The organism is Pseudoalteromonas sp. 0303, assembly GCF_013349995.1.
Lineage (GTDB): Bacteria > Pseudomonadota > Gammaproteobacteria > Enterobacterales > Alteromonadaceae > Pseudoalteromonas.
In genome coordinates, this window is record NZ_JABVXF010000001.1 from 1 (window position 1) to 461,373 (window position 461,373).

The 461,373-nt window shown below is 40.6% G+C and carries 406 protein-coding genes, 9 tRNA genes and 8 pseudogenes (1 of these 423 only partly in view); 242 read left to right on the forward strand and 181 right to left on the reverse strand.

The window, feature by feature from the left end; translation table 11 throughout:
- The 3 genes from HUS62_RS00005 to HUS62_RS00015 all read left to right on the forward strand — a co-directional run.
- Nucleotides 1–699: hypothetical protein (locus tag HUS62_RS00005; RefSeq protein ID WP_220094935.1), on the forward strand; the 699-nt coding region annotated here is incomplete at its 5' end.
- Between the two features lie 256 nt (nt 700–955).
- On the forward strand, nt 956–1,510 hold the full coding sequence (locus HUS62_RS00010; RefSeq protein ID WP_054552924.1) for a cytochrome b: 555 nt from the start codon (nt 956–958) through the stop codon (nt 1,508–1,510).
- A gap of 1 nt (nt 1,511) precedes the next feature.
- Nucleotides 1,512–2,090, forward strand: a complete 579-nt coding sequence (locus HUS62_RS00015; protein ID WP_054561236.1) for a YceI family protein — start codon at nt 1,512–1,514, stop codon at nt 2,088–2,090.
- A 62-nt stretch (nt 2,091–2,152) separates the two neighbouring features.
- On the opposite strand, the gene HUS62_RS00020 is transcribed toward HUS62_RS00015, so the two are convergent.
- Both HUS62_RS00020 and HUS62_RS00025 read right to left on the reverse strand, forming a co-directional pair.
- Complete coding sequence (locus tag HUS62_RS00020) at nt 2,153–3,013, reverse strand: transporter substrate-binding domain-containing protein (RefSeq protein ID WP_175078135.1); 861 nt, start codon at nt 3,011–3,013, stop codon at nt 2,153–2,155.
- 113 nt (nt 3,014–3,126) lie between these two features.
- A complete protein-coding gene (locus tag HUS62_RS00025; RefSeq protein WP_165381452.1) occupies nt 3,127–3,294 on the reverse strand; it encodes a hypothetical protein in 168 nt (55 codons plus the stop codon).
- Between the two features lie 362 nt (nt 3,295–3,656).
- Here HUS62_RS00025 and HUS62_RS00030 point away from each other — a divergent pair, with 362 nt between their 5' ends.
- The 6 genes from HUS62_RS00030 (at nt 3,657) to icd (ending at nt 12,944) form a co-directional block, all read left to right on the forward strand.
- Nucleotides 3,657–4,232 carry a hypothetical protein gene (locus HUS62_RS00030; RefSeq protein WP_063704584.1) on the forward strand — a complete coding sequence of 192 codons (576 nt, stop codon included), beginning with the start codon at nt 3,657–3,659 and terminating at the stop codon, nt 4,230–4,232.
- Nucleotides 4,233–4,277: 45 nt separating this feature from the next.
- Nucleotides 4,278–4,583: a hypothetical protein gene (locus HUS62_RS00035; protein ID WP_175078136.1), complete on the forward strand. Its 306-nt coding sequence runs from the start codon at nt 4,278–4,280 to the stop codon at nt 4,581–4,583.
- Nucleotides 4,496–6,451 carry a hypothetical protein gene (locus tag HUS62_RS00040; RefSeq protein ID WP_175078137.1) on the forward strand — a complete coding sequence of 652 codons (1,956 nt, stop codon included), beginning with the start codon at nt 4,496–4,498 and terminating at the stop codon, nt 6,449–6,451. Before HUS62_RS00035 ends, HUS62_RS00040 begins: the two co-directional genes overlap by 88 nt.
- 142 nt (nt 6,452–6,593) lie before the next feature.
- Nucleotides 6,594–8,858, forward strand: a complete 2,265-nt coding sequence (locus HUS62_RS00045) for a TonB-dependent receptor (protein ID WP_258536696.1) — start codon at nt 6,594–6,596, stop codon at nt 8,856–8,858.
- Between the two features lie 37 nt (nt 8,859–8,895).
- Nucleotides 8,896–11,577, forward strand: a complete 2,682-nt coding sequence (locus HUS62_RS00050) for a 7TM diverse intracellular signaling domain-containing protein (protein WP_175078138.1) — start codon at nt 8,896–8,898, stop codon at nt 11,575–11,577.
- 92 nt (nt 11,578–11,669) lie between these two features.
- A complete protein-coding gene (gene icd / locus HUS62_RS00055; protein ID WP_175078395.1) occupies nt 11,670–12,944 on the forward strand; it encodes an NADP-dependent isocitrate dehydrogenase in 1,275 nt (424 codons plus the stop codon).
- Here icd and HUS62_RS00060 read toward each other — a convergent pair.
- Both HUS62_RS00060 and HUS62_RS00065 read right to left on the reverse strand, forming a co-directional pair.
- The gene (locus HUS62_RS00060; RefSeq protein ID WP_175078139.1) at nt 12,941–13,384 is read right to left on the reverse strand and encodes a hypothetical protein; all 444 of its coding nucleotides are present in this window, start codon (nt 13,382–13,384) and stop codon (nt 12,941–12,943) included. The genes icd and HUS62_RS00060 overlap by 4 nt on opposite strands.
- 111 nt (nt 13,385–13,495) lie before the next feature.
- Nucleotides 13,496–14,443 carry a LysR family transcriptional regulator gene (locus tag HUS62_RS00065; protein ID WP_054561245.1) on the reverse strand — a complete coding sequence of 316 codons (948 nt, stop codon included), beginning with the start codon at nt 14,441–14,443 and terminating at the stop codon, nt 13,496–13,498.
- A gap of 105 nt (nt 14,444–14,548) precedes the next feature.
- On the opposite strand from HUS62_RS00065, the gene aceK (HUS62_RS00070) reads away from it, so the two are divergent.
- From aceK (HUS62_RS00070) to HUS62_RS00085, 4 genes are read left to right on the forward strand one after another with little or no spacing between them, the layout of a single operon-like run.
- Entirely contained in the window at nt 14,549–16,378 is a 1,830-nt protein-coding gene (gene aceK / locus HUS62_RS00070) for a bifunctional isocitrate dehydrogenase kinase/phosphatase (RefSeq protein WP_175078140.1), read from the forward strand.
- A 51-nt stretch (nt 16,379–16,429) separates the two neighbouring features.
- The gene (locus tag HUS62_RS00075; RefSeq protein ID WP_058584827.1) at nt 16,430–16,822 is read left to right on the forward strand and encodes a hypothetical protein; all 393 of its coding nucleotides are present in this window, start codon (nt 16,430–16,432) and stop codon (nt 16,820–16,822) included.
- An 8-nt stretch (nt 16,823–16,830) separates the two neighbouring features.
- Nucleotides 16,831–17,793, forward strand: coding sequence for a zinc-binding dehydrogenase (locus HUS62_RS00080; protein ID WP_175078141.1), 963 nt, complete (start codon nt 16,831–16,833; stop codon nt 17,791–17,793).
- 53 nt (nt 17,794–17,846) lie between these two features.
- Nucleotides 17,847–18,107, forward strand: a complete 261-nt coding sequence (locus HUS62_RS00085) for a DUF2999 family protein (RefSeq protein ID WP_054561248.1) — start codon at nt 17,847–17,849, stop codon at nt 18,105–18,107.
- A gap of 56 nt (nt 18,108–18,163) precedes the next feature.
- Here HUS62_RS00085 and HUS62_RS00090 read toward each other — a convergent pair whose 3' ends face one another.
- Both HUS62_RS00090 and HUS62_RS00095 read right to left on the reverse strand, forming a co-directional pair.
- A complete protein-coding gene (locus tag HUS62_RS00090; RefSeq protein WP_054552938.1) occupies nt 18,164–18,370 on the reverse strand; it encodes a helix-turn-helix transcriptional regulator in 207 nt (68 codons plus the stop codon).
- On the reverse strand, nt 18,371–18,829 hold the full coding sequence (locus HUS62_RS00095) for a hypothetical protein (protein WP_175078142.1): 459 nt from the start codon (nt 18,827–18,829) through the stop codon (nt 18,371–18,373).
- Nucleotides 18,830–19,015: 186 nt separating this feature from the next.
- Here HUS62_RS00095 and lepB point away from each other — a divergent pair, with 186 nt between their 5' ends.
- A complete protein-coding gene (gene lepB, locus HUS62_RS00100) occupies nt 19,016–19,675 on the forward strand; it encodes a signal peptidase I (protein WP_175078143.1) in 660 nt (219 codons plus the stop codon).
- 83 nt (nt 19,676–19,758) lie between these two features.
- On the forward strand, nt 19,759–20,574 hold the full coding sequence (locus tag HUS62_RS00105) for a hypothetical protein (RefSeq protein ID WP_175078144.1): 816 nt from the start codon (nt 19,759–19,761) through the stop codon (nt 20,572–20,574).
- Between the two features lie 92 nt (nt 20,575–20,666).
- Here the strand turns inward: HUS62_RS00105 and metG are convergent, their stop codons facing one another.
- Nucleotides 20,667–22,691: a methionine--tRNA ligase gene (metG, locus tag HUS62_RS00110; RefSeq protein WP_175078145.1), complete on the reverse strand. Its 2,025-nt coding sequence runs from the start codon at nt 22,689–22,691 to the stop codon at nt 20,667–20,669.
- A gap of 178 nt (nt 22,692–22,869) precedes the next feature.
- On the opposite strand from metG, the gene apbC reads away from it, so the two are divergent.
- The 3 genes from apbC (at nt 22,870) to HUS62_RS00125 (ending at nt 29,948) form a co-directional block, all read left to right on the forward strand.
- Complete coding sequence (apbC, locus tag HUS62_RS00115; protein ID WP_175078146.1) at nt 22,870–23,949, forward strand: iron-sulfur cluster carrier protein ApbC; 1,080 nt, start codon at nt 22,870–22,872, stop codon at nt 23,947–23,949.
- 317 nt (nt 23,950–24,266) lie between these two features.
- Complete coding sequence (locus HUS62_RS00120) at nt 24,267–26,918, forward strand: glycoside hydrolase family 16 protein (RefSeq protein WP_175078147.1); 2,652 nt, start codon at nt 24,267–24,269, stop codon at nt 26,916–26,918.
- A 78-nt stretch (nt 26,919–26,996) separates the two neighbouring features.
- A complete protein-coding gene (locus HUS62_RS00125; RefSeq protein ID WP_175078148.1) occupies nt 26,997–29,948 on the forward strand; it encodes a TonB-dependent receptor in 2,952 nt (983 codons plus the stop codon).
- 94 nt (nt 29,949–30,042) lie between these two features.
- Here the strand turns inward: HUS62_RS00125 and HUS62_RS00130 are convergent, their stop codons facing one another.
- On the reverse strand, nt 30,043–30,369 hold the full coding sequence (locus tag HUS62_RS00130) for a hypothetical protein (protein WP_175078149.1): 327 nt from the start codon (nt 30,367–30,369) through the stop codon (nt 30,043–30,045).
- A 281-nt stretch (nt 30,370–30,650) separates the two neighbouring features.
- Here HUS62_RS00130 and dcd point away from each other — a divergent pair, with 281 nt between their 5' ends.
- Complete coding sequence (dcd, locus tag HUS62_RS00135; protein ID WP_055021131.1) at nt 30,651–31,238, forward strand: dCTP deaminase; 588 nt, start codon at nt 30,651–30,653, stop codon at nt 31,236–31,238.
- A gap of 133 nt (nt 31,239–31,371) precedes the next feature.
- Nucleotides 31,372–33,867, forward strand: a complete 2,496-nt coding sequence (locus HUS62_RS00140) for an EAL domain-containing protein (RefSeq protein WP_175078150.1) — start codon at nt 31,372–31,374, stop codon at nt 33,865–33,867.
- Here HUS62_RS00140 and HUS62_RS00145 read toward each other — a convergent pair.
- Nucleotides 33,833–34,609, reverse strand: a complete 777-nt coding sequence (locus tag HUS62_RS00145) for a CLCA_X family protein (protein ID WP_175078151.1) — start codon at nt 34,607–34,609, stop codon at nt 33,833–33,835. The two genes, HUS62_RS00140 and HUS62_RS00145, sit on opposite strands and share 35 nt — an antisense overlap.
- On the reverse strand, nt 34,609–35,208 hold the full coding sequence (locus tag HUS62_RS00150; protein ID WP_175078152.1) for a tRNA-uridine aminocarboxypropyltransferase: 600 nt from the start codon (nt 35,206–35,208) through the stop codon (nt 34,609–34,611). Before HUS62_RS00150 ends, HUS62_RS00145 begins: the two co-directional genes overlap by 1 nt.
- Before the next feature lie 129 nt (nt 35,209–35,337).
- On the opposite strand from HUS62_RS00150, the gene HUS62_RS00155 reads away from it, so the two are divergent.
- Both HUS62_RS00155 and HUS62_RS00160 read left to right on the forward strand, forming a co-directional pair.
- The gene (locus HUS62_RS00155; RefSeq protein WP_175078153.1) at nt 35,338–35,682 is read left to right on the forward strand and encodes an Hpt domain-containing protein; all 345 of its coding nucleotides are present in this window, start codon (nt 35,338–35,340) and stop codon (nt 35,680–35,682) included.
- 93 nt (nt 35,683–35,775) lie between these two features.
- Nucleotides 35,776–36,993: a pyridoxal phosphate-dependent aminotransferase gene (locus tag HUS62_RS00160; RefSeq protein ID WP_175078154.1), complete on the forward strand. Its 1,218-nt coding sequence runs from the start codon at nt 35,776–35,778 to the stop codon at nt 36,991–36,993.
- A gap of 25 nt (nt 36,994–37,018) precedes the next feature.
- On the opposite strand, the gene HUS62_RS00165 is transcribed toward HUS62_RS00160, so the two are convergent.
- Genes HUS62_RS00165 through HUS62_RS00180 form a run of 4 tightly spaced genes read right to left on the reverse strand, consistent with a single transcriptional unit; the run spans nt 37,019 to nt 39,919 of the window.
- On the reverse strand, nt 37,019–37,486 hold the full coding sequence (locus tag HUS62_RS00165; protein WP_055021127.1) for a glycine zipper 2TM domain-containing protein: 468 nt from the start codon (nt 37,484–37,486) through the stop codon (nt 37,019–37,021).
- A 12-nt stretch (nt 37,487–37,498) separates the two neighbouring features.
- Nucleotides 37,499–38,110, reverse strand: coding sequence for a penicillin-binding protein activator LpoB (lpoB, locus tag HUS62_RS00170; RefSeq protein WP_054561262.1), 612 nt, complete (start codon nt 38,108–38,110; stop codon nt 37,499–37,501).
- 10 nt (nt 38,111–38,120) lie between these two features.
- Nucleotides 38,121–38,546: a YcfL family protein gene (locus tag HUS62_RS00175; RefSeq protein WP_054552954.1), complete on the reverse strand. Its 426-nt coding sequence runs from the start codon at nt 38,544–38,546 to the stop codon at nt 38,121–38,123.
- Nucleotides 38,547–38,554: 8 nt separating this feature from the next.
- Entirely contained in the window at nt 38,555–39,919 is a 1,365-nt protein-coding gene (locus HUS62_RS00180) for a COG3014 family protein (RefSeq protein WP_175078155.1), read from the reverse strand.
- Nucleotides 39,920–40,056: 137 nt separating this feature from the next.
- On the opposite strand from HUS62_RS00180, the gene HUS62_RS00185 reads away from it, so the two are divergent.
- Nucleotides 40,057–40,926: a DMT family transporter gene (locus HUS62_RS00185; protein WP_175078156.1), complete on the forward strand. Its 870-nt coding sequence runs from the start codon at nt 40,057–40,059 to the stop codon at nt 40,924–40,926.
- On the opposite strand, the gene HUS62_RS00190 is transcribed toward HUS62_RS00185, so the two are convergent.
- The 7 genes from HUS62_RS00190 to HUS62_RS00220 all read right to left on the reverse strand — a co-directional run bounded on the left by HUS62_RS00190 (nt 40,913) and on the right by HUS62_RS00220 (nt 47,548).
- A complete protein-coding gene (locus HUS62_RS00190; protein ID WP_175078157.1) occupies nt 40,913–41,593 on the reverse strand; it encodes a M15 family metallopeptidase in 681 nt (226 codons plus the stop codon). The genes HUS62_RS00185 and HUS62_RS00190 overlap by 14 nt on opposite strands.
- Nucleotides 41,590–42,720, reverse strand: a complete 1,131-nt coding sequence (gene dapE, locus HUS62_RS00195) for a succinyl-diaminopimelate desuccinylase (RefSeq protein WP_138600092.1) — start codon at nt 42,718–42,720, stop codon at nt 41,590–41,592. The genes HUS62_RS00190 and dapE overlap by 4 nt, the downstream gene beginning before the upstream one ends.
- Complete coding sequence (locus tag HUS62_RS00200) at nt 42,720–43,064, reverse strand: ArsC family reductase (protein WP_175078158.1); 345 nt, start codon at nt 43,062–43,064, stop codon at nt 42,720–42,722. Before HUS62_RS00200 ends, dapE begins: the two co-directional genes overlap by 1 nt.
- A 5-nt stretch (nt 43,065–43,069) precedes the next feature.
- Nucleotides 43,070–43,567 carry a PTS glucose transporter subunit IIA gene (locus tag HUS62_RS00205; protein ID WP_054561267.1) on the reverse strand — a complete coding sequence of 166 codons (498 nt, stop codon included), beginning with the start codon at nt 43,565–43,567 and terminating at the stop codon, nt 43,070–43,072.
- Between the two features lie 3 nt (nt 43,568–43,570).
- The gene (locus HUS62_RS00210; RefSeq protein WP_175078159.1) at nt 43,571–43,963 is read right to left on the reverse strand and encodes an ACT domain-containing protein; all 393 of its coding nucleotides are present in this window, start codon (nt 43,961–43,963) and stop codon (nt 43,571–43,573) included.
- A 209-nt stretch (nt 43,964–44,172) separates the two neighbouring features.
- On the reverse strand, nt 44,173–46,329 hold the full coding sequence (pta, locus tag HUS62_RS00215) for a phosphate acetyltransferase (protein WP_130166282.1): 2,157 nt from the start codon (nt 46,327–46,329) through the stop codon (nt 44,173–44,175).
- Nucleotides 46,330–46,333: 4 nt separating this feature from the next.
- Nucleotides 46,334–47,548 carry an acetate kinase gene (locus HUS62_RS00220; RefSeq protein WP_175078160.1) on the reverse strand — a complete coding sequence of 405 codons (1,215 nt, stop codon included), beginning with the start codon at nt 47,546–47,548 and terminating at the stop codon, nt 46,334–46,336.
- 290 nt (nt 47,549–47,838) lie between these two features.
- On the opposite strand from HUS62_RS00220, the gene yfbV reads away from it, so the two are divergent.
- Entirely contained in the window at nt 47,839–48,285 is a 447-nt protein-coding gene (gene yfbV, locus HUS62_RS00225) for a terminus macrodomain insulation protein YfbV (RefSeq protein WP_054552963.1), read from the forward strand.
- On the opposite strand, the gene HUS62_RS00230 is transcribed toward yfbV, so the two are convergent.
- Genes HUS62_RS00230 through xthA form a run of 3 tightly spaced genes read right to left on the reverse strand, consistent with a single transcriptional unit; the run spans nt 48,282 to nt 50,532 of the window.
- A complete protein-coding gene (locus tag HUS62_RS00230) occupies nt 48,282–49,079 on the reverse strand; it encodes a putative RNA methyltransferase (protein ID WP_175078161.1) in 798 nt (265 codons plus the stop codon). The two genes, yfbV and HUS62_RS00230, sit on opposite strands and share 4 nt — an antisense overlap.
- Nucleotides 49,076–49,726, reverse strand: coding sequence for an energy-coupling factor ABC transporter permease (locus HUS62_RS00235; protein ID WP_175078162.1), 651 nt, complete (start codon nt 49,724–49,726; stop codon nt 49,076–49,078). The genes HUS62_RS00230 and HUS62_RS00235 overlap by 4 nt, the downstream gene beginning before the upstream one ends.
- Complete coding sequence (xthA, locus tag HUS62_RS00240; protein WP_175078163.1) at nt 49,723–50,532, reverse strand: exodeoxyribonuclease III; 810 nt, start codon at nt 50,530–50,532, stop codon at nt 49,723–49,725. The genes HUS62_RS00235 and xthA overlap by 4 nt, the downstream gene beginning before the upstream one ends.
- Nucleotides 50,533–50,775: 243 nt before the next feature.
- Between xthA and HUS62_RS00245 the strand changes: the two genes are divergently transcribed.
- The 4 genes from HUS62_RS00245 to rluB all read left to right on the forward strand — a co-directional run bounded on the left by HUS62_RS00245 (nt 50,776) and on the right by rluB (nt 53,525).
- A complete protein-coding gene (locus HUS62_RS00245) occupies nt 50,776–51,207 on the forward strand; it encodes a hypothetical protein (RefSeq protein ID WP_054561271.1) in 432 nt (143 codons plus the stop codon).
- Nucleotides 51,208–51,413: 206 nt separating this feature from the next.
- Nucleotides 51,414–51,935 (forward strand): EF-hand domain-containing protein, encoded by a 522-nt coding sequence (locus tag HUS62_RS00250; protein ID WP_054561272.1) that lies wholly within the window; start codon nt 51,414–51,416, stop codon nt 51,933–51,935.
- A gap of 130 nt (nt 51,936–52,065) precedes the next feature.
- Complete coding sequence (scpB, locus tag HUS62_RS00255; RefSeq protein ID WP_175078164.1) at nt 52,066–52,656, forward strand: SMC-Scp complex subunit ScpB; 591 nt, start codon at nt 52,066–52,068, stop codon at nt 52,654–52,656.
- Nucleotides 52,653–53,525 carry a 23S rRNA pseudouridine(2605) synthase RluB gene (gene rluB, locus HUS62_RS00260; RefSeq protein ID WP_055198703.1) on the forward strand — a complete coding sequence of 291 codons (873 nt, stop codon included), beginning with the start codon at nt 52,653–52,655 and terminating at the stop codon, nt 53,523–53,525. The genes scpB and rluB overlap by 4 nt, the downstream gene beginning before the upstream one ends.
- Nucleotides 53,526–53,620: 95 nt before the next feature.
- On the opposite strand, the gene ald is transcribed toward rluB, so the two are convergent.
- Nucleotides 53,621–54,742 (reverse strand): alanine dehydrogenase, encoded by a 1,122-nt coding sequence (ald, locus tag HUS62_RS00265; protein WP_054561274.1) that lies wholly within the window; start codon nt 54,740–54,742, stop codon nt 53,621–53,623.
- A 142-nt stretch (nt 54,743–54,884) separates the two neighbouring features.
- On the opposite strand from ald, the gene lrp reads away from it, so the two are divergent.
- The 7 genes from lrp to HUS62_RS00300 all read left to right on the forward strand — a co-directional run bounded on the left by lrp (nt 54,885) and on the right by HUS62_RS00300 (nt 63,123).
- Nucleotides 54,885–55,364: a leucine-responsive transcriptional regulator Lrp gene (gene lrp, locus HUS62_RS00270; protein ID WP_175078165.1), complete on the forward strand. Its 480-nt coding sequence runs from the start codon at nt 54,885–54,887 to the stop codon at nt 55,362–55,364.
- A 141-nt stretch (nt 55,365–55,505) separates the two neighbouring features.
- Nucleotides 55,506–57,998, forward strand: coding sequence for a DNA translocase FtsK (locus HUS62_RS00275; RefSeq protein ID WP_175078166.1), 2,493 nt, complete (start codon nt 55,506–55,508; stop codon nt 57,996–57,998).
- A complete protein-coding gene (gene lolA, locus HUS62_RS00280; RefSeq protein ID WP_175078167.1) occupies nt 57,998–58,624 on the forward strand; it encodes an outer membrane lipoprotein chaperone LolA in 627 nt (208 codons plus the stop codon). The genes HUS62_RS00275 and lolA overlap by 1 nt, the downstream gene beginning before the upstream one ends.
- Nucleotides 58,625–58,627: 3 nt before the next feature.
- A complete protein-coding gene (locus HUS62_RS00285) occupies nt 58,628–59,965 on the forward strand; it encodes a replication-associated recombination protein A (RefSeq protein WP_175078168.1) in 1,338 nt (445 codons plus the stop codon).
- The gene (gene crcB, locus HUS62_RS00290) at nt 59,958–60,344 is read left to right on the forward strand and encodes a fluoride efflux transporter CrcB (RefSeq protein WP_175078169.1); all 387 of its coding nucleotides are present in this window, start codon (nt 59,958–59,960) and stop codon (nt 60,342–60,344) included. Before HUS62_RS00285 ends, crcB begins: the two co-directional genes overlap by 8 nt.
- Nucleotides 60,345–60,353: 9 nt before the next feature.
- Entirely contained in the window at nt 60,354–61,658 is a 1,305-nt protein-coding gene (gene serS / locus HUS62_RS00295; RefSeq protein WP_054561278.1) for a serine--tRNA ligase, read from the forward strand.
- A 139-nt stretch (nt 61,659–61,797) separates the two neighbouring features.
- Nucleotides 61,798–63,123, forward strand: coding sequence for an AarF/ABC1/UbiB kinase family protein (locus HUS62_RS00300; RefSeq protein WP_175078170.1), 1,326 nt, complete (start codon nt 61,798–61,800; stop codon nt 63,121–63,123).
- A 25-nt stretch (nt 63,124–63,148) separates the two neighbouring features.
- Here HUS62_RS00300 and HUS62_RS00305 read toward each other — a convergent pair.
- Nucleotides 63,149–63,225 (reverse strand) — tRNA-Pro (locus HUS62_RS00305).
- A gap of 105 nt (nt 63,226–63,330) precedes the next feature.
- A complete protein-coding gene (locus tag HUS62_RS00310) occupies nt 63,331–63,948 on the reverse strand; it encodes an arylesterase (RefSeq protein WP_062565175.1) in 618 nt (205 codons plus the stop codon).
- Between HUS62_RS00310 and HUS62_RS00315 the strand changes: the two genes are divergently transcribed.
- The 19 genes from HUS62_RS00315 to HUS62_RS00405 all read left to right on the forward strand — a co-directional run bounded on the left by HUS62_RS00315 (nt 63,949) and on the right by HUS62_RS00405 (nt 79,851).
- Nucleotides 63,949–64,668 (forward strand): ABC transporter ATP-binding protein, encoded by a 720-nt coding sequence (locus tag HUS62_RS00315; protein WP_054561283.1) that lies wholly within the window; start codon nt 63,949–63,951, stop codon nt 64,666–64,668. It abuts the gene before it with no gap.
- Nucleotides 64,658–67,159 (forward strand): ABC transporter permease, encoded by a 2,502-nt coding sequence (locus tag HUS62_RS00320; RefSeq protein WP_175078171.1) that lies wholly within the window; start codon nt 64,658–64,660, stop codon nt 67,157–67,159. Before HUS62_RS00315 ends, HUS62_RS00320 begins: the two co-directional genes overlap by 11 nt.
- Nucleotides 67,160–67,297: 138 nt before the next feature.
- Complete coding sequence (gene ruvC, locus HUS62_RS00325) at nt 67,298–67,822, forward strand: crossover junction endodeoxyribonuclease RuvC (protein ID WP_054561285.1); 525 nt, start codon at nt 67,298–67,300, stop codon at nt 67,820–67,822.
- 1 nt (nt 67,823) lies between these two features.
- The gene (gene ruvA, locus HUS62_RS00330) at nt 67,824–68,444 is read left to right on the forward strand and encodes a Holliday junction branch migration protein RuvA (RefSeq protein ID WP_175078172.1); all 621 of its coding nucleotides are present in this window, start codon (nt 67,824–67,826) and stop codon (nt 68,442–68,444) included.
- Nucleotides 68,445–68,451: 7 nt separating this feature from the next.
- Nucleotides 68,452–69,456: a Holliday junction branch migration DNA helicase RuvB gene (ruvB, locus tag HUS62_RS00335; protein ID WP_175078173.1), complete on the forward strand. Its 1,005-nt coding sequence runs from the start codon at nt 68,452–68,454 to the stop codon at nt 69,454–69,456.
- Nucleotides 69,457–70,423: 967 nt separating this feature from the next.
- Nucleotides 70,424–71,128 (forward strand): protein TolQ, encoded by a 705-nt coding sequence (tolQ, locus tag HUS62_RS00340; protein ID WP_175078174.1) that lies wholly within the window; start codon nt 70,424–70,426, stop codon nt 71,126–71,128.
- Nucleotides 71,115–71,540, forward strand: a complete 426-nt coding sequence (tolR, locus tag HUS62_RS00345) for a protein TolR (RefSeq protein ID WP_175078175.1) — start codon at nt 71,115–71,117, stop codon at nt 71,538–71,540. Before tolQ ends, tolR begins: the two co-directional genes overlap by 14 nt.
- A gap of 1 nt (nt 71,541) precedes the next feature.
- Complete coding sequence (gene tolA, locus HUS62_RS00350; RefSeq protein ID WP_175078176.1) at nt 71,542–72,480, forward strand: cell envelope integrity protein TolA; 939 nt, start codon at nt 71,542–71,544, stop codon at nt 72,478–72,480.
- Nucleotides 72,481–72,489: 9 nt separating this feature from the next.
- The gene (gene tolB, locus HUS62_RS00355; RefSeq protein WP_175078177.1) at nt 72,490–73,848 is read left to right on the forward strand and encodes a Tol-Pal system beta propeller repeat protein TolB; all 1,359 of its coding nucleotides are present in this window, start codon (nt 72,490–72,492) and stop codon (nt 73,846–73,848) included.
- Between the two features lie 35 nt (nt 73,849–73,883).
- The gene (gene pal, locus HUS62_RS00360; RefSeq protein ID WP_130051703.1) at nt 73,884–74,423 is read left to right on the forward strand and encodes a peptidoglycan-associated lipoprotein Pal; all 540 of its coding nucleotides are present in this window, start codon (nt 73,884–73,886) and stop codon (nt 74,421–74,423) included.
- Nucleotides 74,424–74,435: 12 nt separating this feature from the next.
- Nucleotides 74,436–75,197: a tol-pal system protein YbgF gene (ybgF, locus tag HUS62_RS00365; RefSeq protein WP_054561292.1), complete on the forward strand. Its 762-nt coding sequence runs from the start codon at nt 74,436–74,438 to the stop codon at nt 75,195–75,197.
- A 168-nt stretch (nt 75,198–75,365) separates the two neighbouring features.
- Nucleotides 75,366–75,441 (forward strand) — tRNA-Lys (locus HUS62_RS00370).
- A 57-nt stretch (nt 75,442–75,498) separates the two neighbouring features.
- Nucleotides 75,499–75,574 (forward strand) — tRNA-Lys (locus HUS62_RS00375).
- Nucleotides 75,575–75,626: 52 nt separating this feature from the next.
- Nucleotides 75,627–75,702, forward strand: a tRNA-Lys gene (locus tag HUS62_RS00380).
- A 51-nt stretch (nt 75,703–75,753) separates the two neighbouring features.
- A tRNA-Lys gene (locus HUS62_RS00385) sits at nt 75,754–75,829 on the forward strand.
- A 129-nt stretch (nt 75,830–75,958) separates the two neighbouring features.
- A complete protein-coding gene (nadA, locus tag HUS62_RS00390; RefSeq protein WP_054561293.1) occupies nt 75,959–76,999 on the forward strand; it encodes a quinolinate synthase NadA in 1,041 nt (346 codons plus the stop codon).
- Between the two features lie 148 nt (nt 77,000–77,147).
- Nucleotides 77,148–77,235: transfer RNA gene (locus HUS62_RS00395), tRNA-Ser, on the forward strand.
- A 184-nt stretch (nt 77,236–77,419) separates the two neighbouring features.
- Nucleotides 77,420–78,661 (forward strand): integrase domain-containing protein, encoded by a 1,242-nt coding sequence (locus tag HUS62_RS00400; protein ID WP_175078178.1) that lies wholly within the window; start codon nt 77,420–77,422, stop codon nt 78,659–78,661.
- A gap of 68 nt (nt 78,662–78,729) precedes the next feature.
- On the forward strand, nt 78,730–79,851 hold the full coding sequence (locus HUS62_RS00405) for a cysteine desulfurase family protein (RefSeq protein WP_175078179.1): 1,122 nt from the start codon (nt 78,730–78,732) through the stop codon (nt 79,849–79,851).
- A gap of 11 nt (nt 79,852–79,862) precedes the next feature.
- On the opposite strand, the gene HUS62_RS00410 is transcribed toward HUS62_RS00405, so the two are convergent.
- Genes HUS62_RS00410 through HUS62_RS00420 form a run of 3 tightly spaced genes read right to left on the reverse strand, consistent with a single transcriptional unit; the run spans nt 79,863 to nt 85,069 of the window.
- Nucleotides 79,863–80,759, reverse strand: a complete 897-nt coding sequence (locus HUS62_RS00410; protein WP_175078180.1) for a phosphoadenosine phosphosulfate reductase family protein — start codon at nt 80,757–80,759, stop codon at nt 79,863–79,865.
- The gene (locus HUS62_RS00415; RefSeq protein WP_175078181.1) at nt 80,752–84,141 is read right to left on the reverse strand and encodes an AAA family ATPase; all 3,390 of its coding nucleotides are present in this window, start codon (nt 84,139–84,141) and stop codon (nt 80,752–80,754) included. Before HUS62_RS00415 ends, HUS62_RS00410 begins: the two co-directional genes overlap by 8 nt.
- Entirely contained in the window at nt 84,134–85,069 is a 936-nt protein-coding gene (locus tag HUS62_RS00420) for a DUF4007 family protein (protein ID WP_175078182.1), read from the reverse strand. Before HUS62_RS00420 ends, HUS62_RS00415 begins: the two co-directional genes overlap by 8 nt.
- Before the next feature lie 486 nt (nt 85,070–85,555).
- Between HUS62_RS00420 and HUS62_RS00425 the strand changes: the two genes are divergently transcribed.
- From HUS62_RS00425 to HUS62_RS00445, 5 genes are read left to right on the forward strand one after another with little or no spacing between them, the layout of a single operon-like run.
- The gene (locus HUS62_RS00425) at nt 85,556–87,736 is read left to right on the forward strand and encodes a helicase-related protein (RefSeq protein WP_175078183.1); all 2,181 of its coding nucleotides are present in this window, start codon (nt 85,556–85,558) and stop codon (nt 87,734–87,736) included.
- Nucleotides 87,726–87,926 carry a hypothetical protein gene (locus HUS62_RS00430; RefSeq protein ID WP_175078184.1) on the forward strand — a complete coding sequence of 67 codons (201 nt, stop codon included), beginning with the start codon at nt 87,726–87,728 and terminating at the stop codon, nt 87,924–87,926. The genes HUS62_RS00425 and HUS62_RS00430 overlap by 11 nt, the downstream gene beginning before the upstream one ends.
- Nucleotides 87,920–89,953, forward strand: a complete 2,034-nt coding sequence (locus HUS62_RS00435) for an AAA family ATPase (protein WP_175078185.1) — start codon at nt 87,920–87,922, stop codon at nt 89,951–89,953. The genes HUS62_RS00430 and HUS62_RS00435 overlap by 7 nt, the downstream gene beginning before the upstream one ends.
- Entirely contained in the window at nt 89,946–90,431 is a 486-nt protein-coding gene (locus tag HUS62_RS00440) for a hypothetical protein (protein ID WP_175078186.1), read from the forward strand. Before HUS62_RS00435 ends, HUS62_RS00440 begins: the two co-directional genes overlap by 8 nt.
- A gap of 1 nt (nt 90,432) precedes the next feature.
- The gene (locus HUS62_RS00445; protein WP_175078187.1) at nt 90,433–90,645 is read left to right on the forward strand and encodes an EF-hand domain-containing protein; all 213 of its coding nucleotides are present in this window, start codon (nt 90,433–90,435) and stop codon (nt 90,643–90,645) included.
- A 10-nt stretch (nt 90,646–90,655) separates the two neighbouring features.
- Here HUS62_RS00445 and HUS62_RS00450 read toward each other — a convergent pair whose 3' ends face one another.
- From HUS62_RS00450 to HUS62_RS00465, 5 genes are all read right to left on the reverse strand, one after another.
- Nucleotides 90,656–92,656: a DNA phosphorothioation-associated putative methyltransferase gene (locus HUS62_RS00450; RefSeq protein ID WP_175078188.1), complete on the reverse strand. Its 2,001-nt coding sequence runs from the start codon at nt 92,654–92,656 to the stop codon at nt 90,656–90,658.
- 3 nt (nt 92,657–92,659) lie between these two features.
- Nucleotides 92,660–93,469, reverse strand: a complete 810-nt coding sequence (locus tag HUS62_RS00455) for a DUF6997 domain-containing protein (RefSeq protein ID WP_220094936.1) — start codon at nt 93,467–93,469, stop codon at nt 92,660–92,662.
- A 215-nt stretch (nt 93,470–93,684) separates the two neighbouring features.
- The gene (locus tag HUS62_RS22850; protein WP_220094937.1) at nt 93,685–94,029 is read right to left on the reverse strand and encodes a hypothetical protein; all 345 of its coding nucleotides are present in this window, start codon (nt 94,027–94,029) and stop codon (nt 93,685–93,687) included.
- 77 nt (nt 94,030–94,106) lie between these two features.
- Nucleotides 94,107–94,334, reverse strand: coding sequence for a hypothetical protein (locus HUS62_RS22855; RefSeq protein ID WP_220094938.1), 228 nt, complete (start codon nt 94,332–94,334; stop codon nt 94,107–94,109).
- 70 nt (nt 94,335–94,404) lie between these two features.
- Nucleotides 94,405–94,593 (reverse strand): AlpA family transcriptional regulator, encoded by a 189-nt coding sequence (locus tag HUS62_RS00465; protein ID WP_175078190.1) that lies wholly within the window; start codon nt 94,591–94,593, stop codon nt 94,405–94,407.
- A 123-nt stretch (nt 94,594–94,716) separates the two neighbouring features.
- Here HUS62_RS00465 and radC point away from each other — a divergent pair, with 123 nt between their 5' ends.
- Genes radC through HUS62_RS00485 form a run of 4 tightly spaced genes read left to right on the forward strand, consistent with a single transcriptional unit; the run spans nt 94,717 to nt 96,478 of the window.
- Nucleotides 94,717–95,190 carry a DNA repair protein RadC gene (radC, locus tag HUS62_RS00470; RefSeq protein ID WP_175078191.1) on the forward strand — a complete coding sequence of 158 codons (474 nt, stop codon included), beginning with the start codon at nt 94,717–94,719 and terminating at the stop codon, nt 95,188–95,190.
- A 14-nt stretch (nt 95,191–95,204) separates the two neighbouring features.
- Nucleotides 95,205–95,624, forward strand: a complete 420-nt coding sequence (locus HUS62_RS00475; protein WP_175078192.1) for a DUF2787 domain-containing protein — start codon at nt 95,205–95,207, stop codon at nt 95,622–95,624.
- A gap of 8 nt (nt 95,625–95,632) precedes the next feature.
- Nucleotides 95,633–96,193, forward strand: a complete 561-nt coding sequence (locus HUS62_RS00480) for a tyrosine-type recombinase/integrase (protein ID WP_062565198.1) — start codon at nt 95,633–95,635, stop codon at nt 96,191–96,193.
- A gap of 45 nt (nt 96,194–96,238) precedes the next feature.
- A complete protein-coding gene (locus HUS62_RS00485; protein WP_062565199.1) occupies nt 96,239–96,478 on the forward strand; it encodes a hypothetical protein in 240 nt (79 codons plus the stop codon).
- A gap of 190 nt (nt 96,479–96,668) precedes the next feature.
- On the opposite strand, the gene HUS62_RS00490 is transcribed toward HUS62_RS00485, so the two are convergent.
- Complete coding sequence (locus tag HUS62_RS00490; RefSeq protein WP_175078193.1) at nt 96,669–97,334, reverse strand: inovirus Gp2 family protein; 666 nt, start codon at nt 97,332–97,334, stop codon at nt 96,669–96,671.
- Between the two features lie 353 nt (nt 97,335–97,687).
- Here HUS62_RS00490 and HUS62_RS00495 point away from each other — a divergent pair.
- A pseudogene (locus HUS62_RS00495) lies at nt 97,688–98,632 on the forward strand (IS30 family transposase).
- Between the two features lie 39 nt (nt 98,633–98,671).
- Here HUS62_RS00495 and HUS62_RS00500 read toward each other — a convergent pair.
- Entirely contained in the window at nt 98,672–99,859 is a 1,188-nt protein-coding gene (locus HUS62_RS00500) for a hypothetical protein (RefSeq protein ID WP_175078194.1), read from the reverse strand.
- 399 nt (nt 99,860–100,258) lie between these two features.
- Between HUS62_RS00500 and HUS62_RS00505 the strand changes: the two genes are divergently transcribed.
- From HUS62_RS00505 to HUS62_RS00520, 4 genes are all read left to right on the forward strand, one after another.
- The gene (locus tag HUS62_RS00505) at nt 100,259–100,789 is read left to right on the forward strand and encodes a hypothetical protein (protein ID WP_175078195.1); all 531 of its coding nucleotides are present in this window, start codon (nt 100,259–100,261) and stop codon (nt 100,787–100,789) included.
- Nucleotides 100,790–101,248: 459 nt separating this feature from the next.
- Entirely contained in the window at nt 101,249–101,914 is a 666-nt protein-coding gene (locus HUS62_RS00510) for a DUF6998 domain-containing protein (RefSeq protein ID WP_175078196.1), read from the forward strand.
- 97 nt (nt 101,915–102,011) lie between these two features.
- On the forward strand, nt 102,012–102,809 hold the full coding sequence (locus HUS62_RS00515) for a hypothetical protein (RefSeq protein ID WP_175078197.1): 798 nt from the start codon (nt 102,012–102,014) through the stop codon (nt 102,807–102,809).
- A complete protein-coding gene (locus tag HUS62_RS00520; RefSeq protein WP_175078198.1) occupies nt 102,810–103,451 on the forward strand; it encodes a hypothetical protein in 642 nt (213 codons plus the stop codon).
- Nucleotides 103,452–103,593: 142 nt separating this feature from the next.
- Here HUS62_RS00520 and HUS62_RS00525 read toward each other — a convergent pair whose 3' ends face one another.
- Nucleotides 103,594–104,118 carry a carboxymuconolactone decarboxylase family protein gene (locus HUS62_RS00525; RefSeq protein WP_175078199.1) on the reverse strand — a complete coding sequence of 175 codons (525 nt, stop codon included), beginning with the start codon at nt 104,116–104,118 and terminating at the stop codon, nt 103,594–103,596.
- Between the two features lie 310 nt (nt 104,119–104,428).
- Between HUS62_RS00525 and HUS62_RS22990 the strand changes: the two are divergent.
- Nucleotides 104,429–104,851 (forward strand): annotated as a pseudogene (locus tag HUS62_RS22990) (AraC family transcriptional regulator); the annotation flags it as partial.
- Nucleotides 104,852–104,884: 33 nt separating this feature from the next.
- Entirely contained in the window at nt 104,885–105,232 is a 348-nt protein-coding gene (locus HUS62_RS22865) for a helix-turn-helix domain-containing protein (RefSeq protein WP_258536699.1), read from the forward strand.
- Nucleotides 105,233–105,259: 27 nt separating this feature from the next.
- Here HUS62_RS22865 and HUS62_RS00535 read toward each other — a convergent pair whose 3' ends face one another.
- The gene (locus HUS62_RS00535; RefSeq protein WP_054561299.1) at nt 105,260–105,658 is read right to left on the reverse strand and encodes a DUF2750 domain-containing protein; all 399 of its coding nucleotides are present in this window, start codon (nt 105,656–105,658) and stop codon (nt 105,260–105,262) included.
- 85 nt (nt 105,659–105,743) lie between these two features.
- Nucleotides 105,744–106,325: a TetR/AcrR family transcriptional regulator gene (locus tag HUS62_RS00540; RefSeq protein WP_175078200.1), complete on the reverse strand. Its 582-nt coding sequence runs from the start codon at nt 106,323–106,325 to the stop codon at nt 105,744–105,746.
- Between the two features lie 121 nt (nt 106,326–106,446).
- On the opposite strand from HUS62_RS00540, the gene HUS62_RS00545 reads away from it, so the two are divergent.
- From HUS62_RS00545 to HUS62_RS00570, 6 genes and pseudogenes are all read left to right on the forward strand, one after another.
- Nucleotides 106,447–107,490 (forward strand): alkene reductase, encoded by a 1,044-nt coding sequence (locus HUS62_RS00545; RefSeq protein WP_175078201.1) that lies wholly within the window; start codon nt 106,447–106,449, stop codon nt 107,488–107,490.
- Nucleotides 107,491–107,928: 438 nt separating this feature from the next.
- Nucleotides 107,929–108,141: pseudogene (locus HUS62_RS00550) on the forward strand (alkaline phosphatase family protein); the annotation flags it as partial.
- 153 nt (nt 108,142–108,294) lie between these two features.
- A complete protein-coding gene (gene recC / locus HUS62_RS00555; RefSeq protein ID WP_175078202.1) occupies nt 108,295–111,639 on the forward strand; it encodes an exodeoxyribonuclease V subunit gamma in 3,345 nt (1,114 codons plus the stop codon).
- Entirely contained in the window at nt 111,626–115,201 is a 3,576-nt protein-coding gene (gene recB / locus HUS62_RS00560) for an exodeoxyribonuclease V subunit beta (RefSeq protein WP_175078203.1), read from the forward strand. Before recC ends, recB begins: the two co-directional genes overlap by 14 nt.
- A 5-nt stretch (nt 115,202–115,206) precedes the next feature.
- On the forward strand, nt 115,207–117,282 hold the full coding sequence (gene recD / locus HUS62_RS00565) for an exodeoxyribonuclease V subunit alpha (RefSeq protein WP_175078396.1): 2,076 nt from the start codon (nt 115,207–115,209) through the stop codon (nt 117,280–117,282).
- Nucleotides 117,269–117,724: an N-acetyltransferase gene (locus tag HUS62_RS00570; protein ID WP_175078204.1), complete on the forward strand. Its 456-nt coding sequence runs from the start codon at nt 117,269–117,271 to the stop codon at nt 117,722–117,724. The genes recD and HUS62_RS00570 overlap by 14 nt, the downstream gene beginning before the upstream one ends.
- Here the strand turns inward: HUS62_RS00570 and HUS62_RS00575 are convergent.
- Both HUS62_RS00575 and HUS62_RS00580 read right to left on the reverse strand, forming a co-directional pair.
- On the reverse strand, nt 117,721–118,350 hold the full coding sequence (locus tag HUS62_RS00575; RefSeq protein WP_062565213.1) for a trimeric intracellular cation channel family protein: 630 nt from the start codon (nt 118,348–118,350) through the stop codon (nt 117,721–117,723). The two genes, HUS62_RS00570 and HUS62_RS00575, sit on opposite strands and share 4 nt — an antisense overlap.
- 129 nt (nt 118,351–118,479) lie before the next feature.
- Nucleotides 118,480–119,769 (reverse strand): amidohydrolase, encoded by a 1,290-nt coding sequence (locus HUS62_RS00580; protein WP_175078205.1) that lies wholly within the window; start codon nt 119,767–119,769, stop codon nt 118,480–118,482.
- A 54-nt stretch (nt 119,770–119,823) separates the two neighbouring features.
- Here HUS62_RS00580 and HUS62_RS00585 point away from each other — a divergent pair, with 54 nt between their 5' ends.
- The 5 genes and pseudogenes from HUS62_RS00585 to HUS62_RS00605 all read left to right on the forward strand — a co-directional run bounded on the left by HUS62_RS00585 (nt 119,824) and on the right by HUS62_RS00605 (nt 125,383).
- Nucleotides 119,824–120,486: a Crp/Fnr family transcriptional regulator gene (locus tag HUS62_RS00585; RefSeq protein WP_175078206.1), complete on the forward strand. Its 663-nt coding sequence runs from the start codon at nt 119,824–119,826 to the stop codon at nt 120,484–120,486.
- Between the two features lie 88 nt (nt 120,487–120,574).
- A complete protein-coding gene (locus tag HUS62_RS00590; protein ID WP_175078207.1) occupies nt 120,575–121,078 on the forward strand; it encodes a DUF962 domain-containing protein in 504 nt (167 codons plus the stop codon).
- Between the two features lie 21 nt (nt 121,079–121,099).
- Entirely contained in the window at nt 121,100–121,888 is a 789-nt protein-coding gene (locus tag HUS62_RS00595; protein ID WP_054561314.1) for an SDR family oxidoreductase, read from the forward strand.
- Between the two features lie 178 nt (nt 121,889–122,066).
- Nucleotides 122,067–123,068: pseudogene (locus HUS62_RS00600) on the forward strand (branched-chain amino acid aminotransferase); the annotation flags it as partial.
- A gap of 161 nt (nt 123,069–123,229) precedes the next feature.
- Nucleotides 123,230–125,383 carry a prolyl oligopeptidase family protein gene (locus HUS62_RS00605; protein ID WP_175078208.1) on the forward strand — a complete coding sequence of 718 codons (2,154 nt, stop codon included), beginning with the start codon at nt 123,230–123,232 and terminating at the stop codon, nt 125,381–125,383.
- 68 nt (nt 125,384–125,451) lie between these two features.
- Here HUS62_RS00605 and HUS62_RS00610 read toward each other — a convergent pair whose 3' ends face one another.
- Both HUS62_RS00610 and HUS62_RS00615 read right to left on the reverse strand, forming a co-directional pair.
- Nucleotides 125,452–126,543 (reverse strand): DUF481 domain-containing protein, encoded by a 1,092-nt coding sequence (locus HUS62_RS00610; RefSeq protein WP_175078209.1) that lies wholly within the window; start codon nt 126,541–126,543, stop codon nt 125,452–125,454.
- 101 nt (nt 126,544–126,644) lie between these two features.
- Entirely contained in the window at nt 126,645–127,940 is a 1,296-nt protein-coding gene (locus tag HUS62_RS00615; protein ID WP_055021046.1) for an anti-phage deoxyguanosine triphosphatase, read from the reverse strand.
- 214 nt (nt 127,941–128,154) lie between these two features.
- Here HUS62_RS00615 and HUS62_RS00620 point away from each other — a divergent pair, with 214 nt between their 5' ends.
- The 6 genes from HUS62_RS00620 (at nt 128,155) to ttcA (ending at nt 133,008) form a co-directional block, all read left to right on the forward strand.
- Nucleotides 128,155–128,973 (forward strand): glucosaminidase domain-containing protein, encoded by an 819-nt coding sequence (locus HUS62_RS00620; RefSeq protein ID WP_175078210.1) that lies wholly within the window; start codon nt 128,155–128,157, stop codon nt 128,971–128,973.
- The gene (locus tag HUS62_RS00625; protein WP_054561320.1) at nt 128,966–129,634 is read left to right on the forward strand and encodes a DUF2987 domain-containing protein; all 669 of its coding nucleotides are present in this window, start codon (nt 128,966–128,968) and stop codon (nt 129,632–129,634) included. The genes HUS62_RS00620 and HUS62_RS00625 overlap by 8 nt, the downstream gene beginning before the upstream one ends.
- Nucleotides 129,635–130,130: 496 nt before the next feature.
- Entirely contained in the window at nt 130,131–131,024 is an 894-nt protein-coding gene (gene ppk2, locus HUS62_RS00630; protein ID WP_082665603.1) for a polyphosphate kinase 2, read from the forward strand.
- Between the two features lie 11 nt (nt 131,025–131,035).
- Nucleotides 131,036–131,350: a hypothetical protein gene (locus HUS62_RS00635; protein ID WP_175078211.1), complete on the forward strand. Its 315-nt coding sequence runs from the start codon at nt 131,036–131,038 to the stop codon at nt 131,348–131,350.
- Nucleotides 131,351–131,468: 118 nt separating this feature from the next.
- Complete coding sequence (locus tag HUS62_RS00640; protein ID WP_055021044.1) at nt 131,469–131,888, forward strand: hypothetical protein; 420 nt, start codon at nt 131,469–131,471, stop codon at nt 131,886–131,888.
- Nucleotides 131,889–132,114: 226 nt separating this feature from the next.
- Nucleotides 132,115–133,008 (forward strand): tRNA 2-thiocytidine(32) synthetase TtcA, encoded by an 894-nt coding sequence (gene ttcA / locus HUS62_RS00645; RefSeq protein ID WP_054561325.1) that lies wholly within the window; start codon nt 132,115–132,117, stop codon nt 133,006–133,008.
- A 48-nt stretch (nt 133,009–133,056) separates the two neighbouring features.
- Here the strand turns inward: ttcA and uspE are convergent, their stop codons facing one another.
- From uspE to ccoN, 10 genes are all read right to left on the reverse strand, one after another.
- Nucleotides 133,057–133,980 carry a universal stress protein UspE gene (uspE, locus tag HUS62_RS00650; protein WP_058584855.1) on the reverse strand — a complete coding sequence of 308 codons (924 nt, stop codon included), beginning with the start codon at nt 133,978–133,980 and terminating at the stop codon, nt 133,057–133,059.
- Nucleotides 133,981–134,082: 102 nt separating this feature from the next.
- Nucleotides 134,083–134,817 carry an FNR family transcription factor gene (locus HUS62_RS00655; RefSeq protein ID WP_054553050.1) on the reverse strand — a complete coding sequence of 245 codons (735 nt, stop codon included), beginning with the start codon at nt 134,815–134,817 and terminating at the stop codon, nt 134,083–134,085.
- A 38-nt stretch (nt 134,818–134,855) separates the two neighbouring features.
- Nucleotides 134,856–135,527 carry a sulfite exporter TauE/SafE family protein gene (locus HUS62_RS00660; RefSeq protein ID WP_054561327.1) on the reverse strand — a complete coding sequence of 224 codons (672 nt, stop codon included), beginning with the start codon at nt 135,525–135,527 and terminating at the stop codon, nt 134,856–134,858.
- Nucleotides 135,520–135,687, reverse strand: coding sequence for a cbb3-type cytochrome oxidase assembly protein CcoS (gene ccoS / locus HUS62_RS00665; protein WP_054553052.1), 168 nt, complete (start codon nt 135,685–135,687; stop codon nt 135,520–135,522). The genes HUS62_RS00660 and ccoS overlap by 8 nt, the downstream gene beginning before the upstream one ends.
- On the reverse strand, nt 135,684–138,059 hold the full coding sequence (locus HUS62_RS00670) for a heavy metal translocating P-type ATPase (protein WP_175078212.1): 2,376 nt from the start codon (nt 138,057–138,059) through the stop codon (nt 135,684–135,686). The genes ccoS and HUS62_RS00670 overlap by 4 nt, the downstream gene beginning before the upstream one ends.
- Nucleotides 138,060–138,068: 9 nt before the next feature.
- A complete protein-coding gene (locus HUS62_RS00675) occupies nt 138,069–138,560 on the reverse strand; it encodes a FixH family protein (protein ID WP_054561329.1) in 492 nt (163 codons plus the stop codon).
- 149 nt (nt 138,561–138,709) lie between these two features.
- Nucleotides 138,710–139,675, reverse strand: coding sequence for a cytochrome-c oxidase, cbb3-type subunit III (gene ccoP, locus HUS62_RS00680; RefSeq protein ID WP_054561330.1), 966 nt, complete (start codon nt 139,673–139,675; stop codon nt 138,710–138,712).
- On the reverse strand, nt 139,672–139,857 hold the full coding sequence (locus HUS62_RS00685; RefSeq protein WP_054561331.1) for a cbb3-type cytochrome c oxidase subunit 3: 186 nt from the start codon (nt 139,855–139,857) through the stop codon (nt 139,672–139,674). Before HUS62_RS00685 ends, ccoP begins: the two co-directional genes overlap by 4 nt.
- Before the next feature lie 5 nt (nt 139,858–139,862).
- Nucleotides 139,863–140,537, reverse strand: coding sequence for a cytochrome-c oxidase, cbb3-type subunit II (gene ccoO, locus HUS62_RS00690; protein ID WP_054561332.1), 675 nt, complete (start codon nt 140,535–140,537; stop codon nt 139,863–139,865).
- 12 nt (nt 140,538–140,549) lie between these two features.
- Nucleotides 140,550–141,983: a cytochrome-c oxidase, cbb3-type subunit I gene (ccoN, locus tag HUS62_RS00695; RefSeq protein WP_036967883.1), complete on the reverse strand. Its 1,434-nt coding sequence runs from the start codon at nt 141,981–141,983 to the stop codon at nt 140,550–140,552.
- Between the two features lie 346 nt (nt 141,984–142,329).
- Between ccoN and HUS62_RS00700 the strand changes: the two genes are divergently transcribed.
- The 3 genes from HUS62_RS00700 to HUS62_RS00710 all read left to right on the forward strand — a co-directional run bounded on the left by HUS62_RS00700 (nt 142,330) and on the right by HUS62_RS00710 (nt 147,416).
- Entirely contained in the window at nt 142,330–142,749 is a 420-nt protein-coding gene (locus HUS62_RS00700) for a hypothetical protein (RefSeq protein WP_175078213.1), read from the forward strand.
- Nucleotides 142,750–143,339: 590 nt separating this feature from the next.
- The gene (locus HUS62_RS00705; protein ID WP_175078214.1) at nt 143,340–145,931 is read left to right on the forward strand and encodes a TonB-dependent siderophore receptor; all 2,592 of its coding nucleotides are present in this window, start codon (nt 143,340–143,342) and stop codon (nt 145,929–145,931) included.
- A 108-nt stretch (nt 145,932–146,039) separates the two neighbouring features.
- Nucleotides 146,040–147,416, forward strand: a complete 1,377-nt coding sequence (locus tag HUS62_RS00710; protein ID WP_175078215.1) for a hypothetical protein — start codon at nt 146,040–146,042, stop codon at nt 147,414–147,416.
- 28 nt (nt 147,417–147,444) lie between these two features.
- Here the strand turns inward: HUS62_RS00710 and HUS62_RS00715 are convergent, their stop codons facing one another.
- The 8 genes from HUS62_RS00715 to HUS62_RS00750 all read right to left on the reverse strand — a co-directional run bounded on the left by HUS62_RS00715 (nt 147,445) and on the right by HUS62_RS00750 (nt 159,174).
- Complete coding sequence (locus tag HUS62_RS00715) at nt 147,445–147,708, reverse strand: hypothetical protein (protein WP_062565372.1); 264 nt, start codon at nt 147,706–147,708, stop codon at nt 147,445–147,447.
- Between the two features lie 11 nt (nt 147,709–147,719).
- Nucleotides 147,720–148,550, reverse strand: coding sequence for a peptidoglycan binding protein CsiV (locus HUS62_RS00720; protein ID WP_175078216.1), 831 nt, complete (start codon nt 148,548–148,550; stop codon nt 147,720–147,722).
- The gene (gene mfd / locus HUS62_RS00725) at nt 148,550–152,023 is read right to left on the reverse strand and encodes a transcription-repair coupling factor (protein WP_175078217.1); all 3,474 of its coding nucleotides are present in this window, start codon (nt 152,021–152,023) and stop codon (nt 148,550–148,552) included. Before mfd ends, HUS62_RS00720 begins: the two co-directional genes overlap by 1 nt.
- Nucleotides 152,024–152,052: 29 nt before the next feature.
- Nucleotides 152,053–152,946, reverse strand: a complete 894-nt coding sequence (locus HUS62_RS00730) for a carbon-nitrogen hydrolase (RefSeq protein WP_175078218.1) — start codon at nt 152,944–152,946, stop codon at nt 152,053–152,055.
- Entirely contained in the window at nt 152,939–153,997 is a 1,059-nt protein-coding gene (locus HUS62_RS00735) for an agmatine/peptidylarginine deiminase (RefSeq protein WP_175078219.1), read from the reverse strand. The genes HUS62_RS00730 and HUS62_RS00735 overlap by 8 nt, the downstream gene beginning before the upstream one ends.
- An 84-nt stretch (nt 153,998–154,081) precedes the next feature.
- Nucleotides 154,082–154,675 carry a PilZ domain-containing protein gene (locus HUS62_RS00740; protein WP_058584935.1) on the reverse strand — a complete coding sequence of 198 codons (594 nt, stop codon included), beginning with the start codon at nt 154,673–154,675 and terminating at the stop codon, nt 154,082–154,084.
- A gap of 105 nt (nt 154,676–154,780) precedes the next feature.
- A complete protein-coding gene (locus tag HUS62_RS00745) occupies nt 154,781–157,954 on the reverse strand; it encodes an efflux RND transporter permease subunit (protein WP_175078220.1) in 3,174 nt (1,057 codons plus the stop codon).
- Between the two features lie 14 nt (nt 157,955–157,968).
- The gene (locus HUS62_RS00750; protein WP_054561341.1) at nt 157,969–159,174 is read right to left on the reverse strand and encodes an efflux RND transporter periplasmic adaptor subunit; all 1,206 of its coding nucleotides are present in this window, start codon (nt 159,172–159,174) and stop codon (nt 157,969–157,971) included.
- Nucleotides 159,175–159,349: 175 nt separating this feature from the next.
- Here HUS62_RS00750 and HUS62_RS00755 point away from each other — a divergent pair.
- From HUS62_RS00755 to HUS62_RS00775, 5 genes and pseudogenes are all read left to right on the forward strand, one after another.
- Nucleotides 159,350–159,733 (forward strand): annotated as a pseudogene (locus HUS62_RS00755) (LysR substrate-binding domain-containing protein); the annotation flags it as partial.
- An 85-nt stretch (nt 159,734–159,818) separates the two neighbouring features.
- Nucleotides 159,819–160,379, forward strand: a complete 561-nt coding sequence (locus HUS62_RS00760; protein ID WP_175078222.1) for an RNA polymerase sigma factor — start codon at nt 159,819–159,821, stop codon at nt 160,377–160,379.
- Nucleotides 160,376–161,446 carry a FecR family protein gene (locus HUS62_RS00765; protein WP_175078223.1) on the forward strand — a complete coding sequence of 357 codons (1,071 nt, stop codon included), beginning with the start codon at nt 160,376–160,378 and terminating at the stop codon, nt 161,444–161,446. The genes HUS62_RS00760 and HUS62_RS00765 overlap by 4 nt, the downstream gene beginning before the upstream one ends.
- A 125-nt stretch (nt 161,447–161,571) precedes the next feature.
- The gene (locus tag HUS62_RS00770; RefSeq protein ID WP_371319654.1) at nt 161,572–164,478 is read left to right on the forward strand and encodes a TonB-dependent receptor plug domain-containing protein; all 2,907 of its coding nucleotides are present in this window, start codon (nt 161,572–161,574) and stop codon (nt 164,476–164,478) included.
- A 371-nt stretch (nt 164,479–164,849) separates the two neighbouring features.
- Nucleotides 164,850–165,827 (forward strand): catalase family peroxidase, encoded by a 978-nt coding sequence (locus HUS62_RS00775; protein ID WP_175078225.1) that lies wholly within the window; start codon nt 164,850–164,852, stop codon nt 165,825–165,827.
- Nucleotides 165,828–166,077: 250 nt separating this feature from the next.
- Here the strand turns inward: HUS62_RS00775 and HUS62_RS00780 are convergent, their stop codons facing one another.
- The gene (locus HUS62_RS00780; RefSeq protein ID WP_175078226.1) at nt 166,078–167,136 is read right to left on the reverse strand and encodes a nucleotidyl transferase AbiEii/AbiGii toxin family protein; all 1,059 of its coding nucleotides are present in this window, start codon (nt 167,134–167,136) and stop codon (nt 166,078–166,080) included.
- A gap of 12 nt (nt 167,137–167,148) precedes the next feature.
- The gene (locus HUS62_RS00785; RefSeq protein ID WP_175078227.1) at nt 167,149–167,751 is read right to left on the reverse strand and encodes a DUF6088 family protein; all 603 of its coding nucleotides are present in this window, start codon (nt 167,749–167,751) and stop codon (nt 167,149–167,151) included.
- 638 nt (nt 167,752–168,389) lie between these two features.
- On the opposite strand from HUS62_RS00785, the gene HUS62_RS00790 reads away from it, so the two are divergent.
- Nucleotides 168,390–168,938: a hypothetical protein gene (locus HUS62_RS00790; protein ID WP_175078228.1), complete on the forward strand. Its 549-nt coding sequence runs from the start codon at nt 168,390–168,392 to the stop codon at nt 168,936–168,938.
- 277 nt (nt 168,939–169,215) lie between these two features.
- Here HUS62_RS00790 and HUS62_RS00795 read toward each other — a convergent pair whose 3' ends face one another.
- From HUS62_RS00795 to HUS62_RS00820, 6 genes are all read right to left on the reverse strand, one after another.
- A complete protein-coding gene (locus HUS62_RS00795; protein ID WP_058584881.1) occupies nt 169,216–169,659 on the reverse strand; it encodes a PA2169 family four-helix-bundle protein in 444 nt (147 codons plus the stop codon).
- 186 nt (nt 169,660–169,845) lie between these two features.
- Nucleotides 169,846–170,784, reverse strand: a complete 939-nt coding sequence (locus HUS62_RS00800) for a LysR family transcriptional regulator (protein ID WP_054554698.1) — start codon at nt 170,782–170,784, stop codon at nt 169,846–169,848.
- A gap of 16 nt (nt 170,785–170,800) precedes the next feature.
- The gene (gene aceK, locus HUS62_RS00805; protein WP_054554699.1) at nt 170,801–172,525 is read right to left on the reverse strand and encodes a bifunctional isocitrate dehydrogenase kinase/phosphatase; all 1,725 of its coding nucleotides are present in this window, start codon (nt 172,523–172,525) and stop codon (nt 170,801–170,803) included.
- A 91-nt stretch (nt 172,526–172,616) separates the two neighbouring features.
- Nucleotides 172,617–173,096, reverse strand: coding sequence for a DUF4124 domain-containing protein (locus tag HUS62_RS00810; RefSeq protein WP_175078229.1), 480 nt, complete (start codon nt 173,094–173,096; stop codon nt 172,617–172,619).
- 75 nt (nt 173,097–173,171) lie between these two features.
- Nucleotides 173,172–174,665 (reverse strand): DUF3413 domain-containing protein, encoded by a 1,494-nt coding sequence (locus HUS62_RS00815; RefSeq protein WP_175078230.1) that lies wholly within the window; start codon nt 174,663–174,665, stop codon nt 173,172–173,174.
- A gap of 5 nt (nt 174,666–174,670) precedes the next feature.
- Nucleotides 174,671–174,883, reverse strand: coding sequence for a DUF1414 domain-containing protein (locus HUS62_RS00820; RefSeq protein ID WP_036967930.1), 213 nt, complete (start codon nt 174,881–174,883; stop codon nt 174,671–174,673).
- A gap of 63 nt (nt 174,884–174,946) precedes the next feature.
- Here HUS62_RS00820 and yejK point away from each other — a divergent pair, with 63 nt between their 5' ends.
- The 5 genes from yejK to HUS62_RS00845 all read left to right on the forward strand — a co-directional run bounded on the left by yejK (nt 174,947) and on the right by HUS62_RS00845 (nt 178,748).
- Nucleotides 174,947–175,963, forward strand: a complete 1,017-nt coding sequence (gene yejK, locus HUS62_RS00825; RefSeq protein ID WP_054554703.1) for a nucleoid-associated protein YejK — start codon at nt 174,947–174,949, stop codon at nt 175,961–175,963.
- Nucleotides 175,964–176,358: 395 nt separating this feature from the next.
- Nucleotides 176,359–176,847, forward strand: a complete 489-nt coding sequence (locus HUS62_RS00830; protein ID WP_175078231.1) for a hypothetical protein — start codon at nt 176,359–176,361, stop codon at nt 176,845–176,847.
- 75 nt (nt 176,848–176,922) lie between these two features.
- Nucleotides 176,923–177,372: a DUF3291 domain-containing protein gene (locus tag HUS62_RS00835; RefSeq protein ID WP_175078232.1), complete on the forward strand. Its 450-nt coding sequence runs from the start codon at nt 176,923–176,925 to the stop codon at nt 177,370–177,372.
- On the forward strand, nt 177,373–177,882 hold the full coding sequence (locus tag HUS62_RS00840) for a GNAT family N-acetyltransferase (protein ID WP_175078233.1): 510 nt from the start codon (nt 177,373–177,375) through the stop codon (nt 177,880–177,882).
- Nucleotides 177,882–178,748: a PhzF family phenazine biosynthesis protein gene (locus HUS62_RS00845; RefSeq protein ID WP_175078234.1), complete on the forward strand. Its 867-nt coding sequence runs from the start codon at nt 177,882–177,884 to the stop codon at nt 178,746–178,748. The genes HUS62_RS00840 and HUS62_RS00845 overlap by 1 nt, the downstream gene beginning before the upstream one ends.
- 58 nt (nt 178,749–178,806) lie before the next feature.
- On the opposite strand, the gene rne is transcribed toward HUS62_RS00845, so the two are convergent.
- Nucleotides 178,807–182,028 (reverse strand): ribonuclease E, encoded by a 3,222-nt coding sequence (rne, locus tag HUS62_RS00850; RefSeq protein WP_175078235.1) that lies wholly within the window; start codon nt 182,026–182,028, stop codon nt 178,807–178,809.
- Between the two features lie 619 nt (nt 182,029–182,647).
- On the opposite strand from rne, the gene rluC reads away from it, so the two are divergent.
- Nucleotides 182,648–183,616: a 23S rRNA pseudouridine(955/2504/2580) synthase RluC gene (gene rluC, locus HUS62_RS00855; protein ID WP_175078236.1), complete on the forward strand. Its 969-nt coding sequence runs from the start codon at nt 182,648–182,650 to the stop codon at nt 183,614–183,616.
- Nucleotides 183,603–184,295 (forward strand): HAD family hydrolase, encoded by a 693-nt coding sequence (locus tag HUS62_RS00860; RefSeq protein ID WP_175078237.1) that lies wholly within the window; start codon nt 183,603–183,605, stop codon nt 184,293–184,295. Before rluC ends, HUS62_RS00860 begins: the two co-directional genes overlap by 14 nt.
- On the opposite strand, the gene HUS62_RS00865 is transcribed toward HUS62_RS00860, so the two are convergent.
- Entirely contained in the window at nt 184,243–184,839 is a 597-nt protein-coding gene (locus HUS62_RS00865; protein ID WP_175078238.1) for a nucleoside triphosphate pyrophosphatase, read from the reverse strand. The two genes, HUS62_RS00860 and HUS62_RS00865, sit on opposite strands and share 53 nt — an antisense overlap.
- A gap of 141 nt (nt 184,840–184,980) precedes the next feature.
- Here HUS62_RS00865 and yceD point away from each other — a divergent pair, with 141 nt between their 5' ends.
- The 14 genes from yceD (at nt 184,981) to HUS62_RS00935 (ending at nt 196,680) form a co-directional block, all read left to right on the forward strand.
- A complete protein-coding gene (yceD, locus tag HUS62_RS00870; RefSeq protein WP_175078239.1) occupies nt 184,981–185,505 on the forward strand; it encodes a 23S rRNA accumulation protein YceD in 525 nt (174 codons plus the stop codon).
- Nucleotides 185,506–185,515: 10 nt separating this feature from the next.
- Nucleotides 185,516–185,686 (forward strand): 50S ribosomal protein L32, encoded by a 171-nt coding sequence (gene rpmF / locus HUS62_RS00875; RefSeq protein ID WP_036967969.1) that lies wholly within the window; start codon nt 185,516–185,518, stop codon nt 185,684–185,686.
- An 11-nt stretch (nt 185,687–185,697) separates the two neighbouring features.
- The gene (gene plsX / locus HUS62_RS00880) at nt 185,698–186,726 is read left to right on the forward strand and encodes a phosphate acyltransferase PlsX (RefSeq protein WP_054554712.1); all 1,029 of its coding nucleotides are present in this window, start codon (nt 185,698–185,700) and stop codon (nt 186,724–186,726) included.
- A 70-nt stretch (nt 186,727–186,796) separates the two neighbouring features.
- The gene (gene fabD / locus HUS62_RS00885) at nt 186,797–187,723 is read left to right on the forward strand and encodes an ACP S-malonyltransferase (protein ID WP_167657743.1); all 927 of its coding nucleotides are present in this window, start codon (nt 186,797–186,799) and stop codon (nt 187,721–187,723) included.
- Between the two features lie 11 nt (nt 187,724–187,734).
- Complete coding sequence (fabG, locus tag HUS62_RS00890; protein ID WP_054554714.1) at nt 187,735–188,481, forward strand: 3-oxoacyl-ACP reductase FabG; 747 nt, start codon at nt 187,735–187,737, stop codon at nt 188,479–188,481.
- Between the two features lie 238 nt (nt 188,482–188,719).
- Nucleotides 188,720–188,956 carry an acyl carrier protein gene (acpP, locus tag HUS62_RS00895; RefSeq protein WP_016707440.1) on the forward strand — a complete coding sequence of 79 codons (237 nt, stop codon included), beginning with the start codon at nt 188,720–188,722 and terminating at the stop codon, nt 188,954–188,956.
- A gap of 117 nt (nt 188,957–189,073) precedes the next feature.
- Nucleotides 189,074–190,312, forward strand: a complete 1,239-nt coding sequence (gene fabF, locus HUS62_RS00900; protein ID WP_054554715.1) for a beta-ketoacyl-ACP synthase II — start codon at nt 189,074–189,076, stop codon at nt 190,310–190,312.
- 57 nt (nt 190,313–190,369) lie between these two features.
- Nucleotides 190,370–191,182, forward strand: coding sequence for an aminodeoxychorismate lyase (gene pabC / locus HUS62_RS00905; protein WP_175078240.1), 813 nt, complete (start codon nt 190,370–190,372; stop codon nt 191,180–191,182).
- A complete protein-coding gene (gene mltG, locus HUS62_RS00910) occupies nt 191,179–192,156 on the forward strand; it encodes an endolytic transglycosylase MltG (protein WP_175078241.1) in 978 nt (325 codons plus the stop codon). Before pabC ends, mltG begins: the two co-directional genes overlap by 4 nt.
- Before the next feature lie 18 nt (nt 192,157–192,174).
- Nucleotides 192,175–192,801, forward strand: coding sequence for a dTMP kinase (gene tmk / locus HUS62_RS00915; protein WP_054561369.1), 627 nt, complete (start codon nt 192,175–192,177; stop codon nt 192,799–192,801).
- A 1-nt stretch (nt 192,802) separates the two neighbouring features.
- Nucleotides 192,803–193,696 (forward strand): DNA polymerase III subunit, encoded by an 894-nt coding sequence (locus HUS62_RS00920; protein ID WP_175078242.1) that lies wholly within the window; start codon nt 192,803–192,805, stop codon nt 193,694–193,696.
- An 8-nt stretch (nt 193,697–193,704) separates the two neighbouring features.
- Nucleotides 193,705–194,031 carry a PilZ domain-containing protein gene (locus HUS62_RS00925; protein ID WP_054554720.1) on the forward strand — a complete coding sequence of 109 codons (327 nt, stop codon included), beginning with the start codon at nt 193,705–193,707 and terminating at the stop codon, nt 194,029–194,031.
- 13 nt (nt 194,032–194,044) lie between these two features.
- On the forward strand, nt 194,045–194,824 hold the full coding sequence (locus tag HUS62_RS00930) for a TatD family hydrolase (RefSeq protein WP_175078243.1): 780 nt from the start codon (nt 194,045–194,047) through the stop codon (nt 194,822–194,824).
- A 35-nt stretch (nt 194,825–194,859) separates the two neighbouring features.
- Nucleotides 194,860–196,680 (forward strand): alkaline phosphatase D family protein, encoded by a 1,821-nt coding sequence (locus tag HUS62_RS00935; protein WP_175078397.1) that lies wholly within the window; start codon nt 194,860–194,862, stop codon nt 196,678–196,680.
- Nucleotides 196,681–196,934: 254 nt separating this feature from the next.
- On the opposite strand, the gene rsmF is transcribed toward HUS62_RS00935, so the two are convergent.
- The gene (rsmF, locus tag HUS62_RS00940) at nt 196,935–198,374 is read right to left on the reverse strand and encodes a 16S rRNA (cytosine(1407)-C(5))-methyltransferase RsmF (RefSeq protein WP_175078244.1); all 1,440 of its coding nucleotides are present in this window, start codon (nt 198,372–198,374) and stop codon (nt 196,935–196,937) included.
- 281 nt (nt 198,375–198,655) lie between these two features.
- On the opposite strand from rsmF, the gene HUS62_RS00945 reads away from it, so the two are divergent.
- The 5 genes from HUS62_RS00945 to prpF all read left to right on the forward strand — a co-directional run bounded on the left by HUS62_RS00945 (nt 198,656) and on the right by prpF (nt 205,350).
- Nucleotides 198,656–199,360: a GntR family transcriptional regulator gene (locus HUS62_RS00945; protein ID WP_054554723.1), complete on the forward strand. Its 705-nt coding sequence runs from the start codon at nt 198,656–198,658 to the stop codon at nt 199,358–199,360.
- A gap of 84 nt (nt 199,361–199,444) precedes the next feature.
- Nucleotides 199,445–200,320 carry a methylisocitrate lyase gene (prpB, locus tag HUS62_RS00950; protein WP_054561375.1) on the forward strand — a complete coding sequence of 292 codons (876 nt, stop codon included), beginning with the start codon at nt 199,445–199,447 and terminating at the stop codon, nt 200,318–200,320.
- A 24-nt stretch (nt 200,321–200,344) separates the two neighbouring features.
- Nucleotides 200,345–201,469, forward strand: coding sequence for a 2-methylcitrate synthase (gene prpC / locus HUS62_RS00955; RefSeq protein ID WP_175078245.1), 1,125 nt, complete (start codon nt 200,345–200,347; stop codon nt 201,467–201,469).
- Between the two features lie 116 nt (nt 201,470–201,585).
- A complete protein-coding gene (acnD, locus tag HUS62_RS00960; RefSeq protein WP_175078246.1) occupies nt 201,586–204,177 on the forward strand; it encodes a Fe/S-dependent 2-methylisocitrate dehydratase AcnD in 2,592 nt (863 codons plus the stop codon).
- Nucleotides 204,178–204,180: 3 nt separating this feature from the next.
- A complete protein-coding gene (prpF, locus tag HUS62_RS00965) occupies nt 204,181–205,350 on the forward strand; it encodes a 2-methylaconitate cis-trans isomerase PrpF (protein ID WP_175078247.1) in 1,170 nt (389 codons plus the stop codon).
- A 29-nt stretch (nt 205,351–205,379) separates the two neighbouring features.
- On the opposite strand, the gene HUS62_RS00970 is transcribed toward prpF, so the two are convergent.
- A complete protein-coding gene (locus HUS62_RS00970) occupies nt 205,380–206,288 on the reverse strand; it encodes an ABC transporter substrate-binding protein (RefSeq protein WP_175078248.1) in 909 nt (302 codons plus the stop codon).
- 194 nt (nt 206,289–206,482) lie between these two features.
- Here HUS62_RS00970 and HUS62_RS00975 point away from each other — a divergent pair, with 194 nt between their 5' ends.
- Nucleotides 206,483–208,429, forward strand: coding sequence for a glycoside hydrolase family 97 protein (locus HUS62_RS00975; protein WP_175078249.1), 1,947 nt, complete (start codon nt 206,483–206,485; stop codon nt 208,427–208,429).
- Between the two features lie 192 nt (nt 208,430–208,621).
- Nucleotides 208,622–208,936, forward strand: a complete 315-nt coding sequence (locus HUS62_RS00980) for a multidrug efflux SMR transporter (protein WP_058584908.1) — start codon at nt 208,622–208,624, stop codon at nt 208,934–208,936.
- Nucleotides 208,937–209,195: 259 nt separating this feature from the next.
- On the opposite strand, the gene HUS62_RS00985 is transcribed toward HUS62_RS00980, so the two are convergent.
- From HUS62_RS00985 to HUS62_RS01000, 4 genes are all read right to left on the reverse strand, one after another.
- Nucleotides 209,196–209,272, reverse strand: a tRNA-Val gene (locus HUS62_RS00985).
- A gap of 22 nt (nt 209,273–209,294) precedes the next feature.
- Nucleotides 209,295–209,371: transfer RNA gene (locus HUS62_RS00990), tRNA-Val, on the reverse strand.
- Nucleotides 209,372–209,485: 114 nt separating this feature from the next.
- Nucleotides 209,486–210,505, reverse strand: a complete 1,020-nt coding sequence (locus HUS62_RS00995; protein ID WP_175078250.1) for a DUF3080 family protein — start codon at nt 210,503–210,505, stop codon at nt 209,486–209,488.
- Entirely contained in the window at nt 210,480–211,838 is a 1,359-nt protein-coding gene (locus HUS62_RS01000) for an MATE family efflux transporter (protein ID WP_175078251.1), read from the reverse strand. Before HUS62_RS01000 ends, HUS62_RS00995 begins: the two co-directional genes overlap by 26 nt.
- Nucleotides 211,839–211,932: 94 nt before the next feature.
- On the opposite strand from HUS62_RS01000, the gene HUS62_RS01005 reads away from it, so the two are divergent.
- Nucleotides 211,933–212,559, forward strand: a complete 627-nt coding sequence (locus tag HUS62_RS01005) for a riboflavin synthase subunit alpha (protein WP_175078252.1) — start codon at nt 211,933–211,935, stop codon at nt 212,557–212,559.
- Nucleotides 212,560–212,598: 39 nt separating this feature from the next.
- Here HUS62_RS01005 and HUS62_RS01010 read toward each other — a convergent pair whose 3' ends face one another.
- Together HUS62_RS01010 and HUS62_RS01015 are read right to left on the reverse strand one after the other, a co-directional pair.
- The gene (locus tag HUS62_RS01010) at nt 212,599–212,802 is read right to left on the reverse strand and encodes a CPXCG motif-containing cysteine-rich protein (protein WP_054561385.1); all 204 of its coding nucleotides are present in this window, start codon (nt 212,800–212,802) and stop codon (nt 212,599–212,601) included.
- Between the two features lie 228 nt (nt 212,803–213,030).
- Nucleotides 213,031–213,891: a fructosamine kinase family protein gene (locus tag HUS62_RS01015; RefSeq protein ID WP_175078253.1), complete on the reverse strand. Its 861-nt coding sequence runs from the start codon at nt 213,889–213,891 to the stop codon at nt 213,031–213,033.
- 112 nt (nt 213,892–214,003) lie between these two features.
- Between HUS62_RS01015 and HUS62_RS01020 the strand changes: the two genes are divergently transcribed.
- The gene (locus tag HUS62_RS01020) at nt 214,004–214,699 is read left to right on the forward strand and encodes a hypothetical protein (protein ID WP_054561387.1); all 696 of its coding nucleotides are present in this window, start codon (nt 214,004–214,006) and stop codon (nt 214,697–214,699) included.
- 53 nt (nt 214,700–214,752) lie between these two features.
- Here HUS62_RS01020 and HUS62_RS01025 read toward each other — a convergent pair whose 3' ends face one another.
- A complete protein-coding gene (locus tag HUS62_RS01025; protein ID WP_063704979.1) occupies nt 214,753–215,115 on the reverse strand; it encodes a DUF3718 domain-containing protein in 363 nt (120 codons plus the stop codon).
- A 357-nt stretch (nt 215,116–215,472) separates the two neighbouring features.
- Here HUS62_RS01025 and HUS62_RS01030 point away from each other — a divergent pair, with 357 nt between their 5' ends.
- From HUS62_RS01030 to HUS62_RS01040, 3 genes are all read left to right on the forward strand, one after another.
- Nucleotides 215,473–216,258 carry a hypothetical protein gene (locus HUS62_RS01030; protein WP_054561389.1) on the forward strand — a complete coding sequence of 262 codons (786 nt, stop codon included), beginning with the start codon at nt 215,473–215,475 and terminating at the stop codon, nt 216,256–216,258.
- Between the two features lie 112 nt (nt 216,259–216,370).
- A complete protein-coding gene (locus tag HUS62_RS01035) occupies nt 216,371–217,753 on the forward strand; it encodes an amidohydrolase (protein WP_062565285.1) in 1,383 nt (460 codons plus the stop codon).
- Nucleotides 217,754–217,764: 11 nt separating this feature from the next.
- Nucleotides 217,765–218,991 carry an amidohydrolase family protein gene (locus HUS62_RS01040; RefSeq protein ID WP_058584924.1) on the forward strand — a complete coding sequence of 409 codons (1,227 nt, stop codon included), beginning with the start codon at nt 217,765–217,767 and terminating at the stop codon, nt 218,989–218,991.
- A gap of 64 nt (nt 218,992–219,055) precedes the next feature.
- Here the strand turns inward: HUS62_RS01040 and HUS62_RS01045 are convergent, their stop codons facing one another.
- On the reverse strand, nt 219,056–220,255 hold the full coding sequence (locus HUS62_RS01045) for an Nramp family divalent metal transporter (protein WP_175078254.1): 1,200 nt from the start codon (nt 220,253–220,255) through the stop codon (nt 219,056–219,058).
- A gap of 223 nt (nt 220,256–220,478) precedes the next feature.
- Between HUS62_RS01045 and HUS62_RS01050 the strand changes: the two genes are divergently transcribed.
- The 3 genes from HUS62_RS01050 to HUS62_RS01060 all read left to right on the forward strand — a co-directional run bounded on the left by HUS62_RS01050 (nt 220,479) and on the right by HUS62_RS01060 (nt 222,413).
- Entirely contained in the window at nt 220,479–220,946 is a 468-nt protein-coding gene (locus HUS62_RS01050) for a MarR family winged helix-turn-helix transcriptional regulator (protein ID WP_220094649.1), read from the forward strand.
- A 29-nt stretch (nt 220,947–220,975) separates the two neighbouring features.
- Nucleotides 220,976–221,716 carry an SDR family oxidoreductase gene (locus HUS62_RS01055; protein WP_175078255.1) on the forward strand — a complete coding sequence of 247 codons (741 nt, stop codon included), beginning with the start codon at nt 220,976–220,978 and terminating at the stop codon, nt 221,714–221,716.
- A 280-nt stretch (nt 221,717–221,996) separates the two neighbouring features.
- The gene (locus HUS62_RS01060; RefSeq protein WP_175078256.1) at nt 221,997–222,413 is read left to right on the forward strand and encodes an MAPEG family protein; all 417 of its coding nucleotides are present in this window, start codon (nt 221,997–221,999) and stop codon (nt 222,411–222,413) included.
- Nucleotides 222,414–222,487: 74 nt separating this feature from the next.
- On the opposite strand, the gene HUS62_RS01065 is transcribed toward HUS62_RS01060, so the two are convergent.
- The gene (locus HUS62_RS01065; protein ID WP_175078257.1) at nt 222,488–224,335 is read right to left on the reverse strand and encodes an ABC transporter ATP-binding protein; all 1,848 of its coding nucleotides are present in this window, start codon (nt 224,333–224,335) and stop codon (nt 222,488–222,490) included.
- Between the two features lie 160 nt (nt 224,336–224,495).
- Between HUS62_RS01065 and HUS62_RS01070 the strand changes: the two genes are divergently transcribed.
- The 3 genes from HUS62_RS01070 (at nt 224,496) to HUS62_RS01080 (ending at nt 226,695) form a co-directional block, all read left to right on the forward strand.
- Complete coding sequence (locus HUS62_RS01070) at nt 224,496–225,326, forward strand: alpha/beta hydrolase family protein (RefSeq protein WP_175078258.1); 831 nt, start codon at nt 224,496–224,498, stop codon at nt 225,324–225,326.
- A gap of 3 nt (nt 225,327–225,329) precedes the next feature.
- Entirely contained in the window at nt 225,330–225,725 is a 396-nt protein-coding gene (locus tag HUS62_RS01075; RefSeq protein WP_175078259.1) for a VanZ family protein, read from the forward strand.
- A gap of 61 nt (nt 225,726–225,786) precedes the next feature.
- Nucleotides 225,787–226,695: a GGDEF domain-containing protein gene (locus tag HUS62_RS01080; RefSeq protein ID WP_175078260.1), complete on the forward strand. Its 909-nt coding sequence runs from the start codon at nt 225,787–225,789 to the stop codon at nt 226,693–226,695.
- Nucleotides 226,696–226,718: 23 nt separating this feature from the next.
- Here HUS62_RS01080 and HUS62_RS01085 read toward each other — a convergent pair whose 3' ends face one another.
- Complete coding sequence (locus HUS62_RS01085; RefSeq protein ID WP_175078261.1) at nt 226,719–227,819, reverse strand: tyrosine-protein phosphatase; 1,101 nt, start codon at nt 227,817–227,819, stop codon at nt 226,719–226,721.
- A 65-nt stretch (nt 227,820–227,884) separates the two neighbouring features.
- Complete coding sequence (locus tag HUS62_RS01090; RefSeq protein WP_175078262.1) at nt 227,885–230,374, reverse strand: TonB-dependent receptor; 2,490 nt, start codon at nt 230,372–230,374, stop codon at nt 227,885–227,887.
- 308 nt (nt 230,375–230,682) lie between these two features.
- On the opposite strand from HUS62_RS01090, the gene HUS62_RS01095 reads away from it, so the two are divergent.
- The 5 genes from HUS62_RS01095 (at nt 230,683) to gdhA (ending at nt 235,821) form a co-directional block, all read left to right on the forward strand.
- On the forward strand, nt 230,683–231,522 hold the full coding sequence (locus tag HUS62_RS01095; RefSeq protein WP_175078263.1) for a hypothetical protein: 840 nt from the start codon (nt 230,683–230,685) through the stop codon (nt 231,520–231,522).
- Nucleotides 231,519–232,616 carry a hypothetical protein gene (locus HUS62_RS01100; RefSeq protein WP_175078264.1) on the forward strand — a complete coding sequence of 366 codons (1,098 nt, stop codon included), beginning with the start codon at nt 231,519–231,521 and terminating at the stop codon, nt 232,614–232,616. The genes HUS62_RS01095 and HUS62_RS01100 overlap by 4 nt, the downstream gene beginning before the upstream one ends.
- A gap of 91 nt (nt 232,617–232,707) precedes the next feature.
- Nucleotides 232,708–234,105, forward strand: a complete 1,398-nt coding sequence (locus HUS62_RS01105) for a M28 family peptidase (RefSeq protein WP_175078265.1) — start codon at nt 232,708–232,710, stop codon at nt 234,103–234,105.
- A gap of 158 nt (nt 234,106–234,263) precedes the next feature.
- A complete protein-coding gene (locus HUS62_RS22995) occupies nt 234,264–234,386 on the forward strand; it encodes a hypothetical protein (protein WP_258536698.1) in 123 nt (40 codons plus the stop codon).
- A gap of 82 nt (nt 234,387–234,468) precedes the next feature.
- Nucleotides 234,469–235,821, forward strand: coding sequence for an NADP-specific glutamate dehydrogenase (gene gdhA, locus HUS62_RS01110; protein WP_175078266.1), 1,353 nt, complete (start codon nt 234,469–234,471; stop codon nt 235,819–235,821).
- 262 nt (nt 235,822–236,083) lie between these two features.
- On the opposite strand, the gene HUS62_RS01115 is transcribed toward gdhA, so the two are convergent.
- The 4 genes from HUS62_RS01115 to HUS62_RS01130 form a co-directional block, all read right to left on the reverse strand.
- Nucleotides 236,084–237,058, reverse strand: coding sequence for a transposase (locus HUS62_RS01115; RefSeq protein ID WP_175078267.1), 975 nt, complete (start codon nt 237,056–237,058; stop codon nt 236,084–236,086).
- Between the two features lie 223 nt (nt 237,059–237,281).
- Nucleotides 237,282–238,997 carry an AMP-binding protein gene (locus HUS62_RS01120; protein ID WP_175078268.1) on the reverse strand — a complete coding sequence of 572 codons (1,716 nt, stop codon included), beginning with the start codon at nt 238,995–238,997 and terminating at the stop codon, nt 237,282–237,284.
- A 235-nt stretch (nt 238,998–239,232) separates the two neighbouring features.
- Nucleotides 239,233–239,685 carry a DUF3010 family protein gene (locus HUS62_RS01125; RefSeq protein ID WP_175078269.1) on the reverse strand — a complete coding sequence of 151 codons (453 nt, stop codon included), beginning with the start codon at nt 239,683–239,685 and terminating at the stop codon, nt 239,233–239,235.
- A gap of 64 nt (nt 239,686–239,749) precedes the next feature.
- On the reverse strand, nt 239,750–240,763 hold the full coding sequence (locus HUS62_RS01130) for an endonuclease/exonuclease/phosphatase family protein (RefSeq protein ID WP_175078270.1): 1,014 nt from the start codon (nt 240,761–240,763) through the stop codon (nt 239,750–239,752).
- Between the two features lie 250 nt (nt 240,764–241,013).
- On the opposite strand from HUS62_RS01130, the gene thrS reads away from it, so the two are divergent.
- From thrS to HUS62_RS01180, 10 genes are all read left to right on the forward strand, one after another.
- Nucleotides 241,014–242,924: a threonine--tRNA ligase gene (gene thrS / locus HUS62_RS01135; protein ID WP_054561407.1), complete on the forward strand. Its 1,911-nt coding sequence runs from the start codon at nt 241,014–241,016 to the stop codon at nt 242,922–242,924.
- Between the two features lie 57 nt (nt 242,925–242,981).
- Complete coding sequence (gene infC, locus HUS62_RS01140) at nt 242,982–243,545, forward strand: translation initiation factor IF-3 (protein ID WP_082389338.1); 564 nt, start codon at nt 242,982–242,984, stop codon at nt 243,543–243,545.
- Between the two features lie 209 nt (nt 243,546–243,754).
- A complete protein-coding gene (rpmI, locus tag HUS62_RS01145; RefSeq protein WP_054554888.1) occupies nt 243,755–243,955 on the forward strand; it encodes a 50S ribosomal protein L35 in 201 nt (66 codons plus the stop codon).
- Nucleotides 243,956–243,970: 15 nt separating this feature from the next.
- The gene (gene rplT, locus HUS62_RS01150) at nt 243,971–244,330 is read left to right on the forward strand and encodes a 50S ribosomal protein L20 (protein ID WP_036968189.1); all 360 of its coding nucleotides are present in this window, start codon (nt 243,971–243,973) and stop codon (nt 244,328–244,330) included.
- 199 nt (nt 244,331–244,529) lie between these two features.
- Nucleotides 244,530–246,326: a M14 family metallopeptidase gene (locus tag HUS62_RS01155; RefSeq protein WP_175078271.1), complete on the forward strand. Its 1,797-nt coding sequence runs from the start codon at nt 244,530–244,532 to the stop codon at nt 246,324–246,326.
- A gap of 1 nt (nt 246,327) precedes the next feature.
- Nucleotides 246,328–246,969: an MBL fold metallo-hydrolase gene (locus HUS62_RS01160; RefSeq protein WP_175078272.1), complete on the forward strand. Its 642-nt coding sequence runs from the start codon at nt 246,328–246,330 to the stop codon at nt 246,967–246,969.
- A gap of 145 nt (nt 246,970–247,114) precedes the next feature.
- The gene (locus HUS62_RS01165; RefSeq protein ID WP_036968198.1) at nt 247,115–247,573 is read left to right on the forward strand and encodes an Lrp/AsnC family transcriptional regulator; all 459 of its coding nucleotides are present in this window, start codon (nt 247,115–247,117) and stop codon (nt 247,571–247,573) included.
- A 144-nt stretch (nt 247,574–247,717) separates the two neighbouring features.
- Nucleotides 247,718–249,274: a SulP family inorganic anion transporter gene (locus HUS62_RS01170; RefSeq protein WP_175078273.1), complete on the forward strand. Its 1,557-nt coding sequence runs from the start codon at nt 247,718–247,720 to the stop codon at nt 249,272–249,274.
- 155 nt (nt 249,275–249,429) lie between these two features.
- Entirely contained in the window at nt 249,430–250,503 is a 1,074-nt protein-coding gene (locus HUS62_RS01175) for a sensor histidine kinase (RefSeq protein ID WP_054554884.1), read from the forward strand.
- On the forward strand, nt 250,500–251,324 hold the full coding sequence (locus HUS62_RS01180) for a LytTR family DNA-binding domain-containing protein (RefSeq protein ID WP_054554883.1): 825 nt from the start codon (nt 250,500–250,502) through the stop codon (nt 251,322–251,324). The genes HUS62_RS01175 and HUS62_RS01180 overlap by 4 nt, the downstream gene beginning before the upstream one ends.
- 82 nt (nt 251,325–251,406) lie before the next feature.
- Here HUS62_RS01180 and pyk read toward each other — a convergent pair whose 3' ends face one another.
- On the reverse strand, nt 251,407–252,840 hold the full coding sequence (pyk, locus tag HUS62_RS01185; protein WP_054561412.1) for a pyruvate kinase: 1,434 nt from the start codon (nt 252,838–252,840) through the stop codon (nt 251,407–251,409).
- 423 nt (nt 252,841–253,263) lie between these two features.
- Here pyk and gndA point away from each other — a divergent pair, with 423 nt between their 5' ends.
- Nucleotides 253,264–254,637 (forward strand): NADP-dependent phosphogluconate dehydrogenase, encoded by a 1,374-nt coding sequence (gene gndA, locus HUS62_RS01190; protein ID WP_054553937.1) that lies wholly within the window; start codon nt 253,264–253,266, stop codon nt 254,635–254,637.
- Between the two features lie 54 nt (nt 254,638–254,691).
- Here gndA and ansA read toward each other — a convergent pair whose 3' ends face one another.
- Both ansA and sppA read right to left on the reverse strand, forming a co-directional pair.
- A complete protein-coding gene (gene ansA / locus HUS62_RS01195; protein ID WP_054561413.1) occupies nt 254,692–255,702 on the reverse strand; it encodes an asparaginase in 1,011 nt (336 codons plus the stop codon).
- A gap of 59 nt (nt 255,703–255,761) precedes the next feature.
- On the reverse strand, nt 255,762–257,627 hold the full coding sequence (gene sppA, locus HUS62_RS01200) for a signal peptide peptidase SppA (RefSeq protein ID WP_175078274.1): 1,866 nt from the start codon (nt 257,625–257,627) through the stop codon (nt 255,762–255,764).
- A gap of 199 nt (nt 257,628–257,826) precedes the next feature.
- On the opposite strand from sppA, the gene HUS62_RS01205 reads away from it, so the two are divergent.
- The 7 genes from HUS62_RS01205 (at nt 257,827) to HUS62_RS01235 (ending at nt 263,058) form a co-directional block, all read left to right on the forward strand.
- On the forward strand, nt 257,827–259,788 hold the full coding sequence (locus HUS62_RS01205) for an FAD-dependent oxidoreductase (RefSeq protein ID WP_175078275.1): 1,962 nt from the start codon (nt 257,827–257,829) through the stop codon (nt 259,786–259,788).
- A gap of 61 nt (nt 259,789–259,849) precedes the next feature.
- Complete coding sequence (locus HUS62_RS01210) at nt 259,850–260,560, forward strand: DoxX family protein (RefSeq protein WP_175078276.1); 711 nt, start codon at nt 259,850–259,852, stop codon at nt 260,558–260,560.
- Nucleotides 260,561–260,623: 63 nt separating this feature from the next.
- Nucleotides 260,624–261,172, forward strand: a complete 549-nt coding sequence (locus HUS62_RS01215; RefSeq protein ID WP_175078277.1) for an NAD(P)H nitroreductase — start codon at nt 260,624–260,626, stop codon at nt 261,170–261,172.
- A gap of 199 nt (nt 261,173–261,371) precedes the next feature.
- A complete protein-coding gene (locus HUS62_RS01220) occupies nt 261,372–261,749 on the forward strand; it encodes a hypothetical protein (protein WP_054561417.1) in 378 nt (125 codons plus the stop codon).
- Nucleotides 261,750–261,822: 73 nt separating this feature from the next.
- Nucleotides 261,823–261,913 (forward strand) — tRNA-Ser (locus HUS62_RS01225).
- A gap of 52 nt (nt 261,914–261,965) precedes the next feature.
- A complete protein-coding gene (locus HUS62_RS01230; RefSeq protein ID WP_130166376.1) occupies nt 261,966–262,367 on the forward strand; it encodes a hypothetical protein in 402 nt (133 codons plus the stop codon).
- A 73-nt stretch (nt 262,368–262,440) separates the two neighbouring features.
- On the forward strand, nt 262,441–263,058 hold the full coding sequence (locus HUS62_RS01235; protein WP_054553930.1) for an FKBP-type peptidyl-prolyl cis-trans isomerase: 618 nt from the start codon (nt 262,441–262,443) through the stop codon (nt 263,056–263,058).
- A gap of 67 nt (nt 263,059–263,125) precedes the next feature.
- Here HUS62_RS01235 and fur read toward each other — a convergent pair whose 3' ends face one another.
- The 5 genes from fur to HUS62_RS01260 form a co-directional block, all read right to left on the reverse strand.
- On the reverse strand, nt 263,126–263,569 hold the full coding sequence (gene fur / locus HUS62_RS01240; RefSeq protein ID WP_063529330.1) for a ferric iron uptake transcriptional regulator: 444 nt from the start codon (nt 263,567–263,569) through the stop codon (nt 263,126–263,128).
- A gap of 190 nt (nt 263,570–263,759) precedes the next feature.
- A complete protein-coding gene (gene fldA, locus HUS62_RS01245; RefSeq protein ID WP_054553928.1) occupies nt 263,760–264,287 on the reverse strand; it encodes a flavodoxin FldA in 528 nt (175 codons plus the stop codon).
- A gap of 14 nt (nt 264,288–264,301) precedes the next feature.
- Entirely contained in the window at nt 264,302–264,580 is a 279-nt protein-coding gene (ybfE, locus tag HUS62_RS01250; RefSeq protein WP_004586673.1) for a LexA regulated protein, read from the reverse strand.
- A gap of 2 nt (nt 264,581–264,582) precedes the next feature.
- A complete protein-coding gene (locus HUS62_RS01255; protein ID WP_036968243.1) occupies nt 264,583–264,804 on the reverse strand; it encodes a DUF2788 domain-containing protein in 222 nt (73 codons plus the stop codon).
- A gap of 99 nt (nt 264,805–264,903) precedes the next feature.
- Nucleotides 264,904–265,668, reverse strand: coding sequence for an alpha/beta fold hydrolase (locus HUS62_RS01260; RefSeq protein WP_175078278.1), 765 nt, complete (start codon nt 265,666–265,668; stop codon nt 264,904–264,906).
- Between the two features lie 131 nt (nt 265,669–265,799).
- Between HUS62_RS01260 and seqA the strand changes: the two genes are divergently transcribed.
- From seqA to HUS62_RS01290, 6 genes are all read left to right on the forward strand, one after another.
- Nucleotides 265,800–266,402, forward strand: a complete 603-nt coding sequence (gene seqA / locus HUS62_RS01265) for a replication initiation negative regulator SeqA (protein WP_062565316.1) — start codon at nt 265,800–265,802, stop codon at nt 266,400–266,402.
- A gap of 16 nt (nt 266,403–266,418) precedes the next feature.
- Nucleotides 266,419–268,056 (forward strand): phosphoglucomutase (alpha-D-glucose-1,6-bisphosphate-dependent), encoded by a 1,638-nt coding sequence (pgm, locus tag HUS62_RS01270; RefSeq protein WP_175078279.1) that lies wholly within the window; start codon nt 266,419–266,421, stop codon nt 268,054–268,056.
- Nucleotides 268,057–268,135: 79 nt separating this feature from the next.
- A complete protein-coding gene (astE, locus tag HUS62_RS01275) occupies nt 268,136–269,191 on the forward strand; it encodes a succinylglutamate desuccinylase (RefSeq protein ID WP_175078280.1) in 1,056 nt (351 codons plus the stop codon).
- Between the two features lie 269 nt (nt 269,192–269,460).
- Nucleotides 269,461–270,675 (forward strand): thiamine pyrophosphate-dependent dehydrogenase E1 component subunit alpha, encoded by a 1,215-nt coding sequence (locus tag HUS62_RS01280; RefSeq protein WP_058584963.1) that lies wholly within the window; start codon nt 269,461–269,463, stop codon nt 270,673–270,675.
- Nucleotides 270,675–271,652, forward strand: a complete 978-nt coding sequence (locus HUS62_RS01285; RefSeq protein WP_175078281.1) for an alpha-ketoacid dehydrogenase subunit beta — start codon at nt 270,675–270,677, stop codon at nt 271,650–271,652. Before HUS62_RS01280 ends, HUS62_RS01285 begins: the two co-directional genes overlap by 1 nt.
- Before the next feature lie 8 nt (nt 271,653–271,660).
- Nucleotides 271,661–273,232 carry a dihydrolipoyllysine-residue acetyltransferase gene (locus HUS62_RS01290; protein ID WP_175078282.1) on the forward strand — a complete coding sequence of 524 codons (1,572 nt, stop codon included), beginning with the start codon at nt 271,661–271,663 and terminating at the stop codon, nt 273,230–273,232.
- Between the two features lie 51 nt (nt 273,233–273,283).
- Here the strand turns inward: HUS62_RS01290 and HUS62_RS01295 are convergent, their stop codons facing one another.
- Nucleotides 273,284–274,456: a putative manganese transporter gene (locus HUS62_RS01295; RefSeq protein ID WP_175078283.1), complete on the reverse strand. Its 1,173-nt coding sequence runs from the start codon at nt 274,454–274,456 to the stop codon at nt 273,284–273,286.
- Between the two features lie 71 nt (nt 274,457–274,527).
- Nucleotides 274,528–276,153, reverse strand: coding sequence for a M28 family metallopeptidase (locus HUS62_RS01300; protein ID WP_054553919.1), 1,626 nt, complete (start codon nt 276,151–276,153; stop codon nt 274,528–274,530).
- A 110-nt stretch (nt 276,154–276,263) separates the two neighbouring features.
- On the opposite strand from HUS62_RS01300, the gene HUS62_RS01305 reads away from it, so the two are divergent.
- From HUS62_RS01305 to HUS62_RS01320, 4 genes are all read left to right on the forward strand, one after another.
- Nucleotides 276,264–277,076 carry a DUF3025 domain-containing protein gene (locus HUS62_RS01305; RefSeq protein ID WP_175078284.1) on the forward strand — a complete coding sequence of 271 codons (813 nt, stop codon included), beginning with the start codon at nt 276,264–276,266 and terminating at the stop codon, nt 277,074–277,076.
- Complete coding sequence (locus tag HUS62_RS01310) at nt 277,073–277,861, forward strand: ABC transporter ATP-binding protein (protein WP_054561430.1); 789 nt, start codon at nt 277,073–277,075, stop codon at nt 277,859–277,861. Before HUS62_RS01305 ends, HUS62_RS01310 begins: the two co-directional genes overlap by 4 nt.
- Nucleotides 277,854–279,062 carry an ABC transporter permease subunit gene (locus tag HUS62_RS01315; RefSeq protein WP_175078285.1) on the forward strand — a complete coding sequence of 403 codons (1,209 nt, stop codon included), beginning with the start codon at nt 277,854–277,856 and terminating at the stop codon, nt 279,060–279,062. Before HUS62_RS01310 ends, HUS62_RS01315 begins: the two co-directional genes overlap by 8 nt.
- Nucleotides 279,063–279,254: 192 nt before the next feature.
- Nucleotides 279,255–282,293, forward strand: coding sequence for an ATP-binding protein (locus HUS62_RS01320; RefSeq protein ID WP_175078286.1), 3,039 nt, complete (start codon nt 279,255–279,257; stop codon nt 282,291–282,293).
- Here HUS62_RS01320 and HUS62_RS01325 read toward each other — a convergent pair.
- From HUS62_RS01325 to HUS62_RS01350, 6 genes are all read right to left on the reverse strand, one after another.
- The gene (locus HUS62_RS01325) at nt 282,290–283,123 is read right to left on the reverse strand and encodes a UDP-2,3-diacylglucosamine diphosphatase (RefSeq protein WP_175078287.1); all 834 of its coding nucleotides are present in this window, start codon (nt 283,121–283,123) and stop codon (nt 282,290–282,292) included. The genes HUS62_RS01320 and HUS62_RS01325 overlap by 4 nt on opposite strands.
- Before the next feature lie 141 nt (nt 283,124–283,264).
- On the reverse strand, nt 283,265–284,989 hold the full coding sequence (locus HUS62_RS01330; RefSeq protein ID WP_175078288.1) for a proline--tRNA ligase: 1,725 nt from the start codon (nt 284,987–284,989) through the stop codon (nt 283,265–283,267).
- Between the two features lie 113 nt (nt 284,990–285,102).
- The gene (tsaA, locus tag HUS62_RS01335; protein ID WP_054553913.1) at nt 285,103–285,807 is read right to left on the reverse strand and encodes a tRNA (N6-threonylcarbamoyladenosine(37)-N6)-methyltransferase TrmO; all 705 of its coding nucleotides are present in this window, start codon (nt 285,805–285,807) and stop codon (nt 285,103–285,105) included.
- Between the two features lie 99 nt (nt 285,808–285,906).
- Entirely contained in the window at nt 285,907–286,479 is a 573-nt protein-coding gene (locus HUS62_RS01340; RefSeq protein ID WP_175078289.1) for an outer membrane beta-barrel protein, read from the reverse strand.
- A 231-nt stretch (nt 286,480–286,710) separates the two neighbouring features.
- Nucleotides 286,711–287,175, reverse strand: coding sequence for an acyl-CoA thioesterase (locus tag HUS62_RS01345; RefSeq protein ID WP_054561436.1), 465 nt, complete (start codon nt 287,173–287,175; stop codon nt 286,711–286,713).
- Between the two features lie 103 nt (nt 287,176–287,278).
- A complete protein-coding gene (locus HUS62_RS01350; RefSeq protein WP_175078290.1) occupies nt 287,279–288,925 on the reverse strand; it encodes an electron transfer flavoprotein-ubiquinone oxidoreductase in 1,647 nt (548 codons plus the stop codon).
- 193 nt (nt 288,926–289,118) lie between these two features.
- Between HUS62_RS01350 and HUS62_RS01355 the strand changes: the two genes are divergently transcribed.
- The gene (locus HUS62_RS01355; protein ID WP_054561438.1) at nt 289,119–289,868 is read left to right on the forward strand and encodes an electron transfer flavoprotein subunit beta/FixA family protein; all 750 of its coding nucleotides are present in this window, start codon (nt 289,119–289,121) and stop codon (nt 289,866–289,868) included.
- Nucleotides 289,869–290,795, forward strand: a complete 927-nt coding sequence (locus HUS62_RS01360; RefSeq protein WP_175078291.1) for an FAD-binding protein — start codon at nt 289,869–289,871, stop codon at nt 290,793–290,795.
- Between the two features lie 64 nt (nt 290,796–290,859).
- On the opposite strand, the gene HUS62_RS01365 is transcribed toward HUS62_RS01360, so the two are convergent.
- Together HUS62_RS01365 and asnS are read right to left on the reverse strand one after the other, a co-directional pair.
- Nucleotides 290,860–291,285 carry a hypothetical protein gene (locus tag HUS62_RS01365; protein ID WP_175078292.1) on the reverse strand — a complete coding sequence of 142 codons (426 nt, stop codon included), beginning with the start codon at nt 291,283–291,285 and terminating at the stop codon, nt 290,860–290,862.
- A gap of 99 nt (nt 291,286–291,384) precedes the next feature.
- Nucleotides 291,385–292,782, reverse strand: a complete 1,398-nt coding sequence (gene asnS, locus HUS62_RS01370) for an asparagine--tRNA ligase (protein ID WP_054553906.1) — start codon at nt 292,780–292,782, stop codon at nt 291,385–291,387.
- 271 nt (nt 292,783–293,053) lie between these two features.
- Here asnS and HUS62_RS01375 point away from each other — a divergent pair, with 271 nt between their 5' ends.
- Nucleotides 293,054–293,488 (forward strand): ATP-binding protein, encoded by a 435-nt coding sequence (locus HUS62_RS01375; RefSeq protein ID WP_054561441.1) that lies wholly within the window; start codon nt 293,054–293,056, stop codon nt 293,486–293,488.
- Nucleotides 293,489–293,531: 43 nt separating this feature from the next.
- Here the strand turns inward: HUS62_RS01375 and bioA are convergent, their stop codons facing one another.
- Nucleotides 293,532–294,824, reverse strand: coding sequence for an adenosylmethionine--8-amino-7-oxononanoate transaminase (gene bioA, locus HUS62_RS01380; RefSeq protein WP_175078293.1), 1,293 nt, complete (start codon nt 294,822–294,824; stop codon nt 293,532–293,534).
- 98 nt (nt 294,825–294,922) lie between these two features.
- Between bioA and bioB the strand changes: the two genes are divergently transcribed.
- The 5 genes from bioB to htpX all read left to right on the forward strand — a co-directional run bounded on the left by bioB (nt 294,923) and on the right by htpX (nt 299,624).
- Nucleotides 294,923–295,963, forward strand: a complete 1,041-nt coding sequence (bioB, locus tag HUS62_RS01385) for a biotin synthase BioB (RefSeq protein ID WP_054553903.1) — start codon at nt 294,923–294,925, stop codon at nt 295,961–295,963.
- A 7-nt stretch (nt 295,964–295,970) separates the two neighbouring features.
- Nucleotides 295,971–297,104 carry an 8-amino-7-oxononanoate synthase gene (locus HUS62_RS01390; protein WP_175078294.1) on the forward strand — a complete coding sequence of 378 codons (1,134 nt, stop codon included), beginning with the start codon at nt 295,971–295,973 and terminating at the stop codon, nt 297,102–297,104.
- Nucleotides 297,101–297,898: a methyltransferase domain-containing protein gene (locus HUS62_RS01395; protein ID WP_175078295.1), complete on the forward strand. Its 798-nt coding sequence runs from the start codon at nt 297,101–297,103 to the stop codon at nt 297,896–297,898. The genes HUS62_RS01390 and HUS62_RS01395 overlap by 4 nt, the downstream gene beginning before the upstream one ends.
- A gap of 7 nt (nt 297,899–297,905) precedes the next feature.
- Nucleotides 297,906–298,589 carry a dethiobiotin synthase gene (bioD, locus tag HUS62_RS01400; RefSeq protein ID WP_130166356.1) on the forward strand — a complete coding sequence of 228 codons (684 nt, stop codon included), beginning with the start codon at nt 297,906–297,908 and terminating at the stop codon, nt 298,587–298,589.
- A 174-nt stretch (nt 298,590–298,763) separates the two neighbouring features.
- A complete protein-coding gene (gene htpX, locus HUS62_RS01405) occupies nt 298,764–299,624 on the forward strand; it encodes a protease HtpX (RefSeq protein ID WP_054561446.1) in 861 nt (286 codons plus the stop codon).
- A gap of 38 nt (nt 299,625–299,662) precedes the next feature.
- Here the strand turns inward: htpX and HUS62_RS01410 are convergent, their stop codons facing one another.
- A complete protein-coding gene (locus HUS62_RS01410; protein ID WP_054561447.1) occupies nt 299,663–299,866 on the reverse strand; it encodes a hypothetical protein in 204 nt (67 codons plus the stop codon).
- Between the two features lie 80 nt (nt 299,867–299,946).
- On the opposite strand from HUS62_RS01410, the gene HUS62_RS01415 reads away from it, so the two are divergent.
- From HUS62_RS01415 to HUS62_RS01425, 3 genes are all read left to right on the forward strand, one after another.
- Nucleotides 299,947–300,426 carry a GNAT family N-acetyltransferase gene (locus HUS62_RS01415; protein WP_175078296.1) on the forward strand — a complete coding sequence of 160 codons (480 nt, stop codon included), beginning with the start codon at nt 299,947–299,949 and terminating at the stop codon, nt 300,424–300,426.
- 82 nt (nt 300,427–300,508) lie between these two features.
- A complete protein-coding gene (locus HUS62_RS01420) occupies nt 300,509–300,940 on the forward strand; it encodes a DUF3859 domain-containing protein (RefSeq protein WP_054553896.1) in 432 nt (143 codons plus the stop codon).
- A 21-nt stretch (nt 300,941–300,961) separates the two neighbouring features.
- Nucleotides 300,962–301,261: a GFA family protein gene (locus tag HUS62_RS01425; protein ID WP_175078297.1), complete on the forward strand. Its 300-nt coding sequence runs from the start codon at nt 300,962–300,964 to the stop codon at nt 301,259–301,261.
- A gap of 535 nt (nt 301,262–301,796) precedes the next feature.
- On the opposite strand, the gene HUS62_RS01430 is transcribed toward HUS62_RS01425, so the two are convergent.
- From HUS62_RS01430 to HUS62_RS01440, 3 genes are all read right to left on the reverse strand, one after another.
- The gene (locus HUS62_RS01430) at nt 301,797–303,005 is read right to left on the reverse strand and encodes a porin (RefSeq protein ID WP_175078298.1); all 1,209 of its coding nucleotides are present in this window, start codon (nt 303,003–303,005) and stop codon (nt 301,797–301,799) included.
- Nucleotides 303,006–303,176: 171 nt separating this feature from the next.
- Entirely contained in the window at nt 303,177–303,347 is a 171-nt protein-coding gene (locus tag HUS62_RS01435) for a hypothetical protein (protein ID WP_175078299.1), read from the reverse strand.
- 37 nt (nt 303,348–303,384) lie between these two features.
- A complete protein-coding gene (locus HUS62_RS01440; RefSeq protein WP_175078300.1) occupies nt 303,385–303,693 on the reverse strand; it encodes a TetR/AcrR family transcriptional regulator in 309 nt (102 codons plus the stop codon).
- 206 nt (nt 303,694–303,899) lie between these two features.
- Between HUS62_RS01440 and HUS62_RS01445 the strand changes: the two genes are divergently transcribed.
- The 10 genes and pseudogenes from HUS62_RS01445 to HUS62_RS23465 form a co-directional block, all read left to right on the forward strand.
- Nucleotides 303,900–305,486 carry an ABC-F family ATPase gene (locus HUS62_RS01445; protein WP_082401562.1) on the forward strand — a complete coding sequence of 529 codons (1,587 nt, stop codon included), beginning with the start codon at nt 303,900–303,902 and terminating at the stop codon, nt 305,484–305,486.
- A gap of 148 nt (nt 305,487–305,634) precedes the next feature.
- Nucleotides 305,635–306,117: a 5-(carboxyamino)imidazole ribonucleotide mutase gene (gene purE / locus HUS62_RS01450; RefSeq protein WP_054553887.1), complete on the forward strand. Its 483-nt coding sequence runs from the start codon at nt 305,635–305,637 to the stop codon at nt 306,115–306,117.
- Nucleotide 306,118: 1 nt separating this feature from the next.
- The gene (locus HUS62_RS01455) at nt 306,119–307,267 is read left to right on the forward strand and encodes a 5-(carboxyamino)imidazole ribonucleotide synthase (protein WP_175078301.1); all 1,149 of its coding nucleotides are present in this window, start codon (nt 306,119–306,121) and stop codon (nt 307,265–307,267) included.
- A gap of 196 nt (nt 307,268–307,463) precedes the next feature.
- Nucleotides 307,464–307,652, forward strand: a complete 189-nt coding sequence (locus HUS62_RS01460; RefSeq protein ID WP_258536701.1) for a DUF2798 domain-containing protein — start codon at nt 307,464–307,466, stop codon at nt 307,650–307,652.
- On the forward strand, nt 307,649–308,581 hold the full coding sequence (locus tag HUS62_RS01465; RefSeq protein ID WP_054561457.1) for a YeiH family protein: 933 nt from the start codon (nt 307,649–307,651) through the stop codon (nt 308,579–308,581). Before HUS62_RS01460 ends, HUS62_RS01465 begins: the two co-directional genes overlap by 4 nt.
- Nucleotides 308,578–309,741, forward strand: coding sequence for an endonuclease/exonuclease/phosphatase family protein (locus HUS62_RS01470; RefSeq protein WP_175078303.1), 1,164 nt, complete (start codon nt 308,578–308,580; stop codon nt 309,739–309,741). Before HUS62_RS01465 ends, HUS62_RS01470 begins: the two co-directional genes overlap by 4 nt.
- A 105-nt stretch (nt 309,742–309,846) precedes the next feature.
- On the forward strand, nt 309,847–312,339 hold the full coding sequence (locus HUS62_RS01475) for a prolyl oligopeptidase family serine peptidase (RefSeq protein ID WP_175078304.1): 2,493 nt from the start codon (nt 309,847–309,849) through the stop codon (nt 312,337–312,339).
- A 773-nt stretch (nt 312,340–313,112) separates the two neighbouring features.
- Nucleotides 313,113–313,427 carry a hypothetical protein gene (locus tag HUS62_RS01480; protein WP_175078305.1) on the forward strand — a complete coding sequence of 105 codons (315 nt, stop codon included), beginning with the start codon at nt 313,113–313,115 and terminating at the stop codon, nt 313,425–313,427.
- A 115-nt stretch (nt 313,428–313,542) separates the two neighbouring features.
- Nucleotides 313,543–313,680, forward strand: coding sequence for a hypothetical protein (locus tag HUS62_RS23460; RefSeq protein WP_404936062.1), 138 nt, complete (start codon nt 313,543–313,545; stop codon nt 313,678–313,680).
- A gap of 189 nt (nt 313,681–313,869) precedes the next feature.
- A pseudogene (locus HUS62_RS23465) lies at nt 313,870–314,100 on the forward strand (hypothetical protein); the annotation flags it as partial.
- 120 nt (nt 314,101–314,220) lie between these two features.
- Here HUS62_RS23465 and HUS62_RS01495 read toward each other — a convergent pair.
- A pseudogene (locus tag HUS62_RS01495) lies at nt 314,221–314,842 on the reverse strand (hypothetical protein); the annotation flags it as partial.
- 293 nt (nt 314,843–315,135) lie between these two features.
- Here HUS62_RS01495 and HUS62_RS01500 point away from each other — a divergent pair.
- Both HUS62_RS01500 and HUS62_RS01505 read left to right on the forward strand, forming a co-directional pair.
- The gene (locus HUS62_RS01500; RefSeq protein WP_175078307.1) at nt 315,136–320,526 is read left to right on the forward strand and encodes an RHS repeat-associated core domain-containing protein; all 5,391 of its coding nucleotides are present in this window, start codon (nt 315,136–315,138) and stop codon (nt 320,524–320,526) included.
- A complete protein-coding gene (locus HUS62_RS01505; protein ID WP_175078308.1) occupies nt 320,523–321,017 on the forward strand; it encodes a hypothetical protein in 495 nt (164 codons plus the stop codon). The genes HUS62_RS01500 and HUS62_RS01505 overlap by 4 nt, the downstream gene beginning before the upstream one ends.
- A gap of 141 nt (nt 321,018–321,158) precedes the next feature.
- Here HUS62_RS01505 and rrtA read toward each other — a convergent pair whose 3' ends face one another.
- Nucleotides 321,159–321,743: a rhombosortase gene (gene rrtA, locus HUS62_RS01510; RefSeq protein WP_175078309.1), complete on the reverse strand. Its 585-nt coding sequence runs from the start codon at nt 321,741–321,743 to the stop codon at nt 321,159–321,161.
- Between the two features lie 85 nt (nt 321,744–321,828).
- Here rrtA and ggt point away from each other — a divergent pair, with 85 nt between their 5' ends.
- The 3 genes from ggt to HUS62_RS01525 all read left to right on the forward strand — a co-directional run bounded on the left by ggt (nt 321,829) and on the right by HUS62_RS01525 (nt 326,307).
- Nucleotides 321,829–323,586 (forward strand): gamma-glutamyltransferase, encoded by a 1,758-nt coding sequence (ggt, locus tag HUS62_RS01515; RefSeq protein WP_175078310.1) that lies wholly within the window; start codon nt 321,829–321,831, stop codon nt 323,584–323,586.
- 174 nt (nt 323,587–323,760) lie between these two features.
- A complete protein-coding gene (locus tag HUS62_RS01520) occupies nt 323,761–325,455 on the forward strand; it encodes an NAD-dependent malic enzyme (protein WP_175078400.1) in 1,695 nt (564 codons plus the stop codon).
- 135 nt (nt 325,456–325,590) lie between these two features.
- Nucleotides 325,591–326,307, forward strand: coding sequence for an SIMPL domain-containing protein (locus HUS62_RS01525; RefSeq protein ID WP_175078311.1), 717 nt, complete (start codon nt 325,591–325,593; stop codon nt 326,305–326,307).
- 6 nt (nt 326,308–326,313) lie between these two features.
- Here HUS62_RS01525 and HUS62_RS01530 read toward each other — a convergent pair whose 3' ends face one another.
- Nucleotides 326,314–327,666, reverse strand: coding sequence for a DUF2254 domain-containing protein (locus HUS62_RS01530; RefSeq protein WP_175078312.1), 1,353 nt, complete (start codon nt 327,664–327,666; stop codon nt 326,314–326,316).
- A 119-nt stretch (nt 327,667–327,785) separates the two neighbouring features.
- Here HUS62_RS01530 and HUS62_RS01535 point away from each other — a divergent pair, with 119 nt between their 5' ends.
- The 5 genes from HUS62_RS01535 to HUS62_RS01555 all read left to right on the forward strand — a co-directional run bounded on the left by HUS62_RS01535 (nt 327,786) and on the right by HUS62_RS01555 (nt 330,878).
- Nucleotides 327,786–328,160, forward strand: a complete 375-nt coding sequence (locus HUS62_RS01535) for an MAPEG family protein (protein WP_175078313.1) — start codon at nt 327,786–327,788, stop codon at nt 328,158–328,160.
- Nucleotide 328,161: 1 nt separating this feature from the next.
- The gene (locus HUS62_RS01540) at nt 328,162–329,064 is read left to right on the forward strand and encodes an ABC transporter substrate-binding protein (RefSeq protein ID WP_175078314.1); all 903 of its coding nucleotides are present in this window, start codon (nt 328,162–328,164) and stop codon (nt 329,062–329,064) included.
- Nucleotides 329,061–329,693, forward strand: a complete 633-nt coding sequence (locus HUS62_RS01545; protein ID WP_175078315.1) for a sulfotransferase — start codon at nt 329,061–329,063, stop codon at nt 329,691–329,693. The genes HUS62_RS01540 and HUS62_RS01545 overlap by 4 nt, the downstream gene beginning before the upstream one ends.
- A gap of 45 nt (nt 329,694–329,738) precedes the next feature.
- Nucleotides 329,739–330,311 carry a tRNA-(ms[2]io[6]A)-hydroxylase gene (locus tag HUS62_RS01550; RefSeq protein ID WP_175078316.1) on the forward strand — a complete coding sequence of 191 codons (573 nt, stop codon included), beginning with the start codon at nt 329,739–329,741 and terminating at the stop codon, nt 330,309–330,311.
- Between the two features lie 195 nt (nt 330,312–330,506).
- On the forward strand, nt 330,507–330,878 hold the full coding sequence (locus HUS62_RS01555; RefSeq protein ID WP_055197077.1) for a hypothetical protein: 372 nt from the start codon (nt 330,507–330,509) through the stop codon (nt 330,876–330,878).
- Here the strand turns inward: HUS62_RS01555 and HUS62_RS01560 are convergent.
- Nucleotides 330,870–331,577, reverse strand: a complete 708-nt coding sequence (locus HUS62_RS01560) for a metallophosphoesterase (protein ID WP_175078317.1) — start codon at nt 331,575–331,577, stop codon at nt 330,870–330,872. The genes HUS62_RS01555 and HUS62_RS01560 overlap by 9 nt on opposite strands.
- Nucleotides 331,578–331,822: 245 nt before the next feature.
- Here HUS62_RS01560 and HUS62_RS01565 point away from each other — a divergent pair, with 245 nt between their 5' ends.
- Nucleotides 331,823–333,400: an ATP-binding cassette domain-containing protein gene (locus tag HUS62_RS01565; protein WP_175078318.1), complete on the forward strand. Its 1,578-nt coding sequence runs from the start codon at nt 331,823–331,825 to the stop codon at nt 333,398–333,400.
- A 59-nt stretch (nt 333,401–333,459) separates the two neighbouring features.
- A complete protein-coding gene (locus tag HUS62_RS01570) occupies nt 333,460–333,840 on the forward strand; it encodes a hypothetical protein (protein ID WP_175078319.1) in 381 nt (126 codons plus the stop codon).
- A 191-nt stretch (nt 333,841–334,031) separates the two neighbouring features.
- Here the strand turns inward: HUS62_RS01570 and HUS62_RS01575 are convergent, their stop codons facing one another.
- The 3 genes from HUS62_RS01575 to HUS62_RS01585 all read right to left on the reverse strand — a co-directional run bounded on the left by HUS62_RS01575 (nt 334,032) and on the right by HUS62_RS01585 (nt 337,085).
- Nucleotides 334,032–336,404 (reverse strand): TOTE conflict system archaeo-eukaryotic primase domain-containing protein, encoded by a 2,373-nt coding sequence (locus HUS62_RS01575; protein WP_175078320.1) that lies wholly within the window; start codon nt 336,402–336,404, stop codon nt 334,032–334,034.
- A gap of 73 nt (nt 336,405–336,477) precedes the next feature.
- Nucleotides 336,478–336,831, reverse strand: a complete 354-nt coding sequence (locus tag HUS62_RS01580) for a type II toxin-antitoxin system PemK/MazF family toxin (RefSeq protein WP_175078321.1) — start codon at nt 336,829–336,831, stop codon at nt 336,478–336,480.
- The gene (locus HUS62_RS01585; protein ID WP_175078322.1) at nt 336,831–337,085 is read right to left on the reverse strand and encodes an AbrB/MazE/SpoVT family DNA-binding domain-containing protein; all 255 of its coding nucleotides are present in this window, start codon (nt 337,083–337,085) and stop codon (nt 336,831–336,833) included. The genes HUS62_RS01580 and HUS62_RS01585 overlap by 1 nt, the downstream gene beginning before the upstream one ends.
- Before the next feature lie 1,377 nt (nt 337,086–338,462).
- On the opposite strand from HUS62_RS01585, the gene HUS62_RS01590 reads away from it, so the two are divergent.
- The 5 genes from HUS62_RS01590 to HUS62_RS01610 are packed head-to-tail and all read left to right on the forward strand — an operon-like array spanning nt 338,463 to nt 343,996.
- Nucleotides 338,463–338,858, forward strand: a complete 396-nt coding sequence (locus HUS62_RS01590; RefSeq protein ID WP_054553848.1) for a response regulator — start codon at nt 338,463–338,465, stop codon at nt 338,856–338,858.
- Between the two features lie 7 nt (nt 338,859–338,865).
- Nucleotides 338,866–339,759: a MoxR family ATPase gene (locus HUS62_RS01595; RefSeq protein WP_175078323.1), complete on the forward strand. Its 894-nt coding sequence runs from the start codon at nt 338,866–338,868 to the stop codon at nt 339,757–339,759.
- A 3-nt stretch (nt 339,760–339,762) separates the two neighbouring features.
- Nucleotides 339,763–340,722: a DUF58 domain-containing protein gene (locus HUS62_RS01600; RefSeq protein WP_175078324.1), complete on the forward strand. Its 960-nt coding sequence runs from the start codon at nt 339,763–339,765 to the stop codon at nt 340,720–340,722.
- Between the two features lie 2 nt (nt 340,723–340,724).
- The gene (locus tag HUS62_RS01605; protein ID WP_175078325.1) at nt 340,725–342,665 is read left to right on the forward strand and encodes a DUF3488 and transglutaminase-like domain-containing protein; all 1,941 of its coding nucleotides are present in this window, start codon (nt 340,725–340,727) and stop codon (nt 342,663–342,665) included.
- 8 nt (nt 342,666–342,673) lie between these two features.
- Entirely contained in the window at nt 342,674–343,996 is a 1,323-nt protein-coding gene (locus tag HUS62_RS01610) for a Na+/H+ antiporter family protein (protein ID WP_175078326.1), read from the forward strand.
- A 222-nt stretch (nt 343,997–344,218) separates the two neighbouring features.
- Here the strand turns inward: HUS62_RS01610 and HUS62_RS01615 are convergent, their stop codons facing one another.
- The 3 genes from HUS62_RS01615 to HUS62_RS01625 are packed head-to-tail and all read right to left on the reverse strand — an operon-like array spanning nt 344,219 to nt 346,327.
- Nucleotides 344,219–344,653 (reverse strand): acyl-CoA thioesterase, encoded by a 435-nt coding sequence (locus HUS62_RS01615; protein ID WP_054561502.1) that lies wholly within the window; start codon nt 344,651–344,653, stop codon nt 344,219–344,221.
- Nucleotides 344,654–344,658: 5 nt separating this feature from the next.
- Complete coding sequence (locus HUS62_RS01620) at nt 344,659–345,477, reverse strand: M23 family metallopeptidase (RefSeq protein ID WP_175078327.1); 819 nt, start codon at nt 345,475–345,477, stop codon at nt 344,659–344,661.
- On the reverse strand, nt 345,470–346,327 hold the full coding sequence (locus HUS62_RS01625) for a 6-carboxytetrahydropterin synthase (protein WP_175078328.1): 858 nt from the start codon (nt 346,325–346,327) through the stop codon (nt 345,470–345,472). Before HUS62_RS01625 ends, HUS62_RS01620 begins: the two co-directional genes overlap by 8 nt.
- 207 nt (nt 346,328–346,534) lie before the next feature.
- On the opposite strand from HUS62_RS01625, the gene fabA reads away from it, so the two are divergent.
- Nucleotides 346,535–347,050 (forward strand): bifunctional 3-hydroxydecanoyl-ACP dehydratase/trans-2-decenoyl-ACP isomerase, encoded by a 516-nt coding sequence (gene fabA, locus HUS62_RS01630; protein WP_054553819.1) that lies wholly within the window; start codon nt 346,535–346,537, stop codon nt 347,048–347,050.
- A 78-nt stretch (nt 347,051–347,128) separates the two neighbouring features.
- On the opposite strand, the gene rmf is transcribed toward fabA, so the two are convergent.
- Nucleotides 347,129–347,299: a ribosome modulation factor gene (gene rmf, locus HUS62_RS01635; protein WP_036968408.1), complete on the reverse strand. Its 171-nt coding sequence runs from the start codon at nt 347,297–347,299 to the stop codon at nt 347,129–347,131.
- A gap of 373 nt (nt 347,300–347,672) precedes the next feature.
- Between rmf and HUS62_RS01640 the strand changes: the two genes are divergently transcribed.
- The 4 genes from HUS62_RS01640 (at nt 347,673) to gloA (ending at nt 350,572) form a co-directional block, all read left to right on the forward strand.
- Nucleotides 347,673–348,305: a TetR/AcrR family transcriptional regulator gene (locus HUS62_RS01640; protein WP_175078329.1), complete on the forward strand. Its 633-nt coding sequence runs from the start codon at nt 347,673–347,675 to the stop codon at nt 348,303–348,305.
- Nucleotides 348,306–348,366: 61 nt separating this feature from the next.
- The gene (locus HUS62_RS01645) at nt 348,367–349,359 is read left to right on the forward strand and encodes an MDR family oxidoreductase (protein ID WP_175078330.1); all 993 of its coding nucleotides are present in this window, start codon (nt 348,367–348,369) and stop codon (nt 349,357–349,359) included.
- Nucleotides 349,360–349,449: 90 nt separating this feature from the next.
- Nucleotides 349,450–349,866 (forward strand): VF530 family DNA-binding protein, encoded by a 417-nt coding sequence (locus HUS62_RS01650; RefSeq protein ID WP_055021352.1) that lies wholly within the window; start codon nt 349,450–349,452, stop codon nt 349,864–349,866.
- 175 nt (nt 349,867–350,041) lie between these two features.
- Entirely contained in the window at nt 350,042–350,572 is a 531-nt protein-coding gene (gene gloA, locus HUS62_RS01655) for a lactoylglutathione lyase (protein WP_175078331.1), read from the forward strand.
- Nucleotides 350,573–350,645: 73 nt separating this feature from the next.
- On the opposite strand, the gene HUS62_RS01660 is transcribed toward gloA, so the two are convergent.
- From HUS62_RS01660 to HUS62_RS01705, 10 genes are all read right to left on the reverse strand, one after another.
- Entirely contained in the window at nt 350,646–350,858 is a 213-nt protein-coding gene (locus HUS62_RS01660; RefSeq protein WP_138557515.1) for a CPXCG motif-containing cysteine-rich protein, read from the reverse strand.
- A gap of 197 nt (nt 350,859–351,055) precedes the next feature.
- Complete coding sequence (locus HUS62_RS01665) at nt 351,056–352,879, reverse strand: protein kinase domain-containing protein (RefSeq protein WP_175078332.1); 1,824 nt, start codon at nt 352,877–352,879, stop codon at nt 351,056–351,058.
- Nucleotides 352,880–352,934: 55 nt separating this feature from the next.
- A complete protein-coding gene (locus HUS62_RS01670) occupies nt 352,935–353,423 on the reverse strand; it encodes a hypothetical protein (RefSeq protein WP_175078333.1) in 489 nt (162 codons plus the stop codon).
- A gap of 108 nt (nt 353,424–353,531) precedes the next feature.
- Entirely contained in the window at nt 353,532–354,293 is a 762-nt protein-coding gene (locus HUS62_RS01675) for an SDR family oxidoreductase (protein WP_175078334.1), read from the reverse strand.
- 9 nt (nt 354,294–354,302) lie between these two features.
- On the reverse strand, nt 354,303–355,193 hold the full coding sequence (gene mmsB / locus HUS62_RS01680; RefSeq protein WP_175078335.1) for a 3-hydroxyisobutyrate dehydrogenase: 891 nt from the start codon (nt 355,191–355,193) through the stop codon (nt 354,303–354,305).
- A gap of 17 nt (nt 355,194–355,210) precedes the next feature.
- Nucleotides 355,211–356,353, reverse strand: a complete 1,143-nt coding sequence (locus HUS62_RS01685) for an enoyl-CoA hydratase/isomerase family protein (RefSeq protein WP_175078336.1) — start codon at nt 356,351–356,353, stop codon at nt 355,211–355,213.
- A complete protein-coding gene (locus HUS62_RS01690; RefSeq protein WP_175078337.1) occupies nt 356,353–357,132 on the reverse strand; it encodes an enoyl-CoA hydratase in 780 nt (259 codons plus the stop codon). The genes HUS62_RS01685 and HUS62_RS01690 overlap by 1 nt, the downstream gene beginning before the upstream one ends.
- 10 nt (nt 357,133–357,142) lie before the next feature.
- A complete protein-coding gene (locus HUS62_RS01695; protein WP_175078338.1) occupies nt 357,143–358,300 on the reverse strand; it encodes an acyl-CoA dehydrogenase family protein in 1,158 nt (385 codons plus the stop codon).
- 106 nt (nt 358,301–358,406) lie between these two features.
- Nucleotides 358,407–359,897 (reverse strand): CoA-acylating methylmalonate-semialdehyde dehydrogenase, encoded by a 1,491-nt coding sequence (locus tag HUS62_RS01700; RefSeq protein ID WP_175078339.1) that lies wholly within the window; start codon nt 359,895–359,897, stop codon nt 358,407–358,409.
- A 91-nt stretch (nt 359,898–359,988) separates the two neighbouring features.
- A complete protein-coding gene (locus HUS62_RS01705; protein WP_175078340.1) occupies nt 359,989–361,170 on the reverse strand; it encodes an acetyl-CoA C-acyltransferase in 1,182 nt (393 codons plus the stop codon).
- Between the two features lie 341 nt (nt 361,171–361,511).
- Here HUS62_RS01705 and HUS62_RS01710 point away from each other — a divergent pair, with 341 nt between their 5' ends.
- From HUS62_RS01710 to HUS62_RS01750, 9 genes are all read left to right on the forward strand, one after another.
- Nucleotides 361,512–361,946, forward strand: a complete 435-nt coding sequence (locus tag HUS62_RS01710; RefSeq protein ID WP_054553803.1) for a MerR family DNA-binding transcriptional regulator — start codon at nt 361,512–361,514, stop codon at nt 361,944–361,946.
- A 44-nt stretch (nt 361,947–361,990) separates the two neighbouring features.
- On the forward strand, nt 361,991–363,166 hold the full coding sequence (locus HUS62_RS01715; protein ID WP_175078341.1) for an isovaleryl-CoA dehydrogenase: 1,176 nt from the start codon (nt 361,991–361,993) through the stop codon (nt 363,164–363,166).
- 9 nt (nt 363,167–363,175) lie between these two features.
- A complete protein-coding gene (locus tag HUS62_RS01720) occupies nt 363,176–364,783 on the forward strand; it encodes a carboxyl transferase domain-containing protein (protein ID WP_175078342.1) in 1,608 nt (535 codons plus the stop codon).
- Between the two features lie 10 nt (nt 364,784–364,793).
- Nucleotides 364,794–365,564, forward strand: coding sequence for an enoyl-CoA hydratase/isomerase family protein (locus HUS62_RS01725; RefSeq protein WP_175078343.1), 771 nt, complete (start codon nt 364,794–364,796; stop codon nt 365,562–365,564).
- A gap of 8 nt (nt 365,565–365,572) precedes the next feature.
- Nucleotides 365,573–367,537 carry an acetyl/propionyl/methylcrotonyl-CoA carboxylase subunit alpha gene (locus HUS62_RS01730; protein ID WP_175078344.1) on the forward strand — a complete coding sequence of 655 codons (1,965 nt, stop codon included), beginning with the start codon at nt 365,573–365,575 and terminating at the stop codon, nt 367,535–367,537.
- Entirely contained in the window at nt 367,537–368,442 is a 906-nt protein-coding gene (locus HUS62_RS01735) for a hydroxymethylglutaryl-CoA lyase (RefSeq protein ID WP_175078345.1), read from the forward strand. Before HUS62_RS01730 ends, HUS62_RS01735 begins: the two co-directional genes overlap by 1 nt.
- Before the next feature lie 11 nt (nt 368,443–368,453).
- A complete protein-coding gene (locus tag HUS62_RS01740; protein ID WP_138557504.1) occupies nt 368,454–369,152 on the forward strand; it encodes a CoA transferase subunit A in 699 nt (232 codons plus the stop codon).
- A gap of 11 nt (nt 369,153–369,163) precedes the next feature.
- A complete protein-coding gene (locus HUS62_RS01745) occupies nt 369,164–369,820 on the forward strand; it encodes a 3-oxoacid CoA-transferase subunit B (protein ID WP_054553796.1) in 657 nt (218 codons plus the stop codon).
- Nucleotides 369,821–370,207: 387 nt separating this feature from the next.
- Nucleotides 370,208–371,086: a LysR family transcriptional regulator gene (locus tag HUS62_RS01750; protein ID WP_175078346.1), complete on the forward strand. Its 879-nt coding sequence runs from the start codon at nt 370,208–370,210 to the stop codon at nt 371,084–371,086.
- Between the two features lie 145 nt (nt 371,087–371,231).
- Here the strand turns inward: HUS62_RS01750 and HUS62_RS01755 are convergent, their stop codons facing one another.
- Nucleotides 371,232–372,761, reverse strand: coding sequence for an EAL domain-containing protein (locus HUS62_RS01755; protein WP_175078347.1), 1,530 nt, complete (start codon nt 372,759–372,761; stop codon nt 371,232–371,234).
- Between the two features lie 646 nt (nt 372,762–373,407).
- On the opposite strand from HUS62_RS01755, the gene HUS62_RS01760 reads away from it, so the two are divergent.
- Complete coding sequence (locus HUS62_RS01760) at nt 373,408–373,830, forward strand: hypothetical protein (RefSeq protein ID WP_175078348.1); 423 nt, start codon at nt 373,408–373,410, stop codon at nt 373,828–373,830.
- A gap of 69 nt (nt 373,831–373,899) precedes the next feature.
- Here the strand turns inward: HUS62_RS01760 and HUS62_RS01765 are convergent, their stop codons facing one another.
- The gene (locus HUS62_RS01765; protein WP_175078349.1) at nt 373,900–374,796 is read right to left on the reverse strand and encodes a hypothetical protein; all 897 of its coding nucleotides are present in this window, start codon (nt 374,794–374,796) and stop codon (nt 373,900–373,902) included.
- Nucleotides 374,797–375,133: 337 nt separating this feature from the next.
- Between HUS62_RS01765 and HUS62_RS01770 the strand changes: the two genes are divergently transcribed.
- Both HUS62_RS01770 and HUS62_RS01775 read left to right on the forward strand, forming a co-directional pair.
- Nucleotides 375,134–375,553: a hypothetical protein gene (locus tag HUS62_RS01770; RefSeq protein WP_055197213.1), complete on the forward strand. Its 420-nt coding sequence runs from the start codon at nt 375,134–375,136 to the stop codon at nt 375,551–375,553.
- 195 nt (nt 375,554–375,748) lie between these two features.
- Nucleotides 375,749–376,207, forward strand: a complete 459-nt coding sequence (locus HUS62_RS01775; RefSeq protein ID WP_175078350.1) for a hypothetical protein — start codon at nt 375,749–375,751, stop codon at nt 376,205–376,207.
- Between the two features lie 61 nt (nt 376,208–376,268).
- On the opposite strand, the gene msrA is transcribed toward HUS62_RS01775, so the two are convergent.
- Nucleotides 376,269–377,546, reverse strand: coding sequence for a peptide-methionine (S)-S-oxide reductase MsrA (gene msrA, locus HUS62_RS01780; protein ID WP_175078351.1), 1,278 nt, complete (start codon nt 377,544–377,546; stop codon nt 376,269–376,271).
- A 157-nt stretch (nt 377,547–377,703) separates the two neighbouring features.
- On the opposite strand from msrA, the gene HUS62_RS01785 reads away from it, so the two are divergent.
- The 5 genes from HUS62_RS01785 (at nt 377,704) to HUS62_RS01805 (ending at nt 384,924) form a co-directional block, all read left to right on the forward strand.
- Nucleotides 377,704–379,227 carry a leucyl aminopeptidase gene (locus HUS62_RS01785; RefSeq protein ID WP_175078352.1) on the forward strand — a complete coding sequence of 508 codons (1,524 nt, stop codon included), beginning with the start codon at nt 377,704–377,706 and terminating at the stop codon, nt 379,225–379,227.
- Between the two features lie 152 nt (nt 379,228–379,379).
- The gene (gene pxpB, locus HUS62_RS01790) at nt 379,380–380,048 is read left to right on the forward strand and encodes a 5-oxoprolinase subunit PxpB (RefSeq protein ID WP_175078353.1); all 669 of its coding nucleotides are present in this window, start codon (nt 379,380–379,382) and stop codon (nt 380,046–380,048) included.
- Entirely contained in the window at nt 380,045–380,980 is a 936-nt protein-coding gene (locus tag HUS62_RS01795; protein WP_175078354.1) for a biotin-dependent carboxyltransferase family protein, read from the forward strand. The genes pxpB and HUS62_RS01795 overlap by 4 nt, the downstream gene beginning before the upstream one ends.
- Before the next feature lie 369 nt (nt 380,981–381,349).
- Nucleotides 381,350–383,017, forward strand: a complete 1,668-nt coding sequence (gene asnB / locus HUS62_RS01800) for an asparagine synthase B (RefSeq protein ID WP_058585067.1) — start codon at nt 381,350–381,352, stop codon at nt 383,015–383,017.
- A gap of 332 nt (nt 383,018–383,349) precedes the next feature.
- Nucleotides 383,350–384,924 (forward strand): BCCT family transporter, encoded by a 1,575-nt coding sequence (locus HUS62_RS01805; protein ID WP_063527756.1) that lies wholly within the window; start codon nt 383,350–383,352, stop codon nt 384,922–384,924.
- Between the two features lie 106 nt (nt 384,925–385,030).
- Here HUS62_RS01805 and HUS62_RS01810 read toward each other — a convergent pair whose 3' ends face one another.
- From HUS62_RS01810 to HUS62_RS01830, 5 genes are all read right to left on the reverse strand, one after another.
- On the reverse strand, nt 385,031–385,738 hold the full coding sequence (locus HUS62_RS01810; protein ID WP_175078355.1) for a 3'-5' exonuclease: 708 nt from the start codon (nt 385,736–385,738) through the stop codon (nt 385,031–385,033).
- A complete protein-coding gene (locus HUS62_RS01815) occupies nt 385,738–387,636 on the reverse strand; it encodes a DUF294 nucleotidyltransferase-like domain-containing protein (protein WP_175078356.1) in 1,899 nt (632 codons plus the stop codon). The genes HUS62_RS01810 and HUS62_RS01815 overlap by 1 nt, the downstream gene beginning before the upstream one ends.
- A gap of 84 nt (nt 387,637–387,720) precedes the next feature.
- A complete protein-coding gene (locus HUS62_RS01820; RefSeq protein WP_175078357.1) occupies nt 387,721–390,798 on the reverse strand; it encodes an efflux RND transporter permease subunit in 3,078 nt (1,025 codons plus the stop codon).
- Nucleotides 390,799–390,800: 2 nt separating this feature from the next.
- Complete coding sequence (locus HUS62_RS01825; protein WP_175078358.1) at nt 390,801–391,817, reverse strand: efflux RND transporter periplasmic adaptor subunit; 1,017 nt, start codon at nt 391,815–391,817, stop codon at nt 390,801–390,803.
- Between the two features lie 289 nt (nt 391,818–392,106).
- Nucleotides 392,107–393,114: a rhodanese-related sulfurtransferase gene (locus tag HUS62_RS01830; RefSeq protein ID WP_055197229.1), complete on the reverse strand. Its 1,008-nt coding sequence runs from the start codon at nt 393,112–393,114 to the stop codon at nt 392,107–392,109.
- Nucleotides 393,115–393,313: 199 nt separating this feature from the next.
- Between HUS62_RS01830 and HUS62_RS01835 the strand changes: the two genes are divergently transcribed.
- Together HUS62_RS01835 and HUS62_RS01840 are read left to right on the forward strand one after the other, a co-directional pair.
- The gene (locus tag HUS62_RS01835) at nt 393,314–394,639 is read left to right on the forward strand and encodes a DEAD/DEAH box helicase (protein ID WP_175078401.1); all 1,326 of its coding nucleotides are present in this window, start codon (nt 393,314–393,316) and stop codon (nt 394,637–394,639) included.
- A 2-nt stretch (nt 394,640–394,641) separates the two neighbouring features.
- Nucleotides 394,642–395,472 (forward strand): S1 RNA-binding domain-containing protein, encoded by an 831-nt coding sequence (locus tag HUS62_RS01840; RefSeq protein WP_175078359.1) that lies wholly within the window; start codon nt 394,642–394,644, stop codon nt 395,470–395,472.
- Between the two features lie 320 nt (nt 395,473–395,792).
- Here HUS62_RS01840 and HUS62_RS01845 read toward each other — a convergent pair whose 3' ends face one another.
- Together HUS62_RS01845 and HUS62_RS01850 are read right to left on the reverse strand one after the other, a co-directional pair.
- Nucleotides 395,793–395,999, reverse strand: a complete 207-nt coding sequence (locus tag HUS62_RS01845; RefSeq protein ID WP_258536703.1) for a tyrosine-type recombinase/integrase — start codon at nt 395,997–395,999, stop codon at nt 395,793–395,795.
- Between the two features lie 30 nt (nt 396,000–396,029).
- Nucleotides 396,030–396,320, reverse strand: a complete 291-nt coding sequence (locus HUS62_RS01850) for a phage integrase N-terminal SAM-like domain-containing protein (protein WP_175078361.1) — start codon at nt 396,318–396,320, stop codon at nt 396,030–396,032.
- A gap of 243 nt (nt 396,321–396,563) precedes the next feature.
- On the opposite strand from HUS62_RS01850, the gene HUS62_RS01855 reads away from it, so the two are divergent.
- A complete protein-coding gene (locus HUS62_RS01855) occupies nt 396,564–397,418 on the forward strand; it encodes a YDG/SRA domain-containing protein (protein WP_175078362.1) in 855 nt (284 codons plus the stop codon).
- Nucleotides 397,419–397,596: 178 nt separating this feature from the next.
- Here the strand turns inward: HUS62_RS01855 and pyrF are convergent, their stop codons facing one another.
- The 9 genes from pyrF to gyrA all read right to left on the reverse strand — a co-directional run bounded on the left by pyrF (nt 397,597) and on the right by gyrA (nt 407,843).
- Nucleotides 397,597–398,301 carry an orotidine-5'-phosphate decarboxylase gene (gene pyrF / locus HUS62_RS01860; protein WP_063705476.1) on the reverse strand — a complete coding sequence of 235 codons (705 nt, stop codon included), beginning with the start codon at nt 398,299–398,301 and terminating at the stop codon, nt 397,597–397,599.
- Between the two features lie 32 nt (nt 398,302–398,333).
- Nucleotides 398,334–399,470, reverse strand: coding sequence for a lipopolysaccharide assembly protein LapB (lapB, locus tag HUS62_RS01865; protein ID WP_058585078.1), 1,137 nt, complete (start codon nt 399,468–399,470; stop codon nt 398,334–398,336).
- A gap of 2 nt (nt 399,471–399,472) precedes the next feature.
- Nucleotides 399,473–399,754, reverse strand: a complete 282-nt coding sequence (locus HUS62_RS01870) for a lipopolysaccharide assembly protein LapA domain-containing protein (RefSeq protein WP_175078363.1) — start codon at nt 399,752–399,754, stop codon at nt 399,473–399,475.
- Nucleotides 399,755–399,774: 20 nt separating this feature from the next.
- Entirely contained in the window at nt 399,775–400,062 is a 288-nt protein-coding gene (gene ihfB, locus HUS62_RS01875; protein WP_036968575.1) for an integration host factor subunit beta, read from the reverse strand.
- A 65-nt stretch (nt 400,063–400,127) separates the two neighbouring features.
- Nucleotides 400,128–401,795, reverse strand: coding sequence for a 30S ribosomal protein S1 (gene rpsA / locus HUS62_RS01880; RefSeq protein ID WP_054551350.1), 1,668 nt, complete (start codon nt 401,793–401,795; stop codon nt 400,128–400,130).
- Nucleotides 401,796–401,893: 98 nt separating this feature from the next.
- Nucleotides 401,894–402,601 carry a (d)CMP kinase gene (gene cmk, locus HUS62_RS01885; RefSeq protein WP_175078364.1) on the reverse strand — a complete coding sequence of 236 codons (708 nt, stop codon included), beginning with the start codon at nt 402,599–402,601 and terminating at the stop codon, nt 401,894–401,896.
- Nucleotides 402,602–402,705: 104 nt separating this feature from the next.
- Nucleotides 402,706–403,986, reverse strand: a complete 1,281-nt coding sequence (gene aroA / locus HUS62_RS01890) for a 3-phosphoshikimate 1-carboxyvinyltransferase (RefSeq protein ID WP_175078365.1) — start codon at nt 403,984–403,986, stop codon at nt 402,706–402,708.
- Nucleotides 403,987–403,988: 2 nt separating this feature from the next.
- Nucleotides 403,989–405,077: a 3-phosphoserine/phosphohydroxythreonine transaminase gene (gene serC / locus HUS62_RS01895; protein ID WP_175078366.1), complete on the reverse strand. Its 1,089-nt coding sequence runs from the start codon at nt 405,075–405,077 to the stop codon at nt 403,989–403,991.
- A gap of 69 nt (nt 405,078–405,146) precedes the next feature.
- The gene (gene gyrA / locus HUS62_RS01900; protein WP_175078367.1) at nt 405,147–407,843 is read right to left on the reverse strand and encodes a DNA topoisomerase (ATP-hydrolyzing) subunit A; all 2,697 of its coding nucleotides are present in this window, start codon (nt 407,841–407,843) and stop codon (nt 405,147–405,149) included.
- A gap of 176 nt (nt 407,844–408,019) precedes the next feature.
- On the opposite strand from gyrA, the gene ubiG reads away from it, so the two are divergent.
- From ubiG to yfaE, 5 genes are all read left to right on the forward strand, one after another.
- A complete protein-coding gene (ubiG, locus tag HUS62_RS01905; protein WP_058585083.1) occupies nt 408,020–408,730 on the forward strand; it encodes a bifunctional 2-polyprenyl-6-hydroxyphenol methylase/3-demethylubiquinol 3-O-methyltransferase UbiG in 711 nt (236 codons plus the stop codon).
- Nucleotides 408,730–409,404, forward strand: coding sequence for an HAD family hydrolase (locus tag HUS62_RS01910; protein WP_175078368.1), 675 nt, complete (start codon nt 408,730–408,732; stop codon nt 409,402–409,404). Before ubiG ends, HUS62_RS01910 begins: the two co-directional genes overlap by 1 nt.
- A gap of 392 nt (nt 409,405–409,796) precedes the next feature.
- A complete protein-coding gene (nrdA, locus tag HUS62_RS01915) occupies nt 409,797–412,082 on the forward strand; it encodes a class 1a ribonucleoside-diphosphate reductase subunit alpha (RefSeq protein WP_054561557.1) in 2,286 nt (761 codons plus the stop codon).
- 70 nt (nt 412,083–412,152) lie between these two features.
- Complete coding sequence (gene nrdB, locus HUS62_RS01920; RefSeq protein ID WP_054551358.1) at nt 412,153–413,283, forward strand: class Ia ribonucleoside-diphosphate reductase subunit beta; 1,131 nt, start codon at nt 412,153–412,155, stop codon at nt 413,281–413,283.
- Entirely contained in the window at nt 413,283–413,555 is a 273-nt protein-coding gene (gene yfaE / locus HUS62_RS01925; protein WP_175078369.1) for a class I ribonucleotide reductase maintenance protein YfaE, read from the forward strand. Before nrdB ends, yfaE begins: the two co-directional genes overlap by 1 nt.
- Here the strand turns inward: yfaE and HUS62_RS23000 are convergent.
- A pseudogene (locus HUS62_RS23000) lies at nt 413,552–414,079 on the reverse strand (YaeQ family protein). The gene yfaE and the pseudogene HUS62_RS23000 sit on opposite strands and share 4 nt — an antisense overlap.
- Before the next feature lie 154 nt (nt 414,080–414,233).
- Between HUS62_RS23000 and HUS62_RS01940 the strand changes: the two are divergent.
- Entirely contained in the window at nt 414,234–416,645 is a 2,412-nt protein-coding gene (locus tag HUS62_RS01940; RefSeq protein WP_175078402.1) for a TonB-dependent receptor domain-containing protein, read from the forward strand.
- An 86-nt stretch (nt 416,646–416,731) separates the two neighbouring features.
- Here the strand turns inward: HUS62_RS01940 and glnS are convergent, their stop codons facing one another.
- On the reverse strand, nt 416,732–418,399 hold the full coding sequence (gene glnS / locus HUS62_RS01945) for a glutamine--tRNA ligase (RefSeq protein ID WP_175078372.1): 1,668 nt from the start codon (nt 418,397–418,399) through the stop codon (nt 416,732–416,734).
- A gap of 228 nt (nt 418,400–418,627) precedes the next feature.
- Between glnS and HUS62_RS01950 the strand changes: the two genes are divergently transcribed.
- Nucleotides 418,628–419,698, forward strand: coding sequence for a DUF3083 family protein (locus HUS62_RS01950; RefSeq protein ID WP_175078373.1), 1,071 nt, complete (start codon nt 418,628–418,630; stop codon nt 419,696–419,698).
- 25 nt (nt 419,699–419,723) lie between these two features.
- Here the strand turns inward: HUS62_RS01950 and argA are convergent, their stop codons facing one another.
- The 9 genes from argA to sdhC all read right to left on the reverse strand — a co-directional run bounded on the left by argA (nt 419,724) and on the right by sdhC (nt 431,098).
- The gene (gene argA, locus HUS62_RS01955; RefSeq protein WP_175078374.1) at nt 419,724–421,064 is read right to left on the reverse strand and encodes an amino-acid N-acetyltransferase; all 1,341 of its coding nucleotides are present in this window, start codon (nt 421,062–421,064) and stop codon (nt 419,724–419,726) included.
- Nucleotides 421,065–421,259: 195 nt separating this feature from the next.
- Nucleotides 421,260–422,132 carry a succinate--CoA ligase subunit alpha gene (gene sucD / locus HUS62_RS01960; protein WP_062569011.1) on the reverse strand — a complete coding sequence of 291 codons (873 nt, stop codon included), beginning with the start codon at nt 422,130–422,132 and terminating at the stop codon, nt 421,260–421,262.
- Nucleotides 422,132–423,298, reverse strand: a complete 1,167-nt coding sequence (gene sucC / locus HUS62_RS01965; protein WP_054561566.1) for an ADP-forming succinate--CoA ligase subunit beta — start codon at nt 423,296–423,298, stop codon at nt 422,132–422,134. Before sucC ends, sucD begins: the two co-directional genes overlap by 1 nt.
- Before the next feature lie 177 nt (nt 423,299–423,475).
- Nucleotides 423,476–424,975, reverse strand: coding sequence for a 2-oxoglutarate dehydrogenase complex dihydrolipoyllysine-residue succinyltransferase (odhB, locus tag HUS62_RS01970; RefSeq protein ID WP_175078375.1), 1,500 nt, complete (start codon nt 424,973–424,975; stop codon nt 423,476–423,478).
- Nucleotides 424,976–424,978: 3 nt separating this feature from the next.
- A complete protein-coding gene (locus tag HUS62_RS01975; protein WP_175078376.1) occupies nt 424,979–427,798 on the reverse strand; it encodes a 2-oxoglutarate dehydrogenase E1 component in 2,820 nt (939 codons plus the stop codon).
- Nucleotides 427,799–427,882: 84 nt separating this feature from the next.
- On the reverse strand, nt 427,883–428,599 hold the full coding sequence (locus tag HUS62_RS01980) for a succinate dehydrogenase iron-sulfur subunit (protein ID WP_054551369.1): 717 nt from the start codon (nt 428,597–428,599) through the stop codon (nt 427,883–427,885).
- Nucleotides 428,600–428,609: 10 nt separating this feature from the next.
- Nucleotides 428,610–430,382 carry a succinate dehydrogenase flavoprotein subunit gene (gene sdhA / locus HUS62_RS01985; RefSeq protein WP_054561569.1) on the reverse strand — a complete coding sequence of 591 codons (1,773 nt, stop codon included), beginning with the start codon at nt 430,380–430,382 and terminating at the stop codon, nt 428,610–428,612.
- Entirely contained in the window at nt 430,383–430,730 is a 348-nt protein-coding gene (sdhD, locus tag HUS62_RS01990) for a succinate dehydrogenase, hydrophobic membrane anchor protein (RefSeq protein WP_054551371.1), read from the reverse strand.
- Nucleotides 430,721–431,098, reverse strand: a complete 378-nt coding sequence (gene sdhC / locus HUS62_RS01995; RefSeq protein WP_082401567.1) for a succinate dehydrogenase, cytochrome b556 subunit — start codon at nt 431,096–431,098, stop codon at nt 430,721–430,723. Before sdhC ends, sdhD begins: the two co-directional genes overlap by 10 nt.
- Before the next feature lie 409 nt (nt 431,099–431,507).
- Between sdhC and HUS62_RS02000 the strand changes: the two genes are divergently transcribed.
- The 3 genes from HUS62_RS02000 to HUS62_RS02010 all read left to right on the forward strand — a co-directional run bounded on the left by HUS62_RS02000 (nt 431,508) and on the right by HUS62_RS02010 (nt 434,547).
- The gene (locus HUS62_RS02000) at nt 431,508–432,794 is read left to right on the forward strand and encodes a citrate synthase (protein WP_054551373.1); all 1,287 of its coding nucleotides are present in this window, start codon (nt 431,508–431,510) and stop codon (nt 432,792–432,794) included.
- 111 nt (nt 432,795–432,905) lie between these two features.
- The gene (locus HUS62_RS02005) at nt 432,906–434,120 is read left to right on the forward strand and encodes an aminotransferase class V-fold PLP-dependent enzyme (protein ID WP_175078377.1); all 1,215 of its coding nucleotides are present in this window, start codon (nt 432,906–432,908) and stop codon (nt 434,118–434,120) included.
- A 13-nt stretch (nt 434,121–434,133) separates the two neighbouring features.
- Nucleotides 434,134–434,547, forward strand: a complete 414-nt coding sequence (locus HUS62_RS02010; RefSeq protein ID WP_175078378.1) for a SufE family protein — start codon at nt 434,134–434,136, stop codon at nt 434,545–434,547.
- A gap of 3 nt (nt 434,548–434,550) precedes the next feature.
- Here HUS62_RS02010 and tcdA read toward each other — a convergent pair whose 3' ends face one another.
- Genes tcdA through HUS62_RS02045 form a run of 7 tightly spaced genes read right to left on the reverse strand, consistent with a single transcriptional unit; the run spans nt 434,551 to nt 441,885 of the window.
- Complete coding sequence (gene tcdA, locus HUS62_RS02015) at nt 434,551–435,345, reverse strand: tRNA cyclic N6-threonylcarbamoyladenosine(37) synthase TcdA (protein ID WP_054561573.1); 795 nt, start codon at nt 435,343–435,345, stop codon at nt 434,551–434,553.
- Nucleotides 435,346–436,020 (reverse strand): TIGR01621 family pseudouridine synthase, encoded by a 675-nt coding sequence (locus tag HUS62_RS02020; RefSeq protein WP_063529407.1) that lies wholly within the window; start codon nt 436,018–436,020, stop codon nt 435,346–435,348. It lies immediately after the preceding gene.
- A gap of 2 nt (nt 436,021–436,022) precedes the next feature.
- On the reverse strand, nt 436,023–436,778 hold the full coding sequence (gene kdsB / locus HUS62_RS02025) for a 3-deoxy-manno-octulosonate cytidylyltransferase (protein ID WP_175078379.1): 756 nt from the start codon (nt 436,776–436,778) through the stop codon (nt 436,023–436,025).
- On the reverse strand, nt 436,766–436,963 hold the full coding sequence (locus tag HUS62_RS02030) for a Trm112 family protein (RefSeq protein WP_036968654.1): 198 nt from the start codon (nt 436,961–436,963) through the stop codon (nt 436,766–436,768). The genes kdsB and HUS62_RS02030 overlap by 13 nt, the downstream gene beginning before the upstream one ends.
- Nucleotides 436,953–437,930 (reverse strand): tetraacyldisaccharide 4'-kinase, encoded by a 978-nt coding sequence (gene lpxK / locus HUS62_RS02035; RefSeq protein WP_175078380.1) that lies wholly within the window; start codon nt 437,928–437,930, stop codon nt 436,953–436,955. Before lpxK ends, HUS62_RS02030 begins: the two co-directional genes overlap by 11 nt.
- Nucleotides 437,930–439,672: a lipid A export permease/ATP-binding protein MsbA gene (gene msbA, locus HUS62_RS02040; protein WP_138617495.1), complete on the reverse strand. Its 1,743-nt coding sequence runs from the start codon at nt 439,670–439,672 to the stop codon at nt 437,930–437,932. The genes lpxK and msbA overlap by 1 nt, the downstream gene beginning before the upstream one ends.
- Before the next feature lie 59 nt (nt 439,673–439,731).
- Nucleotides 439,732–441,885, reverse strand: a complete 2,154-nt coding sequence (locus HUS62_RS02045) for a DNA internalization-related competence protein ComEC/Rec2 (protein WP_175078381.1) — start codon at nt 441,883–441,885, stop codon at nt 439,732–439,734.
- A gap of 96 nt (nt 441,886–441,981) precedes the next feature.
- Between HUS62_RS02045 and HUS62_RS02050 the strand changes: the two genes are divergently transcribed.
- Nucleotides 441,982–442,491 (forward strand): DUF2062 domain-containing protein, encoded by a 510-nt coding sequence (locus HUS62_RS02050; protein WP_054561579.1) that lies wholly within the window; start codon nt 441,982–441,984, stop codon nt 442,489–442,491.
- Between the two features lie 79 nt (nt 442,492–442,570).
- Here HUS62_RS02050 and HUS62_RS02055 read toward each other — a convergent pair whose 3' ends face one another.
- The 11 genes from HUS62_RS02055 to HUS62_RS02105 form a co-directional block, all read right to left on the reverse strand.
- Entirely contained in the window at nt 442,571–444,304 is a 1,734-nt protein-coding gene (locus HUS62_RS02055; protein ID WP_175078382.1) for a DUF3466 family protein, read from the reverse strand.
- Nucleotides 444,305–444,315: 11 nt separating this feature from the next.
- Nucleotides 444,316–446,226 carry an ABC transporter ATP-binding protein gene (locus HUS62_RS02060; RefSeq protein WP_175078383.1) on the reverse strand — a complete coding sequence of 637 codons (1,911 nt, stop codon included), beginning with the start codon at nt 446,224–446,226 and terminating at the stop codon, nt 444,316–444,318.
- Nucleotides 446,227–446,240: 14 nt separating this feature from the next.
- A complete protein-coding gene (locus HUS62_RS02065) occupies nt 446,241–446,474 on the reverse strand; it encodes a glutaredoxin family protein (RefSeq protein WP_062564473.1) in 234 nt (77 codons plus the stop codon).
- On the reverse strand, nt 446,467–448,584 hold the full coding sequence (rlmKL, locus tag HUS62_RS02070; RefSeq protein WP_175078384.1) for a bifunctional 23S rRNA (guanine(2069)-N(7))-methyltransferase RlmK/23S rRNA (guanine(2445)-N(2))-methyltransferase RlmL: 2,118 nt from the start codon (nt 448,582–448,584) through the stop codon (nt 446,467–446,469). Before rlmKL ends, HUS62_RS02065 begins: the two co-directional genes overlap by 8 nt.
- A 178-nt stretch (nt 448,585–448,762) precedes the next feature.
- Nucleotides 448,763–449,293, reverse strand: a complete 531-nt coding sequence (locus HUS62_RS02075) for a cell division protein ZapC domain-containing protein (protein ID WP_175078385.1) — start codon at nt 449,291–449,293, stop codon at nt 448,763–448,765.
- A 120-nt stretch (nt 449,294–449,413) separates the two neighbouring features.
- Nucleotides 449,414–450,424 (reverse strand): quinone-dependent dihydroorotate dehydrogenase, encoded by a 1,011-nt coding sequence (gene pyrD / locus HUS62_RS02080; protein WP_054561585.1) that lies wholly within the window; start codon nt 450,422–450,424, stop codon nt 449,414–449,416.
- A gap of 114 nt (nt 450,425–450,538) precedes the next feature.
- Nucleotides 450,539–455,377 carry an NAD-glutamate dehydrogenase gene (locus HUS62_RS02085; protein WP_062564475.1) on the reverse strand — a complete coding sequence of 1,613 codons (4,839 nt, stop codon included), beginning with the start codon at nt 455,375–455,377 and terminating at the stop codon, nt 450,539–450,541.
- A 212-nt stretch (nt 455,378–455,589) separates the two neighbouring features.
- Nucleotides 455,590–457,914 carry an RND family transporter gene (locus tag HUS62_RS02090; protein ID WP_175078386.1) on the reverse strand — a complete coding sequence of 775 codons (2,325 nt, stop codon included), beginning with the start codon at nt 457,912–457,914 and terminating at the stop codon, nt 455,590–455,592.
- A complete protein-coding gene (locus tag HUS62_RS02095) occupies nt 457,914–458,918 on the reverse strand; it encodes a YCF48-related protein (RefSeq protein WP_175078387.1) in 1,005 nt (334 codons plus the stop codon). Before HUS62_RS02095 ends, HUS62_RS02090 begins: the two co-directional genes overlap by 1 nt.
- Nucleotides 458,919–459,042: 124 nt before the next feature.
- On the reverse strand, nt 459,043–460,407 hold the full coding sequence (locus tag HUS62_RS02100; protein WP_175078403.1) for a DUF1329 domain-containing protein: 1,365 nt from the start codon (nt 460,405–460,407) through the stop codon (nt 459,043–459,045).
- A gap of 12 nt (nt 460,408–460,419) precedes the next feature.
- Nucleotides 460,420–461,373, reverse strand: the end of a protein-coding gene (locus HUS62_RS02105; protein ID WP_175078388.1) for a DUF1302 domain-containing protein. 1,131 nt of this gene lie beyond the right edge of the window; 954 of the gene's 2,085 nt are visible here — the last part of the coding sequence; its start codon lies off the right edge, out of view; its stop codon occupies nt 460,420–460,422.

Sequence of the window (461,373 nt, forward strand, 5' to 3'; positions counted from 1 at the left end):
GCAAAAATACCTCAGGCTAAGCATTTGGAGAGTAGGCTGAACCAAATGGCCATTGATGTAGCCGCCTCACTATCTGAACCTGAAACCCCAATGAATGTAAAAGCTTATAATGAGCTTGTTGATAAAAACAAATATATCCCTCGTGATAACGACGGGTTATTCAACGTAATGACAAGCCGATTAGATGACTTCGAACACCATCTGCTTAACGATGAGTTTAGTGTTGTCGATACATTTAGGGTAGTAAGGGGTGAGCTAGAAGCGAGAAGGTTTATATCTTCTTACCTAGACGCTAATAGTCATGAGGCATATTCTGTAAGTCAAGAAGCTGTTGTTATAGCTGAAAAACGAACGGATATTAGGCTGCAAGCCTCTAGGTTTGATGGTTATGCCTCAATAGAGTTGAAGGTAGTAGACAAAAGAGGTAATTGGTCTGGCTCCGCATTGAAGAAAGCTTTAATTGACCAACTTATTGGACAGTACCTTAATCATAAACGGAGCTGTGTCGGCTGCCTGCTGATAATGATGAGAGAAACCCGTAAATGGAAGCACCCTGAAACAGACGATATGATGACATTAGCCCAAACGGTTGAGTGGCTACAAAGTGAAGCTGACGAAATCATGAAGGATAGAACTGAACTTCGTGTAGTTGTGAAAGGTATAGATTACTCAAGTACAGCAAATGAGCTGCGTTCCTAAGTTGGCAATATAATTTCAGAGATTAGCTGGCCAATTATGGCCAGCTTTGTGAAATGTATTTATTGTTTTTTCAAATTTACATTAAAAAGTAATTAATTCCCCTAAAAGTTGAAACAAAAAAATAAAAAACGAGCACCTTTCAACTTCTCCCTTGTGTGTGCATATACGCACAGAAGCTGTTCGTTTTACGCTATTTTCATTATATAACCCATCGGTTAATCTATATTTAGTTTCACGATTCTCATGGGAAATGAGTATGTTAAAGAATTCAAAGTCAAGTTATGGCTGGGTTGCCATCTTAGTGCACTGGTTAATGGCACTTGGGGTGTTTGGTTTGTTTGGCTTAGGCGTGTATATGGTTGAGCTAACCTATTACGACGCTTGGTACAAAGGCTCTTTAGACTTACATAAAAGCGTAGGCATTACCTTAGCGGCATTGTTGTTGTTTCGATTTGGTTGGCGCTTATTAGGCACCCAACCTGAGCCTGTTGCAGGTAGTTCAAAAGCAATGAATCGAGTTGCACACTCAGTCCATAAACTAATTTATTTAGCATTAATCGTCATTGTGACATCTGGCTATTTAATTTCTACGGCTGATGGCCGTGCAATTGAAGTATTTAATTTATTTGCTGTACCGGCATTACCAGAGTCGGTCGCAAACCAAGAAGATATTGCAGGTAAAATTCACTTTTATGCCGCGTATGGGCTAATAGCTGTGGTTGTTTTACATGCTTTAGGGGCACTAAAACATCATTTTATCGATAAAGATAAAACCTTAATTAGAATGATCAAACCATTGAAGGATGATTAATATGAAAAAATTACTATTAGGCACAGCACTAAGTGCTGCACTTTTCTCAACAGCAAACGCAAATGCAGCTGACTACGTTATTGATACAGACGGTGCACACGCATTTGTAACTTTTAAAATTAAGCACTTAGGTTACAGCTGGTTACATGGTCGCTTTAATACTTTCTCAGGTGATTTTAGCTATGACGATAAAGCGCCTAATGCATCTAAAATCAATGTAACGATTGATACTAAAAGCATCGACTCAAACCATGCTGAGCGTGACAAGCACTTACGCGGTAAAGACTTCTTAAATGTTGATAAATACCCAACTGCAACATTTAAAAGTACCTCAATCAAGTTTGATGAAGACGGTGACGAAGCAGATGTTACTGGTGAATTTACCTTGAATGGTGTAACCAAAACCATTACTTTTGAAATTGACAAAATTGGTGAAGGTAAAGATCCGTGGGGCGGTTACCGTGTTGGTTTTGAAGGCGAAACAAGTCTTAAATTAACTGACTATGGTATTGACTACAACCTTGGCCCTGCTTCTACGCATGTTGATATTGGTTTATTCATTGAAGGTGTGCGTAAGTAAGCACCGTTAATACGACCGCCAATTCGCATAACTATGTGGGTTGGTAAACTTAAAAGTGCCGCTTAATGAGCGGCACTTTCGTTTCTATCTTTTAATCTCTTTTCTAAAATGGGCTGCAAATTATCCGGTAGCCAGCGAACTAACACATCATGAAAAGCATCTGTATGAGCGATTTTCTCAAGAGCTTCATCTAATAATTTTACCGTTACCTCACCTTGCTTGTTTTTAGTGCAGCCTATATAGCCAATGCTTAACGCCGGAGCTTCAGTAAGTGATAGTTGAGTTAAGTCATCTTCAAAGCCCATGGAATGAGCCAAGTAATAATGCTCGCTTGGGTAGCCAAGTAATATATCAATACGCTTTTTTTGTAGCATATAAGTTAGGCTTGCGAGGGTGTCTCTGCCGGGGCGTGAGATAATATTAGCGTCATGACTTTCGTTAATAACTTTGTCGATATTTGCTCCAAAAGAGCGACTCATAGAGACCCCTAAAGCAAGGTTTTCGGCTAGTAATGATTTAAGTGACACAGGTTTTGTTGAGCCTAGCTTAAGTTTTTTTGCTAACTCTTTACGTATTGAAATAGACGGCGACAAACCAACAGTTGATGAATGTTCAGTAAACTGAATATGCTGCTTGCGGTGCTCGCTTTGATATAACGACAGCATACAGTAATTATTTTGTGGGTTTGATAGTTCATGCACAGCACGACTGGCTGGCAATAAAGTGCGTTTAAATGAAACCTCAGGCAGTGCTTTTTCTAATAATTTGATCACACTTTCATCACGACCTGTGCTTTTATATTTATCATGCATGATGTAGTAGGGGGCAAAATCGACCATGATCCACTCAATAGCCTTCGGTTGCTTGGTTGCAGCAACTGGCAGGCAAAAAAGTAATAGTAAAATAGACCACACAAAACGCATTTTTACTACCTATTTATGGGCTAAAAATATAAGTGTAGCAGGAATTTAGCTATATGCAGGCTGGTGGTGAAAACTAAAACGCCAGCTTGTTGGCTGGCGTTTATCGGTAGGGTTTAGTTGGCTTTTAACCACTTCACAAATTGGCGTGCATCACTGGCCTTTTGGAAGATGGCATTTTTTAAGCCCTGCGTGTCACTAAAAATTACACGCTGTTTATTTACCGAGATTGATTGCACTGGATGTGCGATCTGGATCAAAGATCCGTTGTATTTATATGACATAATAAAACTCACTCTTTCTTTTGTCAGTGTCTGTAGAGCTTTAAAAGGCATTTAAAAATACAGACCGACATTTGTTGTCTTGCTAACAGTGTTGACTAAGTTTGTGACAGTTTGGTGATGATTTGAAAATTCATCAAAATGTCATTTAGCAAACAAGTTGCAAGTATTTATACGAATATGCGGGAATTACTGGATCAAGGTAAGGGGTTAACCGCGTGGTTTCTAAAAACCAGACAAGTAGATTACTGTAAGAATTAACTAAGCGCAAGGTTTATTTTTTAAACATCAAAAATAATCTCTGGATGTTTAACAGAAACAGGCGTATTGTGATTAGGCACAAAATAATAATAAGAAGTATGCTTATGAATTACCTTTTGGTATCAGATATATTCGGTAAAACAGCGCATTTATCGCTGCTTGCTCAGCAGCTTCGCGGTAAAGTGAGTCTTTGCGATCCTTATCTAGGAGAAATTCAGCTCCCTATAAACGAGCAGTTTCAATACCAGCATTTTATAACTCATTGCGGGCATGATAGTTATTTTGAACGGGTACATGTCAAAATGGCCGCTATTCGTCAGCCAACCACGATTATTGCATTTAGTGCAGGCGCAGCGGCTGTTTGGCGAGCTCAAGCAGAGTTAAAAAATTCATTCATTAAAAAAATTATTGCCTTTTATCCATCCCAAGTCAGGCACCACCTTGAGCTTGAAGCCAAAGTTCCTTGCCGATTTATTTTTCCTCACAGTGAAGAACATTTTGATATAAAGCCTGTGATTGCAACATTGAAAAGTAAAGCGAAGGTGAGCTGTGAAATAGCCGACTTTGGTCATGGTTTTATGAATCCGTTATCTGAGAATTTTAATCAGCTTGGCTATCAGCAATTTACAGAACAACTGTTAAAAGAAAGTTGTCATCTAGAAGTTGCCACCAACCATTAAAAACTAGTCTATAGTCATTACTAAACAATAATATAAGTAATGACTATGACGGACCAAGCAAATTACAGCCACTTCTTATCTAACCCAGTTGCTAAACCACCTTGTCGAATGTTCAATGCGCAAATGTACGGATTTTTTGTGTCTGGCTGTGAGCAAAAAATGCAGCAGTATGTTGATGCAACTTTAAACCTACTAGCAACCGAATCAACCTCGTTTAATGTGTTAGGGAGTATAACTCACTCAATCGACCAGCTAGTTGTTCATTGGCTACTTGGCAGCAGGCATTTAAACCACACAGTTTTATTGCTTTACAAGAGTTTATTGATAACGAATGGCAAACTTGGTCGATAGATTTTCCTACCGTTGAAGGGAACCCCGCTGATGGCAGTCTAGATATAACAGTGTGGGACTTTGTCACCATGACATTAGCATGGCTAAAAAAATGGACCGAAGGCATTGAGCATGTTTGTCAGCAGCAAGATGCTAAAACCATTTTAGTGACTAAAAAATCACGGGATCAATCGTTACTCAAACACATGTATCAAGAAATCAAAGCAGACATTGATACCCATTTAAATGGCGCAAAGCAGTTTATTGATGATATTGAAGCAGGTGCAACTGAAATTGCCTCGAACCCACGAACATTGATAACTCATTTGCTGCAGTTCACCGAAAAGCAGGCCACCCATACAGATAAGCAGGCCGATCGGCTGGTGATTTGGTATATCGTCAGAAAGTTAAAACGTTGGTTTAAAGACCAAGTTATTGATTTACTCGATGACAACCCGGAGCTGCGCAGACTTTATATTTGTGCCGATCTTGCGATTGCAATGCTCACAGGACTGATTAAAGACAAAGTATATCGCGACGGTTTTGGTGTCATTAATTGCTACGACTTTCGTCAGTGGCTCGAAAAAAATGGTGCGAATAAAACTTACAGCGTTGATTCAGCGCCAGTGCGCGGCTTTTATGATTTGGTGTTCGCTTACCCTAAAGGTGACTTTAGTAAACCCAATGTTGAAGCAGGCGTTGCCGCCCTTGCTATGTTACGTATAGGGCTTTGCTATAAAGGCGGCGTGATGTGGAAAATGCAAGCAGGCATGGGCGATGTCATTTTCGGACCAATTTATGAACTTTTAAAGCAGCGCGGCGTTAAGTTTAAGTTTTTCCATCAGTTAACTAACTTATCTGCTGGGCAAACTGACCAAGGTGAGCCGCAGGTAAGTGAGATTGAGCTTTGCCAACAGGTCAGTTTAGTTGGCAAAGACTATGAACCGCTCATAGATGTAAAGCAGCTGCCATGCTGGCCAAGTGAACCCCTGTATGAGCAAATCAGCCCCGCACAAGCGCACTTATTGCAAGAATATCAAATCAATTTAGAGTCATTTTGGAGTAATTGGCCCGAAGTGTATCAAGAACACTTTAGTACTGCATTGCCAACAGTGATGCTTCGCCATGGTATTGATTTTGATACACTGATTTTAGGTGTGTCGGTTGCCTCTCTTGAACACGTTGCCTCTGAACTTTTAGCTGTAGATTACGCGCTTTCTCAACAAGCAACAAAAGTGCAAAGTGTGGCGACTCAGGCTTGCCAAGTATGGTTGAATAAAACCGACTCACAACTTGGCTTTACGCAAACTAATGCTGCTCACGAAGGGCCTATTTTAAGTGGCTTTGTCGAGCCGTTTGATACCTGGGCGGCATTGGGTAACTTACTCGATAAAGAAGATTGGCCAAGTGAAAATGCGCCTGTGAACATTGCCTATTTTTGCAGTGCGTTTAGCTGCGAAAACTACCCACCTGCCAGTGCACATCAATTCCCAGAGCAAATGAAAGCCGAAGTAAAATTGAATATGCATAATTTGTTTAGCGCAGATATGCGGCCACTTTGGCCTGAAGCCTATATTGATAACAAGTTTGATTGGCAGGTTTTTTACAGTGATCCGCATAGCATTTTACCTGTACTAGAGCAGCAATATTGGCGCGTTAATGTCGATCCTAGTGAGCGCTATGTTTTATCTGTGGTTGATTCGAGTAAATACCGCCTGGCTACAGATGGCAGTCAGTTTGTTAATTTGCGCATCACTGGCGACTGGATAAAAACCGGCGTTAATGCAGGCTGTGTTGAGGCTGCTGTGATGGCCGGTATGCAAACAGCGCGGGCAATATGTGGTTGGCCAAGCGAAATCAGCGGAGAGCATGCATTCGAAAAAGGTTAGTGTGAGTAAAGTTGTAAAAAAGTATGCGTATAAGTCATGAATTTTCATGATTTATATGCGACTTTAATCTATTGTTTGGTCTATACTTACCACTAAATTACAACAATTTAACAAGTTTCCCTCTTTTAAGGTCTAAAAGCCAATGAAGCGTCCTTTTCTTAAAGATCCTAAGTTGATGATGTTGTCGAGCACCAGCTTGGCGGCATGTGTAATGGCAAGCGCTGTTGCACAAGGAGCTGAGACTGAAAAAGACATGGAAGTTATTAGCGTTTATGCACAAAAGCGTCCGCAAGCAATTGAAGACGTAAGTGTAGCGGTAAGCCAAGTGGATGGCGAAATTTTAAAAGCTCAGCATTTTAAAGATTCAACTGAAATTGGTTTGTTTGCGCCAAACGTTAAAATTACCCAAAACGCCGCAGAAGGGACGCCTCCCGCTGTGAGCATCCGTGGGGTGGGGTTACTTGATTATAATACGGCGAATACTTCACCTGTGGCCATGTATCTTGATGGCGTTGCGGTGGGGTCTGCTAATAATCAAATTGTTAACTTGTACGATATTGAACAACTCGATATTTTACGCGGCCCGCAGGGTACCTTATTTGGTCGTAATTCTACCGGTGGTGCAATACTTATACGCTCAAATCGCCCTGAGTTTGATAGCTATGGCTCGCTAACATTAGGTGCTGCTAATAACAACGCAACCAGCGTCGATGGTATGTGGAACCAGCAACTCTCAGACTCCAGCGCAATGCGTATTGCTGTTAACTATCAAGACTATGAATATTCAACAAAAAATACTTATGCAGACTCACCAACAGCAGGCATGGAGCAAAAAAATGCACGTGTGTCTTTTTTGTCGGAGTGGGATGATGTTGATCTTTACCTGCAAGCGCATATTGAAGATTGGGATGGTATTGCCCAGCCAGTTGGTAGTATTGGTATTGTCGCAAACCCTTTAACGGGTGAGCTGTGTTCACCAGCAGATGCGGGCTCAACAGGCTGTTTTGATAACTTTGGTTTTAATGATGGCAGTGATGACTTCTTTGCTGTGAGTGTCAATAACGACTCACCTCATAAGTCTGATGGCTACGGTTTTATCGCCGAAGTCAATTGGGATTTAAACGAGCAAAGTACATTTACCTCACTTTCGAGCTTTAACGATTTAGAAAGAAGCCACGCTTTTAACTGCGATGGATCGCCAGCTCGTTTGTGCGAAGGAGTATTAGGGCTAGATACCCAACTATTCAGCCAAGAATTCAGGTTATTAAACGAACTTGCTGATTACACACTCACCAGTGGTGTTTATTTTGCAGATGAGACGATTGAGCAAGATAATTTAAATGATATTTTGCGTGATTTCCGGGGTATTTTACCGACAAGCTTAACCGCGACCTTTATTTACGATAACGAAATCAAGATGCAAAATTTGGCTGTATTTAGCCAAATTGAAGTGCCTGTCGCAGATAAATGGATGATTACAGCCGGCCTTAGATATGACTATGAGTCACTTGAGTATGACTCAATCGCCACGTTAAATGCGGTGGTTGATGTGAACGACTTAGACGGAGTGCTTGTACCATTTTATCGCGTTACCGATGAGCAATCAGACAATGGCTTTACTGGTCAATTTGCCGTTAATTATCGCTATTCAGATGCAAGCAATCTTTATTATCGTTTTGCTAATGGTAGTAAAAGTGGTGGCTACAACGGAGGCTTTTTGTCATCTGAAGAACAAGCAATCTTAGCAAACTATGGCAAAGAGCGCTTAAATGCCCATGAAATTGGCTTAAAGTCGTTCTGGCCTGGGAAGCAACTTAGAATGAATTGGGCGGCGTTTTACTATGACTATAACGACCAACAAGTGTTTATGAATCAAGCCTCAGAAACACCGCAAATGCCCCCAGTGCAATTACTTGAAAATGTGGCTGACTCAACTATTTATGGCCTTGAAACTGAAATTAATTACCAAGCAACTAAGCAATTAGCCATGCTACTTTCAGTTGGCTATATCCCTCATGCTGAATTTGAAGATTACGTTGACCCACTTGGCAACAGCATTACCGATAACCAACTGCCGTTTACCTCTAAATGGAATGTATCAGCGGGATTAAAATACGATACCAGCTTGGCGTCGTATCCGTTATCGGCCAACATTATTTACGATTATCAGTCTGAGTTTTATTTTGACCAGAACATGAATCCATATGCACGCCAAGACGGCTTTAGCATTGTTAATGCGCATCTAAAATATGATGTTGATAATTGGTCATTTACTTTATGGGGCAAAAATTTATTTGATACTGAATACAGTCAGTTAAAGTTCGATTTAAGCTCGTTCCTAGGCATGCTTGAAGACTTTAAAGGGGAAGGGCGTCGCTATGGCTTTGATGTTTCACTGCAATTCTAGTCATTGCCATCTCCAAAATGGTACAGGGGTTTTGTGAATGCGGTTAAAGCTGTATTTAAGTACTCTGCTGTTTTTATTGCTATTGAGTGTTTCGGCTAATGCACAACAGACGTTTGTCTACACTGATGCTGTGGCTGATCAAAACCTTCATGATGTTGGTGAAGTGTTTACGGCAAACGATAATATGTTTCCGCAATCGGTGGCTGCGATTGATGCTTGGCGAGCAAGCAAAAAACCGCAATCTCGAATAAGCTCGGTTGGCGGTAGTTATTGGTTAATTGTTGAAATTGAAAATCTAAGTGATATCGAAGATTTAGTGCTTTATCCGTATAACACCTTGGTATCGAAAATAGAAAGCCGCATTTACGATATTACTGATCCAACTGCCCCAATACAGCACTTTGTAACCGGTGGGGTCGAGCCGAATCAATTTGCTTTTCACTATGGTAATCGCTTATCTCTTGAAAAAGGTAAGCACTATACGCTTATCACTTATTTTGAGAGTGACTACTTTTATACTCCCGCAAAGCTGGTATTGACGCCTTATCAAGATTATTTTCAAAACATAACCATTGAAAATATGATCATGATGCTTTGCTTTGGGGTGGGTATTGCACTTGGTTTATATAACTTATTGATTTACTTGGTTTCTCGTGATGTCACACACCTTTACTACGCGCTATTTACTGCATCCTGGGTGTTTGCTTGGAGCCATTTTTTCCATATTTCTGATCAGCTGTTTGGTTACTATAATCCTCATCTTCATTGGCTCGGCTTTGCGCTCACACCCTTAACCAATATTCTGTTTTACAACAACTTACTCAAACTTAAAGAGACATTTCCCAAACTGGCGCAATTATCCCTGACGGTGGGTGTAATCGCTACTCTGGGTATTCCGTTTTGTATTTTATGGCCAAGCTTTGGTTTTTATTGGTCAACGTTAGTAACGGGTGTTGCTTTATGTTTAGGCTTATACATAGGTGTACGCTGTATGCTCATTGGCTTTAAGCCAGCACGCTATTTTGTGCTTGCTTACATTGCCATGATGCTACCGAATATGGTCGGAAATTTAACTAATTTAGGCTTGCTGCCTGCTACCTCCATTAATTTATATTTATTGGGTTTGATAGGCACAGCGATGGATGCCATGTTACTGGCGTTTGCTGTTGCTGATAAGTTTAGGCTGCTTCACGATGACAACGTAGAGCTCAATAAAAATCTAGAAGAAAAAGTCCATTTAAGAACCTTGGAGCTTGAAGAACTCGCCTCTGAGCTTCGCGATGCGAATGAAGCTAAAAGCCGTTTCTTAGCGAATATCAGTCATGAGATTCGCACCCCAATGACATCAATTATTGGCTATGCAGATGGCATTATGCTCGGGGACATTAAGCCTCATGAGCGCAACCATGGGATTGGCGTTATATTGCAAAATAGCCGCCATGTTCTTGGCTTAATAAACGATATACTCGATATGTCGAAGATTGAAGCCAACAAGCTAGAAATAGATTTAGTCGAAACAGACTTGTTTGCCACGATTGCCAATATTGAGTCACTTATTGGCAAGCAAATCCGTGATAAGGGCTTAAAGTTCAGTGTTGATTATCAGTTCCCGTTGCCAGACTACCTAATTACCGATCCGAGTCGTTTAAGGCAGATCTTATTAAACTTAACAACCAACGCCCTTAAGTTTACTCAAGTGGGGCGTATAACTTTAACGGTGAGCTGTCATAACGATAAGTTGTCGATAAGCGTAAAAGACACCGGTATTGGCATGACAGACAAAGAGCAGCAAGCCTTGTTTAGTGCCTTTTATCAAGCGGATTCAAGTATTTCTAGGCAATATGGTGGCACGGGTCTTGGCCTTAATATTTCAAAGAGCCTCGCCAAAAAATTGGATGGGGATATTAGCGTTAAAAGTAATGTCGGCTCTGGCAGTGAGTTTATTTTCACCATGTCGATTTATACTACAGATAATACACGCTGGCTTAATGATATGAGCGAAGTGAAGCTCGTTGAAACCTCACCGTTTAGTAAGCTTGATGCACCAGAGAACTTAAAGGGCAGAGTATTACTTGCCGAAGACCACCCAGACAACCGACGTTTAATTGCGCGAATATTAGAGCGTATGGGGCTGACAGTGACCACCGTTGAAAATGGTAAAGACGCAGTGCAAGCAACCCTCGAAGACAGCTTTGACCTTATTCTACTCGATATTCAAATGCCGATTATGGACGGTCAAGAGGCATTGAAAATGATGCAAGCAACGGGAGTAAGCGCGCCTATCATTGCACTGACAGCGAATACCATGAAGCATGAAATTGCCCGTTATATGAAGCAAGGCTTCAATGATTTAATCGCCAAACCAATTGATAGAAACGCGTTTAGCCATAAAATTGCCAGTTACTTAGATTGCGATGAGTTAGCCGATATCAAATTACCTGAAAAAGAGTTTCAGGCGCTTAAAGATGACTACATAAAAGGTCTTGAAGAACAGTATCGAGAAATGCGCGACCAATACAAAAAGATGGATATTGATGGCTTAAGCAGAAATGTTCATATGCTTAAAGGTGCTGCGAACATGTTCGAATGTGAAACGCTTTATGTTAAAGCGGTTGCCGTTGATGCTGCGCTTAAAAAAGATACCGTCACGCTCGATACGCAGCTTATTGCCTCCTTATTTTGTGCCATGCAAGACGAGATAACCAAGGTAACGCATTGATTGCTTGAATAGCGGCTATTTCTTTGTAAGCACAGACAAATTAGCTATTTCTTGATATTAATATTATTAAAACACCTTGCTGGGAAGGCATGATGCAGTATCAACATATTTCAGTACCCTCGAATGGCGCGCAAATTACTATCGATAGTAAGGGGCAATGGCATATTCCTGATAACCCGGTTATTGCTTACATTGAAGGCGATGGTGTTGGTCAAGATATCAGCCCGGTGATGCGTGATATTGTTGATGCTGCAGTGAATCATGCTTATCAAGGCGATAAACAAATACATTGGATGGAAGTGTTCAATGGCGAAAAAGCAGCAGCGCTTTACGATGGCGACTGGTTCCCGCAAGAAACTCTGCATGCCGTTAGGCAGTATAAAATTGCCATAAAAGGGCCGCTAACAACCCCCCTTGGCGGTGGTTTTCGCTCTTTAAATGTGGCTCTTCGTCATGAGATGGATTTATTCGTTAACATGCGGCCCATTCGCAGTTATCCGCATTTACCATCCCCCTTAAAAGAGCCTGAAAAAACCCAAATCACAGTAATACGCGACAGCTCAGAAGACGTTTACTCAGGCATTGAGTGGCAGGCTGGCAGTATCGATAACGAGCGTATGCTTGATTTTCTGTGCCAAGAAATGGGTGTCACCCGACTTCGCTTTGATAACCAATGCGGTATTGGCATTAAAAATAGCTCGAAAGAGGCGGCAGAGCGACTGATGCGTTACGCCCTTAACTTTGCCCTTAAAGAGCACAGTGAATCACTGACTGTGGTGCACAAAGGCAATGTACTTAAATTTACCGATGGCGCCTTTAAACGTTGGGCATTTGCCCTTGCTGAGCAAGAGTTTAACGCTGTAGCGCATGAAAATGGTCGTTGGTTAGTGATCAAACGTGACGAGCAAGATGATTTAATTATCAAAGAAGTCATTGCCGATAACATGCTACAACAAGCGCTGCTCACCCCAGAGCAATTTGATGTGGTGGTAACAACCAATCAAAACGGCGATTACTTAGCTGATATGCTAACCGCACAAGTCGGTGGGGTAGGTATTATGCCTGCGGCAAACTTAAATAATGAAGTGGCCTTTTTTGAACCGACTCATGGCACATTTAATCGCATAGCCGGGGAAGACAGTGCAAATCCAACAAGCAGTATTTTAAGTGCGGTTATGATGCTACGTTTTATGGGCTGGCACGAAGCGGCGAATAAAATAGAAAAAGCCCTAGAGCAGACGCTTAGCGCAAATGAAATGACGTTTGATTTGGCTAACCTAGTAGCCGATGCGACGATGCTTAGTTGCAGTGATTTTGCAACAAGCATCATCGCGCGAATAAGTAACTCAAATAATGAACCATATTAAGCGGCATTGGCGCTTTTAACTGCGTAGACACATGGTTTACCTGTTAACTGTGCTGCACGTTGGTAAATGTGTTCTGCACCAGGTTCGTTGCTTGTCATGCCTGTTAATGTATCCATTAACGCAACCACTAAAATAGCTGGTACTTGGCAGCAGTATTCATCTAACACTGCAGTTGTTGTTTGTGCATCAACATGACAATGCGGGTGAGTACGTACTGTGCTATATGCTTTTAACAGTGTCTCTGCTTGTAGAACATCATCATCTTGATGTTTGGTTTTACGGCATTGGCAACCAAACTCATCAACCATTGTTGCCAGTGTTTGGTAAATTTCTTCGCAAGCTAAATCGCTTTTTTTACAAAGCTGCTGCTCGATGAATGAGTGTAATTGACCATTGATGTAAAGGCCGTCCTGTTGAGTGAATTGCGCTGAAGTTTCCATAATCATTTTCTCTTTGTTTATGTGCTTAACTTCACTCTAGCCCTTCACTCATTATTAATGAAATTGTTGTTTTCAATAACTGATATTGATTTTATCAATATTATACTGTTTTTAGCGATCAGCCACGGTACTGGCAAAGGCAAGTAGCTCTCTACGCAGCCACTGGTGTGGGTTTGCGTGATGTAGCAAAGGGCTCCATAACATTTTTACTTCAATAGGGACTATTTGAAATGGCACTGGACTTATTACCAAATCAGTGTGTTTTGCGAGTAACATGGCTTGGCGACGGGGTAATGTGGCAATGAGTTGAGGTGATTGGCAAAGTAGGCTCGCCACCATGTAATGGCGGGTGAATACGCGAATATTGCGGGTTTGTTCTAGTTGCCATAATGCCTCATCGACCCAGCCGAGTTTTTGGCTGCCTGATTTATTTGTTACTGCCGCTTCTACGCCCCAACCAGCCCGATTCACCCAAATGTGTTCTTGAGCAAGGTAGCCTTCAAGGTTTTGCTGTTGTAAGTAAGAGTTGTCTGGGTGTGTTAAGCAGCAGTAATTGTCGCGCCACACACTTGCCTGGTGGAATGAGCGGGGCAGGCCGTTAAAGCGATTAATGGCAAGGTCGATGGTGCCTTTTTCCATATCTTGAAGGTTAACATCGCTTGGGCTCAAAATATCAAAGTTAAGCCCCGGATTCTTTGCAAGCTGCTGGGTGATAAACGGCGCAATAAGGGTTGATTCAAGGTAGTCGTTTGCCATGATCCGAAACGTAATATTCGCTGTGCTCGGGTCGAATACCTCACTTGGCTGAGTAATTTCCTCAGCCATTTTTAACAGTGATTCTATTTCAGGTTTAAGGCTGAGCGCTTTTGCCGTTGGCGTCATTGTGCCAGCGGCTCTCACTAATAATGGATCATCAAATAAATCACGTAAACGCTTAAGGGCGTTACTCATTGCAGGTTGAGTCAAAGCCAGTTTATTGGCGGCTTTAGACACACTTTGTTCATCAATGAGGACATTTAAATACACCAATAGGTTGAGGTCGACGTGTCTAATATTCATTTGATCAATCTTATTTATTATCTTTATTAATTACCTAAATTAAAGCGCGCTTGCTATTGTGTGTAAACAAGGCGACTAAAATAATCAGCATAAGCGATAAAAATAATGCCACAGCAGAGTTCATATTTGGCTGTTAAATCACACAGCGAACAGTTAAATCAGGTCGTAGCGACTAAGCTTGCCCGTGCGGTGTATGCTGGCTTTGAGGCTATGTTTGCAGAGTTTTTAAATATTACCCTCGGTGCACAAAGTCGTTTTGAACAGCGCCAGTGGCATCAAGTTCAAGGGGCTATGAAATCGCGATTGCAAGTTTACGAAGGGCAAGTAAAAAAGGTAAGCCAAGCGGTAAAAATTATTGCTTATAGTGAAGTAGACGACCCTGCACTTTGGTTATTAGCCAAACAAATATACGCAGAAATGGTGCAAAGCCATGAAAACCAGCCTATTGCTCATACCTTTTTTAACTCAACCTTCGGTGCAATTTGGGACTCACGAAAAATCCGCAATGTGCACTTGTTTGTACTAAAAGCACGATATCAACTGGGGCCAAGACCCTTTGATTCATTGGTTAGCCGCATTTCCCTGCAAAATGGCTTTGAAAGTGCGATTAGTAGCTTGATCAAGCGCCATGTATTTCGGTCACAATACGCTGATTTTACTGATGATGTTGCCATGTTACAGCGTACCTTGATTGCTGGAGCGAAACAACAATGCCCACAAGTTTATGAGCTGCTTGCTCTCAACGATGGCTATATTGAATACGCTAATTCATTGTTTTTCAGAAATAAAGCCTGCTACATCATAGGCCGCTGTATTGCTAAAAATGGCGATAACATGCCATTTGCGATTGCGCTATTAAACAGTGAAAAAGGTCTTCACATTGATGCCGTGATGATGGGAGCTGATCAACTCAGCTTGTTGTTTGGCTTTGCGCGTACTTATTTTATGGTCGACACTGACCAACCCGCCCGATACGTTGATTACCTCAGTGTTTTAATGCCCCATAAGCAACGTTTTGAGCTGTTTAATGCCATAGGCTTTATCAAACACGCGAAAACCGAGTTTTATCGTTACAAAGTTGATACCACCCGTAATAGCCCCGTTGACGATAAATACACACTTGCGCCGGGTACGCCGGGCATGGTGATGCTGGTATTTACCACCCCAGGCTCAGATTATGTGTACAAGGTAATAAAAGATAAATTTAGTGCACCAAAAACAGCCACCAAACAACAAGTAATGGCCAAGTACGACTTTGTTAAACAAGCCGACCGAGTAGGACGGCTAGTTGATACACACGAATTTCGTTATTTAGCGTTTGATTTAAGCCGATTTAGTGATGAGCTCATACAAACAATGCAGCAGCAAATTGGCGATAGCTTAGTGATCTCGGGTAATGCACTTATTTTGCGCCATGTTTATGTAGAGCGCAAAATGACGCCGCTTAATTTGTATATCAACGACTGTGATAAGCGAAAACTGCAGCTAGTAATGGTTGATTACGGTAAAGCGATAAAAGAGCTTGCGGGGGCTAATATTTTCCCCGGTGATATGCTGATGAAAAACTTTGGTGTAACCCGTTGGGGAAGAGTAGTGTTCTACGACTATGATGAAATTTGCCCGATGACAGAGTGTCAATTTAGAGAACTGCCAAAAACCGATGACTCATTAGATGAGCTAAGCAGCGAAAGCTACTTTGATATTGCCGAAAACGACGTATTTCCGAGCCAGTTTAAAGTATTTTTTAGAGCTAATAAGCGAGCGTTTGATTACTTCAATGCTGCACATCAAGATATTTTCACCGCCACAATGTGGCAGCAATTACAGACAGCCATAAACGATGGGCAATTGCTTGATGTTTATCCTTATAAGCAGTCTTGGCGCTTTTCGTCGATGAGAGCTCAAATGAAAAAATCTCAACCTATAACTGTTTAATAGGAACATAGTGTTAGCGTATGCTATTTAAAAATTGCTAAGGAACGCACTATGAAAAACACACTGTTATTATCGAGTTTATTTATTTCGTCTATGGTAAGCGCCAATCCGTTATTAGGTAGCTGGCAATTTGTTGAAGGCAAATATGCAACCAATGACGGCTATGTGACGGCAAAAGCGCCAGAAATAACCTCTGTTAAACTGATTACACCCAGTCATTTTAGCTATATCACTCAAAAGCAAGGCAACTTTCATTATGCTGGTGGCGGCAAATATGTTTTGCAAGACCAGCAATTTATCGAAACTTTTTCCTATGGTAATGTACCTTCACTACTTGGTAAGACCATGGCATTTGATTACAAAATTGAAGGTGATTTATGGCACCACACCTTGTATGAAAATGGCAAATTAGTCGAAGCTGAGATCTGGCAACGAATTAAATAGAAGGTGATATGCGTTATATTAAGCACGAAGACTCACAGTTACACTTTGCGCAAACAGATAAACCAGCCCTAAAAGATAACGAAGTTCTTATTGCTGTTGCAGCAATCGGCGTTAATCGGGCAGATTGTTTACAGCGACAGGGCAAATATCCAGCACCCAAAGGTGACAGTGAAATATTAGGTTTAGAATGCGCCGGCACCATTGTTGAGAAAGGTAGTGCAGTATCCGGTGACTGGCTTAATAAACGCGTTTTTGCCTTGTGTGCGGGCGGTGCTTACAGCGAGTATGTTGCCGTTGATGCTGCGCAAGTGATGCCGTTACCAGATGAAATGACAATGGCAGAGGGCGCTGCTATCAGTGAAGTATACTTAACGGCTTTCTCTGCCTTATTTCAATTTGGTCAGCTCAAAGCAGGGCAGACGGCGCTTATTCATGCGGGAGCCAGTGGTGTAGGTGGGGCGACAATTCAAATGGCAAAACGCGCGGGTGCCCAAGTGGTGATCACTGCAGGCAGCGATGAAAAGTGCGAACATGCCAAGCAGCTTGGCGCAGACCACACCATTAATTATAAAACCGCTGATTTTGTAGAATACTTCAAAGCCAATAATTTACAGGCTAACACCATTGTTGATCCTGTCTCAGGAAGCTATTTAAATAAAAATGCTGCCGTTGCAGCAATGGATTGCCAAATTGTGATGTTAGCCTTTTTAGATGCGCGCTTTGCTGAGGTTGACTTTGCAAGGCTGCTTAGCAAACGTATTTCCTTTCATGCATCAACCTTGCGTAACCGTTCAATTGAGTTTAAACGTGATTTAAAAGAGCAGTTTATTTCGCGCTTTTATGATGACTTGGCCAACGGGCTGTTCGATTGCAATATCTATAAAACCTTAAATTGGCAAGAAGCGAATGAGGCTCACCGTATTTTAGATAACAACGAAAACTCGGGAAAAGTGGTGATGTTAGTTGAATAACATCAATTTGCCCATATTATTGGTTTTATTAGTAGTTAAAAGTAAAGGTTAATATGAACCCTATTATTGCAATGCTCAAAGAGCACAATGTAAGTGACGAAAAAGTGCGTGAGCTGTTCCAAGCGTTTATGGAAAACCCAATGATGGCAATGGGTCTGGTCCAACAGTTAGGTATCCCACCAGAAAAGCTTCAACAATTGATGGCATTAGTGATGACGCAGCCACACCTTATTAAAGAAGCGGCTGAATCAGTGGGTATCAGTGATGATGAAGTTGAGCAAGCCAAAGCGCAGTTCAAAAATCAGCAGTCATAAAATTAAATGATACGAATTTAAAAAAGGTTAGCTCTTTGGCTAACCTTTTTTGTTAATTACTGATACGAAAACACGTCGTCTAGTTTCTTATCAAACAGTTGAGCAATCTTAAAAGCCACCTCGAGCGAGGGTGAATATTTACCTTTTTCAATTGCTACTATAGTTTGCCTTGAAACGCCAACTGCCTCTGCCAATGCTTGCTGAGTCATTTCGTTGTGATGAAATCGAAGTTCCCGAATAGTATTACTGAGCTGTTTTGTCATCTAGCTGTCTCTTCGATATAAATATGCTTTGCTGGCAATAGTAATAATTTCACTGACTAAAAAACCAATAATAAGAAAGTGCATAATATTATATAGATCAGAGACCTCAGGTAACAGCATGCGTCCAGATACACGTTCAATTTGCGTCGCTAAAAATACACACATTAAGATAATTGCAGAGCAGAACCAGTGACCAAGTTTGGTGCTTTTTAGCTCAATGAGCTTATCACGCTCATCATCCCCTAAGTCTGCTTCTTTATGTTTAATACTAGCAAGCACAGATTGCATAATGATCTCTAAGATCACCGCAATCACGACAACCTTATACAAATAAGACACCATGGTCTCTTGGCTAAGATCACCCGCAGCTTGTAGTGAATTAATGCCTAACAGGTAATAGCTTAAAAGGCCTATGGTTACCACCAAGGTGCTCCAAATTGTCATTTCTTTGTAGCTCATTTTCTTCCACCCTATGTAAAAAATATTTGACTTGGTGTTAAGTAAACTACTCATTGGGTGTGGTGTCAAATATTTTTAACATCATGTATGGTATTTTTATCATTGACGTATTTCGTTACATTTAGTTAAGAACTAATTTGTACCGCACAGGCTCTTATGAAAACAAACAACAAATAAGGAACGAATATGAACTGGCTTTTGAAGGTATGGAAAAATAACCGCTCTTTGATTTTATTCATCTGTTTGATGAGTGTGTTTAGAAGTGCAGTGGCTGATTGGTATGAAGTGCCAACAGGCTCAATGAATCCGACCATCGTTGAAGGGGACCGAATTTTAACGGATAAAATGGCTTATGATCTGCGTGTGCCATTTAGTCATATTTCGCTAATGCGTACTGATGAGCCAAAAGCCGGTGATATCATTGTATTTGATTCTAAGGCTGCAAATAATCGCTTAATAAAGCGTGTTATTGGCGTGCCGGGCGATACAGTGACTTTAGTCGATAACAAATTAATCATTAACGGTAAAGCACTTGATTACGCATTAACTGATGATAAGCAAGAGCAGCAGATACTCATTGAAAACCTTGCAGGTGTTCAGCACGCTATTCAGGTATCAAAAACGCCCTCGGTGATGCAGCATTTTGCCCCTGTCGTTATTCCCAAAGATATGTATCTAGCGATGGGCGATAACCGTGATAATAGTGCAGACTCGCGAGTGATTGGTTTAGTGCCTCGCAGTGAGTTATTAGGCAAAGCTAAAAGAGTCATAGTGTCACTTGATTATGATGATTATTACTTACCTCGAAAAGAACGGGTTTTACATAATTTGTACTTAGCACCCTAGATAAAAATCGTACAAAAATTGGCAATTTAGAGTTTTATGTTTCAATATTAACGACATAAAAATAATAAGCCAAAAGGTAAAGTATGATAAATGATAAGTTTGCGAGATTAATTCGATGTTATTTTTTACTCGTCTTTTCGATTAGCCTAGTTGCATGTGGTTCGAGCTCAAAAAACGAATCTACAAAAGTTGATGACACTAACAGCTCAACACCGGATACAGGTGTTGAGCTTGTCGATAACAGTGGCAGTGCTGACTATCATATTATTATTTATGGCAATAGCCATAGTGCTAGATTAGGGGATTTGCTTGAACAGCTTATTTCCAGTGAGTTAACCAACGCTCAAGTTTCAACTCTTACCGTCAGTGGTCGTTTTTTAGATGAAATAGTGAACACTTCGGGCAATATTGAAAAGCTACAGCAAGCCAATTGGAGCCATGCTATTTTTCAAGGTCAAAAGTATTCTCAGTCTGGCTCTGTGAATTATTCTACAAGTGAGGCTGAGCGATTAATTGCCAGTGCAAAAGAGCTGGAAATTACACCTATTTTGTTTCCAGAGCATCCACAGCAAGGTGACAGCAAAGAAGGGGAGCTTGTCTATCAATTGCATTTGTCGATTAGCGAAAAAGAGGTAAGCTGTGTAGCACCAATCGGCTTAGTTTGGGACAAAGCAATCGCCGCATTACCGGAGCTTAATTTTTACAGTGCAGATGGAAATCATGCTTCAGATGCAGGGCACTTACTGACCGCGATGACTTTTTATGAAGTTATAACAGGTGAGCTTGCAGATACCCTAGCTTACAATGCTGCTTTTGCGATTACCGAACAACAACACCAGCAGTTTGGGCAAATAATTACTCAAGTACTGACTGAATATCCTGCATGCCCCAGCTCTTAAGCTAACAACATTAATCTAAAGCATTCATTAAATACAAAAAACCGTTGTGTCTGAAACACAACGGTTTTTTATATTAACTAGAAATTGTGTAATTACATTACACGCATGCCAGGCTCTGAGCCTTCATCTGGATTAAGAATATAAATTTCTTTACCGCCAGGGCCTGCAGCTAATACCATGCCTTCAGACATACCGAAACGCATCTTACGAGGCTTAAGGTTCGCTACCATTACCGTTAGCTTGCCTTCAATGTCTTCTGGTGCATACGCAGATTTAATGCCTGCGAATACTTGGCGCGTTTCGCCACCTAAATCTAAAGTTAGTTTTAATAACTTATCTGCGCCTTCAACGTGTTCTGCTTTAGCAATTTTTGCTACACGTAAATCAACTTTCGCAAAATCATCAAATTCGATTTCTGGGCTGATTGGCTCTTTTGCTAGTGGGCTGTTTGGATCAATCTTGTCTTTTTCAGCAACTAGGCTTTCTTTTGATTCTTCAATCATTTTATTTACTTTATCCATTTCAACACGCTGCATTAGCGGTTTGAACTTATTAATTGCGTGACCAACAAGCGCAGTTTGCGCGCCTTGCCATGTTAAATCATCGTTTAAGAAGGCTTCAACGTTTGCAGCCATACCTGGAAGAACAGGTTTTAAGTAAGTGATAAGTACACGGAACATATTTAAGCCAAGTGAACATACATCGTGTGTTTCTTGTTGTTTTGTTTCGTCTTTAATTAACACCCATGGTGCCTTAGCGTCGATGAATTGGTTTGCTTTATCAGCAAGGGCCATGATTTCACGAATTGCACGGCTGTAATCACGGTTTTCATAGTGGTTTGCGATGCTTGCAGCAGCTGCTTGGAACTCACCTAATAGCGCTTCGTCCATTACGGTGTCGCTAAGCTTACCGTCAAACTTCTTGGTGATGAAACTTGCACAACGGCTTGCGATATTAACTACTTTACCTACTAAGTCTGAGTTTACACGTAGTGCAAAGTCTTCAAGGTTTAAATCAAGGTCAGTGATGCCGTTGTTTAATTTTGCCGCGTAGTAATAACGAAGATATTCAGGATCTAGGTTATCAAGGTAAGTACGCGCCTTAACAAAGGTGCCTTTTGATTTAGACATCTTCGCGCCATTCACAGTCACAAAACCATGGGCAAAAACGTTTGTTGGCTTTCTGAATTTTGCACCATCTAACATTGCAGGCCAGAATAGACTGTGGAAATAGATGATGTCTTTACCAATGAAGTGGTAAAGCTCTGCATCTGAGTCTTCGCTCCAGAATGCATCAAAATCAATCCCTTTTTTATCACACAGGTTTTTAAAGCTCGCCATGTAGCCAATAGGTGCGTCTAACCACACGTAGAAGTATTTACCCGGTGCACCTGGGATTTCAAAACCAAAGTAAGGTGCGTCACGGCTGATATCCCACTGCTGTAGGCCATCTGCAAACCATTCATCAAGCTTGTTCGCCATTTCTTGTTGAATCGTACCTGAGTGTAACCACTCTTTAAGCATGTCTTCAAAAGCAGGTAGGTCGAAGAAGTAATGCTCCGAATCTTTTAAGATTGGCTCAGCACCTGACATAACAGAGCGTGGGTTGATAAGCTCAGTTGGGCTGTAAGTTGCACCACAAGAATCACAGCTGTCACCGTTTTGATCTTCAGACTTACACGTTGGGCAAGTACCTGTTACAAAGCGATCTGGTAAGAAGATACCTTTCTCTGGGTCGAAAAGTTGAGAAATAGTGTGCTTTTTAATGTGACCCGCTTCATTTAAACGGTTGTAGATTAGCTCGCTGAAATGGCGGTTCTCTACACTGTGCGTGCTGTGATAGTTATCAAACTCAATATTGAAATCAGCAAAGTCACGTTGACGTTCAACACTCACGTTTTTAACCATCTCTTCTGGCGTGATCCCTTGCTTTTGCGCATTAAGCATAATTGGTGTGCCGTGAGCATCATCCGCGCAAACGTAGTAGGTTTCATGACCTTGTTGTTTTTGGAAACGCGCCCAAATATCAGTTTGGATATATTCTAGTAAATGACCTAAGTGAGTCGGGCCATTGGCATAAGGTAATGCGCTAGTAATCAGGATCTTTCGCTGTGCCATAATCATTCCGAATTGAGATTAGTTCGATGCAAACATGCTCGAATATCATTATTTAATTCATTGTGAGTTGCTTATATACAACCTAAAGCAATGATATTATCTAATTGTCTGGTTTTAATGCCATGAATGTTACATAATTCCGCAGCACTTTTCATCAAAGAAACGCTAATTTATTGCTATGTTTGGACTGTCAAAACTATTCTCAAGTAAATCGGCTGAAAAAGCACCTATCATTGCTGCCTTAGCCGCCTACCGTAGTAGCGCATTTGCCATTGGCATTGAGCAAGACTGGCTCGAAGAGCTTAATCAAAACAGCGATAAAAGCTGGCAGGTAAAACTTAGCCTACCTTTCGCTGGCTGTGGCGAAATCAACGAGATTGAAAAATTTGTCGCTGATAAACTATCAGTGCCTGTGTCAATTAGCGCTAAAGTGAAATTACCTAGCACATATAGTTTTAAGCAAATTAAACATATTGTGCTCGTTGCATCAGGCAAAGGTGGTGTTGGAAAGTCAACCACCGCGGTGAATCTTGCCTCAGCTTTAGAGCAAGAGGGTGCCCAAGTGGGTATTCTTGATGCCGATATTTATGGTCCGTCTATTCCATTGCTTTTAGGTTTGCAAGGGGCAGAGCCGAAAACAGCCGATAATAAAAACTTACTTCCTTTTGAAGCGCATAACCTCAAAGCGCAATCGATCGGCTTTTTAGTACCTAGCGATGATGCAACCGTTTGGCGCGGGCCAATGGCATCAGGTGCACTTAATCAATTAATGAACGAAACCGCTTGGGGAGAGCTTGATTATCTTATCGTAGATATGCCTCCAGGCACCGGTGACATTCAATTAACCATGAGCCAAAAAGTACCAGCAAGTGGTGCGGTGATCATTACCACGCCTCAAGATTTGGCCTTAGCCGATGCACAAAAGGGTATTGCTATGTTCAATAAAGTGAACGTGCCTGTGCTTGGTTTAATTGAAAACATGAGTTATTTCTTGTGTGGACATTGTGGTGAGCCCAATCATGTATTTGGTAAAGATGGCGCTGTGACATTAGCGCATCGTCATGGCGTGCCGGTGCTTGCTAATATTCCGCTGGCTATTGAAATTCGCGAAAGCTCAGAGCAGGGCAATTTAATAGCCAAAGACAACGCGGCTAAAACAAGTGAAACCTATAAAACCGCTGCCCGTGTGCTTGCTAGTAGCTTGTATTATCAACAGGCGCAGTCAAGTTCTATTGAAATCATCATTACCGAAGACTGATAGTAGCAAATATTTTTACAGCGAGACTTTTTAATTAATAAAGTTGTTATTAGTGATTTGTCTTGCTATTGGGGTATATCCTTACTTTTTTGTTCATGACTTGCCTTGTTAATCACCTAGACTAAAAACAAATTCGCAGTAAATGTTAATATTTTATTGACGTTTTAGTAACCGTGTCATACCCTAATGAAAGCGCTTACATTGAAAGGGCTTTTTATTTGACCTTCAATGTAAGCGCTTACAATTGACTGATTAAAACTATACTCTATATATATCAGTTGAGTACTAACAAACACATAATGTTAGGGTTCAATGCAATGAACAAATTCAAAACACACTTAACACAACTAGCAATGGCGCTTTCTGTAGCGACTTTAGCTGGCTGCGGTGGCTCTGCCACAGATACAAAAATAGATACTGTTGATCCAACTGAACCAGTTTCAGATTGGGTGATGGTTTGGGAAGATAACTTTGACGGCGATGCCATTGATGACAACAAATGGAATTTCGAAATAGACTGTGCGGGTGGCGGTAATAACGAAAAACAATGTTATACCGACAGTGAAGAAAACGCTTTTGTTGCAGACGGTATTCTAAATATTGTTGCATTACCTGCAGAAGAGGGTGCAGCAAAACCTTATACGTCTGCACGTATCAATACTCGCTATAAAGCTGATTTTAAATATGGTCGCTTTGAAGTACGTGCAAAGCTACCTAGTGGGCAAGGTTCTTGGCCTGCGTTCTGGATGATGCCAACCGATGAAGTTTACGGTGGCTGGCCTCGCTCTGGTGAAATTGACATTGTTGAGTCGGTTAACTTAAAAGTTCCAACCGAAGATGGTGTCGAGTCAAATATTTACGGCACGCTTCACTATGGTAAAGAGTGGCCAAATAATGATAGCAGTGGTAAGGCTTATGCATTTGACCAAGGGTCAAACCCTGCTGATGACTTTCATACTTATGCTATTGAGTGGCAAGAGGGTGAAATTCGCTGGTATGTTGATGACTACTTATACGCGACACAGCGCAAGTCAGAGCTACTTTACAATGCAAATGGTGAAGCGCTGGCTCTAAAACATAAAGGTTGGTACACAGAGTACTTTGACCAAACAACTGGTGAGTTAAAAACGTTTTGGGATGAATCTCCTTATGACCAAGAGTTTTATTTAATTCTTAACTTCGCAGTTGGCGGTGATTGGCCTGAAAACGTTAATGCAACCGGTATTGATGCAAGTGCATTCGAAAATGGTCAAACTTTTGAAGTTGACTATGTACGTGTTTATGAATGTGCTCAAGATCCAGACACAGGTAAAGGCTGTGAAACAGTTCGCCCAGGTTACGACAATTTAGAAGATGCACTTGTGCAAGGTGCAGCCCCGGCGCCAACACCACCAAGTGATGGCACAGTCACACCACTTACTATCTTTGATAGCAGCTTTAACCCTAACTGGCCTGCGTGGGACTGTTGTGGTGGCACAACGCCAGGGTTAGTTGAAGATGCAGACCGTGGTAATGTAGTTGAATTTAGTGTGGGTGCAGAGCCTACAGTAAATGGCTTTATTAGCCGTGATGCCTTTATTATCGATGAAAATGGTGAAGCCTCTCCTTATGATGCAAGTGCAATGTTAGAAGATGGCTATGTAACTTTTGATATGCAAGTAACGTCTTTACCATCAACGCCAGATGCACCTTGGTTATTTAAAATCGAAAGTGATGAAGGCGCTACAGCCGTTGAGCTCAACTTAAGTGATAGCACTGAAGGTGTTAGCCCAGTTGCTGGTGAATGGCAAACATATACGTTCCCACTGCAAACATTAGCTGACGCAGGTTTAAATGTATCGCTAATTGATGTAATCATGATTTTCCCTGCATGGGGTCAAGGTGAGGGTGCTGTTTACCGTGTTGATAATGTTGAAATTACCAATGGCGGCACAACAACATTACCTTCATTAACTTTATTCACTGATGAAACTAATCTTGATTGGCCGCTATGGGACTGTTGTGGTGGTTCAACACCTGTTGAAGTAGTCGACGACGAAGAACATGGTGTAACTGCTGAGTTCTCTATTGGTGCAACTCCTACGGTAATGGGCTTTATTAACCGTACTTCATCAGGTGGTAGTGGTACGCAGTTTGATGCATCAGCATTGGTTGATGACGGCATGCTGCAGTTTGAGATGAAGATCACCTCTTTATCATCAACACCAGATGCGCCTTGGCTATTAAAAGTTGAGTCGAATGAAGGTGCAACAGCAGTAGAAGTTAACCTTAACACAAGCTCAGAAGGTGTTGACCCTGTTGCTGGTGAATGGCAAACATACACGTTCCCAATCAGTACTTTATTAAACGCAGGTTTAGATGTAAGTGCTATTGATGTAATCATGATTTTCCCTGCTTGGGGTCAAGGTGAAGGTGCAGTTTACCGTGTCGACAATGCTCGCATTTATGTACCAGAGCAAGAATCGGCAGCATCAGAGCTGACGCTGTTTGCCGAAAACGTGGCAGATCAGTGGAGCATTTGGGATTGTTGTGCTGGTAGCACGCCAACAGTCGAAACTGACGATGAAACTCATGGCTCTGTGGCAGAATTTCAAATTGGTTCTACCGCTACGGTAATGGGCTTTTTAGCTGATGATGGCGTGAGCTTTGATGCATCGCACTTATTATCTGAAGGTGTGGTTCGTTTTGAAATGAAGATTGTTTCAAACGCCAGCAACCAAGATGCTCAGTGGTTATTCAAAATTGAATCAAACGATGCAGGTCAAGCTGTGGAGCTTGCGTTAAGTGCAAGCCAAGAAGGTGTCGAGCCTGTGGTTGGTGAGTGGCAAACCTATACTTATACACTTGCCGATTTACTAAGTGCAGGTCTTGATATTAGTGCAATCGACGTTGTTATGGTGTTCCCGTCATGGGGGATGGGTGAAGGTGCGGTTTACCGTATTGATAATGCAGTTATTGCAAACCCGTAATTAACATTGGCAACAAGTGATGGGTGCTGATTACAGCACCCAGTATCCATGACAACATATTGCAAAAGCAGGTATATCATGAAAAGCACAAAATTTATTAAAACACCTCTTGCAGCGTCAGTTGCGATGATTTTAACCGCAGGGCTAGGCACTATGTCTGCTTATGCACAGGATGAGCAAGAGAAAGCTGATAACGATATTGAAGTTATCGAAATTAAAGGTATTCGTGGCAGTATGATCCGCGCCATGGATATGAAACGTGATGCAACAGGTGTTGTTGATGCGATTTCAGCAGAAGAGATGGGTAAGTTCCCAGATACTAACTTGGCTGAATCATTACAGCGTATTACCGGTGTATCAGTGAGCCGTTCAAACGGCGAAGGTAGCGAAATTACGGTACGTGGTTTTGGCCCTGAGTTTAACCTAGTAATGTTGAATGGCCGTCAAATGCCAGGCACAGGTTATACGCGTTCATACGCCCTTGAGAATATTGCCGCTGATGGTGTAAGTGCACTTGAAGTAGCAAAATCAGGTCAAGCTGATGTTCCAAGTGGTGGTCTAGGCGCTACCGTAAATATTATTACAACTCGCCCATTAAATAGCCCAGGCGAAAAGTTTAGCTCGTCTATTAAAGCTATTCATGACTCGTCAAATGAAAAAGGTGATGATGTAACGCCAGAGTTTTCAGCGATGTACAGCAATACCTATGCTGATGATACATTTGGTTTTGCGGCATCATTCTCTCATCAAGAACGTGATTTTCAACAGCAAAGTGCCAATATTCAAGGTTGGCAGGCCAATGTTGACTTACCAACCCTTGATGAAGGTGACTACATTGACCCACGTGCAGTAGATAGCGAAGGCAACCGTGTCGGTAATCATTTCTTCCCGAAAGACATGAACTACAGTATTGCTGATGTTGAACGTGAGCGTACTAATGGCCAAGTAACTTTACAGTACTCACCAGTTGAAAGCTTTACTGCAACAGTTGATTACACCGCAAGTCGTGCAATTACCGGTGTTGAAACTGCAGGTTGGGGTATTTGGAATGAGTTTGGTAGTAACATCAATAGTTATGAGCTTGATGAAAATGGTACAGCGCTTTATGCCGATATCAGTGGTAATGATGGTTCATTCACGGCAAGCCGCGCCACTACAGAAGTTAAAGCACGTTCAATTGGTTTAAACCTAGAATGGCAAATCAATGACCAGTGGGAAGTTGAGTTCGATTATCATGATTCGAAAAACGAAACAGATAACGGCGCAGATGATGGCTTAGGTTCTGATGGTCAAATCATTCTTGGTTCTGACCAGTTACAGAGCAAAGTATATGACTATCGCACTGGCGAAATTCCACATGCATACGTAAATTGGAGTAATGGTACTACAGTACTAGACCCAAGTGAGATTGATTCAAACTTCAGCCAGTTTAGTTACTCGCCAGGCGAGTCTAAAGTTGAGCAAGCTCAGCTTCATGCAACCTGGTTCAATGAAAGCTTTGAAATTCCACTTGTTAAAGTGAAATTCGGTGCTGCCAATACTAAGCAAACTATGGGTGGTTTTACTGCTTGGAGTGGTCTGCGTGGTGGCCCAGGTTTTAATCCATCTTTCACCGAAATCTTCCCTGATGGCATGTTCACTTATAATGATACTGGCGACATGCTAGATCAGTTTGCTGGTGGTGGTAGTGCCCTTGAACCAAATTACTATTACACCTATAGCTTTGAAGAAGCATTAGCTCGCCAGCTTGCTTATTTAAACGAAGATTTATTAGGCGATAACCAATATTCAATTGACCCATTTTTTGATGGCATCGACAGTGAAAGCTACGTAGAAGAAAAAACGCAAAGCTTCTATGTGAATAGCTTATGGGAATTTGAATTATCTGATTACTTTGTTCAAATCAACGCAGGTCTTCGTTATGAAGAAACTGATGTGACCAGTACGGTTCGTCAACGTGTAGAAAGCCAGGTGAACTGGGTGAGTGCATCTGAGTGGATCATGCAGTACGAAACTGGCGGTACAGATAACTTTTATCAAGAAGAAGGTAATTATGATATCTGGTTACCAAATATCGACGTAAAAGTTGAAATTACAGACGAGCTTGTAGGTCGTGTTTCTTGGGGTAAAACCATGGCTCGCGCACCGCTTGGTAATTTGGCTGGTGGCCGAAGCTTAACGGGTAGCCCGAAACCAGGTTCGCGTACTGGTGGTCAAGGTAATACTAACTTGCTGCCATTTGAGTCTACAAACTTAGATTTATCGCTTGAGTACTACTACGGTGAAGGTAGCTACGCATCGGTTGGTTACTTCAAAAAAGATGTAGATAACTTTATTCAAACGCAAATCACAGAAACAACCATTGATGGTTTATACGATATCTTAAATGGTCCTCGTTACCTTGAAGCTGTGGCATCTGTAGAAGCACGTGGCGAGCAGGCAACGAGTGACGCTGTTTTCAATGAAATGCTGGCATTAGGTTATGGTAATGCGGACGGTGCCATTGAGCCAACGAGTTCCGACCCACTGATGGTATGGAATATTTCTCAGCCACAAAATACTGATAGTAAATCAGTTGATGGCTTTGAACTTGCTGTTCAACACTTATTTGGTGAAAGCGGCTTTGGTTTAGGGGTTAATGCTACGTTTGTTGATGGTGATGTTGAATTTGATGTAGCAAGTTTGACTCAACAAGCTCCTTTATCTGGATTAAGTGACTCAGCGAACTTCCAAGCTTTTTACGATAAAGACGGCTTATCAGTAAAAGTAACTTACGCATGGCGTGATTCTTACTTAATTGGTGTTGGTCAATCGCAAGGCTCATCTGATGCTCCGCCACAGTTTGGCGATACTTACGGTCAATGGGACTTAAGTGTTAACTACGACATCAACGAAAACATGACTGTTTTCTTTGAAGGTATAAACCTTAATAACGAAACTGAGCGTGGCTACGGTCGTTACGAAGAGCAGTTCTTATTTGCTCGTCAATACGGACCTCGTTACACAATTGGTGCCCGTTATAGCTTTTAATATGTGATCCCGATGGAACAAAAGCCGCTCAATGAGCGGCTTTTTTTATTCAAGCACCTAAAATTTAAAACAGTAACAAATAAAAATTAGGGCTTTAAAAAACTTTATTACGATTAAAAAAGTAGCAAGAAAAGTAGCAAAAAATAGCAATGCCAGGATTAATTAATAAATTTGGCATAAACACAATATCGGTTTCACCAAAGCAGTAGAAGTAAAAGGCAATAGTGAGTAGTGAAGGTAACGGGAAAAAGAACGTCTCGTTTGCAACTAAGCCAACTACCGACCAGCTAGTTAGCAACAACGAGCCTGTAAAAACGAGAAAGCCATGCCACATTTCTTGTTTTTTAGCGTAATGTTTGGCGATTAAAATAGCGACAACACATGCTGGCAATGTTATTACGGATAAAATAATGTAATCCATAACAACTTATCCTCATTCTCCCTGTAATCGCGTAATTAAAACAAAACCCAGTACTTTAGATAAATCAGAAATCACTGATCTTATTACCTGAGATGGCTTATCTTATTTTGTTGAGAATTATTCGCGCAACACGCTGTTGATTTGTGTAATATATGTCACACTATATCCACCCCATTTGGCTTTACTGATACACACTCGACTTTTGTTGTGTTTCAACTAGAGCTTAGCGTGTTTTTTCAGCTTAAAATCATATGTTTAAGTTGTTTTAGGTAGAATAATAAATGAGATTATCAGATACCCATATTCAGCAGTATATTGACGAAGGCCGCATTGTTATTGAGCCAACACCGAGTAAAGAAATGATTTCAGGTGTGACGGTAGACTTGCGTTTGGGCAACAAGTTTCGAGTTTTCCAAGATCATACCGCAGCCTATGTTGACTTAAGTGGTCCAAAAGATCAGCTTAACAAGGCGATGGAATCAATTATGAGTGATGAAATTGTGCTTGCTGAAGAAGAAGCATTTTTCCTTCACCCAGGTGAATTGGCACTGGCTATCACCCACGAAAAAGTAACATTACCAGCAGATATTGTTGGTTGGTTAGATGGTCGCTCATCGTTAGCACGTCTTGGTTTGATGGTTCATGTAACAGCACATCGTATTGATCCAGGCTGGTCGGGTAATATCGTGTTGGAGTTTTATAACTCAGGCAAATTGCCATTGGCTTTACGCCCAATGATGAAAATTGGTGCTATGAGCTTTGAAACCATGACAAGCCCTGCAGAAAACCCATACAACGTTCGTAAAGACGCAAAATATAAAGATCAAAATTCGGCAGTAGCGAGCCGTATTAGTGATGACAATAAATAACTCCAGTTTATGTGGCTTTCGGGCCACATAACATTTTGTTACTGAACTTTTTACCTAATAAAAGCCTGCATAATTGGCAATTTAAGCGTATCGGCCCCATACTTTTAGCTGGTGTTTAAAGCACGGAGCTAAAATGCACTTTATTGGCAAGCAAGTTAATTGGATTATCACAAAGCTGCTCATAATATTGTGTTGTGTTTTGATACACTGCACCAGTGTTTTTGCTGCTGATGATGACTTATCTGTTTGGTTGCTTGATTCAGAACAACCACTTGCCAAACTAAGCCAATCTCTTGAAGTATCGTTACAAAACGCAGAAAAACTAAGTGCGCTTGAAACAAGCTCAGTCCGCCTTACAGCTAAAACGTCCCATTGGTTAGTCATTGATTTATACCAACTACCTGACAATAAAAATTATGTTGTTTTTCTTGGCGAACCCAATTTAAGCTGGGCTAAGTTTTATCTTTTAGATGAAAACTTTCAGGCTACTAGTAATCAACGACTTGCTTCACTAGAAAGTTTATCGAATGTTCGTCCTCATTGGTTGATTGAGCATAGCCAAGGACATCGCTGGGCTTTAGTTAACTTTGTGCATGATAGGGCACTGACGATAGAAGTTGGGGTGGTGGCTGCGAAAATATTTGAAGCCAATTTACACCAAACTATTTTAGGTTATGGTGCTATTTTGGGTGTGCTAATTTTATGTATGTTCGTGTGCGCAGTATATTTCTTTGTCTCGCAGCAACCAAAGTATATGGTGTTAAGTGCCTACTTTTTGCTTGTTACGGTCGGATTTCTCATAGATAACGGTTTAATCAACTATCTAGTTGATGGCTTAGGTTGGGAAGCAAAATGGCCTGTTAATGAATTTGCACTGTGTTTTGTTAGCTACTTTTTATATCATTTTTTAGCCATTCATACATACAAACCTATTTTTAAAAAAGCATGGCAAGCAATGATTGCGTGTTTGCTAATTGCAGCTTTACTGTCATCAATTCAACCACAGTTCAATCGCCAGTGGTTATTTATCGTTTCTTGCGTTGGATTCTTGAGTTTTGCTGGCGCTCTATTTTTTAGTTTAATGGAGTGCAAAAATAGCCGAACCCACCTGCGTATTTTTATGCTTTTAACTATTGTTGTTCAAGTGCTTAGTTTAGTTATTTGGAATGGCTTTGGGGTTGGTTATCATGACATCCATAACACCATATTGCTGCTTACTTCGTTGGCGATATGTTCTGTCCTATTGTTAAAAGATCGCCAGCAAATATCAGCATTTAATTATTCGATGCTGCATGATGCAGATACTAAACTGCCAAATAAGCAATTTTTGCTCGCGCAGATTGTGAAAAAAGTCTCGAAAAAACAACACTTCTCAGTTTTATTATTTAAGGCTCATGTACTTTCAAATGCCCGTTCTACCTTTGGCTTTGAACAGGCCAATATTTGTATCAATGAAAGATTAAGTATCTTAAATACTCAGTTGCAGAGTATGAATGCACTAAAGCTCGAAATCCAAACCAGTAGAAGCGCTTGGCTTGCACATGTTGATGACAACACATTTGGTTGTCTAATAATGGGAGAGCTTGAACTAAGTCACATTGAGCAGTTTGCATGTTTGATCCATGGTGTGTTTGAAGAAGGGCTCACCCATGAAGAAATTAATTTAGTCGACAGTGTTGATATCGGCGTTGCTTATTACCCAATGCACGGTAATACCGCGAAACAAATTTTCCAATGTGCGATACAAGCAATGTCTGAAAAGCGTTTACAAGGTGAGCGTTGGCGCATGTTTGATTCAGAAACTGCACGCCTGTCTGAGCAAAGGTTATCGATTGCTGCAGCGCTTAAAATAGCGATTGATGAAGACCAACTCAGCTTGCATTTTCAGCCACAGATTTGCTTAAAAACAGGCAAAGTTGTTGGCTGTGAAGCATTGCTGCGTTGGCAGCATCCCGTATTTGGTGCAGTAAGCCCAGATATGTTTATTCCAATTGCAGAGTCAGCAGGGGTGATCAATCAGCTTACAGAGTGGGTCGTTGAAAGGGGCGTCGAATGGCAAGCGAAGTTTTGTAAACTGATACCCGATCACGTTATTTCTATAAATATTTCAGCAAAAGATTTATTAAATAAAGACTTACCCGTGCTGTTAATCACTATTTTAAATGAGCAAAAAGTAGCGGCTGAATCTGTGATGTTGGAGCTTACAGAATCAGCCACTTTAGAAGAAAGTAAAAAAATTAAAGCGACACTTGATGACTACCGTTTAATCGGCTTAAAGCTTGCAATTGATGATTTTGGTACTGGCTACTCATCGCTTGCCTATCTGAGCCAGCTAGGCTTTGATGAAGTTAAAATAGATAAACAATTTGTGTTAAACCTGCCATTTTCTGTGAACGATCAGAGTATCTGCCGGGCTACCTGTGATATCGCCACTACTTTGGGTGCACATGTTGTTGCTGAGGGGATTGAAGATGGGCAAAGCCTAGCAATGCTGCAAAGTTATGGCTGCCAATTTGGACAAGGGTATTATTTTTCAAAACCGCTTTGTGCAGATGATTACTTAACTTGGATAAGCGAGGTGCAGAAAGTTGAAATTAGCCTTGATGCAACAGCGAACCTAACTGATTAAAGTAATTCAGCAGTGCTGAAAAGCAGCGCATTGTATGCTGCTCATCTGGGTAAATTAAGCCACTTGTCGATAACCCACTCACTAAAAAGCTATTTTTTATATCAGGGTACATGGCAATGCATTTTTCAAAACAGCGAGCCGCTAGTTCTTCAGGCATACTCATATAAAGTTGCTTTACTTGCCTATCAAAAGCGATAGATTGCTTCACAAACGCATTTGGGTTTTCACCTGAGGAGTCTAAAAATACCTGATGATAAAACTCATTTAAGCGCTGATTAAGTGGATGGCTTAAATCCGGTGATTGTTCGAGCCACAGTGCTGAGCAAAATTGCATGCTCTTTCTGCCTTTGAATAAATGCTGACAAATATGATGATCAAACGCATGAAACCATTCATGGGCTAGAGCGCCTCCGCCGGCATTTTTTGCAAGCGCAAGGGTTTGGCTGTGGGCATTGTAATGAGCCTGCACACCTTTTTGCCCACCATGACCAAAGGCAAAATTAAGCTTACCCCTAAGGCCAATTGCTGTTGGGGGTAAACTCAAAATTTGCGCAAGGTCAGCTAAGGCATCGTAAATTAAATTCGCCGCTAATAGCCGCTCTTGCTTATTAACCCAATTGCCAACCACCATGGTACGAAAACCAAAGGTATCGCGAATATCGTCAAAATCAACCTGATCATCAAAGCGATAATCTGGTCCCTGACGGTGAAAACCCGCGCTAAGTCGTTTTGATACACGCATTATAAATAGCGTGCCTTAACATCATCTGGCATATGTTGGGTTTGCTTATCGACCAGTGCTGCTAATAATTTGTATAGCGGTGTTACATCAAGGCCTTCAATCAGTTTAAGGCTATGAGCCACTGCTTCTAAAGTTGATAAACTATCTGCGCGTGGTGCTTTACGAATGACGTATTTGTTTTGTGGTATTTGCTTAAAACTCACAGCCTGAAACCCCTGAAGGCTTGGAGTTAATTGCAGCATTTTGTAGGCTTTTTTCCACGTACCATCAATCACGATTAAATGAGTTAAAGACTGTTTTAAAGCATCTGTAGTGGCCGTGTGTTCATCTAAACATAATGCATTATCAGCAGGATAGAGTACCGCAGTTGTTGCTTTTGGCAATGTTGCAAGCTGTAAAAAGTCTTGTTCTGACTCACCCGCAAGGATCTGGCAATTATCTAAGCCTAAATTCAGTAAATTAGCAGTGTTCTTAGTAACTTTTTCCTCACTAGGGTGGCGTAATATAATGATTTTTAGTTTATTATTGATTATGCTTATTGAATCACATAAACAGGTTTTAACTGAAAAGCCACAATGTGAGCACAATTCTCTAGCCATACGAACTCAGGTGTAAATCAAAACTATGCCTAGTATACATGAGCTTAACTCGCAAAGCAGGTTTGCTTTTTAGCTATGAACGGCTAAAGTTGCGATTTATATAATTACGTTTTTGATTAAGGGATAAAGATGACGACAATCACAATTGATGAGAGTGCACTTGAAGGGATGGAATCACTTTTAGGTGACCAATTTGCCGACACCTTGACCTTTTGTTGTAGTGAATTTCAGCGTTTAGGTTCTGAAGTACTTGCAAACCTTGGTTCAGATAACGAAGCAGCTGCAAGGCATGCACACAGTTTAAAATCAAATGCAGCTCAATTTGGTGCCGCGAGTTTATCATCGCTTGCTCAAGAAATTGAACTGACCCTAACCCAAGGTGATGTCGCTACTGCACAAGAAAAATCACAAACCCTTGATGAACAAGTTTCAGGTTCTGTAGAAAAATTACAAGCTTGGTTCGCTACTCGCTAAAAACTTGAATTTATTTCAGTTATAACCGCAAAAATCCTCTGGCATGGTACCCCTTTACTGGGGTAGTCTTAAGGCTAATTAGTAGAGGTAACCATGTCACAAATCAAAAAGAGTCACAAACTAGACGGTGTCTGTTATGACATACGTGGGCCTGTGCTTGCACAAGCTCGAAAAATGGAAGACGAAGGGCAAAAAGTATTAAAGCTAAATATTGGCAACCCAGCTGCCTTTGGCTTTGATATGCCTGAAGATATGCACAAAGATATCATCCGTAACTTATATTCAGCCCAAGGCTACTGTGACTCTAAAGGCCTCTACTCAGCCCGTGTGGCTGTCTATCAACACTATCAGCAACGCGGTTTATTTAATCTTGATGTCGATAATATCTACATCGGCAATGGGGTCAGCGAATTAATTCAAATGACCACACAAGCATTACTTGATAATGACGATGAAGTGCTTATTCCTGCACCGGATTATCCGTTATGGACAGCATCAGTTAAATTAGCAGGGGGTAACCCTGTGCATTATCTATGTGATGAAGAGCAAGATTGGTTCCCTGATATTGCTGATATTAAATCGAAGATCACCTCAAAGACCAAAGCGTTGGTGCTTATAAACCCGAATAACCCAACAGGGGCGGTGTATAGTGATGATCTGTTGATGGAACTTATCAATATTGCTCGCGAGCACAAGTTATTGTTACTGAGCGATGAAATTTACGAGAAAATCTTGTACGACGGTGTCAGCCACAGCTCTATTGGCGCACTGTGTGATGATGTACCAATTATCACCTTTAATGGCTTAGCCAAAACGTACCGCGCTGCGGGTTTGCGAATGGGCTGGATGGTGTTAAGCGGCCGCACTAGCATGATGGACGACTTAAGCCGTGGCCTAGATATGCTGGCATCAATGCGCTTATGTGCCAATGTGCCTGCTCAGTATGCTATTCAACAAGCTTTAGGCGGTGTGCAGTCAATCGATAACTTGATAAACCCTGGTGGTCGATTGTATGTGCAGCGTGATATTGCATGGCGTGGTTTAAATGCCATTGATGGTATTAGCTGTAAAAAGCCTAAAGGGGCACTTTACGCTTTTGCGAAAGTGGGTACGGCGCACTTTAACATTAAAGATGATGAGCGCATGATTTTAGATTTACTCAAAGCTGAGAAAATCTTATTAGTGCATGGTCGCGCATTTAATTGGCCTGATCCTGATCATTTCAGATTGGTATTTTTACCAAACAAAGATGATTTAACAGAAGCCATGAGTAAGATGCAGCGATTCTTCGCTGATTATCGACAAAGCTAAAAAAAGCGAGCCGAGGCTCGCTTTTTTAATAAGCTTTATCAACACGCACCGTGTTATCGGTGAGGTAGACCAAACGTACTTTATCACCTTGGTTAAACAGCATTTGGTTGTCTTTATCTTGCACAACCATAAATTGTTCGCCGCTTTCTACTTTGATCATTAATTCAACGAGCTGATACTGTATAACGCGACTGTTTTGTTGGCGGTTGTGGGCAACAGAGCCACCAATCATCGAACCTAAAATGGTTGCTACAGTGCGGCCACTGCCGCCACCAAACTGATTACCGATAACACCGCCAATTAGCGCACCACCAAACGTTTCCCAGCCGTTGGTTTTATCTCTGACCAGCTCTTGTTCAGTAATTGTTCGCACTGACTGTACTGAGCCAAACAACACCTGTTGTACAGGTACTGCTTTGTTACGCTGATAGTCAGCATAACTTGGCGAGCTAAGTAATAAACAGCTTGCTAGGATTGCTACTAGGTATTTCATAAACCCTCCTGACTACCAGCCAAAAGTTGATTTCTCACGTGTTTTACGGATTTCAGTTTCATCAGCCCACTCAACTAGGCCGCTTTTTAAATCCATTAAACGCATAGTGAATTTATAATACACATCAGCCTTGTCAGCATTTGATTTAACAATGCTCGATAAGTTGCCGTATAACATATATTGCGCACCAACTTGCTGGCCAAAGGCAATAGCGGTATTTGGATTTACAAGTGGGTCAACGTTTTGGAAATTAAGTTGCTCGCGCACAGCTTCAACGCGGGTCATATCAACAAAGCGGAACTTACCACTGCGTAATAACTGTGTTGAGATTGAATCAGTAATAGATTCAGTATCAATATGCTCGCTCGTTTTGTTTTTAATACGCTCAACAAACACGATAGGGCGGGTATTTGCTGTCATGGTGCCAACCACAGGTGAAGCAAGTAACGAGTCTGTCATTTGGCTTGCTACTTTTTGTAGATCCGTTGAGCCAAAGTTGATATCTGTGGTTTCAACAGCTTGCGCATCACCATAGCTAACAACGGCTTTATTAGCACAACCAGACAGCAATAAAGCGCTTGTCATTGCAACGGCCGCAGCCGACTTAACAGAAAGTAATTTCATTGTGGTATCCTTAATCTTCAAATTCTTGTGCTTCTGTTGACACTTCACGCACTGCAAGCGAGAAGGTGACAGCATTTGCTGTCGGGGCTAGGCCCGGTAATTGGGTCTTAGCAAATCCAAATAATGTAATAGGTTGCCAAGGTGAGTGGTTGCCGCGAATAACAAAGCCATCAGCGTCATACCAAGTAAATTGATACTGTAAGTATTGAGATTTTTTGTACTGGCTTGCCAGTGTCACAACAACATCTGTTAAGCCATTTGTTTGGCGTGTTTTTACATCTGTAATGGCTAATTTCTTGCCAAGTTCAGGGTTATTAACAATCAGTTGTTGGTTATACTGTTGTGATGCCTGCTCAACACCAATGCCAGAAGTGGTAGGGCGTGAGGAGCAAGCCGCAACAAGTAAAATGGTTAATAGTGGCACTAAGTATTTCATCATTGCTCCTAGAGTTGTACGACATGTGTGTCGTAGTAGTTATTTATAGAGGTTAGAAAAATCAAGGTTAACCCTTGCTTACTAACCGTAAAGTCTATTTCGCCATGCCCTGGCACGGTTAAAGCGTGCTGACCTGCTGGCATCGCCTGCTGAGCAATACTCAGTTGACTTGGTAAAGTCGACCAGCTTCGCGTATCAGCCTGCTCTGATGCAATGTTATAAATATTCGCTAAAATATTACCGACATCGCCGCCGCTTCTTGCCAATTCTGCACGCATCTTTTCTTTTGCTACCAAACGCATTACTTGGCGGGTTATTCTGCCAGCACTTTGATCTTTTAACGTCTTTGCAGCCAACGCTTCAAGCCTAACAATGGGCGTAAGTGGCAAATTTTCGCCATCGAGACTCACGGTTTTATCACTGCCCGCATAAGGCGCATCGCGATAAACTGGCATGGCAATACTGTAAAAGCGAGCATCACCACGGGAGGTATAAATGGGTAATCGTAAATGAAACTCTTGCCTTGCTGGTATCAACCCTTGCTCTGCAATTACAATTACTTGGCCCGTGTTTGCTTGAGTCTGCTTTAGCTTGCCAAAGCGTTTGCTAAATTCTTCAAAGTCCTGATCAAACCCTTGTTTTTTGGCAAGGCGTAACACTGTTTGCTGTAAGTAGCTATTTTCGCTATTTATTTCGAGTGCTTTCTTATAATCGATATAGGCATCATCAAACTGTTTATCTGCCTCATAAAGTAGGCCAGACAAATAAAACGTAAAGGCATTTTGAAAGCCATTTTTGACATTACCAATTAGCTCAGCCATATCAGGGTAGCCTTCGGCTGCCTGTTCCGCTTGTTCATCAAGTACGGCTTGATTGTCTTTAAGTGCATCTTCTTGCACTTTATTTGCACGTCTAACTTCAACTAATGCAGATTCAAGTTGTTTATCAAATACATAACTCAGTGCTTTGTAGCTATGCAGCATGGTCATTTCATAGGCTGCTGGCTCATAACCAATCACTGAGTCATTGGTTAATAATGAATTTGTTTGTTCAAGGCCTGCACTTAGTTGTACTTTGGCTGCTTGACGCTTTTTTTCCATATTTTGATAAACAGCTTCAAAGGTCTCATTGGCCTGAGAATTTTGTTTAGCCAAAAACTCAAGACGGGCCGTTTCAAGCTGATTTAACAAATAGTTACTATGGCCTCGGCTGTTACTTGGCAAAAGTTGCTGCGCACTTGCTATGTTATTTTGAGAAATAGCTTGGCGAACAGGTCTTAGCTGCGTCGCATAATCTTGGAATAGATCAGTAATACCTATGGTACTGCAACCAGATAACAGTAGAGCAGCTCCAATAAATAAACGTCGATGCACTGAACACTCCTTTTAAACAATGTACTGAGATTAGCATACGAGGCTTAACCTTCTATGATAAATTATGTAAAAAATCGTAAGTTAATTGTCTAATTTTAGGTCTTATCTTTTTTAAAACCAAAAGGATAACTCATTTGTTGAGCACCATACTGTATACCTTGATTGCACTTTGTGCGTTTGCAGCTAACTCTTTGCTGTGCCGGATGGCATTACAAAGTGGTGATATTGATCCGTTAAGTTTTACTGCTATTCGCTTAGCCAGTGGGGCGTTTATGTTGCTTGGCTTACTTTTATGGCAAACAACTTTATTGAGATCAAAATCACAATCAGCACAACCTTTAACCGATAAAGGTAACAATATCAGTGCCCTTAGTTTATTTGTTTACGCGCTGTGCTTTTCAGTTGCCTATGTTGATTTAAACACAGGCACAGGCGCACTTATCTTATTTTCAGCAGTACAGTTAACCATGATAGGCCATAGTGTTTTAAATAAAGAACCACTCAGTAAAGTGCAGTGGGGGGCTTTGTTTGTTGCTTTTGCGGGTTTTATTTACTTAATGCTGCCCTCAGCCACAGTGCCTTCTTTCATACCAGCAATGCTTATGGCGTTAAGTGGCGTGGCATGGGGTATTTACAGTATTCGCGGAAAATCATGCAGCTCACCGTTGCAAGCAACCAGCTTTAACTTTCTAAGAAGTTTAATACTCGTGCCAATTTTAGTGTTTCTAGCCGTGGTTGATTGGCAAGGTATTACTGCTAGTGGGGTTTATTTAGCGATAGCCTCTGGAGCGCTTGCATCTGGGCTTGGCTATAGCATTTGGTACATTGCACTACCTAGGCTTAAAAGTAGCCAAGCAGGGGTGGTGCAGCTAACCGTGCCTGTGCTTGCCACATTAGCTGGGGTGGTGGTTTTAGATGAGCAATTAACAGCGCGTTTAGTTGTAGCCAGCGCCTTAATTCTTGGCGCTGTACTGGTGTTTTTGATGGCTAAAATTAGGGCGTATTAATATTTAATACGTAGCGTTCATACAGGGTGTTAAGTTCGGCTAGTATCGCTTGTTTGCCGCTGAGCTCACTTTGTTCAATACATTGCTGTAATGTTGCAACTGACAAATACTGCATCATCTTTGCAGATACACCAATATGGCTGATATGCCAAGGCTCAGGGGCAACCCCACCTTTGTACTCTTTATAAGGGCGATAAAAACCATACTTTTCTAGGTTATCGTCAAGCCATGCAGCAAGCTTGGCAAAGGGTCCTGTGGGCGAATACTCATCAGGGGTTAATTGCAGCTGATAATCATCGTCAACAGGGCGGGTATCGTAAATGTCGAGGTCGGTACCAAAGTGGTGTCTGCTTGCCCCTGGAAGTGCCGAGTAAAGCATAATAGCATGGCACTTTTCAGTATCACTTAGGCTTTCTAAATCTACCGTTTGTTGCTCAAGGGTGTAAACCGGTCGAAGGCCCTGAAATTTAGCATTCCAAATAGCACTTTGACGATGAAAGTCGCGAAAGCTTGAGGCAATTGTTAGCTCAATACCTGCTTCTTTTGCTCCTTGCTGCAGAGCTAAAAAATCATTAACAATATCACGATGCAAGCGATGGTTTTGTAGCTCAACTAAATGTGAGCTACTTAACCCCGTGGCACATTGTTTAAGCTCGGTTTGGTTCATGTAAGCAGTTGCTCTAAAATGACTTCGTAAATATCAGCTAGTTGAATTAAATCATCGGTGCTAACACATTCATCTACTTTATGAATAGTTTCATTACGAGGACCAAGCTCAATGACTTTGGCACCCGTTTGTGCGATAAAGCGACCATCAGAAGTACCGCCGGTGGTTTCAAGTGCGGTGTCGCGTCCAGTCACCTGCTTAATAGCGTGCACGGTGGCATCAACTAACGGGCCATGGTCGGTTAAAAACGGTAGTCCATTGACAATCCAATTTAGCTCGTAATTCAGGTTGTGTTTCTCAACAATATCAACCACTCGCTGCTGTAGCTGTTGGTGAGTTACTTCGGTGCTAAAGCGAAAGTTAAATTGAATTTCAAGTTCACCTGGGATCACATTACCGGCACCAGTACCACCGTTAATATTCGAAACTTGAAAGCTCGTTGCAGGGAAAAATTCGTTACCTTGATCCCACTCGGTTTGACTCAGCTCAGTTAACGCAGGAGCAGCTAAATGAATTGGGTTTTGCGCTAAATGCGGGTAAGCAACATGGCCTTGCACACCTTTAACAGTTAAAAAGCCAGTTAAAGAACCGCGACGACCATTTTTTACTACATCACCAAGCACATCACGTGAAGATGGTTCGCCAACTAGGCATAAATCAATCTTCTCACCACGTGCTTCAAGAGTATCGATAACACGGGTTGTACCGTTGATAAACGGGCCTTCTTCATCAGAAGTAATTAAAAACGAAATTGACCCTTTATGATCTGGGTGTTTAGTCACAAAACGCTCTGTGGCAACCACCATAGCAGCTAAAGAGCCTTTCATATCGGCTGCACCGCGGCCATGTAACATACCGTCTTTTACCAGTGCTGAAAAAGGCGGGTACTGCCAATTTTTTGCAGGACCTGTTGGTACAACATCTGTGTGACCAGCAAAACAAAAATGCGGTGATGCATCTCCCTTACGAGCCCAAGTATTCAAGGTATCAGTGAAAAACAGTGATTCAATATTAAAGCCTAGTTTTTCAAGGCGTTCGTTCATTAACGCTTGGCAACCAGCATCTTCAGGCGTTACTGATTCACGCTGAATAAGCGCTTGAGCAAGTTCAATAACAGGGTGAGTCATTAGGCAAAGATCTCATCGTATTGAGCTGCTTTAAAACCTAAGTGGTATTGGCCGTTATGCACAAGTACCGGGCGCTTGATCATCGCAGGTTGCTCAACCAGCAATGCTAATGCAGATTCTTTATCTAGGGTTTGCTTTTGCTCATCAGATAATTGACGGTAAGTTGTGCCGCGTTTATTAACTAAATCTTGCCAATCAATATGCGCTGCAAATTCGTTAACTAGCTCAGCACTAATGCCGTCTTTACGGTAATCATGGAAAGTAAATTCTTGATTGTTATCAGTTAAATATTTCTTGGCTTTTTTGATTGTATCGCAGTTGCTGATACCGTACATGATAGTCATAAATTCTACTTTTTAGTTACAGTGAGTAATGTGTCTACCCCAGCAGTGACCTGAGATAGTGAATAATATAGGGGTCCAAGGTGTTGGCTATTGAGAACGCACAGTGTGCCAAGCATAGGGCTGCTCAGCTCGCGTAAATCAAAATAGGCTAATCGTTCACCTTTGCTAATTTTACTGCCATTTAATTTAGCAATATTGGTGTGGTTGATATGTTCTTCAACCGAAGAAAACGATAAGTTTAATAAAACTTTTAAACCGTTTTTTGCCTGTAAAATGTATTCTTTACCGGCATTTTTAACTTGTAATAGGGTGCCATCGAATGGCGCGATAATGTTGTGGCTAGTTAGTTCAACACTAATCCCTGGACCAAGGGTAGCAAAACGAAAAAATGGCTCAGGGTGCTCGCTAATGCTTTTTACACGCCCGGTAAATGGGCTTTTAATGGCCATGCAGCGCGCTTTTCTGAGGCTGCGTTCGGGTAAGTATTGAACTTCGTTAGTCATGGCTTATTTAACATCACCTAGCACATGGTAACCGTCTTTTTTCAGGGCTGTAATAGCTTTGGCCATACTTTGCTTTTTCACTAATACATAATCTGTATCGTAAGTTGATAAAGCAAAAATCGAAATCGACGCTTTTGCTAGCACGCCAGAAATGTTCGCCATAATACCAGTTAACGAAAAACCAAGTGGGCCAATGACTTCAAGTGCCTGCCAGTCGGTTTCTTGATCAAGACTGTCGAGTCGGAAACTACTAGGGCAGACAATAGACAGCTCATCAGCCGTTTTTGCAATAAAGAAAATAGCTTGTTGGAGTAAGGCAGGATCAATCGTCGCATCGACATCTAAACTATGAATGGTAAGTTCTTCACTATGAAGTTGTAACGTTTGTTTTGACATCTGCGATCCTATCTTTGAAGCCTTTGAATTTATAGTATAGGTAAACAAAGTTAAGATAAAGCGCAATAATTTTGATTGCTGAGGTTTTACTCAATATCGCTGTTGAGGTTGTCCACAGAATCTGTGGATAAATATGGGAATAGGTCAGTATAAAGAAGCTAATAGGCTAATTTATAAGGGGTTTATAAATTAGCCTAAATTTTGAAGGGTTAATTTTCTAAGCTTTCAACTTGCTTAGCTTGAATCGCTGTTAGGGCAATGGTGTAAACAATGTCGTCTACTAATGCACCACGACTCAAGTCATTTACCGGCTTACGCATACCTTGCAGCATAGGGCCAATACTAATTAAATCGGCACTACGTTGTACGGCTTTATAAGTTGTATTACCCGTATTTAGATCTGGGAATACAAACACTGTTGCTTTACCTGCAACCGGGCTGTCAGGTGCTTTCTTAAGTGCTACGTTTTCCATAATTGCAGCATCATACTGAAGGGGGCCATCAATTACTAAATCTGGGCGCTTTTGCTGGGCAAGTTTAGTGGCTTCACGGACTTTTTCTACGTCAGCGCCTGAACCCGAGGTACCCGTACTGTAGCTTATCATTGCAACACGAGGTTCAATACCAAACGCGGCCGCTGAATCCGCTGATTGAATCGCGATATCAGCCAGTTGCTCTGCCGTTGGATCAGGGTTGATAGCACAGTCACCGTAAACCAGAACTTGATCAGGTAACAACATAAAGAACACTGACGATACCAACGATGAACCTGGTGCAGTTTTAATTAACTGTAGCGGTGGGCGAATCGTGTTGGCTGTGGTATTTACCGCACCCGACACTAGGCCATCTACTTTGCCTTGCTCTAGCATCATAGTACCAAGCACCACGTTATCCAGTAATTGCTCTTGGGCAACCACTTCTGTTAAGCCTTTGTTTTTACGAATTTCGACCATAGGCGCAACGTAGTCGTTGATCACATCACCTGGTTCAACAATGGTTACGTTATCGTTAAGCTCAACACCTTGTTGCTCAGCAATTCGTAAAATCTCTTCTTTGTCACCAAGTAGGATTGTTTTTGCAATGCCACGTTGACCACAAATTGCTGCGGCTTTAATCGTGCGCGGCTCATTACCTTCAGGTAAAACAACCGTTTTCTTCGCTTGACGGGCTTTATCTGTTAGTAAGAAGCGAAACGCTGGCGGAGACATTTTACGAGTACGACCAACACTTTGCGCTAGGCTGTCTAACCAGTCAGAGTCAATGTTACTCGCGTTGTGATCTTTTACTTTATCGATACGTTGGTCATCATCGCACGGTACTTCCATATTGAAGTTGTGCAGTAATAAAGACGTGCGCCACGTATCTTCTTGTGTTGCAAGAATCGGCAGGCCGGTATTCATAGCTTGTTCGCACAATTTCATGATGCGATCTTCAGGCTTAAAGCCACCGGTTAATAAAATAGCCCCAAGCTTGGTACCATTCATGGCTGATAAACAAGCGGCAACGAGTACATCAGAGCGATCGCCCGGAGTTACCAGTAATGCACCTGGGGTAAAGTGGCTTAAAATATTCGATACAGTACGAGCACAGAAAGTAACGCGACGTAAACGACGATGAGCCATGTCGCCTTCGTTAATAACTTCGGCCTTTAGGTATTCACATAAATCACGCACACGTGGTGCTACTAGGTCGAAATCCCACGGGATTGAACCTAATAACTTAAATGGGTGTTTTCTGAAAATAGGCAGTGATGCTAAACGGTTTAATTCGTTTTCAAGTTGCTCAGGCTCATGAGCTTCAACAAGGTCTGCACGTGCGCGACCTTCGTCATCTAAAGGTGCATTAACTTTATTGAAAATACAACCTAGCACGCGAGGGTGGTTAACACCGCCATAGTTGCCTGAGGCAATTTCTAAACGGTCTTCAATTTGGTCGTTGCTATCGTTACTAGGTGTTAAAACAAAAACAATATCAGCACCCAGTGTTTGCGCGATTTCACGGTTTACACGGCCAGCATAAGGCTGACGACGTGTTGGCACCATACCTTCGATAATAGCAATTTCGTCTTCTTTAATGGTGCTTTCAAAGCGCTCTACGATTTCTTCTAGTAAATCGTCGCCTTTACCATCACCAATCATTTGCTCTGCATAGCTAAGCTCAAATGGTGTCGGCGGATTAATTGGCGAGCCATGGGTGACAATTTGCGTCGACTTTTCAGGGCCTGTATCGCCAGAGCGTGGCTGTGCAATTGGCTTGAAAAAGTTCACTTTAAGCGCTTTTTGCTCAAGCGCACGCACTAAACCAACAGAAACAGATGTTAAACCAACCCCAGTCGAAATAGGGATCAACATAATTCTACGTGCCATTTACTTAACCCTCCTTTGCAATGCGGGCTGCATCGTTAGCAATAACCCATTCTTCGTTAGTCGGGATCACAAACGCTTTAGCATGCGCTTGGCCTTTTGAAATTAAGCCTTCTTTACCAAAACGTGCCGCTAGGTTTGCAGCTTCGTCACACTCAAGGCCTAAAAAGCCTAATTGGGTGATTACTTTGTCACGAATGATATCTGAGTTTTCACCAATACCACCGGTGAAAATAAGTGCATCAAGGCGCTGCACAGGCACTAAGAATGCGGCGATTTGTTTTGCTAAGCGATAGCAAAAAATATCGAGAGCAAGGTTCGCTTGCGGGTGGCCCTCAACGGCGGCTTCTTCAATAGTGCGACAATCATTTGATAATTCACTAATACCTAACAAACCACTTTGTTTATTAAGTAAGTCATCAATTTCTTGCACTGAATAATTTAGTTGCTGAGTTAAAAACGTAAATAAACCCGGGTCGATACTACCACTGCGGGTACCCATCACTAAGCCTTCAAGCGGTGTAAGGCCCATACTGGTATCAACACTCTTACCATCTTTAATCGCACATACCGAACAACCATTACCTAAATGCGCACTGATCACATTGGTTTGTTCGCGCTCTTTGCCTAATAATTTTGCCGCTTCACCTGCAACATAATAATGGCTCGTGCCATGGAAACCATAACGTCTTACGCCGTGCTCTTTATAAAGCGAGTAAGGCAGGGCGTATAAGTACGCAATATTTGGCATGCTTTGATGAAATGCTGTATCAAACACTGCAATTTGTGGCAGCGCTGAGAACGCTTGCTGCGCAGTACGAATGCCCAATAAGTTGGCTGGGTTATGAAGTGGCGCAAGTGCCGCTGTTTTTTCGATAGCTGCAAGTACATCATCGTCAATAAGCACAGATTCAGTGAAATGCTCACCACCGTGCACAACACGATGACCCACAGCAATTAAATTATCTGCAAGCCCTAGCTCATTAACTAGCTTCACAAGCTCAGCAATTGCTGCATCGTGGGCTTGGCCCTTTGCAAGCTCAATAAGTTGTTTTTCACCATTATATTTATATTTGATTGAAGGCGTATCTGAGCCAAGGCGCTCAGCTAAACCAGAAATAACTTCGTCAGAAGTGGCGGCATCTAAAGTGGCAAATTTTAAACTTGAACTACCACAGTTCAGTACTAAAACATGTTGTGGTGAGCAAAGGGGCGTCGACATAGCTAGGTCCTAAAAGTACGATATCAGTCAGTGTATATTAAGGCTTGATAATTAGAATTCTTTGCCAGTATAGTAAATAAGTATTTTGTTGCTACACTTAACAAAGCTAGGCTGTAATTATACTAAAGTCTGGTTGACTTAAGCCGATAACATTTTATCTCATTTAGACTTTAAACGTTAGTCTCCTAACCATTAATTTGGTATTAAAACTAGGACAGGTTTTGCAGGGATTGTATCCGGGAGTGTGTTACACTAGGTTGTGAAACAAGTTGAAAACCCTAGGAGTGATGATGCAAAAAGGTGTCATGTCACAAGTGCAAACAGGTCGTCAATACGCTAAAAAATGGCCGATGCGACAAGAGCTCGCTCCATTGTTTGCCGAATTTAGAGTGATCAAGGCCACTGATCTGGCAATTACAGTGATGCCAATATTGGCAATGCTGACCGTATTTATGCAAGTGAATTACTTAGGTAGTGATTATTTTCCACAAGCTATCACTATCGCGCTTTTCTTTTTATCACTACCGCTGCAAGGTTTGTTGTGGCTAGGCCGCCGTGCAGAAACCCGTTTAGAGCCAGCAATGCTAAGTTGGTATACCGAGCTGCACAGTAAAATGAAGGCGCATGGTTATCAGTCACAATTAACGACTGAAAAACCACGCTACACTGATTTAGCTCAATTACTAAAAGATATGTTCGAAAAAATGGATAAAGCCTTCACTAAAGAACACTTCTAATCGCGAACAAACTGGCTCACATAAAACGATAACGTTACTTTTTGTGGGCCTTGTTGCTCTATCTGTTGCCAATGTTCTGGGCGAAACTTCCACGCAAACGGCGTCATCATAATTAAATGTTTTATCTCATCGGCCGACAACAGCACCTGTTGTTCTAACAAATTTATCGACTCTTTGTTGAAGCCTGCTGGTGGTTCTATCTCTGTATGTGGTTTCACATCAGCATAAATAAACGCTTTTAACTCTTTAAGGTGCCAAGGGCCAGGGCTTGCAACAATTAAACTAGCTTGCGGTTTGGCAAGGCGAGCAAGTTCTTGTGCAAATAAAGGGGCAAACACACTAACAAGCACATCAGCCTGCGCATCTGCAAAAGGGGCTTGGCTAATTGACGCGACACTAAAATGCGCATTTTCGTAACGCTTAGCGGCGTATTTTACCGCGGGCTTAGAAATATCAACACCATATACATCGGCACTCGACTGCGCTGCAATTGCTTGAGTGTAAAAGCCTTCACCACAGCCTAAATCAATCACTGAACTTGGTTCGAGAGATGCCACTAGCTCTGCTAAAGCTTGCTGTAAAAACAAATAGTGTCCGGCATTTAAAAAAGCGCGGCGAGCTTGCACCATTTCAAGATTATCGCCCGGTTGTTTCGACTTTTTATTTTGCACGGGAAGTAAATTGACATAACCCTCTTTGGCGATATCAAAACTGTGGTTGTTGTCACAACGGTAAGTTTTGTCGTTTAGAGTAAGTTCAAGTTTGCAAAGCGGGCAGTGATAGTGAAGACTCATGAGTCTAAATAGTCCTTATCATAAAAGGTTTTAACCCAATGAGGGCGATAGGTGATCATCAAGGTAATGGCCATGCCATTGAGCATTGCTTCAGGAAACCAAATTATGGCACACAGGATCAGATAGTTTTCTGAAATCTCAATAAAACTGTAATCACCAAGCAAGTAATAAAACACACCGCTGGTAAGTATTTTAATACAGGCGATAACAGCAGCGGTTAAAAACGCGCATAAAAAGATATAAATAAAAAAGTGTCTCGGCAGGTAGCTATAGCAAAGCACAAAACACAAATAGCTCAATGTAATTGGTAAAAAAGCAGTAAACAATAAATGCACTGGCAGTATTGATACTGGCAACTGAGCGACTAATACCAAGAGTAAACTTGCAAGAAGGCTTGCAAAAATTGCCAGTCGCCAACCTAAAATTAGGGTCACTGCAGTGACCCCCAAAATATGCAATTCGAGGCCAGGTAATATCCCCGCTTTAATGCGCCACAGTACCGCAAGTACAAGGGCACATGCGAGCACACCCACTTGTCTTATCGGTGTTGCCAGCAAATGTGACAGGCTTTGTTTATCAAAGCTGAGCCAAAGTATTATAGCCACACAGCTCCACAATGGGAGCTGCCATTGCATAGTGTCTATCATGCGTTAAATGTTGACCAAATTGGCGCATGATCAGATGGTTTTTCGATACCACGCAATTCGTAATCGATACCAGACTCAACACAACGCTCAGCAAGAGCAGGGGTTGCTAAGATCACATCAATACGCAGACCGCGGTTGTCGTCAAAACCTTTAGAGCGGTAATCAAACCACGAATATTGCTCGGTTTTTTCTGGGTAAAGTTCACGGAAGGTATCTTTAAAGCCCCAGTTTAATAACGTGCTTAACCATTCACGCTCTTCAGGTTGGAAAGAACACTTACCTGTTTTTAACCAGCGCTTACGGTTTGGTTCACCAATACCAATATCGAGATCGGTTGGTGAAATATTAATATCGCCCATCACAATAACATCTTGCTCTGGCGTGTGGTTATCATCTAAGTGAGTCATTAAATCTTTATAGAATTGACGCTTATAAGGGAATTTGGTTTCGTGGGCAATATTATCCCCTTGCGGGAAGTAGCCATTCATCACCGTTAGGTCACGACCATTTTCTTGTGTCACGGTAACACTGATCATACGACGCTGTGATTCGTCGGTATCGGTTGCAAAGCCTTTAACTACTGATTTCGGCTCTTGTTTACATAACATAGCCACGCCGTAATGCGCTTTTTGACCATGAAAATAAACGTGATAACCCATTTTTTGCACATCTTCGAGAGGGAAGGCCTCATCATGTACTTTGATTTCTTGTAAGCCAATAATATCTGGTTGATGTTTATCAATTACGGCTTGCAATTGGTGTAAACGAGCGCGCAGGCCGTTAATGTTAAATGAGATTACCTTCATGGTGCACCTATTATTTTTGTTTCAGTGTTTAGCGCAATTCTATCATCAAACTAGGGCTTATTCATGAGCTAATTACGAAAATCAAATTGGGTAAATGTTGATCAATTGCTGCTTAATTTAAAAACATTGTTAACTCACTATTAATTATTAAATTAAATAAATAATTCAGTTGATCTACTGATTTTTGTTTATATAATGCGCGCAAACCATCCGTTCATATTATGTACTATTTAAAGGTAAACCATGAAAAAACAATTAGTGATGCTTTCTCTTGCATGTATCTCATTTGGCTCATTAGCAAGCAACCCGCACTACTTTTCAGCTGATAACCGTATTGAATCAAAGTTATGTAGCTTAAGTGCGAACGAAGGGTTTACCGCTGCACGTAAAGAAGCAGCAAAGCATGGCATTTCAATGTCACGTTTTTCAAAAAGCATTTTATGTAACGGTACTGACATCCGTGAAATTGCTAAAAAAGCACAATCACAAGAAGCAGCAAAAGCAGCTGTTGAAGTGTTTGCTAAAAATGAGCAAAAAGAAACTCAACTTTGCATCACTGCACTTAAAAAAGGTTTAACACCTGTGCGTGAAAAAATTGGTAACTTAAATACGTTAAAATGTAATGGCGAAGCAGTAACAGACTTCGTTAAGCGTTACCAAAACGCAGCTATCTAATAGCGGCATTTTTGTTATTTGTAAAAAGCGCTCTTCGGAGCGCTTTTTTTATGAAAAAATTACAGTAATCCATGAAAAGCTTGCTAAATCATAGGCTTAACCGCAACTTAACTGAGCTGTAAGTGCTTGATTTTAGCCAATAAGGCATTTTGGCATTCAACTTGTAACAGTCGAAGTGAATCTAATCGACTACAAGGAAATGTCTTATGAACAAGTTAACTTTAGCATCAACAATTTTAGCAGCACTAAGTCTTTCAGCATGTTCTGCAAGTAACTCTTTAGCAAAAATCGACAGTGATTTTGGCAGCCTAGATAATGACAATGACGGTTATATCTCTAAGGTAGAAGCTGACGATGATGCTATTTGGGATCATTTTTCAAATATCGATACCAATATGGATGAGCAAATCAGCCGTACTGAATTTAATGCATACATGCAGCTAAATACAGGCAAAGTGGCAACTGATAGTGAGGTATCTGAATCAGCATTTAAAGCTGAAATCGCTAAATTTGACCCAATCGAAAATGACTTTAAATCGTTAGATAACGACAAAAATGGTTATGTTTCTATTGAAGAAGCCGATGACGACGATATCGCAAATCACTTTGGCTATATGGATAGCAACAAAGATAAGCGTGTAAGCCGCACTGAGTTTGTTAATTACATTAGCAAATATGGCAGCGACGTTGCCGAAGATGATGCCCTTGAAATGGTTAAAAATAGCTAATTTCAATATTCATTCATAAATATCCCCCAAAGCCAGTGTTTTACACTGGCTTTTTTACAATAATTTTTCCAACCTTGGCCGACTTCTGTCATAATAGAGCGTTAGTGATTTAAAATGACCTTTAGTAGCGATGGCCACAAAACGTATCAGTGATGAACAGTTAGTCGAAATCATAGAAGCCGCGATTTTTGTTGCTGGAAAACCTGTGTCTAAACGTCATTTAAAAGAGACAGTATTAGCTGATTTAAGCGTTTCTATGCCGCGCATTAATAATGCAATTGAACAAATTCAAACGCATTATCAAATCCGAGGCATTAAGCTTGTTGCAGTAGGCAGCGGTTACAGGTTTCAAGCCTGCGCTAGTTTAGCGCCTTGGCTGGCAAACTTATGGCAAGAGCGCGCACCTAAATACTCACGAGCACTACTAGAAACTTTATCCTTGATTGCCTATAGACAACCTATTACCCGTGGTGAAATTGAACAAGTACGGGGTGTGACTGTTGGCTCAGGAATTATTAAAACCTTATTAGAAAGAGAGTGGGTCAGAGTTGTTGGCCATAAAGAGGTGCCTGGGCGCCCAGCGTTGTATGCCACAACATCCGCTTTCTTAGATTATTTTTCATTAGCTGGTTTAGATGAATTACCGCCGTTACCTGAACTTCAGGAGAGTAAAATCAACCAGCTATTGAGCGATCCTTCTGTGAGAGAACTATCTGAATGAGTAATGTAGAAACTGAAAAGTTACAAAAAGTATTAGCCCGTGCTGGCGTGGGTTCACGTCGTGAAATGGAAAAGTACATCGATGCCAACCGTGTGAGCGTGAATGGTAAAGTGGCACGTTTAGGCGACCGTGTTGAAGCAACCGATGTAATTCGAGTTGACGGTCACGTAGTAAAAATTGAAGACAAAGCCGACCGTATTTGTCGTGTACTTATGTATAACAAACCAGAAGGCGAGCTATGTACACGTAAAGACCCGGAAGGTCGTCGTACGGTATTTGACCGTTTACCACGTGTTGATGGCGAACGTTGGATTGCAGTTGGCCGACTAGATATAAATACCGCTGGTTTAATGCTGTTTACTAACGATGGTGAACTTGCTAACCGTTTAATGCACCCAAGCTACGAAGTAGAGCGTGAGTACTCAGCTCGTGTGTTTGGTGAAGTAACTAACGAAACGCTACGCACTTTAACAAAAGGCGTTGAGCTTGAAGATGGTCCTGCAAAATTCTTAAACATCAAACCTATGGGTGGTGAAGGTATCAACCGTTGGTTCAATGTGACTTTAACAGAAGGTCGTAACCGCGAAGTACGTCGTTTATGGCAATCACAAGATGTTGAAGTATCGCGTCTTATCCGTATTCGTTACGGTAAGTTAGAGCTTGATAAGCGCTTGCCACAAGGTGGTTGGGCTGAACTTGATTTAGACACGGTTAACTATTTACGTAAAACAGTGCAACTAGGCCGCGAAACGCAAACTAAGCTGTCGGTTATTCCTGAAAAGCGTAAAGACAAACGTGCCAAAATTAACCAAATCCGTAAGGCGGTTAAAAAGCACAATCAACGCGCTAAACAAACTAAGCGTCGTTAATCAGAAATATAATTGTTTGCAGATAAACTAATTTATTTGCAAACAGGCATAAAAAAAGCAGCGATATCGCTGCTTTTTTTGTTTCACAATGCTAATTAAGCATTTTCAACTGCTGTACGTGGGTCAACATATTCCATGTTGAAAGCTTCAGCTACTTCTTTATAAGTAACTTTACCTTTGATCACGTTTAAGCCTTTTAAGAAGTTTGCATCGTCAAGAAGCGCTTTCTTATAGCCTTTGTTAGCAAGGTTGATGATGAACGGTAATGTTGCATTGTTAAGTGCGAACGTAGAAGTACGTGGAACAGCACCTGGCATGTTAGCAACACAGTAGTGAACAACGTCATCAACAATGTAAGTAGGATCAGCGTGAGTTGTCGCTTTAGAAGTTGCGATACAACCACCTTGGTCGATTGCAACGTCAACGATTGCAGAACCAGGCTTCATTGCTTTGATGTGCTCAGCTGTTACTAGTTTAGGCGCTGCTGCACCTGGGATTAGTACGCCACCGATCACAAGGTCAGCTTCTAATACGTGTTTTTCTAGTGCGTCAGCAGTAGAGTAGATAGCTTTAACTTTATTACCGAACTGTGCGTCTAATGCACGTAGTACGTCGATGTTACGGTCAAGAACAACAACATCAGCACCTAGACCAACAGCCATTTGTGCTGCGCTACGACCAACCATGCCGCCGCCGATAACAACAACTTTAGCAGGCTCAACACCTGGTACACCACCAAGTAACATACCACGGCCGTGGTTTGATTTTTCAAGCGCTTGTGCACCAGCTTGGATAGACATACGACCAGCAACTTCACTCATAGGAGCAAGAAGAGGTAAACCGCCACGTGAATCAGTTACTGTTTCGTAAGCGATACACACTGCGCCACTTTTAACTAGGTCTTCAGTTTGTGGAAGATCCGGTGCTAAGTGAAGGTAAGTAAATAGAATTTGGTCTTCGCGTAACATTGCACGCTCAACAGCTTGTGGCTCTTTTACTTTAACGATCATTTCAGCTTTAGCAAAAACGTCTGCTGCTGTTGGTAAAATTTCAGCACCAGCTGCAACATAATCTTCGTTAGTGAAGCCAATGCCCATACCAGCATCAGTTTCAACAAACACTTGGTGGCCATGGTTTACTAGTTCACGAACACTCGCAGGAACCATACCTACACGGTATTCATGGTTTTTGATTTCTTTAGGTACACCAATAATCATAGTTTTTCGCCTTAATAGAACGGGATAAAATTTTTGACTATTATATTCATGACCAGCCAGTGTGTCTCACCTTTTTTAAGTATTATTCTAGTGATATAATCTAAAAATAAATTTTAAACAGTGCAAAACTCTGGTTTGGCTTATGCATCAATTACTCGACAGAATAGACCGTAAAATTTTAATGGAATTACAGCTCGATGGTCGGATCTCTAACGTAGAGCTGGCAAGGCGTGTAGGGCTTAGTGCCACCCCTTGTTTGGAGCGGGTAAAAAAGCTTGAAAGAGAAGGTTATATACTCGGTTATAAAGCAGTAGTGGATCCTGCTAAACTTGGCCAAGGTTTGTCGGTTTATGTAGAAGTAACCATCACTAAAACCTCACCAGATGTTTTTGAAGAGTTTAACGCTGCAGTTAAAAAGCACGACGAAATAATTGAATGCCATCTAGTATCGGGTAATTTCGACTTTTTATTAAAAACACGTGTAAATGATATGTGTGAATATCGCAATGTACTGGGTGATATTCTACTAAAACTACCAAATGTCAGTGAAAGCCGAACTTATGTGGTAATGGAAGAAGTAAAAGGTGAAGAAGGGGTCATTATTCGCCCATATATTGCCTAAACTGTTAAAATACATATTGAGTAACAAAAACTTGTTCATTATCAGTCCATCAAGGCTAAGATAAAGTGCATCAAACGGCATTTCCTGCTAAGGTATTTCACTGCTAATCGATCAGTAAAGAATAATAAGGAATAGGGAGCTATGCGCCTAAATGGTGTTCAAAGACTGTTAGAAACGGGGCTAATCATCAGCACCTTTGCTGCAGTATTTATTTTATGTGCATTAATCAGTTTTGATCCTGCGGACCCTTCATGGTCGCAAACCGGTGAATTTGTTAATGTTAAGAATATTACCGGCACAGCGGGAGCTTGGGTTGCAGATATCCTATTACTCACTTTTGGCTGGCTTGCTTATTTAGTGCCTGTTGCTATTCAATTGTTCGGTTATTTATTGTTTAAACAGCCACACCGTATTTTCCAGCTAGATTACACCACGCTTGCCTTACGTGTTATTGGCTTTGCGCTGTTTATTACTTCAGCGACGGCAATCAGCAGCATAAATTTTGATGATATTTATAACTTCTCATCTGGTGGGGTAGTGGGGGATGTTATTGCGACAGCAATGATGCCTACCTTTAATTTTACCGGCACCTCAATTTTATTACTGTGTTTTTTCTTTGCTGGTTTAACCCTATTAACCGGTATTTCGTGGGTGCAATCTGTCGATTTTGTCGGCAAGTGGGTAATGAAAGCATTTTACTTTTTACGTGAGCAATTTTCTGCTTGGTTACATCGTGAAAAAGAAGCTGTTCAAGATATCGCCACTTCAGAGCCAGATGCTAACTTTGTAGAGCCAGAAAACGAGCCAGCTATTAGCTTTAATGATGCAGATGAAGAACAACCAAAGCCTGTCAAAGCTAAGCAAAAGCCTGCTGAAAAAGCTGATGATGACTTTAAAGGCTTTGATGAACTAGACGATATTCTTGACCAAGAAATTGGTTTTAGTGCCCTTGATGATGAATCATTCGATACCGTATCGGCACTGAATGCGCTTGATCAGAGCCCAGTCGTTGAGCCAGAAAAACCTGTTACAACGGTTGTTTCGCCTGCGCGCCCAATGCCTAAGCCGAAACCTGCGTATCAGCCACCACCAACGGCAAAAGAAAAGTTTGAAGCACTGCTTGAAGAGCAGCCGCCTACAAACCCGTTACCATCACTTGATTTATTAGACCGCCCAGATAAAGCGAAAAACCCATTATCACAAGAAGAGCTTGATGGTATCTCACGTTTAGTTGAAACCAAACTACTTGATTTTAATATTCAAGCTGCGGTTGTGGGTGTTTATCCAGGTCCGGTTGTAACTCGCTTTGAGCTAGATTTAGCGCCGGGTATTAAAGTAGCTAAAATCACTGGCCTAGCGAAAGATTTAGCACGCTCACTGTCTGCTGTAAGCGTGCGTGTAGTAGAAGTTATTCCAGGTAAAACCTATGTTGGTTTAGAGCTACCTAACAAACACCGTGAAATAGTGCGTTTAAGTGAAGTTATTAACGCGCCTAAGTTCGAATCAAACCCATCACCACTGACTATGGTATTAGGTAAAGACATTGCTGGCGAGCCGGTATGCGCTGACCTTGGCAAAATGCCACATTTACTTGTTGCGGGTACCACAGGTTCAGGTAAGTCAGTGGGCGTTAATGTAATGATATTAAGCTTACTGTACAAATCGGGCCCTGATGATGTTCGTATGATCATGATCGACCCGAAAATGCTTGAACTTTCTGTGTACGAAGGCATCCCACATTTATTATGTGAAGTTGTTACCGACATGAAAGAAGCAGCCAATGCATTGCGTTGGTGTGTAGGTGAAATGGAACGTCGTTATAAGCTTATGTCTGCACTTGGTGTGCGTAATTTAAAAGGTTACAACCAAAAAGTGTTGGATGCCAAAGAAGCGGGTCAACCGATTCTAGATCCACTGTTTAAAGACACCGACGGCATGGCCGATGGCCCTGAAGAGCTAGATAAACTACCAAGTATTGTGGTGATCATTGACGAATTTGCCGACATGATGATGATCGTGGGTAAAAAAGTGGAAGAGTTGATTGCACGTATCGCGCAAAAAGCCCGTGCTGCAGGTATTCACTTAGTGCTAGCAACACAGCGCCCATCGGTTGACGTAATTACAGGTTTGATTAAAGCGAATATTCCAACCCGTATGGCGTTCCAAGTTTCAAGTAAAATTGACTCGCGTACCATTTTAGATCAGCAAGGTGCTGAAAACTTACTTGGTATGGGTGACATGCTTTACTTACCGCCGGGTACTAGTGTACCAGTGCGTGTGCATGGTGCGTTTGTTGACGACCACGAAGTACATGCGGTTGTAGACGATTGGAAAAAACGTGGCAAACCAAATTATATTGATGAAATTTTAAGTGGCGATGCCACAGAAGAAATTTTACTACCAGGAGAAACCAGTGAAGACGGTGATGAAGAGTCAGATCCGCTTTACGATGAAGCAGTATCATTTGTAATTGAAACCGGCAAAGTGTCGGTATCGAGTGTACAGCGTAAGCTCCGTGTAGGTTATAACCGCGCAGCACGCTTAGTTGAACAAATGGAAACATCAGGCATTGTTAGCGCACCAGGACATAACGGTGCCCGCGAAGTCTTAGTGCCAAATGGTGGAGCAAATTAATGAAAAAAATTAAATACCTAGCCCTAATTATGGGTTGTTTATTAAGCGGTCAAAGTTTTGCAGACGACAGCGAAGCGTTGCAACAACAACTGGCTGCGATTAAAAGTTTTAAAGCAGAGTTTTCACAGCAGGTTACCGATTCGCAAGGCGAAGCTATCATGCAAGGTGAGGGGAATATTGCTCTTCAGCAACCTATGATGATCCGCTGGCAACAGCAAAGCCCAGACGATACCTTGTTTGTATCTAATGGCGACAAAACGTATTACTTCGACAGCTTTGCTGAGCAAGTAACGATTATGAATACCCACAGCTTGATTGATTCAACACCGTTTGTACTGTTGACCTCAAAAGATCCAGAGCAGTGGGCTAAATACCAAGTTGTGGCAACTGATGCAGGTTTTAGCGTCACGCCAAACAAAGGCGTTGAGAGCCAAGTTGAAAAGTTAGACATTAGCTTTAATACTCAAGAGCAAGGCCTAGCATCACTGACAGTACTAGACACATCTGGTCAGCAGTCTTTATTTACCTTTAAAGATGCTAAAGTAAACGAAGCACTTGCAACTCAAACCTTTGAATTTACCATTCCTGAAGGTGTTGAAGTTGACGACCAAAGCCAAGGTGATTAAGGCTTGAGTAATCTCGGATTTAATTTTGGTCCTGATGTGCGCCCACTTGCGGCGCGCATGCGACCCGAAACACTCAATGACTACATAGGTCAGCAGCATCTTTTAAGCCCCGATAAACCTCTTTACCAAGCAATTCTTGCAGGTCGATGCCACAGCCTTATTTTGTGGGGGCCGCCAGGCGTTGGTAAAACCACGTTAGCACAGATTATTGCAAATCATGCCGATGCCAGCCTTATTCAAATGTCGGCAGTCACAGCAGGTGTAAAAGACATTCGTGAGGCCGTAAGCGAAGCAAAAGCAAACCTTGCTGGGCGAGGGCAGCGCACCTTATTATTCGTAGACGAAGTGCATCGCTTTAATAAATCTCAGCAAGATGCATTTTTACCGCATATCGAAGACGGTACTTTTATTTTTGTTGGCGCGACCACCGAAAACCCATCATTTGCACTTAATAACGCGATACTGTCTCGTGCCCGTGTATATGTTTTAAAAACACTTGAGCAAGCCGATTTATTTACCGTGATTGAACGCGCCTTACGTGAAGACGTAGAGCTCAGCCAAAAACACATTGAAATTGCCGAAAACGCTAAGCAAGCGCTTTGCCAAGCAAGTGATGGCGATGCACGTAAAGTACTTAACCTGTTAGAACAAGCGGTTGACTTAACCACTGAGCAGCAGGGCAAATACCTTGTTGATCAACATGTGTTAAGCCAAGTTTTACCAACTCACTTAGCCAAGTACGACAAAGGCGGTGATGAGTTTTATGACTTGATTTCAGCGTTTCATAAGTCAGTAAGAGGTAGTTCACCTGATGGCGCTTTATATTGGTACTGCCGTATTTTAGCAGGTGGCGGCGACCCACTTTATGTGGCTCGGCGTTTATTAGCGATTGCTACAGAAGATATTGGCAATGCCGACCCGCGAGCAATGGAAGTCGCACTCAATGCGTGGGATATTTTTCAACGTGTTGGCCCAAGTGAAGGTGAGCGCGCTATTGCACAAGCCACCATTTATTTAGCCAGTGCCCCGAAAAGTAACGCGGTTTATATGGCATTTAATCAAGCAATGCAAGATGCTAAAAATGAGCCGAGCCATCCGGTGCCAGAGCATTTACGCAATGCACCAACTAGCTTAATGAAAGACTTAGGTTATGGCGCTGAATATCGGTATGCACATAATGAGGAAGGTGCGTTTGCAGCAGGCGAAAAGTATTTCCCTGAGGCAATTAATGATCGCCAGTATTACTTCCCAACCGATCGTGGGCTTGAACAAAAAATAAAACAAAAGCTGGACTATTTAACTCAGCGCAACGAGCAAAGTGATATTAAACGTTATGAATAGTTTGAAACTTTACATGATGATTGCAATGGGTGGCGCTTCAGGGGCATGTTTACGCTATTTTCTTAGCGAAACCATGCTAAAACTGCTCGGAAGGGGATTCCCTTTTGGCACGTTGACAGTTAATATTCTTGGTTCATTGTTAATGGGTATTTTATACGGCTTGATTGAAAAAGAAATAATCGCTGTTAGCCCCGCTAAAACCTTAATTGGTATTGGCTTTTTAGGTGCATGGACCACCTTTTCAACATTCTCAATGGATTCGTTGTTGCTCTTGCAACAAGGTCACTTTTTTAAAATGGCCCTCAATATCACCTTAAACGTGGTGGTGTGTATATTTATGGCTTGGCTGGGCCTTCAGCTGGTAATGCAAAAAGGTTAAAAATCGAACATGTTAGATTCTAAATATTTACGTCAAGATATCGAACAAGCGGCTGCACGTTTAGCATCACGCGGTTACGAACTTGATACTGCAGCGGTAACTGCACTTGAAGAAAAACGCAAAACATTACAAGTAAAAACGCAAGAACTTCAAAGCGAGCGTAATGCAAGTTCCAAAGCTATCGGCCAAGCAAAAGCGAAAGGCGAGCACGAAAAAGCACAACAGCTGCTTGATTCAGTTAGTAATCTTGGCGATCAACTAGACAGCGTTAAAGCAGAGCAAGATGCAGTACTTGAAGAGCTTAAGCAAATTGCACTTGCTATTCCAAACCTACCTGATGAGTCTGTTCCAGTAGGTGAAGACGAAGATCAAAACGTTGAGATTTCAACTTGGGGTACGCCTAAGTCATACGACTTTGAAGTAAAAGATCACGTGGATGTTGGTCAAGACGTAAATGGCCTAGACTTTGAAATGGGCGTTAAAATCAGTGGCGCGCGTTTTACTGTTATGCGCGGTCAAGTTGCACGTATGCACCGTGCTCTTACGCAGTTCATGCTTGATACGCACACAGAGAAAAACGGCTACACAGAAATGTATGTGCCTTACCTTGTTAATAGCGCAAGCTTATACGGCACAAGCCAATTACCTAAGTTTGCTGGTGACTTATTCCACACATTAGGTTTAGTAGATGACGACGGTCAGCAACAACCTGGTTTTAGCTTAATTCCTACAGCTGAAGTACCACTTACGAACAGTGCTCGCGACGAAATTTACGACGAAAGCGACTTACCAATTCGTTTAACCGCACATACACCTTGTTTCCGTAGTGAAGCGGGTAGCTATGGCCGTGATACACGTGGTCTTATTCGTCAGCACCAATTCGACAAAGTTGAATTAGTACAACTAGTAAAACCAGAAGATTCAATGCAAGCGCTAGAAGAGCTAACAGGTCACGCTGAGCAAATCTTACAAGCATTAGAACTTCCATACCGTAAAGTGATTTTATGTACGGGTGATATGGGCTTTGGCGCTGCTAAAACTTACGATTTAGAAGTATGGTTACCTGCACAAAACACTTATCGTGAAATCTCATCATGTTCTAATATGGTTGATTTCCAAGCACGTCGTATGCAAGCGCGTTTCCGTCGTCAAGGCGAGAAAAAGCCAGAGCTACTTCATACACTAAATGGTTCAGGTTTAGCCGTTGGTCGTACCCTTGTAGCAATCTTAGAGAACTACCAACAAGCTGACGGCTCAATTGTTGTACCAGAAGTATTACGCCCTTACATGGGTGGCTTAGAAGTTATTAAATAATTTTAATGCTATTCACTTTAAAGGCCGCATCGGGAATCCATGCGGCCTTTTTGTTGTCTAAAATCTATTAAAAGCAAAAGTGGATCTAAAGCTGAACAATCAACGTATTCAAAGCATTAAATTAATAGTGTGGAGCAATATGAGTAATAAACAAAAGTCTGTGCCAACATCACGATTTTCACGCGCTGCTCGGCTTGGCTCTTTAGCTGGTAAAGTCGCAGGTAATATGTTGTTTGAAGGCACAAAAGCATGGGCGGCGGGCAAGCAAACATCACGACAAGAGTTATTGTTACAGCCTAAAAATATTCAGCGCTTTGCAGAGCAGCTTGCAAATCTGCGTGGTGCCGCAATGAAATTGGGGCAGTTGCTATCCATGGATAGTGGCGAATTACTTACTCCTGAGCTATCTGCAATTTTAGCAAGGCTGCGTTCAGAAGCGACAGCTATGCCACAAAAGCAGCTAGTTAAAGTAATGCGTGAGCATTGGGGTGATGCGTGGCTAGAGCAATTATCGCATTTTGAACTTAGACCATTTGCTGCGGCATCAATAGGGCAAATGCATATTGCTTATCGAGAATCGGGCGAAAAGTTAGCAGTTAAAGTGCAATACCCAGGTATTGCAAAAGGCATTGCCAGTGATATTGATAACTTAGCTTACCTTCTGAAGCTCAGTGGCTTATTACCCAAAGAGGTAGAAATACAGCCTCTTATCGATGAAGCAAAACAACAGCTTATAAACGAAGCTGACTACGAATTAGAAGCTAATCATTTAAAACGCTACAGCGAGTGTTTAAAGGATGACGACAATTACCTTATTCCTAATGTGGTAGATTCGCTTAGTTCTTCTCAAGTTCTAGTAATGAGTTTTGTTGAAGGACAAGAGCTAGATGAACTGGCAAACACAGAGCAAGCGCTACGTAATAAAGCGGTTGAACAGTTACTCAGCCTATTTTTACGTGAATTATTTAGTTTTAAACTAGTTCAAACAGATCCAAACTTTGCTAATTATCAATATCAAATCGGCAATCAACGCTTAGTACTTTTAGATTTTGGCGCCACCCGCGAACTACCTCAGCATATTAGTGATGGTTACTTACAGTTAATATCTGGAGCGATTAGTAACAACAGAGCAGGTGTTGCAACAGCAGCACAGCAAATTGGCTATTTTCAACAAGGGCTTGCTCAAGAATATATAGATAATGTCGTCGATATATTTCTACTCGCCTGCGAGCCACTGCGCCACCAAGGTGAGTATGATTTTGCGAATAGCGACTTACCAAAACGTATTAAAGAACTCGGCCTTAAAATGAGCACCGCCTCAGAACATTGGCACGCACCACCCGTGGATGCTCTGTTCGTACACAGAAAACTAGCAGGCCTGTTTTTAATCGCTGCAAAGCTAAGTGCAAAAGTGAATGTGAACAGTATTTTTAAGGAGTTTAAAGTACAGAGGGATAAAGAATAGAACAGAGTTTGGGGTAGAGAAAAAATGGTCGGCATAGCAGGATTTGAACCTGCGACCCCTGACACCCCATGACAGTGCGCTACCAAGCTGCGCTATATGCCGACGTTGCAAGCCATAGTACGGCTTTTTTTATAAAAATCAATATCTCCGCTGTTCGATTGCTTGTTAATTGTTCAGGCAATCGGTATTAAATCAATGGGCTAGAGGTTAATCTAGCCAATCGTTGATCGTTTTGTACATAAAGTCGCGTATTAATGGTTGAGCATCGGCATTAGGGTGCAGGTTATCGTTTTGCATAAGTTCTGGACGGCCTGCAATGCTAAGCATGAAAAAGGGCATGAGCTCAGAATCTGTTTCATCGGCAATGGTTTTAAAGCTATCGGTGAAAAGTTTGGTATAACGCGGGCCATAGTTTGGTGGAATTTGTACTTCCATAACGGCGGTTTTCGCCCCGATTTGTTGGCTTTTTGTTATTAAATCACGTAGGTTAGCTTGTAGGCGTTTAATAGGGAAACCTCGTAAACCATCGTTTCCGCCAAGCTCAATGAGTACATGAGTGGGTTCAAATTCGCTCAGTAACGCGTCGAGTCGTCTTAGGGCACCGCCTGTGGTTTCACCGCTAATACTGGCGTTTACTAGGTATACAGATTGGTCTTTTTCATCGTACTTATCTTGTAACAATTTAACCCAGCCTTGCTCTTGTTTAAGACCGTAAGCGGCGCTTAAACTGTCACCTAAAATTAAAATTGTGTTGTCAGCTGCTGCCGTAAGTGGTTTGATTACTAACAGTAAAACGAATATAAAACGTAGGATTGGATGCATCATATGTCAGCGCTTTCTCAATTAAACATCATTCAAGTTAAAGGACTTTCTAAAACGGTCACCACGGTTGAGGGCGACCTGACCATCCTCAGTGACATCAGCTTTAATGTCAAGTCGGGCGACTCAGTTGCTGTAGTAGGCACCTCTGGTTCGGGTAAGTCTACTTTATTAAGTTTATTAGCAGGCCTTGACCAATCTACCGGCGGTAGTATCCATTTAGATGGAGCCGCATTACACGAATTAGATGAAGAAGCACGCGCAGCACTTCGCGCTGAAAAAGTAGGTTTTGTATTTCAGTCTTTCATGCTTGTACAAAGCTTAACAGCCCTTGAAAACGTAATGCTTCCTGCTGAACTTGCGGGTAGTAAAGACGCTAAACAACAAGCACTTGAGCTACTTGAAAAAGTAGGTTTGAGTCATCGCGTGGGTCATTACCCATCGCAATTATCTGGTGGTGAGCAGCAACGTGTAGCAATTGCGCGTGCATTTATTGGCACACCGAAAATTTTATTTGCCGATGAACCGTCAGCGAACCTAGATAGCAAAAACGGTAAGTTAATTGAGTCTTTATTATTTGAACTAAATAAAGAGCACGGCACGACACTTATTTTAGTAACCCATGATGAGCAGCTTGCACAAAAGTGTCAGCAGATTTTACATATTGAAGCAGGGCAGTTAGTTACTGTAAAAGAAAGCGAAGGAGTGCAAGCGAATGTGGGCTAAATTAGCACTAAAACTGTTTTCACGTGAGTTTAAGCGTGGCGAATTAACAGTGATCAGTGCAGCAATAGCCTTAGCTGTGCTCACTGTTTTAACACTGTCTATGGTTACCGACCGAATTGGTCAAAGTATTGAAGAAAAAAGCAGTGCTTTTATTGCTGCTGATCGCGTTTTAGCGAGTAACCATGCTTTACCTCTTGAGTTTTTAGAAAAAGCCAACCAAGATAACTTACGCACCGCTAAAATAACTTACTTCGACACCATGCTATTTGCTGGTGAAGAAATGCAGCTTGGCTCGGTTAAAGCGGTATCAAATACCTATCCGTTAAAAGGTGAGTTAAAAGTAAAAACCAGCCTGACTGACCAACCAGAAGTAACAACCGACATTCCAAGTCGTGGTGAAGTGTGGTTAAGTGAGTCTGTGTTTTATGCGCTAAACATTAAAGTGGGCGATAAAGTAGAGCTTGGCGCTGCTACGTTTACGGCTAGTCATGTTGTAGCCGAAGAGCCAGATGCACCGTTTAATGTGTTTTCAAGCAGCCAGCGAATCTTAATCAATGAAGCAGACATTGCTGTAACAGAGGTAATTCAGCCGGGCAGCCGGGTGTTTTATCGTCAACTTTATGCTGGCGACAAAGACAATTTAGATACCTTTTATGCGTGGTTAAAACCACAAATGAAAGAAAATCAACGTTGGTATGGTGTTAAAGACCGCCAGTCACCTATTTCTAATAGTTTAAATCGTGCCGAAAGCTATTTATTGCTAGCTGGTTTGCTAGGCATTATTTTAGCTGCTGTAGCTATTGCGGTATCGGCAAAACGTTATTGTGAGCGTCAGTACGACCCTGTTGCTATGATGAAAACGCTGGGCGGTAGTCGCTCGATGATCCGTAAAATCTATTTATTACATTTGAGCCTTGTATGTTCAATGTCGGTGATTGTCGGTTTACTGATTGGTTATGGTTTACAAGCGGTTGCCACGAATTATTTGGCACAAACCATGGGCACAGCACTGCCGAGCGCATCGGCAAAACCTTGGATCATTGCGATCAGCACAGGTGTGATTTGTGCGGTTATGTTTTCAATTAAACCGCTACTCGATTTATTTGATATTCCGCCGCTACGTGTACTTCGCCGTAACTTAGGCGACCGTTTATTAGTAAGTAAAGTGCACCTTACTATGTCGGCGCTTACTGTGTTTTTACTGATGTGGTTATTTAGTAACAACATCAAAATTAGTGCAATTTTATTCCTTTCGACGGCATTTTTAATAGCTGTGTTATTTGGCTTATCAAAGGTTATTTTTGGTGGTGGCCGCAAACTTGGCTTGAGTCCGGGCAATAGTTGGTCATTGGCGATTGCGTCAATTCAAAAGCGTGCCAATGTGAATGCTGTTCAATTAATTAGCTTTGCTTTGGCTATCAAGCTATTACTGTTTTTAATTGTACTTAAGAACGACATGATTTCGGATTGGCAGTCTCAGCTTCCTGAAAATGCACCTAATTCATTTTTAGTGAACATTACTGAGCAAGAGTTAGAGCCCATTACTAGCTTCTTAGCGCAAAACGATATGCCAACGTCTGATTTCTATCCGGTTGTGCGTGGTCGTGTAAACGCCGTAAATGGTGAGTTGGTTGCCCGCGAAGTATCGCAAGAAGACAACGAAAAGAAAGACGAAGAAGCCCGCTCTGGTATTGGCCGTGAGTTAAACCTAACTTGGCGTAAAGACTTGCCTAATCAAAACGAGCTTATCGACGGTACATGGTTTAGCGAAGACTCAGTAGCCGAGGCGTCGGTAGAAGAGTCGATGCTTGAACGCCTTGATGTACAAATTGGCGATACGCTTACTTTCTTAATTGGTGCGCAGTCGTTTGACGCAAAAATTACCAGTGTGCGTAAGGTTAATTGGACCACACTTAAACCTAACTTCTTTATTATTTTGAGCCCTGACGTGCTTTCGAGTTTTCCTGCTACTTATATTTCATCAGTGAATGTAAAAGCAGAGAAAAAACGAGAGTTTAATGAGCTAATGCGTCAATACCCAACGGTTAACGTGATAGATGTTGAGAGTTTCATTAAACAAATTCGCTCAACCATAGAGCAAGTATCGCTAGCGATTGGCTTTGTACTAGCGATTGTGGTTGCCTGTGGCGCTTTAGTACTTATTTCACAAGTGCAAGCAAGTTTAGGCGAGCGAATGCAAGAGATTGTCATTTTGCGAACTTTAGGTGCGAAAGGGCGCTTAATTAAAAATGCCACCTTATATGAGTTTTTACTATTAGGCGTTACTGCAGGTTTAGTCGCTGCCATTGTCAGTGACATCGCTCTGTTAATAGTGCAAAAACAAATGTTCGATTTAGCAGGTAAGTTCCACCCTCACATTTGGGTGATTGGCCCAGCAGTCGGTGGCTTATTCGTGGCATGTTTGGGCTATTTGATGATAGCCCGCACAATGCGAAAAAATACCCAAGGCTTATTACGCTCACTCGCGTAAATGTCTTAATTAAATGTTGGCTATAAAATGCTCGCAATTGCGGGCATTTTTTATGAATTGCAATTGGTTACTGGTAATTTATACAGTGCTCTGGCATTATTAACCGCAGATAATAATGATAATAGACGGTTCAGTTAGTTGGCGATTATTTTAGGGATTGATCCTGGTTCACGATTAACAGGGTACGGCGTGATTGCTCACCAAGGTGCTAAGTTCACTTATTTAGGTAGTGGCTGCATTAAATTAGCCGATCACGATTTTCCGGTACGCTTAAAAATGATTTACCAAGGGATCAGTCAATTGGTAGAGCAATTCTCACCAGACAGTTTTGCTATCGAAAAAGTGTTTATGGCACACAACCCAGACTCAGCGCTTAAGCTCGGTCAAGCACGTGGCGCTGCTATCGTTGGCGCTTCAATGGCAGAGCTGCCAGTTTATGAATATTCAGCTAGGCAAATTAAGCAGGCCGTTGTAGGTAATGGCGGCGCCGATAAGTCTCAAGTACAGCATATGGTTAAAAACATTTTAAAGCTGCCTGGTACCCCTCAAGCCGATGCCGCAGATGCCTTAGCAATTGCTATTTGTCATGCTCACTCAGAACAAAATTTAATAAAACTTGCGGGCAGTGCGAGCAAAACCGTAAGAGGAAGATTAAGGAAGTAATATGATTGGTCGATTAAATGGCTTACTAGTAGAAAAACAGCCGCCAGAAATTCTTATTGAAGTAAGTGGTGTAGGCTACGAAGTGCAAATGCCGATGACCTGCTTTTATGATTTACCGGCAGTGGGTGAACAAGCGGTTATTTATACCCATTTTGTGGTGCGTGAAGATGCCCAGCTATTATTTGGCTTTAACAACAAAACCGAACGCGCTTTATTTAGAGAGCTTTTAAAAGCTAATGGTGTTGGGCCAAAACTTGGTCTAGCTATTTTATCCGGTATGTCGGCGCAGCAATTTGTAAGTTGTGTTAATAATGAAGATGCAACAACACTGGTAAAATTGCCGGGTGTTGGTAAAAAAACGGCTGAGCGTTTAGTGCTCGAAATGAAAGACAGACTCAAAGATTGGGGTAATGACTTATTTACACCATTTAGCGATAATGCCGTCATTGAGCCATCAAGTGATGATACTCTAGTGGCAAATAATGCTGCCGATGATGCAGTATCAGCACTTGTGGCACTAGGCTATAAGCTACCGCAAGCACAAAAAGCGGTTAAAGCAGTGAACAAACCAGATATGACGACCGAGGTTCTAATTAAAGAAGCTCTAAAATCAATGTTGTGAGTAAACCATGATTGAAGCAGATCGCTTAATAGATGCGAGTGAACAAAGTAACGAAGACAGTGTTGATCGTGCCATACGACCAAAGCTGTTAACCGATTACACAGGCCAGCCGCATGTTAAGCAACAAATGGAAATTTTTATCGAGGCAGCTCGCCACCGTGGCGAAGCGCTGGATCATTTATTAATATTTGGTCCACCGGGTCTTGGTAAAACCACACTTGCAAATATTGTTGCCAACGAGCTTAACGTTAATATTAAAACAACGTCGGGGCCAGTACTCGAAAAAGCAGGCGATTTAGCTGCGCTTTTAACGAACCTTGAGGAAGGCGACGTACTGTTTATTGACGAAATACACCGTTTGAGCCCGCAAGTCGAAGAGATTTTGTATCCCGCAATGGAAGATTATCAGCTGGATATTATGATAGGTGAGGGCCCCGCAGCGCGCTCTATAAAGCTTGATTTGCCGCCATTTACTTTAATTGGTGCAACTACTCGTGCTGGCTCACTCACCTCACCACTTAGAGACCGTTTTGGTATTGTTCAGCGATTAGAGTTTTATTCTGTTGAAGACTTAGCAAAAATTGTTGCTCGCTCAGCAAGCTTTTTAGACTTAACCATGTGTGATGAAGGTGCAACCGAAATCGCCAAGCGTTCACGCGGTACACCGCGCATAGCAAACCGTTTATTACGCCGCGTTCGTGATTACACCCAAGTGAAATCAGACGGTAAAGTGAATGCTACAGTTGCAGAGCAAGCCCTCGATATGATTGATGTCGATAAAAGCGGTTTTGACTACATGGATAGAAAATACTTGCTAGCTATTATCGAAAAATTTATGGGCGGCCCAGTTGGCCTTGATAACCTAGCGGCTGCAATTGGCGAAGAAAAAGAAACCATTGAAGATGTGATAGAGCCGTTCTTAATTCAACAAGGCTTTATTCAGCGTACCCCACGCGGACGACTCGTTTCAGACATTGCTTATTTACACTTTGGGCTAACGCCAGAGAAATAAAAATACCTAAGTTAAGTGTAATATAACAGTATCAAGCAGCTCGAAAGGGCTGCTTTTAAAAGGTACATTGACTTTATTAAATGGCAAGATAGATTTTACCTTTTACCTTTTACCTTTTACCTTTTACCTTTTACCTTTTACCGCATACCGCATACCGCATACCGCATACCGCATACCGCATACTCTAAGCCTCATTTAACACCTGTAATTCACATGCTGTTAAGATATCGATAGGTATTCTCATGACGTTTGTGTAGGCAAAAAAAAGCCCGCATAAGGATGCGGGCAAACAACAAGTTGAAGGAAGTAATTCAGGGAACTACGGTCTACTTGAATAAGGTTTTATCCCAATTGAAGTAAACCTAGAGCAATACGAAAATTCATATTGCTAAAAACGGAGCTTAATGAAAGAAACTTTCATGAGGTTGCTAGCTCGGTATAAGTAAATGATACGCAATGATGGATTTTTCTTCAAACTAGAAAAATTTTATTTTCAGATAAAAAAAACTAATGTGAGCGTAAAATGTAATTGTTTTCTTTTTGTTCACATTGTGGATATTTTATATTTAAGTTCATGAATGAACGGGTTTTTATAAATTTTACGATCTTTATTCAGGATTAGTTTAAGTATTCTGTAGTAGATTTGTAAAAGTGCTTTTGGGTGTTTATGCGCTATTTATGAATAAACGCCGTGTTTTTGTCTGTTTTGGTTGCTTTTGAGAGCTATTCTAGTGACTTATTATTAAGGTGAAAATATGCATAAATGTGGTGTTAAAACTTAATATGGCTAAAAAATAACTAAGCAAATTGCTTTTTACCGTTATTTGCAGCTAATTCACAGCAAGAGCGTTGTCAGTTCATAATTGACTAGATACACTAGATGTAACTTTTGGCCGCCTTTGTGGTCAATAAATGCAAGTGTAAAAAATATAACAAATTACATAGAAATCTATTTTAGGAGTTTAACGTGGGATCAGGGCTTAACTTTTTAGATCTTATTCTAGAAGCCAGTGTACTTGTCCAGCTAGTAATGTTGGCATTAGTCGGTATGTCGGTAATGTCATGGGCAATTATCTTTCAGCGTAAAAAAGCGATTTCTGATGCACTTAATGGCGCTAAGCGCTTTGAGCAGAAGTTTTGGTCGGGTATTGACCTAAGTAAATTATATAACGAAGTTTCAGCTCGTCCTGGTGGCGCATCAGGTGTTGAAGCATTATTCGTAGCTGGTTTTAAAGAGTTTGCACGTCATAAGAAAAACTCAATACAAAGTGCAAGCATCGTCATGGAAGGCACACATCGTTCAATGCGTGTTGCTTTATCGCGCGAAGTTGAAAAATTAGAATCAAGTCTATCGTTTTTAGCAACAGTAGGTTCAATCAGCCCTTATATCGGCTTGTTTGGTACGGTATGGGGTATCATGAATGCATTTATTGCGTTAGGTGAAGTTAAGCAAGCAACGTTACAAATGGTAGCGCCAGGTATTGCTGAAGCACTAATCGCAACAGCAATGGGTTTATTTGCTGCAATTCCTGCCGTTATTGCTTACAACCGTTTTGCAAACAAAGTAGAAAAGCTTGAAGGTAATTACATTAACTTCATGGAAGAGTTCGCCAATATTTTACACCGCCAAGCAGCTGCTCAAATAGAGGCTAAAGCGAATGTACCAGCGTAAGAAACGTCGCCCAGTAGGTGAGATAAACGTAGTTCCTTACATTGACGTAATGTTGGTACTACTTATTATATTTATGGCAACTGCGCCACTTATTACTCATGGTGTAAAAGTGGACTTGCCGAAAATGGAAGAGTCTGATCTCGTTGATACTAAAGATACGCCACCTATTATTGCGTCAATTGATGCTGAAGGTAAGTACTATGTAAGTGTTGGCACAGATCCAGAAGCACCAATGGAAGCGTTGGATGTCGCTGCAGTGATTAAACTTCAGCTACAAAAAAATCCAGATACACCTGTGATGATCAAAGGTTCTGGCCGTGTTTCTTATCAAGAAGTACTGTTACTTATGGACTTTTTGAAAAATGCCGGTGTTCCTTCAGTGGGTCTAATGACCGAGTCATTTGAGGGTTAGTATGCGTGAGTCATTAATTAAATCGCTTCTATTGCATCTCGGTATTATTGGTTTTTTAATTGGATCAGCGAATTTTCATATGCCAGCTCCTAAGGTGATGGAAGTAACGTTGAATCCAGCTATGCCTGAGCCAGAAAAAGCCGTTGCTGCAGTAACGGTTGATCAACAAAAGGTTGAGCAGAAAATTGCTGAGCTAAAAAAGCAAGAAGAAGCGAAAAAACAAGCTGAAGCAAAGCGTATTCGTGATCTTGAACGTCGTGCTAATGATGCACGCAAGCAACGTGAAGCTGAAGACAGACGCCTTAAAAAGCTAGAGCAGCAGCGTCGCGCGAAAGAGAAAGAAAAAGCCGAAGCAGAAGCACAAGCGAAAAAAGCACGTGAAATTCAAGAGAAAGAACGAGCTAAAGCGCAGCAAGCTGAAAAGCAAAAGCAAGAGGCTGAAGCCGCAGCAAAAGCAGCCGCTGAAAAACGTAAAGCTGAAGAACAAGCGTTAAAGAAAGCTGAAGAAGAGCGCAAGCGTAAAGCTGCCGAAGCAGAAGCTGAACGTAAACGTAAAGAAGCCGAAGCAGAGCGTAAACGTCAGCAAGCATTGCAAGAGCAAATGTTGCAAGAGCAGTTAGCTGCTGAGCAAGCTGCACGTAATAAAATTCGCCAGCAACAGGTTGTGAGTGAAGTTGATAAATATAAAGCGTTAATTATGGCGCGTATTCAACAAACTTTACTTATCGATGAAAAAATGAAGAATAAGCAATGTCGCGTTAATATTCGCCTTGGCTTTAATGGTTTAGTAACGCAAGTCAAATCATTAGGTGGTGATAAATTAGTGTGTGAAGCTGCTCTTCGAGCTGTTCGTATGGCCGATACATTACCAGTTTCGCCTGATAAAGATGTATTCGAGCAATTGAAAAATATTAACTTAACAATTAAGCCAGAATTCTAAAGGAATGATATGTTCAACCAGATAAAAACAGCATGTTTTATTGTATTACTGGGCTTTCATGGCATTGCCAGTGCTGCACTAGAAATTGTTATCACTGAAGGTATTGATGGTGCACGCCCAATAGCGGTCGTGCCATTTAAATACCAGGGCGTAGGCCCAATCCCTGAAAAACTGAGCACTGTTATTGCAGCTGACTTGATGCGTAGTGGTAAATTTAAACCTGTTGATGTAACAAATATGCCTCAACTACCTGGCAAAGATGCTGATGTTGATTACGGCGCTTGGGTCAATCAAGGTGTTGAAGCAGTACTTGTTGGTCAAGTAGAGCAACAACCAGGCGGGCGTTACTTAGTAAGATATGAACTTATTGATGTGATCCGTGGCCAAATTACCGGTGGCGAAACACAAATGATGAGCAACGGTAAGCTAGTTAAAAGCCAAGATCATGTACTAGATGCGCGTGAAAGTGTTATTTCTGAAAATGGCTTTCGCCGTTATGCGCACCGTATTAGCGATGTAGTTTATGAAGCACTTACTGGTGAAAAGGGCGCATTTTTAACGAAGATTGCTTATGTCATCGTTCGTGATGGTCAACCTAAGCCTTACCAACTAGTTGTTGCTGATTATGATGGTTACAACGAACAAGTATTACTTCGCTCTAAAGAGCCATTAATGTCACCAGCTTGGTCACCAGATGGTACTAAGCTTGCGTATGTAACTTTTGAAAACCGCCAAAGCCAAATTTACATGCAAGACTTATATACGGGTAAACGTGAATTAATCACAAGCCACCCAGGTATTAATGGCGCACCACAATTTTCACCAGACGGCAAGAAGCTGCTATTAGTACTTTCTAAAGACCGTAATGGTGCTACAGAAGTCTACCTTTTAGACCTTGCAACTCGCAAAGAAAAGCGTTTAACAAATCACCGTAGTATCGATACTGAGCCTTCTTGGCACCCAAATGGGCAAGATATCGTGTTTACGTCTGAAAGGGGTGGTAATGCCCAGATTTATAAGTTAAATTTGCAAACTGGTAGATCAAAACGTATGACGTTTGATGGTGATATGAATTTAGCAGGTTCGATTTCACCTGACGGAAAAGAATTAGTGATGGTGAATCGTACTAACGGTCAATATCATCTTGCTAAAAAAGAGCTAGCTACAGGCGCGTTCCAAGTATTAACTAGAACTCGCTTAGATGAATCGCCGAGTATCGCACCAAACGGCTCGATGATTATCTACAGCACGCTTCATAATAATAAACAGGTGTTGGCGTTAGTGTCTATGGACGGTCGCTTTAAAGCACGCTTACCTGTGCTAGATGGACAAGTTAAGGCACCGGCTTGGTCGCCTTATTTACAGTAATTTTTACTGGTTTACTCAATATAGGAATCAATTAAATGCAACTTAATAAAACTTTAAAAGGCCTGCTTATTGCTGTGCCAGTGATGACATTAGCGGCGTGTAGCTCTTCTTCAGGTGTTGACGAAGGTGCTGCAAACCAATCTAACCAAGGTATGGTTGAGCAATCAAACACTGATACTGTTGAAGTTGCAACGCTTACTCCAGAGCAACAAGCTGAAGAAGCACTTCGTGAAAAATACGAAGCGTTACGTCAAGAGCAAATCATTTACTTTGGTTTTGATAACGCAAAAATCCAAAGCAAATATGCTGAGCTTTTACAAGCACACGCTGAGTTCTTAGTACAAAACCCATCAGTTAAAGTACTTATCGAAGGTCACGCTGATGAGCGTGGTACGCCTGAGTACAACATCGCACTAGGTGAGCACCGTGGTCAAGCAGTAGAAAAATACTTACAAAGCTTAGGTGTTTCTGCTAGCCAAATGTCAGTAGTGAGCTATGGTGAAGAGAAGCCAATGGTTAAGTCTCGCACTGAAGAAGCGTTCGCGAAGAACCGTCGCGCAGTATTAGTTTACTAATAAAGAGTCATTATGAAGCCGAAAATTATTTTGGCAGCAATGATCTTAAGCGGGAGCACCCAGTTATGGGCTGCTCCCGCTCCTGTTTCAGAAGCTGCAAGCTCGCAATCGAGCATTGAGAAGCGTTTAGTCGCTTTAGAAAACATGATGAAGTCACGTAATTTATTGCAAGCTGAGCTTCAGCAGCAGCTTAATATTTTACAAGACGAAGTGAGCCAAGTACGTGGTATTACTGAAGAGCAAAGCTATAAGCTTGAAAAAGTATTACAACGTCAGCGTGAGCTTTATCAAGAGATTGAGAACCGTGTAAGCCAAGCTTATAGCCAGCCTGCTGCAACACAAACTCAACCTACTAACACTTATACGGATGTGGGTGCATCACAGGCAATCAGCTCAGACTTATCTGAAAACGAAGCCTATGAGCGTGCTGTAGCGTTAATCATGAAAGATAAACGTTATGAACAAGCAATTCCTGAGTTCCAAACATTCTTAACTACTTACCCTAATTCAGTGTATGCATCTAATGCGCATTATTGGTTAGGTCAGCTGTTAACAATTCAAAACGATCAAGCTGGTGCAACTGAGCACTTTAAAGTTGTTGTTAATGAATACCCTAATTCTAATAAGCGCCCAGATGCGATGTTAAAGTTAGGAAACTTATTAGCGGATCAAGGTTTAGGCGAGCAAGCCCTTAAAACCTTTAATGATTTAATTAATCAGTACCCAAGTACTACCGCTGCTAAATTAGCCACAGAACGTCTGTCGCAAATGTAGATTTGACCTGATTAGACTGCTTTTTGACATAAGCGGTCTAAAATTAGGCAACTAGACATAAAAACTTAAAAAAAGAGATATTTTCTGTTGCACTCAGCATTTAAATAAGTATTATAAGCGCCCGCAGCAGGCGATTGGTAACAACAGCCAAAATGCGGAAAAAAGAGCGGGTCATTAGCTCAGTTGGTAGAGCAGTGGACTTTTAATCCATTGGTCGATGGTTCAAGTCCATCATGACCCACCATTCTCTTAGAATGGCTTTATATCGACGGATTTACGTAGCTTTTATAAGCATTAGAGCGGGTCATTAGCTCAGTTGGTAGAGCAGTGGACTTTTAATCCATTGGTCGATGGTTCAAGTCCATCATGACCCACCATTCTTCGGAATTGAATGGTTTATATCGGCGAGCTTATTACAAGCATCAGAGCGGGTCATTAGCTCAGTTGGTAGAGCAGTGGACTTTTAATCCATTGGTCGATGGTTCGAGTCCATCATGACCCACCATTTTTCGAATGGTCTCATATCGGCGGATTTACGCATCTAAATACTCAGAGCGGGTCATTAGCTCAGTTGGTAGAGCAGTGGACTTTTAATCCATTGGTCGATGGTTCAAGTCCATCATGACCCACCATTGCTGATTTATCTTTTCTTTCTAAGTTATCCTTTATTTATCTTAACAGCTCACAGCAATACTGTTCTTTAGCTTAAGATTCTCGTATAATTCGCGCCATGAATGCACTGTGGACTAAGTGGTCGAGAAATGAGTCTAGCTGAACAAATTATGCCTGAAGATTATATCTTCCCTCCAAAGCCAGCTCCGTTATCAAAAGACGAGCAAGCTGAGTATAAGGCACGTATCAAACAATTATTAAAAGACAAGAACGCGGTTCTTGTTGCCCATTATTACACTGATCCTGAAATTCAAGCACTAGCTGAAGAAACAGGCGGTTGTGTTGCTGACTCGCTAGAAATGGCGCGTTTTGGTGCTAAGCACGACGCAGATGTAATTGTGGTAGCCGGTGTTCGCTTTATGGGCGAAACAGCAAAAATCCTAACGCCAAATAAAACAGTTGTTATGCCAACACTTGCTGCAACTTGTTCATTAGACGTAGGTTGCCCAATTGAAGAATTCTCAGCGTTTTGTGATCAGCACCCTGATCGCAAGGTAGTAGTGTATGCAAATACATCAACCGCTGTTAAGGCGCGTGCAGATTGGATTGTTACTTCTTCATGTGCTCTAGAGATCGTAGAGCACCTTGATGAGCAAGGCGAAAAAATCATTTGGGGTCCAGATAAACACTTAGGTTCTTACATTCAAAAGAACACAGGTGCAGACATGATCATGTGGAATGGCGCCTGTATCGTTCATGACGAGTTTAAAACCAAAGCACTTAAGGATATGAAAGCCTTACACCCAGATGCGGCTGTATTGGTTCACCCAGAGTCTCCTGCGGAGATTGTAGCCTTAGCTGATGCGGTTGGCTCAACAAGCCAACTAATCAAAGCAGCGCAAACTATGGACAACAAAAAGTTCATAGTAGCGACTGACCGTGGCATTTTCTACAAAATGCAGCAGTTATGCCCAGAGAAAGAATTCTTTGAAGCCCCAACAGCGGGTGAAGGCGCAACATGTAAAAGCTGTGCACATTGCCCGTGGATGGCAATGAATGGCTTAAAAGCGATTGAAGAAGCACTGACAGACCCAGAAGGTAAAGAAGTGTTTGTTGATATGGACTTACGCGAAGGCGCATTAAAGTCGCTTAACCGTATGTTAGATTTTTCAGCAACGCTTCAGCGTTAAGAACGAATTGACTATATACAAAAGGCAAGGTGTTTACCTTGCCTTTTTTGTTTGATTACTAATCACTTAACAGCACTATTTTAAAAAGCCCTTGCGTCTGTAGGGTTGTTTTCATACTATAACGCCGCGCTAAACTCAAAGCGCCTTAGGTGACGTGTCCGAGTGGCTGAAGGAGCACGCCTGGAAAGTGTGTATACGGCAACGTATCGAGAGTTCGAATCTCTCCGTCACCGCCATTATTCAATATCAAGACGTCTCATGACGTCTTTTTTATGCCTGCAAAGTAAATTAAATCAATTGTTTGTCATCTTATCGTGTCTTATCCCGTCTCATTGAAGCGCAAAATTTTAGTTGCCCATATGGTATTCCTAATATTTAGTGCCATAATCAGGTATACCAAAACACAAACTTTTGTCGATTATGCCGAAAACAATTAAGCCTTTATCTAACAATGAAGTGAAGAATGCTAAACCTAAAGAAAAAGATTATGTGCTTTCTGATGGAAAGGGTTTGCAGCTAAGAGTTCGTCAAAATGGGTCGAAACAATGGAACTTTAACTACTATCACCCAGTAACTAAAAAACGTATCAATATGGGGTTGGGTACATATCCAGATCTAAGCTTAGTAAATGCGAGAAAGCTTGCTCAAGATGCAAGAGAATTAATCCTGTTCGATATTGACCCAAAAGAGCAGAGAGAAACCGTCCGAAGAGAAAAGTTAGCTCAAGAGGAACTTACTTTAGAAAAAGTTGCTAATGAGTGGTTTGAGTTTTCGAGTAAAGGTTTGTCTAAAAATTATTGCGATGATATGTGGCGATCTTTAGGCAATCATATCTTTCCTAAGTTAGGAAAGCATCCAATTGGAAAGTTGACAGCACCACTTGTTAGTAGCGTATTAGACCCACTTGCCAAGGATGATAGATTAGAAACTGTTAAACGTCTTTGCGAAAGGCTCAATAGGGTAATGGTTTTTGCGATGAACAAAAACTACATTACAGTTAACCCTATAGCGGGGATTAAAGCTAACTACAGTTCACCAAAAAGAGTTCATATGCCCACTCTTAAACCAGATGAATTACCAGAGCTTATGCAAACACTGGCAAATGCCAGTATCAAGCACATAACTCGATTTCTAATAGAGTGGCAACTTCACACCCTCACTCGACCAGGAGAGGCTGCAGGGACTCGCTGGGATGAAATTGATGTAGATAAAAAAGAATGGACCATTCCTGCGAGTCGCATGAAGATGAGAAAAGAACATGTGATCCCACTATCTAAACAAGCCCTACAGCTATTAGAAGCAATTAAACCCCTATCAGGCCATAGAGAGTTTGTATTTCCATCAGACCGAGATCCTAAAAAGCATATTAATAATGAATCAGCAAATGTTGCATTAAGGCGAATGGGGTTTCAAGGACGTTTAGTTAGTCATGGCATTCGGTCCCTAGGAAGCACGACACTGAATGAAAAGGGATTTAACCCAGATGTGATTGAAGCAGCCTTAGCCCATGTTGATAAGAACCAAGTAAGGGCAGCATATAATCGAAGCGATTACTATGAAAAGCGCAGAGAGTTAATGAGCTGGTGGAGTGATCATATTGAAGGAGCTTCACAAGGATCAGTTTCTATTCTGAGTATAAATAAAAAGACATTGGTTAGATGATTTAGTAATGAAGTGAACGTATAAATACATTTTATGTTATTCTAAAAACATAGAGTAAGGACTCATAAATGATATACCTAGATTCAGCCGCATCTTACCCACTTCTTTCTGAAGTTAAAGAATCACTAATGCACGCATTTGAAAACTGTTATGCGAATTCTGCCTCTAGTCACTTTTTAGGTGAATCTGCCTTAGCCAAGGTCAATGATGTAAGAGAGCTGCTAGCTGATGAAATAGGGGCTTTTCCAAGTGAAATAGTTTTCACCAGTGGTGCAACAGAATCAAACAATATAGCTTTTAAAAGTTTATTGCTTGGTGATGAAAACCTAAAAACTAAAAAACACATTGTGATTTCATCAATTGAGCACAAATGTATTTTTGCAATCTGCGATTACTTCCAAAAACTAGGTTATGACATTTCACTTGTCAAACCAAATGCTAATGGGGTGATCACAGCTGAAAATGTTAAAGCAGTAATAAAAGAAGATACAGCTCTTGTATCTATAATGCATGTGAATAATGAACTTGGCACAATTAATCCTATAGCTGAAATCGGTGAGCTTTGCTTTTCAAAAGGTATCATCTTTCACTCAGATGCAGCTCAAAGTTTCTGCAAAACAGATATTGACGTTGATGAGATGAATATTGATGTAATGTCATTTTCTGCACATAAGGTTGGTGGACCAAAAGGGATTGGTGCTGTTTATATTCGTGACCTCAGAAAACGTAATCTTCTACCTGTTATACATGGCGCAGGTCAAGAGGATGGGTTAAGAGGTGGAACTGTTGCAGCACCATTAATAATTGGTTTTGGTAAAGCAATCGAAGTGTTTCCACAAGCGTATAGCAATTTTGAAAATAATACCCTTAAATCTTACTTCTTAAAAAAATTAGAAGAAGATGAAATCGAATATCTCATAAACGGGCAAGGTAATATTTTACCTCACATACTTTCATTATCTCTTCCGAAAACTAATGTAGGTGTACTGGTTCGTGATAATGAGAATTCTATTTGTCTTGCTCAAGGGTCTGCATGCTCTTCAAAAGAGATAGAAGCTTCACATGTTTTAACGGCATTAGGGTTAACTCGAGAGCAAGCTGAGCATACCTTTAGAATCAGTTTCACTCATGAAATCACAACAAATAATATTGATTTCTTAATCACTGCGATAAAAAAAGCGGCTTATTGAGCCGCTTCCTATTATTTATAACAAGTTACACAGGCTCCACCGCCTTCAGCTTCATCATAAATATCATCAAGTTCATTAAACTCGCAATAACCTTCAAAATCACCTAGCAAAGCATTTCGGCGCTTCTTTTTGTTGAAACGAGCTACTTTTTTCTCATGATTTTCAATAATGCGCTTTTGAACAGCAGGATCTTCTAAAGTCTCTAAAGGTTGACCTTGGCCCATCCAATAAAAGCGCTCGCCAACAGTAGTATTTTCATCATCACCTTTTTCAAATGCTTTTGCTTCTTCAAAAAGATCAGGGTGCTTTTCCATTAGCTTAACCCATTCAATTTTCCTTTGATAAAAACAAAAAGTACATCCTGAGCGAGAGCGCCACTTGTAATATTCAGGTAGTTCTAAACCATTACGTTGTAATATATTTTCGATATCACTACGAACAATGCCATGCTCTCTAAATGGGAATACTGACTCTATAGGCTTCTCTATAGTCATGTAACCCGTACGTTCAGGTTCATCAGCACGAATACCCACATAATTCTTTATTTTGTATCCATCTTTGATGAAACCATCTAACCATTGCTCAAATGGTTTTAGTTTCATTTGTACGGTACACCAGCGGTCTCTTTGTGAAGGTAAGTAGTTACCATGCTCTTTTAATAAGTGGGCAAAATCTTTTTCGCCACGACCTTCAATATTATTTAATGAACGAGCATTTAACCTATGTATATAACCTAACTTCTCTTCTAGTTGGTCTATAAATTCATTGGTTTCAGGCAATTCATACCCTGTATCTGTAAAAAAGTATTCTACATCTAATTCAGGGTATGTTTCCTTTACAAACAGCGCCAAAGCACTACTATCTTTGCCGCCAGAAAGCCCAAGTACGTGTTTAACTTTTTCAGTCATCAGCTACCTCTGACTCACTTTGTTCCATCAAGTTCGTTAACAAACTCGTTAATGCTGCAAGCTGTTTCTCTTTCGACATATTAACAATCGTAGTTTGAATATTTTCAACAGCAGCTGTTACGTCTTTATCTTGCTCTAAATTATGCTTAATAAATCCACCAAATTCTTGATGATTACCTTCACTATCGGTGGTAATAAATGCTAATGGCTTAGAATTCCCTTGAGTTTGAATATTTCCAAAAGACTCAATTCTTCTAAACTGAACACATAAATTTTGTAATTCATCAAGGCCATTACGTAAATGCTTATCGGTCCAATTTCGTTCTGGTGTGCCTGCGGCTAAATTAATAATAAATTCAAATTTTGTTTTACCATCAATGTGCTGTGAAATACGCTTTGCAAGCTCTTTTACGTTGGGTCGTTTAGCAATTTTTTCAACAAAGTCACAACGCTCCTTTAGAGTTTGATTAAAGTCTTCACCTAGCATTTGAACAATAATTTGCTTAAAACCACTTAGTAAAATATCGTGCTGAGCACTTAAATCTTCAATAGCAGTTTTTAAATAATTACCAAGCTTATCTTCAAGGGCAGGATCATCTTTCCTAAATCCAAAGACTGCAGGTAAATCATCCAAAATTAGTTTGTAAGGATCGTTTGCTGCAATAACTTTATTTCTAAAATCACGAGCTTGCTTTGTTAAACCATTGCCTTTATCACCAGTAAAACTTTCGCCACTGGTTTTTTTAACCCATGCAGGTAGCTTATGAACAATCCCTACAATATGTTTAGCTATATTTAAAATAGCAGCATCATTTTTAGCGTCACCCAGTGTCGCCTGAGCTAAATTGTCTAGTAAGTGACTTTGTATTTCAGATATCTCGAAATAACGAACCCCTGCCTCATTTGGGTGTTTATAAATTTTGTTTACTAGCTCTTCATCAAGTTCAGGAATAAAAATGAACTGGTTTGTCGAGTCCCAATCGTAAAATGCAACTTGCCCTTCGAGAGACTTTAACAAAGCTAAACCATAAATACGGCATAAACCTGCGGTTAAACCAAAAGGAGGGCGCATCCAAAAATCATAAAGTTCAGCTAGTGTTACTTGTTTATTTTTTGAGTTTTCTTTTATATAGCTAAAACCACTTTTGAATAGTTCATACATTTCTGGGTTTGCTTTTTGAGACTCTTCACTCCACTCACTCGGAAACAAAAAGCCTTCTGACGTTTCGCAGTGCCAACCTTTGCTTTTTAGACAAGAAAGATAAAGGCCTTTTTCTGGTGGAAATGCTTTTTCATCAAAACCGAGGTCCTTTTCATCACCTTGTTCAAACATAGCATTCATTAACTTTCGGATAGCGCTATTTGCACTACCAGAGGGCTTAGAGCGGTTAACTAACTCGTTTATCACCACAGGTGACATGTTAAACAATTCATTTGCAATTTTTGAGGCGATAGAAGTTAAAGGCGCTGCTTGTAGCTTTTTACCACAATGAAACCAATCTGCATTTTTATAAACATATTGCAGCTCATGATCTACATTTGCTTGTGCAAATTTAATCCGGTTCTCAAGTTCATTTTTAGCAATGAGATCATGAGATATCTTCTTTTCATCTTTGAGTATTTGTTTTAAAGCAATTAATTCAATAGCTGCATTTTTTAAATTTGAAAAGTCTTCAAACTTACCAACAATACTAAAAGGCATCGCCTCTTCATGCGGCCTAAGTGCTTTAGCAATATCGTCATTCACACATAAAACAAACGTAGCGAAAGCTTCACCCGTTTTAGGTGGGGTCACAAATGGCTTAATAAGAGCAACATCATATTTGTTTATAAGTTTAGTTGTTGCCCAGCGCATAGTCCCTGTTTTGTGGTAATGAGCTGTTGCTAAAATGTTTTGTGGTATATCACATATTTCAGTCCAATCAACACCATAACTTATTGCTTCAATACGTTCGTTAATTAAGCTGTTAATATCGATATCACTACCTTGAAACACAAACAAAGCATCGTGCTTTTGTCGGTAAATTATAACCGTCCAGGTTTCTAAATCACTCAAAGCTTGCATTATTTCGTTAGCTTCATAACCGCGGCTAACAAAATATTTTTTTATAAACTCGCGTTTGGCGTGTAACTGGTGATGAAAACCAAAAATAGTAAGTAAAGCAATTAGTTTAGTAATAGCTGTGTGTAATTCACCGCCTTTTTGTTCGGCTCTATAAATTGCGTCACAGCCTTCTAGCCACGCCTTGCTATCTTGAGAAGTAACAATTAAATGATGTAAGTTATGATGCAAATAGTCCCAATACATTTCAGGACGATATAAGCTTAACTCTTCATTAAGCTCACTATATTCAGATTCTAAAAATTCTCTGAAACCATATTTTTCGTGTGATGCTAAAAAGCCAAATAAACTTCGTTCATTTTGTGAAAAGCGACGACGAGATACAGGGCCTAGTAATAAGCTAACAATAGGATCTAAAGGTAGTGTGTTGCTTAAAGCATCAACATTTTTGTTTTGATTCGTAAATACAGAGCTTACGATATCAACTAAACTTTCATATTTAGATTCGAGAGCATTAACAACTTTAGGTGCTCTAAAAATTGAGTCGCCAACAAGCACTAATGACTCATCAATAGAAGGATTAAAACTTAAATCTCTGTAACGGCCTTGAACCTTGCTCCACTCTTTCTGTGTTTTTACATCTTTATTTTTAGCGTAATCAGAGAATGCTTGGTGTAAAAAGCCAACCAGTAATACCGGACGCTTAGCTTGTTGAACAATATCAGCAAGTGACTGGAATAAATGCAAATCTTTATTTGCGCGTGATTGATAGTCTAGAGCTTTACCCATTTCATCGAGTAAAATTAAAACGCCGTCTTCGCTTTCAGTTTGTTTTTGTAGAAGTGACTTTATCTGTGCTAAGCATTGATCATCATCAAGAGCATGTATATCTTGTGCATCAAATTCAACGTCAAACGCTCTCAACAAGCTTATTAAAATACTATTTGCAGGTGCCTCTAGGCCACATACATGCTTAATGGTCTTCCAACCATTAGTAATTTTAAACCTATTATCAAATTCAGTTATTACTTTTTGAGAGCTATTTAACTTGCTCAGTGCGTACTCTCGTTGTTCAGAGTCAGCCGACAATAAGCACGATAAAAATAGAGCTACAGTCGATTTACCTGAACCATAAGGGCCAGTGATTGTATACGCTCTTTGGGTACTTCCCTCGAATTCACGGCTAATAGTATCAAGAACATTAATTGCTGTGCCATGTACAATAAAATCGTCTATAAAAGGTTTTAAATTAGCACTATCAACATCAATGCGAGTGGAGCTTTTATATCGTTGGTTAATTGCAATAAGAGATTCAGACATTGTATTTGCCGTAATAGTCATTTAAGTAATTGATAGTGTTTGTTTTTACTGAGTCAGATATATTAACTTGTCTTAGCCCTAAAGAGTCCACCCATGAAATATTTTTGTTAGTATATTCTTGAGCCTCATCAAGCTTTTGCCCTAAACCTGATTCTGACAACCTGAATATTCGTCCAGGCGAACAAGGTTTAGTAAGTAACGAATCAAAATCGATAGTGCTCACTTTTGATTCAGTCGTTTCTACTTTAAAAAATTCCAGTAGAGCATAAATGAATATTTCAATAGGTAGCTCAGGCCTTTCAGTCAAGTTGCTAACATAAAAAGAACGGCCGTTATCTTGTACTAAATTGAGCTCAGCTAGAGGGGAAGTAAAATGATCTTCATCCACTTTTTTCGTAGTTGTTTTAACTTTTTTACTATACATATTCAAAAAGCAATCCATGTCTTTTTTGATAGTCGTAATATTACCAATTTCGCTTTTAACTAAGCGTTTTGCATCTTCATAACAATCATCAATCAGTTTTGATTTTTCAAAGTGCTGAACATTAGAGTAATTAAAAAAGTAGCGATAAGCTGTTAAATGTTCATCATTAAAGCTTAACCAAAAGTGCAGCAACCATATAGAACCCGGTAATTCTAAATAAGGGTCTTTACCGTTTTCGCCAAACAAATAAAGCCCCTTATTCTCTGTAACATTATGCAGGGTTTTATTATTTTTTCTAATGCTTTCAATAATGCCGCTCGACTCAGCCCAATACTGAATAGCTTTAACCATATTTTTACCAACGCCAAGCTCCACAATAGAATGACGAATGCTATCTTCGTCGGAACTTGAGAAATTACCATTTGAATTCAAATGATTAACCGCTTTGAATAGCCATCCATAGCGCAGAGGAAAAGTATCGTGACCTGTAAACTTAGCTTTCATAGCTTTTGAGTGCCTCTGGAGAGATTGTCCAAGCAAAGATATTAACGTGAATTAAGATTAAGAGAAAGGCTTCTGGGCAATTAATCGATAAAAAACTGTACCTTTATACAGCTGTATTTAATTTATCCTATTTCCCTTGTAGATATAAGGGGTTTATTGTAAAGTTTTGAATGTAAAGTTAAATATCCGCATGTTTTAGCTTTGCTTTGTACTTGTAAGCTGCAAGGAAATAGAAGCTAACATATTGATTTATATTAAAGGACTAAATATGCTCGCTAGAATTTTATCAAACTTTTCAGAAGATGAGCTGCTCAGTTTTCTCCCCAAAAGCTCAATAGACTTCGCACTTCAACTTGATGCAAATGATAATCAGATATCAGAAAGCAACTCGGGTTATAAAAACAACCTTACCAATCTAGTCGCGAGTGTTAATCAGCCCGGCTTTATCCTTTTCAGAAAAATCTTAGTAAGCAAGTAGAGTACTGAATGTCTAGTTTAAAGAACTTTGTTTTAAAACATGTTTATAGAACAGGTGATGATGATTTGTTTCATGATTTCTACAAACCTGTTTTATCAAAGGCCGTAAAATATGATAGGGCAGTAGGTTATTTTTCTTCTTCTATTTTAGCGGCAAACTTAAGCGGGTTAGCTTCCATAATTCATTCAAATGGAACCATGAGACTGATCATAGGTCATCCTTTAGAACGTGAAGAATTTGAAGCAATTCGTTATGCCGTTACTTCACCTGTAGAATTATCACAACAATACTCCGCAACTTTACTAAAGTGGATTCAGTCAGATAAAGATGTTTCATCGAAAAGATTAGAGTTGTTATCCATCTTGATTGCTTCAGGCCGGCTTGAAATAAAATTCGCTTTCAGAAGAGCCGGTATGTACCACGAAAAAATTGGCATCATTTATGACTCTCATGGAGATGCTGTCGTTTTTCAAGGCTCTGCTAATGAAACACCGTCAGGAATGTTTGAGCATCTAAATGCTGAATCAATAAGCGTTTATAAAAGTTGGGAGCCAGAGCTTTTTGAAGCATATGGTAAGGTCTACCAAGATGGATTTGAGAAACTTTGGAATAGCGAGCAGAAAAATACTTTTGTAGTAGACATTGGTTCTGATTTTTATTCTGCAGTTTCTAAATACGTAGAAAGCTCCCCTAAGCTTCAAGCGTTATCATTGTTTGATATTGAAGGAATTGAAGAACAAATAGCACAATATGAAGCAGAGCAATCAAATATAACTTCTAAAAGCACTCCCCATGTCCCTGATTTTTTAAATGGTAATAAATTTAATATCAAAAACCATCAAACAGCGGCGTTAAAAAAATGGAGAGCTAATGGTTATAAAGGAATTCTCAAATTAGCTACTGGTTCTGGTAAAACCATCACATCAATATATGGTGCGGTCAAAGTTTATGAAACTTTAAAAAATCAAAATAGAGGTTTGTGTCTAGTCATTGCTGTTCCTTACATAGAGCTTGCAAGTCAGTGGTGTGAAAACTTGTTGGATTTTGGAATTAGCTCTCATAAGTGTTACAACTCGAAAAATAGCTGGTTACCAAACGTTAAGGAGTCTATCTCGACATTTAATGCAGGTATAAAAGATTTTGTTTGTTTGGTTGTGGTAAATAGAACTCTGGTTTCAAATGATTTTCAACAGGTTTTAACTTCGGTAAACCCTAAAAGCATTATGTTTGTTGGCGATGAGTGCCATAACCACGGTTCTAATAAGATAAATAGCTTATTACCCCTATCAGATTTTAGAATGGGACTGTCTGCAACTCCTTTCAGGAGTGACGATGATGAAATTGATTCTATGTTTCCTAACATCTCTAGAGATAACTTGCTCTCATATTACGGTGACATAGTCGCTGACTATGGACTTGGTGATGCAATTCATGACGAAATTTTAACACCTTATGATTATCATTTGGTGCCTGTTTATCTTAACGATGAAGAGCAAGAATCTTTTGAAGAATTATCGGAAAAGATTTCTTCAATTGTCACTAAATCTGGTGGCCACCTAAGTAAAGATGACAAAGAAAAATTAACTATTTTTTGTGGTCAACGAAGTAGATTACTGGGTTCGGCTTCTGACAAGTTAAAAAAGTTGGATGAACTAAGCTCTTTGATTCCTGAATCAATGCGAAACTTAACTTTGTTTTATGCAGGTGAAGGGAAGCCTTTTCAACAAGATGAAGATTTAAATGATTGCAAAGTAATAGATCAAGTTTCTGACGTACTTTATAAGAACGGATGGAAGACTTCTCAATTTACTAGCGCTATAAATAGTGCTGAACGTAAAAACGTAATGGAAGCATTTAAAGAGAAAGCTATTAACGCTTTAGTAGCTATGAAAGTTTTAGATGAAGGTATAGATGTTCCCGCATGTCAAACTGCTGTAATACTCTCTAGCACAAGAAATCCTCGTCAATATGTTCAACGAAGAGGTAGGGTATTAAGACGATTCCCTAACAAAAGAAAAGCAATTATTTACGACTTTATAGTATTGCCAAATTCTGACTTTGAGCAACCAGCTTCAAAAAAACTAATATCTGCTGAAATGGAAAGAGTGAATGATTTTCTGTTTTTAGCTGACAATAAACTGCAAGTTGAGAATCAATTAGAACAATTAGGATTGTATTATGACATCTAAATCTGAATTAGAAAGAATGTTTCAAGAAGCTGCTGAGGAAGTAGAAAAACCTTCACCTCTAAAGCAATTAACATCATCAATAATAAATGTTGAAAGAAAACATGTTTATGGGGAAGCAAGTTCAAGCAATCGGCTGAAACTGATACGTGAACTTGTAGAAAATGCAAGGAAAAAAGGTGATATATGCTAATTAGGAAAATAGTACTAACAAATTTCCGTCAATTCTATGGTGAACAAACTATTCATTTTTCTACTAACGAAGATAAAAATGTCACTCTAATACACGCAGAGAATGGAGTAGGTAAAACAGCCCTGTTAAACGCAATTTTATGGTGTTTTTTCAAGAGTTTTACCCCTAACTTCAAAGATCCAAGAAATTTATTAAATAATGCAGCTAAAGCTGAAGGTTTGCAAAATTATAAAGTTGAAATTGAGTTTGAAGAAGATGGAAGAAATTATTCAGTTCAAAGAGGTTACGGCCCTGTAACGCAAGATACCTTTAGAGTTTTCATAATTAAAGCTGGAGACTTTAAAGAAGTTACTAATCCTGACATATTCATAAATTCGGTTATACCTAAAGATATGGCTAATTACTTCTTTTTCCAGGGAGAAGGAGTTGGCTCTTTTACAAGTAAACATGGCGGTAAAGAAATAAAAGAAGCTATTCAAAAGATTCTCGGTTTCACCGTAGCAAAAAACGCTTTAGCAGATGTTCAGAAAATTAAGAAAGAGTATAGTACTTCTCTTCAAAGAGCAGACAAAGATGGTGAAATATCTAAAATACAAAGGGAAATAGATCAGCTTGAAGCAGATTTACAACATGATAATAAGCGACTTGAAGAAAAAAACGAATCTGTCGAACGTTATATTTCTAAGATTCAAAACATTGATTCTCAGCTAGCCTCTTCAAATAGTGAATTCATTAAAGCAAAGCATACAGAAAGAGCTGAGGCAGAACGAGATCTAAAAGATGCACAAAACCATCTTTCTCGATTCGAAAATAATAGAGTTGGCTTGATTAAAAAATACGCAGCCAATGTGTTTGCCCATGAAATATCTTTTGAGGTTTTAGATTTTATCGATGAAGATGAGTTTAAATCTACTATACCTTCTCCGTATAACGAAAATCTCGTTTATAAGATTTTAGAAGAAACACAATGTATCTGTGGTGCTGATATTTCAGTTGGTAGTGAAGCATACAACAGAATTCAAGATTTATTAAAGTCAGCAGCAGACCCGCAACAAGAAAGCAGAGTAACAAAAGCTCAAGCTGAATTACGAAGTATTAAGAAAATTTCTTCACAGGCTAAAGAAGACTTTGAGTTTAATTTGAAAGGTATTTCTTCTAGCCGAGATAATGTCAGCAAATTTGAAGAAAGATTGAAAAACATCTCCATTGAAATTCAAGGTGCAAAAGATATTGGAGATATCAGAGAGCTTGAAAAGCGTAGAAGTCAATTTCAAGCTCGTTTAGGTGATGACAACAGATCTATAGGTAATTTAGAGAGAAAAGTGAAAGAAAGTGCATCTACACTTGAGAAGAAAAGAAGTGAAATACTAAGGCTAAAATCTAGCTCTTTAGAAGTTAATAAATATCGAGAATTGGAAGATATCGCTCAAAAAGTTCAGTCAACAATTGAGAGTACATTAGCCTCAACTCAGAAGAATGTTGAATTAAAGATCATGGAGAAGGTAAACTCATTTCTAAGGCAGTTTGTACGTCAAGATTACCGAGCAAAAATGGATAAAAACTCTTTTGATATAAGGCTATTTGACCGCAATGATGTACAAGTAGCTGAAAGTGATGGACAAGGACTACTTTTAAGTTTGACATTTATTTCTTCTCTAATTGAACTTGCAAGAGAAAGGAAAAATGCCTCTGGTGAAATATTAACACCGGGAGCGATCGCGCCTTTTATAATTGATGCACCTTTTGGTGTGCTTGATAACAAATACAAAGGAAATGTCGCCAAAGCTATCCCTCAGTCTGTAGGTCAGGTTGTTTTTTTCCTGTCCTCTAGCCATTGGCAAGGTACAGTTGAAGATAATATTAGGGATAAGGTTGGCATGGAATATAACCTTGTTTTAGAGGTTGAAGCTGATCAAGATACTAAAACTAAGGATGAAATTACAATTCAAGGAACGAAATATCCAACGGTTAAATATAACTGTCCAGTTGATCGCACTGCAATAGAAAAGGTAGGTGCTTATGTCTAGATTAGATGATAGGAAATGGTTAGGGGTCAATGTAAATAGAGATAGAAAGCATGAGCCTATAGTTGAAAAATTAACTCAGGGTGATCATGTAATTTTCAGTCATAATAAAGATTTAATGGTATTTGCAGCTATGGTTGGTTACTCTCAAAATAAGTTTGAGCCTGTAGGCTCTGACAAAATCCAAATCACGCTTGGCACTTATGCAAATACTCAACAAGATACCTATATATATTTACTAGCACTTTTAAAAACTAAAGATGCTACATGTTTAAAGAATGAAAACCTTAATGAAGCAGTAAAAGTATTTGAAGGTTATTGCAACGCAGGCTTATCAATTATTCAAAGCTGGATGGATGAAAACCCCGGTGACCCTACTGGTGTAGACACTCTGGAAAAGAAAATTGTAGAACAAGCGTTAAGAAATGAGCAACGATCTCAACAAAATTTTAACAATGATAATTTAGAAGTGGATTTTTAATATGGATAAATTAGAAGAGCTATTTGAGTTTTTTGATAAAAATTCCGATGGTTATATTTCAAAGATGGAATTAATTGAACTTGTAGAGGTTTTGCTTAATGAAAAAGGATTAGGTAAAAGTTCTCATATTTTAAAAGAGTTCGACTTCAATCATGATAGCAAAATTGATTTTGATGAGTTTACTGCTTTTGCTAAGATGCACCTTATAAAATAAGGTGCATTTTTTATTTGTAGAATCTATAGCCTTTAATTTTATATACTGGCTTGAGTAGTGATTCTAAGAGAGAGTTAGTACACAGTGATGGTTTTGTTTCCAATAACATACCTAACTTTAAATTAAACGACTTTTGTTTTTTATAATCATCAAATGTGTCATCGATATAGTCAATTTTATTGAGAAGTAGGGGGCGTTTTTCTTCGATTACATAATCAAAAAAATCAACGTCTTGCTCTGCCATTTTTATTTTTACGCGCTCTTTTAACTGTGGAAGAGGTGAGTCATAAAACCCTTCATAACCAAGTAGTGTTACCTTACCTGAATGTATGTGAATTTTAATAAGCTGAATATCATCAAGCTCACCATACATTTGTAGGGCCGCGCCAATATATACGCGTAGCACAATTGGTAATAAGGTAATAAAGTCTTTGTGTAGCGTTAGCGCATGAGGCTGGCCGTTTTCAAAATCGACTTTACCTGCTGGTAATAGTTTTTCGGCTTCTAAACACAATGATTCAATCAGAGTGCTGTCTGCTATTTGAAAGAGCAGTTCAGTGGCTTGGTTTTGTGCAATTTTATACGTATCGAAGAAGGCTTTTATATCACGCTTTAAGTCTTCTGGTTGTTGAGTGTATGGTTTTCGCTTTTCAAACATGGCAAGTGCGAAGTAAAGGAGTAAATCTTCTTTTCGCATGGTTTCGGCTGTTTTGAGTTCATCTTCTTCGAACCACTTCAAAACAAGTTGTAGTGCTTTTTTGTTAGAGCCAATAACTTTTTTTATTTTATCACTTTGCGCAAATTCATCGTTAGCAGGACAGCGGCCAAGCGTTAAGCATGTAAGCCAAAACGATTCAAAAAGTTGCTGGTGTTGCGTGAATAAAATTCGTGCTTGCTCTTCATTTACAGGTTCTGGTGCTGTTAGATGCTGCCACTTATAAGTACGTTTATGGCGGTTTTGTAAAAAGTGTTGTTCGAGCTGCTTATCTTTAAATATGTAATAAATACCAGGGGCGACAGCAATCGCGTTTTCGTCAACGCTCATTTCTATAAATGCTTTTAATTCTGCTTGTGTGTAGTACTTTTGAAAAGTATTACGGCTTGTGATTACGCCATCTTTGTAAGGCTGAAATTGACTAACTAACGATTCATTACCAAGCATTGCTGACACAACAAGCAGCTTTTGTGAAAGCTCCCAGGCGCCTACTAGCGCTTCTATTCGTTCATCGCGGTCCTCTATTACATTGATCACAAAGCCGATATTAACAATGTCAGAAATAACTTTATCTGCATCAGGACGGTAGTTTAAATCCCAACCTAGAGCATCAATACCATGTGCTTCAAGTTCTCGTAAGTCATCCCCTCGGCCACAACCATAATCAAAAATAGAGTAATCACCATTTAAAAAGCCATTTTTAGCTAATGTTTTTAAAGGAGCTGATAGCTCATGGCGAACAATCGCAGTTAAATGTCTGTCTATGGTTTTATCATCATCAGGGCTACGAAACAAACGCCCATCAACGAGTTCATACCCTTTTTTAGCAATCAAACGTTCCCATGAGCCTTTAAAGCCGATCATACGTGTGTTTTCGTATAAGCCAGCTTGTTCACCTTCAGCAGTTAAGTCACAAAATAATTGGTAGTGCTTACTACTTGGTGAAACCATAGTTTCTTTTCGATGCAAAATAGGCGGGTTATCGCTGTTATCGTACTTAGTTACCTTATGAGACAGCTTTGCTAAATCTACTGTAACGCTTTGTTTAAGTGCTGGGTAAGAGTCTTCATAAAAAGAAGGGTAACTTAAAAGCGAAAGCCTAAAGTCGTTTTTAAATAGCTTTATAAGATCGTAATCGGCTTCATCTACTTTAAGGGCTTGAGCAACAACTTTAATAAATTTGACTAATTCAACAGGCGCCTCAGTAAATGCATCTTTGTGAAAATAAATGGCATCAGGTAGCTTTTTAGCTGTTTTTACTTTTTTTACAAGTTGCTTAAATTGCTCTGCGTTCATAAATTAATAATTTGCTAAATGAAGCGCCTGCACTTTACAGGGGCTAAGTGTATCCAGACTATATAACTCATCTTGTTGATTTACAATGCAAGGGCATTCAGCGATAAAAAAATCAATACCGTTAGGTGTTTTTATGCTCCGTAAATATACAGGCACAATTGGCATAGAAGAGGGAAGTTTTTGCAAAAGACTCAAGCTTGGGTAAAGCAATTTATGCTTAGCTAAAGAATCAAATTTATCGCCATGCTTTGCTTCAATGACAAACAAGTGCTCTTTACCATTTCGCTTAGCAACAAAAACAGCATCGATCTCAACTTGGCCATTTATATGTTCAAGAACAACCTTTTCGTTCGCGAGTGGCTTAAAGTTAAACGTGAATGTGCTTTGTCCTGTTGCTGGTACAACTATTGTTTTATCCTCTTCTAGATTAAGCGCTTCAGCCATTAACCCAGATGCTATAGCTAGATTTACAACTGAGGTTTCAGTTACTTTAGGCAGGAGTTGAAAAGCAAATAAGCTGCGAATTGAAACATTAGGTAAAAATAGCTCTGGCTGTAATTGATTAAAGAGAGATACATCGTCAAAAAAGAAAGCCTTTACATCATCTGTTTTCACTAGCGAAAAGTAAGTTTGATTCGAAGCAGGCCGAGAACCAAGCCTCAACACCATTGCATTTTGATCTCTTAAAATTTTTGGTAATTTCCTTAGTGAATCAATAGATATGGAAGCTGCGGTGTTCGCTTTTAAATTATTAGCGTTCACATAGTCTTGGAAGCCTTGAGGAATAGATACTTTTTGTTCTTTGGCTTGCATTTCTTGCAGCAAATCGTGAAATATCACTTATTGATCCTTAATTTCAAAGTAATAAAAGTAAGCGCGACCGTGCTTTTCAAACTTAAGCAATCCTCTCTCACGGCGATGCATAAGCTCACAACCTGAGAGCTTTAAGTATTTCATCGTTTCTTTACTGCTAAGCCAAATACCTTTTTGATTCATCTTGATAATATCTATTCCCGAATATAAATATCTTATTTGTTAATTAAAGGGTAGTGTGCGTCGCCCCATAATTCATAAGGGTTATCCATCATTATATCGATGATGTATGGAATCAGTTGCGATAAAAACTGTACAGCATCTTTGAGTTGCTCTCTATTAGCGCTGCTGTTCCAAGTAGCTCCCCCATGTATCAATTGATTTCTTAGAGTATAGAGTCGCTGTAATACGATGGAGGTTAACTTTGCCGTTTCTTCATTTGCCAAAGCATAGTTAGCTGCTCGTTTGGCATCACTAAAACGCTGAGCATATTCCTGCTCTGTAAGTTGTTTATTATTTAGTTGCCAAAAAGGTTGAAAAACAAATTTATTACTTAACAAAACTCGAATGCTGTTTGGAAACTCATTCCAAAGTAGGTTATAAATCCTGCTATTCGAGTCAAGTTTATCTAGTTTTTCTAAGAAATGGCTGAATGCTGGGTTTCATTGAAACTTAAGCACTCTGTATCTTGTGCATATGCTGCATTAAAAGAAACCCATAAAAATAAAAACTGGCAGTCTAAATCTTGATTACATTGTTCTGATTTATCTAACCAGCTAAGTGCTCTATGCACTCTTAAAGCTAATCCTTCAGGAAAGTTGTCTCGTAGTTTACGTTGTTTTTCTTTTAGTTCTTTGTGAAGCATGTTTAGTCTTAAAATCCTTTTTAATAAGACTAACTTACTGCTAAATGACTGTAAAATCTACAGGCTGTGTTTATTTTTCGTCGTCTCTTTTGAGTATTTTCTCATTTATCCAATCTTCTACTTCACTTTCCACCCAAGCTACAGAGTTGCCACCTAGCTCCACTTTCATAGGGAATCCACCAGCAGCCATAAAACGGTATACCGTTGCGCGGCTTAGGCCTGTCATGTGTAAAACTTCTTTTAATTTGATTAAACGCATGGATTTTCTCCGGTTAGTTATTAGTTCATAACATTTCCGGAGCTCGTATTTTTTTATGCCCTAAAACTAAAATTTTATAGCTATACATCATCTACTTGCATTCACCACAATGGAGACAAAAAAATGCAAGAGAAAAAACCTTTGTATGAGTTTCAGCACCCTGTCGATGATGAACAAATTCTTGAGGCAGCAGCATACATTATTGCTCAGAAGCAGTTTCGTGATGGTGTATTAAATTGCCCGAGCGATTGCGAAAGCTACCTGAGACATAAGTTGGCATTACATGAATACGAAGTGTTCGCGGTAATGTTTTTAGATAGTCAAAACCGCGTTATCGCTTTTAAAGAGCTTTTCAGGGGAACCATTAATGCGGCGAGCGTTTATCCTCGAGAAGTTGTAAAAGAAGTTTTGTCGTTAAATGCAGCTTCAGTCATTTTGTCTCATAACCATCCTTCTGGTGTTGCTACACCATCCCAAGCAGACAAATTAATCACAAACAAGCTGCGCGATGCATTAAATCTAATAGATGTCTCTGTTCTTGATCACATCATAATCGGTGAAACAAGTTATTCATTTGCTGAGCATGGCTTAATTTAAAAGGAGACTGAGTAATGGCAATCAAAATAGAGCAAATAAAAGGCTTAAAAGTGCCAAACACTTTTATTGAAATAGTTAGTAAGGAGATTGCATTTAGTGAGTGTTTTAGTGACAAAGCGAAGTCGTTAACGCTCAACTTTAAAGATCCTGAATACGGGCCAGAAGCAGGGGGCTTTCATCCAGTTGAAGTGCGATTAGAAAAGCATACTAACAATTGGCAATTCGAATATATTACTGATTTTTCTTACCAGGGAAATGTTTACCCTGAATTGGTTAAAGAAATTGATATTTGCTTTTCTAGCAAGCGAGTTTTTCATTTGCTTGTCGGCTGGTTGAACCATAATGAAGCAAATGAACTTTTTGCTTTATTTATTTCAAACTTTGTTGAGTATTACCGCACTGGCTGTTATCAGGTATCAATAACTTGTGACTAGGAGGGAGTATGTCTGAAGTCCAGGCAGTTAAAGATCTAGATACGGTTAAGTTAATAAGCTATTTACTTGAGAAGCGTAGCTCTAAGCAGATGAGTGATGTTTGGAATATCGGTTTAAATTTAGCTCTGAGAATATCTGATCTGTTATCAGTTAAATTTACAGATATACAAAATGATCGGCTACTCATTTTTGAAAGTAAGACAGGCAAGCTTGCCGAGATTAAGCTAAATAACAAGGCATTGAGCTTTATAAATGAGATCCGCTCAACTCATCCTACTCACGTCTACCTTTTTCAGTCTTACCGTAATCAGCAAGCTAAATACTCTAAACCTAGACCATTATCACGAAGGGCTGTTACAAGGGCATTTGCCCTTGTAGGCGAAGAACTGAACATTAAATTAGGCACGCATTCAATGCGTAAAACACGTGGGTATCACCTTTACCATAAAACGCATGATATAGCGCGGGTAATGAAAATGCTTCGCCATAGCTCCGAGGCAACGACACTTCGCTACATTGGCATAACACAGGAGGAAATAGATAAAGATTTTGAAGAGTTAGAGCTATAGCAGGGTAGTGCATTAGGTGCTACTTTCAATTTAATAGGAGGCATTATGTCTTTAAATAAAGCCGTAACGTGTGGACTCGTTGGCAATGAGTTATCAAAACAGATTACGGGTAAATGTGAGGCCAGTATTGGTCGTACAGCCGTCGCTGTTGGCTCTGGAGCCGCAGCTGGGGCGATTACATCAGGTGCGATCATCATTGGGGCTGGTACAGTCTCTGCACCTGTTACAGTTCCATTGGCGGTTGCTGGTGGCGTAATCGCTGGCATTGCTAGTTTATTTGACTAGTAACAAACGAAGAACGCATTTTTATGAGTGCGTTCTTTTTTTGTTTTTGATTGTATTTTTAGCTTCTCGTAATGCTATTTTGGGAACTTGCCAGCCCTTATATAATAAGGGCTTGAGCTTATTTAGCTAGTTGAAGGTCTCAAAACCTCGTTAAAACGAATTATGAGAAGCACAGGTATTAATTAAAATATCACCTCTGACTATAACCAAAACACCGCTGTCCTAATCCGTATTGCTTAGTATTAAGCTTAGTGAAGTAACTCAGGCGATAAAATAGAGCATGGAAGTCTTGAGTAAAATTAGGGTTATTAGCGTCAAGGTAGTAATGAGCATTTTGAGGCAAATGAACTAATCGCATCGTTTCATCCAGCGGTAAGTGCAACGCACTTGCCCAAGCCTTAACAATTCGAGTAAACAGATTATCGCTCTCTTCATTTATTTTACCCGTACAGTGATATCGGTCCTTGTTAAAAAATAGAACAAGATGATAATGCTGATGATGAGCAGTGCTCTGTTCTCTTGCCCAAATATACCTAACATTGCAAGGGTGTGGTGTTCTACCTTCACGAGTTTTACGAGCTTTACGTTTTGTATCAGCTTTAATCTGCGCCCCAAGAGAAGCAATAAACCGCTTAATAACTTTATTGCTATCTAAATCAATTGTATTTGAGTAAGCAGGTAGCCTTAAATCAATTCTCACAGCAAACGTTCTTTTATGCTCAGCACATGCAGCAAGCATGACTTTCTCACTAGCATCTAAGTAGGGAATAACTAAAGGCTGATTTACTCTAGCGAGTGTTTGATATTGCTTGTAAGTAGAGTTAGTAGTTACTGAGTATTGTGTTTGATTATTCATCTTCTTTGTCCTGAAAGTATGGGTTCATATCAGGTGGATGAATCGTATTTTTTTAATTTGTGTTTGCTGTGATAATTCCTTCGTTACTAGTAACTCTAATAAATACTACCAAACCGAAATTTTCACTAACAGAACCACCTTAATTTGTGATGGTTAAATACAGAAATGCATTACTGATAAGTTGTTCAGTGTATTTAGAATTACTCTGAAGTTATATGTGCTTTTGCTAGGCTTATTGTTTTAATTACAAGTAGCCCCGAATTTAGATAATAAGTCCACCACTCATGGTTAAACGGTGAGAAGAGATCAACTGCCTGTTGGTGGTACTCTATCGTCGCCAAACAAACAGAAGCATTTACCATGAGTTACAAGCAGTGATCGCAGGACAAAGATACCAGATAGAAGCCTACTTACGCGAGGGCTTTAGTTATCGTGAGATAGGCAAACGCCTGAAAGTCAGTCATAGCACCATTAGCCGAGAAATCAGACGAAATAGGATCCGGGAAAATCACTATCTACCCGAAGTCGCCCAAGCAAAGACACTCAAAAGGCGCGTTCAGCCGCAAAGTGGTGTCTATCTAAGCTGACCATCACCTTTGTTGAGTTCGGATTAAAACAAAAGTGGAGCCCCGAGCAAATTGCAGGCGTGGGCCGGGTTATTGGGCTTTCAGTGAGTCATGCGTGGATTTACGATTATGTGCAACGGGATAAACTGAGTGGCGGCAAGTTGTTTAGGCACTTACGACAAGGCCATCGACGATATCGCAAAGGTCGTCGTGCGAAGCGTGTCATAATCCCGAACCGGGTGGGCATTGAGCACCGCCCAGCGATTGTTGACAAGAAAAGACGGTTCGGTGACTGGGAAGCCGATACCGTACTGGGTAAGCATGGAACGGGTGCCATAGTCAGCCTAGTTGAACGCCAAAGCAAGCTTTATTTAATACGCAAAGAGCGCGGCAGACGTAAGCAGAGCCATGATAGGCATGCTGTGGCGATATCGCCGTCATGTGCATACGATAACCGCTGATAATGGCAGCGAGTTCTGTGACCACGAGCTAGTTGCAGATAAGCTCAACACTGATATTTATTTTGCGAATCCGTATTCCTCATGGGAGCGCGGATTGAATGAAAACTTCAACGGTTTACTGCGCCAGTACATACGCAAAGGCACGGATTTAAGAACGGTAAGGGATAAGCAGGTTGCCGATGTAGAACGTGCGCTAAACGCCAGACCTAGAAAGTGCCTAGGTTACAAACAGCCTGTCGTTGTGTTTAACGAATTACGCAATGCGGCCTAATTTAGCGAGTGGTGCACTTCGGGGTTGAATTCGCGGCTATTAAAGTTTCTCAATTTTTGAGTAGTAAATATCCTTAACATCATCTGAGTAACTCGAAAAATGAGTAATAATGAAAAGCTTGTATAATTTGATGGAAATATCAATTTTAATGTAAGATAGTTTTTTTAAGTAAGCTTTAATGTTGCGAAAGGAGAGCTGTTCAGAGCCAAAAAAAGCATGAAACAAAAAACTGTGTGAGTACAAATTTATATAATTGGTAATAAAACTACAAAGATGAAATAAGGTTGAGTTCATATTGAAAATATCGCGAGTACCAAAAAGAGAATTGCTAACATGTATAATGGATAATCTTTTTTTGGGGTTAGACGAAGGTAACTTAAGGAACTTATAAAATAGAAGGGATAAAGTGCTTCTAAGGTTATCTAATACGTTTTTAGGTTGCATATCCAAGTATATTTTAAAGGCGTTGTACATATCCTCAGACATTAATTTTTCTTGAATATTTTTGCTTGAATTTAAGCATTTTGATGAAGGAAATGCCTTAATAATATTGTTGATATATAAACCCTTGTCACCCTCAGCTACATTTAATACCGAGTTAAAGTTAATTGTAATACCAGTTGAAATGATTTTAACTTTACCGTTTATATGCAGAGACGATACTAAATATGCTGAGGGCCTTTTAGTCACATCTTGGTTTATGTAGTGAGTCATGAGTTCACTTTTTTTGTAGGTGCATCCTTTTGTTAATTCTAAAATTAGGCCTTCTTCAATAAGTTTAATAACGGCCGTTTTTGCCTCTATATTTTTTAATCCGCATACTTTAGCTATGGTCGGTACCGAAAAGTTTTCGACGTGCCCAAACTCATCTTGGTTTAATGCAAAGAAGTACCATACCAACTTTATAGGTACTCTTAGTTCAATTCCTTCTATCTTTGCTAGCATTTCAGTAAATTTTAATCGATCAATTTTGTCAAGGCTATTGTAACTAAACGTATATGAAAGTGTCGGCCGCCCACGCTTAGAGTGCTTAGCCTCGAGTTTTGATATTGCATTAATTTCTTGTAGCTCTTCTATTACTTTTTTAAATTTATTGTGTGGGCATCCTAATTCTATCAGATCAGATTTAGATAATTCGTCTCCAATAGTTTTCTTCGAAATTAAACGAATTAAAACCCATTTTGAATGTGCTGATAGACTTGTGGTTAAGTTGAAAAACTCACTCATTAGATTGTTTCCATGCAGTGTGCTGTTACTCCATAGTAGAGTAATAATACTCCAATTAACACAATAACAGGGTGTTATTTTGTAATTATATGGTAGGCTGAAATTTTATCTCAATTAGAGTTTATTTAGACGTTTATTTGTCGAAAGAAGTCTTATTGGGTGGTTAATTGATGGGTTAATTGAGAGGCTAACTGAGTTTTTAATATGGTATCTAAGGGCGTTAATTGAAATTTTTATGTGAGCATTAATAAACATCTAACTTAGATTTTAGGTAGTGTTTAATTGCACATCTAATAAGAAGGGATTTTGGTTTTTGACTGTAAAGTAGTTGCTTATAGATTAGTGTTGGATTATTGTTTTTTATAACAGTAACAAATGCTAAAGCACATGGATGAATTAATGACAGGTTGGATTGATAGCAAGAATATTTTGAAGTGGGTTAAGGAAGATAACGAAGACTTGCGCAACTGGCTAGCTTATCGATTTTCAAGCTATGCTGAATATTTTAAATCTGAAAATGCTTCGTTAAATAGCTTCATTAGATATGAAGTTAAAAGGTACAGTTCTAATGAGGATACTCAAAAAGTTGAGGTGCAAAGGCTGCATAAAGCCTGGAAAAGCTATGAAAGAGGCTTGAAGAATACATCTAATAAAGTGTGTAAACTTCAGCTGGAGGTGTCTAAATCAGCGCGTGATAAATTAAAGGTGCTTAGTGACGCGGATGAAATATCCCAGTCTAAATATATTGAAAAACTAATAAATTACGCTAGGAAAAACCCTAAACTGATTTCTAAAGATACAAAAGTACAAGAACCTTATAAACACAAACAGAGAACTTTTGATGATAGCCTTGACTATAAAGCTATAAGAGAAAACTTATCAACAATTGATGCTAAGGTTACTAGATTATTAAATGCTTGGGAGGATTAGGGCAAGGAGAACTCCTTTCGGCCGTCTTGATTATTTTTAGAATCTGTTACAGTTACAGGGTCTTACGGGGTCGTGCTTTATCTTCATCATGTAGTTTAAGTTTTCTTCATGTTTTTGTTAAGAAATGGAATGCTAAATTTATAGTATTCCATTTGGTATTCCACTGGTTGTTTTCTTTGTTTCTTTTTACTATAAAACAAAGCCTTATTGTTTTTTTAAGAATCTCTCCGTCCCGCCATTTATTTACAAAAATAAGTAAGATTGTTGAAGTTACTCTTTTTGCCATTTCTTAACTTAGCAGCCATTTATAAGTGTATTTTAATTGCACCTCAAATAATCCCGCATATTTTTAAGTACTCCTTAGCAAAGTAATCGAATAAATTTCTGTATTTCAAAGATAAAATAAACAGTGTATGTTGTTAATAATAAGAGCAGCAATTGATTTCTTAAGGAATGAACATGGCTCTAACACAGATGCAAATTATTCAGTCACTGGGCGAAGCAATGAGCTGGCTAGAAAGAGAGCTAAATTGGGGTGTTCCTGTGACAGAGCTCAGGCACTTGACGGGCAGGATAGGGGAGCTTTACGCTGCACTAATCACGAATGGCCGTATGGCAACTGAAGTGAACCAAGCAGGTTATGATGTGGTGTCGAGTTTTGGTGAGCGCATTTCGGTCAAAACTACAGGCAGAATCCACAGCAGCGGGAGTATTAGTTTTAATCCTAATACTCTAGATCGGGTTGATCGTATTATTATTTTAAGGGTTAACACAGATGAAATGCAGATAGAAACCTTGTTAGATTTACCACTTAATGTTGCCAAAGCTATGATGCGAGTGACAACATCAGGTAACAAAGTCATTTCAATAGCTAAATTATTTAACCCGCAGCCTGATCGTAGTAAGCTGCTATATATCGAAGAAGTTGAGTGGGAAAACTATAAAATAAAAGAGCTAGAAAATGGCACAATAGAAGTCTATTTGAGTGGTGAAATAGTTTCACCGAGTAAACCATACTTACGTGAAATTGCGAAAAAATTGGGAGTTTCAGTGCTCAATAGTAATGGTAACCCCTATAATACAAGACAATTAGGCTCTATATTAATTAAAGAGTTGATTAATTAGTAACACCCAACGATAAAATAGAAAGTGGGTGTTTTTCTAAAATAATAACTTTACCATAGCTTTAGAGTTTTAAAGGAAAAGACTAAGGAAGCTACTTGTGCTCACAGCAGTTTTAAATAATAAGGCCGGTCGAATTATTATTGGTCAGGGAGATGTCATTTCTTGGCGGGACGTTTTTAAAAATTATGAAGATCTTTTAACCTCAGCATTTTTTGAACGGTTTAGTTATCTGGATCATTGTTCCCAAGTTAAAATATTGGCTAAGTGTTTTGATTTTAATAATATTTTAGAGTCAATAGATTTAGGTGAATTGGAAAGAGTAGAATATTGGCCGAGATTTAACCTTGTTAACGATCAACAAAAGCTTGTTGAACCCGATGTTATTTTAAATTTCAAAAAAGTTAATATATTAATTGAAATTAAATCCCCTTCAGGAGGAAAGCAGTATTATGAGCAGTGGTCTAGAGAATTAAAAGGAATATTGAATAGCTCTTTTAAAAATAAGCCTCTATTTTTCTTGGCACTTGGAGGTGTACCTAAAGCTGGAGTAAATAGACAACTCAAAGATCTAAAAAATGATTTTACAGTTTTAAAACATACTGCAGCAAAAAATTGGCATGAATTAGTTCCGGTGTTAAAAGAGCTTGCTAGTTCAACCAAATTGCGAGAGAAACGTATTATTGATGATATGCTTGCTGCTTTAGGGCTTTATAGTGTTTCTATTCAAGACTTTAAATGGGAAGATCTAAGTTTAAGTTCATTTAATTCAATGTTCTTAGATCATAGATGCTTAACCGAAGTATTAAGTTTTGATAATAAATGGAGATTTAGTGACTTTTTCAATGCAAATTTACATAGTTTGTCTTTAAGTTCAATATCACAAGGAAATCAATAGATGGATAAAAATAGAGCAAATCAAGCGCTTTTATTGCAAGTTCGAACCGGGCATCGTTTATTAGCTGCATTTTACCAGCGCTTATATAGTAATCTAAATAAAATCTCTGCTGAATTAAACTTACACTTTTATGCATGGCGACCAGCTATTTTTGACCGACCTGCGAATTTAACGGTAAATCCTTTCGAAAAGTGGCAGTGGGATTTGTTACCGGCACTGTCTAGTGTTTTTATTTTTAAAACTGACTTTGATAACAATAAAATTGAACCAGAACATTATATTTTGGAGATTAAAGTTGACTTAGACACCGCTATTGATGGTAAGCCAGATTTGGGAGGGCAACCCGATGCTCTAAAGATAAAGCCATCGGTCGAAGAGTCTAAAAGTATTATAAGTTTTAAAGTCTATTCACCATTTCAAGAAATGGAGGGGAACTGGTATTATGATTTATGGTGTAAATGTTCAGATTTCCCTTTAACTACAAAGCCTCAAGAGTTAGCTGACTTTCCGATAATAACAACTGGTTTTGAAGTTAACATAGAAAAATTACTTGAGGATGAAGGGTTAGAAGTACTGATTAGTAGAGTTAAAGAAATAGTACATTCCACATCAGAAGCTTCTAAAGAAAAATTTCAGTCTTAATGAACTCACCTCTTCATTTTTAAAATGGAGCGCTAATTTTTTTAGTACTCCATTTTGTATTTCAATATTTTTTTACTTATTTATATAAAAAATATCGATATGAGTTTTTTTAGAATCTCTCCGTCACCGCCATTTATTAAATTTACCCTGCCATCGCAAAGTGCTTTTCAAGATTACATTTAGCGCGCATGGCTATGTGGCTACTGACTTTCCTAGCAAGTTCTATTACCAGTAATTCAAGTTGTTCACGGCTATAACCAAGTAATACACAGCGTTTAAGTTGCTCGCTAATTAAGCTGCTGGCATCGTCTAATGCAAATAAAGAGCCTAAAGAGGCAAGCTCAAATACCTTGTTGTTTTGCTGATCTAAACCAAAAGGTAGTTGGCCAAATGTGAGCGCGGTTTTTAGTTGCTGCTCTGTGCGTTTGATAAGCAACGTATTTGAACCTTTAATATCATCAAGGGACTTTAAAACCTCCAGTGCTAGCAATGCTTTTGGCACCCCAGAATACACACTGATATGCGGTAAAATATCACACAACTCTTGCATTGAAACGCCATCATTCAATGCGTGCTGACATGCTCGTTTTAACAAGGGCTTGTCATGAACGGTGACCAAAGCAGCGATCGCGACAAACACAAATAAATCCGTGTTGTTATGGTTCATAATTTCTCTTTTGATTTTAGGTATTGAATGTATTGAGGTTTTGTAGGATTGGCTGATTGCAAAGAGCATGCAATCGAAAAATTGAAAATACATTATGGTTGATGATGACAGTTTCTGCTTGCCATAAATGATTTAATTTTTGCCTAAAATAACGAACTGTTACCTAAAATGGTCCTAACCTCAGATTACGGTGATACACTTAATTGTGTATTTCTTAGAGGTAATCTAAATGCGTCAGGCATTAATAGAAGCGGTTAAAGCGATAGCGATTGCAGACGGTAATTTTGAAACGGCGATTCCTGAGTAATTGGTGTTCAGACGAAGCGAAGTTTCATTACCGATGGCCTGCGTGTATGAGTTAGGGCTGGGTATTAGCTTGCAAGGTGCAAAGCGAGTTGTGTTGGGTGAACATAGTTATGATTACACTGACGGCCAATCACTGGTGACTTCAGTCGATGTGCCCGTAGCTTCACAAATAACGCGTGCTAGTAAAGAGAAGCCATTTTATGGCATTTACTTACGTTTAGATGCCCATGAAATCAGCCATATTGTTGCTGAAATGGATTTTGCTGGGTAAGACAAGTTCCCTAAACACCAAGCCATGTCGGTGGTTGATACTGACAATGGCTTGCTTGACGCTTTACTTAGGCTTATTCAACTCGACAAAGAGCCTCAATTAAAAGCTAACCTTGCGCCACTTATTAAAAAAGAAATTATATTGCGCTTGTTGAATAGTCCGCACAGCCCTTATTTAAGGCAAATTGTGATGTCTGGCTCTGCCCATCAAAAAATAGCCAAGATCTTATGCTGGTTAAAAGAAAACTACACGAGTCAATTTTCAATTGATGATTTAGCCCGTGATGCACACATGAGCCCGTCGACATTCAGGCTACATTTTCGTGATGTGGTAAAGATGAGCCCATTGCAATACGTAAAAAACTTACGGTTGCAGGCGGCAAGGCAATTAATGCTGAATGAGCGAATTGATGTAGGATCTGCGGCTTTAAAAGTGGGTTACGAGAGTCCATCCCAGTTTAGCCGCGAGTACACACGCTTTTTTGGCAAGCCACCGATAAAAGATATTTCGGCACTGCGGTTACAACAAATCGCATAAAATAGGGAGCACTTGGCTCCCTTGTATTTAAAATCGTCTTTTTGGCATTCTTAGTTGTGAGTCAAACTCATCGGGGAATAAAATGGTGCCGTCGTCTTGGTCTGTTGGGAATACAGCGATGAGTAAGTCATCTTGCTCAAGGCCAGGTGTCCAGCGACTTAACCAGTCTTTTACAGGGATGGCTTTTGGTGTGCAGTCTTGCCATTCACCGGTTGCCCAGCTTTGGGCAAATTCGCGGCTAGGCCAAACAGGCACGCAGTCGTCGTCTTCGTTTGAGAGCATGACGCAGCCATGTTCATCATTGAGGATCCACACTTGTTTAAACTCTTGTACCGTTTCAAACATATAAGCGAGTCGTTTCTTAGCGCCTAAGGCGAGTACAGCATCAAATTCAGTTTCAACACGTTTAGCAGTTGCATTATTCATGACAGGCTCACTCTTTTAGTTATACACAGCTACACCTTAATCATAAGGTGATAAATTAATATGACAAGTAAAGTTAATAGCTAAATTAATTTACTAATGCAGCAAATAGATCGTCAGCAAGTTGTTGCAGAGATTTAGGGTCTTGATTTGTCAGCGCATAGGTACGAATACCGTATATGCCCACCACTAAAAAGCGCGCCAACTGTTGCGCTGATTTGCTACTTACAAATTCGTTGTTATCTAGCGCTTTTTGAAGTTGTTCGGCGAGGGCATGCTCATAAGCGTTTAAGTTACCACGCAGCACAGTGCAAATTTGTGGGTCGTTGCCTTCAACCTCAGAAATACTCTTTGTAAGCAAGCACACTTTAGCTACTTCATCTTCAATACATTCATCAATAATCACAGTTAAGTAATGTTTGAGGGTCGATAAAATTGATTGTTGGTCATTAAAAAGGGCGGTAAATTGTTGGTTTCTATCTTTTTGATACTGCTCGGTAGCGGCTAAAAACAAGCCTTTTTTGTTGCCATAAGCCGCGTAAATAGAACCCGGGTGAAGGTGAGTTACTTCTTTTAATTTTTGCATACTGGTCTTCGCATAGCCATATTGCATAAAAGCATGCATGGCTTGGCGTAGTACAAATTCAGTATCAAATTCAGCAGTTCTCATTAAAGCTCCTCACGGTATATATACGAAGTTTACGTAATCTTGAACGGTTATTCAAAATAAACCTTGAAGTGTGTATGTTTCGCCCTTATCTTGAATGTATGTTCAAGATAAGGATAAAACCATGACAACCGATTTACTTTCTCCGTTTAAATTAAACGACAGCATTGAGCTGCAAAACCGTGTACTAATGGCACCACTTACGCGCTGTATGAGCGACGATAACCTAGTACCAACCCAAGCGATGGTTGATTATTATGCACGCCGTGCTGATGCGGGCTTAATTATTAGCGAAGCAACGATTATCCGCCCAGATGCCCAAGGTTATCCAAATACGCCGGGTTTATTTACTAGTGAACAAATACAAGGTTGGAAGAAAGTGACCGATGCTGTGCACGCCAAAGGCGGCAAAATGTTTGCTCAGCTTTGGCATGTAGGTCGTGTTGCTCATCCTCACTTTTTTGGTGGTGATGTACTGGCACCATCTGCAATTGGTATTGAAGGTTCGGTACCAAGAATGCGTGAATTAACTTACGTTACTCCAAAAGCGGCAACCATTGAAGACATTCAAGGTCTAATTGCTGACTACGCAAAAGCGGCGGAAAACGCAATTGAAGCGGGTTTTGATGGGGTTGAAATTCATGGTGCAAATGGTTACTTAATTGATCAATTCTTACACTTTGCTGCCAACCAACGTGAAGATCAATACGGTCAAACACCAGAAAACATGTCGCGTTTTGCTCTTGAAGTCGTTGATGCTGTAGTGGCTGCAATTGGGGCAGATAAAACTGCATTACGTTTATCGCCAGGGGCGTATTTTAATATGACCGAAAGTGACGGTGATAAGGCGGTATTTGATTATCTATTACCAGCCCTTGAAACGCGTAATCTTGCGTACTTACATGTTGGTATTTTTGATGACAGCATGCGCTTTGCAAGCTTAGGTGATAAGTCGGCATCTGAATATATGCGTGGTGCGTACAAAGGTACCTTAGTCGGGGTAGGTAGCTATAGCTTTGAGACAGCTAATCAAGCTATCGATAACAACCAATTTGACTTAATTGCGATTGGTCGCCCATTCATTGCGAACCCAGATTACATCAGTAAAGTTAAAAATGGTGAAGCGTTAACACCATACAGCGACGAAATGCTGGCTGAGCTGATTTAAGCAAACCTAATAATATTGTCCAACCAACAAGCGCTCAGTTAATTTAACTGGGCGTTTTTTCTAATACTTTCTTATTTATTAAAAAGCATAAAGTAAATGGTGTGATTATTGTCAGTGGCGATACCCACTGGGGGGAGCTCTCAAAATATCAACAAAACCTAGATTATCCAGATACCCAAACCACCCCAAGATCTAGAATTCAGCGTTTCTCATGGGCTTAATATCAAGGCGTTACTTTGCAGGAATGGCATTCCCTTTTAAGAAGTAACAACGCAGAGAGTAAGCTCATGAGAAGCGCCCTACGGGTTGGTTTAAAAGCGATTTATCCAGCGTTATTGATTTTAACAAGGGAATAACCATTCTTTTCAATCAATGCCTTGCCTAAATCGCTTTTAATTCCAACTGAAACTCGAATCTTGGGGTGGTTTGGGTATACACGAGATGACTAGCTCTGGGCTTACAGAAAAGTGGAAAGATGTTAGCCCTAATAAACACCGTGTGGGTGATTACACTCATGAGGTTAACTACGGCGATTTAACAATCGATTGGCAAAAAGCAGATCCTACCATTCGTATTGCGCTTAAAGGCATCAAGGGTGATGAGATCATGCACACCGAATTCGCGTTATCGACGATAAGCCCATACCAGTAGATATTGCCTGCTGTGCATATCTTTAACACATGCCCGCAGCTCATGCCCGCAAACATGGAATAAGCCTTGTTTGCGGGTATTTCTCTCTATCCCATCTAATTAAAATATCTTACACTGTGTCAATTAGTTAGTTTCAAGCAAGGACAGTGTAAAGTGCTGAATATAATTCAATCAAATCGCATGGAAGCACTGCAAGCGCGGTTTCACGCTCTTCTTAAAGTTAATCCATTAACGAGTCCCTTTAAAAAAGAAATTGTGCTTGTGCAGTCACCAGGTATGTCGCAGTGGCTAAAAATAGGTTTAAGTGAACACTTAGGGATTGCCGCTCAGGTTGATTTTCCGCTGCCTTCGAGTTTTATATGGCAGCTTTACCAACAATTGCTGCCTGATGTACCTAGTGAATCACCGTATAACAAAGCTAACCTTGCTTGGAAGCTGTTTGCGATTTTACCAAACTGCATTGATGAGCCGCTGTACTTACCACTTAAAACCTATTTAGAGGGTGACAGTGAAGGGCAAAAAACCTTTGCCTTGTGCGAGAAAATTGCCGACGTTTATGACCAATATTTAATGTATCGTCCCAATTGGATTGCCACTTGGGAGCAGGGCATCGATGAACTAGATGATGTTGATGTGGGCATTGCGCCATGGCAGCCAGATCTTTGGCGCAAGCTGGTGGCGCACAGTAAAGAACTTGGGCAAAGCCAATATCACCGCGCCAATATGCAAGACAATCTCCTTGCAGCCCTTGAAAAAATGGACGCAAGCCTATTACCTGAGCGTATTAGCTTATTTGGTATTTCTGCAATTGCGAGTAGCCAGCTTGAAGTGTTTCAGGCCATTGCAAAAAAAACGCAGGTGTTTTTGTTTTTCTTCAACCCCAGTGAGCATTACTGGGGTGACACACTCGATGAAAAAACAGCAGCTAAGATTGCCGCTAAATATGCCAAACGCCCGCAGTTGCAAGCGCTTGAAGACAGCGCTAAAAACCCTGATCACGAGTACTTTTTTATTGGTAACCCGTTACTCTCGTCATGGGGTAAATTAGGCCGAGACTATTTTGAGCAGTTACTGCAACTAGATGCGCAGTGGCTTGACGGATTCGATAACGAGTTTGATCAAAGCTTGCTATCGCAAATTCAGTCTGAAATTTACCAATTAGCATTTAAGGGTGAATCACTAACGCCTGATAAAGAATGGTTTATTAATGACGAAGGCAAGTTGCCAATTCAGGCAGACGATACCAGCATTGTGCTGAGCGATTGTCACACGCCACTACGCGAAGTCGAACGACTACATGATTACTTACTCAATTTATTCAATGAAAATAAAGCGCTAACACCGAAAGATATTATTGTAATGATGCCGGATGTTGGCACATACAGCCCGTATATTGAGGCGGTGTTTGGTGGTGCTGAAGGGCGACGTTTTATTCCTTATGCGTTAGCCGATTTAGCCATAGAACAAGAAAAACCCGTACTTAGCTCGTTTGCTAGTTTAGCCGATTTACCTTATTCACGCTTTGGTGTGTCTGACATTCTTGATTTGCTGCAAGTCACACAAATTGCCGAAAAGTTTAACCTTGAAGCTCATGAATATGAGCAAATTGGCTTTTGGCTTGAACGCGTTGGCGTTAAATGGGGCTTAGATGCCGCCCACAAAGACAGTTTTGGCTTACCCGCAATAGATTTAAATACCTGGCAACATGGCCTAAACCGCTTGTTACTTGGTGTTGCGCAACGTGATGAACAATTGCCGTTTTCGGGGATTTACAGTGCCGATGAAGTTGAGGGAATGGCATTAAATACCTTAAATAAACTCATTGAATTTATTGATGTACTGGCCCGATATAAAGCTAAGCTGCAAGCTGATGCACCGCTTAATGAAAAGGCAGAAATTCTAAAAGAATTATTAAGCGATGTGTACAGCGATGAAGGTGAACAAAGCTGGGATTTATTAGTGCTGCAAAAAGTGCTCGATACACTGATTAAGCATTATGATAATGGCGATTACCAACAAGCCGTTTCGCAGCGTATTGTGAGTTACCTTGTAAAACAAGGTATTCAAGAAAAAGGTGTAGGGCAGCGCTTTTTAGTGGGGCAAGTTAACTTTTGTACGTTGATGCCAATGCGTGCGGTGCCATTTAAAGTGGTGTGCATGCTAGGTTTAAATGATGCAGATTACCCGCGTACCGTTCAGCCAATCGGTTTTGACTTAGTCCCTTACTCAAAACGCCAAAAAGGCGACCGCTCTCGCAAACTTGATGACCGTTACCTGTTTTTAGAAGCGATTTTAAGTGCCCGTGAGAATTTATACATCAGTTATATTGGCCGTTCTTGCTTTGATAACCAACCAAGAATGCCCTCAACTTTAGTGAGCGAGCTTTTGGAATACATAGCCCGTAGTTTTGAATTTGCTGAAAAAGACACTCACGTAAAGCTACCAGAGGCGCTAATTAATTATCAGCACTTACAGCCATTTAACCCGGCTTATTATCTGACCACTAACAAAGAAGGTAATAAAAGCCAAACTGATGACGAGCAAAAAGCAAATAAACCGCTAGCCACACAATTACACAGCTATAACCCCGTGTGGATGCCAGCTCAAGCTGTTAATCCTGAGCCACAGCAAGCGCTTAGTGTTCAGCCAGAAAGCAGCGTTGAGTTAACTCAGTTTATTCGCAGTATTTGCCAGCCGCACGAGAGCTTTTATCAGCAAAGTTTGGGTTTACGCTTACCGCAATTTAACGATATTGCTAAAGATGAAGAGCCATTTAGTTTAGATGCATTACGCCGCTACTTTTACCTTGATGAAATTCTCGAAGCGAGCATTCAAGAGCTACCGCTTAATAAAGCGCAAATTATGCAGCGCGGTGAATTACCCCAAGCCCATGTTGGCGATCTTGTGTTTGAAAGTATGCAGCACCGAGTTGATGCGCTTGCAGGGCAAGTGAAAGCGCATATTCAAGGTGATGAAGCATTACCCGTTGAAGTAAATATTAAAATAGCCAATACCACACTAGAAGGTTGGTTAAATCATATTTATGGTCAAAAACAGGTGTTTTATCGCACCGCCAGTATTAAAGCAAAAGATGTAATTCGTGGCTTTGTGCATCATTTAGCGGCGCAAATAATGGGCCAGCCGGTTGAAACCCTTATTCTTGGTTTAGACAAGCAAATTAGTTTTTCACCCTTGTCAGAAGACGATGCCCGCAGCTATTTAAATGATTGGTTTTCGCTTTATGAAACGCTTTTAACTCGCCCAGTGGCGTTTTTTCCGGTCAGTGGTTACGAGTACATAAAAACAGATAAAGACATGGTTAAAGCAAACAATAAATTCACGCCGCAATACATAGGCATAGGTGAAGGTGAGAACCCATACATTCGCTTAACCATAAAAAGCTTTAAAGACTGTGAAGAAGAGTTTATAAAATGGAGCGAGCTGCTGTTATCGCCAATTGTTGAATTAGCACAGGAGGCAGATCATGCAAACGCTTAATCCAATGAGTATGGCGCTGTGTGGGCAAAGCCTTATTGAAGCCAGTGCCGGTACAGGTAAAACCTACACCATCACAGGTTTGTATTTACGGTATTTGTTGGGCTTACAAAAAGCGACCGGTGAAGATGAAGCATTAAATACGCCTCTAAGTGTTGAGCAAATACTGGTGGTGACCTTTACAGAAGCCGCCACCCAAGAAATTAAAGACCGTGTGCGGGCGCGTATAATCGATGCCAGAGATGCACTGCTTGGTAAAAAGCCAGATGATGAGCTGATTGAGCAAGTAATTAACGAGGTGACTGACAAACACGCCGCATTTGATTTGCTAGACGCTGCGGCAAAGTCGATGGATGAAGCCGCTATATTCACCATTCATGGCTTTTGTCAGCGAATGCTGAAACAACATGCTTTTGAATCCGGCGTGGCGTTTAACTTAGAGTTTATTTTAGATGAGCGTGAGCTTATTCAAGAAACCCTTAATGACTTTTGGCGTGCCTTTGTTTACCCACAATCAAAAGAGCGTACGCAAGCAATTACCGATATTTTCCCAGTACCTGCGGCACTGTATTCACAGGTAGTGAGTTTACTCAATAAACAAGGGGCAACAATCACCCCCGAGTATGACCTTGACGATATATGGCAAGCGCGCGATAACTTTGTGGCAAAAGTACCAGCATTTAAAACGGCGTGCCGTGATAGTGAATTTATTAATGCTGTAAAAGCATCTGATTTAAGTGGCTCAAAAACTCCAGGCCGAAAAAACAGCCTTGCTGCGCTTGAAGAGTATATAAACAATGATGAGCTATTTTTTGTATTTGGTACCAGTAAATACTCGTTTGAAGTGTGGAGCACAGAGAATTTAAGCGACCCTGCAAATTATAAGAAAAACGGCAGCTTGCTTAGTCATGCAATGCTGGCTCGGTTTGATGAAATGGCTGAACTGAGTAGCCTTATCAATAACGGCTTGAATATTGCGATAGTGCAATACGCAGCTAAATGGGTGGCAAATGCATTAGTTAAACGCAAGCAAGAGCAAGGCGTTATTACTCCAGATGATTTACTGAGTAACTTGCATCAGGCACTTTTAAGTGAGCAAGGGCAAGCATTAAGTGAAAAAATTGCCGCTTTGTTTCCAGTTGCCATGATTGACGAATTCCAAGATACCGACCCAGTTCAATATGGTATTTTTAGCCGCATTTATGGCATTAAAAACACCACGCTTGCCATGATAGGTGATCCAAAACAGGCTATTTATGGTTTCCGCGGTGCAGATATTTTTACTTATATTGGCGCAAAACAAGCCGTTTCAGATGATAAGCAATACACCCTAGATACCAACTACCGCTCAAGTGAAGGGGTTGTTGATAGTGTAAACCGTTTATTTGCTAAAAATGCTAATAGCTTTATTTACAACGATGCGATTCCATTTCAAAAGGTCAATGCGAAGGGAAAACAGCAAGACAAAGCGTTTTTAATAAACGGTGAAATGCCCAGTGCGTTTGAATTTTCGGTTTTTGTTGATGAGTACGCCGAAGCCAACAACAAGCCAACCAGCAAAGGGGTAGCTCAACAGGCATTGGCTTTGCAATATACGAAAAAAATTACTGAGCTACTCAAGCAAGCTAATGCAGGCCATGCGACTATTGCAGGAAAACCTCTCACGGCCGCTGATATCTGTGTGTTAGTGCGTGACCGAAACGAAGCACAGCTTATGAAAACAGCACTGGCAGAAGCCGCCATTGCCAGCGTGTATTTGTCCCGTGACAGTGTGTTTAACCAAGAGCTTAGTCATCATTTACTGAACTTTTTAACGGCATTGCATGGACAGTATGATGAATCATTACTGCGTGGAGTGCTTGCTGGGCCATTGTTTTGTTTAAGCTACAACCGTATTTATGAGCTTCACGAAAATGAAAGTGCATGGCAAGAACATCTAAACTTTTTTGCTCAGCTTGCCCACATTTGGCATAAACAAGGCGCTATGGCGATGCTCGAGCGTTTATTAAGCCATAATCAGCTCGCAGCGCGTTGGCAAGGCTTAGGTTACAACGTTGAACGCTGGCTCACCGATTTCCGTCATTTAGGGGAAATCTTGCAGCAAAAGCAAATTGAGCTTGAGGGCACCCACAGATTACTGCGTTGGTTTGCACAAAAAGTCAGTCAACAAGATGGTGAAGCGGTGCAAGTACGCCTAGAAAGCGATGCTAACTTGGTGAAAATTGTCACTATGCACGCCTCAAAAGGCTTAGAGTACCCGATTGTATTCATGCCGTTTGCCTGTGGCTACCGTGAAAGCAAAGAAGCCCTTTACCATAAAGACGGTAAGCTTATTTATGACCTTGCTAAAAGTGACGACGCAATGCAAAAAGCAGAGCAAGAGCGCTTAGCTGAAGATTTACGTTTACTTTATGTGGCATTGACACGTGCCGTGCATTTTTGTTCTGTGGGTATGTATAACATTGCCCAAGGTCGTAGCGCTCGCCCTGGTATTCAAAGTACCAGCATTGGCCACGTATTATTTGCAGGGTTAGAGATTAAATCGGGCGATGAATGGCGCGCGTTGTTACAAACATTTTGTGAAGACTCTGCGCACATGCATTATGAGGCGTTTAGCGAAGCGGATGAGCTTGAAAAGTTAACATTTGCTGGCGCTGGCAGTGAGCAAGCCTATCAAGTTAATACTGTTAAAGCAGACATTCAGCGTGATTGGCGCTCAACCAGCTTTAGTAGCTTAACGCTGAAAAAGCATACTGATCATATTGAGCTTGGTCGCAGTGATGAAGATCACGAAAAAGATGAGTTTTTAGCCCAAAATGCCAATGCTTTAACACCGTACAGCTTCCCTAAAGGCGCAAAGCCGGGTAGTTGTTTGCATGAAATATTTGAGCAATTAGACTTTACTGACCCTTATGCGTTAAAGCGTCCAGCCACTGAGCAAGACGACCACGCACTTGATAAAGTGATCAAAACGTTATTCGAAAAATACCATATTGACGAAAGCTGGCAAGAAATGACCGAGCAGTGGATCCTTGCTGCACTGAATTGCCCATTAAACGATAAAGGGCTAAGTTTATCAGTACTTGAGCCTGATACCTGTTTGGTCGAAATGGAATTTAACTTACCCTTGTTATCACTCTCAAGCGATAAGCTTAACCAGGTTTTAGTTAAACATTTTAACTTACCCGGGCAGCTTGATTTTAGTGAGGTGCAAGGCTTACTAAAAGGCTTTATAGATTTAATATTTTGCTGGCAGGGTAAGTATTATATTCTTGATTATAAATCGAACTTTTTAGGCAATAGTGCGGCTGACTACCAAAATGAGCAACTAGAGCAAGCCATGACTAGTCACCAGTATCATTTGCAGTATTTAATTTATACCGTGGCATTGCACCGCTTATTAAAACAACGTATTCAAGATTACGATAGCGATACGCATTTAGGCGGTGTTTACTACACCTTCTTACGTGGTATGAGCGAAGGGCAAGGGGTGTACTTTAATCAGCTTACTAAACAGCAAATAACTGAGCTTGATAGCTTATTCGCACAAGGAGCCATGCTATGAGTCAAATGACATTCGGCTTTGATGACCATGAGCCAAACGAGCCAATGAATAAGCAACCACAGCAGCCAGCACAACATACCCAAAGCGACTCAGTGTTACCTGCCACAGAACTTAAAACGCAGCCGTTACTGAGTTATTTACTTGAGGCAAAACGTATTCGCTTAGTTGATGTTAAACTCGCAGAGCTATTGACTGGCACAGAAACAGTAGCCGGTTCACAATCGTTCATAGAGAATAACGATGCAGCGCACAATGAGGTTTTTTACCTGATTTTATTACTTGCGGCTGCGCAGCAAAGTCAGCACAGCTGTTTAGAGCTCGTGAATATAAACTGGCAAAACCCATTTGAAATAAGAGAGCAAAGCCTAGCTGATGCCAGCATTGCAGCCCCTGAGGTTTTAACCCCGTTTGATATGGAATTTGGCCTTAATGAGGCTGTTAATAAACTAATGAATGCTGAGTGTGTCGGGGACGACAAACCACTGCTATTGTTTGCCAATAAACTTTACTTTGCCCGATTGGCAGAGTACGAAACCACACTGGCTTCGCGTTTACATCATTTAGCAACGAAAGAACTCACACTTGATGAAGCCGAATTAACGGCATTACTTGAGGTGTATTTTCCTAATAGTGAACATACAACCAACCCAAGCGATCCTATTGAAACATTAAACTGGCAAAAAGTAGCCTGTGCGATTGCCGCAACAAAAGGCTTTAGTGTGATCACTGGCGGCCCAGGTACCGGTAAAACCACCACAGTAACTAAGCTACTAGCAATATTACAATCTTTGTATGCCAGTGCACCGCTAACAATAAAGCTGGTTGCACCGACAGGTAAAGCGGCAGCGCGTTTAACCGAGTCGATTTTAGGGGCAAAGCAAAAGCTTAGTATGATCCCTGGTAATATCGCGCCACTTATTCCTGACAGCGCGCAAACGATTCACCGTTTACTGGGCGTTATTCCGCATACCAATAAGTTTCGCCATAACAAGCGTAATCCGCTGCATTTAGATGTACTGATCATTGATGAGGCATCGATGGTAGATTTATCGCTTATGGCAAAACTAATCGAGGCACTACCGAGCCATGCAAGACTTATTTTACTGGGTGATAAAGACCAATTAGCCTCGGTTGATACGGGCAGTATTCTTAGCGACCTATGCCAAGGCTTAGAGCTTGGCAAAATGCCTGATTACAGCAGTGAAAGAGCAGCGCAGCTTAATCGCGTTTGTTTTAATAATCAGAGCGAAATACCCGCGGCGAGCAGTCATTTTGTACTTAACGATTGTATTGCGTTTTTACAGCAAAGTTATCGTTTTGATGGCAGCAGCGGCATTGGTCAATTAGCACAAGCTGTAAATACCAATAACAGTGGCTTACTGGGCTACGTTGAGCAAACGATTAATCAAGGTGGCTTTAAAGACCTTAAACTTAATTACAGCGTAGTTAGTAAACCGATTGAGCAATTTGTGCAACAAGCGGCGTTGCAATATCACGATTATTTGCAGCTTATCCAGCAAGGGGCAAGTGTTGCCAGTGTGCATAAAGCATTTTCGCATTATCAGTTGCTAGCTGCAGTCAGAGAGGGAGATTATGGTGTAAATAGCCTTAATCAGCGTATTGAAAAAGCACTGGCTCAACAAGGTTTAATCTCGCCATATCAAAGGCATTACGTGGGTATGCCAATTATGATCAGCCAAAACGACTACCAGCTAAAACTGTTTAATGGCGACATCGGTATTTTAATGCACGATGAGCAAGGTCAGTTAAAAGCCATGTTTGTTGATGAACAAGAAAATATTCGTGCCTTTTCGCCCGCCCGTTTACCTGCTCACGATAAAGTGTATGCTATGACAATTCATAAGTCGCAAGGTTCTGAATTTGCTTACACAGCAATGATTTTACCACCAGTAAAACAGGCTAATCAGGGCATTAACAGGCAGTTGGTTTACACGGGTATCACCCGCGCGAAAACCACATTTGAGCTGGTGGCCGATAAAAATGTACTGCTCATGGCAATGAATAAATCTGTTACTCGTGCATCGGGTTTATACGATAGGTTAAAAAATGAAGCTAGTTAAAGTAACGAGTGACCAACTAAACGAGTTAATGGGTTGGTTTAACTCAGAGGCTGAACTGCGTATTTGGTCTGGGCCATTTTTTAATTACCCATTTGATACGCAAAGCTTTAAGAATGATTTAAACCTAGATGCGCTGAATTCCTTCACGTTGATTAATGACAAGGGCCAGATGTTAGGGTTTGGTCAATACTATTTACGTGAAGGTCGTTGCCATTTAGGGCGGCTAGTTATCGCGCCAAGTGAACGTGGCAAAGGTCTTGCAAAAGTGTTGATAAATTTACTAGGAGAGCAGGGTAAACAGCAGTTGCAGTGTGATAGTTTGTCGTTGTTTGTGTATAGCCACAATACCCTTGCTAAAACAGCCTATGAAAAACTGGGGTTTATACAAACCCAGTACCCCGCTGACATGCCACTCGATGGCTGTATTTATATGACTTGCTAAGAGCGTTTAAAGCTGCTTTTACGAAACAGATTAGGTTGCCAACCAAAGTGTATGGCGCCTAATCTTAAACAGACCGTCACAGCGAATGCGCCAAGAATGCACCAAATATAACTTACCTCTAGGGTGAATAAAGCCGCGTAAGTTAACCCGCCAGATAAGCAAGCGGTTGAATAGAGCTCTTCACCCATTACTAAAGGCACTTCTCGGCAGATCACATCACGCATCAGGCCACCAAAAATACCTGTGGTCATACCCATGGTGATGGCTACAACCATATCTGCACCGCCAATCAATGCCTTTTCGATACCAATAATGTTGAAAATAGCCATCCCTACGGCATCCATTAATAGCATGGTGGTGTTACTTAAATCGGGTAAGTGACGAATAGATAAAATAGAGGCGAATATGGCTATGTAAGTTGCGTACAAATAATCGGGTTGAGCTATCCAAAATACAGGTTTGTTAAGCAATATGTCTCGAAGTGTGCCACCACCCAATGCGGTAACTGTGGCAACGACTACCACACCAAAACCACCAACACTTTTTTCATGGCCCAGTAAGGTGCCAGAAATAGCAAAAAACGCTACACCGATAATGCTTAAAAAATGAAAGTATTCTGATGTCATGGGGCTTCCTTACCTGTTTATAGTAATCTAACCCTAGCAAAATGAACTTTATTGATGCTGAACAACTAAGAAAATAGGGCGGGTAGTGATGTCACCCGCCAGAAGGGAATAGTGATTATATCAATCCGCTTATTTAAGGTAATCAACCACTAATTGCGTCATTGCATTTACGCCAAGCTGTAAAGCTTTTTCGTCTGCAAAAAAGTGTGGTGAATGGTTACTTGGTGCTGTAACTGCATCTTGACCTTTTGGTGTGACACCTAAGAAAAAGAACATGCCTGGTGTTTCTAAGGCGTAGTAACTAAAGTCTTCGGCACCTGTGATAAGTGGCGTTGTGATCAGGTTTTCTTTACCAACTACACCAGCAAGTGTTGGTGTCATTTTCTTGGTTAATTCAACATCGTTCACTGTTACTGGGTAACCATGGTCAATGTGAACATGCGCTTCTGCGCCACCTGATTCAGCTACCATCTCAGCGGTTTTAGCTAAACGTTTTTTAATGTCAGCACGCATTTCTTGGTCAAAGGTACGAATTGTGCCCACCATTTCAACTTGCTCAGGGATGATGTTGTTACGCACACCGCCATTAATGGCACCAAATGAAACCACCGAAGGCGCTTTGGTTACATCAACTTGGCGTGAGGCAATGGTTTGTGTTGCCATAATAATTTGTGATGACGCCACAATTGGGTCAACCCCATTCCAAGGGCGTGAGCCGTGAGTTTGGCGACCTTTTACTGTGATAGTAAATTTGTCGGCGCTGGCCATTAGCGGCCCTTCACGAAAACCAATTTGTCCGGTATTAAGTGAGCTGGTTACGTGTAAACCAAATACGGCTTCTGGCTTTTCTTTAAATAAGCCTTCTTTAAGCATCAGCTCAGCACCGCCTTCTTCGCCATCTGGTGCACCTTCTTCAGCAGGTTGGAAGACAAACAGAATATCACCCGCTAGTTGGTCTTTAATTTTTACTAAAGACTCAGCGGCTGCCATTAAAATAGCCACATGGTTATCATGACCACAGGCATGCATTACGCCAACGGTATTGCCTTTGTACTCTGTTGTTTGAGTTGAAGCGAAAGGCAAGTCTACTTGCTCTTTTACAGGTAGTGCATCCATATCTGCACGCAGCGCAATAAGCGGGCCTTTTTTGCCCCCTTTAAGTTTGGCAACCACACTGGTATGAGCCACACCTGTTTGAACCTCAAGGCCTAACGAACGTAAATGCTTAGCTACGTATTTGGCTGTTTCAAACTCACGGTTACTAAGCTCTGGGTATTGGTGTAAATGACGGCGCCATTTAATGACTTTTTCGCTGACGCTTTTATTGGCAGATTTAAGTTCAGTATTAATATCACTCGCAAATGCAGGTGTAGAAATAGCACTGAGAAGTAGGCTGGTCGAAAGTAGTTTGTTTAACATCCCGTATCCTTTTATTATTTGTATGCACACTACAACAATGTAAAGGATAAACACTTGAATGAACAAGACCTTTCGGTAATTAACCAAGACAAATGGTTTAAAAATCGCACACAATTATTTAGGGACAAGCTAGTAAAAAATGCTAAATTAATCACCTTAAATGCGGGTGATGCATTGTTTTTGCGTGGTGATGAAAATACCGGTCTGTATTGTGTTATTAATGGCGTGCTTAGAGTTTCTGGGGTTAATAGCCAAGGCAAAGAAGCCGTGCTCAGTTTTGTAACCAGTGCTATGTGGTTTGGTGAAGTGGCTCTGTTTGATGGTGGTAAGCGCACCCACGATGTGTATGCTCAAACTGCGGTACGACTTTTACACGTACCTGAGCGGGCATTAAGCCAGTTATTACAAGAAAGCCCTGCATATTGGCATGATTTTGGTCTGCTGCTTACCAATAAAGTGCGAAACCTGTTTGACTCATTAGAAGATCACGCACTCCTTACAGCAAAGCAAAAGGTGAGTAAGCGGTTGTGCATGCTTTATCAATCGTCACACCAAAGCTGTTTGCCGCTTACCCAGCAACAACTTGCCGATATGACCTATTTAACACGGCAAACCATTAATCAAATTTTACAATCCCTGCAAGCTGATTCAATTATTAATCTTAAATATCAAACGATTGAAATTATTGATATCGATAAATTGCAATCTCAATGCTAGTTTGGAACTAAATGTCGGCTAGTTGACATTCTTGGTGGTGAATTTTCTGCTAATCTGAATTTTGAACACAGTTTTGGCAGGAAAAACAATGAAAACATTAAAACAACAACTGACAAATTACGCCCTTTATCACCGTTCTAAACGCAATATTTACACTCACTTTATTGGCATTCCATTAATTGTGTTTGCAATTATTTGTTTATTACAACGCGTCACGCTTATCTCTGAACCTGCCGTTATCTCCTTGGCAACCGTGGTGATTGCACTCACCTGCCTTTATTACTTAATGCTTAGCTTATCTATGGGGTTAATTATGGCTGTATGCTTAAGTTTGTTAAGCATTGCTGCTGAGCCTGTGGTGTCGCTTTCAACAGAGTTATGGCTAGCTTTGAGCATTGGCAGTTTCATTGTTGGTTGGGTGTTTCAGTTTATTGGTCACTATTTTGAAGGTAAAAAGCCAGCCTTTGTTGATGATTTAATTGGTTTGGTCATAGGCCCGTTATTTGTATTAGCAGAGTTCTTGATTATGCTTGGTTTTTATAGAGATATTGCTGATCATATCGAACAAAATGCAGGGCCTAACAAAGCATAACAACAATAATAAGGAACACACATGCAATTAAATGGTAAAACAGTTTGGGTAACTGGGGCATCATCTGGAATTGGTGAGGCACTTTGTGAGCAACTGGCAGCAAAAGGGGCCACGTTAGTATTGTCTGCCCGTAATGAGGAAAAACTCAACGCTCTTAATACAAGACTCGGTGGTAATCATCATGTGGTCGCTCTTGATTTGGCAAAGCCCGAAGCCTTACTTGAAGATATGCCAGCAGTGATCGAGCGAATTGGCCGCATTGATGTTCTTATCAATAACGGTGGGGTGTCGCAGCGTAGTCTATTTTTAGAAAACGAATTTACGGTTTATCGCCAACTGATGGAAGTAAACTACTTTGGTTTAATTGCTTTAACTAAGGCGGTCGTGCCACAGATGGTGAAGCAAGGTATGGGCATGGTGGTATCAATTAGCAGTGTGGCAGGTAAAGTCGGTTCAAAGTTCAGAACTGGGTATTCGGGTTCTAAGTATGCGGTCGTGGGCTTTATGGATTGCTTAAGAGCAGAACTAGCCGATAAAAATGTGAATTGCCTGACTATTTGCCCAGGTTCAATCAAAACAGCCATTGCACATAATTCGTTAGATGGCCAAGGTAAACCGCAAAATAAGCCAGAGGAATCAATTGAAAACGGCATGGATGTGGCAAAAGCGGCTGCAAAAATGATTAAAGCCATTGAAGCCGAGAAAGATGAAGTTGTTATTGGTGAAGGAATAAGTGGTTTAGCACCGACTATTAAGCGATTTTTCCCGGGCTTTTTTAACCGCCTCACAGCAAAAATGAACTACAGATAATTTATAGTCATTTGTTAGTGAATGATTCTCAGTAAACAATGCGCAACTTGGGTTGCGCATTTTTTGTACCAAATGGTCGGATTATTATCACTTTAATCGATAAAAGGCACTAGTTTGCTATGGTTAAACGGGGATGGATTAGCATACAATGGGGTAAAAGTAGTCCAAACAAGAGAGAACAACAATGGCCGCATTTGGTACTGTATTTATGCCACAAATGATCCAAGCACGTTTTGCTGATAACTCATGGAGTGAAAGCGCGCTGGTCCCATCTGATAAAATCGAATTACATGCGGGTGCTCACGTATTACATTACTCAAGCACCTGTTTTGAAGGATTAAAAGCATTTCGTCACGAAGATGGCTCGGTCTATATCTTTCGTATGGATGCTAACATTGCTCGTATGAAACAAAGCTCTAAGTTACTAAACTTACCTGACTTTGACGAAAGCATGCTTGAGCAAATGATCAAAGACATTGTAAAAGAGTACGCAGACGAAACACCAACACCGCCGGGTTCAATGTATATTCGCCCAACTCACATTGGTACAGAAGCGGCAATTGGTAAAGCGGCTGCACCGTCAATGAGTTCCTTGCTTTATGTATTGCTTTCGCCAGTAGGTGATTATTTCTCAGGCGGTGCTACAGCATTACGTGTATTACTTGAAGAAGACGGCATGCGCTGTGCACCACACATGGGTATGGTTAAAAGTGGTGGTAACTATGCAAGTGCATTAGGTCCAATCTTAGAAGCTCGCTCAGAGCATCAAGCAGACCAAATTTTATTCTGCCCAGGTGGTGATGTACAAGAAACGGGTGCTGCAAACTTCATTCTAATTGATGGTGATGAGATCATCACAAAAGCACTTGATAGCACATTCTTACACGGTGTAACGCGTAATAGTATTTTAACGATTGCGAAAGATTTAGGTATGACAGTATCTGAGCGTAACTTCACTGTGTCTGAATTACTAGAAAGAGCCGCTAAGCCGGGTACTGAAGCTGCATTATCGGGTACCGCTGCGGTACTGACGTCGGTTGGCACGCTTATTCATAACGACCAAGAGTTTAAGGTGGGCTCTGGTGAACCAGGTGAGAAAGTTGCTAAATTACGCCAAGCATTAAATGATATTCAATGGGGGAAATCAGCAGATACTCATGGCTGGTTAACAAAAGTATAATCGCTGAGCAAATACATGCTTTGAAGAGCCACGTTACTACGTGGCTTTTTTGTTTTTACATTGGTTTACAGCACTTCCAGTGTTTAACCGCAAATTACTAGACATTCTAATGCTTTAATTTTACTTTCATTTTATTAACAATAACTAAAAGTAAATTTATTATGATTAAGAAAACACTAGCATGTGCAATTGTTGTTGCATTGGCGGGCTGCGGTGAATCTACCCCAACAAAAACAGAACAAACAGTGAAAACTGCAGAGGTTAAAGCTGCTGTGAATTATCCAGAAACTAAAAAAGGCAATGTTGTTGATGAATACTTCGGTGAGAAAGTAGCCGATCCGTATCGTTGGTTAGAAGACGATATGAGCGACGAAACAGCCCAGTGGGTGAAAGCCGAAAATGACGTTACCTTTTCTTATCTAAAAAAAATTCCTTATCGCGATGAGCTGAAAACTACGCTTGAAAAGTTGATGAACTACGAAAAAGTCACAGCGCCATTTAAAGAGGGTGAATACACTTATTTTTATAAAAACGATGGTCTGCAAAATCAGTACGTAGTTTATCGTAAAAAAGGCGACTCAGAAGCTGAGGTGTTCTTAGATCCAAATACCTTCAGTAGCGACGGCACAACCTCAATGTCGGGCTTAACATTCAAAGAAGACGGCACACTAGCGGCTTATCAAATCTCTGAAGGTGGCAGTGACTGGCGTAAAATTATCATTATTGATACAGCGACTAAACAACCAATTGAAGAAGCATTAGTCGATGTAAAATTCAGCGGTATCTCTTGGCTTGGCAACGAAGGTTTCTATTATTCGAGCTACGATAAGCCAAAGGGTAGTGAGCTGTCTGCAAAAACAGATCAACATAAAGTTTACTACCATAAGTTAGGCACGGCACAAGCAGATGACCAATTAGTTTATGGTGGCACTGAGGCTCAGAAACATCGTTATATAGGTGCTGATGTAACCCGTGATAATCGTTATTTAATAATTGCAGCAAGTACTTCAACTTCAGGTAATAAACTGTTTATCAAAGATCTAACTAAGCCTGACAGCGAGCTAGTGACTATTTTAGATAACACTGACTCAGATACCTCAATTATTGATAATGACGGCTCGAAACTGTATTTAGTGACTAACTTAAACGCGCCAAATAAACGTGTAGTGACTGTTGATGCTGCTGATCCAAGCCCTGAAAATTGGCAAGATTTAATCCCAGAAACTGATAATGTGCTTAGCCTTTCAAAAGGCGGTGACTATTTCTTTGCTAAGTATATGGTTGATGCGATTTCGCAAGTAAAACAATACGATAAATCAGGAAAATTAGTACGCGACATCAGCCTGCCAGGTGTGGGAACTGCATATGGCTTTAGCGGTAAGCACGATGCAGAAACTCTGTATTACTCATTTACAAATTACACTACACCAGGCAATACCTATTCGTTTGATGTTGAATCAGGTAAGTCTGATGTGTACCGCAAGTCGGGCGCTAAATTTAATAGCGAAGAATATATCTCTGAACAAGTGTTCTATACATCAAAAGATGGCACCAAAGTTCCGATGATAATTTCGTACAAAAAGGGCACCGAACTTAACGGTAAAAATCCGACTATTTTATATGGTTATGGTGGCTTTAACGTGAGCCTAACACCAAGCTACAGCCCTACAATTGCGGCATGGCTTGAGCACGGTGGTATCTATGCTGTTGCTAATATTCGTGGTGGTGGCGAATACGGTAAAGAATGGCATGTAAATGGTACACAGCTTAAGAAACAAAATGTATTTGATGACTTTATTGCTGCGGCTGAGTACTTAAACGAAAAACAATACAGCTCACCTGATTACCTAGCGGTACGTGGTGGCTCAAATGGTGGCTTATTAGTTGGTGCGGTTATGACACAGCACCCTGAGCTATTTAAAGTTGCGCTTCCTGCTGTAGGTGTTTTAGATATGCTGCGTTACCACACCTTTACAGCGGGTGCTGGTTGGGCGTATGACTACGGTACGAGTGAACAAAGTAAAGAAATGTTCGAGTACTTAAAAGGCTATTCACCAGTTCACAATGTAAAAGAGGGTGTTAGCTACCCAGCAACCTTAGTAACAACAGGGGATCATGATGACCGTGTTGTGCCTGCGCATTCATTTAAGTTTGCAGCAGAGCTACAAGAAAAAGGTGCGAAACAAAATCCGTATCTTATTCGCATTGAAACAAATGCAGGTCATGGTGCAGGAACACCAACAAGTAAGATCATTGATCAATACGCTGATATTTATGGCTTTACCCTATATAACATGGGTGTTAAATCGCTATAAGATATTTTTTAACTAAAATGAAAACGCCGAGCTAAGCTCGGCGTTTTTATATCGATTGATTGAGATGTTTATAAATCGATACCCAGCGCGAAAATCATTTTGTAATCTTCTTTTTCTGGTACTACACCGTTTTCATCGGCAATCGGGTCAGCCAAATAATCCCATACTAATGACATATCAAAATCAATATCATCGGTGATCTCAAACTCAAACGCAGCCATCGCATATTGAGAATCTCCACCTGCATCACTGTTTGCAGTTAGATAGCGATAATTAAAGGTAAAATCAATTTTCTTGGTGACTTCAAGCTCGTAATTAGTGCCGACAAAATATGACCAAGATGAATTTGATTTCTCTTCACCCGTAGTGACAGTATCAAACTCAGTTCTTTGATAAGCAGGGCCTGTTGAAAAATCCCATTCTGTTTTATCGGTATCCATTACATAGTAACCAACACCGGCACCGAGAGTGTACTTGTTAGCGATATTTTGAAACGGGTCACGGTAGTATTCAAAGAAGGCTGGACGGAAATACATTTTTTGTGTGTAAAACCAGTCGAAGGTACCATTAGCGCGGATGTTGTTTTTAGTAACTTGTTCATCGCTGGTGGTGCGATAACCTAAAAACTCTGCGAGGAAACGGCTAGACGCCGTACGGCGCTTGATATCTGCACGAGCCGAATACTCTGTTTGGTCAGTATTGCCTTTTGATATATCGGCACCTAGCGATATTTTTACAGTCCATGCACTGAGTTCGCTTTCAGCTGAAGGAGCAATAGAGACTAAATCGCGATAACGGTATTTAGCTTCTTGTTCGCCAACTTTCACATAACCACCAGAGATATTTAATGTGCCGCTTAGCTCATTACCATCGTTAAAGCGCACAGTATGGTGGCGATCTGAGATGATCATGTAGACATCTTCGCGATCAATAATTAATGTGTCGAGCACATCACTGTCGAACTCAATCTCTTTATCATACATGGAGACTAGCTCGCCTTTGAGCCATTCGCCCGAATTCAGCCGTACCCAATCGAAATGAGTGGCATCTTTTATGATTATGCCGCGTTCTTCAAGAAGCGGATCAGGAAGTGATTCTGCACTATAGCAAGCAAATGAGCTTGCTACAGCAGCACTAATAAGCAGGTATTTTTTGAGCATTATTTCAATCCATGTTAAATAAAATGCATTCAAGGGGTGAGGTTGATATTACTATAACCTGTTTGATTTTAGAACAATTTCAACTGCTGTTCAAAAATTACTTAAGCAGATGGTAAAAACAAGCGCTGATAGGTTTTATAAGCATATTCATCACTCATCCCTGATAAGTAGTCACATATTATGCGCATTGCATTATCACCTTGCTGGTGTGCATTTAGCCACATTTCTTGGGTTGTTTCAGGTAATAAGCGCATTGGGTCGCTGGCAAAAGCACTAAATAACTCAATCAACAGGTTTTGCCCTTTAAATTCAACTTGCTGCATCTTTGGCTCGCGAATTAAACGTTTAAAAACAAAATGTTTTAGCACGTTAAGAATTTCGGCAAATTCATCCGGTAGGCTTACTGTGTACTGCAGTATTTCAGATTCGAAATCTGCGTTTTGTACAACTAACTGAGCGTTAATAATAAAGGTGTTAACCAACTCACCAATAGCGTCTTTACGCTCATACTCGTGATGAGAAAAGAGTCTGGCGGTTATTGAGCTCAAATGGGTGGTTAGCCAAGCAGAGTCAAGCTCTTGCAACTGTACAAGGGCATGGTTTTGCCAATCAGCCAGCGTTAAAACTTCTGTAGCTATGGCATCTTCTAAATCGTGAACGGCATACGCAATGTCGTCAGCTAATTCCATAATTGCTGAGTCTATCGATTTGTAATGGGTTTTAGCTCTAAACTCATCAACCTTATAATGACTACTCAGCAGCGCTTTATCGTTATTCGACAGTGGCTCAATGATCCAATCGAAAACATCTTTATCGTCTTTATATAAGCCTTTGGCTGGTCGCCAATGGTCAGCTTTAATAAAACTACGTTGCTCACTCAAAGGTGGAATGCTGTGCCACAAATCATCAATAAAGGCTGGATATTTAATAAAGCCTAATAAGGTGCGTCTGGTTAAGTTCATGCCATAGCCATTTGAATAGGGCTCAAGCTTAGACACAATTCTTAATGTTTGGGCGTTACCTTCAAAGCCACCATGCTCACGCATCATGTAATTTAATGCTATTTCACCACCATGACCAAAAGGAGGGTGGCCAATATCATGAGCAAGGCATAATGTTTCGAGTAGGCTACCGCTCGGAAAATTCGTAAATTCAGGGTGCTGCTTTTTTAGATGACGTAATAAACCACTGCCAATTTGAGCAACTTCTAAAGAATGGGTCAGACGGGTTCGGTAAAAATCATTCAAGCCAATACCCATAATTTGGGTTTTAGCCTGTAACCGCCTAAAGGCTGCGGCGTGGATGATTCGAGAGCGGTCAACTTGCCAAGCTGAGCGGTTATCGTTTGGACGATATTTTTGCTGATCAATAATGCGAGCTTGCCAAGATTGGCACATAAAAATAACCTACCTTTTTCTCGTTTGCTTGCTGTTCAGTATACGCAAGCGCTTGAAAATTGCGAGTAAATTGGCACTAAATCACGCTATTTTGGTAAAGGTTTAGGTAATTTTCTTAGGGCAAATTCGCCAAAAATAGAGGGTTTTGGTATACTTCGCCTTTGTGTGTGCGTGACGTTACCGCACATGAGTAGTAGTTTATATGAGAGAATACATGCTTAATTACGTTTTTCGAGCTTTACTTGCTGCTTTTTTTGCATGGGCGTTGTTATCGCCATTTGTAGATAAAGAAGTAGTAGAAAGTGGGTCTGAACAATCGCAGACAACGCCAAAAGGGACCCAGCGCGTAATCAAAAAAGAAAAGCCATTACATAATGTGAAACTGCCAGATTTTGCAGCTTTTACTGATGTGAAAGAAAAGAAACATGCATTTTTTGATTTTATTCGCCCTCATGTTGAGGCCGAAAATAAAAAGATTCTACAGCAGCGTGCGACTTTAGAAATCGCGCGCATGATGCTGGAGTACAATGAGCCACTAAGTAGCAAGCAGCAAGCAGATATTAAAAAAATACTGACAAGCTACAAGTTGCCAACCACCATAGATACTTTGCCGCTTACCCAGGCACTACGTCGTGTTGATATCATTCCTAAAGAGCTTGCGCTAATGCAAGCAGCTAATGAATCAGCATGGGGTACATCACGCTTTGCACGCATTGGTTTAAATTTTTTCGGCCAGTGGTGTTACAAAAAGGGTTGCGGCATGGTGCCTCGTCGCCGTGCTAACGAAGCAGCCCATGAAGTGACGGCTTTTAAATCGGTACGTGCGGCTGTAAGTTCATATTTTAAAAATATTAATACCCATGCAGCGTATAAAGATTTAAGATCAATTCGTGCTGATTTACGTCGCCAGCAAAAGCCAATTGATGCAACTAAGCTAACGCAAGGCTTGTTGTCTTATTCGGAGCGCGGTGAAGCGTATATTGAAGAATTAAATAAAATGATAAATCAAAATAGAGCTTACTTTGATGAATAAACTCCTTCCATGGTTAAAAGCAGCAACCATCGCGGTTGCGCTAGGTGCAGTTGCTTCAAAGGCCGCTGCAACAGAATTTGTTGTTGCCTATGATGGCTTTTACGATCGCTTGAAAGTTGTTAATAAAGGCGAGTTTCAATACGCTCAAGTTAACTTTTATTTGTCTGATATTGCTAGCAACGAAGTATGCACAATTAAATCAGGTAAAATAATTACAGAAAAACAAGAGTTTGACCTAACTTATACAGATAAGGCTCAACTACTTTTACCATTCGATAAGCAGCTTGATACAGATAAAGCCGTAATAGTTGTTCAACCAGAAAATCCAAAACATGAATGCCAGTTAAAGTTACAAATTGAAGCAACGGATCTGGCTGATTTTGAACTCAGTAAAGCGAACTTATATACGTTAAATGAAGAATTTGACGAGCTTTTATCTGATTTGTCAGGCTTTTTTGTTAGCAAATTAATGTGGTTTTTACTGCCTGAACAACAAGGTGTTGTTCTTAAATTTAATGGCCAAGATGCTATTTCGGCAAATGACGTTAGCTGTAAAGAGCAGCGTTGTTCAATAAAAGTAACAGACGACTGGCAAGACGATAACACAGTGCTTAGCAGTCATGCTGAGCTTATCAGCGCCACACCGTGGATTGTTAAATAGCGACCATATATTGGTAAAAGCGTTTAAACATCGACAAAAGGGACCTTATTAGGTCCTTTTTTCGTTGTGAAGCCGATAGTTCTTATGTCTCTTTTTTTAAAGAGTTGCCTCGGTATTTTGGTTTAGCATCAAAATCTGAAACTCATCGTAAGCAGTGCAGTTACTTTGACTATTTATTTTATCTACATTATTCCCTTTAACTCATATCTTTTCTAACTATTTGTATTGCTGTGCATTTAAGAATTAGCGTATTTTTAGATCTGAAAACAGTATGAAAATATGCGTTTTTACTGATTGTTTCTTGCTATAGATAAAAGGTTTAATTTTATTTTAGCACCCTTATTTTTACTTAATTATTAAGTGCTAACCTTCTATTTTTAAATGATTTTTCAAGAATTAAAAATATAGATTTAGATCAAATTACTTAGCAATAACTGGCTTAAAGTAAAACTATAAAGATCTCAATATAGGTAGTTATAGTTTAAAAGGAGTCGTTATGCAGACAGTCAATGTCGAACCTGTATCAGTTAAACAACAGAAATTAGCCGAAGCCAATGCGAAGCAGGATGTGGTTTTTGATCTAAATGTTAAAAACCCAAGCTTAAAGTGGAATGCTGACGGTAAATACCCATATAAACGCAAAATGGACGTAGTTGAATACGAGCGCCATAAACACGAACTGCAAATCGAGCTTTTAAAAATGCAAGGCTGGGTAAAAGAGACCAACCAGCAAATTGTGATTTTATTTGAAGGTCGAGATGCGGCGGGTAAAGGTGGCACTATTAAGCGCTTTATGGAGCATTTAAACCCTCGTGGGGCGCACGTAGTGGCTTTAGAAAAACCATCTGCAAGAGAGCGTGATCAATGGTACTTTCAGCGTTACATTAACCACCTGCCAACAAAGGGTGAAATTATATTATTTGACCGTTCTTGGTATAACCGAGCCGGTGTTGAGAAGGTAATGGGATTTTGTGATGATCACGAATATTTAGAGTTTATGCGTCAAACACCTCAACTTGAACGTATGTTGGTGAATAGCGGTATTAAGCTATTTAAATATTGGTTTTCGGTCAGCAGAGAAGAGCAATTTAGACGCTTTAAATCGCGCCAAAATGACCCGCTCAAACAATGGAAGCTAAGCCCAGTTGATATGGCATCATTGGCTAAATGGCATGATTATAGTGATGCCAAAGATGCCATGATGTTTCATACCCATACTAAGGATGCACCTTGGACACAAATTCGATCTGACGATAAAAAGCGCGGGCGAATCAACTGCATGCGTCATTTCTTAAGCTGTTTGGATTACCCAGAAAAAGATCACGAAATTGTGAATCGTCTAGACCCGCTTATTGTCACCGAACCAACCCGCATGTCTGCACGTCAGTAAAGGAGAATACTATGCAAAATTCACAGTCAGTATTTGAGAAGCGTCTTGCTAAGCTCGAAAAAATTCTCGAAAAGAGTAAAAAAGAAGTGGCTAGAACCACTGAACTTGCAAAAGATGCAGCACTTAAAGCACAAGCAGCTGTAGAGTGCGCTAGTGAAGCAGAGAACCTAGCCGAAAATGCTAAAAAGCGCTTGAAAGCAGCTAAAAAGCAATTAAAAGAGGCCAAAGTGTTAAAAATAGCGCAGAAAAATGCGTCGAAAAAGTCGGCAATAAAACGTGCTAAACGAATGGCAAAGAATAAAAAAGCTAAAACTAAAAGCGCTTAAAGTTAACAAAGGGCACAGGGCTCATGTGCCCTTTGTTTTTTATTAAGCGTATAGCTGGACATTTTTACGATTCTCGATATGCTAAACCTTACTTTTTCAGGGACTTAAAAGCATCTTAATGAAAACTTCAGCGCCTATTTTTGTTATTTTACTGCTATGTTCAGCTTGTAGCAGTCATTCACCTATCAACCAAGAAATGCAAACTAAGTTGCAAGGCTCATGGCAGTCAACAAATAGCCCAGTTTGTGAAGCTAATTTTCATACCATAACGTTTAAAAATAAAACATTAGAAATCTCTTATGATGAGCAGGGCTATATTTCCGCGTCTGAAGCGAGAAAAACCTTCGTTTATAATATTCTCTCAGCAGAGAAAAATTTAATCCGTGTGCAGCTTGAAAATGAAACTCGCTTAGATAAAAAGGGCAAGCCAGTAGTTTGGCATCTTAAACCACTTAGAAATGATAAATACTGTTGGGGCAGAGATGATTGGCCTGACCTTGCTTGTACAGCTTCTCGTTACAAATGCACAGTAAAATAAATCAGCAGTTAGTTTACAGAGGTCAGAAAATTAGAGCTTTCAGCCTATAAATTCATAAACCTTTGAGTCTATTCCCAAAGCGCTTCGCTTTACGTGGTATATCTACGAGTGAAGCGCTTTAATTATCCCATGCTAATCATTTCAACTCGCTTAAAAAGTCCGTATAATCCACGCCGGACTTTTTACTATGAAACATGGCTTACAAAAGCCTGTATGAGCAGAGCAAATGAATCAAACTGATACTAGAAAAGAAACTCTTGAATTTAATAAACTTCAAAAGCGTCTAAGAAGGCATGTTGGTAATGCGATTACTGATTACAACATGATTGAAGACGGTGATGTTGTTATGGCATGTATCAGTGGTGGTAAAGATTCTTTTGCAATGCTAGATATTTTGCTTAATTTACAAAAAGCAGCGCCGATTAAATTTGAAGTGATTGCAGTAAACCTTGATCAGAAGCAACCTGGTTTTCCTGAGCACATTTTGCCTGATTACTTTGAAACGCTAAATATTCCGTATTACATCGTTGATAAAGATACTTACTCAGTAGTAAAAGAAAAAGTACCAGAGGGCAAAACAACCTGTGGTCTGTGTTCACGACTTCGTCGCGGCACACTTTATTCATTTGCAGAAAAAATTGGTGCAACCAAACTAGCACTTGGTCATCACATGGATGATATCGTTGAGACAATGTTCTTAAATATGTTCCATGGTTCACGACTAAAAGCGATGCCACCAAAATTGCGCTCTGATGATGAACGTAACGTGGTAATCCGTCCGTTGTCATATTGCCGTGAAAAAGATTTAATTAAATACGCTGAGCACAAAGACTTCCCAATTATTCCTTGTAATTTATGTGGCTCACAAGAAAACTTACAGCGTCAATCAATCAAAGCCATGTTGACTGAGTGGGATAAGAAAACTCCAGGTCGTGTTGAGAGTATCTTTAAGTCTTTACAAAATGTTAGTCCAAGCCAGCTTGCAGACAGAAACTTATTTGATTTTGAAAATTTACCCCTTGATCGAGAAGGCAATCGTGAAAGCTATGACTTTAGCGAGGCGGTGGTCTCATCAACAAACATTGATGAATCATTATTTATTGATGTAACAAATATATAAAAAGAAAAAAGCCCCAAACTGGGGCTTTTTTAATGCATATTTAAAAGGTTATTTAGCAAGTGGGCTCACATAGCCGTCTGGTTTTAGTGCTAAAACATCGCAGTCAAGGCTATCAATAACATGCTCTGCTGTGTTACCGACAAGCGCTGCACTTAAGCCAGTACGTCCAACTGTACCTATCACTACTAATTCGCTGTTGAGGCGTGCAGCCACATCAGGAATAACATCTTCTGGTAAGCCTTCTTCAATGTGGCAATGAGCTTTATCAATATCAAACCCTTCAGCTAATGAAAGCGTTGATTCAAAGTGATGTTTTTTAACTGATTCGTTATAAACACCTGGGTTGAATTCAGGGATTTCAATAGCGATATTAACTGGAGTTGCTGGGTAGGCATTCACAAGGTTAAGCGTTGCGTTGGCCAAATCACAAATGAAACGAGCGTCATTGATAATACGCTTGTTAAGTTCAAGGTGTTGTTCATTTTCACTCACTGCGTTTACAGCAGCTAAAATATTGCCTTTTGCCGGCCACTCTTTCTCTTTAACAAGTAAAACTGGAGCAGGGCACTTACGAATGAGGTGCCAGTCAGTTGGGGTGAAAATAACAGACTTAAGTGTATCGTGTTGATGAGTGCCTTTGACAACAAGGTCAAAACCATCGTTGATCACGGTATTGATAATGGCTTCGTAAGGGCGGTTATGCCAAACCACACAGCTATCAATGGTAAGCTCTGGATAAAGTGCAATTTGTTCATTTAACCATTCTTGGCGGTCTTTTATGACGGCTTCGCGCATTGCTTCACGCTCATCAGCAGAAAGCATTGTGGTCATTTCATAAGAGAAGTCGTAGATACTGAGGAAAGCGGTGATGGTCGCGCCAGATTTTTTGGCTAGATCAATTGAGCGGCTTAAACTGTGTTGCTGCTCTTTGGTTGGGTCTATAACTGCTAAAATTCGTTTAATTGCGTCCATGTGCTGCTCCTTAACTGTTCCGCAAAAAGTAGTACTTTGAGTGTAACCTAAATTTAGAACAGTTAAAGGGGCAAACAATATAAAGTTGCGTTAAATCAAACTCTATTTACATTTAATCGCTGCTGTTGCTGCAAGCGCTTGCTGGTCCAAAATGGTGATAAATTTACCTTCAACCTTAATAAAACCGGCTTTTTGGAAGCGGCTTAAAAGGCGGCTAATTGTTTCAACAGTAAGGCCTAAATAATTACCGATTTCACCACGTGTCATGGTTAAACGGAATTCTTTACGTGAGAAACCACGTTCACCAAAACGCTCTGCAAGATTATAAATAAAACTGGCTAGACGCTCTTCAGCTGACTTTTTATTGAGTAACAATAACATTTCTTGGTCATAGTTAATTTCATTACTCATTAAACGCATAATTTGTTGGCGTAGCTTAGGTAGTTTACCCGCTAATTCGTCTAGAGTATCGAATGGAATTTCACATACCATTGATGTTTCAAGGGCTTGTGAGAAGCTTTGATGAGCCATTTTGTTAATAGCATCGAAACCAACCAAATCACCAGCTAGATGAAAACCAGTAATTTGTTCATCACCTTGTTCAGACAAAGTATAAGACTTAAACGAGCCAGAGCGTACCGCATAAATGGCATTTAAGCTTTCGCCAGACTCAAATAAATAATCACCTTTATGCAGTGGTTTCTTACGTTCGATGATTTCATCGAGACGATCCATTTCTTGACCGTTTAATGAAAATGGCAAACATAGCTGGCTGATACTGCAATTATTACAGCTAATTGTGCATAAGCCTTTTGACTTGTTTTGTGAGAAGTCCATACATCAAATCCATTCAAATAAGTTAACAACCAGTAAGATTAATGAATTAGCTTATCGGTTGCTATAATTAATAAGTATATACCGTACCATATTATTACGCTGCCTAGAATAACCCTAGTCCAAACATGGTTGAAAATAGTGTTAATTTTTTGGCTGACGAGTCCTACGCTTATCATCGCAGGAAAGGTGCCTAACGCGAAAAATAACATCACACCTGCACCATGTGATGCTGATGGGCTAGTCAGTGCCCAGGTTAGCGCTGAATAAACTAATCCACAGGGCAACCAGCCCCACAAAGCGCCATAGAGTAGGGCTTTTGGGGTAGTATCGACCGGTAATAAATAACGATTAAGTTTAGCTAAATGCTGCCATACTAGGGTTTTGCCAAGTTTTTCTAGCCACTGTAGAGTTGCCGCTAAACGCATAATGTAAACCCCAACAAGGAGCATAAAAATACCACTCAAAAACGACAACGCTATCGATATAGAAGTATTTTGCGCTGCAAAGCGACTACTAATTCCTGCTACAAGAGCACCGGCAAGCATGTAACTTAGTGCGCGGCCTAGGTTATAAGCAACTGAAAAGCTCACTGCACGGTTTTTGTTGGCGGCAAGTTGTAAACTACTGGCAATGCCACCACACATCGCTAGGCAATGACCACTACCTAACAAGCCCATTATAAATGCACTAATAAACAGCGGATCAATCATTACTTTTGTTGTGCTGCTCTTTATCGTCTTCGAACAGGATACTGTGGCCCTGTTTGTTTAAGTCAGAAAATTGTTCGCTTTTTACAGCCCAAAAGAATACCCCAATGGCAATTAGCACAAATAAAATGGCAATTGGGATAAGCATGTAGATGATACTCATAGTTTTAATAACCTTAATGAGTTGGTAATAACCAAAATGGAGCTTGCAGACATACCAATTACAGCCATCCAAGGAGCAACGAGCCCAAGGGCTGCCAGTGGTAAAATCGAACCATTGTAAATAAGTGATAATGCCAAGTTTTGCTTAACAATACGGCGCGTCTTTTTCGAGACAGTAAGCAAATGCTCTATGGCTGTTAGATCACTATTGAGTAATACCACATCGGCACTATTTTTGGAAATATCAGCGCCGGTTTCCATCGCAATAGATAAATGGGCACTGGCAAATACTGGGCTGTCATTCACGCCATCACCCACCATAGCAACAATGGCACCTTTACTTGCAAGTGCTTCGACATGGGTTTGTTTGTCACGAGGGCTACATGCAGCATGCACGGTATCTAAATTGAGCTGTTTTGCAATTCGCTCACCACTGTTAGAGGCATCGCCCGTTAACATATGGCACTTAATTTGTTGCGAATGAAGTGTAGTAATCAATTTTTCTGCGTTATTACGTAGGCTGTCGGCTAAGTAAAAACGCGCAATGACTTGTTTATCGATATATAAGGTTGCTTGAGCATCTGCTTTTTCGGTATCAAACCAACCGCTTTTACCTATCGCAAGGTGCTGATCATTGAGTAAAGCGGTAATGCCTTTACCCGGTTCGATAGTCACATTTTCAATAGGGTTCACTGTGTCGTTGAAACCAGCGAATGCATTAGCAATAGGGTGCTCAGAGAAACTTTCAAGTTGCGCTGCTAAGCGTAATGCATCAGCTTCACTGTATTGGGTGTTAACTAGTTCAACGCGTTCAATGGTAAAGCGACCTTGCGTTAAGGTACCTGTTTTATCAAACGCGATATCTGTTAATTGTGGTAGCGTTTCTAACACATGGGCTTGTTTAATTAAAATTCCACGCTTCGTAAGGCTGGCTACAGCGCACGTGAGAGCGGTTGGAATTGCTAAGCTAAGCGCACAAGGGCAGGTTGCAACAAGTACAGAAATAGTAACCCAAAAGGCATGCTCGGGGTCTATTTGATACCAACCAATTGCTGTTATTGAGGCAAACACTAATAAACAGGCAACAAACCACTGCGCTACTTTATCTGTTATCTCAACTAATCGCGGGCGCTTAGTTAACGCTGTGTGTTGTAACTTAATAATTTGATTAAGCAGGGTATTTTGACCGATTTTGTTGATCTCAATACTGATCACGCCATCATGGTTGATCGTTCCTGCGTAAACTTGATGGCTGACAAACTTATTAACGGGTTGATGCTCGCCAGTCATCATGGCTTCATCAACGGTTGTTTGACCTTTTGTAACAATACCATCAGCAGGAATTGTCTCGCCTGCTTTGATTAATACAATATCACCCAGTTTTAGTTTTTTAGCCGCAATTATCGATTCTTGGTTATTCTCATCGATAATACGAGCTGTAAGTGGCAGTAACTTTTGCAAGTTAGCGGTAAATTCACTGGCTTTTAAACGAGCTCTAAATTCTAAATATTTACCTAATAATAATAAGAAGGTAAACATACAGATAGATTCAAAATAAACTTCGCCAACCGACATTAATGTGGCATAACAGCTTGCCCCATAAGCACCAAAAATAGCTAATGAGACGGGTAAGTCCATATTCAGCTGTTTGGCTTTTAAACCATTAATGGCATTGGTTAAGAATGGTAGGGCACTATAAAGAATAACTGGAGAAGCAAGCACTAAGCTTATCCAACGAAAATACTGCTCGAAGTTCTCTTCCATGCCCGAAAACATGCCAAAATACATAGCAAAGGCGAACATCATAACTTGCATGGTCATCAGACCCGCAACCCCTAAACGGCGGATGTAGGCTTTTGCGGCTTGTTGTTTTTGACTCGCTTCAAGATCTGCTTGAAATGGATAGGCTTTATAGCCGATTTCGTGTAATGAGGTGATAATTTGGCTAAGCGGTGTAACCGATTTATCCCACTGGATCATGGCACGGTTGGTTGAAGTATTTACATCAACACGTTTGATTGCTTTTAAGTTAAGTAGTTGTTTTTCGATTAACCAAGCACAGGCAGCACAGGTGATGCCTTCAACTGTTAATAGTACTTCTGATAAATCATTAGTGGCTGAAATAAACTCATCTTGAATATCTTCGTTATCGTAACTTTTAATCAACTCGAGTTGCTCTGGAACAAGTTGTTCAACTTTACCAGAGCGCACAGTTCTAAATTTATAGTAATCGGTCATGCCTTGGGCGACGATATTCTCAGCAACCGTTTGGCAACCAATACAACACATAGGTTGTGCCTTACCGTCTATTTCGACAGTCGCATTAAAGCCTTTTGGCACACTTTCAAGACAATGAAAGCAATTATCGGACATTAGAGTTTACTACTTATATTCAGGGCTAATCGAAATCGTTTTATCAGTTGGCAAAATAACATCTTCTTTAAGTTTCCAACTGTTATCGATTGGTTCAATAAACACTGTGTATGCACCGTCAACATGGGTGTCGAGTAGGGCGGTAAAATCGCCATGGGCGTTTTTCATTAGGCTTACATCAAAGTCATTGGCTTTAATGGTGCGATGATAAAATGACATTTTTAAAGAATGAACATTGCTTGCATCACCCTTGGTGAAAGTGAAAGTTACTTTGTCGCCTGCAACATTTAAATCGCCATGTAAATAAAGTGCTTTTGCTTTATTAAATTTGCTGAGTTCAAGGTTAATTGCTTTGCCTTTTTTATAGTAATCATCTACAACCATATCTGGGCCGTTGCCAATTGCCATATAAATAAGACCAGCACATCCGATGATGGCTGCAAGAGGAAAAGAGATTAAAAACCATGGCCAAAAGTTTTTATACCAAGGAGTGGGTTTCATAGTACTTATACCTTTAAAAACGTTGTACGCATTTTATCGGATTTAAAAGCAAAAGACTAAAAAAAAGCCTCCAGATGGAGGCTTTTTTGATCTTAATTAATCTATTGAATTAAAAGATTAATTGTTTATACATTTTATTAACCGCGAGGTTATTTATCTTGCGATAAGCTGTAAACGTACGCTGTTAATAAGTGAACTTTATCTTCACCTAAAATGTCTTTCCATGCTGGCATTACACCTGCGCGGCCATTGATTAGTGTTTCTTCAACAGCACGTTTAGAACCACCGTATAACCAGATGTTATCTGTTAGGTTAGGTGCACCAAATGGTAAGTTGTGTGCAACTGAACCTTTACCGTCAGCACCGTGACACGCAGCACACATTGCAAACTTAGCAGCACCTGCAGCAGCGTCTTTTTGGTTAACAGTACGGCCTGAAAGGCTAAGTACGTGAGCAGTCATTTCTTTAATGCCTTGCTCGCCAAGTGCATCACCCCAAGGTGGCATCGCAGCAACACGACCGTAAAGAAGTGTTTCTTTGATCTTGTCTGGTGTACCGCCGTATAACCAATCGTTATCCGTTAGGTTAGGGAAGCCTTGACCACCACGTGCATCTGAACCATGACATTGTGCACAGTTTTGTGAGAATAAACGTTGACCAATCTCAAGCGCTTTTTCATCTTTAACTAGTGTTTCAATATCTTGTTTTGCGAATGACTCAAAGATTGGGCCAAAACGCTCATCAGCAGCGATAAATTCTTGGTCTAATTGAACGTTCTCACCGTTAGCTAATGCTTGTTCAGTCGCTTCTTTAGACTCAGCTAAAGAAGTAATACCTTGGTTAGAACTTGTCCATTTACCTAAACCTTCCCAGTTACCTAAACCTGGGTAAGCAGCTAGGTAGTATACAGACCAAATGAATGTCGCGAAGAACATGTAAGTCCACCATTTAGGTAGTGGGTTGTTTAGTTCTTCAATGCCGTCAAACTCGTGACCACAGCTTTCGCCTTCTTTAACACCTGTGTAGTTTTTTAAGTTCCACAGAAGTAGGCCGAAGATGATAGCAAGACACGCTAGGGTTAATACGATAACCCATATACTCCAAAAGCTAGTCATTTCTCAGACTCCTTTTCCTCGTTAGAGATTGTGTTGTTGTGTTTTTTTTCATCTTCAAATATGGCATTAGCAGCGTTATCAAATCGGCTTTTGCTACGCTTGCTGTATGCCCATACAACAATCACAATAAACAGTACTAAAATTACCAGAGTCAAAATGCCTCTGTATGTTCCGTAATCCATAATAATTACTTCAAGTGTGTGCCAAGCTGTTGTAAGTACGCGATTAGAGCTTGCATTTCAGTTGCGCCTTCACCATTGTTCATGGCTTCGATTTTCGCAATGTCAGCTTTTAGCTCTTCGTCACTTCCGTAACCTTTACCGTCGTAACGGTCGCTTGCTTTGTCGATTCCGAAGCTATCACGGAATACTTGAAGCTTTTTAAGTGTATGGGTCGTATCGACTCTGTTTTCGTCTAACCAAGGAAACGCTGGCATGTTTGACTCAGGAACCACAGCACGTGGGTCCATTAAGTGAGCATGGTGCCAATCGTCTGAGTAACGCTCACCAACACGAGCTAGGTCAGGACCAGTACGCTTAGAACCCCATTGGAATGGGTGATCCCATACTGATTCACCAGCTACAGAGTAGTGACCGTAACGCTCAACCTCGTCACGGAAAGGACGAATCATTTGTGAGTGACAGTTGTAACAACCTTCACGCACGTAGATATCACGACCTTCCATTTCTAACGCTGTAAGAGGGCGTAAGCCATCAACAGGTTTAGTCGTATCGTCTTGGAACATTAGTGGAGTAATCTCAACTAACGCACCAAAGCTGATTGCAAAGACAGTCAAGATAGCCATTAGGCCAACGTTCTTTTCGACTATTTCGTGTTTGTTTTGTGAATTATTATTGCTCATCGTGCTACTCCATTATGCCAATTGTGCGTCAGCGTCTAATTGAAGCGAATCTTTCTTCGCTGCAATAGTACGATAAACGTTGTAAGCCATAATTAGCATACCTGTTACGATGAATACACCGCCTAGGAAACGCATGATATAGAACGGATACGAAGCTTCTAATGACTGTACAAAGCTGTACATTAACGTACCGTCTGAGTTTACTGCACGCCACATTAGACCTTGCATTACACCTGAGATCCACATTGCTACGATGTATAGAACAACACCAACAGTGTGTAACCAGAAGTGCGTGTTAACTAGTTTAACACTGTACATACGGCCTTGTGAGAATAGTGCAGGGATTAGGTGATAGATAGCACCGATAGAAATCATTGCAACCCAACCTAGTGCACCTGAGTGTACGTGACCTACAGTCCAGTCTGTGTAGTGAGAAAGCGCGTTAACTGACTTAATAGCCATCATTGGGCCTTCGAACGTAGACATACCGTAGAAAGATAGAGAAACAACTAAGAAACGAAGTACTGGGTCAGTACGTAGTTTATGCCATGCACCTGATAACGTCATGATACCGTTGATCATACCACCCCAAGATGGAACGAATAGGATAACTGACATAACCATACCTAAGCTTTGCGTCCAGTCTGGAAGCGCAGTGTAGTGTAGGTGGTGAGGACCTGCCCAGATGTATAAAGAAACAAGAGCCCAGAAGTGAACTACCGATAAACGGTAAGAATAAACAGGGCGACCTGCTTGTTTTGGTACGAAGTAGTACATCATACCTAAGAAACCAGCAGTTAATAAGAAACCAACAGCGTTGTGACCGTACCACCACTGAACCATTGCATCTACAGCACCTGCGTAGATAGAGTATGATTTAGTTAGTGAAACAGGAATTGCCATGCTGTTTACAATGTGTAAAACGGCAACAGTAATGATGAAACCAGCGTAGAACCAGTTCGCAACATAGATGTGCGATACTTTACGCTTGATTAACGTACCAAAAAATACAACTGCGTAAGTTACCCAAACAACGGCGATAAGAATATCGATTGGCCATTCAAGTTCTGCGTATTCTTTTGAGCTTGTGATACCTAAAGGTAAGGTAATCGCTGCTAGTACGATAACAAGTTGCCAACCCCAGAAGGTGAAGGCTGCTAGTTTATCTGAGAAAAGGCGCGTTTGACATGTACGTTGTACGACGTAATAAGACGTCGCAAAAAGTGCACTTGTACCAAATGCGAAAATTACTGCGTTCGTGTGTAACGGACGTAGTCGAGAGTAAGTTAACCATGGTGTATCAAAGTTAAGTGCTGGCCAAGCTAATTGGGCAGCAATCAGAACCCCAACACTCATGCCAACGATGCCCCAAATCACTGTCATAATAGCGAATTGGCGTACAACTTTATAATTGTACTCAGTTTGTGATGCTACTGTTTGGCTCATTTTCTGGCTTCCGCTGCAATAAATGCGTTTTAGAAATGAATTACCCACTTTTATTCAAAGTGGGGCCTACTATTACTTCACAAGCGTGTTACCTAAAGCCAACTTAGCGGTGCTAGCTTCAGAAAACAAACTCGAGAAACCCTTATTTTTGCGATGGAAATGATAAAATTTTTGACCTTAAAAAGATAGGTCAATTGCATAAAATTATGACATCAATCAAATTTTAGCGCTTTGTTGGTTATTTTTTGTCAGAGATTGTATTTTTATTAGCTTATTCCATCTAGCATGGTTGTCTTTTCGCGGGTAGCTCACTAGTATCCGCTTTTATTTTATACAGGCAAATAGAGTGCGAACTAGTTTTTTACCCGTTTTCCTTTTCAGTGTATTTTTAGCTGCATGTGATAGCCAAAGTATAGAAGAGGGGAGCACAAGTACAAGTTGTGAGAACAATAGTCATTGTTATTACCCTAATAATGCAGAAGTTTGGCTGAGCAACCCAGATGTCAGACCTGAGTTGCCTTTTGCAATCAACCTAAAGCTGCCGAAAGATGCTAAAAACCTCTCTGCTAAACTTGAAGGTGTCACTATGTATATGGGTTTTATTCCACTACAGTTTAATCAGAAAGGGCAAGTTTGGGTTGCTGATACTATGGTTGGCGCATGCTCTGAGCCTGTAATGACCTGGAAAATGATGCTCACTTATACTACTGGTGACAATCAACCACAAACTTTGCTTTATTATTTCGATTCACTGCAAACTCGATAACATCTTCCCTTATTATTGTTGATCACAGTTTTTGATTATTTAAAAGCTGTGATTGTCGTCATTCCTACGTCATCTTTTTCTACTTTAATGTTCTTTATTAGCCGTATCTTTATACGGTATTACAAATTTACGGAACAAAAACAAAAATTCTTCCTCTAATACACTGTTTAACGGGCTAACTTTGTCTATTTAGTTAATTTAAGTGAATAACTATGGTTAGCAGTCTTACCAAGCTTTTACGGTTTTTATAACGTTGTGTGATCAACTTGTAAAAATTTCATTTGTAGCACTAATTGGGCTTTAGTTACACTTGATTACAAAGTGCGTGCAATTGATTTCAATCGTGTTTTTTTTGCTACTTATCAATGTTACCTTGCTGATATAAAGGTGTTTTTTTCTGTTAACATTGATACATCGTGAAACCTTATTACCCAAAATGGATACGCTATTTTGGGGTTGTTTTTTCTTTAATCTATCATTCAGTTTTCGTTCAGTTAACTGAGCCTAAGTTGCCCTCCGCTGACTCGTGATTCTAATAATAACGAGCGCTACCTAACTAAAGGTAAATTTCCAACAAGTAGGGTTTTCACATGAAAAAATCAATTCTTGGTTTAGCTGTTGTTTCAGCAATCCCAATGTTCTCAAGCATGCAAGTTTTAGCTGCTGATGATGCAGCAGAGTCTATTGAAAAAATTCAAGTTACAGGTTCTCGCATTAAGCGTACCGATATGGAGACGTCTAGTCCTGTAACTTTAATTGGTGCAGATGACATCAAAGCAATGGGTGCATCAAGCATCGATGGCGTTCTACAAAAAATGACTGCAGCAAGCGGTGCGATGACTAACCCTGCTGTTAACAACGGTTCAGGCGGTAACGCACGTGTTGACCTACGTGGTTTAGGCGCACAACGTACTCTAGTACTAGTAAATGGTCGTCGTATGATCAACTCTGGTACTGGCGCAGCATCTACTGTTGACTTAAACACAATCCCAGTATCAATGATCAAGCAAGTTGAAGTACTAAAAGACGGCGCATCTGCTGTATACGGTACTGACGCGGTAGCTGGTGTTGTTAACATCATCTTAAAAGACGACTTCGAAGGTCTAGACATGAACCTTAACGGTGCTATCACTGGTGAAGGCGATGCAGACGAAACGTCTTTCGATATCACAATGGGTTCAAGCTTTGACCGTGGTAACGTTGTAATTGGTTTACAATACACAGACCGTGGCGACGCTTCTCAAGCAGACCGTGATTTCTCTGATTGTCCAATCGAAGAAGATTACGAAAACGGTAGCTTCTACTGTGGTGGTTCTTCTTACACGCCTTTCGGCCACGTTTGGGCTGAAAATGCAGACCTTCAAGGTCAAGCAGACGGCGAGTGGCACGATTTCACTTCAGCTGGTGATGCTTACAACTACTCATCAACAAGCTACCTTTACACGCCAATGCGTCGTTTAAACCTTACAGGTATCGGCCACTTTGACGTAACTGATGAAACGCGTTTAGTTTCTGAGTTCACTTACTCTAAGCGTTGGTCAACTCAACAAATGGCTCCACAGCCAGTATGGTTTGATTTCACTTACGATGCAGACACAATGGGTGACTCACTTCTTTCTCACGGTGTAGCTGACGGTGAAGACATCTCTTACGGTCGTCGTATGACTGATGTTGGTCCTCGTGGTTATGAGCAAGTTGTTGACACTGTTCGTGCAGTAATCGGCCTTGACGGTGCATTCGACAACGGTTGGGGCTGGGATACTTCAGTAGTATTCGGTCGTAACGACTCAGTTGACCGTGCAACTAACCTACTTAACATGGGTTCAATCCAAGACGCAATCGAAGAGGGTACTTTCAACCCACTTAACCAAGCTGATTGGTCAGGTAGCAACCTTGCACAGTACAACTACACTGAAAACAACTCAGGTGGTAGCCAATTATTAGTTCTTTCTGCTGGCCTTAACGGTGAAGTAATGGAACTTCCTGCAGGTTACGTTGGTTTCGCTGCTGGTATCGAGCGTCGTGAAGAAAAAGCATGGTACGTTCCAGATTCACTAACTTCACAAGGTCTTGCAAATGACCCACGTGTTGAACCAACTGGTGGTCGTTTTGACGTAAACGAAGCTTACGTTGAATTCGCTGTTCCACTTCTAGCTGACGCACCATTTGCTCAAATGGTTGACTTAAGCGCTGCTGTTCGTGCATTCGATTACAGCACATTTGGTTCAGATGAGACTTGGAAACTAGGTCTAACTTGGCGTGTAAACGACGAACTAATGCTACGTGCTGTTCGTTCAACTGCATTCCGTGCTCCTACAGTATCTGAGCTTTACCAAGGTAAATCACCTTCATTCGAACAAGTTAACTTCCCTGGTGCACAAGACCAAGCTGAAGTAACTGTTGGTGGTAACGATCAATTAACGCCAGAGCTTGCTGATACAGTAACTGCTGGTTTCGTATACGCTCCAGAATGGTTCGACGGTTTCTCAATGACTGTTGACTACTACGAAATCGAAATTGAAAACTCAATTTCAAGCGTAAACAACCAGTACATCGTTGAAAACTGTCTTGATGCTTCTACAGGCGCATACAAGAACCAAGATACTGCACTATGTCAGTCTTCTGCAATCAACTTCAACCAAAGCACTGGTCGCATTAGCTTCAACAACCAATTACAAAACATTGGTAATGAATCTACTAAAGGTTACGACGTAAACTTCAAGTATGCATTTGAAGCTGCAGGTCTTAACTGGCGCACAGGTCTTGATGTAACAATCCTTGATGAGTACATCGTTGATTCAGGCACAAGCACAATCGATTACACAGGTCTTGTAACTTCAGGTATCGGTAGCTACGCGAAAGTTAAGTCTAACTTCACTCTTAACGCGTCTGGCGACAACTGGGATGCACAATACCAAGCACGTATGATCGACGGCCTAGACAGCTACGCATGTCTTGCTGACGACAGCGAGTGTCTAGTACCAAGCGTTGGTACTGTTGTATACCACGACATCAGCGGTTCATACATCCTGAACGACACAGTGTCATTCTCTGCAGGTGTTAACAACTTATTCGATAAGCAAGCACCTTACTACTCAGGTAACAATGACTCAAACACTGACCCGTACACATACGATGTACTAGGTCGTCGTTTCTTCGCTGGTATGAACATCAAGTTCTAATCTAGTTTGAAATGATTACTAAGGCCCAGTTTTTACTGGGCCTTTTTTATTGTCTGAAAGCTTATCAACGCGTAAACTATAGAGGTACTTTTAACAAACGAGGTGATATTGCTTAAACAAGACGAAAACTTATCTTTTATTATTGAGCCTGAGCTTAAACCACGCACAGAGCAACGACTCGACCTGTATTTCTCCATTCCGAATGAAATGAGTGTTAATCCACAAACACTTAGCGAAGAATCATTCTTTAACAACAATTTTAAATCGCACCTTGCGTATAACGCCAACAACATTCACTTACCTTTAGTTAGAAGCCGCTTTGTTAGTAAAAACAAAGGTGAACAGCAAGATTATCGTCAAAACTTAAACCTATATTGTTATCAAGTTCGACTCGCGCTTAATGCCGATATTAAAGACACCCTAAAGCACCAAGAAGCTGAAGAGTTTTACCCTGCAGCCATTGAGTTGTGCGAGCAAACCAAAGGCTTGTTGAAAAAACTAAGACGCTATACCCCAGATGACGAAAAGCTACTGCCATTTTATAAAAACGCTGATAACTACTTAAGCTGGCATGTAGAGCAGTCATTTTTAAAACTACTGGATGAAGGACCGCGCAGTAGTGATTTTGCAAAAGAGCGCAGTGAGCTATTAGAGTTTTGCAAAAATGAAAACAGTTACCGTGAAGAGCAAGAATATAACTCGCAATCGACACTTGAAGATGCCAACCGTATCACCAACAAAATGCGCCTATTACAACGTTTGATTGAGCATGGAGTGGTGCTTACACGTAGCACGCGTCACTTAAACAGTTATTTAAAACGCATGGTAAAGGGCACGGTGACTGCTGTGATCATGGCCTTTGTGATGTTGGTTGTGTTAAATGCTCGCTCAAACTTTACCGAAGTAACAGCGACGTTGATTTTGATCTTGGGTGTTATTTATGGTCTTCGTGAAATATTTAAAGAAGACATAACACGGGTGATCTGGCGAGCTATCGTACGAGGGCGACCTAAATGGCGCTTTCAATTTAAAAACAGCATAACTAAAGACAAAATTGCAAGCCAATACATTTGGCTTGAATATACAAACTTTAAACGCCTGCCTAAAGTGGTCAGGAAGATTTTTTCGAAGCGCCGCCATCAAAATAAACAAGCCGCTCAATGGTTGCATTTTTCGAGCGACACACAAGTTTACGCGAAAGAGTTTTTACCTGGCTACGACACCTTGCAACAAACCATGCAATTTAGCTTGGCACCGTTTGCTCGCTATTTAAAACGAGGCGAAGGTAAGCTCTATCATCTAGATAGCAATAAAATTTCTAAGAAAGCCGTAGAGAGGCGTTATCAGTTAAATGTGGTATTAGTGTTTACACAAAGCGAAGATGAAACTTTGTATCAGCGCTACAAGATTACGTTAAATCGCAGCAAAATTGTCAATATTGAGCGTATTTACTCACAAACTGACATTCTGAAAGATGAAAGATGAAAGGGTGGCCTTGGCCACCCATTTCGGTTTATTTAGCGTCTAAACCTGTTTTGCTGTAAAGCGATACTTTGTCTGATACTAAGGTAATTTCGATGTTTTTATCTTTGTTACCCCAGATACAGTTAGTGTGTAGTGTCTTTTCTTCACACTTATCCGCTGAACCTAAAATAGCTTCAACCTCAGTTTTATCCATGCCAATCTCAATTTTTTCGTAGTTCTCTAAATTTACTTTTGAGCAACCTGCTAAAGTAAGTACCGCAGCCGCTGCTGCAATTGCCATATATTTTTTCATAATTGTATCCATTAATGGTTGTAGCGTCTTATTTGCACGATCATCCCCATACGTGGGTGATCAAAATAATGTATCTCGTTACTGATCACACGTTTGAATTGTGAAAAACGAGCTTTTTCGTAATCACCTGTTTCTAAGCGCTGACTAATATCAAAATCTGCGTTAATAAATAGGTAGTGACGAACATAAATCTTCATTAAACCGTCTAATTCCCACTCTGGCACATTTTGCAGTTGGTCGGGAATATAGCGCTCAGTAGGTCCGACTAAACTAATAAAATCGTTGTTTTCTTCTACAGGACTTGCGTGTTTTGCTAAGTGTTCACCGGCAAATAGGCGGATACTCGGTGCTCTTCTTTCACTCATTTCAGGAAAACGCCAGCCGGTATGCAAAATAGGGGTTAAGCCTTTTCTATCTAGCTGATTTTTTTGTTCAACAAACTGTAATTGTTCTGGCGCCATTAAATAAATTTCGTCAGTGTCTTCACGGGGCTGAACAACGGGTGTCACAGGCAGTTGATTATAGCTTGCTAAAAAATCAACACTGTCATCACACACGTTTGAGTGAGGGTTGGTATTGACTAAAGAGTCTGTGAACGAATCTGAGCGAAAGCGGCTATCGCCTTCAATACAAGCCTGTTTTGCCTGCTCTGTGAATGCAGGAGATAATACATCTTTGCTACGCTTAGCCTTGATTTCATCGTGTTTTAAACTGAAATCTTCCTGTAAGTAGGGAGCAGGGCGCTGTTTATAAATAAGAACTTCAATTTCGAACCAACGTGTTGCAAATGATGAGCTTGTAAATAAGCAACAAAGCAGTAGTAAACTATTTCTAAACAACATTAATGGCTAACCTTTTTTTCGAAATCTGCAATCATTGCAGTGACCATTTTTAAGCGTTCGCGAGCGTTGGCTTCGCTAATTGCAAAGCGCAGTTTGTTTGCGCCATCCATTTTATACACCTGCGGTGCACTTTGTATCAAACCTATAATGAAGCTAGGGTTAACCTTTGTATGCTGGCTAAACTCAAAATAACCGCCTTTCGGGTTTGCTTCAATCTTCTTAATGCCAATATTACTTGCTTGCAATTTTAATTGCTGCAAACTGAATAAGTTTTTTGTGGCGTCAGGCAGTAGACCAAAACGGTCAATCAGCTCTACCTGTAACTCGTCCATATCATTGAGGTTAGCACAGCTTGCAATGCGTTTATAGATACCTAAACGTACGTTTACATCATGAATATAATCATCAGGTAATAACGCTGGCAGCTTTAAGTCTACCTCAGTTTGCTGACCTAATAAGCTCTCAAGGGTTGGCTCTTTACCTTCTTTGAGGGAGTTAACCGCTTGCTCAAGCATTTCCATATACAAACTAAAACCAATGGTTTGCATTTGACCAGATTGGTCGTCACCAAGCAGCTCACCGGCACCACGAATTTCTAAGTCATGGGTTGCGAGCGCAAAACCTGCACCAAGGTCTTCCAGTGATTCAATCGCTTCAAGGCGTTTAACCGCATCTTTACTCAGTGATTTAGGGTTACCAGTCAGTAGGTAGGCATAGGCTTGGTGATGGCTTCGGCCTACACGACCACGCAACTGATGCAGTTGTGCCAGACCCAGCTTATCTGCTCTATCCATAATAATGGTGTTGGCAGTCGGTACATCGATACCGGTTTCGATAATAGTGGTACACACAATCACGTTATATTTTTGGTGATAAAAATCACTCATAATTTGCTCAAGCTCGCGCTCTCGCATTTGACCATGTGCCGTTGTTACGCTGGCTTCAGGTACCCATTCACTGATTTCTTCAGCAACTCGGTCTATGGTTTCAACATTATTATGTAAGAAATACACCTGACCACCGCGTTTAATCTCACGCAGAATTGCTTCGCGAATTAGTTCAGCATCTCTTTGTCTAACAAAGGTTTTAACCGCTAAACGTTTTGCAGGCGGTGTGGCTATGATTGATAAGTCGCGCATGCCACTCATTGCCATGTTTAATGTACGTGGGATAGGGGTTGCTGTAAGCGTTAAAATATCGACATCGGCACGTAATGCTTTGATTTTTTCTTTTTGACGCACCCCAAAACGGTGCTCTTCGTCAACAATCAATAAGCCCAAATCTTTAAATTGAATATCTTGTTGAATAAGCTTGTGAGTACCAATCACGATATCTAATTTACCCTCAGCCATTTTATCTAGGGTGTCTTTTTGTTCTTTGGTTGAGTTAAAGCGCGATAAAACACCCACCTCAATTGGTAAATCGGCAAAACGGTCTTTAAAGTTTTCATAATGCTGCTGTGCAAGCAGTGTGGTTGGTACAAGTACCGCAACTTGCTTGTTATCATTCACTGCCACAAAGGCTGCGCGCATTGCCACTTCGGTTTTACCAAAGCCAACGTCACCACATACTAAACGGTCCATCGCTTGCTTGCTTTGCATATCACCGAGTACAGACTCAATGGCGTTGCGTTGATCGTCAGTTTCTTCAAATGGGAAGCTGTCGCTAAATTGACGATAAGCACTGCCATCAAGCTTAAATTTATTGCCAGGCTTTGCTTGGCGTTTAGCGTAAATATCTAAGAGTTCAGCAGCCACATCACGGACTTTTTCAGCGGCACGTTTCTTGGCTTTTTCCCACGCATCGGAGCCCAATTTATGGAGCGGGGCAGAGGCCTCTTCGCCACCAGAATAGCGGCTGAGCATATGTAATGCAGAAACGGGCACGTATAGCTTTGCCTCGTTAGCGTAGATGATTGTAACAAATTCAGTGATCACACCGGCTGCATCAATGGTTTCAAGGCCTTGATAGCGTCCTACACCGTGATCAAGGTGCACAATCGGTTGACCTTCACGTAGCTCAGCAAGGTTACGAATAAGCGCGTCTTGGCTGGCTTCGTATTTATGTTTACGGCGTCGACGTTGCGAAACCTTAATGCCTAATAACTCTTGCTCTGTGATAATGGTTAAACGCGGCTTACCGTCTAGCACCACACTTTGCTCAAGTGGCGAAACGATTAGGCCAACATCACTCGAACTATTGGTAAAATCGCTAAACGATTCAAATTCTTTAAGCTTTAAACCACTTGGCTTTAATAAAGTGAGTAATGATTCACGGCGGCCATCCGATTCAACCGAGAGCAGCACGCGGCCTTTTTGTTTTTTCTCACTGGCCACATAGTCAATTAAACCTTGGTACGGTTCATGTAACTTATGATCAATACGAACATTTGGCAGCTCTTTACTAGCAAGGTTGGTGTGACCCGCTTTGGTGCCTAATTTTGCTTGCGATAAACGAATGCGCGCGTATTTAGCAAATTCACCAAATAGCTCATTAACGCTTTGATACAGTTTTACAGGTTCAAGTAAAGGTCTGAGCGGATCAACACGGCGGTTTTCATAGCGTACATTCACATCATGCCAAAACTGATCAGCAGCATGCTCAATATCGCCAAATTGCATAAAGGTTGTATTACTTGGTAAGTAATCGAAGATAGTTGCCAATTCATCAAAAAACAGTGGCATGTAATATTCGATACCCGCAGGCCAGGTTCCTTTAGTCACCTGCATATAAATTGAGTCTTGTTCAGAGCTTGCGCCAAATTGTTCACGATAGTTGATACGAAAACGCTCAATGTCTGAGTCGTTAGTTGGGAATTCGTGGGCTGGCAGTAACTCAATTTTGTCGACCTTTTCATCTGAGCGCTGGCTTTCAACATCAAATAAGCGAATGCTGTCGAGCTCATCATCAAAAAAGTCTAAACGGAATGGGTGTGGGCTACCCATAGGGTATAAGTCAACGATAGAGCCGCGAATCGCGTATTCACCGTGCTCCATCACTTGTTGTACATGTAAATAGCCCGCTTGTTCTAAGTTTTCACGCAGTGTGTGGGTATCTAGGGTATCGCCCACTTTAAAGTTAAGGGTTGAACCATAAATAAACGAAGCAGGGGCAGTACGCAGCATCAAGGTAGACACTGGCACGATTAATACGCTTTGTTGTTCTTTTTTTAAGGTATTTAACGTGGCTAAGCGCGCTGAAATAATATCTTGATGCGGCGAAAAATGATCATAAGGGAGTGTTTCCCAGTCAGGGAAGACCATGACTGGGTTTTCAGGCAACAGAAATTCGAGTTCAGTTTCAAGGCGTAGGGCGCTTGGCGTATCTGGGGTGACAATCACAACCAGCTCATTGTGTTGTTTTACACCTTCTGCGATTGCGATGCTAAGCCCGCTACCGGTAAGTTGTCCCCATTGAATTTTATCTTTTTCAGATTTTACCCAAGGCAATGCTGCCCATTGCGCAAACGCCATTTACTACTCCTTTAAACTGTTTTTACTGCTTAGTCTCGATAAATCTTGGTTAAGTCCTGATAGTGATCGATACGACGATCACGAAGGTAAGGCCAAATTCGACGTATGTTTTCACTACGTGCTTGGTCTAATTCAACAACTAATAATTGCTCATCACTGTTGTTCGCTTCAGCTAAGATTTCACCTTGAGGGCCCGCGATAAATGAGTTACCCCAGAACTGAATACCTTCACTTTGAGCGCTTGGATCACTTTCGTGGCCAACACGGTTACAGCTGATCACCGGCACGCCGTTGGCAACTGCATGAGCACGTTGTGAAATAACCCAGGCGTCTTTTTGACGTGTTTGCTCGTCTTTTTCATCACGCGGGTCCCAACCAATGGCTGTTGGGTAAATTAAAATTTCAGCACCAGCCATTGCCATTAAGCGTGCCGCCTCTGGGAACCATTGATCCCAACAAACTAACACGCCTAATTTGCCAACAGAGGTTTGAATAGGCTCAAAACCTAAATCACCCGGTGTGAAATAAAACTTCTCGTAAAAACCTGGGTCATCAGGAATATGCATTTTACGGTATTTACCGGCAATGCTGCCGTCAGTTTCAAGTACCACAGCAGTATTGTGATAAAGACCCGTAGCGCGCTTTTCGAATAATGATGACACGATCACCACATTGAGTTCTTTGGCAAGTGCACCTAAGGTGTCTGTACTTGGACCTGGGATTGTTTCTGCTAAATCAAAAACGTCTACATCTTCGGTTTGGCAAAAATACAAGCTACGGTGTAGCTCTTGAAGAACAATAAGCTTAGCGCCTTGGCTTGCTGCATCACGAATACCAGCAATTGATTTTGCCATATTGTCTTGAGCATTATCGGTGTTTGATTGCTGAACAAGAGCAACCTTTAAATGCGTTGGTTTAGTCATTGTTTGTTCCTGCTAAAAAGCCGCGCGGTAATTGCATTGTAATACAGTGTAAGCTGCCAAATTGGTGAATAATTGGCACACAATTAATACCCACCACAGTGTGATTTGGGTATGCTTTGGCAACCTGACCAAGCGCCAGTTGGTCGTTTTCGTCACCATAAATTGGTACTAAAACGGTTTCATTGATAATTAAATAATTAGCGTAGGTGGCAGGTAGTCTGTCACCATCTTCATCGAACACTGCTTTTGGCCAAGGTAAGGCAATCAGCGTGTAGTTTTCACCCTCTGCTGTTTTAAATGATTGCAGTTGCTTTTCCATTGCATCAAGGGCTGCAAAATGCTCATCATTTTTATCGTCGCACTTAACATAAACAAGCGTGTTGTTTGGTGCAAAACGTACAAGCGTATCAATATGGCTGTCGGTATCATCACCTGCAAGGTAACCGTGATCAACCCAAAGAAACGACGTAGCACCCAGTTGCTCAACAAGCGTTTGTTCTATATCTGCTTTTGTGAGTTCAGGGTTACGATTTGGGTTTAATAAGCACTCGCTGGTTGTGAGTAGCACGCCGTGTTCATTGATTTCGACGCCACCGCCTTCAAGAACCAGATCACTTTGCTGATAACCATTTTTAGGGCTCGCGACTTGATTTACAAGTACTTGATTAATTTGATTATCAAGATCACCTGCAAACTTATTGCCCCAACCATTAAAAATAAAATCCATTACTTTTAATTGAGTTGCGTCATCAATATTTGCACAGGTCAATGGGCCATGGTCACGTGCCCAAGTATCGTTACACGGTGTCACCACAAAGTGAATGCGATTAGCATCGACATCCGCATTTGCAAGTGAAGCTGCAATATGTGCTTTGAGGGTATTATCATGAGCTACAATCACAACATCTTGTTGTTGGCTTATTGCTTGGCAAAGTGCTACATACACAGGCTCAACAGCGGTTAAATTTGCTGCCCAATCTGTGTCTTGATGAGGCCAAGTGAGCATAACGGCATCTTGCTCAGCCCATTCAGGTAAAAGTCTAAATTTCATGAAGGTATTAAACAAACTAAGGTGGGGCTAGTTTAGCATTTTAGCCATAGATGTCAGCTTTTTGTGCGCGATAAAGCGTGATTTTTAACTGTCTTGTTGATTGTTTTCTTGCTGACGTTTTTTAAGTTGGCGTGTTTGTGCGTGCAAGGCTGCTCTTACGACTAAATCTTGGTCAGCATCGCGAATGGCAGTAAACAATAATGTGTATTGGTATTTATCATCATCGCATTTTTCAATGGCCACTAATTCGGTATAGCAATAAATGGCAGATGCTTCGTGCTGCAAGAACAACTTAGTACGAAATGTTTGCCCTAATTCATACACATCAGCTGAGGTAAGTTTTACACCACCACCGCCATAACTATCGCAATAGTTTGCGTTATCGTCAGGCTGCTCTGAGGCTAAGATGTGACTCATGATTAAATCAATTTTACGAGATTGTGCCTGTAAAAAGGCTGCCAGTTCTTGCGCAACATCACCCAGATTACGCAGTGGTCGTAAGCTTGTTTGTTCAAGTTCGTTTACTTCGTTGGCAAGTTTAAATAGGGCAGGGATATCCGCTTCGAGCTCAGCATTGGTTTTTGGCACAGCACTTGGTTCAACCGCATATAAATTGACACGGTTGCTCTCGTTGATTTGAAAATATTGTTCAAATTCGGCTAATTTTTGATTATTCATGCTGTACTCCACACATCTTTCCTTAATACTAGCGTTCGAAGCAGTAAATTGCTAGTAATCAAATAATCAAAAAAAAGGGCAAACTCATTGTTTGCCCTTCATTTTTTACAGGTTACCCTCTTGGGTTTTGACATGTTCTTGTTGATGATGTTCTGCTATCTCATCAGCAAGCTCTTGTCTTGAACGTTTTTCAGTTAACTTACGTGCCGTTAACCAATAAAAGAACAGCGGCACAAAGAATACGGCAAGGAATGTCGCTGCCATCATACCGCCCATCACACCGGTACCAACACTGTGACGAGCACCGGCACCTGCGCCAGAGCTCAGTACTAAAGGCACAACGCCCAAAATGAAAGCAAGCGAAGTCATAATGATAGGTCGAAAACGTAACCGTGCAGCCTCAAGAGCTGCAGTACTTGCGCTCCAGCCTTGTTGATGTTTCATCAAGGCGTATTCAACAATAAGAATCGCGTTTTTACTGGCAAGACCAAGTAGTGTTACCAGACCAATTTGGAAGTATACATCGTTTGTCATGCCAACAACCCAAACCGCTATAAGCGCACCAAAGGTACCAAATGGCAAGGCAAGCATCACAGACAGTGGTAACGACCAACGCTCATACAGCGCTGCTAGAATCAAAAATACCATGATCACAGCAAGACCTAAGGCAATTCCTGTGGTGCCTGAACTGCGTTTTTCTTGGAATGCAGAGCCTGTCCATTCGTAGGTCATATTAGGTGGTAATACTGCTTGTGCAATACGCTCAACCTCAGCAATAGCTTGACCCGAACTGTAACCTGGAGCTGCATTACCCATCAGTTTAACAGCAGGTAAGTTGTTATAACGATTTAGGTTTTCTGGGCCTCGGCTATACTCGATAGTGGTAAAGGCTGAAAGCGGCACCATAGTACCTTGGTTGTTTTTAACATAGATACGACCAATGTCATCAGGCTTCATTCTAAATTCAGCATCTGCAGACATTAGTACTTGCCATGCGCGACCAAATTTATTGAAGTCGTTAACGTAATAAGTTCCTAAGTTACCTGCAAGGGCAGTGAAAGCATCATCAATTTCGACACCCATGGCGCGGGCTTGTTCACGGTCAACATCAACACGTAGCTGTGGTGCATCAGGGCGCCAAAGTGTTTGTAGGCCACTGATGATAGGGCTCTTTTGTGCTTCAGCTGTCATTAACTGCATTGCATGTTGAAGTTTGTCTGGGTCGCTATCACCTTTGTTTTGAATATAAAACTCAAAGCCACCTGTGTTACCTAAACCAAAAATAGCCGGAGGGTTAAAGGCAAGAACGAGCGCCTCTTTAATACCTGCTGTTTTCATGAAGAGCTCTTGCACCAGTGCCTTGGTATCAACTTCACGCTCATCCCAATGCTTTTGTGTCACGAATAATGTTGCAGCACTGTTTTTGTAACCACCGCCAATAAAGTCAAAACCGGTAAACGCCACCACGTTTTCGTTCGCTGGGTTTGATTGCACGGCCTCAACAACCTGTTGTGTTACCTGCTCTGTGCGTTCAAGTGACGAACCGTCAGGTAAGAAAATTGCAGATATGTAATAACCTTGGTCTTCATCTGGCACAAGTGAACCAGGGGTGTTTTGCCAAAGGCCAATCGTTGCTGCAACCATACCTGTCATTAAGATCAGCCCTAACAGACCGCGGCGCACCATAAAGCCAACAGCACCGACATAACGGCCGGTGATCTTGGTAAACATGTCGTTAAACCACAAGAAGAAGCGGGCAGTTTGCTTGTGTTCTTGCTTTAAAATAAGCACACAAAGCGCTGGCGTCATCGTTAAAGCAACGACACCCGATAAACTTACAGCAATCGAAATAGTAATAGCGAACTGGCGGAATAGCTCACCGGTTAAGCCACCTAAAAACGCAATTGGCACAAACACTGAACAAAGTACTAAAACAATTGCCACCACAGGGCCGCTTACTTCGCCCATCGCTTTAACGGCGGCGTCTCTAGCACCTAGGCCTTCTTCGTGCATGATACGCTCAACGTTTTCAAGTACCACGATGGCATCATCAACAACAATACCAATCGACAGCACCATACCGAATAAGGTGAGGGAGTTAATTGAATAACCCAGCATATACATACCGGCAAATGTGCCCAGTAGTGACACAGGTACTGCAAGGGTTGGAATAAGCGTTGCGCGCCAGTTTTGTAAGAATAAATACACTACTAAGAATACCAATACCATGGCTTCAAGTAGTGTTTTTACAACTTCACGAATTGATACTTCAACAAAGCGGGTTGTGTCGTAAGAAGTTAAATGTGCAAGCCCGGTAGGGAACTGGCTTTTCATTTCTTCAATAACACTGTTTACTTCTTCGGCTACATCAAGGGCGTTAGCACCAGGTTGCAAGAAGATACCTAACAGTACCGCTTCTTTACCGTTAATTGTTCCTTTGAAGTTATAGTCTTTTGAGCCAAGCTCAACGCGGGCTACGTCTTTTAAGCGTAAGCTACTACCGTCTGTGTTTGAACGAATAATGATATTTTCAAACTGCTCAGGCTCAGACAAACGCCCTTGTGCAGTTACACTGTAAACCAGCTCTTGAGGAGATTGCGTAGTAGGTGTGGCACCAATTTTACCTGCCGCGTATTGCGAATTTTGTACGCGAATTGCCCCTGCAATTTCTTCAACAGTGACACCTAATTGGCTCATTACATCAGGGCGCAACCAAATGCGCATTGCGTAATCTTTGGCACCAAAAATTTGTACACTGGTAGTGCCAGGAATGCGTTTAACACGGTCAAGTACGTTCATAGTGACATAGTTTGATGTCCATAAACTTGAACGTGTTCCATCTGGTGAATAAAAGGCATGAACTTGTAAAAAGCTAGAAGAACCTTTTTGAACCACCACACCTTGGCGACGCGTTTCTTCAGGTAAACGTGCTTCAACCTGCTTAACACGGTTGTTTACGTTAACGGCTGCTTGGTCAACATCAGTACCAATTTCAAAAGTAACTTCGATGGTGGTTGAACCTGCACTGGTTGACGTTGAAGACATATACATCATGCCTTCAACACCGGTAATGGCATTTTCAATCGGTGTCGCAACCGTTTGCTCAAGCACATCGGCAGATGCACCTGGGTAGGCTGCGGTTACTTGTACAACCGGTGGTGCTATTTCAGGATATTGCGCTACAGGTAAGCTGCGCATCGCAGCAAGGCCCGCAAGCACAATAACAATAGATATAACAAACGCAAAAATGGGTCTGTCTATAAAGTAACGAGAAAACATAAGACTCCCTGTGCTTATTCTGCGTGGCTAGGGTTAGCGGCAGGTTGGCCAACATTGACTGGCATACCCGGGAAGAAAATACGTGCCATGCCATCAACAATAACTTGGTCGCCTTCTTTTAAACCACTACGAATTAACCAAAAGTTTTGGTATTGCTCATTTTCTGGTTTTTTGATCCATTCACCTACAGTAACAGGGGCAGGTAAAGCGACATCCATACCTTGCTCGTTTTTACTTACTACATAAACAAACTTACCGGTGCCGTTATCAAGCACTGCACGTTGCGGAACAATGAAAGCGTTTTTGCGTACTGCACCACTTAACTCAACGCGAACGAACTGGCCCGGGCGAAGTTGAAAATCAGGGTTAGGAATAATTGCCTGAAACTCACTGGTACCTGTGTTTGGATTAATACGCACATCAGAGAAGTTAACTTCACCGGTTTGTCCGTATAACGAACCATCTTGCAGTTTAATTTGTGTTTTCCAGTGGCCTTGCTCAGGTAACGTTAGTGAACCATTTTTAACATCTTGACGCATTTGCAGTTGTTCACGCTCTGATAAGCCAAAGCGAATACGAATAGGGTCAAACTGAGTCATTTGAGTCAGTAATAAATCTGGACCAGAAACATAGGTTCCTTCAGAAACAAACTCACGTCCCATTACTCCTGCGACAGGGGCTTTAACTTGCGCATATTCAAGGTTTAGTTGCGCTTCTTTTAAGGCAACTTTTGCTGCGGCTAAATCAGTTTTTGCAATATCATTGGCTGAGCTTGCGTTATCGTAATCACGTTGTGAAACAGACTTTTCGGCACGTAGTTTAGCTAATCGTTTAACGTCACGATCAGCTTGAACAAGCGCTGCTTTTGCACCATCAAGTGCAGCTTGCGCTCGGTCAACCGCAAGTTGATAAGGTTCTAGGTCAATTGTAAACAGTGATTGGCCTTGCTCTACACGCTGACCTTCTTCAAAGTTGCGTGATTCAAGAATACCGGTGACACGGGCACGAACTTCAACTTCTTTTGAACCAGACAGCGTCGCTGGCAGCTCAATAGTAAAAGGGGCATCGTGAGTTTCCATTGTCATAGTCGCGACAGCAGCGGGGTGCATTTGACCCTGTTGTTGCTGTGGCGCTTCAGAACAACCTTGCAGTAGCAAAGGAGCAGAAACTAATAACAACGCAGATAATGATAATTTGGCAGGTGCGAAAGGCAGACGCATGTTTACTCCACAGTCCAATTGTTAAGTAGGTATGCATAAAAAATAGTCTATTAGCATGAAAGACGTCACTATGCATATTCATTTAGCGTTTAGTTTATACCCAAAAAAGATAAAGGTACACCCTGTAGTTTACTTTTTATTGAGCACAAAAAAACGCAAAGCATGTTTACTTAATTTGTGCGCAGCGCCGAGTTATATTGAAAAATATGGGCAACCAAAATCGGTGGCTGATCTTAAAGACCATTACTGGGTGTGTTTGCCATGGCAGCGACAGCTTAAATTTAACGAAGGCGGACAAGTCATTAATTATAATGCGAGAACGCGTTTTACTGTATCTAACTCAGATAACATGACACAGGCGGCGATTGCAGGCCATGGCATAGCGATTAAATCTTATATTGCAATTAAAGATGATTTAGCCGAAGGGCGGTTAATCGAAATACTCCCTAATAGCCTTGTTGATACTGACGCGCCAGTATGGTTTTTAAAATCACAAAACAGCCTAGTGACGCGCAAAACAGAGGTTTTTTATGAGTTTATGAAATCTTTGTTTACCTAAGGTACAAAAACTTAACAAATGGCTTGTAATTAAACTGAAATCTCGTACCCTAAAGCAATAAAAATATAATAAAGGTGAGTTAAGGATGACAGATCAAACTGGGGTTATCACCGCTTTTACCGAGATATCGAGCAAGCTTAGGCGCTTTGTATCACGTATCGTCAGCCCTGATGATGTAGAAGATATTGTGCAAGAGACGTTTATAAAAAGTTATGAAGCTGATCTTAAGCAAAATATCGAATATACTCACAGTTATATGCTGAAAACGGCTAAGCATTTGGCGCTTAATCATATTGCTAAATGGGACAATAAATACAAAGAATCGTTAGATGAACAACAGCAGGTTGAGCATCACATGCGTTCAATGGCACTTGAAGATGAAGTGACTTCTAAAGAACGTTTTTTGTTTTTTTGCCGTGTGACTAACGAATTAAGCCCTCAGGTTAAAAAATGTTTTATCTTAAAAAAAGTCTATGGCTTAAGCCAAAAGGAAATTGCAGTTAAAATGAGTCTTAGCGAAAGTACTGTTGAAAAACATATAGCCAAAGGCTTATTACATGTTCACCGAGCAATGAAATCACACGACGTACAACCACAGGCATTTATCCCAACCACAGAGTTCACAGCAAAAGAGGTGAACAAATGAGTAATGTCCATCCATTTTCATCAAAAGACATGATTCAAGAGCAAGCGAGTCAATGGATCAGTGCAATTGATCGTGGCCTATCTAAAGATGAAGTAAGCCAATTACATTTGTGGGCTCACCAAAGTGCGGCTCATCAAGAGGCATTATTTGAACTTGCGACCTTATGGGATGAAATGAGTGTACTTAACGAGTTAAGTAGTTTGTTTCCATATAAAGCACCGCAAAAGCAACCTGCAGTGTTTGGTATGGCAACCGCTGCCAGCTTTTTAGTGGCAATGCTTCTTGGTTCTATCATGCTTATCTATTCAAGCTATTGGCAAAGTGAAGAAAACGACTACGCCAAATTCAGCAAAATTTACCGCACCAAAGTGGGTGAGCAAGCTGAATTTGTGTTACCAGACAGCACTATTGTTCAGCTTAATACCAATACTAAACTCGAAGTTGCCTACTCAGGCGATCGCCGTCAGTTGATTTTGAGCCGCGGTGAAGGGCGCTTTAATGTTGCTAAAGATCCGAGCCGTCCTTTTACGGTTATTGCTGGTGATAAATCATTTACAGCACTTGGTACGGTGTTTAATGTTCAAAGAAATACTGCTTCAGACCTAGAACTAGTGGTGACTGAGGGCAAGGTGATGATTGCTGATCCGAATACGCAGGTTAATGCTAGCGACTTTAATCGTTTAAAAGATGCCTCAGATAACAGTGCAGATATTAAAGCGCTTCGCGCTAATGTTGTTGTATCTGGTGAGAAAGCACTAATAAAACAAAGTAAAACAGAGCCAATTAAACAGTTATCGGTTGATGACGTACAACGTGATTTGGCATGGCAACAAGAAATGCTGATTTTTAATGGCGAGTCTTTAGGCGAAGCACTGCAAGAAGTAAGTCGTTATACTGCCACACGTTTTGAATTAAATGATCCAGAACTTGCCTCATTAAAAGTGGCTGGTGTGTTTAAAACTGGCGACATTAAAGGTTTGCTTGATTCTTTACAAGCCAACTTAGGTGTAGAACATCAACGTTTAGGTGAACATCGTGTTAGCTTAACTATCGCTGCAAAAGGTTAGTTCTGCCCATGAGAATACGCCAATGTAATGATGTTAATTGTGCGCCACCTTCTCGTCACAAAAAATTAATTAAAAAAAAGTTAAATTTACATAGCGGATTTTTCTTCCTCACTTGTTTGTTTAAATTGCGCAGTAAGCAATTGCCATTGTTACCTGCCTCTTTTGTTATTTATGGCCTCACAGCAGGCCAAGTAGCAATAGCGGCTGAAAAACAGATGCTGCAATTTGACATCAAAGCGCAACGAGCTGATTTGGCGTTAATCGAATTTGCAAAGCAAACCGAACAAACAGTCATTTTTTCTTTCGAATTAGCAAAGCAATATCAAGCGCAATCTGTGTTTGGCTTTTACACCAAATTGGATGCACTGAATGCGATGCTAGAAGGCACTGAGCTCGATGCGGTTGTTGATCAACAAGGCTTGCTGAGTATAAAACTCAAACAAGTAGATAGGATAGATAATAACATGATCAAAGTATCAGGGGTCAGCGCTGCAGTCGTGCCATTACTGCTTGCCGCCAATACGCAAGCGTTAGCAGAAGATCAATCAGCAGAACAAAACATCGAAAAAATTGCCGTTGTCGGTAGCCGTGTAGCAGGACGCTCGGTTGAAGATTTACCGGTTCCGGTTGATATTTTAAGTGCCGAAGCACTCGAGAATACAGGTCAAACAGAAGTAGGCCGTATGCTTCAGGCTATTGCACCGTCTTTTAACTTTTCAAGCTCGTCTATCAGTGATGGTACTGATGCACTTCGCCCTGCAACCTTACGTGGTTTAGGGCCAGATCAAACCTTAGTTCTTATCAATGGTAAACGCCGCCACCAAGCGAGCCTTATTCACATTAATACGTCAGTTGGTCGTGGTACGGCGGGTACCGACATGAATGCTATTCCTGCTGCTGCAATCAAACGTATTGAAGTATTACGTGATGGTGCTGCTGCGCAATATGGTTCAGATGCCATTGCAGGTGTTATTAATATCGTATTAAAAGACGCTGAAGAGGGCGGTAAAGCAGCTATTAATTACGGTGAGTATTCAGAAGGCGATGGTGAAACTGTAACTGTTGATTTCAACAAAGGTTTTGCGTTAGGTGATGAAGGTTATTTAAATACCACAATCAACTACCGTGACCGTGCGCCGACAAACCGTGCTGGCCTTCATGGCTCATGTCAATTTTACGGCTGTACTGAACTTGATGACGGTACGCTATTAGCAGGCGACCCTCGTGAGTTAACAGCACCGCGTGATACGTTTAGGATTGGTGATGCAGATTCACAGCAATTTGCTCTAACCGTTAATACAGGCTATGAGCTTGCTGGTGGTGAGTTATATGGCTTTATCACTTATTCAAATCGTGAAAACGAATCAGCTGCGTTTTTCCGTCACAACGCTAATGCTAATGGTAACCCTGTATTACAAGATGGTGATGCAACCATTCCTATGGGTTTCTTACCGAAAATTAATACTGTCATTGATGACGTGTCTTATAACTTTGGTTATAAAAAATCGTTCGATAATGACTCAAGCATTGATTTATCGTACACCTACGGTGAAAACAGCATTGATTACACAACAAGTGACACTATCAACGGCTCTTACGCTAACTACCTTCGCTATGACCAAGGTTTAACGGCTGATGAAATTCGTGCCACTATTCCGCGTTCAGCATATGCATATGGTCTTGAATTATCACTGCAAACTCTAAACCTTGATTACACTAAAGATTACGACAACTTCTCATTAGCACTAGGTGCTGAGCTTCGTACTGATGAGTTCCGTATTCTTGAAGGTAGCGAATACGCATACCGTGATTACGACACTGTTGATGGTATGAGCATCTATTCTGGCTTAAATGGCGGGGTAGGTAGTGTTGACGCTGCAAGCGGCACGCAAGGTTTTGGTGGTTCAGATCCGGCATCATCAGTTGATGAGTCGCGCGATGTGATCTCATTCTATATGGATGCAGAAACCTATGTTATCGATGATGTAATTATTTCAGGTGCGGTACGTTACGATAACTACAAAGGCTTTGGTGATACAGTTAACTTTAAGTTAGCGGGTAACTGGTCTGTAACTGAAGATGTGTCTTTACGTGGTGCATTAAGCACAGGTTTTAGAGCACCTTCTATGCAACAACTTTACTTTAATAACGTAAGTACACAGTTTGTTGTAGGCGATGACGGCAGCTTAGTGGCTGAGCAAGTAGGTACGTTTAGAAACGACAGTACCTTAGCGCAATCAATTGGTATTCCTAAGTTAAAAGAAGAGAAATCACAAAACCGTAGCTTAGGTATTGTGTATAACGTAACCGACAATATCAATTTAACTATTGACTACTACTCGATTGATATCGACGACCGTATCGTTATTTCAAACCGTTTAGGTAAAGGTTTATCAGATACGCTCGATGCTGCACTTGAAAGTTCAGGCGCAGGTGCGGGTCAGTTCTTCTTAAATGGTGCAGACACAGAAACAGAAGGTGTTGATTTAGTTGCCACATGGAACACAGAAGGCCTTGGCGGTACGCTAGATTTCACCTTTGCTGCTAACTTCACTAAAACAGATGTAGTTGATTTATTTACGCCATCAGGCAGTGGTCTTGAGACTATTCCGGTAGAAGATGTGTTTTCTGCTCAAGAAACATCAATTATTGAAGAATGGCAACCAGAAGACCGCATTAACTTAAGCGCGCTTTACCGTTTAGAAGATTGGACTGTAAACCTATCTCTAAACCGTTACGGCGAATACACAGTTGAAGATGGTGGCCGCCAAACATACGGTGCTGAAATCTTAACTGATGTTAAAGTTAACTACTTCTTTAACGAAAACCTGTCATTTAACATTGGTGCAAATAACTTATTTGATGTTTACCCAGATAAGAACACCATTGGTAATTCACGCTCGGGTACGATTGTTGATGCTAGCGGCAACACAATTGTTTCAAGCCCTGGTGTATTCACTTACTCACGTCGTTCAGCACCATTTGGTTTTAACGGTGCGTACTACTACGTAGGTGCAGAGTACAAGTTCTAAACTCCCTTTAGATTCCTTTATTATTTAACTTGCAAAGGGCCGTTAGGCCCTTTTTTAGTTATAAAGACGTGCTTATAGAAATTGGCACATCTTGATATTGTTTTATTTTATCAAGCAAGGTTACTAAGGTTTTGTGGCTACTTTGCTCACTTGCTGTTACTTGCACATTGGTCATTTCAAACTGTGCGGCAAATAACGCAAGGTTAGCTATTATTTGCTCTGGTGTGATAAGCCGGGTTGAAAAATAAATATTCTAAGTTTATTAAATGTTTGTAGCGTTTTTGTAGGTAAAAATATTTATTAGCTTTGATGAAATGATTTTCAGGTTAGTCAGGTCATTTTTGTTGGAACTAAGTTTAAAGGATGGATAAATGCTAAAAGTTAAGTCTTTAGTTTGTGCTATGTGCCTTGTTTTACCAACAGTAAGTTTTGCTGAGCAACCAGTAAACGGGCAAGATTTTATCAATTTATTTGAAAAGCTTTCAGGGAAGCACCCCGGAATCAGAAAAGGTCACGCCAAAGGTGTTTGCGCTGTTGGCACATTTACACCTAATCAAGCAGCAAAGCAGTATTCAATCAGCCCTTTATTTAACGCACCGTCAAAAGCAAATATTCGCTTTTCTATGGGCGGGGGTAACCCTAATGCTGATGAAACATCACGTTCTCCACGCGGAATGGGCGTACAATTTGTCCTAGAAAATGGTGATGTACACAATCTTGCAGGGCTAACTACACCTGTATTTGCAGGCAACAGCCCAGAAGCGTTTTTTGGTTTGCTAAGTACCTTATTACCGGACGAGAAAACAGGGCAAATCGATTTTGCAAAAGTAAAAGCATACAGAGAGCAGAACCCGAGTACTTTAGGACAATTTAATTGGCTACAAAGCCATAACCCGCCAGCATCGTATGTGTCTTCACATTATTTTGGTGTGCATACCTTTTACATGGTTGATGAAAAGGGCGCTAAACATGCCTTTAGATGGACCATGGTGCCAGAAGAGCCAGAACAGGTGCTAACTGAAGAGCAAATGAAAACCTTCCCTAAATCATTTCTGGCTAAGCGACTTGAAGAAGATTTAGCGAAAGGGAAGGTGCATTATCGTTTTCAAGCTGAATTAGCCGAGCCCGGTGATGCATTAACGGACCCTTCAGTTCGTTGGCCTGCTGATCGCAAAATAATTAATTTAGGAAAGCTCACCATAGAATCGACAGGTGAGTCAGGCTGCAATCTTACTAATTATGACCCAAACCTGTTATCTAAAGGCTTTATGCCAAGTGATGACAAAGTACTTAAATTACGCTCAACAGCTTATGCGATTTCATTTGCAAAGCGTTTAACGGGGCAATAAGTCTTAAGTGTATCTGTCAGGTTTGATTAAAAGGAATTAACAAACCTAACAGGTGTGTATGAGTGAGAAGTAGACAGTTGGGTAATCTCGTTTTTGGTAAGAATGTGATTGTGATTATGCTAAATTAGTCTTTGACGGGTAGCTTTTAATATAGAGAAATCTCTTATTTAGTGTGTTGACTCTCAATCCATTGCACTCAATCAATTTGTGGCTCTCGCTAAAGAGCTTCAAATTGATATTAGTTTTGGCATTACTCTGAAAGAATTAGCGACTCATTTATCATTTTCTCAGTACTCCTTAAGCGATCTAGTATTGTAGAAAATTCATCTGGCTTGCTAAAGTACATTCCGCCTTCTACCATCTCAGCATAGTCTTGGGCAATTGCTGTTCTTAAAGGTTCGTCTGGTATTAAGCGTAATTTCCCTGTTGAAGCGAGACTAAAATCAACTCCTTTTACACCCCACCTTGCTGATTTCATCTCCACCACATCATATATAGCCTGATGATTTCTCAGTGGATCAACTATTCCTTTACACATCATACAATCGACATCGTACCAGTGTCTTGCTAAGCGAGCTGCATTTGGTTGCTTCTCAGATGTGCAAAATTGGTGTAATGCAGTCATCTTCTCCCAAATTATGTAACTGGGGTCAAACACCAAAACATTCTCCGCAACGGGTAGGGAAAAAGCCTCTTCGTATTCTTCGATTTCAGATAAGTATGTCGTTAACTTGCTTGGTTCTGTCGGTTTGCCTCGATTACGAGCGCCAAACTCAAGTAAAACTGGACCCAAGTGATACCGACTACCTCTTTGCTCAGCAACAATAGGGTAATGAACTTCTATTTTTTCACTGTTTAGATAGCTTACTTGTAACCCTTTAATGCCGTAAGCATCTATTTTAGCTTTTAACCTTTCAAAAAAACCTAGTGTCCACTCTTCAAGTCGTTGAGTTTGAGCTTCGCGAAACTTTTTATTCTGACTATTAGATACCGTTGTTTCAGCCCACGCTTGCGCTTCAGGTTTATCACCATTTAGCATGTCATGCCAATGAATAGAAAGGTCAATGTCTTCAGAGAAACGTTCGATAGCTTTCCAGCGTTTGGATAAAGCTGTGCCTCCTTTAAACGCAACAGCTTTTCCTTCCAACAACCCTTCATCGAATAATAATTTCAGTAGCTCAGTGACCCAAATATCTTTCTCGATGAATGCTTCACCAAGACCGTCTGGATGCTTTTGTGAAGCATCATTGAAAATCTGCTTTAAATCACCTCGTTTTGTCTCGTCACGATAGAGAGCAAATATATCCATATCCATATATTCCTATAAATTCAAATTTGGCAACACGTTTTTTTTGTGAAAGCGATTAGTTAGTTTGCAAAGTAGTTCTTGGCCTTCTGAGTTACTAATTTTTAATCTAGAGAAAGCTGTTTTTAACTTTTCAGCTGGTAACTCATACTTTTGGAAAACTGACAAAGCACGAAGTAACCTTCCTTCAGGGGCGTTTCCCCATGATAACAATTCGCTATTGACGTGTACTACTTGTACTCGTTGTTTACCTACTCTAAACTCACGGCTTGGCCCATTAGTCCAGTATAGCTTAATAATCGGAGCTTGTGTCTGAAGTCCTAGTTTATATGCTTCTTCTTGTCCTTGAACAACGAGTTTGTAACGATTCTGACGGGCCCATAGGTGCGCAACATCTTCAGCACTAGACACTGTCTTGATGGACGGAATGCTTTTTAGTGGCTTTGGTCTGCAATAGATCCCTCTTCCTACACGAGCTATAGCACCTTTCTTCGCTAAACGACTAAATGACTGTTGAACTGAAGCTTTACTCCCTAACTCATAGAAGCTATCAATTGAAAAAGGGAGTCCTTTTTGTATGTGTTTGATTCGGTTTTCAATTTTAGCTTGAGTTGACATGGGCCTCTCTACTGACAGGTTTTAATATGGTTATATTAACATAGTTATTATAAAACTGATAGTTACATGTTATTTGTGTCAGCAATAATTGGTAAGCCTATGTAAGGGATTTGGCATACGGTATACGACAGGCTTATATCATTTCCATTCGGGAATGCCTATTGCAGATAGAAAAAAATAAAAATTTTATTAAGGAAATTCCCTATAACAGATTGCTAGTGTGTAGAAGAGCTAAGTAGAAAGGAGCAGTAACGCGCCATGCTTGATGTACGCTATTGAAACTCTCCGAATTACGGGAAATAACGAACAATGATGATGACTAAACTATGAGAATTACTTAGAAGCTAAGTTGGCTTTTTTAAAATCAATCGGTTAACTTGCTTTACTACTAACGCTAAAACCCTTTTAAGCGTAAAATTGAATTGTTTATATAGCCAAATCTATGTGTAATGAATACATTATAAGCGTTATGCATTATCGGGATCTGTAGCATAAACAACACTGTGCCAACATACCGAATAGGTAGCGGGCAGACTAAGATATTGGCTTATGCTCCATTATTGATATTTTAGCCAAGTATTTACCGTCGGTAGGGAAGCGTTATTTTTAAAGTCAGTCACGAACTATAAGGGGGGATTGTGGAATCAAAAAGTGAAATCAGAGTTGTTTTAATTAGCTCCGCGGCTGCAGTGGTGGTTGGGTTGATGTCCGCCTTGGTGACAGGCATGTTCTTGATTAAGAGTAATACCATTATGGCAGAAAAAGACATTAAGGTTATTAATGCTCAAAATACCCAAAAAAATTTGGAAATTATTAAAACGAAAGCAGAGAACTATATCGACTCTGTAATGGACTTAGTAATTTATCTGCAAATGCATGATACTTTCGAAGTAAATAGAGCAAATGAATTAGCACTGAGAGCCCAAAAAAATGGCTTTAAACTAATGGTTCATGTCGGTCCCCAGCTGGCTAAAAAATCTGTAGATTTATCACTTAAATTACAAGCTAGCATTGACGTGAATGATAGTCGACCTTTAGGCGATAAAATAAATGAACTAACCATGAGTGCAGCAGAATGGTATAAGGCTTATTTTGTTGAAATATCCACCTATAATTATCAATCTATGCCTCATAAAATGGAAGCAGATTCAATTGCTTTGATTATCCAGAAATTCGGAAAAAGCTAACAAGGCCATTAAAACTCTTTCTATGGGCTAGGTGACGCATGCAAACCGTCCATGTGGCTTTGTTAGGATTCGTAGATAAGCATGGATAGTACCGAGCATTACAAAAGCCAGAGAGGTCAGATTTTGACTTCAGAGATTATTTTACTGACCATCACTGCTAACTTATAGCGTCTGTCAAATAAACATCCAACCTAACAGTTAAACTCTCAGGTGAGATACAAACCGCTCATCTAAACAGATAAAAGCCCAGCTTAACTGGGCTTTGCACTCTCACAATTTAATGCTTTTTCATTTTACTCATTTCAGCATGACAACTTTGAATTGTCAGCAGGGTTTTTGATAGCGCGGCTTCACAATCATGTGGTTGTGGCTTTTTAAGCGCGTGCTTGATTTCGGCTAGTGTTTTATCTTCAACTTCTTCAAGCTCGCTAACATAGGTGGCATTTTTGTCGGCACCGAGTTTGGTGATTACTGATGTATAGGCTTTACGCGCTTCTACAGCAAAGTCAGAGCCATTTTCGCGCTCGCCATTTTCGTTAATAGCATAAGGTTGTAAGCGTTCAACACTTACTTTACGCGCATCTATCATGCGTTGAAATAAGGCAATAATGCTTGGGTCGGTTACTTTTTCCTGAGCTTTTTCATAAAAATCGATACCGCTATTCATAACTTGGATGATATCTGCAATATGATGAACGTCTTGTCCTTGATGAGTATTCATAATGACCTCTTTTTGAATATTAAAAACAATGCAATTAGATACTTGCAAAGCATATTCCAGTTCATTACTTAAATATAAAGTTATTGTATTTCAGGTAGTTATTGGTTTTTAAGAGAAGGGGGACTGCTGATAAGCTAAGCTAACACTTTGCTTATCAGCAATAATTACAATTTGGTTGGTAAAATCTTACTTAAGCTCGTCGGCTACTTCTGCAACCTTTTGGCGTAACCAAATATGGCTTGCATCACGGTGTAATAGCGGGCTCCAAATCATATCTAGCTCAAATGGCGGAATAGGGAATGGCGGCTCAAGAATTTTAAGGCCCGGATCGTCTAAATAAATATTTGCGGCTTTTGATGGTAAGGTTGCAACCAAGTTTTGCTCTTTCGCTAAGTGAATGGCAACGTGGTAGTTACGGGTAAAGGTGGCAATATTACGGTGTTTACCAAAGTGAGCGAGTGCCTCATCTACCCAACCTAGCTTTTGCACATCTTTAGGGTCCATACCAACACCTACACCAAAGCCTGTTTTACTTACCCAGATATGACGCGCTTTTAAATAGCTGTCGAGGCTAAAGTCTTTGATAATTGGGTTATCTGCTTTTACTAGGCAACAAAAGCTGTCTTTCCAAATTTGTTTATAGTGAAACGATTGCGGTAAGTTTTCAAAGCGGTTGATAGCCATATCAACTTTACCGTTTTCAACATCGTGGAAGGTGACATCACTTGGGGTCAAAATATCGAGTGTGGTATCGGGCGCTTCTTCGTGTAATTTACTTAATAAGCGAGGGGCAAGGGTACTTGCTGCGTAGTCACTGGCCATGATGCGAAAAACACGTTTACTTTGTGATGCTTCAAATTCGCGGTTTGGTGCCAGTGTTTCTTCAAGGGTCATTAAAATGCCGCGGATCACCGGCTGTAGCTCTTTTGCGCGCTCTGTCGGTACCATACCTTCACTGGTACGCACTAAAATAGGGTCGTTAAATAAATTACGGAGTCTTTTTAAGCCATTACTCATGGCAGGTTGGGTAATGCTTAGCTGGTTAGCAGCTTTAGTGACATTACACTCCCTTAGTAAAGTATCTAGGTAAACAAGTAAGTTTAAATCTATTTTACTTATATTCATTGTGTGTCCTTGGTGTTTACCAATAATGGATAAATCGTTGTGCAGCAGGGTATGGATAAATGTGGCTAACTACACCTTGCTTATAATTGTATTGTGCTTGTCGCCAATAGGCTGGATCTTCAAGCTCTGGGTGTGTACTCAATAAATATTGCTTATACACCGGGTTTGCTGTCACAAAGGTACATAATTGCTCTGGAAACACATCTTGCGGTGCCACAGAGTAACTTTGCTCATTGGTTAAGTAATCATCGTACGACTTTGCTTTTGGTAAGGCGCGAAAGTTCATGTCTGTTAGGTACTGAACTTCATCATAGTCGTAAAAAATAATGCGATTATGTTTACTCACCCCAAAGTTTTTCAACAGCATGTCGCCTGGGAAAATATTTACGGCGATCATTTCTTTTAAAGCTTGGCCATATTCTTCTATTGCTTCAAACGCTTGTTGTTCACTGGCATTTTCAAGATACAGATTTAACGGTGTCATGCGTCTTTCTATATACAAATGCTTGATGATTAACCATTCGCCTTCAATAATCATCGAAGAACCAATGGTTTTATGTAACTCTGCAAGTAATTTACTATCAAATCGGGCTAGTGGAAATACGACGTTCGAATACTCTATGGTGTCGGCCATGCGGCCAACACGGTCATGGCTTTTTACTAATTGATAGCGTTTTAATACGGTATCGCGGCCAAAGGGTTTGCTTTCTCCAAAGGTGTCTTTAATGACTTTAAACACATATCCAAACGAAGGCAGGGTAAATACCATCATCACCATACCCGGTGTACCAGGGGCAATTACAAGCTGATCGTTTGAATGATCTAAATGACTTAAAAACTCTCGGTAAAACTCGGTCTTACCTTGTTTATGAAAGCCTATTGCATTGTATAGCTCAGCCAGTGTTTTGTTCGGCATAAGCTGATTTAAAAAGCGTACTAACGCTGATGGCGCATGGGTTTCAACCATAAAGTAAGCACGTGCAAAACCAAAGATAACCCGCATTTGCGATGATTTGGTGAGTAGGGCATCTAGATATAACCCTTTGTCTTCATGGTGCAATACCGCAATAATAAATGGCTGTACGCCACTTTCTGATACCACGCGGCCAACAATATAAGCCGCTTTGTTTCGGTAAAACGGCGCTTGTAATATATCAAAGCGCATTTGCCATGCTTGGTGATGTGTATCGGGGGCTTGTTTATAAAAGGCTTTTACCAGCAAGCGAATATCGCGTTCTAAATCAACAAAGGGCGCTTTAAAATCAAACTGATTAATAATTTTGCGTATTGTGGGTCTTAAACCATCAACAACAGGGTGGTAACTGCGGTATTCAACTTCCATTGGTAGTGCAGGGGCATCCGCAAGCGTCGCTTTTACAAAGATAAAATCATTATTAAAATAACGACGATGAAATAAACGACAAAAAACAGAGTTGTAAAAGGTTTCGGCAAGTTCTGCTTGAGGGTGAAAGCGCAAAAATTGCTGATAGAGCTGTTTGGTTTCGAGCCAGCAGGTTTGATCTAAGGTAATAATTTGCTGTTCGTTGAGCGACTTGAGCTTAGCAATGGTTTCGTTAACCCGATCATCGTAATGGCTAATTCTGAGTTTGCTTATCTCATTTATTTTTTGCCAATCACGATGTGCAAACGCAAGTGGTGCTTTGGCTGTAATTGCTTGAAAGAGTTTATAGTGATTGCGAAACCCAGATAAAATTAACTCTGCAATGTGTTGTGGCTGCATATAAACTCCTTACTTGTACCAACATAGAGCAATAACTCTATTGGTGTTAAGAATATGTTATTTATTCTTCAAACCCAATAGTAAAGTGCATTTAATTATAGCGAGCGAGTTTTTTCTCTAGATTTGCGAGTTTTTTATTAACGCTTTTTACGTCGCGCCCGTATTGCTTGTTAATTGCTTTTAGCTGTTTTTTAATGTCTTTATTAATTTGCTTCGCTTCTTTATCAGACAAAATTCGGTTTAAGCGCTGTTCTTGCTGGTACTGAGCTCGGTCTCGATCACGGCTTAAAATATCTAAACGGTGTTTATAACTGCGAATTTCAGCCTCGAGGTTTCTGATAATTTGCTGGCGCTCAAGCTCGTTGAGCTCTTTAACAAAGTTTTGCGGTGCTTGTAAGTCTGGATCGGTTACTTGAATTTTATGCTTGGTTGCACGGCTACCACAGGGGAACTCACTAAATACTGTGCCTCTGTCTGTGACACATTTATAGTACTCTGTGGTGGCAGCAAGTGGAGTGTTGGTAAAACAAAGTAGTGTAAGTAATATTAGATAAATGATTATGGCTTTCATGACGTCCGTGTCTCCTAATCAATTAAGGTGTCTAATATCTAAAGCTAGCTCGAAATAATGATTTATCAATAAGCGCTAGGGCGTATATCGTTTCAGCTTTTTAATGCTTTGCACTAAGAATGGAATATCTAATCCTTGTTCAATGGCAAAGCCTTGCGCTGCTGAGATATTTTTAAAGTTACCGTCTGAATCTATCAGAGTAATTCTGTCTTTTTTAAATGCGATAAATACATTTTGCGAGTAGTTAACACCGGTGTCGTCATGGCGTTTGTATAAGTTACTACCCAACATGCTTTGTTTTGCGAGTGTTTTACAACCTAGGTAATGCCCTACGCTGGTGGCGATAATATCACTTGGTTGAATAAGGCCCTCGGTTTGTACAACTTTTTTATCTGAGCTGTATAAACGAGAGGCTGTAACAATACCATTGCTCTGCTGTGCAAGACTAAAGGCAAACACGGCATTAGCAGATTCACGCGCTTGTGTTGTAGCGTCTGCGCGTACAAGGCGAACCGCTGGGTTTTGGTCGTCGTTATTAATAAATTCGAATTGCTCAAAACCATTAATTTGAATTGAGCGATTATCAGCAAGCCACACAGGCAGTTGCTGTTTGTCTAGAATAGGGGCTTTGTAAAATGCTGGCAGGCCGTACACTAAACTAAATAGCGTATCTTCGGTTTCTACTGGCTGTAAGAACAAGTCTGTCTTGCGTAGTGAAGGCTCAGTGGCAACAAATTGCTCAAGGTCAGCATTATTTTCAAATACTAAAATATCGATAGTCGCACTCGACTCAGCTTTACACTCGGCAAGTGGAGTAGGTGCTAAGTAATCAATATTATGTGGGTCAAGCCTCACATCGTGTGCTTCTTTGTAGCTTTCTAGATCTAGCAAATCGTTTTTAGCTAATAAGCTTTTTGCTGTAGTAGGGTAAGACAACGGCAATACATTATCTTGTTTAGTGATATCAAATTTTAAATTCGCATCAGCCCAAATATGAATACTGTGGCTAAGTGCAAAGCACACTAAAATTGTGCTGGTTGCATAGCGCGGGAACTTATATTGTTTTAAGCGTGCCAAATGGTGCCAGGTGTAGTTACTGACTAATAACTGGAACGCTAAAATTAGCAGCACAATGCCGCCCGCAAGAATCGTTGTTAATGCCGGTGAGCTTGTTAAGCGGTGCCACAACAAAGAAACGATTTCAGGTAGAGCAGACGTATTTAAGTGATAACCCAAGTTAAAATAAACATAGGCATCAAGCGTTAAGAATGACGCGCCGAGGGTTGCAATAATGGCTGCCATCCCTCGGATATGCCGAGGGTATGGAAACACTAAGCTTAATGGAAATATCGTTAAAACAAAGGCAATAAAAGTAATAAAGCTGGTGTGGCTTAACCAGGTCACGAGCATGTATAAATAGCCCATGAAGGTTGTCGGTGCACTGTCTGCAACTAAGTAGCTTAAGCTAATAAATAGCACTAAACCTATGTTTGCAAAGGTGAACCAATGGCCCCAACTTAAAAGTTGACTTACTTTTGAAGAAAACTGACTTTGTTGCGATAAATTCATAAATCTTATTTAACCGACTGTGCTAATGCTTTGGCAAAGTTGTCGGCAACAGCTTGTCTTTTCTCTGATGGTACATGCTCTTTTAAAATATGCGTGATAGAATTTCCTAAACACATAAGGCTTAAATCAACAGGCGCTTTGTGCTCTGTTAGTACATCAATCAGCTGATCAACGATTTGTTCTACTTGCTCATTAGAATATTTTGATATGATAGGCATCAGTTGGTTCGATAAAAAGAGTTATATTCCCGTATTTTAACACCAGAGGCGTGAAAAACAAAGATGACAATAGATGTTAAAAAATTAGTCGTTCATTATGTAGACAAAAAAGATGACGATACAGATATTCATTTACGCAATGATGAGATGGTTGTTAACGATAAAGTAGCCGTTTTTATAGAGCAGCTACACCATGCATATAATGGTAAGCCAGGTAAAGGCTACTGTGCATTCAGCGGCGAGAAAAACAGCATTGTTGCTTCGGCTATGCAAAGTTACCGTAACGACGAACTTGGTTTTTGGCACATGACAGAGCAAGCAACAAATGTGCTAAAAGAAGAGTTAAATAAGTATGCCTTTAATGAAACGGGTTATTTAGTTTTTTGCCATTATCAATATGTTGCAAGTGACTTCTTGTTAATTGCGATGATCAATATTAAAGAGCATTACTCAATTACTTCTGAGCTTGATTTAGCTTCATCTCGTCACTTAGATATTTCGCGTATGCAACTAGCTGCACGTGTAGATTTAACTGCGTGGGATACGCAACCAGAAGATAATCGCTATGTGTCGTTTATTAAAGGTCGTGCAGGTCGTAAAGTGGCTGACTTCTTTTTAGACTTTTTAGGCTGCGAAGAGGGCATTGATCCTAAACAGCAAAGCCAAGTTATGCTTAGTGCTGTAGAAGACTATTTATCTGAGCAACAATACGACAAGTCAGAAAAAGATGAGCTACGTAAGCAAGTTTTTGATTACTGTAATGATTGCGTAACCACAGGTGAAGATGCCAACGTTAAAGAGCTTTCTGCAACCTTATCGAAAAATGACGACAGTCCATTTGAAAGCTTCTGCCAAGAGCAAAGCTATGACTTAGAAGAGTCGTTCCCTGTTGATAAGAAAACAGTCACTAGTATGGTGAAGTTCTCTGGCATGGGCGGCGGTGTTAGCGTGAGCTTTGAACGTAAACACTTAGGTGAACGCGTAATGTATAACGAAGCAACCGATACACTAGTGATCAAAGGTATTCCACCTAATCTTAAAGACCAGCTTCAGCGCTTTATGGAGCAAGACGAAAGTTAATTTGACTCAAGCTTAAAGCTCTAAGTTTTAAGCGATAAGGCGATAGATAACAGTTTTATAGCCCAGCACTTGCTGGGCTTTTTAGTTTTGGGTACTTTAAAACATTATTACTACTACAAAGAAGAAACATTGCATCACTATAGTTTTGTAGCGGCAAATAGTTGTAAAGTTGTGCTAGATACTGTCAGCCTTTTCAGAAAAATTTTTAGAATGGTTAAGTGAAAAGAGTATTTAAATTATTTCTCTAGTCATTAGAGATTGTAGAATAAAATTAAATTAGTTATTTATAGCTAATATTAACTTGTTTTTTATTTTTTAATGTGGTTTGGGGTTTATAGTTATTTATATATATATTATTTTCAGGTTTCGATTAATTGCTGATGAGATGAGTGTAAATGGAAAGTTATATCGCAATTTTAATTTCTGCTGGCTTTACATCGATAATTGGTAGTATTGCAGTAATTGTCAATTTTCGAATTAACCAAAGGAATAGGAAAATTAATAACACATTACAGCTGGCTAAAGATTTTGATCAAGATCATTCATTTGTTAAGGTTAGAATGTTCATGTGGGAGAAGTTTTTAGACTTACCTAAAAATAATTATGATTGGGAAGACTTAATTATTGAATATAAATCTAACAAAAAATCACCAGAGTTAGTGAATATTACAGATAATGATTTAATAGCACTAAATAGAGTCGCAGCTTTTTATAAAATGATAGCTGGATTAATAGAAAATAATGAAGTTGACATAAAGCTACTACGCTCTTTGTTTGGCTACAATTATAATAGGTTTTGGCAACCTTTAAGAGATAAATTCGAAACTCATACGAATAAAAATGATAGACCATTGTTTGTTAAAATTCCTGAGCTAGAGGATTGACTTTTAGCTTATGCTATAAACTTTTAGCTTATGCTATAAATAGGTATTTTAGAATTTATGGTAATTAAGAAATAAATGAAACTTGCCCAACTAAATATTGCTCTTGCTAAATATCCATTGGATGCCCCAGAAATAAAAGATTTTGTTGATAATCTTGATTTAATAAATGGCGTTGCTGAAAACAGTGCAGGTTTTGTATGGAGATTAAAAGACGAATCAGGCGATGCCACCAATATTAAATTGTTTGATGATCCGAATATGATAATTAATATGTCTGTGTGGGAAAGCGTTGAAGATCTTAAAAATTTTATGTTTCGCACACATCACAGAGATTTCATGTGCAGAAAAGGTGAATGGTTTCAGCGCTTATCAGAAGATAGCTATGTTTTATGGTGGGTTGAAGATAAGCATATTCCAACACCTCAAGAGGCATTAGAAAGGTTGAAATATCTGCGAGATAACGGCGACACACCCTATGCTTTTACGTTTAAAAGTAATTTTACGGCTGAAGATCTAAGAGGTTAAATGGCTCTTTCATTTAATACACCGAGACTAAACGTTATTGAAATAAACTCTAATACCGCTAAATTAGAGAAAACTGCTTTAGTTAACGCCTTACCTGCGATATTAACCCCCGCTGTAGTTGCAAACTTACCGGATTATTTTCAGGGGATAGATTCTATAGCTGCTGAAAAGTGGCTGGATAACATGCTTAACGAGTGCCGTTTATTAATGCTGCAATCTCAACACCAAGAAGTTGTTGGGCTTTTATTTATCTATACCGAAAACCATGATGCTCATATAGGTTATTTGTTAGCTGAGCAATATTGGGGGCAGGGTCTTGCATTTGAGTTATTGCAGGGATTTATAAACCTCGCTGGTACTCAGTCACAATGGCATAAGTTCATTGCTGGTGTTGATGAGTCAAATACACCATCAATTAAACTTTTAAAAAAGTTGGCTTTTGAAAAGCAAGCATCTAAGGAAAATGGCATGTTGTTTTATGAATTAAACTTAAACCAAGGCATACAATAATGATAATAACTGCATTTTTAGTTAACTCGTTTAGTGCAAATAATACAGGCGGCAACCCAGCAGGTGTTGTGTTGAATGCAGATAAACTCACCAGCGCAGAAAAACTGACGATTGCAAAAGAAATTGGCTTTTCAGAAACCGCATTTGTGGCGCAAGATCATGAAGTTGACTTTGCTGTATCATTTTTTACGACAACGGAAGAAGTTGATTTTTGTGGCCATGCAACCCTAGCGGTGTTTGCTACGCTCTTCGAACAAGGGTTATTAAAACCTGGCTATTACACTCAACGGACAAAAGCGGGCCTGTTAGGCGTAACAATTGCCGAAGACGGTCAAGTTACCATGGAGCAAGCCTTGCCAAAATACCTTGGGGGCTTTGCTTATGACGACCTTGCAGGCTTATTAGGGCTTGGTGAAACGACTCTGGCAGAAACCGGCTTGCCGATCGATGTAATAACTACAGGATTGCCGGATATTATAGTCGCTGTGCCGAATGGCTACTTAGATAAAATCACTATCGATGAAGTGGCGCTTAGCGAGTTCTGCCAACAGCATAACGTGATAGGTGTGCATGCCTTTGAATTATGTGAAGAGCAAAGTGAGCTGACCGCAAGCTGTCGTAACTTTGCGCCTTTGGTTGGTATACCCGAAGAGTCAGCAACCGGTAGTGCCAGTGGTGCGCTTGCATGCTATTTATCAAAACACGTATTTGTACAGCAAGAAAACCATTTCAAGTTTGAACAAGGCCGAGCGATGGGGTGCAGTTCACATATTTCTGCCAGTGTTTATTCGGATGAGCAGGGTGTTTATAAGGTTCTTGTAGGTGGCTATGCAAATCACCTAGGTACACAAGATATTACTTTATAAGAAGAATACATACAAAAAAGCCGCGTTATAAACGCGGCTTTTTTATTAAGTGACTAAATTAATCAGCCGCTAAGGTTTTTGCCATATCAGCACGGGCTCTGCCAGCAGGTTTAATTGAACCTGCACGAAGGCCGCTATCTGGAATAGCTACACGTTTATCATGGGCCATAGCTTCTGGTGTTGGCTCTGGCTCACTATCTGCAACTGGCGTAGGTTTTGCCATTGCAGCGCTTGCAGAACCTTTTACTAAAACAGTTTTTTCATTTTTAGCAGGTTCTACAGCTTTCACTGGTTCTTCAGTTTTAACTGACTCTTCAGCTTTCACTGGTTCTTCAGTTTTAAGTGACTCTTCAGCTTTCACTGGTTCTTCAGTTTTAACTGACTCTTCAGCTTGTACTGGCTCTTCAGCTTTCACTGGCTCTTCAGTTTTTACCGGTTCTTCAGCTTTAACAGGTTCTTCAGCTTTTACTGGCTCTTCAGTTTTCACTGGTTCTTCAGCTTTTACTGGTTCTTCAGCTTTAACTGGCTCTTCAGCTTTTACTGGTTCTTCAGTTTTAACTGGCTCTTCAGCTTTTACTGGTTCTTCAGTTTTAACTGGCTCTTCAGCTTTTACTGGTTCTTCAGTTTTTACTGGTTCTTCAGTTTTTACTGGTTCTTCAGCTTGTGCTGGTTCTTCAGTTTTTACTGGTTCTTCAGCTTTTACTGGTTCTTCAGCTTTAACAGGTTCTTCAGTTTTTACTGGTTCTTCAGCTTTTACAGGTTCTTCAGTTTCAGCCTGAGCCTGTTTTGCTTTTAGCTCAGCTTCATATTCAGCAGCAGCTTGGTCGGCAACTGGAATAAATGCTGGCGCATCAGTTTTCTCATCACTTGATTTTTCATCATGCTCAGGGCGACGGCGACGTTGACCAGCAGCACGTAAGTGGCGAGGTGAACGACGAGAGCGTGTACGAGGTTGAGCTTGTTCTTCATCAGTTGATGATTCAACTACCGATTCAGTTTGCTCTGTTTGTTTAGGCTCAGCGTCAGCTTTTACTGGTTCTGCAGGTACTTGCTTTTCAGCAACTGGCTGTTCTGCTTGTTCAGTTTCAACTGCTACTTTTTCTTTTGCAGGCTTAGCTGGTTTTTCAGCTTTAGGTGCTTGCTCAGTTGTTTCAGTCGTTTGTACTGCTTTTGCTTCATCTGCGCTTTCATCTGTTACGCGAACTTTTTTGCGTAAGTTGCGACGTTGACGACGAACCTTAGGTTTAGTTTCCTTTGGCTGCTCAGACTTCGTCTCTGGTGCAGTGTCTTTATTCGTTTGTTCTACATCATCATTACGTTTTTCATTACGTTTTCTGTTGTTAGAATTACGACGACGTTTGTTGCGATTCTCGTTACCTTCTTTTTGCTCAGGCTTATTTGAAGTATTTGTGTTTTCTTCTTTAGCTTGTGCATCGTCAGGACGTTTATTACGAGAGTTGCGACGGCGCTGGTTGTTGCTACGGCGACGGTTGTCGTTGTTGCGACGATTATTGCTACGTCTTTGTGCAGCTTTTTTCTCTTCTTGCTCTTTTTCAGCTTCTTCTTCGGCATTGCTGAATAACGACTTGAAGAACTTACCAATGGCAGCAAATAATCCACCTTCTGACTTTTTAGCCGCAGGTGTTGTTTGCTCAGCTTTCGGTGCAGCTTGAGGCGCAGGTGTAGTAGGCATAACAACACCTTTAAGAACCGGCTCTTCACGAACTGGTGCTGAAGGCGCTTTAGCCATTTCAAATGCTTCTGGCTCAGGAGCAACAACTTGCTCGTAGCTTACTGTTTCGATTGTTTCGTCTTTACGTAAGCGAACTACTTCGTAATGTGGCGTTTCCATGTGTTGATTAGGAATGATCACAACATCAACGTTATGGCGCTTTTCGATGCGTTGCACGCTACGACGTTTTTCGTTTAATAGGTAAGCGGCAACAGCCACAGGTACCTGTGCATTTACTTGTGATGTGTTGTCTTTGATTGCTTCTTCTTCGATTAAACGAAGGATAGACAATGCAATTGATTCGTTAGAGCGAATCGTACCTTGGCCATTACAACGAGGACATGGACCTTGGCTTGCTTCACCTAATGAAGGGCGTAAGCGCTGACGCGACATTTCAAGCAGACCAAAACGTGAGATCTTACCAATCTGTACACGGGCACGGTCAGGGCGAGCAGCGTCTTTTAAACGATTCTCTACTTCGCGTTGGTGGCGTGGTGGTGTCATATCGATGAAGTCGATAACAATAAGACCACCTAAGTCACGTAAACGTAATTGACGGGCAATTTCGTCTGCCGCTTCTAAGTTAGTATTAAGTGCTGTTTCTTCGATATCACCGCCTTTAGTGGCTTTAGATGAGTTGATATCGATAGACGTAAGCGCTTCAGTTGGGTCAATTACAATTGAACCACCTGATGGTAAGCGAACCTCACGTTGGAAAGCAGACTCAATTTGGCTTTCAATTTGGTAGTGGGTGAATAGTGGTACATCGCCCTGATAAAGCTTAACACGGCTCATGAAGTCAGGACGGAAACGCTCAATATGGGCTTTCGCTTCTTCAAATACACGTGCTTTATCAATTAAAATTTCACCAATATCACGACGTAAATAGTCACGGATTGCGCGGAAAATTACGTTACTTTCTTGGTGAATTAAGAACGGAGCAGGGCCGCTATCAGCAGCTTGCTGAATCGCTTGCCAATGCACTAATAGTGCTTTTAAGTCGTACTCTAGTTCTTCAAATGATTTACCAACACCTGCAGTACGAACAATTAAGCCCATACCTTTAGGTAGTTCTAAACGGCTCAGTGCTTCTTTAAGTTCAGTACGCTCATCACCTTCGATACGGCGAGAAATACCACCGGCACGAGGGTTGTTAGGCATAAGTACTAAATAGCTACCTGCAACGCTGATAAAAGTCGTTAACGCAGCGCCTTTTTGGCCACGCTCTTCTTTATCAACTTGCACAATTACTTCTTGGCCTTCTTTGATCACGTCACGGATATTTGGACGACCTTGGAATGTATAGCCTTGTGGGAAGTAGGTGCGAGCTATTTCTTTAAGAGGAAGGAAACCGTGTCTCTCAGCGCCATAATCAACAAAGGCAGCTTCTAGTGACGGTTCGATACGGGTAATTTTACCCTTGTAAATATTTGCTTTTTTTTGTTCGTGACCTGGGCTCTCTATGTCTAAATCATACAGGCGCTGGCCATCAACCAGTGCAACGCGCATTTCTTCTTGCTGCGTCGCATTGATTAGCATACGTTTCATATTGTTACTCTACTAATTCTGTCGCTGACATGACGATATAAACTCGTCTGTTCAGTGGTTTCTGACGGTTGTTTTTGTGCAGTCTCACGACTGGGTAAAGTCAAAACCTGAAGTTGTTTGCTTACATTGAGCATCACTAGGTGTGGCTGACAATAACATGTTGTCACGTTATTAAATTCTTATAGGTGTCAAAACTGCCGCCAATTCTGCGGTTTTAATTTACGAGTTTTGTCCCGAAGTCGACCATGTTCAAATTTTTATTCAATGTCTTGCTACAACAGCTGCTTCTGAATGACGTTGCTACGTCGTCACTATCAGTCAATTTATCTTGTTCAATTGCTTTTTATGTTCATTAATCAACATTCGTGCTCAAATTATTCAGGCAATATATTACGCGCATCGCCGATAATTGAACGCTCGTGTTGGCTGGGTAATTATAAAAGCTTTGGAAAACTTAGCGCGGATCTGTATGATCGGCAACCCAGAATATGCTTCACGAATGTATTAATGTGATAAAAGCACCGTTGTTACTTGCAAACTTTATGTTCGCGACGGTGATTATCCCACTATTACAGTCGCGTTAGCAACTAAATTATTTACTTAAATCAGTGATTAGGCAATGTCAGAAAAAACCGGCTTACAAGTTTCGTTTGTTACCATAGGTGAAGACCATCTAGGTCAACGTATTGATAACTTTCTTATTACTTACCTAAAAGGTGTGCCTAAAAGTGCAGTTTATAAAATCCTTCGTAAAGGCGAAGTGCGAGTAAATAAAAAACGCATAAAACCTGTCTACAAACTACAACTAAATGATGTGGTTCGTATTCCACCTATTAAAGTGGCCGAAAAAGAAGAGTTTGTGCCAAAGAAACTCGATAAAGTAAAACAACTTGAAGACGCCATTTTGTTTGAAGACAAGTATTTAATGGTGATCAACAAGCCTTCGGGTATGGCTGTGCATGGTGGCAGTGGCCTAAGTTATGGCTTAATCGAAGCACTTCGCGTACTTCGTCCTGAAGAGCGTAGTTTAGAGCTTGTACACCGACTAGACCGTGACACATCAGGTTGCTTGCTTATTTCTAAACGTCGTTCAGTGTTAACTGATTTACATAAACAGTTACGTGAAAAAACCATGGAGAAAAACTATTGGGCATTAGTTGATGGTCAATGGGACTCTAAAACGAAAAACGTTACTGAAGGACTTCGTAAAAACACCTTGAAGTCTGGTGAGCGTGTAGTTCGTGTTGATAATACCGAAGGTAAACCATCGCACACGCGTTTTCGTGTGCTTGAGCGATATGCTGAGTGCTCATTAGTGCAAGCGTCGCCGGTAACAGGGCGTACTCACCAAATTCGTGTACATACGCAATGTAAAGGTCATCCAATTGCGTGTGATGATAAATACGGCGTTGCAGAGTTTGATCAATACGTAAATAAGCTGACTGGTTTAAATCGTTTGTTTTTACACGCCCATGATTTACGTTTTATGCACCCTAAAAACGAAACAACTATGCATGTTGAAGCACCACTCGATAATGCACTTCAAAACTGTATCAAAAAGCTACGTGCCGATAATGAACAAGTTTAAGCTGGTTATTTTTGATTGGGATGGCACTGTGATGGACTCTGTGCCAAAAATTGTTACCTGCCTGCGAAATACTGCGCGAGATTTAGGTATTCCTGTTCCAACAGAGCAACAAGCAAAAGACGTTATTGGTTTATCGCTGGCAAAAGCCACTGAAGTGCTTTTTCCGGCGCATTTACATTTAAGCGACGAACTCGTTGCAGGTTATAAAGCACAGTACCGTGAGTTAGATGTTACACCTACACCTTTATTTAAAGATGTAGAATCCGTTTTAAAGCAATTAAGCGATGCAGATATGCAATTGGCTGTGGCTACCGGTAAAGGACGTGAAGGCATTAATAGGCTTCTTAATGAGTCAGGCCTTGGTAAGTACTTTTTGAATGTAAAATGTTCAGATGATGCTGAGTCGAAGCCATCTCCAGATATGCTTGAGCAAATTTTACACGAGCAGGGTATAGCAAAAGCTGATGCTGTGATGATTGGCGATAGCCAACTCGATATGGCAATGGCTAATGCCGCAGGTATTGCTTGTATTGGAGTGAGTTTTGGTGCCCATAGCCCGGCGCAGTTGCAACAACATGCGCCGTTATGTGTTGTTGATTCATACCAACAACTTTTACAGGTTTTAACTACGCCCCTTGCAGCGTTAACACGTCAACACCAAACTCAGCCAGCACTTTAGTTAATGTGATCAGTGGCAGGCCTATCAATGTATTAGGATCATCGCCACTGAGCTTTTCAAATAAACAGATGCCTAATCCTTCACTTTTAAAGCTGCCTGCACAGTTGTATGGCTGCTCTGCATCGCAATAAGCATTGATCTGTTTAAGTGTGAGTGCTTTAAATGTCACATCAAATGGCACCACGGTGGTAATTGCTTTATCGCTTTGTATATCAAATACACTTAAACCCGTTAAAAAGGTCACTGTATGGCCACCAAACGATGAAAGCTGCTTAATGGCATTCTCTTTAGTATGAGGTTTACCTAAAATTGTATCGTTGAATACCGCAACTTGATCCGAGCCAATTACCAAACCTTCACTATAATGTTGTTTGGCAACACGGGCTTTTTGTTCGCTTAAACGAGCAACTAATTGCTCTGGCGTTTCAGCTGCGATAGGGGACTCATCAATATCTGGAGAAAAACTTTGAAAAGGTAAGTTAAACTTAGTTAATAATTGCTGTCTAAATGGTGAGCTTGACGCTAATATAAGTGTTGGTTTCATAATAAATTCTGGATGAAAATTGTATTTTGCCAAGGATAAGCCACAATGAATCCGAAAACAAAGCAGAAGATCGTTAAAAACCTACCAAAATTGGTTTTTTACTTTGACTAACTTACTAACTATCTATATGATGCAGCCCCTATGCAAAAGGTGAAAATTCCCATCACTCTTCATCCCAGCAAAGCAGCTCAACATCGTTTAACGTATGACGGTATTGTCCCGCTTGAAAAACTTTCTCGTTTAGAGCAAGTTGTGCAGGAGGAAGCAGGTGAAATAGCGGTAAAGATTCATTGCAAAATTGACGAGCAAGGTTTAGTGGTAATAAGTGGTAACTTATCAACACATGTAACTGTAACTTGTCAACGCTGTAATGGAGAATTAGGGTTGGATTTGGAACAAGACTTTGTGTATTCGCCAATTGGTTTGGATGCAGAGTCAGATCATCTACCTGAAGGTTACGATGAAGTAGAGCTGGACGAAAACGGTGAAATCAACGTATTTGAGTTAATCGAAGACGAACTGATTTTAGCTATTCCAATAGTGCCTACACACAACGAAGCTTCATGCAGTTATTCATCAGAGCCTACTAGCTTTGGTAAATTAGCAGCAAAAGTTGACAAACCAAATCCATTTGATATTTTGAAACAACTTAAGAAAGATTCTTAGGAGAAGACTAATGGCTGTACAAAAAAGCAAAAAGTCTCGTGCAAGACGCGGCATGCGCCGTTCACACGATGCGATCAGTGGTCCAACTTTAACTGTAGATCAAGTTTCTGGTGAGACTCACCGTCGTCACCACGTAACTGCTGACGGTTACTACAAAGGCGTTAAAGTAATTTCTAACTAAGAGATTGCTATATGCTGACCAATCTAACCATAGCGTTAGATATGATGGGGGGCGATTACGGCCCCCGTTCATCTATCCCCGCTGCCGTGCAAGCGGTAAATGCTAATACCAACTTAAGGCTCATCTTATGTGGTAATCAGCAAGTTATTCTAAAAGAACTCGAAGCACTCGATTCTGTCTCACACCCTCGTTTAATAATTCGCCATTGTAGCGAAGTCGTCACAAATGCGTGTGAACCTGCTTCAGCGGTTCGTTCTAAAAAAGATTCATCAATGCGAGTTGCCCTCGATTTAGTTAAATCGGGTGAAGCGCAAGCGTGTGTAAGCTCTGGTAATACAGGCGCGTTATTTTTTATGGCGCACTATGTATTAAAGATGCTTCCAGGCGTAAAACGTCCTGCATTAATCTCTGCTGTTCCAACCGAACGTAAAAACCCTGTTTATTTGCTTGATTTAGGTGCGAATGTGCATTGTGATGCACAAACCCTTTATCAATTTGGCATTATGGGTTCTGTGGTAGCAGGGCAGGCACTTGGATGTGATAACCCAAGAGTTAGTTTATTGAATATTGGCTCTGAAGACATCAAAGGGCATGAAGGAATAAAACAAGCTGCACAGTTAATGCAGCAGTGTGAATATCTCAACTACACAGGTTACAGTGAAGGTAGTGATATTTTCAGTGGAAAAGCTGATGTTATTGTGTGCGAAGGATTTGTAGGTAATGTGGCATTAAAAACCTGTGAAGGTATTGCCAAACTGATCATGCATAAACTCACCAAAGCCTTACACAAGCATTTCTTATACAAAAGTTTAGCGTTTTTATTGCGTCCAGTGATAAAAAAACTCTACAAGCGGGTGAACCCCGACCAGTATAACGGCGCAAGTCTGGTAGGATTGCGCGGTATTGTTGTTAAAAGCCATGGCAATGCCTCACCAAAGGCGTTTCATGCTGCTATTGATGAAGCCGCGCGGGAAGTCGAACGCCAACTCCCTGAAAAAATCGCTGCGATTTTTGAGCAAACACATCCAACAACAAAGTAGTGCAGCATATCTAAAACTTGTTATGCTGCTTGCTACAGAATATTTTTTTGTTTAATTATAAGAGCAAAGTATGGCACATAAAATTGCACTCGTATTTCCAGGTCAAGGCTCACAAACTGTGGGCATGTTATCTGAACTATTAGCTGATTCACAAATTGCTAAAGCAACATTCGCTGAAGCATCTGAAGCTCTTGGCTATGATCTAGCTGCACTTGTACTAAATGGTCCAGAAGAAGAATTAAATCAAACCCATCGTACACAACCAGCACTTCTTACTGCTAGTGTTGCTATTTACCGTCAATGGTTAGACGCAAACCCTGATGCCGATGTTGTTATGGCTGGTCACAGTTTAGGCGAGTATTCAGCATTAGTTTGTGCTGGTGTTGTAAGCTTAAGCGAAGCAGTTAAACTAGTTGAAAATCGTGGTTTATATATGCAAGAAGCAGTACCTGCGGGTGTTGGTTCTATGGCTGCAATCATCGGCTTAGGTGACGACGAAATCAAAGCAGCGTGTGAAGCATCAGCAAATGGTGAAGTTGTTTCACCAGTAAACTACAACTCACCAGGTCAGGTTGTTATTGCCGGTCACAAAGCGGCAGTTGAGCGTGCATCAGAAGCATGTAAAGAAGCAGGTGCTAAACGTGCTTTACCACTTGCAGTAAGCGTACCTTCTCACTGTGAACTAATGAAACCAGCTGCTGAAAAATTAGCTGCTGATTTAGCCGCTTTAACATTTAATACACCTAAGTGTGATGTAATCAACAACGTTGATGTAAAAGCTGAGCAATCAAGTGAAGCAATTAAAGATGCATTAGTACGTCAACTTTACAGCCCAGTTCGCTGGACTGAAACTGTACAAGCATTAGTTGCTCAAGGTATCACACAAAGCTATGAGTTTGGCCCAGGTAAAGTATTAACGGGTCTTGCTAAACGAATTGATAAAGCAATGGTATGTGCTGCGGTTAATACGCAAGCTGCTATTGATGAAGCGAAATAAGTAGGAATAGAATGACAAATTTATTTTCTCTTGAGGGCAAGGTTGTCCTAATCACTGGTGCAAGCCGTGGTATTGGTAAAGCGATTGCAAATACGCTAGTTGCACAAGGTGCAAAAGTAGCGGGTACTGCAACAAGCGAATCAGGTGCTGCTAAAATCAGTGAATACCTAGGTGACAACGGTAAAGGTTATGCCCTTAACGTTACAGATCCTGAATCGATTGAGGCGACACTTGCTGCGATCAAGGCTGATTTAGGCGATATCGACGTATTAGTTAACAATGCGGGTATTACTCGCGATAACTTATTAATGCGTATGAAAGACGGTGAGTGGGATGACATCATCGATACTAACCTAAGCTCAATTTTCCGTTTATCTAAGGCTGTTTTACGCCCTATGATGAAAAAGAAAAATGGCCGTATCATTAATATCGGTTCTGTTGTGGGCACTATGGGTAATGCGGGTCAAGCTAACTATGCTGCAGCGAAAGCGGGTGTAATTGGTTTTACTAAGTCATTAGCACGCGAAGTGGCATCACGTGGCATTACAGTGAACGTTGTTGCACCTGGTTTTATCCAAACAGATATGACAGACGAGCTGACTGAAGACCAAAAAGCAGCTACCCTTGCAAATGTACCTGCAGGGCGTTTAGGCCAACCTGAAGAAATCGCTGCTGCGGTATGTTATTTAGCATCAGACGCTGCTGCGTATGTATCAGGCGAAACATTGCACGTAAATGGCGCGATGTACATGGTTTAATGAAAGTTAGCAAAAATTTGATAACGAAAGATTATCGAAAATTGTTGAATTTTTTGTGATCTTGCTTTAAACATACTTGAATTCGCTATTAAAATAAGCGATAAATGAACAAATACTATTCGAGAGGTTTGACCAGATAAGTAATTATCAGCAAATCCTTGAATCACAGAATTATGCGGCGTAAACTACGCCGCAATCTGAAAATAACGCATTGGCGTTTTTAATAAAGGAAAGAAGAATGAGCGACATCCAAGAACGCGTAAAGAAAATTATCATTGAGCAACTAGGTGTTAAAGAAGAAGAAGTAAAACATGAAGCTTCTTTCGTTGACGACTTAGGTGCTGATTCACTTGACACTGTAGAACTAGTAATGGCTCTTGAAGAAGAGTTCGACACTGAGATCCCAGACGAAGAAGCTGAAAAGATCACTACAGTTCAAGCTGCAATCGATTACGTTACAGCTCACGCTGAGTAATTTTACGCATTTTGATTTTAAGGGCAGCATTAAGCTGCCCTTAGTCTATCTATAGAATGATACTAATAAATTTGGTATACACCCCACCTAAAATAATTCCCTTATTGGAGGCAACCCGTGGCTAAACGTCGAGTCGTCGTAACTGGCTTAGGAATGTTGACACCGCTAGGTAATGATGTTGAATCTACTTGGCAAGGTTTGTTAAACGGTAAAAGTGGTATTCAAACTATCACGCATTTCGATACCTCAAGTTTCGGCACCAAATTCGCAGGTTTGCTGAATGACTTTGATGCATCAGCTTACATGTCACCGAAAGATGCAAAGAAAATGGATTTGTTTATCCAATATGGCATTGCAGCGGGTGTACAAGCACTACAAGATTCTGGTCTAGAGATCACTGAAGAAAACGCCACTCGTGTTGGTGTAGCAGTGGGTTCTGGCATCGGTGGTTTAACTTTAATTGAAGAAAACCACATCAAACTATTAAACAGCGGCCCGCGTAAGCTTTCTCCGTTTTACGTGCCTTCGACCATTATCAATATGATTTCTGGTCATTTATCGATTATGCACGGTTTACGTGGCCCTAATATTTCAATCGTTACAGCCTGTACTACAGGTCTACATAACATTGGTCATGCTGCGCGTATGATTGCATACGGCGATGCAGATGCAATGGTAGCCGGTGGTGCTGAAAAAGCATCGACACCAATTGGTATGGGTGGTTTTAATGCAGCACGTGCATTATCAACTCGTAACGACGATCCACAAGCAGCATCTCGCCCTTGGGATAAAGACCGTGACGGTTTTGTTCTTGCCGATGGTGCTGGTGTTATCGTACTTGAAGAATATGAGCATGCTAAAGCACGTGGCGCGAAAATCTACGCTGAACTCGTTGGTTTTGGTATGAGTGGTGATGCATATCACATGACGTCTCCACCTGAAGACGGTGCAGGCGCAGCTCTAGCGATGGAAAATGCCCTAAATGATGCACAAGTTAATGCAGACCAAGTTGGTTACATTAATGCTCACGGTACATCGACTAATGCAGGCGATAAAGCCGAAACATCAGCTGTTAAAACTATTTTTGGCGATGCAGCGAAAGATGTGATGGTAAGTTCATCTAAATCAATGATGGGTCACTTGTTAGGTGCAGCAGGCTCGGTAGAGTCGATCATTACTATCTTGTCACTTGTTGACCAGAAAGTAAGCCCTACAATCAACCTTGATAACCCAGATGAAGGCTGTGATTTAGACTACGTACCGCACACTGCACGTGACGCTAAATTGGATTACGCACTATGTAATTCATTTGGTTTTGGTGGTACTAATGGCTCGTTGCTGTTTAAAAAGGTATAATTCTTTTTAACAACGGACTAAAAAGAAGAGCCCAGTTGTTTAACTGGGCTTTTTTGTATGAGTAAATTAAAACAAACAATAAAAATAATCACACCAGACACTACAATAAGCACGCAAGACCGTGGCTTAAATTATGGTGACGGCTTCTTTACCACAGGCTCTGTGGTTAATTCTGTCGTTGAGCACTGGGATTTACACAAAGCGCGTTTAGAAGAATGCGCGCAAAGACTATTTTTCCCCGAATTAGATTTATCTGCAATTGAGCGCGAAGTTAACCACGCAATCAGTGATACACAAACCGGTATTTTAAAAATAGTTATCACCCGTGGTGCAGGTGGGCGTGGTTATGGCTTACCAGATACACCAAGTATTCAAGTGCTGATCAGTGTAATGCCTGCAGTTTCACACTATAAAAGTTGGCAGCAGCAGGGCGTAAGCTTAGCAGTCAGCGACGTAAAACTTGCACATCAACCTTTACTTGCAGGCTTAAAAACATTGAACCGTTTAGAGCAAGTGCTTATCAAAAAGCAAATGAGCAGCCTTGAATGTGATGACGTTGTTGTACTTGATTATGATAACAATGCGATTGAGTGCTCTGCTGCAAATATTTTTGCTATTAAAGACGGTCAAGTTATATCACCTAAGTTAGACCGCTGCGGTATCACTGGGGTTTATCTCAGCGCTTTATGTGATAAGTTAGCCATTGAATTTAAAGCAATCCAATTCGATGAGCTTTTAGCTATGGATGCCGTATTTATGTGCAATAGTTTAATGGGCGTGGTGCCCGTTGCACGAATTGCTGATACACAGTTTGATATTGAATGCAGTAAAGCGCTATTAACGGCGCAGTTTGCCAAGGAGAGTGTGTGATAAAAGTCATTATTAGCGTGCTGTTATTAGCATTGCTATGTTGTGGTATTGGCTATCAACAGCTTCAATCAGCATTAAAAATGCCGTTAAAAGTTGAAAATAGTACTTTATTTAAAGTAGAACGTGGCACCGGCTTTAATCAGCTTTGCCAAGCATGGCAAACAAAGCAGTGGGTTGATAGCTGCTTTAAATTTCAAGTACTTGCTAAATTAGATCCTACGCTTACTGATCTAAAAGCGGGTCTATATGAACTGGATACAAGCGCAGTTATTGATAATATTCGTCGTATCAATCAAGGTGCACAAGTAAGCTTTAGCTTTACAATTATTGAAGGTCAGCCACTTCGAGACGTTGTTGCTAATATTCAAAAGCAAGCGCATTTAAGCCAAGACTTAGATACAGAAAATTTAGCGACGCAGATAAGTAACACGGAAGAGAATTTAGAAGGCTGGTTGTTCCCTGATACCTATCACTACCACAGCGAAGATAGTGCCAGCGGCTTATTAAAACGCGCATACAACAAAATGCAGCAGGAATTAGACGCTGCATGGCAAACTAGAGCTGCAGATTTAGTATTAAGTTCACCTTATGAAGCGTTAATACTGGCTTCTATTATCGAAAAAGAAACGGGTCTTGCTTCTGAGCGACCATTAATTTCTGCGGTATTTACCAATCGTTTAAAAACCAATATGCGCTTACAAACCGATCCAACGGTTATTTATGGCATTGGTGCTGATTTTGATGGCGATATAAAACGAAAAGATTTAACAACCTATAAACCGTATAACACGTATAAGATAAAAGGCTTGCCGCCGACACCCATTGCTATGCCTTCGAAAGCAGCGATTTTGGCCGCGGTTAATCCACCTGAGTCTGAATTTGTGTATTTTGTTGCGAAAGGGGATGGCAGCCATCAATTTTCGAAAACATTGCAAGAACATAATCGAGCGGTAAAGCAGTACCAATTAAATTAACAACCAGAATTGAGTCATATGACAGCGAAATTTATAGTGATTGAAGGCCTAGAAGGGGCCGGAAAATCAACGGCTATTGCCGTATGCCAAGCTTATTTAGAGAACAAGCAAGTCGATTTTATTAATGTACGTGAGCCTGGCGGTACAGCTATGGCTGAAGAGCTGCGTAATATCGTCAAACAGGCTCACCAAGAAACAGTGACCGGTGAAACAGAGCTGTTAATCATGTATGCAGCACGCTCGCAATTGGTTGCTAATGTTATTAATCCGGCACTTGAAAAGGGCACTTGGGTTTTAGGTGATCGTCATGATCTTTCATCACAAGCATATCAAGGTGGTGGTCGTGGTATTGAACAAACTAAACTCTCTTTTTTAGCTGATATGGTGCTAAATGGTTTAAAACCTGATTTAACCATTTATTTAGATATTGACCCAGCTGTGGGGCTTGCTCGTGCAAAAGGCCGTGGTGAACTTGATCGTATCGAACAAGAAGCATTAGGCTTTTTTGAGCGCACTCGCGCACGCTACCTTGAAATAGCTAAAACTGATAGCAGTATCAAAACAGTGGATGCAAACCAAACAATGCCAGAAGTACATGCGGCAATCACAACCGTGCTTGATAACTTTTTTGCAGGTTTAAATTAATATGCCTTTGCCATGGCTTGAAGGGCTTTATCAGCAACTAGCGCAAAGTTTTGCACAGCAACGCTTTCATCATGCCCAGCTATTTAATGGTGATAAAGGTGTTGGCAAACAATGTTTAGTCGATTCGCTCGCCGATGGCTTACTTTGCGCGTCACCTGTAAATTTAAAAGCCTGTGGCAATTGTAAAAGCTGTCAACTTAATCAAGCAGGTACTCACCCTGATAAACGCGTTGTAAAGGTGGAAGGCCAAACAATAGGCGTTGATGAAATTCGTGAGATCAGTGATTTTATCAACCATTCAGCGGCACAAAATGGTAACAAAGTAGTGGTACTTGAACAGTGTCATAAAATGACCACTGCAGCGGCTAATGCTTTATTAAAAACCCTTGAAGAGCCAAGTTTGCGCCGTTATTTATTGTTAACGTGCGAACAAACAGCATTATTACCTGCAACAATTTTAAGTCGCTGTGCCGTACACGAAATAAAAGTTAACTCTGAATATACGAAAAAATGGTTAGCATCATTAAATATTGCTAATTATTCATGGTTAGAGTTGTTCGCTAGGCAGCCACTGCTTGTTCAACAGTGGCAAAATGACAACCAACTTGAAGCTGTCAATTCTCTTTATAAATTTGCAACTGAGATAAAAGACAGCCATAATTTCAGTGCGTTAGTCGACATCCTTAATAAAGATCATAGCTTGGTTAATGTATTTGCTTTGTTCTTAACAGAGCATCTTAAAACGCAATTAGTGTTAGGAATGGACTTTTTCAATTATCAGAAAGCACAATCTGCAATTTCAGAGTTTCTTTATAATAGTTCACATGTGCTTGGTTTAAACTTGGAACTAGCCATTTCAAAATTAGCGTTTACTTTACGTGAAAGCCAAAATTAGGAAGTATCGTGCAAGAATTATTAGTAGATATTGAAGACTTAGAAGAATTATATCGCTGTTACATGCCTTATCTAAAAAATGGTGGTTTGTTTGTTCGCACTAATATGCGCTTTGAAATGGGTCATTCATTGGCTTTAAAGGTCACATTACCAGATGCACTAGAGGATGATGTAGTAACAGGTAAAGTTGCTTGGATCACACCGCAAGGTGCACAAAGCTCAAACCCACCAGGTATCGGTGTTAATTTTATCGATGATAAAACCAATTTGAATGCGAAAATCGAAAAACTACTCGGTACTATGTTAAACTCCGGCAATCCGACCTATACCATGTAATAAAAGTAGTACCATGATTGTAGATTCTCATTGTCATTTAGATCGTTTAGATTTTGATAAACTCGACTTAGACTTAGACCAAGTACTCGATAATGCTCGTGCAAAGAAAGTAGAACACTTTTTATGTGTAAGCGTAACTTTAGAGCAATTCCCAAGCATGTTGGATAAAATTAAACACTATCCAGATGTTTCTGCATCATGCGGTGTGCATCCACTTGATCAAAAAGACGCACTCGATAAGCAACAGCTAATTTCACTTGCAAGCCACGACAAAGTGGTTGCAATTGGTGAAACGGGTCTTGATTACTATTACTCAAAAGACACCCACATTGTTCAGCAAGAGAGTTTTGTTGGTCATATCGACGTTGCCAATGAGCTAAATAAGCCGCTTATTATTCATACACGAGATGCCAGAGAAGACACTATTAACTTAATGCGCGCTCACAATGCCGAGAATTGTGGTGGTGTATTGCATTGTTTTACAGAAAACTGGGAAATGGCCAAAAAAGCCATTGATATGGGCTTTTATATTTCTATTTCGGGCATTGTTACGTTTAAAAATGCCGTAGAATTAAAAGACGTTGTAAAGCAAATTCCGCTAGATCGCTTATTGATCGAAACAGATTCACCGTATTTAGCGCCTGTTCCATATCGTGGTAAAACAAATCAACCAGCCTATGTTGAAGATGTCGCTTACTACATCGCTGAGTTAAAAGGGCTTACTTTTAACGAGTTAGCTGAAGCAACAACTAACAACTTTTATTCGTTGTTTAATCAAGCTAAAAGGGCGTAATAGTGCACGGCGTATCGAATTTACCTCAGTTAGTAATGGGGCCAATGGTACGCCGAGCAGATGCAGGGCGAGTGTGCTTTCAATTTGTTACAACTAGGCCTTGCCAATACCGAATTGAGTTTAACGGTGTTGAGACTTTCTCTAACTTAGAGTCAATCCAATTAGGGCAACAGCTTTACTTAAATTTCATTAATGTCATGCCAGTCAGTGGTCAGTTTGCAGTTGATTCACTGATCTATTATTCATTACATGATGAAGATAAAAGCCTTGATTTGTCGTCTTATTGCTATGAACGTGCCGAATCTCCGGCATTTGTGATCCCAAATCGACTCGATAGAATTCTTCATGGCTCGTGTCGTAACCCTCATCACCCTGCAAAAGATAGCTTTGTGGCTGCAGATAATTGGCAAAATGGTCAGCGCCAATCTCTTAATGCAGGTGCTGACTTATTATTGTTATCTGGCGACCAAATATATGCGGATGATGTCGCAGGGCCTATGCTGCTCGCGATTGAAAAAGTGATTAGCCTATTTGGTGTGTTTCAAGAGCCAGCGCTTGATTTAGATTTACCAGAAGAGTTTGAGCAGCAACTTTATCAGCGCCATTTACACTTACCCAAAGTACCTTGGCAAAAACGCAGTAAATTTGGTGTTGGTTATTGGCTTAAAAAAGATGAGCCACACTTCTCAAGTTTAAAAGCTGAAAACCACTTAATTCATTTTCAAGAATTTATAGCGCTTTATTTATTAAACTTCAGCGCTGTTACTTGGCAGCTAATTGATTTTGAATCAATTGAATGCCCAGCATTAGCCCCTAAATACGCTAATCTATTTAAACTTGAAAAAGACGCACTGCTTGGCTTTGCAAAGGGTCTTCAAAGCGTTGAAAGATTATTTGCTAATGTGTCGACATTAATGATGTTTGACGATCATGATGTCACCGATGATTGGAACTTAACCGCAGGCTGGGAGCAAGCTATTTATCAGCACCCAGCTAGCCGTCGTATTGTAAATAATGGCCTGATTAGTTATTGGTTAATGCAGGGGATTGGTAATGATGCAGGTGATAACTCGTTGTCATTATTACCCAGCTTTAAACAAAGCCTGCAGCAACAGTGCTGGCAGTTTCAAGACTTTGATAAGCTAATACTCAATTTTAACTATTGGCATTACGAGCTTAATACCATCCCCAAAGTTGTGGTGCTCGATACCCGAACCCATCGCTGGCGTAATGAACAAAACTTCAATGAACCATCTGGTTTACTTGATTGGGAAAGGCTCACTGAATTAGAAGAAAGTTTATTGTCTCACGATAAAGTGATTATTGTATCTCCAGCACCAGTGTTTGGTGTTAAATCGATTGAAGCAATCCAAGCTATTTTTAATTTTTGCGGGCAACCTTTGTTGGTTGATGTTGAAAACTGGATGGCCCATGAAGGTTCTGCTAAAAAGCTGTTAGATACTTTTCGCCGTGAAGATACACCAAAAGAAACCTTGATCCTCTCTGGTGATGTTCATTATTCATTTTGTTTTTCAGTGCAAAAACGCTTTGGTAAGCATAAAAACCGTATTTGGCAGTTAACTGCCAGTGGTATTAAAAATGAGTTCCCACGAAAACTTATCAATGTACTCGATAAGCTCGACTCAATTTTATATGCCCCGAAAAGCCCACTTAACTTTTTCACTAAACGTTGGCAAATGGAAGTAGATAAACACCAAACCATAGGCGAAGGACAAAAGTATTTAGTCAGTAATGCGGCTATCAGCTTAATTGAGCTCAATGACGGTTTACTCGCTAAATATGAACTTATTCACGCTGATAATCAAATAACTGAATTCGATTTAAACGATAATTAATCGATTGCTTTGAATAAAAAAACGCCCAGAACGAATCCGCATTGTTCTGGGCTTAGGGGGTGGCTCGTGTGAGCCTGCGCTAACTATAAAAACACCTTCTAAATTCAGTAGGGAGAAGTAGAAAGTACTTTTAAGTGTAGTTAATCAGCAGGAAATTGCACGGTAAATGTACAAATTTTATACTAGTTTAAAATCAGTCTGTTACAGCTTTTTACCTAAATTAGCGCCTTATTTATACAGTCTTTATGCGCAACTTATACCCAAGTTATCAACTGGGCATTTTGGACCAAATCACGCGGTAATGAGTTCTTAATTTTATTCTTTTGCCACTTACCAAGTCCTACCGGACAACCACATAACATTAAAACTACTTCACCATTATCTTGCGTTGGTTTTTCGAGCCTAATATCTTTACCGTTAAAGTAATCGTTTGCTTGGCAAGCAGACATCTCAAAGGTATTTTTATCGCAATCTTGGCCAAAGACAGTGGCAAACTCGTGAGTTAAGCGAACACCACCTTTGTGGATCACACCAAGTTGAATACCTAAACGTGAGTATTTAATTTTATCTTGCAGTTCATCAAAGCCATCAGGAAACAACCAGAGCTCTTTATCACGCTGCATTAACGTGCCTTTAAGTGATTTTAGACCGAACTGTTTTTTAATTGTTTGCATAAACGCTTGGCTTTGTTTTTTATCAAATTCAGCAAACGGAAATGCGCCTTTTTTAACTTTTTGATTAGGGTTATCGCTTGACGCTATTTTTTTAAATTTAGCGATGAAGAAACCTTCACTGTCGTAAGTTTGCGGCCAAACATGTAAATAACCTTCGCTGGTTGTCGCTTTGTCTGCGCCATCAAACAGGGTATCAAGCGATTGTACCTCGATGCAATCAGGAAACTCCGCTAATAGATACTCACACACTTGTTGGTTTTCAAGGGGTGTTAAAGTACAGGTCGAATAGACTAATGTGCCGCCTGGTTTTAAGGCATAAAAGGCACTTTTGATAAGGGCTTTTTGCACAGCAGCAATATCAATATTAGATTCGATTGACCAATTTTTTAAGGCGTCTGCATCCTTACGAACCGTGCCTTCACCTGAACACGGGGCATCTAGCAAAATGCTGTCGAAGCACTCATACATGTAATCCCCGAATATCACACCGTCAAAATGTGATAATGCACAATTACCCACACCCATACGTTTGAGGGTTGCAGCCAATACTTTTAAGCGTGACGATGACAACTCATTGGCCACTAACACGCCACTATTATCCATCATGGCGGCGATTTGTGATGTTTTTGAACCTGGTGCCGATGCCATATCAAGTACCGCGTCGCTTTGCTTAACTTCGGCTCTCAGTGCTACCGGTGGTAACATTGAGCTGGCTTCTTGCACATACATAGCACCACTTAAGTGTAAATCGGTATTACCGATTGCAAGGGCCGCTTCTTCGTCGCTAGGACGTGTTAGCCAGAATCCTTCTTCACACCATGGAATTGCTGTTAATTCCCATCCTTTTTTGGCGCATTGACGCTCAAATTCATCGACTGACATTTTTAAAGTATTTACGCGAACAGATCGTCTCAGTGGGCGGCGACAGGCTGCAATAAAGTCGTCTAATGATAAATGTTCAGGAAGGTAGCTTTTTACATCATCAATAAATGAGTCAGGAATATATGTATTAGCGTCCACTAAATGGCTCTCACATCACGTAATAATAGCTGGATCATACCATTTATAGCGCTATCGGGGGATATTTTTAGCTTTTTAAGAGCGATATTGAAGTGTCGACATATTGCTAATATAAATGTTCTTTATAGCCATTATTTTTGATAAATATCAATTTATGTCGACATTTTGTTGGTTTTTTAGCCTGTTTTTCCGATCTCAAGGTTGACACTTGCAATGATAGGGCGCATAGTGAACTTACAAATTGTCGACAATCTTAATTTAGTACTTTGATAGACCTATTTATGACAGAGCAAAAAGCCAACGATAACTACAACGATATCACGATAACAACTGCATCAGACCAAGTGTTTGTCGACATGCGCCGTGAAATTGTACAGGGCACCATTGAGCAGGGTAGCAAAATTTCTGAGCCAGAACTTGCTAAACGCTATGGTGTAAGCCGTGCCACCTTACGTGAGGCGCTAAATCGTTTAGAGAGCTGTTATTTGGTAGAGCGTAAAGCAAATGTCGGTTGTCGTGTTGTTGCACTAACCGCCGAGCGTTTAATCGAAGTCTATCAGGTTCGTAGTGCCTTAGAAGGGCTGGCTTGTCGGTTAGCTGCCGACAACATGGAACCTGAAGAAGTGCAGGGTTTAAAACAGTTATTGAATCAGCACTTACAAACACAGCGTGTAAAAGAAGGTGAATCATACTACCAAGAAGCGGGCGACCTTGATTTTCATTATCGCATTATTAAAGGGTCGAAAAACGCACACTTAATTCATCTTTTATGTAATGAGTTGTACCAGTTAATTCGTATGTACCGTGTACAAATGGGGATGGTTGGGCCACGTGTATCAAAAGCGTTTGATGAACACTTGGCTATTATTAATGCCATTGAAAACCATGACGGTGAATTAGCCGAAATGCTTATGAAGCGCCATATTAGTGCGTCTCAGGCAAATATTCAGACGAAGTTTGACTTACTCGCAGCAAAAAATCAGTAGCGCTGTAGTTAAACAGTCACAATTTAGATTTAAAAAATAGAGTCAGCCAAAGAGCTGAAACCGTTCAAAGATAGGAGTTATCCAATGTCAGCAGGATTAAAGTTCAAACAGGCAATCGCCAACAACAAGCCATTACAAGTGGTTGGCACCGTAAATGCGTACTGCGCAATGATGGCAGAGAAAACCGGTCACCAAGCACTTTACCTCTCAGGTGCGGGTGTTGCTAACGCATCATACGGCATGCCAGATTTAGGTATGACTAGCCTTGATAACGTACTTGAAGATATTCGTCGAATCACCAGCGCTACCGACTTACCGCTTCTTGTTGATGCTGACACAGGTTGGGGCGGTGCTTTTAATATTGCTCGTACCGTTAAAGAAATGACCAAAGCAGGCGCAGCGGGCTTCCATATTGAAGACCAAGTAGCACAAAAACGTTGTGGTCACCGTCCTAATAAAGAGATCGTGTCTAAAGATGAAATGGTTGATCGTATTAAAGCTGCGGTTGATGCTAAAACAGACAGTGATTTTTACATTATGGCGCGTACTGATGCATTCCAAAAAGAAGGCTTAAATGCAGCTATTGACCGCGCAGCAGCGTGTGTTGAAGCAGGTGCAGACGCCATCTTTGCAGAAGCTGTGCATGATTTAGCAGATTACCAAGCGTTTGCTAAAGCGTTAAATGTGCCAATTCTTGCGAACATCACTGAATTTGGTCAAACGCCACTTTATACAAAAGAGCAATTGAGCGAAGTGGGTGTTGAAATTGTACTTTATCCACTTAGTGCATTTAGAGCGATGAACAAAGCAGCACTTAATGTGTATTCGTCTATTCTTAGCGAGGGCTCACAACAAAGCCAAGTAGACAATATGCAAACACGTGCGGAATTATATGAGTTCTTAGATTATCACTCATATGAAAACACACTCGATAACCTTTTCTCAGCTAAAAAATCATAACGACAACATATAAGGAGAACACTCATGGTAGATAAAGCATTAGGCGGCGCAGGTTTACGTGGTCAAGTAGCAGGTGAAACAGCACTGTGTACAGTAGGTAAATCAGGTTCAGGTTTAACTTATTGTGGTTATGATATTAGTGAATTAGCAGATAAAGCACAGTTTGAAGAAGTGTCTTTTTTACTGTCGCGCGGTGAATTACCAACAGAGTCTGAGCTGACTGAATATAAAGCAAAGTTAAAATCACTACGTGGTTTACCAGATGCACTAAAAACAGTGCTTGAGAACATTCCTAAAGACGCGCACCCAATGGATGTAATGCGTACGGGTTGTTCTATGCTAGGTAACCTAGAAATGGAGCAAGATTTCTCACAAGCGAATGATGCGATTGATCGCCTAGTTGCCGTATTCCCAAGCATTATTTGTTACTGGTATCGTTTTAGCCATGACGGCGTTCGTATTGAAACTGAAACAGATGATGATTCGGTAGGTGCACACTTCTTACGTTTATTACATGACGAAGCACCATCAGCACTGTTTGAGCAAGTAATGAATGTGTCTTTAATTCTTTATGCAGAGCATGAGTTTAATGCATCAACATTCACTGCGCGTGTGTGTGCATCAACATTGTCTGATATTCACTCTTGTGTAACAGGTGCTATTGGTAGTTTACGTGGTCCACTACATGGAGGTGCGAACGAAGCGGCTATGGATATGATTGAAGGCTTCACAAGCCCAGATCAAGCTGAAGATGCACTAATGGGTATGCTTGAGCGTAAAGACAAGATCATGGGCTTTGGTCACGCTATCTACCGCGAATCAGATCCACGTAACGTGATCATCAAAAAATGGTCAGAAAAACTGGCTGCAGAAGTGGGTGACGATGTTCTATATCCTGTGTCTGTTCGCTGTGAAGAAGTTATGTGGCGTGAAAAGAAATTATTCTGTAATGCTGATTTCTTCCATGCATCTGCGTATCACTTCATGGGGATTCCAACTAAGTTATTCACGCCAATTTTCGTGATGAGCCGTGTTACGGGTTGGACAGCACACGTGAAAGAGCAACGTGCTAACAACCGCATTATTCGCCCAAGTGCAGATTATACGGGCCCAGAAGCGCGCAGCTATACGCCAATTTCTGAGCGTTAATCGTAATTAAATCAGTGATAGGGGTAGCTTAGCTGCCCCTTTATGAAGGGGCGAAATAAATACAAAAACAATCAGCCCACCTTTGTTCACCGTCACCAAGTACAAGTAGAATCATCATGAATACAAATTTTAGAAAACCATTAGCAGGCACCGGAGTCGATTACTTTGATACCCGCGCTGCTGTTGATGCAATTAAACCGGGCAGCTATGCCACACTTCCTTACACATCACGAGTACTTGCCGAAAACTTAGTTCGTCGCTGTGAACCTGAAATGCTAAATGATGCATTGTCGCAATTGATTGACCGCAAGCGTGATTTAGATTTTCCATGGTTTCCTGCTCGTGTTGTTTGTCACGATATCTTAGGTCAAACAGCGTTAGTTGATTTAGCAGGTCTGCGTGATGCTATTGCTGCAAAAGGCGGCGATCCTGCAAAAGTAAACCCTGTGGTACCTACACAGTTAATTGTTGACCACTCATTAGCGGTTGAACACGCAGGTTTTGAACCTGACGCATTTGAAAAAAACCGTGCTATAGAAGACCGTCGTAATGATGACCGTTTCCACTTTATCAATTGGACAAAAACAGCATTTAAAAATATTGATGTGATCCCGCCAGGTAACGGCATTATGCATCAAATCAATTTAGAGAAAATGTCACCGGTGATCCAAAAACGTGATGGCGTGGCATTCCCAGATACCTTAGTTGGTACAGATAGCCACACACCTATGGTCGATGCGTTAGGTGTTATTGCAGTCGGTGTAGGTGGTCTTGAAGCTGAAAGTGTGATGCTTGGCCGTGCATCTTACATGCGTTTACCTGACATTGTGGGTGTTGAACTAAAAGGCAAGCCACAACCGGGTATTACTGCAACCGACATTGTATTAGCGATCACCGAATTTTTACGTAATGAAAGAGTTGTGTCGACCTACCTTGAATTTTATGGCGAAGGTGCTGATGCACTTACCCTAGGAGATAGAGCAACTATTTCTAATATGACGCCAGAGTTTGGCGCAACAGCAGCGATGTTCTACATCGATGACAACACACTTGATTACCTACGTTTAACTGGCCGTGAAGAAGAGCAAGTTAAACTAGTCGAAACATACGCAAAAGAGACTGGCCTTTGGAGTGATAGCCTTAAAACGGCTGAATATGAGCGTGTGTTAACCTTTGATCTATCATCAGTTGGTCGCAATATTGCGGGCCCTTCGAATCCACATCGCCGTGTTGCAACTAGCGATCTTGATAAAGCGGGTATCACTGGCGTTGTTGAGAATGAAGAAGGCTTAATGCCAGATGGTGCCTGTATCATTGCTGCAATCACAAGTTGTACTAATACCAGTAACCCACGCAATGTTATTGCCGCAGGTTTACTTGCGCGTAATGCTAACGCTAAAGGTTTAACTCGTAAGCCATGGGTTAAAACATCACTGGCACCGGGTTCTAAAGCGGTTAAATCTTATTTAGAAGAAGCCAATTTATTACCTGAGCTTGAGCAACTTGGCTTTGGTATTGTCGCCTTTGCGTGTACAACCTGTAATGGCATGAGTGGTGCGCTTGATCCAAAAATTCAGCAAGAAGTGATTGACCGTGACCTATACGCAACAGCTGTACTGTCGGGTAACCGTAACTTCGATGGTCGTATTCATCCTTATGCTAAACAAGCATTCTTAGCTTCACCGCCACTGGTTGTTGCTTATGCAATTGCCGGTACTATTCGTTTTGATATCGAAAAAGATGTATTAGGGCATGATCAACAAGGCAACGAAATTCGCCTAATGGATTTATGGCCATCAGATGAAGAAATTGATGCGGTGATCAAACAAAGTGTTAAACCTGAGCAGTTTAAAAAGGTTTACGAGCCAATGTTTGATTTAAGTGTAGATTACGGTGAAGACAACGACCCGCTTTACCAATGGCGCCCACAAAGTACTTATATTCGCCGTCCTCCTTATTGGGAAGGCGCATTAGCGGGTGAACGCTCTCTGAGTGATATGCGTGCACTAGCTGTGTTGGGCGACAACATCACTACTGACCACTTATCACCTTCGAATGCGATTTTAGCGTCAAGTGCTGCTGGTGAATACCTGGCTAAAATGGGTCTACCGGAAGAAGATTTTAACTCGTATGCTACTCACCGAGGTGACCATTTAACAGCACAGCGTGCTACATTCGCTAACCCTAAGTTATTGAATGAAATGGTTAAAGAAAATGGTGAAGTGAAGCAAGGTTCATATGCTCGCATTGAACCAGAAGGCAAAGTGACACGTATGTGGGAAGCTATTGAAACCTACATGCAGCGCAAGCAGCCGCTTATTATTGTGGCAGGTGCCGATTATGGTCAAGGCTCATCACGTGACTGGGCTGCAAAAGGTGTACGTTTAGCTGGTGTTCAAGTGATTGCAGCAGAAGGCTTTGAGCGTATTCACCGCACAAACCTAATTGGTATGGGCGTATTACCGCTTGAGTTTAAAGCAGGCACGACGCGAACTACGCTAGGTATTGATGGTAGTGAAAGTTTTAGTGTGAAAGGTGAGCCAACACCAGGCGCAACATTGACACTAGTGATTACCCGTGCCAATGGTGAAATCGTTGAAGTACCAATGACGTGCCGTTTAGATACCGCTGAAGAAGTGTCAATTTATTCAGCGGGTGGTGTACTGCAACGTTTCGCGCAAGATTTTTTAGAATCTGAGGAGCACTAAGCGATGGCGTTTAAACCACAAATTAAGGTGCCAGCGACCTATATGCGTGGCGGCACCAGTAAAGGAGTGTTCTTTAACTTAACTGACTTACCTGAGCCTGCCCAAGTGGCAGGTGAGGCGCGCGACAACCTGTTATTACGTGTGATTGGCAGCCCCGATCCTTACCAAAAACAAACTGATGGTATGGGCGGTGCAACCTCAAGCACCAGTAAAACGGTGATTTTATCGAAAAGCGCTAAAGCTGATCACGATGTTGATTATCTGTTTGGTCAAGTTGCTATCGATAAGGCGTTTGTTGATTGGAGTGGTAACTGCGGTAATTTAACTTCAGCAGTCGGGGCCTTTGCTGTGTCAAACGGTCTTGTTGATGCCAGCAAAATTCCAGAGAACGGCGTTGTTGAAGTTAAAGTATGGCAAGTCAATATTAATAAAACCATCATAGTGCACGTGCCAATTACTAACGGTGAAGTGCAAGAAACTGGTGATTTTGAGCTTGATGGCGTGACCTTTCCAGCCGCTGAAGTGAAACTTGAATTTATGGACCCCGCAGATGGCGAAGGGGCCTTATTTCCAACAGGTAACTTAGTCGATGAATTAGAGGTGCCGGGTATTGGTATGTTGTCTGCAACGATGATCAATGCGGGTATTCCTACAGTTTTCATTAACGCCAGTGAAGTTGGCTACGATGGCACAGAGCTACAAGAAGCCATTAACGGTGATGCATCGGCACTTGAAAAGTTAGAAACGATTCGCGCCTATGGAGCGATGAAAATGGGGCTAATTTCTCATATTGATGAAGCAAAAGCACGTCAACATACGCCAAAAGTAGCTTGGGTTGCACCAGCTAAAACTTATCACGCATCAAGCGGTAAAGTTGTAAATGAAACCGATATTGATTTAGTGGTACGTGCTATGTCGATGGGTAAATTGCACCATGCTATGATGGGCACGGCTGCGGTAGCAATAGGTACTGCAGCTGCCATACCTGGAACTTTAGTAAACCTTGCTGCAGGTGGTGGTGAGCGACAAGAGGTAAACTTTGGTCATCCTTCTGGCACTTTAAAAGTGGGCGCTGCTGCAACACTTGTTGATGGTAATTGGCAAGTCACAAAAGCAAGTATGAGCCGAAGTGCACGTGTATTAATGGAAGGCTGGGTTCGAGTGCCCGAGTAGCAGTACACATAATCAAAATAAAGCGGCGTTTACGCCGCTTTGTCTAATCCGTAGCATTGTTGCTTCATACCTTCGATAAACTCGTCAAACTTGCCGCTTTGTTGCATTAGTTCTATTTCGTCATTTAAGTCTTCTAAAACTTTTTGCCAGTGCGGCGTTGATTTGCTGACAGAAAAATATAGCGGTTTGTATTCAAGCTTAGGCTCTAATGCGACCAGTGATTCTAAAATTTGTCGTTTGCCGCTATTTGATAATTCAGACTTGTAAACGCTTGCTTTTAACACTTCAAGATCTGCCACAATCAGGCTTACTCGGTTACTAAGTAAGAGATGAATTAGTTGGTACTCATTATTAGCGACGATTGTATCGATTTCTTTATTATCAATCATGGCATCGAGTTCTTTGGTGTTTTTATATGAGCGAACTACACCAATAGGCAAGTCTTTTACAGAGTTTAAATCCCCATTAAATGGAATTTGAGTTCCTTTTAACGCCACGAAAGAAAGATTCCCAGCTGGAATGGCATGGCTTAAAGCGAGTAAATTGTTGCGGGTTTTATCAAGGAAGTTATCTGAAATAACATCATCTTCAATGAAATATTCAGGAAAGAGAATATCAGCGCGACCTAATTCAGCTTCTCTTACGGCACGCGCCCAAGGATAAAAGCTAATGTGCACGCCATAGCCTTTTTCAAGTAAGGAGCTTACAGCAAATTGGTAAAGCCAGCCTTTGTTGCATAAGTTTTCGTCTATATAAGGAGGCCAATCTAAAGTAACGAGCTTTAGAACATGTTTGGCATCTAAGTTATAACCATATCCGCCGTTGAAACGCACCGCTTCTTCAGTGATGATTTCGCCATTTTTTTCAAAGCTAACAGGCGTAAGGCCCGCAAGAGCTTGATATGAGGCGAATAAAAAAAATACGGTTAGTAGTTTCATAAATTGTTTAAGTTTTTGTTATTTATCTAAAGCTTAGCCTTTTGCCGTAAATATACAACCTAGTAACTGTAACAATATCTAACGGATGGAGTACATTTTTCGATCACAGCTTATTTTAATAGGCTTGAGTGACAAAAAGTTTACATTTGTATTATGATATCACTTAATGCTTTTGCAGCTTAAGGATAACAACAATGATAAAACCAAGTATCTATATATCACTTCTCACAAGCTCTATGCTTGCTCACGCACAATTACCGCTTAGCGTTACAAGCCCAGATGGACAAATAACTGTAAAACTCGAAAAACAACAAAATCAGCTTGTTTATAGGGTAAATTATGGCAACCAAGTGTTTTTGCAGCAATCACAGCTTGGTTTAAAAACCAACCTGGGTGATTTTTCACAAAGCCTAAAATATAAAAGCCATACAACAGCTTCAGTCAATGAAAGCTATAAGCTGCATAATGCGAAGGTAAGTGAAGTAAACTACACAGCAAATTCACTCAAAGCGCAATTTGAAAACCAAGACGGCAGAATGCTTGGCGTCGAGTTTAATGTGTCTGATAGCGATGTTGCATTTCGATATCAGATATCGGGAGCTGAAACAGACACCCGTATCAAGGTGTTAGCTGAATACAGCGCTTTTAATTTACCAGATTCTGCAACTACATTTATAAGCCCACAAGCCTTACCTGAAACGGGCTGGATGCAAACAAAACCAAGTTACGAAGAGCCTTACACCTTTAACGAAACCCTTGGAACACCGTCAGCGAACGGCGTGGGCTATACCTTTCCTGCATTATTTAAAAATAGCGATAAAGGTTGGCTTTTAATCTCAGAAACCGGGGTTGATAGCCATTATGTTGGCTCAAAATTAAGCGAAGGCACGAAAGACGGTGTTTATCGTATTTCATTTCCTCAGGCTGGAGAGAACAATGGCATTGGTGCAACTTATGCGGCTATGGCAATGCCTGCAACCACACCTTGGCGCACCATCACGTTAGGAGCAAGTTTAAAACCAATCGTTGAATCAACCGTGGCGTTTGATTTAGTTAAACCCCTTTATCAAGCAAGCCAAGAGTATAAAATGGGTCGTTCAACATGGAGCTGGATTGTTTGGCAAGACCCAAGTATCAACTACGATGACCAAATCAAATTTATTGACTTAGCTGCATCATTAAATTTTGAATATGTATTAATCGACAATTGGTGGGATAAAAACATTGGCCGCGAGAGAATGGCTGAATTGGTTAAGTACGCCAATGGAAAGGGCGTTGATGTTATTTTGTGGTACAACTCAAATGGCTGGTGGAATGATGCACCACAGACCCCACAAAATAGAATGAACAGTGCACCAGCACGTCGAAATGAAATGGCCTGGCTGCAAAGCATTGGTGTAAAAGGGCTTAAAGTAGATTTTTTTGGTGGTGACAAACAAGAAACCATTAAACTCTATGAAGATATTCTCACTGATGCAAATCAGTATGGTTTAGTGATCACCTTTCATGGCAGCACCATACCGCGTGGCTGGGAAAGAATGTATCCTAACTTCGTCACATCTGAAGCGGTACTGGCATCGGAGAACCTTGTTTTTCATCAAAATTCGTTAGATTTACATGCCTATAACGCAACTATTTTACCGTTCACTCGTAATGCTATTGGCGCTATGGACTTTGCCCCAGTGTTTTTAAACAAACGCTTATCTCAAGATCAAACAGACGGCACTATTCGTAAAACCACAGATACATTTGAACTGGCAACAGGTGTGCTTTATCAATCACCAGTGCAACATTTTGGCCTGACGCCAAATAACCTTGAAGAGCAACCTCAATTTGTTCTTGATACTTTAAAGGAGATGCCAACGGTATGGGATGAAACACGCTATATTGCAGGTCAGCCGGGTCAAGATGTAACGATCGCAAGGCGTCATCAACAAACATGGTGGGTAGCAGCTGTGAATGGTGAAAATAAAACCAAAACATTAGATATTGATTTACCTATGTTAGCTGGCAAAAAAGTCACCCTGTTGTTTGATAACAAAAATGGCAGTGCAGGAACCAAGCAAGTCAAAGTAAGTAACAGTGGTAAGTTAACCTTAAACTTATTAGCTCAAGGTGGCGCACTGATTATTGGTCGCTAAATGTGAGTTAATAGGCGATAAACAAAACCAAGTAGAGAAAAGCGAGCAGGTTGCTCGCTTTTTTTGGTTATAGTTGCCTTGCTAACTTGGGCGTGCTAGATTTTGTCGGGTGTGGTGATGTACTACACCACTTTAAGGACGACCTTAAAGTTGTAATTTAAATTCGGGGACGACCCCATAAAGAGGTCGACCATGAATTGGATCCTACTTATTACTGCTGGCTTACTTGAAGTCGCTTGGGCTTATGGCCTAAAACAATCAAACGGTTTTACTAAACCACTCATTTCATTCTTTACACTCTTAACCATGGCTGCGAGCTTCTATTGCTTAAGCGTGGCGCTCAAATCATTACCACTCAGTTTGGCTTATGCGGTTTGGGTGGGTATCGGCGTAATTGGCTCAGCAATTATTGGCATGACGCTATTATCAGAAGGCGTAAGCCTATTAAAAATTGCCAGCTTACTGCTGATTGCTCTTGGAATTATTGGTTTGAAATTAGCGAATTAATATTGTTTTACTTAAGCTGCTCAGTTTCACATCTTTAATTCAGGCAATAAAGCAAAGTGCTTAAGACTGAGAGGTGTAGTGCACTAACCAACTGAACTACATATTTTAAACTTGGAACATTAAGAATTGGTACGACCGAGTGGATTCGAACCACTGATTTTGGCGTGGGTCATAGAGAGCGGTAGTGCTCTAACCAACTGAGTTTCAACTGTATAATATTGATTTTAGGATAATGAAATTATGAGGATTTTGAATAAATTGGTACGACCGAGTGGATTCGAACCACCGACCTCTACCATGTCAAGGTAGCGCTCTAACCAACTGAGCTACGGTCGTACTGAGGTGTTAAAATCAAGAGTGGTACAACCGAGTGGATTCGAACCACCGACCTCTACCATGTCAAGGTAGCGCTCTAACCAACTGAGCTACGGTTGTATTTTGATTTAAAACTGTTGTTAGCGTGGCTAAACAACGGAGGCTAATATATAGCGACTGGTTGTGTGAATCAAGCAGCTTTAGCTATTTTTGTGCTAAGTGCTGGTTTTTTATTCATAACGGACTAATTTCGCACCTTCTGTAAAAACCTTGCCACCAAGCAACATGGCTTTTCGCAGAGCGCTTAAGACTTTGTAAAATTGCGGCATTACTGTCGCTATCTACAAACTGGGCCATTTCGGTGTCATGCCATATTTGCTGGTAAAGAGGTTGTAGGGTTTCTAATCGACCAACTAAGAATGATTGATAAGGCTGTAGTTGCTCTAAATAAAACTTTTTAAACACATTACTTAGCGTTTGTGCCTTTTGTTTATTCTTATTTTCAGGGCAGAGCACATCTTTTGAGTACTGCATGAGCAGCGCTGTTATTTGTTGATTGTAATGTGTTTGCACCCTTGACGCAGAAATGAGTAGCTTGTTGTATTTAAAACGATTTAATACTTCGAGTTGGTTGATGATTTGCTCAGGCTCTATAGCGTTTATTTTGCCGGTATTAATTTGGTTGTTTAACTTAGCAATTTGCTCCATCGCGCTCACGGTTTCGCTAAAACCTGCGGTGTTTTCATCAATGTGTGTCGAACTTAGCTGCCAGCTTTGCTTAAACTCGCTTTCGTTGAGCAGCATAGCTTTAAAGTAATTTGATAGGTTTGCTTGCTTTTGTACTGCGGTGAGTTTTATTTTTTCAACTAGCTCACCTTGCTCATCAAAGCTTTCTAAGCATTCATTTGCGCTTTGAATAAACTTAATTTGATAACTAAGAACATTAGCAGGCGTTGCTGTTTTGCCAAGCTGGTTATTGTGCTCAGCAATAAGGGTTGCAAGTTTACATTGACGTAACTGGGCAAGTTCAAGCATGCCAATGGTTGCTTTATCTTCAGTATTTTCAGAAAAGTGGTTAACAATTAGTGTACTTGGTTTAGAGAGTTTAAAACTTTCGGTTTTAAGTACGTTTTCTAATCTTTGCGCGTAGGTGTGATTTACATCACCGGAAGAGGGCGTGCAGGCAATAAGTGCCACACACGCTGTTGCGATGATAGAGTTTAAAAGGCTATTGGTTTTGCAAAAAAGGTGCATGTTTAAATCGCCTATGAACAGTGAACATCAACATAACTGCTGCGGCACTTAAACCCACAATAATGCCTATCCAAAAGCCATGAGGGCCCAGCGCTGGAACAATTAAATCTGTACGAGCAAGTACGAAGCCAAGCGCAAAGCCGATCAACCAATAGGATACAAAGGTGATATAACCAATCGGTGCTGTGTATTTCAATCCACGTAAAATACCATTGGCAGAAACTTGCAGGGCATCTGGTAATTGATAGATACAAGCAAGTACCATGATTGAAGAGGCAAGTGCCAATACTTCAGGGTTGTCAGAATACAATTGGCTTATAATATCACGGGCAAAAAAGGTCACACTTGCCAGCAGAAAAGCAATAATTGCCGCGAGAATATAACTCGTTTTAACGGCATTTTTTAACTGCTGATAGTGTTGTTGGCCAAACAAATTGCCTATTCGAATGCTAATGGCAATTGAGAGGCTTAACGGCATCATAAACAGTAATGTCGTCACACTGGCTGCAATTTGGTGACCGGCAACAGCAACTGCACCTAAGTGCGCTATAAACAAAGGAATACAAGCAAATAGCGTTACTTCAAAAAAGGTAGCTAATGAAATTGGAATACCTACTTTGGTGATAGTCCATATAGTAGCGGGCTTTGGCGCTTTGAAATTGGCTAGCAATGCTTTGGCATCAATCTTTTTGTTAAAGTGACAATAAATAACCTGAGTTAACGCCATTGCTGTAAATACCAGCGCCGTGGCAATACCACAGCCCGCGCCACCGTACGCTTGAAAACCTAATTTACCGTGGATAAATACGTAGTTGGCCGGAATATTAACCGCTAAGCCAATTAAACTAATGTAAAAAGCAGGTTTGGTCATTCCCATACCTTCAGTGATATTGCGATACACACTGAAAAGTAAAAACCCAAAAATACCCCATTTAACAAAATGAATATATTGCTCGGCTAATTCCGTAATAGACTTTGAAGTATCTAATTGACTTAGTACAGTATCAGCGAGGCTTGCCAGCCCTAAACCGATTATGGCAAGTACTAATGCCAGATACAGGCCCTGTTGAAAATAATGACTAATACCTTGTTTATCGTTTGAACCAGCAAACTGCGCAATGATACCCGTTAACGCCAATAATATGCCTTGCAATGCAAGCATTAACGGATTCCAAATACCTGTTGCAATAGAAAGTGCCGCCAAGTCTGTTGCACTTACTTGGCCTGCCATCACGGTATCTACAACCGTCATTAAAATAAGGGTTACCTGTGCCAAAAAAACAGGAATGGCTAACGAAATTAACCTTTTGGCTTCCCAACTACAAAAAGACATAAATTACACGACTAAGTAAACAGACAGCCATTGTAATCTATTCATAGATCAATAAAAATCGCAGTTATCCATTTAATGAAAAAAAGAGAAAGCGATGTTCACTGGAATTGTGCAAACGCAAGCCGTTGTGGTTGACGCTACTAACCAAGGCGGTGTATTGAGGCTAGCTTTAAAAGTAGATCAGCAATATGCTGAAAACTTGAATATCGGCGCGAGTATAGCCATTAATGGTTGTTGTTTAACCGTGGTGAAGTTTGCATCAGACACGAAAGGCTGCTGTGTTATAAATTTTGATGTGATTGATGAAACATTGAAGTTAACCAACCTAGGTATGCTGACTGTCAATGAGACGGTGAATTTTGAACGTTCAGTGACTTTTGGGACTGAATTAGGCGGGCATATCGTGTCGGGTCACATTCATTGTATGGCCGAGATACTTTCAATTAACCACCATCAAGATAACTGTAAAATGCAATTAGCATTAGCAAAAGAGTGGCAAAAATACGTGCTTTATAAGGGATTTGTGAGTGTTAACGGGGCAAGCCTCACTGTAGGTGAAGTTGATGAGCAGGGCTTTTGGCTACACCTGATCCCAGAAACACTCTCTATTACCAATCTCGATAACTACCGCGAGGGTGATAAGTTAAATATCGAAGTCGATCAGCAAACTTATACCATTATCAACACGGTCGAAAATTATCTCTCGCAACAAGCAAAATAAATACAATAAACGAGGTAAATAAGTATAAAAACGAGCAAATTAAAAAATTTGCTCGTCGTCACTATCGACATGTAATTCGAGTTTGTTATGTGCGTAATCTATATGCATATTTAAATGAATGGGATTGCAACATGCTGCGCAATCTTCATAGTAATCTTGGTCACCGTCGCTTGCATCAAGTGCAACATGAATGTGGTGGCCACAGTGAGGGCATGAAATCCGTTGTGTGTATTGGTCTTTCATCAGCTTTTACCTTAATCAGGCATGCCTGAGTTCGTTAAATTGCAATCTTCATTAAACCCTAACTCATCAAAAATGAATCTAGATTTAATTAGATTGATATAACTCACTAACCGAATAGATGTAAGCGTAGTGCTACCAATTCGGTTAGCATCTTTATTAATACGCTTTATAAGCTAAATATAGCTGTGTTTAGCGGTTTGTGACATTCCTTTTACAGTGAATTCTCGCTTATTTCAGTAGCTGATCAATTTGTTGTTTTGCTTCAGTAAGATAGTGCCCTGCAAAGATATTGGCATTATTGAGCATAGGGTATAGTTGATAGATGGCTCTACGTTGCTCGTAACCTACCTGCAGAGGATAGATTTCGTTATAGGCATCATAAAAGCTATCAGGCAGTGGCGCATATAGCTCACTCATTGCTATATCACATTCCCGATCACCATAATAACAAGCAGGGTCAAATACACTGGGAACATTATTATAAAAGCCCATATTTCGACGCCAAAAATCTCCGTGTAATAACGAAGGCTCTACAACATGGCTATGCAGTGCGTCTTTAACAAAAGCGATGAAGGTGTCTTGATTGACAAGCTCAATGCCTTTTTCTTGTAATAACTGCAATTGCCAACCAATGCGTTCTTCAGCAAAAAATACATCCCATTTTTTGTGCCAGCGATTTGGTTGTAGAGTAGGGCCAAGGAAATTATCGTTATCTAAGCCGAACATGGCTTGGGTATGCTTTTGGTGTAAATGGGCAAGGTGCTCACCCATTTCACGCCAATTGGTATGGGGCTGTTTATCAAGCTCTAACCATTCAAGCACGATAAATGAAAACTCAATATTGCAACCTGTGGTGATGCAGTCTGGGATCATAAATAAGCTTTCTTGGGTTAATAGCTCAAGATTAAAGGCTTCGCACTCTAGGCGCTCTAGATCACTCAAGTGAGCGACTTTCACAAAAAAGTGGTGTAGATCATCACCAATTTGGAAGTATTTGTCGTTATTGGGTGATTGTAATTGGCGCTTAAAGGTATGCTTAAAATCAAAGTGCATCGCTTGGCTAATCTGTTCATTCACCGAATTCCACATAATTTTGTTCACCTTTTAACCATATAATTAAACTATGGCAAAAAGACGATGAATTAACAAACCCATAGCGTTAATATTGTTAAAGTTTATCGAAGTATTTATGAGGGGTCAGATGAATAAAAGTCTCATTACTAATTTAGTGGCGCTTGCCTTAGTATTAGTCGGATTTTTATTTGAACAAGCAATTGTGCTTTCTGTTGGTTTATTTGCGTTATCGGGCGCAGTAACTAACTGGCTTGCTATTCACATGCTATTCGAAAAAGTACCATTTTTATACGGCTCTGGGGTTATAACTTTAAAGTTTGCGTCTTTTAAGGTGGCTATTCGTAACTTGGTAATGACCGAGTTCTTCGCCGAAGAGAAAATAGATCAGGTCATGGCGCTCGCTAAGCCAAATATTGATTTAGAGCCTGTGATCAGTGAAGTTAATTTAAGTCCGGCTTATGACTCTTTAATTGAGGTTATCGAAAACTCACAATTTGGTGGCATGCTATCAATGTTTGGTGGCCGTGATGCGCTTGAGCCGATGCGTGAACCTTTCATTGAAAAAATGAAAGCAGCGGTGATTGATATTTCAAAGAGCGACGAATTTAAAACGATTCTAGATGAAAAGCTATTTGCCAACTCTCATCTTGGTGGCTCATTGCACAGCACTGTTGAGCGTTTAGTAGATGAGCGTCTGAATGAGCTTACGCCAACCATGGTGAAAGATATTATTCAAACCATGATCAAAGAACATTTAGGTTGGTTAGTGATTTGGGGTGGGGTATTTGGCGGCCTATTTGGCCTGATAGCTGCGCTCGTTTAACGAAGAAGAAACTTGTAGCAGGCCTTTAAAGACCTGCTACAGTGAATTCATCATTATTTAGAACCAGCAATAACAATCACCGTGTCATCAGATACTTTAGCAATATCTTGAATACTTGTTTTAGTTGCTGTTTCAAAATTTAAGTATTTCGCAGAGTTATGAAAACCATAAGTGCTTGCAAACTTATCAGTCGTCATATCATTGCAAAGTAGTTTTTCTGTCATTACTCGTTTGCTTAAGCGTAGATCGCGCATTGTGCTTGATACGTTTAATGGTTTGTTAGAAGCAATGGCCATGCAAGCTTGCGTGCCAGGCGAGTTATCTGCTGCGACAAATTGTGCAGCACTTGCATCAGTTGCTGCTAATGAAGAACCTAAAATTAATGCTGTACCGAGTGCTGTAGTTAACGTATTCATCTTTCTCTCCAGTTGTTGTCCGTATTACGTTTAGTATGTGCGACCTCGCTTTTATGGATACTTCACACTTCCTGTTTGCTGGGCACATTTAAAGTATTACGCTAAACAAGAACAATTGCTGTTAATGAAAATCGACAAGATGTAAGTAAGTATGTAGATGTGAACAAGTAAAACTAACCGCTTGATAAGTGCTATTTTAAAGTGTGAATTTTGACACAAATAGGCTGAAATTTTTTTCATTTATTTTTTAAAACGTGTTTTGGCTCGTATTAAAGGCTTAATTTTTACGTAGCTTTTACATTTAAGTATTAACTCTAGCTTTTCTTAAAAAGGCTATTCAGAGTATAAGGAGCATGAGTGACCACAAAATTAGCAGGCTATTATCAACAAGCCTATGCATCTGAATCAAAACACTTTAATCAATGTTTTTATTGTGGTTGTGAAGCAACTGAGCGAGATTTTTGTCCGCCACTGCATATGCTACAAAGTATTATAGATTTAGGCGAAGAGGCTGAATTTATATCAATTCCAGCATGTTATGAGTGCTTTGCATTACTGCATAACGAACGAGTGCTGACTATTGATGGGCGAGTGACAAAGCTTAAAAAGAAACTCTCAACAAAGTATGCAAAAGCGCTGAGAATTTATCACATGTGGCACGAGAGTGAACTTCACGATATGAGTGATGAGTTTGTGCACAGTATTAAAGCAGGCATGAAGTTAGGTGCAGAGGCAGCAGAGCGATTAGCATTTCAAGGTTACAGCTATGCAACTGAAGATGCCAGTGTCACTATTCGTGAGAAGCGTGCCGAATTTGATGTGCAAGGCAAAGTCTTTTATGACTTTAAAGACGCGCTTAATTACTGCATTAATGATTTACAAGTCGACAGAACAGAATTCTATAAGCTGGTGGTAGAAGATTATAATGGCGATTTTAACCGAGCATTGAGTCAATACCGCCATCGACACGAAAAAGTAACCGCAGCTAACGATGCTGATTCACTGATTAAAAGTTTTGCCAAGCAGCATAAGCAAAACTCAGACTTTGTAACTCGAACTGTGAAACATTTTATCAACAAAGATCCGAGCTTAACGACCGAAGGTGCGTTAGAGCAGTTATATAACAACTACATAAAGAAATAGCGCTCTGTGAGGCTGGTTGTTCGTCTTGAATATTGGTGACTGGCCTCGTTTACTCGCATTAGAATTAACAATTAGTTAAAGTAATTAAATAATAAAAAAGAGGAACGTAAGAATGCAGAAATTTGCACCATCCTTGTTGGTTATGGCGCTTGGTGTCGCGTTAGCGGGTTGCCAAGACAATGGCCCACAAGATCCAAAAGTCTCAATTAACAAAAACCCATACCCTAGCACTTATCAGCCACTTGCATCACAAAGTACGTTAATCACTAATGCCACTGTTTTAACCGGCACTGGTGAACGTTTAGATGACGCAGATGTATTCTTTGTTGATGGCAAAGTACAACAAGTAGGTAAAGACCTTTCTGTTCAAGCAGATAAAACAATTGATGCACAAGGTAAATGGGTAACACCAGGTATTATTGACGTGCATTCACATTTAGGTGCATACCCAACTCCATCGGTGGCATCTCATCAAGATGGTAATGAAATGACCAGCCCTGTGACTGCAGAAGTATGGGTTGAGCATTCAGTATGGCCACAAGATCCTGGCTTTAACCGTGCTCGTGAAGGCGGTATTACGTCATTACAAATTCTACCAGGTTCAGCAAACTTAATTGGTGGCCGCGGTGTAACACTTAAAAACATTCCTTCGCACACAATGCAAGGTATGAAATTCCCTGAAGCACCGTATGGTTTAAAAATGGCATGTGGTGAAAACCCGAAACGTGTTTATGGCCGCAAAGGTGTTTTACCATCAACGCGTATGGGTAACATGGCGGGCTATCGCACAGCGTGGATTGAAGCGACTGAGTACAAACGCGAGTGGGATAAATACGAAAGTGATTATGCCGCGGGTAAAAACCCTGCAGCACCTCACCGCGACATTAAGCTAGATACGCTAGCTGGTGTGTTAGAAGGTGACATTTTAATTCATAACCACTGCTATAAAGCAGAAGAAATGGCCATGATGATCGACCTTGGTAAAGAGTTTGGTTATCACTCAGGTACTTTCCATCACGGTGTTGAAGCATACAAAATTGCTGACTTACTTGCCCAGAACGGTAACTGTGCGGCACTTTGGCCTGATTGGTGGGGCTTTAAAATGGAAGCCTACGACATGGTTCAAGAGAACGTAGCAATTGTAGATGCTGTTAAAAATTCATGTGCCGTTGTTCACTCTGATTCTGATACAACTATCCAACGCTTAAACCAAGAAGCCGGTAAAGTGATGTATCGCGCAAATGATGTGGGTTACGACATCTCTGAGCAACACGCAATCAAGTGGATCACTTCAAACGCGGCTAAATCGCTAGGTATTGATGATAAAACAGGTTCACTTGAAGCAGGTAAGCAAGCTGATGTGGTTATTTGGAACCAAAACCCATTCAGTGTTTATGCGAAAGCTGAACAAGTATTTATCGATGGTGCCAAAGTTTATGATCGTAACGATGATAAATACCAAGCACAAAGTGATTTCATGCTAGGTCAAAAATAGGAGTAACATTGATGACAAAATTAACTAAATCATTAAAGCTGTCACTTGTTGCTGCTGGCTTATTTTCTGCGACAGCAAGTGCTGCATCGGTAGCGATTGTAAATGCAACACTACACACTTCAACAGAGCAAGGCGTACTTGAAGGCGCAAGCGTTGTTATTGAAGATGGCAAAATTGTTGCTATTAACCCTGCGTCTATCAACGCGGATACAACCATTGATGCAAAAGGCCAAATCGTGACTGCTGGCTTTATTGGTACTATGAACCAATTAGGCTTAGTCGAAGTGGGTGCTGTTGCAGGGTCGCGTGATGGTGGTGACGACAAAGCGGGGATTGATTTTGATCCAAGCCTTGCATTCAACCCACGCAGTAGCTTAATTCCTTATGCACGCAAAGGCGGCATTACTCAAGACGTGATTGTACCAAACGGCGGTGACAGTATTTTTGCGGGTCTTGCATCTGTAGTTGATCTATCAGGCAGCTTTGAAAGCGTAAATAAAAAGCAAGTTGCGCTTGTTGTTCACCTAGGTGAAAAGAGTAAAGGCTCACGTGCTATGTCGATGAAAACACTTATCGACAAGCTTGAAGGCGAAAAGTCAGCTAAAAAAGATGACAAAAAAGAGCCATCAACAGAGCAAAAAGTGTTAGCAGCTGTGCTTGCTGGTGATATGCCGCTGATTGCGAGTGTTCAACGCGCATCTGACATCTATGAACTTGTTAAGTTAAAAGAAACCTATGGCATCAATTTAGTGATTCATGGCGGTGATGATGCTGTTGTGGTTGCGGATGCTCTAGCTAAAGCGGATGTACCTGTGATCATCAGTTCTATGGCTAACTTACCGGGTAGCTTTGACTCATTACATGCAAACCTTGCTAACGCAGGTAAGCTTGAAAAAGCCGGTGTAAAAGTCATTATTGGTGTTGCTGGTGACTCAAGCCACAATGTATACCAATTACGTTTTGATGCAGGTAATGCTGTGTCATACGGTATGAGCCAACAAGGTGCACTTAGCGCAGTAACCAGCAATATTGCTGATGTTTTTGGTTTAAACTCAGGCGCAATTGCCAAAGGTAAACGTGCAAACCTAGTTATGTGGTCTGCAGATCCATTTGAGCTTAACTCACACGTAAGCAAAATGTGGATCAACGGTGAAGAGGTTTCAACCGAAGCGCGTCAAGACAAACTACGCGATCGTTATACAACTGATTCAGCGATGCCACGCGCTTATACTAAATAAGTGCTCAACATATAAAAAGGCCGCAAATTTGCGGCCTTTTTTATACATTTTTTCAAACTAAAAGCTAAAAAATTAGATTACTTAGTTTATAAACGCTAAGGCCAAATATAAGCAGTATTACTGGCACAATTACAAGGTTAAGTAACAGCGAATTAGTGTAGCCTTTCATTACCGATTTTTGATTTACCAACCAAACAAGGTAACAGGTTACAATTGGCAGTAATAAACCATTGGCAGCTTGCGCAAAGATGATTACCGCAACTGGGTCAAGCCCAAGTGATGCGACCAGTGCACCAAAAACAAGGATAGTGATAGCAACCAGTTTAAAACGTGTATCACTCATTTGTGTTGACCAACCAAGCATGCCGCAAACAGCGTAAGCACCCGCAAGAGGTGCAGTTATTGCGCTAGTAAGCCCGGCAGCACATAAACCGATAGCAAAGAAATAATGAGCCATACCACCTAGAAGTGGCTCAAGCTGCACAGCCATATTGGCCGCTGAAATTTTACCTGCATCGGTACCGTAAAATGCCACAGAGGCTGTTGATAAGATAGCTAACGTGATTATCCCACCTAAAGTTATCGAAATACTGGTATCAAGATTTGTTTCTTTGATAACTTTGTCGATATTTTTTGAACTATCGTGTTTTTCTGCAAGTACCCCAGAGTGTAAAAACAGGTTGTAGGGCACAATTGTTGTGCCTATTAAGGCAAGTACCGTGGTGATAGAATTATCAGGTAAGCTAGGTATAAACCCTTTTAGCACTTCTCCAAGTGGCGGAGCCGCCATCACCAGCGTTGAAATAAACACTAAACTCATCAACACCACTAAAACAATTAACGCACCCTCAATGACTTTATGTTTGCCAGTGTACAAAAGTACTGCACTTAAAATTGCAATAAGGGGAGTCCAGAGTAGTGGGCTTACAGAAGGTAGTATTTCTTGCAGTCCTAAACTTGCACCAGTCAGATTACCAGCTTCATAAGCTGCACTGCCAATGCCAATCGCACTTATTACTAATATTACAGCCAGGGCTTTAAAAATCGGTCTTTGAATGGTGGTTCTAAGTGCTGAGGCTAAATCTAGCCCTGTAGCCACACCAAGACGAGCTGCCATAGATTGCAACAAAATAGTCGCTATGACAGAGAACAATAAAGTCCAAATAAGAGCAAAGCCAAAATTAGCACCAGCAACACTTGCCGTGGTGATGGTACCTGGGCCAATAAAAGCAGCGGTGACCAGAAGTCCGGGACCTAAACGCATAAAAAACCTTTATTATTAGAGTTTTAGAATTTTTGTGGTTAAATATTATTCATACCACAAAATGATCAATAGGTAAGGGTAAAGGCTCTTAAGGCTGCGGTAAAGTAGAAATAGCAACAAGGCTAACCTGAATCGAAATTTAAGAAAGTTGAATAATGCTAATTGCAAGTAAATCTTATTTAAGTTATTTTGTTGTATATGCAACTATATGTGGTGAACGCTTTTGGAAAACAATAAACACCAAGCAGAAGTGCCTTTAACGGTCTCTATGGGACATTTAACAGGTTTAGCGAGTCGTTTATTTAATCGGCTTTTAACTTCTCGGTTTAAGCAGGCAGGTATAAATATCACTGCGGAACAATGGGGAGTGATCTTAACTTTAAAGCAATATGGCTCCATATCACAGAGCCAAATCTGTGACATTTTGTATCTTGAAAAATCAAGCGTAAGCCGCTCAGTAGAAGTATTAGAGAAAAATGGCTGGATTATGCGAGTTAAGTCGGAAACAGATAGCCGTACTAAATTGGTTAACCTGACAGAGCAGTCACTCGATGTTGTAAGCGAATGCACAAAAATTGCTCAGGGTGTATTAGATGATTCTCAAAATCATATTGATCTTAAAGGTTTAAATGAATCGCAAGAGCTATTAGTTAAGGTTGTCTCAAATCTTCGATCTTTGCTCAAATCTTAAATTATATTTTTTATTAATAAGGAATTAGTATGTCTAAAAGAAATGCATTAATTACAGGTGGTGCGCGTGGTATTGGTGCAGCTTGCGCAAAGGAATTGGCTGCTGAGGGTTACCGAGTATTTATTAATTATGTAAATAGCTCAGAAGTTGCAAACAAGCTTGCTGATGAAATTATCGCAAATGGTGGTGAGGCTTTTGCTGTTAAAGCAGACGTCCGAGATCCGCTTCAAGTTGAAGAAATGATCAACAATATTAGCCAGCATGGCGGAGTTGATGCACTTATCTCAAATGCGAATATGAGTTTTACTTCGAAGCCATTTCTTGATCAAACTTGGCAAGAATTTTCTCAAAAATTAAATGATGAAATGTTTGCGGCTTACAACACAGCTCAACTTGCAGCTAAAGTAATGAAAGAAAAGCAGTTTGGTCGATTAATATTTATTTCAAGTACTTTATCAGAAATGCCAGCACCCGCTTTTATTGCCCATGGTACTGCAAAAGGCGCGCTTGATAGTTTCAATAAATATTTGGCTCAAGAGCTTGGCCCTTATGGGATCACTTCAAATATTGTCGCGCCTGGTCTTGTAGAAACAGATGCAACAAAAGAAGCGCCAGAAGAGTTTAAAGAAATGATTAGGCAACACACTCCAACTCAAAAAATTGCTCAACCTGAAGATGTTGCGAATACAGTGAGCTATTTAGCAAGCGAGAAAAGTGGTCATATCACAGGCACTTATAACCCTGTTTGTGGTGGTGCTTATATTCAATAATTTGAATAAACGTATTGCAAAACTAACGGTGCTTTAAAAAGCACCGTTTTAGTTTAGCGACCTGTTAAAATAAATTTAGTTTTCTTAAGTTTCAAATAATACTCACATTTATTATTACTTCATAAATTGCTCAGCAACGCTGTAAAATTTATACACTTTGCGAACAATTGGTACTGCAAAAGCTAAATCATATAAATAACCAATTATAAATCAGTGCTTTAAATTGGTTGGTTTTTTGCAAGGAATAGGCATTCATGTTGTCATAGAAAAGGAAATGAAGATGCCTGAACTTACTTTTTCAGCTTATGCGGCTGTGTATGTTTTTCTAATTATGCTTACTATTCAGTGGATAGTTGCAGCTGTCACAAAAGCCAAACAACCCAATGCGGTGCCTGGTAAATTCGATAATTCATTAAGTCATGACAGCTTTGTGTTTCGTTCACATCGCACATTTATGAATACCTTAGAAAATAGCCCGTTATTTTTAAGTACCGTATTTCTGGGGTTCTTTTTAAACTTGAACAGCAGCGCATTTGCACTGTGTATTTGGATGTATGTGATAGCCAGAATCATTCATATGCTGCTGTATTATGGTGTGGCTACTGAGAAGAATCCAAGCCCACGCAGCTATTTCTTTTTAATCGCTGCTTTGGCAAATATTGTGATGCTAGTTCTGATTGGTTTACGTTTGATTTAAACAGCATTGCTAACATATAAAAAAGGCATTGAAAGAATACTCATTCAATGCCTTTTTTAATAGTGAAAAACTAGCTACTCAACGCCGATAAAGCCACCGGTTTGATGTGACCATAAGGCTGCATAGATGCCACCTTGGGCAATTAATTGCTCATGAGAGCCTTGTTCAACCACACCACCTTCATCAAGTACAATGAGCCTATCCATTTGTGCAATTGTGGATAGGCGGTGTGCAATGGCAATTACTGTTTTGCCAGTCATTAAATCGTCTAGGCTGGTTTGAATCGCAGCTTCTACTTCAGAATCAAGGGCACTGGTTGCTTCATCCAATATAAGAATTGGCGCATCTTTTAGAAGCACTCGTGCAATAGCAATACGTTGACGTTGACCACCAGAAAGCTTCACACCGCGTTCACCAACTTGTGCGGCAAAGCCTTTATTGCCTTTGCTGTCTTCTAGGTCTTCGATGAACTCAATTGCTTCTGCTTGCTTTGCGGCCGCAAGCATTTCATCTTCAGTTGCATCGGGTCTACCATAAAGAATGTTATCTTTTACTGAGCGGTGTAACAGTGAGGTATCTTGCGTCACCATCGCAATGTGCTTACGTAAGCTTTCTTGGCTTACCTCAGCGATGTTTTGACCATCAATACGAATTGTGCCCGAGTCAACATCATAAAAACGCAGTAATAAATTCACTAAGGTAGATTTACCCGCGCCAGAGCGACCCACTAAACCTATTTTTTCACCCGGTTTGATGTCTAGATTTAAGCCATTGATAACAGGGCCGCGATGGGTTTCGTTGGCAGCTTTACCATAGTTAAATTGCACATTATCAAAGCTTATCGATCCATTATTAACTGCAAGGGTACTCGCATTTTCTTTATCATCCACTTCAATCGGTGTTGATAGCGTTTTCATACCATCAGCAACAGTACCAATGTTTTCAAATAGACTACTGATCTCCCACATGATCCACTGTGCCATACCGTTTAATCTCAATGATAAACTCACCGCAATGGCGATAGCACCAACACTGATGGCGCTAATTGACCATAAATACAAAGAGAGGGCTGCAATACTGAATACCAATAAATAATTTAGCGTGTTGATAGAGAAGTTTAGGCTAGTAACTAAGCGCATTTGCTTATATACCGGTTGTAAAAACACATCCATGCTATCTTTTGCATATTGTTCTTCTCGCTGTGTGTAGGAGAACAATTTGATAGTAGAAATGTTAGTGTAGCTATCAACCACACGGCCAGTCATTTCTGAGCGTGCATCAGCCTGCGAGCTGGCTACTTTTTTTAGCTTAGGTACAAAATACATTTGAATAGCGGCATAAAGAACTAACCAAACCAATAATGGCAACATTAAACGCCAGTCAGATTCTGCGACCAAAAACACCATGGCGCCAAAGTAGACAACGATATACATTAATACATCGAGCAATTTCATCACTGATTCACGAACAGCTAATGAGGTTTGCATGACTTTTGTCGCAATACGGCCGGCAAATTCGTTTTGATAAAAACTAACACTCTGACGAAGCAAATAACGGTGTGCTAACCAACGGATAGACATAGGATAGTTGCCAAGCAGCGCTTGATGTAACACCGCTGAGTGAAAGAACACGACAATAGGTAACACCACCAGCAACATAACCGCCATTTTTGTAAGCTCAGCCTGCTGTTCAACAAACAAGGTATCTGGGGTGTATTGACCAAGCCAATCGACCAGTTGCCCCATGTAACTAAATAGCGATACTTCTAAAATTGCGAGTGCAGCGGCGCTTAACGACATCAGCAGCAATGAAAGCTCCATGCCACGAGTATAATGACGGCAAAAAGCAAATAAGCTATTAGGTGGCTGAGAGGGTTGCTCTTTAGGAAACGGATTAGTCATCCGCTCAAATAAACGATACATAGACGACGCTTTTTAAAAAATCAAAGTGGCCTTACTATATCATTTGAGTGGTTTTTTAGCAGTTCATTTAATTTAAAAACTAAGATTAAAATCTATCAACTATTCAGTTATTTACATCTAGTGTGAGAAATGAAAATATAATAAGAAAAAGGAATTAATGATGAAAAAGTTGCTTTGTACGCTGTCCCTCGCTTTTAGCTTACCGCTTTGTGCCTACCAAACCGACACCCACATATTTAAGGGCAAAAAAACCGCCATCGAGAAACCTGTAACGGTGACATTGCCTGATGGCTATCAGGAGTCAAAAAAGTACAATGTTATCTATGTATTACATGGCTACAGTGGAAATCACAGCGATTGGACTAAGCTGACAAACATTGAAAAACTGGCAGACCAATATGATGTCATCATTGTTAACCCTGATGGCAACTTCGGTTCGTGGTATCTCGATTCAGATATCGACAAAAGCTCGCAATACGAAACCTACATCGCAGACGATTTACTAAATTATATCGATTCTAAATATTCGACCAACCGGTCTAAAAGTGGCCGTGCAATCACAGGCTTATCAATGGGGGGCTTTGGTGCTTTGCATATTGCAATAAATCACCCAACCCAGTTTGCAGCAGTATCAGGGATGTCTGCAGGGGTCGATGTTAGACCCTTTAGTGCAGAGTTTGACCTTGCAAAAGTACTAGGCAGTTACGCTGAAAACAAAGAAAAATGGGATAGCATTGCCATTATTAACAACCTCCATAAAATTGCTGCTGGCAATACGGCATGGAAAAAGGGCGCTGATACCTTACCTATTATGCTTGATATAGGCGTTGATGACTTTTTTATTGAGCAAAACCGAGCGCTACACCAGGCGATGTTAAAAATGCGCATCCGCCATGACTATGTTGAGCGTCCGGGCATTCATGACTGGCACTATTGGAATAAAGTGATTGCCTATCAATTTTTATTTTTAACCTCTCAAATGGCGCCATAAAATATGTTTCAACGTATTCTTGTGTTAATTGCTATCGGCTTTTTTGGTTTTATTGGTTGGGTTATCTATCTTGCCAATACTGGGCAAAAGTCGGTGTTTTTCGAACTCGTTGCGGCCATTCCTTACGGTGATAAGTTGGGGCATTTTTGCTTATTTGGACTACTTACGCTATTCATCAACCTTGCCTTTAAGTTTAAAACAATGACCGTTGCCGGGCGGCCTATTTATTTAGCTGTGCTGATTGTAAGTACATTTGTGATTTTAGAAGAGCTAAGCCAGTATTTTGTCGAATCTCGAACGCTAGACTTTGTCGATTTAATTGCTGACTTTGCGGGTATTGCGGTATTTAGCGCTATTTCAGCTTGGCTTTGCAAAAAGTTATATCCAACTAAGGTCTAAACTTTCAGTGACTTGTTAGGTTTCGTCTATACTCAGTGTAGACCTAGCTTAAAAGTTGCGTATGAACATAGATACCTCGGATTATTTGTCAGACATTATTGAGCTTCTACTCGATGCAGTATGCGTAGTTGATGCCAAAGGCACGTTACTTTTTACTAATCCAGCCTTTGAAACAATTTTCGGATACGCGCCAGAAGAAGCCATCAATAGAAACATGCTCGACTTTGTCTATCCAGAAGACAGAGCCAAAACCATCAATGCCATTAATCAAATTGTGGTCAATGATCAGCACCCACGATTTGAAAACCGCTGGGTTAGAAAAGATGGCAGAGTAGTGCATGTTTTGTGGTCTGTTTATTGGTCAAAAGAAAAGCAAGTTAGAGTAGCTATTGCTTATGACATTACAGAGCAAAAAAAGCTCGAACAAAAACTGATTTATATGGCAGGGCATGACCCTTTGACCGATCTTCCCAACCGCAGTTTCTTAACCACCCAGCTTGAAGAATCATTGTCGATTGCGAACACCATTTCAACCGTGATTGCAGTACTGTTTATCGATATTGATGGCTTTAAGCAAGTAAATGATATTCATGGTCATGGCGCTGGCGACAAACTATTAAAAACCATTGCCATGCGTATTCGTCATGTTCTCAAAAAAGAAGACAGTGTAGGGCGCTTAGGTGGCGATGAGTTTGTAGTTATCCTCAATAGCATTAAACACAAAAAAGACGTCATCGAAATGGTTGATGAATTGATAGCTGAGATTTGCCAACCCTTAATTTATAACGATGCAGAGCTTATTTACTCGCCAAGTATTGGTGCTGTATTGTTCCCCGAGCATTATGGTGACGCAGAATATCTCATTCAGTGTGCCGATAAAGCCATGTACAAAGCAAAGTATGAAGGGGGTAATCGCATGGTGTTTTATAATGAAGGAATAAAGTTACCCGGCGCTAAAAGCACAGGGTAACTTTGGAGTGAACGCAGTGTTATTTACAATAAGTACTTGGCACGCAGGATTTGAATGTCTTCATCGCTTACGTCTAATTCAGCTTGAATGTAATTAAGTACACTTCCGTGTTGCTGCTCCATGCTCTCAATTGCAGATTCAAGTAAAGGCTGAGTGACCCCTTTAAGTGGCATCGCTACTTCTTTTGGTAGGCTGGCAAAAAACTGCATCATTGCTGCATATTTTGGGTCCATTTTGCCAGTGTCTTTAGCAAGCATATTTTCAAAATCGAGGTAGTCGTTTGATGCAAGATAGTCATTCATAATTGTCTGTTGATCAACGCCTAGCACAGTTAAAATCAATGCAGCACTGATACCTGTACGGTCTTTTCCTGCCGTACAATGGAACAATAAACCGCCGTCTTTATTTACTAAGCGGTCGAACATCTGTGTGTAGTTTTGCTTTTGGTCTTCTACAATTCGCGGGTACATTTGTACCATCACATTTTCGAGCTTTTCACGGCTTAGGTTAGGGTCACGAAGAACTTTGCCGATTTGTCCCATATCAAAGTCCATTTCGTAATCACGGTCGATGATTTCAACCTTATCAGCAGCCCACACTGTGACTTCTGAATCTCGCTCTGAATTAGCACGAAAATCAACAAGGGTATCGATATTTAAGTTATTGATAAGCGCATAGTCGTCGTTTGTTAGATTCGCTAAAACCCCAGAACGGTAAATTTTGCCCCATTTTACAGTGCGGCCATCTTGGGTCTTGTAGCCGCCTAAGTCGCGGAAGTTACGGCCACCTTCAAGTGGAATTAGTCGCGTTGTGGTCATAGTTACTTCACCATTTTCTGGTTTTACAAAAAAGTAGTAACGCTGATGCTCATCACTTGGTGACCAATTAAATACATTGGTAGAAATATCATCAGCAATGAGTATTGCATTCGTTAAATCGGGTGTTGTTGATACCAGAACATCAACAGCTGCAGGGACATCTTGCTGCCAGCTAATTTGGTAGTTTTCATTATTAAAATTAGTTTGCGCAGATTCAATAGCGACTTTAGGCGCAGTTGCTGTGCAAGCTGCAAGTGTTGATGAGACTAAAGCAGCAATGGCAATCTTTTTAAATATTGTTTTCATGGTTATTCCTTAATTATTACTCGGCTCAGAGCGATTAAACTCTGAGCGGTAAATTCAAAAGTAAGTTAGAAGTTGATGCGAACACCCGCCATATAGCGGCGGCCGTAGCGTTCAATTTGGTTAGGAGTGGCTTCTGTGCCGATGTAACGCACGTCAATTTCATCGGTAAGGTTGTTGATGTTGGCGTAAAAACTCACATCTGAGCCATACACTGGCTCTGCTAATGTGTAACTAAGTGAAAGGTCTAAACGGGTTTGTGCAGCCCAATATTCACCCATGCTGTCGTTTTCTGTGGTTGATAACCAATCATCACGATACTGATAATTTAATCGCGCAGAGAATAGGTCGTTTTCGTAGTAAACCGAGCTGTTGAAAATCATGTCTGATGTGCCTGGTAAACTAAAGCTGCTACCTGAAAGCGTGGTAAATTCACTGTCTAAGAGGGTTAGGTTGGCAGAGAAACCAAAACCATCCCAACTTTCAGAGATAAAATCGCTGGCTTGGCCAATAAAGTTAAGCTCGATACCTTGGAAGTGACCTTCGTCACCATTGATAAACCCTGTGTATTTCCATTGCTCACCGGCAAATTCACTGATGTAGTTACCTGCATCTACATAGGTCGTATCCGCATAAATCACATCATCAATGTGTCGGTAGAAAGCGCCTACTGCAACAAGACTTGCATCGCCTGCATACCACTCTAATGACATATCAGCACCATATGAAGACTCTGCCTCTAAGAACGGATTACCCCCCGAGATGGTTTGCTCTGTGGTATCAATCGATGCTGATGCGCGCCATTCATTGTAAGTAGGGCGGCTCATACCCGTTGAAAGTGCGGCTCTGAATTTAACTTGATCAGATAAATCAACATTTAAATTCACACTCGGTAATATTTCGGTGAAGGTATCAGAATGTTCTCCTTCTGGACCACTGCTGGTGTAGTCAGTACTTTCAATACGTACCCCACTGACTAAAGAACCCCATTTGAATTGATTGGTCACCATGGCATAGGCTGTGGTGATGTTTTCATCAATATTTATTTTGCTGGCGTTATCTGGGGTGACTGTAAGTCCACCTGATGCGCTTTCTAAATCTGCTCTAAGCTGTTTATTGTCGAAGTAAGTGCCGTTAATGCTGTTTGTGAAATCTGTATGCCACGCTTGATCAGTTACATAGTCACTTGGATTGATCCCATATAGTGATCCCATGCCACCATTTGTGCCATAGCCCTGTGCTTCACGCTGGTCATGGCCTAGCCCCATTTTAAAGGTGTTGTTAAGCCCTGCGAAAGTAAAGTCAGTTTCTGCGTCTAGTTTAAATTGCAGGCTATCAATCGATAACGCACTGCCGTAAACCAGCAGCATTTCGTAGCCATAGTCTATATCGTTAAGTGAAGTGCCTGGTGCAAGGGTGACAATTGGGTCGTTAATATCTGATGCATCATAGCTTGCAACCGCCGCGCCATATAAACTGTATGGCATGGGTAAAAACACGTCGTTTTCGGTTTTAGTGAAGTTTGTTCGCGCTTCTAAAAACCAATCACCTAATTGGAGATCAGCGCCGAGTGTGTTGGTCCATGTTGAGTTCTCATACAAACCATACTCTAAAGAGCGGCTTACCATGGCAAGGCCTGTGCCTGTTTTACCTGCAGCTAGGTTGCTGCCCGCAGCTTCTGCACCGCCAGCAAAATCAAACACATACTGGTTGCGCTCTTCATGATCTTGGAATTTACTGTATAGCGTGCTGAAGAAAAAACGGTTCATTGAATCGTTCGGACGATATTCAAATCGGCCACCATAGGCTTCGTCTTCACGTTTTACTTTATAGCTACGCATATCAAGTTCGTTAACTAGAAGCTTTGAATCCACTTGTTCTAAGTCGAATTCGCGGTTATCCGTGATTTGTTCACGGCTGTTTTGTGATGCGAATAAACTAATACCTACATTTTCACCAGACCATGATGTTCGCACTGAAAACTTACTAATATCGCCATCCCCTAATGCTTGATTACCTAAACCTACATCAGTGGCTAGTGAGAAACCTTCAACATCAAACGGGTTAAAAGTTTCGATATTAATAAAACCAGCAATCGATTCGCCTGGCATATCAGGCATAATTGCTTTATTGGCAGATAAACGACTAGTAATAACAGACGGGAAGCTGTCAAAACGCGGAATACGGCCATTTTCAGCGCCAGGAATGGTCATGCCATCTATGGCAATTGTGGTGTAACGAAATGGTGCACCGCGAAAGTTTATATAGCGTGCTTGGCCTTGATCGCGTTCAATAGCAAGGCCTGGAACGCGACCTAAAGAGTCTGCTAAGTTTTGGTCAGGAAAGCGGCCAATGGTATCAGCAGCAACAATATCAACAAAGTTAGAGGCAGATTGCTTTGCCATAATAGCTGCTTTTTGGCTGTCTTTGATAGGGGATGCAACAGCAACGACTTCTTCTATTTCGTTATAGTCGTTTGTTTGTGCTGCATAGCTATACGACGATGAACAGGCAAGTACTACGCAAGCCGCTAATCGATTTCGAGCAAATGGTGTCACTTGAATACTCCGGGTTATTTTGGATGTTTTAAAAAGTTGGGCAAAGAATGGAATAGAAATATTGCAGTTTGGTTAAACCGGCATCGATATAAAATACAGGGATATCTTTTAAATTTTTGTGATTATTAAACAATGGGTTGGTAATTTTTAGAGATGTCTTTTTGATTAATTTACTTAACCAAATAAGGGGACATGAAAAGTTAAATTTGATGTTTTTATGACAAATAAACTAACCCAAACGCTTTTCATAAGTTTGTAATATAAATGCTATAAATTAGTCACTTAAAAGACACTTTTAACAATAAAAAATGCCACGTAATTTTGTTTTCACTATTTTAAGATTGCTTATTGCCACACTGGTTTTACTGCCTACAATGGCGTTTTTAAGCCAGCAAACAATTGAGCCTGTGGTTTTAAAAGAGCAATACAGTTACAGCTGCAAAGTAAAAAATACGAGTGGTAAAAAGCATTTTCATATTTATATGCCGACCAATTGGCAGGTTGAAGAGTTTGCGCAGACCTTATGCGATACGTTGCTCGCTAAGCAGAGTTTTGAAACTGTTACTGTGTCTTGGCAACCCAGAGAAATGCTCAGCACAGAACAATTACTCAGTGACAATTATGCGCTTTTTCTAAATCGTGATTATGCCTTAAGTGGTCTACTGCCAAATTGGGATGATTTTTATACAGCAATATTAAGCTTGCCAAGTTATCAGATTTCGTGGTTTTCACATCAAGACAATATGCAGCTTTCAGCAAATTCATTAAAAAATAAACGAATAGGTTTACTCGAAGACAAGCGCAGTGAGTCTGGTTATTTAGCCCCTATGAGTGAATTAAAACAGTTTGGTCATGGGCTTGATAATGCACAATTGGTTTTTTACCCGAATAGAGAAAGTTTGGTTAATGATTTCTTGGCAGAAAAACTCGATATTATTCCGAGTGTCGGTCACCATGGGCAATTAAAGCGTTGGCCAGCTTCAAAAACACAGCCTTTACAGCATGTTTCATCAACCTTATCTTGGTACCTTAATAATCAATATGCTGATTTAGCGCCGCCCCTTGTAACCTATTTACAGCAATATCAGTCAAGGCTGTTAAAGGTTCATACCACGCATCCTTATAGTCTCGATAAGGGGCTAAGATGAATTACTTAAAAGCCCTTGTATTATTTTTACTTATTTTTGTTGGGCTGATTTATTTATCTGGGCAAAATGCTAAGCAGCAACTAATGATGACACTTGCAGAGCAGCTTCCTCAGGTTGTTAACCCTTCACTCAATAATGCCATAGATGAAAGCCAAGAACTTTCGCGCATGAGCCACTCACTATTAGATGATTTGCATGACATTACTTTTGTATCAAAGCTACCGGGGGATTTAGTTGCTTCTTTGACTGTGACTGAATTAAACCTAAGTAAAATACAGCTCTCAGGAAGTGACACACTTAACTGGCTATTTGGTAATCACGCACTCTATGCAAGCATTGATAGTTCAGTTAACTTTAACTATTGGCTGGTGGCTTTTTGGGCAAGCGCATTTACTGCAGTAGGTCTACTTATTGATTATTTGTTCAAGTTTATATTTAAGCTCCAGACTAACAGGCAAAAAGTACCTATACCCGATCAATTAATGACTGCGGAAGATAAGTTAAGCACTGCTATTGAAGAGTTACGCTGGTTTGATGGTTTAAAGCAACAGGGTTTAATAAAGGGTTTAACGGCACAGCAAGAATTACAATTGGCATCGCTTAAAGAGCAGCAACAATGTTGGTTTAGCATAGGCCTAAAGCAAGGTTTAAACATTGAACAAGCATTAAAAGCAACAGAGGCTGATGATGCGTTATGCTTTGACTTAGCAAATCAACAAGTGATTATCCATGGAGTGCCTATCCGGCTTTCAAAGACACCTTTACTTTATTATTTTTGGTATGCAAAAAGAAAGTTTGAAGCCGAGCCTGCTTATTTAAATCCGCCACAGGGTAAACCTGATCATAAAAATGGCCAGCAGCTAGCCAAATTAATGCAGCAGTATGGTGGTCACCAAAAAGCGATACGTGATCTTAATGAAGGCTTAAAAGGTAAAACCTTAGATCAAAACCGCAACAAAATTAAAACTGAGCTGCAACGCGTGCTTGAAGGATTGGCATGTGATTATCTTTTTGATAGTGAAAGGGACGAGCGAACTGCTCGCTATCGTTATAGCTTGAAGTTACCAGCGTCTAAATTAAAGCTTGGCCCGTAGTTTTAACCTAGTAATTTGTCTTCTAACTCATAACTATTGCGCGAAATGAAATATTAGTTAGCCTTTAATGATTCATTGAAGGAGTGAAACTATGTTTAAGCGTAAAATAATAACAACAACGGGTGCTTTGTTTAGCTCATCGCTGTTATTGATCTCGGCAGCTCATGCCACAACACCTCAATATAAAGATCAACAAGCTTTGCATGATATTGCAAATGCCGTTTCTAAAGCACGTATAGAGCAAGATATTCAAAAGCTGGTTGATTTTGGCACTCGCCATACTCTCTCTGAGACGAAATCAAATAAACGTGGTATTGGTGCTGCAAGACGTTGGATCAAGTCTGAGTTTGAGGCGATTTCTAAAGCCTGCGGTAACTGCCTAGAAATCATCGAAGTAAAAGACACTATTTCTGGTGAAAAGCGTATTCCAAATCCGGTTGAAGTTGTCAATATCGTGGCTATTCAGCGCGGTCAAGTTGATGCGAACCGTATGGTTATGATGTCGGGTGATATTGACTCGAGAGTGTCTGATGTAATGGACTATACCTCAGATGCGCCAGGGGCTAACGATAATGCATCTGGTGTGGCTGGCGTGCTGGAATCGGCGCGTGTTTTATCAAAGTATAAATTTAATGGCTCAATTGTTTATGCAGCTTTATCTGGTGAAGAGCAAGGCTTGTTTGGCGGTAAAATTTTAGCTAAATATGCACAAGAGCATAATTGGCGTGTTCATGGTGTTTTAAACAACGACATGATTGGTAATTCAACCGGCATTAATGGGGTAACAGATAACACAACTGCACGTATCTTCTCTGAAGGCACTCGCGTTATAGAAACCAAAGAGCAAGCCCATAAACGCCGTTTTACAGGTGGTGAAGTTGACTCTGCAAGTCGTAACCTAGCGCGTTACATAGATACAATTGCAGATCGCTACATTGAGAATCTGGATACCATGTTGGTATATCGACTCGATCGTTTTGGTCGAGGAGGGCATCACCGTCCATTTAACGATGTTGGCTTTGCAGCTGTGCGTATAATGGAAACCAACGAAAACTATAATCAACAGCATCAAGACTTGCGTACTGAAAATGGTATTACCTACGGTGACACCATTGACCATGTTGATTTTGCCTATGCGGCGAAGTTAACGTCACTTAATGCAGTGACAATGGCTTCAATGGCATGGGCTCCAGCGCCACCAACGGGCGTTAGTATTTCAGGTGCAGTAAAACCAAGTACAACATTAGCGTGGCATAAAAGCGATGATCCAACGGTGGTCAGTTATAAAATCTATTGGCGTTACACGAGTGAGCCACAATGGCAATTTAGCCGCGATGTTGGCAATGTAACCGAAGCAACCCTTAAAAATGTTGTTATCGATAACTACTATTTTGGTGTTGCCGCTGTAAACAAAGACGGTATTGAATCACCAGTTGTCTTTCCTGGTGATGTTGGCGCGTTCGAATGGCCAGAAAAATCAACTAAATAGGAATCGTTAAGTCATAGCGGACACCACCCAGTTCGCTATGAACAGCTGTAATATGCCAGTTATGGGCTTCGACAATTTGTTTCATTGTTAATAAAGCTGATTAAAATTAATGCTTATTGCAGGCACCTTTAAAGTAAAGCAAATTAACGTCGACTGTGATGCTGGCAAATAGTGCCTTAGAGCTGGTGGCAGAAGTTTGGTTTTATGATTCTCAAAATGAACCACTGCGTTTTGAGTGGCAATATGATGGGGAGCAATCAGCGGTGTTCACTATTCGTTAAACATGAGTGATCGATATTATGTCTTAGTCAGTTTAATTCTAATAGACTGAATATTTTCAACAGCTTGAAAGAGGATTTTGTAATGCAATATATCGAAGAGGTACTGCAATCAGTTAAAGAGTCTAATCCAAATGAGCCTGAGTTTTATCAAGCTGTTGAAGAAGTGCTTTCATCAATAAATCAGGTAGTAGAAGGTAACAGTGAATATCAACAGCAGGCAATTCTAGAGCGGTTAGTTGAGCCTGAAAGGCAAGCAATATTCAGGGTTCCTTGGCTTGATGATAACGGCAAAGTGCAAGTTAACCGTGGTTTTAGAATCGAATTTAGCTCAACTCTAGGCCCATATAAGGGAGGCTTGAGATTCCATCCGAGTGTTAATCAAAGTGTGGTGAAGTTTTTAGGTTTTGAGCAAGTTTTGAAGAATGCACTCACAGGGTTGCCATTAGGAGGCGCTAAAGGCGGTGCTGACTTTAACCCTAAAGGAAAAAGTGACAATGAAATTATGCGTTTTTGTCAGTCATATATGACTGAACTCTATCGTCACATAGGTGCTAACACAGATGTTCCTGCTGGTGATATTGGCGTTGGGGCGAGAGAAATTGGTTATCTATTTGGTCAATATAAACGGATCACTAATCAATTTGAAGGGGTACTAACTGGTAAGCCTGAGATTATGGCAGGTTCTTCACTGAGAACAGAAGCAACTGGCTATGGTGTTGCATATTTTTTAAGTGCCATGCTAGATGCTAAAGGCGATTCTTTAAGAGGTAAGCGATGCCTAGTTTCTGGTGCTGGTAATGTAGCATTGTATTTGATGGAAAAGCTTGACCAATGCAATGCTGTTATTCTTAGCTGTAGTGATTCAAAAGGGACCTTGTATTGTAAAGATGGGCTTGATGTGGCTCTTGTAAAACACTTAAAAAATGAACAAGGTGCTGAGCTTAGGGATTATTTGAACGAGCACAAAGATGCTGAGTTTACGCCTGTAAATCAATACCCTAGCGACGGACATCATGTATGGCGATATGAGGCGGATATTGCACTTCCTTGTGCAACTCAAAATGAAATTACCGAAAAAGATGCTGAAGCTTTGGTTGAAAATGGCTGCTCTGTTGTATGCGAGGGTGCAAACATGCCGACCACAGCTGATGCGTTAAAAGTGTTTAAAGACAATGATGTATTTTTAGGTCCAAGTAAGGCTGCAAATGCTGGTGGAGTTGCTACCAGTCAATTTGAAATGGCTCAAAATGCCAGTATGCAAAAGTGGCGAGCTGAGCAAGTTGATGAGAAACTTCAACAAGTTATGAAGTCTATTTTCGATACAATTTCAGCTACCGCCAAACAGTACTCGAATGAACATGACTTGGTCCTTGGTGCGAATATAGCAGGGTTCGAACGAATTGCAGATGCAATGTTAAAACAAGGAGTTGTGTAATAAATAAAAGACATCCATTTTTTATAAAACGAATTAAAGAGACATCCATTTTTATAAAAAGACACCTAATTTTGGTAGTAAAAAGCTAGATAGTCACAGCTTTTGGTTGAGTTCATTTATGTACAAATTATGTTTAGTTCTTTGTTGTTATTTAAATTTAAAAATTAGCTATTTAATTCTAGATGAAATTAAATTCAGTACGTAGAAATTTTCTATTTTTTAAAATAGATGAATAAAAGTAGTAAATGAAAAGTTTAAGTGTTTAGCAAAACAAAGCTTGGCTATTAGTTATTGAGCTTCTTCGTTTTCGCTTCATGTGATTAGTATAAGCTGTGATTGCTTGTTCTTTACCTGCAGTATTTTTAAATGAGCGGGTAAAGGAAGTGGTGAGTGTAAGCCAGTTTTCTGTACAAATGTTTAACCTTTCGAGTATTGGTAATGCCTCTTCTGGGATTTTCCCGCGCTTATCTTCTCGTATTGAGCGGCCAGTCCAATCAACGAGTTGCAGATATGTCTTGAGCTCAAATGGTAGTCCCTTAGGCATATGTTTACGAGGTTTACCTGCAAAGCGCATAAGCGATGTTGGTTGCTTATTATTTTGAGCTGCATTAATTCTAGATTTAATACTGGTGTAGTTAGATTGCTCAGGTAAATCGGCCGCTTTTGCTCTTACTGGGTTTAAATCAACATAAGCAAGGCATGCAGCAAGTGCAGCTTCATCAAGTAAAGCTTGTGATTTAAAGCGACCTTCCCAAAATCGTCCTTTGCACTCATCCTCTTGATTCGCTTTTCGTGCAATGCTCTCATTAAGAACTCGCATAAACCAACTAATGCTGCTTAGCCTTTCTCTATATAAATTTACTCTGACATTAACCGCAGCGAGCTCTGCTTGTGTTAGCAATTCGCCATTTAAGAACCGTTGGCAAAGGAATGTACTTTTGAATAATTTGTGCCACCTAATTAGAATCGCTTTATTATTGAGACGCTTAGCTTTTGCTATATCGATGTGCAGGACTAGATGAGTATGATTACTCATTACAGCGTAGGCACAAATATCAATACAAAATATCCTGCCAAGTTGAAGTAGTTTCTTTTCAACCCAACCCCGCCTATGTTCATATGAACGACCCGTTAGTGGGTCTTGTCCGCACAAATAGGCGCGACGAACGCAACGTGAAATGCAGTGATAATAAGGCGTGTTTGAAACGCTAATTAAGTTTCTACGTGGGGTTGCCATGCTCTTCTCCTCCATGAATTGAACAATTTAAGTTTAGTCATAATTTTGTGAAGTGAGAAATATTAAGTTGGGTGTCTTCTTAAATTTATTCTTTAGAAATGAAGCTCGGTTAACTCCTTAAATAAATATGGGCGTCTTAATTTAATATGGGTGTCTTAATAAATTAAAAAGCTCAGCGGTGCTGAGCTTGGTTGAAATTTGAGAGTATTTTTCAAGTAAATGATTACGAAAAGGCTTTTTCGCTTAGGAGTTCTTGCATTTGTTCGCGCATTTTAAATTTTTGAAGTTTGCCTGTTACTGTCATTGGGTATTCTTCAACAAAGCGGATGTGCTTTGGTACTTTGAAATAGGCTAGTTTATCTTTTAAGAAATCACGAATGGCATTTTCATCAAGTACTGCATCATCTTTAGGTTGGATCCAGGCACATACTTCTTCACCGTATTTTTCATCGCTAATGCCAAATATGGCTGCATCTTGAATACCAGGGTAGGTGTAGAGAACTTCTTCTATTTCTCTTGGGTAAATGTTTTCACCACCACGGATGATCATGTCTTTTATTCGGCCAACAATAGCAACAAAACCATCTTCGTCCATCACACCTAAGTCTCCAGAATGTAACCAACCGTCTTGATCAACTGTTGCTTTCGTTTTCTCTTCATCATTCCAATAGCAGCGCATAATTCCAGCACCACGACTACATACTTCACCCGGTATGCCAACTTTTTGAATATCACCCAGCTCGTCGATAATTTTCACTTCAGTATGGGCTAATGCACGGCCCACTGTGGTAACTTGTTTTTCGAGAGGCGAGTCTGTTTCGGTCACGTTATTGATAGGGCTACACTCAGTTTGGCCATAACCAATTACAACTTCTTTCATATGCATTAATGAGTGAACTTTACGCATAACTTGCTCAGGGCAGGTTGAGCCGGCCATTACGCCTGTTCGTAGGCTAGATAAGTCATAGTTTGCAAAATCTTTAAGCTCTAACTCGGCGATAAACATAGTTGGAACACCATGCAGGCCGGTACAGCGTTCCTTTTCAACAACTTCTAGGGTTGTTTTAGGGTCGAATGAATCACCCGGAAAAACTGCGGTAGCACCTTTACTTATACATACTAAATTGCCAAGCACCATACCAAAGCAGTGATATAGCGGTACAGGAATACAGAGTTTATCCTCATGTGTCAGCTTCATCGCTTGGGCCATCAAAAATCCGTTATTGAGGATGTTTTTATGCGATAAGGTCGCTCCTTTTGGATTACCCGTAGTACCAGAAGTAAATTGAATATTGATATCTTGGTCACAATGTAAAGTGGCAGCTATTGCATCAAGCTCTAGCTTTTGGGCATCTGTTGCGCGCTGCATGATATCGCTGAAGCTAAACATGCCAGTAGCAGGCTCATCACCAATACGAATTATATTTTTTAGATGTGGCAGGGCGTTTAAATTTAATTCACCTGCTTGTGAATCTTTAAGTTCCGGTGCGAGCTCATTGAGCATGCTTATATAATTACTGGCTTTAAATTCACTTGCTGTGATAAGTGTTGAACACTCAACACTATTGAGTGCGTATTTTAATTCGCTTGGTCGGTATGCAGGGTTGATGCACACCATAATTGCACCAATCTTGGCTGTAGCAAATTGGGTTAAGCACCATTCAATATTGTTAGGAGACCAAATACCAACCCGGTCGCCAGGTTTTACGCCAAGTGATAATAATCCCATTGCTAACTGGTTAATCTGCTGCTGGTATTGTCTATAGGTTAATCGGATCTGTTGATGATGAACCACAATTGCGGGGTGATCAGGGTAATTGTCGACAATACTGTCAAGGTACTGTCCAATTGTTTGTTCTATCAATGGAATGTCTGTAAGGCCTTGATAATAGCTTTGAGTAAGTGGAAGCGCATTACAGTGTGTGTTCTTTGTCTGCATTGTATTCTCCGTGTCCGGTTAATTTGTTGTCATGGACTTGATGCAAAAGAATTGAAACAATCATTTAGAATGATTTCAAAACATGCGTACCTGATTAACTAAACATAGATTGTCGACAAAGAAAAGCTTTATAAGACTAATGTACAGAGTGTAATTTTAATAAAGCAGAATAAAGAATGGGTTTTGAGGTATAAAAAAACGTGCCGTAGCACGTTCTTTTAAGAATAAGCAGAAATTAAGCTTTTGGCTCATCTTGCTTATAAGTTTTACGCATGATGTACACGTAAGCACTAATGAATGCGTTTTCTTGGAATTTTTTCAGGCCAGTGTCTTCAAAATCAATAGGTACTGGGTTGCGCTTAAGCTGCTCTTTGATCTCAGTTGCAGATAAAACTTGCACATCTAAGTGCTCGATTAACTGAATAGCCGTTTCCATTTTGAAACCTTTCGCACTACCAGCGAATTTACCTTTAGCTTGGCGCTCTTTGATTGCTACAGAGTCAATTTGGTAATCTTCCATTAATTTTTTGAAATCAAATTGGAATTTACGCATTACTTCTGTGTCATTACCGTTACCTAAGGTAAAACGTGTTTGTCTGACATCACGGATATCAAATACGTCATTGTCTTTGGTTAAAATACACAGTAGTACGTCGCTACCTGTAATTTCTACACCGCATGTTCTCATGGTCATTCTCTAAATAACTTAATTTGCGCAATTATAGCAAGTAACGTTATGAAAAACAGTTGCTTTAAAAATGAATTTTTATAGCGATAACACTATGGTCACTTACACTAATGTCTTCGGTCAGTTGTGTAGGGGAAATATGCTTGTCATAACTTTCATAGTCGAGTGCTTTCACCTTTGAAACTTGGCAATCGGGATTAAAATGTGCAGAGGCAAGAATATAATCTAGTACATTACCTTTACCTTGGTAATAATGGCTAAAGGGTTTGTTTTTATTATCATAAAACGAGCGGCTAAACTCGTAGCTGTCGGTTAGGCCAACAACGGGTTCGTTATGTTCTATGCAGGGCTCACAGCGTGTAGGATGAAACCCTTGTGTCATAAACGATAAAGTAGGGCTAGTAAGTACATCGTTAAAGTCACCCATAACGAGCGTTGCACATAGCTTTTCGCGTTGGGTTTTTAGCGCATCATAATAAACAATAGATGCTTCCAATGAACGCGATATTTGAGACTGCATGGTACCCACAGTCTGGTGTAACAACTGCAGCAACGGATCTTCAAGGTTATGAATATTAAGAATATGCGCCATTGATTGCACACGTTGTGACTTAAAGTGAACAACATAAAAACAGACTTCACCAAAATCAGGTAAATCAATGATGCATTTAATCGGAGTGCGGTTAAATTTGAACTCATTTTGATTGTTTAAGTACTCAAGTAATTCAGGGCATGGTGTCAATGCATCGGCCGATTTAAACGGGTATTTACTGGCAATCGCAACCACAGGATTGAATAACACTTGCGGATAAAGGCTATCATGGGACGGGCTATCGACCGTTTTAAAATAATCATATCCCGCTTCTTTGCATTGCACTTCTAGAGCATGCTGACTAAACACTTCTTGAAACGCCACCACATCAGGGTTTGCCTCATTTAAGAAATTAGCTACAAACAATTGTTTTTGCTGCCATTGCGTATTGTTATAGCGTTCATGTAATTGGTAAAACGAGTAGGGTGGCGCGGTGTAATTTAATAAATTAAACGTTGCGAATTTGAACGTACGCGTGTTTGGCATTTTCATCACTCTAAAAGTACTGACTCACTAAGTATGAAATGACTTAACTAATTGTCAATTTAGTCTTCTAACTACTTGTATTTGAGAACGCGAGCGGCGACAATAGCTGCTTGTATTTGCGAAGACTCAGTAAATACAAGCTTAAATAGCAATGCTTATTCGTAAAAGCGTTGCAGAGTTACATAAAATTTTTTTTAAAAATATTACATGTGATGCATTGTAGGCATCACCACTGTATTAAGGATTTATAATGCCAGTTATTACCCTCCCTGACGGCAGTCAGCGTAGTTTTGAAAACCCAGTAAGTACATATGACGTAGCGAGCGATATCGGTCCAGGTCTTGCCAAGGCAACGATTGCAGGCCGTGTTAATGGTACTCGTGTTGATGCATGTGACTTAATCACTGAAGATGCGCGTTTAGAAATTATCACAGCAAAAGATGATGATGGTTTAGAGATTATCCGTCACTCATGTGCGCACCTTATTGGTCATGCAGTTAAGCAGCTTTTCCCTGAAGCAAAAATGGCAATCGGTCCGACCATCGATAACGGATTCTATTACGATATCGATATGGAACACTCTTTAAGCCAAGATGATTTAGATGCTATCGAAAAGCGTATGCTTGAGCTTGCTAAAACAAACTACGACGTTGTTAAAAAGACCGTAAGCTGGCAAGAAGCACGCGATACTTTTGAAGCGCGTGGTGAAACCTATAAAATGGAAATCCTAGACGAGAACATCGCGAAAGATGATCGTCCAGGCTTATACCATCACGAAGAATACATCGACATGTGTCGTGGTCCACACGTTCCAAACATGAAGTTCTGTCAACATTTCAAAATCATGAAAGTGGCAGGTGCTTATTGGCGCGGTGATTCTGAAAACAAGATGCTGCAACGTATCTACGGCACTGCATGGGCAGATAAAAAGCAACTTAAAGCGTATTTAAAACGCTTAGAAGAAGCTGAAAAACGTGATCACCGTCGTATTGGTAAAGCGCTTGATTTATGGCACTGGCAAGAAGAAGCGCCAGGCATGGTGTTTTGGCACAATGATGGCTGGAGCATTTACCGTGAACTAGAAGACTTCGTTCGTGAAAAATTACGTGAGTACGATTACGAAGAAGTTAAAGGCCCATTAATGATGGACCGTGGTTTATGGGAAAAATCAGGTCACTGGGACAAATACGCAGATGCGATGTTCACAACTGAATCTGAAAAGCGTGAATACGCAATCAAACCAATGAACTGTCCGGGTCACGTACAAATCTTTAACCAAGGTTTAAAATCATACCGTGATCTTCCATTACGTATGGCTGAGTTTGGTTGTTGTCACCGTAACGAACCATCAGGTGCATTACACGGCTTAATGCGTGTACGTGGCTTTACTCAAGATGATGCGCATATCTTCTGTACTGAAGAGCAAATCATGGATGAAGTTTCTGCATGTATCAAAATGGTTTACGACACATACGAAACGTTTGGTTTTGAGAAGATCGTTGTAAAACTATCTACTCGTCCAGAAAAGCGTATCGGTGAAGATGAAATGTGGGATAAAGCTGAGCTTGCGCTAGCTGATGCATTAAAAGCAAACGACATTGAGTTTGATTACCTACCAGGTGAAGGTGCATTCTACGGTCCTAAGATTGAGTTTACACTCTATGACTGTTTAGACCGTGCATGGCAATGTGGTACTGTACAGCTAGACTTCGCATTACCAGGTCGTTTAGGTGCAACTTATGTTGCTGAAAATAACGAACGTCGTACACCAGTTATGATCCACCGCGCGATTTTAGGTTCAATTGAGCGTTTCATCGGTATTTTAACTGAAGAATACGCTGGCTTGTTCCCAACGTGGCTTGCTCCTAAGCAAGTTGTGATCATGAACATCACGGATAAACAAGCAGATTATGTGCAAGAAATTGTACAAAAATTAAATAAACTTGGAATTAGAGCCGCTGCTGACTTGAGAAATGAGAAGATTGGCTTTAAAATCCGTGAACATACGTTAAAACGTATTCCATATTTACTTGTTGTTGGCGATAAAGAAGTTGAACAACAAGAAGTGGCAGTACGCACTCGCACAGGTGAAGACCTAGGCAAATTTAGTGTTGATGATTTCGTTGCTAAAGTAAGCGAAGAAATTAAAAATCGACAATAAATCATGAGCGTGTAGGGCAAAACAAACAGCCAACTACACGCTTTTTATTTTATATTCTTGGAGGATCGTACCATTAGAGGCGGCAAGAAAGGGCAACAAACAGCTCAAAAAAATCGTATCAACGAAGATATTACAGCTAAAGAAGTTCGTTTAATTGGCATCGACGGCGAGCAAGCTGGCATCGTGTCATTAAAAGAGGCGCAAGCTATCGCTGATGATGCGGGTGTAGATCTTGTAGAAATCAGTCCTAATGCTGAGCCACCTGTTTGTAAGGTTATGGACTACGGTAAGTTCATCTTTGAAAAAAGCAAAGAACTAAAAGAACAAAAGAAAAAGCAAAAGCAAATCCAGGTTAAAGAAATCAAATTCCGTCCAGGTACGGATGAAGGTGACTACCAGGTTAAGCTACGCAACTTACGCAAGTTCTTAGAAGCGGGTGATAAAGCTAAAATCACTATCCGTTTCCGTGGTCGTGAAATGGCTCACCAAGAAATTGGTATCGAATTATTAAACCGTGTTAAAGCCGATTTAGAAGATGTTTCACAAGTTGAATCATTCCCAAATCGTGTTGAAGGTCGCCAGATGGTTATGATGATGGCGCCTATTGCTAAAAAGCAATAAACAGGGTATATTACGCACCGATTTTATTTCAGGTCTGCAAGTAACAGTTTACTGTTCACCTGAAATAACCGGTTATTAAGTAAGGTTGCACTGCTTTTGTAGTGAACCTTCACCGGATTATGGCAGTAAGTTAGGCCTTAAAAGTAGAGCTATTTTTATATCTCTCGCCTGCTTGCTAATTTTTAAGCAATACATTTGGAGTTATTGCAATGGCTTACAAGCTAAAAACTCACAGAGGCGCGGCTAAGCGTTTCAAGAAAACTGCTTCTGGCGGTTTCAAGCGTAAACAAGCGCATCTTCGTCACATTCTGACTAAGAAAACTTCTAAGCGTAAATTACACTTACGTCCTAAGATGATGGTTCATAAGAATGACCATGGTCTAGTTTCACGTATGTTACCATTCGCTTAATAGGAGTCTTCAGAAATGGCAAGAGTTAAACGCGGTGTTATCGCACGTGCACGTCACAAAAAAGTTTTAAAGCAAGCTAAAGGTTACTACGGAGCACGTTCACGTGTTTACCGCGTAGCTTTCCAGGCAGTTACCAAAGCGGGTCAATACGCTTACCGTGACCGTCGTGCTAAGAAACGTACTTTCCGTCAACTTTGGATTGCACGTATCAATGCAGCAGCTCGTCAAAACGGTCTTTCATACAGCCGTTTTATCAATGGTCTTAAAAAGACTTCTGTAGAAATCGATCGTAAGATCCTTGCAGATATCGCTGTTTATGACCAAGTTGCATTCGCAGCGCTTGTTGCAAAAGCAAAAGAAGGCCTAGCGGCTTAATTTCGCTTTTCATAAAGTTTAAAAAGGAGCCTTGTGCTCCTTTTTTTGATCTTAATTAATATTCATAACTAACAACGATTTTGCATAGCGTATGTCGTTTGCTCCATTTTTTTGTTGAATCACCGCAGTTTACGCAATCCATTCAGATTAGTTGTTATAATTTCCTCAATATAGAATAAGTACCGCACTTGAGAGTGATATGTTTGCGAGTTTAGTGTTTTTATCTGCTGCAGTAACTTTAGACAGCCACTTACCCCCACTGTTGCCATGGCAAGGCGATAGTGTGTCTTTAATGCAAGAAAAAGGACCTTTAACCACAGATTTTGAATTAAGCGAAGGCACTTTATCGCCTGATTATGCAGACACTATGGCTTTCGTAGATCGCCTTGTTGCCGCAAACCCAACACAATTCAAAGTAACGACTATTGCGACAAGCAGCGCTGGTCGTGCGGTTAAGATGTTAGTGGCGAATGAGCAAGGTTTGTTTGATGCCAAACAACTTGTTGCTGATACAAAACCAACCATCTTTATTCAAGCAGGCATTCACAGTGGTGAAATTGATGGCAAAGACGCCATGTTTATGTTGCTACGCGATATTGCAACAGGTAAACGCCGCGATATTCTCAGCAAAGTCAATATTCTGTTTATTCCTATTTTAAACGTTGATGGTCACGAGCGTAGTAGCCAATACAACCGTATTAATCAGCGTGGTCCAGTAGAAATGGGCTTTAGAACGAATAGTCTAAATTTAAATTTAAATCGTGATTACACTAAGCTGGATACACCCGAAGTACGCGGTGTAATGCAGGTTATTAATCAATTTAAGCCAGACTTATACGTGGATGTCCATGTAACAGATGGTGCTGATTATCAGTATGACGTGACCTACGGCTATAATCCGGTTTTTTCTAGTGAATCACCAAGTGTGTCACAAGCGTTAGATAATCTGTTTAAACCTGTTATTGATGCCAAACTCGAAAAAGCAGGGCATATTCCTGGTCCACTGGTTTTTGTAATGGACAAGCGCGAATTTAAAAAAGGTTTAGCGGGTTGGGTGGCAACACCACGTTTTTCAAATGGCTGGGGTGATTTACGTTCATTACCAACAATATTAGTTGAGAACCACTCTTTAAAACCTTATAAGCAGCGCGTATTAGGTACTTATGTATTTATTGATGGTGCTATTGACGCTTTAGCTGCAAACGATAAAGCCCTTAATGAAGCTGTTCAAAAAGAGCTAGATTTCAAACCGACACAATTAGTTGTTGAACGTGGTTATGCAAAAGAGCCAGATACCATCGAATTTAAAGGTATCGCTTATTCAAGAACTGAAAGTGCATTGTCAGGGCAACCTGAAGTTAAATATTTAGGTGAAGTTAAAAACTATGACGCTTTGCCTATTTACTGGCAGAAAGAGGTTAAAAAGACCGTTAACGTTCCTACAGCGTTTTATATTCCGCCGGCGTATAGCCATTTGGTAAGTAAGCTTAAATTACACGGCGTAGAAGTAACGACACTTAATGAAACTGTTTCTGAGCCATTAACCCAAGCAAGCGTTGCTGATTATTCATTTGCAAAAGCACCTTTTGAAGGACGTTTTCGTGTAGAGGCGACATTTGATTACAATACCGTAGAAAATGTCGATATGACCGGCTGGTACAAAGTCTCAACTGAGCAGCCATATTCAGAGCTGGCGACGCACTTACTACACCCAGAAGCGCCAGATTCATTCTTTGCTTGGGGCGAGTTTAATACTATTTTTCAGCGTACTGAATACGTTGAGAATTACGCTTTAATGCCGTATGCACGTCAAATGCTAAAAGAAAAACCTGCATTGGCTTTAGAGTTCGATAAAAAAATTCGTGAAGATAAAAGCTTTGCAAAAGATGCTGATGCGCGCTTGCATTGGCTTTATGAGCGTACACCGTTTTATGATCAAGGCTATTTAAAATACCCAATTTTAATGGCGTTTGAGCAGTTACAAAAAGGACAATAACATGAAAGTGAAAGCTGTTCCTGTTACTGGCTTTGCGCAAAATTGCCGCATTATCATTTGTGAGCAAACGAATAAAGCGGCCTTGGTTGACCCAGGTGGCGATGCAGACAAACTTCAAGCAGAACTTGCTGCTTTAAATTGCCAATTAGAGGCAATTTATTTAACACATGGCCACTTAGACCACGTGGGAGCTGCAAAGCAACTCGCAGAGCATTTTAGCGTTGATATCATTGGCCCACATTTAGATGATAAATTTTGGTTTGATGCCTTGCCAATGCAAGCGCAAATGTTTGGTTTTGCACCAATTACACCATTTTATCCAACGAAGTGGCTAAATCATGGCGATACAATCGCAGTGGGTGAACTTGAATTATCTGTACGCCATTGCCCAGGGCATACGCCTGGTCATGTTGTTTTTTACCACCAAGGTTCAGAACAGCTGATTGTGGGGGACGTGATTTTCCAAGGCTCTGTCGGTCGTACTGACTTCCCGAAAGGGGATAGTGCTCAATTAATCGAATCAATTAAGTCTGAGATTTTATCATTCTCTGATGAAGTTGCTATTTTGCCAGGCCACGGTCCGAATACCACCGTAGGGCATGAGCGAAAAACCAATCCATTTATTAGCGGACGTTTTGGTTAATGCCAACGCGTAACAATAGCTTAGTAGTTTGTAAGTGGATCAGTATAAAATTGCAATATTTTTGCATAAATAGTAGAAAATAGGCAGACTGATTTTTAAATCAGTTATATAATTTAACCAGTATTTTTACAGAAAAAGAAATAAAATGTCTCTGAACCAAGTAGATCGCCAAATTTTGGCATTATTACAGCAGGATGCTAGCTTATCTACGGCAGAAATTGCCGATAAAGTTGGTTTATCTCAATCTCCATGTTGGCGTCGTATTGCTAAGCTTGAGCAAGATGGCTATATCAAAGGTAAAGTTGCTTTGCTTGACGAGAAAAAGCTTGGCTTTGATATGTTAGTTTATGCCCATGTTCGTCTATCTAACCACGGTAGAACGAATCTAGCTGAGTTTGAGCGTTTAATTATGAGCTATGATGAAGTAACCGAGTGTTACAGCATGGCGGGTACCATGGACTTCATGCTTCGAATTATTTCTAAAGGTATTGAAGGTTATGAGCAGTTTGTTCGTGATAACCTACTAAACCTTGAGTTTGTTCAAGAAGTTCACTCAAATGTGACCATGACATGCGTTAAGCGTAGTACGTCTTTACCTCTTTAATCTTTTTCTACTACGTTTTATTTTTTCGAAAACGGTTAGTGCTTTTAGGTACTAGCCGTTTTGTTGTTAATAATTGTTAACTTTTGCGGATTTTGCTAGAATTCTGCGCCTTGCCGAAATGCATTCACTATAAAGAGGATCTTAATGTTTAACTTACTCAGCAAAGCGCCAAGCTCTGCTAAAAACGATATTCTATCAGGCCTGACCGTTGCGTTGGCATTGGTACCAGAAGCGGTTGCGTTTGCTTTTGTTGCTAATGTTGAGCCTTTGGTTGGTTTATATGCCGCATTCATTGTTGGCTTAATTACGGCTATTTTTGGTGGTCGTCCAGGTATGATTTCTGGTGCTACCGGTGCACTAGCCGTTGTAATGGTAAGTTTAGTTTTAGATCATGGTGTAGAGTATTTATTTGCTACCGTCTTATTAATGGGGATACTGCAAGTACTCGCAGGTATCTTCAAGCTCGGCAAGTTTATTCGCATGGTTCCGCACCCAGTAATGCTGGGCTTTGTAAATGGTCTTGCGATTGTTATTTTCTTAGCTCAACTTGGGCAATTTAAAGTACCAGACGGTATGGGCGGCCAACAGTGGATGGAAGGGCAAGCACTTTATATTATGCTTGGCTTAGTAGCGTTAACTATGGCTATTATTCATTTCTTACCTAAGCTAACCACTGCTGTACCTTCATCGTTAGCTGCCATTGTTACTGTAACAGCGATTGTGATTGGTTTTGATTTAGAAGCGCGCACTGTACTTGATTTCTTAAAAGGGATGACAGGCAATGAGCAAGCAACAATTGCCGGTGGCTTGCCGGAGTTCCATATTCCGATGGTGCCATTTAATCTTGAAACATTAAAAATTATCTTCCCTTACGCTTTAGTTTTAGCGGCGATTGGTTTAATTGAATCGTTATTAACACTGACCTTAATTGACGAAATTACTGAAACCCGTGGTCACAGTAACAAAGAGTGTATTGGTCAAGGCGCTGCAAACATTACCTGTGGTTTCTTCGGTGCAATGGGTGGTTGTGCGATGATTGGCCAATCTATGATCAATATTAATTCAGGTGGTCGTTCACGTTTATCTGGTATTAGTGCCGCAATAATACTGCTAGCATTCATCATTTTTGCAGCCAGCCTCATTGAAATGATCCCACTTGCTGCCTTAGTTGGTGTTATGTTCATGGTTGTTCTTGGTACCTTCGAGTGGGCAAGCTTCAAGATGATGAAGCGTGTACCTAAGTCTGATGCTTTTGTTATCGTACTTGTTTCAGGTGTAACCGTAGTAACAGATCTTGCGATCGCGGTATGTGTGGGTGTGATTGTTTCGGCTTTAGTTTTTGCTTGGCAGCATGCTAAACACATTTACACAAGCAATTACATCGATGAGCAAGGCTCTAAAGTGTATGAGCTTCATGGTCCTTTATTCTTTGGTTCGGTTAAGAACTTTGGTGAGTTATTTGATGTTAAAAATGACCCAGAAGACGTGATCATTGAATTCAAACATAGCCGTGTTGCTGATCACAGTGCGATTGAAGCGATTGACAGTCTCGCAGACAAATACGCAAAAGTGGGTAAGAAACTGCATTTACGTCATTTAAGCCCTGATTGTATTCAACTTTTACACAATGCGCGTGATTTAGTTGAAGTCAATGTGATTGAAGATCCAAATTATAAAGTGGCTTCAGATAAACTAGCTTAAAAATAAAGCAGAGAAAAAGCGAAGGCTGTTGTGGTCTTCGCTTTTTTAATGTCTGAAGAATGCGGTAAGGCTATAAAAAATTAAGATAGGCGGCAGTGCTTTGTTCTCGTGACTATCGGTATAATAAAAATAATTATGAAAGGTAATCTGATATTTTGAATTGGCAATCATTAGTTGATAATCGACAACGCTTTTTCTGGGTTTTGCAAATTGCAGGCTGGATAGGTTATGCGTTAGTTAATTATATCGGCTCAAAAGTCTTTGAAATGCGTGATATTTACGTATTTGTTATTGTATTAAACGCTTATGCAGGCTGTTTAATGACAGTACCTTTACGTTATATGTATCGTAAAGTTTGGAATGCCTCACCTTGGGTATTAATGCTTGTCGTTTTTGGTGCTTCCTATGTCACAGGCACATTATGGGCCGTTGTACAAAAATTCAATTTATGGGAAATCTACCGTCACGGTTACCGTCCAAATGAATGGTTTTATTACTTTCAACAAGGTTTAGATTCGGTTTATATCATCCTTTGTTGGAGTGGTTTGTATTTTGGTATTAAGTATTACCAGCTATTGCAAAGTGAGCGACAAAAGGCTCTAAAAGCAACCACTATGGCTCACGAAGCTCAGCTGAAAATGCTGCGCTATCAACTTAATCCGCATTTCTTATTTAATACCCTAAATGCAATCTCAACCTTAATTTTGGTAAAAGAGAACAAAGATGCAAATTTAATGGTGTCAAAATTGAGTGACTTCTTACGATACACACTCAATACCGACCCAATAAAAAAGGTGCCATTAGAGCAAGAAATTCATGCCCTCATGCTGTACTTAGAAATTGAAAAAGTACGCTTTGATGAACGTTTACAAGTTAATGTAGATGTAAGCGAGCAGGCAAAAGAAGCCTTGGTACCAAGCTTGATCCTCCAACCTATTATCGAAAACTCGATAAAGTATGCGATAGCGCAACTAAATGAAGGTGGTGTGATTGATATTAAAGCACAAGTTTTTGCAAATGAACTATTATTGGAAGTAGGCGATAATGGTCCTGGCACTGAGCTTAAAAATGGCCAACTGGTTAATTCTCAAGGCGTTGGCATAGCTAATACACAGGACCGCTTAAAAACACTTTATGAGAACAACTACTCGTTTGTTCTCTCTGACAATACGCCAAGTGGATTAAAAGTTAATCTGCGCGTTCCGTTTGAAAAGGCTGTTAAGAAATGAGCAAAATTAGAACTTTGATCGTTGATGATGAACCGCTAGCAAGAAAAGGCTTAGCAGTTCGACTTTCTGAGTTTGACGATTTAGAAGTCATTCGTTTATGTAGCAATGGTCAAGAGGCAATTGATGAATGCTTATCGGGCAATATTCAATTGGTTTTCTTAGATATTCAAATGCCAAATATGAACGGTTTTGAAGTTGCAAGAGCACTTAGTGAGAGCGTAAATCCATTACCCGCTATTGTGTTTGTAACGGCTTTTGACCAGTTTGCAGTTAAAGCATTCGAGATTCATGCGTTGGATTATATTCTTAAACCAGTCGATGACAACAGACTAAAACAGGCGGTAGAAAAAGTGCATACCTATTTAAAAACGCAACAAGATAACGCCCATAAGAAAAAACTAGCGAGCTTTGTTGCAGGTATTACAGGCAATAATTGCGAAGAAATTTTAAAGAAGTTAGCAACGGGCGATAGCCTTGCTGATCGTCGTTACCCAGAATCATTAGCAGTAAAAGAGCAGGGCGAAATTGTTCGTGTGCCTGTTATTACAATTCAATGGGTTGATGCGGCTGGTGATTATATGTGCCTTCATTGCCAAGATGGGCAAACGCATATCCTTCGTAAAACAATGAAAGAGCTTGAACAAGAGCTTGATCCACAACTATTTGTGCGAGTTCATCGCAGTGCCATTGTGAATACTAAGCAAATTAGCAAACTTGTAACTCAAGTAAGTGGTGAATACCTGTTAGTGCTAGATAACGGCCAAGAACTAAAAGTAAGCCGTAGCTATCGCGATAAAGTGAAAGCAGCGCTCGCGAGCTAATAGCTGTTCAAAATTTAGTAAGTTAAAAACAAAAAAGGCGCAATTATTAATTGCGCCTTTTTTATTGAAAATTTGTAACAGATTAAACAGTTACAATCTTCATTGTGTTTGTTGCACCAATCGTTTCCATTGCATCACCGTGAGTTAAAATCACAGTATCACCTGCAACTAGTGAGCCTTGCTCAACAAGTGTGTTTAATGCATCACGTACCATGCTTTCATCTTCACATTTCGTCGAATCGAAAAATACTGGATAAACACCACGGTAAAGTGCTGTTTGGCCCAGCGTGCTTGGATGACGTGATAATGAATAAATTGGTAAACCAGAGCTGATGCGCGACATCAATTTAGCTGTACTACCTGATTCAGTCAGAGTCACAATAGCTTTAACAGAATCTAAGTGGTTAGCTGCATACATCGCAGATAATGCAATTGATTCAGCATTTGATGAAAAACGGCTATCTAAACGGTGTTTAGAAACGTGCGTTTCTTTTTGTGATTCAGCACCTAAACAAACGCGAGCCATAGTCGCTACGGTTTCTTCAGGGTAGTCACCAGCGGCTGTTTCTGCAGATAACATAACTGCATCAGTACCATCTAATACGGCGTTTGCTACGTCCATAACCTCTGCACGTGTTGGCATAGGGTTATCGATCATAGATTCCATCATTTGTGTTGCAGTAACAACTGTACGGTTAAGTGAACGAGCACGGCTAATGATAAGCTTTTGCTTACCAACTAGGGCTGCATCACCAATTTCAACACCTAAGTCACCACGCGCAACCATTACAGCGTCAGAAGCAAGTACGATATCGTCAATTGCTTCAACGTTCTCAACTGCTTCTGCACGTTCGATTTTTGCTAATAGTTGTGCGTTTGAGCCAGCGGCTTCTGCTAAAGAGCGAACATAACGCATGTCGTCACCACTGCGTGGGAATGAAACAGCAATATAATCAACACCAATCTCAGTAGCAGTGATTAAATCTTCTTTATCTTTATCAGTAAAAGCAGGGGCTGTTAAACCACCGCCTAAACGGTTGATACCTTTGTTATTTGAAAGTACGCCACCAACGGTAACAGTCGTGTGAACTAGGTCACCGTCAACGCTATCTACTGTTAATTGAATTAATCCGTCGTTTAATAACAGTAAGTCGCCTGTTTTAACGTCGTTAGGTAGCTCTTTATAGTCGATACCTACCGCATTAACGTCGCCTTGGCCTTTTTCCATTTTTGCATCAAGGGTAAATTTTGCGCCAACTTCTAGGTTTACTTTACCGTCTTTAAACGTTGATACACGAATTTTAGGACCTTGTAAGTCTGCAAGGATAGCAACGTGTTTGCCTAAACGCTTAGCAATGCTGCGTACCGCTTCTGCGCGGTCTTTGTGATCTTGTGCTACGCCATGTGAGAAGTTCAAACGAACCACATTTGCACCTGCACGAATAATTTTTTCTAGGTTGTTATCGCGATCGGTTGCCGGTCCAAGGGTCGCAACAATTTTTGTGCGTCTTAGCATCAAATTCTCCTGTGCGCTCAAATATATTAAGCGAATTGATGGTTATCTATTAAAATGTCGTGCTATAAACCTTTAATATAGGCTTATACATAAGCACAATGTAGAACTCATAAGTAAAAAATGATTGTTTTTACTTATGAGAATCTGGCTCTTTGTATTAATTATAGAGTATACAAAGCGTGAATGACGTTATTATGACACCGGTGTCAGGTAGCGTCAATACACATACCTTTTTAAAGGGTATTATAAAAATCTGGTCCGATGCCTTGGTTATTTTGATATACTGGGGGCAACGTCGCTTCATGATTTCGATGATTTATCTCAAGTTGGCTGTCAAGCTCGCATTTTTGGGCTGCTTGGGTATAATGCGCGCGTAATTATTTTGATTAACTAACCAATAGTTGTTACCGAGGAGGACACTAAATGCAAGTTGCATTAGTAGGGTTAGGCGTTATGGGTAAAAATCTTGCCCTCAACCTGATTGAAAAAGGGCTGACATTAGTAGCTTATGATAAAAACCCAGATGCGGGTGCCGAGTTACTAAGCTGTGCGAAAGCACTAGGTTTGGCAGACCGTTTACATATTGTGTCTGATTTAAATGATATGGTTAGACGCTTAGAGCCGCCTCGTTCGATTCTTCTTTTAGTTCCTGCTGGTGAATTGGTTGATAAAGTATGTACAGAGCTTGCAGAAGCAGGTGTTGACTGTGATGACATTATCGTAGATTGCGGCAACAGTAACTACAAAGATGGCATTAGCCGTAAACTTAAATATCAAAACAAATTTGAATTTGCCACTATGGGTATTTCTGGCGGTGCAGAAGGCGCACGTCACGGTCCTGCAATGATGGCAAGTGGTTCAGAAGGCGGCTGGGAGCGTGTTGAGCCGTGGTTTGAAAAAGTAGCGGCAAGCTATAAAGGTGAGTCGTGTTTTGCACGTGTAGGCCAATCTGCAAGTGGTCACTTTGTGAAAATGGTTCATAACGGTATCGAATATGCGTTAATGCAATTAATTGCAGAAATGTATCAATTATTACGTTTAGGTACTAATCGTTCACCAAAAGAAGTGGCTGACATTTTCAATGAATGGTCTGAAGGCACTTTAAATAGCTACTTACTGTCAATTTCAAGCCATATCTTGAGCCTTGAAACGACTGAAGGCGAGCCACTAGTTGATTTAATCGACAATAAAGTTGGCGCGAAAGGTACAGGTTTATGGACTGCACAAAATGCCTTAGAGCTTGGTATTGCAGTGCCATCACTAGTTGCAGCTGTTCAAGCACGTCACTTAACAAATACTTGTGATACACATGCTGCTAAAGAAATGACTTACGCTGCTAAAGCAACTGATACCGTTGATTTAGACTTAGCAGAGCTAAAAGATGCATTCACATTGGCAAGTTTACTTGCTTACCGTCAAGGTTTAGCCCTTATCAAAGGTGCGTCTCGTGCGCATCAGTGGAAAGTAGATCTTTCTAAAACGCTACAAACGTGGCGCGCAGGTTGTATCATCCGTGCTGATTACTTAGACAATGTAGCTGAAGGTGTAGAATTTATTGATTCTATGCAGCGTGAATCAGCAGCATTACGTAAGGTAACGGGTGCAGCAGTTGCATCTGGTCTTGCATTCCCAGTGTTAACTGCAACGCAAACTTACATTGCGACGTTAACAACACCAAGTAATGGTCACCTTGTTCAAGCACAACGTGACTACTTCGGTGAACATGGTATTAAAACTCACAGTGGTGAGATTTGCCATTTAACAGACTTAGTTGAGATTGACGAAAAAGTTCGTTAATTATCAAAAAGCATAAAAAAGGCACCAATTGGTGCCTTTTTTGTATTTGCTGTATTAACGACTTAGCTCACCGCGCAGGTTGTCTTGCATCAAGTGACGAATTGTTTCTACTTCAAGCTTTTGACTAAATAAGTAGTGTAACTTGGTCAAACAGGCTTCTAATGTCATATCGTAGCCACTGATCACACCACAATTTAATAAGGCATTACCGGTTGCATAACCGCCCATATTAACTTGGCCTTTTAAGCACTGTGTTAGATTAACAATCACCATACCGCGTTTACTTGCATCATTAAGAATGTCTAAGAACGCCGGATCTTGCGGGGCATTACCGACGCCAAAACTTAATAAAACAAGTGCTTTGATGTCGTCATTAACTAAACTTTTAACCACTTTTGGACTGATCCCAGGGTAGAGATAAAGCACACCAATTGGCTGTGGTGTGATATTTGACACCTGTAGTTCGTTATCAACGTAAGGGCTTAGTTGCCCTTTGATCAGTTGAATATTAATTCCAGACAGTGCTAATGGTTCAAGGTTCGGTGATGCAAAGGCATCAAAGCCATCAGCATGGGCTTTTGTTGCACGGTTACCACGGAATAATTGGTTATTAAAAAACAGGCTTACTTCAGCAATTGGGTAATTAGCGGCTAAATACATGGCATTAAGTAAGTTTACTTGGCCATCAGAACGAAGTTGCGACAATGGAATTTGTGAGCCTGTCACAATCACAGGTTTTGTTAGGTTTTCGAACATGAAAGACAAAGCAGAAGCTGTGTAGGCCATGGTATCGGTACCATGCAGAACGACAAAGCCGTCATAGTCTTGGTATTTACTCTTAATATCGTCAGCAATTAATTGCCAGTGGGCAGGGGACATATCTGAAGAATCAATGAGCGGGCAATATTCGTGAATATCAAACAAAGGCATTTCATCACGATTAAACTCTGCATTATTGACCACTGTTTCGGTTAAAAAACCTTCTGCCGGAACATAGCCGCGGCTCGATTTTTTCATACCGATAGTACCACCCGTATAGGCGATATATATACGTTTACGTTTCATAAAAAAAGCCCAGTTAAATAACTGGGCTTAGTATACCTAAAATCGCTTAGCTAAGTAACTTATTGAATTACATTACACACTAAACAACGAGCGTAAACGCCTTGTGGATCGTTGTAATCTTTTAGGTTATCAATTTCACTACTTAACTGATTAATAAGGCTTTGTAAGTTGGCTTTTGTTGCTAGTACTGATTGTGATGAATCAGACTTAGCAAAGAAGCTCTTAACAGCCGCTGTACCAAAGATATCTTGTAGCATTTGCTCTTGTGGTGTAAGCGATTGCTTGATGGTTTTAACATCATAATGATTAAGCTTAGCAAGCTCAGCTGCTGCCTTAATTGCATCTTGCTTATCGCCAAGTTTATCAACTAAACCCAGCTCTTTTGCTTGAGTTGCAATCCATACACGGCCTTGGGCAATTTTATCAACTTGCTCAGGGGTCATGTTACGCGCTTCAGCCACTACATTTAAAAAACGTTTGTATGCATTTTCAACGCTCATTTGAATGATATCTGACATCTTCTCATCAAGTGGGCGTGCAATAGAGAAGCCAGCAAGGTCTGTTGTAGCAACGCCATCTGAGTAAATACCTAGTTCAGCCATAGTATTTTCAAACGTCATGAAAGTACCGAATACACCGATTGAACCTGTAATTGTGCTAGGGGCTGCCCAAATTTCATTGGCTGCAGATGCAATCCAGTAACCACCTGATGCTGCCACTGAGCTCATTGAAGCGATAACCGGTTTACCCGCTGCTTTAAGAGCTAATACTTCAGCACGGATAACTTCAGAAGCAAACATACTACCACCACCTGAATCGATACGTAGTACTACGGCTTTCACTTTATCGTCAAGACGCGCTTTGCGAAGTAGGGCTGCTGTAGAGTCACCACCAATTTCACCTGCTTTACGCTCGCCATCAACAATGGTGCCTTTCGCAACAACCACAGCTACTTTTTCAGTGATTGGGTTATCGAACTCAACAGGCGGTTTTACCAGCGATAAATACTCACGGAAGCTTACTTGCTTAAAGGTTTTGCCTGTTTCTTCTGCACCAACTAACTCAATAAGCTGTTGGCGAATTTGTTGTGAGGTTTTTAAAGAATCAACCCACTGATTATTTAACGCGTACTGACCTGAGTTACCGTCAACTGCTTGCATTTTTGTAAGATAAACATCCATATCTTCATCAAAATTGCTTTCATCGAATGGACGGCTCGCAGCAACGTCAGTTTTATACTCGTTCCAAAGTGCAGTTAACCAAACGCTATTCGCTTCTTTTGCCGCATCTGACATGTCATTACGAATAAATGGCTCAACCGCTGACTTGTAAGTACCAACACGGAAAATATGTTGAGTTACTTTTAATTTTTCAAGCGCATCTTTGAAGTAAAGCGGGAACATACTGTAGCCTTCAATGCTCACACCACCATAAGGGTGCATAGACACTTCATTAGCGTGGGCTGCAATATAGTATTGAGCTTGTGTATAGTAATAGCCCGTTGCAATAACTTGCTTGCCTGCTTCTTTAAAGGCATCAATTGCTTTAGTTATTTGTTTTAGCTTATTGATGTGTGCACTTGGCATTTTTTGTAGGTCAAGAAGCATCACACTGATGCGATCATCTTTAGTTGCTTGGTTGATCACTTCAACAACATCATCAAGAAGAATTTCTGATGGTGCTTCATTACCCATAGTTGCATCGTTGATTGCTGCTTCTACAGGATCAACATACGTTTTTTCTTCAACAATAGGGCCATTTAAGTTTAGGCGTAGCACGGTTCCGTCTGCTACTTTTACTTGGTCTTCTTCACCAGTGATAGCAACAAAGAAGAGTATTACTAGTAATAGAAATAATATGTTTAGGACCAAACGGCGGGAAAAATTAATCCCGGTCCAAATGCCTTTAAATATCTTTGCTAGCAAAATAAATCCTTAATTCAGTACAGCTTAGTAGTGATCTCATCTTAGCTTAGAATAACTTTAAATTTAACTGTTAAATAGTAACAGAGTGTTTAAAACGACAATTTGCTACAGAATAATTACCGGTGAAAAGTTGATTATTCTAAGTTATTGCCGCAGAATCTATTTCAAATAGAGGTTCGACCAGTTAACGGGGCACACAATGTTAGAACAAAAATTACAATTACCGCATACCGAACTTCGTAATCGTTTGGTTATGGGTTCAATGCATACCGGCTTAGAAGAAGGCTGGCATAACCGTAAACGCTTACGTGCATTCTACGAAGCACGTGCCAAAGGCGGCACGGGTTTAATCATTACAGGTGGTTATAGCCCAAATATTCGTGGCAAGCTATCTCCGTTCGCATCAACATTTAACTCATTTTATGATGTGATCAAACACAAAGCATATACTGATGCAGTGCATCAGCATGGCGGAAAAATTTGCTTACAATTATTGCATGCAGGTCGCTATGCTTATCATCCATTCAATCAAGCGCCAAGCTCAATTCAAGCACCTATTAATCCGTATAAACCTAAAGAAATGTCGTTAGGTTCAATCAAAAAAACCATCAAAGACTTTGCTAACTCAGCAAAAATGGCTGAAAAAGCAGGTTATGATGGTGTTGAAATCATGGGTTCTGAAGGTTATTTGATTAATGAATTCATGGCTAACCACACTAATAAAAGAACAGACAACTATGGCGGTAGTTTAGAAAACCGCATGCGCTTGGCTGTTGATATTGTTAAAGCTGTACGCGCTAAAGTAAGTCAAAAGTTCATTATTGTATTTCGTTTGTCTGTGATGGATTTAATTCCTAGTGGATCAACACCTGATGAAGTAAAACAACAAGCCCTAGCACTTGAACAAGCTGGCGTTGATATCTTTAACACCGGTATTGGTTGGCACGAAGCTCGTGTACCAACCATTGCCAGTATGGTACCACCAGGAGCATTTAAAGAAGCATCAAAACGCTTGAAAGAAACGGTATCAGTGCCAGTTATCGCGGTTAACCGTATTAACACTCCAGAAATTGCCAATGGAATTTTAGAAGCAGGCGAGTCTGATTTAATTTCGATGGCACGTCCTTTATTAGCAGACCCAGAATTTTTCAATAAATACGTTAATAATAAGTCTGAGCAAATCAATATTTGTATTGGTTGTAATCAGGGCTGCTTAGACCATGTGTTTAAAAACAAACGTGCCACCTGTTTGGTTAACCCACAAGCGGCTTTTGAGTTAGATTACAGCCTTGAAAAAGCACCATCGTCTCGATTAGTACTGGTTGTGGGTGCTGGCCCTGCTGGCCTTGCTGCAAGTTGTTATTTAGCAGAGAAAGGTCACAAAGTGACTTTAATTGAACGTAAAGAACAAATGGGTGGCCAATTTAATTTAGCCATGCAAGTGCCGGGTAAAGAAGACTTTAACCATACCCTTAACTACTTTACTAATGAATTAAAGCGTTTAAATGTCGATTTACAGCTCGGTACTGAATTTACTGACAAGATGCTCAATCAATACGATGATGTGGTGTTTGCAACAGGCGTACGTCCGCGCGAAGCCAAAATAGAATGCAGTGATGGCAAACGCGTATTCGCTTATGATGAAGTAATTCGTGGTGAAGTAGAACTAGGCGATAAAATTGCGATTCTAGGTGCCGGTGGTATCGGTTTTGATATGGTTGCCTTTTTAAGTGAACACAAAGGCCAAACAATTGAGCAATTCAAAACTCAATGGGGTATTGAATGCGAAGCTGCGCCAGAAAAAGACAATCGTCAAATTTACATGCTTAAGCGAAGTGCAGGGCGCTTTGGTAGTGAACTTGGTAAAACAACGGGTTGGATCCACCGTCAAGTTGCCAAACAGCACGGTGTTAAACAAATCGCTGAGTGTCAATATCTAAGCTTTGATAAACAAGGTTTGAAGATAACGGTAAAAGGTGAAGAGCAAATCCTCGATGTTGATACCGTGATTGCTTGTATTGGTCAGGTGTCAAATACTGAAACGTTCGACAATCAAACCGAAAACGCTAAAGTACACGTTATTGGTGGCGCAAAACTAGCTGCCGCTATCGATGCTAAACGTGCAATTTTTGAAGCGTTACAAGTCGCTCGTAAAATTTAATTGAAAGTAAACTAGAAAACGTGCGGTCTATGTGATTAATCTATTTAGTCATGAGACCGCTATGTTGAACACACACCTAATACCCCTTTACCAACACACCTTTAAGAAACTGCAGTTTTTAGATGGACTACCGAGTCTATTAATTCGCTTGATTTTAGCCCCAGTGATGATCATTGCCGGCTTTAATAAGCTTTCTTTAAGCGGTGATGTAACTCACTTTTATCAATATTTTTTAGCATCTGAGGATATTGTTGCTTGGTTTGGAAATAGTGACTGGGGTTTAGGCCTACCCATGCCCTCTGTATTAGCCTTTTTAGCAGCATGGACTGAGTTTTTAGGGGGGATCTTTATATTATTAGGTTTATTTACCCGTTTAACAGCAATTCCTTTGATGATCACCATGTTGGTTGCAGCGACAACAGTGCATGCCAGTAATGGCTGGTTTGCTGTAACACCTACCGATGCCAGCACCAGCCCTGCGAGAGTGCTGAATTGGCTAGCAATACCAGGAAGTGAAGCTAGTTTAGTTAATTCCAATGAAGCCAGTGAAAGATTAACCAAAATGCGCGAGTTGCTAGAGACGCATGGATATACAGAATACCTCTATGCGAAAGGGAAGCCTGTAATATTAAATAATGGTATTGAGTTTTCCGCAATATACTTTGTTATGCTCTTAAGTTTATTTTTTGCAGGTGGCGGTCGTTACGTCAGTTTAGATTATTGGTTAACTAGAAAAGCATCTAATAGCTTTATTGCTAATAAAGATAAATGATAAGCTTGGGTTTTCTGCCCCGATTATTAAGGGGCGTCGTACTTAAGCATTTACGGAATATTCATGGACGCTTTAACGCTATTACAAACTCGACAATCAGATCCTCGTCTTATTGCACCTGGACCAACTGCAGAACAACTTGAAATTATTAAGCGAGCGGCCATAAAAGTGCCTGATAATGGCTGTATTGCGCCTTGGCGGTTTATTGTCGTTGAAGGCGACGCACGTAATAAATTAGGCGATATCTACCATCAAGCCGCAGTCGCTGAAAATCAAGATGATAGAACCATTGAGCGCGCTAAAGATCTACCTCTACGCTCTCCTATGATGATCATTGCCATTGCTGATGTAACTGAAAACCCAAAAGTGCCACGTATTGAACAAGTACAAAGTGCAGGCTGCGCTGTACTTGCAATGCAACAAGCGGCATTTGCGCAAGGTTTAGGGGGCATTTGGCGTACAGGTTATTTTGCACAGAGCCCAGCTGTTAAAGCGGCACTAGGTTGTAAAGAACAAGATGAGATTGTTGGCTACTTATATCTAGGTACACCAGAAGTAGACATTAAAAAACCAATCAGACACAAGCCAGAGACGTTTTTTGAGAATTTATAAATATTAGGAACTTTTTTGCAGTTAAGCAGTCAGACACTATTAAGCTTACTTATGTTAGTTTTTTTAGATTTAGCTTAGCTGTAAGAAGCGCACGGATGCAAAAAACGAAATAATTCTTCTTCAGTGTGTTTTTTAATCGGTTATTTTTTGTTAACGTATGGATAGTCTTAAAAAAATAACGATAAAGAAGACGAGAACGATGGGAAACTTATTTTTACGTGAAAAAGAAAATTGGTTCGCTTGGTCAATTTGGGGCTTAGTTGGCGCCGTGGTCACTTTTTTTGTTGCCATGTCTACGAAGCAACCTCATTACCTTGGCTTGTCTGCTGTAGTGGTATTACTCCTACTGACTTGGTGGATGCAAAGCACTAAACGTTTCGATTTCGGCCGCGCTTTTAAAATTTGTTGCTACGTTTTAACGATCACCTGCTTACCCGCTTTTGCATTAGTCATTATACCTAGCTATAACCTCAATAAAATTGACGTAATAGTGCAGGGTTCAGGCTTTGCAATTGTTAGTTTAATTGTTTGTTTAGTTTGCTCTTTAATCGCAAAGCGCCCTAAGCAGTACTATTAAAATTACTTTTTTAAAGTTTTTTACATTTAAGGCTTTACAACGAACGCAGTAAACACTATTATGCGCGCCGTACGGAGAGATGGCAGAGTGGTCGAATGCACCGGTCTTGAAAACCGGCAGGGGTTTGTAGCCCCTCTAGGGTTCAAATCCCTATCTCTCCACCATTATTTAGAAAAACCGCCTTTAGGGCGGTTTTTTGCTATCTGGAGATAAGTAATGTCAGCAAGCGAGTCTTCTTCTACACTAATGCGCATTGTTAAACATGTTCTGCTTTGGTGTATCTTTTCTTATTTTTATCACAGCGGGATCAATGTACTTGTAGCTATGGCCCATGATGCGCAGCCTGATTACGGGCTAATATCTTCAATCGCTTATGGTATTGGGTTTAATGTGTTAGTAGGGCACCTTATTGGCAAATACGACAAGCATTGGCCTGTCATTGCTGCATGTGTGATTTCGACTGTGGGTCTTATTGCCGTGCCTTTAGTTATGTTAGGCAAAGATGGTTTAATGAGCGGCTTTTTTATTGCTTCGATGATCGCTACATTACCTGTTGCGACATTTGTAATTGATAAAATAAAGCAGCGAATTAGTGCAAACACTGAGCAAACGCAGTAAAACTAGGCGATATTCGTTGTATTTTTATGTTAGTATGAGCTCGTCTTTTAACTAAATAAACGTGAATTAAAACATGTCAGATAATTTTACAACAGACGCTGAAAAAGCAAGTTACGGTATTGGTTTACAAATGGGTGAGCAATTAAAAGCGAATCCATTCGAAGGTTTAAACTTAAATTCTGTATTTGAAGGTATGAAAGACGCATACACTGGTAATGATTTCCAAGTTGAAATCCCAGCAATTCAAGCAGCTTTTGAGAAAATCAACGCTGAGATCCAAGCTCGTCGTGAAGAAGAAGCTAAAGTTCTTGCAGCTGAAGGTATTGCATTCTTAGAAGAAAATGCAAAACGTCCTGAAGTAACAGTAACTGAATCAGGTCTTCAATACGAAGTACTTACTGCAGGCGACGGTGAAAAACCAACTGCAGATTCAACAATCCGTGCACACTACCACGGTACACTAATCAACGGTACAGTATTTGACAGCTCATACGAGCGTGGTCAACCAGCTGAATTCCCAGTTGGCGGTGTAATCAAAGGTTGGACTGAAGCAGTACAAATGATGGGTACTGGTTCTAAATGGCGCTTATACGTACCACACGAACTTGCTTACGGTGAGCGCGGTGCTGGTGCAGCAATCGCTCCTTTCTCAACGCTAATCTTTGACGTTGAGCTATTAGAAATCATCTAATCGATTTCAAATAGACATAAAAAAACCTGCTTAAAGCAGGTTTTTTATGTCTGAAACAAATAGCTAATTAGCTATTTGATTCAGCGTATTCTTTACACGCAGCAGTGTCTTCACATTCGCCATATAGGTAAAGAGAGTGGTTAGTCAGTTTAATACCATTCTCTTTTGCGATTTCTTCTTGACGACGTTCAATAGTATCGTCTTCAAACTCAACAACCTTACCACATTTTAGGCACACTAAGTGGTCATGGTGAGTGCTACCTGATAATTCAAATACTGACTTGCCGCCTTCGAAGTGGTGGCGAGATACAATACCTGCATCATCAAATTGGTTAAGAACACGGTAGACAGTTGCAAGACCAATCTCTTCGCCTTTGTCTAAAAGAATTTTATAGACATCTTCAGCGCTGATGTGTTGGTTGTCTGGAGATTGCAGAATCTCTAAAATTTTAATACGCGGCAGAGTTACTTTTAACCCTGCTTTTTTTAATTCCAAGTTGTGATCAGTCATTCAATCTGTCTCAATTTTATTTAGTTATACTAGGCATCAGCAAGATGCACACGACACATTAGCAACTATTAGAATAACGTGCCTAGTTACTAAGTGCAAAGAACAATTCGTCTATTTGCCGATTTTTCAAACAAAAATGAACTGGTTGTGCATCTTTACATCAGCTAGTAAATGCGAGTAATACTTGTTATTAATCAGCAAGTTCCGCTAAACACATTTCGTCATAAACCTGAGCACACCAGTCTTTAACACGCTTTTCAGTAAGCTCTGGTTGACGGTCTTCATCAATACCAAGGCCGACAAAGTTGCTGTCATCTACTAGTGCTTTTGAAGCTTCAAAGTCGTAGCCTTCAGTTGACCAATGACCCACTACGATTGCGCCACGCTCAGTAACGATATCGTTGATCATGCCCATTGCATCTAAGAAGTATTCTGCATAGTCTTCTTGGTCACCGCAGCCGAAAATAGCAACAAGTTTACCTTCGAAGTCAACTTCTTCTAATTCAGGGAAGAAATCATCCCAGTCACATTGAGCTTCACCGTAGTACCAAGTTGGGATACCGAATAACAATAAATCGAATTCAGCAATCTCTTCTTTAGAACTTTTTGCAATGTCGTGAACCGCTACAAGCTTTTTACCTAATTCTTTTTGAATCATTTTAGCTACGTGTTCAGTATTGCCTGTGTCACTTCCGAAAAAAATACCTACGCTTGACATGGATTTAAAACCTTCTATCTATCAATAGCCAATCTTTCTTGTAAAATTGTTTCAATCAACGCGCTACGGCTAATATTCTGCGCATCTGCCATATCGCTTAATGCTTGATATAACTGTGATGAAACCTTAAATTCTACACGCTTTAAACCACGTGCTTTATCTCGCTTTATTTGATTACGTTTATTTACTTTTAATTGCATATCGCGAGGTAGGGGATTTGTTTTCGGCCTACCTGGACGCTTTTCGTATTCAAATAAATCGGGTGTTGTTCTATCTGTTTCTGACTTTGCCATGTCTAGCCCACACCTGCGCCTTGCCAGAAGACTTGAATAAGTCCTTTCGCTATAAACCCAGAACAGCCTAAAAATAGCACTAACCAAACGATGTATCGGCCAAATCGTGGTACATCACCTTTTTTAAGGACGTCTTGAATTGCCATTCCAATAAAAAAGAAAATACCGGCTAAGCCAAAATACAACCCTAAGGTATCAAATTCGTTAATTAACTGACTGACCATCAACGTATAAACCTTTAAATTAAACGGCGCGTACTATAGCACACAAATTTGTAATAATTTAGTGCGCACGATCAAAAACAGCGAATTTTATCAGCCCAATTAATGAGCTAAAAAATCGCTGATTGCTTTATTTACAGCAAGTGGTTTTTGGGCATGTAGCCAGTGACCAGCACCATGAATAATTTTTGCTTTTGCATTAGGGAATAACGCCATAATAGCAGGGCGGTGTTCTGCTAAAATGTAGTCAGAATCATTACCTTTAATGAATAAAGTATCACACAAACAAGAATCATTTTCACTAACTTGCGCTAAAATATTTTCATATTGCTGGTATAAAACAGCTAAATTAAAGCGCCATTGATATTGACCTTCATCATTTTTAGCAAAGCTTTTTAATAAAAACTGACGCACACCCATTTCATCAATGTGTTTGGCAAGAATTTCATCAGCTGCTTTTCTATCACTGACATTCGATTGTGCAACTTCGTTAAGGCCTGCAAAAATAGCATTGTGCCTTGGGTTATTCGCAACAGGAGAAATATCTAACACAACAAGTTTATCAATAAGCTTTGGGTGATTAAGTGCTAATTGCATGGCCACTTTACCACCCATTGAATGACCTATGATGTGCGCTTTACTAATATTTAGATGTTCAAGTAACTCACTGACATCTTTAGCCATAGCGTCATAATTCATGGTATCGCTATGGAATGATTTACCGTGGTTACGTAAATCAATATTCGTTACACGATAATTTTCAGCTAATGCTTTTGCGATTACATTGAGGTTTTCAAGTGAGCCAAACAAACCGTGGATCAATACAACGTCTGAACCTTGACCCATTTGTTGGTAGTTTAATAGCATTTTCAACTCCTAATTTTAATGGCAGTATTTTGCCTAGTGAAATTACAAAATGCAAAACATAGAGAATTGCTGCGAGCTTAGGTATAATCAATGAGAACTTTTAAAATGTGACCCGTAAAGACAGGAATAACATGAAAAAAATCGACATAGACGACGAGTTATATCAATACATTGCAAGCAACACGCAAAGTATTGGTGAAAGTGCATCAACCATTTTGCGTCGTTTATTAAACCTCTCTGATGGCGCCAATGCCCCAGTTGAAACAACTACTAAAACTGAACAAGAAACCCCAGTTGTTGAAGTACAAGAACAAGCAGAACAAGAAACAAGCCCTGAACCAAGCGACGAAAATGTTGAAGAGGCTGCACAAACTGTCACAGCATCGACACAAGTGAAAGGTAATGTGTTTAATGTATTAAACAAAGAAGAGCTAGCAATGCAAAAAGGTGTTGTTGGTCGATTCTTATTTATACTAGCCGCTTTATATAGAACGCATAAAAAAGATTTCGCTAACGTGCTTGAAATTAAAGGCCGTGACCGTGTTTATTTTGCCACTAGCAAAGAAGCACTACTGGAAAGCGGTAGCAGCATGAATCCAAAAAATATCACTGATACTGAGTATTGGGTGATGACAAATTCAAATACAACCAGAAAAAAAATGATGCTTCACGAAGTAGCACTGTGCTTAGGCTACAGCGCAGATGAAGCAGAAAAAATTCGTGATTACTTATAATCCATAAGGAAATAATATGGCGATTCATCCAGATGCAGGCAAACCTGCACCGCAATCAAGCTTAGTGAATGTACCAAAACTGATCTCGGCTTATTACTTAAATGAACCTGACCTAGAACAAAACCCAGAGCATTGTGTTGCTTTTGGTACGTCTGGCCATCGTGGTTGTTCGTTCGATGTAAAATTTAATGAATCGCATATTTTAGCGATCACTCAAGCAATTTGTGATTACCGTAAAGAAAACAATATTTTTGGTCCACTTTTCTTAGGTAAAGATACACATGCATTGAGTGAAGCGGCTTTTAACTCTGCTATTGAAGTACTTGTTGCAAACGAAGTGCAAGTCATTGCACAAGAAAATGACGATTACACGCCAACCCCGGTAATCAGTCATGCTGTTGTTTGCCATAACAAAGAAAACCCAAATGAACTTGCTGATGGTATTGTGGTAACTCCTTCACATAATCCGCCAGAAGACGGTGGTTTTAAATATAACCCGCCAAATGGTGGCCCTGCAGATACTGATGTTACTAAGTGGATTGAAGACAGAGCAAATCAATTACTTTTAGAAGACTTAGTTGAAGTAGAGTTATTTCCATATGCTAAAGCATCACGTTCTGGTTTTATTAAGTACCAAGACTTAATTACCCCTTATGTTGATGACTTAGTTAATATCGTTAATCTAAAAGCAATTAGCGATGCGAAAATCAAAATTGGTGTGGATCCGCTTGGTGGTTCTGGTATCAACTTTTGGCCAGTCATTGCAGAAAAATATAATTTAGACTTAACGGTCGTAAATGAGTCTGTTGACCCAACATTTTCGTTCATGCCTTTAGATAAAGACGGCAAAATCCGTATGGATTGCTCTTCTCCTTATGCAATGACAAACCTTATTGCATTAAAAGATGACTATGATATCGGTATTGGTAACGACCCTGATTATGACCGCCACGGTATTGTTACGCCTGACGGCTTAATGAATCCAAATCACTTTTTAGCAGTTGCAATTGACTACTTATTAAATAACCGCGAATGGTCAAAAGATGTCGCAATTGGTAAAACACTGGTATCAAGCGGTATGATTGATAAAGTAGTTACACGTAATAACCGTGAAGTAAAAGAAGTACCGGTAGGCTTTAAATGGTTTGTTGAAGGCTTAAGCAAAGGTACCCTTGCTTTCGGTGGTGAAGAAAGTGCTGGGGCGTCATTCTTGCGCTTTGATGGAACAGTTTGGAACACTGATAAAGATGGTTTCATCTTAGGTCTTCTTGCTGCAGAGATCTTAGCCGTAACGGGTAAAACACCTTCACAGCTTTATAAAGAACTTGAACAAGAGTTCGGTGCGCCTATTTATAAACGTATTGATGCGCCAGCTAGTGCAGAACAAAAATCACGTTTAAAAGCGTTATCAGCTGATGATGTTACTGCAAGTACCTTAGCGGGTGATGCCATTACGCAAAAACTAACCCATGCCCCTGGTAATAACGCTGCTATCGGCGGTTTAAAAGTTGTTACTGAAAACGGTTGGTTTGCTGCACGTCCATCGGGCACTGAAGATATTTATAAAATTTACCTTGAATCATTCAAAGGTGAAGAACATCTAGCATTATTAGAAAAAGAAGCGAAAAAGCTGGTTGATTCAGTAATTAGCTAATTCCTTTTTTACCTATTAAAACGGCTGAGATTCTCAGCCGTTTTTGTATTCTACTCTCACGCATTTTTAGGATAGAACAATGAGCTATTCAACTCCTTCATATCTCGAAGAATTAAAAAGTACCGGCGACTTTTTAACCCTGACTCGCAACAATGAATTTTCACTCGAACCTTGTGCATTTACCCTTGAAAACGGCACAGATGTCACTGTTCACGACACGGGTATCATTGAGTTTCAACCTGCACAGCAAACAAACAAAGATATTGTTCTTTCAAGTGCAGTACATGGTAACGAAACTGCGCCAATTGAAATTTGCGATCAATTAATCAAGTCAATCATTACAGAACAACTTTCCTTGAAGCAGCGTGTACTGTTCATTTATGGTAATCCTAAATCTATTAATATCGGTAAGCGTTTTGTAGATGAAAACTTAAACCGTTTGTTTAATGGTCATCATACTGTAGAAGGCATTGCTTCTAACCCAGAGCGAGTTCGTGCAAAGCTGCTTGAAGACGTTGTTACTGATTTCTTTGCTAGAGGCAACCAGGGCAGTGAGCGTTTCCATTATGATCTTCACACAGCAATTCGTGGCTCTAAAAATGAAAAGTTCGCAGTGTATCCTTTCTTACATGGTAAACCGTGGAAAAAATCACAACTGCAATTTTTACTTAGCTGTGGCGTAAACACAGTACTAATGATGAAATCAGCGGCAACTACCTTTAGTTACTACTCGTCGTTTGTACATGGAGCTGACTCATTTACGGTAGAACTTGGCCAAGTAAAACCATTTGGCGAAAATGACATGTCGCGATTTGAGAAAACCAAACAAACCTTAACTGCATTAATTAGTCAAGAATCTGTCGAATATAAAGAATTTAATGCAGATGATTTCGAGTTGTTTTCAGTATATAGAACAATAAACCGTACTTGCGAAGACTTTAGTTTTCCATTTGCTGATGATGTGGAGAATTTCACCGGTTTCGCAAAGGGCGAATTAATGGCAATTGATGGTCAGACCAGATTTGAAGCGGAAGTAGACGGTGAAGCTATTATCTTCCCAAACGCTGATGTAGCCTTAGGTCAGCGAGCTTTGCTTACTGTTATTCCAATGCAAGTTGATAGCAACTTTATCTAAAATCTCTGCATTAACACCCATCTAAATTTAGTTAACTATATGACTCTAAAGAATTTATCTTGTTGTATAGTTAACTTTCCATGCGTTTTTAGCCATTTGTCATCTATTCGTCTATGATTAGTTGAATAACAACTTACGTTAACGTAAAGTGACGGCAGTTTAATTTAATTAGATTGAATATTGCGCAAACTTTATCCTTACAGCTCATGCTGATAAAAATATAATTAAGGGCAGTAGCGTAGGTTTCTGACAACGAAAGAAGGTAGGTTATGAGTAATCCAAATAACGTATCGCTAAACATTAATCATGAACTGTCATTTATTGATGGTCACGCATTAACGATCCCTACATTAAGTATTCTTAATGAGGAAGGCGACATCTACGAAGGTGCAACCGCACCTGATATCGACAAAGCAACGGCAATCCGTCTATATGAAACAATGCGTTTTATTAGAGCACTTGATGAGCGTATGCAAGCAGCACAGCGTCAAGGTCGTGTTAGCTTTTATATGCAATGTCTAGGTGAAGAAGCGGCTGTAACAGCATCAGCTGCAGCGCTTGATCAAAACGATATGATCATGGCCCAATACCGTGAGCAAGCAGCTTTACGTTATCGTGGTTTTAGCCTTGACCAATTCATGAATCAAATGTTCTCAAATGAAAAAGATTTGGGTAAAGGTCGCCAAATGCCAATTCACTATGGCTCACGCGAACTTAACTACATGACTATTTCATCACCGCTTGGTACACAAATTCCGCAAGCAACAGGTTATGCATACGGTCAAAAAGTTCGTCATATTGATGCCCAAACAGGTGAGTTAAACAGCACTATTGATAACATCACTATTTGTTACTTTGGTGAAGGCGCTGCATCTGAAGGTGATTTCCATGCTGGTTTAAATATGGCCGCAGTTCACGAAGCACCGGTTATTTTCTTTGCTCGTAACAATGGTTATGCGATTTCTACACCTGCGGATGAGCAGTTTAAAGGTGATGGTATTGCATCACGTGGTGTTGGCTATGGCATTAAAACAATCCGTGTTGACGGTGCTGATGCACTTGCTGTTTATGCAGCAACAAAAAAAGCCCGTGAAATTGCGACTACCAAAGGTGAACCTGTTTTAATTGAATCGATTGCCTATCGTTTAGGTGCTCACTCAACCAGTGACGATCCAAGTGGTTACCGTACAAAAGATGAAGAAGCAAAACATAAAGGCTGTCCAATCGAGCGTTTCCGTAAGTGGCTATTAAAGCAAGGTTGGTTAGACGAAGCGCAAGACGCGAAAGACAAAGAAACTATTCGTGAAGAAATTTTAGCGGCCCTTAAACGCGCTGAAAAAGTTGAAAAGCCAGCATTAGAAGAGCTTATTTCTGATGTTTATGATAAGCCAATCCCATCACTGCAAAAACAATATGAAGAACTAAAAGAGCACATTTTGCAGCATCCTGATGCTTATCCAACAACTGCAGGGAGATTAAAGTAATGGCTAAAATGAACATGCTTCATGCAATTAACTCTGCCCTTGATATCACCATGGCAGAGCATCCAAATGCATGTATTTTTGGTGAAGACGTTGGTTATTTTGGTGGGGTATTCCGTGCTACATCTGGCTTACAAGAAAAATATGGTAAGCATCGTGTGTTCAATACACCGTTAACTGAGCAAGGTATTTTAGGGTTTGCTAATGGCTTAGCGGCGTTTGGTGCGCCTGCATTAGCTGAAATTCAGTTTGCAGATTATATTTTCCCTGCATTTGACCAAATCGTGAATGAATCAGCTAAGTTCCGTTACCGTAGTGGTAATGAATTTAATGTTGGCAATCTAACAATCCGTACACCATACGGTGGGGGTATTGCAGGTGGTTTATATCACTCACAATCACCAGAAGCTTATTTTGCTCACACACCGGGTTTGAAGTTGGTGGTACCACGTAACCCATACCAAGCAAAAGGTTTGCTTCGTGCATCGATTAAAGATGATAACCCTGTTATTTTCTTTGAGCCGAAACGTTTGTACCGTGCATCAACAGGTGAAGTTCCAGAAGAAGATTACAGCATCGAGCTCGGTAAAGCTGAAATCGTGCAAGAAGGCACTGATGTCACTGTACTTGCTTGGGGTGCTCAGATGGAAATCATCGAGGACGCCGCTAAAAAAGCTGCAGAACAAGGTATTAGCTGTGAAGTGATCGACTTACGTACCATTTTACCATGGGATGTTGAGACCATTGCTAAATCAGTGACTAAAACAGGTCGTTTAGTGGTAAGCCACGAGGCGCCAATCACCAATGGTTTTGGTGCAGAAATCGTTGCAACAATTCAACAAGAGTGTTTCTTACACCTTGAATCGCCAATTGCTCGCGTGTGTGGTTTAGATACGCCATACCCATTAGCACTTGAAAAAGAATATGTGCCGGATTCACTTAAGGTACTTGCTGCGATTAAGCAATCAGTAGAGTTTTAGGAGTCAGTATGTCTAAAGATTTTATCTTGCCAGATATCGGCGAAGGCATCGTAGAGTGTGAAATTGTTGAATGGTTAGTTGCAGAAGGCGATTCTGTAAAAGAAGACCAGCCTATTTGTGATGTTATGACTGACAAGGCGCTTGTGCAAATTCCTGCTGTTCATGATGGTGTGATCAGTAAGCTCTATTATGCAAAAGGGGATATTGCGAAAGTACATGCACCATTATTTGCAATGGATGTTGATGGCGAAGCACCAACACAAAGCGAAGAAGCGCAAGCTCCTGCTACTGCAACTGAAGCATCATCTGAGACTGGTGAGCACTTAGAAGATTTCATTTTACCCGATATCGGTGAAGGTATCGTTGAGTGTGAAATCGTTGAGTGGTTAGTGAGTGAAGGCGATGAAATCGTAGAAGACCAAGCTGTGTGTGATGTAATGACAGACAAAGCATTGGTGCAAATTCCGGCTAAATACACAGGTAAAGTTGAAAAGCTTTATTATCAAAAAGGTGATATTGCAGCGGTTCACAGCCCATTATTCCAAATGAGCATTGCCGGCCAAAGTGCAGAGCCAGATGTAAGTTCTGCGGTAGTTAAAGCGCAAACAAATGCAGCAACTAAACCTTCGCAGAAGCCTGCGACTTCGGCAAACTCTAGCAAACAACTTAATAAGAAAGCTGTTGCTTCACCTGCTGTTCGTCGTAAAGCCCGCGAACTTGATGTTGATTTAACACAAGTACCAGGGTCTGGTAAAAATGGCCGTATTTACAAACAAGATATCGAAGATTTCTTGAATGAAACACCAAGCCAAGTAGCATCACAACAAGCTGCGCCAAAAGCGGCAGAGCCAGTATCAACTGTGGCGTCTTCTGGTGGCAGTCGCGTAGAGCCTATTAAAGGCATTAAAGCAGCAATGGCTAAGCAAATGGTTGCTTCAGTTTCGACAATTCCTCACTTTACTTTCTGTGATGAAATTGACCTAACTAAACTAATTGCAATGCGCAGTGAGCTTAAAGAGCAGTATAAGCAACAGGGCGTTAAGCTCACTATGATGCCGTTCTTTATCAAAGCACTGTCGTTAGCGATTAAGCAATTCCCAGTACTAAACTCGCAAGTAAATGATGATTGCAGCGAGCTAACTTACTTTGATGATCATAACATCGGTATGGCGGTTGACTCTAAGATTGGTTTACTAGTACCAAACATTAAATCATGCCAGTCAAAGAGCATCGTAGATGTTGCAAACGAAGTGACTCGTTTAACTGAAGCAGCACGTGATGGTCGTGTTTCACCGGATGATTTGAAAGGCGGCACTATTAGCATTTCTAACATCGGTGCGATTGGCGGCACAATTGCAACCCCAATCATCAATAAACCTGAAGTAGCGATTGTTGCTTTAGGTAAACTGCAGCATTTACCTCGCTTTGATGCACAAGGCAATGTTGTTTCAGCTGCTATTATGCAAGTAAGCTGGTCTGGAGACCACCGAGTGATTGATGGCGGTACAATTGCCCGCTTCAATAACTTATGGAAGTCTTACTTAGAAGACCCTGCAAAAATGATGATGGCGATGAGCTAACATTAGTAAGCATTAAAAAACCAGCCTCGGCTGGTTTTTTAATGCTACGGCTTATATTCCGTAATAATACAGCCCATAACCGAGTAACAGCGCAGGTATTGTTGAATACACTGTCGCCATTAGTGCAGCTTTTGGTGCTAAGGCGATAGCTGGGAATAGGGCATCGCCATCATTTGAAATTGCATTGGCTGCCATCGCACTAAATGGAGTAATACCTTGTATATAGAGTGTCATCACCACGATTTGTGGCCCGCAGCCAGGTAATAAACCGATTGCTACAGTCACCAGCGGTGCTAGATAAGCATACTCAGAAAACCAGGCAGTTAAATCAACGCCAACTAGATTAACGAGAATTTCGAACAGCATAAAACTGGCAACAACCCAGGCAGTAACAAAGTGCGTGTCCATTAACACTTTCGTGAGTTTTGAGGGAGGTGTGCAAGGCGCTTCTTCGCTGGTTACTTGCTTATAACTGTTGCCTTTAGAAGACAGAGACCACACAACCACGGTGAATAGCGCCATGATCGAGCCAAACAGGGTGATGCCAGTGTTAACGCTATGACTAAATGCGCTCAGGTCAGAGTTGGTCGCTATGACAGAAGCAATAATTAAGCTTGGTACTAAGGTAAATTTCCAAATAGGTCGGCTAAACTTCAAAGCCCTTGGTTGGCATTGTGGCTGCTCGCTGTATTCACCTGCTTCATCAGGTTGAAATTGGTTGGGGTTATGAAAGGTATTAACTATCTGACCGCTAATAATACCCACAGCAACACCGATTAACATCATTAATAAACCATCAAGCGGGCGGGTTGCTAAAAGTAAAAATGCGGCATCGCCCATGGTTGCTGTTAATACGGCAACAACAGAGCCAAAGCTAGCTTGTTTTTTGGTAAATTGGGTTACAACGATTATCGCACCCCCACAGCCAGGTAAAGCACCTAAAATAGACGCAAAGCTCACCTCTAGAATGCCTGATTTAGCACGTAAATAGCTAAGCTGTAATTGAGGAAGTCGATCAATAAGGTAGTAATAGATTAATAAGGTGGCTGCAACAAATACAGATACTTGAAAAAAAGCATCACTCAGCGCTTGTAGGGTGAATTCTCGGCTTGCAGGTACCGCTAAAGAAATCAGTAATAAAAGGGGTAAAATTAAGCGTTTATTGTCCGTAATGTAACACCTCGCTTTATTAGGAATAAACCTCGTTTGTGTTAGTGAGAGCATACAGTGCAACCTAAAAATTAATCAGGTTACACTGTATTACGATCTTAAATGAAAATCAATCTCATTTGTATCTATTTGCGTTGGAACTCAGAAGTGGCATTCCAGGTCGGCCATTCTTTTCGTTCTGAGATATCAAAACCTACTTGATAGAATAACTGAAGGTCCTGAACGGCACCTGATAAATCCCATTCATCACGGTAACGGTCGCAAGGCTGATGATAACAACCACGAAGCACTAGGCTCATACGCTTACGGTAATTTGCCGTTTCTTCGTCAAGTGCTTCACTACCACCACCGGCATACATTGCTGGTACACCCATGTTTGCAAATGCAAAGTGATCAGAGCGGTAGTAACCACCTGAAGACGGTTTAGGGTCACCAGATACTGTACGGCCTTGTGCTTTAGCAGCTGTTTCTAGCAGGCTATCCATTTCTGATTTACCAATACCAACAACACTGATGTCTTTTACTTTACCTAATAGGTTTAAGCTATCCATATTGATGTTAGCAACCGTTTGTGATGCTGGGATCACTGGGTTTGCAGCATAATATTTCGAGCCAAGTAAACCTTGTTCTTCAGCAGTAACGGCTAAGAAAGTCATTGAACGGCTAGGGTGCTCAGGTAAGGTAGCGAATGCTTCAGCAACTTCGATTAAACCAGCAGTACCCGTTGCATTATCATGGGCACCATTATAGATTTGGTCGCCTTTGCGGGTTTTATCAGTACCAAGGTGATCCCAGTGAGCTGAATAAATGATGTGCTCGTCTGGCTTTTCGCTACCCGGTAACGTCGCGATAAAGTTATACGAAATTGACTTTTTGATTGTGTTATTTACTTCAACACTTGCAGTTAGGTCGCCCATATCAACATGGTAAGCGCCTTTTGCCGCATTCGCTTTCATGGTATCGAAATCTAAGCCTGCTTTTGTGAAAAGCTCTTTAGCAACATCAGTTGTTACCCAGCCTTCAACAGCAACACGGTCCATGTTGTTATTTTCTTTTTGGAAACCAAATTGCTCACCGCTCCAAGAGTTTTCAACAACTGACCATGGGTAAGAAGCCGGTGCTGTTTCGTGGATAATAATCGCACCTGCTGCACCTTGACGGCTTGCTTCTTCATATTTGTATGTCCAACGACCGTAATAGGTCATGGCATCGCCGGTGAATAAATCAGGGTTTTTCGTCGCAAAACCAGGATCGTTTACCAGCATAACAACTGTTTTGCCTTTAACATCTAGGCCTTCGTAGTCGTTCCAGTTGTATTCTGGTGCATTAACACCGTAGCCAACGAATACTAATTCAGAATCTTTAATGCTTTGCTTAGCACTAATACGGCTGCTACCCATTACCATATCTTTTTTGTATTGGTAATCTTTGCCGCCAATGGTAAGTACCATGTCTGAATCAGCTTCTAGTGAAACAAGCGGTACTTCTTGTAAGAAGCTATCACCGTTACCCGGCTCAAAACCCAATGCTTTAAATTGGTCGGTTAAATAGGCAAGCGTTAGCTCTTCACCTTTAGATGATGGTGCACGGCCACCGAACTCATCAGAGGCAAGCACTTTAATATGCTCTGCTAATTGCTCTGAATTAATGCTTTGATAGGCTTTTTCGACATCACTTGATGTGATACTTGTTGAAGCACAGCCCGCAAGAATGGCACTTGCAAGGACTGTCATTGGAAAATAGCGTTTCATAATAGCTCTTTTTGTGTTTTATGGTGGCATTAGTATATGAGGTTCTATTAATGAGAACCAGTTTTTACGGTAAACTACCCACAATACATCAATAAGTTAAAAAATAAGCAATGAAACGATTTACTGCTCCCGAGCAATGGTCAACACAATACCTCACAACGGGTGCTTTTAGTGACCTAGCGACGCTATTTAATTTAGATAAACTGTCAGGTTGGCCATCTTGCCAGTGGTTTAATCAATATCTAAATGCGAAAACTACACAGGGCAAAGCCATAACCTTTGTTGAAGATGAAAAGTTTGCTGATGAAACCCGTTATTATGAGCAAATCATATTTGAGACGGGGCAAGTACCAACAAGACAACAAAATTGGCATGACCTTTTTGGTGGCTTTATTTGGTGTTTATTTCCAAAAACCAAAGCGCTGATTAATCATCAGCATATTGAAGAAATTAAACTGCATGGTCTAAAAGAGCGTAGTAAACACCGAAATGCACTTACTTTATTTGACGAATGCGGTGTGGTGCTGGCAATTACTGAGCAAAGCTGGCAGCAACAATTACGCGACCATCAATGGCAGCAAGCCTTTGTAGAACAACGTGAACATTGGGGTAAAAGCATTAAGCCATTTATGTTTGGTCATGCTAACTACGAAATGCTCACTCAGCCGTATATTGGTTTAACGGGTAAAGCATTATTTGTAATTGTTCCTGATGACATATTTTGTAAAGATTTAAGCGAGCAATATGCGTATCTAGATCAACGTCTTTATGAGATGATAAAGCTTGATGATTGTTTGCGTGATAATAAAAACTTATCACCCTTACCCTTGTTAGGCGTACCAGGATGGTGGACTGACAATGAAAATCCAGAATTTTACAGTAACACTGATTACTTTAGACCGAAACGAAGGAAACGCACATGATTGAAGTGGCAGGGCTTAAAAAGAAGTTTAAGCTAACAAAAGATCATAAAAAAAATAAAACGGACAACGTAGACCCCCGTGAAGATAAAGAGTTTTTTCATTCTGTAAGAGACGTCAGCTTTCAATGTAACAAAGGTGAAGTACTTGGGTTACTCGGCCCAAATGGTGCCGGTAAAACAACTACCCTTAGAATGATTTCAACAGCCTTAAAACCAGATGAAGGCAGCATTACCATCTCTGGTCATGATATCGTTAAAAAGCCATTAGTTGGCCGCAAGTCAATTGGATTTCTGTCAGGTAGTACCGGCTTATATGGGCGTTTAACAGTTAAAGAAAACGTTGAATACTTTGCCCGTTTACATGGCATGAGTAAAAAAGCGGTAGCCGCTCGTTGTGATGAGCTATTCACCTTACTTGATATGCACAGCTTTATTGATAAACGCGCCGAAAACCTTTCAACAGGTATGAAACAAAAAGCCAATATTGCCCGCGCTGTTGTTCATCATCCTGATGTGGTTATTCTTGATGAGCCGACAACTGGTTTAGATATCATGACTACGCAAACTGTAATTAACTTTATTCGCGGCCTTAAAGAGCAGGGCACACCAGTTATTTTCTCAACGCACCATTTAGATGAAGTTGCCTTACTTTGTGACCGTGTTGCAGTGATAAACCAAGGAATTAGTTGCTTTGATGGCACCTTAGATGAGTTTAAACAAACAGGTCAAAGTGAAGAATTGAACCAAGCGTTTATGAATATTTTAACGGAGAGCCGTGATGTTTGAAGTATTTAAAAAGGAATTAAAAGAGCTATTACGTGACCGTAAAACATTGATATTCGTTGTTGCACTACCGGTTGCTATCTTCCCACTTTTATTTGCTGTTATGGCCTTTATTAGTTCACAAGCGGCGTTAGAGGCAGAACAAGAGGTCCATACTTACGCCATTATCAATGGCAATTACGCGCAAGATTTTACCGATAAGGTGTTTTACCATAAGAGCTTTGCTTTATATAAAGGCGACGAAACCTTTAATACGGTAGAAGATCTCACTAAAGCGGTAAAAGCAGGCACCATAGACATGGGTATCTATTTACCGTCAGACGCTAAGCAAACATTAGATGATGCAAAGCAAAGCGAATGGCAAGTTGTGTATAACGACGCAAAAGCAATTAATTTCCTATTTGACCGTGTCAAAGAACTGGCAAAAGAATATGGCGACGCGCTGCGTACAAACAAACTATTAAGCTTTGGTGTATCAGAAGAGCAACAAGCTGCCATTATCGAGCCTATTAAAGTTGTGAAGGTCGACACTGCAGATAAACGTGAAAATCTTGGCGAGAAAATAGGTGGGTTTATTCCTTATCTACTTATTCCTCTGGTATTGATGGGCGCAACGTATCCGGCGATTGATTTAGGAGCTGGTGAAAAAGAGCGCGGTACGCTCGAAACCCTTCTACTTACACCAATCACCCGTACACAGCTGGTGTTAGGTAAGTTTGTAACCTTACTTGCTTCTTCTATTGCGACAACCACCATTACTGTACTCAGTATGGGTGTGTGGATATCAGTGGCCATTGCATTTGTAGACTTAGCAGTTGTTAAAAACGCATTTAGCTCTTTAACCGTATTAGATTTAGGGCTGATTTTTGTGTTGTTATTACCTATTGCTGCAATCTTCTCATCATTAGCGTTGGCTATTTCAATTTATGCGCGAACCTTTAAAGAAGCGCAAAACTACATGGCACCACTTAGCATGGGTGTAATTTTTCCAATTATGGTTGCCTTGATGCCAAATGTTGAACTGACGAGCAAAACAGCATTCATTCCTGTTACAAATGTAGCTTTGGCAATCAAAGAAATTATTAAAGGTACAGTTGATTACACACTCGTGGGTTTAATTTTCTTAGCGACAGTCATTGTGGCAGGTGCATTACTTGCGTTTTGCGTTAAATGGTTTAATAAAGAAGATGTCTTATTTAGATAAGAGATACTGATTTTACCTAATAATAAAGCACCATTTTGGTGCTTTATTTGTTTGTAAGCCAAGCTAAGTACCTGCCAATCCTTATTACTTAATATATTTTCTGTATACTCCGCTTTTATTACTATTCTCTCCTATACTCTCCTATACTCTCCTATACTCTAAAGCAGAGTAGAAAAGAAGGCTTTCGATTCAATGGATTCTGGACATTCAGCGCATTTCTATCAACGTCATAAATTACCAATACTGGCATTATGTATATTTTTAGTATTGGGCATTTTTGTTACTGTAAAATATGAATATGATCTACGAGAAGATGTGTTCACTCGCACCTTTGAACAGATGCAGCGAGAGCTCGACACTAAAGAAAGTGTATTAAAAACAAGTTTAAGAGAGAATATTTCAGCACTTAACTTCTTAGATTCAACCCCGCCAGTGCTTGCAATCATGCGTGCTACAAATGATCAAAATATAGATCCCGTTTTAGGCACGCCTATCTCAGCATGGAAAGACCGCCTAGCAAAAATCTTTACTGGTTTTATGTCAACAGATAAAGACCTCGCACAAGCTCGGTACATTTATATTGCTGATAATGGCAAAGAAGTTGTGCGGGTTGATAGTTTAAATGGTCAGGCTTATAGAGTGGCTGATGACAAGTTACAACACAAAGGCCAACGTGATTACATGCAAATTACGGCAAAGCTTGAAAATGGCCAAATTTACATTTCACCCATTAACTACAATCGTGAAAATGGCCGTTTACAACAGCCTTATATCAGCACATATAGGATAGCCAAATTAGTAAAAGATAATGAAGGTAAGCCGTTCGCAGTGTTGATCCTCAACTATTATGCAGCCGATTTGCTTAATAAGCTTACCAGTAACACCGTTGATAATCTGTCAGTGTATTTATTAAATGCGCAGCAACAATTTATCTATCATCCAAAGGAATCATACCGTTTTAGTTTTGAGCTGGATGATGCTCATTATTGGTCTGAAGAGTTTAGCACTGAACAACAAATGGCAGGCGTTGATTTTTTTGATGTAGTTAACTTGCCTGAAAAATTATATGTTCAGAAAATTATTGAGTTTAACAATGGCGTTCAAATGCAGCCACTGACACTGGCTGTCTCAATAAATACAGATACATTACTCAATGAAATACATCAAAAGCGATTAAGGTTTATTGGCATATTATGCTTAATCATTTTTGCAGTCATGATGTTATTTATAGTTTATCAACGTGACATCAACAGAAAAATTGAGCTCAGTTTTTTAAAAGAAAAAAACAGCAAAATAATTGAAAGCTCAACAGATGCCATCATTATGGTTCAGCCAAATGGCGTTATTTGTAATGCCAATGAAACAGCAAAAACATTTTTTGGTATTACAGAACAAACCACCCATTTTGATACCTTGTTTAATTATAACGATGAAGGTTTTCAAGGGATTGCACAAGCCATTAAAGAAGGGCAGCGTTGCTCGTTTGAAGCGGTTCACATTAGTGAACACAGCACTCATTATTTCTCTATTACCATGACACCTGTTTTTGATGCAGCGAAGCAGCAATATCAAATAGCGGCAATACTACGCAATATTGATTCACTTAAGTGCGCTCAACATCAACTAGAAAAGCTTAATGTGACACTAGAAGAAAAAGTAAAAAGCCGCACAGCCGAGCTCGAAAAGGCCACCGAACAAGCATTAGCTGCTAGTAAAGCTAAAAGTGAATTTGTCGCTAACATTTCCCATGAAATCCGCACTCCGATGAATGGTGTCCTTGGCATGCTCGAAATGCTTGAAGAAGAACCATTATCTACTCAGCAAATGCAATACTTACATTATGCAAATACCAGCGCTAACTCATTGATGACACTGATTAATGATATTCTCGATTTTTCAAAAATTGAAGCAGGTAAACTTGACTTAGATAGTCATGAGTTTGATGTAGTTTCAGTGTGCAGTGATTTAATAACATCGATGGCCGTTCAAGGTCAGAAAAAAGGTATTGAAATACTGTTTGATGCGCATGCTATTACTAAGCGTACCGTAACGGGTGATAGCCACCGCTTAAAACAAATTCTCAATAATTTACTCAGTAATGCATTCAAGTTTACTCATAAAGGGCATGTTAGTTTAACGGTTAAGGAACAGCTACATTCAGATAAGTCGCTTTGCCTAAGCTTTGTAGTCGAAGATACAGGTATTGGTATTTCGAAAGAAAACCAAAGTAAATTATTTGAAGTATTTACCCAAGAGGACTCAAGTACCACACGCCATTATGGTGGCAGCGGTTTAGGGCTTTCAATAAGTCGAAAGCTCGCTCAGTTGATGGGCGGTGATATTATCGTTGAAAGTGAAAAAGGAAAAGGCAGTCGCTTTTGTGCAAGTATCACAGTGTCACTCAGTGGCTCATTAAAAGAGCTGGGTGCGATTACGGCTTTGAATAACAAACACGTTGGTTGTGCGGTTTTATATGATCTGCTTGGCCAGAACATTGAAACCCAATTAGAGAAAACTTTTCAGCCTCGGCCATCGAAAGTTTCTCGATTAAGTGATATATCTGACTATGATTTCAATAAGTTAGATTTACTTATTATTGATCATAAACACCCAGAACTAAACAATGTGTTGAATTTGGCAAATCGATACCCAGACACTTGTGTATTAATTTTAGGGGTTATGGCATCACTTAAACAAAAAGAAACATTACCAAGCAATTGTACTGTTATTGCAAAACCGGTCACTCCTGATGAATTAACCTATAAAATCGCGGTTTTATTTAATGATAACAACTCTGTTATTGAGCGTAAAAATACAGATACTAAAGAAACTATTGAGCTTGATTTAACATCTCGTTCAGTGCTTATCGTCGACGATAACATGATTAATATTGAGGTAAGCAAAGCGATTTTAAGAGATAGCCATGTGCATATTGAGTCTGCCAGTGATGGTCTAGAAGCAATTGAGGTGTTAAACAACAGTGATACTCAGTTTGATCTGATTTTAATGGATTGCCAAATGCCAAACTTAAACGGTTATGACTGTACTAAAGCAATCCGACAAGGTAAAACAGGCCCAAGGTATCAAGATGTGGTGATCATTGCGATGACCGCAAGCGCCATGGCTGGCGATAGAGAGAAATGCCTCAGTGTTGGCATGAATGACTATATCACCAAGCCAATTAAACAAGCCACATTGCGTAAAAAGCTCTCAATGTGGCTGAAGACTTAAGCGGCATCGCGATCTTTATTAAATGCAGGTTTAGGCGTTAATGTACTAATATCAGCAGAGTGAATCACTTTTTGTGTTTCACTCCAGTGCAATAACTCAATACGTCCAGAGCTGTTTTCAACTAACGCAGTGCAGTTTTCAATCCAGTCGCCATCATTGCAATACAAAATTCCATCAACCACTTTAACGGCTGGGTGATGAATATGCCCACAAATGATGCCATCGACGGCTTGTTTTTTTGCTTCGTGGATGGCTGCTTTTTCAAATGCGTCAATTGCTTCACGTGCTTTATGCACTCGCGCTTTGATCCAAGAGGCCAATGACCAATAATTACCGCCAAATAAACGGCGAATGCGATTAGTCCAACGATTTAAAAAAAGTAAAAAGTCGTATCCTGTATCGCCCGCAATACTGATTAATTTGTTGTAGCGGGTTGCTGAATCAAAATCGTCGCCATGCAACAGTAAAAACCGTTTGTTGGCTTTTGTGGTATGGATATATTGTTTATGTACTTCAATACCGAATAATGAATCATTGGCATAATGGCGAAAGGTTTCGTCGTGGTTACCCGGTATATAGATCACTCGTGTGCCATCTTTCGCTTTTTGTTGGATAAGCGCTAATACATCATAATGACTAGGGTGCCAAAAGAACTGTCGTTTCATCGACCATAAATCGACAATATCACCGACCAAATACAGAACATCGCATTCAATCGCATTTAAAAAGTCTAGTAAATACTGCGCTTGGCAGTCTTTATAACCTAAGTGAACGTCGGAAATCCAAACGGCAGGATAGTGGGTTTTACTACTGCAAGTGGTGTTATTCATGGCATTTACTCATGGTGTAATAAAGTAAATGCTAGGCAGAATCAATGACAGTTAAAAGACGCTTTAGCGAAACATCTATGACAATTAAAAATACAAAAAAACCGCCGAAGCGGTTTTTTATATTTTGTTGAGCTGACTTAATTAGCCTTTAACAAGTGCGGCAATTTCGGAAGCGGCACTATCTAAATTAAGCATTAGCTTTTCACCAGTACGACGGTTTTTAAGCTCCACCTTATTTTCATCAAGGTTACGCTCACCAATAACTAGCGTGAAAGGAACACCTAATAATTCCATGTCGTTAAACATAACACCAGGGCGCTCTTTACGGTCATCAAACAACACATCTAAACCTGCATCTTTTAAACCTTTGTAAAGGTTATCTGCAATGTCAGGAATACGATGAGACTTATGCATGTTCATAGGTACAATCGCTAAATCAAAAGGTGCGATAGGTTGCGGCCATTTAATACCGTATTGGTCGTTGTTTTGTTCAATAGCGGCAGCTACGATACGTGATACACCAATACCGTAACAACCCATTGTCATTACTTGGTTTTTACCTGATTCACTTAATACGCCTGCTTTCATTGCTTCTGAGTACTTAGTGCCAAGTTGGAAAATATGGCCAACTTCAACGCCGCGTTTAATTTGCAGTGAACCTTGGCCACACGGGCTAGGGTCGCCTTCCACGATATTACGGATATCAGCCACTTCGTAGTTTTCTACATCGCGATCCCAGTTGATACCGCTGAAATGTTCACCATCTTTATTAGCACCAGCTACAAAATCAGCCATTACGTTAGCTGTGCGGTCAACAATGATTGGCATTGATAGGCCGACTGGGCCTAATGAACCTGGTTTTGCGCCAATAGCAGCAACGATGTCTTCTTCTTTTGCCATTTCAAGCGGTGAGTCTACAAGCGGGTGTTTCTCAGCTTTTAACTCGTTTAGATCATGGTCACCACGTAATACAAGGGCAACTAAACCACGTTGTTCGTTTTCATCTGGTGCGCCATACACGATTAATGTTTTTACGCCGCGATGAGGTTTAACACCATAGTGCTCTTTAAGCTCAGCAATTGATTTTGCATCAGGCGTTGGGAACGCTTTTAGCTCTTTGCTTGCAGCTGGGCGCTCTTCAGTCGGTGCCAGTGCTTCTGCTTTTTCGATATTTGCAGCATAATCACTTGCATCACTAAATGCGATTGCATCTTCGCCTGATTCTGCAAGCACATGGAACTCATGTGACACGCTACCACCGATAGAACCTGTATCAGCGATAACAGGGCGGTAATCAAGACCAAGGCGCTCGAAGATGTTGCAGTATGCTTTGTGCATTACTTGGTATGTTTTCTCTAAACACTCATCACTTAAGTGAAAAGAGTAAGCATCTTTCATCGTAAATTCACGAGCACGCATTACACCAAAACGAGGGCGAACTTCGTCACGTACTTTTGTTTGTACTTGGTAAAGAGTAAGCGGTAATTGCTTATAAGAGCTCACTTCTTTACGTACAAAATCAGTGATCACTTCTTCGTGTGTAGGGCCAAGTGCAAATGGACGGTTGTGACGGTCATTAATACGAAGTAATTCAGGACCAAATTGCTCCCAACGACCAGACTCTTCCCAAAGATCAGCTGGTTGGATAATAGGCATTAACATTTCGATAGCGCCTGCTTTATCCATTTCTTCACGTACGATGTTTTCTACTTTTTTAAGTACGCGTAGACCAGAGGGCAACCATGTATACAAACCCGACGCAACGCGGCGGATCATGCCTGCTCGTAGCATTAATTGATGAGAAACAATTTCTGCATCAGACGGAGTTTCTTTAAGTGTTGCGAGTATATATTGACTGGTACGCATCTCTATTCCAAGTAGTGTTAAAATTATTATCGTTTACTCAAGACGTTTGAGTAATAACAAGGCGCTAAGTTTACCAGTGGAAGCACTGACACTAAAGCGCTATGTGTTAAAAACTAGCATTTTTCAATGCTGGTCACTGTATTATGATTATCCTGAACATGCCACCTAATATTAAAATCATATAAGGTCATGCCGTAGCTTTGTTCTGAGTCACGTTGCTTTTTATAGGCTGGGCGAGGATCTTGCTTTAATACATTACTTATAAACGCTTTTAATTCAGGTTGCTCAGTTTGCTTTGCGATAAACGCCAGAGCTTCTTCACTAAACTCAACACTCATATCGGTTTCTGGTCGGGTATCGGCAAAACCTGCGGTGGCATCGGTCATTGCGTCTGAGTAGGGCAAATATGGCTTAATGTCTAAAATAGGTGTGCCATCGAGTAAATCGATACCTGAGAGCAATAGGCTTAATTGACCATTTTTATATTCAATGCCTTCAAGTTTTACAGCACTCATGCCAATAGCATTTGGACGAAAGGTTGCACGTGTTGCAAATACACCTTTACGTTCATTACCGCCTAGGCGAGGAGGTCTAACCATTGCTGAATAGCCTTTATCTGCGGTTTCATGGAATCTGAATAGTAACCAAATATGGCTGAATTCATCGAGGCCGCGTACAAACTCTTCACGATTAAAATCGCTGCTAAATACCAGCTTTGCTTTAGCCTCAGGAACCAAACGAGGTTGGCGCGGTATAGCAAACTTTTGCTTATAAGGAGATTGAATATGGCCGACGGCAGTTAATTGGTATTCGCTCATTGTGCAATGTCGTTATGAAAATCTGCCGACATTTTACATGCAAACACAAAAAAAGGCAGTCGAGACTGCCTTTTAAATATTTAGACTGTATAGTCTAAATTAAAACATGTATTGGAATGATACAGACGCTACATCCATATCAGGGTCAATATCATCTTCTAATTTATAGCGCTCATACTCAAAACGTACTTGCATGTTTGTTGTGAAAGCATATTCTACACCTGCACCATAAAATACATCACCACCGTCTGAGTCAGCACTGATACTGCCAAGCTCGCCTAGGTCTTGCTCAATTTCAGCATCCCACTCTAGCCAACCACCTTTGGCATAAACAGAAAAGCTATCTGTAATTGGGGCTGCTAAGCGTGCTGCTAGTGAAACACCGTCAATTTCAGCTTTAGAATCGATATCGCTTACTTCATCAAAATTTTGGTAGGCAAGTTCAAGGCTTAAGTACTTGTTAAACTGAGTACCAATATAACCTTTCAGCATTTGTGAATCGTCATCAAAGTCAGTGTCATTTTCACTGTCTTCAAACTCAAAAGAATATTGGCCGTAGCCGATACCGGTATAAATACGCGGAGAATCCATTTCGGTAATATCTGCATGTGCAGCATTATTAAAACCTAGTAGTGCTAAAGAAAGTGCAGAAAGTGAAATTGCTTTAATCATTTAATAGCTCCTTTATAAAATAAATAAACGAATGTTTCGCGTCATTCACAAGGAGTATTGCAACGGCAATGCCAAGCTTAAAATAAAGCCTAAAGTATTGTTTTTAGGCTTTGTTTAGCGGGTTTTTGTGCAGTTTGTTGAAACTGTAATCAGGCATTCAGTTTGGCAGTCGTAACAATTTCAGGGTGCTCTGTAGAAGTTACTAGGTACGGTTTTTAAATCGGTTTAGTTTTATGCTTTTTGTAATAGGGTTTCTGTTTCTATCGCGATCTCTTTCATTTTAATCGCATAGTTTTCGATTTTCTTTTCTTCGTCAGTTACGGCTGTATATGAAGGGACTTCGATTGGGTAGCCTGCTTCATCCATAGCAATAAAACTAATAACACAATGGTTGGTTTCAACTAAGTTTTGGGTTTTAGGGTCGCCGCAGCGTACTTGAATAAAGATTTGCATACTGGTTTTACCTGTGTGGGCGATACTAGCTTTCACTTCGACTATTTGACCAACCAAAATAGGGCGCTGAAACTTTACACCCGCAACAGAAACAGTTACGCAATAGTGACCGCTCCAACCTGCAGCACAGGCGTAACCAGCTTGGTCAATCCACTTCATTACCACACCACCATGAACCTTACCGCCAAAATTGACATCAGTAGGTTCAGCTAAAAAACGAAAGGTTACACTTGAAGACGGCATACTTTACTCACTTTTATAAAACACGACATTTTCAGCATAGCCTAAAAAAGGGGCCGAAGCCCCTGCAATTTAGGATAAATTTTAATTAAATGAGTAACGTGCGTTACATATTAGGGTAGTTTGGCCCGCCAGCACCTTCAGGTGTTACCCAAGTAATGTTTTGACTTGGATCTTTTATGTCGCAGGTTTTACAGTGCACACAGTTTTGTGAGTTGATCACAAACTCTTTTTCACCTTCAACCTCTTGTACTTCGTAAACACCCGCAGGGCAGTAGCGTTGTGCTGGCTCATCAAATTGCGGTAAATTGACCTTAATTGGAATCGAGTTATCTTTTAGCTTTAAATGGCATGGCTGCGATTCTTCATGATTGGTATTTGATAAAAACACCGATGAAAGTTTATCGAAGCTCAGTTTGCCGTCTGCTTTCGGGTAATCGATTTTTTCGGCCTGATCAGCTGCAACTAATGTGGCATGATCTGGCATGTTGTCTTCAAAGTTAAATGGTAAGTTGCCACCAAATAGGTTTTGATCGAGGGTGTTATAAGCACCGCCTAAAAACTTACCCAGTTTGTGCATAACAGGGCCAAAGTTACGTGATTGATAAAGCTCTTTGTACGCCCAGCTTTGTTCAAAAGCTGATTTATATTCAGCTAAATCGGCATTTTCTTTACCGTCGCTAAGAGCTGCTACTATCACATCAGCGGCAACCATGCCCGATTTCATGGCTGTGTGGTTACCTTTGATCTTGGCAAAGTTCAATGTGCCCGCATCACAACCTACAAGTAAACCACCCGGGAAGTGCATTTTCGGTAAAGAGCGCAGGCCACCTTTGGCAATAGCTCTTGCGCCATAGGCTATGCGTTCACCGCCTTCTAAAACATCTTTAAAAACAGGGTGATGTTTCATGCGTTGGAATTCATCAAACGGGCTCAAATGCGGGTTTGAGTAGTTAAGGTCAACAATTAAGCCCACTACAACTTGATTGTTGCCGCTGTGATACATAAACGCACCACCACTGGTATCACCAGTTAACGGCCAGCCTGTGCCATGTACGACTGTGCCTTCTTTGTGTTTACTCGGGTCGATTTGCCAAATTTCTTTGAACCCTAAACCGTAATGCTGTGGTGACGCATCTTTATCAAGGGCAAAGTGTTTAATTAGCTCTTTACCTAAATGACCGCGGCAGCCTTCAGCAAATACTGTGTATTTAGCTCTAAGCTCCATGCCTGGCATGTAACCATCTTTTTCGTTGCCGTCTTTATCAAGGCCCATATCGCCAGTGATAATGCCTTTTACTGTGTCGTCTTCAATAATTAAAGAATGCGCAGTAAAGCCAGGGAATATTTCTACTCCTAAGTTTTCCGCTTGCTCTGCTAAAAAGCGACATACATTACCCATAGAGACAATATAATTGCCGTCGTTATGGAATGTTTTAGGGCTAGCAAAGTGGGGGATGCTGGTGGCTTTTTCACTGTTATTGAACCAGTAAATATCATCTTGCGTTACTTTAGTGGTAACTGGGGCGCCTAATGACTGCCAATCAGGTAATAACTCATCTAGTGCTTTTGTTTCAAAAACCGCACCCGATAAAATGTGTGCGCCCACCTCAGAGCCTTTTTCTACCACACAGATCATTAATTCTTGTTGTTTTTCTTGTGCTTGTTGAGCCAATCTAATCGCAGTTGATAAACCTGCTGGGCCTGCGCCTACGATGACTACATCAAATTCCATGGTTTCGCGTTCGACCATATAAACCTCTTCTCGGTGACGGACCTGCTGTAAAGAACCTTATTTCATACTTGCAAATGAAACGTTACAGGCTGTGAATACTTTAAGGTTATTTTAGGTTGACGTTTACGTCAACAGGAAGTAGTCTGAATTCATAAAATAAATAAGTTGACGTTTAGGTCAACTTTGAGAACACACAATTGATGGAGTCACGATGAAAGTCCTCGTTCCAATTAAAAGAGTAATTGACTACAACGTCAAAGCACGCGTTAAAGCCGATAAAACGGATGTTGATCTAGCTAATGTAAAAATGGCGATGAACCCGTTTTGTGAAATTGCAATTGAAGAAGCTATTCGTTTAAAAGAAGCAGGGACGGCCACTGAGGTTGTTGCTGTGACTATTGGTAATAAATCATCTCAAGAGCAATTGCGTACAGCCTTAGCACTCGGTGCTGATAAAGCCATTCATATTGAAACAGAAGAAAAGCTTGAATCTTTACATGTTGCAAAATTACTGAGCAAAATTGTAGAGCAAGAATCACCTGAGCTGGTTATTTTAGGTAAGCAATCGATTGACTCTGACAACAATCAAACCGGTCAAATGCTTGCTGCTTTAACGGGTCGTGGCCAAGGTACTTTTGCATCTAAAGTTGATGTTCAAGCGGGAACAGTTAATGTAACGCGTGAAGTAGACGGTGGCTTACAAACAGTTGCTCTTAAACTACCTGCTATCGTAACCACAGACTTACGTTTAAATGAACCGCGCTATGCTTCATTACCAAACATTATGAAAGCAAAACGCAAGCCTCTTGATGTAATTGCTGCTGACAGCCTAGGTGTAGACCTTGCGCCTCGCGTGCAGCTGGTAGAAGTAAATGAGCCAGAAAAACGCAGTGGCGGCATTGTCGTTGAAGATGTAGCAACATTGGTAGAAAAGTTAAAAACAGAAGCGAAGGTGATCTAAATGAAAACATTAGTGATAGCCGAACACGATAAAGGTGTTCTAAAGCCTGAAACCAATAAAACGATTACTGCTGCTGTTAAACTAGGCTTTGATGTAGATTTACTACTTGCCGGCGAAAATTTAGCTGCAATGAGTGAACAAGCAGCGTCAATTGCAGGTGTTAGCAATGTACTGATTGCCGATGATGCAGCTTATGCTAATCAACTTGCAGAAAACCTAGCGGATCTAGTTTTATCTTTAGCAGATAACTATTCACACATTGTCGCAAGCGCAACAACAACGGGTAAAAACTTTATGCCACGTGTTGCTGCACTTTTAGATGTTGCGCAAATCTCTGAAATCATCGATGTGATTGATGCAGATACCTTTAAGCGTCCTATTTATGCAGGAAATGCAATTGCGACAGTTAAATCATTGGATAGCAAAAAGGTTATTACTGTTCGTGCAAGTAGCTTCGATGTTGCACCAGAGCAAGCGCCAGTAGCTGTAACTAGTGTTGCTGGTAAAGGTTCTGTTGGTCTGAGTGAGTTTGTATCAGAAGAACAAACTGAATCTGAGCGTCCAGAGCTTACTGCTGCACCTGTGGTTATTTCAGGTGGTCGTGGTATGCAAAATGGTGAAAACTTTGCATTATTAAATGGTATTGCCGACAAACTAGGCGCAGCTATTGGTGCTTCACGTGCTGCTGTTGATGCGGGCTTTGTACCAAACGATATGCAAGTAGGTCAAACAGGTAAAATTGTTGCCCCAGATTTATATATTGCTGTGGGTATCAGTGGTGCGATTCAACACTTAGCGGGTATGAAAGATTCTAAAGTGATTGTTGCCATCAACAAAGACCCTGACGCACCAATTTTCCAAGTCGCTGACTATGGTTTAGTTGCTGATTTATTTGATGTGTTACCAGAGCTTGAAAGCGCTCTGTAATTCATAACGATTCTGGTTGTTAAAAGCTGTTCACCTTTCAGGTGCGCAGCTTTTTTTCGTTTAACTATTTTACCGGAAGATAACCAAACTCAAGCATTTTCTGTTGTATCTTGTTTGATTTAACAATCACAGCGAGTTTGTCGCCAATCTTTTTTGAGCGGGGTGATTGTGTGTTTACTATTAGCACCAGCGGCCTTACAAAGGGATAGTCGCCACTTGGAATTGATTCAACAGAAGGGCTTACACCGTCAACCTCAAGCAAAGTTACTCGATTAATACGTCTATCATTTTCTAATTTACTAATAGCGCCATATGAATCGTAAGCAATAGCATTTGGAATACGCTGGACTATACCCAGCGCTTGATTGAACTGATCATAAAGCTCTACTTTTTGTTTAGAAAATAAACCTCTATTACCCGCCATTTTTAAGCGTATGAAATTACTGCCAGGTTCTTGAATATAATCTAAGTTTAAATACTCTAAAAACACATCAAAACTACCGTGACTAGTGTCTTTGCTAAAATATTTAATGGTTTATACACAAAAAAGCCGCTCGAGAGCGGCTTTTAGAATTTGTGGCGTTTCTTATTAGTAAGTCGCGCTGCCTTTTGTACGAGGGAAGGCGATAACGTCACGTACGTTACCCATACCTGTTACATATGCAACTAAACGCTCAAAACCTAGACCAAAACCTGAGTGCGGTACAGTGCCGTATTTACGTAGGTCGCGGTACCAGCTGTAATCTTCTTTGTTTAAGCCCATTTCTTCTAGACGCTTATCTAGAACATCTAGACGCTCTTCACGTTGAGAACCACCGATGATTTCACCAATACCTGGTGCAACTACGTCCATTGCAGCGACTGTTTTGCCATCTTCGTTTTGACGCATGTAGAAGGCTTTAATATCACGCGGGTAGTTTTTAATAACTACTGGCGCATTAAAGTGCTCTTCAGCAAGGTAACGTTCGTGCTCAGACTGTAAATCTACACCCCATTCAACAGGGTATTCGAACTTCTTACCACACGCTTTTAAGATTTCGATAGCATCTGTGTAATCAACTTGTGCGAAATCTTTAGTTACGAACTCTTCTAAACGAGAGATAGCTGTTTTCTCAACACGTTGTGCAAAGAATTCCATATCATCACGACGCTCAGTTAATACTGCATTGAAAACGTATTTAAGCATGTCTTCAGCAAGTTTTGCGATATCTTCTAAATCTGCAAATGCAACTTCAGGTTCAACCATCCAAAACTCTGCTAAGTGACGAGATGTGTTTGAGTTCTCAGCACGGAAAGTAGGGCCAAAGGTATAGATTTTTGACATTGCTGAGGCATATGTCTCACCATTTAATTGACCAGATACTGTTAAGAATGCTTCTTTACCGAAGAAATCCTCACTGTAATCGATGTCGCCTTTATCTGTGCGTGGTAAGTTTTGCATATCTAAAGTAGATACACGGAACATTTCACCGGCACCTTCACAGTCACTTGCAGTGATGATCGGTGTGCTGATCCAGTAGTAGCCTTGCTCGTGATAAAAACGGTGAATCGCTTGTGCTAAACAGTTACGTACACGGGTTACCGCGCCCATGATGTTAGTACGAGGGCGAAGGTGTGCGTGCTCACGTAAATATTCAATGCTGTGACGTTTCGCAGACATAGGGTAGGTGTCTGGGTTCTCAACCCAACCTAATACTTCTACAGAGTTAGCTTGAATTTCGAAAGACTGACCTTGACCTGCAGAAGGCACAAGAACACCTGTTACAGATACAGAACAACCGGCAGTTAAACGTGTTACTTCATCATAATTATTGAGTGAATTAGGTACTACCGCTTGAATAGGATCAAAACACGAACCGTCATGAACGGCTAAAAATGAAATTCCTGCTTTTGAATCGCGGCGTGTACGGATCCAGCCTTTTACTGTTACTTGGCTGTCTACCGCAACCTTGCCTTTTAATAGCTCTGAAATCGCTAAATGGCTCATCTTCACTCCAATGATATAAGTTGCCTAATATAATAATGCTGTGCATTGCACTTGAATCGACTATCTTACCCTCGTAAATCAAATAAAAAAACTATTGAGGCGTACTCTTTAGTAGTTTTTCTTCAATTGAGTAAAATAGCAGCAATATTTTGCGTAAAATTTGCGTTTATTTAAATTCTCGCTGCGCTAATTGGTTATTTTGTGGCATTATTAACAATTCTCAATAGGATAACTGTCCTTTAGTCTTTAATTAAATTGTATAACAGGTGCTATGAAACAAGTTTTTATTCTTCGCGGCTTACCAGGCTCAGGTAAATCATATTACGCACAAAGCCTTGCTGATGAGTTGGTAGCTGGTAATGAAAGTGATTATGTCGTGTGCGCAACAGATGATTATTTTTACAATAGCGAAGGTGTGTATCAATTTGATAAGTACAAGTTATCTGAGTATCACAATCTAAACCTTGCACGCTTTATTAATGCCTTAGCAGAAGAAATCCCGTTAGTAATTGTTGATAACACTAATATTAAAAAGTGGGAATTTATCGCCTACGCACAAGCGGCCACTGCACTGGGTTATCAAGTGAAAGAAGTGATCGTTGGTGAAATTAAAGATAAATCGCTGCAGCATCTTTACGCCAAGCGCTGCGAACATAAAGTACCGCTTAGAATGATCAGTAAAATGGCATATATGTTTGAATGGTAAAGTTTAAAGGAAAAGGAAGCATCAGCTTCCTTTTTTATGCTTATCAATACGCCTGTTGTTCAATGGCTGCATAAATAGCATTGCATAACTTAGTTAAGCTTTGTTCGTCGCTTATGTAAGGCGGCATCAAATAAATTAACTTGCCAAACGGGCGTATCCACACACCTTGCTCGATAAAAAAGCGTTGAATTTTTGCTACATCTACACTTCTATTAAGCTCAACAACTCCAATAGCCCCCAATGTTCGCACATCAATGACTGCATCAAGTTGCTTACACTTTGCAAGCTGGGTTGTTAGTACATCATTTATATGTTCAATTTGTTCTTGCCATGGTTGCTCGAGCAGTAAATCAATACTCGCGCAGGCTGTGGCACATGCAAGTGGGTTACCCATAAATGTTGGGCCATGCATTAATACGCCGGCTTCACCTTCACTAATGCCAATAGCGACTTTGCTGGTGGTTAATGTCGCAGAGAGCGTCATCATGCCGCCCGTTAATGCTTTGCCAATACATAAAATATCTGGCTCTATGTTGGCGTGTTCAACAGCAAACAAGGTGCCGGTGCGACCAAAGCCTGTGGCGATTTCGTCACAAATAAGTAAAACATCATATTTATCACAAAGAATGCGCAGGTGTTTTAAGTAATCAGGGTGGTAAAAATTCATGCCCCCAGCATTTTGTACAATGGGTTCAATAATAAATGCCGCAACATCTTGGTGGTGAGCTACAAAGTAGCTTTCAAGCGTATCAGCTTCTGCAGGGCTAAATTCACCATTAAATTTAGCACTCGGCGCAGGTACAAAAACATGTTCAGGTAAAAACCCTGAGTACATGCTGTGCATTGAATTAACCGGATCGCAAACGCTCATGGCTGCAAAGGTATCGCCATGGTAGCCCTTAAGCGGCGTCATTAACTTTTGTTTGCTGGTATAACCTTGGCTGAGCCAGTACTGCAAGGCCATTTTTATTGCAACTTCAACACTCACAGATCCACTGTCGGCTAAGAACACCTTATCGAGTGACTCAGGTGTGATACTGACTAGCTTTTTACACAGCTCAACAGCAGGCTCATGAGTTAAACCACCAAACATGACATGGCTCATTTTGCTAACTTGTGCTGTTATTGCTTCATTTAAAACAGGGTGGCAGTAACCATGAATCACACTCCACCAAGAGGCCATACCATCTATTAGGCTTTCGCCTGTTTCTAAGAAAATACGATTTGCATTGGCATGACTGACAGGGTAAACGGGAAGGGGCTGAGTCATAGAAGTATAAGGGTGCCAAATATGCTCACGATCAAAATCTAAATCTATTGGTTGTTTATTAATCATATGTAAACTTTATATCACTTCGATTCGTTGACAATGTTACGTCAAGTCGTAGACTAAGCCAATCAAACCGTCCCAATAATTTAAAAAAAGAGACTATTATGGAGCACGCAGTTGTCCGTCACGATTGGACTCACCAAGAAGTAAAAGCATTATTCGAAATGCCGTTCAATGATCTGTTGTTTAAAGCGGCCAGTGTGCATCGTGAAAACTTCAACCCAAATGAAGTACAAATTTCTACTTTGTTATCGATTAAAACCGGTGCTTGCCCAGAAGATTGCAAATATTGTCCTCAGTCAGGTCATTATAAAACAGACTTAGACCGTGAACGCCTTATGGAAGTAGAAAAAGTGGTTGAGCAAGCGCGTGTTGCTAAAGAAAAAGGCGCAACCCGTTTTTGTATGGGTGCTGCGTGGTCTGATCCGAAAGAACGTGACATGCCTTATATTTCAAAAATGGTAAAAGAGGTTAAAGAGCTAGGCCTTGAAACCTGTATGACCCTTGGCATGCTAGATAACGAAAAAGCCCATGCATTAAAAGACGCGGGCCTTGATTATTACAACCATAACTTAGATACATCACCTGAGTATTACCAGCAGATCATTACAACACGTACTTACCAAGACCGTTTAAACACCATCGATAACGTGCGCGATGCCGGCATGAAAGTGTGCTCTGGTGGTATTGTTGGTATGGGCGAGCAGGCTGCTGACCGTTTTGGTTTATTAATGCAATTAGCTAATTTGCCACAGCAGCCAGAGAGTGTGCCAATTAATATGTTGGTTAAGGTTAAAGGCACGCCACTTGAAGATGTAGAAGACTTAGACCACTTTGAGTTTATTCGTACCATTGCTGTTGCACGTATCATGATGCCGAAAAGCTATGTTCGTTTATCAGCTGGTCGTACGGCGATGAATGAACAAATGCAATCAATGTGTTTCTTTGCTGGTGCTAATTCAATTTTCTACGGTGATAAACTACTGACTACAGAAAACCCTGAAGCAGACGCTGACATGATGCTGATTAAAAAATTAGGCATGAACCCAGAAACCCGTGAAGATTATTCTGATGAAGCGGTTGCAGCATCACTTTCATCAAAAGTTGCTGATAAAGCAACATCAGAACTATTTTACGAAGCGTAATATTTAAATGGCTTTTGATTTTATTGCCGAGCATCTTGTTGAGCGACAAGCAGATGCATTACTGAGAAAGCGCCAACTTGTTGAGCAATCAAGTGGGCGCTTTATTCAGGTTGCAGGTAAACAGTATTTAAATTTTGCCAGTAATGACTACCTTGGCTTTGCTGATGATTTTATTGAAATACAAGCGCAGCATCTAGGTAGCCACAGTTCAGCATTAGTAAATGGTTATAATAAACCACAACAACAGCTTGAACAGCGTTTATGTGAGTTATTAGGCTATGAAAGCGCCATGTTATTTAATAGCGGATTTAGTGCTAATAGCAGCGTATTAAAAGCGTTGTTTCAAGATAAAAACGTGGCACAATCATCGGCAATTTTTCAAGATAAGCTTAATCATGCCAGCCTAATTGATGGCGGCCTTCACTCTGCCGCTGCCATGGTGCGGTTTAATCATAACGACCTTAGGCACTTAGAATCTCGGTTACAAAAATCAAAAGCAAAGCATAAGCTCATTGTAAGTGAAGGGGTGTTTTCGATGGATGGCGATCAAGCTCCCATTGAAGCACTCTGTAAACTTGCTAAACAATACAATGCGTGGCTGATGATTGATGACGCCCATGGCTTTGGCGTGTTAGGTGAGCAAGGCTTAGGAAGTTGTGAAACCTTCAAACCGGATTTACTGATCATCACTTTTGGAAAGGCACTGGCAAGTAGTGGAGCTTGCTTGCTTGCATCAAAGCAAATGATTGATTACATGCTGCAGTTTAATCGTGAATACATTTATTCAACGGCGATGTCACCACTGATGGCAAGTTGTACTCTAGAGCGACTCGAAAAGTTATTAAAGGCGGATAAGAGACGCGCTCAGCTTTCAGTGAATATTGCCTACTTTAGAGTGCTTGCCAAAGAGCATAACTTGGCATTAATGGAGTCAACAACGGCAATTCAGCCTTTGATATTGGGCGATGCAGAACACACGCTTGCCGTTGCTAATAAGCTTAAAGAGAAAGGCGTGTGGTTAACCGCTATTAGACCGCCCACGGTGCTTTTTAATACGGCTCGACTTAGGGTAACCCTAAGTAGCGCGCATCAAGCTGAGGATATAAAACAGCTGGTTGATTCTCTAGTGGAGTGTTTATGAGTGTTCAACTGCAAGTGCCTTTAAACTTTCAACACAGTAATAAGCTAACAACACAAACTAAGTTCTCTAAAGCAGCTGCAAATTACGCGAGCCATGCGAATGTACAAAAACAAGCGGCTGCGCACTTATTTAAAATGATGGCCAGTAAACATCAGCAGGGTACTTGCCTTGATTTAGGGGCTGGGCCTTTAGTTAACACGGCAATGCTTAAATCACACTTTGATACTGTATTGGCAATGGACTTAAGTCATTCCATGCTCAGCACAGAACAAAACCCGCATTGTTTAAAAATGTGTGCTGATATGGACAACCTACCATTACAGCAAAATTCGCTAGATTGTGTGTTTAGTAATTTTGCAATGCAATGGTCTGCTGATTTAAAAGTGCTACTTAAAAGTCTTTTTTATTCACTAAAAGCAGGTGGTAAGGTTTATTTAAGCTGTGTGGTAGATGGATCACTTAAAGAAATCAAACAGGCTTTCGCTTGTTTAGATGAGCAAAACCATATTAATCAGTTTCATGGTGCTAGTCATATTATTGAGTATGCAAAATTGGCGGGGTTTAAACTGAACTTTGCAGCTGATAGATGTTATATAGATGCCTATAACTCTCCATTAGAAGCACTGCGTTCAATAAAAGCAATTGGTGCTACATCATTGCAAACTAAGCAAAAACGCCAAGGGTTATTAACAAGGCAGGCACTTAATAGTGTTTGTAAGGCTTACCCTCTGGTTGATGGGCATGCTAGAGTGAGCTATCAAGTTGTCCTTTTAGAACTAGAAAAAAAGAATTAACTCAAAAATGAAAGAATTTTTTATCACGGGTACAGACACCGATGCCGGAAAAACCCATGTCACCAGTTTATTATTAAACTTACTTGCGCAACATAAACAGCGTGCGGTGGGTTTTAAACCCATTGCAGCAGGTGCAGAAGAAGCATTTGGTCAGCTAGTGAATGATGATGCATTAACCTTAATGGAAAGCTCATCAATTGGGGTTAAATATAACATAGTTAACCCCTTTACCTATGAGCCACCCATTGCACCGCATATTGCAGCTGCCCAAGTAGGTGACAGACTGACATTTGATAAGCTCGATACTGCTTATGCAAATGTAAAAGCACTCAATACCGATTATATTCTTACAGAAGGTGCAGGCGGTTGGTGTTTACCTATCAACGAAACCGATTTACTCTGCGATTGGGTTAAATCACAAAACCTTGATGTTGTTCTAGTAGTAGGCATGAAGCTTGGTTGCCTTAATCACGCACTATTGACAGCTGCTCACTTTAAAGCGCTCGGTGTAAATTGTGTAGGTTGGATAGCAAATCATGTAGACCCAAACATGCGTGAACAAGAGGCCAATTTAGAAACTTTAAAATCAGCATTACCTTTCCCGCTTTTAGCGATTAGTCCGTATACAGACGGCACCCCTAAATTAAAAATTTACAAAACCTTACTTGAAATTTTATCTATCAACCCATAATAATTGAGTTGTTACTTTTGACATACTCTGTCACAATTGGTTGCAATTAGTTCCTTGCAACCAATTGCATAAGCCCTAAACTGAGTTGGTAGAACACCCAGATAATTTTATTAACTAACGATTTTTAACCATGTCGTTAGTTAATACAATTGGTATGTTTATTCTGAGGTTTTTATGAAGCGTGTATTTTTGTTTCTACTTACAAACTTAGCGGTAATGCTAGTGTTAGGTATTGTGTTGTCTATTGTGATGAGCGTACTGGGTATTAGCCATCGCAGTTTAGGCGGCATTTTAGTTATCTCAACTGTATTTGGTTTTGGTGGCTCGTTTATTTCGTTATTTATGTCGAAATGGATGGCAAAAAAATCAACCGGTGCACATGTTATTGAACAGCCTCGTTCTGAAACAGAACAATGGTTAGTTTCGACGGTAGCAGCGCAAGCGAAAAAAGCAGGTATCGCGATGCCAGAAGTGGCTATTTACGATAGCCCTGAAATGAACGCATTTGCGACCGGCCCAAGCAAAAACAATTCGCTGGTGGCTGTGAGCACAGGTTTATTACACAACATGAATCAAGATCAAGCTGAGGCGGTATTGGCTCATGAGGTATCTCACATTGCAAATGGTGACATGGTAACGCTTACTCTTATTCAAGGTGTAGTGAATACCTTTGTTATCTTTATGGCGAAAGTATTGGCAGGTATTGTTGATAACTTTCTTAATAGTGATGAAGAAGAGGGCGGTAGTAGCTGGACTTACTTCTTGTTCGATATGATTTTCCAAATGTTATTTGGTGTTCTAGCAAGCGTGATTGTTGCTTACTACAGCCGTAAACGCGAATTCTCTGCGGATGCCGGTGCAGCAAAACTAGTAGGTGCAGATAAAATGCGTAGCGCCCTTGAGCGTTTAAAACAAAACCATCCATCACAACTAGAAGGTTCAATGATGGCATTTGGTATTGCAAGCGGTAAAGGTGTTGCCGAGTTATTCTCATCGCACCCACCACTTGATGAACGTATTAACGCATTACGTTAATTTTCAATACGAAAAAGCCAGCATCAAGCTGGCTTTTTTTATTGTTGGTTTTTCTCTCGCTCGAGTTGTTGTGGCAATAATACCTCAACAATTTCACGGGCAGGTAAGGTATACCTTACACCATCGAACATCACAGATGTGTGTTCATCAATACTGGTGATCCCTGTTAAGGTCCAGCCTTCACCGCGCTCTTTACAGTAAACTGTAGTGGTAGGTTGAATTACTTTAAATTCTTCACTCATCGAACTTAATCTAATTGCTTGAAATTGCGTTTATAGTAAGACAATAATGCCAGCTCATAAAGCAAAAAGAAGAAATTAACGTGTCTAGCCACGATGACTTAGCCTTTGACTTACGCCCAATTCGTCATAGAGATTGCCAAGCGATATGGGATATTTTAAAAGATCCGCAAGTACAAACGTTTAATGATTACGGCGCTGATATAACGAAAGGTGACGTTTACGACTTTATTCAAGGCGACATAGAACGTTTTTATAATCAACAAGGCATTCGTTTAGTTATCGTTTTACGAAGTAGTGGGCAAGTTATTGGCAGTGTAGGCGTATTTAACATAATTGACGGGCAGGGCATGTTGGGGTTTGAGTTATCGTCACAATACTTTGGCAAAGGAATAATGCAAAAGGTACTAGATACGCTATTTGAAAAACTGACGACCTTTGTACCTGCTCCGCTAAACAGTGTGTTAGCTTTAGTTAACCCAAATAACAGCGCAAGTATTAAACTTTTAACTAAATGTGGCTTTCAACAACATAACGCGCACTGGGTAAAATACGTTAGCTAATTACTATAATAGTACAATCTTGTTCTGCTAGGGTTGCTACTATAAAATAGCGCCTCATTTTTAAAAAGGAGCGCTTGCAGATATGGCAAAAGCCAAACCAATTACCAGTATTGAAAGTTACGGTATTTACAGTCATTGGGATGCAAAAGAGAAAGACCTGCCTCAAATTACCGAATTTACAACAGACGTTCCTGCACAGTTAGATATTGAATTTGGCTTTATTGTTAATATTAAAAAGGCTAAAGGACAAAAAATTAAATTTTGCGTTTACCACCCAGATATCCCCGATGAAGATGGCGAGATCATGCCACCATTTGAGGGTGAACAGTACGTTAAAACAAACGATTGGCAGTTTTATTTAGGTGATACGATATGGGCACCTGTTGATAATAAAGTTGGTATTTGGCGCATGACTATTGAGTTAAATGGCCATATAATTGCTGATAAATCCTTTAATTTATTAAAGGAAGCCGAAGGCACTGCCACTGAATTTTGGAAGCATCGCGGTTATTAATCTTTAAACCTGAGAGGGACTATGTATCAAGGAAGTTGTTTATGCGGCAAAGTAAAAGTAACTATTGCTGGTGGCATAGACTCAATTATTCATTGTCATTGCTCCTTATGTCGTAAAAACTCAGGCACAGCCTACGCAACCAATGGCTTTATTCAACGAGATGGTTTGGGTATTACGGTGTCGTATTGGCAAAGCTTAGATGCAATAAAAGCCTGGAAACAAAACGTAGAGCACTTAAATGCCCAACAGCTCGGCAGAGACAAATGGTACAGCGCCTTTACAACGCGTATTGCTAAAGTAGAACGTGATTATTCATTGTGATAATCATTAACCACAAAAAGAACACATCATACTGTATTGGGTTTAATTTCAATCTCGGCATAACCCCTAAATTTGAGCTTTTTAATAAGCAGGGTAAGTTTGTAGTATCTAAAAAGGAGCTCATGAAATAATTAGCCACAATCACATTATTTGGGAGCGAAGAGTCAAAAGGGTTTAAACGTTTGTTTCCAAAAAACACTCAATACTTGTTTAACTTAAGTGTGCTTAATGTAACTAGCATCACACCAATAGCAAACCCCATTACTAAACCACCCGATAAATCGGAACTAACACCTAATACATAATCCGACTCTCTGACATTTGTTAGCCAGTAAAAAAGCATGAACGAAACGCTAGAAATTAATGAAAGTAGAATTAGCTTTATCTTGTTAGACACAATAACCTCAATTAATTACGTATTTTATTTTATGGTTGTTAAGTAATAGCAGTTGTTGATTGATATTGCGAACAATCTTGAAAGTGTGTAATTGGATTGGAAAAAAGCCCAAAATAGTGGGCTTAGTGTTTATCGTAACTACAAAGTGTAATTAAAACCAATGGCAATACCGTCATCTTCGGTTTGTGACATCTGTGCTTCTTGCTCAGCGTCATTACTCGAGAAGTCGCTAAAATCTTTACGGGCTTCGATATATAAAATGGTGTCATCGCTCATAAAGTAGTGCGCACCAATTACTGCAAATTGGCGTTTAAACACATCTTCAGGGTCGGCATTAAAGTTTGGCTGAATAACATAGTCACTACCGGCATCAAAAACGTTATAAGCAACAAAGGTACGAATGTCATTATCAAAGCGATAGCTTAAAATAGACTCTAGACCAACAGCATCTTTTATTAAGCGGCCTAAGTTGTCTGTATCGTGGTTTTCGTTTTTATTGATATTCGCTGATGCATACCAACCTGGTTTATAAAAATCACCATAGGTAATGCCCATACCATAAATTAAATCGTTTACTGATTGATTTCTGCCACCTGCGTACACAATATCGAACTGGCCACGGTTTACACCAGCAGTGACTTTTAAATTAGGGCTAACCGAGTAGGTGAGTGCGGCGCCATAAGTCGAGTTAAATTCTACTTTTTGTGCAGCATTGTTTCCTTGGTTCCAAAGTACTTCACAAGAGCTTCTTGAAATATCAACGATGTCGCAGGTATAAAATTCATCAGATTTTAACTGTGCCTGAAGAGCTAAATGAAAATCACCCCAGGTATTACGATACTGCAGTACTTTATCGCCGCGGCCGGTGCCATTCACAGCACCATCATCTTTATTGTAGGTATAAACACCTGCAGCGTTACCATCCCACACTAAGCTATAGTTGGTGTTGTAAACAACGTCGTACCATGCGCCCCATTGTTTACCTAATGTCACTTGGCCATAATCGTCATGTTTAAGACCAACATAGCCTAAACGGTTATATAAAAACTCATCTTGAATTGTTTCAAAGCGATTGTTGTAAACGATATCACTACTACCAACAGGGTTTACTCCCCATTCAAGTAGAGCAAACGCTTGCCAGCCATTTTTTAATTGGCGCTTAAAATCAAAATTGATGCGTGATGCACCGTTTACTACCTCAGTTTCGCCTTGAGTATTAATAACTCTTGCATCGATAAAGCCACCAATAGTAACGCTATTGGTTTGATCGTTATAGATCTCGATGGCATTGGCTGTAGGTATGATAAGCATGCCTGCAACAAATAAGGCAGTGTGTGTTCTCTTCATAAAGTACCTTGATTAAATATTGTCCCTAATAGGTATAATTTAGTTAAGAGACGGAGATTATCAAAGCTAAAATAGGGTCAAAAGTGAAAAATTATCATGCGACAAACCGACTTTGAGGAAAAATTATTCACTTTAGGTTCACTGTGTTGAATTATCAATGAGTTACCAAGTCTAAAAAATAGACACCTTCTGACTTAACGTTCTAAGCATAAGTTTAGTGTTTGGGGTTTCGGCGTCTAAACCATACAACAAGGTCATAAAATAGCAGTCGAGTAATATAGCTGCTTTTACTTTATTAAATTGCGGTTGGTCGGCAAAAACTAATGATTGGATTAGCTCCATGTGCTGTTGCTGGAATGATTGCGAAAACAATCGCTGGCTAAAAAGTACAAAAGCGGTTGTGTAAACAATAAAACTGATAAAAATATTGTGCGTAATGATTAATCTTTAAGCGAGCAGGCCGATGTATATCGGTTTCTTTTGCGCGCTCCAACACATCATTAAATTTGTCTTCGAGGCAGGCTTCTAAAATAGCCACTTTATCAGCAAAATGATTAAACAAGGTGCCAACCGCTATGTTGCTTGCTGCTGAAATTTGCCGTGTTGAAGTATCGTTAAATCCTTGCTCAGTAAAAAGGTGCCAGGCTGCATCTAAAATACGTTGGTGAGTATCGCCATGTTTTCTCATTTTTAACCTGCTGTTTTTATTTGGTTATTTTAAAAGTGAGCGTGCTCATATACATATATGAGCACGATCATTAAAGGTAGTCGTAAGTGTTGAGCTTGTAAAATTAGCCTGTGTATTTAATTAAACTTTCATGGCGTGCCAAGCGGCTTTAGTTTAAAATTGCACGCAGTTTCGTTTTTACTTTTTACCCGCTGGAGGGTACCGCTATCATTAGTACAGCTAATATCACCATGCAATTTGGTGCTAAACCTTTATTCGAAAATATCTCAGCAAAATTTGGCGATGGTAACCGTTACGGTTTAATCGGTGCGAATGGCTGTGGTAAATCAACCTTCATGAAAATCCTAAGTGGTGAACTAGAGCCATCTTCAGGTAATGTCAGCACAGATCCAAACGAGCGTATTGCTAAACTAAACCAAGACCAGTTTGCTTACGAAGAGTTTTCTGTAATCGACACAGTGATCATGGGTCATAAAGAGCTGTGGGAAGTAAAAAAAGAACGTGACCGTATTTACAGCTTACCTGAGATGAGCGAAGAAGACGGTATGCGTGTAGCAGACCTAGAAACTGAGTTTGCCGAAATGGATGGTTACTCAGCAGAAGCTAAAGCAGGTGAGTTACTAATTGGTGTAGGTATTGGCACAGAGCAACACTACGGCCCTATGTCTGAAATTGCACCAGGCTTTAAACTGCGTGTGTTACTTGCGCAGGTGCTGTTTTCTGATCCAGATATCATGCTACTCGATGAGCCTACCAATAACTTGGACATTTACACCATCAAGTGGCTAGAAGACGTACTAAACCAGCGTGACTGTACCATGATCATCATTTCGCACGACCGTCACTTCTTAAACTCAGTTTGTACACACATGGCCGACATCGATTACGGTGAGCTTCGTATTTACCCAGGTAATTACGATGAGTACATGTTTGCTGCAACGCAAGCTCGTGAGCGTCTACTAAGCGAAAATGCCAAGAAGAAAAGCCAAATTGCCGAACTTCAACAGTTCGTATCGCGTTTCTCTGCGAACGCTTCAAAAGCAAAGCAAGCCACATCACGTGCTAAACAAATTGATAAAATTCAGCTTGAAGAAGTTAAAGCTTCTTCTCGTCAAAGCCCGTTTATTCGTTTTGAGCAAGAAAAGCAATTATTCCGTAATGCCTTGGAGCTAACAAATTTAACACAAGGCTTTGAAGAAACATTATTCAGTGGCCTTGAAGGCCTAGTTGAAGTAGGCGAGCGCATTGCAATTATCGGTGAGAACGGTGTTGGTAAAACCACACTATTAAATACCCTTGCTGGTCGTTTAGCACCAAAACAAGGTGAATTTAAATGGTCTGATAACGCTAATATCGGTTATTACGCTCAAGACCATGCTGACGAGTTCGAACAAGACATGAACTTATTTGAGTGGATGGAACAATGGCAACAAGAAGGTGACGATGAACAAGTTGTTCGTAGTTTCTTAGGTCGTATGCTGTTTTCACAAAACGATATCAAAAAGTCAGTAAAAGTGATTTCAGGTGGTGAGCAAGGCCGTATGCTGTTTGGCAAAATTATGATGCATAAACCAAACATCTTATTAATGGATGAGCCAACCAACCACATGGATATGGAATCAATCGAAGCGCTTAACTTAGCACTTGAAGCATACGAAGGGACATTATTGTTCGTATCTCACGATAGACAATTTGTATCATCGCTTGCAAACCGTATTTGGGAAATCAAAGACGGCAAAGTTATCGACTTTAAGGGTACATACACTGAGTACCTAGCAAGCAAAGAAGCCTAATTAGTTGATGAGTGATTAAAAGCCATGCATGTCATGGCTTTTTTGTGCTTCTAGAGTCGCATCTTGATGTGAGTTAGGTATATAATACCCGCCACAAAATAAGGACAAAAGTCCGCTTTTTAGAAAACTATTTAACTGAGGTGTATTTATGACTGTTGGCATTATTATGGGTTCCAAATCAGACTGGCCAACGATGGAACATGCGGCGTTAATGCTAGAAAAATTCGGCATTGAATACGAAACTAAAGTTGTTTCTGCTCACCGTACCCCTCAATTACTTGCTGACTATGCAAGTTCAGCTGCAGATCGCGGCATTAAAATTATTATCGCAGGCGCCGGTGGTGCTGCGCACTTACCAGGTATGGCTGCGGCGTTCACATCACTGCCAGTTTTAGGTGTACCAGTTAAGTCTAAAACACTAAATGGTGTTGATTCGTTATTATCTATCTGCCAAATGCCTAAAGGTGTTGCGGTAGGTACTCTTGCTATTGGTGAAGCAGGTGCTGCAAATGCTGGCCTTTTAGCGGCACAAATTTTAGGTTGCCAACAGCCTGAAATCTTCGCAAAAGTAGAAGCTTTCCGTAAAGAACAAACAGACACTATCTTAGCTAACCCTAATCCTGCAGAGTAATATGAATATTCTAATTTTAGGTGCAGGTCAGTTAGCTCGCATGATGAGCTTAGCGGGTGCACCGCTTGATTTAAATGTTGTTGCCTACGATGTGGGTAGTGAAAAAATCATTCACCCATTAACTGGTGAAGTTCATAACAGCACATTACAACAAGCTATTGATAACGCAGACGCGATTACAGCAGAGTTTGAACACATTCCTGATGATGTACTTACACTCTGTTGTCAAAGCAATAAGTTTTATCCGGGTAAAGCGGCAATTAAAACAGGTGGCGATCGCGCACTTGAAAAAGCATTACTTGATAAAACAGATGTTGAATGTGCGCCTTACCAATTAATTACAGAAAAAGCGCACCTTATTGCTGCTGTAGAGCGTTTAGGCAAGCCACTTGTGATCAAAACTTGCCAAGCGGGTTACGATGGTAAAGGGCAATGGCGCTTAAAGTCTGATGATCAAATTGACCAAATCTGGTCAGAAATGGCAGATTTCATAGCATCAGGCACTGAAAGTGCGCCGCATTCTATTATCGCTGAAAAGATGATCCCATTTGACCGTGAAGTATCTATCATTGGTGCTCGCGACAAAGCGGGTAACACCGTTATTTATCCATTGACTGAAAACCAACACACCAATGGTGTACTTACGCTTTCAGTTGCGGGTAAAGAAAAAGCAGCGATTCAAGAACAAGCAGAGCTGGCATTTAACAAGTTAGCGCAAGAGCTTGACTATGTGGGTGTATTAGCAATTGAGTTTTTTGATGTACAAGGTACGTTATTAGTAAACGAAATTGCGCCACGCGTTCATAACTCAGGTCACTGGACACAGCAGGGTACACACTGCTCACAGTTCGAAAACCACATGCGCGCTGTTGCAGGTCTACCATTAGGTAGTACAGAGTGTCTTCGTCCTACTGCTATGATCAACGTATTAGGTCAGCCTTCAATCCCACACTCAGTACTAGCAACGCAAGACGTTACAAGTCACTGGTATGGTAAAACGGCTAAACCGGGACGTAAGATGGGTCATATCAATGTATCGGCTGATAACCTTCACCAATTAGGTGAGCGTTTAGCGGCACTGGCTGAAATTTTGCCAGAGCAAGACTACCCAGGAGTAGCTGATACCAGCACTCAACTTATTTTAAACTAATCAGTTTAAATTCTTAAAAGCCGAGTTTATCTCGGCTTTTTAATCGCTATTATTTATCCACAAACTTCGCTAATTTTGTACCTCTTGTCTCAAAGCACTTGCGTCAGGGTCATCTTGCTATAGACTAATATTTTTATATTAATATTAGTTCGTTATGTTACATCCTCGATTTAGAACAGTCGTATTTGCGTTCTTTATGGCGCTGTTTATGTCTGGATTTATGTCTTTAGTGATCAGCATCTTTAACGTTGGTTTAACCGATAACATTGCAACCATTTGGCTTAAAGCATGGGCTTTTGCATTTTGCGTGGCATTTCCTACCGTTATTTTTGTTGCACCTGTGGTGCATAAGCTAACCAATAAACTTATCAGAGCACCGTTGTGATAGCAGAACGCCCAAAGCAGTTTCTATTTATTGCACTATTTTTAGTATCAGCATTACCATTTGTTGGCTCTGCTACGGCACTTGTCGTCGGTGCTTTATTTGCCATGATATTAGGCAACCCGTTTGCAGCACAGTCACAAAAAATAAGTAAATGGATGCTAAAGTTGGCGGTGATTGGCTTAGGCTTTGCTGTTGATTTTAATCAAGTAATAGAAGTAGGGCGCAGCTCTATTGTGCTTACTATTGTCAGCATTACCGCTATTATTGGCCTTGGAGAAATTTTATCTCAGTTATTTAAGTTAAATAAAAACACCGGTGTACTTATTTCATTTGGTACTGCCATTTGTGGTGGTAGCGCCATTGCAGCAATGGCGCCGGTTATAAAGGCCAAAGATCACGAAGTAGCTATCTCACTCGCTGTAGTGTTTTTATTAAACGCCCTTGGCTTAGTGTTATTCCCAATGATTGGCCATTACTTTGGTCTGACTGAGCAACAATTTGGTGTTTGGGCTGCACTTGCTATTCACGACACCAGTAGTGTAGTGGGGGCTTCCGCTGCGTATGGGGCATCAGCGCTTGCTATTGCCACAACTATTAAACTAACCAGAGCGATGTGGATCATCCCTTATACAAGCATTGCGGGTGTGTTTTGGAAATCGGATGAAAAAGCCAGTATCCCATTGTTTATATTTGGTTTTTTAGCGGCGGCGCTAATTAACTCGAGCTTTCCTGAGTATCAAACACTTTGGCATGCACTCAATGTTGGTGCTAAACAAGTTTTAGTAATGACCTTATTTTTGATTGGTAGTGGTTTATCTATTTCAGTCTTAAAACAAGCGGGCATTAAACCTTTTATCATGGCGATGATCTTATGGATCATTGTCAGCAGTATTATTTTACTACTTATAGTAGACGGATTTATTTCATGAAAAACGCTTTATTAACTTCTTCAATAGCACTGGCTGTAGGCTTATTTGCTAACAATGTATCGGCTGCTGATTTACGTGTTGCTACCTTTAATGTGAGTATGGATGCAACTAACTACGCTAAAAAAGGCGAGGCGATCGATAAAGATGCTTTAAGCAAAGCATTAGCGAGCAACCACCAGCAAATTCGTAACATTGCCGAAATTATTCAGCGCGTAAGACCTGATGTAATTTTACTCAATGAGTTTGATTATATTGATGCCGACAAAGGCATTAACGTATTTCGTAAAAACTACCTGCAAGTATCGCAAAATAAGCAGGTTGCCATCGATTACCCGTATTACTTTATTGCACCTGTTAACACTGGTTTACCTACTGAGTTTGACCTAGACAACGATGGTGTAAAGGGGCATTACAAAGGCGACGCACACGGCTTTGGCTTCTTTGAGGGGCATTATGCAATGGCCGTATTGTCGCGCTACCCAATTGATTTAGATAAAGCGCGTACATTACAAACATTCAAATATAAAGATATGCCAAATGCACAAATGCCCATTGACCCCAAAACAGGTAAGGACTGGTATTCAGCTGAAGAATGGCAAGCAATTCACCTAAGTTCTAAGTCTTTTTGGGATTTACCAATAGATGTAAAAGGCAAAACGTTTCATTTGCTTGCTTCGCACCCAACGCCGCCTGTTTTTGATGGTGACGAAGACCGTAACGGTAAGCGTAACCACGATGAAGTACGCCTTGTTGCTGATTACATCAACAATGCTAACTACATTTACGATGATAAAGGTCAAAAAGGTGGCTTAAAACCGAAAAGCCGCTTTGTTATTGTTGGTGATTTAAATGCTGCGCCAGAAGGGGGTAAGGCACGCCCGAATACCACAGACCAAATTTTAAAAAACCCATTAGTGAATACCTCTTTTACGCCAACAAGCAAAGGCGCTAAAGAATCGTATAAAGAAGATTACGCTAAAAACTATACCGCTTATTGGCAAGCTCGTGCTGATTACGTTTTACCATCAAATTATGGTATTGAGATAAACGATGGTGGCGTTTTTTGGCCACAGAAAAACTCTGAACTGTTCCGTTTAATTAAAGATCGTAACGCATCATCTGATCACCGTATGGTATGGCTTGATATCAGCTTAAAATAAGCTGTTATTAAACGGAAAACTTTGGCTGTTTATCCTATAAAAATTGCTATTTCATCAGTGCTTCTGCTTAAATAGGGCGAATTATAATAACCCGTAAGAAGCACTATGAAATTCAAAACCACTGCTAATAAAACGTTAGTGGCTCTCGCAGTCGCATCTAGCTTCATGCTAGCAGGTTGTCAATCAACCGCCTCAACGCCTTCTGAAGAACAAGTTACCAATGTAGCACCAGTTGTTGCTACTCCTGCTGATACAGGGTCAGCTGAAATCACGTTAGAGCAAGCAATGGCTCACCCTGATTGGTTAGGCCGTCAGCCTGAGCGTGCTTTCTGGAATGGTGATTCTAACAGCATCGTTTATGCACAAAAGCAACAAGGCAATGAGTTACGCGATTTATACGTTCAAGCGGTAAATAGCCAATCTGCATCACAATTAGCGTTAAACAAACTACACACTGTAGGCGCTAAAAATGCCGTTTATTCTGCAGATAAAAAGCAACAGGCTTATGCATTTGAAGGTAATATCTTCGTTAAAAACCTAAGCACTGGTCAAATTACACAAATCACTCACGATAGCGCACAGCAATCAAAACCACAGTTTTTAACTGATGGTAGCCTTGCATATCGCCAAGGTAATGCATTTTATAAAGTTGATTTAGCAACGGGTCGTCAAGTTGAATTAGTTAACTTGCACCTAGACGATGCACCTAAAGGTGTACAAGAGCCAGACACTTACATTGCAAAAGAGCAGCACAAACTAATTGATTACATTGCGCTGACGCACAAAAACAAAAAAGATCGTGAAGAGCGTAAAGCACAAATCAACGAGCAAAACGACAGCATTGCTAATGCACAGTTTTATTTAGGTAAAGGTAAGCGTTTAGCAGATGTACAGCTTTCACCAAATGGCCAAGCACTTGTTGCAGTAACCACAGAAAGCCGTTCATGGCGCGATGAAGGCGATATCATGCCTAATTACATTGCCGATGATGCACGCGTAAAAGCAGAAAAAGTACGCCGTCGTGTTGCCGATGAAAAACCAATCAGCTCAGACGTTGTTTACATCGACCTTAAATCAGGCGAGCAAACAACTCTGGCATTCGATACCTTACCAGGTTTTGATGAAGACGTACTTGCAGCTGTTAAGAAAGAAAACTACGCCCGTGATGGTAAAACTTATAAGTCTGAAAAAGCACCACGTGCTATCAATTTAATGATGGATTGGGGTTGGGACCAAAGTGCAATCCAATGGAACACAGATGGTTCACAAGTAGCTCTTATGCTTGAAGCATGGGACAACAAAGACCGTTGGTTAGCCACAGTTGATACACAAAACAATAAACTTGTTTCACAGCACCGTCTGCATGACGACGCGTGGGTTAACTATGCATACAATGATTTTGGCTGGTTGAACAACTCAGACACGCTTTACTACCTATCAGAAGAGTCTGGTTACAGCCACATTTATAAAAAGCCACTTAATGGTAAAGCAACGCAGCTTACTAAAGGCCAATTTGTTGTTTCTAACTTAACGTTAACGGCTGATAACTCAGCGATTTACTACAAAGCAAACGTTGAGCACCCAGGTCTTTACGAAATCTATCGTGTAAACCCTGCAAACGGTGAATCTGAGCAAGTAACAAACCTTGATGGTATGACTGATTACCAGTTAAGCCCAGATGAAAGCAAACTATTGCTAACTCACTCAAAAATTATGTCGCCGCCTGAGCTTTATGTTGCTGATGCAAAAGCAAACACCCAAGCAACTCAGTTAACGCACACGGTATCTGACGAGTTCTTAGCGAAAAAACTAATTGCACCTAAGATTGTTGCTGTGCCTTCAAGCCACACCGATCAGGCAATTTACGCAAAAGTATATTACCCAGCTGACTATAAAGAAGGCGAAACAGGTAAAAACCGTAAAGCGGTTATCTTTAACCACGGTGCTGGTTACTTACAAAACTCACACATGGGTTGGTCTGGTTACTTCCGTGAGTTTATGTTCCACTCACTATTGGCTTCAGAAGGCTACGTAGTAATGGACATGGACTACCGTGCATCGAAAGGTTACGGCCGTGATTGGCGTACAGCCATTTATCGTCAAATGGGTACACCTGAAATCCAAGATTTAGCAGACGGCGTAAGCTGGATGGCAGACAACGCAAACGTAGATACACAAGCTGTAGGCACTTATGGTGGTTCTTACGGTGGTTTCATGACGTTTATGGCGCTATTCACACAACCTGATTTATTCAAAGCAGGTGCTGCACTTCGTCCGGTAACTGATTGGGCTCACTACAATGGTCCTTATACGTCTAACATCTTAAACCACCCAGATGTTGACCCAATTGCTTATGAAAAGAGCTCACCAATTTACTTTGCTGAAGGTCTTAAGAGCCATTTATTAATTAATGCGCCTATGGTTGATGACAATGTATTCTTCCAAGACTCAGTACGCTTAGTACAGCGCTTAATTGAACTTGAAAAAGAAAACTTTGAAACAGCTATCTTCCCAGTTGAGCCACATGGTTTTGTACAACCATCAAGCTGGCTAGATGAATACCGCCGTATTCATAAGCTATTTAAAGAAACGCTTTAACATTTAGAACAATTTAGAACTGACTAAAAAGCAGCCTTGATATTCAGGGCTGCTTTTTTTGTTTTTAATAGCAATTGATATTTACCATTAGATATTAGTATTTAACTTGTTTTGCCATAAATAATATCTTTATGTTTCTCGCTAATTAAACCCCGAAATCCATCACTCACTAAATTAGGCTGCTTTGTGTCGTTCATCGAATATCGCTTCTGATTGCTTACAAGATATTCATTACCGTTGCCTTGCATTGAGCCCCGTTCTAGGTGAGTAATTTAATTACCTGTAACCCTTAGTAATATTGTTCAGAGACCTAGCAATATTATGAAACCAGCTAGTTATGTTAATTTAATAGCAAATGACACAAATGCTTTTAAAAATGAGGTACATCGACCATTAGTATGGCAACATAAATTTGCACACGCCCTTTGAATGGAATAAGTTGAGTGATATGCCAATAAAACTTTACCTTTAGTAAATCCATATTGGTTTATGTAAAAATTAGCTTTATTCAAGTAATACGCCTACAAGTGCTCTTGATAACACTTAGCCTTTTGTTAAAGGTTGTTTAGGTCGCGCAACTACGGAAGCTGAGAACTATGAGCCAAAACAATTTGATGAAATTAGTAGAGTCGATAGTTGTGTCGAAAGTTGCATTAACTCTGAGTTTAAAGCAGAGAGACCTTGTTATTCGATAGGTCCAAATGGTACCGATTGTCAAGAGTACAGTGATAGTTTAGCGGATAAATGTTTAAGATTATGTCAGGTGAAATAGTATGAATCTAAAAAAAATCCAGATATTGAAATTAGTATGGATAACCTGTTTTACTTTAGTCATTCTTTCTGTTTTAGAATCGGTGCAAGATGTCAGCCAAACTCACGAGTTAGGAGTGTTCATACTAGTTTTACTTGGAATTTTAAGTTTTCCATTAGGTCCGTTTTTATTGTATCTAGTTACAGCTTTACCAACTATAGATTATCAAAGCAGTTTTGGTTTAGAAGTGTTTGTTATTAGTATCTGTTGCTTTATCGGTGGATATTTTCAGTGGTTTATAATTTTACCGAAAATTATTAATAAATATTGGAATTAGCTATTAATCAAAAGCCTCTCTAACCGAGGCTTTTGATTAGAATAATACAAATGGAAATAGGATGAAGCTAGTCTATTACTATCTAAGTTCAACTTGATAGATCTAAACCAATTTAGTGTACCACTATAGCAGTGATTATGATCCGGACTTGAGGAGATACATTCAGTCTGCCCAAATAGGTTTAGCGAGTGGCATAAATTCGTATGGGTATGTTGAAAGGAATCCTATCAAGCACTTAATTGTTATTGGGTAAGGTTTGAAGCTTCATTAATTTTGAATCCAAAGCCTCACTTGTCGCTGTCTTTCATACACAAACTCCTCGATGAAAATCGGGGAATTTTTTGAACTTAGCTGATTAATTTCGATCTGATCTGTTTTGATATAACTTCAAGGTCAGTTACGGAGTATCCACAAGTTCAGATAATAGGTATCAGAAACATTTCCTCAAGCAAAGTTAGGTGATATTCGCAGAGTAAAGCGATTGGTTGTGTTAGCATCTAACCCCTTTAATAAGTTGAGACAATCTTTCGTGCAATCATCCACTTTTCCCGCTGATATTGAAGATAATAATGTTATGTACACTCCTGTTCAAAGTAGTCAGCTTTTAAACCGAAAAAAGACCAATCTGATGAGTAAAAGTTTAAAAAATTTATTAATGGTAAGTATTACGTAAACTAATTGAGTTACTAATCCGATCTAGCGTGAGTGGGGACATGCGGTTGTCCATTAACTACTTTATAAAATCAATTGATTAATTATAGTGCTAGTGTTTATCGGGTTGTGGGATGGGTCAAGCGCTGCCGGGTTCTTCTTTCCAATGCTCAACGGTGCCAACGGGGGAGGCGATTTGGTAAGGTCCCATGCTAGCATCACCAAGAAAGAGCACCTTGTAGTCGCTGGTGAACTTGTTAATCAAGGTCATGGTATCAATGACGTTAGAGTGACGACGTTCGTTGTCTTGCCAAACATGCTCATACAAACAGTTATGAAAATAGTAAAACTCAAGGTGTTTAAACTCGCTGTGGGCGGCGCTAAATAACTATTCGCAGGTATGAATGTAATCATCCATTGAACCGCCAATATCAAACAGCATCAATACTTTTACGGCATTATGGCGCTCTGGTGCCATTTTCACATCGAGCATGCCGCCTTGTTTTACAGTTGCGCGAGCTGATTTCACGATCACTATCAAGGTTTCAGTAGCTGCGTTTATCCCATACTTTTACTGCACCGCGATGTCGGTTACCGTCTTGGCCTATGCTAACACCTTCAGGGTTAAAACCATAGGCGCCAAATGGCGAAGTGCCACCGGTACCTACCCACTTATTACATCCAGCATGGCGCTTTTGCTGCTCTTCAAGGCGCTGCTTGTGAGTCTCCATGAGTTTATCAAGGCGGCCCATGGCTTTAAGTTGAGTGTATTATAATGGTGTTTTTAAAATTATAAATTGACGTAAAGTGGGTCGTGTGATATTTGATTTAATAAGGATGATAAGTTGCCAAGGTATAATAAGGTGCTAAGGTATAACAAGGTGCTAAGGTATAATAAGGCATTAAGGTATTAAGGTGTTAAGGTATTAAGGTGTTAAGGTATTAAGGTGTTAAGGTGTTAAGGTATTAAGGTGTTAAGGTATTAAGGTATTAAGGTATTAAGGTATTAAGGTGTTAAGGTATTAAGGTATAATAAAGTGCTAAGGATGGTATGATAATGAAAATATTGATTTTACGTAAGCTGATATTCCTAATATTTGTTTTTACATCTTATCATGTAATTGCAACAGACTATCTTGGCCATGGATTATATGATTATGACCCTTTTGGCTGGGTTTCTGGGGGGAGTGCTCAAGAAGTCTGTGACCATTGGGCTGATATTGAAGAGCTATCTACCATACCTACAGCTGATGGCGGTTGTGACCTATATCAGGATGGTGACTATGAAGGTGTTATTGCAGCCTGGTGTCAAAATCGCCAGATAGATATTAGCTATACAGGAACATCACAAGTAATCCTAAATGAAGGAGGTGACTATTATATTTATACAATTGATTCCACATTACAAAGGTGGCCAGACTCATGTGAAGACTTTATATTCTTTGAAACTAGAACGGAGGGTCCAGACAGTGGGCTTAGGGTTGTAGCGTATAACTTGTCATATGGTGATGTGGGTAAATGGGGTGCAAAACATACCAATAGTATTAATGAATTTAAAGTGTTTTACCCTGATAACTCCTATTTTACAGGAGAGCAAAAGAAATTTATTTTAAAAACAACTCAACTTTATCCTGAAATTTACCCTCCAAACTTGAATTTATCAATCAATATCCCTGAAGTAGAGTTTATTATTAATGATGATGAGCCTACCCCTCAATTCTCAGTTACAGGGCGAAATACATTTGAACAAAATGAAACTCTTGATATAAATATTAAATTAGATCAATTTGTGCAAAATGATTTTTTAATAAAACTTGAAATCGAAAATTCAACCAAACTTACTTCCCCTATTTTTTCAGCAAAGTTACCATATTATAATGAACAGGCTGACTTTTCGTCACTTACAACGTTAGACTTATATTTGGGGGAGATAGACCTGACGAGTATAAATCTGACTTCGTCACCTTTAGTTTCTTTTAATGGCGAAGAGGTAAAGTTAAATCTAATCGTTTCTTTAGAAAGGGGGGGGAGAGTATATTCAAGGAAAAGTAAAATAATAACACTACTAAATAGTGAGGATGAAGATTCTGAATGCTATAACCCATTTTATTATGACGATGCTGATGGCTGTATTGTAAAATGTCCAGTGGGTTCAAGTTTTGACCCAATGTCAGGCTCGTGCGTGTCTGAAAGAGTAGAACCTAATAAATGTTTGGTTAATGTTTTAAATCCTATTAATGCATTAACTAGTGGAAAAGAGCAAGCGGTAGCTGTTATCGATACAAATGGTGCTGTGCCTTTAAAATTTAATTTGAATTACTCAACAGCGAATGATGTTTTAACAAAAAATGAAGAAGTTAGAAGACGCTACAAGCTAAATACTGATGATGGTGAGAAAGGTTGGAATATCATTAAACAACCCGATGGATATAAAGGTCCTCAGTATAAAAATATTCTATATGAAAATATTAGTGGGCAAATTAATCAAAGAGGGAATGGCTTTTGGTCACATCGCTATGACTACCGTTTATATGAAGTCGATGAACAAAATATATATATCAAAATCCCAGATAATAATCTAATACGATTTAGTAAAAATTATGATGCATATAATGAGGTAATAAAAAAGGGTGAGTTATTAGTTAAAAATGACACGGAAGGTTGGCTTTATACCTCTTTGGAAAATGTACGCTACAATTTTGATTCGGATGGGTACTTAATAAAAGTATTTTATCCAAATTCACAATGGTATCAATTAAATTATAATGAACAGAGAAAACTAACAGTAATTGAAAATTTAATTGGTAATAAAATAGAGCTTACCTACGACAATGATTTACTTGTATCAATCACAGCTAATGAAGTTGAAAACTATGTCTTAGGGTATGATGCTCTAAATAATCTTAAGTTTTTAACATATCCAAACGGTACTGCTAAAGAATTCCACTACGAAAACGATTCATTTCCTTTTTACCTAACAGGTATTACAGATGAAAACGGTGTTAGGTCAGCAACATGGAAATATGATCAAGACGGCAGAGCGGTTTATTCGGCACACGCTGATGGAGTTGATGCAGGAACAGTAAGCTACAGTAGCGATCAATCAATTTCAATAGATGCAAATGGCAAGCAGCGAGTGTTACTGTTTGATAGTGAAATTCCAAATCAAATTAAAAGCATTGAAGGTAGCGGTTGTGACTCTGAAGGGAACGATAGTGTTATAAATTATAGTTATGATAGCTATGGCAGAGTAATAGAGAAAGTAGACCAAAACAGTATCAAAACACATTACACATATAACAGCCGAGGTTTGCGCGCTTCAATAACCAAATTGTATGGTACTGATTTGGCCAAAACGACCTCATTTTTATATGAAAATGACAATATTGTTGAACCCACAAAAATTACCCTAGAAAATGGAACTGTCATTGAGAGTCGATACTCAGATTTAGGGCTTTTATTAAGTCGGAGTGTAAAAACAAGCAGCGAGGTACGAACAACCATATTTGAATATGACGATAAGGGAATGTTACTACTAGTTGATGGACCAAGGAGTGATGTGAACGATATTACTACTTATCAGTATTATGAGAATGGCAACCTAAAACAAATTGAAAATGCATTAGGCCATAAAATTATTTTCAACCAATACGATACTGCAGGTAGAGTTACTGAGTTTGTTGATGAAAATGGCAAAGTTAGCTCGTTCGCTTATGATATTATGGGTAAAATAACTACGTTTTCACAAGAAGGTCGAACATATACCTATAGCTACGATGCTGTTGGCAACCTAATAGAAGTAAACAATGGCCTTGGAGCAGTATATTATCTATATGATAGTGCAAATAGACTCATCACGATCAAAGATGATAATGAAAACAAAATTGACTACGAATACGATACAGCAAATAATCTATTAGGTATTAAAAACGAAGATAAGAGTGGCGAGTTGCTTTATACGCTTCGGTATTTGTATGATACCGTGGGTAGGATCTCGCGTGTAACTTTAGATGAAAGTAACTCTATAGATTATAAATATGACGCCTATGACAACCTAATTGAGACAATCGATCCTACAAGCAATTCACTGATTGATGTATATAATCAGCTCAACGACAAAATTAAAAGTGTAGACCAAGCAGAAAACGAAACTAGCTACAATTATAGTAATGGCAAATTAATATCCGTTACAGATGCTCTTGGTCGAGAAACAATGTACGAATATAACGGTTTTGGAGATGTTACTCGTACAATTAGCCCTGATACAGGTGAAACAACATTTCAGTATGATGAAGCTGGTAACCTTATTGCTAAGCAAGATGCTAGAGGCATACTCGTCCAATACAACTATGATAATTTAAACCGTGTCACTTCTATTAAGTACCCAGATGAAAGCGAAAATGTTACTTTTGAATATGATAATGTTAGTGAAAGTCAAAATGGCATCGGTCTATTAACAAAAGTTACTGAACCAACAGGAGTGACAGAGTTTTTTTATACACCTCATGGTGAAATAAAAGAAACAAAATTCATGCCTATTGGCGCTGGGTTTGTACAAAGTGTTAAATATAACTTTAACAATGTTGGTAATTTATCACAGCAAACATACCCGAGTGGGATGGTTGTAAATTACAGCCATGACTCTAATGGCAATGTAATTAGTATTTCTGCTCAAAAAAATAACATGAGCACTGTTATTGCAACTAATCTTGATTACTTACCCTATGGCCCTTTAAATTATTTAGAATACGGAAATGGCCTTGTCCTTGAGCAAAGTTTTGATAGAGCTTATCGGCTGACCAATAAAAAAGTTACTGATACTTATGATAAAGAATACAGTTATAACTACCTTAATATTCAGTCAATTGATGATCTCTTAAATTCGAGTCTATCGCAAAGCTTTGAGTATGATTTGATTGATAGATTAACAAACTCACAAGGCCGTTACGGTGATTTAAGATACTCCTACGACAATATTGGCAATCGTACTAGCAAGGCAGTTAACTCGGTAGAGATTCCTTATAGTTATAGTGAAGGCGTGTTAAACAGTGTGAATGGTGTATCTAGATCATACGATCCTGCAGGAAATACACTCAATGATGGTATTAGAAGCTATCAGTACAACCAAGCTGGGCGTTTAATTAACACCCAATCCACCACTGTTGAATATAACTATCAGTACAACTTTTTAGGCCAAAGAACTCACAAACAGTGGCAATCAGCAGAGTCAAATCAAAATGATAACTGCAAAGTAGTTGAGGTTATTAAAAATGTGAATGTTCGTTCTGAGCCTGATAAATACAGTACAAAAGTTGGCTATTTACAGGTAGGGCAAAAGTACGTTGATACTGGTCAGGAAGGAAATTGGCGACAAATTTGGTATCAAAATAAGCAACGTTGGGTCTATGGAAGGGGGTACTTAGAGGTCTCTACAGGGCAATGTTTTAAAATAGCAAATACATTAACCGGTAACGTTAATGTAAGAGCAAGTGACAGCAAATATTCTGAAAAAAGAGGTACTGCGCCAGAGGGTTCTGTGTGGGTGTTAGACAGTATCCACGGTAGTTGGCTTAGTTTCTGGTATGACGCTGAATTAAGTTTTGTTCATAGCAATTATACTGTTTTGGATGAAATAAACAATCATCATGAACGTTACTATCAATATGATGTGTCAGGTATGCTGATTGCTGAATTGGATGGCAATGGTGAAACGCTGATTGAATATATCTACTTGAATGGCAAACGTACTGCATTTGTTGTCGCAAACGAAATTTATTTTATACATACAAATCACTTAGATGCGCCCATTGCAATAACGAATAGCGCTGCAGAAGTTGTTTGGAGTGGATACTACACACCTTTTGGTAAATTAATTGAGACTAAAAATGAGCTAACAGTAGAAATGGCATTACGCTTTCCAGGCCAATATGCCGATGCTGAAACTGGTTTACATTACAATTACTTTAGGGATTACGATCCTGAATTGGGACGCTACATTCAGTCAGACCCGATTGGTTTAGCGGGCGGGATTAATACGTATGGGTATGTTGGTGGGAATCCTGTTAACTACATCGACCCTTTTGGTTTAGCGAAAATATGTACGCGACCATTAAATGGACTTGGAAAGTTTAGAACTAATGGTGCATCTAATTTGAATTTAGGTGTTTTCCACGAACAAATTTTGTATAAGGATGGTACAAATAGTGGCTTTTCTGGTAATGGATTGTTCGCTGATGGCTTTTCTTATACAGATCCTGATACGAGTGGATATTCATGCAAGGATAAAGAATACGATGATGCATTAATGAAGAAAGCAGAGGAACGAGCAAAAATATCATTTGATATGAAAAACTATAATGTGATAACTAACAACTGTCAGGACTATGTTGATGAGGTTATTAACCAGTATTATAACGTATTAGCAGACCAAAATAGGCATGAACGATGAGATTCAAGTGGGTTTTATTAATATTGATTTTTGTTCTAGTTCTTATGCCACCATTAAATATTTATGCTAAGTGGCATTTAAAAACATTCTCAGGTGGATTTATTTATACGCTTTTAAATTTGACTTATGTTCCCGATGATTATTATCAGCAAGTAGGAGGAATTTGGGTTGATACAGACAAAAGTAGAAGTGACAACATACACTTAGAACATCGATATAGAGGGAAATACGGAGTATATGTTGTTGGAGAAACTGTTCAAAATAAAAACCACAATGTCTCAGCAATAATGAAGTGTGCAAACAAAATTATAGAGTTAGAATCTGGCTCGAGTAAAGTCACTGACTTAAATAGGAAAACAGCAACCTCTCTCTTAATTGGTATGTACGATGTAGAAAGTGACTTTCCTCACGAAGTAATCTGCTCTATATCAATTGACGAAAAAACAAAAGGACAGTTTTTTATATTCGTTAGGAAATTTAGACATTATTAGCAAAGCCTAAATTTTTGAATCCAAAGCCTCGTTAGCCGGGGCTTTGTAATATCTGATATAGGAGATAAATCATAACCAATTTTTTATGAAACAGATTAAAAGGCAAGGAATAATAACCAGATAATTAAATCGCGAGTAAGGTTACTCGCGATTTCTTATTATTTTTATAAAGACAGGCAAAGCGAGTAGAGTGCCACCAACTGCGCCAATAAAGTGGGCATCAATGGCAACATTAGACGCGATTAGCTGACTCACCGATTCACTCGGGCCTGCTATTTGCTCCCAAATCACTTTAGCCCAAGTACCAGCAAACAATAACCAGCCTGAAAACATGCCTGCTTGTACATCTTTAACTGCACCCCAAATGATCACACCGTGCAGTAGGGCACTTAACCCGGTGTAAATTTGGATATCTGGGCAAAATAGCCACACACCTAAGCCACACCATAATGCAAGAATGGCAATATTAAACGCATAGCGAGCAGGGCTTGTATGTTCAGCGTGTAGAGCCCAAATTAATAAAATTCCGGCACAATTTAAGCCTAAATGGGGCCAATTTGCGTGCACGAATTGACTCGTGAAAATGCGCCAAAATTCACCATTTGCAACTAACTCACGGTTAAATTCGAGATATTCATTTAAGTTAAAAGTAGCAAATAAGGAACTTAGTATTACTAAACACAATGGCGGCAGAATATATTCTAGTTTCAGGGGCAGGTTTATCATGTTATTTTTGTTGTATCTGAGATTGTCGCCTATTGTGCACGTTTAATTTTAAGATGCCAAATACACTACGGGATTAAGTTTATTTATGTTATTCAAAACCAAAGCGCTGTTAGCTCTGTCTACCTCATTAATTTATTCAACGGCTATTTTTGCAACCCCTGCAAAAGTTGAAACTCGCGAACCTGAAGCTGCTACAGGCTTTGCTCATAAACAGGTTGTTGAAGGCGATAAGTACATGGTCGCAGCAGCAAACCCTTATGCAGTAAAAGCTGGGCAAAAAATGCTTGAGCTAGGCGGCTCAGCAGTTGATGCAGCCATTGCAACGCAATTAGTACTGACACTGGTAGAACCGCAATCATCGGGTATCGGTGGTGGTACATTTATGATGTACTTCGACAGCAAAACCAAAAGCCTAACCAGCTTTGATGGCCGCGAAACGGCTCCAAGCAATGCTGATGAAACACTATTTTTAGATAAGCACGGTAAAGCCGTAAAATGGATTGAAGCCGTTGTAGGTGGTCGTTCTGTTGGTGTTCCAGGTATTTTAGACGCTTTTGCCACCGCCCATAAACGTTACGGCAAGTTAGAGTGGCAAACCTTGTTTGGCCCTGCCATTGAATTGGCTGATAAAGGCTTTATTGTGTCGCCGCGTTTACATCAATTATTGGCTAAAGAGTTAAACCCAGGGGTTACTAAGCTACCTGTTATTCGTGACTACTTTTTCCCTGATGGTAAACCGCTTGCTGTAGGTACGGTTAAAAAGAACCCTGAACTTGCCGCGCTTTATAAAGATATAGCGAAACAAGGCATTGATGCTTTCTATAAAGGTGAAAACGCCAAAGAACTTGTGCATGCAGTGCAAAACTCTGCAGTTGCACCGGGTACTTTAACGGTTGAAGACTTAGCTAATTACAAAAGCAAAGAGCGCGCACCTGTGTGTGTTGATTATCGCCAATACGAAGTGTGTTCAATGGCACCACCAAGTAGTGGTGGTGTAGCTGTATTACAGATTTTAGCCTTACTTGAACATAAAGACATGGCTAAACTTAAACCAAACTCAGTACAGGCGCTGCATTACTTTACACAAGCATCGCGTTTAGCATTTGCTGATCGTAACGTGTATATGGGTGATCCTGACTTTATGCCAATCCCAACTCAAGGTTTATTAGATAAAAACTACCTTGCAGGTCGTGCAAAGCTTATTTCTGAAAAAGACGCTCACGCCGAAGCTGGCACACCGCCAAACTCACTCGCGTACGCGCAAGATGATGCATACGAGTTACCATCAACCACCCATGTATCGATTGTTGATAGCCAAGGTAATGCGGTATCGATGACCAGCTCTATCGAAATGGCGTTTGGTTCAACAGTAATGGTGAACGGGTATATTTTAAACAATCAACTAACAGACTTTGCTTTATCACCTACCAAAAATGGTAAGCCATTAGCTAATCGCGTTGAAGCGGGTAAACGCCCGCGTAGTTCAATGTCGCCAGTCATGGTGTTTAACAAAGACGGCAGCTTACGTTTAGTGGTTGGTTCACCGGGTGGTAGCCGTATCATTGATTATGTAGCTCAAGTGGTTGTAGGTGTGCTTGATTGGAACCTAGATGCACAAACAGCTATTAACTTACCGCGCATTACTAATCGTAATAATTACACAAGCCTCGAAAAGGGCACTGAACTTGCCAACGCCGAAGCTGATTTTGTTAACCGCGGACACACAGTTCGTATCCTAGATTTAAACTCTGGTTTACATGCTGTTGAAGTTAAAGACGGTAAACTTTATGGCGCAGCCGATCCGCGCCGCGAAGGCATCGCTTTAAGTGATAAAAGCCACTAAAAACAAGCTCAGCAGCCTTAAAGCTGCTGAGTTTTCATGTATACTATCCGCTATGCTATTTAGAGCATAAAATTCATTTTCTTCAATGGTCTGACAAGGTGAATTGTCATTGCAATTTCGCCTTCAAGAGTAATAATGTCAGGTCATAATTATGACGCATCAAAGCTTGGAAATATGACTACAAATACCGATCCAAATTATCTTTATATTCCTTATTCAGGCCCAGGTCTGATCGAAACGCCACTATTAAATAAAGGCAGTGCTTTTTCACAAAAAGAAAGGGAAAATTTCAACTTAGCCGGTTTACTGCCACCGCGTTATGAAACGATCGAAGAACAAGTTGAGCGTTGTTACCAACAGTATTCAAGCTTTAGCGATAACTTAAACAAGCACATTTACCTACGTGCTATTCAAGATAACAACGAAACACTTTACTACCGTTTAGTGCGTGATCATCTTGAAGAAATGATGCCAATTATCTACACACCGACGGTAGGTGATGCCTGTGAAAAGTTCTCAGACATTTACCGCAGTGCCCGTGGTCTATTTATTTCTTACGAAGACCGTTTCCAAATCGATGATATTTTACGTAACGCGACTAAAGGTAAAGTAAAAGTTATCGTTGTGACTGACGGTGAGCGTATTCTTGGTTTGGGTGACCAAGGTATCGGTGGTATGGGTATTCCAATTGGTAAATTATCACTTTACACAGCATGTGGTGGTATTAGCCCAGCTTATACGTTACCAGTAATGATTGATGTTGGTACTAACAACGAAAAACTACTTAACGACCCTATGTACATGGGTGCACGTCATAAACGTATTTCGCAAGAAGAGTATGACGAATTCTTAGATCTATTCATCAAAGCCGTTAAACGTCGTTGGCCAAGTGTGTTACTTCAGTTCGAAGACTTTGCACAACCAAATGCCATGCCATTACTAAAACGCTACCGCAATGAAATCTGTAGCTTTAACGATGATATTCAAGGTACTGCAGCGGTTACTGTAGGTTCTTTACTTGCTGCATGTCGTGTTAAAGGCGCGAAGCTTTCTGAGCAAAAAGTTGTGTTTGTTGGTGCAGGCTCTGCGGGTTGTGGTATTGCAGAGCAAATTATCAGTACTATGGTTGCTGAAGGCATTAGCGATGAGCAAGCGCGTTCTCAAATCTTCATGGTTGACCGTTTTGGCCTGCTTACTGAAGGTATGGAAGGCTTACGTGACTTCCAACAAGCACTTTGCCAATCTAAAGATGGTTTAAGCGAGTGGACATACAGCGGTGAGTACGCATCGTTATTAGATGTAATGCACTGTGCACAACCAGACATCCTAATTGGTGTATCTGGCCAACCTGGTTTATTCACAGAACAAGTTATTCGTGCAATGCACGCATCTTGCCCACAACCGATTATCTTCCCGTTAAGTAATCCGTCTAAGCAAGTTGAGGCACTTCCTTCTGATGTAATCGAATGGACAGACGGTCAAGCAATTGTTGCCTCTGGTAGCCCATTTGATCCGGTTGAGTATAACGGTCAAACGTTCCCAATCCCACAATGTAACAATAGCTACATTTTCCCGGGTATTGGTTTAGGTGTAATTGCTGCTAAAGCTACACGTATTACAGATGCAATGCTGATTGTATCAAGTGAAACACTGGCTGAGTCTTCACCACGTGCAAACACTGGTAAAGGCAGCTTATTACCTGCACTCACTGAAATCCAATCGTTAAGTAAGCGTATTGCATTTGCAGTAGCGAAAAAAGCGATGGAAGAAGGTGTGGCACTTGAGTTGAGTGATGAAGCACTATGGGCAGCCATTGAGAAAAACTATTGGCTTCCAGAATACCGTAACTACAAGCGTCGTAGTATCTAAGCTATAACGTATTTAGTAATTGAAAAAACAGGCTTTTAAAGCCTGTTTTTTTATATCTGGATAACAGGGGTTGTTCATATTCAATTAACCCTTTAAGGTGATAATGAACGGAGTTTTAAATTAAGGAACAGTATTATGCGAAAGTTAGTTTTTACCGCTATGGCCGCCGCGTTAAGTTTTAATGCGTTAGCAGAAGCAACACCTGATGCGCCACATATTTATATTCAAGGTAACGCAACGGTTAAAGCAATCCCAGATAACGTTAAACTGACAGTCGGTATTGTTGAAGTAGATAAAGATTTAATTGCCGCTAAGAACAAAGCCGATGCAACCATGGCGAAAGCAATTAAGCTTGCTAAAAGCCAAGGTGTAGAAGAAAAGGGCATTTATGCCTCTAATATCTCAATTCATCGACAAACAGAATATAACCGCGAAACAGGTAAGCAAAACTTTGTAGGCTACAGAGTAACGCGTAGTTTGTCTGTTACGTTAACTGATATTAAAAAATACCCGGTTATGCTTCAGCAACTAGTGAACTCGGGTATTAATGAGATCAATCAAACTCAGTTTGTATCAAGCAAGTACGAAGAGCAACAAAAGAAAGCGCAAAAGCTTGCTATTAAAGATGCTCGTGCTGCTGCAAAAGAATTTGCCAGTGACTATGGGGTTGAACTTAAAGGCCTATATACTGCCTCAAGTAGTCCTCTCGATACAGGTAGCCAACCTTATATGCGTGCCAGCAAAATGGTTATGGCAGAAGCTGCACCAGATAACTATGTACCTGATGCATACAACGGTGGTGAGCTTACGATTAGCGCAAGCAGCTATGCGGTATATCTAATCGAAAACTAAATTCAGTTATTGATTGCTGGCAAACCTTGCCAGCAATTTTTCACCTTGCTGCTCTGAAATACGTGCTATCGCTTTTAGCATATTAGTAATTTGTTCACGGTCGTACTCATTACTAATATGCGTACCTATATCTTCTATAATCGCCCCTAAATAAACAAATAGGCTATCAGTTGCTTTTTCGTTATCAGATGCTCTAAACAATATGTTTTTAAACGCCTCTAACACATTCACCATTACATAGGCGTCATTTTTTGCGTAGTTACGAATTGGCGTAAAGTTATCATGCAGTAGTTCATCAAATGACGTTTCGTGTATAAACAGGTGTGGTTGATTGTTCTGGCATCGTTTAAGCGAGTAGTTCACATCGTAAATGTCTAAACGCAATATAAGCAATATACTCAACATATCAATGGCTTTTACCGCAGTACCGGGATCGTTAATACCCGGGCTCATAGCTTTTACCGCGATTTCTGAAATTTGTGTCATACCGTAGCGGTAATGATCGCTAATATACTCTTCGATATAAAAGATAAAGCAGTCTAGTAATTGCTCTACCAGCTCTGGTTTGTCAGATAAGTCAGTATCACACTTTAAAAACGGATAACCTTTAACCGTAAAGAAACCTTGCTTAACCGAAATATAAATTTTAATACCGTGCTGTTGGCACAAGGCGCACAATTTATCGGTATGGGCGCCCTTAAAATAGCCTTCTGTTTTACTTTTAACACTATGCCAGTCATCAAACTCAGGAAAATGTTCAACAGGGTTTTCTTGTTGCATGTCAATTATGCATTTAAGCTCGCTTTTGGTATTTTTAAACAAGTCGTTTAGTACATTATCGACCTGAATTGCTTTTGAGATTGAGTGAATAAAAAACACAAAAAAGCCCAACGAAATTAACCCAAACACCAAAGAAAAGAAGATACCGAGCGACGGAATACCCATGTCGCCATCGCCAATGGTGCGTATGTTTATCAGCATTAATATGGTGTAGATAATACTGCCAAGATAAAACCCTAGCACTAATTGGTGTGATTTACGGGTAATAAGCCCAGGTAACACACGCGGTGAGAGGCTGGCACTGGCACTATTAAGCACCACCATAACCATAGAAAAGCTAAAAACCGTTAGCGAGATAATGCTGCCTGCAAGTGTACTGAGGATGGTTCGGGCGTTCTCTTCGCTATCTACCAGTAACACGCCAATCAGCTTTTTAAATTCCATAGATAATGACGAATACTCGACCGCTGTGGTTATTAAACCAAATAATAAAAACACCACAGAGAGCAATGAAGGGTAAAAACCGATGCTACTGATCATCTCACGGTAGTTATCGGCGATTTTTCTTGGCGTAAACATGCACTTCCTTAAGAACTGTTAGACATTAAATATCATACTGAGCTAACCTAACTACTTACTTAACAGCCTAGCAATAAATAGTGCTAAGCGTCTAACTTTAAATAAAAATTGGAAAAACTGTGATTGTTTCAACGTTTGCCGCCATTTTGGCCATTTTATACATTCAACTTAGCTTTCGTGTAATTAAACTGCGTAAAGCAAAGCGCATTTCACTTGGTGATGGTGGCGATGCTAGCCTACAAGCGGCAATACGTGCTCACGCTAATTTCATTGAATATGTGCCATTTTCATTGATTATGCTATTTTTATTAGAGTACCAAGGTCTTCCAAGCCATTATTGCTATATTTTAGGGGCAATGCTCTTGGCTGGCCGTTTTTGTCATAGTTATGCACTCGCTGATAATCTGATGAAATTACGTGTATTAGGGATGATGCTAACTTTCTTAACTATGTTTATCAGTGCCGTGATGTTATTAGTTACACAGGTATTCTAATATGCAGAAGGTTGTTTTTACTTTACTACTTTTGTTATTCTCGATTTCAGGCGTAGCTGAAGTAAAAACAATCAATGGCAAAAAAGAAATAACTATCCCTCCAGCAACACTCAATATTATTTATCCTAAAACCATGCCAAGCCTCATTGAGGATAATTATTACCCGTTTCTTTTACTTAAAACAGCATTAAAAAGAAGTGGTTATAGATATACACTTACCCCTGCGGCAGAAGTGTTAGGGCAAAATCGTGTTTTAAAAGAAATCGAAAAAGGTACCATTGATGTTTCTTGGACCATGACCAATAAAGAGCGAGAAGAGCGTTTATTACCAATACGCGTGCCGCTTTTCAAAGGCTTGTTTGGTTGGCGAGTTATGTTCATTAACGAGCAAAATCTAGCGCACTTAAGTCAGCTAAAAACCTTAGATGATTTAAAACACATTTACTTTTTACAAGGTCAGGATTGGCCAGATACCAAAATATTGCGCGATAATGGCTTAGTAGTTTCTACCTCGTTAGATTTAGAGTTTTTGTTTGTCATGCTTGAAAGGGGGCGTGGCGATTTATTTCCTCGATCTATCCTCGAAATCAAAGACGAATATGCAGTATTCAAAAACCAAATGCCGTTAGCAGTACTTCCTCAGTTAATGCTTAAATATAAAAGCCCAATTTATTTTTTCTTTAATAAGAACGAACCAGAAATAGCCAAAGCAGTTAATAAAGGCTTAAAAATCATGCGTAAGAGCGGTGAGTTTGATGAGCTTTTTTATAAGTACAACGGCGAAATTATTAAAAACGCCCACCTACACGACAAAATTGTTATAGAATTGCGCAATTATGATTTACCAAGGTTAACCCCAGTCAACGACAAATCGCTGTGGTTATCATTTGATCAGGTGCCATGAGCTCTAAAATATTTATAATCGGTTTACCACGAACCGGCACAACCAGTATCTGTAACAGCTTTTTACAACTCGGATATAAAACCGCCCACACAGCCTATACCCAACAAGCAATTACAACCGCAAACGTTATTGCCGATACCCCGGTATTTAGCGAATACGCCTTACTTGATAAACATTTTGCAAATAGCCGTTTTATCAACCTTGAGCGCGATTTAACTAAGTGGCTGCCTTCGATTAGGCAGTTATTAACACGTATGCACGCTAATTTAATGCGCCCAGATGGTGGCTTTAATATCCATTTAAAGCGCTGTTATCTCGATGTTTTTGGTCAGTATAGCTTGGCAGAGTTAGAATCTGATGAATACTTAACAGCGTGTTATAACCGCCACCAACAGCAAGTAGCAAACTACTTCAAAGGCCGTGAACAGCAGTTATTAACACTGGATGTAGCAGACTCAAACAGCCCGCAATTACTTCAGCAGTTTTTAAACACTCAGCAGCCAATTAACTTTAAACAGCTTAATATAGGCGGTAAAGTCACAGCGTGGAATGATATAAAACATCCCGATAAAGTGTCATCAACCCGAAGTGGTAAAATTGATAAATCTCTTGGTTATAATCACACGTAAAATACGTTAAAATCGCCGCCATTATAAGTTTAGTTGTTCCTTATCATGTTTGAATTGAAATACCACACGCCATTTGAATGGACAGAAGGTGTCTTAGCTGACTTCGATACCTTTTTACAAGATCATGCTGCAGCAGAGAAAAAAGCCTCTGGTATGGCTATGTCTATGCTTTCTCATTACCCAGACCGTCGTAAGCTTGTTAGAGCCATGACAGACTTAGCACTGGAAGAAATGATCCACTTTAAGCAAGTTTTAAAGCTATTAATGGAACGTGATGTATCGCTTGGTAATGACCAAAAAGATCTTTACATCAAACAAATTCGTGCGGTATTTAGAAATGGCCGTGATGAATTTTTAATGGACCGCTTATTAGTGGCAGGCGTTATTGAAGCACGCGGACACGAGCGTTTCTCGCTTGTCGCAGAAGCCTTACCAGCAGGTAAAGAAAAAGAGTTTTATGTCGCGATTGCAAAATCAGAAGAAAAACATAAAAACTTATTCGTCGAACTTGCCTACGAATATTTCGATAAGCAAGAGGTTGATACACGCCTTGAAGAAATCCTTATCGCAGAAGCCGAAATCTGTAAAAATATTCCGTTTACAGCAGCGCTTCACTAGTGTGATGCTTGTGTATTAGGCCTTTTAGCCTAATACACAAATTAATGTTTTACCCCAAAGCAGTAAATTAGGGACTAAAAACAATAATTAAGTCTCCAGAAAATAGCTTTGCCAATCCTAATTGATTAAATAAACAGCATACATTCATCTTTCTCTCCTATAGTTAAATTAGTACCTAACTTTGAGGAATAGAGCATGAAATGGATGATGACTCTTACGACGCTGTCGTTAATAGGGATTGTAATTACCGGTAATTCAATTTACACCGAAGTTAAAATCTTTCGTTCCAACGATAAGCCAACCGAAATAACCGCTAGTATGTATCGTTCTCTTATTTGGCATAGTGATATTTATAAAGACGATCAGTTTTTAAATACCGCGCAAAGCTACTTCAGCGATGGCAAAATTGATACGCGTGAATACAGTAAACTTACGAGTTTAGCGAGCAAAATTGCCGGCCCTATCATCTACATTCAAGAAACCGATGAGCAACTGTGGCATGCAAGGTTAACCTACAAAAAATACCTTGAAGAGAAAACGGTCGAACGACTGGCAAGTTTACATTGATGAAAACTGCTTGATCAGCGTGTTAAGCTCAACAATGGTGGGCTTACCGCTGAGATAATTGGTATCAAGATGATAACTATTGCCAAGCCAATAGGGCTTTTTGGTCGTGTTATGGCCATGCACAGAAAAATCGATACTAGGGTTTATTACCGGCTTTTTCGCTTTGGTTAAGCTTCTATCCCAAAGCAATGCGCCAATCGCTTGTTGTATATCTTGTTTAGGATTTTGCCAATCCCAATCAGCACAGGTGGTATGCGATAAACCAATTTTTAATGTGCCGTATTCAATATAGTAAGAAAGCGGGCATCTAAGTAGCTGCTTACAGGCAAACGCGAGCTCTTCATCGGTTGCTTCTAGATGCCAGCGGCCGCCATTCTCAACCCATAAACGGTAGTAACCTTTATCCTTTGCAAGTAAAGACTCAAGCAACATATGCTCGTGGTTCCCAAGGCACATATGAACACCAAGCTCTTGAAAACGCGCAAGTAACGCAATGCTGTGCTCACCCCGGTCAATCACATCACCCAGTGAAAACAAAATATCTTCACTTGGGTTAAAATTAACAGAGCAAAGCGCCTGTTCAAATTTAGTTAAATCTGCATCTAAATCGCCAATAACAAATACACGCTTACTTTGTTCAAGTTGCATCTTAACTTGAATGGGTTTTTGCGAGGCAAGAGGGCTTTTAACTAAATTCAAAATACATTCCTTTAACCAGTGTGTAGCTAAAGACTATCATAACTCTTTGCTATTTGAGGACAGGGTGGTTATTATCTAGCCTCACTTTTTAGGAGTTAACGCCAACATGAACAACTAAACCTGTTATCCAATTTCATTTTTATCTTTTTGGACCAACAGGGTTAGTAGGCGTTGCTCACTATCACTTTTAATATGTTACTTCTCGTGTGATCACACGCTTATGCCCCTGTAATACAGGAGGCACTATGCCACAACTTCAAGCTTTTAATTTATGTTACCAGCATGGCAATGGCGATGTTGTATTTAACGACCTTTCATTTTCACTCACGGCAAAAGTCAACGCGTTAGTGGGCAGGAACGGCTGCGGTAAATCTATATTAGCGTCAATACTTGCTAAGCAAAAAGAGCCTAGCTCTGGTACGGTTGTTTGTCATTCATCCCTTGGCTTTTATGAGCAAATAAACGATGTAAATCAGGCTGATAACCAAACTATTGCTGAGGCTATTGGGCTAGAGCCAGTGTTTAAAGCCCTTGATTCTATAAACCAAGGGCAAGTTACAGAGCAGAACTTAACTTTGCTTGAAGGTAATTGGGACTTAGTTGAGCGCTTTAATGCAGAACTTGTAAGGCTTGGCGTAAACAACAAAACCCCAAACTCAATAAGCAAATATTTAAGCGGAGGCCAGCTCAGCCAATTAAAGCTTTGGGCACTATTTACCTGCATAAAGCCCGATATTTTAATATTGGATGAGCCATCAAACCATCTAGATGCAAAAGGCAAAAGCTGGCTTATAAAGCAAATACACAACTTTAAAGGCCAATTATTAATAATAAGTCACGATCAAGAATTATTAGAACAAGCCAATGAAGTTTGGGAGTTAACAACCCTTGGGTTAACACAATATGGTATGCGTTTTTCTGAGTACCAAACCCTAAAACAGCAGCAAGTTGCTGCCCTTGAAAACAAGTTAAACCACGTTGTTAAACAGCAAAGTAAGTTCAAGGCAGCAGAGCAACTACAAAAGCAAAAAGCACAACAACGTGCAGGTCAAGGCGCAGCCCTCAGAAAATCAGGCAGCCAGCCTAAAGTGTTGATGGATGCTAAAAAAGATAAAGCCAGCGCTAATTTATCATCTCAAAGTAAAAATGCTGCTAAGCGAGAGGGTATGCTCACTCGTAATAAACAAGAGCTTTCTAGCCAGCTTGAACATGCTAAAGCGCAGCAGTTTTATTTAGCGCAATCAGATGAAGCTAAGCACCAAAAAATACTTAGCCTGGAGGAGGTTGTAATAGCTCACGGAACACAAAAAAAGTTTAGTTTTCAGGTATTCAGTGATGATAAAATTCATTTAGTTGGCGCAAATGGTACTGGTAAATCAACCTTACTCAAAACCCTGAACTACGACATACCAGTAAAAGCAGGGCAGTTACATTGCAATCAAGCACTCTATTATTTAGACCAACATTTTACATTAATACACAACGAGCTAACCCTGCTTGAAAACGTCATGACTTACTGTAAAAACCTAGATGAAAGCATCGCACGTACTCTACTTGCCAGTATTGGCTTTAGAAAAGACGCTGTTTTTAAATATGCCGCACTTTTAAGTGGCGGTGAAAAAATGAAGCTCGCTATGTGTATCGTCAGTAATATTGAAAGCACCGCATTTTTGTTACTCGATGAGCCCGATAATCATCTCGACCTTGAATCAAAACAGCTCTTAGCTCAGTCATTACTGGGCTTTAAAGGCGGATTTATACTCGTAAGCCATGATAAATACTTTGTAGAAAGTATCAGCTGCAATAAGCAAATTGTATTATAAAATAGCCATTTATAAATAAGCGTGCTAGGGTGTTTGTAGGTACATTACAAGGAATGACTATGAATTTTACAGCCGCTTACCGCATTTTTACTGCTTTATTTATGCTGATAGTAACCATAGGCTTAGGCATGGCGCTCAATGATTTTACCTCGTTAGTCTACGTGTTCGTGCCGTTATTACTGATGCTGGGTACGTCATTTATGCCGTTTTTTAAACAGCGAAAATTGCGTTTAATACTGTTTGCAGCCCCAGTCGTTATCCTTTACTGCTTTGGCTTTTACCCTTGGCTTACAAATTACCAAGAAGTCGCTGTTTCTTCATCTACCTCAACCCTCGATTTTATCATCATCCCAGTTTGGGCTACCTTATACGGGGCTGGTTTTGTGGTATTGTATGAAATAGCGCTGGGTGTTGCTAGGGCGTTTGATTGGGGGAAGTGAATTCAACACATCAACCAACGTAAGGTGTTGCGTTTAGATGTAACGGGTTTAATGGAAGAGTGTAGGGAGGCATTACTAGCATGCAAAAGCAGGAGATAAATTTATATGATATCTTTGTTAATTAAATTCTGGACCTGTTGATTGTGATTACAAAAGAACAAAAAGTCATATACGACATGTATCGAACTGTTTTAAATAAGCTTTTTATTTTTTCCTTGGGCTGTTTCTAAAACAGTGTAACCAACAGCTTTGTAACCGTTAGATCGCTTTTTCCACATTCGTTGAAGCATTGGTAAATCATCTACAAAATCATATACAGTTACTTCTAATTTTCCTGGATGATGTCTTTGGATACGGCCAGCATATTGCGCAACCGTTCCCTTCCATGAAACAGGTAAGGCGAGAAAAAGAGAGTCTAAATATGGTAAATCAAAACCTTCGCCAACATATTTCCCTGTAGCGATGACGACGGTCTTGTTCGGTAAACCTGCTTGCATATCAGCAATTCGCTGCTTACGAATTTTTGCAGTTACACCGCCGTGTAGCTCAATGGCTGAGATACCTTTTGCTTTCAATAATTTCGATAGAATACTGATATGTTCTTTGCGCTCACTAAGTACTAAACACTTTCTATCCAGTTGAACCGCTTCAGATATTTTGTTCGCAATAAGAAGACTACGTTCTTCATGATCTTGCAAGTACTGATAGACATGTGTGATCTTGATTGCCTCAGAACCATCTAACCAGGTTTTAGGAAAAGACGTACCCGTATCACATCGATATGCCATTTGTGAAAATTTCACACTATCTGGTTTTGATTCAAATAGCACATCTCCTAATTGAAAGTACATAAGCTTCTCTAAGCCATCTTGGCGCTTAGGCGTTGCTGTGAATCCAAGGATATATTTTGGTAATACGTTCTTTAGTAATGTCTCGTAGTTTGATGCAGGAATATGATGGCACTCATCAACAATGATTTGGCCGTATTGATAAACTTTCTCATTAATATCGACGCCATTCCGACCGATAAGGCTTTGATAAGTAGCGACATCCAATAACCCAGTGAGTTTATCTTTACCACCGAGTAAAGAGCCCATCTGAAATTCATTTAGGAAAATTTTACACCGTTCTATCCATTGTTCTGCAAGCGCTTTGTTATGAACCAAGACTAATGTGTTAACTTCACGCTTGGCAGCTAATGCCAAAGCAACAACAGTTTTTCCAAACCCGGTATTTGCAATAACCAACCCTGTTTCATTTGCCATTAACGCTTTTAATGCTTTAGTTTGCTGAGAACGGAGCACACCCGTAAATTTGACCTCTGACAAAGATTGACCGTTCTGCCGTTTATCCTGATAAGAAACAGAGCACTCTTGTTTATCCAGTAAGTTTTCAACCTGAGATTGCAATCCACGAGGTAGTTGTAAATAGCCCGATTCAATATGCGCTGCACACAAATATCGCGGGACACCAATGGTTGAAAAGCGCATTGCTTGGCGTTTAAAAAATTCAGGATTACCAAATACGGCTAGCTTTTTGAGACTTGCGATCAGTTGGCTGGGAAGTGGATCGGTAGCGATGTATAGCTTGTCAGCCAGTATTATTTCTATTGAGTCAGGGCAATTTTGTATTTTCGTTGAAATAGAAGGCGATTGTTTTTCCCAGGGTTTACTGCCTAGCTCTTGTGGTTCAATGGTTATGTATTCTTTTAGTCGTTCAAGCAATTTGAGTATGACATCCGCAGTAATTTTGGTTGTACTTGCTAAAGCTTGCCATTGATCACCAATTACTTCGCCATTGTTGTCGATAAATGAGGCATTACCTAACATGCGTGGTTGCTTTTGCAAAGGAAGTGCGATGAGGTTACCTAAGCCACCTTCAGGTAATTCATCTTGGTTGGGAAACATTCGATCAAAACAATCAAAATTAAGAGTCGGATAATTATCCATGGTCAGATTAAGCAGGGCTGTACCTAACTGTCGAGCAGTTTTAGCATTTGTTGCTGTATCGAAGAACAGCCAAAGATGTCCACCGTGACCACTTCGAGACTTTTCAACCAAATTCGGAATGTGTAACGAATCACATACTTGACGTAAGGCGGTTATCGCTTCAAACCAATCAGCTTTATCGAAATCAAAAGCTAGAAAATAGCATTGATTTTGCTCAGTTAAAGGATAGATACCAATTGTTCGTTGTCCACGTAGATGCGCGTTTATGGCATTTTCATCTAATGGATGAAAAGCTTGATGATGACATTCAGTACAGGCAATTTTAGGTTTGTTGCAGACTCCAGCTTTCCATTCGTTGGCACATGATGGAGAGTAGCCCGATTTACCTTGTTTTGATTCCCAACGAAACGGATAGATATTATTCCGACCTCGAAAGTAGTTTTGAAATAAGGCAAGCTTAGCTCTCGGATCAGCGTATTGGTTAAAGTAGTGGGCCTGTTCAGCTGTCAATTGCTGGCTCAGTAGACGGCTTTCCTCAAGCAACGCCGCTTTACGAGTTTCAATCTCTTCCAGTTCAGCTTTAATATTTGCAAGGCGCTGCTCTGGGGGGCTCATGACATTGACCTTTTTATATTCTTCACTAAATTAGGCCGCTAGCTCGGTAATTATAAGCCATGATTTCCCTTCGTTATTCATCAAATAACGATTCAGCCCCAATCAACGGGATAAGCCGTAGCAAAACATCTTCCATTACACCATTTTCAGCAGTGGTAATTTTCTTAGCACTGCGGTCTTTCCATGAAAGAGTTTGGATCAAACTTGAAGCTACAACACTTGGTTTATCAAGGTTATTTACTGGCACTTCGGTAGCTTGACCTCGAATGCTGGTACTAATAGGGCAGCAAATTAACAACCCCGTTTGTTGATTGTATTCTTTACTTGAAAGGACTAATGCAGGGCGATACTTCCCGATCTCCTTACCTTTCACTGGCTCAAAATCTAGCCAAATAATTTCATTGCGTCTAGGTATATACTGAGCCATTACTCACCCAACTCTTTACCCGATACTAACGCCAACTCATCAGCATGAGCTGTATGTGCATCTAAACCATTTAATAGCTCTCGTTCACTGAACGGAAAGCGCTTCTTTTGACGTTTAATTGGTTCAATAATAATTTTCTTTCCATCGGCTTTAACCTCAATGTCAGCCCCTTCAACCAAGCCGAGTTGTTTAATGAAAGCGGCAGGGATTATATTGCCGAGACTGTTGCCGATTTTTCGTACTTGAGTGCGCATATTACACCTCGTAAGTATGTACATTGTTATAACATGATTAATTGTACGCCGCCTAACGGCAGTGTCAACTTTGTTATAACTAACCAGCCTGCTTAACTCCCTTACGAACTAAGTTAATACTTAAATCATAGCAGCTAAGGGGGAGGGCATGACAGTCGATGCAAACTCAATAAACATACTTTTCATTGTTATTCTGAAAATTGGAGGCGCGTTCGTACAGAATAAATATTTCTATCTGATACATGTTCAAAATTATGGAAAAACCAACAAGACCGATTAACGCTTATGAATCTTAGGTCAAAAACCCAATGTCTAGCTTAAATTAGGTGGATAAACAGATAGTTTGAGTAGACTTTGATTTGGAAATAACATTAAGTTAAATTGACAGTTAAGTATAAGGAAAAACAGTACACTAAGGATAATTTTGAATAAATTCATAATTTTTCTCTTTTACCTTGGTTAATCCCTTATGAATCTGACTTACATTGGATGATTTTATTTGCGGGGTTATTCTTACTTATTCCATTTTATTTTGTATCATGGTGGTCTGAATTTTTAGTTTCAAAGAAAATGCTAGCAGATACAGGAATTAGTAAAAATAACATTAAGATAAAAGTAAGGAATGCAAACCTAATCACATATAGTTTGTTGGCGTTTTGGCCAATTGGCTGGTATGTAGTTGGCTACGTATTAAAGTAACAGGCAATTCATGAAAGTCTAAAATTAATAAATCATTTATACATTCAGAAATAGTAATTTCTTACAGAGCAGTTGAACACTCATTTTGATTAAGTCATTACCAATGATATTCAGCGTCTAACTTACTTAAACCAAATCGTATAGTTATCTAATTTGAGCTTGCAGGGCATCAACGTGGCTTTCGTGATAACAAACAGTTTGCTGTAGAAATAAATCATAGTTAATGAACTTAAAGCCATAACGGTTACAGGCAGTGAAACCAAAATTGCTTTTATATTTTTGGGAAGCCATACAAGAAAGGTATTTCAAATTATTGGAATGAAGTAAGTTTGGTGAAAACTTACAAAGTAAAAATGAGAACTGCATAGAAAGCTATAAATTTGTGAAAACCCAAATTAAGCAAAAAAGGGCTAAAAAACCTTAAAATCTAACGACTAATTAACCTACTAATAAAGATAAATAGCTATTTAACATAATATAAATTATAGGAAGTAATGCATCTATACATAGCTATACCTATTCTCTGTGTAAGTTAAGTCCAATACTAGACGGTATCGGACATTACAGTGGTGTTTTATCATATTATTCATTTTATTAGTGCTTGTTTCTTGAGCTTAGTTATCTCATGACTTATATTAAAACTATCAACTTGAGATGTAACGATAAGATGTAAACGATATGGAATTTGTGAAGCCGTTAGAACCTATTCTGATAATCGATGATATGCAAGATATCCGCGACTATCTAAATCAAATTTTAACTGGTCTTGGTTTTGACGATATTTTAGAAAGTCGAGATTTTGAATCAGCTAAAACCGTAATTGAAGAAAAGTCGCCTAACGTAATCTTTCTTGATATTGAACTACCTAACACTGACGGTACGGAAATTCTTGAATACTTAAATGACCGCCATCCTCATACTCATGTTGTTATGTGCTCTGGCCATAATAGTCTTGAGAATGTGCAAAACACCTGGGAATTAGGTGCTAAAGGTTTTATCGCCAAACCATTCAACGCAAAAAAAGTCGACTCTGTTATGAAACGTCTAGAATTGATGGAAACCATAACAAATTAAGTAGTTTATGAACTCGACAATCCAACTCATTATAGATGACCTATCAACGGTCATTTTTGGTAAGCAACAACAAATCAAACTCGCCCTTACGTGTTTATTTAGTGAAGGCCACCTGTTAATTGAAGATTTACCAGGCATGGGAAAAACCACTTTATCTCATGCACTTGCCGCAGTTCTTGGCTTGTCATATCAACGCATTCAATTCACTAGCGATTTATTACCTTCTGACATTCTTGGTACTAATATCTTTGATGCTAAAGAACATAGTTTTTCATTTCATCAAGGTCCTGTATTCAGCCAAGTTGTATTAGGAGATGAAATTAATCGTGCAGGCCCTAAAACACAAAGTTCACTGTTAGAAGCAATGGAAGAAAAACAAGTGACGGTAGATTCGGTTAAACACGCCCTACCATCACCATTTTTTGTGATTGCTACGCAAAATCCAGTGCATCAATCTGGTACTTATCCGTTACCAGAGTCACAATTAGACCGCTTTTTCATGCGTATTAGTTTAGGCTTTCCTGATAAACAAGCTGAGAAAAACCTCATTTTAGGCCTAAACAATCGTAATTATGACGACTTGCCTGTTCGTATTAATCCTGAGCAACTTGCTGTTATTCAAAAAGAAATTAATAAAGTAACGATAAGCAACTCGGTGGTTGATTATATCCTTGAGCTAGTTGCGTTTACTCGCCAAGATAACCATTTTGCAAACCCATTATCACCAAGAGCCAGTATTGCGCTTGCCCGCGCTGCTAAATCATGGGCGTATATTGAAGGTCGTGATTTTGTAATGCCTGAAGATGTACAAGCTGTTTTTCCTAGCGTGACTGATCACAGGCTTGGCTTAAACGCTGGTGACAGTGGCTATGCACTTAAACATGTGCCTGTAAGCTTATAAAACATGTTTAAGCGCCCCGCTTTTATTGATCAATTTCGTCAATCTATTTTTAATAAGCTATTAAAAAATAAGCATAAAACTAACGAAATTGAGCTTCAACATAAAACGATTTATGTATTACCCTCAAAACTTGGTGGGCAGTTTTTACTAATTGCATTACTGAACTTTGTGATGGGCATTAACTATCAAAACAACCTGATTTTAGCCATGGCGTATTTAATGGTGGTTGTTTTGGTGTTTGCGATACTCACCGGCTATAAAAATGTGAGAGGTTTGTCGGTTAAATACCAGTCAGTAAACGAAAGTTATGCGCCAAAAGCCCCTATTGCGCTTTTTCAAATTCAAGCACAATCATACTGTGAACTTATAAAACTGATTAATGACAACCTTGAATCTGAAACTGTGTCACTGCAAAGTAAAGAGAAAAAGACCGTTGAAATAGCGCTAAAATGCTGTGAACGTGGTGCATATGGCTTTGATAGAATAAAAATCATTAGCCACTTTCCATTTGGTTTAGTGTCTGTGTGGAGTTACATAGAACCAACCGAAACGGTGTATGTTTACCCACAGCCTATCGCCTCAGAAAAGCTTGATACTCAGCTCCAAGACAATGACGTATACGATGGCGATAACGCACAAGTTAAAGCGGGTAATGATAACTTTCATCAACTAACCCCTTTTGTGCAAGGAACAGCGCTTAATAAGGTATCGTGGAAACACTACGCTAAAACTCAGCAACTATTGACGAAAGAATTTACCAGTGACGCATCACAGGAATTAGCACTTAATTTCAATATGTTGAGCGGCAATAATGAGCATAGGTTAAGCCAATTATGTTTTTTGGTGAACCAATTAACCGACCAACACATGGCGTTTACGTTGACCTTACCCAATAAACACATTGCTAAAGGCCAAGGGATCAATCATCAAAAATCCTGCCTACAAGCATTAGCGGAGTTTTAATTATGAATACACCGCTCATTAATACCGTTTTATCACTGCTGTTTATTGTTACCAGTGGCTTTTTGTTTACTGAAGTACCTACTCCATTCTTAGCCATATTGGCTGGCCTTAGCTTTTTAAACCTGTTTTTAGGTAAGTTTTATAAAAAACTAAATGGGTTGGTGGCGAATATTTTGGCTGCGGTTTGCTTAGTTGCCTTATTTGTTCTGGTTGGTGTGAGCGATACGGTCAAGTTATTTGTATCCATGATGCTACTTGCTAGCAGTTTTAAATTGCTACAAGCGAAAACCGTTAAACAGTATCAAACTGTGTGTTTACTGGTGTTTTTTAACCTTTCAACCGTGTATTTGTTTCACCAAGGGCTATTTGAAACCTTGGTAGTCAGTGTACTTTATATTGTTAACTTCGCGGTACTTGGCTATTTAACAAGCCCGCAAAGCTTTAAGGCCGCTAACAAACAAAGTTTTAAAACCATACTACTAGCCTTACCCATAGCGGCATTTTTGATTTTATTTTTACCTAAAATTCCAGCGTTTTGGCAGCTACCGGGGCCAAAGCTCGCTAAAACGGGGTTATCAGAGCAAGTTAACCCCTTTTCTATTGCGAAATTAGCGGAATCTGATGACTTAGTTTTTCGGGTAGAACAACAGCCAGGGCAAACCTTACAAGCCCCCTATTACTGGCGCAGCCTTATTCATGATGAGTTTAATGGTAGTGAATGGCTAATATCGGACATTTTGAAATCTCAACAATTCAACCCAATTCGCCGTACAATTACTCAAAGTAATAGCGTTAATTATCAGGTTATTGCAGAGCCCTCATCTTCTAATTGGCTTTTTGCACTTGGCTTTGCCCAAAGTGCTAATTCTGATGTGCACTCAACCTACAATGGTTTGTTAAAGCGCAAAGGTAACTTAAACAAAAACATTAAATACGCGGTAACCAGTAGTGAGGCTATGCTGAGTCTAAATGACTTTGAAAAACGCTTATACACCCGCTTACCTAAAACAACTAATCCACAAACAACGGCACTGGCAAACCAGTTGGCTGCTGAGCATGAAAATGCGCAAGCTTACTTTAACGCGTTGCTTGATTACTTTAATCAGCAGCAGTTTGCTTACACATTAACGCCTACACCCATGTATGGTGATAATACGCTAGACCAGTTTGTGTTTGATACCAAACGTGGCTTTTGTGGTCACTATGCCAGCACCGCTGCATTTATGTTTCGTGTTGCCGGTTACCCCGCCCGTGTTGTGTCGGGTTATTTAGGTGGAGAACAAACTAAAGCCGCTACGCTGAACATTTACCAATATGATGCACATGCTTGGGTTGAGGTGTTCTTTGATGAAAAGTGGCACATATTTGATGCTACCGCTGTTGTTGCCCCGGAGCGTTTAAACGGTTCGTTATCACAACTGGGTGATTTAAACGAAAGCTTTAACGACAATCTTAACTTTGGTCTAAAGCGCTGGAGCCATTTTAAAGCAATAAACTGGCTTAGAATTCATCTTGAAGAACTCGACTATAAATGGACTAACTGGGTGCTTACGTTTGATCAAGAATCACAACAAAGTCTATTTGATTCACTGTTTGGTAATAAGTCAGCATGGCTAACACCTTTAATTGTGTTAGGTACATTATTACTGAGCTTTACTGGCTATTTCTTATATAACAAACGCCCTATTCGAAGTAGAGAGCCGCTGGTTGATGACATCACTAAGCTTTACCTGTGGGCAAAAAAGCAAGGCATTGAGCCAGTTGATACCAACACGCCACTGCAAAATATTGCTTTAATTAAACAGCAAAAGCCTAGAACAGAGGCATATTTAAGTGAGTTTGAGCAAATAATCATCGAAGTACGTTATCAACAGCAATCATATAACCAAAATCGCAAAAACCGCGTACGAGTTCTGTTAAACTCTCTCAAAACAGCCAAATAGAGAACAATATGAATGCAGTAATTGTCGGCGTTATGTTGATGCTGATCCTGACTCTTTGTCGAATTAATGTCATTGTGGCGATGACGGTAAGCGCAATTGTAGCGGGTTTGACCGCAGGCCTTGGTTTATCACAAACCGTTAATGCATTTAATGATGGCTTATCGGGCGGCGCTGAAATAGCACTGAGCTATGCGATGTTAGGTGCATTTGCGGTGGCTATTTCTAAGTCAGGTTTAACACGTATTTTAGCGTCTAAGTTACTAAAGCAAGTAAACGAGAATAGCCATAAAGGCGAAACGACACTTAGTTATCTTATATTGAGTATTATTTTGCTGTGTGCGATCTCGTCGCAAAATTTGATACCCGTACATATCGCTTTTATCCCAATTCTAATTCCGCCTCTACTTGTGGTGTTTAACAAGTTACGCCTTGATAGACGTGCCATTGCGTGTATCTTAACCTTCGGCTTGGCCACCTCTTACATGGTGCTACCTTATGGTTTTGGTGGCATTTACTTATACTCGATACTACACAAGAACCTCACTGAAAATGGCCTAGAGATTGTTAATACTCAAGTGCCGATGGCAATGATCATCCCAGCCATTGGGATGTTATTTGGTTTATTGGTTGCGGTGTTTATATCTTATCGAAAACGCCGTAGTTACGAGTCTCACAGCCTAACAGAGCAGCAGCAAGAGGTTGTAATTAAGCAGCCTAAAAAGGTGTTAGCAGTGGGAATTACCGCCGTACTTTGTTCATTAGTGGCACAAAATATTAGCGGCTCTATGATCCTAGGTGGTCTTGTTGGGGTAGCTATATTTACGTTATTTGGTGTTGTAAAACTTGAGCAAAACGGCGATGTATTTAGCAAAGGTATTGCTATGATGGCGATGATTGGCTTTATTATGATTTCTGCGCAAGGCTTTGCTTCGGTGATGAAAGCAACCGGTGATGTTGCTTCATTAGTTAGCTCTGCTGCAGGAATGATTGAAGGTAACAAACCCCTTGCCGCAGCATTAATTTTACTCGTTGGCTTATTGATCACCATGGGCATTGGTAGCTCGTTTTCGACAGTCCCAATTATAGCCACCCTGTTTGTACCACTTTGTATGGAATTAAACTTTTCGGTCATGGCCACAGCTGCACTGGTTGGCACTGCTGGTGCGCTAGGTGATGCAGGCTCCCCTGCCTCTGACTCAACACTTGGCCCAACATCTGGCCTAAATGCAGATGGTCAACACGACCATATTTGGGATTCAGTGGTACCTACTTTCATCCATTTTAATATTCCGCTACTTGTTGCTGGCTGGGTTGCGGCAATGGTTTTGTAAAGTCGTGTTTTTTATTGGTTCAAGGGTTTGCTCATGCTTAATTAATTGCTGGTAATAAACTACATGCATTTAGAATGCATCGCATTCCCTATGATAACTTATAGCTGTATATTTTGTTCTTTGCTGAGATATACTTATAACAAATATAGTATGATGTGTTCTTTATGTGTATTAAATTAAGCACCCGAAGGTACTTAATTTATTTAAAACTTTCTGTAAGTCTTATTCGAATCCGTTGATCATTTTGTCGCACACTACCGGAGTTGGTCTGTGATTATCATCAACAGCAACAAACGTAAAGCTGCCAGAAATAGCTAAGTGTTTATCGTCTTTGTGCATTGTTTCTAAGAAGATTTCAACATCTACTTTAAGGCTAGTGTTACCTACGTGTACAACTTTAGAAATAAGCTCTGCAAATGTACCAGCCGGAATGGCTTCTTTAAAATCTACACGGTCAGACGAAATCGTTACAAGTGGCTTACGGCAAAAACGTGTAGCAGCAATAAACGCTACTTCATCCATCCATGCCAACGCGTCACCGCCAAACAAAGTATTGTGGTGGTTAGTACGGCCAGGAAAAACTGTTTTTGTTACCGACGTTGTTGAGTCAGCAATACGCTTTGCAATAATAGCGTCACGATCGATTTGTTGTGTCATAGTCTCTACTTTTTATTAGCTAATGTGTCTTGCATCATTAGCGCAGGGTCAAGGCGTTCATTTTTCCAATTAAAACGCCAGTCTAAATGAGGGCCAGTTACGCGACCGGTCGCACCGATCTCGGCAATTTTATCGCCACGCTTAATTTCGTCCCCTACTTTTACATCTAACTTGCTTAAATGAATAAAAGTAGAGGTTACACCATGGCCATGGTCAAGAATCAAGGTACCACCAGAGTAATATAAGTCAGCATCAGCAAAAACAACTGTGCCGCTCACTGGTGCATACACTGGGCTACCCGTTTTATTAGCAATGTCTAAACCAAAGTGCGGGCGGCGAGGCTCACCATTAAAGTAACGCTGGCTACCATAAACACCTGAAATGCGCCCCGTTGCAGGTTTATAAACAGGGTCTAAAAAGTATCGTAAGTCAGAATTAACTTGCCTAGCTTTACGTACTGCTACAGCTTCACGGCTAATACGCTCAGATACTTCTTTAGGTGGCGAAACATATTTTTTTGCAACACCGGTGATTTTATCAATTTTGTAATCACGCTTAGTGATCACAATTGCTTGTTCGTGGCTTACACCAGCACTATCAACCCAAGAAAGGCTATGATTTGTCTTAGCATCACGGCCAAAGCCAAACACAAACTCACCATTTGTTGAAAGCTTAAGTGGCTCACCATTGAAGCTGACACTTTTAGCGCCTTCAATTTGGCCTGTTACTAAACCGCCTTGAGTTAAATGTCCTTTTAATTCAACAGCACTTGCAGTTAAAGAAAACAACCCTGCAAATGCTGCTATTAATAATCCTTTACGCATAACTGATTGACCCCTTGCCAACCCCTTCGTAAGCTGTAATTTTAACTTCTGAATCAGGGTATTGGTTTTTAACTTGTGAACTTAAGTAGTCTGCAATGCACTCAACCGTAGTATCGCAAGGTAAAATGTCGCAGCGTGATTTGTCTATCGCCATTTCAAAATAGCCCTGCTGTGATGTGTAAGCAAAGCACACATCGTTATCTTGTGCAGTTACATGCTTAAGGTCTGATTTATTGATTTCATCTTCAGCTGTTGCTAGATAAATGTCTTCCCATTTATCTGCCCACTCTTTTTGTAAGCGAGGCATAGCCATACCATCAAGGCTAATACCAATTTGTGAGCGATGACCATGAATAATACGCTGACAATTACCATCGTGCTTTTTAAGACCATGGCTGTAATGATAATAAAAACTTTGGCTATGCTCTGGGTATAAATTAATTTCAATCTTTTCGATGTTGCTAGGGAGCTCAGGCATAATAGTTTTAATTAAAAACTCGGTTACCGATTTTTCATCAATAACATCAGCATCGATTAGGCAATATGCTTGGTTAGGAGCGCTCATAGCTAAGTGATAATTATCACCAAAGTGACAATCTAGCACGCTGTGCTCAGCATGCTGTGTTAGTGAACCGTTTAGAGTGGCTGGCACAGCAAGTTTATGGTCGATACAGTTATCAATAATGCCCTTGATTTGCTTTTTAACTAAGCCAAAATCAAGCACCATCGACTCATCATTTAATTGACCGTGCAGAGTTAAATCCACAATCCAGCTCTCGCCAACTGCGCCGCGTTTATTACACAAGTAAGAAAAATCAATCACTGTCAGTGAGTTTACAAAAAGGATCATAAATTTCCTTTAGACTGGTTAAAGAATCACAGCAATTATAATGATTTTTACTTCACAATGCGCGGTTTTATCTCCCTTTATCAGCTACAGTTTAATTAAATGGTCATAAAACAAGCGAAAAATAGCAAATAATTAACTGCTCCGAGTTGTTTAGCGTACAAGTGTACGCTAAAGTACGGGGTAATTTCTAAGCGATGAATGAGAGTTATGGAACCTAAAAACAGCTATACAAAAGAAGAATTGGTCCTTTGCGGTCAAGGTGAAATGTTCGGTGAAGGCAACTGTCGTTTACCAAGTGACAACATGCTAATGATGGACCGCATTATCTCTATCACTGCTGATGGTGGTGAGCACGGTAAAGGTCAAATCGTTGCAGAACTAGATATCAATCCTGATCTTTGGTTCTTTGATTGTCACTTTAAAGGTGACCCAGTAATGCCTGGTTGTCTTGGTCTTGATGCTATGTGGCAATTAGTTGGTTTCTTCCTAGGTTGGTCTGGTGGTCCAGGTCTTGGTCGTGCACTTGGTGTAGGTGAAGTTAAATTCACAGGCCAAATCTTACCAACAGCTAAAAAAGTAACTTACCGTTTAGACATGAAGCGTGTTATTAAACGTAAATTATTCATGGGTATGGCTGATGGTACTGTAGAAGTAGATGGCCGCGTAATCTATGAAGCAAAAGATCTTAAAGTAGGCCTTTTCCAAGATACATCTGCGTTTTAATCTTTAATTTAAGATACAAAATAGCAGATACAAAAAAGCCCCTAAATGGGGCTTTTTTGCGTAAATAAGGTGCCTATATTAAGTTTTAAACATGTTTCGGTTTTCAATGGCTTCTCGCCAGCCACCTAACCACTCAGATTTAGGGTCGATTTGTTGATAAGGGCATTGTTCTTTGGAACGGCCTGCCAAGCCTGCTTTATAACCTTGAGAATGAGCTCTTTCTAAACGATCTCTTTTCTGTCTCTTCATAGGTAATATCCTCACCTTTTATATTTATAGATATGTAGCGAAATTGACATCTACATTTAATGAATAGTTAATAAAACTGTTAAATTCAAATAGCAAAAAGCAATTAAATAAATTGACAATAACTAACGTGCTGATGCTCAAATGAATTAACATTTTAAATGACTAAGTGGTCGTACCTCTTCAACTAAAACCATCTATTAATACACTTAAATTCAGCTAAAAACGATACAGCTCTTTTAGCTTCATTATTTGTGACCAAGCCAATTTCGGCAAAGTTCCCAATAAAATTGTAATCATGACAAGTTTATGATGATTACAATTTAGTCAATTTAATGCTTGCATATTAAAAACCGATCGGTCTAATATAGTCGTTATGGAAACAAATAACTCTGTGCCAAGCCGTCGTGGCAGGCCACCAAAAATAACACGTTCAAATGCAGATACCCGTGCCCTTTTAATTAATACGGGGCTAGCTGTATTAACCGAAAAAGGCTTTAGTGCAACCGGCATTGATTTGATATTAAAATCAGCTCAGGTACCTAAGGGCTCTTTTTATCATTACTTTAAAAGTAAGAATGATTTTGGCTTAGCACTCATTGATGCTTACGACAGCTATTTTCAGGCAAAGTTAAAACGCCACCTAAACAACGATGCAACAACCCCTCTTGAAAGGATTGTGCTATTTGCCAATGACGCCAAACAAGGCATGGCAAAGTTTGAGTTTAAACGCGGCTGCTTAATAGGTAATTTAAACCAAGAAATCAGTCACCTTGATGAGCCTATGATTGACCGCATAATACAGGCTTACGCCAACTGGCAAGCTTTAATCGAGCAATGCTTAGTTGATGCTAAGAAGCAAAAGCAAATTCCTCAATCATCAGATTGCAAAATGCTTGCTGAGTTCTTCTGGATTGGCTGGGAAGGCGCAGTGATGCGCTCTAAACTTGATAAATCAAGTGAACCGCTTACCCTTTATACAGCACAATTTTTACGCTTAATTTTATAAAGCCGTTTAAATACGGTTTTATTTCAACCATTAAAAGACGATCGGTCTAAAAGGAGTCAACATGACAACATCAGTAAAATCGGTAGTTATCAACAAAGATGATCAAGGCTACCGTGCCGAATACACAGACTTTCCTGTAGAGAGCATCCACCAGCAAGATGTAAATATTGATGTTGACTACAGCACATTGAATTACAAAGATGCCCTAGCCATTACAGGTAAAGGCCCTGTGGTAAGAACATTTCCTATGATCCCCGGGATAGACCTTGCAGGCACAGTAACAGACTCTAAAAGCGATGAATTTAAAGTAGGTGATAAAGTTCTGTTAAATGGCTTTGGTGTTGGTGAGAAATACCTAGGAGGTTTGAGTTCAAAAGCATCTATGAGTGCTGATTGGCTCATCCCCCTCCCTGCTAATTTAACACCAAAACAGGCTATGCAAATTGGTACTGCAGGTTATACGGCAATGCTGAGTATCATCGCATTAGAAAAACAAGGTATCACACCCCAAAGTGGCGAAATTCTTGTTACCGGTGCTAATGGCGGCGTGGGTAGTTTTGCTATTTACTTATTAAATAAACTAGGTTTTGATGTAGTTGCGACAACAGGACGAATGAACGAAGCAGATCACCTTGAAAAGCTTGGTGCAAAACGCGTTTTATCTCGCGAAGAATTCTCAGCACCTGGTAAACCACTGGCTAAAGAGCAATTCGCTGGCGCAATTGATTCTGTGGGTAGCCACACCCTTGCAAATGTGTGTGCATCAATTAAATATGGTGGTGTTGTAACAGCGTGTGGTTTAGCACAAGGTATGGACTTTCCAGCAACGGTAGCGCCGTTTATCCTTCGTGGCATTAGCCTAATGGGTATAGATAGTGTAATGCGCCCTAAAGCTGACCGAATTGAAGCGTGGCAACGTCTAAGTGAATTAGTAGAAGCTCAATACCTAGATGCTATTTCGCAAGAAATTCCACTTTCTGAAGCCGTTGCAAACGCAGAAGCCCTATTAAAAGGTGAAATTCGCGGCCGTGTAGTGGTCAATTGTAAAGAATAAGCTCGAATATAAACATTCTTAGCAAGTTAGCTATAAAACTAGGGTAAAGGCAATTATACTTACCCTAGTTTTGTAATACCGGACAGTCTAATGAGTAATAAAGAAATTTTCAGCAATAACCCACTGCAAGGTGTTGGTATCGAGCAAGTCGTTACAGAGCTTGTCGAGCAATATGGCTGGGAATTACTCCACGCCTATATGCGTTTGAACTGCTTTAAGAATAACCCAGATGTAAAATCTGCGGTTAAGTTTTTACGTAAAACCCAATGGGCACAAGAAAAAGTCGAAAACTTTTATTTGTATCGCCTTAAAAATTTACCACGCCCTGACGATGTAAACTATGAATTACCGCCGCGCGATCGTGTGATCCCTGCTGATCAAAAACCAGGTGAACCGTGTGAGTTAAGTTTTACCGACGCTAAACGCATCCACGCTAAAAAAGAAGCCAAGCAAAAAGCCCGAACCCGTAAGCAACGTTCAAGTGCGAGTAACCCTTGGGGTAATTAAGCTTTAAGCTGTTAGTTGAAATAAGCCGCCTGTTAGGGCGGTTTTTTATGTGAGTTAGCAAGTTAAGATTTGAAGGGCTATTTAAAGACGTCAATATTATTTTTATTAATTTAAGGGTAACGTGGTTATGTTAGACTGAATAAATCATCATTAATGTCATTAAAAAAGGATGTGTATGTCTAACTACAACGAATCACCTGAACAAATCGCAAATGCAACGCAAGATTTCGTGATGCAACAAACAATGTTGCGCATTAAAGATCCAAAGCCTTCTTTAGATTTCTACCAAAACGTTTTAGGCATGAAGTTACTGGGTAAATATGACTTCCCTAAAATGGAGTTTACGCTGTACTTTTTAGGTTATGAGCAAGACATGCCAACAGGCAGCGATAAAGAAAAAGCACAGTGGGTGTTTCGCCGCCCTGCTCTTGTCGAGCTTACACATAATTGGGGTACAGAAAATGACGACAGCTTTACAGGTTACCATAGTGGTAATGATGAACCAAAAGGCTTTGGTCATATCGGTATTAGCGTGCCAGACGTGTACGCAGCATGCGAGCGTTTTGCAAAATACGATGTTGAGTTTGTAAAAAAACCAGACGATGGCTCTATGAAAGGTCTAGCCTTTATAAAAGACCCAGATGGTTATTGGATAGAGATACTTTCTGCTGAAGGGATCACTGAGATAATTGAAGAGCATAAGTAAAAGCCAATTACCCACAAACCTGCTATTAAGCAGGTTTTTTATTTAATAAAATAGGAATCTTAAAATCTAACTTTTAAAAATTAGAAAAACCACTACTTTCATCATCACTTGATACTGTAACTGAAAGCTCTTCATCTATACTTTCAAAAACTAAAAAGTTAATTGGCTTACAGCAAACCTGGCAATCCTCAATATATTGCTGATTTAAGTCTGCTGGATCCAGTAAGATTTCTATTTGCTCACCACAATACGGACAAGTAATCTTTTTCTCTGTTAATTGATTCATCAGCCAGACTCCTTACTATTGTGATCACTTTTAGTGACTTTGTTTAAATACATTCAACATGTAGTTATTAGTTTCATCAAAAAGCTCATTCCACTTTGTATTGTTTGCAGCTCCTACAAGATTCCGCATTTTAATACATCTTAAAGTATCAATTTTGTCTTTCACACTAGCTGAAGCATCAGCCATAGGCAGAAGGCTCATATATCTAACACTCTTTTGGGATCTCTTGGATAAAACTCATCGGGCTGTTTAGTGCACAAATCAAATTCACGGGTATTTTTGTAAGGTAGCTTCATAAAGCCTGCCACACCAACATCTGTGATACTAACCGCATATTGCATGAGCTTACTTAATAAGCGTTTAAATTCAGGCTCTTTACTGGCATCAAGCAGTCGATAGTAATGATGTATTTTCATCCTATCAGGTAAGGCTTCAAAAATGATACAGCCTGTATGGTGTATTTGGTTGAGCTCAAATACACACTTTATAACCTTTTTCGGGAGTTGTAGTTGCTCATCCGGGTCTTTACCATCTTCAAAATAAGAGTGTGGTCTGGTTACGTCTGAGGCTTGGATATCCATTACTTCGTAATCAAGCTCAGGTAAATTCTCAAACTTAAACGCCCCTGTGCCATCACGCTCGAGCTGAATGGTTTTACGCGCATCAAACAAGCAACATTTAAAGAGACCTTTTTGTTCAATCCCCTGTGCTAACATCACCGTGTTGTTAATCGCATCGGTAAACGCAGTGCCAAGCGTTTCATCATGCAAAATAAGAGAAGACTCGACAAACAGTGAGTTTTCTTTCCAATGAAAACTCAAGCCTCCTACTACCGGGTATTTTGCTAATCGGCTAATAGAGGCTAAAAATGCTTTTTCTGTGTCGCCGGTATCAAATAAAAACTCTTTGTAGTATCTGTCGAGCTGGGCATCGTTTACATCAAGTAATTGTTGATTATGGTCAGCTTGTCTTAAAAATTGTTTACGTGAGCTATAAACTACTGTGTCTGGGTGTTCATCAAACTCACTAAACCAATAAGGAATATACGGTCGAATGACTTTACGGGGCAGCTCAGGGAGGTAAGCTTTAGCCATTGTAGGCATGTTTCGCATAAAATAATCACCAGCGCCATCTCTGGTTGCCTTATCTTTTGAAAGCATACCGTCGATAACCCGGGCAAGCTCCATAGGTAAATTCAGGCTTGTAGCCGGAATAACTGCCGCACCAAATCTACAAGATTGTGCAGAGGCCAATGCATAAAGGGTTGATGCGACACCTTGCTCATCAAAACGTGGCGATGACTGCCCGCCTGACATTTGCTCATCACCAATAAAATACACATCACCCATACGTGCATTAGTGGTGCTAATATCAGCAGACATAAGATCCATAAAATTGCTGGCGACCGGATTACCTTCAGCATCTATTTGCGCATAAACAGAGCTGCCCCAGTCTACCAATGACAATTTATTGGTTTGTTCATCATAAACGATGTTAGAGGGTTTAATATCGCCATGCACAATTGGCTGAGGGCTTAAGCCATTTTTGTGTTCACGTAAATCTAAAAGCACATTACGTAGCCTAAGAGCCAGCGCCATAACTTTTGCTGCGCTAAAACGCCCCTGTTTGATAGAGATTTTTTCTAAGTCTTCACCTAGAGCGCGCTCCATCATTAAAATGCCTTGCTTTTTAATGCGCTCAAAGGCATAAAATTTTGGCACCAATGGGTTATTAACTTGCGAGAGCATGTACGCTTCGTCTTCTAGACGATCACGTACACTTTGTGCAAGAGTTATCCGTGAAAACTTAAATACCCAAGGTAGGTTTTCATCATCAACACCGGCAAAAACAAATCCAAACGCACCAGAACCAATTAATTCAACGTCACTGTAACCAAGCAAGGTAAGTTGTTTAATACAAATGTTAAGCCATTGGCGGTGCTTTTTAGCATCATGGTGAGACAGTAAATAAACAGACTGTTCTTCATTGATATAAAAATTGCGGATTTGTTTGGGATTCACTGCATCTCTCAAAGTTAAGCGGCTTTTAACCGCTTAATTATTGAATGCTAAACAGTTAATTACAAGGCTTTTGCTCTTCGATGATCCAGCCTTGATCTTTCAGAACCAGTTCTGATACTGCAAAGGTTAAGCAAAAAAAGATAACCAACTCTAATAAGGTAAGAATATCAGCGGCAAAGCACCAGCCTAAAACCCCTGCAAATAAAAATGGGATTGCTTTTAAATACCAAGCAATTTGTCGGGTTTTACCATATGTGAGTTGATAACTGTGAACTAGCTCACCCTGACACTCTAATGTAATGGTAGAAGAAAACTTCTTGAATAAAGTCACTAAAATTGTTAATTGGCAGGCTTTACCATCAACATTAAACTCATGAACAGATTTAGTTTTAAAGTTACGTGATTCTGCTATTAATTCACCGTCTACTTTCAGAACTTCTTTACCTGAGTAAGCAGAACCCCAGTATTCAATTAAATGTTCACCCAGTTTGAAGTTGGCTTTAATTCCCTTGCTCATTGATACTGTAATACCATCAGTGTTCATAAAAAATCTCCTTATCATTATGAAGTTAAAATACTTTAAAAATAAAAAAACGGCAAGCTAGGCTTACCGTTTTGGTACTTTCAATAGGTAAAGGGTTACCTTATGAAATTAAAGGCGGATACCGCCATCAATTTCAACAACACGACCTGTAAAGAAGTCATTCTCTACAATGTATTGTGCTGTTTGAGCAATTTCATCTGCTTCACCAAAACGACCCACTGGCGTTACCGCCATCATGCGTTGTTGTGCTTCTGGTTTCATTGCATCTGTCATTGCTGTGCGAATAACACCTGGTGCAATTGCACCAACACGGATACCAAAGCGACCTAATTCTTTCGCCCAACCCGTTGTCATCGCAACAACACCGGCTTTAGACGCAGCATAGTTTGTTTGGCCAATGTTACCAGCACGGGCAACACTCGACATATTAACAATTACACCGCCTTTGCCAGACTCAATCATGTGGCTCGCAGCTTCGCGACCTGCTAAGAATACTCCGGTTAGGTTCACATCAATCACAGATTGAAATTGAGCCAACGACATTTTATCTACCACTTTGCCTTCTTTTGCTTTGATAAACATACCATCGCGTAAGATACCTGCGTTATTAATTAACACGCCGATATGGCCAAAGTCTTTATTGATAGTGTTGAACGTTGCTACCACAGCGTCTTCATCTGTAACATTAGCAGCATACGCCATAACTTTTGTGCCATATTTAGCAAGCGCTGATACTGCAGTATCAAGTACGTCTTGTTGCATATCGATAAGAGCGATGTTCGCACCAAGGGATGCAAATTTTTCGGCCATTGCAAAGCCTAAACCTTGCGCACCACCGGTAATTACGATGTTGTTGTTTTTAATTTCCACAACAATCTCCTACTTCGAGAATAATTTAAAAATAGCGCTAAAATCATCACAACCCGCACCTTGATGCTGAAGCATAGTGTATAGATTCTTCGCCATTGACCCCATTGGGGTAGATGAATTACTTTGCTGAGCCGCTTCCATAGCAAGACCTAAGTCTTTCGCCATTAAATCAACCATAAAGCCCGGTTTATAATCATTACTTGCTGGCGCCGTATCCATTACACCAGGACATGGGTTATAAAGCTCAAGTGTCCAGTTACGGCCAGAGCTTGCAGTCATGATGTCACTTAACACTTTTGGATCGAGCCCGTTGTTAATGCCCATTTGTAGTGCTTCGCTAGTACCAGCCATTAAAATGCTTAGCAGCATGTTGTTACAGATTTTTGCGACTTGGCCTGCACCAATATCACCAGCATGGAAGATATTTTTACCCATATCCACTAAAGCCAGCTTGGCTTTTTCAAAGTGAGTTTGCTCACCACCGACGATAAAGGTTAAAGTGCCCGCTGTTGCTCCTGCAACACCACCTGATACCGGCGCATCAACAAAATCAATGCCTTTTTGAGCAAGTTCACTACCCACTTGACGCGCTGATTCTGCATCAATGGTTGAGCAGTCAATCACTAAAGTTTTGCTATCAAGTAAGTTGATAAGGCCTGTTTCGCCTAAATAAAGAGACTTAACGTGTTTGCTTGCTGGTAGCATACTGATAAAAATATCTGCGCCAATGGCACACTCAGCTGCATCGGTAGCAGCAATTGCACCTTTATCGGCAAGCTCACTGACCGCTACTTTATTTAAGTCAAACACACGAACTGTATGACCTGCACTGACAAGGTTTGCCGCCATTGGGCCACCCATGTTGCCTAAACCAATAAATCCTATTGTTAATTTAGCCATTTGTTTACCCCTTGGACTTAAGATGACGTTAATGAGTTTAGTGGGTGAGATTGCTCATCCCAGCGTGCTGTAAAGAAGCTATCTACAACTGCTTCGTCGATATCACTAAGCGATTTAAACTGCCAGTTAGGTGCACCGTCTTTGTCGATTAATAGCGCACGAACCCCTTCTTGAAACTCGCCTACTTCGCCACAGCGTACAGACATACCTAGCTCCATTTTGAAGCAATCTGCTAACGTCATCTCTTTTGAATTAGCTAATTGACGTTCAACCAGCGCACAACTAAGCGGACAACCATGCGATAATGATTTTTGCGCACGATTAAGCCATTTATCTTCTGTTTCTAAAGCTTGAATGTAGTCAATTTTTCCCTGCAATGAATCAAACTCAGCCAGCTTTTGAATAACCTCAAGGTTATCTTTTACATTGCCTTTAGGAACACGGCCTGAAATATTATCAATCGAGATTAGAATGTTTGTCAGCTTTTCGTGGTTTAATGAGGCTGTTTTGCCCCATTTTTCAGCGGTGATAGCCGTTAAAATAGCGTCATATTTATCTGCTGTTGCATAGTGATCAGCAAGATTAACAAACAAGGCATCTTCAGCATTGATAGACGCCGCAGTTAACCCTAAGAATAGACCCACTTGCTCAGGCATTTTATGTAAGAAGTAACTGCCGCCCACATCTGGGTATAAACCAATGGTTAGCTCAGGCATTGCAATACGTGATGTTTCGGTTACCACACGGTGACTTGCACCAGCCATTAAGCCAAGACCGCCCCCCATAACAATGCCATTACCCCAAAGTAATATTGGCTTTTCATAGCAGTGAATTAGGTAGTCTAATTTGTACTCAAGGGTAAAAAAGTCTTCAATGTAGTTAGCAGGCTCACCTGTGCTCATTGCTTTATGCAGGCTTACTACATCCCCACCGGCACAAAATGCTTTTTCGCCAGCCCCTTTTAGAACGACCATGGCAACGGCGTCATCGTCAGCCCATTTTCTAAGCTGCGGCTCAAGCAATTGGATCATGTCGTAATTTAAGGCATTTAACGACTTAGGCGCATTGAGTGTCGCAATTGCAATGAGGCCGCTCTCGGCCTCTGCAGTTTCAAACACCACAGGCGCATCTTGATGATTTAGTAGTGTTGCGTTAGTCATTAGCCATTTACCCAATTTGCTTTACGCTTTTCTAAGAATGCATTCACGCCTTCTTTTTGGTCTTGCGTATCAAATAATTGTACAAATAACTCACGCTCTAATGGCAATGCATGAGCCATAGGTTGTGTGCGACCTTTTTGAATAAGCTCTTTACATGCAGTCACAGCAACCGGGCTTTGTTCGCCAACTTGGTTAGCAAGTTTCATTGCCGCAGCTAAACTTTCGCCAGTGCCAACCACTTCTTCAACAAGACCAATTTCACGTGCTTTGTCTGCTTTTAAGCGCTCACCACATAAGATCATGCGTTTTGCCCAGCCCTCACCAACAAGCCATGCAAGGTTTTGCGTACCGCCAGCACAAGGCAGTAAGCCAACTTTCGCTTCAGGAAGTGCCATTTGAGCTTGCTCTTCAGCTATACGAATATCACAAGCAAGAGCCACTTCAAGACCACCGCCCATGGCATAACCATTAATAGCCGCGATTGATACACCACGGAAATTGGTTAATGCTTCAAATGCATCACCAAACACTTTTGACATAGTGGCAGCAACGCCTTTATCACCACTAGCAAACACGTTTAAATCGGCACCTGCACTAAAGAACTTTTCACCTTGCCCTGTGATCACTAATGCATAGACATTTTTGTTAGCATTTAGCTCAGTTACAGTCTCTTTTAATGCAGTTAATGTATCTTGTGTCCAGGTATTCGCTGGCGGGTTATTCATGGTTAAAACCGCTACGTTACCTTCAATATTTAAATCAATCGATGGATTAGACATAGGTTGCTCCTTATAGAATGTCGCCAGCTGACTCAGCTAAGATACGACGTGCGATAATCACACGCATGATTTCGTTTGTGCCTTCAAGAATTTGATGCACACGTACGTCTCTGAAATGACGCTCTAATGGGTATTCTTTGATGTAACCATAACCACCATGAATTTGTAGTGCATCGTCACATACTTTAAAACCAACATCTGTAGCAAAACGTTTTGCCATCGCGCAGTAAGTGGTTTTTTCGCTGTCACCGGTATCTAGTTTAAATGCGGCTAAGCGCACCATTTGACGAGCGGCAACAAGCTCAGTGTTCATATCGGCAATCTTAAATTGCAGTGCTTGGAAGGCAGCTAATGGCTTACCAAATTGCTCACGTTCTTTTAGGTATTCGCGTGCAGTGTTAAGTGCTGCTTGTGCTGTACCTAATGAACAGGTAGCAATATTAATTCGGCCACCATCTAGGCCTTGCATTGCAAACTTAAAGCCTTCGCCTTCTTGGCCTAGTAAGTTAGCCGCAGGAATTCTGACACCTTCAAAGCTAATTAAACGTGTTGGCTGTGCATTCCAGCCCATTTTTTCTTCAGCTTTACCGTATTCAATACCTGCAGCATCTGCAGGCACAACAAATGCCGAAATACCGGCTGCGCCTTCACCACCAGTGCGCGCCATAACCACAAGTAAATCAGTTTCACCGGCGCCCGAAATAAACATTTTAGAGCCTGAGATCACATACTCATCGCCCTCTTTAACCGCTTTAGTTTTTAGTGATGCTGCATCAGAGCCAGACCCCGGTTCTGTTAAACAATAAGAAGCAAGTAACTCACCCATTACTAATTGTTCACAGTACTTGGCTTTAACGTCCTCAGTACCAAAGCTTGCAATCATCCAGGTTGCCATATTATGAATGGTCAACATTGCGGTCGTAGCTGTACAACCCATGGCTAGCTGCTCAAAGATAATGCTTGAATCTAGGCGAGATAAACCTAAGCCACCCGCTTCTTCTGGGGTATATAAACCACAAAAGCCAAGCTCACCGGCTGCTTTAATGGTGTCTTTAGGGAAAATGTGTTCTTGGTCCCACTTAGCTGCATGTGGAGCAAGTTCAGACTCTGCAAACTGACGGGCTGTTTCAGCAAACGCTTGCTGATCTTCGGTTAAATTAAAGTCCATAGTAGACCTCTATTTGTTGTCTTATTCTTTAAAGAATTATTGTTGTCGTTTAAATGTGTGTTCTTTGAGCGAGCGTGTGCTCGCTCAGCAGTAAATTAATTACAGCTTATTTAAGGTTGATACTCATGTTCGGACCTGAGGCGATATCATCCTCGAACCAACGTGAAGTAATTGTTTTCGTTTCTGTGTAAAAACGAATACCTTGCTTACCGTAGGTGTGTTGGTCACCGTAGAATGAGCCTTTCCAACCTGTGAAAGAGAAAAACGGTAGTGGCACAGGAATTGGCACGTTGATACCAACTTGACCTACTTCGATTTCATGTTGGAATTTACGTGCAGCAGCGCCGCTTGATGTGAATAACGAAGTACCGTTACCGTAAGGCGAGTTATTTATAAGCTCAATCGCCTCTTCAAGAGTATCTACAAACATACAAGCCAATACAGGACCAAAGATCTCTTCTTTGTATAAATCCATCTCGGTTGTTACATCAGTAAATAGCGTTGGACCAACCCAGTTACCTTGCTCGTAACCTTCAACAGTAAAGTCAGAGCCATCAATTAAGCACGTTGCACCTTGTTCTTTACCACTTGCGATAAGTGATAAAATACGGTCTTTAGCAGCTTTTGATGTTTGTGGGCCGTAAGCCGCGTTGGCATCATCCCATACACCTGGGCGTACGTTTTCAAAGCCTGCTTTAATTTCGTCAATCCAGTCTTTTGCTTGACCAACAAACACAGCAACCGAAATACCCATACAGCGCTGACCCGCAGCACCTACAGACGCACCTACTAGGTTGTTTACAACATGCGATTTACTTGCATCAGGCATAATAACCATGTGGTTTTTTGCACCTACACAAGCTTGCACGCGTTTAAGGTTTGCTGTGCCTTTTGAATAAATGTATTCACCTACACCACACGAACCAACAAATGAAATTGCACGTACTGCTGGGTCTTCTAATAAACGGTCAACTTGTGGTTTTGTACCATGAACAACTTGTAACACCCCTTTTGGTGCACCCGCTTCAACAAATAGTTCAGCTAAACGCATTGGTGTTAGTGGATCTTGCTCTGATGGTTTCAGAATAAAGGTGTTACCACACACAATTGCCAGTGGGAACATCCATAATGGGATCATCGCAGGGAAGTTAAATGGCGTAATACCCGCACATACACCCAGTGGCTGCATGTAAGAGTAAGTATCGATTTTACGCGCTACGTTTTCCATTGTTTCGCCCATCATTAGTGATGGTGCATTGGCTGCTTGCTCAACAACTTCAATACCGCGCCAAACATCGCCTTTGGCATCTTCAAATGTTTTACCCAGCTCATGACAAATAATCGTCGCAAGCTCGTCATGGTTTTCTTTTAGTAGTGCAGCGTATTTCATCATGATGCGCGCACGCTCAGAAATTGGCACTTCTTTCCATGTTTTAAATGTTTCTTTTGCAGAGGCAATTGCTGCATCCATTTCAGCATCTGTTGCACACGGAACTTGCGCTAACACTTCTTGGTTTGCAGGATTGATAACATCAATCAGCTGCGTTGAACTTGATTGGGTAAATTCGCCGTTGATAAATAAAGGTACTTGGTGCATGAGGCACTCCTCCCCAGTGGGTATAAAGAGGCCGCAACATGATAGTTTTTAAAATACGTTGCGGCTGTGAGAGATTAAAATTCTAAAGCGATTAAATAGCTTCGATTGCCATAGCAACAGCTTCACCACCACCGATACACAGTGAGGCAACACCTTTGCTAAGACCACGATTCTTTAATGCATGAATTAAGGTAACTAAGATACGCGCGCCGCTTGCACCAATTGGGTGACCAAGTGCACAGGCACCGCCGTTTACGTTTACTTTGCTTTCATCAAGTTTTAGCTCGTTAATTGCAAGCATAGTCACCATCGCAAACGCTTCGTTGATTTCCCATAAATCAACATCATTAACAGACCAACCTGCTTTTTCTAAAAGCGATTGCATCGCACCAACCGGTGCTAAAGTAAATTCGCTCGGGGCTTGAGAATGTGTGCTGTGAGCAACGATACGACAAAGTGGTGTTAAACCTTGTGCTTTAGCATCTGACTCACGCATTAAAACAAGCGCTGCTGCACCATCAGAGATTGATGACGAGTTTGCAGCTGTAATAGTGCCGTCTTTTTTGAATGCAGGACGTAAACCTGGGATTTTATCAGGACGTGCATTGCCTGGTTGCTCATCAATCGCAACGGTCACATCACCTTTGCGTGTAGAAATAGTGTGCGCTGCAATCTCGTTTGCAAATGCACCTGTCTCAATCGCGCTATTTGCTTTAGTCAGTGAGCTAAGTGCAAAGTTGTCCATTTGTTCACGACCAATTGAATATTGATCGGCAGTGTCTTGTGCAAAACAACCCATTGCTTTGTTATCGTAAGCATCTTCAAGGCCGTCACACATCATGTGATCTTTTACTTCGCCATGGCCCATACGCATACCTGAACGTGCATTCGGTAACATATAAGGGGCATTACTCATGCTTTCCATGCCACCAGCAACCGCTGAGTTAATAGAGCCTGATTTAATTAAGTCATGGGCAAACATTGCAGCCTTTAAGCCAGAGCCACATACCTTGTTGATTGTTGTAGCGCCAGTACCTTGATTAAGACCCGCTTTTAACATTGCTTGGCGTGCAGGTGCTTGACCAAGACCAGCTGGTAATACACAGCCCATGATCACTTCGTCAATCTTATCGGCAGATAAACCGGCTTGCTCTAAGCTACTTTTAATAGCTGTAGCACCTAAATCAGTTGCGTGTGCACCACTTAGTGCGCCCATAAAACCACCCATAGGGGTACGTTTTGCGGCAACAATAACAACGGCTTCAGTAGTCATAATTGGCTCCATGTAAGTGGTTATCATCATGTGTTCAAATCATGTGTAACCAAACAGTTAATTTGTTATAGTTTAATTTCGATTTAATTCAGCATACATAATATTTACGTTTACGCCAACGTAAATCTAAAATCAACATTTTTGCGGCCGGCAAAACTGTAAACTTATCTGTATTTTGTTGTATGAAAAATCGAACATCTGCTTACAAGGCTAGATAAATAAAGCTTTTCAACAAATCCAACCAGTTATCTTTATAAGTCTAAAGTATAACTCCTAAATCACCCTTTACCTTTACGTAAACTTCACTTATATTGGTGTTATTCGAATGAGGTAAATAAATCATGAAACAAGACAATCAAACAAACTTTGAAAGCGCAGCAGTTGAACCTGCAAGCAATGAGCAAACGTTTAGTATCAGCGAACTAGCAAAAGAATTTGATATTACCACCCGCTCTATCCGCTTTTATGAAGACCAAGGCCTGATCTCACCAGATCGCAATGGTCAAACCCGTATTTATTCAAAACGCGACAAAGTAAGACTAAAACTTATTCTACGTGGTAAACGCTTAGGTTTTACCTTGGCTGAAACGGGCCGTTTGTTTGAACTTTACGATGCAGATAAATCGAGCGCTAAACAGCTAGTGACTATGCTGGACCTTATCGCAGAGAAAAAAGCGGACCTAAGCCAACAAATGGACGACATTAAAGTTGTACTAATGGAATTGGTAACTGCAGAACGTCGCTGTCGTGAAACCCTTAATAATTTAGACGAATAACCTGACAACAATCTCGTCAACAGACTCTCACAGGAACACACATTATGAGCACTATTTCACTATACAAAGAAATGAACTTCGGACTTGGCGAAACAGCAGACATGATCCGCGATCACGTTAATAGCTTTGCGAGCCAAGAAATCGCCCCACTTGCAGAACAAACAGATTTAGAAAATGCCTTCCCTAATCAACTTTGGCCACAACTTGGCGAAATGGGTTTATTAGGTATGACAGTGCCTGAAGAATTTGGCGGTGCTGGCCTTGGTTACCTTGAGCACGTAATCGCAATGGAAGAAATTAGCCGTGCAAGTGCATCGATTGGTTTAAGTTATGGTGCTCATTCAAACTTATGTGTTAACCAAATTAACCGCAATGGGTCACAAGCACAAAAAGAAAAGTACTTACCAAAACTTATCAGCGGTGAGCACATTGGTGCCCTTGCGATGAGTGAGCCAAACGCGGGTTCTGATGTTGTATCAATGAAATTAAAAGCTGAGAAAAAAGGCGATGTATTTGTACTTAACGGTAATAAAATGTGGATCACTAATGGTCCAGATGCCGATACCTTTGTTATCTATGCAAAAACAGATTTAAATGCCGGCCCTAAAGGCATCACAGCGTTCATCGTTGAACGTAACACACCGGGATTCTCTACTGCGCAAAAGCTAGACAAACTTGGTATGCGCGGCTCTAACACCTGTGAATTAGTGTTTGAGAACTGCGAAGTACCAGCAGAAAACATTCTAGGTAACTTAAACGAAGGCGTAAAAGTACTTATGAGTGGCCTTGATTATGAGCGTGTTGTTTTAGCAGCAGGCCCGCTTGGCATTATGCAAGCATGTATGGACATTGTGGTTCCTTATATTCATGAGCGTAAACAATTTGATAGCCCAATTGGTCAGTTCCAGCTTATTCAAGGCAAAATCGCTGATATGTACACACAAATGAATGCTGCTCGTTCATACGTTTACACGGTAGCTCGTGCATGTGACCGCGGCGAAACAACGCGTAAAGATGCCGCTGGTGCGATTTTATATGCCGCAGAGCTTGCTACTAAGATGGCCCTTGATGCTATCCAAATCTTAGGTGGTAATGGTTATATCAACGAATACGCGACAGGTCGTTTATTACGTGATGCAAAACTATATGAAATTGGCGCAGGTACTTCAGAAATCCGCCGCATGCTAATTGGTCGCGAATTATTCACTGAAAGCCGATAGGACCTTGTTATGACGATTTTAAAATCGAGTGTAAATCCACACGATCCGCAATTTTTGCAAAATCACGACAACATGGCCGCTCTCGTAAGTGATTTACGTGAAAAAGTAGCGGATATCCGTTTAGGCGGTGGCCCTGCCCTAATTGAGCGCCACCAAGGCCGTGGTAAGTTGTTTGTTCGTGACCGTATTGAAACGCTACTTGATGAAGGCTCGCCATTTTTAGAGATTTCACAATTTGCTGCCTTTGGTGTGTACGAACAAGCTATTCCTTGTGCCGGTGTTGTTGCTGGTATTGGTCGTGTGAAAGGCGTTGAATGTATGATCATCGCCAATGATGCAACTGTAAAAGGCGGTACATACTTTCCACTAACGGTGAAAAAACACTTGCGTGCCCAAGATATCGCAGAGCGTTGTCATTTACCGTGTATTTATTTAGTTGATTCAGGCGGTGCAAACCTGCCTGAACAAGATGATGTATTTCCAGATAAATTACACTTTGGCCGTATTTTCTATAATCAGGCTCGTATGTCTGGAAAAGGCATTCCACAAATTGCAGTCGTAATGGGTTTATGTACCGCAGGTGGTGCTTATGTACCAGCAATGGCTGATGAAAGTATTATTGTAAAAGAGCAAGGCACAATTTTCTTAGCTGGTCCGCCTCTGGTTAAAGCGGCTACAGGTGAAGAAGTAACTGCTGAAGAGCTCGGTGGTGCTGATGTTCACTGTAAAACATCAGGTGTTGCCGACCACTATGCTGAAAACGATGCCCATGCACTTTCTATCGCGCGCCAATGTATTGAACGAATTAACTATCAGCGCCCTACTGCACCGTTACTTGATGATGTTAAACCGCCGCGTTACGACATTAACGAAATTTACGGCATTGTGGGTACCGACCTTAAAAAACCATTTGATGTACGCGAAGTAATTGCCCGTGTTGTTGATGATTCATCATTTGATGAATTTAAACGCTACTTTGGCGAAACCTTAGTAACCGGCTTTGCAACAATCTTTGGTCACCCTGTAGGTATTGTTGCCAATAACGGCATTTTATTTAGTGAATCGGCGCAAAAAGGCGCGCACTTCATACAACTATGTGCGCAACGCAAAATTCCTTTAGTGTTTTTACAGAACATTACTGGCTTTATGGTTGGTAAAAAGTACGAAGCCGAAGGCATCGCCAAACATGGTGCGAAAATGGTAACCGCTGTGTCATGTGCTGATGTGCCAAAATTTACTGTGTTAATTGGTGGCTCGTATGGTGCAGGTAACTACGGTATGTGTGGCCGCGCGTTTGAGCCTACCATGATGTGGATGTGGCCAAATGCTCGTATCTCTGTAATGGGTGGTGAACAAGCGGCTGGCGTTCTTGCACAAGTTAAACAAGATGGTTTAGCCCGTAAAGGCGAAAGCATGACTGATGAGCAAGTCAGTGAGTTTAAAAAGCCAATTATCGAGCAATACGAAAAACAAGGTCATCCATATTACGCCAGTGCCCGCCTTTGGGATGATGGCATTATCGATCCTGCTGATACCCGCAATGTATTAGGGCTTGCCTTAAGTGCAGCTAAAAATGCACCAGAGCGCGATTCGCAGTTCGGCGTATTTAGAATGTAATGGAGGCCTTATGTCAGTAACACTCGAAATAACAAAATCAAATGTGGCTGTACTGGTACTAAGTCGCCCTGAAAAACACAATGCATTTAACGAAGAAGTCATCAGTGAACTGATCCGTTTAATTGAACACGCAAACAGTTGCGATGTTCGCGCACTGGTTTTAAAAACCGAAGGTAAGCACTTCTCTGCTGGCGCTGATTTAAATTGGATGAAGTCGATGGCTGGCAATGACTTTGCAGAAAACTTAGCGGATTCTATGCAGCTAGCAAAGCTTATGAAAGTCCTTGCTACAAGCCCACATCCAACAATTTGTGCCGTACAAGGTGCTGCATTTGGCGGTGCCTTAGGCTTGATTGCGAGTTGTGATATCGCAATTTGCCAAGACGATGCACAGTTTTGCTTAAGTGAAGTAAAGCTTGGTCTTATTCCTGCGGTTATCAGCCCTTATGTTATTAAAGCTATTGGTGAGCGCGCTGCACGTCGTTATTTTTTAACGGCAGAGATTTTTGACGCGCATACAGCTAAGCAACTGGGGTTAATTCACCAGATCACAGGCGATTTACAAACAGCGCTCGATAAACACTTACAAAACCTTGTCAACAATGGCCCTATTGCTGTTAAAGCAGCGAAGCAGCTAATCAATGATGTCGCTGGCAACGTAATAGATGATGCACTGATTGAGTTAACCGCTGAGCGCATTGCTCGCATTCGTGTATCTGAAGAAGGCCAAGAAGGCCTAACTGCATTTTTTGAAAAACGTGCCCCTAACTGGCAGAAATAGGAACCATTATGACAACAAAATCATTGAAAAAAATTCTCGTTGCCAACCGTGGTGAAATTGCCTGCCGAGTTATGCGTACAGCAAAGCAAATGGGCTTAACAACGGTTGCAGTGTACTCAGATGCTGATAAACATGCTCAGCACGTAAAGCTTGCTGATGAGGCGTATCATATTGGTCCTGCGCCAAGTAAAGACTCATACTTAGTGGCAGATAAAATCATCGATGTTGCAAAACAAGCTGGTGTTGATTGTATTCACCCTGGCTATGGTTTTTTATCTGAGAACTGTGACTTTGCGCTCGCATGTGAGAAAAATGATATCGCCTTTATTGGCCCGCCAGCATCAAGTATTGAAGCAATGGGTTCAAAAACCCGCGCTAAAGAAATTATGCACCAAGCAAATGTACCTTTAGTGCCTGGTTACTATGGTGACAATCAAGATACTGAATTCTTACAAGCTGAAGCTGAAAAAATTGGTTACCCGGTACTGATTAAAGCGGCCTTTGGTGGCGGTGGTAAAGGTATGCGAGTTGTAGAACACGCAAAAGACTTTATCAGTGCACTTGAAGGTGCAAAACGTGAAGCAAAAGCCGGCTTTGGTAACGATTTAGTACTGTTAGAGCGCTATGTCACCAAACCTCGCCATGTTGAAGTACAAGTTTTTGCCGATAGTCATGGTAACTGTGTGTACTTAGGCGATCGAGACTGCTCTTTGCAGCGTCGTCACCAAAAAGTAATTGAAGAAGCCCCTGCTCCGGGTTTATCTGATGAACTTCGTAAAGAAATGGGTGAAGCAGCAGTACGTTGTGCCAAAGCGATTAACTATCGTGGTGCAGGTACGGTTGAGTTTTTACTATGCGGTGATGAATTCTTCTTCATGGAAATGAACACCCGTTTACAAGTAGAGCACCCAGTAACAGAAATGGTAACCGGTGTTGATTTGGTGAATTGGCAAATCAATATTGCAGCAGGTGAAGTTTTACCACTTAGCCAAGCAGATATTCAGCTACAAGGTCACAGCTTTGAAGCGCGTATTTATGCAGAAGATCCAAGTAATGACTTTATTCCGTGTTCTGGCCACATTGATGCCCTATTCACACCGAACGAATCTGAATTTGTACGTATAGATACAGGGATTGCAGCGGGTGATGAAATTAGCCCGTTCTACGATCCTATGATTGCTAAATTAATTGTTCATGACGATAACCGTGAGGCAGCGCTTGGGCGTTTATCTAAAGCTCTAGAGCAATTCCACCTTGCAGGTTTTAGCTGTAACGTTAATTTCTTACATAACCTTGCTAACCACCCTACTTTTCAAGCAGGTGCACCCGATACGCACTTTATTGAAGACCAAGGTGAGCGCCTAGTTGCTAAAAACGAACAACAGTCTGTTATTGCGACCGTTGTGGCAGCCTATGTGTATGCACATCAACTAAAAGGTGAAAGCAGCAGCCCATGGCAACAATTAACAGGCTTTATGCTTAACAGTGAGGCTAAGACAACGATACCGTTTGTTGATTTAAACGTTCATGCTATTAAGACCTCAGATGGCTTTAAAATCAGCCTAGATGGAGTTGACTATACAAGCTCAGGCAAGGTTGAAAATGGCCTTGCAAACCTAGTCGTTAATGGCGAAAAAGTTGTGGCTCATATTAATCAAACAGACTCTCACATCACAGTGATGTACAAAGCACAGCAAACGGTGCTAGAGCTGATTGATAAACACTATATTAGTGAACACGAAAGTGATGCACTACCACTTGCTGCACCACTCAATGGTACTGTTGTTAAACATTTAGTTGAAGTGGGTAGTACTGTCGCTAAAGGTGACGCTGTTGTCATCATAGAAGCGATGAAAATGGAATATACCCTTAATGCCCCGCATGATGGTGTATTAACCAGCTATTGCTTTGCTGAAGGTGAACTGGTGAGTCACGGTGATATGCTCGCGATTGTTGAAGAGCCGGAGGCGTAATGGCACAGTTTCCTGATTTTGTTCGCATTGTAGAAGTTGGCGCCAGAGACGGCTTGCAAAATGAAGCTGCCGTTAGCACTCAAGATAAAGTCGCTCTTATCAACGCCCTTGCAGATGCTGGGCTAAAAGATATTGAAGCAGGCGCCTTTGTGTCACCTAAATGGGTGCCACAAATGGCTGACTCAAGCGATGTAATTAGCCCGTTAAATTTGCCTAATGTTAACTTAAGTGCCCTCACCCCGAATTTACGGGGTGCAGAGGCGGCAAAACAAGTCGGCATACAAGAATTTGCAATCTTTACAGCAGCAAGTGAAGCGTTTTGTCAAAAGAACATTAACTGCTCTATTGATGAAAGTATTGATCGCTTTAAAGATGTTATGGCTTTTGCCAAAGCGAATAACATTCGTGTTAGAGGTTATGTTAGCTGCGTCATGGGTTGCCCATATCAAGGTGATGTCGACTACAATGATGTATTAAAAGTATCACAGCGATTATTAGAGCTTGGTTGCTACGAAATTAGCCTTGGCGACACCATTGGTGTAGGTACGGCGAAAAAAGTCGATGAGTTATTAGATTTACTCTTGCAACATATTGATAAATCAAAACTCGCTGTACATTTTCACGACACTTACGGACAAGCGCTCACAAATATTTACACCGCCCTAAGCCGCGGTATAGCAACGGTTGATAGTGCTGTTGCAGGCCTTGGTGGTTGCCCTTATGCCAAAGGTGCGTCAGGAAATGTTGCCACTGAAGATGTAGTTTACTTACTACAAGGGCTTGGCATAGAGCATGGAATTGATTTAGAAAGACTGGCGAAAGCTGGTTGGGCTATTTGCAGTGCATTAAATAAACAACCTGTCAGCAAGGTATCACTTGCTCTAAAGAACACTCAGAATAATTAAGGAGTAGGCTCATGGCCGGTTTCGATAAAGTGGTTTCAAGTTATGAAGCTGCAATGGAAGGTTTAAAAGATGGCGATACTGTTATCGCTGGTGGCTTTGGCTTGTGTGGTATTCCTGAGGGACTTATCAGTGAAATTAAGCGTAAACAAACTAAAAATCTAACCGTTGTTTCGAACAACTGCGGTGTAGATGATTTTGGTTTAGGGGTTTTACTTCACGATAAGCAAATTAAAAAAATCATCGCTTCTTATGTGGGTGAAAATGCGCTTTTCGAAAAACAACTACTCGATGGCGAAATTGATGTTGTTTTAACACCACAAGGGACACTCGCTGAGAAGATGCGTGCTGGTGGTGCGGGTATTCCTGCGTTTTATACCGCTACAGGTTACGGTACTCCGGTTGCAGAAGGTAAAGAAGTCAAAGAATTTGATGGTCGCCCGTATATCTTAGAAGAGTCAATTACGGGCGAGTTTGCCATTGTTAAAGCATGGAAAGCTGACCGCTACGGTAACCTTGTATTTCGCCACACAGCAATGAACTTCAACCCGATGGCCGCGACAGCAGGTAAAATTACCGTTGCTGAAGTTGAAGAAATTGTTGAGCCAGGTGAACTTGAGCCAAGCCAAATTCATACCCCAGGTATTTATGTTAATCGCGTGATCAAAGGCGACTTTGAAAAACGCATTGAACGTGTAACAACTCGCGATTAAGGAGCAATAAAATGGCATTATCACGTGAACAAGTTGCAATGCGTGTTGCACAAGAACTACAAGATGGCTATTACGTAAATCTAGGTATTGGTATCCCTACTCTGGTTGCTAACTATGTACCTGACGGTATAGAGGTTATGTTGCAGTCTGAAAATGGCTTATTAGGTATGGGTGCGTACCCAACCAAAGACCAAGTTGATGCAGATATGATCAACGCGGGTAAAGAAACCGTGACAGCAGCCACAGGTGCAGCAATATTTAATAGTGCAGATAGTTTTGCCATGATACGGGGTGGTCATGTAGACTTAACAGTATTAGGTGCATTTGAAGTTGACCAGAACGGTAACATCGCATCGTGGATGATCCCAAAAAAGCTAATTAAAGGCATGGGTGGCGCGATGGACCTCGTTGCTGGCGCGAAGAATATTATTGTTACGATGACTCATGCAAGCAAGCATGGCGACTCTAAGTTATTAGAAAGTTGCACTTTACCGCTAACTGGGGTTAACTGTGTAAAGAAAATCGTAACTGATTTAGCCGTACTAGAAGTTAAAGACGGCGCATTTCATCTAATCGAACGCGCTCCAGGCGTGTCAGTAGATGAAATAATTAGCAAAACGGCAGGCAAATTGCTTGTTGAAGGTGATGTTCCAGAGATGGTTTTTTAAACCACTCACATCCCATGTACCGACCTCATTCCCAGTGCCAATGGCGCTGAGTTACCCAAAATCCCTCGCAAGAGGGATTTTTTTTATCTAAAGTTAGCCTTTCGCCGCACCATTTTGTCACATAAATAGTATAAAATGCCCTGCTTTAGTGAATTAGCAGTATCTAATACTGAGACTATGACGAAATAGCTAAAACTGCTAAGATCACTTTTTTACTAAACATTTGCCTAAACATAGATTAAACGAGCGATTCGCGATTGTTTTTTATACAATATGGCAAGAGTTAGCTATATTCATTCTTTACTCTCTATTTTTTACATTTTGGGATAATAATTGCTTAGCAGTTAATTAACTAACAAGCGCTATTGAGACTTACTGAAATTAACTATGCAAACACCTATTCGTGGCTTACGCTCATTTTGTTTTGCTGCACGCACCCTTAGCTTTAAAGATGCTGCAAACCAACTTTACCTTACGCCGTCTGCCGTAAGCCATCAGATCAAACAATTAGAAGAACAATTGGGTATTGAACTTTTTGAACGTCAAACCCGCTCTATCCGCCTAACTGCTGCGGGGAAGAATTTTTATGACTCTGTATCACCGCTGATCAAAGCGCTAGAAAAAACCATCAATGAGTTTAGTCAGTTACAAGAAAACATAACGATCAGTATTACGCTACCTGAGTTTTTTGCCAGTGAGCTTTTAATGCCAAAACTGAGCGAATGGACCAGTGAGCACCCAAATACAAACTTACAGCTTAATACCTTAAAAACGCGTAAAGAGCTGACTAAGCAAAGCGATTTGTCGATTGTATTGTCTTCATCTAAACCGCACGAAGGCGTTGTACATGAGCTATTTTCGCTATCGTATACACCAGCTTGCAATAAAGAAAACTGGCAAGCATGGCAAGAAAACCCGTTTCAGGCATTAAATGAAGTACCTCTTATACTTCATAAAGCGCGTCCTTGGGCTTGGCACCAATGGGCAGAGCATGCTGGTATTGATGACTTTGCACCAAAACAAATTATTCAGGTTGATAGTATGTTTGGTGTGGCACGTGCCGCGCAACAGGGTATGGGTATTGCCCTAATCCCCTTGCCTATCAGTCAAACTTGGTTTGATGAGCAGTGGTTATTTAATTTCACCGATATGCCATTAAAAACAAAAGATAAATATTACTTAGTGCAACACGATCCTAGCGAAACTAATGCACAATTAGAGCTATTTATAAAATGGATGATTGATACTTTTAAACATCTAAAATAATAGATAAATGACCCTCAATTTTGTTGAGGGTCATTCATGTTTAATTTAGCTTTGCCAATAATAGCAATGGCATTTTTGATACACTGAAAGTTATGATAATAATCAAAACTCATAATAAGTAGTCACCCTACCAAAAGTTGACCACCTAATTGCTAACATCTGGCAAGCCTACTGCAATAAGATCAGTCACTGGAATTATAGTCATATGATAGCAATAACTACCTGTTCTTATTTTGTTCGGTGTCTTTACAGATCTAACATATAAAAACTCTATACCATCAAGATTAACTGCTCTTGCGAAAATTTGTGCCATACCTCCGTTGGCCGTGCATTCCCTTATATAGTTAAAATCAGATGCTCCCATCACATCCGTTATCAATTCACCTTTTACGTTTATCTCAATATGCGCATATTTATTAACACGTAATATATGACCTTCTTCGTCAACAACAATAAAAGGCGCTGGAAATGTATTTGCTGATTCTACGAACTTTCTTTCTGGTAAACGAACTTTATACCCTTCGTATGCGTGGACCAGCATAACAATTCGACCTGTATCTTCTAAATATCGAGGGACTTGTAAACAATATACTTTTTTATGCTCATCTTTGGGGTAAAAATCCCACTCCGAGCAAATGATTTCCTCACCTGACCTGAACCGTCTTCGATAGCTTTCTAAGCGGACCTTTACTAAATAACTCATTCCAGTAAAGTCCCGAGAATATAAATCGTCTACTGAATCTGAATCCCATAATCTTAAAGCTGCTTCATTTGCCCAGGTAATTTGCCTTTGACCAAAATCCCAAGTCCAAGATGGGTGTTTTCTTGATTCAAGCGCTGTGCATTCTTGTTTAGTTAAAGCAATCTCTGAATCGCTACATCTAACTCCAAGAGATTGTTTACTATAGCTTTGGATCCACTCTTTTAGATTTGAAACAGAAACACCTCGATGGAACAAATACCCCTGCCCATAAATTGCTCCAGACTCTATCAAAACAGAACGTACAAAACAGTCTTCAACCCCTTCAACAACGCAATTTAATCCCAAGTCACTGCTTAATTGGAGTATTGCATTTACACCCGCTAAACTTGCCTTGTCTCTTAAAATTTTAGATGTCAGTGTGTAATCGATTTTAATTTCTGAAAAAACACCTATTCGAATCGTTTCAAGAGTAGAAAACCCAGTCCAAAAGTCATCTATCGCTAACTTTATGCCTAACGAATGAATTGATCTAAGACAGGCAATCGACTCATTATTAAATATGCTTGACGTTTCTGTTACTTCTAACATTAAACATGAAGGGTGAACATTATACCGGCAAAGCAAGCTAGTTAATTTGCTGGCGAAATTTTCACAGTGCAGATCAAGAGCTGAAATATTTAAAGAGTAAATGGGCCCATCTTGAGGAAGCTCTTCGGTAACGATTAACTCAAGTAAGTTTTCAAACAGGTACAGTGTTAAATGATGACAACGCCGCTCATTTTCCAAAATAGGTATAAAATGATATGGAGAAAGTTCACCATATTTAGGGTGTTTCCAACGAGCTAGAAACTCAAACCCCTTTAAAGAAAGCGTTTCGAGCTCGACCTGAGGCTGTGCTATCAAAAAGATTTGATTTTTCGAAACCCCCTCTAATATATCTTCTACTTTAAAAGCAGGCACATTTGCTAACATTTAGATACCACCAGCAAAAACGAATAATAACTTGTGATCTAAGTCTTAGTGATAAACCTTTTTTTTTCCAGTAATAACTTATATGTATATAGCAATCAAATTTACAACTCACCTACTCTATGGTTCTTTATCATCATCTTACATTTTCTTTGTTCATGTTTTACTTTTAAAACGTTTCGAACACTGGCGGTGGTAACGGGAATAGTAAGATATGCGGAAGTCCATAAAAAGATACGCGCCTTTTGGCATTTTTTTAGCACAACGAACCCTCCGGAACAAATCACAAAGGCCAAAATTAGCTAACAAAAGCAACGATAACTATAAGTACCAGTGTAAGTAAGTCCATTTTCAATCCATCAATAGGTGACTTAAGATTAATGGTTACTTGTGTACATTTTTTAAACCATTAAACTGTTGATTATTAGCTAAAGCCAATTTCAGGAATCTGAATATACTCAAATAAAGAAAGGCTTCCTATATCTAATTTCAATCTTTTCCTCCAATTCTAATTCATTACATTAGACTAAAGTCTATAGGTTAAATTTCTTCATCTATTAGGTCATTTTTTATCGTTTGTTGAATTTGCGCTGTTCAATTAAAGTTAATTTGTCAGCGATTGATACCGATTCAAACAGAGGAAATGATTATGTTTAGTACACTTATGAAACGCATTGCACTTAGCTCTTTATTAACTTGTTCAGCTATAGCAGTGGCTGATCAGAGTGACTACAAATTGATGGTAATTGACCAATCTATCACTGCTGATGTTGCACAGAACCGTCAATACGAACAAGCATTTAATGACTGTGCTTTGAGTGTTAAAGAGAAAAAATTCTCTGAAGCTGAAACATTATGCTCAAAAGCAATCAGCTTACTAAGTACAAGTAAAGTACCTAGCTATAAACGTCGCGAACTAACGTCATTTACGTTAAGCAACCGCGGTGTTGCACGCATCATGTCTGAAAACGACACTGCGGCATTGTCTGACTTTTACGAAGCAGTACAAATTTCAGGTAACGAGTTAGTTGAGCACAACTTAACTCGTGCGAAAAAGAACTTAGCGTTATAAGTTCTTACAGAATTGTGTTGTCTCAAAACCCAGCTTCGGCTGGGTTTTGTCGTTTAGGTGTTTAGTTTTTTAGCCTTCCGCTTTTATTAATAAATCAAGCTCTTTTAGCAATAGGCTCTCTACTGTCTGTTTATCCATTTTAGCCAATTGCTCTAAGCTGTAATTTTTGCCAATTTCTTTAGCTAAAATAAAACCTAGGTAATAACCTCTTCGGTATGGCAGCTTTGTCTCGTCCTTTGCGAAGTTGAAAAATGAAGAATATATTTCAGGTTTTTTCGAATAAAACTTTTTCTTGAGGTCAACGAGAGAATCGAGCTGCCTTGAGCGAATCTTTTTTACCAGATTGCTAGGTATGTTTAGCATCAATTCATCATCACTTGCTGACGGAGTTAATTTATGTGAAACGTAAGTAGCTAATCCCTCAGTCCAAATAGAGCACCATAGCTCATCCTTACAGTGAAATAATTTTTCATGATAAACATGAAATAACTCGTGATGAAAGAATGGCGTATCGCTCTTCCAGGTATGATATTCGGCCATAAGGTCTACACCAAACATTAAGTAAGATTTACCATTTAACTCTCGCGTTGCCCCATTGAACCTTCCTAATGAGTGGAGTATGTAAATGGGAGTTTCAGATTTAAACTCAGGGAAAGTAGCAATAAATGATTCCATACTGCTGTTTAAATCTTTAGATAAACGCCTATTTTTTGATAAATATACACCTTCTATTTCACTGAAACCCTCAATAGCTTTAACAAAGCTTTTATCACTATAAAAAGGCGCAAATTGAGAGGTGAAATGAATACTTGAGGAAATATAACCGTTAATTATCTCGATTTGAGAAGGCAGACCATAGATAGGCCCTGAAACAGCCTGAATTGGAAAGTTTAGTTTTGGTAAATCAATTGTATTGGGTGTTGATATGCCAAACCAAAAGCCAACTGGTTCATCATCAACAAACATTCATGGTTGCGTATACTCAATCCCGGCTAAGCCCATATTAATGTAACCCAAGAATTTATTGCCAATAGCATCAGTAAACTGTGATTTTACGAGTAACTGCATAAGTGACGGCATTAATTTATCAAGCACTCAGCTAAGCTAATTTCACTTTCCAATACAGGAATAAAACAACTTCACCTCCTCTATAACACAGTAAAACCCTGCCCCCTGAGTAATTACTCTATAGATTAAATTTCTTCATCTATCAGTTTTAATTTAATCGTTTGTTTAGCTTATGGGAATATTTTAAAGTTCACTCGTTGGCAAGAAACACCAACTTATTCAGAGGAAAACTATCATGTTAAAAACACTTGTAAAAACTATTGCACTTAGCTCTTTATTAACTTGCTCAGCGATGGCAGTAGCCGATCAAGCTGATTATAAACTGATGGTTATTGAGCAAGCTCAATCTAACGACAATGCAACTAGCCAATACGAAACTGCCTTCAACCGCTGTGCATTAAGCGTTAAAGAAAAGAATTTTTCAGAAGCGGAAAGCCTGTGTACACAAGCAATTTCTCTTCTAAGTACAAGTAAAGTACCAGGTTACAAACGCCGTGAATTAACATCGTTTGCACTTAGTAACCGTGGTGTTGCACGCATCATGTCTGAAAACGATACTGCTGCTCTTTCTGACTTTTATGAAGCAGTGCAAATTTCTAAAAACGAACTTGTTAACCACAACTTAAGCCGCGCAAAACAAAACCTAGCGCTGTAAAAGTTACCCCAACCAAATTGTTGTCGAAAGCCCGGTTCTTGTGTGTTCTGACCGGGCTTTTTTTCGTCTAAAATATCTGCGTTATAGAATACTTTTCTTCACCTTATGGGTGCGATTATATCTTTTGTCAGTTTTCTACCCTGTTTTCTAACTTTATAGAGTAAGCACAACGCTTACGCTAACAAGGAGAAAACAATGTTTAAATTAAATCTTAAACCCTGCGTGTGGTTAATATTATTTGTTTGTTCAAATTTTGTATTCGCCAACGACTTTAAACTCATGGTTGTTGACGATAACGCAAGCTCAAAAGCAATTATGCAAGGCAACTTTGCTAATTCTTTAGAGACAATGAAGGAAGCTAATAACTATATCGTGCCGTTTAACCGCTGTGTTGCGGGTGTGAAACTAAAACAGTTTGCTAAAGCTGAACAAGATTGCTCGCAAGCAATCGCGATGCTAAAAAAGGTCAATGCTCCACATTATAAACGTAATGAGCTGACGTCTTATGCATTAAGTAATAGAGGCATTGCTCGACTTATGGCAAAAAATGATACAGCGGCCATTGCTGACTTTTATGAGGCTGTGCAGCTCAATAATTATGAGCTTGTGTCGTTTAACTTAAATCTTGCGAAACAGGAATTAAAATTGTGGTAATAAGTCATCAGGCTAAAAGAAAACCAGCCATGTCGGCTGGTTTTCTTACATCAGTTACCTTTTAAGATTTATCTCTTGGCACAAAATCAAGCACTGTTGCATTAATGCAGTACCTATCTTTACCTCTTGGCCCTTCACCAGGGAACAAATGACCTAAATGAATGCCCGAGCTTTTTGATTTAAGCTCAATACGTTGCATGCCATAACTGTGGTCTTCATGCATAGTTACACTGTCTTTTGCAGGATGAGTAAATGAAAGCCAGCCAGTGCCTGAGTTAAATCTATCTCGGGTATCAAAAAGCGGCGCTCCACTTAGCTTATCAATAAAAATACCGTCTGGTGTGTTTTTAAAGATATCGTATTGCTTACAAAATGGGCTGTCAGTTCTGGCATGAAATGCCACTCTAAAAGCTTCACTATCACCTAGTTTAAATGCCCCTAAGGCTTTGTAAAACTCACCTTTACTAACATAGCCTTGGCGACCATAAACCTCTTCGCCATTTTCTATAAATAATAACGTGGGTGTTGCCCAAGTCGGCGTTTTAATCGTTAAGCCATCTAGTTGATCAGCATGTCGGAATGTCATAGGTATCGAGCCCATGTACTCATTAGCGACCTCTTTTTTAAACTTTTCACAGTATGGGCAATAACCTTTAGCATCTATCACTACAATTTGCTTACCGGCCAATAAGGCTGTGTTATCAACCTGCTGTTTTTCTACTGGTGTGAATACAACGCCCGTTGAATGATCAGGGCAATAGCCATTGGGGTTTTTCTTTAAATAATCTTGGTGATAATCCTCAGCGGCATAAAATGCATCAAGCGGTTTTATCACAGTCACAATCTTGCCGTAGCCTGCTGCGGTTAATTTGCTTTGGTATTCATCTTTAAGTTTATTGGCAATCTCGAGTTGCTCATTATTACTTACCAAAATTGTTGAGCGGTATTGAGTACCAACATCATTCCCTTGGCGATTTAGCTGAGTTGGATCATGATTTTCAAAATAATGCTTTAAAAGCGATTGAGTTGTTAACTCGTTACTGTTGTATGTCACTTTAACAACTTCTGCATAATTGTTTTTATCAAAGCGTCGAGAGCTACGTGTTATGTTCTTGTAGGTCGCTTTAAACCCACGCCCGTCTGCATAACCAGATACAGCATCTAACACACCATCAAGTGCTTCGTATCGTTTTTCTGCTCCCCAAAAGCAACCTGAACCAAGCACAATGGTTTCAATATGCCCTGTCGCGTTCTCTGGCATTGTTTCAGCTTTAATTGGGCTGGTGGTAAAAATGGCACTGCAAGTGAATAGTGTCAGTAACATCGACTTAATTGTCATACTAATTTCCTCTTAAAAACCTGTATTTAAGACAGACCGAGCATAGGTATTAATAATTTCAACTTAAACGCATGCAAACAGCGATTCACCGCTAACAATTTAACTCTTAACCTTATTTACGGTAAAACACAGCTTTTTAACATTGGGATATTAAAAAATGAAAATTGCACACAGCTTATCTGCTATTGCATTGGGATTAACACTTGCTACGCAAGTGAATGCCGCAGAGTTCACTTTTGCAAAATCAATTAAACCGAACGACAACACCCTAGTTTTATTTTTAGATACAGATAGCCAAGTTGCTAACTTTAATTATTTAAAGCCAGAAACCCAAACCCACCTAAATAAAGTCATTGAATTTAGCGACTTTAAAGCAGGCTATGGCAAAACGTTAGAAGTTATCGCACCAAATGGTAGCGACCATCAACGCATCTTACTTGTTGGCTTAGGAGAGCAGCCAAAACTAGATGCAGCAAAAATGGCAAAACTAGGTGGTAACGTTCACGCTAAATTACAATCGGCTAAACAAGCCAATGTTAGCCTTGATTTTTCAGAGCTAAAAGACAGCGCAATCAATGCTAAATATGCAGCAGAATTTGCACATGGCGCAAATTTACGTGACCACCGTTTTGAGCAATACAAAAAAGAACAAGACAGCCATGTTGTTAACTACACATTAGATGTTGAGAATTTAGACCAAGCGGTTAAAACCCATAAACTACTACAAAGCATTGAACAAGGTGTATTTTTAGCACGTGACTTAACGTCTGAAGTTGCAACAGAAATGACGCCGGTTGATTTTGCTAAAGCGGCAAAAGAGCTTAAAAAGTTAGGTGTTAAAATTACTGTTTTAGAGCCTAAGCAACTTAAAAAGCTGGGCATGGGTGCACTTGAGGCTGTTGGCCGTGGTAGCGAAGAAGGTGCACGTTTAGTGGTTGCTCATTATCAAGGTAATAAAAACCCCCCTATCGCATTAGTAGGTAAAGGTATTACCTTTGATTCTGGTGGTTACAGCCTTAAAACAGGCGCTTCAATCGCCCGCATGAAATCAGACATGGCAGGTGCAGCAGCCGTACTAGGTACTGTTAAAGCTATGGCACTGGCTAAAGCCGACACAAATGTCGTTGCTGTCATGGGTATGGCAGCTAATATGGTATCGCAATTTGCTGTTGCACCGGGTGACGTTGTAAGAACCGCTGAAGGTTTAAGCGTTGAGATTGTAAATACAGATGCTGAAGGCCGTTTAGTATTAAGTGATGCAATGTGGTATGCCCGCGACAAGTACAAGCCAAGTATTATGGTTGATGTTGCGACCCTAACTGGGTCTAAAATTCGTGCTGTAGGTAATGACTATGCGGCTGTATTCTCTGATGACGACACGCTTGTAGAGCAACTAACTGTTGCTGGTAAGCAAGTAAACGAGAACCTATGGCGTTTACCTTTAGGTTATGAAGATGCATTAAAGTCAGACATAGCTGATCTTAAAAACATTGGTTCACATGGCCCAGGTGCTACTACCGCAGCGAGTTTCTTACAAAACTTTGCCGGTGACACACGTTGGGTTCACATTGATATTGCTGGTAACGCGCTAAATTCTAAAGCAAAAGATGAACTAGCTGAAGGCGGTACAGGCTATGGCGTGCGTTTACTGTCTAATTGGTTACTAAATAACGCACAGTAATTAGGCATTGCGCTTAATCAAGTGGTTATAAGCTATTATAGCCACTTGATTGTCTTGAGTTTTTCTAATTAACACTAAAGACACATTTACATCATCAACAAACAGCCTATATGCTAATAAGCATTAAGGGATAATAATAAGATTGATACGCAATGACGACGACCAATAGTACACCTAAAATTATGGCGCTCACTACGCATAGCATCTTTTTTGATGCCTATGAAACAGCAAGCGACACACTGATTACGCAAAAGAAAATATGGGCATTAGCCCAATATTGCCAAAGCAGTGATGACTTTGTTGATGTAGTCCCTGCCAATAATAATTTAACGCTTTATCTAAAAGAGCCCGCTCAACTTGCTGGCTGGCTACCACGATTACTTGAACAATGGCACGAACTAAAAGCCACTGACTTTAACTCACGTCATCATAAACTTGCTACTCGTTATGGTGGTGAATATGGGCCTGATATAGCGCATGTTGCTAAACATCATAATCTGTCTGTTGATGATGTTGCTCAAATGCACAGTAGTGCCAAATACCACGTACTATTTTTAGGCTTTAAACCCGGTTTTGCTTATTTAGATGGTTTAAATCCACAACTTTACACACCTCGTCATGCTGAACCAAGGCTCTCTGTTCCAAAAGGTTCTGTTGCTATCGGCGGCGATCAAACCGGTATTTACCCTGAAAGCTCCCCTGGTGGCTGGCAAATTATTGGTCATACAGATTTTCGTCTGTTTAATATCAATGCAGCTTCGCCTTGTGCTATTGAACCTGGTGATACTTTAGAGTTTGTTATTCAGGAGGTGTTAAAATGATCACTATCATCAAACCTGGCATGCAAATGTCTATACAAGATCAAGGCCGCACAGGCTCTCGGCATTTAGGCATTGGCCAATCAGGTTGCATTGACCCTTACGCTCAAGTTATTACAAACCGTTTGGTTGGCAACGACGACAACAACCCCGTTATTGAGATCACTTTGGGTCTTGCCGAAATTCAGTTCGATAACGATTACTACATTGCTCTGCACGGCACTGATATGAAAGCCACAGTGAATGGCAACCCTGTTGATCCTGGCTGGAGCTTTTACATAAAAAAAGGCGATGTATTAAAGTTTAATGCTGCACGTCATGGTTTTAGAAGCTACCTTGCTATTGGCGGCGAGTGGCATTTACCTGAGCCCATTTTAGATTCTTACTCAACAGATATATTAGCGGGTTTTGGTGGCTTAACCGGTCAAGCACTACAGGCTGGCGATAGTTTTGATATAACGCCAAGGTACAATACCAAAGTTGGCTTAGGCGCGATGCTACCACCTAAAAGTACACAAATTCGTATTCATGCTGCACCACATGCAGCACTTTTACCAAAAGACACCATCGTTAACTTTATAAATCATTCTTGGCATGTATCGCCTAATAGTAACCGCATGGGCACAAGACTATTAAGTGATGAGTGTGATATCAGCCATGATGTTTCATTACCCTCTATGGCTGTTGCTCCTGGCTGTATTCAGCTTCCGCCAAACGGTGAACCCATAGTGCTATTAAACGATGCGCAAACAACGGGTGGTTACCCATTGCTCGGCACCGTGATCGAAGCCGATCTTCGTCATTTTGCACAATTAAAACCCGGCGATTTCCTTCACTTTAAGTTTGTTACACTCAACGAAGCCCACGAGGCACAAGAAAAGCTAACTGCGCACTTAAATCAACTTGCGATAGCGCTAAACTATATTAATAAATAGTGTTAATGTATTGGTGTTTAAAAAGCGAGCATAGAAAGTCTTTGCTCGCGTTGCCTTCATGGCTTGTCTATACATTTAAAAAGGTAAAAACCCTACGCATTCCTTTGCACCAAAGCTGTGCAGGAAATGTAGTAACAAAAGCCTTTATTCCAGACTCATTATCATCCAATTTGCACAAATCAAGCATTTAAACTGCTCACCGTTTAACCACTTACCCCATACTGGTGCAAAGAGGTAACTGCAGGTGCATATTTTATTCTCAATTAATTAAAAAACCTGTGTGACTTAGGTAATTATTTCTGTTAAAACAAACATTCGCAGTTATATAAATTCTGTTAACTGCGCACATATTTGGAATGAGGAGTCACTATGTGTTCAATTTTTGGGGTATTAGATATTAAATCTGATCCCGCTCAATTGCGTAGCCAAGCAATTGAGATGTCAAAACTATTAAGGCACCGCGGGCCAGATTGGTCTGGCGTGTATTCATCAGATAAAGCTATTTTAGTGCACGAGCGTCTAGCGATTGTTGGCGTATCAAGTGGTGCACAGCCTTTGTACAACCCTGAGCGTACAAATATTCTTGCTGTTAACGGTGAAATTTATAACCACAAAGAGCTCGCTGCCAGCTTAGAAACTGATTTTACTTTTCAAACTCAGTCAGACTGTGAAGTTATTTTGGCTTTATATAAGCAAAAAGGCCCTGAGTTTTTAGACGATTTAAATGGTATTTTCGCCTTTTGTTTATACGACGAAGAGCAAGATGCCTACTTAATTGGTCGTGACCATATCGGGATTATTCCGCTTTATACGGGTCATGATGAGCATGGTAACTTTTATGTTGCATCAGAATTAAAAGCATTATCGCCAATTTGTAAACATATTGAAGAGTTCCCTCCGGGTCATTTCTTGTGGAGCAAAGATGGTCAACTTCGTAAGTATTACAGCCGTGATTGGCAAAGCTATGATGCAGTAAAAGACAACGAAGCAAAAGCGAGCGATGTTAAAGAAGGCCTAGAAGCAGCTGTTAAACGTCAATTAATGTGTGACGTTCCATATGGCGTTCTATTATCCGGTGGTTTAGATTCTTCTGTAATTTCAGCTATCACACAGCGTTTTGCTGCAAAACGTATCGAAGATAATGACGAGTCTGATGCATGGTGGCCAAAACTGCATTCATTCTCTGTGGGTCTTGAAGGTTCACCCGATTTAGCAGCTGCACAAAAAGTAGCTGATATGATTGGCACGGTTCACCACCCTATTCACTTTACTATTCAAGAAGGTATTGATGCCCTACGTGAAGTGATTTATCACATTGAAACGTACGATGTAACCACTATTCGTGCCTCAACGCCGATGTACTTAATGGCGCGCCAAATTAAAGCCATGGGTATTAAAATGGTGTTATCGGGCGAAGGTGCAGATGAGCTATTTGGTGGTTACCTTTATTTCCACAAAGCACCCAATGCGCAAGAGTTCCACGAAGAGCTTAACCGAAAAGTCTCTAAACTACACATGTTCGACTGCTTGCGAGCTAATAAATCAATGGCAGCATGGGGCGTTGAAGCGCGTGTGCCATTCCTAGATAAAGAATTTGTTGACGTAGCAATGCGTATCAACCCTGAAGCGAAAATGTGTAAAGACGGTAAAATCGAAAAACACATTATTCGTGAAGCGTTCGACGGCTATCTACCAGACGACGTACTTTGGCGTCAAAAAGAGCAGTTCTCTGATGGCGTAGGCTATAACTGGATTGATACTTTAAAAGAGTATGTGAACGAACAAGTTAGCGATCAAGACCTTGCTAATGCTAAATACAAATACCCGATCAATACGCCTGATTCTAAAGAAGCGTATTTCTATCGTAGTATTTTCGAAGAGCACTTCCCTGGTGATGCCGCTGCGAAATGTGTTCCGCATGGCAAATCAGTTGCTTGTTCTACTCCTGAAGCACTCGCTTGGGATGCATCATTCCAAAACAATGCTGATCCTTCAGGTCGTGCTGCTGGCGTTCATAACGACGCTTACAAAAAGTAGTAACTTTGTGCTGCAAGCCCTGTGTTTGCAGTACTTTCCTCTCAATTGAAATAATTTGCTTTGAAATAATACTGTCATCAAATTATTCCATTCCCGACCCAATTTGTTCACAATTCCAACAAAAAACGTAAAAAACTGCATTTATTCGGCTGTTTAGGGACAAAACCATTTACATTTTTTTCCGAACTTCTACACTAAAGACTAGACTTTGGTACAAATTTAGTTCGTCTACAAACTAATTTTAAGTTTTATACGTAAAAGAGTCATGAGTTGAACAAGTGCCATCCGGCCGTTTAGCTTTCTGCTAGATATAACTACAACAAGAGGTATTCATGAGCGAACATCATGATAAGTACAGTATCGACAATACCGACTACACCGTCGGTCAGGACAATGTACAAAAATGGGGTTTTGATGTGCATAACCCTGTATTTGGCATTAGTGCTGGTTTAATTGCCCTATTCTTAGTGGCAACACTTATTTCAGATGCTGAAACAGCAAAAACAACCCTGAATGGTATTAAGAACGACATTATTAATAACTTTGATGGCTTTTTTATGTGGTCAGCAAACTTATTCGTATTGTTTTGCTTAGCGTTGATTGTTTCACCATACGGTAATATCCGCCTTGGTGGTAAAGAAGCACGTCCAACTCATTCGCGTATTTCTTGGCTTGCAATGTTATTTGCTGCAGGTATGGGTATAGGCTTAATGTTCTGGGGCGTCGCCGAGCCTGTTGCCTATTTTACAGGTTGGTACGAAACACCACTCGGTGTTGAAGCAAACACGCCAGAAGCTGCTAAACTGGCAATGGGTGCAACTATGTTCCATTGGGGTTTACACCCTTGGGCAATTTACGCCGTTGTTTCGCTTTCTCTCGCGTTCTTTTGCTATAACAAAGGTTTGCCGTTATCAATTCGTTCAATTTTTTACCCTATTTTAGGTGACAAAGCGTGGGGCTGGCCTGGCCACCTTATTGATATTCTAGCTGTACTTGCCACTCTATTCGGCCTTGCAACGTCTCTTGGTTTAGGCGCGCAACAAGCTGCTGCAGGTATTAACCATGTATTTGGTACTGATAGCGGAATTGGCTTACAAATTGGCGTTATTGTAGGTGTTACATTACTTGCTGTTATTTCTGTTGTTCGCGGTATCGACGGCGGTGTAAAACTACTTAGTAACGTAAACATGCTTATTGCTTTTGTATTACTTGTATTTGTTGCACTTGTTGGTTTTTCTGCAGCATTTGGTAACCTACCTAATACAGTTATGGGTTATGTTGAAAACATTATTCCACTAAGTAACCCACATGGTCGTGAAGATGAAACATGGATGCATGGCTGGACTGTATTCTACTGGGCTTGGTGGATTTCATGGTCACCGTTTGTTGGTATGTTCATTGCGCGCGTATCTGAAGGCCGCACAATCCGTGAGTTCTTAATTGCTGTATTACTAGTTCCTACTGTTGTGACTATCTTCTGGATGTCAATTTATGGTGGTATCGCTATTGAACAAGTTATTGATAAAGTGGGTGTACTAGGTGAAAAAGGCTTAACTGATGTACCACTAGCTATGTTCCAAATGTTTGAAGCCCTACCAATGTCACAAGTGCTTTCATTCATTGCAATTGTGCTAGTACTCGTGTTCTTTATTACGTCATCTGACTCAGGGTCATTAGTAATCGACTCAATCACTGCCGGTGGTAAAGTTGACGCGCCAGTGCCACAACGTATCTTTTGGGCAACAATCGAGGGTGCTATTGCAGCTGCACTTGTTTGGATTGGTGGCACACAAGCAATCGAGGCCTTACAAGCCGGCGCCGTATCTACGGGCTTGCCGTTTACCTTTGTATTGCTATTAATGTGTGTGAGTTTACTCCTAGGTTTACGAACAGAACCAAGACACTAAACACGCCTTTAAATAATAAAAAAACGCCGCATTTTTGCGGCGTTTTTTATTTATAAGCTTTGCTCAATTAATTTAAATTACCCAGCAAAAACTGTTGCTACGAGCGCTATATGAGTAATTCGCTTAGCGGCGTATCAGGGCGGTAATGATAAGCTATTTGCGCTTGTAGCAGCTCTGCGGTGGCTGTGGCGTCATTAAGTGCATTGTGGTTTTGATACGCAGGTAACGAATAACGAATGCGAGAGTCAGCTAAGCGCACAGAATCAATCTTAGAATTAAACAATCGCCCAAGTAACCCCTGCTTTGCTTTAAGTGCACGCGTTTCCAGATCAAGCGTGTCTATAACAGCAAATTCAAGCCCTTCACCTAAGCGTGCTTGCAACGCTTGATATAAAAAGTGCCGTTCAATAGGCGCAAAATGAACCACAATCACTTTGCCTTTTAATGCTGCTAACAATGGCTCCATAATTGTTGAAAAGTCTGGTGCATCGCTCACTTCTGAGTGAGTTATACCATGAATAACAATCGACTCTTCAGCAAGCTTGCGCCTTGGTTGAACAATCCAATGTTGGCTATCTTTACAAAAAATACGCTTAGTATTGAATGGGATTAAACCAACACTGACTATATCGTCATTTTGATAATTTAGACCGGTTGTCTCAAAATCAAGTGCTACTAAGGGAACATCGCTAATTGGCGTGTTTAAATCACAAATAGCTGATTCATAAAACGCTTGAATCAGCGGCTGTTTGCTCTGTGCTAATAACTGCTGATACCGAGTCGGCCAATCAAGTTTTGCGCCTTGTTTTGCCATTACTTCATCCCAGTGTTAGCAGAGTATCTGAATTTTAGGAAATTCTGCGCTTTATCTAAAATCGCAAACGCTTCTTTAAGGTTTCGCTGTTCAAAAGGAGAAAGTAAATGAGGCTCTAAGTCGTTATCTGGCGCTTCATCAAGCTTTTCTATTTGCCACGCTTGGTGTCTTATTCTGATCATGGCAATGTACTCTAGGGCATCTCGTAAATCTTGTGCTTTACCTTCAGGGAGTAGTTTAGCTTCGATAATATCTTCTAAACGCTCGAATGAATTTTGTTTACGACTGCCTATCGCTAATGCATGCACACGTATTACGTCAGATAAAGGTGCAGTACCGCGGCGTTTTAAGTTCATAGAGCGCTTGTGTTGGCCATTATGCTCTAACACAAAGTCTTTAAAGAAACCTAAAGGCGGTGTTCTGTTACGTGCGTTAGCGGCGAGGTTAGCTAAGAAACGCTTATTCTTGCGCCCTTCTGTTGCGATAAAGCGTTTGAGCTCATCGGCCCATTTGTTTTTACCGTAAACACCGTCTAAATCAAAAAAGATCGAGCTATGTAATAAAGCCTGCGGTTTAGGTTCGGCCATCCAACCTGCAAATTGTTCTTTCCACTGCTCGCGTGTTAAACGCCACTTTTTAAATGACGCCATAATTTCACCTTCACAGTACTTATAGCCACATTCAGCTAAACCATCACAAACAAAATCAGCTAAATTCTGAAAATACTCGTCATGTAACTCCTCGTTAAAACTATTATCAAGGATAATAGCGTTATCTTGGTCGGTCACAATTAATTGCTCATCCCGAGCCATTGAACCTAAAGCGATAAAGCAATAAGGAACCGGCGGTGGGCCAAACTTTTCTTCAGCTAAATCAAGTAAACGCTGTTTGAAGGTACGGCCTATTACAGCCATTGCGGTACCAATCATGTGAGAATTAGCATCTTCGTTAACCATGCGTACAAAGACATTAGGTAGCTGCCTTGCATAGTGAGCTAAATCTTCAACAGATTGCTGCGCTAAAATGCCACGTACTAACAATAAGCTACTTTGCGACTCGTAGCGTAAAATATCCGATAACGAAATAACGCCAATCGGCTTTTTCTTAACGACTACAGGCAGGTGGTGAATGTTATCTCTGAGCATTGCAAGCACGGCTTCAAACACATAGGCATTGCTATCAAGCAATACTAAGTCTTTTTGCATTATTTGCGCGGCTGGCGCTTCGTAACTTAAGCCTTCAGCAATAACACTGGTACGTAAGTCACGGTCGGTAATGATGCCAACTACTTGGCCGTCGTCGTCATCAGGATCATCACTGATTGGTTTATCTGCATCAGTAACCAGCACAGACGATACCGACTCTTGCGTCATCAATTGCGCAACCATTTGCACTGAGGCATCTTTTGCCACAGTGACAACATCACGATGAAGAAGCGACTTAACCTTGGCGGTTGTTAAATCGTTGCTGTCTGCCTGTTCAACAATTGCTTGGTGAAGGCGCACATTACCATCGGCTTCAAAAAAATCAGCAAATGTTTCGTATTCGTCGCAGTATTGATTAAACAACTCAACATTAATGCAATAAACTAAGGTGTCTTCGAGTGCCTTTGCAGGAAAGCGTACTTTGCGGTTCATCAGAAGGCCCATTTGTCCAAAAATGCCACCGATAGTTAAACGGTTGTATAAATCACCATCACGACGATATATCTCTACAGCACCTGTTCGAATAACAAATAAATCAGCAATATCCTCGCCATAATTTAGTATTTCAGTGCCTGCGCGAAAATAAGCGATTTCTACTTGTGTAGCGAGTTTATTTACCGCCTCTTCAGGAAGATCATCAAAAGGGGCATGATCAGAAAGAAATTGGGCTATATCGACGTGTTCGGCTTGCATACGCGTACCTAGTTTTAAACATTTGATTTAATTGTGAGGGTAATTGGCTATTTTTTCAAAGAAAAAATAGCCAATTAAGTAGGATTAAGCCTTTTCTAACTCTTCAGCCAGAAGTTTCGACTCATCTCCCCTTGGTTTAGTAAAGCGGGCTAAACCTAGGTAAATAACAGGCGTTAAATATAGAGTAAATAACACCGCTAGTGCTAAACCGCCAAATACTACCCAACCAATGGCGTTACGAGCCTCAGCCCCTGCACCGGTAGATAAAATAAGTGGTAATGCACCCAATAAGGTTGAAACTAGCGTCATCGCAATTGGGCGAAGGCGCACTAGTGCGGCCTCTTCTACCGCCACTCTAACCGAGCGGCCTTGGTCACGTAATTGGTCGGCAAACTCCACCAGCAAGATGGCGTTTTTAGCAATTAGACCAATCAGCATCACTAAACCAATTTGCGAGTAAATGTTTAATGATGTACCTGTTAGATACAGCGCTAGAATTGCAGATGTAATTCCAAACGGTACTGTGATCATAACAACGATTGCACTATTCACACTTTCAAATTGTGCTGCCAATACCAGAAGAACAATTAAAAAGGCCAGAACATAGGTCACTAATACTTCATTGGCAGTTTCTTCAAAGGTTAATGCCTCACCTTTAAACGCCAAGCTGATTCCAGATGGTAGAGATTGCTCTGAAATATCACGAATTTTTGTAACCAGCTCAGCAATAGTTACGCCCTCAGGCATTTCCATGCTCAGTTCAATAGCACGGCGCTGCGCGTGGCGCTCAAGCTCAGCGGCAACACCTTCTTCCGTAATTGTTGCCACACTACTTAATGGCACTAACTGAGCATTGCGGCCACCAACATACAAGTTAGCTAAATCGCTCGGGTTTGTGATGGTTTGGTTTTGTGCTTGCAACATAATCGGGATTGATTGGTCACCAATGTTTAAATCGGCAATATCATCACCATTGATTGCAGCGCGAAGTGTTACAGAGATATCACTGAGCGATACACCGAGCTCTTCAGCACGACGTCTATCAATATTGACCCGTAATTGTGGCTGTGACGGCTGATATGAAATACGCACAGGTGCCACTTCTGGCACTGCTTTTTCTATTTCAGCAGAGAAGTCTTGAGCGGCTTTAAATATCTCGAGGTAGTCTTGGCCCAATAAGGCAAGCTCAATACCACCGCCTTGACCACGCAAGTTCAAACTATTTGAACCACCAGGGTAACCAGCCGCACCAGGAATATTACCTAAAGGTTCACGTATTTTATTGATAATTTCTTGCTGACTAAAATGACGTTCGTCCCAATGTTTAAGCGGCACAGTAATAAATACAATATTTGGATCCCACTGCCCAACCACAGTGTAAATAGACTCAATATCACCACTTTCAACATACGGCAGTAAGATATCTTCCATTTGCACCGCTTGTCTGTCCATAAAGTTCAAGCCAACACCATCTGGACCACGGGCAAAAATACGAATTTTACCGCGATCTTCTGTTGGTAATAACTCGTTATCTAAATTGAAATACAGTGCACCAGAGCCTGCAGCAACCAACAAACATGCAAAGAAGGTAAGCCATGCATGTTCAAGTACACCGTGTATTGTGCGTTTATAAACAGCAGCTAACACATGGCCAACTTTTGCAAATGGATGAAAACCGCCCTGCTTTAATTTTAGTTTTGATGTCAGCGCAGGGACCAAAGACAGCGCTACAAAACTTGAAATGATCACAGCGCCAGCTAATACCCCACCAAACTCTCTAAATAGTCGCCCTGCTGTTGAAGGTAAAAAAGCGATAGGCACAAACACCGCAGCTAATACGGCGGTTGTTGCCACAACAGCAAAGAAAACTTCACGGGTACCAACCACTGCAGCTGCACGGCGACCAAGACCTAAGCCCCGCTGACGTTGTATGTTCTCACTTACCACAATGGCATCATCTACAATTAGGCCAGTAGCTAACACGAGTGCAAGTAAGGTAAGAATATTATTCGAGAAACCAAGTGCCCAAATAAGTGCTAAAGAGCCAATTAATGCAACAGGTATCGCAAATGCAGGAACCAGCGTTGCGCGCCATGAGCCAATAAACACCCACAGTGTGATCACCACTAGTAGCACGGTTAGTAACAAGGAGTTAATAACTTCATCAACTGAGCTTCTGATAAACTGCGCATCGTCAGAGGTTAAAGTAAATTCCATTTCAGGAAAACGCACTCGCATACGTTCGATTAAAGTTAGCACTTCATCCGAAATTTCAATGGTATTAGATTGCGCCTGACGAATAATTTCAATGCCAATCACAGGTGTACCATTGAGCCTCACGAACGAACGCGGATCAGCTGGGCCAAAGTAAACAGCCGCAACATCGCCAATACGGGTATCGTCACGAACGATGATATCGGCTACTTGTTCTGCAGAGATTGACGTTGCATCAGCACGAACGATCACCTGTTGATCGCTTGATTTTAAACTACCCGCAGGCACATCAAAGGGAGCCTGACGAAGTACATTGGCAATATCTGGTACCGTAAGGTTAAAGCTGCTTAGCTTAAGTGGGTCGATGCGCACTCTAAGAACCCGTTCGCGGTCGCCATTTAAACGAACATCGGCAACACCAGGAATGGTTAAAAACTGCGGGGCTAAGTCAACATCAACACGCTCTGTCAACGCCTCAAGGGATAAGCTATCACTTGATACCGTTAAAGATACTACTGCTTCGGCATCGTTATCGGCTTTAATAATTGATACCCGTTCAACTTCTTCAGGTAGTTCACGCTGCACACGGGCTACCGATTCGCGTGTTTCGTTTGCAGCATCATCTAGATTAACACCGGGGCGAAACTCAACCACAATACGAGCATTGTTTTCTTCACTTTGTGCACGAATCGACTTTACACCACTTACCCTGGCAACCGCCCCTTCGAGCTTACTAGTCACTTCGGTATCTACGGTCTCCGGTGAACCACCAGGGAAAGACGCTGATACAGTAATGCGTGGTCTATCAACATCAGGAAGCTCACGTACTTCAACCCCTGCTATTGCAGCAATACCGGCGATAATAATGAGTAAGTTAAGTACCACAATTAAAACAGGGCGACGTATCGCCATTGATGGTAAGTCTTCCATCATAGGTTGCTGTTTCATCATTACTCCTTGGCTAGCTGCACTTCATTGATGAAATTAAGCTCTTGATTAGGTCTTAAGCGCTGAACTCCTTCTGTCACCAATAAGTCACCTTCGTTTAAGCCACCAGAGACTAACAAACGCCCTGCTAAACGCTGCTCAATTTTAACATCAACGCGAGTTGCTTTTTTATCGACGCTTTTCCATACGTAAGGGCCTGCAGCACCCCACATCATCGCAGCTTCAGGTACTACGGCAAGCTCTTCACCTAGAATATTTATGTGTACACGAAAGCTCATACCCGGCATAAATTGCTGGGCATTATTATCAAGTTTGGCTTTCGTTCTGAGTGTGCGAGTTTGAGCATTAATACGCGAATCAAGCTCTGCCACCTGAGCCATGTAAGCATTATCGCCTAACCAAGGCACCACTTCGACCGAAGATTTTTGTTTAAGCACAGAAATAGCGGCCTCTGGGGCATTAAAATTGATATAAAGCTCAGAAATATCATCGATAGTAGCAATGGCTGTTTGGGTTGTGATCCTGTCGCCTACTTCGACGTCAGTTAAACCCATAACACCACTAAAAGGAGCACGAACTTCGCGGTCTTCACGCTCTGTTTTCGCTTGCATTAACTGGACTTTTGCAAGCTCATAAAGCGTTTTCGCATCATCTAAATCACTTTGTGGCACCGCACCACGGGCGTGGCTTTCTTCAAGCCTTTTCATGGTGCGCTCAGCATCTTTTAAAGTAATTTCGGCTTCGATCAACGCTGCTTTTTGTCTACGTGAATCAAGCTCTAATAGTAAGTCACCTTTGGCAACGTTATCGCCTGGTTTAAAGTAAACAGCGGTGACTCTGTCCCCAACGGCTGGGTAAAGAGTGACTGAGTGAATCGCTTCTGCATTACCCACTGCTTTTATCTGTTGTTTAGACTTTTCAACGGACACTGATTCTACAACTACATTAGCCGCCTCTGCGACGGAAACACAACTAATACAGGCAATTAAAGTCCATGTATGTAATTTGCCAATTGTCAAAATTTCACCTAAATAAGAATCGTTTTAATTGTTACGAAGTGTAACAGCTTTGTGATCAATAAAAAGCTGACTTCGTTTAATAAACAATTAGCCAAGGTGAAATAAACGCATACATCGCCTGTGTTTTCTAATTAGAAACGACAATGTGATGAATCGACCTCTTTTAAGTGTGCTTCGCTTGCTATGGTTACCTCTACACAATCAGATTGATCAGTTATGTGTTCCTTTTGAATAGGCATAAAAAACCCCAGACTATGCTGGGGTTTCTATCAATTCATAAAGCTAACAATTACTGTTGGCGCTGCGCTTCTTTTTGCGCTTTTTTAGCTTCTTTACGTTTACGAAGAACTTCTTGCGCTTCGTTACCGATGTGACCTTCGCCACGCGCCTGTGCTAATTCGATTTGCTTTTGGCGCTCAGCAAAACGGGCACGTTGCTCTTCTGTTAGGCTGTCGTGACAGTGATGACACGAAACACCTTCCATGTATTCAGGCTTTTGCTTTTCTTCTTCAGTGATAGGCATACGACATGCGTGACATTGGTCGTAAGAGCCTTTTTGTAAATCGTGATTTACCGCTACACGGTTATCAAATACAAAACACTCACCTTCCCACATGGTTTCTTCTTTTGGTACTTCTTCTAAGTACTTAAGAATACCGCCTTCAAGGTGGAATACTTCGTCAAAGCCTTGCTCTTTCATGTACGCAGTTGATTTTTCACAGCGAATACCACCGGTACAAAACATAGCAACTTTCTTGTGCTTTTCTGGGTCTAGGTTTTCTTTCGCCCACGCAGGAAATTCACGGAATGTCTTCGTGTTTGGATCAACCGCATTTTGGAAAGTACCGATCTCGATTTCGTAATCGTTACGCGTATCGATAAGAATCACTTCAGGGTCTGAAATTAATGCATTCCAATCAGCTGGTTTTACGTATGTACCCACTACTTCACGTGGGTCGATACCTTCAACACCCATAGTTACGATTTCTTTTTTCAGTTTTACCTTAGTACGGTAGAACGGACATTCGTCATCGTATGACTCTTTTGTCACAATGTTGTCTAGGTTTGGTTGTGAATCTAACCATGCAAGTAGGTTATCGATACCTTCACGTTTAGCAGAAACAGTACCGTTGATACCTTCAGCCGCAAGTAACAAAGTACCGCGTACTTCATTGTCTTCCATTACTTTAAGTAGTGGTTGGCGGATCGCTTCAAAATCAGGAAGGGCTACAAATTTGTAAAGTGCGCAAACAACAAAGTGCTCGCTAGTTACATTGTCTTTATGAACAGCAGTCATGGTTTTACCTTTTGCTTTAAATGCCCATGTGGGGCGTTAACCGAATCGCAAATCCGGCGCATTGAGGGCGCGTATTTTACGCGAATTAGTGATAATTGCAAAAACTGATGCGAAATAGCTGTGTTTTTACTGTCTCCAAGTGAGGCAAGTGCGTTATAATGAACAGGATTTACAAATTTTGCTCATCGGAGATTACGCATTGCATTTTACTGAACTTGGGATTGATACACGCCTCGAAAAACAACTTGCGCATCAAGGCATCACCCAGCCCACTGACATTCAAGCTCACGCGGTACCAACAGCTATCGCAGGCCATGATATTTTTGCACAGTCAAAAACAGGATCGGGCAAAACGCTGGCGTTTTTATTACCTGCTGTACAGCGCGTAATGAAACAAAAAGCACTCAGTAAACGCGACCCTCGCGTTTTAATCGTTGCACCTACCCGCGAATTAGCAACCCAAGTGTACAGCCAATTAAGGCTATTAATTGCCGGTACAAATATTAGTGCTGTAAAAGTACTGGGTGGTGAAAACTTTAATGACCAAATTAAAGCACTGCGCAGAGACCCACATTTTGTAGTAGGTACACCAGGGCGTTTAGCTGACCATTTGAGTCAACGCTCTTTACAGCTTTCAGGCTTAGAGCTGCTAATTTTTGATGAAGCTGACCGTATCTTAGACTTAGGCTTTACCGATCAAGTTAAAATGATTAACGAGCTTGCTGATCACCGTTTACGCCAAACGTTATTGTTTTCAGCAACGCTTGACCATGCACAAGTTGATGCCCTGTCACGTAACCTTTTACGTTCACCAAAACAAATATTGTTAAGTGCCTCTAACGAGCAACATAGTGACATTACCCAGCAACTTTATTTAGCTGATCACTTAGATCATAAAGAAGCCCTACTTGAGCACTTTGTAAAGCAAGACAATGTTGGCCAATGCATTATTTTCACCGCAACACGTGCCGACACTCAGCGTTTAAGCCAACTGTTAAATGATAAAGGCTTTAAAGCAAAAGCGCTTGCGGGTGACTTAACCCAAGCCAAACGCCTTGAAATCATGGACGCCTTTAGCCGTGAAAACTTTAAAATCTTAATCACCACCGATGTTGCATCACGTGGTCTTGATTTATTAAGCGTGACCCACGTAATTAATTTTGACCTACCAAAACATGCTGAAGAGTATGTGCACCGTATTGGTCGTACTGGTCGCGCAGGCTTTAAAGGAACTGCTATTTCGTTAGTGGGCCCGAAAGATTGGCCAAGCTACAAAGCAATTAAAGCATTTTTAAATGATGAATTAAGCTTTTTCACCGTTGACGGCCTTGTTGGTAAATTTAAAGGTCTGCGTGAGAAAAAACCAAACACAGTTTGGAAAAAAGCAGAGAAAAAAGTGGCTGCAAAACCTGCAAAACCAAAACGCAAAGCAGCCCCTAAAAAGCCAAAAGCCCCTATTCACGCACCAATTGATGTAGATGGTTTTGCTCCAATGCGCCGTAAGAAAAAGCCAGAACAGGAATAACAATGAGTATTTTAGGAACCACACAAACCCTTTTCGTTAACGAAATGTCTAACGAAGGTGCTTATTTAGATGGCCGTGATTTAGGCGAAGTATTCTTACCAAGCAAAGAAATTGATTACGAACTAGAAGCTGGCGACAGCGTTCAAGTATTCATTTACTTAGATCACGCAGGTCACCCAACCGGCACTACAAAAAAACCGTTAGCTGAAGTGGGCGAATATGCCCTACTACGTGTTAAAGCAATCAACAGCACCGGTGCGTTTTTGGATTGGGGTCTCGAAAAAGACGTACTAGCGCCATACAACGAACAAAAGCCAAAAATGAAAGATGGCTTTTCGTATCTTGTACGCTTATACCTAGATAACGCCAGCCAACGTATTTGTGCATCGAGCAACTTTAATAAGTTTTTATCGAAAGATGAACCAACTTACTCTGTAATGGAAGAAGTTGACTTAATCATTGCCGGTAAAACAGACCTTGGCTACAAAGTACTCGTGAACGAAGCCCACATTGGCGTTGTTTACTACAACACGGTATTTAAAAAGCTATTTGTTGGCCAGCGCTTAAAAGGCTTTATTCAAAAAGTACGAGAAGACGGCAAAATCGACGTACTACTTGAAAAGCCAGGTATGGGCAAAGTGAACGACTTAGGCGAAAAAATCTTAGCTAAATTAAAAGCCGAAGGCGGCGTACTTCACTTAGGTGATAAGTCAGACCCAGAAGCAATTAAAAAAACTTTCTCAACCAGTAAAGCAAACTACAAAAAAGCCATAGGCGGTTTGTTTAAGCAAGGTTTGATTGATATTGAAGCAACATCGATTAGATTGAAGTAAGTTGCGAGTTAACAAGATATTGAAGTATTTGAAAGAGTAAAGCGAAAGCTTTACTCTTTTTTATTATTATTGGCTTTGATAGCTTTAACGTACATGTGCCGTAAATTTTCTAACGCTATTTTGAGTATTTTCATTTATGAGTGAAAGTCGGCACTGTTCCATAACCATCCTTTCCAGATTAACTCATTTCTGCCCCAAGACGAGTTAACGTAAATGCTCTAACTGCTGCTTTGAGCAATCAAAAAACGGTCCAAGCCCTACACATTGAATGATAAGTTAACGCATCTTTAATAATAGCTAGAAAATTTTGCTTAATGGGCTTACAACACCGTTGCAAGAGTAACTATACGATGCTTGTTGCCTTTTCCATTCCAAATTTGAATGCATTTGTAATCAAAATCAATGTCCTTTACTCGCAATTGCACCGCTTCCATCACACGCAAACCACTTCCATACATTAACCCCGTGATTAAGTAATATCGCTTGCAAAGATGACTCATCAATTGCTTTACTTCATCAGGCGTCATCACTACAGGCAGCTTGGGTTGTCGATTACTTCATGCAAAATTCAAGTTTAAAGAAAGCTCATTTTTGACAATATGTTTATATAAAAAAGCGAGCGCATTTAAAGCTGCACTTTGTGTTCTAGGTGACATATTACGTTTTAATACAATATGGTCTAAAAACGCTTTGACTTCTGCATCTCCCATTGAGCTTGGGTGACGTTTGTTGTGAAAGTGAATAAATTTTGCGATCCAACCTAAATAAGCATTAATTGTTCTTAATGAATACTGACGAGTGAGCATATAGTCTGCAATGTAGTTTAAATAAGGAGAGCGAGTTTTCATTTTCATTCCTTTGAAATTAAACTGTATATATACAGTTTTAGCTCAGTCGCTCGTATAGTCAAGAAAACGACCCAATCGCTCGTTTTTATCCTGAGGTAAAAGCGAGAACTCCTAAATTTTAATAACACTGGTAATTAGTTAACAAGTTTGTTAGAAATAATCTAATAAGAAAAACGAGCTACGCTGTGGTAGAAAAACGCGCGATTAGCTCGCTATAAACATGTTATGCATATAAGGATTTAGATGCGCACTTTCGGTGAAATAAATGGAGTTAGTCCAGGTGATATCTTCGATAACAGAGAAGCTTTGGCTAAAGCTAAAGTTCACCCTCCTTTAGTTGCAGGAATAAGTGGTGGTAAAAACGAAGGTGCTGACTCTATCGTACTTTCTGGGGGGTATGAGGATGACGAAGACTTTGGTGACGTCATTATTTATACGGGCGCAGGAGGTCAACAAAATGGTAAACAGGTTTCAGATCAAGAGCTAGATGGTGTAAACCTAGCTTTAGCTAAAAGCAAAATTGAAAATCTTCCAGTCCGAGTAACTCGCGGACACAAACATCAAAATGAATTAAGCCCAAAAAAAGGCTACCGATATGCAGGGCTATATCACGTAGAAAACTACTGGTACGAAACAGGAAAATCTGGGTATAAAGTTTGGAGATACAGGTTAATTGCTCAAGAGGGCTCATCTGCTGACTACATAGTAAAAGAGCCAACTGGCGAATATGATGCTCCAGGTAGAAAACCATCAACAGTTAATCGTATTGTAAGAAACTATCAAAAAGCTAAAAATGTAAAGTCTTGGCATAACTACGAATGCCAAGTATGTGGGATAGCAATTAAAACCAGTGCTGGCTTATACGCTGAAGCAGCTCACATTAAACCTTTAGGTGAACCACATAACGGACCAGATATAGAAAGCAATCTTTTGTGTTTATGCCCTAACCACCATGTCATGTTCGACAATGGTGGCTTTGCTATAAGTGATAGTTTAGAGCTGATAGGTATTGAGGGTAAACTTAATGTCGTAAAAAAACACCTCATCAATATCGACTTTATTAGGTACCATCGAGAGCATTATCACAAAAATGCATAACAAGCTGTTTAACAAGGACAAAATACTCTAACTCACTTTTGTTCAAAAACGAGTTTGATTAGCTAATTCTCAAATGCAGATAACCTAGGGAAATTGCCACAAACAAAAAGAGCATTGTATAACGCGCGATATAAATCACGCTTACAATGCTCTTTAAAGACTATTTTAAATAACGAGGTTATTTTAGTGAGTCGTTAATTTCTTTTAATGTTGCAACTGGATCTGCCGATTGGGTAATTGGGCGGCCTACAACTAAATAGTCGCTGCCATCTTCAACGGCTTGTTTTGGTGTCATAATGCGCTTTTGGTCACCAGCATCGCTGCCTGCTGGGCGAATACCAGGAGTAACCAGTTTAAAGTCTGCGCCAAGTTCTGCTTTTAGCTTTTTCGCTTCTTGTGCTGAGCACACTACCCCATCAAGCCCTGATTCTTTAGCAAGGTTTGCTAGATAAATTACTTGCTCTTCTGGTGTTTTATCTACACCTAAACGAGTTAGCTCTGCGGCATCCATACTAGTAAGTACAGTTACTGCAATCAGTAATGGTGCGTCATCACCAAACTGTTCTAAAGCTTGCTTTGCTTTAGTCATCATTTCAACGCCACCAGAGGCATGCACGTTAACCATCCATACACCCATTTTTGCAGCTGCGGTTACAGCTTTAGCCACTGTGTTAGGAATATCGTGAAATTTTAGGTCTAAGAATACATCAAAACCTAAGTCGATTAGTTCCTTAACAAAGCTAGGACCAAAATACGTGAACATTTCTTTGCCTACTTTAAGGCGACACGTATCAGGCGATAATTGCTTTACAAACGCAAGAGCTGTTTGCTGATCATCATAATCAAGGGCAATTAATACTTTTTTTGAATCTTCGACAGACATAACTTTCCTAAAAACTAATGGACTAATATGAATTAAAAACCGTCTATGCCACGGCTTGGAACAATTGTTTCCCAGTGCTTACAAGATGGACATACCCAATAAATGGTATGACTGGTAAAGCCACAGTGTTGGCACTGAAAATCAGGTTTGGTTGCGATATAAGACGTTACTAGCTTATCAATTTGATCGAGTACATCTTTAATATCGTTGTTTTGTTTGGCAAGTAGCTGTAATAAAAAGCTAAAGCCACGAATAGTCGGATGACGCTTTAAACTATCCGTTAAAAATTTGATTGCTTGCTCGATATGGCCTTGCTCAAGTAAAGCTTGGCAGTGTTTTATTTTTATTAATACGCCACCTTTATCTAGCAGCTCATTGAGCAATTCGTAAAACTGATGCGTCAAATTAAGTTTTTGATAGCTCAGTGCTAATTCTTCAATAAACACTGGCGCAAAAAACGTAAACTGACTAATCAGCTCACGCCAATAGTAAATTGCTTTTACATAATCTTCTTTAGTGAAAGCACTGTGGCCAAGCTCATACAACGGGCGAATAGCTTTGTGGTTTAAGCTAATGGCTTTACGCATAATTTGCGTATCATTGTCTTGTAAGGCTGCTTCACAGTAAAAATTGGCAATCGCTTTTACATGCTGAGGTTTAGTGAACAACTCACTGTGGGCCTCGTACATGTTAATGCCCTTTTCCCACTCACGAGTTTGTGAATAAAGATTAATAATTGGCTCTAACGCTTCTTTATAGCCTGCCTTAACAAGCCATACTAAATGCTCTTCTGCACCATCTAACAAGCCTGCCATAATGTAATCTTCAGCAAGTTCTAAGCGGCTGGTTGCAGCTTGTTGCTCATCAAGGCTTGGATGCTTTAATAACAGCTCATGAATTTTAATGGCGCGGTCAAGTTCGCCACGGCGGCGGAACATAGTTGCAAGCGTTGAATAGTGTTCAACAGAATCAGCGGCAACTTCGAGTAGATTAATAAGGTGCTCTAAGCCTTGGTCTTCTTCTCTGTCTAAGAGAAATTTAAGGCCTTTGGAATATTCAGAGGTAATTTGGCGATTAAGCTGATGAGCTTGGTTTTTAGCGCTGTTTTTACCCATTATCCAACCGTAACCGGCTGCAACGGGTAAAAGTAAAAACAGAAGCTCAATCATGATTAGGTGTCTTTATTAGCAACAAGCTTTTTATTGTTTTTTTCAGGCGCTAATTTTTTCTTTAAGCGATAATTTTGCCACTTTAACTGAGAAAACAGTGTAAAGCTTATAAAACAACCAATTGCGACACCTAAAGTAAAGCAGATACTTATTACAACAGCTAGGGGCAAAGTATTACTCGCGATTAAATAATTGATTTGCACCAATTGTGGATTCTGTGAACCAAGTACAAACGCAATAAATAAACACAGCGCAATTAATACAATTTTTAATACCCTAAACAAGTAACTACTCCTGTATAAAACTAGGCAATACTCGCATTTACGCGGTCACGTAATTCTTTACCTGGTTTAAAATGTGGTACGTGCTTACCGTCTAACTCAACTGTTTCGCCAGTCTTTGGATTACGACCTGTGCGAGGAGAACGATAATGCAATGAGAAACTTCCAAAGCCACGGATCTCGATGCGATCTGAGCTAGATAATGAGCCGGCCATTTGTTCAAGAATTTCTTTAACGGCATTTTCAACATCTTTCACAGGGATGTGTGCGTGTTGCTCGGCAAGTTGTTCTATCAATTCTGACTTAGTCATAGCGTTTCCTTAAAGAGTGGTAAAGGAAGGGCAAAACTGCCCTTCCAATTTTAAAAGACTAGATATTAGTCTTTTTGAGCATTTTTGAATGCTGCAGCCATAGCGTTTTCGAACGCTGGCTCTTCTTTCTTAAGCTTCTCTAGTACTTCTTTCTCTTCTGCTTCGAAAAGAGCTTTAACAGATAAGCTTAAAGTGCGGTTCTTACGATCAACACCAACGTATTTCGCTTCGATTTCGTCGCCTGCAGAAACTACAGTAGTAGCATCTTCAACACGCTCTTGAGCGATATCAGCTACACGGATGTAACCTTCAACGCCTTCGATTAGCTCAACAGTTGCGCCTTTCGCATCAACTTCAGTCACTTTACCTTTAACAATAGCACCTTTTTTGTTTGCGTCCAGGTAGTTATTGAATGGGTCAGCTTCGATTTGTTTAACACCTAGAGAGATACGCTCACGCTCTGGGTCAACTTGTAATACGATAGCAGTGATTTCGTCGCCTTTCTTGAATTCACGTACAGCTTCTTCGCCTGGCGTGTTCCAAGAAATGTCTGAAAGGTGAACAAGACCGTCAATACCGCCTTCAAGACCGATGAAGATACCGAAGTCAGTGATTGATTTGATCTTACCAGTAACTTGGTCGCCTTTGTTTTGTAGACGAGCAAATTCTTGCCATGGGTTAGCAATACATTGCTTAAGACCAAGAGAAATACGACGACGCTCTTCGTCGATTTCAAGAACCATAACTTCAACAGTGTCACCTAGTGAAACAACTTTTGAAGGGTGGATGTTCTTGTTAGTCCAATCCATTTCAGAAACGTGTACTAGACCTTCTACGCCTTCTTCGATTTCAACGAAACAACCGTAGTCAGTAAGGTTAGTTACACGACCAGAAAGCTTAGAACCTTCTGGGTAACGACCAGCGATAGCTGCCCATGGATCTTCGCCAAGCTGTTTAAGGCCTAGAGATACACGAGTCTTTTCTTTGTCGAATTTAAGAACTTTAACTGCGATTTCGTCGCCAACATTAACGATTTCTGAAGGGTGCTTAACACGCTTCCACGCCATGTCTGTGATGTGTAGTAGACCGTCAACACCACCAAGGTCAACGAACGCACCGTAGTCAGTAAGGTTCTTAACGATACCTTTAACTTCTTGACCTTCAACAAGGTTAGCAAGAAGTTCTTCACGCTCTTGTGAGTTCTCTGATTCGATAACTGCACGGCGAGAAACAACAACGTTGTTACGTTTTTGGTCAAGCTTGATTACTTTGAACTCAAGCTCTTTACCTTCAAGGTGAGTTGTGTCACGTACTGGACGAACATCAACAAGTGAACCAGGTAGGAAGGCACGGATTGAATCAACTTCAACAGTGAAACCGCCTTTAACTTTACCGTTGATAACACCAGTAACAGTCTCTTGCTCTTCACATGCTTTTTCTAAGCGGATCCACGCTTCGTGACGCTTCGCTTTCTCACGAGAAAGGATAGTTTCACCGAAACCGTCTTCGATTGCGTCTAAAGCAACATCTACTTCGTCGCCAACAGCAACTTCTAGTTCACCAGCAGCATTTTTGAATTGCTCAGCAGGGATTGCACTTTCAGATTTAAGACCAGCATCAACAAGTACGATGTTGTTCTCGATTGAGATAACAGTACCTTTAACGATAGAGCCTTGCTCTGCTTCAAAACCCTTAAGGCTTTCTTCAAATAACTGCGCAAAATTTTCTGACATTATACGTCTCTAAATAATTAAATAACCAATTAGCAACCATGCTGCATGGGGTTGTTAAAATAGCACTGGCTTCCTGCCGGCACCTTAATAAATTACTTTTAAGCTTTTGGAAGCTTTCCTGCAAGTACTGCTTCGTCGATTAAAGTTACTACTTTATCAAACACTTGCATTGCATTAAGCTCGCTAGTATCGAGCTCAATGGCGTCTTCTGCAGGAACAAGCGGCGCAACTTCACGCGTCATATCACGGTGATCGCGAGCTTTTATGTCCTCAAGTAGACCACTTAGTGTAACATCAAGACCGCGTTCGTTCAACTCAGCAAAGCGACGACGGGCGCGCTCTTCAGCTGATGCGGTTAAATAAATCTTCAATGGTGCATCTGGGAACACAACTGTGCCCATGTCACGACCATCGGCAATTAAGCCGCTCTCAGTACGAAACGCACGTTGACGACGTAATAATGCTTCTCTCACCCGTGGTAATGCAGCAATCTTTGATGCCGCAGCACCCACTTCTTCGTTACGAATTGTGGTTGTGACGTCTTCGCCTTCCAAGACAATTTTAGAAGTATGTGTTTGGCTATCGACCAAAAACTGTACATCTAAGTTTGCAGCTAGCGGAACTAGCGCATCTTCATTATCTAGTTCAATTTGATGATGAAGCGCTGCAAGTGACAGCACACGATAAATCGCTCCACTGTCTAATACATCCCAACCTAATTTCTCGGCTAACAAGCGACAAACAGTTCCTTTACCTGAACCACTTGGGCCATCGATGGTGATTACGGGCATTGATAACGCCTGCATTTATAACCTCCTGCAATGCACACCAAAATAAAACCGCGATATTATACGCCAGTTCTAGAAATAGATCCGCATTTAGAATGTAACTTTTTATATTTTCTTCTGTTTTATTGACTTGAGACAGACTCTAGTACTTTGAAAAACGTTGGAAAAGTTTTGTATGTACACTTAGGATCGTTAATGGTTATCGGCTTTCCGCCAACGGCAACCATTGCAAAACACATGGCAATACGGTGATCGTTATAGGTATCAATCGCTACATCGTTAAATGTGTCTGGTGGTGTAATTTCGATGAAATCTTCACCTTCAACCACTTCTGCACCAACTTTACGAAGCTCAGTCGCCATGGCATATAAGCGATCTGTTTCTTTTACACGCCAGTTATAGATATTACGAATAGCTGTTTTACCTTTAGCAAAAAGCGCAACAGTGGCGAGTGTCATTGCCGCATCAGGGATTGCATTGGCATCAATATCGACCGCGTTTAGCTCACCTTTACGAACCACCAGCTTTTCATCGTACCAATCGATTTTAGCGCCTACTTGCTCCATAACTTTGGCAAAACCAATATCACCTTGAACAGATGCCGCACCTACCCCGTTAATTTCAATTTCGCCGCCAGCTATTGCAGCCGCCGCAACAAAATAAGAGGCGCTTGATGCATCACCTTCTACCATAATACGCTCAAGTGCTTGATACTGCTGACAGCCTTTAACGTAAAATGTTTCGTAATTGTCATGGCTTACAGTAACGCCAAAGCGCTTCATTACATCTAGGGTAATGTCAATGTAAGGCTTTGATACCAGCGTGCCTTTAATGGTGATTTCTGTATCGCCATTAAATAATGGCGCTGCCATTAGTAACGCTGTTAAGAACTGGCTAGAAATGCTGCCATCAATTGCAACTTTACCACCGTTGATTTTGCCGCCTTTTATGGCCAGTGGTGGATAATCTTTGTGCTTGAGGTATTCAACATCACCACCGAGTGCTTGTAGTGCATCTACCAAATGGCCGATTGGGCGCTCTTCCATACGAGGCTCGCCGACCAGCTGGTACTCGCCATCTACAGCAGCTAAAACCGCTGTCAGTGGACGATAAGCTGTACCGGCATTACCTAAAAATAAAGGCTCGCTTGGGGTTTTAAATTTACCCGCAACACCCTCTACGGTGGCAACTGTTTTATCTTTATTAAGCGATACATTTACGCCTAAAAGATTTAATGCACCTAACATGTGACGAATGTCATCACTGTCTAGTAGGTTTTCAACAACCGTTGTGCCCTCTGCAAGAGCAGCTAGTAACAAGATACGGTTTGATAAGCTTTTTGAGCCTGGTAGTGTCACACTACCATTTACCTTTGTAATCGGTTCAAGACGAAGCTGTTCCATAATTAGCTGTTCTCCTTGGCGAATTTTTCCATAAAATTGACCAAGGCTTGAACACCTTCAAGTGGCATCGCATTATAAATGCTTGCGCGCATACCACCGACAATACGGTGACCTTCAAGGGCTAATAAGCCTGCTTTTTTTGACTCACTAATGAATTTATCATTCAGTGATTCGTCGTTTAGCCAAAACGGTACGTTCATACGCGAACGGCAATGCTTGGCAACTTTGTTGCTGTAAAAATCTGAGCTATCAATGTAATTGTAAAGAAGTTCTGCTTTTGCGATGTTTTGTTCTTCCATCGCTTTAACGCCGCCGTTTGCTTCTAGCCATTCAAATACTTCAGCAGCTAAGTACCACGCGAATGTCGGTGGTGTGTTATACATGCTGCCTTGTTTTGCTTCTAATGCGTAATCAAGAATACCTGGCTTTGCAAGACCTTCACGCTCAAGAAGCGTTTTGCGAACAATAACAATCGATAAACCTGACGGGCCAATATTCTTTTGTGCCCCAGCGTAAATAAGATCGAACTGATTTACGTCAAACTCGCGCGATAAAATAGTCGATGACATATCAGCCACAATCGGTGCTGATGGGTGTGATGGTACGTCAAAAATTTCAATGCCGTCTACGGTTTCATTCGGACAATAGTGAATGTAAGACGCATCAGCAGGTAATTCCCAGCTGCTTGCTTGTTTAATAGAGAACTGGCCATTTTGCTGCTCATCATCACGTACATTGATGCTTTCAACTGCAGTGAATTTTGCCGCTTCTGAAGTAGCCCCTTTAGACCATACACCGTTTTCACAGTACACAGCTGGCTTATCATCAAGGTGAAGGTTCAGTGGTACAGCACTGAATTGACCACGGCCACCGCCGTGCATAAATAACACTTCAAACTCATCGCTAATATTCATTAAACGACGCAGGCTTGCTTCACATTTAGTGGTAAGCGCTAAAAAGTCGCTGCTGCGATGGCTAATTTCCATCACAGAGACACCTAAACCTTGCCAATCTATAAATTCTTTTTGTGCTTTTTGCATAACTGCCGGCGGTAGCATTGCCGGTCCTGCACAAAAATTATACTTAGTCATTACTTTGCCTCATTCCAGTAATTATAGTGCGGATAAAAAAAGCGGCCGAAGCCGCTTTTTAAATCAATGTTATTCTGAAGGTGGGTTATCACCCGTTTTTTCAGTATTGGTATCGACTACTTCAACGGCCTCGCCTTCGATGGCTTCAAGCTCATCAACTTCGATTTCTTCGATACGTTGTAAACCAACTACTTGCTCTTCGTCAATAGTTCGTATCAAAATAACGCCTTGAGTATTACGACCAACCGTAGAAACCTCGTTTACACGGGTACGTACTAAGGTACCGCGATTCGAGATAATCATGATTTCGTCGTTATCGTCAACTTGAACTGCACCAACCACAGCGCCATTACGCTCGCTTACTTTGATTGATACAACACCTTGTGTTGCACGGCTCTTCGATGGGTAATCTTCAAGTGCTGTACGCTTACCGTAACCGTTTTCTGTTACAGTTAGGATTGCACCATCTGACTTAGGTACGATTAACGACACAACGCGTTGGTCGTCAGCCATCTTGATACCACGAACACCTGTTGCTGTACGACCCATTGGACGTACACCTTTGAAGCGGATTTCTGGGTTACCGTTTTCGTCTAGAACTGGGTTACCGTTTTCATCAACAACTGCTGACTCTTCTGCTTCTTTAAAGCGAACAACTTTACCAGCATCAGTGAATAGCATGATTTCATTCGTGCCATCAGTGATATCAACACCAATTAGGCTATCGCCTTCATTTAGGTTAACAGCGATGATACCGCTCGCACGTTGACGGCTGTATGCTGTAAGTGGTGTTTTCTTAACTGTACCAAACGCAGTTGCCATGAAGATGTATTTATCTTCTTCGTACTCACGTACTGGTAAGATAGCAGTAATACGCTCATCAGCTTCAAGTGGTAATAAGTTAACAATTGGCTTACCACGCGCTGCACGGCTTGCTAATGGTAACTGATATACTTTCAACCAGTATAGGCGACCTGCTGTTGAGAAGCACAGGATTGTATCGTGTGTGTTAGCAACTAATAGACGTTCGATGAAGTCTTCATCTTTCATCTTCGTTGCTGATTTACCTTTACCACCACGACGCTGTGCTTCGTAATCCGATAATGGTTGATACTTAACGTAACCTTCGTGAGAAAGCGTTACGACAACGTCTTCTTCATTGATTAGGTCTTCAAGGCTAATATCGTGAGCAGCTGCACTGATTTCAGTACGACGTTCGTCACCATATTGCTCTTTAATTTCTACTAGCTCGTCGCGGATAACTTCCATTAGACGCTCTGGGCTTGAAAGAATATGTAAAAGCTCAGCAATTAGATCAAGTAAGTTTTGGTACTCGTCTAAGATCTTCTCATGCTCAAGACCCGTTAGTTTGTGTAAACGTAGGTCTAGAATTGCTTGTGCTTGTTGCTCAGATAAATAGTACTGACCGTCACGGATACCTAAATCAGCCGCTAACCAATCAGGACGTGCTACGTTATCTTCACCCGCTTTTTCAAGCATTGTTTTAACAGTGCCTAGTTCCCAAGGACGTGCTGTTAGTGCCGCTTTTGCTTCTGCTGGTGTTGGTGACTTACGAATAAGTTCGATAATTGGGTCGATATTCGCAAGGGCAATCGCTAAGCCTTCAAGCGTGTGAGCACGGTCACGGGCTTTACGTAAATCGAATACTGTACGACGTGTAACAACTTCACGGCGGTGTACGATAAACGCTTCAAGCATTTCCTTTAAGTTGAAACACTTAGGTTGGTTGTTATCAAGTGCAACCATGTTCATACCAAACACAGTTTGTAACTGAGTTTGTGCATATAGGTTGTTTAAGATTACTTCACCAACATCACCACGTTTGATTTCGATAACGATACGCATACCGTCTTTATCTGATTCATCACGTAGTGCACTAATACCTTCAATCTTCTTATCTTTAACAAGCTCTGCGATCTTTTCGATTAGGCGTGCTTTGTTAACTTGATAAGGGATTTCGTGAACGATGATTGTTTCACGACCGGTTTTTTCGTCAACTTCGATTTCAGCGCGAGCACGGATATATACTTTACCACGACCGGTTAAGTACGCTTGCTCAATGCCTTTTTTACCATTGATAATCGCCGCAGTCGGGAAATCTGGACCTGGGATATATTCAATAAGGTCAGCAATTGACATATCAGGGTTTTGAATAAGCGCTAAACAACCATTGATAACTTCTGTTAAGTTATGAGGTGGAATGTTCGTCGCCATACCAACCGCGATACCCGAAGAACCATTTACTAATAAGTTAGGAACTTTAGTAGGTAATACGTCAGGAATTTGCTCAGTACCGTCGTAGTTCGGTACGTAATCAACCGTTTCTTTTTCTAAATCAGCTAATAATTCATGTGACATTTTCGCCATACGGACTTCCGTATAACGCATTGCTGCCGCAGAGTCACCGTCAACAGAACCAAAGTTACCTTGGCCGTCAACAAGCATGTAGCGTAATGAGAAAGGCTGCGCCATACGAACGATGGTGTCATATACCGCGCTGTCGCCATGTGGGTGGTACTTACCGATTACATCACCAACAACACGTGCTGATTTCTTGTAAGGTTTATTCCAATCATTATTGAGTTCGTTCATTGCAAACAGAACGCGGCGGTGAACTGGCTTTAAGCCGTCACGTACGTCTGGCAATGCACGTCCTACGATTACACTCATCGCGTAATCAAGGTAGGAGTTTTTTAATTCATCTTCAATATTGACTGGCAGAATTTCATTGGCGAGATCAGTCATTTGATTTCACATTCCTTCAGTATTGACTCATTAAGAGGCAAACCGCCGTCTTAAGAGCTTTAGTTATTATTTCCAGACCATGCTATCACAATTTATTTAGATTTACAGGCGCTAAATCTTTGCGATTTATTAATTTCCCCCTATATAATGGCCTCAGATTAACGAGGAAGTTTTTTATGACCGAGCATCAAAATGTAGATAATGCAGAAATTGCAAAGTTTGAAGCCATCGCAGAACGTTGGTGGGACCGCGACGGAGAGTTCAAACCCCTTCATGAAATAAATCCTCTTCGCTTGGATTTTGTCGCTGATAAAGTAGGCGGCTTATTTGATAAGGAAACCTTAGATGTTGGCTGTGGTGGCGGCATCTTAAGTGAAAGTATGGCGCGTATGGGCGCTAAAGTAACCGGTATCGATATGGGCCAAGAGCCACTTACCGTTGCTAAGTTACATAGTTTAGAAACAGGCGTACCTGTTGATTATATAAAAGTACCTGCAGAGCAATTCGCTGCTGAGCACCCTGCTCGCTTTGATGTAGTGACTTGTATGGAAATGCTTGAGCATGTTCCAGACCCTGCTTCTATTATTCGTGCTGTCGCTGAGCTTGCTAAACCGGGCGCCGATGTCTTCTTTTCAACATTAAATAAAACACCAAAAGCCTACTTGTTTGCTATTGTCGGTGCTGAAAAGCTTTTAAAGATGGTGCCAGAAGGTACTCATGATCATAAAAAGTTTATCAAACCTGCACAGCTTATTGCATGGGCAGAAGAAGCGGGATTAAAAGTACGCGCCAGTACCGGCCTTCATTATAACCCGTTTTCTAAGCAGTACAGCTTAAATGATGATGTAAGTGTTAATTACATCCTCCACTTTGAGAAACTAGCCTGATGAGTGGTGTGCAAGCACCCTCTATCGATTTTGATGCGTTTATCTTTGATTTAGATGGCACACTACTCGATACCGCGGATGACTTAGGTGGTGCATTAAACCGAGTGTTAACAGATGCCAATGTGGCGCCTGTTGCTGAGCATGTTTATCGCCCTGCTGCTTCTAACGGTGCAAATGCATTATTAGAAGTGGGCTTTGGTGATATATGGCCTGAACTTGAACAACTCGCCTTGCGCCAGCAGCTTCTTGACTACTACGCCGAAGATATTGCTGTGCACAGTAAATGCTTCAACGGCATAGAACAGCTTTTAATTGCACTTGAGCAAAACAATATTAAGTGGGGCATTATGACTAATAAGCCCGGCTTTTTAACTGAGCCCTTAGTGCAAGCTATTCCCTCTTTGCGTGATGCAAAAGCGGTTGTGAGTGGCGATACATTAGCTGTGTCAAAACCATCACCGGATCCACTATTACACACCGCTGAGATCTTAGACGTTGATCCGAGCCGTTGTTTGTATATCGGTGATGCTGAACGTGATATTCAAGCTGCAAAAGCGGCCAATATGTACAGCGCAACAGCGTTATGGGGTTATATACCCAGTGTAGACGCTGCACTTGGCTGGCAAGCGGATTTCAATTGGCAAACGCCGATTGATGGTTTTAACCATATATAGTGTTATTTGATAACTGAAACACCATATATTGTGATTTGATTTACTTTTGAGCATTCATTGATGATAAAAAAATCAGTCAAAATTTATTTTTAAAAACGGTAAATTTTCTGGATCTTTTGTTGATTTCTACAAATTTCGTCGTCTATGAATGTTCAAAGGTTAATGGTCACTAACACAATGCGTTTATCCAATAGTTTTCCACAAAATGGGGCAATTCTATCCCTTGCAAAACAGCGCAGACCACACTATCTTGTGATCTGCAATTTAAACAACACCAGATATTGTGGCTAAATGTTATTCAATTAGATCACCCTGGCGTTTAATAATAATAATTACATAAAGAATACCTTTGTCTTTACAACTATAATTTCCCAAGGAATACAGGCAAAACTATGAACCAACAGCTATCTGTAAGCAAACGTGACGGCCGTAAAGAGTCACTTGATCTAGATAAGATCCATCGCGTAATCGCTTGGGCCGCAGAAGGTCTAGAGAATGTGTCTGTCTCACAAGTTGAATTAAAATCACATATTCAATTTTATGACGGCATTCGTACCGATGACATTCATGAAACAATCATCAAAGCTGCAGCTGATCAGATCTCTAAAGATACGCCTGATTACCAATACCTAGCTGCTCGCTTAGCTGTATTCCATTTACGTAAAAAAGCGTACGGTCAATTTGAGCCACCACGCTTATACGATCACATCACGAAATTAGTTGAAGACAAGCGTTATGATCAACACCTACTTGTTGACTATACCGAGCAAGAAATTGACGAGTTAGATGCTTACATAGATCACAACCGTGACTTAAACTTCAGCTACGCTGCTGTAAAGCAACTTGAAGGTAAGTATTTAGTTCAAAACCGTGTTACTGGTGAAATCTACGAAAGTGCACAGTTTTTATATATCTTAGTGGCTGCAAGCTTATTCTCTGATTATCCAAAAGAGACACGCCTTGATTACATCAAGCGTTTTTATGATGCAGTATCTACATTCAAAATTTCATTACCTACACCTATCATGGCTGGTGTACGTACCCCTACACGTCAGTTCAGCTCATGTGTACTTATTGAATGTGGTGATAGCCTAGATTCTATTAATGCAACATCGTCTGCGATTGTTAAATACGTTTCGCAACGTGCAGGTATTGGTATTAATGCCGGTCGCATCCGTGCGCTTGGTAGCCCTATTCGTAACGGCGAAGCATACCACACAGGTTGTATTCCGTTTTATAAGCACTTCCAAACAGCGGTTAAGAGCTGTTCACAAGGTGGTGTTCGTGGCGGCGCAGCAACGTTGTTCTACCCGCTTTGGCACTTAGAAGTTGAAAACCTACTTGTTCTTAAGAACAACCGTGGTGTTGATGATAACCGTGTACGTCATCTTGACTACGGTGTGCAGTTCAACAAATTAATGTATAGCCGTTTAATCAAAGACGATTACATCACATTATTTAGCCCTTCAGATGTACCAGGTCTATACGATGCGTTCTTTGAAGATCAAGCGAAGTTTGATGAGCTATACATCAAATACGAGCAAGACGAGTCAATTCGTAAAAAACGTATTAAGGCGATTGAGTTATTCTCAATGTTTGCACAAGAGCGTGCGAGCACAGGTCGTATCTACTTACAAAACGTTGACCACTGTAATACGCACAGCCCGTTCATCTCGACTGTGGCGCCAATTCGTCAATCTAACTTATGTTTAGAAATTGCATTACCAACTAAGCCACTTAGCAATGTAATGGACGAAGAAGGTGAAATTGCACTTTGTACGCTGTCGGCGTTTAACTTAGGTGCAATTGAATCACTTGACGAATTAGAAGAGCTTGCTGAACTTGCAGTACGTGCCCTTGATAACTTACTTGATTTCCAAGACTACCCTGTTCCTGCGGCTAAAAACGCGACCATGGGTCGTCGTACGCTAGGTATTGGTGTTATTAACTACGCGTACTACTTAGCGAAAAATGGTAAGCGTTACTCAGATGGCAGCGCAAATGCCCTAACTCACAAAACATTTGAAGCAATTCAATATTACCTAATGAAAGCATCAAATGAGTTAGCGAAAGAACGTGGTGCGTGTCCTAAATTTAACGAGACAACGTATTCTCAAGGCATTATGCCAACAGATACTTACAAACGTGACCTAGATCAGTTCTGTGAAGAGCCGCTTCACTTAGATTGGGATTCATTACGCGAAAGCATTAAAGAGCACGGTATGCGTAACTCAACGCTATCTGCCCTTATGCCTTCAGAGACATCATCGCAAATCTCTAACGCAACAAATGGTATTGAGCCACCACGTGGTCATATCAGCGTTAAAGCAAGTAAAGATGGTATCTTAAAGCAAGTAGTGCCAGATTATGAAAATCTGAAAGATAACTACGAGCTACTGTGGGATATTCCTTCAAACGATGGTTATCTACAACTTGTTGGTATTATGCAAAAATTCGTTGACCAAACGATCTCTGCAAACACTAACTATGATCCATCTAAGTACGAAGGCGGTAAAGTACCTATGAAGGTGCTATTAAAAGACCTACTGACTGCGTACAAACTTGGTGTTAAAACCCTGTACTATCACAACACACGTGATGGTGCATCAGACTCTCAAGATGAGTTAACGCCAGAGGTAGAAGATGACGGTTGTGCAGGCGGCGCTTGTAAAATCTAATTAAATTAATAATATAACAAAAGCGGGCTCATTAGCCCGCTTTGTCCTGACTGTTTTTTGAGAAATCACTATGTCATATACAACTTTTAGCCGAAATCATAATAACCAATTACAAGAACCGATGTTTTTCGGCCAAACGGTAAACGTGTCACGTTACGACCAACAAAAGTACCCTATCTTCGAAAAGCTAATTGAAAAGCAACTTTCGTTCTTTTGGCGTCCTGAAGAAGTTGATGTAAGTAAAGACCGTCTTGACTTCCAAGCGTTACCAGAGCACGAAAAGCACATCTTTTTAAGCAACTTAAAATATCAAACGCTACTTGATAGTGTGCAAGGTCGTTCACCTAACGTTGCGTTACTACCTATTGTGTCTATTCCTGAGCTAGAAACTTGGATTGAAACATGGGCATTTAGTGAAACTATTCACAGCCGTTCATACACACACATTATCCGTAACGTTACGCAATCTCCTGAACTTATCTTTGACGATATCGTAAGCAACGAGAAAATCAGTGAGCGTGCTGATGCGGTAACTAAGTATTACGATGATTTAATAAACATGATTTCTGTTTACAACCTATATGGTGAAGGTAAACATGTGATCAATGGTGAAGAAGTTAAAGTCAGCTTATTTGACCTTAAAAAGCAACTTTACCTAGCAATGATGTCGGTTAACATCCTAGAAGCGATTCGTTTCTATGTAAGCTTTGCTTGTTCATTTGCTTTCGCTGAGCGTGAATTAATGGAAGGTAATGCAAAAATCATCAAGCTAATCGCCCGTGATGAAGCGTTACACTTATCTGGTACACAGCACATCTTGAACATTATGCAAGAAGGTAAAGACGACCCAGAAATGGCAATCGTTGCAGCACAATGTCGTGAAGAAGCAATTCAGATGTTTGTTGAAGCAGCCGAACAAGAAAAAGATTGGGCAGAATACCTGTTCAAAGATGGTTCTATGATTGGTCTTAACAAAGATATCTTATGCCAATACGTTGAATACATCACTAATGCACGCATGACTGCAGTAGGCCTACCTGCACAGTTCGAAAGTAAGAGTAACCCTATTCCGTGGATCAACTCTTGGTTAGTATCAGACAACGTTCAAGTTGCTCCACAAGAAGCTGAAATCAGCTCTTACCTTGTTGGTCAAATTGACTCACAAGTTGACGCATCTGACTTTGGTGACTTCGACCTGTAATGAGCTCAAACACCACTGCAGAGGTTATCCTTGCAGGAACAGACAGCCAGAATCTTGAATTTGATTCTGGCTGTTCATCTCTCCTTGAATGCCTAGAACAAAACAAAATAGATGTACCCTACCAATGCCGTGAAGGTTATTGTGGCGCTTGCCGTGCAAAATTAGTCGAAGGTGATGTGAGCTATAATCAAGAGCCACTTGCTTTTGTTAGAGATGGCGAAGTATTGCTGTGTTGTAGTAAACCCAATGGGAAAGTAAAAATTGAGCTTTAATGCCAAATAAGCTCACTGGTTTGGTAGAAATTTTCTTTATCTGACACACTCACCATTTGCTGATCAATCGTAACATCCCATTGTAAGTTTTTAGTTAGATGACCCGCTAATTCCTCAATAAAGCTGTTATCAAACGCAATTAAATGACCATTATTGATAAGTTCCAACTGGTGTTCATTTTCTTTAAGCCAATCGTTATTTAAGGTTGTCACGACCTATAGCTCATCAACCCGCTTAGCGATTTTGTTGAGCTGTAAAATATCAGGTTGGTCAACAGCAAGCCATGTTTGATAATGGTCATCAAGTGCTTTTATTGACACATCTGGTTCTGCATGACTGAACCTTGCATTCAATATGGCTGTTTCGTTGTGTGAAAATAAGCAATAACTTAAAAGCTTTAGTACAAAGTGTTGATAGCTTTCACGACGGTCACATGCAGTGGTAAACACCTCTTTGTGATTACGATGCTCTCTTAAATCAGCAATGGTAAAATTTGCTTTGAATACCCTATTTTTATCAGACATAAGATTTTGCCATCTTGGTGTAACAGTCTAAGTATAGTGTATGGTGTTAAAATCGCGACTTAAGGTAAAGTTATAGTATAACGTTATTGCAGTTAAAAAATTGCAGTGTTATATTATATCACCACAATCAACAACAAACTTAGAAGTAGTAATGATGAAACAAGTTTCAATTCTTTCTAGTGCTGTTGCCGCTGCGCTGTTTTCTCAATCAACAATGGCTGCTGTGATCACAGGTCAAGTATTAGATAAAAACCAACAACCTATCAGCAATGCTGAAATACATGTACACGGCAAATCACAAAGCGTTGTCACTGACAAACAAGGTCAGTTTAAAATTGATGTAGACAATAAAGGTCAGCTTCACATCAGTAAAAACAATTTCATCGATAAGCGTGTTGCTATTAATGGCGAAGACCAAAATGTTGTGGTTACGCTTACACCAACATCAGTTGAAACTGTTGTTGTTTATGCATCAGCACTTCATAAAAATAGTCTTGAAATGATTTCGCCAGTGAATATTTTAGCCGGTGATGAGTTAAAAGATAAAGCAAAACCGACATTAGGCGAAACACTAAAAGGTTTACCGGGCGTTAATGCAAGTTACTTTGGCCCAGTTTCATCAAGCCCTATTATTCGTGGTTTAGATGGTCCGCGTGTAAAGATCACCCAAAATGGCCTTGATAGCAGTGATGCATCACGTATTGGCCCAGACCACGCAACATCAAATGACAGTCTAGCAGCAGAGCAAATCGAAGTACTTCGCGGCCCTGCTACCCTGCTTTATGGCTCTGGCGCTATCGGTGGTGTGGTGAACGTTGTTGATAACCGTATTCCTACCGATAACATCGAGTCTTTAACCGGTGCTGCACAATACACACACGATACAGTATCAAATACCAACACCTATGCTGCAAAACTTGAAACCGGTAATGATGGTTTCAACTTCCATTTCGATGGAACAAAGCGCAAAGGTCACGATTATGACACGCCTAACTTTGAGCTTCCTGAGGAACATGAAGAGCACGAGGAGCATGAAGGTGAAGAACATGAAGAACACGAAACAGCTAACAGCGTAGAAAACACCTTTATCGATAGCCAAACAGTTAACTTCGGTACTAGTTACGTGGGCGATCACCTGACGCTAGGTGTGTCATACGGCCGCATCGAAACAGATTACGGTATTCCTGCTCATGAGCATCATCATCATGAAGAGGAAGATCATGACGAACATGAAGGTGAAGAAGAGCACGAAGAATCAGTATTTGCACAGCTAGAGCAAGACCGCTGGCAAGGTTACATGAGCTATGCACTTCATGATAACTGGATTGAAAATATCTCACTACGCGTTGGCTACACTGACTACAAACACGCTGAAATTGAAGATGGTGCAGTGGGCACAGTGTTTACAAACAAAACAACCGAAGCACGTGCAACTGTTGAGCACAAGTTAGGCCTTTGGCACGGTATGGCTGGTTATCACTACACTGAGTCTGACTATGATGCAGATGGTGAAGAAGCCTTTACGCCAGCAAGTGTTACTAAAACAAACGCATTATTCGTTCTTGAAGAGCGCCAGTTTGGTGATGTGACCGTTGAGCTAGGTGCACGCCTTGAAGATTACCAAATCGACTCTGCTGTAAGCATGGCTGAGCACCATCATGATCACGATCATGAAGAGGAAGAAGAGCACCATGACGAAGAAGAAGCTGAAATCATTAACTATAGTGAAGATTTCACAAATCTAAGCTTATCTGCTGGTGCAATTTGGCAATATCAAGAAGGCCAAAGTGTTGCTTTGAGTGTATCTCGTTCAGAACGTGCGCCACTGAGTGCTGAATTACTATCAAACGGTATTCATATTGCAACAGGTACTTATGAGCTAGGCCTAGGTTATCATATTGAAGATGGCGAAATTCATTTTGAGCCAGAAGATATCGAGCAAGAAACTGCAACGAACTTTGACTTAAGTTTCCGCCGCTTTATTGGTGACTTTGGTTACACAGTTAACTTCTTCTATAACGACATTGAAAACTATTACTACCAGCAAAATACCGGTTTAGTTTTTGATGAAGAGCATGGCTTAGAATCAGCAGCTGATGCAGATGAAGATGCAATGGCGGTTTACCAATTCACAAGTAAAGATGCGAAATTATACGGTATTGAATTTGACGTACACTATCAAGTGACGCCAAGTGCGCTAGTTAAAGTGTTTGGTGATTCAACAACGGCTAAGCTAAAAGATGATGAAGGTTACTTACCGCGTATTCCGGCTAATAAACTGGGTTCTGAATTACAGTACACAGTGTCTGATTGGAAGTTTAGCCTAACCGGTACTCATTATTTTGAGCAATCTGACATTACTGCTTACGAGACAAAAACTGACGGTTATACCCTGTTTGATGCATCAGCTAACTACCAACTTGACTTGGGTCCTGTTGATACACAGCTTTACATTAATGTTGACAACTTAACCGATGAACTTGGTTTCGTACACAGCTCATTCATTAAAGAAAAAGCACCACTACCTGGTCGTAACTTCAGCTTGGGTATTCGCGGTTATTTCTAATCCCTTTTAATGGTTATAAAAAAACCCTTTCACTTTAAAAGTGAAAGGGTTTTTTATTAAGCATAGAAACTAAATAAAATTAGCTATTAGCCCTTTTGTTCAATCTTAGCCCATGAATCACGAAGACCCACAGTTTGATTGAATACTAATGTTTCTGCTTTGCTATCACGACAGAAGTAACCTGTACGCTCAAACTGGAAGCCCTGCTCTGCTTGTGCATTTGCAAGTGACGACTCAACTTTCGCATTTTCAAGAACCACAAGTGATTCAGGGTTTAGTGTTGCGTTAAAGTCTTCTGCTGCAGCTGGGTTTGGTACATTAAATAAACGGTCGTATAAACGAACTTCAGCTGTGATAGATTCACTTGCTGATACCCAGTGAATAACACCTTTAACCTTACGGCCATCACTTGGGTTTTTACCCAGAGTTTCAGGATCGTAAGAGCAGAAAATAGTCGTAATTTCGCCGTTTTCGTCTTTTTCAACGCGCTCAGCTTTAATTACATACGCACCACGTAAACGTACTTCTTTATCAAGAACTAAACGCTTAAACTTATTGTTTGCTTCTTCACGGAAGTCTTCACGCTCGATATAAAGTTCACGAGTGAAAGGTACGTCACGGCGACCCATCTCTTCTTTATTCGGGTGATTAGCAACAGATAAAGTCTCTACTTTATCTGCGTCATAGTTTTCGATAACAACCTTCACAGGATCAAGAACAGCCATTGCACGAGGTGCATGCTCATTTAGGTCTTCACGGATACAGGCTTCTAGCATACCCATTTCAACCATGTTCTCTTGTTTAGTGATACCGATACGAGAACAGAACTCACGTACTGATGCAGGTGTATAACCACGACGACGTAAACCAGCAATCGTTGGCATACGTGGGTCGTCCCAGCCTTCAACATGTCCATTTACCACTAAGTCGTTTAATTTACGCTTAGACATAATGGTGTACTCAAGATTTAATCGTGAGAACTCGATTTGTTGCGGATGACACTCAAGGCTGATGTTATCTAATACCCAATCGTATAAGCGACGGTTATCTTGGAACTCAAGCGTACATAATGAATGTGTAATACCTTCTAGCGCATCTGAAATACAGTGTGTGAAGTCGTACATTGGGTAAATGCACCACTTGTCACCTGTTTGGTGGTGATGAGCAAAACGAACACGGTAAATAATCGGATCACGCAGTACCATGAATGAACTTGCCATATCGATTTTAGCACGCAGTACACACTCACCTTCTTTGAATTCACCATTACGCATTTTTTCAAATAGCGCTAGGTTTTCTTCAACTGGCGTATCACGGTATGGGCTATTTTTACCTGGCTCTTTTAAAGTACCACGGTATTCACGGGCTTGATCTGGCGATAAGAAACACACATACGCTAGGCCTTTTTCGATAAGCTCAACAGCATAGCCGTATAAGGCATCGAAATAGTTAGATGAATACTTAATTTCACCATCCCACTGGAAACCTAACCACTGCACATCTTCTTTAATCGAGTTTACGTAGTTGATGTCTTCTTTTTCTGGATTCGTATCATCAAAACGTAAGTTACAAAGACCTTGATAATCTTGGGCGATACCAAAATTTAAACAAATAGACTTTGCATGACCAATGTGTAAAAAACCGTTTGGTTCTGGTGGAAAACGCGTGTGTGTAGTCGCATGCTTACCGCTTGCTAGATCTTCGTCGATACGCGTTCTAATAAAGTTACTTGGGCGATTCTCAATTTCCGCCATAGGAGCATAATCCTCTGAATATTGCATGGTGACAAAACTAATGCATTATTACAAAAACAAACCCTAACATACAGTGGTTGCATCATGTTTATTGAAGATATTACGTCGATTGTTAAATACATAGTTCACAGACTCGACAAAATCGGTAAAAAAATTGTTCTAACGCAATAAAATGATCATTGACTAGCGATATAGTGCCGTCAGTTTCACTACCAATAAGGAAAAAAGATGGCTTCGCTCAATCAACATCGAGTCTATATTCCAAGCTCAGCACGTGCAAACCAGTATGTGTTAGTTGAATTTAAACCTACTGATGAGTTTTTTGCCCAGTTTACTAATGTGAGCTGTGCTTATAAGCGTCTTGCAAGGGAGTTATTTGCACTATGTGATGAGTATGAATTACATAATGTACACCTAATCGCCAACGATAAACTGCCAGTGGTACGTTACCATGATGAGGCATATAGCTTAGAAACCGCTAAGCAAATTTTGTTTTTCTATAACCCACAATACCATGAAGCACATAATGTATTTGCTGATGGTGAGCAAAAATGCAAAAAAATTCGTTTATTATTCTTAGCGACAGGTGAAGATATTCGCGCTCATGCGGCTAGTTTTCATCATAATGTGCAAAGAGTGATCAACTCACTACAAGAAAAACTACTAAGCGGCCAACCACCTCTTAAAATTCGTGACCACCAACATCTAACTTATGATTTATTTGCTAAAGCAAAAGGTCACAAAGAAAGCTATGGCTATAAATTACGTAGCTTATATCCACGTTACCAGTCTCGCCAATGTCATTTACCAAATGAACACAGTGAGATGACATACGCTGGATTTTCGATTCCAGTAACTCGCGCCATTAAAACGCAATTTCAGCATATGTTGAACGAAGAGAATTATATGCAGTTTTATCAATATATCTTTGATGCGTTCAAACGAGCATGTGATAAACGCGGATTAACACTCGGCGCTTTTATCGCTAACGGTACCCGCCCTATTGTTCGTAATAGCAATATTGATAACGCACAAAGTAACAGCGAACTTCAAAAGCTGACCTTTGATTGCAGCTCTGAGCAGGTGCAATTACAACAGTATTGGGATGCAGATCAACTTGTAGATTCGCTACATTTTGTGATTGCCGCAGCTGATAAAGACAAGCATGACATTGGTTATGGTAAGTTTATGAATCAAGTGCAAAGTGCGATAAATGAAGTTACCGACGAGCTGGCATTTAATCCAACTCGCCAAGATTTTCGCGTGCGTTTTTATCAGCACATTAACTATCAATATTAAGAGTATAAGAGGTGATGCGCATGCGTCACCTCTTATTTCCGAGCTTAGTTAAATCTAGACGCAATACTTTAGAGCGGCGTTCATGGTTATAAAGCGCTTTTTTCTTCGCAGGTAGTTCATCAACTGTCACTATTTCAAAGCTTTGCTCTAAAAACCAGTGAATGCTGCGTGTAGTGAGTGCAAATAAATGCGAATAACCCGCACGTTTAGCCTTATTAATAATAAACCTCAGTAGATAACTGCCGCGATCGGCATCTCGGTACTGAGGGTGAACAGCCAAACTTGCAAACTCCCCCACTTGTTCATCTGCAAACGGATACAAAGCCGCACACGCTATAATAAGACCATCACGCTCAATAACCGTAAATTGTTCAATTTCGATTTCTAGCTGTTCACGAGAACGGCGCACCAAATAGCCTTGCTGTTCAAGGGGTCTTATAAGGTTAATGATTCCGGTAATATCAGCAATACTTGCACTTCGTAATTGCTCAGAGCTTTGTGGTGCGATTTGTGTACCAATACCATCTAAAGAGAACAGCTCTTGTAATAAGGCGCCATCTTCTTTGTAACTAACAAGATGGCAACGATGTACGCCACCTCGACAAGCATCAATTGCAGCTTGTAAGAATACGGTTGCGCTTACACATGAGTCAGGTTGCTTGCGATAGCTTGCTAATAGTTGCTCAGCTTCATTTGGCATTAGCTCTGCAATCGCCTCACCATTTTCATCCAAAATACCGGCTTCTTTACAAAAGCCAAGCATTTTATCGGCACGTAGTTTGAGAGCTACTTGCGTAGCAATTTCTTCAGCAGTTAAGTTAAAGCTTTCACCTGTAACAGAAGCCGCTATTGGCCCAAGCAGAACAATTCCGTTGTTATCTAACTGGTGGCGAATACCCGCAACATCGATACGTCTCACTCTACCTGAATGATGATAGTCAACACCTTCATCAACACCTAAAGGCTGAGCAATTACAAAGTTGCCACTCACCACATTTAAAAATGAGCCAGACATAGGTGTACTACTTAAAGACGTAGATAAACGCGCTGTTATATCGAACTGCATTGCACCCGCAACCTTCTTAATTACATCAAATGTTGCGTTATCAGTTACCCGTATCTCATTATGAAACTGACTAGTTATGCCAACTTGCTCAAGCGCTGCGTTAAACTGTGGGCGAGCACCAAACACTAAAACAATCTTAATACCAAGACTAGTTAATAGCGCGACATCGTTGATGATGCTGCGACAACCAGACTGATCGATCGCCTCTCCGCCAAGCATAACAACGAATGTTTTACCGCGGTGAGCATTAACGTATGGGGTTGACTGGCGAAATCCATCTACCAATTCTGTGGTACGCACGTAATATTTACCTTATTAAAGTCGAATGTTTTAATAAAAACAGATATACAAGCCACAAGTGTAGAGAATTTATATTCACAAATAAAGCATTATTATTCTTAATTTATGATTGGAATTTTCTTGTCGGGTAGAAGGATGTGATAGATACAAAAAAGGCCCGCAAAAGCGAGCCTTTTTTTAAGAGATTAGAACTGATTACCAGCCTGTTTTCTCTTTAAGTGCATTACCGATATCAGCTAATGAACGTACAGTTTTTACGCCAGCAGCTTCTAATGCAGCAAATTTCTCATCAGCAGTACCTTTACCGCCTGCGATGATTGCACCAGCGTGACCCATACGCTTACCTGGAGGTGCAGTAACACCCGCAATGTAAGAAACAACTGGTTTAGTCACGTTGTGCTTGATGTATTCTGCAGCTTCTTCTTCTGCAGTACCACCGATTTCACCGATCATAACGATAGCTTCAGTTTGCTCGTCTTTTTCGAACATTTCTAAAACGTCGATGAAGTTAGTGCCAGGGATAGGGTCACCACCGATACCAACACATGTTGATTGGCCGAAACCAGCGTCAGTAGTTTGCTTAACCGCTTCGTAAGTAAGAGTACCAGAACGTGATACGATACCTACTTTACCAGGCTTGTGGATGTGACCAGGCATGATACCGATCTTAGTTTCACCCGGAGTGATAACACCTGGGCAGTTAGGACCGATCATACGAACACCAGTTTGATCAAGCTTAACTTTAACGTCAACCATGTCTAGTGTTGGGATACCTTCAGTGATACAAACGATTAGCTCGATGCCAGCATCGATAGCTTCTAAGATTGCATCTTTACAGAAAGGTGCTGGTACGTAGATAACTGATGCAGTTGCGCCAGTTGCTTCAACAGCGTCACGTACTGTGTTGAATACTGGAAGACCAAGGTGCGTTTGACCGCCTTTACCTGGGCTTACACCACCAACCATTTGTGTACCATACTCAAGCGCTTGCTCAGAGTGGAAAGTACCTTGGCCACCTGTGAAACCTTGACAGATAACTTTTGTATCTTTATTGATTAATACAGACATTATTTGCCCTCCGCAGCAGCAACAACTTTTTCAGCTGCGTCTGTTAGTGATTCAGCAGCGATGATGTTAAGGTCAGAACTAGCTAGTACTTCACGACCAAGTTCAGCGTTAGTACCTTCTAAACGTACTACTACAGGAACGTTAACACCTACTTCTTTAACTGCGCCGATGATACCTTCTGCGATCATGTCACAACGTACGATACCACCAAAGATGTTAACTAAAACAGCTTTAACGTTGTCGTCAGATAAGATGATCTTGAATGCTTCAGATACACGCTCTTTAGTTGCACCGCCACCAACATCTAGGAAGTTAGCTGGCTTGCCACCGTGTAGGTTTACGATGTCCATAGTACCCATTGCTAGGCCTGCACCGTTAACCATACAACCAACGTTACCGTCTAGTGCAACGTAGTTAAGCTCGAAGCTTGCAGCGTGAGCTTCACGCGCATCTTCTTGTGAAGGATCGTGCATTTCACGGATTTTAGGTTGACGGTAAAGCGCGTTACCATCTACACCGATTTTACCGTCTAGACAGTGAAGGTTACCTTCGTCTGTGATTACTAGCGGGTTGATTTCTAATAGAGCGAAATCGAAATCGTTGAACATGTTAGCAAGACCCATGAAGATCTTAACGAACTGTTTCATTTGAGTAGGGTTTAAACCTAGTTTGAAGCCTAACTCACGAGCTTGGTAAGCTTGAGGACCAACTAGTGGATCGATCTCAGCTTTGTGAATTAGTTCTGGAGTTTCTTCTGCAACTTGCTCGATTTCAACACCACCTTCAGTAGATGCCATGAAAACAACTTTACGAGAAGCACGATCTACTACAGCGCCAAGGTATAATTCGTTAGCGATGTCAGTGCAGCTTTCAACAAGAATTTTTGATACTGGCTGACCATTTTCGTCTGTTTGGTAAGTAACTAAGTTTTTACCTAACCAGTTCGCAGCGAACTCTTTAACTTCGTCAGTTGTTTTAACTAGCTTAACACCGCCAGCTTTACCACGGCCACCTGCGTGAACCTGTGTTTTAACAACCCACATATCACCGCCGATTTTCTCAGCAGCTGCTGCAGCTTCTTCAGGTGTATCGCAAGCGAAACCTTGAGAAACTGGTAAACCATATTCGGCAAAAAGTTGTTTTGCCTGATACTCATGCAAATTCATGATGCTTTATCCAATTTTTTATACTAAAAGAGCTGAATATTTATGCAAAATAAACAGCTATCCCAAATTGCGCACTTAGTATAAATCCCAAGGCTCCACATGAAAACCCCAGTTAGACCAAAGGCGCAAAAAAAAAGCTGTGAACGAGGTTCACAGCTTAGTTTTCATACAACCAGATTAAACATCTAGTAGTAAACGAGTCGGATCTTCAAGTAACTCTTTAATTGTTACTAAGAAACCTACTGATTCTTTACCATCGATTTGGCGGTGATCATAAGATAACGCTAAGTACATCATTGGTAAGATTTCAACTTTACCATTTACAGCCATAGGACGCTCTTGGATTTTGTGCATACCTAAAATTGAAGACTGTGGTAAGTTGATGATTGGTGTAGATAGTAATGAACCGAAGACACCACCGTTAGTGATAGTGAAGTTACCACCTGTCATATCATCAAGTGATAATTTACCGTCACGACCTTTAAGCGCTAGCTCACGGATACCTTTTTCGATTTCAGCAACAGATAGCTTGTCACAGTCTTTAAGAACTGGAGTAACAAGACCACGTGGTGTAGAAACCGCGATGCTGATGTCGAAGTAGTTGTGATAAACAATATCATCACCGTCGATAGACGCATTTACTTCAGGGAAACGCTTAAGTGCTTCAGTAACTGCTTTCACGTAGAAAGACATGAAGCCTAAACGGATACCGTGACGCTTTTCGAATACTTCTTGGTACTGCTTACGAAGGTCCATGATTGGCTTCATGTTAACTTCGTTGAAAGTCGTTAACATTGCAGTTGAGTTTTTCGCTTCAAGAAGACGATTAGCGATTGTTTTACGTAAACGAGTCATAGGAACACGTTTTTGTGTACGGTCACCCATAGGTGCTGCTGGCGCTGATGCTTCTGCTTTAGGCGCTGCTGCCGGTGCTTTTAAGAATGTATCAACATCTTCTTTAGTTACACGGCCATTTTTGCCAGTACCTTTAATTTTTGATGCATCAAGGCCTTTCTCAGCGATTAAACGACGAACTGACGGCGTTAACACGTCAGAGCTGTCATTTGATTCGCTTGCTGGTGCTGCTTCAGCTTTAGGAGCTGCTGCTGCCGGTGCTGCACCCGCTTTAACTGTACCAATTACTTGCTCACCAAGTACTGTTTCGCCTTCAGCGTGAATGTGCTCACCCATGATACCGTCTTCTTGAGCAACAACTTCAAGAACAACTTTATCAGTTTCGATGTCAACAAGGTTTTGGTCGCGTGTTACCGCTTCACCTGGTTGAACGTGCCAAGTAGCAATAGTCGCGTCTGCGACTGATTCTGGAAGTACAGGTACTTTAATGTCCACTTCTTTACCTTCTGATGCTGGTGCTGATTGCGCCGCTGGCGCGTCTTCTGATTTAGCTGGTGCTGATTCGTCACTTGCTGGTGCAGCATCTGCATCACCAAGTAATGCAATTACTTGTTCGCCAAGTACCGTTGCACCTTCTTCTTGTGAAATTTCAGTGATTACACCGTCATTTGGTGCAACAACTTCTAAAACAACTTTATCTGTTTCGATATCTACTAAGTTTTGGTCGCGGCTTACTTTGTCGCCAACACTTACGTGCCATGTTGCAACAGTAGCATCAGCAACCGACTCAGGAAGTACAGGAACTTTAATTTCTGTGCTCATTGCTTATCCTTTCTTTTCAATAGTAAGCGCATCTGCAACGAGCGCTTGTTGTTCTTTATTATGCACTGACATGTAACCACACGCTGGTGATGCTGATGCTTTACGACCTGCGTAAGTTAATTTAGCACCGGCTGGGATTGCATCAACAAAGTGGTGTTGAGAACAATACCATGCACCTTGGTTTTGTGGCTCTTCTTGACACCAAACAAAATCTTTAACGTGTTGGTAACGCTGCATGATTGTATCCATCTCAGCGTGTGGGAATGGATATAATTGTTCTACACGAACAATAGCAATGTTATTTAATTCTTGCTTACGACGCTCTTGTAGTAGCTCGTAGTAAACTTTACCGCTACAGAATACAACGCGTTCTACTTTATCTGCAGCAATATCATCGATTTCATCGATCATATTGTGGAATACACCTTCAGATAACTCTTCAAGTGTAGATGTTGCCAACGGGTGACGAAGTAGCGACTTAGGCGTCATAACAATCAATGGACGACGAAGTGGACGTACTGATTGACGACGAAGCATTGCATAAACTTGCGCAGGTGTTGAAGGAACACATACTTGCATGTTGTGATCAGCACACAACTGTAAGAAACGCTCTAAACGTGCCGAGCTATGCTCAGGACCTTGACCTTCATAACCGTGTGGAAGTAAACATGTAAGACCACATAAACGGCCCCACTTCTGCTCACCTGAACTTAAGAATTGGTCAAATACAACTTGTGCACCGTTAGCGAAGTCACCAAATTGTGCTTCCCACATTACAAGTGACGTAGGTTCAGCTGTTGCGTAACCATATTCAAATGCAAGTACCGCTTCTTCAGAAAGAACTGAGTCATACACTTCAAATGCACCTTGCTTTTCGCTGATATTTTGCAGCGGCAAGTATGTTGATGCATCTTTTTGGTTATGAACAACAGCATGACGGTGGAAGAATGTACCACGGCCTGAATCTTGACCGGTTAAACGGATATCTGTACCTGCATCAACAAGGGTTGCATAAGCAAGTGTTTCAGCCATACCCCAGTCAAGTGGTTTTTCACCTGTCGCCATTAGCTTACGGTCGTCGTAGATTTTCTTAACGCGCGACTGTGCTTTGTGGCTTTCTGGGAAGCTTGCTACTTTTTCGCCAAGCTCTTTTAACTTCTCAACCGATACTGTTGCATCGTACTCAACATCCCAATCGTGACCAACAAACTTAGCCCAATCAGAAGAGTGCGATGTTTCTAGTTGAATTTCTTCAACAACACAGTTGCCTTTGTCTAAACCGTTACGGTAATCATCAGCAAGTGCTTTTACTTCATTTTCTGAGAATGAACCTTCAGCAACTAATTGGTCTGCGTAAATTAGACGAGGTACTGGATGCTTTTTGATTTTTTGGTACATAAGTGGTTGAGTCGCGTTCGGCTCATCCGCTTCGTTATGACCATGACGGCGATAACATACTAAATCAATCACTACATCACGTTTAAACTGGTTTCTGAAATCAAGTGCGATTTGAGTAACAAATGCAACCGCTTCAGGATCGTCAGAATTAACGTGGAAAATTGGTGCCTGAACCATTTTCGCAATATCAGTACAGTATGGTGTAGAACGTACATCAGACTGTTTAGACGTTGTAAAACCAACTTGGTTATTAACAACGATACGGATACTACCACCACAACTAAATGCATTAGTTTGCGATAAGTTAAATGTTTCTTGTACAACACCTTGACCTGCGATTGCAGAGTCACCGTGAATAGTAATTGGTAATGCTTTAATACCTGACTTATCACCTAGACGGTCTAGACGAGCACGTACCGAACCCATAACCACTGGGTTAACGATTTCTAAGTGAGACGGGTTAAATGCAAGTGCCATGTGCACGTTGCCACCGTTAGTTGCAAAGTCAGATGAATAACCCATGTGATATTTAACATCACCTGAGCCTAATGTGTCTTTGTGTTTACCAGCGAACTCATCGAATAATTCTGATGGGTTTTTACCTAAAACGTTCACTAGTACGTTCAAGCGACCGCGGTGAGCCATACCAATAACAGCTTCTTTTTGTCCGCTTTCACCTGCACGATGAATTAGTTCTTTAAGCATTGGTACTAATGCGTCACCACCTTCAAGTGAGAAACGTTTTGCACCAGGGAACTTAGCCCCTAAATATTTTTCAAGGCCATCTGCAGCTGTTAACCCTTTAAGGATACGTAGCTTTTCTTCTTTAGAGAACGTTGGACGTGATTGCACTGATTCTAAACGTTGTTGTAACCAACGCTTTTCTTCAGTTGAAGTGATGTGCATATACTCAGCACCAACCGACCCACAATAAGTCGTTTTGAGTGCTTGATATAGCTCACCTAATGGCATGGTTTCGCGACCGACAGCAAACGAACCCACATTGAATTCACGGTCAAAATCAGCTTCAGATAAATCGTGGTACTCTAATTCTAGATCACGAACACGTTCGCGTTGCCAAATACCTAATGGATCTAGGTTGGCATTTTGGTGACCACGGAAACGGAAAGCATTAATAAGTTGTAGCACCTTGACCTGTTTAGGATCGCCAGAGCCACCCTCTGCTACCACTACTTCTCTATGCTTGTTTTTAGCAAGCTGTGCAAATTGTGAACGAACTTCTGAATGTTTAACGTCAACATCCACACCATCAACTTTTGGTAATTGTTCGAACACTTCTCGCCATTCTTCTGGCACAGAAGTCGCATCATCTAAGTACGCTTCATAAAGCTCTTCTACGTAAGCAACGTTACCGCCGTTTAAGTGAGAAGATTCTAGCCATGCCTTCATCACACCTTCGTGCATTTATAAGCCCTTTTCTTTAGCGCAGAAATTAATTGTTGTAAAAACAAGGTGGTTAATCACTTAACCACCTTACATATTCAAGCTTTAAACAGCGCGGTTTAAAAGCATTGATTTGATTTGTCCAATTGCTTTGGTCGGGTTAAGACCTTTTGGACACACGCTAACACAGTTCATGATACTGTGACAACGGAACACGCTGAACGCATCGTCAAGGTCAGCAAGACGCTCTTCAGTAGCTGTATCGCGGCTATCAGCCAAGAAACGATACGCATGAAGAAGACCCGCAGGACCGATGAACTTGTCTGGATTCCACCAGAACGAAGGACACGATGTTGAACAACATGCACATAAGATACACTCATATAAGCCATCTAACTTATCACGTTCTTCGATTGACTGAAGACGCTCACCCGCCGCAGGCGTGTCGTTGATTAGGTAAGGCTTAACTTTTTCGTATTGAGTGTAGAACTGACTCATGTCAATAACAAGGTCACGTACCACAGGTAAACCTGGTAAAGGACGAATTACGATTTTACCTTTGCCACCTTTTAGTAGCGTTGATAAAGGAGTAATACACGCTAAACCGTTTTTACCATTCATGTTGATACCGTCTGAACCACACACACCTTCACGGCATGAACGACGGAATGATAATGTTGGATCTTGCTCTTTTAATTGCATAAGCGCATCCAATACCATCATATCTTGGCCTTCTTGCGTTTCTAGCGAGAAGTCCTGCATACGTGGTGCATTATCAACATCTGGATTGTAACGATAAACCGAAAATTGTACTTGTGCCATCGTCTCGCTCCTAGTATGTACGTGCTTTAGGTGGGAAAGCTTCACGCAGTTTCGGCGCGTAGTTTACTTCACGTTTTGTCATTTCATCTGTAACTGGGTTATAGATAGAGTGACATAGCCAGTTATCGTCATCACGATCTGGGAAGTCAAAACGAGAGTGTGCACCACGGCTTTCTGTACGGAAGTTTGCAGCTACTGCTGTTGAGTATGCTGTTTCCATCAAGTTATCAAGCTCTAGACATTCGATACGTGCAGTGTTGAACTCAGTCGACTTGTCGTCAAGACGAGCGTACTGAAGACGTTCACGAATTTCTTTAAGCTCTTTAAGACCTGTTGCCATTGCATCACCTTCACGGAATACCGAGAAGTTAAGTTGCATACACATTTGTAGGTCTTTCTTGATTTGTACTGGGTCTTCACCTTGGCCAGCTTTAGAGTTTTCCCAACGGTTAAAGCGTGCAAGTGATGCTTCAAGATCTGAATCAGACGCATCTTTACCTGCTTCAACACCGTTAAGGTACTTACCTAAGAAGTTACCAGCTGCGCGGCCGAATACAACTAAGTCAAGTAGTGAGTTACCACCTAGGCGGTTAGCACCGTGTACAGATACACATGCAATCTCACCAACAGCGAATAAACCTTCAACTACTTTCTCTTGGCCGTTTGCATCAATTTGTAATGCTTGACCATTTACGTTAGTTGGAACACCACCCATCATGTAGTGACATGTTGGGATAACTGGAATTGGTTCTTTAGCTGGATCAACGTGTGCGAATGTTTTCGCAAGGTCACATACGCCTGGAAGACGTAAGTTAAGTGTTTCTTCACCTAAGTGGTCAAGCTTAAGCTTGATGTGAGGACCGTAAGGACCATCGCAACCACGACCTTCACGGATCTCAGTCATCATTGAACGAGCAACAACGTCACGAGACGCTAAGTCTTTTGCATTTGGTGCGTAACGTTCCATGAAGCGTTCGCCGTCTTTATTAAGAAGGTAACCACCTTCACCACGACAACCTTCAGTTACAAGTACACCGGCACCGGCGATACCTGTTGGGTGGAACTGCCACATTTCCATATCTTGCATTGCAACACCAGCACGTGTAGCCATACCAACACCGTCACCAGTATTGATGTGTGCATTCGTTGTCGATGCGTAGATACGGCCTGCACCACCTGTTGCTAAAACAACAGCTTTTGATTTGAAGTAAACAACTTCGCCAGACTCGATGTCGATTGCTGTACAACCAACAACGTGACCGTCGCTGTTTTTAACTAAATCTAGTGCGTACCACTCAGAGAATACGTTAGTTTTGTTTTTAACGTTCTGTTGGTATAAACAGTGTAATAGCGCGTGACCAGTACGGTCAGCTGCTGCTGCAGTACGTGCAGCCTGTTCACCACCAAAGTTTTTCGACTGACCGCCGAAAGGACGTTGGTAAACACGGCCATTTTCAAAACGAGAAAATGGTAAACCCATGTTTTCTAATTCAGTAATAGCTTCTGGGCCTGTTTTACACATATATTCGATAGCGTCTTGGTCACCGATGAAATCGGAACCTTTAACAGTATCGTACATGTGCCATTCCCAGTTATCTTCATGTGAGTTACCCAGAGCAACCGTAATACCACCCTGTGCAGACACAGTGTGAGAACGTGTAGGGAAAACTTTTGAGATAAGTGCACAGGTTTTGCCTGATTCAGTGATAGCTAGTGCTGCGCGCATACCCGCACCACCTGCACCAATCACTACAGCGTCAAATTCACGAACAGAATAATTCACTTAAACACCCCATAAAACGATTAGACCAATTGCTACGTAAGCAACAGCCATAAGGTTTAATACAAAGCCTAAAACAGCACGTAATTTAGCGCATTTAACATAGTCAGTAAGAACTTGCCAAAGGCCGATACGGGTGTGAACCATAATGCAAACTAGGGTAATTAAGGTAAACCCTTTCATTGCTAGGTTAGAGAATAGGCCTTGCCAGGCTTCGAAAGTGACTTCTGGCGTACATAAAAAATAGCCGATAATAAAAATCGCGTAAGCGCTGATTATTAATGCTGTTGCACGTAGTGATACGAAATCTTGTACACCATCACGTTTAAGAGTTGCTTGATTTAAAACCATATCCACACTCCTGCTAGAATTGCAGCTACAACACCTAAAGCTAATGCAACTTTAGCGCTGAAGTTACCTGATTCAAGTTCTTCCCAGTGACCCATGTCCATAATGATATGACGGATACCACCGATTAAGTGATACGCCAATACAGAAATGGTGCCCCATGCTATGAATTTGGCAATGAATCCGCTGAACAGACCCTTGACGAATTCAAAACCTTCTGCAGAAGAAAGAGACTCAGACCAAGCCCAAATGACAAAAGTTAAAGCAAAAAATAATGCAACACCGGTGACGCGGTGAAAAATTGATGCTTTAGCCGTTGCCGGCATAGATATAGTTGTTAGATCTAGATTTACAGGTCTTTGCTTTTTCACAGTTACTTGCCCATCTTGCCCACTAAGGAGCTCATCTACTTGTTTTTCTAAAACCCATCAAAATGAATTTCGATGGAACTATCTAAGTAAACCGTGTTGATACACAAAAAGTTCACACTTATGCAAAACTCAAATGTAAAAATAAAGTTTACCTACAGACAATACGGTATAAAACCTTGGATAGTATATATAGCCAAAGGTCTTTTTACAATTCTTGTTTAGTAAGAGACGTTTGCGAATTAGCCAATAGTATAATATTTAATCCTGGCAGAATATTTATTATCCATTTGTGCATAATGTTTATAAAAATTGACTTTATACCCCTCTTTCACGTTAAAATGAAAAGAATGTGCTTAAACAGATTCAGAACATAACAATCAGAGTTGTTATCTTAATAGGAGATAAATAGATGGCGGATAAGAAAGCCACGGTCCATATTGATGGTCTTGATCCAATCGAACTTCCAATTTACCAAGGCACTGCTGGCCAAGATGTAATCGACGTACGTACGTTAGGTTCACACGGTCACTTCACTTACGACCCAGGTTTCATGTCGACCGGTTCTTGTGAATCTTCAATCACTTACATCGATGGCGGCAAAGGTGTTTTATTACACCGTGGTTACCCAATCGAGCAATTAGCTGATGAATCAAACTACATCGAGCTTTGCTACTTACTATTAAACGGCGAATTACCGACTAAAGAACAATACGAAGCTTTTGCTCAAGAAATCACGCACAACACAATGCTTGATACTAAAATCGCAAACTTCTTCCAAGGTTTCCGCTTTGACGCTCACCCAATGGCAATGCTGTGTGGTGTTGTAGGTGCTCTTTCTTCTTTCTACCACGAAGATTTAGACATCACTGACGCAACACAACGTAAAACAAGCGCAATCAAGCTAGTTGCTAAATTACCAACTATCGCTGCGATGGCTTACAAATACAATGTAGGTCAACCGTTTGTTTACCCGCGTAACGACTTAAGCTTCGCTGAAAACTTCTTACACATGATGTTCTCAGTACCAGCTGAAGAATACAAAGTAAGCCCTGTTCTTGCTAAAGCAATGGACAAAATCTTCATGCTTCACGCTGACCACGAGCAAAACGCATCAACGTCAACTGTTCGTCTAGCTGGTTCTTCAGGTGCTAACCCTTACGCCTGTATCGCGGCTGGTATCGCATCTTTATGGGGCCCTGCGCACGGTGGTGCTAACGAAGCATGTCTTAACATGTTAGAAGAAATCGGCTCTGTTGACCGTATCGACGAGTACGTTGCTAAAGCAAAAGATAAGTCTGATCCTTTCCGTCTTATGGGCTTTGGTCACCGTGTATACAAAAACTTCGACCCACGTGCGACAGTAATGCGTCAAACATGTCACGAAGTACTTGCTGAGCTAAACATTCAAGATCCACTTCTTGATATCGCTATGAAGCTTGAGCAAATTGCACTTGAAGACCCATACTTCGTTGAGAAGAAACTTTACCCTAACGTAGATTTCTACTCAGGTATCATCTTAAAAGCAATCGGTATTCCAACAAGCATGTTCACTGTAATCTTTGCAATGTCACGTACTGTTGGTTGGATCTCTCACTGGGATGAGATGCTTTCTCAACCTGGTCACAAGATCAGCCGTCCTCGTCAGTTATACACTGGTGAAACTTCACGCGATTACGTACCAACAGACAAGCGTTAATACGAATTTGCGTTTAAAAAAGGCCGCTATGCGGCCTTTTTTGTTGCCCTGCACTTGTCTATTTGTGCAAAGTAATTAAAATCGTCGCATTCTTGTAGCTTAAGGCCTTTCATGTTCGATATCACAAAAATACGTGCTGACTTTCCCATACTGAATGAAACAGTCAATGAGCAGCCTTTGGTGTATTTAGACTCAGCGGCTACCTCGCAAAAGCCACAGGCAGTTATTAATACTCTTAGCCGTTTTTATACCCACGAGAACGCTAATGTGCACCGCGGCCGCCATACACTCAGTGAAAACGCGACACGCCAATATGAACATACCCGAACGCTACTTGCAGATTATTTTTCTGTAAAAAATAATGAGATAGTGTGGACCAAAGGGGCAACCGAATCGATTAATTTAATCGCAAATGGTCTGGCTTCGAGGCTTAATCCTGGCGATAAAATCGCCCTATCTGCTATTGAACACCACGCCAACATCGTCCCTTGGCAACAGCTAGCTCAGCGTACCGGTGCAGAAGTCATTATTTTGCCGATAGAAAATGATTTAACTATTAATAGCGTGCACTGTAGTGAATTTATCAAGCAACAAAACCCTAAAATAGTCGCTATTACCCATGCATCAAATACCCTTGGGAATATCACTGATTTAGCGCCAATCATTAGCGCATGTAAAGCCATTAATGCTATTTCTGTTATTGATGGTGCGCAGGCAGCGATGCATTTACGCCCTAATTTACAAGAAATTTCCTGTGATTTTTACGTATTTTCTGCCCATAAAATGCTCGGGCCGACAGGTTTAGGAGGCCTATATGGCCGATTTGAGCTGTTAAATTCGCTCGATGTGTATCAAACCGGTGGCGAAATGATCGAAACAGTGAACCTAACACACAGCACTTTTCGTGATGCGCCGGGTAAATTTGAAGCAGGAACACCGAATATTGCAGGTGTCATTGCCTTTAGTGAGGCAATAAATTATTTAATATCGTTAGATTTTCAGCAAATGCGTCAACATGAGCATACAGTTTTTGACTATGCGATAAAACAATTATCAGCTATTGATGGTATTAATATCTATTCAAACCAAACAGATAACATCGGTAACATTAGTTTTAATTATCGCGATGAACATCCGTTTGATTTAGCCACCCTACTTGATGGATTTGGCGTTGCCGTGCGTAGTGGCCATCATTGTACACAACCTATAATGAGCCATTTAGGTATACCTGGGACTGTACGAGCAAGTTTTGCGTTATATAACAATAAAGCTGATGTAGACGCCTTTATCAGTGCTGTTAAAAGTAGTATTGAGTTATTAGATTAATTTTGGATAAGTTATGAATTCAGCGTTTGAAGCCGTTAGTAAAAACATTGAAACAGCTGCAGGCTGGCAGCAAAAATATCGCCAAATAATGCTCTTAGGTAAGCAATTACCTGTTATGCCTGAAGTACTCAAAGTAGATGATGCCCTTGTTAAAGGCTGTGAAAGTAAAGTGTGGCTGTATATCGACTTTGATCATACAGAAAACAGCCTAGTTTTAGCGGGCGATTCAGATACTCGTATCGTTAAAGGGCTATTGGCTTTAATTTTAGCCTTATACAATGGTCTAACACCGGAGCAAGCAACGCAAATTAATGCCTATAATGAATTTGAACGACTCGGTCTAATTAGCCATTTGAGCCCTTCTCGTGGTAATGGTATTAAAGCCATGGTTGATAAAATTCAAACCATGGCTGAACAAAAACAATAAGTTTTATAAACTACGCTGTTTTTTATCAAGGTATTTTCTAATCGCTTTGGCTGCAACAAAAAAGCCAAAGCTGCCTGTCACCATGGTTGCAGAGCCAAAACCATTATTACAGTCCATATTCATTGAACCATCTGCACCTTGTTTTGCTTGGCAAACCTCACCTTCAGAGGTTGGATATACAAGCTGCTCTGTAGAATAAACACAATCGACGTTAAATTTTCGCTTTGGATTGCTACTAAAGTTGTACTGTTTTCGCAAAATATAACGTACTTTTGCAAGCAATGGATCATGGGTTGTCTTTGCAACGTCACCAAAACTGATTTGACTAGGGTCGGTTTGCCCGCCTGCGCCTCCGGTTGTAATAACCGGTAGTTTTATGCGTTTACAGTGAGCAATAAGCGCAGCTTTTTCTTTTACAGCATCAATACAATCAATCACATAGTCAAAACCTTGAATATGCTCACGAATGTTATCTAGCGTAATGAAATCGTCAATAACATTAATTTTGATATCTGGATTTATAAGCTCACAACGTGTTTTCATCGCTTCTACTTTTGCTTCGCCTACGGTGCCAGTTAAAGCATGAATTTGACGATTAACATTGGTTGCACAAATATCATCTAAATCAATGAGGGTTAGTTGCCCTACACCCGTTCGAGCCAATGCTTCAGCAGCCCAACTACCTACGCCACCAATACCAATGACACAAAAATGTGCTTGTTGTAACCAATCAAATTGTTGATGACCATATAAACGTTTAATGCCACCAAAACGAATGTCTTGTGTTGTTTCTTTCATTTACCAATCCAACGTCCAAGGAGCTGTCCACTCTTTGAATTCGTCTGAGTTAAAAACTTCATTAAGATGAGTACCTAAAGTGTAATCACATCGATACTCTTTAAGCTGCTCTTTATAACTAAATTGTAGTGCATAGGCATGCAAGTTTGTGCGCTCGTCTTTACTACCAGCATACGTACTATCACCTAGAATTGGAGCGCCTAAGCTTTTCATCGCGACTCTAAGCTGATGTGTCTTACCAGAGAATGGCTTTAACAAGTATGCACGAAGCCCTGGTCGAATACTTTTTGAGTAAAAGCGTGTGATAGCAGGATTCGTTTGGCTCTTTAACAGCTTAAATGCACCACGACGACTTTTCTGCATATCCCCTTTTATCCAACCTTGCTTTTTCTTAGGCTTAGCATCACTAACGGCTAGATAAAACTTATTTATTTTATGATCAGAAAATAGCGAAGTGAATTCGGCTGCGGCTTCTTTGTTACGGGCTAATATAATTAAACCTGATGTTACTTTATCTAGCCGATGAACCGGATAGAGCTTCTCATTAACAAGCTCTTCAGCAAGTACGACAAAACCAGCACATTGTTCACTATGAAAGCTCACACCTGCTGGTTTATAAAAAACAAAGAAGTCATCTTCACTGGCATGAAGATGAACATTGTTTACATCATGCATTTTTAGTTGCCAAGCACTGCAATAACGCGCGCTAAATCTTCAGGGGTATCTACGCCTGCTTGCGGTGCACACAGAGCTTTTGCGATTTTAATTTTGTGGCCATGATAAAGTACACGAAGCTGCTCTAAAGACTCTAAAAGCTCTAATCGAGATTCTGGTAATTCGATGTAGTCCTTAATGAAGCCAGCACGATAAGCATAAATACCAATATGGCGTGCAAAATCAGCAAGATCTAGCTTATCACGGTCATCATTCATCATCGCATCACGGTGATAAGGGATTGGCGAACGCGAAAAATACAGTGCATTGTTGTCTGCATCGTTAATGACTTTTACACAGTTGGGATTAAATATATCATCAATCTCATCAATGCTGGTGCTCAAAGTCGCCATTGGCGCATCAGAATCAGCAAGTAGCATGGCAACTTGAGATACGTTTTCGCATGCCAATAAAGGCTCATCACCTTGCACGTTGACAACAATAGTGTCACTTTCAAGTTTTAACTGTTCAACAACTTCAGCTAAACGTTCTGTGCCTGATTGGTGATCTTCTCGTGTCATCAATACATTATCAGTAAACTTCTTTACTGCATCAAACACTGTTTGATGATCAGTCGCTACATAAACTTGTGATGCACCTGATGCAACCGCTTTTTCATAAACATGTTGGATCATTGGTTTACCACAAATATCAGCAAGTGGTTTACCTGGTAAACGCGTCGATGCGTAGCGAGCTGGGATAACGACTACGAATTCCACTTATCAACCTCTTCTTGGCTTAATTCACGGGCTTCATTTTCTAAAAGCACCGGGATATCGTCTTTGATTGGGTACGCTAGTTTCGCAGCAGTACTGATAAGCTCTTGATTTTCTTTATCAAGACGTAGTTTACCTTTACACACTGGGCAAGCGATAATTTCAAGTAATTTTGTATCAAAGGCCATTGAGGATCCCTTTTTGTTTTAATAATAAATTAAGTTTTTCGATAACTGCTGCTGTTGGCTTTGCATCAACAGGTAAATAATACCAATTTGGTTTAGCAAAACTAAAGCATTTAACTGCATCTTTTTCTGTCATAAATACAGCGTCATCTGCAAAATCGCTAAAGTCATTTGCTTGGTAGGCATAATGATCACGAAAATGATGAGTTGATAGTAAGTTAATGCCTTGCTGCTCAAGACTTATTTCAAAGCGTTTGGGGTTACCAATAGCACTGACCGCATGGCCTTTATCTTGAACTGAATTGGCGAGTTCTGAATTACTCACGGTACGAAATGGGCTTGATGTTAAATCATAGCGGCTTTGAGCGCTGCCACCATTTTCTATGACTAAATCAACCGATTTTAAGCGCGCTTTGGTTTCACGAAGTGGACCTGCAGGCATTAATAAACCGTTACCAAATTGGCGTTCACTATCAACGATACAACATTCGATATCACGCGCCATTTTATAATGCTGCATGCCATCATCAGAAATAATGACATCGATATCATGTTGTTCTAATTTTTTTATACTCGCTTGTCGGTCAGGGCCAACCATTACAACACAACCTAGGCGGCGTTTAATAAGTACTGGTTCGTCACCCGCTTGCGCTGTCGTCGTTTGTTCAGTCACTAACAAAGGATACGAATCAGACTGACCACCATAGCCACGACTGATCACCGCCACTTTTAAACCTTGCTGCTGTAAGTATTCAGCGAGCCAAATAACAAATGGCGTTTTGCCGTTTCCACCCACACTAATGTTACCCACAACAATGACAGGAAGATGCGCTTTAAATGCTTTTAGTATATTAAGCTTATATAACAAAGCACGAAGCGTTGAGATAAGCCAAAAAAGCACACTGAAAGGTAACAGCAGAACGCTGAGTAAGCCAGGCTTTTTATACCAGCTTTTTTCAATAACACTCACTACTGCTCACCAAACTGCATCTTACATAACGCACTATAGGTACCGTCTTTTTCAAGTAGCTCGCCATGCGTGCCCTTTTCGATAACTTGACCATGGTCGATGACATAAATGCAATCACTGTTTTCTATTGTTGATAAACGGTGTGCTATCACAATCGATGTTTTTTCTTTCATTAAGCTATCAAGTGCTTGCTGGATCAGTTTTTCAGATTCAGTATCAAGCGCAGATGTCGCTTCATCAAGAATCAAAATAGGGGCATCTTTTAATATTGCACGAGCAATAGCTATTCGCTGACGCTGACCGCCTGATAACATAACGCCGTTTTCACCCACCATGGTATCTAAACCTTCTGGTAAGTCTTTAACAAACTCCCAAACATGGGCTTGCTTGGCAACCGCCATTAACTCCTCGTTTGTTAATTCGCGGTCAAGGCCATAGCAAATGTTATTCGTAATAGTGTCGTTAAATAAAACCACTTGCTGAGATACCAGTGCAAATTGCTTACGTAAGTCTGTCAGTTTGTAATCAGCAATGTTGACGCCATCAAGCAAAATTTCACTGTCACCTTCAAGCTCATAATAACGCGGTAATAAATTTGAGATGGTCGATTTACCTGAGCCAGAACGGCCAACCAATGCGATGCTTTCGCCTGCATTAATCGAAAGAGATAAATTCTTTAATACAGGCTCATCTTTCGTTGGGTATTTAAAGGTCACATTGTTCACTTCAATTTTCCCAGTTACTTTGTCAACGCTGTAAGTGCCAGTGTCTTTTTCTACTTCTTCATCAAGAACTAAAAAGATACTTTGCGCTGCCGAAATACCACGTTGTAAATCGCTATTAACGTTAGAAAGTTGCTTCAGTGGGCGTAATAACATCATCATTGATGAAATAAGTAATACGAAGTCACCTGAACTGATGGTATCAATCATCGACGGCATAGACACAACCCATAAAATCACGGCCATCGCGCTTGCTGCCAAAATTTGGATAACAGAAACGCTTAACGCTTTAGTTGCATCCATTTTAATGCGCTGCTGACGATTATGATTATTAATAGCCGAGAATTGCGATATCTCTTGCTGTTGACCACCAAAGCCATGAATCACCTTGTGACCAGATAGCATTTGCTCTGAACTGCGAGTTACTTGGCCCATAGCAGATTGGATTTTTTTCGAAATCATACGAAAACGTTTCGATACAAACGCAACGATCACGGCCACCAGCGGAATAATGACTAAAAATATCAGTGATAGCTTCCAACTGGTATAAAACATATTAAATAGTAAGAAAACAACAAAGGCCCCTTCTCTTACAACAATTAACAGGGCTTTAGTAATGGCTTGTTGAACCTGCTCAGTATCAAAGGTGATTTTAGAGATTAAATCGCCATTTGAATTTTTATCATGAAAAGACACCGGCAGATGTAAAATATGTTCGAATAATTGTTGGCGCAACGTTCTTACAACTTGAGAGCCTACATAACTTAAACAGTACGACGACATATAGTTAAACATGCCACGACCTAATACCAATGCAATTACAACAAATGGTGCATAAGTTAAAACATCAGTGTTACGATCATTTAAACCTTCATCAATGAAGGGCTTCATTAAATTGATAAACAATGCATCCATGGCTGAATAGCCAATCATGCCTACAATGGCGAAAAACGCGATTAATTTATAATCACCCACATAACTGATTAATCGCTTATAGATTTGGGATGTAGTTTGATCCATAACACTCTCTTATTCATAGACTTCGACTATTGTAGCCTTTAGGGGGTAAAAACAAAACGTCAATCTTGTTCGAACCAATAACTTTCCTGCTCTCGCGCAAATTCTAAGCGATATATATCTTCGTAAAATTTTATGCGTATATGGCCATATTCTGCCGTCGATAACTGCTGTATATGGTGTTGGTTATAACGATTTACAACCTCAGGATGAGGAAAGCGCCATTGCCCTTGATAAGCAGATGAATGGATAACTACTTCAGGGATTACTGCACCTATAAATTTATAACTGGAAGAAGTATTACTACCATGATGGGGGCTTATTAAAATAGTCGCTCGTAAATCCTTCCCCGATTCAACAAGCTTAGTTTCTGCCGCTGCGGATATATCCCCAGTCAGTAACACTGAGTAATTAAAACCCGTTACTTTTAATAAACACGACTGATCATTACGACTCGCGTTTTCTACCTTTGCTGTAAAACTTCTGATATTAAGCTCATCAAGCTTGAGTGTTGTTGTTTTGCACTTATTTCCCAGCCCCTGAGGATGAAAGATAGCTAGAGTGTCTTGAAACCCTGCCATTTGCCAACTTGTTAAACCGCCAGAATGGTCGTTATCTAAGTGGCTTATTATTGTTGCGATAACAGATAACTGTTGTTTAATGATGTTGTTGAGTAATACACGGCGTACATAATCATAACGGCCAAAGTACTGTGGCCCTAAATCATAAATTATCGCTTTGTTTTTGTGGCTTACCATCACCATCAAGCCATGCCCTACATCAAACACATCTAACTGAAACTTAGCTTCTGGCTGTAATTCACTATCAACGACATATACACAAACAGGAATTAAGCACACATATTTATTTGGACTAAAGTACAACAGCAGAAGTGATATGTAACTTATGATCAATAATGAAAAACTAAACTCATTGAGCGAGAACCAACGCCAGCCATTAGGGATAGAGAGTAGTAATTGATAGCCATAATACAGCGCACTGTCGACGAGTGATAACAAACCAGAAACATCCAGTAGGCTAGAAACCAAACTATAAAAAAGTAACAAAGGCAATAATAGTAAACCTACCAAGGGCACGGCAATGAGGTTAATCAATAAACCTATGACGCTAGTGCCAGAGAAGTAATATAAGGATAGAGGCAGTAAACCGACAAATAAAGCGCACTGAACTTGCAGTAGCTGTGCAAATCGGTTTAAAAAACCAAGTGACAAATTAACTGTGTTTTTAGTCAGTAGAAAGATGATCGTAACAGCCAAAAAACTGAAATAGAGCCCGGGGTTTAAAAGTGCAAATGGGTCTATAAACAACACAACACTCAAGGCGTACAAAATTGAACGCCAACGCACTGGGTTTTTCCCTAGGTTATAAATAACAAGGTAACAGCCTAACATCAGCAGCGCTCGGCTTGCGGAAACTATAAAATCACTTAAGTAGACATAGATGAACGAGCAACAGAATCCTACAAAAACAAATAACTTATTTAATTGAATTGATTGTCTTACGCGTAAATGACTCACTCTTAACAGCCACTTACTACTATAAAAGCCGACTGCAAAGATAAGTCCGATATGAAGACCTGAAATAGCAAGCAGATGCGACAAGCCTAATTCACGTAGGTGTTTTCTATCTTCATAGCTTATTTTACTTCTGTCACCGGTTAAAAGCGCATAATAAAGCCATTGTAACTGGGTGTTTGCCGTCACTTTTTCAATATATGTGTGGTAACTCACTCGAAGGGAGTCATATCGATGATGATTTAAATAGCTTATCTCCCCTACGCTTCGGCCTTTATAAAATACTCGCTCAAGTAATGCTTGCCGCTCTCTATCAAAACTATAGAAATTTTTTACCGATCTGTAAGGTTTAAGTTTGAGTTCTGCGCTTAATTTATCTCCACTAGTAACAGGTTTATCTGAAGTAATGCTTAGCATTGCATTAGGAGCAGGTCGCATGCCTGTAGAGCAAGATTCAATATTTTTAAGACTTGCTTTAATGTAATAAGGGCTTTGTTCACTGTAAGTTTCAACTACCTCAAATAGAACTAATCTGCTTTGTTGATAATCGATTTGACAGTCAGAGATTGAATAAAAGATGAAGTAATGAAAAATCACTACTAAAATAGCGCAAATAAACCCTGACAATAGAGTTAAAAAAGGCTTAAAATAGGCACCTGCTAGCAATACAGCAAAACTCATTATATAAAACGCCGCAGTGCCAAATGTATATAGGGTGAAAAAACAGCCTATAACAAAGCCGCTGCATAACCAAATAGATGTAAATGGTTGCTTTAAATGGCTAAGAAAACGATCCAACGCTTTTTACCTGATCATAACAAGGTAAAAGAACACAAGTATTTAAGAATTTTTGGTCGTTTATTGCATGATGCCAATTTATGGCACTTAAATAGACGCTCAGCACGCGGTGCATTTGCTGTTGGTTTATTTTTTGCGTTCATCCCTGTTCCTTTTCAAATGGTTCTTGCAGCCGCCCTGGCTATTCCATTTCGAGTAAATTTACCGATTTCTGTTGCAACAGTGTGGATCACTAACCCACTGACCATGCCTCCTATTTTCTATTGTTCATATATTGTAGGCACCATTGCCCTTGCTCAACCACAGCAGCACTTCCAATTTGAACCAAGCTGGCAATGGTTTATAGATAGCCTTACAACAATTGGACCTGCATTTTTAGTTGGCTCATTTATATGTGCAACAGCTGCGGCAATCATTGGTTATTTTGGTACCGACATGCTTTGGAAACGCTCAGTCCGTAAAGCATGGATACACCGCCATAAAAAATAACTGATTTCAGTATAGACAAAAAACCCAGCTTGAAGCTGGGTTTTTTAATATTGACTAGTAAGTCTCGATTACGAAACGATTACTTTTTAAAGAAGCGACGTGCTGCTGCAAATGGTAATAGCAATAATGCATACCAAGGGAAGCTTGCTGATTGACGCTCGTATTGTTCAATCTCTTCTGCAGGACACTCTTCAATAGAGCCATCAATTGGTGTTAACTTAACAGCCACTGCGACACTTTCATATTCGATATTGCCATTAACATCGACTACAACGTTACCGAATGAATCTGTCTTTTCAACAGTTTTAGTCGCAACACCGAAGATTTCATTATTGTTGTTAATTGATTTCGCTTCAGCAACCGTGTATTTAAAGCGAGTCTCACCATCTTCTTCATAACAAGGTAATAAATCGTTTAAGTTAACAACTGAATCTTCACCAATGGTGTACATGAAACCTTCACGACGACGGGTAGAAGTATTGTAAATATCTGTTTCGCCCTCACCAACAATAATACCATTGTCATTGATATCGTTAGCTAATGAACTTGAGCTTGAAAAGTAATCCGTTGGGAAAACAACGCTATCGCTATTTTTATCGTAGTAGAAAAATTTTGTACGCGTTGTACCGTCGATACGCTTGCTCGCGTAGCCAACAATAACATCATCATTATTTACCGCTAAAGGCTGACCCGAAATCCAATCATCCTCTTGGTCGATAAATTCTTTTACTTCACCATTTTCGAAAATAACAGGCATAGTAATACGTGTACTATTACTCTTGTAACGCACATCAGACGTACCAACCACTAAACCATTTTCGTTGATTGCAAGTGCGTTACTACGGAACGCGAAATCTTCATCATCTTCAGGCGTTAAACCTAAGCCATACATTTCTGTATTGGTGATGTTTAGATTACTGTCTAATGTCCACTTAACAGCACGTTTATTATAAATACCCGTTGAATAAGTACGGTTGTACGCTTCTACACAGTCTGAAACTGGTTCATCTTCTCCGTCACAGTTATCTGTAATATCATCCAGTGGATCAACCGCAATATCAGTAGAGACAGTGCCTACTACTTCATAGCCATTTGCTGTTTTGATAATATCATTTGCTGAGCTAACACCACCATACTCATCAAACTCTGGTGCTAATTCAACTTTCACACCGTCTTCGCTGATAACAATTGCACGGCTAATGAAGTCTCTTAAAAAGTGGGTTTCTTCTTCGTCTTCATCTGTTTGAGTGAACGATGTTTTTTCGTAAGGTGCACTGCCCCAACCAACCATCACACCGTCATCTGTTACAGCATTTAGTAGATTAGAAGTCGAGCGTGTTAAGCCATCAAAATCAAGAGACTGTTCATCAAATAAAACTTGTTCTGAAGCACCTTCAGATGTGTAAAGTGTTGTAATTGCACTTGATAATTTTTGATATTCTGAGTCAGTTGAACGACCTGTTAAAAAACTGACCATAAATGCATGAGCATCGGCATTTGTATTTACCGCATCGTTATTCTCAATATCATCAAGGGTGAATGTAATTTCTTTATCAATAAGTTCATACTGCTTTTTAGCTGTATCATAAGCATCTTTGATCAACGAATCTGTAAAATCGATATAAGAGACATCAACGGGTAATTTGTAAAGGCCATTTGCTAAGCCTATGATGTGACCGTTTTCACTGACATCTGTTACGTAGTTAAATTTAGCGCCATCAATTCCACCTAATTCTTCTAATTTATAGGTTGCGCTCATCGCTGAGGTACTTAGGGTGGCTAAAATACTGGCAGCGAGTAATTTGTATTTCATTTTAATCCTTACTACTGATTCTTTAAATCTTCGAGTTCTTCCCAGCGCTCAAAAGCGACTTCAAGCTCAGACTCTAACTCGGCTAAATGGTTCAATGCTTCTGTTGTAATTGCAGCATCTTGCTTAAAAAAGTCAGGGTCATTAACCACAACTTGCTGAGCGTCTAACGCTTTTTCAAGTTGTTCCACTTTACTGGGTAATTCTTCTAATTCAAGTTTTAATTTGTAAGAGAGTTTATTACTTTTCTTTGGTGTTTTATCTTGGCTAACAACGGCCGGCTTTTCTTGCTTAATTTGTTGCTGTTGTTGTTTTTCTTGCTCAGCTAAATGAGCTGCATACGCTTCATAGTCGCTATAGCCTCCGACAATATCGGTGATCTTGCCGTTACCTTCAAATGCCCATACAGAATTACAGGTATTATCAATAAATTCACGGTCATGGCTTACAATCAGTACAGTGCCCTGATATTGGTTAATGATCTCTTCTAAAAGCTCTAAAGTTTCAATATCGAGGTCATTGGTAGGCTCATCGAGAACAATAATGTTAGATGGCTTTAAAAATAACTTTGCTAATAATAAGCGGTTTTTCTCACCACCCGAAAGCGCTTTTACTGGCGTACGCGCTCTTGCCGGTGGAAATAAGAAGTCTTGTAAGTAACCTAGTACATGACGTGAGCGCCCGCCCATCATCACTTCTTGCTTACCTTCAGCTACGTTATCTTGTACTGTTGCTTCTTCATCAAGCTTTTGACGATACTGGTCAAAATAAGCAAACTCTAAGTTAACACCTTGCTTAACACTGCCGCTATCAGGTGTTAAGTCACCAAATAAAATTTTAAGCAGTGTTGTTTTACCAATACCATTTGGCCCAACAAGGCCAACACGATCGCCACGCATAACAAGGGTTGAAAAGTCTTTTGCGATGACTTTATCTTTAAATGCATGACAGATGTTTTTCGCTTCGAATACTAATTTACCTGAACGATCCGCTGTTTCAATATTGAAATCAGTTTTACCGACTTGATCAACACGCTGCTTACGCTCTTTACGTAACTCTTTTAAAGCACGTACACGGCCTTCATTACGCGTTCTACGTGCTTTAATACCTTGGCGGATCCACGCTTCTTCTTCTGCTAAGCGCTTATCAAATAATGCGTTTTGTGTTTCTTCTACTTTTAGATCATGCGCTTTTTGTTCAAGATATGTCGCATAATCGCCAGGGTATGAAACCAGCTTACCACGGTCTAAATCAAGAATACGGGTTGCAATTGCTCGAATGAATGCACGGTCGTGAGAAATAAAAACGATGCCGCCTTTAAACTCTTTTAAAAATTGCTCAAGCCAAATAACACTACTCATATCTAAGTGGTTGGTAGGCTCATCAAGTAGCAGTAAATCAGGTTCACTAACCAAGGCTCGTGCAAGAGCAACTTTACGTAGCCAACCACCCGATAATGATTCAAGCTTGGCTTCTGGGTCTAGCTCTAAGCGAGATAAAACGAGCTGAATACGGGTATCAAAACGCCAGCCATCAACGGTTTCTAATTGATTAGATAAACGCTCTAATTTGTTAAGCAATTTATCGTTATAGTCTGTTTGCATTTGATTACTAACTTGGTGATATTCTATCAGTAAGTTAGCAATGTCAGGCATGCCCTGCGCGACATAATCAAATACTGAGCCTGCCGCCCCTTTTGGTGGATCTTGCTCTAAACGTGAAATGCGAATACCGCCTAATTGGTTGATTTCACCATCATCCAATGTCACTTGGCCATCAAGCACTTTTAATAGTGTTGATTTACCTGCACCGTTTCGACCAACGATACAAACGCGCTCACCTGACTCAATAACGGCATCGGCATCATCTAGTAGCGGATGCGTACCATAAGCGAGTTGAGCTTTGGCTATTCTGATTAAATCCATCGTGATTACTACTCTTATTCTTTATTATCAGCAATAAATTGCGCTAATTGCTCAGCATCAAAAGGCCAAAATAATTTCTTGCCTTGATGAGATTCCACAACCGGAATACTGGTTTGGTAAAGTTCAATCAGCTGTTCACTGTCCATAATATCTTTTGCTACAAACGAAGCGTTTGCAGCAATTAATAATTCATCGGCCATTTCACACAGATGACAGCCATCAGTGTGGTACAGGGTAAAGTTAGCCATGGGTAATAAGCCAGCTATTATGAATTTGCTTATTACGTTTAAAATCTGGTGATAAAGTCTTGTCAGAAATGTTTTCTGCTTTTAAACCCAGACCCATTAGCCCTACTTCATCCATGCTAAAGCCACGCTTATTATTTGAGAATATAAGCGTACCGTTAGGGCTTAAAATTTTCTTAACCCAGGTAAGTAATTTGATATGGTCGCGTTGTACATCAAACGCATCTTTCATACGTTTTGAGTTTGAGAACGTCGGTGGATCTAAGAAAATTAAATCATATTGGCCTTGTGCATACTCAAGCCACTTCAAGCAGTCTGCTTGCTCAAAACGATAACGTGTATTACTGATATCATTCAGAGCAAAGTTTTCTTGCGCCCACTTTAGGTAGGTTTTTGACATATCAACCGTGGTAATCGCTTTAGCACCACCCACAGCAGCATGCACAGATGCGCTGCCTGTATAAGCAAACAAGTTTAAGAAACGTTTGCCTTGTGCGTTTTGTTGGATATAACGACGAGCTAAACGGTGATCTAAAAATAAACCAGTATCTAAATAATCAAATAAGTTTACTTTGAATTTAGCGCCAAACTCTTCAACTACTTGAGTACGATTTTGTTTTGCTACCTTGGTATATTGCTCTTCACCTTTTTGCTTTTTACGCACTTTAACTGCAATATTTTCTGGTGCTATCTTTAATTGCTCAGCGGTCAAGCTGATCACATCTTGCAAACGTTTTTGAGCCGTATTGTAATCGATTTCTTTCGGTGCAGCATATTCAAAAATAACCGCTGAATCATCGTATACATCAACAGCTACGTTATATTCTGGAATATCCGCATCATAAACACGGTAGCAGCTTACTTCATTTTGCTTTAACCAGTTCTTTAAATTTTGCTTATTTTTCTTTAAACGGTTTGCAAAGGCAGTTGAACCTTCAAAATTAAGAGCCGGCTTATCTTCTTTGCTAAGTTCTACTTGTTTATCGTCAAGTTGGTATAGGTTTAATACAACATCTAAAGGGCCATTTTTAAACTTATAACGTTTTAACTTAACTAACTTTAATAACTTAAATAAGCTTTCGTCAGTGCCAAGTAAAGCAAGTTTCCAATGATTAAAGTGCTTTTTAAAACCTACACCTAAGCTACGATGTAAGTTCACCAGCTCAGCCATTGAGCCTAAACGTTCACCATAAGGTAAGTTTGAAATCACCACACCAGGTAGTTTCGCAACTGAGGTTAACTTAGTGGCATCACTTTGTTTAAACTTAATCACATTACCAAGGTCAGCACGCTCTGCGTTTTCTTGCGCTTTTGAAATCACACTGGCGTCAATATCATGGCCAATAAGCCAAAGTTTAGGATCTGTAATTTGGGCCGTTAGTTCTGCTTTTAATTCTTTGTATTTTTGAATTCGGAAACTAGGCAATCGCTCAAAGGCAAAACCTTCACGGAATAAGCCCGGCGCTTCATTGCGTGCCATGCTTGCAGCTTCAATTAAAATGGTACCAGAGCCACAACATGGATCGAATAAAGGTTGTTGTACGTTTTCAAGCCAACCACTTCGTTTCACAAGGGCTGCAGCTAAATGCTCTTTAATCGGCGCTTTGCCTTGATCTTGACGATAACCACGCTCAGATAAACGCGGGCCAGAATAATCGATGTAAAGCGCAACACCTTGACGGTTCAATCTTGCTACAACACGTACATTGGCATTGTATTTATCAACATCAGGACGTTGCTCGAATAAATCCGCGAAGTAATCAACAATCGCATCTTTTACAACTAGACCAGAAAATTGCGTATTTTTTAAGTCGTTATTAGTACCACTAAAATCAACAGCAAAGGTTTGTTTAGGGCCAAACCATTCCTGCCAAGGCTGCAAGCGCGCAAATTGATAAAGGCTGTCTTTGTCTTTTACGCCTTCTTTTTCTTCTATCAGCATCATGATACGAGTCGCAAAACGGCTCGATAAACAAATCTTTTGTGCTAATAAGCTATCTGCTTCAAAACGTACAGAGCCCACGGTTTGTTTTGAGACTTCTGCACCTAGTGCTGTAAGCTCATCAACAAGTAAATTTTCTATTCCGATAGAAGTAAGTGCGATAAATTGCAAAGTAAAAACCCTTAAATGCTAATTGCGCAGGATTATAGCATAGCTTGGCGAACAAAAACGCCAACATTTGCAGGGATATTAGCTGGATTTTTACTTAGCTCACTAGGTTACAAATCTCGCGCCGCGATTAAATAGCTCCTAAAGTGAACAAATTTTAATTCACAAAGGTCAACAAGCCCTAGGCTGATTTAAACTGTTTTTGTTGAATATAAACAGGATGGATACGGTTATTTAAAACCTTAATAGCCTCAAACTGTTCAAGAGAAAGGTTTTCGTCTAGTTGAAAGTGTTGGCTTAGGTTAATACACACTGAGGCTTCGCTTGAGTGGTCAACAATTAAAAACTCACCTTCTTGTGCCTGTGAGCACAATTTAACAACCGCTTCGACACTTGGCTGGCTGCCATGATACTCATGAAAGAACCAACTTTTTGCAAGTACTGGCTTTAAATGAAATTTGACCGCAGTAGCATTTAGCGCGATTTGGCAAAGCTGTGCAGGGTTCCATAGTGAGAAAGTTTCGAGGTATTGATAAACTTGCTGATAAAATGCAGCGTCTTCAAGGCTAAAGTTAGGCTCTTGTAAAACAGAATCGGTGAGTTGGCGAAGTTTGTAAGGCGTGCACAGTTGCATATCTTGGTCTAGGTCAACCAAAAGACGATTATTTTTTGCACAAGCAAGCCATTTCCATTGCTTAGATGCTTGTAACATGTCCCCTCCCTAACGAATAAATACTGTGCGCATAATCACAAATTATAACTAAAGCAGACCATTAATAAAATGATTTCTTAGAACATTTTATTAATGATCAATTGCTTAGATAACTGATCCTTATAAGCTGTTTAGGATCGTTTTTACCAATTCTGGGCCTTTATAAATGAAACCAGTGTAAACTTGTACAAGGTCTGCACCAGCTGCAAATTTCTCTTTTGCCGAATCAGCATCGTCAATACCACCCACACCAATGATAGGTAGTTTACCTTCGGTTAAACGCTTAAGCTCACTAACCACGTGGGTTGAACGCTGACGCACAGGCTGGCCTGATAAACCACCCGCTTCATTTGCGTATTGTTGACCTTGTACCATTGCACGCTCAAGTGTGGTGTTTGTAGCAATAACACCATCTATCTTATTGTTGATCAATGACTCACTAACTTGGCCGATTTGTACTTCATCAAGATCAGGGGCGATCTTAACTAGCATAGGCACTTGTTTGTTATGTTTAGCAACTAGATCAAGTTGTTCATTCTTTAAGCTTTGCAATAAGTCATCAAGCGCTTCGCCGTACTGTAAATCACGAAGACCTGGGGTATTCGGTGAAGAAATATTTACTGTGATATACGATGCATGCTCAAATACTTTTCGCATACAGTGAATGTAATCATCTTTACCCTGCTCGTTTGGTGTATCTTTATTTTTACCAATATTAATACCTAGAATACCGTCGTATTTCGCTGCTTTAACATTGTTAACTAGGTTATCAACGCCCTTATTGTTAAAGCCCATGCGGTTAATAATCGCATTTGATTCAGGTAAGCGGAAAATTCGCGGTTTATCGTTACCCGCTTGCGGACGTGGTGTAACAGTACCTACTTCTACAAAACCAAAACCCATTTGCGAAAATGCATCAATACACTCAGCATTTTTATCTAAGCCAGCCGCTAAACCTACTGGGTTTTTAAACTCTAAACCTAAAAAGTTGACGGGTTTATTAGGGACAGATTGAGACCACGCAGCACTCAATGGCGTATGAGCAAATCGGCGTAAATTATTAAGTGCAAATTCATGAGCCCACTCCGCATCACGGGTAAACATAAAACGGCGAGCTAGATCATAAAACATGGTTTGTTCCTTAGGTAAAAATAAACAAGGTAGCCGTTTATAAACGGACCATTGCAAATTAAGGGCAAAAAAATACCCCAGCGAGCTGGGGTATGTATTTTAACGACTTTTCACTTATTTGGAAGTGTCACAGTTGTGGCTTAACAACATTAGTTCACGAAGTGCCACTGAGAACTTCGCAAAATCATGGCTTTGCGATGTTTTGAACTCAGAAAGCATCTGCTTCCAACGTTGTAATAGTAGATCTTGGTTATCCATCCACTCATCAATTTGTGCATCAATGTCTTTGCTGTCTGCAGCAAAGCTATTAAGTACCACAGCTGATAATGTACGTTGTTGCCAATCCAGCTCTTCACGGTAAGAAGCACGCGCAAGTGCTTGCCAGTGATTCGCAACTGGTTGGTTGGTGATTTGGTCAAGGAACCAATGTAAGCCCATACGCGCACCTAGCTTGAAGTAGGTGTTAGAAACCATATCAATGCTACGCTCTGAATTGTTAGCGATTTCAGCTAAGTCCATTACAGAGAATAAGCTTGATAGTGACACAATACGTGTTGCAAGTGCTTTTGGTACATTGCTGTCAATTAGCTTATCTGCCGCTTTAACTAAGCGCTCGCTTTCTTTTTCAACCATGTAGCTGTTTAAGTTTTCACTTAAATCAGCAAATGTTGGTGCAAAGAATTCAATTGCTTGCTCAATTGTTTGTGCTTTATTGCGATGACGTAAGAACCAACGTGTTGCACGACGAACCGTACGACGTAATTGATATAGCATTTCTGTTTGTACAGCTGCTGGGATCTTATTATCAAGTGCAACAATCGATGACCATGTTTCTGGCATCTGGAACACTTCTTTTGCAATTGAGTAGCAAAGTGCGATTTCAGCTTCGTTAGCACCTGTTTCTTCGTGCATACGAACCATAAAGTTAAGACCCATATCGTTAACGATGTTGTTTGCAAGTTTCGTTGCAATAATCTCTTTACGAAGTGGATGGTTATCCATTGCATCGTTGAACTTCTCACGAAGTGGCACTGGGAACGACTTAACTAATAACTGACGGTAGTAAGGGTTTTCAGTGATTTCATCAACCACTAGAGACTCTTTTAATACCATCTTCGCGTAAGAAACAAGTACAGAAAGCTCTGGACGAGTTAAATCTTTACCCGCTGCTGCGCGCTCTGCAAGCTCTTCATCCGTTGGAATGAACTCGATTGCACGGTTAAGCTTGCCATCTTTTTCAAGGGCATGGATGAAACGTACTTTTTCTTTAAGCGTTGACGTACCTTTTGATTGAGTAATCGATAAGGTATGCGTTTGACGATAACAGTCTTTCAATACTAACTCAGACACTTCATCAGTCATTGAATAAAGTAACTCATCACGCTGTTTACGTGTTAAGTCACCTTCAGCAACTAGGCCATTAAGTAAGATCTTGATGTTTACTTCGTTATCTGAACACGCAACACCACCTACGTTATCGATAAAGTCGGTGTTAACACGACCGCCTTTAGCCGCAAATTCAATACGACCTAATTGAGTCGCACCTAAGTTACCGCCCTCACCTAAGATCTTTGCACCAAGCTCAGAACCGTTAATACGAAGTGCATCATTCGCGCGGTCACCCACATCAGCATCAGTCTCTTTAGAGTTCTTGATGTAAGTACCGATACCACCATTCCAAAGTAAATCAAACTCCATCATTAGAGCTGCTTTGATTAACTCGTTAGGTGTCATGCTCGCTTTCTTAGTGCCAAGCATTTTCTTCATTTCTGGGCTTAAGCTAATTGATTTAGCCGCACGAGAGAAAATACCACCACCTTGAGAAATGAGGTCTTTGTTGTAATCTTCCCACGAAGAACGCGGTAGATTAAATAAACGCTCACGCTCTGGGTAAGATGTCGCTGCATCTGGGTTTGGATCAACAAAGATGTGCATGTGGTTAAACGCTACTTGTAAGCGAATGTGCTTAGAAAGCAACATACCGTTACCAAATACGTCACCTGCCATGTCGCCGATTGCCACCACAGTGAAATCAGTTGTTTGACAGTCAATATCCATTTCACGGAAATGACGCTTAACAGATTCCCAGGCACCTTTTGCAGTGATACCCATTTTCTTGTGGTCGTAACCTACTGAGCCACCTGATGCGAATGCATCACCTAGCCAGAAGTTATATTCATTTGCAATGCCGTTTGCGATATCAGAGAAAGTCGCAGTACCCTTATCGGCAGCAACAACTAAATACGGGTCATCTTCATCATGACGAACAACATCAACTGGTGGCACAATCTCACCACGTTCAATGTTATCTGTGATATCTAATAAACCACGGATGAAAATCTTGTAACACTCTTGGCCTTCTTTGAAGAATGCTTCACGGTCTGTCGGTAGCTGTTTACATACGAAACCACCTTTAGAACCTACTGGCACGATAACTGTATTTTTAACTTGTTGCGCTTTAACAAGGCCCAGTACTTCAGTACGGAAGTCTTCACGACGATCAGACCAACGTAAACCACCACGAGCAACTTTACCACCACGTAAATGCACGCCTTCAACGCGCGGCGAGTATACAAAGATCTCAAACGCAGGCAGTGGTAATGGCATTTCAGGGATCATAGAAGGCTGAACTTTGAACGATACGTATGACTTAAATTGGCCATCAGCTTCTTTTTGGAAGAAGTTCGTTCTAAGAGTTGCATTGATCATATCAACGTATAAACGGATGATACGGTCATCATCTAGGTTTGCTACGTTTTCTAGTTCAAGATTAACTTGTGCAACTAGCTTCTCAAGTGTCTTCTCACTACCTGGGTTCTTAACTGAGAACTTTTTAGTGAATAAGTTAACGATTTGCGATGCAATGTGTGGGTAATTTGCAAATGTGCTTTCGATGTAAGTTTGCGAGAAAGTTACACCAATTTGACGCATGTATTTTGCGTAGGCACGAAGAATAGACGCTTCACGACCTGTTAAGCCACCCATTAATACTAAACGGTTGAAGCCATCATTTTCTAAACGGTTATTCCACACGTTCGTTAACGCTGCACGGAAACGCGCTGAGACTTTATCAAAGTCAGCAATGCCCTTGTTGTCAATTAGCATGGTGAAATCCATGATCCAATTAACTTTACCGTCAGTCGTTTTCACTGAGTAAGGCGTTTCACCCACTACGCGTAAACCAAAGTTTTCTAACATCGGCATTACGTCAGATAAGTGGATTGGCACATCTTTATGGAATAAGCTTAAACGAACAACATTGGTGTTTGCTTCTTCTTGTGGACGGTAGAACAACATCTCAAGTTTGTTCTCGTCGTTTAGAAGTTCTAGCTTTTCAATATCAACAACCGCTGCACTTGGTAAAACCTGATCTTTATACGCACTTGCAAACGCTTGTGCATATTTACGGTTTAGTTCTTTACCGCGTGCTTCACCTGCGCTTTCAAGTAGTGCAGATTGGAGTCTATCTTCCCAAGTACGGGCAGCTTCAATTAGGTTGTTTTCGATGTCTTTCACGTTATATTCAATATTATTGTCAGTCACACGCACCGTGTAATGTGTACGGGCTAATGTTGACTCAGAGAAGAAAGTAGTAAATTCGACTTTGTCGTCAGAATTAAATGCATTGGCTAAGATACGTTGCGTTTCACGACGTAGTGCCGTGTTATAGCGCTCACGCGGAACATATACCATGCAAGAGAAGAAACGGCCATATGCGTCTTTACGCACAAAAATACGGCACATATCACGCTCTTGTACTTGTAATACGCCCATGGCAACTTCAAGTAGTTCAGCTTCACGTGCTTGCACAAGCTCATCACGTGGATACGTTTCTAAAATATTTAATACCGCTTTGTATGCATGGGTGCCTTTAGCAAAGTCACACATTTCCATAATGCGGTTAATCTTACTTTTCAGTACAGGTACATCAGCGGCGCTGTTGTTGTAAAAGCTTGATGAAAATAAACCAAGGAAGCGATCTTCACCAATTACATTGCCCTCATCATCAAAACGCTTAATACCCACGTAGTCGATGTATGCAGGTCGATGTACACGAGACACTGAATTTGTTTTCGTTAAAATTAATAAGTTACTGCTACGCGCTTCTTGGCGCGCTACTTCAGGTAACTCAGAAAGTAAGCGGCTATGCTCTTCGTCAGTGTTTTTCATTAGACCAAGGCTAGTGCCCTTTTTACCTTTTAACTGGTAATCACCTTGCACAGGCGAAAGTTCATACTCACGGTAACCCATTAGCGTAAAGTTATCTTTAGCTAACCAGTCTAAAAACTCTACCGTCTCTGCAACTTCGCTTTCGTTATTATTATGGTGGCGTTTTGGTAAGTCTTTCGTAACCGCTATAAGCTTTTCACGAATTGGCTGCCAATCTTCTACAGCGATAGATACGTCAACTAACACAGACTCAAGTTCTTTTTTGAAAGACTCAATTACTTTTGCATCTGTTTGACGATCAATTTCGATAAAGAACACAGTTTTTGTCGACGTTGATTCTTGCTCTGCTTTTAAGCTTGAAATACCGGTGATTTTAGCATTTTTATCACGTTGGATTTTCAGCGGAGAGTGAAGTAATAAGTGAGAAGCGATGTTTGCGCGAGTCATGGCCATGCGCACAGAATCAACGAGGAAAGGCATATCTTTCGCGATGATTTCAACAATAGTGTGCGATGACTGCCAGCCATCTTTTGCTACTTCAGGATTGAAAACACGGACAACCGCGTCATCAGAATTATTTTTTTCTAGCGAGTTCCATAGGCTTAGTGCAGCGCCATATAAGTCACTATCGTTGCGATGAGCCAAATCCTCTTTAGACATATTGCTGTACAAGGCTTTGGCGAATTTCTCAACGAGTAACACATTATCAGCGTGAACTTTTTTCTGGATCAGCTTACAGACATTATCTAAGATAACCGAGGCTTGCCCTTCATTTCGTGTCATTGTATGTTCCTTAATCTATACTACTTATCGATTAGTAGAATATTTGTACAGCCATTTATTAGCGTGGAGTCAGGTAAATTCTAACTCTTTTACAGCTAATAAACAGCCTTTTCGATGAAATCATTTTAAGCTTTTCAGCTATTTGGTCATCTATTCACAAAATATAGATATAAATGGCCATTACTGGCCATATTGGAGCACAATTATTCACATTATTTTTTCTGGTCAGTCCAGAGGAAGCTACCAATTGCAGGTAAAAGTAGTACTGCACCCAACATGTTAACCAAAAACATGAAGGTCAGAAGAATACCCATATCCACTTGGAACTTCAGATCAGAGAAAATCCATGTGCTAACACCAATGGCTAAGGTAATACCTGTGAACAGCACTGCACTACCACGCTCTGCTAATGCATTACGATAAGCCACTTCCAGTGCCACACCTTGTTTTAGCTGCCCCATCATTGATGAAAGTATGTAAATCCCGTAATCGACACCAATACCAACACCTAAAGCGATAACTGGTAATGTCGACACTGTTAAACCTATTTCAAGTTGTACCATCAACGCTTGCGCTAAGGTTGATACGATGTACAGAGGTAATACAACCGCGACCGTTGCCTTAACACTTCTAAAGCTAATTAAGCATAGCAGGATTACTGCGCCGTAAACGTAAAGCATCATAGGTAGCTGTGCAGCCGATACCGATTCGTTCGTTGCAGCCATTACACCGACAGGGCCTGACGCTAGCTTAAACTTTAATTCAGCGGTTTCTTCAGCCTTAGCAAACTCTTTAACTTTAGCTACCACATGGTCAATTGTTTCTGCTTTGTGGTCATTTAAGAAAATAATCACAGGCATTACAGAGCAGTTTCCATCGAGTAAACCTGAGCTTGTTTCAACCCGTGAAGTAGCTTGCACTAAACTTGCCGTATTGCGCGGCAAGCTTTGCCATTTTAAGTTACCTTCGTTGAAGCCGGCGTTCACAGATTGCGCAACTGAGCTTAAGCTCACAGCCGATTGTACTCCTGCAACGTTTTCCATCTGCCATTGGAAACGACTAATACGCTCCATAACATCATGCTCAGTACACGCAGCAGGATACGCTTCTACAATCACTTTTAGGATATCTGATGAAATGGTGTATTTATCAGAAATCAAAAAGGTGTCTTGGTTATAGCGGGCATCTTGGTGCAAAGATGGCGCACCAGCATGTAAGTCACCAATACGCATTTTGTCAGCTTGCCAGTAACCCACTGCAAATAACACAGCCGTAAAGACGATAATAAAACCAGCTGTTTTACGATCTGTCGCTTTTACTAATAGCTCGCGTAACTTGTCTAGTAGATTTGGTTTGTCTGTGTGAGTACCTGCTTGAATATGCACAGAGCCTTCAAAACGCATGTACGATGCCCATACAGGTAATAAAATTAAGTTGGTGAAAATAATTACCGCTACACCTAAACTCGCTGTGATAGCAAGCTCACGAATAATACCAATATCAATGGTGAGTAAAGTTAAGAAACCAATTGTGTCTGATAGCAGTGCAATACCACCAGGGATCAGAAGTGCTCTAAAGCTTGCCTGACAACAAACCCGAGTTGAACTACCCGTAGACACTTTTTTGCCAATGTCATTGATCATTTGCACGCCATGGCTTACACCAATCGCAAACACTAAAAACGGCACTAAAATTGACATAGGGTCTAAACCAAAGCCTAAGCTTGAAAGCAAGCCTAACTGCCAAACAACAGCAATGATTGAACAGGCAATTGGTAAAATAGTCAGTTTTAATGAATGGCAGAACAGCCAAACCATTACGAATGTGAAAGCAATAGCAATAGCAAAGAATAGCAGTACGCCCTTAGCGCCCTCTGCTACATCCCCTGCCATTTTCGCAAAACCAATAATATGAATACTGACCTTGTCAGTACTTAGCGGGTCACGAACTTGTGTTTCTAGCTTTTCTGCAAAGGCTAAAGTATCTAGTTTTTCTTGCGTTTGTGGATCAGTTTCGAGTAGCTGGGCTGTCACCATCGCACATGAGTAGTCACTGGCAATCATACGGCCAACGACTTTTGCTTTTTCGATGTTTTCTTTTACAACCGCAAGACCACGTTTATCAGCGGTAAAGTTTGCTGGAATAATTGGACCGCCAGCAAAACCATCTTCAACCACTTCAACAAAACGCGCACTCGGTGCGAAGATTGAATTAACTAACGGACGATTTACACCAGGAATAAAGTAAAGCTGATCATGAACTGCTTTAAGTTGGGTGAAAAATTCCTCATTAAAAATATCACCATCTGCATCACAGACAGAAATCAAAATGCTGTTTGCTCCACCAAACTGTTTTTCATGTTTGGTGTAAACTTTCATGTAGTCATGATTAAGCGGAATATTTTTATTAAACGACGCGTCTAATTGAATTTGTGTTGCTTTGAATAATAAGAAACAAGTGATCAAAGCAAAGGAAATAATTGCGAATAAGCGATGACGAAACACCGCTCTTTCTAACATATCTAAAAAACCACGCATTACGGATTCAACTCCTTCACTTTAATGCCATTTTCTGAAGCCATAACTAGTTTGTCTTGAAACACAACACCATCAAGTAACGATTTACCATCGGCCATTTGTTGTTCTGATAATTGGCCATTCTCAATTTGGAAAATCACCCCGCTGTTGGCAAATAATAACCACTGGTTGTTGTATTTAATCGCGCTATTCACGGTTGCATAATTGTCGTGTGGTATTTGTTGCCACTGTTCACTGCCAGCTTGGCGAGTGAAAATGTTGCCTCGAAGGCCTGCAACTAGATCTTCACCACCTTGATCTGAAGTTGACGCAAACGTAAAGAAAGAGCCCATATAAATCTCTTCAAGACGCTGCCATGTTTGACCATTGTCGAAACTTTGTGCCATTAAACCCATTTCACCGGCTAGAAATAGACTCTTCTCGGTTTTAACGATGCGATTAAAATGCGGCAGTATTGAAGCTGTTTCAATTTCATAGCCTTCTGGGTCACTGTCTTTTAAATCATTGAGGTATTCACGGTCTTCTTCAAATAACAAGCTATCTAAAAAACGCTTCTGCCAAGTTTGGCCACCATCGTTAGTTTCAAAAAACATTCCGTATGCACCAACTGCATAGCCCTGTTTGTCTGTTGTAAATAAAATGTCTAAACATGGCTTATCCATGTTTGGTAAAGATTGCTGTAACTGCCAGGTTTTTCCTGCATCTACAGTATTAATGATGGTTGCATCATGACCACATGCCCAGCCTAAATCGTTATTATAAAAATCAACGGCTGTTAGCAGCACTTGAGTAGGCACACTGGCTTGTTGCCAAGTTTGAGCGTCTGTACTTGTGATAACCACACCGTGTTTGCCAACTGCAATGAGATTTGGGCCAGCTAGTTCAATGTCGGTGAGAAGAGTTTTGTTTGCGTTAACAGCGCTAATCGCTTGTTGCGGCATAGGCATGTCTTGAGCAAAACATGAAGCACTATAAGCAAGACAGGCATAAAGCAAATACTTCATAAAGATAAATCGCCTTCGAAAAAATAAAAAAGAGAAGTCAAAAAAGCCACTGAGAAATCTATTGCGTGTACTGATGACTTACGCGAATTGCAAAAGGCACCTGGGGTCAGGTGCCTTAATTTGATTAACGACCTTCGCGGCGTAATGCGCTTGAAGTAAACTCGTTATCGTTGAATGATTGTGAGAAATCATACATTTTTTCTTGGTTGTCTAAACCAATTGCTAAATAACGACGAGAGTTAAGGTCATGGTAAACTTCTAATGTACTCCAATGAGTTGGTACTTCATAGTAGTTAAGACCATGCGCCATCGCTACACGATACATTTGATCACGGTTATCATAGATATCCGTTACATGTACTTGCCAGCTATCTTCATCAATATAGAAAACACGTTTTTTATAGATATGACGCGTGCCCTCTTTCAGGTTCGCTTCAACTACCCAAACACGGTGTTTTTCATAACGAACATGTTCAGGATTGATATGACCTGCTTGCAGAATATCATCGTAGCTTAGTTTGTCACTGTGAAGCTTATAGCTGTTATAAGGAATATAAAGCTCTTGCTTACCTTTTAATGTCCAGTTGTAACGATTTGGAGAACCGTTGAACATATCAAAGTCATCAGTCGTACGTAAGCTATCAGCTGCTGTTCCCGGTGCATCATAGGCAACATTAGGTGCACGACGAACACGACGCTGACCTGAGTTGTATGTCCATGCTTGGCGTGGCGTTAAGATTTGGTCCATTGTTTCATGAACTAATAACGCAGTGCCGGCAAGACGCGCTGGCTCAGTTACTTTTTGCTTAAACTTAAACAAGATATTAGATTCTTGTAGCTTTTCAGGCGTTGCTTCAGGTGATGAATACTCAACTAACAGTTGCTCATCAAAACCTACATAGTTATATGAACCAGATGCTGTTGGTGCTGCTTGACCACCAGAACGCTCAATTGATAAACCACGGAAACGTAATAAGTGGTTCCAAATAGCTTCTAAGCCATCTTTAGGGATTGGGAACGGAACACCCACAGCAGTGTTTTTAATACCGTTACCGCCTTCTACTAACTCAGCTGTCGTTGCATACTTTTTAGTTGCATCATATACAAACTGAGGATAAGACGCGCTACGACGTGTTGGATAGATGTTCATCTTAAACGTATCAGGATAAGTATTGAATAATTCAATTTGACCTGGGCTTAAGAAATCTTTGTACTCAGCTACATTCGATTTATCAATCGTGAATAAGATTTTATCATCAGCATAAGGATCAGGATGATGCATTCCCGGTTTATAACCAGCAGGTGGTGTTGTGATACCACCATCCCAAGCTGGGATAGAACCGTCTTTGTTCGCAGCTTTTTCTGCGCCAATAGGTGTTAAATCTTTACCTAAACGTGCCGCTTCATCAGCGGTAATTTTTGCAAGTACACTTGAGCTTGCGAAAACGCCACAAAATGCTGCAGCAATGAGGGTAGGTTTTCTAATAATCATAATTTACCCTTAGATTGAATATTTAATATTGAAAGATACATAATCGCGGTCAGAGAAAGTATTCGTTGCGCCACCACCCCAGAATGAGTTGTAGCTAAAGTCGAACGACCACGCATTTTGATAGTTGAAGTTCATGGTTACACCGAGCGATTTACGGTCTTCAACAAATAAGAACATTGGATCAGGTGTAATACCATTCACATCGTGAGAGAACACAAAACGTGGTGAGAAGTTAACACCACTGAAGAAGTTATAATAATCACCTTTCGCAATTAAACGATAACCCCATGCAGAAGCCGTTGGGAACGGGTTCGTTTCAGGACCATTAGAAAGACCTAAGTGCAGTGTTGAATAGTCATCACTTAATGGGCCTTGCATAATACCGCTTCGACCAGTACCAGCAACATTTAAACGAAGCTCATCGTAATCTGGCATATCGTTAATGCGTACACCACCAATTTCACCAACTACCGCCCAGCTATCAGCTCCAAGTGAAGGGCCAAATAGGTGTGTTGCTGTAAATTGTAATTGTGCAGTGTTACGTAGGATAAATCCTTGTGCTACTTCACCAGGGCCTACAACGCTAGTAGCATCGCCTGGGCTCATTTGTGAAATACCAGCAAAGTCAGGACGAATACCTGCAACTGCTAATTGCTCTGGCATACCCGCATATAACAGCTCTACGTCATCAATTTGCAGAGGCTCATCTTGGCGAAATGCAAATTCACCAGCAAGTGCCGTTTCGCCTACTGATGTATTGAAGCTAAGACCGTACAGTTTAATATCTTCTGGGTATTGTAACTGGCCTTTAGTGAATGCTTGCAGACTAGTTACATTATCTTCTGTGATATCTGTTGTTAATAACATACCGATATCAGCAGCGATTGCCGCATCAGTGAAGTTTGATACCTGACCAGAAATTACCGGACGACGGCTATGATAGTTAATGTGGTATAACGCCAC

Bases quoted from the DNA above. Each gene is read 5' to 3' on its own strand.
- HUS62_RS00010 (WP_054552924.1), top strand. From the start codon at position 956: ATGTTAAAGAATTCAAAGTCAAGTTATGGCTGGGTTGCCATCTTAGTG.
- HUS62_RS00015 (WP_054561236.1), top strand. From the start codon at position 1,512: ATGAAAAAATTACTATTAGGCACAGCACTAAGTGCTGCACTTTTCTCA.
- HUS62_RS00020 (WP_175078135.1), bottom strand. From the start codon at position 3,013: ATGCGTTTTGTGTGGTCTATTTTACTATTACTTTTTTGCCTGCCAGTT.
- HUS62_RS00025 (WP_165381452.1), bottom strand. From the start codon at position 3,294: ATGTCATATAAATACAACGGATCTTTGATCCAGATCGCACATCCAGTG.
- HUS62_RS00030 (WP_063704584.1), top strand. From the start codon at position 3,657: ATGAATTACCTTTTGGTATCAGATATATTCGGTAAAACAGCGCATTTA.
- HUS62_RS00035 (WP_175078136.1), top strand. From the start codon at position 4,278: ATGACGGACCAAGCAAATTACAGCCACTTCTTATCTAACCCAGTTGCT.
- HUS62_RS00045 (WP_258536696.1), top strand. From the start codon at position 6,594: ATGAAGCGTCCTTTTCTTAAAGATCCTAAGTTGATGATGTTGTCGAGC.
- HUS62_RS00050 (WP_175078138.1), top strand. From the start codon at position 8,896: ATGCGGTTAAAGCTGTATTTAAGTACTCTGCTGTTTTTATTGCTATTG.
- icd (WP_175078395.1), top strand. From the start codon at position 11,670: ATGCAGTATCAACATATTTCAGTACCCTCGAATGGCGCGCAAATTACT.
- HUS62_RS00060 (WP_175078139.1), bottom strand. From the start codon at position 13,384: ATGGAAACTTCAGCGCAATTCACTCAACAGGACGGCCTTTACATCAAT.
- HUS62_RS00065 (WP_054561245.1), bottom strand. From the start codon at position 14,443: ATGAATATTAGACACGTCGACCTCAACCTATTGGTGTATTTAAATGTC.
- aceK (WP_175078140.1), top strand. From the start codon at position 14,549: ATGCCACAGCAGAGTTCATATTTGGCTGTTAAATCACACAGCGAACAG.
- HUS62_RS00075 (WP_058584827.1), top strand. From the start codon at position 16,430: ATGAAAAACACACTGTTATTATCGAGTTTATTTATTTCGTCTATGGTA.
- HUS62_RS00080 (WP_175078141.1), top strand. From the start codon at position 16,831: ATGCGTTATATTAAGCACGAAGACTCACAGTTACACTTTGCGCAAACA.
- HUS62_RS00085 (WP_054561248.1), top strand. From the start codon at position 17,847: ATGAACCCTATTATTGCAATGCTCAAAGAGCACAATGTAAGTGACGAA.
- HUS62_RS00090 (WP_054552938.1), bottom strand. From the start codon at position 18,370: ATGACAAAACAGCTCAGTAATACTATTCGGGAACTTCGATTTCATCAC.
- HUS62_RS00095 (WP_175078142.1), bottom strand. From the start codon at position 18,829: ATGAGCTACAAAGAAATGACAATTTGGAGCACCTTGGTGGTAACCATA.
- lepB (WP_175078143.1), top strand. From the start codon at position 19,016: ATGAACTGGCTTTTGAAGGTATGGAAAAATAACCGCTCTTTGATTTTA.
- HUS62_RS00105 (WP_175078144.1), top strand. From the start codon at position 19,759: ATGATAAATGATAAGTTTGCGAGATTAATTCGATGTTATTTTTTACTC.
- metG (WP_175078145.1), bottom strand. From the start codon at position 22,691: ATGGCACAGCGAAAGATCCTGATTACTAGCGCATTACCTTATGCCAAT.
- apbC (WP_175078146.1), top strand. From the start codon at position 22,870: ATGTTTGGACTGTCAAAACTATTCTCAAGTAAATCGGCTGAAAAAGCA.
- HUS62_RS00120 (WP_175078147.1), top strand. From the start codon at position 24,267: ATGAACAAATTCAAAACACACTTAACACAACTAGCAATGGCGCTTTCT.
- HUS62_RS00125 (WP_175078148.1), top strand. From the start codon at position 26,997: ATGAAAAGCACAAAATTTATTAAAACACCTCTTGCAGCGTCAGTTGCG.
- HUS62_RS00130 (WP_175078149.1), bottom strand. From the start codon at position 30,369: ATGGATTACATTATTTTATCCGTAATAACATTGCCAGCATGTGTTGTC.
- dcd (WP_055021131.1), top strand. From the start codon at position 30,651: ATGAGATTATCAGATACCCATATTCAGCAGTATATTGACGAAGGCCGC.
- HUS62_RS00140 (WP_175078150.1), top strand. From the start codon at position 31,372: ATGCACTTTATTGGCAAGCAAGTTAATTGGATTATCACAAAGCTGCTC.
- HUS62_RS00145 (WP_175078151.1), bottom strand. From the start codon at position 34,609: ATGCGTGTATCAAAACGACTTAGCGCGGGTTTTCACCGTCAGGGACCA.
- HUS62_RS00150 (WP_175078152.1), bottom strand. From the start codon at position 35,208: ATGGCTAGAGAATTGTGCTCACATTGTGGCTTTTCAGTTAAAACCTGT.
- HUS62_RS00155 (WP_175078153.1), top strand. From the start codon at position 35,338: ATGACGACAATCACAATTGATGAGAGTGCACTTGAAGGGATGGAATCA.
- HUS62_RS00160 (WP_175078154.1), top strand. From the start codon at position 35,776: ATGTCACAAATCAAAAAGAGTCACAAACTAGACGGTGTCTGTTATGAC.
- HUS62_RS00165 (WP_055021127.1), bottom strand. From the start codon at position 37,486: ATGAAATACCTAGTAGCAATCCTAGCAAGCTGTTTATTACTTAGCTCG.
- lpoB (WP_054561262.1), bottom strand. From the start codon at position 38,110: ATGAAATTACTTTCTGTTAAGTCGGCTGCGGCCGTTGCAATGACAAGC.
- HUS62_RS00175 (WP_054552954.1), bottom strand. From the start codon at position 38,546: ATGAAATACTTAGTGCCACTATTAACCATTTTACTTGTTGCGGCTTGC.
- HUS62_RS00190 (WP_175078157.1), bottom strand. From the start codon at position 41,593: ATGAACCAAACCGAGCTTAAACAATGTGCCACGGGGTTAAGTAGCTCA.
- dapE (WP_138600092.1), bottom strand. From the start codon at position 42,720: ATGACTCACCCTGTTATTGAACTTGCTCAAGCGCTTATTCAGCGTGAA.
- HUS62_RS00200 (WP_175078158.1), bottom strand. From the start codon at position 43,064: ATGACTATCATGTACGGTATCAGCAACTGCGATACAATCAAAAAAGCC.
- HUS62_RS00205 (WP_054561267.1), bottom strand. From the start codon at position 43,567: ATGACTAACGAAGTTCAATACTTACCCGAACGCAGCCTCAGAAAAGCG.
- HUS62_RS00210 (WP_175078159.1), bottom strand. From the start codon at position 43,963: ATGTCAAAACAAACGTTACAACTTCATAGTGAAGAACTTACCATTCAT.
- pta (WP_130166282.1), bottom strand. From the start codon at position 46,329: ATGGCACGTAGAATTATGTTGATCCCTATTTCGACTGGGGTTGGTTTA.
- HUS62_RS00220 (WP_175078160.1), bottom strand. From the start codon at position 47,548: ATGTCGACGCCCCTTTGCTCACCACAACATGTTTTAGTACTGAACTGT.
- yfbV (WP_054552963.1), top strand. From the start codon at position 47,839: ATGCAAAAAGGTGTCATGTCACAAGTGCAAACAGGTCGTCAATACGCT.
- HUS62_RS00230 (WP_175078161.1), bottom strand. From the start codon at position 49,079: ATGAGTCTTCACTATCACTGCCCGCTTTGCAAACTTGAACTTACTCTA.
- HUS62_RS00235 (WP_175078162.1), bottom strand. From the start codon at position 49,726: ATGATAGACACTATGCAATGGCAGCTCCCATTGTGGAGCTGTGTGGCT.
- xthA (WP_175078163.1), bottom strand. From the start codon at position 50,532: ATGAAGGTAATCTCATTTAACATTAACGGCCTGCGCGCTCGTTTACAC.
- HUS62_RS00245 (WP_054561271.1), top strand. From the start codon at position 50,776: ATGAAAAAACAATTAGTGATGCTTTCTCTTGCATGTATCTCATTTGGC.
- HUS62_RS00250 (WP_054561272.1), top strand. From the start codon at position 51,414: ATGAACAAGTTAACTTTAGCATCAACAATTTTAGCAGCACTAAGTCTT.
- scpB (WP_175078164.1), top strand. From the start codon at position 52,066: ATGGCCACAAAACGTATCAGTGATGAACAGTTAGTCGAAATCATAGAA.
- rluB (WP_055198703.1), top strand. From the start codon at position 52,653: ATGAGTAATGTAGAAACTGAAAAGTTACAAAAAGTATTAGCCCGTGCT.
- ald (WP_054561274.1), bottom strand. From the start codon at position 54,742: ATGATTATTGGTGTACCTAAAGAAATCAAAAACCATGAATACCGTGTA.
- lrp (WP_175078165.1), top strand. From the start codon at position 54,885: ATGCATCAATTACTCGACAGAATAGACCGTAAAATTTTAATGGAATTA.
- HUS62_RS00275 (WP_175078166.1), top strand. From the start codon at position 55,506: ATGCGCCTAAATGGTGTTCAAAGACTGTTAGAAACGGGGCTAATCATC.
- lolA (WP_175078167.1), top strand. From the start codon at position 57,998: ATGAAAAAAATTAAATACCTAGCCCTAATTATGGGTTGTTTATTAAGC.
- crcB (WP_175078169.1), top strand. From the start codon at position 59,958: ATGAATAGTTTGAAACTTTACATGATGATTGCAATGGGTGGCGCTTCA.
- serS (WP_054561278.1), top strand. From the start codon at position 60,354: ATGTTAGATTCTAAATATTTACGTCAAGATATCGAACAAGCGGCTGCA.
- HUS62_RS00300 (WP_175078170.1), top strand. From the start codon at position 61,798: ATGAGTAATAAACAAAAGTCTGTGCCAACATCACGATTTTCACGCGCT.
- HUS62_RS00310 (WP_062565175.1), bottom strand. From the start codon at position 63,948: ATGATGCATCCAATCCTACGTTTTATATTCGTTTTACTGTTAGTAATC.
- HUS62_RS00315 (WP_054561283.1), top strand. From the start codon at position 63,949: ATGTCAGCGCTTTCTCAATTAAACATCATTCAAGTTAAAGGACTTTCT.
- HUS62_RS00320 (WP_175078171.1), top strand. From the start codon at position 64,658: ATGTGGGCTAAATTAGCACTAAAACTGTTTTCACGTGAGTTTAAGCGT.
- ruvA (WP_175078172.1), top strand. From the start codon at position 67,824: ATGATTGGTCGATTAAATGGCTTACTAGTAGAAAAACAGCCGCCAGAA.
- ruvB (WP_175078173.1), top strand. From the start codon at position 68,452: ATGATTGAAGCAGATCGCTTAATAGATGCGAGTGAACAAAGTAACGAA.
- tolR (WP_175078175.1), top strand. From the start codon at position 71,115: ATGTACCAGCGTAAGAAACGTCGCCCAGTAGGTGAGATAAACGTAGTT.
- tolA (WP_175078176.1), top strand. From the start codon at position 71,542: ATGCGTGAGTCATTAATTAAATCGCTTCTATTGCATCTCGGTATTATT.
- tolB (WP_175078177.1), top strand. From the start codon at position 72,490: ATGTTCAACCAGATAAAAACAGCATGTTTTATTGTATTACTGGGCTTT.
- pal (WP_130051703.1), top strand. From the start codon at position 73,884: ATGCAACTTAATAAAACTTTAAAAGGCCTGCTTATTGCTGTGCCAGTG.
- ybgF (WP_054561292.1), top strand. From the start codon at position 74,436: ATGAAGCCGAAAATTATTTTGGCAGCAATGATCTTAAGCGGGAGCACC.
- nadA (WP_054561293.1), top strand. From the start codon at position 75,959: ATGAGTCTAGCTGAACAAATTATGCCTGAAGATTATATCTTCCCTCCA.
- HUS62_RS00400 (WP_175078178.1), top strand. From the start codon at position 77,420: ATGCCGAAAACAATTAAGCCTTTATCTAACAATGAAGTGAAGAATGCT.
- HUS62_RS00405 (WP_175078179.1), top strand. From the start codon at position 78,730: ATGATATACCTAGATTCAGCCGCATCTTACCCACTTCTTTCTGAAGTT.
- HUS62_RS00410 (WP_175078180.1), bottom strand. From the start codon at position 80,759: ATGACTGAAAAAGTTAAACACGTACTTGGGCTTTCTGGCGGCAAAGAT.
- HUS62_RS00415 (WP_175078181.1), bottom strand. From the start codon at position 84,141: ATGTCTGAATCTCTTATTGCAATTAACCAACGATATAAAAGCTCCACT.
- HUS62_RS00420 (WP_175078182.1), bottom strand. From the start codon at position 85,069: ATGAAAGCTAAGTTTACAGGTCACGATACTTTTCCTCTGCGCTATGGA.
- HUS62_RS00425 (WP_175078183.1), top strand. From the start codon at position 85,556: ATGTCTAGTTTAAAGAACTTTGTTTTAAAACATGTTTATAGAACAGGT.
- HUS62_RS00430 (WP_175078184.1), top strand. From the start codon at position 87,726: ATGACATCTAAATCTGAATTAGAAAGAATGTTTCAAGAAGCTGCTGAG.
- HUS62_RS00435 (WP_175078185.1), top strand. From the start codon at position 87,920: ATGCTAATTAGGAAAATAGTACTAACAAATTTCCGTCAATTCTATGGT.
- HUS62_RS00440 (WP_175078186.1), top strand. From the start codon at position 89,946: ATGTCTAGATTAGATGATAGGAAATGGTTAGGGGTCAATGTAAATAGA.
- HUS62_RS00445 (WP_175078187.1), top strand. From the start codon at position 90,433: ATGGATAAATTAGAAGAGCTATTTGAGTTTTTTGATAAAAATTCCGAT.
- HUS62_RS00450 (WP_175078188.1), bottom strand. From the start codon at position 92,656: ATGAACGCAGAGCAATTTAAGCAACTTGTAAAAAAAGTAAAAACAGCT.
- HUS62_RS00455 (WP_220094936.1), bottom strand. From the start codon at position 93,469: ATGCAAGCCAAAGAACAAAAAGTATCTATTCCTCAAGGCTTCCAAGAC.
- HUS62_RS22855 (WP_220094938.1), bottom strand. From the start codon at position 94,334: ATGCTTCACAAAGAACTAAAAGAAAAACAACGTAAACTACGAGACAAC.
- HUS62_RS00465 (WP_175078190.1), bottom strand. From the start codon at position 94,593: ATGCGTTTAATCAAATTAAAAGAAGTTTTACACATGACAGGCCTAAGC.
- radC (WP_175078191.1), top strand. From the start codon at position 94,717: ATGCAAGAGAAAAAACCTTTGTATGAGTTTCAGCACCCTGTCGATGAT.
- HUS62_RS00475 (WP_175078192.1), top strand. From the start codon at position 95,205: ATGGCAATCAAAATAGAGCAAATAAAAGGCTTAAAAGTGCCAAACACT.
- HUS62_RS00480 (WP_062565198.1), top strand. From the start codon at position 95,633: ATGTCTGAAGTCCAGGCAGTTAAAGATCTAGATACGGTTAAGTTAATA.
- HUS62_RS00485 (WP_062565199.1), top strand. From the start codon at position 96,239: ATGTCTTTAAATAAAGCCGTAACGTGTGGACTCGTTGGCAATGAGTTA.
- HUS62_RS00490 (WP_175078193.1), bottom strand. From the start codon at position 97,334: ATGAATAATCAAACACAATACTCAGTAACTACTAACTCTACTTACAAG.
- HUS62_RS00500 (WP_175078194.1), bottom strand. From the start codon at position 99,859: ATGAGTGAGTTTTTCAACTTAACCACAAGTCTATCAGCACATTCAAAA.
- HUS62_RS00505 (WP_175078195.1), top strand. From the start codon at position 100,259: ATGACAGGTTGGATTGATAGCAAGAATATTTTGAAGTGGGTTAAGGAA.
- HUS62_RS00510 (WP_175078196.1), top strand. From the start codon at position 101,249: ATGGCTCTAACACAGATGCAAATTATTCAGTCACTGGGCGAAGCAATG.
- HUS62_RS00520 (WP_175078198.1), top strand. From the start codon at position 102,810: ATGGATAAAAATAGAGCAAATCAAGCGCTTTTATTGCAAGTTCGAACC.
- HUS62_RS00525 (WP_175078199.1), bottom strand. From the start codon at position 104,118: ATGAACCATAACAACACGGATTTATTTGTGTTTGTCGCGATCGCTGCT.
- HUS62_RS22865 (WP_258536699.1), top strand. From the start codon at position 104,885: ATGTCTGGCTCTGCCCATCAAAAAATAGCCAAGATCTTATGCTGGTTA.
- HUS62_RS00535 (WP_054561299.1), bottom strand. From the start codon at position 105,658: ATGAATAATGCAACTGCTAAACGTGTTGAAACTGAATTTGATGCTGTA.
- HUS62_RS00540 (WP_175078200.1), bottom strand. From the start codon at position 106,325: ATGAGAACTGCTGAATTTGATACTGAATTTGTACTACGCCAAGCCATG.
- HUS62_RS00545 (WP_175078201.1), top strand. From the start codon at position 106,447: ATGACAACCGATTTACTTTCTCCGTTTAAATTAAACGACAGCATTGAG.
- recB (WP_175078203.1), top strand. From the start codon at position 111,626: ATGCAAACGCTTAATCCAATGAGTATGGCGCTGTGTGGGCAAAGCCTT.
- recD (WP_175078396.1), top strand. From the start codon at position 115,207: ATGACATTCGGCTTTGATGACCATGAGCCAAACGAGCCAATGAATAAG.
- HUS62_RS00570 (WP_175078204.1), top strand. From the start codon at position 117,269: ATGAAGCTAGTTAAAGTAACGAGTGACCAACTAAACGAGTTAATGGGT.
- HUS62_RS00575 (WP_062565213.1), bottom strand. From the start codon at position 118,350: ATGACATCAGAATACTTTCATTTTTTAAGCATTATCGGTGTAGCGTTT.
- HUS62_RS00580 (WP_175078205.1), bottom strand. From the start codon at position 119,769: ATGTTAAACAAACTACTTTCGACCAGCCTACTTCTCAGTGCTATTTCT.
- HUS62_RS00590 (WP_175078207.1), top strand. From the start codon at position 120,575: ATGAAAACATTAAAACAACAACTGACAAATTACGCCCTTTATCACCGT.
- HUS62_RS00595 (WP_054561314.1), top strand. From the start codon at position 121,100: ATGCAATTAAATGGTAAAACAGTTTGGGTAACTGGGGCATCATCTGGA.
- HUS62_RS00605 (WP_175078208.1), top strand. From the start codon at position 123,230: ATGATTAAGAAAACACTAGCATGTGCAATTGTTGTTGCATTGGCGGGC.
- HUS62_RS00610 (WP_175078209.1), bottom strand. From the start codon at position 126,543: ATGCTCAAAAAATACCTGCTTATTAGTGCTGCTGTAGCAAGCTCATTT.
- HUS62_RS00615 (WP_055021046.1), bottom strand. From the start codon at position 127,940: ATGTGCCAATCTTGGCAAGCTCGCATTATTGATCAGCAAAAATATCGT.
- HUS62_RS00620 (WP_175078210.1), top strand. From the start codon at position 128,155: ATGCTTAATTACGTTTTTCGAGCTTTACTTGCTGCTTTTTTTGCATGG.
- HUS62_RS00625 (WP_054561320.1), top strand. From the start codon at position 128,966: ATGAATAAACTCCTTCCATGGTTAAAAGCAGCAACCATCGCGGTTGCG.
- ppk2 (WP_082665603.1), top strand. From the start codon at position 130,131: ATGCAGACAGTCAATGTCGAACCTGTATCAGTTAAACAACAGAAATTA.
- HUS62_RS00635 (WP_175078211.1), top strand. From the start codon at position 131,036: ATGCAAAATTCACAGTCAGTATTTGAGAAGCGTCTTGCTAAGCTCGAA.
- HUS62_RS00640 (WP_055021044.1), top strand. From the start codon at position 131,469: ATGAAAACTTCAGCGCCTATTTTTGTTATTTTACTGCTATGTTCAGCT.
- ttcA (WP_054561325.1), top strand. From the start codon at position 132,115: ATGAATCAAACTGATACTAGAAAAGAAACTCTTGAATTTAATAAACTT.
- uspE (WP_058584855.1), bottom strand. From the start codon at position 133,980: ATGGACGCAATTAAACGAATTTTAGCAGTTATAGACCCAACCAAAGAG.
- HUS62_RS00655 (WP_054553050.1), bottom strand. From the start codon at position 134,817: ATGGACTTCTCACAAAACAAGTCAAAAGGCTTATGCACAATTAGCTGT.
- HUS62_RS00660 (WP_054561327.1), bottom strand. From the start codon at position 135,527: ATGATTGATCCGCTGTTTATTAGTGCATTTATAATGGGCTTGTTAGGT.
- ccoS (WP_054553052.1), bottom strand. From the start codon at position 135,687: ATGAGTATCATCTACATGCTTATCCCAATTGCCATTTTATTTGTGCTA.
- HUS62_RS00670 (WP_175078212.1), bottom strand. From the start codon at position 138,059: ATGTCCGATAATTGCTTTCATTGTCTTGAAAGTGTGCCAAAAGGCTTT.
- HUS62_RS00675 (WP_054561329.1), bottom strand. From the start codon at position 138,560: ATGAAACCCACTCCTTGGTATAAAAACTTTTGGCCATGGTTTTTAATC.
- ccoP (WP_054561330.1), bottom strand. From the start codon at position 139,675: ATGACTAGCTTTTGGAGTATATGGGTTATCGTATTAACCCTAGCGTGT.
- HUS62_RS00685 (WP_054561331.1), bottom strand. From the start codon at position 139,857: ATGGATTACGGAACATACAGAGGCATTTTGACTCTGGTAATTTTAGTA.
- ccoO (WP_054561332.1), bottom strand. From the start codon at position 140,537: ATGAGCAATAATAATTCACAAAACAAACACGAAATAGTCGAAAAGAAC.
- ccoN (WP_036967883.1), bottom strand. From the start codon at position 141,983: ATGAGCCAAACAGTAGCATCACAAACTGAGTACAATTATAAAGTTGTA.
- HUS62_RS00705 (WP_175078214.1), top strand. From the start codon at position 143,340: ATGAAAAAATCAATTCTTGGTTTAGCTGTTGTTTCAGCAATCCCAATG.
- HUS62_RS00715 (WP_062565372.1), bottom strand. From the start codon at position 147,708: ATGAAAAAATATATGGCAATTGCAGCAGCGGCTGCGGTACTTACTTTA.
- HUS62_RS00720 (WP_175078216.1), bottom strand. From the start codon at position 148,550: ATGTTGTTTAGAAATAGTTTACTACTGCTTTGTTGCTTATTTACAAGC.
- mfd (WP_175078217.1), bottom strand. From the start codon at position 152,023: ATGGCGTTTGCGCAATGGGCAGCATTGCCTTGGGTAAAATCTGAAAAA.
- HUS62_RS00730 (WP_175078218.1), bottom strand. From the start codon at position 152,946: ATGACTAAACCAACGCATTTAAAGGTTGCTCTTGTTCAGCAATCAAAC.
- HUS62_RS00735 (WP_175078219.1), bottom strand. From the start codon at position 153,997: ATGAAATTTAGACTTTTACCTGAATGGGCTGAGCAAGATGCCGTTATG.
- HUS62_RS00740 (WP_058584935.1), bottom strand. From the start codon at position 154,675: ATGAATAATCAAAAATTAGCCGAATTTGAACAATATTTTCAAATCAAC.
- HUS62_RS00745 (WP_175078220.1), bottom strand. From the start codon at position 157,954: ATGTTTTCTCGTTACTTTATAGACAGACCCATTTTTGCGTTTGTTATA.
- HUS62_RS00750 (WP_054561341.1), bottom strand. From the start codon at position 159,174: ATGCGTCTGCCTTTCGCACCTGCCAAATTATCATTATCTGCGTTGTTA.
- HUS62_RS00760 (WP_175078222.1), top strand. From the start codon at position 159,819: ATGACAGATCAAACTGGGGTTATCACCGCTTTTACCGAGATATCGAGC.
- HUS62_RS00765 (WP_175078223.1), top strand. From the start codon at position 160,376: ATGAGTAATGTCCATCCATTTTCATCAAAAGACATGATTCAAGAGCAA.
- HUS62_RS00775 (WP_175078225.1), top strand. From the start codon at position 164,850: ATGCTAAAAGTTAAGTCTTTAGTTTGTGCTATGTGCCTTGTTTTACCA.
- HUS62_RS00780 (WP_175078226.1), bottom strand. From the start codon at position 167,136: ATGGATATATTTGCTCTCTATCGTGACGAGACAAAACGAGGTGATTTA.
- HUS62_RS00785 (WP_175078227.1), bottom strand. From the start codon at position 167,751: ATGTCAACTCAAGCTAAAATTGAAAACCGAATCAAACACATACAAAAA.
- HUS62_RS00795 (WP_058584881.1), bottom strand. From the start codon at position 169,659: ATGAATACTCATCAAGGACAAGACGTTCATCATATTGCAGATATCATC.
- HUS62_RS00800 (WP_054554698.1), bottom strand. From the start codon at position 170,784: ATGAATATAAGTAAAATAGATTTAAACTTACTTGTTTACCTAGATACT.
- aceK (WP_054554699.1), bottom strand. From the start codon at position 172,525: ATGCAGCCACAACACATTGCAGAGTTAATTTTATCTGGGTTTCGCAAT.
- HUS62_RS00810 (WP_175078229.1), bottom strand. From the start codon at position 173,096: ATGAAAGCCATAATCATTTATCTAATATTACTTACACTACTTTGTTTT.
- HUS62_RS00815 (WP_175078230.1), bottom strand. From the start codon at position 174,665: ATGAATTTATCGCAACAAAGTCAGTTTTCTTCAAAAGTAAGTCAACTT.
- HUS62_RS00820 (WP_036967930.1), bottom strand. From the start codon at position 174,883: ATGCCTATCATATCAAAATATTCTAATGAGCAAGTAGAACAAATCGTT.
- yejK (WP_054554703.1), top strand. From the start codon at position 174,947: ATGACAATAGATGTTAAAAAATTAGTCGTTCATTATGTAGACAAAAAA.
- HUS62_RS00830 (WP_175078231.1), top strand. From the start codon at position 176,359: ATGGAAAGTTATATCGCAATTTTAATTTCTGCTGGCTTTACATCGATA.
- HUS62_RS00835 (WP_175078232.1), top strand. From the start codon at position 176,923: ATGAAACTTGCCCAACTAAATATTGCTCTTGCTAAATATCCATTGGAT.
- HUS62_RS00840 (WP_175078233.1), top strand. From the start codon at position 177,373: ATGGCTCTTTCATTTAATACACCGAGACTAAACGTTATTGAAATAAAC.
- HUS62_RS00845 (WP_175078234.1), top strand. From the start codon at position 177,882: ATGATAATAACTGCATTTTTAGTTAACTCGTTTAGTGCAAATAATACA.
- rne (WP_175078235.1), bottom strand. From the start codon at position 182,028: ATGAAACGTATGCTAATCAATGCGACGCAGCAAGAAGAAATGCGCGTT.
- rluC (WP_175078236.1), top strand. From the start codon at position 182,648: ATGTCAGAAAAAACCGGCTTACAAGTTTCGTTTGTTACCATAGGTGAA.
- HUS62_RS00860 (WP_175078237.1), top strand. From the start codon at position 183,603: ATGAACAAGTTTAAGCTGGTTATTTTTGATTGGGATGGCACTGTGATG.
- HUS62_RS00865 (WP_175078238.1), bottom strand. From the start codon at position 184,839: ATGAAACCAACACTTATATTAGCGTCAAGCTCACCATTTAGACAGCAA.
- yceD (WP_175078239.1), top strand. From the start codon at position 184,981: ATGCAAAAGGTGAAAATTCCCATCACTCTTCATCCCAGCAAAGCAGCT.
- rpmF (WP_036967969.1), top strand. From the start codon at position 185,516: ATGGCTGTACAAAAAAGCAAAAAGTCTCGTGCAAGACGCGGCATGCGC.
- plsX (WP_054554712.1), top strand. From the start codon at position 185,698: ATGCTGACCAATCTAACCATAGCGTTAGATATGATGGGGGGCGATTAC.
- fabD (WP_167657743.1), top strand. From the start codon at position 186,797: ATGGCACATAAAATTGCACTCGTATTTCCAGGTCAAGGCTCACAAACT.
- fabG (WP_054554714.1), top strand. From the start codon at position 187,735: ATGACAAATTTATTTTCTCTTGAGGGCAAGGTTGTCCTAATCACTGGT.
- acpP (WP_016707440.1), top strand. From the start codon at position 188,720: ATGAGCGACATCCAAGAACGCGTAAAGAAAATTATCATTGAGCAACTA.
- pabC (WP_175078240.1), top strand. From the start codon at position 190,370: ATGAGTAAATTAAAACAAACAATAAAAATAATCACACCAGACACTACA.
- tmk (WP_054561369.1), top strand. From the start codon at position 192,175: ATGACAGCGAAATTTATAGTGATTGAAGGCCTAGAAGGGGCCGGAAAA.
- HUS62_RS00920 (WP_175078242.1), top strand. From the start codon at position 192,803: ATGCCTTTGCCATGGCTTGAAGGGCTTTATCAGCAACTAGCGCAAAGT.
- HUS62_RS00930 (WP_175078243.1), top strand. From the start codon at position 194,045: ATGATTGTAGATTCTCATTGTCATTTAGATCGTTTAGATTTTGATAAA.
- HUS62_RS00935 (WP_175078397.1), top strand. From the start codon at position 194,860: ATGGGGCCAATGGTACGCCGAGCAGATGCAGGGCGAGTGTGCTTTCAA.
- HUS62_RS00945 (WP_054554723.1), top strand. From the start codon at position 198,656: ATGACAGAGCAAAAAGCCAACGATAACTACAACGATATCACGATAACA.
- prpB (WP_054561375.1), top strand. From the start codon at position 199,445: ATGTCAGCAGGATTAAAGTTCAAACAGGCAATCGCCAACAACAAGCCA.
- prpC (WP_175078245.1), top strand. From the start codon at position 200,345: ATGGTAGATAAAGCATTAGGCGGCGCAGGTTTACGTGGTCAAGTAGCA.
- acnD (WP_175078246.1), top strand. From the start codon at position 201,586: ATGAATACAAATTTTAGAAAACCATTAGCAGGCACCGGAGTCGATTAC.
- prpF (WP_175078247.1), top strand. From the start codon at position 204,181: ATGGCGTTTAAACCACAAATTAAGGTGCCAGCGACCTATATGCGTGGC.
- HUS62_RS00970 (WP_175078248.1), bottom strand. From the start codon at position 206,288: ATGAAACTACTAACCGTATTTTTTTTATTCGCCTCATATCAAGCTCTT.
- HUS62_RS00975 (WP_175078249.1), top strand. From the start codon at position 206,483: ATGATAAAACCAAGTATCTATATATCACTTCTCACAAGCTCTATGCTT.
- HUS62_RS00980 (WP_058584908.1), top strand. From the start codon at position 208,622: ATGAATTGGATCCTACTTATTACTGCTGGCTTACTTGAAGTCGCTTGG.
- HUS62_RS00995 (WP_175078250.1), bottom strand. From the start codon at position 210,505: ATGCACCTTTTTTGCAAAACCAATAGCCTTTTAAACTCTATCATCGCA.
- HUS62_RS01000 (WP_175078251.1), bottom strand. From the start codon at position 211,838: ATGTCTTTTTGTAGTTGGGAAGCCAAAAGGTTAATTTCGTTAGCCATT.
- HUS62_RS01005 (WP_175078252.1), top strand. From the start codon at position 211,933: ATGTTCACTGGAATTGTGCAAACGCAAGCCGTTGTGGTTGACGCTACT.
- HUS62_RS01010 (WP_054561385.1), bottom strand. From the start codon at position 212,802: ATGAAAGACCAATACACACAACGGATTTCATGCCCTCACTGTGGCCAC.
- HUS62_RS01015 (WP_175078253.1), bottom strand. From the start codon at position 213,891: ATGTGGAATTCGGTGAATGAACAGATTAGCCAAGCGATGCACTTTGAT.
- HUS62_RS01020 (WP_054561387.1), top strand. From the start codon at position 214,004: ATGAATAAAAGTCTCATTACTAATTTAGTGGCGCTTGCCTTAGTATTA.
- HUS62_RS01025 (WP_063704979.1), bottom strand. From the start codon at position 215,115: ATGAATACGTTAACTACAGCACTCGGTACAGCATTAATTTTAGGTTCT.
- HUS62_RS01035 (WP_062565285.1), top strand. From the start codon at position 216,371: ATGCAGAAATTTGCACCATCCTTGTTGGTTATGGCGCTTGGTGTCGCG.
- HUS62_RS01040 (WP_058584924.1), top strand. From the start codon at position 217,765: ATGACAAAATTAACTAAATCATTAAAGCTGTCACTTGTTGCTGCTGGC.
- HUS62_RS01045 (WP_175078254.1), bottom strand. From the start codon at position 220,255: ATGCGTTTAGGTCCCGGACTTCTGGTCACCGCTGCTTTTATTGGCCCA.
- HUS62_RS01055 (WP_175078255.1), top strand. From the start codon at position 220,976: ATGTCTAAAAGAAATGCATTAATTACAGGTGGTGCGCGTGGTATTGGT.
- HUS62_RS01060 (WP_175078256.1), top strand. From the start codon at position 221,997: ATGCCTGAACTTACTTTTTCAGCTTATGCGGCTGTGTATGTTTTTCTA.
- HUS62_RS01065 (WP_175078257.1), bottom strand. From the start codon at position 224,335: ATGTATCGTTTATTTGAGCGGATGACTAATCCGTTTCCTAAAGAGCAA.
- HUS62_RS01070 (WP_175078258.1), top strand. From the start codon at position 224,496: ATGAAAAAGTTGCTTTGTACGCTGTCCCTCGCTTTTAGCTTACCGCTT.
- HUS62_RS01075 (WP_175078259.1), top strand. From the start codon at position 225,330: ATGTTTCAACGTATTCTTGTGTTAATTGCTATCGGCTTTTTTGGTTTT.
- HUS62_RS01080 (WP_175078260.1), top strand. From the start codon at position 225,787: ATGAACATAGATACCTCGGATTATTTGTCAGACATTATTGAGCTTCTA.
- HUS62_RS01085 (WP_175078261.1), bottom strand. From the start codon at position 227,819: ATGAAAACAATATTTAAAAAGATTGCCATTGCTGCTTTAGTCTCATCA.
- HUS62_RS01095 (WP_175078263.1), top strand. From the start codon at position 230,683: ATGCCACGTAATTTTGTTTTCACTATTTTAAGATTGCTTATTGCCACA.
- HUS62_RS01100 (WP_175078264.1), top strand. From the start codon at position 231,519: ATGAATTACTTAAAAGCCCTTGTATTATTTTTACTTATTTTTGTTGGG.
- HUS62_RS01105 (WP_175078265.1), top strand. From the start codon at position 232,708: ATGTTTAAGCGTAAAATAATAACAACAACGGGTGCTTTGTTTAGCTCA.
- HUS62_RS22995 (WP_258536698.1), top strand. From the start codon at position 234,264: ATGCTGGCAAATAGTGCCTTAGAGCTGGTGGCAGAAGTTTGGTTTTAT.
- gdhA (WP_175078266.1), top strand. From the start codon at position 234,469: ATGCAATATATCGAAGAGGTACTGCAATCAGTTAAAGAGTCTAATCCA.
- HUS62_RS01115 (WP_175078267.1), bottom strand. From the start codon at position 237,058: ATGGCAACCCCACGTAGAAACTTAATTAGCGTTTCAAACACGCCTTAT.
- HUS62_RS01120 (WP_175078268.1), bottom strand. From the start codon at position 238,997: ATGCAGACAAAGAACACACACTGTAATGCGCTTCCACTTACTCAAAGC.
- HUS62_RS01125 (WP_175078269.1), bottom strand. From the start codon at position 239,685: ATGAGAACATGCGGTGTAGAAATTACAGGTAGCGACGTACTACTGTGT.
- HUS62_RS01130 (WP_175078270.1), bottom strand. From the start codon at position 240,763: ATGCCAAACACGCGTACGTTCAAATTCGCAACGTTTAATTTATTAAAT.
- thrS (WP_054561407.1), top strand. From the start codon at position 241,014: ATGCCAGTTATTACCCTCCCTGACGGCAGTCAGCGTAGTTTTGAAAAC.
- rpmI (WP_054554888.1), top strand. From the start codon at position 243,755: ATGGCTTACAAGCTAAAAACTCACAGAGGCGCGGCTAAGCGTTTCAAG.
- rplT (WP_036968189.1), top strand. From the start codon at position 243,971: ATGGCAAGAGTTAAACGCGGTGTTATCGCACGTGCACGTCACAAAAAA.
- HUS62_RS01155 (WP_175078271.1), top strand. From the start codon at position 244,530: ATGTTTGCGAGTTTAGTGTTTTTATCTGCTGCAGTAACTTTAGACAGC.
- HUS62_RS01160 (WP_175078272.1), top strand. From the start codon at position 246,328: ATGAAAGTGAAAGCTGTTCCTGTTACTGGCTTTGCGCAAAATTGCCGC.
- HUS62_RS01165 (WP_036968198.1), top strand. From the start codon at position 247,115: ATGTCTCTGAACCAAGTAGATCGCCAAATTTTGGCATTATTACAGCAG.
- HUS62_RS01170 (WP_175078273.1), top strand. From the start codon at position 247,718: ATGTTTAACTTACTCAGCAAAGCGCCAAGCTCTGCTAAAAACGATATT.
- HUS62_RS01180 (WP_054554883.1), top strand. From the start codon at position 250,500: ATGAGCAAAATTAGAACTTTGATCGTTGATGATGAACCGCTAGCAAGA.
- pyk (WP_054561412.1), bottom strand. From the start codon at position 252,840: ATGCTAAGACGCACAAAAATTGTTGCGACCCTTGGACCGGCAACCGAT.
- gndA (WP_054553937.1), top strand. From the start codon at position 253,264: ATGCAAGTTGCATTAGTAGGGTTAGGCGTTATGGGTAAAAATCTTGCC.
- ansA (WP_054561413.1), bottom strand. From the start codon at position 255,702: ATGAAACGTAAACGTATATATATCGCCTATACGGGTGGTACTATCGGT.
- HUS62_RS01205 (WP_175078275.1), top strand. From the start codon at position 257,827: ATGTTAGAACAAAAATTACAATTACCGCATACCGAACTTCGTAATCGT.
- HUS62_RS01210 (WP_175078276.1), top strand. From the start codon at position 259,850: ATGTTGAACACACACCTAATACCCCTTTACCAACACACCTTTAAGAAA.
- HUS62_RS01215 (WP_175078277.1), top strand. From the start codon at position 260,624: ATGGACGCTTTAACGCTATTACAAACTCGACAATCAGATCCTCGTCTT.
- HUS62_RS01220 (WP_054561417.1), top strand. From the start codon at position 261,372: ATGGGAAACTTATTTTTACGTGAAAAAGAAAATTGGTTCGCTTGGTCA.
- HUS62_RS01230 (WP_130166376.1), top strand. From the start codon at position 261,966: ATGTCAGCAAGCGAGTCTTCTTCTACACTAATGCGCATTGTTAAACAT.
- HUS62_RS01235 (WP_054553930.1), top strand. From the start codon at position 262,441: ATGTCAGATAATTTTACAACAGACGCTGAAAAAGCAAGTTACGGTATT.
- fur (WP_063529330.1), bottom strand. From the start codon at position 263,569: ATGACTGATCACAACTTGGAATTAAAAAAAGCAGGGTTAAAAGTAACT.
- fldA (WP_054553928.1), bottom strand. From the start codon at position 264,287: ATGTCAAGCGTAGGTATTTTTTTCGGAAGTGACACAGGCAATACTGAA.
- ybfE (WP_004586673.1), bottom strand. From the start codon at position 264,580: ATGGCAAAGTCAGAAACAGATAGAACAACACCCGATTTATTTGAATAC.
- HUS62_RS01255 (WP_036968243.1), bottom strand. From the start codon at position 264,804: ATGGTCAGTCAGTTAATTAACGAATTTGATACCTTAGGGTTGTATTTT.
- HUS62_RS01260 (WP_175078278.1), bottom strand. From the start codon at position 265,668: ATGCTATTAAACTACCAACAAATGGGTCAAGGTTCAGACGTTGTATTG.
- seqA (WP_062565316.1), top strand. From the start codon at position 265,800: ATGAAAAAAATCGACATAGACGACGAGTTATATCAATACATTGCAAGC.
- pgm (WP_175078279.1), top strand. From the start codon at position 266,419: ATGGCGATTCATCCAGATGCAGGCAAACCTGCACCGCAATCAAGCTTA.
- astE (WP_175078280.1), top strand. From the start codon at position 268,136: ATGAGCTATTCAACTCCTTCATATCTCGAAGAATTAAAAAGTACCGGC.
- HUS62_RS01280 (WP_058584963.1), top strand. From the start codon at position 269,461: ATGAGTAATCCAAATAACGTATCGCTAAACATTAATCATGAACTGTCA.
- HUS62_RS01285 (WP_175078281.1), top strand. From the start codon at position 270,675: ATGGCTAAAATGAACATGCTTCATGCAATTAACTCTGCCCTTGATATC.
- HUS62_RS01290 (WP_175078282.1), top strand. From the start codon at position 271,661: ATGTCTAAAGATTTTATCTTGCCAGATATCGGCGAAGGCATCGTAGAG.
- HUS62_RS01295 (WP_175078283.1), bottom strand. From the start codon at position 274,456: ATGCTCTCACTAACACAAACGAGGTTTATTCCTAATAAAGCGAGGTGT.
- HUS62_RS01300 (WP_054553919.1), bottom strand. From the start codon at position 276,153: ATGAAACGCTATTTTCCAATGACAGTCCTTGCAAGTGCCATTCTTGCG.
- HUS62_RS01305 (WP_175078284.1), top strand. From the start codon at position 276,264: ATGAAACGATTTACTGCTCCCGAGCAATGGTCAACACAATACCTCACA.
- HUS62_RS01310 (WP_054561430.1), top strand. From the start codon at position 277,073: ATGATTGAAGTGGCAGGGCTTAAAAAGAAGTTTAAGCTAACAAAAGAT.
- HUS62_RS01315 (WP_175078285.1), top strand. From the start codon at position 277,854: ATGTTTGAAGTATTTAAAAAGGAATTAAAAGAGCTATTACGTGACCGT.
- HUS62_RS01320 (WP_175078286.1), top strand. From the start codon at position 279,255: ATGGATTCTGGACATTCAGCGCATTTCTATCAACGTCATAAATTACCA.
- HUS62_RS01325 (WP_175078287.1), bottom strand. From the start codon at position 283,123: ATGAATAACACCACTTGCAGTAGTAAAACCCACTATCCTGCCGTTTGG.
- HUS62_RS01330 (WP_175078288.1), bottom strand. From the start codon at position 284,989: ATGCGTACCAGTCAATATATACTCGCAACACTTAAAGAAACTCCGTCT.
- tsaA (WP_054553913.1), bottom strand. From the start codon at position 285,807: ATGAGCGAATACCAATTAACTGCCGTCGGCCATATTCAATCTCCTTAT.
- HUS62_RS01340 (WP_175078289.1), bottom strand. From the start codon at position 286,479: ATGATTAAAGCAATTTCACTTTCTGCACTTTCTTTAGCACTACTAGGT.
- HUS62_RS01345 (WP_054561436.1), bottom strand. From the start codon at position 287,175: ATGCCGTCTTCAAGTGTAACCTTTCGTTTTTTAGCTGAACCTACTGAT.
- HUS62_RS01350 (WP_175078290.1), bottom strand. From the start codon at position 288,925: ATGGTCGAACGCGAAACCATGGAATTTGATGTAGTCATCGTAGGCGCA.
- HUS62_RS01355 (WP_054561438.1), top strand. From the start codon at position 289,119: ATGAAAGTCCTCGTTCCAATTAAAAGAGTAATTGACTACAACGTCAAA.
- HUS62_RS01360 (WP_175078291.1), top strand. From the start codon at position 289,869: ATGAAAACATTAGTGATAGCCGAACACGATAAAGGTGTTCTAAAGCCT.
- asnS (WP_054553906.1), bottom strand. From the start codon at position 292,782: ATGAGCCATTTAGCGATTTCAGAGCTATTAAAAGGCAAGGTTGCGGTA.
- HUS62_RS01375 (WP_054561441.1), top strand. From the start codon at position 293,054: ATGAAACAAGTTTTTATTCTTCGCGGCTTACCAGGCTCAGGTAAATCA.
- bioA (WP_175078293.1), bottom strand. From the start codon at position 294,824: ATGATTAATAAACAACCAATAGATTTAGATTTTGATCGTGAGCATATT.
- bioB (WP_054553903.1), top strand. From the start codon at position 294,923: ATGGAGCACGCAGTTGTCCGTCACGATTGGACTCACCAAGAAGTAAAA.
- HUS62_RS01390 (WP_175078294.1), top strand. From the start codon at position 295,971: ATGGCTTTTGATTTTATTGCCGAGCATCTTGTTGAGCGACAAGCAGAT.
- HUS62_RS01395 (WP_175078295.1), top strand. From the start codon at position 297,101: ATGAGTGTTCAACTGCAAGTGCCTTTAAACTTTCAACACAGTAATAAG.
- bioD (WP_130166356.1), top strand. From the start codon at position 297,906: ATGAAAGAATTTTTTATCACGGGTACAGACACCGATGCCGGAAAAACC.
- htpX (WP_054561446.1), top strand. From the start codon at position 298,764: ATGAAGCGTGTATTTTTGTTTCTACTTACAAACTTAGCGGTAATGCTA.
- HUS62_RS01410 (WP_054561447.1), bottom strand. From the start codon at position 299,866: ATGAGTGAAGAATTTAAAGTAATTCAACCTACCACTACAGTTTACTGT.
- HUS62_RS01420 (WP_054553896.1), top strand. From the start codon at position 300,509: ATGGCAAAAGCCAAACCAATTACCAGTATTGAAAGTTACGGTATTTAC.
- HUS62_RS01425 (WP_175078297.1), top strand. From the start codon at position 300,962: ATGTATCAAGGAAGTTGTTTATGCGGCAAAGTAAAAGTAACTATTGCT.
- HUS62_RS01430 (WP_175078298.1), bottom strand. From the start codon at position 303,005: ATGAAGAGAACACACACTGCCTTATTTGTTGCAGGCATGCTTATCATA.
- HUS62_RS01435 (WP_175078299.1), bottom strand. From the start codon at position 303,347: ATGGAGCTAATCCAATCATTAGTTTTTGCCGACCAACCGCAATTTAAT.
- HUS62_RS01440 (WP_175078300.1), bottom strand. From the start codon at position 303,693: ATGAGAAAACATGGCGATACTCACCAACGTATTTTAGATGCAGCCTGG.
- purE (WP_054553887.1), top strand. From the start codon at position 305,635: ATGACTGTTGGCATTATTATGGGTTCCAAATCAGACTGGCCAACGATG.
- HUS62_RS01455 (WP_175078301.1), top strand. From the start codon at position 306,119: ATGAATATTCTAATTTTAGGTGCAGGTCAGTTAGCTCGCATGATGAGC.
- HUS62_RS01460 (WP_258536701.1), top strand. From the start codon at position 307,464: ATGGCGCTGTTTATGTCTGGATTTATGTCTTTAGTGATCAGCATCTTT.
- HUS62_RS01470 (WP_175078303.1), top strand. From the start codon at position 308,578: ATGAAAAACGCTTTATTAACTTCTTCAATAGCACTGGCTGTAGGCTTA.
- HUS62_RS01475 (WP_175078304.1), top strand. From the start codon at position 309,847: ATGAAATTCAAAACCACTGCTAATAAAACGTTAGTGGCTCTCGCAGTC.
- HUS62_RS01480 (WP_175078305.1), top strand. From the start codon at position 313,113: ATGAATCTAAAAAAAATCCAGATATTGAAATTAGTATGGATAACCTGT.
- HUS62_RS01500 (WP_175078307.1), top strand. From the start codon at position 315,136: ATGAAAATATTGATTTTACGTAAGCTGATATTCCTAATATTTGTTTTT.
- HUS62_RS01505 (WP_175078308.1), top strand. From the start codon at position 320,523: ATGAGATTCAAGTGGGTTTTATTAATATTGATTTTTGTTCTAGTTCTT.
- rrtA (WP_175078309.1), bottom strand. From the start codon at position 321,743: ATGATAAACCTGCCCCTGAAACTAGAATATATTCTGCCGCCATTGTGT.
- ggt (WP_175078310.1), top strand. From the start codon at position 321,829: ATGTTATTCAAAACCAAAGCGCTGTTAGCTCTGTCTACCTCATTAATT.
- HUS62_RS01520 (WP_175078400.1), top strand. From the start codon at position 323,761: ATGACTACAAATACCGATCCAAATTATCTTTATATTCCTTATTCAGGC.
- HUS62_RS01525 (WP_175078311.1), top strand. From the start codon at position 325,591: ATGCGAAAGTTAGTTTTTACCGCTATGGCCGCCGCGTTAAGTTTTAAT.
- HUS62_RS01530 (WP_175078312.1), bottom strand. From the start codon at position 327,666: ATGTTTACGCCAAGAAAAATCGCCGATAACTACCGTGAGATGATCAGT.
- HUS62_RS01540 (WP_175078314.1), top strand. From the start codon at position 328,162: ATGCAGAAGGTTGTTTTTACTTTACTACTTTTGTTATTCTCGATTTCA.
- HUS62_RS01545 (WP_175078315.1), top strand. From the start codon at position 329,061: ATGAGCTCTAAAATATTTATAATCGGTTTACCACGAACCGGCACAACC.
- HUS62_RS01550 (WP_175078316.1), top strand. From the start codon at position 329,739: ATGTTTGAATTGAAATACCACACGCCATTTGAATGGACAGAAGGTGTC.
- HUS62_RS01555 (WP_055197077.1), top strand. From the start codon at position 330,507: ATGAAATGGATGATGACTCTTACGACGCTGTCGTTAATAGGGATTGTA.
- HUS62_RS01565 (WP_175078318.1), top strand. From the start codon at position 331,823: ATGCCACAACTTCAAGCTTTTAATTTATGTTACCAGCATGGCAATGGC.
- HUS62_RS01570 (WP_175078319.1), top strand. From the start codon at position 333,460: ATGAATTTTACAGCCGCTTACCGCATTTTTACTGCTTTATTTATGCTG.
- HUS62_RS01575 (WP_175078320.1), bottom strand. From the start codon at position 336,404: ATGAGCCCCCCAGAGCAGCGCCTTGCAAATATTAAAGCTGAACTGGAA.
- HUS62_RS01580 (WP_175078321.1), bottom strand. From the start codon at position 336,831: ATGGCTCAGTATATACCTAGACGCAATGAAATTATTTGGCTAGATTTT.
- HUS62_RS01585 (WP_175078322.1), bottom strand. From the start codon at position 337,085: ATGCGCACTCAAGTACGAAAAATCGGCAACAGTCTCGGCAATATAATC.
- HUS62_RS01590 (WP_054553848.1), top strand. From the start codon at position 338,463: ATGGAATTTGTGAAGCCGTTAGAACCTATTCTGATAATCGATGATATG.
- HUS62_RS01595 (WP_175078323.1), top strand. From the start codon at position 338,866: ATGAACTCGACAATCCAACTCATTATAGATGACCTATCAACGGTCATT.
- HUS62_RS01600 (WP_175078324.1), top strand. From the start codon at position 339,763: ATGTTTAAGCGCCCCGCTTTTATTGATCAATTTCGTCAATCTATTTTT.
- HUS62_RS01605 (WP_175078325.1), top strand. From the start codon at position 340,725: ATGAATACACCGCTCATTAATACCGTTTTATCACTGCTGTTTATTGTT.
- HUS62_RS01610 (WP_175078326.1), top strand. From the start codon at position 342,674: ATGAATGCAGTAATTGTCGGCGTTATGTTGATGCTGATCCTGACTCTT.
- HUS62_RS01615 (WP_054561502.1), bottom strand. From the start codon at position 344,653: ATGACACAACAAATCGATCGTGACGCTATTATTGCAAAGCGTATTGCT.
- HUS62_RS01620 (WP_175078327.1), bottom strand. From the start codon at position 345,477: ATGCGTAAAGGATTATTAATAGCAGCATTTGCAGGGTTGTTTTCTTTA.
- HUS62_RS01625 (WP_175078328.1), bottom strand. From the start codon at position 346,327: ATGATCCTTTTTGTAAACTCACTGACAGTGATTGATTTTTCTTACTTG.
- fabA (WP_054553819.1), top strand. From the start codon at position 346,535: ATGGAACCTAAAAACAGCTATACAAAAGAAGAATTGGTCCTTTGCGGT.
- rmf (WP_036968408.1), bottom strand. From the start codon at position 347,299: ATGAAGAGACAGAAAAGAGATCGTTTAGAAAGAGCTCATTCTCAAGGT.
- HUS62_RS01640 (WP_175078329.1), top strand. From the start codon at position 347,673: ATGGAAACAAATAACTCTGTGCCAAGCCGTCGTGGCAGGCCACCAAAA.
- HUS62_RS01645 (WP_175078330.1), top strand. From the start codon at position 348,367: ATGACAACATCAGTAAAATCGGTAGTTATCAACAAAGATGATCAAGGC.
- HUS62_RS01650 (WP_055021352.1), top strand. From the start codon at position 349,450: ATGAGTAATAAAGAAATTTTCAGCAATAACCCACTGCAAGGTGTTGGT.
- gloA (WP_175078331.1), top strand. From the start codon at position 350,042: ATGTCTAACTACAACGAATCACCTGAACAAATCGCAAATGCAACGCAA.
- HUS62_RS01660 (WP_138557515.1), bottom strand. From the start codon at position 350,858: ATGAATCAATTAACAGAGAAAAAGATTACTTGTCCGTATTGTGGTGAG.
- HUS62_RS01670 (WP_175078333.1), bottom strand. From the start codon at position 353,423: ATGAACACTGATGGTATTACAGTATCAATGAGCAAGGGAATTAAAGCC.
- mmsB (WP_175078335.1), bottom strand. From the start codon at position 355,193: ATGGCTAAATTAACAATAGGATTTATTGGTTTAGGCAACATGGGTGGC.
- HUS62_RS01685 (WP_175078336.1), bottom strand. From the start codon at position 356,353: ATGACTAACGCAACACTACTAAATCATCAAGATGCGCCTGTGGTGTTT.
- HUS62_RS01690 (WP_175078337.1), bottom strand. From the start codon at position 357,132: ATGTCTAATCCATCGATTGATTTAAATATTGAAGGTAACGTAGCGGTT.
- HUS62_RS01695 (WP_175078338.1), bottom strand. From the start codon at position 358,300: ATGGACTTTAATTTAACCGAAGATCAGCAAGCGTTTGCTGAAACAGCC.
- HUS62_RS01700 (WP_175078339.1), bottom strand. From the start codon at position 359,897: ATGCACCAAGTACCTTTATTTATCAACGGCGAATTTACCCAATCAAGT.
- HUS62_RS01705 (WP_175078340.1), bottom strand. From the start codon at position 361,170: ATGACTACTGAAGCCGTTGTTATTGTTGCCGCAAAACGTACCCCTATG.
- HUS62_RS01710 (WP_054553803.1), top strand. From the start codon at position 361,512: ATGAAACAAGACAATCAAACAAACTTTGAAAGCGCAGCAGTTGAACCT.
- HUS62_RS01715 (WP_175078341.1), top strand. From the start codon at position 361,991: ATGAGCACTATTTCACTATACAAAGAAATGAACTTCGGACTTGGCGAA.
- HUS62_RS01720 (WP_175078342.1), top strand. From the start codon at position 363,176: ATGACGATTTTAAAATCGAGTGTAAATCCACACGATCCGCAATTTTTG.
- HUS62_RS01725 (WP_175078343.1), top strand. From the start codon at position 364,794: ATGTCAGTAACACTCGAAATAACAAAATCAAATGTGGCTGTACTGGTA.
- HUS62_RS01730 (WP_175078344.1), top strand. From the start codon at position 365,573: ATGACAACAAAATCATTGAAAAAAATTCTCGTTGCCAACCGTGGTGAA.
- HUS62_RS01735 (WP_175078345.1), top strand. From the start codon at position 367,537: ATGGCACAGTTTCCTGATTTTGTTCGCATTGTAGAAGTTGGCGCCAGA.
- HUS62_RS01740 (WP_138557504.1), top strand. From the start codon at position 368,454: ATGGCCGGTTTCGATAAAGTGGTTTCAAGTTATGAAGCTGCAATGGAA.
- HUS62_RS01745 (WP_054553796.1), top strand. From the start codon at position 369,164: ATGGCATTATCACGTGAACAAGTTGCAATGCGTGTTGCACAAGAACTA.
- HUS62_RS01750 (WP_175078346.1), top strand. From the start codon at position 370,208: ATGCAAACACCTATTCGTGGCTTACGCTCATTTTGTTTTGCTGCACGC.
- HUS62_RS01755 (WP_175078347.1), bottom strand. From the start codon at position 372,761: ATGTTAGCAAATGTGCCTGCTTTTAAAGTAGAAGATATATTAGAGGGG.
- HUS62_RS01760 (WP_175078348.1), top strand. From the start codon at position 373,408: ATGTTTAGTACACTTATGAAACGCATTGCACTTAGCTCTTTATTAACT.
- HUS62_RS01765 (WP_175078349.1), bottom strand. From the start codon at position 374,796: ATGTTTGTTGATGATGAACCAGTTGGCTTTTGGTTTGGCATATCAACA.
- HUS62_RS01770 (WP_055197213.1), top strand. From the start codon at position 375,134: ATGTTAAAAACACTTGTAAAAACTATTGCACTTAGCTCTTTATTAACT.
- HUS62_RS01775 (WP_175078350.1), top strand. From the start codon at position 375,749: ATGTTTAAATTAAATCTTAAACCCTGCGTGTGGTTAATATTATTTGTT.
- msrA (WP_175078351.1), bottom strand. From the start codon at position 377,546: ATGACAATTAAGTCGATGTTACTGACACTATTCACTTGCAGTGCCATT.
- HUS62_RS01785 (WP_175078352.1), top strand. From the start codon at position 377,704: ATGAAAATTGCACACAGCTTATCTGCTATTGCATTGGGATTAACACTT.
- pxpB (WP_175078353.1), top strand. From the start codon at position 379,380: ATGACGACGACCAATAGTACACCTAAAATTATGGCGCTCACTACGCAT.
- HUS62_RS01795 (WP_175078354.1), top strand. From the start codon at position 380,045: ATGATCACTATCATCAAACCTGGCATGCAAATGTCTATACAAGATCAA.
- asnB (WP_058585067.1), top strand. From the start codon at position 381,350: ATGTGTTCAATTTTTGGGGTATTAGATATTAAATCTGATCCCGCTCAA.
- HUS62_RS01805 (WP_063527756.1), top strand. From the start codon at position 383,350: ATGAGCGAACATCATGATAAGTACAGTATCGACAATACCGACTACACC.
- HUS62_RS01810 (WP_175078355.1), bottom strand. From the start codon at position 385,738: ATGGCAAAACAAGGCGCAAAACTTGATTGGCCGACTCGGTATCAGCAG.
- HUS62_RS01815 (WP_175078356.1), bottom strand. From the start codon at position 387,636: ATGCAAGCCGAACACGTCGATATAGCCCAATTTCTTTCTGATCATGCC.
- HUS62_RS01820 (WP_175078357.1), bottom strand. From the start codon at position 390,798: ATGAAACAGCAACCTATGATGGAAGACTTACCATCAATGGCGATACGT.
- HUS62_RS01830 (WP_055197229.1), bottom strand. From the start codon at position 393,114: ATGACTGCTGTTCATAAAGACAATGTAACTAGCGAGCACTTTGTTGTT.
- HUS62_RS01840 (WP_175078359.1), top strand. From the start codon at position 394,642: ATGAGTATTTTAGGAACCACACAAACCCTTTTCGTTAACGAAATGTCT.
- HUS62_RS01845 (WP_258536703.1), bottom strand. From the start codon at position 395,999: ATGACGCCTGATGAAGTAAAGCAATTGATGAGTCATCTTTGCAAGCGA.
- HUS62_RS01850 (WP_175078361.1), bottom strand. From the start codon at position 396,320: ATGAAAACTCGCTCTCCTTATTTAAACTACATTGCAGACTATATGCTC.
- HUS62_RS01855 (WP_175078362.1), top strand. From the start codon at position 396,564: ATGCGCACTTTCGGTGAAATAAATGGAGTTAGTCCAGGTGATATCTTC.
- pyrF (WP_063705476.1), bottom strand. From the start codon at position 398,301: ATGTCTGTCGAAGATTCAAAAAAAGTATTAATTGCCCTTGATTATGAT.
- lapB (WP_058585078.1), bottom strand. From the start codon at position 399,470: ATGATTGAGCTTCTGTTTTTACTTTTACCCGTTGCAGCCGGTTACGGT.
- ihfB (WP_036968575.1), bottom strand. From the start codon at position 400,062: ATGACTAAGTCAGAATTGATAGAACAACTTGCCGAGCAACACGCACAC.
- rpsA (WP_054551350.1), bottom strand. From the start codon at position 401,795: ATGTCAGAAAATTTTGCGCAGTTATTTGAAGAAAGCCTTAAGGGTTTT.
- cmk (WP_175078364.1), bottom strand. From the start codon at position 402,601: ATGCAGGCGTTATCAATGCCCGTAATCACCATCGATGGCCCAAGTGGT.
- aroA (WP_175078365.1), bottom strand. From the start codon at position 403,986: ATGGAACAGCTTCGTCTTGAACCGATTACAAAGGTAAATGGTAGTGTG.
- serC (WP_175078366.1), bottom strand. From the start codon at position 405,077: ATGACTAAGTATAATTTTTGTGCAGGACCGGCAATGCTACCGCCGGCA.
- gyrA (WP_175078367.1), bottom strand. From the start codon at position 407,843: ATGACTGATCTCGCCAATGAAATTCTGCCAGTCAATATTGAAGATGAA.
- ubiG (WP_058585083.1), top strand. From the start codon at position 408,020: ATGACCGAGCATCAAAATGTAGATAATGCAGAAATTGCAAAGTTTGAA.
- HUS62_RS01910 (WP_175078368.1), top strand. From the start codon at position 408,730: ATGAGTGGTGTGCAAGCACCCTCTATCGATTTTGATGCGTTTATCTTT.
- nrdA (WP_054561557.1), top strand. From the start codon at position 409,797: ATGAACCAACAGCTATCTGTAAGCAAACGTGACGGCCGTAAAGAGTCA.
- nrdB (WP_054551358.1), top strand. From the start codon at position 412,153: ATGTCATATACAACTTTTAGCCGAAATCATAATAACCAATTACAAGAA.
- yfaE (WP_175078369.1), top strand. From the start codon at position 413,283: ATGAGCTCAAACACCACTGCAGAGGTTATCCTTGCAGGAACAGACAGC.
- HUS62_RS01940 (WP_175078402.1), top strand. From the start codon at position 414,234: ATGAAACAAGTTTCAATTCTTTCTAGTGCTGTTGCCGCTGCGCTGTTT.
- glnS (WP_175078372.1), bottom strand. From the start codon at position 418,399: ATGGCGGAAATTGAGAATCGCCCAAGTAACTTTATTAGAACGCGTATC.
- HUS62_RS01950 (WP_175078373.1), top strand. From the start codon at position 418,628: ATGGCTTCGCTCAATCAACATCGAGTCTATATTCCAAGCTCAGCACGT.
- sucD (WP_062569011.1), bottom strand. From the start codon at position 422,132: ATGTCTGTATTAATCAATAAAGATACAAAAGTTATCTGTCAAGGTTTC.
- sucC (WP_054561566.1), bottom strand. From the start codon at position 423,298: ATGAATTTGCATGAGTATCAGGCAAAACAACTTTTTGCCGAATATGGT.
- odhB (WP_175078375.1), bottom strand. From the start codon at position 424,975: ATGAGCACAGAAATTAAAGTTCCTGTACTTCCTGAGTCGGTTGCTGAT.
- HUS62_RS01975 (WP_175078376.1), bottom strand. From the start codon at position 427,798: ATGCACGAAGGTGTGATGAAGGCATGGCTAGAATCTTCTCACTTAAAC.
- HUS62_RS01980 (WP_054551369.1), bottom strand. From the start codon at position 428,599: ATGGCACAAGTACAATTTTCGGTTTATCGTTACAATCCAGATGTTGAT.
- sdhD (WP_054551371.1), bottom strand. From the start codon at position 430,730: ATGGTTTTAAATCAAGCAACTCTTAAACGTGATGGTGTACAAGATTTC.
- HUS62_RS02000 (WP_054551373.1), top strand. From the start codon at position 431,508: ATGGCGGATAAGAAAGCCACGGTCCATATTGATGGTCTTGATCCAATC.
- HUS62_RS02005 (WP_175078377.1), top strand. From the start codon at position 432,906: ATGTTCGATATCACAAAAATACGTGCTGACTTTCCCATACTGAATGAA.
- HUS62_RS02010 (WP_175078378.1), top strand. From the start codon at position 434,134: ATGAATTCAGCGTTTGAAGCCGTTAGTAAAAACATTGAAACAGCTGCA.
- tcdA (WP_054561573.1), bottom strand. From the start codon at position 435,345: ATGAAAGAAACAACACAAGACATTCGTTTTGGTGGCATTAAACGTTTA.
- HUS62_RS02020 (WP_063529407.1), bottom strand. From the start codon at position 436,020: ATGCATGATGTAAACAATGTTCATCTTCATGCCAGTGAAGATGACTTC.
- HUS62_RS02030 (WP_036968654.1), bottom strand. From the start codon at position 436,963: ATGGCCTTTGATACAAAATTACTTGAAATTATCGCTTGCCCAGTGTGT.
- msbA (WP_138617495.1), bottom strand. From the start codon at position 439,672: ATGGATCAAACTACATCCCAAATCTATAAGCGATTAATCAGTTATGTG.
- HUS62_RS02045 (WP_175078381.1), bottom strand. From the start codon at position 441,885: ATGAGTTTTGCTGTATTGCTAGCAGGTGCCTATTTTAAGCCTTTTTTA.
- HUS62_RS02050 (WP_054561579.1), top strand. From the start codon at position 441,982: ATGGCTAAGAAAACGATCCAACGCTTTTTACCTGATCATAACAAGGTA.
- HUS62_RS02055 (WP_175078382.1), bottom strand. From the start codon at position 444,304: ATGAAATACAAATTACTCGCTGCCAGTATTTTAGCCACCCTAAGTACC.
- HUS62_RS02060 (WP_175078383.1), bottom strand. From the start codon at position 446,226: ATGGATTTAATCAGAATAGCCAAAGCTCAACTCGCTTATGGTACGCAT.
- HUS62_RS02065 (WP_062564473.1), bottom strand. From the start codon at position 446,474: ATGGCTAACTTTACCCTGTACCACACTGATGGCTGTCATCTGTGTGAA.
- HUS62_RS02075 (WP_175078385.1), bottom strand. From the start codon at position 449,293: ATGTTACAAGCATCTAAGCAATGGAAATGGCTTGCTTGTGCAAAAAAT.
- pyrD (WP_054561585.1), bottom strand. From the start codon at position 450,424: ATGTTTTATGATCTAGCTCGCCGTTTTATGTTTACCCGTGATGCGGAG.
- HUS62_RS02085 (WP_062564475.1), bottom strand. From the start codon at position 455,377: ATGACACGAAATGAAGGGCAAGCCTCGGTTATCTTAGATAATGTCTGT.
- HUS62_RS02090 (WP_175078386.1), bottom strand. From the start codon at position 457,914: ATGCGTGGTTTTTTAGATATGTTAGAAAGAGCGGTGTTTCGTCATCGC.
- HUS62_RS02095 (WP_175078387.1), bottom strand. From the start codon at position 458,918: ATGAAGTATTTGCTTTATGCCTGTCTTGCTTATAGTGCTTCATGTTTT.